At 45.5% G+C, this 461,373-nt stretch carries 411 protein-coding genes, 1 other RNA gene, 6 pseudogenes and 1 riboswitch (1 of these 419 only partly in view); of the genes and pseudogenes, 212 read left to right on the top strand and 206 right to left on the bottom strand.

Annotation, left to right across the window (positions count from 1 at the left end; translation table 11 throughout):
* The 4 genes from L0660_RS12190 to L0660_RS12175 all read left to right on the top strand — a co-directional run.
* Positions 1–374 carry the 3' end of a sugar transferase gene (locus tag L0660_RS12190; RefSeq protein ID WP_235159704.1) on the top strand. It extends 994 nt beyond the left edge of the window, so 374 of the gene's 1,368 nt are visible here — the last part of the coding sequence; the start codon falls outside the window, past its left edge; the stop codon is at positions 372–374.
* A 106-nt stretch (positions 375–480) separates the two neighbouring features.
* Positions 481–1,353 (top strand): dTDP-4-dehydrorhamnose reductase, encoded by an 873-nt coding sequence (gene rfbD, locus L0660_RS12185; RefSeq protein WP_235159703.1) that lies wholly within the window; start codon positions 481–483, stop codon positions 1,351–1,353.
* A gap of 97 nt (positions 1,354–1,450) precedes the next feature.
* Complete coding sequence (locus L0660_RS12180) at positions 1,451–2,506, top strand: lactonase family protein (RefSeq protein WP_235159702.1); 1,056 nt, start codon at positions 1,451–1,453, stop codon at positions 2,504–2,506.
* 110 nt (positions 2,507–2,616) lie between these two features.
* Positions 2,617–2,886: a hypothetical protein gene (locus tag L0660_RS12175; protein WP_235159701.1), complete on the top strand. Its 270-nt coding sequence runs from the start codon at positions 2,617–2,619 to the stop codon at positions 2,884–2,886.
* A gap of 53 nt (positions 2,887–2,939) precedes the next feature.
* On the opposite strand, the gene L0660_RS12170 is transcribed toward L0660_RS12175, so the two are convergent.
* On the bottom strand, positions 2,940–4,442 hold the full coding sequence (locus L0660_RS12170) for a capsule assembly Wzi family protein (protein WP_235159700.1): 1,503 nt from the start codon (positions 4,440–4,442) through the stop codon (positions 2,940–2,942).
* A gap of 262 nt (positions 4,443–4,704) precedes the next feature.
* Between L0660_RS12170 and L0660_RS12165 the strand changes: the two genes are divergently transcribed.
* The 8 genes from L0660_RS12165 (at position 4,705) to L0660_RS12130 (ending at position 18,625) form a co-directional block, all read left to right on the top strand.
* Complete coding sequence (locus L0660_RS12165) at positions 4,705–4,872, top strand: hypothetical protein (RefSeq protein WP_235159699.1); 168 nt, start codon at positions 4,705–4,707, stop codon at positions 4,870–4,872.
* The gene (locus L0660_RS12160) at positions 4,869–6,572 is read left to right on the top strand and encodes a sodium:solute symporter (RefSeq protein WP_235159698.1); all 1,704 of its coding nucleotides are present in this window, start codon (positions 4,869–4,871) and stop codon (positions 6,570–6,572) included. The genes L0660_RS12165 and L0660_RS12160 overlap by 4 nt, the downstream gene beginning before the upstream one ends.
* A gap of 403 nt (positions 6,573–6,975) precedes the next feature.
* Positions 6,976–8,337 carry a TolC family protein gene (locus tag L0660_RS12155; RefSeq protein ID WP_233796832.1) on the top strand — a complete coding sequence of 454 codons (1,362 nt, stop codon included), beginning with the start codon at positions 6,976–6,978 and terminating at the stop codon, positions 8,335–8,337.
* Positions 8,338–8,356: 19 nt separating this feature from the next.
* On the top strand, positions 8,357–9,466 hold the full coding sequence (locus tag L0660_RS12150) for an efflux RND transporter periplasmic adaptor subunit (RefSeq protein WP_235159697.1): 1,110 nt from the start codon (positions 8,357–8,359) through the stop codon (positions 9,464–9,466).
* A 37-nt stretch (positions 9,467–9,503) separates the two neighbouring features.
* Positions 9,504–12,671 carry an efflux RND transporter permease subunit gene (locus L0660_RS12145; RefSeq protein WP_233796834.1) on the top strand — a complete coding sequence of 1,056 codons (3,168 nt, stop codon included), beginning with the start codon at positions 9,504–9,506 and terminating at the stop codon, positions 12,669–12,671.
* Between the two features lie 146 nt (positions 12,672–12,817).
* On the top strand, positions 12,818–13,720 hold the full coding sequence (locus tag L0660_RS12140) for a bestrophin family protein (RefSeq protein WP_235159696.1): 903 nt from the start codon (positions 12,818–12,820) through the stop codon (positions 13,718–13,720).
* Positions 13,721–14,047: 327 nt separating this feature from the next.
* Positions 14,048–17,110 carry a SusC/RagA family TonB-linked outer membrane protein gene (locus L0660_RS12135; protein WP_235159695.1) on the top strand — a complete coding sequence of 1,021 codons (3,063 nt, stop codon included), beginning with the start codon at positions 14,048–14,050 and terminating at the stop codon, positions 17,108–17,110.
* Between the two features lie 39 nt (positions 17,111–17,149).
* Positions 17,150–18,625, top strand: coding sequence for a RagB/SusD family nutrient uptake outer membrane protein (locus L0660_RS12130; protein WP_235159694.1), 1,476 nt, complete (start codon positions 17,150–17,152; stop codon positions 18,623–18,625).
* 87 nt (positions 18,626–18,712) lie between these two features.
* On the opposite strand, the gene L0660_RS12125 is transcribed toward L0660_RS12130, so the two are convergent.
* The 5 genes from L0660_RS12125 to L0660_RS12105 form a co-directional block, all read right to left on the bottom strand.
* Positions 18,713–19,117, bottom strand: coding sequence for a response regulator (locus tag L0660_RS12125; protein ID WP_235159693.1), 405 nt, complete (start codon positions 19,115–19,117; stop codon positions 18,713–18,715).
* Positions 19,104–21,020: a PAS domain-containing sensor histidine kinase gene (locus tag L0660_RS12120; protein WP_235159692.1), complete on the bottom strand. Its 1,917-nt coding sequence runs from the start codon at positions 21,018–21,020 to the stop codon at positions 19,104–19,106. The genes L0660_RS12125 and L0660_RS12120 overlap by 14 nt, the downstream gene beginning before the upstream one ends.
* A 175-nt stretch (positions 21,021–21,195) precedes the next feature.
* A complete protein-coding gene (locus L0660_RS12115) occupies positions 21,196–21,630 on the bottom strand; it encodes a GNAT family N-acetyltransferase (protein ID WP_235159691.1) in 435 nt (144 codons plus the stop codon).
* Positions 21,631–21,642: 12 nt separating this feature from the next.
* Positions 21,643–22,809: an NAD(P)/FAD-dependent oxidoreductase gene (locus tag L0660_RS12110; protein WP_235159690.1), complete on the bottom strand. Its 1,167-nt coding sequence runs from the start codon at positions 22,807–22,809 to the stop codon at positions 21,643–21,645.
* A gap of 28 nt (positions 22,810–22,837) precedes the next feature.
* A complete protein-coding gene (locus L0660_RS12105; protein ID WP_235159689.1) occupies positions 22,838–23,587 on the bottom strand; it encodes an AraC family transcriptional regulator in 750 nt (249 codons plus the stop codon).
* A 213-nt stretch (positions 23,588–23,800) separates the two neighbouring features.
* Between L0660_RS12105 and L0660_RS12100 the strand changes: the two genes are divergently transcribed.
* The 5 genes from L0660_RS12100 (at position 23,801) to L0660_RS12080 (ending at position 27,190) form a co-directional block, all read left to right on the top strand.
* Positions 23,801–24,397 carry a Crp/Fnr family transcriptional regulator gene (locus L0660_RS12100; protein WP_235159688.1) on the top strand — a complete coding sequence of 199 codons (597 nt, stop codon included), beginning with the start codon at positions 23,801–23,803 and terminating at the stop codon, positions 24,395–24,397.
* Between the two features lie 70 nt (positions 24,398–24,467).
* The gene (gene uraH, locus L0660_RS12095; RefSeq protein WP_235159687.1) at positions 24,468–24,875 is read left to right on the top strand and encodes a hydroxyisourate hydrolase; all 408 of its coding nucleotides are present in this window, start codon (positions 24,468–24,470) and stop codon (positions 24,873–24,875) included.
* Between the two features lie 120 nt (positions 24,876–24,995).
* Positions 24,996–25,547, top strand: a complete 552-nt coding sequence (locus tag L0660_RS12090; protein WP_235159686.1) for an NADPH-dependent FMN reductase — start codon at positions 24,996–24,998, stop codon at positions 25,545–25,547.
* Positions 25,548–25,617: 70 nt separating this feature from the next.
* Positions 25,618–26,181, top strand: coding sequence for a Crp/Fnr family transcriptional regulator (locus tag L0660_RS12085; RefSeq protein WP_235159685.1), 564 nt, complete (start codon positions 25,618–25,620; stop codon positions 26,179–26,181).
* An 82-nt stretch (positions 26,182–26,263) separates the two neighbouring features.
* Complete coding sequence (locus L0660_RS12080; protein ID WP_235159684.1) at positions 26,264–27,190, top strand: alpha/beta fold hydrolase; 927 nt, start codon at positions 26,264–26,266, stop codon at positions 27,188–27,190.
* Positions 27,191–27,325: 135 nt separating this feature from the next.
* Here L0660_RS12080 and L0660_RS12075 read toward each other — a convergent pair whose 3' ends face one another.
* Positions 27,326–27,697 (bottom strand): helix-turn-helix domain-containing protein, encoded by a 372-nt coding sequence (locus tag L0660_RS12075; RefSeq protein WP_304488702.1) that lies wholly within the window; start codon positions 27,695–27,697, stop codon positions 27,326–27,328.
* 97 nt (positions 27,698–27,794) lie between these two features.
* Here L0660_RS12075 and L0660_RS12070 point away from each other — a divergent pair, with 97 nt between their 5' ends.
* Positions 27,795–28,535, top strand: a complete 741-nt coding sequence (locus tag L0660_RS12070) for an SDR family NAD(P)-dependent oxidoreductase (protein ID WP_233796851.1) — start codon at positions 27,795–27,797, stop codon at positions 28,533–28,535.
* 251 nt (positions 28,536–28,786) lie between these two features.
* Here the strand turns inward: L0660_RS12070 and L0660_RS12065 are convergent, their stop codons facing one another.
* Positions 28,787–29,485 (bottom strand): carbon-nitrogen hydrolase family protein, encoded by a 699-nt coding sequence (locus L0660_RS12065; protein ID WP_235159683.1) that lies wholly within the window; start codon positions 29,483–29,485, stop codon positions 28,787–28,789.
* A 206-nt stretch (positions 29,486–29,691) separates the two neighbouring features.
* Between L0660_RS12065 and L0660_RS26140 the strand changes: the two genes are divergently transcribed.
* Entirely contained in the window at positions 29,692–29,817 is a 126-nt protein-coding gene (locus tag L0660_RS26140; RefSeq protein WP_255712296.1) for a hypothetical protein, read from the top strand.
* Here L0660_RS26140 and L0660_RS12060 read toward each other — a convergent pair.
* Positions 29,811–30,173: a helix-turn-helix domain-containing protein gene (locus tag L0660_RS12060; protein WP_235159682.1), complete on the bottom strand. Its 363-nt coding sequence runs from the start codon at positions 30,171–30,173 to the stop codon at positions 29,811–29,813. The genes L0660_RS26140 and L0660_RS12060 overlap by 7 nt on opposite strands.
* A 95-nt stretch (positions 30,174–30,268) precedes the next feature.
* On the opposite strand from L0660_RS12060, the gene L0660_RS12055 reads away from it, so the two are divergent.
* The 3 genes from L0660_RS12055 to L0660_RS12045 all read left to right on the top strand — a co-directional run bounded on the left by L0660_RS12055 (position 30,269) and on the right by L0660_RS12045 (position 33,830).
* Entirely contained in the window at positions 30,269–30,799 is a 531-nt protein-coding gene (locus tag L0660_RS12055; RefSeq protein WP_235159681.1) for an NAD(P)H-dependent oxidoreductase, read from the top strand.
* 60 nt (positions 30,800–30,859) lie between these two features.
* Positions 30,860–31,897: a hypothetical protein gene (locus L0660_RS12050; protein ID WP_235159680.1), complete on the top strand. Its 1,038-nt coding sequence runs from the start codon at positions 30,860–30,862 to the stop codon at positions 31,895–31,897.
* Positions 31,898–32,228: 331 nt separating this feature from the next.
* Complete coding sequence (locus L0660_RS12045) at positions 32,229–33,830, top strand: gliding motility-associated C-terminal domain-containing protein (protein WP_235159679.1); 1,602 nt, start codon at positions 32,229–32,231, stop codon at positions 33,828–33,830.
* Positions 33,831–34,075: 245 nt separating this feature from the next.
* Here L0660_RS12045 and L0660_RS12040 read toward each other — a convergent pair whose 3' ends face one another.
* Positions 34,076–35,197, bottom strand: coding sequence for a PQQ-binding-like beta-propeller repeat protein (locus L0660_RS12040; protein ID WP_235159678.1), 1,122 nt, complete (start codon positions 35,195–35,197; stop codon positions 34,076–34,078).
* 293 nt (positions 35,198–35,490) lie between these two features.
* Positions 35,491–36,417 carry a hypothetical protein gene (locus L0660_RS12035; protein WP_235159677.1) on the bottom strand — a complete coding sequence of 309 codons (927 nt, stop codon included), beginning with the start codon at positions 36,415–36,417 and terminating at the stop codon, positions 35,491–35,493.
* A 528-nt stretch (positions 36,418–36,945) separates the two neighbouring features.
* Between L0660_RS12035 and L0660_RS26235 the strand changes: the two genes are divergently transcribed.
* The 4 genes from L0660_RS26235 (at position 36,946) to L0660_RS12015 (ending at position 41,160) form a co-directional block, all read left to right on the top strand.
* The gene (locus tag L0660_RS26235) at positions 36,946–37,767 is read left to right on the top strand and encodes a DUF6597 domain-containing transcriptional factor (RefSeq protein WP_235159676.1); all 822 of its coding nucleotides are present in this window, start codon (positions 36,946–36,948) and stop codon (positions 37,765–37,767) included.
* A 65-nt stretch (positions 37,768–37,832) separates the two neighbouring features.
* The gene (locus L0660_RS12025; RefSeq protein WP_235159675.1) at positions 37,833–38,321 is read left to right on the top strand and encodes a VOC family protein; all 489 of its coding nucleotides are present in this window, start codon (positions 37,833–37,835) and stop codon (positions 38,319–38,321) included.
* Positions 38,322–38,875: 554 nt separating this feature from the next.
* Complete coding sequence (locus tag L0660_RS12020; protein WP_235159674.1) at positions 38,876–39,817, top strand: RraA family protein; 942 nt, start codon at positions 38,876–38,878, stop codon at positions 39,815–39,817.
* A 59-nt stretch (positions 39,818–39,876) separates the two neighbouring features.
* Positions 39,877–41,160, top strand: a complete 1,284-nt coding sequence (locus L0660_RS12015; protein WP_235159673.1) for a mandelate racemase/muconate lactonizing enzyme family protein — start codon at positions 39,877–39,879, stop codon at positions 41,158–41,160.
* A gap of 382 nt (positions 41,161–41,542) precedes the next feature.
* On the opposite strand, the gene L0660_RS12010 is transcribed toward L0660_RS12015, so the two are convergent.
* The 7 genes from L0660_RS12010 to L0660_RS11980 form a co-directional block, all read right to left on the bottom strand.
* Complete coding sequence (locus L0660_RS12010; RefSeq protein ID WP_235159672.1) at positions 41,543–42,844, bottom strand: OmpA family protein; 1,302 nt, start codon at positions 42,842–42,844, stop codon at positions 41,543–41,545.
* Between the two features lie 34 nt (positions 42,845–42,878).
* Positions 42,879–43,499: a response regulator transcription factor gene (locus L0660_RS12005; protein WP_235159671.1), complete on the bottom strand. Its 621-nt coding sequence runs from the start codon at positions 43,497–43,499 to the stop codon at positions 42,879–42,881.
* Positions 43,496–45,466 carry a sensor histidine kinase gene (locus L0660_RS12000; RefSeq protein ID WP_235159670.1) on the bottom strand — a complete coding sequence of 657 codons (1,971 nt, stop codon included), beginning with the start codon at positions 45,464–45,466 and terminating at the stop codon, positions 43,496–43,498. Before L0660_RS12000 ends, L0660_RS12005 begins: the two co-directional genes overlap by 4 nt.
* A gap of 75 nt (positions 45,467–45,541) precedes the next feature.
* Positions 45,542–46,978, bottom strand: a complete 1,437-nt coding sequence (locus L0660_RS11995) for a S41 family peptidase (RefSeq protein ID WP_235159669.1) — start codon at positions 46,976–46,978, stop codon at positions 45,542–45,544.
* On the bottom strand, positions 46,975–47,733 hold the full coding sequence (locus L0660_RS11990; RefSeq protein ID WP_235159668.1) for a MotA/TolQ/ExbB proton channel family protein: 759 nt from the start codon (positions 47,731–47,733) through the stop codon (positions 46,975–46,977). The genes L0660_RS11995 and L0660_RS11990 overlap by 4 nt, the downstream gene beginning before the upstream one ends.
* A gap of 27 nt (positions 47,734–47,760) precedes the next feature.
* The gene (locus L0660_RS11985) at positions 47,761–48,609 is read right to left on the bottom strand and encodes a hypothetical protein (RefSeq protein WP_235159667.1); all 849 of its coding nucleotides are present in this window, start codon (positions 48,607–48,609) and stop codon (positions 47,761–47,763) included.
* A 33-nt stretch (positions 48,610–48,642) separates the two neighbouring features.
* Positions 48,643–49,374, bottom strand: coding sequence for an outer membrane beta-barrel protein (locus L0660_RS11980; RefSeq protein ID WP_235159666.1), 732 nt, complete (start codon positions 49,372–49,374; stop codon positions 48,643–48,645).
* Between the two features lie 186 nt (positions 49,375–49,560).
* Here L0660_RS11980 and L0660_RS11975 point away from each other — a divergent pair, with 186 nt between their 5' ends.
* A complete protein-coding gene (locus L0660_RS11975) occupies positions 49,561–49,977 on the top strand; it encodes a hypothetical protein (protein ID WP_235159665.1) in 417 nt (138 codons plus the stop codon).
* A 346-nt stretch (positions 49,978–50,323) separates the two neighbouring features.
* Positions 50,324–50,482: a hypothetical protein gene (locus tag L0660_RS11970; protein ID WP_235159664.1), complete on the top strand. Its 159-nt coding sequence runs from the start codon at positions 50,324–50,326 to the stop codon at positions 50,480–50,482.
* 383 nt (positions 50,483–50,865) lie between these two features.
* Here the strand turns inward: L0660_RS11970 and L0660_RS11965 are convergent, their stop codons facing one another.
* From L0660_RS11965 to L0660_RS11915, 11 genes are all read right to left on the bottom strand, one after another.
* On the bottom strand, positions 50,866–51,261 hold the full coding sequence (locus tag L0660_RS11965; RefSeq protein ID WP_235159663.1) for a group III truncated hemoglobin: 396 nt from the start codon (positions 51,259–51,261) through the stop codon (positions 50,866–50,868).
* A gap of 1 nt (position 51,262) precedes the next feature.
* A complete protein-coding gene (locus tag L0660_RS11960) occupies positions 51,263–51,673 on the bottom strand; it encodes a cytochrome C (protein WP_235159662.1) in 411 nt (136 codons plus the stop codon).
* Between the two features lie 4 nt (positions 51,674–51,677).
* A complete protein-coding gene (locus L0660_RS11955) occupies positions 51,678–51,935 on the bottom strand; it encodes a hypothetical protein (RefSeq protein ID WP_235159661.1) in 258 nt (85 codons plus the stop codon).
* Positions 51,936–51,978: 43 nt separating this feature from the next.
* Entirely contained in the window at positions 51,979–52,998 is a 1,020-nt protein-coding gene (locus L0660_RS11950; protein ID WP_235159660.1) for a cytochrome c, read from the bottom strand.
* A gap of 37 nt (positions 52,999–53,035) precedes the next feature.
* Complete coding sequence (locus tag L0660_RS11945) at positions 53,036–55,132, bottom strand: cbb3-type cytochrome c oxidase subunit I (RefSeq protein ID WP_235159659.1); 2,097 nt, start codon at positions 55,130–55,132, stop codon at positions 53,036–53,038.
* A 52-nt stretch (positions 55,133–55,184) separates the two neighbouring features.
* A complete protein-coding gene (locus tag L0660_RS11940) occupies positions 55,185–55,622 on the bottom strand; it encodes an Rrf2 family transcriptional regulator (protein ID WP_235159658.1) in 438 nt (145 codons plus the stop codon).
* Between the two features lie 126 nt (positions 55,623–55,748).
* A complete protein-coding gene (locus tag L0660_RS11935) occupies positions 55,749–56,756 on the bottom strand; it encodes a transketolase family protein (protein ID WP_235159657.1) in 1,008 nt (335 codons plus the stop codon).
* Positions 56,753–57,571 carry a transketolase gene (locus L0660_RS11930; protein ID WP_235159735.1) on the bottom strand — a complete coding sequence of 273 codons (819 nt, stop codon included), beginning with the start codon at positions 57,569–57,571 and terminating at the stop codon, positions 56,753–56,755. Before L0660_RS11930 ends, L0660_RS11935 begins: the two co-directional genes overlap by 4 nt.
* Before the next feature lie 50 nt (positions 57,572–57,621).
* Positions 57,622–58,056 carry a DoxX family membrane protein gene (locus L0660_RS11925; protein WP_235159656.1) on the bottom strand — a complete coding sequence of 145 codons (435 nt, stop codon included), beginning with the start codon at positions 58,054–58,056 and terminating at the stop codon, positions 57,622–57,624.
* A gap of 31 nt (positions 58,057–58,087) precedes the next feature.
* Positions 58,088–58,249: a hypothetical protein gene (locus L0660_RS11920; RefSeq protein ID WP_235159655.1), complete on the bottom strand. Its 162-nt coding sequence runs from the start codon at positions 58,247–58,249 to the stop codon at positions 58,088–58,090.
* A 52-nt stretch (positions 58,250–58,301) separates the two neighbouring features.
* Entirely contained in the window at positions 58,302–58,742 is a 441-nt protein-coding gene (locus tag L0660_RS11915; protein ID WP_235159654.1) for a carboxymuconolactone decarboxylase family protein, read from the bottom strand.
* Positions 58,743–58,867: 125 nt separating this feature from the next.
* Between L0660_RS11915 and L0660_RS11910 the strand changes: the two genes are divergently transcribed.
* Positions 58,868–59,446, top strand: coding sequence for a Crp/Fnr family transcriptional regulator (locus L0660_RS11910; protein ID WP_235159653.1), 579 nt, complete (start codon positions 58,868–58,870; stop codon positions 59,444–59,446).
* A 31-nt stretch (positions 59,447–59,477) separates the two neighbouring features.
* Here L0660_RS11910 and L0660_RS11905 read toward each other — a convergent pair whose 3' ends face one another.
* From L0660_RS11905 to L0660_RS11870, 8 genes are all read right to left on the bottom strand, one after another.
* Positions 59,478–60,761 carry an NAD(P)/FAD-dependent oxidoreductase gene (locus L0660_RS11905; RefSeq protein WP_235159652.1) on the bottom strand — a complete coding sequence of 428 codons (1,284 nt, stop codon included), beginning with the start codon at positions 60,759–60,761 and terminating at the stop codon, positions 59,478–59,480.
* A gap of 20 nt (positions 60,762–60,781) precedes the next feature.
* Positions 60,782–61,426, bottom strand: a complete 645-nt coding sequence (locus L0660_RS11900; RefSeq protein WP_235159651.1) for an FMN-dependent NADH-azoreductase — start codon at positions 61,424–61,426, stop codon at positions 60,782–60,784.
* Positions 61,427–61,499: 73 nt separating this feature from the next.
* Positions 61,500–62,189 carry a hypothetical protein gene (locus L0660_RS11895; protein ID WP_235159650.1) on the bottom strand — a complete coding sequence of 230 codons (690 nt, stop codon included), beginning with the start codon at positions 62,187–62,189 and terminating at the stop codon, positions 61,500–61,502.
* On the bottom strand, positions 62,186–62,614 hold the full coding sequence (locus L0660_RS11890; RefSeq protein ID WP_235159649.1) for a GNAT family N-acetyltransferase: 429 nt from the start codon (positions 62,612–62,614) through the stop codon (positions 62,186–62,188). The genes L0660_RS11895 and L0660_RS11890 overlap by 4 nt, the downstream gene beginning before the upstream one ends.
* 439 nt (positions 62,615–63,053) lie before the next feature.
* The gene (locus L0660_RS11885) at positions 63,054–64,526 is read right to left on the bottom strand and encodes a PLP-dependent aminotransferase family protein (protein WP_235159648.1); all 1,473 of its coding nucleotides are present in this window, start codon (positions 64,524–64,526) and stop codon (positions 63,054–63,056) included.
* Between the two features lie 51 nt (positions 64,527–64,577).
* A complete protein-coding gene (gene hmpA / locus L0660_RS11880; RefSeq protein ID WP_235159647.1) occupies positions 64,578–65,783 on the bottom strand; it encodes an NO-inducible flavohemoprotein in 1,206 nt (401 codons plus the stop codon).
* Positions 65,784–65,908: 125 nt separating this feature from the next.
* The gene (locus tag L0660_RS11875; RefSeq protein WP_235159646.1) at positions 65,909–66,379 is read right to left on the bottom strand and encodes a DoxX family protein; all 471 of its coding nucleotides are present in this window, start codon (positions 66,377–66,379) and stop codon (positions 65,909–65,911) included.
* A gap of 82 nt (positions 66,380–66,461) precedes the next feature.
* Complete coding sequence (locus L0660_RS11870) at positions 66,462–67,028, bottom strand: NADPH-dependent FMN reductase (RefSeq protein WP_235159645.1); 567 nt, start codon at positions 67,026–67,028, stop codon at positions 66,462–66,464.
* A 387-nt stretch (positions 67,029–67,415) separates the two neighbouring features.
* On the opposite strand from L0660_RS11870, the gene L0660_RS11865 reads away from it, so the two are divergent.
* The 4 genes from L0660_RS11865 to L0660_RS11850 all read left to right on the top strand — a co-directional run bounded on the left by L0660_RS11865 (position 67,416) and on the right by L0660_RS11850 (position 72,325).
* Positions 67,416–68,087 carry a succinate dehydrogenase cytochrome b subunit gene (locus tag L0660_RS11865; protein ID WP_235159644.1) on the top strand — a complete coding sequence of 224 codons (672 nt, stop codon included), beginning with the start codon at positions 67,416–67,418 and terminating at the stop codon, positions 68,085–68,087.
* A gap of 1,176 nt (positions 68,088–69,263) precedes the next feature.
* Complete coding sequence (locus L0660_RS11860; RefSeq protein WP_235159643.1) at positions 69,264–70,100, top strand: phytoene/squalene synthase family protein; 837 nt, start codon at positions 69,264–69,266, stop codon at positions 70,098–70,100.
* A gap of 105 nt (positions 70,101–70,205) precedes the next feature.
* Positions 70,206–71,675 carry a 1-hydroxycarotenoid 3,4-desaturase CrtD gene (gene crtD, locus L0660_RS11855; RefSeq protein WP_235159642.1) on the top strand — a complete coding sequence of 490 codons (1,470 nt, stop codon included), beginning with the start codon at positions 70,206–70,208 and terminating at the stop codon, positions 71,673–71,675.
* Entirely contained in the window at positions 71,672–72,325 is a 654-nt protein-coding gene (locus tag L0660_RS11850) for a carotenoid biosynthesis protein (protein ID WP_235159641.1), read from the top strand. The genes crtD and L0660_RS11850 overlap by 4 nt, the downstream gene beginning before the upstream one ends.
* 58 nt (positions 72,326–72,383) lie before the next feature.
* On the opposite strand, the gene L0660_RS11845 is transcribed toward L0660_RS11850, so the two are convergent.
* Positions 72,384–73,100 (bottom strand): spheroidene monooxygenase, encoded by a 717-nt coding sequence (locus L0660_RS11845; protein WP_235159640.1) that lies wholly within the window; start codon positions 73,098–73,100, stop codon positions 72,384–72,386.
* Positions 73,101–73,293: 193 nt separating this feature from the next.
* Here L0660_RS11845 and L0660_RS11840 point away from each other — a divergent pair.
* Positions 73,294–73,428: pseudogene (locus L0660_RS11840) on the top strand (IS3 family transposase); the annotation flags it as partial.
* A gap of 366 nt (positions 73,429–73,794) precedes the next feature.
* Here L0660_RS11840 and L0660_RS11835 read toward each other — a convergent pair.
* Positions 73,795–74,154 (bottom strand): helix-turn-helix domain-containing protein, encoded by a 360-nt coding sequence (locus tag L0660_RS11835; RefSeq protein WP_233793555.1) that lies wholly within the window; start codon positions 74,152–74,154, stop codon positions 73,795–73,797.
* Between the two features lie 128 nt (positions 74,155–74,282).
* Between L0660_RS11835 and L0660_RS11830 the strand changes: the two genes are divergently transcribed.
* From L0660_RS11830 to L0660_RS11810, 5 genes are all read left to right on the top strand, one after another.
* Positions 74,283–75,071: an SDR family oxidoreductase gene (locus tag L0660_RS11830; RefSeq protein ID WP_235159639.1), complete on the top strand. Its 789-nt coding sequence runs from the start codon at positions 74,283–74,285 to the stop codon at positions 75,069–75,071.
* A gap of 67 nt (positions 75,072–75,138) precedes the next feature.
* Positions 75,139–75,462: a nuclear transport factor 2 family protein gene (locus L0660_RS11825; protein ID WP_235159638.1), complete on the top strand. Its 324-nt coding sequence runs from the start codon at positions 75,139–75,141 to the stop codon at positions 75,460–75,462.
* A gap of 59 nt (positions 75,463–75,521) precedes the next feature.
* Positions 75,522–76,406, top strand: coding sequence for a hypothetical protein (locus L0660_RS11820; RefSeq protein ID WP_235159734.1), 885 nt, complete (start codon positions 75,522–75,524; stop codon positions 76,404–76,406).
* A 148-nt stretch (positions 76,407–76,554) separates the two neighbouring features.
* Positions 76,555–77,460 (top strand): alpha/beta fold hydrolase, encoded by a 906-nt coding sequence (locus L0660_RS11815; RefSeq protein WP_235159637.1) that lies wholly within the window; start codon positions 76,555–76,557, stop codon positions 77,458–77,460.
* 379 nt (positions 77,461–77,839) lie between these two features.
* A complete protein-coding gene (locus L0660_RS11810; protein ID WP_235159636.1) occupies positions 77,840–78,973 on the top strand; it encodes a TlpA disulfide reductase family protein in 1,134 nt (377 codons plus the stop codon).
* A 221-nt stretch (positions 78,974–79,194) separates the two neighbouring features.
* Here the strand turns inward: L0660_RS11810 and L0660_RS11805 are convergent, their stop codons facing one another.
* On the bottom strand, positions 79,195–79,392 hold the full coding sequence (locus tag L0660_RS11805; RefSeq protein ID WP_235159635.1) for a hypothetical protein: 198 nt from the start codon (positions 79,390–79,392) through the stop codon (positions 79,195–79,197).
* A gap of 717 nt (positions 79,393–80,109) precedes the next feature.
* Between L0660_RS11805 and L0660_RS26345 the strand changes: the two genes are divergently transcribed.
* Positions 80,110–80,220: an integrase core domain-containing protein gene (locus L0660_RS26345; protein ID WP_409013391.1), complete on the top strand. Its 111-nt coding sequence runs from the start codon at positions 80,110–80,112 to the stop codon at positions 80,218–80,220.
* Positions 80,221–80,412: 192 nt separating this feature from the next.
* On the opposite strand, the gene L0660_RS11800 is transcribed toward L0660_RS26345, so the two are convergent.
* Genes L0660_RS11800 through L0660_RS11790 form a run of 3 tightly spaced genes read right to left on the bottom strand, consistent with a single transcriptional unit; the run spans position 80,413 to position 84,434 of the window.
* Positions 80,413–83,079 carry a cation-transporting P-type ATPase gene (locus L0660_RS11800; protein ID WP_235159634.1) on the bottom strand — a complete coding sequence of 889 codons (2,667 nt, stop codon included), beginning with the start codon at positions 83,077–83,079 and terminating at the stop codon, positions 80,413–80,415.
* A gap of 14 nt (positions 83,080–83,093) precedes the next feature.
* Positions 83,094–83,654 (bottom strand): NAD(P)H-dependent oxidoreductase, encoded by a 561-nt coding sequence (locus L0660_RS11795; protein WP_235159633.1) that lies wholly within the window; start codon positions 83,652–83,654, stop codon positions 83,094–83,096.
* 33 nt (positions 83,655–83,687) lie between these two features.
* Positions 83,688–84,434 (bottom strand): SDR family NAD(P)-dependent oxidoreductase, encoded by a 747-nt coding sequence (locus L0660_RS11790; protein ID WP_235159632.1) that lies wholly within the window; start codon positions 84,432–84,434, stop codon positions 83,688–83,690.
* A gap of 510 nt (positions 84,435–84,944) precedes the next feature.
* On the opposite strand from L0660_RS11790, the pseudogene L0660_RS26340 reads away from it, so the two are divergent.
* The 3 genes and pseudogenes from L0660_RS26340 to L0660_RS11780 form a co-directional block, all read left to right on the top strand.
* Positions 84,945–85,157 (top strand): annotated as a pseudogene (locus tag L0660_RS26340) (ATP-binding protein); the annotation flags it as partial.
* A 119-nt stretch (positions 85,158–85,276) separates the two neighbouring features.
* Positions 85,277–86,014 carry a L,D-transpeptidase family protein gene (locus tag L0660_RS11785; protein ID WP_235159631.1) on the top strand — a complete coding sequence of 246 codons (738 nt, stop codon included), beginning with the start codon at positions 85,277–85,279 and terminating at the stop codon, positions 86,012–86,014.
* A gap of 3 nt (positions 86,015–86,017) precedes the next feature.
* On the top strand, positions 86,018–86,533 hold the full coding sequence (locus L0660_RS11780; RefSeq protein WP_235159630.1) for a hypothetical protein: 516 nt from the start codon (positions 86,018–86,020) through the stop codon (positions 86,531–86,533).
* Here the strand turns inward: L0660_RS11780 and L0660_RS11775 are convergent.
* Complete coding sequence (locus L0660_RS11775) at positions 86,525–86,749, bottom strand: hypothetical protein (protein ID WP_235159629.1); 225 nt, start codon at positions 86,747–86,749, stop codon at positions 86,525–86,527. The two genes, L0660_RS11780 and L0660_RS11775, sit on opposite strands and share 9 nt — an antisense overlap.
* A gap of 281 nt (positions 86,750–87,030) precedes the next feature.
* On the opposite strand from L0660_RS11775, the gene L0660_RS11770 reads away from it, so the two are divergent.
* Together L0660_RS11770 and L0660_RS11765 are read left to right on the top strand one after the other, a co-directional pair.
* On the top strand, positions 87,031–87,870 hold the full coding sequence (locus L0660_RS11770) for a universal stress protein (protein WP_235159628.1): 840 nt from the start codon (positions 87,031–87,033) through the stop codon (positions 87,868–87,870).
* Between the two features lie 11 nt (positions 87,871–87,881).
* The gene (locus L0660_RS11765; protein WP_235159627.1) at positions 87,882–88,718 is read left to right on the top strand and encodes a universal stress protein; all 837 of its coding nucleotides are present in this window, start codon (positions 87,882–87,884) and stop codon (positions 88,716–88,718) included.
* Between the two features lie 23 nt (positions 88,719–88,741).
* Here the strand turns inward: L0660_RS11765 and L0660_RS11760 are convergent, their stop codons facing one another.
* The 7 genes from L0660_RS11760 to L0660_RS11740 form a co-directional block, all read right to left on the bottom strand.
* Positions 88,742–89,560 (bottom strand): universal stress protein, encoded by an 819-nt coding sequence (locus tag L0660_RS11760; protein ID WP_235159626.1) that lies wholly within the window; start codon positions 89,558–89,560, stop codon positions 88,742–88,744.
* 13 nt (positions 89,561–89,573) lie between these two features.
* The gene (locus L0660_RS26335) at positions 89,574–89,810 is read right to left on the bottom strand and encodes a BON domain-containing protein (protein WP_374759652.1); all 237 of its coding nucleotides are present in this window, start codon (positions 89,808–89,810) and stop codon (positions 89,574–89,576) included.
* 32 nt (positions 89,811–89,842) lie between these two features.
* The gene (locus L0660_RS11755) at positions 89,843–90,694 is read right to left on the bottom strand and encodes a universal stress protein (RefSeq protein ID WP_235159625.1); all 852 of its coding nucleotides are present in this window, start codon (positions 90,692–90,694) and stop codon (positions 89,843–89,845) included.
* Between the two features lie 1,280 nt (positions 90,695–91,974).
* Positions 91,975–92,262 carry a hypothetical protein gene (locus L0660_RS11750; RefSeq protein WP_409013390.1) on the bottom strand — a complete coding sequence of 96 codons (288 nt, stop codon included), beginning with the start codon at positions 92,260–92,262 and terminating at the stop codon, positions 91,975–91,977.
* Complete coding sequence (locus tag L0660_RS26330; protein ID WP_409013392.1) at positions 92,198–92,401, bottom strand: DUF6544 family protein; 204 nt, start codon at positions 92,399–92,401, stop codon at positions 92,198–92,200. Before L0660_RS26330 ends, L0660_RS11750 begins: the two co-directional genes overlap by 65 nt.
* Positions 92,322–92,807 (bottom strand): hypothetical protein, encoded by a 486-nt coding sequence (locus L0660_RS11745; protein ID WP_235159623.1) that lies wholly within the window; start codon positions 92,805–92,807, stop codon positions 92,322–92,324. The genes L0660_RS26330 and L0660_RS11745 overlap by 80 nt, the downstream gene beginning before the upstream one ends.
* 139 nt (positions 92,808–92,946) lie before the next feature.
* On the bottom strand, positions 92,947–94,650 hold the full coding sequence (locus tag L0660_RS11740; protein WP_235159622.1) for an alpha-amylase family glycosyl hydrolase: 1,704 nt from the start codon (positions 94,648–94,650) through the stop codon (positions 92,947–92,949).
* A 164-nt stretch (positions 94,651–94,814) separates the two neighbouring features.
* Between L0660_RS11740 and L0660_RS11735 the strand changes: the two genes are divergently transcribed.
* The 7 genes from L0660_RS11735 (at position 94,815) to hemA (ending at position 103,157) form a co-directional block, all read left to right on the top strand.
* Positions 94,815–95,681: a universal stress protein gene (locus L0660_RS11735; protein WP_235159621.1), complete on the top strand. Its 867-nt coding sequence runs from the start codon at positions 94,815–94,817 to the stop codon at positions 95,679–95,681.
* 100 nt (positions 95,682–95,781) lie between these two features.
* Complete coding sequence (locus tag L0660_RS11730; RefSeq protein ID WP_235159620.1) at positions 95,782–98,286, top strand: cation-translocating P-type ATPase; 2,505 nt, start codon at positions 95,782–95,784, stop codon at positions 98,284–98,286.
* A gap of 111 nt (positions 98,287–98,397) precedes the next feature.
* Positions 98,398–99,243 carry a universal stress protein gene (locus L0660_RS11725; protein ID WP_235159619.1) on the top strand — a complete coding sequence of 282 codons (846 nt, stop codon included), beginning with the start codon at positions 98,398–98,400 and terminating at the stop codon, positions 99,241–99,243.
* Positions 99,244–99,298: 55 nt separating this feature from the next.
* Positions 99,299–99,595 (top strand): YtxH domain-containing protein, encoded by a 297-nt coding sequence (locus L0660_RS11720; RefSeq protein WP_235159618.1) that lies wholly within the window; start codon positions 99,299–99,301, stop codon positions 99,593–99,595.
* Between the two features lie 82 nt (positions 99,596–99,677).
* Positions 99,678–100,742 (top strand): response regulator, encoded by a 1,065-nt coding sequence (locus L0660_RS11715; RefSeq protein WP_255712290.1) that lies wholly within the window; start codon positions 99,678–99,680, stop codon positions 100,740–100,742.
* Between the two features lie 119 nt (positions 100,743–100,861).
* On the top strand, positions 100,862–101,896 hold the full coding sequence (gene adhP, locus L0660_RS11710) for an alcohol dehydrogenase AdhP (RefSeq protein ID WP_235159617.1): 1,035 nt from the start codon (positions 100,862–100,864) through the stop codon (positions 101,894–101,896).
* The gene (gene hemA / locus L0660_RS11705) at positions 101,889–103,157 is read left to right on the top strand and encodes a glutamyl-tRNA reductase (protein WP_235159616.1); all 1,269 of its coding nucleotides are present in this window, start codon (positions 101,889–101,891) and stop codon (positions 103,155–103,157) included. Before adhP ends, hemA begins: the two co-directional genes overlap by 8 nt.
* Here the strand turns inward: hemA and L0660_RS11700 are convergent.
* The gene (locus tag L0660_RS11700; protein WP_235159615.1) at positions 103,154–103,723 is read right to left on the bottom strand and encodes a DUF4136 domain-containing protein; all 570 of its coding nucleotides are present in this window, start codon (positions 103,721–103,723) and stop codon (positions 103,154–103,156) included. The two genes, hemA and L0660_RS11700, sit on opposite strands and share 4 nt — an antisense overlap.
* A 261-nt stretch (positions 103,724–103,984) precedes the next feature.
* On the opposite strand from L0660_RS11700, the gene L0660_RS11695 reads away from it, so the two are divergent.
* Positions 103,985–104,230 carry a hypothetical protein gene (locus tag L0660_RS11695; RefSeq protein ID WP_235159614.1) on the top strand — a complete coding sequence of 82 codons (246 nt, stop codon included), beginning with the start codon at positions 103,985–103,987 and terminating at the stop codon, positions 104,228–104,230.
* Positions 104,231–104,256: 26 nt separating this feature from the next.
* On the opposite strand, the gene L0660_RS11690 is transcribed toward L0660_RS11695, so the two are convergent.
* Positions 104,257–104,724 (bottom strand): DinB family protein, encoded by a 468-nt coding sequence (locus tag L0660_RS11690; protein WP_235159613.1) that lies wholly within the window; start codon positions 104,722–104,724, stop codon positions 104,257–104,259.
* 122 nt (positions 104,725–104,846) lie between these two features.
* Here L0660_RS11690 and L0660_RS11685 point away from each other — a divergent pair, with 122 nt between their 5' ends.
* The 14 genes and pseudogenes from L0660_RS11685 to L0660_RS11620 all read left to right on the top strand — a co-directional run bounded on the left by L0660_RS11685 (position 104,847) and on the right by L0660_RS11620 (position 115,440).
* Positions 104,847–105,074, top strand: coding sequence for a hypothetical protein (locus tag L0660_RS11685; protein WP_235159612.1), 228 nt, complete (start codon positions 104,847–104,849; stop codon positions 105,072–105,074).
* 241 nt (positions 105,075–105,315) lie between these two features.
* Positions 105,316–105,456, top strand: a complete 141-nt coding sequence (locus L0660_RS11680) for a helix-turn-helix transcriptional regulator (RefSeq protein WP_235159611.1) — start codon at positions 105,316–105,318, stop codon at positions 105,454–105,456.
* The gene (locus L0660_RS11675; RefSeq protein ID WP_235159610.1) at positions 105,446–106,039 is read left to right on the top strand and encodes a dihydrofolate reductase family protein; all 594 of its coding nucleotides are present in this window, start codon (positions 105,446–105,448) and stop codon (positions 106,037–106,039) included. The genes L0660_RS11680 and L0660_RS11675 overlap by 11 nt, the downstream gene beginning before the upstream one ends.
* Positions 106,040–106,173: 134 nt before the next feature.
* The gene (locus tag L0660_RS11670) at positions 106,174–106,782 is read left to right on the top strand and encodes a dihydrofolate reductase family protein (protein ID WP_235159609.1); all 609 of its coding nucleotides are present in this window, start codon (positions 106,174–106,176) and stop codon (positions 106,780–106,782) included.
* 273 nt (positions 106,783–107,055) lie between these two features.
* Positions 107,056–107,430 carry a response regulator gene (locus L0660_RS11665; protein WP_310589632.1) on the top strand — a complete coding sequence of 125 codons (375 nt, stop codon included), beginning with the start codon at positions 107,056–107,058 and terminating at the stop codon, positions 107,428–107,430.
* An 18-nt stretch (positions 107,431–107,448) separates the two neighbouring features.
* Complete coding sequence (locus tag L0660_RS11660) at positions 107,449–107,622, top strand: hypothetical protein (protein WP_235159608.1); 174 nt, start codon at positions 107,449–107,451, stop codon at positions 107,620–107,622.
* Between the two features lie 295 nt (positions 107,623–107,917).
* Positions 107,918–110,308 (top strand): phosphoketolase, encoded by a 2,391-nt coding sequence (locus L0660_RS11655; RefSeq protein WP_235159607.1) that lies wholly within the window; start codon positions 107,918–107,920, stop codon positions 110,306–110,308.
* 18 nt (positions 110,309–110,326) lie between these two features.
* Positions 110,327–110,536, top strand: a pseudogene (locus L0660_RS26325) (DUF308 domain-containing protein); the annotation flags it as partial.
* 57 nt (positions 110,537–110,593) lie between these two features.
* Positions 110,594–110,908, top strand: coding sequence for a hypothetical protein (locus L0660_RS11645; RefSeq protein ID WP_235159606.1), 315 nt, complete (start codon positions 110,594–110,596; stop codon positions 110,906–110,908).
* Positions 110,909–110,928: 20 nt separating this feature from the next.
* Positions 110,929–112,560, top strand: coding sequence for a murein L,D-transpeptidase (locus L0660_RS11640; protein WP_235159605.1), 1,632 nt, complete (start codon positions 110,929–110,931; stop codon positions 112,558–112,560).
* Positions 112,561–113,131: 571 nt separating this feature from the next.
* Positions 113,132–113,242, top strand: a pseudogene (locus L0660_RS11635) (transcriptional regulator); the annotation flags it as partial.
* Between the two features lie 168 nt (positions 113,243–113,410).
* Entirely contained in the window at positions 113,411–113,908 is a 498-nt protein-coding gene (locus tag L0660_RS11630) for a GNAT family N-acetyltransferase (RefSeq protein WP_235159604.1), read from the top strand.
* A 13-nt stretch (positions 113,909–113,921) separates the two neighbouring features.
* Positions 113,922–114,974 carry an ACR3 family arsenite efflux transporter gene (gene arsB / locus L0660_RS11625; RefSeq protein ID WP_235159603.1) on the top strand — a complete coding sequence of 351 codons (1,053 nt, stop codon included), beginning with the start codon at positions 113,922–113,924 and terminating at the stop codon, positions 114,972–114,974.
* 163 nt (positions 114,975–115,137) lie between these two features.
* Positions 115,138–115,440, top strand: a complete 303-nt coding sequence (locus tag L0660_RS11620; RefSeq protein WP_235159602.1) for a putative quinol monooxygenase — start codon at positions 115,138–115,140, stop codon at positions 115,438–115,440.
* Between the two features lie 97 nt (positions 115,441–115,537).
* Here the strand turns inward: L0660_RS11620 and L0660_RS11615 are convergent, their stop codons facing one another.
* The 8 genes from L0660_RS11615 to L0660_RS11580 all read right to left on the bottom strand — a co-directional run bounded on the left by L0660_RS11615 (position 115,538) and on the right by L0660_RS11580 (position 120,801).
* Entirely contained in the window at positions 115,538–116,218 is a 681-nt protein-coding gene (locus L0660_RS11615; protein WP_235159601.1) for a TlpA disulfide reductase family protein, read from the bottom strand.
* Between the two features lie 258 nt (positions 116,219–116,476).
* Positions 116,477–116,773, bottom strand: coding sequence for a rhodanese-like domain-containing protein (locus L0660_RS11610; protein WP_235159600.1), 297 nt, complete (start codon positions 116,771–116,773; stop codon positions 116,477–116,479).
* On the bottom strand, positions 116,754–116,963 hold the full coding sequence (locus L0660_RS11605; RefSeq protein ID WP_235159599.1) for a hypothetical protein: 210 nt from the start codon (positions 116,961–116,963) through the stop codon (positions 116,754–116,756). The genes L0660_RS11610 and L0660_RS11605 overlap by 20 nt, the downstream gene beginning before the upstream one ends.
* A 59-nt stretch (positions 116,964–117,022) precedes the next feature.
* Positions 117,023–117,268, bottom strand: a complete 246-nt coding sequence (locus L0660_RS11600) for an MBL fold metallo-hydrolase (RefSeq protein ID WP_235159598.1) — start codon at positions 117,266–117,268, stop codon at positions 117,023–117,025.
* 35 nt (positions 117,269–117,303) lie between these two features.
* The gene (locus tag L0660_RS11595; protein ID WP_235159597.1) at positions 117,304–117,816 is read right to left on the bottom strand and encodes a YeeE/YedE family protein; all 513 of its coding nucleotides are present in this window, start codon (positions 117,814–117,816) and stop codon (positions 117,304–117,306) included.
* Between the two features lie 8 nt (positions 117,817–117,824).
* Positions 117,825–118,388: a YeeE/YedE family protein gene (locus L0660_RS11590; protein ID WP_235159596.1), complete on the bottom strand. Its 564-nt coding sequence runs from the start codon at positions 118,386–118,388 to the stop codon at positions 117,825–117,827.
* A gap of 51 nt (positions 118,389–118,439) precedes the next feature.
* Positions 118,440–119,858, bottom strand: coding sequence for a rhodanese-like domain-containing protein (locus tag L0660_RS11585; RefSeq protein ID WP_235159731.1), 1,419 nt, complete (start codon positions 119,856–119,858; stop codon positions 118,440–118,442).
* A gap of 142 nt (positions 119,859–120,000) precedes the next feature.
* Complete coding sequence (locus L0660_RS11580) at positions 120,001–120,801, bottom strand: sulfite exporter TauE/SafE family protein (protein WP_235159595.1); 801 nt, start codon at positions 120,799–120,801, stop codon at positions 120,001–120,003.
* 176 nt (positions 120,802–120,977) lie between these two features.
* Here L0660_RS11580 and L0660_RS11575 point away from each other — a divergent pair, with 176 nt between their 5' ends.
* The 7 genes from L0660_RS11575 to L0660_RS11550 all read left to right on the top strand — a co-directional run bounded on the left by L0660_RS11575 (position 120,978) and on the right by L0660_RS11550 (position 125,748).
* Positions 120,978–121,622, top strand: coding sequence for a Crp/Fnr family transcriptional regulator (locus L0660_RS11575; protein WP_235159594.1), 645 nt, complete (start codon positions 120,978–120,980; stop codon positions 121,620–121,622).
* 413 nt (positions 121,623–122,035) lie between these two features.
* A complete protein-coding gene (locus L0660_RS11570) occupies positions 122,036–122,302 on the top strand; it encodes a transposase (RefSeq protein ID WP_235159593.1) in 267 nt (88 codons plus the stop codon).
* A complete protein-coding gene (locus L0660_RS11565; RefSeq protein WP_235159592.1) occupies positions 122,286–122,684 on the top strand; it encodes a hypothetical protein in 399 nt (132 codons plus the stop codon). The genes L0660_RS11570 and L0660_RS11565 overlap by 17 nt, the downstream gene beginning before the upstream one ends.
* A 169-nt stretch (positions 122,685–122,853) precedes the next feature.
* Positions 122,854–123,123 (top strand): transposase, encoded by a 270-nt coding sequence (locus L0660_RS26320; protein ID WP_374759239.1) that lies wholly within the window; start codon positions 122,854–122,856, stop codon positions 123,121–123,123.
* Positions 123,124–123,666: 543 nt separating this feature from the next.
* A complete protein-coding gene (locus tag L0660_RS11560) occupies positions 123,667–124,050 on the top strand; it encodes a hypothetical protein (protein WP_235159591.1) in 384 nt (127 codons plus the stop codon).
* A gap of 15 nt (positions 124,051–124,065) precedes the next feature.
* Positions 124,066–125,007, top strand: coding sequence for a cytochrome-c peroxidase (locus L0660_RS11555; protein WP_235159590.1), 942 nt, complete (start codon positions 124,066–124,068; stop codon positions 125,005–125,007).
* 36 nt (positions 125,008–125,043) lie between these two features.
* Positions 125,044–125,748, top strand: coding sequence for a hypothetical protein (locus L0660_RS11550; protein ID WP_235159589.1), 705 nt, complete (start codon positions 125,044–125,046; stop codon positions 125,746–125,748).
* Between the two features lie 11 nt (positions 125,749–125,759).
* Here L0660_RS11550 and L0660_RS11545 read toward each other — a convergent pair whose 3' ends face one another.
* From L0660_RS11545 to L0660_RS11535, 3 genes are all read right to left on the bottom strand, one after another.
* Positions 125,760–128,585, bottom strand: a complete 2,826-nt coding sequence (locus L0660_RS11545; protein WP_235159588.1) for an ATP-binding protein — start codon at positions 128,583–128,585, stop codon at positions 125,760–125,762.
* A gap of 352 nt (positions 128,586–128,937) precedes the next feature.
* Positions 128,938–131,427 carry a bifunctional YncE family protein/alkaline phosphatase family protein gene (locus tag L0660_RS11540; protein ID WP_235159587.1) on the bottom strand — a complete coding sequence of 830 codons (2,490 nt, stop codon included), beginning with the start codon at positions 131,425–131,427 and terminating at the stop codon, positions 128,938–128,940.
* A 31-nt stretch (positions 131,428–131,458) separates the two neighbouring features.
* Entirely contained in the window at positions 131,459–133,468 is a 2,010-nt protein-coding gene (locus L0660_RS11535; protein WP_235159586.1) for a TonB-dependent siderophore receptor, read from the bottom strand.
* Positions 133,469–133,734: 266 nt separating this feature from the next.
* On the opposite strand from L0660_RS11535, the gene L0660_RS11530 reads away from it, so the two are divergent.
* The 5 genes and pseudogenes from L0660_RS11530 (at position 133,735) to L0660_RS11510 (ending at position 137,885) form a co-directional block, all read left to right on the top strand.
* Complete coding sequence (locus L0660_RS11530; protein WP_235159585.1) at positions 133,735–134,073, top strand: PadR family transcriptional regulator; 339 nt, start codon at positions 133,735–133,737, stop codon at positions 134,071–134,073.
* A gap of 113 nt (positions 134,074–134,186) precedes the next feature.
* Positions 134,187–134,249: pseudogene (locus L0660_RS26130) on the top strand (hypothetical protein); the annotation flags it as partial.
* A 96-nt stretch (positions 134,250–134,345) separates the two neighbouring features.
* The gene (locus L0660_RS11520; RefSeq protein WP_235159730.1) at positions 134,346–136,706 is read left to right on the top strand and encodes an ABC transporter permease; all 2,361 of its coding nucleotides are present in this window, start codon (positions 134,346–134,348) and stop codon (positions 136,704–136,706) included.
* Between the two features lie 13 nt (positions 136,707–136,719).
* Entirely contained in the window at positions 136,720–137,589 is an 870-nt protein-coding gene (locus tag L0660_RS11515; RefSeq protein ID WP_235159584.1) for a carboxypeptidase-like regulatory domain-containing protein, read from the top strand.
* Between the two features lie 98 nt (positions 137,590–137,687).
* The gene (locus L0660_RS11510; RefSeq protein WP_235159583.1) at positions 137,688–137,885 is read left to right on the top strand and encodes a hypothetical protein; all 198 of its coding nucleotides are present in this window, start codon (positions 137,688–137,690) and stop codon (positions 137,883–137,885) included.
* Positions 137,886–137,903: 18 nt separating this feature from the next.
* Here the strand turns inward: L0660_RS11510 and L0660_RS11505 are convergent, their stop codons facing one another.
* Positions 137,904–138,323, bottom strand: coding sequence for a BLUF domain-containing protein (locus tag L0660_RS11505; RefSeq protein WP_235159582.1), 420 nt, complete (start codon positions 138,321–138,323; stop codon positions 137,904–137,906).
* 141 nt (positions 138,324–138,464) lie between these two features.
* Positions 138,465–139,031, bottom strand: a complete 567-nt coding sequence (locus L0660_RS11500) for a hypothetical protein (protein WP_235159581.1) — start codon at positions 139,029–139,031, stop codon at positions 138,465–138,467.
* 238 nt (positions 139,032–139,269) lie between these two features.
* On the opposite strand from L0660_RS11500, the gene L0660_RS11495 reads away from it, so the two are divergent.
* Both L0660_RS11495 and L0660_RS11490 read left to right on the top strand, forming a co-directional pair.
* Positions 139,270–139,914, top strand: a complete 645-nt coding sequence (locus tag L0660_RS11495) for a hypothetical protein (RefSeq protein WP_235159580.1) — start codon at positions 139,270–139,272, stop codon at positions 139,912–139,914.
* Positions 139,915–140,077: 163 nt separating this feature from the next.
* A complete protein-coding gene (locus L0660_RS11490) occupies positions 140,078–142,468 on the top strand; it encodes an FtsX-like permease family protein (protein ID WP_235159579.1) in 2,391 nt (796 codons plus the stop codon).
* Between the two features lie 359 nt (positions 142,469–142,827).
* Here the strand turns inward: L0660_RS11490 and L0660_RS11485 are convergent, their stop codons facing one another.
* Complete coding sequence (locus L0660_RS11485) at positions 142,828–144,144, bottom strand: DUF4270 family protein (protein ID WP_235159578.1); 1,317 nt, start codon at positions 144,142–144,144, stop codon at positions 142,828–142,830.
* A gap of 580 nt (positions 144,145–144,724) precedes the next feature.
* Between L0660_RS11485 and L0660_RS11480 the strand changes: the two genes are divergently transcribed.
* Positions 144,725–145,753, top strand: coding sequence for a galactose oxidase (locus L0660_RS11480; protein ID WP_233796867.1), 1,029 nt, complete (start codon positions 144,725–144,727; stop codon positions 145,751–145,753).
* Between the two features lie 2 nt (positions 145,754–145,755).
* A complete protein-coding gene (locus L0660_RS11475; RefSeq protein WP_235159577.1) occupies positions 145,756–146,106 on the top strand; it encodes a DUF4907 domain-containing protein in 351 nt (116 codons plus the stop codon).
* Positions 146,107–146,141: 35 nt separating this feature from the next.
* Here the strand turns inward: L0660_RS11475 and L0660_RS11470 are convergent, their stop codons facing one another.
* Entirely contained in the window at positions 146,142–147,191 is a 1,050-nt protein-coding gene (locus tag L0660_RS11470) for an endonuclease/exonuclease/phosphatase family protein (RefSeq protein ID WP_235159576.1), read from the bottom strand.
* A 243-nt stretch (positions 147,192–147,434) separates the two neighbouring features.
* Between L0660_RS11470 and rimP the strand changes: the two genes are divergently transcribed.
* The 3 genes from rimP to infB all read left to right on the top strand — a co-directional run bounded on the left by rimP (position 147,435) and on the right by infB (position 152,426).
* Positions 147,435–147,917, top strand: a complete 483-nt coding sequence (gene rimP, locus L0660_RS11465; protein ID WP_233796870.1) for a ribosome maturation factor RimP — start codon at positions 147,435–147,437, stop codon at positions 147,915–147,917.
* 87 nt (positions 147,918–148,004) lie between these two features.
* A complete protein-coding gene (gene nusA / locus L0660_RS11460; protein WP_233796871.1) occupies positions 148,005–149,246 on the top strand; it encodes a transcription termination factor NusA in 1,242 nt (413 codons plus the stop codon).
* 72 nt (positions 149,247–149,318) lie between these two features.
* Positions 149,319–152,426, top strand: a complete 3,108-nt coding sequence (gene infB / locus L0660_RS11455; protein ID WP_235159575.1) for a translation initiation factor IF-2 — start codon at positions 149,319–149,321, stop codon at positions 152,424–152,426.
* A gap of 72 nt (positions 152,427–152,498) precedes the next feature.
* Here infB and L0660_RS11450 read toward each other — a convergent pair whose 3' ends face one another.
* Positions 152,499–154,139 (bottom strand): carboxylesterase/lipase family protein, encoded by a 1,641-nt coding sequence (locus L0660_RS11450; RefSeq protein WP_235159574.1) that lies wholly within the window; start codon positions 154,137–154,139, stop codon positions 152,499–152,501.
* Between the two features lie 142 nt (positions 154,140–154,281).
* Between L0660_RS11450 and L0660_RS11445 the strand changes: the two genes are divergently transcribed.
* The gene (locus L0660_RS11445) at positions 154,282–155,028 is read left to right on the top strand and encodes an NrtR DNA-binding winged helix domain-containing protein (RefSeq protein WP_235159573.1); all 747 of its coding nucleotides are present in this window, start codon (positions 154,282–154,284) and stop codon (positions 155,026–155,028) included.
* A 29-nt stretch (positions 155,029–155,057) separates the two neighbouring features.
* Here L0660_RS11445 and L0660_RS11440 read toward each other — a convergent pair whose 3' ends face one another.
* The 5 genes from L0660_RS11440 to L0660_RS11420 form a co-directional block, all read right to left on the bottom strand.
* Positions 155,058–155,240, bottom strand: coding sequence for a hypothetical protein (locus L0660_RS11440; RefSeq protein WP_233796875.1), 183 nt, complete (start codon positions 155,238–155,240; stop codon positions 155,058–155,060).
* 196 nt (positions 155,241–155,436) lie between these two features.
* A complete protein-coding gene (locus L0660_RS11435; protein WP_235159572.1) occupies positions 155,437–156,120 on the bottom strand; it encodes a DUF2490 domain-containing protein in 684 nt (227 codons plus the stop codon).
* Positions 156,120–156,710, bottom strand: a complete 591-nt coding sequence (locus L0660_RS11430) for a hypothetical protein (RefSeq protein WP_235159571.1) — start codon at positions 156,708–156,710, stop codon at positions 156,120–156,122. Before L0660_RS11430 ends, L0660_RS11435 begins: the two co-directional genes overlap by 1 nt.
* An 82-nt stretch (positions 156,711–156,792) precedes the next feature.
* Positions 156,793–158,106, bottom strand: coding sequence for an MFS transporter (locus tag L0660_RS11425; RefSeq protein WP_235159570.1), 1,314 nt, complete (start codon positions 158,104–158,106; stop codon positions 156,793–156,795).
* 83 nt (positions 158,107–158,189) lie between these two features.
* Positions 158,190–158,654 (bottom strand): hypothetical protein, encoded by a 465-nt coding sequence (locus L0660_RS11420; protein ID WP_026631566.1) that lies wholly within the window; start codon positions 158,652–158,654, stop codon positions 158,190–158,192.
* A 203-nt stretch (positions 158,655–158,857) separates the two neighbouring features.
* Here L0660_RS11420 and L0660_RS11415 point away from each other — a divergent pair, with 203 nt between their 5' ends.
* Entirely contained in the window at positions 158,858–160,432 is a 1,575-nt protein-coding gene (locus L0660_RS11415; RefSeq protein WP_235159569.1) for a T9SS type A sorting domain-containing protein, read from the top strand.
* Positions 160,433–160,443: 11 nt separating this feature from the next.
* Positions 160,444–162,459: a thioredoxin domain-containing protein gene (locus L0660_RS11410; protein ID WP_235159568.1), complete on the top strand. Its 2,016-nt coding sequence runs from the start codon at positions 160,444–160,446 to the stop codon at positions 162,457–162,459.
* Positions 162,460–162,511: 52 nt separating this feature from the next.
* On the opposite strand, the gene L0660_RS26230 is transcribed toward L0660_RS11410, so the two are convergent.
* Together L0660_RS26230 and L0660_RS11400 are read right to left on the bottom strand one after the other, a co-directional pair.
* Positions 162,512–163,546 (bottom strand): Fic family protein, encoded by a 1,035-nt coding sequence (locus L0660_RS26230; RefSeq protein WP_235159567.1) that lies wholly within the window; start codon positions 163,544–163,546, stop codon positions 162,512–162,514.
* 187 nt (positions 163,547–163,733) lie between these two features.
* Positions 163,734–164,255, bottom strand: a complete 522-nt coding sequence (locus tag L0660_RS11400) for a DinB family protein (protein ID WP_235159566.1) — start codon at positions 164,253–164,255, stop codon at positions 163,734–163,736.
* Between the two features lie 145 nt (positions 164,256–164,400).
* Between L0660_RS11400 and L0660_RS11395 the strand changes: the two genes are divergently transcribed.
* The 4 genes from L0660_RS11395 (at position 164,401) to L0660_RS11380 (ending at position 169,463) form a co-directional block, all read left to right on the top strand.
* Positions 164,401–164,952 carry a hypothetical protein gene (locus L0660_RS11395; RefSeq protein ID WP_235159565.1) on the top strand — a complete coding sequence of 184 codons (552 nt, stop codon included), beginning with the start codon at positions 164,401–164,403 and terminating at the stop codon, positions 164,950–164,952.
* A 143-nt stretch (positions 164,953–165,095) separates the two neighbouring features.
* Entirely contained in the window at positions 165,096–166,019 is a 924-nt protein-coding gene (locus tag L0660_RS11390; protein ID WP_235159729.1) for a hypothetical protein, read from the top strand.
* Between the two features lie 2 nt (positions 166,020–166,021).
* A complete protein-coding gene (locus L0660_RS11385; protein WP_235159564.1) occupies positions 166,022–167,578 on the top strand; it encodes a phosphatase PAP2 family protein in 1,557 nt (518 codons plus the stop codon).
* 181 nt (positions 167,579–167,759) lie between these two features.
* Positions 167,760–169,463 (top strand): T9SS type A sorting domain-containing protein, encoded by a 1,704-nt coding sequence (locus L0660_RS11380; protein ID WP_235159563.1) that lies wholly within the window; start codon positions 167,760–167,762, stop codon positions 169,461–169,463.
* Between the two features lie 122 nt (positions 169,464–169,585).
* On the opposite strand, the gene L0660_RS11375 is transcribed toward L0660_RS11380, so the two are convergent.
* Together L0660_RS11375 and L0660_RS11370 are read right to left on the bottom strand one after the other, a co-directional pair.
* Positions 169,586–171,748 carry a molybdopterin cofactor-binding domain-containing protein gene (locus tag L0660_RS11375; protein WP_235159562.1) on the bottom strand — a complete coding sequence of 721 codons (2,163 nt, stop codon included), beginning with the start codon at positions 171,746–171,748 and terminating at the stop codon, positions 169,586–169,588.
* 35 nt (positions 171,749–171,783) lie between these two features.
* Entirely contained in the window at positions 171,784–172,275 is a 492-nt protein-coding gene (locus L0660_RS11370) for a (2Fe-2S)-binding protein (RefSeq protein WP_255699215.1), read from the bottom strand.
* 175 nt (positions 172,276–172,450) lie between these two features.
* On the opposite strand from L0660_RS11370, the gene L0660_RS11365 reads away from it, so the two are divergent.
* Entirely contained in the window at positions 172,451–173,686 is a 1,236-nt protein-coding gene (locus L0660_RS11365; protein WP_235159561.1) for a DUF819 domain-containing protein, read from the top strand.
* A gap of 1 nt (position 173,687) precedes the next feature.
* Here the strand turns inward: L0660_RS11365 and L0660_RS11360 are convergent, their stop codons facing one another.
* Together L0660_RS11360 and L0660_RS11355 are read right to left on the bottom strand one after the other, a co-directional pair.
* Positions 173,688–174,449, bottom strand: a complete 762-nt coding sequence (locus tag L0660_RS11360) for an MBL fold metallo-hydrolase (RefSeq protein ID WP_235159560.1) — start codon at positions 174,447–174,449, stop codon at positions 173,688–173,690.
* 5 nt (positions 174,450–174,454) lie between these two features.
* Positions 174,455–174,832: a response regulator gene (locus L0660_RS11355; protein ID WP_082215385.1), complete on the bottom strand. Its 378-nt coding sequence runs from the start codon at positions 174,830–174,832 to the stop codon at positions 174,455–174,457.
* A gap of 186 nt (positions 174,833–175,018) precedes the next feature.
* Here L0660_RS11355 and L0660_RS11350 point away from each other — a divergent pair, with 186 nt between their 5' ends.
* The 6 genes from L0660_RS11350 to L0660_RS11325 all read left to right on the top strand — a co-directional run bounded on the left by L0660_RS11350 (position 175,019) and on the right by L0660_RS11325 (position 182,175).
* Complete coding sequence (locus L0660_RS11350; protein WP_235159559.1) at positions 175,019–175,678, top strand: DUF1684 domain-containing protein; 660 nt, start codon at positions 175,019–175,021, stop codon at positions 175,676–175,678.
* Positions 175,679–175,812: 134 nt separating this feature from the next.
* On the top strand, positions 175,813–178,242 hold the full coding sequence (gene pheT, locus L0660_RS11345; protein ID WP_235159558.1) for a phenylalanine--tRNA ligase subunit beta: 2,430 nt from the start codon (positions 175,813–175,815) through the stop codon (positions 178,240–178,242).
* 35 nt (positions 178,243–178,277) lie between these two features.
* Entirely contained in the window at positions 178,278–178,622 is a 345-nt protein-coding gene (locus L0660_RS11340; RefSeq protein WP_026631579.1) for a hypothetical protein, read from the top strand.
* Positions 178,619–178,930: a cell division protein ZapA gene (gene zapA / locus L0660_RS11335; RefSeq protein WP_233796891.1), complete on the top strand. Its 312-nt coding sequence runs from the start codon at positions 178,619–178,621 to the stop codon at positions 178,928–178,930. The genes L0660_RS11340 and zapA overlap by 4 nt, the downstream gene beginning before the upstream one ends.
* Before the next feature lie 122 nt (positions 178,931–179,052).
* Positions 179,053–180,624, top strand: coding sequence for a ribonuclease Y (gene rny, locus L0660_RS11330; RefSeq protein ID WP_026631581.1), 1,572 nt, complete (start codon positions 179,053–179,055; stop codon positions 180,622–180,624).
* Positions 180,625–180,639: 15 nt separating this feature from the next.
* Positions 180,640–182,175, top strand: a complete 1,536-nt coding sequence (locus tag L0660_RS11325; protein ID WP_235159557.1) for a sigma 54-interacting transcriptional regulator — start codon at positions 180,640–180,642, stop codon at positions 182,173–182,175.
* Positions 182,176–182,254: 79 nt separating this feature from the next.
* Here L0660_RS11325 and recA read toward each other — a convergent pair whose 3' ends face one another.
* Positions 182,255–183,322 carry a recombinase RecA gene (recA, locus tag L0660_RS11320; protein WP_026631583.1) on the bottom strand — a complete coding sequence of 356 codons (1,068 nt, stop codon included), beginning with the start codon at positions 183,320–183,322 and terminating at the stop codon, positions 182,255–182,257.
* A gap of 339 nt (positions 183,323–183,661) precedes the next feature.
* Here recA and L0660_RS11315 point away from each other — a divergent pair, with 339 nt between their 5' ends.
* Both L0660_RS11315 and L0660_RS11310 read left to right on the top strand, forming a co-directional pair.
* On the top strand, positions 183,662–184,729 hold the full coding sequence (locus tag L0660_RS11315) for an aminopeptidase (RefSeq protein ID WP_235159556.1): 1,068 nt from the start codon (positions 183,662–183,664) through the stop codon (positions 184,727–184,729).
* Positions 184,730–184,742: 13 nt separating this feature from the next.
* Entirely contained in the window at positions 184,743–185,549 is an 807-nt protein-coding gene (locus L0660_RS11310) for a DUF3108 domain-containing protein (protein ID WP_026631585.1), read from the top strand.
* On the opposite strand, the gene L0660_RS11305 is transcribed toward L0660_RS11310, so the two are convergent.
* Positions 185,524–186,558 (bottom strand): GNAT family N-acetyltransferase, encoded by a 1,035-nt coding sequence (locus L0660_RS11305; RefSeq protein WP_235159555.1) that lies wholly within the window; start codon positions 186,556–186,558, stop codon positions 185,524–185,526. The genes L0660_RS11310 and L0660_RS11305 overlap by 26 nt on opposite strands.
* A gap of 50 nt (positions 186,559–186,608) precedes the next feature.
* The gene (gene dnaA / locus L0660_RS11300) at positions 186,609–188,036 is read right to left on the bottom strand and encodes a chromosomal replication initiator protein DnaA (RefSeq protein WP_233796895.1); all 1,428 of its coding nucleotides are present in this window, start codon (positions 188,034–188,036) and stop codon (positions 186,609–186,611) included.
* A 259-nt stretch (positions 188,037–188,295) separates the two neighbouring features.
* Here dnaA and L0660_RS11295 point away from each other — a divergent pair, with 259 nt between their 5' ends.
* Complete coding sequence (locus L0660_RS11295; protein WP_235159554.1) at positions 188,296–189,486, top strand: methylmalonyl-CoA mutase family protein; 1,191 nt, start codon at positions 188,296–188,298, stop codon at positions 189,484–189,486.
* Positions 189,483–191,627: a methylmalonyl-CoA mutase gene (gene scpA, locus L0660_RS11290; RefSeq protein WP_235159553.1), complete on the top strand. Its 2,145-nt coding sequence runs from the start codon at positions 189,483–189,485 to the stop codon at positions 191,625–191,627. Before L0660_RS11295 ends, scpA begins: the two co-directional genes overlap by 4 nt.
* 5 nt (positions 191,628–191,632) lie before the next feature.
* On the opposite strand, the gene L0660_RS11285 is transcribed toward scpA, so the two are convergent.
* The 14 genes from L0660_RS11285 to L0660_RS11220 form a co-directional block, all read right to left on the bottom strand.
* A complete protein-coding gene (locus L0660_RS11285) occupies positions 191,633–192,829 on the bottom strand; it encodes a beta-ketoacyl-[acyl-carrier-protein] synthase family protein (RefSeq protein ID WP_235159552.1) in 1,197 nt (398 codons plus the stop codon).
* A 2-nt stretch (positions 192,830–192,831) separates the two neighbouring features.
* Entirely contained in the window at positions 192,832–193,098 is a 267-nt protein-coding gene (locus tag L0660_RS11280; RefSeq protein WP_233796899.1) for a phosphopantetheine-binding protein, read from the bottom strand.
* A gap of 22 nt (positions 193,099–193,120) precedes the next feature.
* Entirely contained in the window at positions 193,121–194,398 is a 1,278-nt protein-coding gene (locus L0660_RS11275) for an ABC transporter permease (protein WP_235159551.1), read from the bottom strand.
* Between the two features lies 1 nt (position 194,399).
* Positions 194,400–195,149, bottom strand: coding sequence for an ABC transporter ATP-binding protein (locus L0660_RS11270; RefSeq protein WP_235159550.1), 750 nt, complete (start codon positions 195,147–195,149; stop codon positions 194,400–194,402).
* 10 nt (positions 195,150–195,159) lie between these two features.
* A complete protein-coding gene (locus tag L0660_RS26225) occupies positions 195,160–196,191 on the bottom strand; it encodes a BtrH N-terminal domain-containing protein (protein WP_235159549.1) in 1,032 nt (343 codons plus the stop codon).
* 4 nt (positions 196,192–196,195) lie between these two features.
* A complete protein-coding gene (locus tag L0660_RS11260) occupies positions 196,196–196,594 on the bottom strand; it encodes a hypothetical protein (protein WP_233796903.1) in 399 nt (132 codons plus the stop codon).
* 15 nt (positions 196,595–196,609) lie between these two features.
* Entirely contained in the window at positions 196,610–197,752 is a 1,143-nt protein-coding gene (locus L0660_RS11255; RefSeq protein WP_235159548.1) for a beta-ketoacyl-ACP synthase III, read from the bottom strand.
* Positions 197,753–197,754: 2 nt separating this feature from the next.
* Positions 197,755–198,663, bottom strand: a complete 909-nt coding sequence (locus tag L0660_RS11250; RefSeq protein WP_235159547.1) for a hypothetical protein — start codon at positions 198,661–198,663, stop codon at positions 197,755–197,757.
* Between the two features lie 29 nt (positions 198,664–198,692).
* The gene (locus L0660_RS11245; protein WP_235159546.1) at positions 198,693–199,175 is read right to left on the bottom strand and encodes a hypothetical protein; all 483 of its coding nucleotides are present in this window, start codon (positions 199,173–199,175) and stop codon (positions 198,693–198,695) included.
* A 50-nt stretch (positions 199,176–199,225) separates the two neighbouring features.
* Complete coding sequence (locus L0660_RS11240) at positions 199,226–200,284, bottom strand: methyltransferase (protein ID WP_235159545.1); 1,059 nt, start codon at positions 200,282–200,284, stop codon at positions 199,226–199,228.
* A gap of 9 nt (positions 200,285–200,293) precedes the next feature.
* The gene (locus L0660_RS11235) at positions 200,294–201,019 is read right to left on the bottom strand and encodes a YdcF family protein (RefSeq protein ID WP_235159544.1); all 726 of its coding nucleotides are present in this window, start codon (positions 201,017–201,019) and stop codon (positions 200,294–200,296) included.
* A 233-nt stretch (positions 201,020–201,252) separates the two neighbouring features.
* Positions 201,253–201,864, bottom strand: a complete 612-nt coding sequence (locus tag L0660_RS11230) for a hypothetical protein (RefSeq protein WP_235159543.1) — start codon at positions 201,862–201,864, stop codon at positions 201,253–201,255.
* A gap of 35 nt (positions 201,865–201,899) precedes the next feature.
* On the bottom strand, positions 201,900–203,162 hold the full coding sequence (locus L0660_RS11225) for a phenylacetate--CoA ligase family protein (protein WP_235159542.1): 1,263 nt from the start codon (positions 203,160–203,162) through the stop codon (positions 201,900–201,902).
* A complete protein-coding gene (locus tag L0660_RS11220; RefSeq protein ID WP_235159541.1) occupies positions 203,152–204,873 on the bottom strand; it encodes a C45 family peptidase in 1,722 nt (573 codons plus the stop codon). The genes L0660_RS11225 and L0660_RS11220 overlap by 11 nt, the downstream gene beginning before the upstream one ends.
* Positions 204,874–204,935: 62 nt before the next feature.
* On the opposite strand from L0660_RS11220, the gene L0660_RS11215 reads away from it, so the two are divergent.
* Entirely contained in the window at positions 204,936–205,562 is a 627-nt protein-coding gene (locus tag L0660_RS11215) for a 4'-phosphopantetheinyl transferase superfamily protein (RefSeq protein ID WP_235159540.1), read from the top strand.
* 30 nt (positions 205,563–205,592) lie between these two features.
* Positions 205,593–208,070, top strand: a complete 2,478-nt coding sequence (locus L0660_RS11210) for a PIG-L family deacetylase (protein ID WP_235159539.1) — start codon at positions 205,593–205,595, stop codon at positions 208,068–208,070.
* Between the two features lie 3 nt (positions 208,071–208,073).
* Here L0660_RS11210 and L0660_RS11205 read toward each other — a convergent pair whose 3' ends face one another.
* From L0660_RS11205 to sufC, 8 genes are all read right to left on the bottom strand, one after another.
* Positions 208,074–209,183, bottom strand: coding sequence for a VWA domain-containing protein (locus L0660_RS11205; protein WP_235159538.1), 1,110 nt, complete (start codon positions 209,181–209,183; stop codon positions 208,074–208,076).
* Between the two features lie 93 nt (positions 209,184–209,276).
* Positions 209,277–209,705 carry a BrxA/BrxB family bacilliredoxin gene (locus L0660_RS11200; protein ID WP_026631606.1) on the bottom strand — a complete coding sequence of 143 codons (429 nt, stop codon included), beginning with the start codon at positions 209,703–209,705 and terminating at the stop codon, positions 209,277–209,279.
* Positions 209,706–209,757: 52 nt separating this feature from the next.
* Positions 209,758–210,069 carry an SUF system Fe-S cluster assembly protein gene (locus tag L0660_RS11195; protein WP_026631607.1) on the bottom strand — a complete coding sequence of 104 codons (312 nt, stop codon included), beginning with the start codon at positions 210,067–210,069 and terminating at the stop codon, positions 209,758–209,760.
* A gap of 24 nt (positions 210,070–210,093) precedes the next feature.
* Positions 210,094–210,528 carry a SufE family protein gene (locus L0660_RS11190; RefSeq protein WP_233796915.1) on the bottom strand — a complete coding sequence of 145 codons (435 nt, stop codon included), beginning with the start codon at positions 210,526–210,528 and terminating at the stop codon, positions 210,094–210,096.
* A 107-nt stretch (positions 210,529–210,635) separates the two neighbouring features.
* On the bottom strand, positions 210,636–210,923 hold the full coding sequence (locus tag L0660_RS11185) for a DUF5618 family protein (protein ID WP_310589629.1): 288 nt from the start codon (positions 210,921–210,923) through the stop codon (positions 210,636–210,638).
* A 47-nt stretch (positions 210,924–210,970) separates the two neighbouring features.
* Positions 210,971–212,197: a cysteine desulfurase gene (locus tag L0660_RS11180; protein ID WP_235159537.1), complete on the bottom strand. Its 1,227-nt coding sequence runs from the start codon at positions 212,195–212,197 to the stop codon at positions 210,971–210,973.
* A gap of 84 nt (positions 212,198–212,281) precedes the next feature.
* Entirely contained in the window at positions 212,282–213,601 is a 1,320-nt protein-coding gene (gene sufD, locus L0660_RS11175; RefSeq protein WP_235159536.1) for a Fe-S cluster assembly protein SufD, read from the bottom strand.
* 60 nt (positions 213,602–213,661) lie between these two features.
* Complete coding sequence (gene sufC / locus L0660_RS11170) at positions 213,662–214,420, bottom strand: Fe-S cluster assembly ATPase SufC (protein ID WP_235159535.1); 759 nt, start codon at positions 214,418–214,420, stop codon at positions 213,662–213,664.
* 258 nt (positions 214,421–214,678) lie between these two features.
* Here sufC and L0660_RS11165 point away from each other — a divergent pair, with 258 nt between their 5' ends.
* A complete protein-coding gene (locus L0660_RS11165; RefSeq protein ID WP_235159534.1) occupies positions 214,679–216,139 on the top strand; it encodes an arginine deiminase family protein in 1,461 nt (486 codons plus the stop codon).
* 64 nt (positions 216,140–216,203) lie between these two features.
* Positions 216,204–217,160 (top strand): citrulline utilization hydrolase CtlX, encoded by a 957-nt coding sequence (gene ctlX / locus L0660_RS11160; RefSeq protein ID WP_235159533.1) that lies wholly within the window; start codon positions 216,204–216,206, stop codon positions 217,158–217,160.
* A 68-nt stretch (positions 217,161–217,228) separates the two neighbouring features.
* On the opposite strand, the gene L0660_RS11155 is transcribed toward ctlX, so the two are convergent.
* Complete coding sequence (locus L0660_RS11155; RefSeq protein ID WP_235159532.1) at positions 217,229–217,687, bottom strand: hypothetical protein; 459 nt, start codon at positions 217,685–217,687, stop codon at positions 217,229–217,231.
* Between the two features lie 240 nt (positions 217,688–217,927).
* Between L0660_RS11155 and L0660_RS11150 the strand changes: the two genes are divergently transcribed.
* Together L0660_RS11150 and hemW are read left to right on the top strand one after the other, a co-directional pair.
* A complete protein-coding gene (locus tag L0660_RS11150; RefSeq protein ID WP_235159531.1) occupies positions 217,928–220,000 on the top strand; it encodes a TonB-dependent receptor in 2,073 nt (690 codons plus the stop codon).
* Positions 220,000–221,124, top strand: a complete 1,125-nt coding sequence (gene hemW, locus L0660_RS11145) for a radical SAM family heme chaperone HemW (protein WP_235159530.1) — start codon at positions 220,000–220,002, stop codon at positions 221,122–221,124. The genes L0660_RS11150 and hemW overlap by 1 nt, the downstream gene beginning before the upstream one ends.
* Positions 221,125–221,189: 65 nt before the next feature.
* Here hemW and L0660_RS11140 read toward each other — a convergent pair whose 3' ends face one another.
* Positions 221,190–221,612 (bottom strand): OsmC family protein, encoded by a 423-nt coding sequence (locus L0660_RS11140; protein ID WP_233796923.1) that lies wholly within the window; start codon positions 221,610–221,612, stop codon positions 221,190–221,192.
* Positions 221,613–221,885: 273 nt separating this feature from the next.
* Here L0660_RS11140 and L0660_RS11135 point away from each other — a divergent pair, with 273 nt between their 5' ends.
* The gene (locus L0660_RS11135) at positions 221,886–222,437 is read left to right on the top strand and encodes a hypothetical protein (protein WP_235159529.1); all 552 of its coding nucleotides are present in this window, start codon (positions 221,886–221,888) and stop codon (positions 222,435–222,437) included.
* An 83-nt stretch (positions 222,438–222,520) separates the two neighbouring features.
* Positions 222,521–223,141 (top strand): DUF1684 domain-containing protein, encoded by a 621-nt coding sequence (locus L0660_RS11130; protein ID WP_233796925.1) that lies wholly within the window; start codon positions 222,521–222,523, stop codon positions 223,139–223,141.
* A gap of 55 nt (positions 223,142–223,196) precedes the next feature.
* Here the strand turns inward: L0660_RS11130 and L0660_RS11125 are convergent, their stop codons facing one another.
* On the bottom strand, positions 223,197–223,706 hold the full coding sequence (locus L0660_RS11125) for a YcxB family protein (RefSeq protein WP_235159528.1): 510 nt from the start codon (positions 223,704–223,706) through the stop codon (positions 223,197–223,199).
* Positions 223,707–223,940: 234 nt separating this feature from the next.
* Between L0660_RS11125 and L0660_RS11120 the strand changes: the two genes are divergently transcribed.
* The 4 genes from L0660_RS11120 to L0660_RS11105 all read left to right on the top strand — a co-directional run bounded on the left by L0660_RS11120 (position 223,941) and on the right by L0660_RS11105 (position 228,428).
* Positions 223,941–226,001, top strand: coding sequence for a BatA domain-containing protein (locus L0660_RS11120; protein WP_235159527.1), 2,061 nt, complete (start codon positions 223,941–223,943; stop codon positions 225,999–226,001).
* A 98-nt stretch (positions 226,002–226,099) separates the two neighbouring features.
* Positions 226,100–227,230, top strand: a complete 1,131-nt coding sequence (locus L0660_RS11115; protein WP_255703523.1) for a 5-(carboxyamino)imidazole ribonucleotide synthase — start codon at positions 226,100–226,102, stop codon at positions 227,228–227,230.
* A 14-nt stretch (positions 227,231–227,244) separates the two neighbouring features.
* A complete protein-coding gene (gene purE / locus L0660_RS11110) occupies positions 227,245–227,736 on the top strand; it encodes a 5-(carboxyamino)imidazole ribonucleotide mutase (protein WP_026631626.1) in 492 nt (163 codons plus the stop codon).
* 59 nt (positions 227,737–227,795) lie between these two features.
* Positions 227,796–228,428, top strand: a complete 633-nt coding sequence (locus L0660_RS11105) for a LysM domain-containing protein (protein ID WP_233796931.1) — start codon at positions 227,796–227,798, stop codon at positions 228,426–228,428.
* Positions 228,429–228,521: 93 nt separating this feature from the next.
* Here L0660_RS11105 and L0660_RS11100 read toward each other — a convergent pair whose 3' ends face one another.
* Together L0660_RS11100 and L0660_RS11095 are read right to left on the bottom strand one after the other, a co-directional pair.
* Entirely contained in the window at positions 228,522–231,395 is a 2,874-nt protein-coding gene (locus L0660_RS11100; RefSeq protein WP_235159525.1) for a TonB-dependent receptor domain-containing protein, read from the bottom strand.
* Between the two features lie 135 nt (positions 231,396–231,530).
* On the bottom strand, positions 231,531–235,145 hold the full coding sequence (locus tag L0660_RS11095; RefSeq protein ID WP_235159524.1) for a PAS domain S-box protein: 3,615 nt from the start codon (positions 235,143–235,145) through the stop codon (positions 231,531–231,533).
* Between the two features lie 81 nt (positions 235,146–235,226).
* Here L0660_RS11095 and rsmA point away from each other — a divergent pair, with 81 nt between their 5' ends.
* The gene (gene rsmA / locus L0660_RS11090) at positions 235,227–236,033 is read left to right on the top strand and encodes a 16S rRNA (adenine(1518)-N(6)/adenine(1519)-N(6))-dimethyltransferase RsmA (protein WP_235159523.1); all 807 of its coding nucleotides are present in this window, start codon (positions 235,227–235,229) and stop codon (positions 236,031–236,033) included.
* A 68-nt stretch (positions 236,034–236,101) separates the two neighbouring features.
* A complete protein-coding gene (gene mgtE / locus L0660_RS11085; RefSeq protein WP_233796935.1) occupies positions 236,102–237,454 on the top strand; it encodes a magnesium transporter in 1,353 nt (450 codons plus the stop codon).
* On the opposite strand, the gene L0660_RS11080 is transcribed toward mgtE, so the two are convergent.
* Positions 237,451–238,878 (bottom strand): L-serine ammonia-lyase, encoded by a 1,428-nt coding sequence (locus L0660_RS11080; RefSeq protein WP_235159522.1) that lies wholly within the window; start codon positions 238,876–238,878, stop codon positions 237,451–237,453. The two genes, mgtE and L0660_RS11080, sit on opposite strands and share 4 nt — an antisense overlap.
* A gap of 111 nt (positions 238,879–238,989) precedes the next feature.
* Between L0660_RS11080 and dtd the strand changes: the two genes are divergently transcribed.
* Positions 238,990–239,442 (top strand): D-aminoacyl-tRNA deacylase, encoded by a 453-nt coding sequence (gene dtd, locus L0660_RS11075; protein WP_235159521.1) that lies wholly within the window; start codon positions 238,990–238,992, stop codon positions 239,440–239,442.
* Between the two features lie 88 nt (positions 239,443–239,530).
* Positions 239,531–239,860 carry a nucleotide pyrophosphohydrolase gene (locus L0660_RS11070; RefSeq protein ID WP_235159520.1) on the top strand — a complete coding sequence of 110 codons (330 nt, stop codon included), beginning with the start codon at positions 239,531–239,533 and terminating at the stop codon, positions 239,858–239,860.
* 95 nt (positions 239,861–239,955) lie between these two features.
* Here the strand turns inward: L0660_RS11070 and odhB are convergent, their stop codons facing one another.
* The 8 genes from odhB to L0660_RS11030 form a co-directional block, all read right to left on the bottom strand.
* Positions 239,956–241,590 carry a 2-oxoglutarate dehydrogenase complex dihydrolipoyllysine-residue succinyltransferase gene (gene odhB, locus L0660_RS11065; RefSeq protein WP_235159519.1) on the bottom strand — a complete coding sequence of 545 codons (1,635 nt, stop codon included), beginning with the start codon at positions 241,588–241,590 and terminating at the stop codon, positions 239,956–239,958.
* A 50-nt stretch (positions 241,591–241,640) separates the two neighbouring features.
* Positions 241,641–244,403: a 2-oxoglutarate dehydrogenase E1 component gene (locus tag L0660_RS11060; RefSeq protein WP_233796940.1), complete on the bottom strand. Its 2,763-nt coding sequence runs from the start codon at positions 244,401–244,403 to the stop codon at positions 241,641–241,643.
* A 112-nt stretch (positions 244,404–244,515) separates the two neighbouring features.
* Positions 244,516–245,439 carry a PorP/SprF family type IX secretion system membrane protein gene (locus tag L0660_RS11055; protein WP_235159518.1) on the bottom strand — a complete coding sequence of 308 codons (924 nt, stop codon included), beginning with the start codon at positions 245,437–245,439 and terminating at the stop codon, positions 244,516–244,518.
* 99 nt (positions 245,440–245,538) lie between these two features.
* The gene (locus L0660_RS11050) at positions 245,539–248,763 is read right to left on the bottom strand and encodes a hypothetical protein (RefSeq protein WP_235159517.1); all 3,225 of its coding nucleotides are present in this window, start codon (positions 248,761–248,763) and stop codon (positions 245,539–245,541) included.
* A gap of 16 nt (positions 248,764–248,779) precedes the next feature.
* Positions 248,780–249,898 (bottom strand): FAD-binding oxidoreductase, encoded by a 1,119-nt coding sequence (locus tag L0660_RS11045; RefSeq protein ID WP_235159516.1) that lies wholly within the window; start codon positions 249,896–249,898, stop codon positions 248,780–248,782.
* Positions 249,852–250,559, bottom strand: coding sequence for a (d)CMP kinase (gene cmk, locus L0660_RS11040; RefSeq protein WP_026631641.1), 708 nt, complete (start codon positions 250,557–250,559; stop codon positions 249,852–249,854). The genes L0660_RS11045 and cmk overlap by 47 nt, the downstream gene beginning before the upstream one ends.
* A 98-nt stretch (positions 250,560–250,657) precedes the next feature.
* Positions 250,658–251,245 (bottom strand): LUD domain-containing protein, encoded by a 588-nt coding sequence (locus L0660_RS11035; RefSeq protein ID WP_235159515.1) that lies wholly within the window; start codon positions 251,243–251,245, stop codon positions 250,658–250,660.
* A 4-nt stretch (positions 251,246–251,249) separates the two neighbouring features.
* On the bottom strand, positions 251,250–252,626 hold the full coding sequence (locus L0660_RS11030) for a lactate utilization protein B (RefSeq protein ID WP_235159514.1): 1,377 nt from the start codon (positions 252,624–252,626) through the stop codon (positions 251,250–251,252).
* A 242-nt stretch (positions 252,627–252,868) separates the two neighbouring features.
* On the opposite strand from L0660_RS11030, the gene L0660_RS11025 reads away from it, so the two are divergent.
* Positions 252,869–253,261, top strand: coding sequence for a hypothetical protein (locus L0660_RS11025; RefSeq protein WP_233796946.1), 393 nt, complete (start codon positions 252,869–252,871; stop codon positions 253,259–253,261).
* 93 nt (positions 253,262–253,354) lie between these two features.
* Here the strand turns inward: L0660_RS11025 and L0660_RS11020 are convergent, their stop codons facing one another.
* From L0660_RS11020 to L0660_RS10990, 7 genes are all read right to left on the bottom strand, one after another.
* Positions 253,355–254,131, bottom strand: a complete 777-nt coding sequence (locus L0660_RS11020) for a (Fe-S)-binding protein (RefSeq protein WP_235159513.1) — start codon at positions 254,129–254,131, stop codon at positions 253,355–253,357.
* Positions 254,132–254,133: 2 nt separating this feature from the next.
* A complete protein-coding gene (locus L0660_RS11015; protein ID WP_235159512.1) occupies positions 254,134–254,916 on the bottom strand; it encodes an endonuclease/exonuclease/phosphatase family protein in 783 nt (260 codons plus the stop codon).
* A 42-nt stretch (positions 254,917–254,958) separates the two neighbouring features.
* A complete protein-coding gene (locus L0660_RS11010) occupies positions 254,959–255,291 on the bottom strand; it encodes an L-rhamnose mutarotase (protein WP_233796948.1) in 333 nt (110 codons plus the stop codon).
* Positions 255,292–255,294: 3 nt separating this feature from the next.
* Positions 255,295–256,125, bottom strand: coding sequence for an amidohydrolase (locus tag L0660_RS11005; RefSeq protein ID WP_235159511.1), 831 nt, complete (start codon positions 256,123–256,125; stop codon positions 255,295–255,297).
* Between the two features lies 1 nt (position 256,126).
* Positions 256,127–256,990 (bottom strand): fumarylacetoacetate hydrolase family protein, encoded by an 864-nt coding sequence (locus L0660_RS11000; protein WP_235159510.1) that lies wholly within the window; start codon positions 256,988–256,990, stop codon positions 256,127–256,129.
* Positions 256,991–257,075: 85 nt separating this feature from the next.
* A complete protein-coding gene (locus L0660_RS10995; RefSeq protein WP_235159509.1) occupies positions 257,076–257,849 on the bottom strand; it encodes an SDR family NAD(P)-dependent oxidoreductase in 774 nt (257 codons plus the stop codon).
* Between the two features lie 391 nt (positions 257,850–258,240).
* Entirely contained in the window at positions 258,241–259,893 is a 1,653-nt protein-coding gene (locus L0660_RS10990; protein ID WP_235159508.1) for a UxaA family hydrolase, read from the bottom strand.
* Positions 259,894–260,050: 157 nt separating this feature from the next.
* On the opposite strand from L0660_RS10990, the gene L0660_RS10985 reads away from it, so the two are divergent.
* The 4 genes from L0660_RS10985 (at position 260,051) to L0660_RS10970 (ending at position 264,700) form a co-directional block, all read left to right on the top strand.
* On the top strand, positions 260,051–260,953 hold the full coding sequence (locus tag L0660_RS10985; RefSeq protein ID WP_235159507.1) for an AraC family transcriptional regulator: 903 nt from the start codon (positions 260,051–260,053) through the stop codon (positions 260,951–260,953).
* Entirely contained in the window at positions 260,950–262,581 is a 1,632-nt protein-coding gene (ade, locus tag L0660_RS10980) for an adenine deaminase (protein WP_235159506.1), read from the top strand. The genes L0660_RS10985 and ade overlap by 4 nt, the downstream gene beginning before the upstream one ends.
* Positions 262,582–262,743: 162 nt before the next feature.
* Positions 262,744–263,325 (top strand): RNA polymerase sigma factor, encoded by a 582-nt coding sequence (locus L0660_RS10975; protein ID WP_026631654.1) that lies wholly within the window; start codon positions 262,744–262,746, stop codon positions 263,323–263,325.
* 103 nt (positions 263,326–263,428) lie between these two features.
* Positions 263,429–264,700 carry a replication-associated recombination protein A gene (locus L0660_RS10970; protein ID WP_235159505.1) on the top strand — a complete coding sequence of 424 codons (1,272 nt, stop codon included), beginning with the start codon at positions 263,429–263,431 and terminating at the stop codon, positions 264,698–264,700.
* Here L0660_RS10970 and L0660_RS10965 read toward each other — a convergent pair.
* Positions 264,694–264,876 (bottom strand): hypothetical protein, encoded by a 183-nt coding sequence (locus L0660_RS10965; RefSeq protein WP_235159504.1) that lies wholly within the window; start codon positions 264,874–264,876, stop codon positions 264,694–264,696. The genes L0660_RS10970 and L0660_RS10965 overlap by 7 nt on opposite strands.
* A gap of 137 nt (positions 264,877–265,013) precedes the next feature.
* Between L0660_RS10965 and L0660_RS10960 the strand changes: the two genes are divergently transcribed.
* A complete protein-coding gene (locus L0660_RS10960; protein ID WP_235159503.1) occupies positions 265,014–265,562 on the top strand; it encodes a YfbU family protein in 549 nt (182 codons plus the stop codon).
* Positions 265,563–265,861: 299 nt separating this feature from the next.
* Here L0660_RS10960 and L0660_RS10955 read toward each other — a convergent pair whose 3' ends face one another.
* From L0660_RS10955 to L0660_RS10940, 4 genes are all read right to left on the bottom strand, one after another.
* Complete coding sequence (locus L0660_RS10955; protein WP_235159502.1) at positions 265,862–266,056, bottom strand: hypothetical protein; 195 nt, start codon at positions 266,054–266,056, stop codon at positions 265,862–265,864.
* A gap of 165 nt (positions 266,057–266,221) precedes the next feature.
* Positions 266,222–266,590, bottom strand: a complete 369-nt coding sequence (locus L0660_RS10950; protein ID WP_235159501.1) for a hypothetical protein — start codon at positions 266,588–266,590, stop codon at positions 266,222–266,224.
* A gap of 106 nt (positions 266,591–266,696) precedes the next feature.
* On the bottom strand, positions 266,697–267,197 hold the full coding sequence (locus L0660_RS10945) for a hypothetical protein (RefSeq protein WP_235159500.1): 501 nt from the start codon (positions 267,195–267,197) through the stop codon (positions 266,697–266,699).
* A gap of 173 nt (positions 267,198–267,370) precedes the next feature.
* On the bottom strand, positions 267,371–269,380 hold the full coding sequence (locus L0660_RS10940) for a T9SS type A sorting domain-containing protein (protein ID WP_235159499.1): 2,010 nt from the start codon (positions 269,378–269,380) through the stop codon (positions 267,371–267,373).
* Positions 269,381–269,958: 578 nt separating this feature from the next.
* Between L0660_RS10940 and L0660_RS10935 the strand changes: the two genes are divergently transcribed.
* Positions 269,959–270,657, top strand: a complete 699-nt coding sequence (locus L0660_RS10935; protein WP_235159498.1) for a response regulator transcription factor — start codon at positions 269,959–269,961, stop codon at positions 270,655–270,657.
* Between the two features lie 30 nt (positions 270,658–270,687).
* Here L0660_RS10935 and L0660_RS10930 read toward each other — a convergent pair whose 3' ends face one another.
* The 4 genes from L0660_RS10930 to L0660_RS10915 all read right to left on the bottom strand — a co-directional run bounded on the left by L0660_RS10930 (position 270,688) and on the right by L0660_RS10915 (position 275,002).
* A complete protein-coding gene (locus tag L0660_RS10930; RefSeq protein WP_235159497.1) occupies positions 270,688–271,734 on the bottom strand; it encodes an aldo/keto reductase in 1,047 nt (348 codons plus the stop codon).
* 393 nt (positions 271,735–272,127) lie between these two features.
* A complete protein-coding gene (locus tag L0660_RS10925; RefSeq protein WP_235159496.1) occupies positions 272,128–272,751 on the bottom strand; it encodes a hypothetical protein in 624 nt (207 codons plus the stop codon).
* Between the two features lie 77 nt (positions 272,752–272,828).
* On the bottom strand, positions 272,829–274,478 hold the full coding sequence (locus L0660_RS10920; RefSeq protein WP_235159495.1) for a glycosyltransferase family 39 protein: 1,650 nt from the start codon (positions 274,476–274,478) through the stop codon (positions 272,829–272,831).
* A gap of 101 nt (positions 274,479–274,579) precedes the next feature.
* Positions 274,580–275,002 (bottom strand): two-component system response regulator, encoded by a 423-nt coding sequence (locus L0660_RS10915; protein ID WP_235159494.1) that lies wholly within the window; start codon positions 275,000–275,002, stop codon positions 274,580–274,582.
* Between the two features lie 257 nt (positions 275,003–275,259).
* Between L0660_RS10915 and L0660_RS10910 the strand changes: the two genes are divergently transcribed.
* Positions 275,260–275,781, top strand: a complete 522-nt coding sequence (locus L0660_RS10910) for a DUF4142 domain-containing protein (protein WP_235159493.1) — start codon at positions 275,260–275,262, stop codon at positions 275,779–275,781.
* Positions 275,782–275,809: 28 nt separating this feature from the next.
* On the top strand, positions 275,810–276,151 hold the full coding sequence (locus L0660_RS10905) for a hypothetical protein (RefSeq protein ID WP_235159492.1): 342 nt from the start codon (positions 275,810–275,812) through the stop codon (positions 276,149–276,151).
* A gap of 19 nt (positions 276,152–276,170) precedes the next feature.
* Here the strand turns inward: L0660_RS10905 and L0660_RS10900 are convergent, their stop codons facing one another.
* From L0660_RS10900 to L0660_RS10770, 27 genes are all read right to left on the bottom strand, one after another.
* Positions 276,171–279,959 carry a metallophosphoesterase gene (locus L0660_RS10900; protein ID WP_235159491.1) on the bottom strand — a complete coding sequence of 1,263 codons (3,789 nt, stop codon included), beginning with the start codon at positions 279,957–279,959 and terminating at the stop codon, positions 276,171–276,173.
* On the bottom strand, positions 279,956–280,810 hold the full coding sequence (locus tag L0660_RS10895; RefSeq protein WP_235159490.1) for an SdiA-regulated domain-containing protein: 855 nt from the start codon (positions 280,808–280,810) through the stop codon (positions 279,956–279,958). Before L0660_RS10895 ends, L0660_RS10900 begins: the two co-directional genes overlap by 4 nt.
* 5 nt (positions 280,811–280,815) lie before the next feature.
* Positions 280,816–282,852: a polyphosphate kinase 1 gene (gene ppk1, locus L0660_RS10890; protein WP_235159489.1), complete on the bottom strand. Its 2,037-nt coding sequence runs from the start codon at positions 282,850–282,852 to the stop codon at positions 280,816–280,818.
* Between the two features lie 3 nt (positions 282,853–282,855).
* On the bottom strand, positions 282,856–284,085 hold the full coding sequence (locus L0660_RS10885) for a Pycsar system effector family protein (protein WP_235159488.1): 1,230 nt from the start codon (positions 284,083–284,085) through the stop codon (positions 282,856–282,858).
* Positions 284,086–284,122: 37 nt separating this feature from the next.
* Positions 284,123–286,519, bottom strand: coding sequence for a GAF domain-containing protein (locus L0660_RS10880; protein WP_235159487.1), 2,397 nt, complete (start codon positions 286,517–286,519; stop codon positions 284,123–284,125).
* 83 nt (positions 286,520–286,602) lie between these two features.
* Positions 286,603–287,889 carry an NAD(P)/FAD-dependent oxidoreductase gene (locus L0660_RS10875; protein ID WP_235159486.1) on the bottom strand — a complete coding sequence of 429 codons (1,287 nt, stop codon included), beginning with the start codon at positions 287,887–287,889 and terminating at the stop codon, positions 286,603–286,605.
* A gap of 105 nt (positions 287,890–287,994) precedes the next feature.
* Complete coding sequence (locus L0660_RS10870; protein ID WP_233796974.1) at positions 287,995–288,726, bottom strand: isoprenylcysteine carboxylmethyltransferase family protein; 732 nt, start codon at positions 288,724–288,726, stop codon at positions 287,995–287,997.
* On the bottom strand, positions 288,723–289,469 hold the full coding sequence (cmoA, locus tag L0660_RS10865) for a carboxy-S-adenosyl-L-methionine synthase CmoA (protein WP_233796975.1): 747 nt from the start codon (positions 289,467–289,469) through the stop codon (positions 288,723–288,725). Before cmoA ends, L0660_RS10870 begins: the two co-directional genes overlap by 4 nt.
* Before the next feature lie 157 nt (positions 289,470–289,626).
* Complete coding sequence (locus tag L0660_RS10860; protein ID WP_235159485.1) at positions 289,627–290,199, bottom strand: DUF4833 domain-containing protein; 573 nt, start codon at positions 290,197–290,199, stop codon at positions 289,627–289,629.
* Between the two features lie 15 nt (positions 290,200–290,214).
* Complete coding sequence (locus L0660_RS10855) at positions 290,215–291,123, bottom strand: PfkB family carbohydrate kinase (protein ID WP_235159484.1); 909 nt, start codon at positions 291,121–291,123, stop codon at positions 290,215–290,217.
* A gap of 58 nt (positions 291,124–291,181) precedes the next feature.
* The gene (locus tag L0660_RS10850; protein ID WP_235159483.1) at positions 291,182–291,892 is read right to left on the bottom strand and encodes an HAD family hydrolase; all 711 of its coding nucleotides are present in this window, start codon (positions 291,890–291,892) and stop codon (positions 291,182–291,184) included.
* Between the two features lie 86 nt (positions 291,893–291,978).
* Entirely contained in the window at positions 291,979–292,992 is a 1,014-nt protein-coding gene (locus L0660_RS10845; protein WP_026631680.1) for a lysylphosphatidylglycerol synthase transmembrane domain-containing protein, read from the bottom strand.
* Positions 292,973–293,938 carry a CDP-alcohol phosphatidyltransferase family protein gene (locus L0660_RS10840; RefSeq protein ID WP_235159482.1) on the bottom strand — a complete coding sequence of 322 codons (966 nt, stop codon included), beginning with the start codon at positions 293,936–293,938 and terminating at the stop codon, positions 292,973–292,975. Before L0660_RS10840 ends, L0660_RS10845 begins: the two co-directional genes overlap by 20 nt.
* The gene (locus tag L0660_RS10835) at positions 293,938–294,807 is read right to left on the bottom strand and encodes a hypothetical protein (protein ID WP_235159481.1); all 870 of its coding nucleotides are present in this window, start codon (positions 294,805–294,807) and stop codon (positions 293,938–293,940) included. Before L0660_RS10835 ends, L0660_RS10840 begins: the two co-directional genes overlap by 1 nt.
* A 65-nt stretch (positions 294,808–294,872) precedes the next feature.
* Positions 294,873–295,586 carry a sugar phosphate nucleotidyltransferase gene (locus L0660_RS10830; protein WP_235159480.1) on the bottom strand — a complete coding sequence of 238 codons (714 nt, stop codon included), beginning with the start codon at positions 295,584–295,586 and terminating at the stop codon, positions 294,873–294,875.
* A gap of 28 nt (positions 295,587–295,614) precedes the next feature.
* Positions 295,615–298,185, bottom strand: coding sequence for a DUF5686 and carboxypeptidase-like regulatory domain-containing protein (locus L0660_RS10825; RefSeq protein ID WP_235159479.1), 2,571 nt, complete (start codon positions 298,183–298,185; stop codon positions 295,615–295,617).
* 118 nt (positions 298,186–298,303) lie between these two features.
* Positions 298,304–299,329 (bottom strand): NAD(P)-dependent oxidoreductase, encoded by a 1,026-nt coding sequence (locus L0660_RS10820; protein ID WP_235159478.1) that lies wholly within the window; start codon positions 299,327–299,329, stop codon positions 298,304–298,306.
* Entirely contained in the window at positions 299,326–300,447 is a 1,122-nt protein-coding gene (locus L0660_RS10815) for a hypothetical protein (protein ID WP_235159477.1), read from the bottom strand. Before L0660_RS10815 ends, L0660_RS10820 begins: the two co-directional genes overlap by 4 nt.
* Positions 300,444–301,649, bottom strand: a complete 1,206-nt coding sequence (spt, locus tag L0660_RS10810) for a serine palmitoyltransferase (protein WP_233796985.1) — start codon at positions 301,647–301,649, stop codon at positions 300,444–300,446. The genes L0660_RS10815 and spt overlap by 4 nt, the downstream gene beginning before the upstream one ends.
* Before the next feature lie 448 nt (positions 301,650–302,097).
* Entirely contained in the window at positions 302,098–305,244 is a 3,147-nt protein-coding gene (locus L0660_RS10805) for an efflux RND transporter permease subunit (protein ID WP_235159476.1), read from the bottom strand.
* Positions 305,245–305,265: 21 nt separating this feature from the next.
* Positions 305,266–306,315, bottom strand: a complete 1,050-nt coding sequence (locus L0660_RS10800) for an efflux RND transporter periplasmic adaptor subunit (protein ID WP_235159475.1) — start codon at positions 306,313–306,315, stop codon at positions 305,266–305,268.
* 39 nt (positions 306,316–306,354) lie between these two features.
* Positions 306,355–307,671 (bottom strand): TolC family protein, encoded by a 1,317-nt coding sequence (locus L0660_RS10795; protein WP_235159474.1) that lies wholly within the window; start codon positions 307,669–307,671, stop codon positions 306,355–306,357.
* 65 nt (positions 307,672–307,736) lie between these two features.
* Positions 307,737–308,348 (bottom strand): TetR/AcrR family transcriptional regulator, encoded by a 612-nt coding sequence (locus L0660_RS10790; protein WP_235159473.1) that lies wholly within the window; start codon positions 308,346–308,348, stop codon positions 307,737–307,739.
* A 157-nt stretch (positions 308,349–308,505) separates the two neighbouring features.
* Complete coding sequence (locus tag L0660_RS10785) at positions 308,506–309,735, bottom strand: acetate/propionate family kinase (RefSeq protein WP_235159472.1); 1,230 nt, start codon at positions 309,733–309,735, stop codon at positions 308,506–308,508.
* Entirely contained in the window at positions 309,732–311,825 is a 2,094-nt protein-coding gene (pta, locus tag L0660_RS10780; RefSeq protein WP_233796991.1) for a phosphate acetyltransferase, read from the bottom strand. Before pta ends, L0660_RS10785 begins: the two co-directional genes overlap by 4 nt.
* Before the next feature lie 53 nt (positions 311,826–311,878).
* Positions 311,879–312,874, bottom strand: a complete 996-nt coding sequence (locus L0660_RS10775) for an FAD:protein FMN transferase (protein ID WP_235159471.1) — start codon at positions 312,872–312,874, stop codon at positions 311,879–311,881.
* A 171-nt stretch (positions 312,875–313,045) separates the two neighbouring features.
* Positions 313,046–313,234, bottom strand: coding sequence for a hypothetical protein (locus L0660_RS10770; protein ID WP_026631695.1), 189 nt, complete (start codon positions 313,232–313,234; stop codon positions 313,046–313,048).
* 224 nt (positions 313,235–313,458) lie between these two features.
* Between L0660_RS10770 and L0660_RS10765 the strand changes: the two genes are divergently transcribed.
* Positions 313,459–313,605 (top strand): hypothetical protein, encoded by a 147-nt coding sequence (locus tag L0660_RS10765; RefSeq protein ID WP_233796993.1) that lies wholly within the window; start codon positions 313,459–313,461, stop codon positions 313,603–313,605.
* Positions 313,606–313,658: 53 nt separating this feature from the next.
* Complete coding sequence (locus tag L0660_RS10760; RefSeq protein WP_235159470.1) at positions 313,659–315,263, top strand: amidase; 1,605 nt, start codon at positions 313,659–313,661, stop codon at positions 315,261–315,263.
* An 18-nt stretch (positions 315,264–315,281) separates the two neighbouring features.
* Here the strand turns inward: L0660_RS10760 and L0660_RS10755 are convergent, their stop codons facing one another.
* Positions 315,282–316,739: a hypothetical protein gene (locus tag L0660_RS10755; protein ID WP_235159469.1), complete on the bottom strand. Its 1,458-nt coding sequence runs from the start codon at positions 316,737–316,739 to the stop codon at positions 315,282–315,284.
* A gap of 275 nt (positions 316,740–317,014) precedes the next feature.
* Between L0660_RS10755 and L0660_RS10750 the strand changes: the two genes are divergently transcribed.
* Entirely contained in the window at positions 317,015–318,727 is a 1,713-nt protein-coding gene (locus L0660_RS10750; RefSeq protein WP_235159468.1) for a hypothetical protein, read from the top strand.
* 145 nt (positions 318,728–318,872) lie between these two features.
* Complete coding sequence (locus L0660_RS10745) at positions 318,873–320,126, top strand: asparagine synthetase B (RefSeq protein WP_235159467.1); 1,254 nt, start codon at positions 318,873–318,875, stop codon at positions 320,124–320,126.
* A 40-nt stretch (positions 320,127–320,166) separates the two neighbouring features.
* On the opposite strand, the gene L0660_RS10740 is transcribed toward L0660_RS10745, so the two are convergent.
* From L0660_RS10740 to L0660_RS10730, 3 genes are read right to left on the bottom strand one after another with little or no spacing between them, the layout of a single operon-like run.
* Positions 320,167–320,688: a GNAT family N-acetyltransferase gene (locus L0660_RS10740; protein WP_235159466.1), complete on the bottom strand. Its 522-nt coding sequence runs from the start codon at positions 320,686–320,688 to the stop codon at positions 320,167–320,169.
* 52 nt (positions 320,689–320,740) lie between these two features.
* The gene (lpxB, locus tag L0660_RS10735; RefSeq protein ID WP_235159465.1) at positions 320,741–321,850 is read right to left on the bottom strand and encodes a lipid-A-disaccharide synthase; all 1,110 of its coding nucleotides are present in this window, start codon (positions 321,848–321,850) and stop codon (positions 320,741–320,743) included.
* A 20-nt stretch (positions 321,851–321,870) separates the two neighbouring features.
* On the bottom strand, positions 321,871–322,290 hold the full coding sequence (locus tag L0660_RS10730; protein ID WP_233797002.1) for a 6-carboxytetrahydropterin synthase: 420 nt from the start codon (positions 322,288–322,290) through the stop codon (positions 321,871–321,873).
* A gap of 104 nt (positions 322,291–322,394) precedes the next feature.
* Here L0660_RS10730 and rfaD point away from each other — a divergent pair, with 104 nt between their 5' ends.
* The 3 genes from rfaD (at position 322,395) to L0660_RS10715 (ending at position 327,286) form a co-directional block, all read left to right on the top strand.
* Positions 322,395–323,360 (top strand): ADP-glyceromanno-heptose 6-epimerase, encoded by a 966-nt coding sequence (rfaD, locus tag L0660_RS10725; protein WP_235159464.1) that lies wholly within the window; start codon positions 322,395–322,397, stop codon positions 323,358–323,360.
* A 96-nt stretch (positions 323,361–323,456) separates the two neighbouring features.
* A complete protein-coding gene (gene sufB, locus L0660_RS10720; protein WP_026631702.1) occupies positions 323,457–324,908 on the top strand; it encodes a Fe-S cluster assembly protein SufB in 1,452 nt (483 codons plus the stop codon).
* A gap of 107 nt (positions 324,909–325,015) precedes the next feature.
* Positions 325,016–327,286: a cation:proton antiporter gene (locus L0660_RS10715; RefSeq protein ID WP_233797004.1), complete on the top strand. Its 2,271-nt coding sequence runs from the start codon at positions 325,016–325,018 to the stop codon at positions 327,284–327,286.
* Between the two features lie 5 nt (positions 327,287–327,291).
* On the opposite strand, the gene L0660_RS10710 is transcribed toward L0660_RS10715, so the two are convergent.
* Positions 327,292–328,188 (bottom strand): 1-aminocyclopropane-1-carboxylate deaminase/D-cysteine desulfhydrase, encoded by an 897-nt coding sequence (locus tag L0660_RS10710; protein ID WP_235159463.1) that lies wholly within the window; start codon positions 328,186–328,188, stop codon positions 327,292–327,294.
* A gap of 40 nt (positions 328,189–328,228) precedes the next feature.
* On the opposite strand from L0660_RS10710, the gene L0660_RS10705 reads away from it, so the two are divergent.
* Complete coding sequence (locus L0660_RS10705) at positions 328,229–329,260, top strand: RluA family pseudouridine synthase (RefSeq protein WP_235159462.1); 1,032 nt, start codon at positions 328,229–328,231, stop codon at positions 329,258–329,260.
* Positions 329,261–329,307: 47 nt separating this feature from the next.
* Positions 329,308–329,751, top strand: a complete 444-nt coding sequence (locus L0660_RS10700; protein WP_233797007.1) for a GNAT family N-acetyltransferase — start codon at positions 329,308–329,310, stop codon at positions 329,749–329,751.
* Between the two features lie 2 nt (positions 329,752–329,753).
* Here L0660_RS10700 and trmD read toward each other — a convergent pair whose 3' ends face one another.
* The 10 genes from trmD to fabG all read right to left on the bottom strand — a co-directional run bounded on the left by trmD (position 329,754) and on the right by fabG (position 340,357).
* Positions 329,754–330,425 carry a tRNA (guanosine(37)-N1)-methyltransferase TrmD gene (gene trmD / locus L0660_RS10695; RefSeq protein ID WP_235159461.1) on the bottom strand — a complete coding sequence of 224 codons (672 nt, stop codon included), beginning with the start codon at positions 330,423–330,425 and terminating at the stop codon, positions 329,754–329,756.
* A complete protein-coding gene (gene rimM, locus L0660_RS10690) occupies positions 330,415–330,978 on the bottom strand; it encodes a ribosome maturation factor RimM (RefSeq protein ID WP_235159460.1) in 564 nt (187 codons plus the stop codon). The genes trmD and rimM overlap by 11 nt, the downstream gene beginning before the upstream one ends.
* Positions 330,979–331,066: 88 nt before the next feature.
* Complete coding sequence (locus L0660_RS10685; RefSeq protein ID WP_235159459.1) at positions 331,067–331,831, bottom strand: 30S ribosomal protein S16; 765 nt, start codon at positions 331,829–331,831, stop codon at positions 331,067–331,069.
* A 142-nt stretch (positions 331,832–331,973) separates the two neighbouring features.
* A complete protein-coding gene (locus tag L0660_RS10680; protein ID WP_235159458.1) occupies positions 331,974–333,494 on the bottom strand; it encodes an OmpA family protein in 1,521 nt (506 codons plus the stop codon).
* 55 nt (positions 333,495–333,549) lie between these two features.
* An RNA gene (rnpB, locus tag L0660_RS10675) (RNase P RNA component class A) lies at positions 333,550–333,957 on the bottom strand.
* A gap of 108 nt (positions 333,958–334,065) precedes the next feature.
* The gene (locus L0660_RS10670) at positions 334,066–335,406 is read right to left on the bottom strand and encodes a DUF4403 family protein (protein ID WP_235159457.1); all 1,341 of its coding nucleotides are present in this window, start codon (positions 335,404–335,406) and stop codon (positions 334,066–334,068) included.
* Between the two features lie 94 nt (positions 335,407–335,500).
* A complete protein-coding gene (locus tag L0660_RS10665) occupies positions 335,501–336,484 on the bottom strand; it encodes a Smr/MutS family protein (protein ID WP_235159456.1) in 984 nt (327 codons plus the stop codon).
* A gap of 58 nt (positions 336,485–336,542) precedes the next feature.
* Positions 336,543–337,487, bottom strand: coding sequence for a DUF2279 domain-containing protein (locus tag L0660_RS10660; RefSeq protein WP_235159455.1), 945 nt, complete (start codon positions 337,485–337,487; stop codon positions 336,543–336,545).
* 22 nt (positions 337,488–337,509) lie between these two features.
* On the bottom strand, positions 337,510–339,585 hold the full coding sequence (locus L0660_RS10655; protein ID WP_235159454.1) for a VWA domain-containing protein: 2,076 nt from the start codon (positions 339,583–339,585) through the stop codon (positions 337,510–337,512).
* Between the two features lie 25 nt (positions 339,586–339,610).
* Positions 339,611–340,357, bottom strand: coding sequence for a 3-oxoacyl-[acyl-carrier-protein] reductase (gene fabG, locus L0660_RS10650; protein WP_026631714.1), 747 nt, complete (start codon positions 340,355–340,357; stop codon positions 339,611–339,613).
* 146 nt (positions 340,358–340,503) lie between these two features.
* On the opposite strand from fabG, the gene L0660_RS10645 reads away from it, so the two are divergent.
* Both L0660_RS10645 and L0660_RS10640 read left to right on the top strand, forming a co-directional pair.
* Positions 340,504–341,217, top strand: a complete 714-nt coding sequence (locus tag L0660_RS10645) for an SDR family oxidoreductase (protein ID WP_235159453.1) — start codon at positions 340,504–340,506, stop codon at positions 341,215–341,217.
* 193 nt (positions 341,218–341,410) lie between these two features.
* The gene (locus L0660_RS10640) at positions 341,411–342,445 is read left to right on the top strand and encodes an isoaspartyl peptidase/L-asparaginase family protein (RefSeq protein ID WP_235159452.1); all 1,035 of its coding nucleotides are present in this window, start codon (positions 341,411–341,413) and stop codon (positions 342,443–342,445) included.
* A gap of 15 nt (positions 342,446–342,460) precedes the next feature.
* Here the strand turns inward: L0660_RS10640 and L0660_RS26315 are convergent, their stop codons facing one another.
* Together L0660_RS26315 and L0660_RS10635 are read right to left on the bottom strand one after the other, a co-directional pair.
* Positions 342,461–342,745, bottom strand: coding sequence for a type II toxin-antitoxin system RelE/ParE family toxin (locus L0660_RS26315; RefSeq protein ID WP_374759221.1), 285 nt, complete (start codon positions 342,743–342,745; stop codon positions 342,461–342,463).
* Positions 342,739–343,026, bottom strand: a complete 288-nt coding sequence (locus L0660_RS10635; protein ID WP_235159451.1) for a hypothetical protein — start codon at positions 343,024–343,026, stop codon at positions 342,739–342,741. Before L0660_RS10635 ends, L0660_RS26315 begins: the two co-directional genes overlap by 7 nt.
* A 210-nt stretch (positions 343,027–343,236) precedes the next feature.
* On the opposite strand from L0660_RS10635, the gene L0660_RS10630 reads away from it, so the two are divergent.
* Together L0660_RS10630 and L0660_RS10625 are read left to right on the top strand one after the other, a co-directional pair.
* On the top strand, positions 343,237–344,700 hold the full coding sequence (locus tag L0660_RS10630) for an alpha-L-fucosidase (RefSeq protein ID WP_235159450.1): 1,464 nt from the start codon (positions 343,237–343,239) through the stop codon (positions 344,698–344,700).
* 141 nt (positions 344,701–344,841) lie between these two features.
* Positions 344,842–345,807 (top strand): sugar phosphate isomerase/epimerase, encoded by a 966-nt coding sequence (locus tag L0660_RS10625; RefSeq protein ID WP_235159449.1) that lies wholly within the window; start codon positions 344,842–344,844, stop codon positions 345,805–345,807.
* A 126-nt stretch (positions 345,808–345,933) separates the two neighbouring features.
* Here L0660_RS10625 and L0660_RS10620 read toward each other — a convergent pair whose 3' ends face one another.
* Positions 345,934–347,103, bottom strand: coding sequence for a substrate-binding domain-containing protein (locus L0660_RS10620; RefSeq protein ID WP_409013389.1), 1,170 nt, complete (start codon positions 347,101–347,103; stop codon positions 345,934–345,936).
* Between the two features lie 361 nt (positions 347,104–347,464).
* Here L0660_RS10620 and L0660_RS10615 point away from each other — a divergent pair, with 361 nt between their 5' ends.
* From L0660_RS10615 to cobA, 18 genes are all read left to right on the top strand, one after another.
* The gene (locus L0660_RS10615) at positions 347,465–350,491 is read left to right on the top strand and encodes a TonB-dependent receptor (RefSeq protein ID WP_235159447.1); all 3,027 of its coding nucleotides are present in this window, start codon (positions 347,465–347,467) and stop codon (positions 350,489–350,491) included.
* A gap of 30 nt (positions 350,492–350,521) precedes the next feature.
* Positions 350,522–352,015 carry a RagB/SusD family nutrient uptake outer membrane protein gene (locus L0660_RS10610; RefSeq protein WP_235159446.1) on the top strand — a complete coding sequence of 498 codons (1,494 nt, stop codon included), beginning with the start codon at positions 350,522–350,524 and terminating at the stop codon, positions 352,013–352,015.
* The gene (locus L0660_RS10605; RefSeq protein WP_235159445.1) at positions 352,015–352,947 is read left to right on the top strand and encodes a hypothetical protein; all 933 of its coding nucleotides are present in this window, start codon (positions 352,015–352,017) and stop codon (positions 352,945–352,947) included. The genes L0660_RS10610 and L0660_RS10605 overlap by 1 nt, the downstream gene beginning before the upstream one ends.
* On the top strand, positions 352,944–354,941 hold the full coding sequence (locus L0660_RS10600) for an FAD-dependent oxidoreductase (RefSeq protein ID WP_235159444.1): 1,998 nt from the start codon (positions 352,944–352,946) through the stop codon (positions 354,939–354,941). Before L0660_RS10605 ends, L0660_RS10600 begins: the two co-directional genes overlap by 4 nt.
* 150 nt (positions 354,942–355,091) lie before the next feature.
* On the top strand, positions 355,092–357,662 hold the full coding sequence (locus tag L0660_RS10595; protein ID WP_235159443.1) for a glycerophosphoryl diester phosphodiesterase: 2,571 nt from the start codon (positions 355,092–355,094) through the stop codon (positions 357,660–357,662).
* A gap of 288 nt (positions 357,663–357,950) precedes the next feature.
* A complete protein-coding gene (locus L0660_RS10590; protein ID WP_235159442.1) occupies positions 357,951–359,636 on the top strand; it encodes a sodium:solute symporter family protein in 1,686 nt (561 codons plus the stop codon).
* A 455-nt stretch (positions 359,637–360,091) separates the two neighbouring features.
* Positions 360,092–360,265 carry a hypothetical protein gene (locus tag L0660_RS10585; protein ID WP_235159441.1) on the top strand — a complete coding sequence of 58 codons (174 nt, stop codon included), beginning with the start codon at positions 360,092–360,094 and terminating at the stop codon, positions 360,263–360,265.
* A 66-nt stretch (positions 360,266–360,331) separates the two neighbouring features.
* On the top strand, positions 360,332–362,353 hold the full coding sequence (locus L0660_RS10580; RefSeq protein WP_235159440.1) for a glycoside hydrolase family 2 protein: 2,022 nt from the start codon (positions 360,332–360,334) through the stop codon (positions 362,351–362,353).
* Positions 362,354–362,427: 74 nt separating this feature from the next.
* On the top strand, positions 362,428–364,704 hold the full coding sequence (locus L0660_RS10575; RefSeq protein ID WP_235159439.1) for an FAD-dependent oxidoreductase: 2,277 nt from the start codon (positions 362,428–362,430) through the stop codon (positions 364,702–364,704).
* 180 nt (positions 364,705–364,884) lie between these two features.
* Entirely contained in the window at positions 364,885–366,003 is a 1,119-nt protein-coding gene (locus L0660_RS10570) for a TSUP family transporter (protein ID WP_235159438.1), read from the top strand.
* A gap of 80 nt (positions 366,004–366,083) precedes the next feature.
* Entirely contained in the window at positions 366,084–367,271 is a 1,188-nt protein-coding gene (locus tag L0660_RS10565; protein WP_235159437.1) for a PLP-dependent aspartate aminotransferase family protein, read from the top strand.
* A 24-nt stretch (positions 367,272–367,295) separates the two neighbouring features.
* A complete protein-coding gene (locus L0660_RS10560) occupies positions 367,296–367,640 on the top strand; it encodes a hypothetical protein (protein WP_235159436.1) in 345 nt (114 codons plus the stop codon).
* Positions 367,637–368,086, top strand: coding sequence for a type II toxin-antitoxin system VapC family toxin (locus tag L0660_RS10555; protein ID WP_255712272.1), 450 nt, complete (start codon positions 367,637–367,639; stop codon positions 368,084–368,086). Before L0660_RS10560 ends, L0660_RS10555 begins: the two co-directional genes overlap by 4 nt.
* Positions 368,087–368,091: 5 nt before the next feature.
* Positions 368,092–368,796, top strand: coding sequence for a phosphoadenylyl-sulfate reductase (locus L0660_RS10550; RefSeq protein WP_235159434.1), 705 nt, complete (start codon positions 368,092–368,094; stop codon positions 368,794–368,796).
* Positions 368,797–368,858: 62 nt separating this feature from the next.
* Positions 368,859–369,812, top strand: coding sequence for a sulfate adenylyltransferase subunit CysD (gene cysD, locus L0660_RS10545; protein WP_233797035.1), 954 nt, complete (start codon positions 368,859–368,861; stop codon positions 369,810–369,812).
* Positions 369,813–369,932: 120 nt separating this feature from the next.
* Positions 369,933–371,177 (top strand): sulfate adenylyltransferase subunit 1, encoded by a 1,245-nt coding sequence (locus L0660_RS10540; protein WP_235159433.1) that lies wholly within the window; start codon positions 369,933–369,935, stop codon positions 371,175–371,177.
* 14 nt (positions 371,178–371,191) lie between these two features.
* Positions 371,192–373,420: a HEPN domain-containing protein gene (locus L0660_RS10535; RefSeq protein ID WP_235159432.1), complete on the top strand. Its 2,229-nt coding sequence runs from the start codon at positions 371,192–371,194 to the stop codon at positions 373,418–373,420.
* A 79-nt stretch (positions 373,421–373,499) separates the two neighbouring features.
* Positions 373,500–374,270: a uroporphyrinogen-III C-methyltransferase gene (cobA, locus tag L0660_RS10530; protein ID WP_235159431.1), complete on the top strand. Its 771-nt coding sequence runs from the start codon at positions 373,500–373,502 to the stop codon at positions 374,268–374,270.
* On the opposite strand, the gene L0660_RS10525 is transcribed toward cobA, so the two are convergent.
* Positions 374,267–374,563: a hypothetical protein gene (locus L0660_RS10525; protein WP_233797106.1), complete on the bottom strand. Its 297-nt coding sequence runs from the start codon at positions 374,561–374,563 to the stop codon at positions 374,267–374,269. The two genes, cobA and L0660_RS10525, sit on opposite strands and share 4 nt — an antisense overlap.
* A 153-nt stretch (positions 374,564–374,716) precedes the next feature.
* Between L0660_RS10525 and L0660_RS10520 the strand changes: the two genes are divergently transcribed.
* The 11 genes from L0660_RS10520 (at position 374,717) to L0660_RS10470 (ending at position 388,915) form a co-directional block, all read left to right on the top strand.
* The gene (locus tag L0660_RS10520; protein WP_235159430.1) at positions 374,717–375,616 is read left to right on the top strand and encodes a lysophospholipid acyltransferase family protein; all 900 of its coding nucleotides are present in this window, start codon (positions 374,717–374,719) and stop codon (positions 375,614–375,616) included.
* Positions 375,617–375,717: 101 nt separating this feature from the next.
* The gene (locus L0660_RS10515; protein ID WP_235159429.1) at positions 375,718–376,632 is read left to right on the top strand and encodes a lysophospholipid acyltransferase family protein; all 915 of its coding nucleotides are present in this window, start codon (positions 375,718–375,720) and stop codon (positions 376,630–376,632) included.
* Positions 376,625–377,608: a glycosyltransferase family 9 protein gene (locus L0660_RS10510; RefSeq protein WP_235159428.1), complete on the top strand. Its 984-nt coding sequence runs from the start codon at positions 376,625–376,627 to the stop codon at positions 377,606–377,608. The genes L0660_RS10515 and L0660_RS10510 overlap by 8 nt, the downstream gene beginning before the upstream one ends.
* 40 nt (positions 377,609–377,648) lie before the next feature.
* Positions 377,649–378,557: a carbon-nitrogen hydrolase gene (locus L0660_RS10505; RefSeq protein ID WP_255699229.1), complete on the top strand. Its 909-nt coding sequence runs from the start codon at positions 377,649–377,651 to the stop codon at positions 378,555–378,557.
* 781 nt (positions 378,558–379,338) lie between these two features.
* Entirely contained in the window at positions 379,339–382,497 is a 3,159-nt protein-coding gene (locus tag L0660_RS10500; protein ID WP_233797042.1) for a SusC/RagA family TonB-linked outer membrane protein, read from the top strand.
* Between the two features lie 31 nt (positions 382,498–382,528).
* Positions 382,529–384,007: a SusD/RagB family nutrient-binding outer membrane lipoprotein gene (locus tag L0660_RS10495; RefSeq protein ID WP_233797043.1), complete on the top strand. Its 1,479-nt coding sequence runs from the start codon at positions 382,529–382,531 to the stop codon at positions 384,005–384,007.
* A gap of 39 nt (positions 384,008–384,046) precedes the next feature.
* Complete coding sequence (locus L0660_RS10490; RefSeq protein WP_233797044.1) at positions 384,047–384,529, top strand: hypothetical protein; 483 nt, start codon at positions 384,047–384,049, stop codon at positions 384,527–384,529.
* A 106-nt stretch (positions 384,530–384,635) separates the two neighbouring features.
* A complete protein-coding gene (locus L0660_RS10485; RefSeq protein ID WP_026628192.1) occupies positions 384,636–385,826 on the top strand; it encodes a histidinol-phosphate transaminase in 1,191 nt (396 codons plus the stop codon).
* Positions 385,827–386,079: 253 nt separating this feature from the next.
* Positions 386,080–387,114 (top strand): hypothetical protein, encoded by a 1,035-nt coding sequence (locus L0660_RS10480; RefSeq protein ID WP_235159427.1) that lies wholly within the window; start codon positions 386,080–386,082, stop codon positions 387,112–387,114.
* 22 nt (positions 387,115–387,136) lie between these two features.
* Positions 387,137–387,724: a hypothetical protein gene (locus L0660_RS10475; protein ID WP_233797046.1), complete on the top strand. Its 588-nt coding sequence runs from the start codon at positions 387,137–387,139 to the stop codon at positions 387,722–387,724.
* Positions 387,725–387,856: 132 nt separating this feature from the next.
* Positions 387,857–388,915: an agmatine/peptidylarginine deiminase gene (locus L0660_RS10470; protein WP_235159426.1), complete on the top strand. Its 1,059-nt coding sequence runs from the start codon at positions 387,857–387,859 to the stop codon at positions 388,913–388,915.
* A gap of 146 nt (positions 388,916–389,061) precedes the next feature.
* On the opposite strand, the gene L0660_RS10465 is transcribed toward L0660_RS10470, so the two are convergent.
* Positions 389,062–389,871: a glycoside hydrolase family 25 protein gene (locus L0660_RS10465; protein ID WP_233797048.1), complete on the bottom strand. Its 810-nt coding sequence runs from the start codon at positions 389,869–389,871 to the stop codon at positions 389,062–389,064.
* Positions 389,872–390,029: 158 nt separating this feature from the next.
* Between L0660_RS10465 and L0660_RS10460 the strand changes: the two genes are divergently transcribed.
* Positions 390,030–390,410 carry a hypothetical protein gene (locus tag L0660_RS10460; RefSeq protein ID WP_235159425.1) on the top strand — a complete coding sequence of 127 codons (381 nt, stop codon included), beginning with the start codon at positions 390,030–390,032 and terminating at the stop codon, positions 390,408–390,410.
* Positions 390,411–390,495: 85 nt separating this feature from the next.
* Here L0660_RS10460 and leuS read toward each other — a convergent pair whose 3' ends face one another.
* The gene (gene leuS / locus L0660_RS10455; RefSeq protein WP_235159424.1) at positions 390,496–393,303 is read right to left on the bottom strand and encodes a leucine--tRNA ligase; all 2,808 of its coding nucleotides are present in this window, start codon (positions 393,301–393,303) and stop codon (positions 390,496–390,498) included.
* 251 nt (positions 393,304–393,554) lie between these two features.
* On the opposite strand from leuS, the gene L0660_RS10450 reads away from it, so the two are divergent.
* From L0660_RS10450 to L0660_RS10440, 3 genes are all read left to right on the top strand, one after another.
* A complete protein-coding gene (locus L0660_RS10450; protein ID WP_051349907.1) occupies positions 393,555–394,223 on the top strand; it encodes a porin family protein in 669 nt (222 codons plus the stop codon).
* 163 nt (positions 394,224–394,386) lie between these two features.
* Entirely contained in the window at positions 394,387–395,877 is a 1,491-nt protein-coding gene (locus L0660_RS10445) for a helix-turn-helix domain-containing protein (RefSeq protein ID WP_235159423.1), read from the top strand.
* Positions 395,878–396,035: 158 nt separating this feature from the next.
* Entirely contained in the window at positions 396,036–396,995 is a 960-nt protein-coding gene (locus L0660_RS10440; protein ID WP_235159422.1) for a sterol desaturase family protein, read from the top strand.
* Here L0660_RS10440 and L0660_RS10435 read toward each other — a convergent pair.
* Complete coding sequence (locus L0660_RS10435; protein WP_235159421.1) at positions 396,988–398,148, bottom strand: acyl-CoA dehydrogenase family protein; 1,161 nt, start codon at positions 398,146–398,148, stop codon at positions 396,988–396,990. The two genes, L0660_RS10440 and L0660_RS10435, sit on opposite strands and share 8 nt — an antisense overlap.
* A 100-nt stretch (positions 398,149–398,248) precedes the next feature.
* On the opposite strand from L0660_RS10435, the gene L0660_RS10430 reads away from it, so the two are divergent.
* Complete coding sequence (locus L0660_RS10430; protein ID WP_235159420.1) at positions 398,249–398,668, top strand: hypothetical protein; 420 nt, start codon at positions 398,249–398,251, stop codon at positions 398,666–398,668.
* 4 nt (positions 398,669–398,672) lie between these two features.
* Here the strand turns inward: L0660_RS10430 and L0660_RS10425 are convergent, their stop codons facing one another.
* Positions 398,673–399,596, bottom strand: a complete 924-nt coding sequence (locus tag L0660_RS10425; protein ID WP_235159419.1) for a sugar phosphate isomerase/epimerase — start codon at positions 399,594–399,596, stop codon at positions 398,673–398,675.
* Between the two features lie 109 nt (positions 399,597–399,705).
* Between L0660_RS10425 and L0660_RS10420 the strand changes: the two genes are divergently transcribed.
* From L0660_RS10420 to L0660_RS10390, 7 genes are all read left to right on the top strand, one after another.
* Entirely contained in the window at positions 399,706–401,292 is a 1,587-nt protein-coding gene (locus tag L0660_RS10420; protein ID WP_235159418.1) for an NAD(P)/FAD-dependent oxidoreductase, read from the top strand.
* A gap of 75 nt (positions 401,293–401,367) precedes the next feature.
* Positions 401,368–401,601 (top strand): DUF4160 domain-containing protein, encoded by a 234-nt coding sequence (locus L0660_RS10415; RefSeq protein ID WP_026628202.1) that lies wholly within the window; start codon positions 401,368–401,370, stop codon positions 401,599–401,601.
* A 29-nt stretch (positions 401,602–401,630) separates the two neighbouring features.
* On the top strand, positions 401,631–401,870 hold the full coding sequence (locus tag L0660_RS10410; RefSeq protein ID WP_233797059.1) for a DUF2442 domain-containing protein: 240 nt from the start codon (positions 401,631–401,633) through the stop codon (positions 401,868–401,870).
* Between the two features lie 30 nt (positions 401,871–401,900).
* Entirely contained in the window at positions 401,901–402,554 is a 654-nt protein-coding gene (locus L0660_RS10405; protein WP_235159417.1) for a CoA pyrophosphatase, read from the top strand.
* Between the two features lie 169 nt (positions 402,555–402,723).
* The gene (locus tag L0660_RS10400; protein ID WP_235159416.1) at positions 402,724–405,504 is read left to right on the top strand and encodes a DNA gyrase/topoisomerase IV subunit A; all 2,781 of its coding nucleotides are present in this window, start codon (positions 402,724–402,726) and stop codon (positions 405,502–405,504) included.
* A gap of 187 nt (positions 405,505–405,691) precedes the next feature.
* Positions 405,692–406,285 carry a vancomycin high temperature exclusion protein gene (locus L0660_RS10395; RefSeq protein ID WP_026628205.1) on the top strand — a complete coding sequence of 198 codons (594 nt, stop codon included), beginning with the start codon at positions 405,692–405,694 and terminating at the stop codon, positions 406,283–406,285.
* The gene (locus tag L0660_RS10390; protein WP_235159415.1) at positions 406,282–408,852 is read left to right on the top strand and encodes a DUF5686 and carboxypeptidase-like regulatory domain-containing protein; all 2,571 of its coding nucleotides are present in this window, start codon (positions 406,282–406,284) and stop codon (positions 408,850–408,852) included. Before L0660_RS10395 ends, L0660_RS10390 begins: the two co-directional genes overlap by 4 nt.
* 4 nt (positions 408,853–408,856) lie before the next feature.
* Here the strand turns inward: L0660_RS10390 and L0660_RS10385 are convergent, their stop codons facing one another.
* On the bottom strand, positions 408,857–409,837 hold the full coding sequence (locus L0660_RS10385; RefSeq protein ID WP_235159414.1) for an ABC transporter ATP-binding protein: 981 nt from the start codon (positions 409,835–409,837) through the stop codon (positions 408,857–408,859).
* Complete coding sequence (locus tag L0660_RS10380) at positions 409,837–410,409, bottom strand: nitroreductase (RefSeq protein WP_235159413.1); 573 nt, start codon at positions 410,407–410,409, stop codon at positions 409,837–409,839. The genes L0660_RS10385 and L0660_RS10380 overlap by 1 nt, the downstream gene beginning before the upstream one ends.
* Before the next feature lie 170 nt (positions 410,410–410,579).
* On the opposite strand from L0660_RS10380, the gene L0660_RS10375 reads away from it, so the two are divergent.
* A complete protein-coding gene (locus L0660_RS10375; protein WP_233797065.1) occupies positions 410,580–410,900 on the top strand; it encodes a heavy metal-binding domain-containing protein in 321 nt (106 codons plus the stop codon).
* A gap of 349 nt (positions 410,901–411,249) precedes the next feature.
* Here L0660_RS10375 and L0660_RS10370 read toward each other — a convergent pair whose 3' ends face one another.
* Complete coding sequence (locus L0660_RS10370) at positions 411,250–411,708, bottom strand: GNAT family N-acetyltransferase (RefSeq protein WP_235159412.1); 459 nt, start codon at positions 411,706–411,708, stop codon at positions 411,250–411,252.
* A 100-nt stretch (positions 411,709–411,808) separates the two neighbouring features.
* On the opposite strand from L0660_RS10370, the gene L0660_RS10365 reads away from it, so the two are divergent.
* Positions 411,809–412,525 carry a YebC/PmpR family DNA-binding transcriptional regulator gene (locus L0660_RS10365; protein WP_233797067.1) on the top strand — a complete coding sequence of 239 codons (717 nt, stop codon included), beginning with the start codon at positions 411,809–411,811 and terminating at the stop codon, positions 412,523–412,525.
* Positions 412,526–412,528: 3 nt separating this feature from the next.
* On the opposite strand, the gene L0660_RS10360 is transcribed toward L0660_RS10365, so the two are convergent.
* Positions 412,529–412,975 carry a transcription elongation factor gene (locus L0660_RS10360; protein WP_235159411.1) on the bottom strand — a complete coding sequence of 149 codons (447 nt, stop codon included), beginning with the start codon at positions 412,973–412,975 and terminating at the stop codon, positions 412,529–412,531.
* Between the two features lie 161 nt (positions 412,976–413,136).
* Here L0660_RS10360 and L0660_RS10355 point away from each other — a divergent pair, with 161 nt between their 5' ends.
* The 4 genes from L0660_RS10355 (at position 413,137) to rlmB (ending at position 417,170) form a co-directional block, all read left to right on the top strand.
* On the top strand, positions 413,137–414,057 hold the full coding sequence (locus tag L0660_RS10355) for an aspartate carbamoyltransferase catalytic subunit (RefSeq protein WP_235159410.1): 921 nt from the start codon (positions 413,137–413,139) through the stop codon (positions 414,055–414,057).
* Positions 414,058–414,177: 120 nt separating this feature from the next.
* Positions 414,178–415,068 carry an SDR family oxidoreductase gene (locus tag L0660_RS10350; protein ID WP_235159409.1) on the top strand — a complete coding sequence of 297 codons (891 nt, stop codon included), beginning with the start codon at positions 414,178–414,180 and terminating at the stop codon, positions 415,066–415,068.
* A gap of 147 nt (positions 415,069–415,215) precedes the next feature.
* Positions 415,216–416,421, top strand: a complete 1,206-nt coding sequence (locus L0660_RS10345) for a GWxTD domain-containing protein (protein ID WP_310589631.1) — start codon at positions 415,216–415,218, stop codon at positions 416,419–416,421.
* Positions 416,397–417,170 carry a 23S rRNA (guanosine(2251)-2'-O)-methyltransferase RlmB gene (rlmB, locus tag L0660_RS10340; RefSeq protein ID WP_233797072.1) on the top strand — a complete coding sequence of 258 codons (774 nt, stop codon included), beginning with the start codon at positions 416,397–416,399 and terminating at the stop codon, positions 417,168–417,170. Before L0660_RS10345 ends, rlmB begins: the two co-directional genes overlap by 25 nt.
* A 94-nt stretch (positions 417,171–417,264) precedes the next feature.
* Here the strand turns inward: rlmB and L0660_RS10335 are convergent, their stop codons facing one another.
* From L0660_RS10335 to L0660_RS10325, 3 genes are all read right to left on the bottom strand, one after another.
* Positions 417,265–417,651: a hypothetical protein gene (locus L0660_RS10335; RefSeq protein WP_235159407.1), complete on the bottom strand. Its 387-nt coding sequence runs from the start codon at positions 417,649–417,651 to the stop codon at positions 417,265–417,267.
* Positions 417,652–417,742: 91 nt separating this feature from the next.
* The gene (gene mnmA, locus L0660_RS10330; RefSeq protein WP_235159406.1) at positions 417,743–418,846 is read right to left on the bottom strand and encodes a tRNA 2-thiouridine(34) synthase MnmA; all 1,104 of its coding nucleotides are present in this window, start codon (positions 418,844–418,846) and stop codon (positions 417,743–417,745) included.
* A gap of 131 nt (positions 418,847–418,977) precedes the next feature.
* A complete protein-coding gene (locus tag L0660_RS10325; protein WP_235159728.1) occupies positions 418,978–420,021 on the bottom strand; it encodes a hypothetical protein in 1,044 nt (347 codons plus the stop codon).
* Positions 420,022–420,077: 56 nt separating this feature from the next.
* Between L0660_RS10325 and L0660_RS10320 the strand changes: the two genes are divergently transcribed.
* The 5 genes from L0660_RS10320 (at position 420,078) to L0660_RS10300 (ending at position 425,132) form a co-directional block, all read left to right on the top strand.
* Positions 420,078–420,668, top strand: coding sequence for a molybdenum cofactor guanylyltransferase (locus L0660_RS10320; protein ID WP_235159405.1), 591 nt, complete (start codon positions 420,078–420,080; stop codon positions 420,666–420,668).
* Between the two features lie 4 nt (positions 420,669–420,672).
* Positions 420,673–421,506 (top strand): formate dehydrogenase accessory sulfurtransferase FdhD, encoded by an 834-nt coding sequence (gene fdhD / locus L0660_RS10315; protein ID WP_235159404.1) that lies wholly within the window; start codon positions 420,673–420,675, stop codon positions 421,504–421,506.
* A complete protein-coding gene (locus tag L0660_RS10310; RefSeq protein WP_235159403.1) occupies positions 421,503–421,871 on the top strand; it encodes a DUF7009 family protein in 369 nt (122 codons plus the stop codon). The genes fdhD and L0660_RS10310 overlap by 4 nt, the downstream gene beginning before the upstream one ends.
* A gap of 2 nt (positions 421,872–421,873) precedes the next feature.
* Positions 421,874–424,186, top strand: coding sequence for an FdhF/YdeP family oxidoreductase (locus L0660_RS10305; protein WP_235159402.1), 2,313 nt, complete (start codon positions 421,874–421,876; stop codon positions 424,184–424,186).
* A gap of 175 nt (positions 424,187–424,361) precedes the next feature.
* Positions 424,362–425,132 (top strand): glycerophosphodiester phosphodiesterase family protein, encoded by a 771-nt coding sequence (locus L0660_RS10300; RefSeq protein ID WP_235159401.1) that lies wholly within the window; start codon positions 424,362–424,364, stop codon positions 425,130–425,132.
* A gap of 99 nt (positions 425,133–425,231) precedes the next feature.
* On the opposite strand, the gene metX is transcribed toward L0660_RS10300, so the two are convergent.
* The gene (gene metX / locus L0660_RS10295) at positions 425,232–426,281 is read right to left on the bottom strand and encodes a homoserine O-acetyltransferase (protein WP_233797079.1); all 1,050 of its coding nucleotides are present in this window, start codon (positions 426,279–426,281) and stop codon (positions 425,232–425,234) included.
* Positions 426,282–426,405: 124 nt separating this feature from the next.
* A riboswitch (SAM riboswitch) is annotated at positions 426,406–426,513 on the bottom strand.
* Between the two features lie 139 nt (positions 426,514–426,652).
* Here metX and L0660_RS10290 point away from each other — a divergent pair.
* The 3 genes from L0660_RS10290 (at position 426,653) to L0660_RS10280 (ending at position 430,061) form a co-directional block, all read left to right on the top strand.
* Positions 426,653–427,582 carry a M20/M25/M40 family metallo-hydrolase gene (locus L0660_RS10290; RefSeq protein WP_235159400.1) on the top strand — a complete coding sequence of 310 codons (930 nt, stop codon included), beginning with the start codon at positions 426,653–426,655 and terminating at the stop codon, positions 427,580–427,582.
* A 10-nt stretch (positions 427,583–427,592) separates the two neighbouring features.
* Positions 427,593–429,143 carry an alpha,alpha-trehalase TreA gene (treA, locus tag L0660_RS10285; protein ID WP_235159399.1) on the top strand — a complete coding sequence of 517 codons (1,551 nt, stop codon included), beginning with the start codon at positions 427,593–427,595 and terminating at the stop codon, positions 429,141–429,143.
* Positions 429,144–429,269: 126 nt separating this feature from the next.
* Complete coding sequence (locus L0660_RS10280; RefSeq protein ID WP_235159398.1) at positions 429,270–430,061, top strand: PhzF family phenazine biosynthesis protein; 792 nt, start codon at positions 429,270–429,272, stop codon at positions 430,059–430,061.
* Here L0660_RS10280 and L0660_RS10275 read toward each other — a convergent pair.
* Complete coding sequence (locus L0660_RS10275) at positions 430,058–430,930, bottom strand: DMT family transporter (protein ID WP_235159397.1); 873 nt, start codon at positions 430,928–430,930, stop codon at positions 430,058–430,060. The genes L0660_RS10280 and L0660_RS10275 overlap by 4 nt on opposite strands.
* Positions 430,931–431,030: 100 nt before the next feature.
* Between L0660_RS10275 and L0660_RS10270 the strand changes: the two genes are divergently transcribed.
* A complete protein-coding gene (locus L0660_RS10270) occupies positions 431,031–432,398 on the top strand; it encodes an OmpA family protein (protein WP_235159396.1) in 1,368 nt (455 codons plus the stop codon).
* Between the two features lie 606 nt (positions 432,399–433,004).
* Here L0660_RS10270 and pth read toward each other — a convergent pair.
* Entirely contained in the window at positions 433,005–433,565 is a 561-nt protein-coding gene (gene pth, locus L0660_RS10265; protein ID WP_235159395.1) for an aminoacyl-tRNA hydrolase, read from the bottom strand.
* Positions 433,566–433,631: 66 nt separating this feature from the next.
* Here pth and pyrR point away from each other — a divergent pair, with 66 nt between their 5' ends.
* Positions 433,632–434,171, top strand: a complete 540-nt coding sequence (pyrR, locus tag L0660_RS10260) for a bifunctional pyr operon transcriptional regulator/uracil phosphoribosyltransferase PyrR (protein WP_026628231.1) — start codon at positions 433,632–433,634, stop codon at positions 434,169–434,171.
* A 2-nt stretch (positions 434,172–434,173) separates the two neighbouring features.
* On the opposite strand, the gene L0660_RS10255 is transcribed toward pyrR, so the two are convergent.
* A complete protein-coding gene (locus L0660_RS10255; protein ID WP_233797086.1) occupies positions 434,174–435,724 on the bottom strand; it encodes a hypothetical protein in 1,551 nt (516 codons plus the stop codon).
* A 161-nt stretch (positions 435,725–435,885) separates the two neighbouring features.
* On the opposite strand from L0660_RS10255, the gene argS reads away from it, so the two are divergent.
* The 4 genes from argS (at position 435,886) to L0660_RS10235 (ending at position 439,724) form a co-directional block, all read left to right on the top strand.
* The gene (gene argS / locus L0660_RS10250) at positions 435,886–437,664 is read left to right on the top strand and encodes an arginine--tRNA ligase (protein WP_235159394.1); all 1,779 of its coding nucleotides are present in this window, start codon (positions 435,886–435,888) and stop codon (positions 437,662–437,664) included.
* Positions 437,665–437,799: 135 nt separating this feature from the next.
* Complete coding sequence (locus L0660_RS10245) at positions 437,800–438,357, top strand: glutathione peroxidase (protein WP_235159393.1); 558 nt, start codon at positions 437,800–437,802, stop codon at positions 438,355–438,357.
* A 72-nt stretch (positions 438,358–438,429) separates the two neighbouring features.
* The gene (locus tag L0660_RS10240; protein WP_233797089.1) at positions 438,430–438,807 is read left to right on the top strand and encodes a DUF5618 family protein; all 378 of its coding nucleotides are present in this window, start codon (positions 438,430–438,432) and stop codon (positions 438,805–438,807) included.
* 23 nt (positions 438,808–438,830) lie between these two features.
* Positions 438,831–439,724, top strand: coding sequence for a 1,4-dihydroxy-2-naphthoate polyprenyltransferase (locus L0660_RS10235; protein WP_235159392.1), 894 nt, complete (start codon positions 438,831–438,833; stop codon positions 439,722–439,724).
* A 6-nt stretch (positions 439,725–439,730) separates the two neighbouring features.
* Here the strand turns inward: L0660_RS10235 and L0660_RS10230 are convergent, their stop codons facing one another.
* The 7 genes from L0660_RS10230 to L0660_RS10200 all read right to left on the bottom strand — a co-directional run bounded on the left by L0660_RS10230 (position 439,731) and on the right by L0660_RS10200 (position 448,571).
* Positions 439,731–441,512: an SGNH/GDSL hydrolase family protein gene (locus tag L0660_RS10230; protein ID WP_235159391.1), complete on the bottom strand. Its 1,782-nt coding sequence runs from the start codon at positions 441,510–441,512 to the stop codon at positions 439,731–439,733.
* Between the two features lie 74 nt (positions 441,513–441,586).
* A complete protein-coding gene (locus L0660_RS10225) occupies positions 441,587–442,036 on the bottom strand; it encodes a DUF4920 domain-containing protein (RefSeq protein ID WP_235159390.1) in 450 nt (149 codons plus the stop codon).
* 28 nt (positions 442,037–442,064) lie between these two features.
* On the bottom strand, positions 442,065–445,517 hold the full coding sequence (locus L0660_RS10220) for a PKD domain-containing protein (RefSeq protein ID WP_235159389.1): 3,453 nt from the start codon (positions 445,515–445,517) through the stop codon (positions 442,065–442,067).
* Between the two features lie 19 nt (positions 445,518–445,536).
* Positions 445,537–446,157 (bottom strand): ATP-binding cassette domain-containing protein, encoded by a 621-nt coding sequence (locus L0660_RS10215; RefSeq protein ID WP_235159388.1) that lies wholly within the window; start codon positions 446,155–446,157, stop codon positions 445,537–445,539.
* A 41-nt stretch (positions 446,158–446,198) separates the two neighbouring features.
* Positions 446,199–447,098, bottom strand: coding sequence for a class A beta-lactamase, subclass A2 (gene bla, locus L0660_RS10210; protein ID WP_235159387.1), 900 nt, complete (start codon positions 447,096–447,098; stop codon positions 446,199–446,201).
* A 31-nt stretch (positions 447,099–447,129) separates the two neighbouring features.
* On the bottom strand, positions 447,130–448,335 hold the full coding sequence (locus tag L0660_RS10205; protein ID WP_235159386.1) for a hemolysin family protein: 1,206 nt from the start codon (positions 448,333–448,335) through the stop codon (positions 447,130–447,132).
* The gene (locus L0660_RS10200; protein WP_233797097.1) at positions 448,332–448,571 is read right to left on the bottom strand and encodes a hypothetical protein; all 240 of its coding nucleotides are present in this window, start codon (positions 448,569–448,571) and stop codon (positions 448,332–448,334) included. Before L0660_RS10200 ends, L0660_RS10205 begins: the two co-directional genes overlap by 4 nt.
* Positions 448,572–448,808: 237 nt before the next feature.
* Here L0660_RS10200 and fbaA point away from each other — a divergent pair, with 237 nt between their 5' ends.
* The 3 genes from fbaA to L0660_RS10185 all read left to right on the top strand — a co-directional run bounded on the left by fbaA (position 448,809) and on the right by L0660_RS10185 (position 451,531).
* Entirely contained in the window at positions 448,809–449,888 is a 1,080-nt protein-coding gene (fbaA, locus tag L0660_RS10195) for a class II fructose-bisphosphate aldolase (RefSeq protein WP_235159385.1), read from the top strand.
* Between the two features lie 252 nt (positions 449,889–450,140).
* Positions 450,141–451,139: a DUF6973 domain-containing protein gene (locus L0660_RS10190; RefSeq protein ID WP_235159384.1), complete on the top strand. Its 999-nt coding sequence runs from the start codon at positions 450,141–450,143 to the stop codon at positions 451,137–451,139.
* A gap of 5 nt (positions 451,140–451,144) precedes the next feature.
* Entirely contained in the window at positions 451,145–451,531 is a 387-nt protein-coding gene (locus tag L0660_RS10185) for a hypothetical protein (RefSeq protein WP_235159383.1), read from the top strand.
* 37 nt (positions 451,532–451,568) lie between these two features.
* On the opposite strand, the gene L0660_RS10180 is transcribed toward L0660_RS10185, so the two are convergent.
* Positions 451,569–451,874 (bottom strand): helix-turn-helix domain-containing protein, encoded by a 306-nt coding sequence (locus L0660_RS10180; protein WP_235159382.1) that lies wholly within the window; start codon positions 451,872–451,874, stop codon positions 451,569–451,571.
* On the opposite strand from L0660_RS10180, the pseudogene L0660_RS10175 reads away from it, so the two are divergent.
* Together L0660_RS10175 and asnB are read left to right on the top strand one after the other, a co-directional pair.
* Positions 451,868–452,113 (top strand): annotated as a pseudogene (locus L0660_RS10175) (class II fructose-bisphosphate aldolase); the annotation flags it as partial. The gene L0660_RS10180 and the pseudogene L0660_RS10175 sit on opposite strands and share 7 nt — an antisense overlap.
* A gap of 413 nt (positions 452,114–452,526) precedes the next feature.
* Positions 452,527–454,431, top strand: a complete 1,905-nt coding sequence (gene asnB / locus L0660_RS10170) for an asparagine synthase (glutamine-hydrolyzing) (RefSeq protein ID WP_235159381.1) — start codon at positions 452,527–452,529, stop codon at positions 454,429–454,431.
* Here asnB and L0660_RS10165 read toward each other — a convergent pair.
* The gene (locus L0660_RS10165) at positions 454,394–454,801 is read right to left on the bottom strand and encodes a helix-turn-helix domain-containing protein (RefSeq protein WP_235159380.1); all 408 of its coding nucleotides are present in this window, start codon (positions 454,799–454,801) and stop codon (positions 454,394–454,396) included. The two genes, asnB and L0660_RS10165, sit on opposite strands and share 38 nt — an antisense overlap.
* A 91-nt stretch (positions 454,802–454,892) precedes the next feature.
* Between L0660_RS10165 and L0660_RS10160 the strand changes: the two genes are divergently transcribed.
* From L0660_RS10160 to L0660_RS10150, 3 genes are all read left to right on the top strand, one after another.
* On the top strand, positions 454,893–455,525 hold the full coding sequence (locus L0660_RS10160; RefSeq protein WP_235159379.1) for an NAD(P)H-dependent oxidoreductase: 633 nt from the start codon (positions 454,893–454,895) through the stop codon (positions 455,523–455,525).
* Positions 455,526–455,591: 66 nt separating this feature from the next.
* Positions 455,592–456,299 carry a DsbA family protein gene (locus tag L0660_RS10155; protein ID WP_235159727.1) on the top strand — a complete coding sequence of 236 codons (708 nt, stop codon included), beginning with the start codon at positions 455,592–455,594 and terminating at the stop codon, positions 456,297–456,299.
* Between the two features lie 104 nt (positions 456,300–456,403).
* Entirely contained in the window at positions 456,404–458,971 is a 2,568-nt protein-coding gene (locus tag L0660_RS10150; protein ID WP_235159378.1) for a DUF5686 and carboxypeptidase regulatory-like domain-containing protein, read from the top strand.
* A 72-nt stretch (positions 458,972–459,043) separates the two neighbouring features.
* Here L0660_RS10150 and L0660_RS10145 read toward each other — a convergent pair whose 3' ends face one another.
* On the bottom strand, positions 459,044–460,903 hold the full coding sequence (locus tag L0660_RS10145) for a M1 family metallopeptidase (RefSeq protein ID WP_235159377.1): 1,860 nt from the start codon (positions 460,901–460,903) through the stop codon (positions 459,044–459,046).
* Between the two features lie 269 nt (positions 460,904–461,172).
* On the opposite strand from L0660_RS10145, the gene L0660_RS10140 reads away from it, so the two are divergent.
* Positions 461,173–461,337 carry a DUF1328 family protein gene (locus L0660_RS10140; RefSeq protein WP_026628251.1) on the top strand — a complete coding sequence of 55 codons (165 nt, stop codon included), beginning with the start codon at positions 461,173–461,175 and terminating at the stop codon, positions 461,335–461,337.
* Positions 461,338–461,373: the final 36 nt, after the last annotated feature.

Genomic DNA, 461,373 nt, shown 5'->3' with positions numbered 1-461,373 from the left:
AACACTCGCAGGGAGATGGTGATCCTCGGATAACCCCCATTGGCAGGATCCTCCGCAAATCACGACTTGATGAGTTACCGCAATTTATAAACGTTTTGAAAGGAGAAATGTCGGTTGTTGGGCCGAGACCGTTATATAAATATGATGTGGAAATGCTAATGGAGGCTGCTCCTCATGATTTTCAGCGGTTGCTAACAGTTAAGCCAGGCATTACATCGATTGGTCAAATCAATGTAGGTTACGCCGATACAGTCGCAAAAAATGTCGAGCGCCTTAGGTACGACCTTCAATATCTTAAATCCTACAGCGTGTTTGATGACGTACTTTTGATTTTCAGGACTGTCCAGGTCATGGTGTTAGGAAGGGGTCAGTAGACATTACCGTTTCAAAAAAAAAGGCTTGGCAGTACATCATGTCAGGCTTTTTTTGCTATTAATCACAACGCATCAGTATATTTGAAACTCACTTATTTTAACATTCATGAAAATTCTCGTTCTGGGCGCGTCGGGCCAGCTTGGCAATTGCCTTAAAAAAGTATCAGGAGAAAGGAACATTATCGATATTTCCTTCCCCTCTGAAGATACAGGAAATATTTTGAATGTTGAATTGCTTCGTGACTTGTTTACTAGTGAGAGGCCTGCTTATGTAGTCAATTGTGCTGCATATACAGCGGTAGATAAAGCTGAGGAAGATATCGAAACATGCCGAAGAGTCAATAAGGATGGTGCAGGCAACGTTGCAGAACTTTGCAAAACCTTTGGAGCAAAATTCATACAAATTTCTACCGACTTTGTCTTTCAAGGAAATGTCGCAAAGCTTCTTTCAGAAACAGACCCGACGGAACCTACCAATATATACGGAATTACAAAGCTGGAAGGTGAGCATTTAACGGCAAACATTCTTGCTGAACATTTCATCATCCGCACCAGCTGGCTCTATTCTGAATTCGGAAACAATTTTGTTAAGACAATGCTGCGACTAGCGGGGGATCGGGACCAACTCAGTGTAATTGTCGATCAGATGGGGTCTCCTACTTATGCGATTGATCTTGCTGGCGCAATCCTTGATCTCATTGCTGCTGAGAGCAAAGCTTATGGAATATACCATTATAGCAATGAAGGTGCAATTTCATGGTACGACTTTGCAAAGGCCATCTTTCACATTAGTGATTCTCCTGTGAAAGTAAATCCAGTCAGAACAACGGAATATGTTACAAAGGCTACACGGCCAGCTTTCTCTGTAATGGACAAAACCAAAATTAAAAATGAACTAGGAGTAGCTATCCCTTACTGGCGGGATAGCCTGGAAGAGTGCTTGCACCGCCTGAAATCCTCAGAAAAAGTCATTTCTTGATATTTGTAAATGTCAACAGCTAGCATTTACGAAAGGTTGCAGGCAACAAGAAACCTCAGGATAAGTAATTTATTATATATTCCCACCTAAGCCGACAATGGCAGCATCACTACAAAATTCGACGAAAGAAATTCTTTATGTTGGAACATACACACCTAAGGGTGAGGGAGTATATGTTTACCAATTTGATAGATACAATTTTACTTGCAAGGAGATACAATTAGTTCCCAGCGAATCGAGTCCTTCGTTTCTTGAATTTGATCCGGGCAAGAACTATTTGTATGCGACTAATGAAGGAAATAATACGATCTCATCTTTTGCAATTGATCGTAAAAATGGACTCCTAACAGAGCTCAATGTGAAGTCATCTCTCGGTGATGGTCCTTGTCACGTTAGCTTAAATCCCACAGGACAATTTTTATATATTTCAAATTATAATAGTGGCGATTTAAGTGTGTATAAGGTCAGTTCGGATGGCAGCATCGGCGATGCTATACAGGTGATTCCTCACGGAGACCCCGCAAAAAAGTCACATATGCATTCCGTTGTTCACTCATTGGATGGAAAATATGCCTATGCGTCTGACTTGGGTACTGACAAAATCATGATCTACACTGTAAATCATTTAACGGGAAGATTAACACCTGCTTCAGACTCTTACACAGAAGTTTTATCTGGAGACGGTCCACGTCATTTGGTGGTCGCCAACACCGGTCACGTTTATTCAGTTGGCGAACTAAGCTCGGTAATCAATACCTTTGAAATTGTGGGAAGCACAGGCACGCTGATACACAACGAACGAGTAAAAATGCTGCCTGGTGAATTTATTGGAAAAAATTCGGCAGCGGATATCCACATCTCTCCGGACGGGAATTTTCTTTACGCATCAAATCGGGGGCATGATAGCTTAGCCATATATCAGGTGGATACCAAGTCTGGTAGACTCTCTTCGACCGGCTTTACATCTACAGGTGGCAGTCATCCCCGCAACTTTCTTATTGATGAAACGGGTGCCTTTATTGTTGTTGCAAACAGGGATACAGATAATCTGGTATTCTTTGAAAGGAAGATGGAGGACGGACAGTTGTTGCCTTTGGAGAAGCAGATCCAAATTCCTTCTCCCGTATGCGTTAAGCAGCTGTTGCTAGTATGAAATATCAATCATGTCAAAAAATATATCAGGCAGCGCTAAATATCGACAAAACGGTCCTTCTGGGAACCTTCAAAGATTAGATACGAAATTTTACATTTTTACGAATACCTATGTCTCAGAAACTTCCAACATTTAGTCAGGTAATAGATCAAGAAAGAAACCTTATTCTCAGGTCAAAATACCCTCGCTGCATAGTTGAAGTTTTTGACCAGGAGACACAAGGCGGTGAGCTTGTTCTTGATCTGTTAGGTATAAAACTTTATGTTTCCGTGGTTGTTGATTTCGATAATTTAGGAGACTTTTCAAATCATGTTCTCAAAGAAATGGCGCGCTGGTGGTATCATAATCGTGCAGCAGGCAACGAACCACTAAAGTTCTAAAAGTGAAGGACACGATTTGCGAAGGTACACCCATCCAGTAGTCAAATGCTGAGCTAAAACCTGATATTCTTCCTAATCGAAACCATTGCACCAACAGCATCGTCGAACAACTTACCAGCATCAGCCGAAACTGCTGCTCTTATAACAGAGCCGGCCAGCCAGTCCATCTGCTTCTCTAGACCGACAACGCCGGAGAATTGGTAAATTTTAGCTGGTAATTCAACATCGTAGGTTCCCTGATTATTTGACAGGGAAAGCTTGGTTGTCCAAATGGCACCACCCAGCTTTCCGCGAAGTCCGCTATGCACAACCCAAACGCGATTATTATTTGTAAAAAAATCAGCATATCTGGGCCAGCCGTTTTCTGATTGGGGAGTGATGAAAGGCGTTCCTATTGCTCTTCCATAATACTGCCATCCATCTCTTACCTGCGCGTTATTAAAGTAATCGTCTTTACCCCGGATAGCATTGCCATCAACTGCCTCACTCCCACCCTGACTCTTAGTATACAGAAATTCGAATGTCAGTTTATCTAATGTGAAATTTCTAGCTTCTTGATTTTTCATGTTAAATGTGATTCCATTTAATCCATCCTTGACGTTGTTAAGATAAAAGAGTGATCCGTCTTCAATCAAATTTTGACGATAAAAAAGTATGTTGACTAATTTCAAATTGAGCTCTAAACCGAAGTCAATGCTTGCCACGTGATTACCAATTCTGTTTTCTGCGTCAAATGACGAAATCCCATTTATCCCTTTTTTGGGCTTGAAGCCGGAAATAACATACCAGTATTTGTCAATGCCCTTCGGCATCTGACCATTTTCGGTAAAGTATGGCGAGCGGCCACCCCACTGCACGGCATGGTTAAATCCACCGTGAAGCTGTACCAGTCCGGTTGGTCTGCCGATGCGTACAAACAGACCCTTATTATGTAGCTTCAACTCGCTGGTAACTGGCCTGGGCCCGTTCAAGAAACCATCAGAATAAAAGCCTTTGAAGTAAAGAAAATTCTTAATGAAAGGCACGTAGTTTTCAAAACCCAATTGAATTCTGGGTATGGGAAGAGCATTACCCGACCACATATAAGCTCCGGTGCCAAGTTCATGATCATTAAAGCCAACATACTGCTTTCGCCGTCCAAGTGTAAGCTGAAAACTCTTGAAAGCAATTCCGGCATAAATTTGCGGCACTAAAAACTTGCTATGTCGGGAACCATTGGCTACCAGCTCGGCTCCATATACAGCCGACCATTTAGGTGTTAAAAGAGAGTCCTTTTGAAGATATTTTCTTGCCTCAATACCCAGGCGCAAGCTTGCAATGTGACCTGAATTAGGAACTATGCCCCATTGATTGGCATGTAGCCAGAAAGGTGTACGCTCTGACGTGGAACCATAACCAGCCAGTTCCAGCCAGGCTTTCGTGTATTCGCTTCGGATTGTGTCGCGTGAGGATTCATCGTTTAACTCAATCAATTCCTGCTGAAACGCATATGCAATGGGTGAAATGAAACTAAAATGTAAAGCCGCAACGAGTATAAATGCACGGAATGAATTCATTGTTGATGGAGTGTTTAACGTTGAGCTAAAATAGGTTTAAGTTCAATAGTTATTCGAATATTCTAGAAAAAATAGTTTTAAACCCAGTTGTGCATTCAGTACATTGAGCCCACCCGTTCATCCCAATTTTCACCCCACATGCTAAAACAATGTAAAAACCGTTCTATTTTTACCGGGGCACGCTGCCCGGTGGCACGTTACCCGGTGGCCCGATTCCAGAATGCCTGGCTGCCAGCAGCCTTAATCCCCGAACCCGCTCTTGATGAATGTAAACGAAAATAGCCCGCAGGACGGGGATAGCAAAAAACTGGTTGACCGCGACGGCTTACCCCCATTTGTCAGAAGCTGGAAACAGCTTTATCAGCTGCTTATTGGCACGCTCATTCTGCTGATTGTCCTCTTCTATTTATTTATGAAACACTTTCAATGAGCTCGCTGGACTGGATTGTACTCTCACTCACACTGATATTTGTTGTTGCCTACGGGATTTATCGCAGCCGCGAGAAGCATACGATGGACTCGTTTTTACTGGCCGGGCAGTCCATGCCATGGTACCACGTAACGCTGTCATTGATGGCCACGCAGGCCAGTGCTATCACGTTTTTATCTGCTCCGGGTCAGGCTTATACGGACGGCATGCGGTTTGTGCAGTTCTATTTTGGTTTACCGCTTGCTATGGTGGTGCTTTGCATCACATTTGTGCCCAAATTTGGCCAGCTTAAAATATTTACGGCCTACGAGTTCCTGGAAAGGCGCTTTGACCTTCGAACGCGCGCGCTTACTTCGTTTCTTTTTCTTTTGCAGCGCGGACTTTCCACAGGGCTTTCCATCTATGCGCCTTCGCTGATTCTTTCTGCTATCCTGGGGTGGGACATTATGTGGACTAATATTATCTCCGGAGGCATTGTCATGCTCTATACAATTGCAGGCGGCAGCCGCGCGGTTTCTCACACGCACTTGCAGCAGATGGGCATTATCACGGTTGGAATGGTGATTGCCGGCGTAATGGTTGTTCGTTTTTTGCCTAATGATGTCTCGTTTGGTGATGCGCTGCACGTGGCGGGTAAGATGGGCAAGATTAATCTGATTGATTTTACTTTTGATTTAAACAATCGTTATAATGTATGGTCTGGGCTGATCGGTGGTTTCTTTCTACAACTCTCTTACTTTGGAACGGATCAGTCGCAGGTCGGGCGGTTTTTGACGGGAAGCTCTCAGGGACAAAGCAAGCTGGGGCTGGCCATGAATGGTCTTTTAAAGATCCCTATGCAGTTTATGATCCTGCTGGTGGGCGTTTTGGTATTTGCATTTTACCAGTTTACAAATCCGCCGCTGTTCTTTAACGAAACGGCCGTGGAGCAGGTCAGAAAAACGCCGTATGCGGCCGAATACCAAAAGCTCGAAACCCGCCACGATGCCATTCAGGCAGCTAAGCGCCCGCACGTGATGGAGCTGACGCGCGCGCTGAAAAAGGATGATGAGCCCGCCATTGAACAGTCCCGCACAGCGCTGGCAAAGATCGAAACCCAGGTTCAGGATGTGCGCAAACAGGCCGGGGCCGTGCTTTCAAAAGCCAATGGAGCAGAGATCAATGATGTTAACTACATTTTTCTGAGGTTTGTGATTGATTATCTTCCGGTAGGAATGGTTGGATTGCTGATTGCGGTGATCCTGCTGGCCTCAATGGGCTCAGTGGCATCGGCTTACAACTCGCTGGCTTCTTGCAGCATTGTGGATATTTACAAGCGGATGGTGCATAAAGACGATGATTCACGCAATTACGTGGCAGCCTCCCGCTGGGCAACATTCTTCTGGGGCATCTTCTGCATTGGCGTAGCCCAGTATGCCTCCCGGCTGGGCAGTATGATCGAGGCCGTTAACATTCTGGGCTCATTGTTTTATGGCGTGATCCTGGGCATATTCCTTGTCGCATTTTATTTTCCCAAAATCGGTAGCAGGGCTGTGTTTTTTGCCAGTATACTCGGTGAAATATTTGTGGTTCTCAGCTACTGGCTGGATCTGACTGCCTTTCTATGGCTTAACCTGATCGGCTGCGCCCTTGTTATATTCTTTGCGCTGATCATTGAAAAGATCTGGCCCCAACCCGACCAAGAGGTGAATGCCTTGTAAGTAACTGCCAGGCGCTCGCAGCAAGCTCCCCTGAATATTGCAATCCATAGCACATTCCGGGAGCTCGCATGGTTTGTGCACAATTTCTTTTAAAATTTTGATTATTAGAAGAAGATTGCCTGGCAGCCCAAATTTTTACTGGTTACCGTGAAACTATTCCGGGTTTTAAATCCTTAATAAGTACAATCCAAGAACCCTGGCGAGCTGTTTTTACGGCTATTATGTCACCGTTTGTATACAAAATTTTTCATCCTGAACCTTTTATGTATCCCTTAGCCCACCCAGTGAATTTCCAGTCAGGCTTAGATTTTATTCCTACCGACAGCTGACGACCGGGTCCCGTTCTTTACCTCGGCGCTATTGAAGCGTCAATATCTATCTGTTTCATAAAATAAAAATCTACATGAAGTATTGGTCTAAGCCACAAAAAACAATGCGTTTGGCGCTTAGCTCGGCACTGCTTTCACTCACTTCTTTTTGCCCGATATTTTCTCAGGCCATTCAGGAAAGTTCCAAAGAGGCGCCCTTATTGGAGCAGGCAACTTTGCAGGCGGTTGTTGACTACGCCATTAAAAACCAGCCCATTGTTCAGCAATCGCTGATCGATGAGCGGATTACCGAAAATCAGATTCGCAGCAGGCTTGCCGACTGGTATCCGCAGATCAATTTCAATTACAACTTGCAGCACAACTTTATCGTGCAGACCAGCATCATTGCCGGTAATCCCGTAAAGCTTGGTGTCAGCAACATTTCCGCAGCCCAGTTCACATTATCGCAGCAGATCTTCAACCGCGATGTGCTGTTGGCAAACCAGACAAAAAGAGACGTGCTCTTACAGGCCAGCCAGAACACTTCCTTTAATAAGACCGACATTGCCGTCAATGTTTCGAAAGCATTTTATGATGTGCTGGCAACGACCCAGCAGATTGATGTAGCTCAGGAAGACATTCAGCGCCTGGAAAGAAGCTTAAAGGATGCAGAAAATCAATACAAGTCAGGAATTGCTGATAAAATTGATTTTAAGCGTGCTACCATTTCGCTTAACAACACCAAAGCCAGCAAGAAAAGCAACGAGGAGCTTTTGAAAGCCAAGCTCGATTATTTGAAATCCTTAATGGGTTACCCATCCGACAAGCAGCTAGCGATCGCCTATGATACATTGCAGATGGAAAGAGAGATATCGCTGGATACGCTGCAAAATCTGGATCTGAACTCGCGCATAGAATTTCAGCTGCTGAGCACGCAGAAAAAGCTTTTGGAAGCAAATTTGCAATACAATAAATGGAGCTATCTGCCTAACATTTCGCTCAACGGGGCTTATAACCTGAACTTTCAGAATAACCAGTTTACCGATCTTTACAACAAGAATTATCCCAATTCCTTTGGACTGCTGACGCTTTCGCTGCCCCTTTACCAAGGTGGTAAAAGAAAGGCCAACACCAAGGCGGCAGAATGGCAGATCAAACGACTCGATTGGGACATAAAAGGCCTTCAAATGAATGTGAGCGCCGAATACTCGCAGGCGCTGGCTAATTACAAAGGCAATCTGACGAATCTGCTTGCCCAGAAAGATAATATGGACCTGGCCCGCGAAGTATATGATGTCATCCAGCTCCAATATAAATCAGGCATTAAAACCTATCTGGAAGTAGTAACCTCCGAAACCGACCTGCGACTGGCACGCATCAGTTATTACAATGCGCTCTACCAGACTCTGGCCAGTAAGATCGATGTGCAAAAAGCCCTTGGGCAAATGAACTATTAAATCGAAAAATACCCCTATTATGTTCTCAAATAAATTACCATACTTTTCAGCAGCACTGTTTCTGGTCATTCTGAGCTCTTGCGGAGATAAAAAAGAGCAGCAGCAGCAAGCAGCAGCTCCCCCGGCCGTGCCGGTCTCACTTGTGGCTGTGACGACCGCAGACGCAACCTATTACGACGAATATCCAGGCACGGTCACTGCGCTGAACGAAATTGAGCTGCGGCCGCAGGTTACGGGCTTTATCACCGGCATTCATTTCAAAGACGGCTCCCGCGTAAGAAAGGGCCAGCTGCTTTATTCTATTGATGCCCAGCTTTATAATGCCAATTATGATCAGGCTGTTGCCAACCTTAATGTGCAGCAAGCCAATCTGGCCCGCGCTCAGAAAGATGCTGACCGCTACCATGAGCTTGAAAAAAACGATGCTGTGGCCAAACAGCTTGTTGATAATGCAGATGCAGCCCTGGAAGTAGCCAAAAGACAGGCTGAGGCGGCCAAGGCAAACATTCAGGCGGTTCAAACGAGTGTAAACTATACCAAGGTGACTGCTCCCTTTGATGGTGTGATTGGCATCTCGATGGTGAAAGTGGGCGCGGCTGTAACGGCTGGCCAGACCATTCTGAACACTGTTTCAACCGACACCCAACTGGCAGTTGATTTTAATGTAGACCAAAGAGAAATCTACCGGTTTTCGACATTGATGAAAAACGCAAAGGCGGCTGATTCCACATTCACTTTGAAATTTGGAAACGATATTTTTCCTGCGACAGGCAAAATCGCCCTCATCGACCGCGCTGTTGATCCACAAACAGGGACCATTAAGACAAGGCTTGTTTTTCCAAACAAAGATAACCGGCTGCGTTCGGGCATGAGCGGAACTGTGCGCGTGCTTAATAATGCTGCTGCCAAATCTGTGGTGATCCCCTATAAGGCAGTTACTGAGCAGCTGGGTGAATTCTTTGTATATGTTGCTGGCGACAGCAGCAAAGTAAGCCAGCGCCGGGTTGTGCTGGGAACATCCCTGGGAGCCAACGTGATCATTAAAGACGGGCTGAAAGAAGGAGAAAAGATTGCCGTCGAAGGCGTTCAGAACCTGAGAGAAGGCGCAGTTATTAAAGAGGGAAAATAATCCTTCGCTCTTTTACTAATATTATAATCCAGTAAAAATGATTGCAGATATTTTTATAAAAAGGCCCGTTACAGCCATTGTTACGTCCATCGTGCTGGTCCTGGTGGGTCTTATTGCACTGACCATATTGCCTGTTGCGCAGTATCCGGATGTAACGCCGCCGACCGTAACAGTAAGCGGTAACTTTACCGGCGCCGACGCTCAGACCGTTGAGCAGACCACAACGACGCCTATTGAAACCCAGATCAACGGTACGCCGGGCATGACTTACATGTCCAGTAACTCTACCAGCAGCGGGCAAAGCAGCATTAACGTTGTTTTTGATGTTGGAACCAATGTCGACATTGCCGCCCTGGACGTTCAGAACAGGGTGAGTGTGGCAGAGCCTACCCTACCCGATGCCGTTAAGCGTCTTGGTTTGACTGTAAGAAAACGCCAGCCAAGTATCATGATCGTTTTGGCATTGTACTCGCCCAATGGCACCCATGATGCCCAGTTCATTGGTAACTATGCCAACATATATCTTAAAGACGCATTACAGCGCGTAAAAGGGGTTGGAGATATTATTTCCAGAGCAGATGACTTTGGTATGCGGATCTGGCTGAACCCCGAAAAGCTGGCCAACCTGCGTATGACGCCTTCGGATATTTCAGCGGCGCTTGCCGAGCAAAACCTTCAAGTTGCAGCCGGAACCGTTGGCGGTAACCCGCAACCCAATACGCAGACATTTGAATATAATGTATTGACCAATAGCCGCCTGAATAGCAAGGCGCAATTCGAAGACATTATCGTAAGAAGCTCGCCTCAGGAAGGAAGTGTTGTTTACTTGCGTGATGTAGCCCGCGTTGAGCTGGGTAAATTCGATTACGGTGCCAATGCATTTGTTGCCGGAAAACCAGCAGCCTTTGTTTTGATCTATCAGGCGCCGGGCGCCAACGCGCTTGCCACCTATGAAGGTGTGATGAACAAGCTTGCCGAAATGAAAAAGACATTTCCCAAGGACATCGATTATGTGATCCCCAATGAAACGGCGACCGTAGTTAAAGTTTCGATTGAGGAGGTTTTGAAAACATTTGCCGAAGCAATGATTTTGGTTGTTGTCGTTGTGTTTTTGTTTCTTCAAAACTGGCGGGCAACATTGATTCCAATCCTTGCCATCCCCGTTTCGCTGATTGGTACATTGATCTTCTTCATCCCGTTTGGTTTTACGATCAACACCCTTACGCTATTTGCATTCGTACTGGCCATTGGTATAGTTGTCGATGATGCCATTGTGGTTGTCGAGGCCGTCCAGCATTATATTGACGAAAAGAAAATGTCGCCCAAGGAGGCAACCGTTCAGGCGATGAAGGATATCTCGGGACCTGTAATTGCGATTGCCCTTATCCTGGCTGCAGTTTTTGTTCCCGTAAGTTTTGTGCCCGGAATTGTAGGTCGGCTCTATCAGCAGTTTGCCATCACCATTGCCGTATCTGTTTTGCTTTCGGCTTTTGTTGCCCTTTCGCTTACGCCTGCGCTCTGCACGATCATGCTCAAACCTTCCAAAGGTGAAAATGACAAGAAGAACTGGCTGGAAAGATTCTTTGATCGCTTCAACCGTTGGTTTGACAAAGTCTCAAATGGCTACACGCGCGGCGTGGCCAAATGGATCAAGGCAACTCCGCTGGTGCTTGTGATGATGGTCTGCCTGTTTGTGGGTCTGTTTTTCCTTTTCAAAAACAAACCATCGGGTTTTATCCCGGTTGAAGATGAAGGGCGTCTTTTTGTAACCTACGAAATGCAGGAAGCTACTTCAACGACGCGTAACATTGCTATGCTCAAAGAGGTCATGAAGCGCGTTTCTGCAATTCCAGAAGTCCGTGTAGCAGGTGGTTTGGCAGGACTTAACGTTTTAAGCTTTTCAAACAAGTCCAATGTAGGTACGCTGTTTATCAGCTTGCAGCCGTGGGCAGACCGTAAAGGCGCCGAGCATCACGTGCAGGCGGTTATCAAGCAGATACAGGCCCGTACGGCCGATATTAAGGAAGCAAGGGTGCTCGCTATTGCTCCGCCGGCCATTCCGGGTCTTGGTGCAACCTCTGGTTTTACATTCCAGCTGCAACAATCCACCAGCACCGACAACATTCAGCAGTTTGAAGGTGTGATGCGTAATTTCCTTGGCGAGGTCAACAAGCGTCCCGAGATTGCCATGGCCTATACCTTCTTTAATGCCAGAACACCGAGTTACCAGATTGATGTGGACCGCGATAAAACCAAGAAATTGGGTGTTCAGGTCAATGATGTTTTCAGCTCGCTTTCGACGCTTCTGGGTAGTAGTTATGTAAACGATTTCAACCTTTACGGACGTAATTTCCGGGTAATGGTGCAGGCTGACAGCAGTTTCCGCTCGTCGCTGGATAAAATCAAGCAGTTCTATGTCCGCAACCGTGAAGGAAATATGATCCCGCTCGGCTCGCTGGTAACAACCAAAGTGGTAGAAAACCCGGCTTTGATTTCCCACTATAACATTTACCGTTCTGTCGAAATCAACGGAACGCCTAAGCCGGGTTACAGTAGTGGGCAGGCCATTAACGCGCTGCGTGAGGTCGCCCAGAAACTACCCGCCGGTTATAGTTACGAATTCTCTGGTATGAGTAGTGAGGAGATTAAAGCGGGTGATAGTACAACATTGATCTTTTCAATCTCGATCGTTTTTGTGTTCCTGTTTCTGGCAGCATTATATGAAAGCTGGTCTATCCCTTTCTCAGTGCTTTTTGCCGTCCCAATCGGCGCTTTCGGCTCGATTCTGACACTTACGTTCCTGCCGAATTTATCAAATAACATTTATGCACAGATCGGTCTGATTACACTGATCGGTCTTGCGGCAAAAAACGCGATCTTGATCGTTGAATTTGCCAAGGAACGTGTCGATGGCGGTATGGAGCTTGTAGCAGCAACCCTGGAAGCCGTTCGGCTCAGGTTGCGCCCCATCATTATGACCTCACTGGCCTTTATTCTGGGTGTGCTTCCACTTGCATTTGCCAGTGGAGCTGCGGCAGAATCAAGAAAAACCATAGGCTGGACCGTATTCGGGGGGATGCTTGCAGCAACCTCGCTGGCCATCTTTGTGGTGCCTGTTCTTTTTGTTGCCATTGAAAAGATAGCCATGGGCAAGAAAAAACACGACCATACGCCGCCTGATGCGCCTGCTGCTGAGATAGCTTAGCATCAAGCACATCTACAAAAAACAGCTCACGGAAATAATATTTCTGTGAGCTGTTTTTTTATCAATTATTTATGAAATCTTGCTGGCTGCCCAGTGCGGGCATTCTTTTTTAGCACAAGCAATTACGTTATACAAATTCCCCTATCATGTACGTTAAGCAAGTCTTTTCAATCTGGCGGCTGCTCAAAGGCATCTGGCACGGTCTGCTGGCCGTTACTGCCTACGCGACGCTGGTTTTTTACCTTTTCAGCTACCAAAACTGGCATTTTCTCTCTTTTCCCATATCCATCATTACCATTCTGGGAACGGCGATTTCGCTGCTGCTGGGTTTCAGGACCAACTCGGCGTATGATCGCTGGTGGGAAGGGCGAAAGGTTTGGGGCGAGATTGTCAACGACAGCCGCACGCTTATCAGGCAGTCTATCACTTTTATTAAGGCCAACAAAAACGAAAAAGATGAAGTGGTCGCCAACATCACCCATTTGCAGATTGCCTGGTGCTATGCCCTGGCCAATTCTTTACGCAAAGAGCCGGTCTTGGTTTATGCCGATCTGCATTTGACGGCCTCCGAGCATGATTACGCAGCCAACCAGAACAATATTCCCAACGCAATTTTAAATCTGATACAGTTCAAATTCTCCGAGCTGCACCAGGATGGCAAGATCGAAACCCTGCTTTATCAGAACATTGACCAGACCCTGCAACGCTTATGCGATGCCATGGGAAAGTGCGAGCGCATAAAAAACACCATTTTCCCAACGCAATACAGCTTTTTTGTCGTGCTGGTTATCTTCATATTTACGTTGATCCTGCCCATGGGTCTTGTCGAAAGCATCGGCCGGATCGCTATTCCGATCACATTCATTATCTCGTTTCTCTTTCTGTATATGGAATGGATCGCCTATGTCATGCAGAACCCATTCGAGAACGGGCCAAACGACATTCCCATGACCTCACTTTCGCGAACAATCGAGATTAATCTCTTAGAGCTGATCGGGGCAAGCAAAATCCCGGAGAAGATTTTGCCGAAGAATGGGGTGGTGATGTAAACTACCGTTGATTCACAGAATAGCTATCTCATTTCACCTGGTTTGGGCACATATGCTTATTCCAAGTTTTTCCTGCCACAGCTTTTGATAATTTTTTGGCTCAATCTATGCCGGCTAAAAATCGTGAATTCTTGCGTTATCGAGCACATAATTTGCGTGAACGAAAACACCTAACCAGTAGATATTATAATGTATGAGATCTGAACACAAAAAGATCTATTGTAAAATCTAATAATTAATACATAAAAATTGCACTATTTCTCAATACACAGTATTGATGGGTAGTAAAATTTGGGTTACTTTGCCGGGTAAACAAAATTTACTACTATGACAAAACCTAAGCCCAAACCAAAAAAATCCTTGTGGTTACCCAGAAAAAAGTCACTGCGCTATCCCCTTGCAATGATGATCGGGATATCACTTTTTGCCCCGCAACAAGGCAGCGCTTTGCCGCTGATGGCCTATCCCACTTTGCAGGTAAGCAGCCTGGACAGGACCGTAACGGGTAAAGTGAAAGATGAAAAGGGAGAGCCCCTTGTGGGGGTAACCGTTACCCTTAAGAACAACAATGCGGTCGGTGCTGCGACCGATATGAACGGGGATTTTTCGATGAGCATCCCCGAAAATCTCGTTGCCAATGCTACGCTAATATTCAGCTACATCGGTTACGCACCCGTTGAGGCTGAATTAGGTCAGAAAACAGTGTTTGACATCTCGCTGAGCTCTTCCATCCAGGAGCTAGACCAGGTTGTGGTGGTGGGATATTCAGCCAAAAAGATGAAATACCTGTCAAGTTCTGTTACCACGATTAATAACGAAAAACTCAGAGATGTCACCTCCAACGAGCTTCCCAACCTGCTTCAGGGTAAGGCGCCGGGCGTTGTGGTTTCAAGCGCATCGGGTGATCCTACCAGCGCAGGACGTATATTGATCCGCGGAGCAGGCACTATCTCTGCGGGAACATCCCCGTTAATCGTCGTTGACGGAAACATTGGCGGCAGTTACAATCCTGTCGATGTTGAAAACATTACGGTCTTGAAAGATGTTGCCGCAACAGGACTCTATGGTTCGCGCGCAGCCAATGGTGTTATCATTGTCAACACAAAAATGGGGAAAGCGGGTAAAACGCAAATCAGTTTTGCCAACACCATGGGATTTGCCCAGGCGACCACCGGAAATTTCCGCCTGATGAATTCCCAGCAGTTGTATGATTTCCAAAGCACTTTTTACCCGCGGGATGCATCGGTGCTGCAAACCAATACAAACTGGTGGGATGAGGCTTTCAGGACGGGATTTGTCAACAACCACACCGTCTCTGCCTCCGGAGGAAGTGAGAAAACCACTTTTTACATTTCTGCCAACTACTACAAGGAGCAGGGAACGCAGATCGAAAATGATAAGACGGGCTACAACTTCCGCGCAAACCTGCAATCGCAGCTGACGAAAAGATTGACTGCCAAGGTGCTGTTCAATGGCGTCTTCAACAAGGATAACTATGCAAACAGCAATACTTTATACGATGCCTATAACAACCTTCCATTCGACCCAGCATATGATGGTGAGGGCCAACCCACAGACGGCAGAAGCTACCCCGGATGGCTGGGACGCGAGCGGGAAAATTTCCTGCATTCCGTTCAGTATAACTATGCGAAGGCCCAAAGCCTGAATGTTACAACCGATGTGGATCTGGACTATGAGCTGACAGACAAAATCACATTGTCATCTTATAACCGGATCAATTTTGGAAATGGCCTGAGTGCGAGCTATAATGACAAACGCACCAAACAGGGCGGGGCCAACGGTGGTGAGCTCTATAACGGAACCAGCTATTCCAACCGCTTGCTTACCTCAAACCGTATACGCTATTCCGAAGATTTCGGCAAACACGGACTTACGCTTCTGGGCGTTGCCGAAGCGGAAACGACTTATTCGAGCAGCACCAGCGCGGCAGGAAAAGGCTTGCCTCCCGGCCGTGACGTAATGTCGGTGGCTACGGATATCCTGACCAATCCTACCGGGCTCAATGAGCAGGTGGGTTTCCGTAAATTTCTGGGACAAGCCGATTACAACTACGACAATAAGTATTTTCTGATCGGATCTTTTGTAAACGAATTTTCTTCTTTGTTTGGAAAAAACAACTCTACGGCCAATTTCTATCAGCTAGGAGCATCCTGGATTCTGAGTAATGAGGAGTTTTTGAAAAACAACAAAACCCTGACTTTTGCAAAACTTCGTGCGAGTAATGGAACGGTTGGTAATGCAGACGGTCTAAGCAATTTCGCTTCATTGGGATTGTATACCATTTCTGCCGATGCATCTTACTCGGGACTTCCCGGCGCAGCTCCTTCGCAAAAAGGAAACCCGGACCTCACCTGGGAGAAGATCAAATCTTCAAACATCGGATTTGACCTGAGTTTTTTCAATCGCATTGACCTGGTTGTTGACGCCTATGTTAAAGAGGCCAGCGAGCTGCTATACCGCAAACCGCTGGCAGCAACGACGGGTTACGGCTACGTTTGGGTAAATGCAGGTTCTATCCGCAATAAGGGTATCGAGTTCAGTCTGACATCTACCAACATTAAACGCAATGGTTTTAATTGGGAAACCAACCTGAACATGGCCTTCAACCGCAACAAGGTTCTCGAACTGAGCGATGGCTCTACCGTATTCAACTCCGGCGCACGCCAGCCTATCGCTGTCGGGCATAATATGGATGAGTACAACATGCCGATCTGGGCGGGCGTAAATCCGGAAAACGGCGATCCGCAATGGGAAAGAATTGTAAAGGATGCTAATGGTAATCTTACCAAAGAACTAACGAGCACTTATAACCAGGCGCAAACGGCCGATTCACGCCAGTTTACAGGAAAAACGGCTGCTCCCAAGTTCACGGGTGGTCTTTCCAATACATTGACCTACAAGAACATTACCTTTTCTGCATTCTTTAACTTTGTTTACGGAAACTGGGTATATAATGAAAGCCGTGTTTATTTCGACAATGATGGTTTCTATGAGGCCTATAATCAAATGGTGCCTGCCAAAGACTGGAACCGCTGGCAAAAGCCGGGTGACGTAGCTACGCACCCCAAAGCAATTGTGGGAGGTAACAAAGATTCCAACCAGTCTTCTTCGCGTTACCTGGAAGATGGTAGTTACGTCCGGCTGAGAAACGTTCGTGTGGGTTATTCGCTTCCTGACAATGTTTTAGGCAGAAGCGGCTTTTCGCGGGTTTCTGTTTTTGTAAGCGGTGATAATTTATGGACGGCAACCAAGTTTTCAGGCCCGGATCCGGAAGTTTCCTTATCACAGGTTGATTTAAGCTCCGGACTATCGAGTTTAAGATATCCAATCAGCAAAAAATATCTTATAGGGATCAACTTTTCATTCTAATAGTATATGAGACAATATTCAATATTTAAATTCCTATTAATGGGGTCGCTGACACTGAGTACGGTGTCCTGTGAGAAATATTACGAACCCACAACTTCCATTGACGAAGAGTCGGCACTAACCAATGCGGGAGATGTTGAGACGGCAACCATCGGCACTTACGCTGTGCTATTGAATGCAGCTTATGTGCGCAGCGTGCATTTTTTGATGGAATATCCCAGTGACGAAGTTGCACAGGGACAGTCATCAGGCGATGATCTTACGCGGGCATATCGTTACACGCATATCAATACTTCGGGTCATGCCACTAATTTCTGGGGCCAGGCTTACAAGGTGATTGCGGCAGCCAACAAGATTATTGCATACGTTCCCGATGAGTCCTCCATTACACTGCGCCAGCTAAAAGGTGAGAACCTTTACCTTAGAGCGATGATGCATTTCAATTTGGTGCGTGTTTTTGGTCGGCCGTATCCTCAGGAAAATGGCAATAACCCAGGCGTTCCACTGCTTTTGGACGGATTAAGCGACGATCAGATCAACACAATCACCCGCAGCTCAGTAAAAGACGTTTATGACTCCGTCATTCAGGATCTGCTCAAGGCAGCGGATCTGATGTCTGAAAATAAGTCAAATTCGTTTGCTTCAAAAGAAGTCGCTCAGGCGCTGCTTTCACGTGTATATCTGTACAAAGGTGAGAATGATAATGCAATCAAATATGCTGATCTGGTCATCAAGTCGGGACGCTACAAGCTGGTTCAGGGCGGAGAATACAGCAGCTATTTTAAAACGGCTCCTGCCAGTAATCCCGAAACCATCTTTGCTATTCGCCACACAAAAGTGCAGGATAGAGCATTCTCGGCGATTGGATCCATGTATTTTAGCGCCGATGCATCCGGCACGCCGCAGGGACAAGGCGTAAGTGGCTGGGCAGAGATTTATGCCTCAAAAAAGTATGTTGATTTTCTCTCTAAAAATCCGGGTGACCTCAGAAACAATTTCGTGTCTCCATATACGATCAATGGGGCTCTGCAGTACAATGTCAAGCTGTCGCCCTCAACGCCGATGTATTATGTTAACAAATACTCCATGCAGGAAGGCGTCATCAACCTAAGCTCACCGGTGTATCTGCGGCTTGCAGAAATGCACCTGATCCGGGCAGAAGCCAATGCGAAACTGGGAAAAACGGCCCTGGCACTGGAAGATGTAAATTTGATCCGCCAGCGTGCAGGTCTGACGGGTGATAAACTTTACACCGTTGCCAATCTGGGAACCAAAAAGGCCCTGGATGTAGTCATGGAGGAGCGAATGCTCGAATTGGCATTTGAAGGACACCGCTCGTATGATCTGTTCCGTAATAATATACCAATGGAAAGAAATTATCCCGGAACACATTCTTTGAACAATACACCGACAACCAATGTAAATCAGAAAGTATTGCCTACCGACCCTCGCGTGATATTCTTTATCCCGCAAGCCGAAATCGATCGCAATGCAAAGCTGACCCAGAATCCGTAAACCGGATATTGCCCGATAACAACAAACGGCGCGAAAATTTTCGCGCCGTTTGTATCTTGTCATTGTGCTTATTTCTTTCCCTGATAATCAATTACTTGACCTGGCCGGACTTAAAAGCTGATATAACCTTTCTACATAGTCCTGATAATGAATGAAAACGTCGGGCTTTACAAGGAATTGGCGTGCGCCCATGGCAAGGCATTTATTTCGGGTGGCATCAACCGACGAAGTTGAGGTAGCAACCACGTCAATGCCGCTATATTTTGAGCGCACCTCAGAAATGATATCATACCCGTTCTTGCCGGGCATGTTCAGGTCTGTGATCACCAATTCGGTAGTGGGATCCGCCTGCTTACCAAGCCATGCCATCAATTGGTCGCCATTTCCAAACTCACCCACCACTTCAAAGCCGGCAAATGAGTTGAAGGCATCAACCATAAAAAACCGTTCATCTTCATCGTCTTCTACGATAGCTATTTTAAACCGCTTCATTTTCCTGAGTTGTTGCAGGCCAGCCCTGCGGGATAATAACATGAAAACTCGTTCCTTGGCCAGGTTTTGACTCCACCCAAATCCTGCCGTTATGGCGTTCTACCACTTTTTTACAGATGGCAAGGCCAACCCCGTTGCCTGGATATTTGCTGGCAAAATGCAGCCGCCTGAATACACCGAACACTTTTTCGAGGTGTTCATTAGGTATCCCTATGCCGTTATCCTGAACGACCAGCTCTATGTGCTCATCCTGGCTGAATGCACTAATAATAACCTTGGGTTTTTCTTTTTCGGTGAACTTTATAGCATTGCTTAAAAGGTTCTGTAAAAGCTGTACAAGCTGTACCCTATCTCCGTATAAGTATTCAACTTGTTGATTTATAATAAGCTCGGCGCCACTCTTTTGGATGGCATCGTCCAAATTCTGCACTGCCTCGGCAATGACATCGCTGGCTTTAAGTTTCTGCTTCTGTAAATTTACATTGCTGATCTGACTATAATACAGCAAGTTATCAATCAATTCCTGCATCCGTTGCACACCCCGCAAGCTTTTGGCAAGACTGATGGGAATGGTCTCAAAATTCTCCTGCTGCAGGTTTTGTTTCATTAAAAGCAAATGACTTTTGATGGTCCGAACCGGCTCCTTTAAATCGTGGGACACTACGGCTGTAAATTCTTCTAGTTCCCTGTTCACGACTGACAACCGGTCATTGCTTTCGGAAAGTTCTGCGGCTAGCTGGCGATATTGATTTGAGCTTTGCTGTAAAGCCTGCTCAGCCAGCTTACGTTCAGTCAAATCGCGGGTCACCTTTGAAAAACCCGTATGCCGGCCTTCGGGGTCAAACAGGGCAGTAATAACAATATTTGCCCAGAAACGGCTCCCATCTTTGCGTAAACGCCAGCCTTCCTCTTCATATTTACCCGAAGCACGCGCGATTTGCAGCTCCCTTACCGGTTTGCCTCCGATGATTTCTTCTTCGGGATAAAAAACAGAAAAGTATTTTCCGATTATCTCTTCGGCCGCATAGCCCTTGATTCGTTTAGCCCCTTCGTTCCAGCTAACAATCCGGCCTTTGGTATCAAGCATGAAAATCCCATAGTCCCCCACCTGCTCAACAAGCGATCGGTAACGGATCTCACTTTGGCGCAATGATTCTTCGGCCATCATCTTATCTGTCAGATCACGAACCACTTTCGAATAGCCTATGTGTTTGTTATGCGCATCATATAGAGCCGTCAGTACCACACTTGCCCAGAATAATGAGCCGTCTTTTCTGACCCGCCAACCTTCCTCGCGGTAGGTACCCGTTGTTTTGGCAACTTCAAGCTCTGTTTCCGGCTTTTTTGCCAGCAAGTCGTCGTGCGTGTAAAAAAAAGAAAAGTAACGACCCAGCACTTCCGGAGCCGAATAACCATGCACCAGACGGCCGCCATCGTTCCAGGTCACAATGTGCCCCTGCGTATCGAGCATAAAGATGGAATAATCCCGCACCGCCTCAACAATCAACCGGTACCTTTCTTCGCTTTCCAGCAGCGCGATTTGCTCCTGTTTCTTTTGGGTAATATCTTTTATTAATACAGAAAAACCCCAATGGCGGTCCTGATCATCAAAAATCGGCCAGTATGAGGTCTCAGCCCAATACCGGCTGGCATCCTTTCTAAGCCCCCACCCTTCGATAAAAAAGCCATTCCTCTGTATTGCCTGATTAAGCTCGTATTGTAACTTGATGGCGTCTGGCTCCGGCCCGGACAAATTGGCTAATGACAGAGTTTTTAACTCTTTGTCGGTATACCCGGTAAGCTTAGTGGCAGCGGCGTTGGAAGAAACGATCTGTCCGTCATTGCCGGCCGTGAAGACAGCTTCGCCCAGGTGTTTTAACACCGCATCATCGCTTGGAAGCATAGTTTAGAATTCTTATTAGCTGCTCGGAATAACCCATCGTTCAAAGATAGGCTTGCCTCCCAGTATTCTACCAAGTTGTAGCACCGATTTTTCTAAATTGTCTCAAAAAAGATAACAAAAAAAGGTTCTTCTGCAACCAATTTGCGTGTTACGGCTACATATTCACGAGGGCGATCTAGTCATTTGCGCTGAGCAGTAAAAACTCCCCTTCTGTGCTGTCACCTTTTTCAACGACTGTCCATTTTTTTTGTAGGTAAAAATCCATTGCGCTTTGGTTAGCAGTCAGACATTTGAGTCTTGCCGGCCGGCCAATCACTTTCAAACAGGAATCCAACAACGCAGTTCCTATCCCTTGCCCGTGAAAATCCGGGTCAACAAAAAGATTATGGATAAAGTTACCGGGTGCCCACCACGACACGAAGCCCACAGGCCTGCTCTCATGGACTGCCACCAACAGATTTTCGCCAACAATAGACTGATCAAAGTCACCAAGTTGAAATTCCGAGGGATTTACCCAGTAAAACGCATGGCATCGCGATCTGAAAAAAACATCACGCAATGCTTCCGTGTGCTCGTTGCTGTAAGGTATTATCAGATTAATATTTATCATTGTCTACCGCCGTTATTTTTCCGTAAGATCATGCTTATAGCCCTCAAACATGTCAAGTAATTTATTCAGCGCACCTTTGGAATGCAGCATCTCGGTCGAATCAAGTGACATTTTCGTTACCGCCGCCGCTCGCGCAGACATTTGCCTTTCGAATGTTGCTATCGCCTCGGTGATGGTGGCATGCTCACCCGATACCAGTTGCGTTGCCAGCTCCATAGCGTCCTGCATGGCCATATTTACGCCTTCCCCTGCATATGGAGGCATCCGGTGTGCCGCATCACCGATCATCGTCAAGTTAGGAAGCGGCTCCCAGTGCTGATTCGTGGGATAATGATACTGCGGACGCGCAACAAACCAAAGCTCGCCGCTGGCAAACAATTCCTGCCATAAGTCGCTCCATAAGCCGAAGGCATCTTTAAACCAGTTCAGGACCTGCTTTTTGTTTGAAAAGGAAATCCCACATTTGTCAATCCATTGCTCCGGCACTTTTATACCCGTATAAAAAGACAGGCTGCCATCGCCCTTGGCACTTAGTATTAAGGATTGTTCATTGCCCAAAGCAAATACTTTACCCCCTTTGGTCAGCTCACATAACTTCGGCGCGTTGGCATCTGCATCATACAGGTTTCCTTCCACGATAGTAATGCCTGAGTAAAGCGGCTTAATGTCTGTAATATACGGACGAACCCGTGAATTAGCGCCGTCGGCTGCTATGACCACATCAGCGTAAGCGTTGCTGCCGTTGCTGAAATGCAAAAGCCATCCCTGGCCTCTTTTTTCCATAGATAGAAAATGGCTGTTCCATACGATGGTCTGATCTGCCAGCGATTCAATTAATATATCTCTTAAAGGGCCACGATCAATTTCGGGGCGATTTTCAGTCAGCTCGCCAGAGTCGTGGTCGTCAAAATGGATACTAGCGTGCTGATCCGTAACCCGGAGCTTGCCGGCGTGGGGCCGGTAATTGGCGTAAAAAGCATCCATCAGACCTGCCCGTCGCAGGGCTTCCAGGCCCGATTCCTCATGAAGGTCGAGTGTAGCGCCCTGAACGCGCACGTCCTTATTAAGGTCCCGCTCATACACTTTCACCTGAGCGCCACCCATTTGAAGGAGTCGTGCCAGCGTTAAACCGCCCGGCCCGCCGCCCACGACTGCAATTGTCTTATTTTCTGTTGTCATAGTTTGTCTCGTTAATTATAAGACAAAACTAGCTGGGTGGAAGCGTGGAAAATTGTATAAATCGGTCGTTGGTGTTTTTGGCCAGCTCTTTGGGTACAACGCCAGCAAATTTTCGAATATCGCGGATAAAATGCGATTGATCTGCGTAATTTTCTTTTGGGAAAAGCTTGCCTGATTTGATATGCCCGAAAGAAGACCTGAAACGCAACACGCTGCAATAGGTTTTCAATGACATACCAAAAGTGTCCTGGAAGTAGCGGTTCATTTGCCTGGCGCTCCATCCGACATTTTCCGAAAGCGCTCTTACGCTCATGCCTCCGTGCGAGCTATAAATCAGATCAAACAGTCTTTTCTTTCGCGGATCAATATCTGCTGTGAGCATTTTTGATAGGACTTCTGTCAAAAGACCGGAAAACTCTCCGATGTTCTCGAAATGATCCACGGTATCAGTAAAATAGTTTGCCGGAAGCAAGCTTATGCTATCAGGCACAATCGGCAGAAAACTTTTAAAGAGATATTCAGCCGCCAGTGGCCGGAAGCTTATGCAAAACATGCTGAATCCGGGCGCTATCTCAACTTGCGAGGGCTGGGTTTCCAGACCATGCAAAAGGATACGCTGGTGATTTCTCGAAGTAAAGCTGACGTCCAACCGCCCGTCCGGCAGGATGACGGCAGGTTTCTTATCATCAGTTTCATTTGCCAGTCTCCAAAAGCTTTCCACCAACGGTTCCAATGCCGCGACCGGCTGAACTGCTTCAAATTGGATACGATCCGTCATTTTTTCGAAGAGACTAAAACAATTGCAATATCGAGGATAAAACTTGATCAAAACCGGTTTTCAAGCGCCAGTTCTGTGTTGATTTAGCTCAAATGTATTACATTTCATGAGAGCAGGCAATGCGTGTTTCCAGGCCAATCGATTTTTACTGAATCCGTTTCCACAAGCGTGCTGCCCTTGTAAATACTAACTTTTTGTAAATATTCAGAGCTAATGCAACCAATCAATAAAGTACCTGCTCTATATCAACCTCTGGCATCTTACATTCTGAGCAGACATGATATCGATCACGAAAAACTTGAAAATATATGTTCATTCTTTCATCCCGTAAAAGCTGCCAGAAACCAAGTTTTGATCAGCTATAATGATACTTGCAGGGCTTACTATTTTATTAATACTGGATCTCTTCGGGTATTCACATTAAATAATGCAGGCGTTGAAACGTCGCGGTACTTTGCTTTTGAGGGCATGTTTGCCACGGCTCTGCCCAGCTTTATAGATCAGAAGCCCGCCTTGGAATATTTGCAGGCCCTTGAAAAATCAGAGCTGCTTGTAATATCACGAAAGGACTTTTTTCAGCTCGTAGATACCCTACCCGAGTTCAGTCGCATCTACCGGGAAATACTGGAGTTAGGCTTTGTAAGTGCTCAAAAACGTATTTACGGCTTCCAGGGTTTTGACGCGCTGGAAAAAGTAAAGTGGATCATTGCATCACAACCAAAATTTTTACTGCGGGTATCCAATAAGATGGCCGCTTCATACCTGGGAATTTCTCCCTCTACATTAAGCCGCGTAAAATCACGACTTTAAAAACGTTGACTTAGGTCAACACTTTCGGTAAACCGGACTTGTAGCTTTGCAAGAAACAAACCTGAAAGCAATGAAAAAAATACTTTTTGTGCTGACGCTGATGCTAAGCACAACCCTGGCTTACCCGCAATCTAAAACGTACCAGTTATCAAGTCATATCCTTGATATATCCAAAGGAATGCCCGCACCAGACGTACCTATCCGACTGGAAAAACTGGACGCTGATAAAAAAACATGGTCAGCCGTAGCGGAAAAAGTAACCGACTCGAATGGCCCGATTTCCGACTTTCTTAGCGCTGAAAGCGCTAATGAAGGTATCTACAAACTGACGTTTTTGACAGCAGCTTATTTCAAAAAACAAAAAATAGAGAGCTTCTATCCGTTTATTGAGGTTGTCTTCGAGATCAAAGGCAGCAAACATTATCACGTACCAATCACACTGTCGGCCTACGGTTATTCTACTTACAGAGGCAACTAGGTGGCAAATAATCAATAGTAGAGTCGGGCAAGGTAATTTGACTTGATACTGCGGCTATGCAACAACCAAACCGTTTAATTAACTTGCTGCTGAGATTTTCGGAAAGATTTAGAATACTCAATGATGAAACCAATTCGTATAATAGGTATTTCGGGCAGCTTGCGTTCAGACTCGACCAATACGCTTGTCCTGAAAACGCTGGCAAAATGTTTCCCTGAAAATGTAGATTACCAAATATTTGATGGTTTGGATAAAATCCCACATTTCAGTCCGGGACTTTCAGAAAATGAAGGTGTTATCAAATTTAAAACGGCCATCCAAAATGCTGATGGCATTGTTATCTGCACACCCGAATATGCATTTGGCATCCCGGGAACATTGAAGAATGCACTCGACTGGACTGTGGCAACAGGCGATCTGAACGAGAAACCCGTGGCCGCCATCAGCTCTTCTCCGCTCAATACGGGCGGCGACAAAGCCCTTGCTGCCCTGCTGCTAACGCTGACGGCCCTGGGAACAAAGAAAAACCAGCAAAGCGCTTATTCCATTCCAAACGTAAATCTCAAGATCAACGCATTAAAGCAACTTGATGACGAATTAACGCAGACCGGACTACAGGCGCAATGTGACAACCTGTTAGAAATTATTGGAAACGGGAAGCTCAACGGCTAAGAAATTAGGCGTGTACTGAGACGGATCCGGTCATTAATCTTGTCGATGCCTAAATCATAACCGTATCAAAATGGAAGAATTCGTCAACTTTTTAAGAGGGATGATATCGATTGATGACCTGGATCTTCAAATGGTGCTTTCCAGGTGTAACGAAAGGTTAGTTCCTAAGGGAAAGCTGATTTTGCGGAAAGGTCAAATCGCCAATCAATATTTTTTTATCGTATCAGGAGGGGTCCGCTTCTTCTATCATCTGAACCAAGAGGAAAGAACGAGCTGGATTTGTTTCAAGGATGAGTTTTTTACAGAGATTTCCAGCCTTAATCCCCAAAAGCCATCCCGCTTTAACATTGACACCATCGAAGAAACCAGGCTGATTGTCATTGACAAAAAGGATATGGATTTCTTATACGCCCACGTGAGCGTCTGGCAAGAGTTCGGCCGCAAAATCTGGGAGGCAACCTCGGTCAGGATGATCGACCAGATCTTGAATTTCCAAACCCTTTCCGCCGAGCAGCGTTATTTGGAATTTATGAATAACCCTGAATTTTTACAAAAAGTACCAGTCAAACAGCTCGCCGAAGTCCTCGGCATTACACCGAATGCATTGAGTCGGATCAGAAAAAATGTCCGTTGATTACCGAATCTACCAAATGATAGATTCGGCGCCCCCCTGACGCTTTACCTTTGAGCATTGAAAATCAAAACCTACTTGCTCAATGGAAAACACAGTGATCTCTCCAATTCAATATACAGAAGAAGAATTAATAAAGCACTTTCCTGGCTTTACCCATCAGCATGCAAACGTGAATGGCGTAGAGCTCCATTATGTCGATGGCGGCAGCGGAACGTCTTTGATTTGTTTGCCAGGTTGGCCACAGACCTGGTTCTCCTACCATCCGCTTGCCCAATCACTTGCTGAAAACTTCCGCGTCATTATCGTGGATATCAGAGGGATGGGCAGTTCAGAAAAACCTGCTGCCGGATATGACAAAAAGAACATGGCAACCGATATCCTCGAACTTGTAAAGCAACTTGGACTTACCAAAGTACATTTGATGGGTCATGATATCGGTGGAATGGTAGCGATGAGTTTTGCATTCAATTATCCAGATTTCGTCGACAAGCTGATTGTTCTGGATGGCTCTCACCCCAGTGAGAGCATGTTGCAAATGCCGCTGATTCCGCCAGAAGGAACATTTACAGAGAAGATGGATACCAATACGCCGTATGCCTGGTGGATGGGTTTTAACCAAATTAAAGCATTACCGGAAAAGATCCTGGAAGGACGCTTTCAATATTTGCTTGACTGGCTTTTCGAATACGTAATGATCGATGCCAGCAAAATGAGCACGCTCGACCGCGCTGTCTATGCTTCCGCATACAACGAGGCTGCAAGTATTCGGGCGTCCAATGCCTGGTACCAGACATTTACCCAGGATATAGAAGACGCTAAACATTATCATCACCTTGAAATGCCCGTTTTGGGGATCGGCAGCAATGTGAGCTACAACTACATGAAAATGGGTTTGCCTTTCGTAGCCACGAATGTAAAAGTCGAAGGCATATTGGATAGCGGACACTATATGTTCGAAGAAGAACCCAAAAAAGTCATTGAACTGGTGAACGGCTTTTTAGCATTCTAACCTCTTATTCCTATTTAAAAGTAATGGCCTGCCACCCACGGCTTCCAATAGGCCTATTACTGATTAAAAAATAATTATCTAGAAACGCCAGCGACCCGCTCTAAACGCGGCATGAGCTTGTCACGCCTGCATCGTCTAATCATTTTGCACATGAGCAGCTACCTGCTCGCGATGCATGTTACCCCAGTCGGACATGGAGGCAAGCACCGGCCTTAGGGTTTCGCCAAGTGCTGTAAGTCTATACTCGACGCGCGGTGGCACTTCCGGATATACCTGACGCTCTACAATGCCGTCATTTTCTAATTCCCGCAATTGTGCTACCAGCATCCGCTCAGAGATGCCTTCAATATCGCGCTTAAGCTCACCATAACGCATGGTCTTGTTGGAAAGTCTGCATAGGATCGCAGGTTTCCACCTACCCCCGATTAGGCCTAAGGCATAGGCCATACCGCAGCTATCAATAATTCGCTTTTCATTAAAAGCATTCGTGGAGTTCTCTTTTCTCATTTCTTACGTTTTTGTAAGTACCTAACAAATTCATAAGTACCATACAAATGTAAGGTATTTGGTAGAAATTTGATGCGTTAATTAATCACTGAATCAAATGAAAAAGTTAGAGAATAAAATAGCGCTGGTAACTGGTGGCAGCCGTGGTATCGGAGCAGCAATCAGCAAAAAATTAGCCCGCGAAGGTGCAACAGTCCTGTTCACCTTTTCGCATGCAACCGAGAAGGCCCAAGCAGTGGTGGCTGAAATCAAGGAAGCAGGCGGAAATGCAGTAGCGATTCAGGCAGATAGTTCCGACAGCCAACAGATCACCGATACAGTAAATGCCGCTATCGCAAAGTTTGGTCATATTGATATACTTGTAAGCAATGCAGGCATCTATATTGGAAAGGCATTCGAAGACCATACGCTTGAGGACTATGAGCGCATTATGTCCATCAATGTGCGTGCCGTCTACCTGGCTGCGCATGCGGTAGCAAAACAAATGTCAGCCGGTGGCCGCATTATCACCATCGGGAGCAATTTGGCAGATAATTCATTGAGCTCGCAGACAACATTGTATACCATGAGCAAGTCAGCCTTACAGGGCTTCACCCGTGGTTTAGCGCGTGATCTGGGGCCAAAAGGCATTACGGTAAATTTGGTACAGCCCGGACCCATTGATACCGATATGAACCCCTCCAATACGGAACATGCTGAGTTTTTAAGGGGCAGGATGGCTATTCCCAAATATGGAACCGGCGAGGATATTGCAGGTTTGGTGTCTTTTTTGGCAAGTGAAGAAGGAAATTTTATTACAGGCTCCGCGCTGACCATTGACGGCGGTTTTAACGCCTGACCGGATTTCTGTGCTGTTGTCATTTAATGGGGCCGTTTCAAATCAAATTTGGGACGGCTCTATGCTTATGATACTTGCCGGACCATTTTGTATTAAAAATACTGGACTATCTGGCTGACCTGAGACCTATCTAACTTTGTAAAATCATCATAGTCACCTGAACCTTACAGGCTGAGATAAAAACAATTACAGGCAAAAATGAGCAGTTAGTAACGGAATTTACACAATCCAAGCCTTGGTTTATGGGGGTGCTACAAATTAAACAGTAATATTTTATCAGCTTCATCACCTAATTGTCCAGCCAGCTCACCGTCCTTACTCCAACTAGCGGAACAGCCAGCACTTTGGAAGTTATCCTGATACCCCACACTGTTGGCCATTAACACTGTAATTCCAAAATCACCGGCTATCTGAGCTAGCCGTTTGTACGCACGTACCACTCCTTTGGCACTTTTTGCAACGCTAGCAATGTAGATATCAGCACCATTTTGAATAACATTACAGGCATGTTCTGGTACAAAAACTTCATAACAGATTGCGAAAGAGATTGTTCTCTCCTTCCACCTTATCAAGACCGGCTTTCTACCCGGTATGAAATAAGGCTCTTCGTCAGCATGAAGATATTGTTTGGAGTAAACCTGTCTAGGCTGATTAGGAATAAAGACTAACAAGCTAATTAGGATACCATTACTACCTCTGGTAGGTAAGCCAACGCCAATAATAATGCCATTAGCATCGCTTAAATCCTGAAATGGTTGTAACCGAGAATCGTCCAAATGCATCACTAGCTCAGCCGCTAATTCAGGTTCATATCCCGTTAATGATAGTTCCGGGAAAATAATAACATCGGCTTGCTCTTCGATTGCCTGTTTGATAAGACCAAGGTGTTCGAAAATATTTCCTGAGATGTCACCTTTAACTGGTTTAGTTTGCGCGACACATAGCTTCATATTAATAAATCTTTGATTTTTATAATAGCGTCTTTCTGCACATTAAGCCCGGTATGATATTGCGCCAAAAGCATTGCTGCCGGACTTACGATGAACCGGTGCGGGCTCTGCTTGCCTGCTATCTCTGAGTAAAGTCGGTAACATCTCTCAAAGAAGCAATTAAAATAAATTAAGGAAAACGGATCTATAATGTCGGCAATAGCGCAATGATCACAGAATCATCGGCGATCGAGTTGCCCCGCAAGCTGCCTGGCGTAGGCATCGGGCAAGACGATCTGTTTAATTTCGGAATCCTGATATTTACATATATATGGGATACCCTGGATTATTGACTAGTTAATTTTTTATGACGATCCCCCCAATATTCCAACTCTTTGATGACAGGTTTTAAGTCGTATCCTATTTGAGTTAATTCATATTCGACGCGTGGTGGAACTTCTGCATATACGGTTCTTCTGACTATCATATTTTCTTCCAGCTTACGGAGCTGTAAGGTCAACATACGTTCGGTAATGTTTGGCAACTTCTTTTTCAGTTCCCCAAACCGAAGCTTACCGCTCAATAACCAGGAGCAGATGACCAGTGTCCACTGTCCGCCAATAACAGTTGAAGCATAAGCCTCTGGGCATTCGTCACTTAATGCATTCTTGTTGGAGAAATTGGTCGATGTCTGCTTAATCTTACTCATTACTTACATTATTTATAGTACCTAACAATCGGTGGGTAATATACGACTTCGATGTAGTGCATGCTACCTTTGTGTAGATAATTATTGATATTACTATGAAGACTTTAATCATTATTACGCACCCAACCATGGGCGAGTCTACCATCAATAAAAGGTGGATGGAGGAGCTGCTAAAATTTCCAGAAGAGTACACTGTTCACCAGTTGTACGATGCATATCCAGACGAAAAGATAGATGTCCAGGCTGAGCAGCGCCTAGTTGAGCAATACGATAAGATTGTATTCCAATTTCCCTACTACTGGTTTAATATTCCCTCATTGTTAAAAAAATGGTTCGACCAGGTTATGACACACGGCTGGGCGTATGGTAGTAAAAGTGGATACTGCATGAAAGGAAAAAAAATAGCACTGGCCATATCGTTGGGAGTTGAAAAGGAGGAGTTGAGTAACGCAGGGATATACAAATATCCGCTCAACGAGCTCACAAGGCCATTCGAGCTAAGTTTTGAATATGTCAAAGCGGAATACCAACCGGCATTCGCTTTTTACGGTATGGAATTCAACGTTTCTGATAGCCACATCGAATTGGGTGTAAGATCCTATATGAAATACTTGTCAGAATTTTAATAGCGATGCTATTGATAGCAAAGTGAAGTAATTGAATTGTACTGATTTTTAAAAAATAACATGGAATTAAAAAGAAAACGGATCTTGATTATAGGCGGTTACGGAATGGTAGGTAGCAACATAGCCCGGTTGATCAGACGTGCAGATACCAGCATAGAATTGGTTCTCTCCGGCAGAAACCCTCAAAACGGTGAACAGCTGGCCGCTGAATTAAAGAACGCAAAAACAGCCTATGTTAATTTGGAGGAAGGACTTGATTTAAGCAAACTCGGCCACATCGATCTTATCATAACAGCGATGCAAGACCGTAGCAATATTTCACGGGAGACTGCCATTTCGAATGGTATCGCTTGTATTACCGTCAGTGAATTAGCTGATCAAATCGCTCCAATAACATTTTTAAGTCTGCATAAACCGATTGTTGCCCCGATCGTCTTTGCTGGCCATTGGCAAGCAGGATTATTGACGCTTGCTGTTAAACACCTGGCCACCAAATTTAATTATATCACAAGTATTGAAATGGCAGGATTGTATGACACGAAGGACCAGGTAGGGCCGGAGGTTGCAAATGATGTCAACGGTTTTATAGGTCAGGCGCTAATCCGGCAAGATGGAGAGTGGCTATCCGTGCCCGCAAAAGATAACCCAAGAGAGATCTGTTTATACAATCGGTCTCTGGCGAAAGCTTATCCATTGAGTACGCTGGATGTTCCAAGTATTGCCGCTTTTACAAATGCTGCCAACATTCGATTTGATTTTGTTACGGGTGAATCCATAGGCAGCAGTAGAGGTTTAGAAGCCTCGCATGATCTGTATATCGATATGGAGGGTTTGTTGTTATCCGGAGAAAAGAAAAAGCTTCGAACGATTGTGTCTGGCAAAAAAGGAAACGCTCGAATGACCGCGGTAGGTGTCTATTTAATAACAGAACGGATATTGGGCATTAATGGAAAAAACGCAACAATAGCCGGAGGCCTCTATCTTCCGGAAACAATCGTTCCGGTAGCTGATCTTATAAATCGTTTAAAGGATTTCGATATAGAATTCATTGACATTAATGCCTTTGGAAGTTTGATTCACTTTGAATCGCGCACCTAAACTGTACTTCCCAACGGCTAAAAATATAGTTCAAATGTAATTGATATAGCCGTTTCAGGCAAAGATGTGTACTGTGTTACTAATGTAGTGTATAACGGCAATACTAACGCCGCATGAATCTGGAAAAATGGTGTATCAGTAAAAACTACTGATGGTCGTACAAGCGCATTGGCTAGTTCAATATTTGTCAAAAACCCATAACTATGCCACACTGTCCCTCACCAACGATAGGTGACAAGATCACAAGTTTATTTTTATTTGATAAGTAAGCTAGCAGGAGCTTGCACTTGAGTAATTGCTTTCTCATATCAATTCGTCCATAAATTGAAATATGCAGACGAGAATAAAAAACGGCAGGCGGATGTTGGCAGATTTTCCGGCTTCTTTACTGTTGATGGTGGCTCTGTCCTTTTGCAATGATGTTTTTGCTTCCGGTTCAGAAGCAGCGTTGTTATCTTTTGAAGGTATTATGATCCCCCCAGGTTCTGATTCAATCGTTTTACAAACACCAGATACGTATTGCCGCGATACTGATCCAATAATATTAACAGTCACTGGTGAGAATATTACATGGTATGCGGATGCAGCCCTAACAACTAAGCTTGCGCAGGGGAACACCTATTATCCTTCTCCGTTAAACGTCACCACCACCTATTATTTAACTCAAAATGTCAATGGACTTGAATCTCCGCCACAGGCAATCACTATTGAAATTGTTGAGTTTTTTTTGACCGATGTCACGACAACACGTGCCAACTGTGGAAAAAATGATGGAACGATGATCATTAATGCCAGGGGAGGTTCGGTCAGTCACCCACTGCATTACAGGCTGGATGATGGAGATTTACAGCTTTCCCCCGTTTTTACTAGTCTTTCACCAGGTACCTATAAACTGTCAGTTTACGCAGCTAATTGTTGGGGCTCAATCGACATTAAAGTGGATCAACGACCAACGCCGGTCATTTCCTTAGTTGATTCAATACTACCTCATTGTGGTAACTCGAATGGCTCACTACGCATTGTTGCCTATGGTGGCTCTGGTCTATTAAGCTACTCTATAGATGGTATTGATTTCAAAACTGATAATTTTTTTGAAAATCTGAACGGAGGGGCATACACCGTTTTTGTGAAAGACGATAGCCTATGCGTCGCTTCCCAGCAAGTTTTCTTGAAAAATAGTGTAAAGCTCAAAATGAATACCATTGAAGTAATGCCAACAAGCTGTGGAAAATCCAATGGTCAGATAAGAGTTGCCGCAGCGGACGGAAATGGAACAGTAAGGTATTCTCTAACAGGTCATTCCGATCAGTCACAGAACACATTTGACAATTTGGAAGCCGGTAACTATCAGCTATCCGCCAAGGACGAAGACGGCTGCAATGACACGCAAGTTGTGATAGTCGAAGGAAGCGAAGGGCCTGTGATTACGCGTATTGACACACAAATGCCAACTTGCAACTTGCCAGATGGTCAGCTAACCATTTCCACCGGTGGCATAGGTAATTATTATTATAGTCTTGATGGGCGGGCTTACCAGCGAGATTCTTCGTTTGCTGGACTTTTGGCAGGGACTTACTTGATAGCTGTAAAAGATGATTCAAACTGTATCGCTGAGCAAAGTATTGACCTGGGCGAGCCCTGCGGTCAGCTGTTTTACTTACCTACTTCGTTCACGCCAAACAATGACGGCATCAATGATGGCTGGGCTATTTTCTTTCCGGATGTCAGTCTGCAAATAGAGCAGCTAACCGTTTATAACCGCTGGGGTAATGCTATTTTTTCTAGCAAGCCAGGAACTGTACAAAGCGGAACAATTCTTTGGGACGGAATTTATAAAGGGGGCAGTGCAAATGGTGTATTCACTTATCGATTGCTGATGAAGATGCCCTCAGGTCAAAGCCGCGTTTCTAATGGCGCAGTCATAGCGCTATAAAAGACACATTTTTCTAGGTCGCCCAGATAAATTTGACATCATTATCTATCTGCCGCAAGTGCAGATTAAATCGGACAATGGCTTTTTGCATTTACCTGTCTGCTGCATCATCTCCAATAATTATGATCGGGCCTTGTTGTTTCATAGCCAGTAACTATGTTATGTCTTAGAAGAGACTCAGATTAAACTGGTTAGATCTAAGGGAAGTCTTTTTCTAGTCATTTCTCCATCTTATTTATTTTGCATTATTCCTGTACGCCGCTCACTCCGGAGTGGTATACATTACCGCTTGCAGTCACCACGCAGGGAGAAGAATTAATGAGACCCTCAGTTTGAAAGACCCATTCGCTGGCACCAGTAATAGCATCAAGTGAATAGATTTTTTTTTCGCCGGTACAGGCGTATATTTTCCCTTCTGCGGCAGTTAGGCTTGAGTACATGGCGGGCCTCATGTCGTCCGTAATAAGTTGCCATTTTTTTAGGCCGGTAACCGCGTCGACCGCATACAATCTACCAGGGATACTTCCTACATACACAAAACCATTGCTGACGGTAGGGCTGGACATCCCTGTAATGCCAATCTCAAATTGCCATTTTTCTATTCCGGTGGCCGCATCCAGAGCGCGCAGTTTGAAGTCAAAGCTGGTTATATACACCAAACCGTTTTTAATTGTCGGGCTCGAATCAATACTTGCTTCTGTCTTAAATTCCCATTTTTTGGCACCGGTAGCTGCGTCAATGGCAAAAAGTGTCCTTTGAAAGTCACATGCGTAGACCACCCCATTGGCAAATGTAGGGCTCGTCGGGGTCGTCGCACTCGTACCGCTCATTGCAAACTCCCATTTTTTTGCCCCTGTAACAGCATCAAGCGCATATACCTTCTTGCCTTCACTTCCCACATACACTACCCCATTCACCACCATAGGACTCGAATCCACACTACCCTCTGCTGCAAACTCCCATTTTTTGGCACCCGTAGCTGCATCCAGTGCGTATAGCTTTTGGTCAGTACTGCCTATATACACCACCCCATTTACAACGTAGGGGCTGGAAAAAATAAGTCCATCCGTTGCAAACTCCCATTTTTTCGCCCCAGTAGCAGCATTCACGGCATATACCTTCTTGTCAAAACTCCCTACATATACTACCCCATTTACAAAAGAGGGGCTAGAAAAGATAGCTCCATCAGTTGCAAAAGCCCACTTCTTCAAACCAGTAGTGGCATTAATCGCGTACAGATTTTTGTCATCGCTACCCACATACACGGTTCCAGTAACATCAGGCTCGGGTTCAGGGGTATTTTTCTTCTTGCAAGATGTAAAGCTATATACAATCAATAAAAGGGTAAATAGGCAGATGAACTTCATTGAGTTGACTCGATATAAAATATAATTCGATAATTATAATCAAATATAATTCTATTCTAGGTTAAACTCGATCAATGACTACATATCCTTACACTCCTAATGATAACATAATTAATTTAGGTGTGGAGGAGATCTGCCATCAACAAGGTGTCTCTCAGGAAACCTTCTCCAATTGGCGTATGCTATGAACTTTTGATTGGGAACAATTAAGAGGTGCTGCGGAAAAGATAGAAGTAGGTTTTCCTAAAAGGCCAACGACAAACGTTTTATTCAAAGACGGTGGTCGGTCTCTCTTACGGCATCTTTTCTATAATATAACATGGTGCCATCTTTTTCTCCGTTATCCCTATATTAACTTCTTTCATCTGTACGGTAAATTGCAACCCATTTTTTTGCCATTTTACCGGGGTCAATCCGGATACAGTCGACTCATATCCAAAATATTTCGCTACATCGCTGAAAGCATAAAGATCACTCGCATACTTATTGATCCCCGTCACGGAAACCAGTTTGTCGTTTTGGAAAGCGAACGCTAAGAAGTTGGTCGTCCCTAACTGTGAATCAAATAGAAGGCTTTTTAGGAATAGGTCGGGGCCAACTTGTAAGAACTCCGAATCGGGAACATTTAATTCGTCTTTTTCCACTTTTTTAACTTCCTCGCGAGACATTCCAAAATTCGTATGAATCACATCTACGTTCCTTTCAACTACTTCAATCTTAATTTTCGTAGAACGGGATACCGATAAATTAAGCGCTTCGATTTTAAGAGTGGGTGTAAAGGTAAACTCTTCATTTACTGGTCTGAAAAACTCAAAAGTGTTAACATACTCGCGCACCTGTTTGAGAGGATGCATTTCATCCGAGCGTAGGCTCATTATGGGAGTGTAATTAGTCGGGTTCACATTAAAACTGAGGAAGGGATAATAGCCCAAGACACCAATTTTGTATACGTACTTCCCGGGATCCATACGCATGCCAACCCTTCCTTTATATATGATAAACCTATATAGCAATTCCTTCGGAGGTGTACTCACAATATCGTCGTTATAATAAATTCCCCCATTTCCACTGATTGACGTGGTATCTTTCCCAACCTGCTCATTACCATCAAGTTTTTCAATATCCTTTTTTTTGCAGGACAAAATCAGAAAAACAAAAAGTAAAGAACAGCAGAATAAGTTGGCCGCGTGAGTGCCTGTTTTGATTTGATGTATATCCACGAGAGGTTGCATTTAGATTGGTGTTGTTTTTGCCCACCAACATCAGTATCTTATTAGAGGATCGCATAGTAGCTCTCAAAGATAAAAATAAATACAAGTTGCTTAGAAGCAATTCTCAAAATAAAGCTATCCATCCGCTGTTAGTATAAATCTACCATGGAATGTACTACCTGACCTAATCCAGAGATTCATTTTGTAACCGCTATTGGCGTTTCGCAATCTCGGTGGTGGCAGTTGCACAACTGTTTTTCAAGAGTGCAGGATTTCCAATTATTTGATTCTTTTTGAAAATGCATGAGAAAAGGCAGGGAAAATAGGTGGACAGCCGATAAAGTTGCGTATTGGAGACTTTGAAGCTTCTAATGCTTCGCTGTTGAGGGTCTTTCTCTTTGGCTACATTTCGCTGAGTTGTACAACGGCACCACCCGTTTAACATGTTTAATATATACTCTAGATAAAACTATATCCAGCCTCAGCATTTAGATCAAAAATGCATTATATTTTCATGTCTTATAAAATCAGTAGCAAGTGACTCTTGAAAGCTATCGTCCCTCTGCCGACCTTGCCTCGTTCGTCAAATGCTTTTGGACATTAGAGGGGCAGGCAGGTATTGAGACACCAATGCAACGTGTGCTTCCAGATGGGTGCATCGAATTGTTCTTTATTCTCGGCGACGATGTGAGGCGTTTTGTTTCGGAAAATGAATATATCATTCAACCACGCGCGATGGTTCTGGGACAGATAACCGAACCTCTCTACATTCAGCCGACTGGAAAAGTCAGCTGTTTTGCGGTACGTTTTTATCCCTACGGTTTTGCCAATTTCGTAGAAACGTCCATCGTAAATCTGGCCAATACAGAAACGCCAATTGCATTGCTTTTTGGAGAAGAACAGGCTGAGGACATTTCAAAGCAAATCATTAATGCCAGCCATACGGAGGAAAGGATAGCGCTGATTGAGGCATTTTTATTGAAAAGAATCAATGACAGCGCTGTTAGAGAGAGGATCGTAGAATCAACCATTGAAGCGTTGCTGCTAGCCAACGGAAGCACAGCGATCAATTCGATGATGAAAAACGACTTATCCAAAAGAAGAAAACTCGAACGGTCATTCGCACGTCACATTGGTATTAGTCCTAAACAATTGGGAAAAGTAATCCGTCTGCAAGCGGTGCTAAAAATTCTTCTTTCTAGGGAATCGGCAGATTTGCTGCAGGTTGCCTATGATCACGATTATTATGATCAAGCGCATTTTATTAACGATTTCAAAGAATTGACAGGCACAAGCCCGGGACGTTTTCTGTCTGACGATACGCTTTCGCTGTCAACACTTCTTTATTCGGCTGGATAGTGTCGCAATTTTACAATTGCGGTTGCTTCGATGCGGGTACATTTGCTGCATAACAAGTATCGAACATGAAGCAACTAATTGCCGCCATCTTTCTAGCCGCTGTCACAGTTTCCGGCTGCTCATCTGACAACAAATCAGATTCACAAATCACTGATTCACTATCTTTTCCAAAAACCGCAAAAAACATGAAAAACCTGGTTTCCATCGTCGAGATCCCCACCGACTCTTTTCAAAGAGCCGTAGCATTTTATCAGTCTATACTCGACTTACGCATCGAACAGCTAGATATGCAAGGAACGAAGATGGGGCTTTTTTCTGGTGAAGAAGGCTCCGTCCATGTTGCGCTAATCCATGGACTTGATAATAAACCCTCAGATCGGGGCACGCTGATTTATTTAAATGGTGGAGACGATTTACAGTTAATACTGGATAAGGTTCAGCCCAATGGCGGAAAAATCGTAATGCAAAAAACTGAGATCGATCCTGAAAATGGCTTTTTTGCGACATTCATCGATAGTGAAGGAAATAAGGTTGGTCTGCATTCATTCCAATGAACTTCGAAAGTGACCAGAGTAACCATGACTTAGGTAGGACGGGGTCTGGCTATACGTGTCAACCTATCCCCTGCTCCAAACCGAACGAAGTAGTTGGCTTCTGCTTTGAATTTACTCATGCTGATTTTATGAAAATTATTGCTACATGAGTCATGCAGACTTCTTGGACTTAACCATAACACTCCAATGAAGGACATCATCATTTGGAGCTGTTACTTTCAAACATCAATTGATCGATATGTTGACGTATTTTCTCAGTGGCGGTATTGATCACAAGGTATCCGTGTATCTTATTTGATGGCCAAACCCACTTGTTACCCTGCAAAGCTTTCAGATCTGAGCCCGTTGGCTTTTGCTGATCTTCCAGAGCGGTGATCATTTCTGCGGGCAATGCGCTTAATGTGGCTACTTCACACCCAGCTGTTGCTTTGATTGGTTACGCATATGAATAAAAAAAATGATGTTTAATATTGATATTTTTTCTGCCTGTTGTTCCATTTTTGCTTAAAGTAGAACGATGTTGAATTGGTCTTTATCAAAGATAATTTGATATTATGAAAAGACTGCTTCTACTTGTACTCGGTCTGCTTTGCACAGAAAACGTTATTTCTCAGCAAATCACAAAAGATGAACTGCTTTTTCTCACTCCGCTCTGGAAAGGTGATCGATTTTCCGACGGCCGACCAAAAGTTCCAGACGCCATTCTGAAAAGAATGAAACTTGTCACATTGGAAGAGGCTTGGGCAGTATTAAAAGGAGAAAATTTCAAACATCAGTATGACGACAACTGGCAGACCATTAATCCAGACTCGGTGCTTGTTGGACGGGCCTTGACGGCTTCATTTATCCCCGGGAGGCCAGACATCCACCTGGCGATAGATGAACGGGGTCATACTAGAGATGGCAGGGTAAAGTCACAAAATTCCTGGCCTATTGATATGCTCGTGAAAGGTGATGTGTATGTGGTCAACCAATTTGGAGCCCATGAAGATGGCCCAACTATCGGTGACAATCTGGCAAATTCTATTTATGTCAAGAGTGGGAATGGCATTGTGTATGATGGGGCGGTCAGAGACATTAATGGTTTGAAAGAAATAGGTTCATTTACATCATTTTTCAGGAGTTATCACCCATCTCACCACCTTACCAGCCCTGGTAAGGAGATAAACACCACCTTGGTCGGCATAAATCAGCCTACAAAAATCGGAAATGCTGCCGTCATGCCAGGTGATGTTGTACTGGGTAGGGATGGAGGAGTGATTTTCATTCCTCCACATCTGGCTGAAAAAGTTGTCAAAACTTCTGAGGTGGTCAGATTGCGGGATATGTTTGGGCACCAGCGCCTTCGTGAGCAAAAGTATACACCCGGACAGATTGACTCAAGGTGGTCTGATGCAATTGAAAAAGACTTTTCGCAATGGCTCAATGATCGTATAGATCAATTGCCGGTTCCAAAAGAGCAAATCCAGGAATTGTTGAAGACCCGAACCTGGTAAATTCATGGAGACAAGGCGGTTCGTAGCTCAATTTTTTAGCAAACCACAATTCACATTCTATGGCAAGTCCTACTTCAAGACGACAGTTTTTCAAAAATGCCGCAATTTCAACTGCCTTGGCAAGTGTACCCCTTGCCGGGTTTGGCGAAGTGTATGAAAATGCGATTGATAAAACACCAAAAAATTCGGCTCCTTCGGATTTAAAAATCACTGACATTAAATGTGGATACATTCGAAATGGCCATAGTCTGTTTGTTAAAATATACACCAATCAGGATATAGTGGGACATGGCGAAGGCGTGGATGCAACACCCGGGACATACCATCTGGTAAAGATGTTCGCTCAGCGGATCAAAGGCAAAAGTCCGCTGAATGTCCATCGGCTTTTTGAAGATATCAGGAGAAGTGGCTTTTTCGAGGGTGCTCAGTCGGGCATGTATATTGCCGTTCTCACCGCAGTGGAAACCGCACTTTGGGATTTGGCCGGGAAGGCTCTGGGACTGCCAGTATATCAGCTTTTGGGCGGTAAATTTAGAGACGATATCCGAGTTTATATGGATACCGCTTTGTATCAAAACCGGCTGCCCAAGCCCGAGGATTTTGCCGCAGCAGCAAAAGAAGCTGTTGGTATGGGCTTCACTGCGGTGAAGTTCGATCTGGACCAGGCAAATGACCCAAATAAATATGATAGGTATAACTGGACGGCCAGCCCGGCTGAAGTGCAGCGAATGTATGATCAGATGGCCGCCACCAGAGCAGCCGTGGGTCCGAAAATTGACATTTGTGCCGACATGCATGGCCGATACGACGCTCCTACAGGTGAAAAAGTTGCAAAAGTCCTTGAACCTCTCAATTTGATGTGGCTGGAAGAGCCAATACCCGCAGAAAATGCGGAAGCGTACAAACGAATAGCGGATTCAACCAGTACTCCCATTTGTGCAGGTGAAAATCATTATTTAGCCTTGGGTTTCAGACCATTATTGGAGCTTGGCGCTGTGGATATTATTATGCCAGATCTTCAAAAGGCAGGCGGACTGGGCGAGGCGCAGCGGATAGCCAACCTAGCCAATTTGTATTACGTCCCATTTGCACCACATATGGTGGCGTCATATCTGGGTGCAATGGCGTCAACTCACGTTTGCGTTTCAGTCCCTAATTTCATGATCATGGAGTGGCAAATTTACTTCCATAAGGATCCAATGTTTAAAGAGATTGTTACGTTCGAAGGAGAAATGGTGACCAAAGGATTTATCAAAGTTTCTGAAAAACCCGGGATTGGTGTTGAAATAAATGAAGAAGGTATGCGTAAATACGCAACCCCCGGCGTTCCTTTCTTTGAATGACTAGGGATTGAACCGTCAAACTCTATTATTCAAAAATGTTTCCGGTTCTCGAATTCAGCACGCGTATCGAACCACATCCGGTTGTATCCTACCACAGCACGTTTGTAAAACACTCCGCTTTACTTGTTGAAGTTGGCAGAAATGTTTCTTTTATTTGTAACCAGGAGCACAGCGACAAAATCTAATATATCGGTCAGAAGATAAGCCGTATCTGTGAATGACGCGGTCTGATGCAGGAAAGTTTGCCTAAATAATTCGGTCAATCAAGGCAAAGGTATATTGTACTCAACTAAGCTTTTGTGCCTAATCTATACGCTTGGTTGGCAGTGAACGCCATTGCTTCCCTCACCTCATCGCACAGCAACTATCACCACCACAATTGCTAAAGTCTGACAAATTCGACGCGGCGATTATTTGCCTTTCCTAAGATTGTATCATTCGAATCTGCTGGCTGCGATTCTCCTTTGCCATCTGTTTCAACGCGTGAGGCGTCCACTTTGAAAACTGTAATAAGAGATTCTTTAATAGCAGCGGCACGGCGCTTCGACAAGTCGAGATTTGCATCATCATTTCCATCGGAATCTGTATGCCCAACGATTTGAACGCGCATAGAAGCATTTTCGTGTAAAACCTGCGCAATGTCTTTGAGGCTTCCATAGGATTGTGGCAAAATATTTGCACTATTTACATCGAAAAGGATCCCGCGCGTAGTGAATTTGCCTTCACTAATTAACTTATTACGGGTATCAGCAGCGCCAACGGCGAGTTGAATGTTCCCCAGGAAAAAGGCGCCGCCTTTCTGGTTAAAATCGGGCGAGATAGCTGTGAAGGCCAATGTATTCAAAGCTGCCGCCGCATCCAGCGCTCTTGGAAGATCCAACACCTTTGTGCTGTCCAAATAGACACGCACCCGTTGCTTCTGCCTCCAGATAGAGACTTTAACCGCATTTTTCTCAATATTGAATTCCGGTACACCGTATTTAAACTGGCTACCGATCAAATTTGAGGAATAAGTCAGCTGACCTTTATCAGAAGAAGTTGGCTGAAATGCGACTTTGAAGTGAGGCCCGCCAATGCTTTTTGACTTGCCCAAATCAAACTTCTGGTCTACGTCGCTGGTCTGCATGAAGCTGATCATGAATTCACCAATATTGGAAACATTTTTATTGCCTATCAGGTCAAGCTGCAGCGTGAAGTTTTCAGGAAGGTCACTCGTTAAGTCTTCCGGATAAAAAACACCATCCTGGTTCATGCGCAGCCACTTTCCCGTTTTGCCTTCGATGTTAACAATTTCAGCGCCCGACCGCGTGTTCCAGTTAGCAGGAAAATCCCCGATCTCATCCTTTGAATAGTCCTCATGAACAATGATCTTGTTTCCCGCGATAAAATCAAATTTTGAATATGAGGTAATGTCACCTGTGTTCGTTAGAGCGGCTACTACTGGTTGATGAGGATCAGATTGTGTAGGCACATTGGCGGTATTTGCCTGTTGCTCATTGGTTTCTGGAGCCGTTTCAGCTGCGGTGCCGTCTTTGTTTTTCTTTTTTTGTACTGCTTTATCAATAGATTGATCGACCTGATCAACGACCTTTTGTTCGACCTTGTTTTTGATCCGGTTCAAAAGCTGCGCCGGACAAGCAATGCAAACCAGAAAAAAAGGGACTACCAGAAAGATTTTTTTCATTTCAAATATGAATTAATGGATTGGTTAGTATGGATCAGGTCAGACCCAGGTCTGTGGCGATCTTAATGACGGTGGCCGTGTTGGGGGCGCCAAATTTTTCGATCAAGTTTTTCCGGTGGCTTTCAACTGTATGGGTGCTAATAAAAAGTGCTGCTGCAATCTGCTGCGTAGTATGCCCTGTCCCGATCAGTTGCAGGATTTCTTTTTCCCGTCTGGTAAGCCGGGGAATTTCCTTCTGATCGCTGGGCGGGCTGCTGTTGAGAACAGCCTGCGTGCCTTGGCACAGATAAATCTGTCCGTCCATGGCGGCGTGTAATGCAGTGATAATGTCTTTGCCAATCGCATTTTTGAGCACATAGCCGCTCGCCCCGCTTTGCAGCATGCCCATGATGACTGTCCGCTCATTATGAACGCTTAATGCAATGATCTTTGCAGCCGGAAATTTCTGCTTGATTTTATGGCATAATGTAACACCATTGATATCGGGCAGATTAATGTCCATCAGCATGGCATCCGGGACAGTGGTTTCGAGCGCATCCAGCACAGCTGAGCCGGTTTGATACATGCCTGAGACCTCCATTTCTTCCCTGCTTTCGAGCAGGTTTCGAAGGCCGTCGAGCACAATCGGATGATCGTCAATGATAAATACTTTCATAGCATGTCACATTCTACCGTTACAGTTGTTCCTTTTTGCGGTGCAGACTGGATTTCAAACCGCGCATTCAAAAAATCGGCGCGTGCTTTGATGTTGGAAAGCCCCGCCCCTGCTTTGGTGTTGGTTTTATTGATGTCAAAACCCTTGCCATCGTCCTCCACGGTTACAAATAATGTATCGCCACTTTGTTGAATGATCACCAGGATCTGTGACGCCTGAGCATGCTTCAATGCATTGTTGACCAGTTCCTGAATAATCCGGTAAATTACAATCTGTTTTTCCCTCGGCATGGAATCTTTGTAATTAAAAACCTGGCAAACCAGATTAGCACCGGTTTCTTTCAGGTTCTTACAAAATTCCTTTGTAGCTTCCGCAAGCCCATATTTCATCAGGATCTCGGGCATCAGGCTGCGTGCAATCCTGCGCAGCTCATTCACGGCTTCATCCAGATGGGAAAGCGTTTTGTGTATTCCCACTTTCATTGGTACATGCTGTTTGTCAGACAGTTGCGAAAGCTCAATTTTAATGCTGCTCAGCAGGCCACCCAGGCCGTCATGCAAGTCACGCGCCAGACGCGTACGTTCCCGCTCCTGCCCATCGAGCATGGCAGAAAGCATGGAGATGCGGTGATCCTGTTTTATCTTTTGCAATTCGAGCTCGTGCAATTGCTGCTGCTGCGCCCAAAGCCTTTTATTATTTCGGTAAAATAACAAAACGAGCACCGTGACCACGAGCAAAAACAAACAAACCACAGCCAGGAGCCAGCTTAGGAGCCTGTTATTCTTAATCGTTAATGTGGCCCGTTCATTTTTAGCCTGTAAGTCATTGATCTTTTTTTCTTTCTCAACCGACTTATATTTGGCTTCCAGATCCGCAATTTCGGCTTTCGTGCGTTCCTGATATGAGCTGTCGGCGAGTTCGGTATATCTGCGAAGCCACTGATAAGCGCCAGTCATATCTCCCACTTTCTCGCTGGTCTGGGCGAGCTCGTAATAATACAGCATCCGGTCTTGGTAGCGCGTTATCGGCGGTTTGCTGCGCATGATGGCCTTCATTGTCTGCAATGCTTTGGGATAGTTTTCCTGCGCTTTGTAGGTAAAGTAGATTTGAAGCATAATGCCGCGACGGTCATAAGCTTTGCCCAATTTGTCGCAAAGTAAGATACCCTTACCAAAAGTTTCCATGGCCTTGGCATACTGGCGCAACCGGGAATAATACATGCCTTCTACCAGGTAAAAATCAATGAGGTAAACCGAGTTCTGGTCTTCTGAAAGTATGCCGTAGGCGCTGTCCAGCATAGGCCGGATGGGTGGGTAATCTTTAAGGTAAATGTAATTTTTAGAGGCAAACATATAAGCATCAGCCATTTCAAGAGACTTAGGCGCTATTTTTTCCAGAATGGAAATGGCCGAGCTGAGATAACTTTTGGCCTTAGTATAATCGAGCTGATTGGAGAAGATCATACCGAGATTATGGTAATTCCGGGCCATCCGGGCGCTGTCGCCTGCCTGCTGGGAAAGCGGAATCACATGGTCGAGCAGGATGCGGGCATATTGCAGCTCGTCGTCCTGGCGTTGCCGCAACGCGCCGTAATTGTTCCACGCCCTGGCCCGGTAAACAAGCGCCGCCTTTCCGGCAAACCGCCTCAGCAGTTGTTCTGCACGCAGGTAACCTGCCTCGCTCCTCTTAAAATCCGTATCAAAATAAACGCCAGCCGTGTAAAATTGCACAAGCGCCGCCTGAAACGAGTTTTGTTTCACGTAACCAGCCGCCTTTCTTACATATTGCATCGCCACTGATGTATCCTTGTCGCTATAATAATCTGAGAGCAAAAACAATGTTTCAATACGCAATGAATCACTCTGCTTGCGTTTCAGGGCATTTTGCAAACTATCGACATAGCTGACACCTGTAACCGGACTCTGAGCACAAAGCGGCAAAGCTTGCAGGGCTAGAAGCGAATACATGAAGCAGCTGATTATGAAGATCTTATTTTTCAAAACATTCCGATTTTCCAGCGATAAATGATAATAATGTTGCCCTTAGTCATTGGCAAGCGGCAATGCTTCGCCCGTGTCGCGGATCATTAGCCCGTTCCATGCTGCTGGTGTATCCCTGAGTGTTTGGCGAACTGTTCGCTGCACCTGCAATCTTCCAGCCATGCGTGCAGGATTCCGGGTTGTAATGCCCATTTGGGTCAATGCTGCGTGCAGCAATGTTTCGTTCTCATCCCCAAAGGGCAGAAAAGGCACATTGGAATCGTCAACAGCGTGTGTTGGCTTTATGCCCTCGACAGTGCCGTAATCAGAGTCGCCATTTGCATTCACTGTTTGTCCCAGCATCACATAAAGTCCATATTTCCACCGCTTTTTCTCATCCCCGATCAACGACCCGAAAAGGTTCTTTCCCGCTGTGTTATCGCCAATGGTGATCACCGACATATGCGGTTTGAGTCCATTGATAATCAGCTCGCTGGCAGACGCCGTCCCATTGGAAGTGAGCACGAATATCCGGTTGAGCCTGTTACCAATGTTGCTGGGTTCCTTGGCAAATTTATAGGTTAGTGCATCCGGACCGTTCTTTTCCTGCCAGTATTTAATGTATTTGTCGTTCCACTGCTCTTTATAAAAGACCTTGGAAGCACTGTAATTACTGACGATCAGCGAGCCCAACGTCACCGCAGAGCTCAGATATCCGCCGCCATTCAGCCGCAGATCCAGCACCAGTTCCTGTATGCCCGCCTTATTAAAATCCGCAAAAATATTCCGTAACTCGTTGTCATATTTAACTTTATCCGCATCCGTGCCGGGAACGAATTGATTATAAACCAGATAACCGATCTTCCGGTTTTGTTTGGTAATGATTTTTGAAAAAGCAATCGGGCTTTCCGTAATCTGTCCCCTGGTCAACGTCACTTCCTGGCCAACACTTTCGATCACTTCACCATTCACTTTGCCCATAGTCACCCGGATGGATTCTGCACCGAGCAGATCAGCATAGTTGGCATCGGTCAGCTGGGTTCCGTTCACTTTGATAATGATGTCACCTCGTTTTAAACCCGCTCTCTGGGCAGGACTTCCGTTGCTTACGTGCGAGAGAAATGCGGCAATGTTGGATTTTCCGCTATCAATAAAACCAAGCATATAATGGATCCCGAAAGCTTTCGTAACCCCGTTAAACTGCTGCTGCGTGGCTTCAAAATCCGGCGTGATCATGGAGAAACGGTCATGCGTTTTGCGGTTAAAAATCAAATTTTCAAAGTAGGCATCCGGCTCGGCGCGGGCATCCAGTTTGCTTTTGGCAGGCATTTCTTTATACCAGAAATAGCCGTCCTGCATCGTTGCATACACCCATTCATTGACCGAATTTTTGTCACCCAGCAAATCGCCAAGGGTGTTAACATCCTTTTCGCGGCAACCGGCAATGCAAAACAATGTTAGGAAAGCCAGTTTAAAGCCGATTTTTTGAAATGTTTTCATGATTGTTGCTTATAAATTCTACTGATCAGGTTATCAATGATATGTGCCTTCATTCTGGAATAAAAAGTATCGATCTCTTCCAGGTAACGGTGGTAGAAGTAGCTCAGGATCAAACCCAGAAAGAGCGCGATGAATGTGGTGTCGAAGGCAATGTTCAGACTTTGGGTTACGAGTGGCATCCCTTCTTCCGTTTTGGCCAGATGGAAAAGTCCGATGGAACCGGCCAAATGCAAAATGGTGCCGATAAAACCGAGGGAAGCGATGGCGTTGATGAGGAAACGGGCGATTTCCAGCCTGCCTTCCAGCTCGGTTTTACTGTTGTCGATCTGCACATTGAGCACTTGAAGCGTTTCCGAAATGGATTGATTGTTCCGGTATTGCGTGCATGCCCTTTTGATAAAATCGGTTAACATAAAGCTGAAACCGTGTTTTTCCAGATCCAAGACGCTCATTTTTATCCTGGCCACTTCATCCGGCGAAAGCACAAGCTGATCCTCCACAGGCAGCACATTCAGGCCGAAACCTTCGTTTTGTTTTCGGATAAACTTGCGATAACTGACAATTTCAAGAACGCCGAAAATAAAAGCCGTGTAAATGATCGCATGAACGAAGCCACCGAAAGACCCGCCGAATGCCTGAAGGAAACGGTTGATCCCGTGACTCAGTGACAGGGAAGACAGCAAGATCAATGCAAACCAGATGGAAACGGCGACTATCAGACTGACAGACAGGTGATATAATCTTTTACTGTTCATGATTTTAAGATAGTTTTTGAAAAGATTTTAGTTTTTGACCAGTTTGAATTCTCCGTTTTCTGCCAGCGTCACCGTCGCAAGCAGCAATCGCTCCGCATTCAGCTGCAATGTCGAAGTGAATGGCTCGCCCTGCTCCTGTCCGTTTTCATTTTTAGAATAAACAAGCCCCCGCAGGGCTACGGAAGCACTATTTTTGGCACTTGCTTTGAAAACTGCATACACTTTATATTCGCCTGGAATCACCTTATCAAACTGCCGGACAGCCTCCTGCGTTGTCCGCAGATCGCTTCCGAAGAACTTGGTTTTGGCTTTCCCGCTGTCCCATTGCCCGATATCGCGTATTTCACGTGCCCTGCCGGAGACGCATTTGGCGCCTTTGCAAACAAACAGATCCACATTGTCGCCAATATCCGCCCAGCTGATCTCGAAAGAAACCTTGCACGGCACGCCCGGCGGATCACCCAAATACTGCGTATTTTTAAGCTCCTCGGGTTTCGGAGGCTCCAGCTCTTTTTTTTCCGGAGTGATATATGCGTGATCTTCATTGGGCGCGACACTTACCCGGCGGGTTTCAGCCGGAGCGGACGTTTCACATTCAGGACAGTCGGGGCAATCTTTTGCAGACGGAAGCTCCTTGTAATCAGCCAGTATAACGAGTAGTGTGTCGCCGGGACGCTTGTGCCTCAGGCTATCGTCCACGGGGGCGAACAACTGCCTGTGCAGGGTGTCATAGGAAACGGCCAGCTGCTGCTTGTAAGATGGCGGCGAACCGCCTTTTGGCACAGCGATGAAGAGAAATATTACCGCTCCCAGCGCTCCGCAGATCACGTCCAGAAATGAGATATTGAAGATTTGAGGTTCTCTGTTCCTTGCCATAACTGTTGATTTGGCTGTGCTTAATGATACAGGTCAGTATTTATCGCCAAAAACAAAGTGGTGTGTATAGGTTACGTTCAGGATCGCGGAGACATTCATGACCTTTCCGTTGATGCCGCGCGCTGTTGCATTGCGCTTGTTGACCGCATCAAAGCCAAGATCAAACAACATGTTCACTGCCAGCTTTCCTTTTTCGCTGACCGGCATCAGCATGCCGGGGCCAAGCATAAATCCTGGCTGGAAGCGCTTGTAAGTATCATTAATGCCGCTGCCAAAGTTGATATCACCCGACTGACTCCGTGAGCCCACGCCTACTACTTCGAGTTCAAGACGCGAGTTGCCGCCGACTGCGACATTGAATGATGGCCCGGCAGATGCAATCAATCCGATTTTTTCACCCAGGATGCGGTAACGAAAAAGCAGCGGAATGCTAATGAATGACGTGTTTTCCCTTGCTTTTAAAAAACCCACATAATCGTTTTCGATCCGGTAATTATCGGTCTCGGCCTTGGTTCCCTTCTGTATGAAGTTTACGCCGGAAACGATGGCCATTTTCCCGAACTCCATCCCGAACACGAAGCCGCCGTTTAGTCCCGGTTTGGCGCTGGAAGAAGTATAGGTGTCCGCATAGTCGGCTGTGTAGGAATATGTGGACAGGTTTCCGCCACCGCCGCCACCAATGAAGATTGACATATCGTTCTGTGCGCGTGCAGCAATTTGGAAAAATGCAAAGAATACGGCTGTTAGAATGAGTTGTTTTTTCATGTTTTCAAAAGGTTTAATAATTGGAGATGAATGGTTATCAGGAGGTTTTGCAAAGTTGAAAGGAAGATATTTTGGAAACCATCCCTGAAAACAGCCATTTTCAACAACCCCAATTATGGCTGATTTCAGGGATGGTTTTTGTTTTGAGAACTGCGGAGATTTGCAGCGGATCAAATTTTAAACACGATGAAATCAATCATTTTAACATTACTAATGCTGCCTGCTACCCTTTCATTCGCGCAGGAAGAGGTTTTGAAAAAAGGCAACACCGTGTATGTGGAAGTCAATAAAACGGATGTGGGAAAAAGTGCTGCGCAGGAGCTGAAAACGGCCCTGCAGGATTGGGATTACTGGAAAGTAGCATCCTCCAAAGCCGAAGCTGACTTTGTGCTTAAACTTGAAACCAAAATTTCGGGCGGTGTCACCTGGACATCGTGGGGCGGCAAAGGTGTGGCATTGAGTGCCTCTCTGCAATCAAAGGACAATGATGAAATATGGCAATCAGAGTTTTACAAGGCCAGTCCCAACGGCATGAATGGCTTCAACTCCCAATCAGCTGCCGTGAAAAAGCTGATAAAAGGGCTTAGGAAAAAGTTTGATTGAGGCATTATATGCGCAGGCGCGAGCAAAATCTCTGAACTCCTCTGCCTGGAATGGCAAACCGAATACTTGCAACACTGTGTAGCTTAATGTTTGCATATACGATTTTATAGGCGTCAGTTCCTGGGATCATCCTTGGTGTCTTGTCCTGAAATAAGTTAACCACAAATGAGAGTACTTTCCCCGCCACAAGTTCAGAAAGTACTCCAATCTAATCAGAGATTTAGTATTGAAAAGGCCAAATCAATTGTGGCCGGGCCGCCGGGCGGTAGCCGATATCACGTATTGGTTTACAACCTACAAGTGTCTATACGTTTCTTTGGTTGCTGATGCGTATTCAAAGCGAATAATGGGCTACAACGTTGCACAAACGCTAGAGGCAATTCATTCAAAAATTGCCTTGCAGATGGCACTAGAAAAAATTTCTCATCAAGCAGGAAAGTTCCTGGCTGTTTTTATGCCGAGTTGTGCAACCGCCACCACCGTTTCATTGAACCCGGCTGTGTGAATTATTTCCGTTAAAATAGTGCAAAACAATTCTGAAATTTACAGTCTACCCCAGCTTCGCTTTTCTTTAATCCCTTAGGCCACAATAGTCAAAAAATGCGGAAGCCGTCCTATTTGCTACTCGGTTCATATATCCGCTCTACGACTACTACAAAATCTTGGTCAGAAGTTTCCAAACTATCAAATCATTATTCCAATTTAAGGTTAGGGTCATACGATCAGCCGCTTGCAATTTCTTTTTCAGGTGAGCTGCTTTTGAAAAGAGTTATCATCTCTGGATAAGCTTAAGATGGTCAAGCGCCCAGCCATCATCCTCTTTTGTGGATCTGCTGTATCAGCGCTCCAGAACTGCATCTCAGTAATACTATGTTAATTTGAGCCGGATTATAAAAGCACACGGGATGGATTGCTTTGGTAGTACTTGATTTTGTGTTCAAACATTTCTGCCATTTTCTGCGCCCTGAACTTCGCTTCTTTGGCCTTCACGCCGATGAATAGTTCATCAATTGTCCCAAAAAATAAATCCATCCATTTTTCAAAATGCGTGTGGTCAACCTGTAACATGGCATGTGGCGTAAATGGGCTTCCATAATAGGTATGCTCCTTCAAAAGCACTGTCTGCCAAAATTTGTACATTTTTTCCATGTGCTGCGGCCAGTTATCGCTGATCCGCTCATTAAAAACAGGCGATAGTAATGCATCTTCCCTGACTTTTGCGTAAAAAGAATCTACCAGAAGCTTGATATCGTCGCTGTGGAGTATGTCTTGTTTTGTTTTCATTTCAATTATTAATCAAGTCAATGTATCGGATAAGATAATAGATCGACCATCCTAAAAAGCCGATGAGTAAGATCCATATCCAGGCCGGAATGCTTTGAGGTGTTTCACTTCCGGAAATCAGAAACTGCTTTTGGTCCCCTTTCCCGTATGCATTGATCATTAATGGAACTACTCCATCCACAACTGCATTTTCGGTGATACCTTCGACGGTAATGGCAGGCCCGTTTTTTACCTCGAAAGGAATGATGCGGATACCCTCTTTTCCTGTCGGATCTTTACTGATGATTTTTAGTTCATGTTTGCCGTCCACCATTTTACGGGTATCCAGCTCAAAATTCACAGGAGAGATAAACTCAGCGATTGGCGTTTGTTCCTTATCGAGGAAAAGAAAAACTGTGCTTTTATCGTCCATATCATTAAATGTTTAAAATAAGCCTTTTGATATGGTCGCCGGACCTTTCACCAGGTTTGATCAACATCTTTGCCGAGAAGAAGAGTGTCAGTATGGCAATGATGGCTGCAATCAAAACAATCACAACGTCCCAGTTGCTTTCCGGCCCAGAACCATGCGTGATACCTTGTAATAACTTCGGCTGACGCTGGTCACATACCGGACAGGCCGCAGCAAGTAAGCCCATCAAGACAAAAACGATCAATAAAAAGGGTTTTTTCATATCAAATCTGAATTGTAAAATTTTAAGAATATCGTCATAGTATCTATTGCACAGGCATCTCTTTGATTTTCTGCAGGATCTGCTCCACTTCCTGCACCGATACCTTGAGCGCATTGTTGCCCCAGCTACTGCGCTCGTGGTTAATAATGGCGGCGATTTGATCAGGACTTAGCTCTGCATTCGTTCCGACGGCGGGCATTGCCCCGTATTCCTGGCGAGCGTCATAGCCCTGCATGATGATGTTTACGATTAAGGAAGGATCTTTATCGACTACAACTGTACTGCCTTTCAAAGGTGGAAAAGCGCCTTTCAAACCTTCCCCGCTTTCCTGATGACAGGCCTGACAATGGGTAGCGTAAAGCATCTGGCCGTTTTCTGAAGTTTCAGTATCTGACTGCTTGGATTGATCCGTGCTTTCTGTTTCCTGTTCCTGTTTTGAGTATAAAAAGGCAGGAGCTCCCGCCATGCCTGGGAGTTCCGCTTGTTTCAGCGATTGTAAATATGCGACCAGGTCCAGCGCATCCTGAGTAGCCACCAAAGTCATCCCTTGTCTTTGAAACGCATCTGAAACATTTACCACCACATCATCTTTTTCAGGCTCGGCCTTAACTTCGAACAGCCAGGTATAAGCCGGCATAATGGACTGTTTGATGACAATGCGCGGGTTGTACAAATGCACCAGATTCCATTCCCGGCTGGGCTGCCGGCTTCCGATTGAGGTCAAGTCGGGCCCGGTCCGTTCAGTGCCCATCAGCGTGGCGGTATTACGCCAGAAATCCGTGCGGCGGTTGGAAGCATAGTCTGCCGCAAGCCCCGGCCGCTGGCCCCAAACCTTATCCATTTCTACATTGCGAACCTGCTGGGTATGACAGGCCACGCATCCATTGGAAACATATAATGCCTTTCCTCGGATTGCCGCCTCACTGAGCGGCACTGCACCTGGCAGCGGCGCATTGTTCTGCTCATTATCAATAGCCGGCAATATGGCCACGAAAGCGGTTAAGCTGATAAAGAGCAGGAAGGCAGCGCCAAATAGTTTGTTGTGATTATTGAAGAAGTCCATGATTTCAAATTGAGTTAGGGTAGATATTAAACCGACTTCAGGAGACGCGATCAATAGATCTCAGCTTTTCAAATGCCGTTTCCTTGATATCAACCGCGCCCGGCGCCACCATCATCCGGTAAAGATTATAAGCGAAAAACAGGTGAGAGAGCCACATGAGGCTTCCTCCGATCGCCCGCCAGAGCCAAAACGGTGCCATAAAGCTGACCGAGTCGATAAAGGGTTTGGCTTCCATCCACATTAATCCGCGCATGGTACTACCATACATCAATGGTATCGTGTAAAACAATAACCCGATCAATGCCAGCCAAAAGTGAGCACCGACCGTAATCTGCGGCGGCTCCTGCCCGGTAATACGTGGCATGAGTGCATAAATGCCTGCCCATAGTAAAAAGCAGATAATACCATACATCGTCAAATGGGAATGCGCGACGGTAAAATCAGTAAAATGCCAGATTAGATTGGTTGACCGGAACGCTTCGGCAGTGCCCTGCATGGAACCGGTAAAATAAAAGAGGATACCCGTTAAAAAGAACGGAAGCGTATAACTGTCAGTGATCTTGTACCATGCGCCTTTAAAGGTCAGCAGGAAATTAGTTGTCCCTGCTACCACCGGTATGACCATGCCTACACTGCCTACCATGGCGACCGTTTGCAGCCACCATGGTATTGCACTGAAAACAAAATGATGGGTACCAATAAGCGTATAAAAAAGGATTTGGGTCCAAAAAGCAAGTATACCCAAACTATACGAATAGATGGGTTTGTTAAGCTGCTGGGGCAAGAAATAATAAACGATACCGAGTGTAAAAAGCATGAACCACATTCCCACACCCTGATGCATATGATAGCCTTGAATGATCGTTTCCCCCAGCCCATTTTGCCAAAGAGGCACATATGCAACAACTGTGATCACAATTCCAAAGATCACCGAAGAGACGATGTACCAGTTTGAAATATAGATCTCTTTCGTAGTGCGGCTGGCGACCGTCTTAAAGTAGTTAATCAATGTCAGCAGAAGCCCAATGCCAAAAAGCAGCATCACCGGCCAGATATATTCCCGGTACTCCCCGCCCCCATTATTGATTCCGGCCATTAAAGACAATGTGCCTAGTACCACCGCCGTATTAATGAAGATCAATGTGTACCATCCGAGTTTTATACTAAATAGTTTTGTATTGCTCACCCTGGGCACGACATAGTTGCCCAGCCCCAGCATCGCCAGCGATGCCCAGCCCCAGAAAACAGCATTCGTATGGACCGGGCGCAGCCGCCCAAAGCTCAGCCAGCTAAATTGATCCGCGTCGGGTGCAACAAATTTTATACCGAGGTATTCTCCTACCGTCGTCCCGAAAACCAGCCAGAAAGTAGCTGTGACTATGAACCAGGTGATCAGCCTGGAAAGTTGCGGGTCCACTTTCGGGCGAACCTGAGCCTTTCTTTTACGTGCCACAAATGGAAGTGATGCCTCATGCTCCACATTGTTGATCAGCCCCTTATGATCATTGGCCGGTAATGCGCCCGACAGCTCATTATGGCTCAATGCAAAATCTAGCGCATCTTTTCTTTGTTGCAGTGTTGTTGCAAGGGCTTCACCTTCAATTTGATTCAGGTAAGCTGCCACACGCCCGGCTTCAGCCACACGCTGCTGGTTTCGATAGCCGGTTAATGTGCTGGTGATTTTGAAAAATAAAAAGATAGCTCCTGCCAGAACAGGAATTGCAATCAGGACAATGGTAATTACAATCCCGCCTTGGCTCAGCAGCGAGTCAGGAGTTGGTTGGCTCCACTGTGCGTGCGAAGGAAAACCTACCAAACTCAGCATAGCGAGCGTAATAAGCCTTAAATTCTGCTTCTTTAATATACGGTCGAGCAGCAATGAGATCTGTTGGCTATTCAAGTTATGGAGGTATCTTGAATAATCCCTTTGATTTGGATCTACCTTGGCAAGCAGGTAATGCTGAACAACGTCTTTAATCAAAGTTGCAATAAAAAGCACACCCACTGCCATCACTAATGCAACGATTCCCACCAATAGCATAGTGGTTTGACTGACTAGGCTTTCAGCACGTGCAGGTATTGCAGTCAGATAAATAAAAAAGCATAATGTACTGATAATGTTATACTTATTCATAATATGCTTATTATATATATTAAGACCTTAATATCTTTTAATATTAAAAATTTTATCTCTCTTTGATATAGCTTAGCCCCAAATTCAAATTCTCATTAAACTCCCCGATCGTCGACGACTGTAGAGTTAAATGCATTTTATTTCTAATCTCCTTGAAATCGTTGTGCAGTGGGCAAGGCTTTATCTCAGAGCAACTTTTTAACCCCAGGCCGCAGCCCTTAAATATTTTTTCCCCGTCAATCGCTTTAACAATATCGGCCAGCGTATTGCTTCGGGCATTGCTGTCAATATAAAAGCCACCATTCGGACCCTTGCTGGATTGTATGAGCTCACGTTTGCTGAGATCCTGAAGGATCTTAGCAATGAAGTGTTCTGGTGAATCAATACCAGCCGCAATCTCCTTAATACCCACCTTCCTCCCCCCTTCCGACTTCTGGGCTATAAAAATGACCGCTCTTATTGCGTATTCGCACGTTTTTGAAAAAAACATCTGCATCTGGTTTATATGCAAATATAACTTCAAGATCCGGGAAATAAAATACTTTTTACTCTTTATTTATTTGGATATATCTCTGCTCCGTACTCTACTTATGCCCACTATCCTATTTTTGAAATCTTAACGGCATAATAATTCCAAGCTGTTGAGTAAAGCAAGATCACGGCAGTCAAAATTAGCCTTGACAGATGGATAAAACCTTTTTCGTCGGGCTATACTCATTAATTGCCTAATGTGTAAAATGATTGAATCCGGGTCTAGGTTGGAAAGTTTTTGATGATAAGTCTGGCTTCCATAGCGGTTATTTGGGTATCCTTCCGCTTTCAAACTTTTAAAATTATGCGGAAAAACGTCTTTTTCCAGCAATTGAACACAGAGCTGCTGTGCAAGTCCACCGGTGCTGATATGTTCTTCGGCCACCAGAATGGAGGGCGCTTTTCTAATCATTATTTCCAAATCGGCGCTAATTTCCAGCGGGAAATGCAATGCCGTGACCACATTGACTTTGGACACCAGGTCCTCAGCAGCAGAAAGCGCTGTCATGACATTATTGGCAATAGGGCCGAGTGCAAAAACGGTAACCTCTGCGCTTTCGGGGGCGTGGATCACTTTAAAGGAACCTGACATATAACTATTGTCCGGAGTCGTTTGCCCGGTGCCTAATCGCAGGTAAGCAGGACGCGCCTCTGCCACAATCTGCCGCATAACAGACCCTACTTCATCTGAAAAAGCAGGAACCCAAACATTTGCATTCTGTTGTCCGCTTAAACAGGCCAGATCTTCAATAGCATGATGACTGCTCCCCATGATTCCGTAACCATAGCCGCCACCGTTTCCCACCAGAAATACGGGCAAATTGTTAAAGCAGACATCGTTGCGAAACTGTTCCAGACAACGGTAAACGATAAACGGGGCAATGCTGTAACAAAAAACCTTATAACCTTTATGTGCAAAACCGGCTGCTACACCGACCATATTTTGCTCTGCAACGCCTGCATTTATAAATCTCTTACCCAACTTGGGCTTTAAATTTTCAAACGCATTATAGCCAAGATCGCCCGTTATTAAAACAATGGAATCATCTTCCACTGCCAACTGCTCCAAAGTGTTCGAAAATTCTCTTCTCATTTGGTTCGTATGATGTTGTGCGTTACTTCCAGGGTGGCTTGCTCGTATTGGTCTTTGGTCATCGGTAAATAATGCCACTCCAACTTATTCTCCATATAGGAAACTCCTTTGCCCTTTACCGTATTTGCGATAATCGCCTTGGGAAGCCCGTTTTTATGTGTTTTTAGCTCACTGATGTCTTGGCTAATCGAGGCAATATCATGTCCATCTATCTCTATCGTTTCAAAACCAATCGCATTCCACTTTTCCACGGAAGCTGTTTCACCTAACACTGTATCCGTGGCCCCAAAACCTTGCAAACCGTTTCTATCAACAATCATAAAAAGGTTATCCAATCTGTTTTGAATCGCGTAATGTGCTGCTTCCCAGGTTGTGCCTTCATTGGTTTCTCCATCTGAAAGCAATGCAAAAGAATAAGTTTCTTCACCACTTATTTTAGCTGCGTGTGCAATTCCGGTGGCGATGGGCAAACCGTGTCCTAACGATCCGGTTGCAAATGGAATCCCTTTAAATTGTCTGGGCGCCGGGTGGGCAGGAAGTGAAGTTCCATCCTGATAGAAAGTATCGAGTTCTTCGTCCGTAATTTCACCAGTAACATTCAGACAGGCGTATAAAGCTGCTGCTGCGTGACCTTTGGATAAAATGAAGGTGTCATCTTCTGCCTTTTGAAGAAATAGCACAGCAATCATTAGGTCGATGCAGCTTAGGGAGCAGCCGATATGTCCGGCATTTGCTTTGTGGTATAGACCCAATATTTTAAGCCGAAGTGCTCCGCTTAATTGCTTTGAATCATTCATTGTCTCTTCTGTGCCCATACCTTTGATATTGTTCTTCTTTTGGTATAACTGCTTTATTGCTGCAAGCGTCAAGTGTTTGGAGAGTCAATGCTCCATCTATAAACAGGCATGCAGGAAAGTAACAAGGAAGCTGCACTTACGGTGAACACAGAAGAAGAAAAAGGTGCAGTCCTGCCTACGAAGAAAAACATACTCAAAGCGAATATAAGGGTCAGCAAAAAACTCCCAAGGGAAGCTAGCCTGGTTTTGAAACCGATGATCAAAGTGATGGCAAAAATCGTTTCGGCGCCTGTTGCGGCAGCACCCATAAAGTTTGCCACCGAAAAATTTACGTATGGCAGCAGGATATTGGTATAGCCTACAAAATTTTCCCACTTACCCCAGTTAATCCCCTCCTCGCCAGGTTGACCCAGCAGACCAAAACGGTCCAAAACGGGCAGCGCGAAACCAACTCCTAGTGAAAGGCGTAAAAATAATTGGGCAATATCACTTCTTGTTTTCATATGAAGATAGTTAATGTATGTAATACAATGCTTAGTCTACGAGGCCGTTTAATTTTGCAAACGGATCATGCTGCGAATCTTTGTTCCATTCGTATTCTGCACCATTTGCAATCCCAGCAGCCACATCCTCACCGAAGAGTTTGGCGATTAAAAGCAACGTGTGGGGCCTGATCAGCCAACTTCTTGACTGCATTCACAAAAGGTGCGTTATTGACCTCAACCCGCGTCCCGCCGCCGCCGGGAATTTAATCCAGCACAGGCTTCATATGCGTGGAGATAGCGATCCTGTTCCAGGCATTGATGGTAATAATGGCCATAATTACCTGAGACAAAGTATGCTTATCCAAAACCTTGGAAGCTTCGTTGTAAGTTGGCTCAGAGACACCTTTGTTGATGAAGGTAATTTCTTCTGCTAATGCCAGTACAGCCATTTCTGTCGACGTAAAGTAAGGAGTTTCGCGCCATGCGCTCAGTGCATAAATCCGCTGCTCGGTCTCCCCCATTTTCCTTGCGTCCTTGGTATGTAGATCAATGCAATACGAACAGCCGTTGATCTGGGAAACCCTTATCTTGATCAGCTCTCTTAGAGACGAGTCGAGCTTTGTTTGTGAAAGGTATTTTTCCAAACCGAACATGGCTTCGTAAGCTTTTGGCTCCAAATCTTTGATAACTACTCTTTTATTCATGATATTGAATTATTGATATATTTACCTGCAAAGATTCGCTACTTTCATTTTTGAAAAATTAATCTACTTGAAGAAATTTGCGAGAATACATTAGCTTTGAAAACAAAGGCCCTACTTTTCGAGTTATGAATCACCACAATCAGTTACTGAAACACATTTCAAAATTTAGCGCGCTCACTAATGAAGACGAGTTGCTGCTTACTTCAAAATTGCGGCATAAACTGGTCGAAAAAAAAGATTTCCTTTTGCAGGAAGGACAGGTTTGTAATCACTATTATTTTGTATTAACCGGCTGCCTGCGTTTTTATAAAATTATCAATACTGGCTTTGAACAAATCCTGCAGTTTGGCATCCCCAACTGGTGGCTGAGCGATTACCTGAGTATCAATAATCAGCGACCCTCAGGTTACTACATTCAGGCTGTTGAAAAAACAGAAGTCCTTGTTTTGACAAGGTATGATGCCGATGAGCTGTTTAATGAAATTCTTGCATTTAATAGCTATTTCAGGTTGATGATGCAAAAGGCATATACTGCGTCATTAAAAAAGATTGAGCTCATGCTCTGCGAATCTGCCGAAGACCGATATTTGCAATTCACAACCGGCTTCCCTGAATTCGTGCAACTCATCCCGCAATATATGCTCGCTTCCTTTCTGGGTTTTACACCTCAGTTCCTAAGCGGACTGAGATCTAAAAAGCTTTGATCACATCGGGAAGGTGCCGCGCTCAGACTTGTTATTTTTGATCGGCCTCACGGTTTTCCGTCCGGAAAATCATTCGTAGAACCTGGTCGTTAGTTAGGTAGGCCACGATCCAGTTATAGAATGTCTTGATCATATTGTTGTAATTGACCAGGGAAATTAAATGGATGAAAAGCCAGCTTAATAATCCCAGGATACCGCTTAAATGCAGCTTGTGTTTAAACAAGTCAGCCACGGCCATGTTTTTACCAATAATGGCCATATCGCCTCGATCAAAATATCTGAAAGCTTTTGGCTGTTTGCCCTTTGCCATTCTAAGAAGATTCTTAGCCAGGGACGAGCCTTGTTGAATGGCTGGCTGGGCCAACTGTGGATGCCCTGTGGGATAGATTTCGTCAGTGAATTGGATACCTATATCGCCAATGGCAAAAACATCATCATATCCTTTTACGCGGTTGAACTCATCAGTTACCATCCGGTTTCCTCTACCCAAACGATCTGGCGGGATTCCTTCAAAAGCAATCGCCACCACCCCCGCTGCCCATATCATTGTTTTGGCATCAATGGTTGTCCCGTCGGATAAACTTACCAAATCATTTTCAAAGCTGCTCACCTGCACATTGAGCTTGATGTGGACACCCAATTTCCTTAGAGCGTTGTATGCAGCATGATGCGTCTTATCACTCATTGGGGCTAATAAAACCGGCAGACCGTCGATAATATGGATGGCTACCTCGCTTTCATCAAGTTCGGGGTAATCCTTTTTCAACATGTATTGCTTCATCTCGGCCAGCATTCCAGCGAGCTCTACGCCTGTTGGCCCGCCTCCGGCAATGACGATCGTCAGTAATTTCCGACGCTCATTTTCATCCTTTTCCAGCGAAGCTTTTTCCAGGACTTTTATCAATTCGTTACGCATATAAAGCGCATCATCAATTCCCTTTAACGAAAATGCGTTTTTACGAACAGTTTCATTTCGAAAAAAATTAGTGCTGGTACCAGCCGCAAAAACAAGTAAATCATAGTCCAGTGTTTGGCCATCACTAAGAATTAATTTCTTTTCAGATGTATCGACGCTTTCCAGCGCAGCCATTCTGAAATGGATGCCTTTATTTCTAAATATTTTCCGGAATGGATAACTGATGCTTGATGGTTCCAAAAAGCTAGTGGCAACCTGATAAAGCAATGGGGTGAAATAATTGTAGTTATTCTTGTCGACCACCGTCACCTCATAGAAACTGTTATTAAACAGCTGCTTGGCAAAGTTAAGACCGCCAAACCCACCGCCTATAACGACAACATGCTTTTTTGCTTTCATTGCCTTGTACATTTAACGTATTAGAGCAGACATTCTGCTGCAATTAAATTCCGGATCTCTGCTGCCGCATTTCTTGCGGAAAGAGCATGTGCATCTCTCTCAAACATCTCCCCATTCAATGCCACTTCGCGGATGTCGGTAATGCCTAGAACGTTAAAAACCCGACGCAGATAAGGCGCCTGAAAATTGATATGTTCATTATATCCTCCTGGCTCGTATCCTTCTGCGCCTCTTGAGAATAACAGAAAAACAATTTTGTTTTTGAGCAGCCCTATGTATGGATCAAGCCTGTTTTCGTGGTTCAAAGCCCAGGTCTCATTCATCCGGAGTACCTGGTCGATATAGGCCTTTAAGGAACTGGTAATAGACCAATTATACATCGGAGCCCCTAAAACGATGACATCTGCCGATTTCAATTCGCAAATCAATTCCGTACTGATTTTGAGTGCTTCCAATTCTTCATCGTTACGTTGCGATTCTGGCTTGTATGCAGCAGCAATCCACGTTTCGGTTACATGCGGGATGTTGCTGGATGCCAGGTCGCGAAAAGTAATCGGGCTATCGGAATATGCCTCCTTCCAGGTGTTGGCAAAGACTTCTGTCAGTTTCCGGCTATGTGATCTGACTGTGCGAGGACTTGAATTGATGACAAGTAAGTTTTTCATGCTCTTTTTTTTATCAAAATTATCGGTATAAATTTTTGTATTTCTTAAAGTAGATGAAGAAAGGAGTCGAATATCAGAATCTTGTCCAGGCATTTTTACCTTCATGTTCCAACTGTTTGTAAAGGGTTCCTACATAGATTAAATCCAGCAGGAATGTGGCCCCGATGATGATATTCATTAAATCCGCCTTTCCTTTATGAAGATCAAATAAATAATAGATCCCAACGGTAAGCCCTGTTCCGATGCATTTGAAAACACCAATCGTAAGCGATTGTCCCTCAGAGCTTCTTCGCTGCCATATCATCAATAGGAAGCAGATCGAAATAACCAGGTTCTGAATGTAAGCAATGAATATGGCCCCCTGGAAAATATCACCTCTGAAATACGGAACAAACTGCCCTAAAAACGGCCCGCCGGTGAGCATGATCCCTAATGCAAGCACAAATGCAAAAATCGAATAACTGATCCATTGCGATTTTGACATGCCATAATACTGCCTAAAATATTTGTAGCCATATCTAAAATAAGTGTAGATGATTCCAATATCACAAACCATCCAAATAGCATTGATAATGGTTCCCGCAAGGCCTGTCGCAGCTGGTGGGTAGATCAATGAAAAGACAGCTTCCCAGGCAAAATTTAATGCCAGTGGCACCAGCGGCATTCCATAAGATTTGTCTTTGATGCCTCTATATACGAGTGCAAAATAAACGATTGTCCATGCAACCCCGCTAGCGCCGGTAGCCATCAACTCGGTATTCATACCTTTCTTGCAAAGTGGTTGCATGCTAGCACATAGCCGTTATTCAGGTAAAGCCTGTGGGCATCATGAAGGTCATAACCACTATCCAGATGAATGGTTTTAATGCCAGCGTGAGCTGCCATTCCAACAACATAATTCAGTAGTTTTCCGGCAAATCCTCCCCCACGATAAGCAGGATCTGTGTATAGGTCGTCTACATAAATCATATTACCATGAAGTAGCATGTGCATTGAACGGTATCCTATAAACGCGGCAGCTTTTGTATTATCATGGTTGGGTAAGTATGCTAGTTTGTAGGATTCATTGGTGATCATATGCATGATCAAATCCTGGTATGTGGCTTCCTCCAGCTCGGTTCTAAATGCAAAGATGATGTCTTTACAAAAATGGATCTGCTCCCTTGTCTGTGCTACTACTATTTCCATCGATAAACTAATTACGTGATACAATATGTAAATTGTTGATACAAAAATATCCTTGGCATAGGGCTACCAAAGGAACCAGATGTATATATTGAGATGGTCCAGTTAATTTTTCCGGCTACTCCCGAATACAAAGCCTAATCGACAACATTGCTTTTGCCGGGCATACATACAGAAAAGCGATTGTAAGTATTACGGGTGATATTATATTCTTGCCTGAGATGCTCTCACCCCGGGACCAGCTTCAAGCATTTCTGAAAGCGTCTTTAACCTCATTGCGTTAAATGGGGCCTATTTTGTTAATGTGCATCCAGTAAAATTTAGCTCGGGTGAGTTGCCCAGCAAGGTTTTTTTGCAAACACAGAGTGAAATCGCTGCCAATGGCCGAAAGCCTGGCCACATGTATCCGCACTGCCCTTTTGCCGGAAACAAGACAGTTTATTCACTTTATAATATCTCGCAAAATAGCAAGTGCCTGCTCGATCCGATCTTCTGACAACGAGGCAAAGCCAAACCTGAGACTATTCAGATTAGTAATATGACCTTCAAAGTAAGCGCTGCCTTGCAAGTGCAAATTTTGGGCAGAAGCTTTTATTAGTATCTGTGCAAGTGGGTATCGTTCATCGAAGCGAAGCCAAAGCGCCATTCCTCCCTGCGGCTTTTCAAAATAAATAGATTCCGCAAACGTATCAGTAATCAGTTTTGAAGCATTTTCAAGCCGGTCTGCGTAGATTTTTTTGCTGCGCTTGATGTGCCTGCCTAGCTCTCCATTTTCTATAAGATTTGCCAGTGCAGATTCCATCATAAAGTCGCCGCGAATGTCAATGAGTCTTTTGAAGCGTATTAATTGGTGGATAAAATGCTTTTCGGCCACAATATATCCAATCCGGAATGAGGGGCCAAGCAGTTTAGTATAAGACCCGATGTACATGATTCGTCCGCCGTGATCGGTGCTTGCAAGAGGAAGTATGGGACTATTTCGGTAATGAAAATCGTAGTCATAATCGTCTTCTATCGTCCAGAGCTCGTATTGTTTGATAAGATTGAGCAGTTGTATCCTTCTTGCACTGCTCATTGTTACAGTCGTAGGATGATGATGGTGTGGAATCACATACAGCATTCTAAACCGTCTTGCTTTTAATAGATCTTCAAGCTGGTCAACATCCATCCCTTCCTGGTCCACAGCAACCCGGTGGATTACTGCTCCTAGTTTTTGAAAAATAAGGTCGGCCATAAAGTAATTCGGATCACTTACCACGATGTTATCTCCCGGCCGAATCAGCAATGCCGCCGCCATATAGATCGCCATTTGTGCCCCGCGCGTTATGATTAAGTGCTCACTTGTAATGTTTAAGCCTCTGGAGCGGTTCAGGAAGGTGCTGGTAGCTGATTTCAAATGCGGCACTCCACCCTGGTCTATTTGTGATGAAATCTGGTGATACTGCTCAGATCGAAGCAGCTGTCTGTATTGCTGCAAGAAGGAGTCATGAGGGCTCAATGCTGGGTCAGGGAAACCGTCATCAATGGTAATAGCCCCATTTCCCGGCTCACTGACCCAACCTGGACGAACCAAAGCTGGCAGCTGCAATAAATCCTCCGTAAAATCTACTGACTTTGAGAAATTGCTCTTGGGCTTATACGTCCGGGGTTTGACTACTGGAAGATCCGGTACGACCCGAAACCCTTTTTGTGGTAGGGACTCCACCCAACCCTGAGCGGCAAGTTCATCATAAGCATTGATGACTGTTTTGCGGTGAAGCTGTATTAACCGGGCCATCTCCCGTGTTCCAGGTAAGAATGTACCCGGAATAATCTTGCCATCACGGATCAGATTGATCAATCCATTAGCTAGCTGGATGTAGACGGCAGGGTGGCCGGTACGGTCAAATTTGATTAGGGTTTTGAATGGAAGCATGCTCATAGGAGTCTTTGCGCCAGCGGTTGTTACTGGCACAAAGATCATACATCAAATCGAAAGAACCGACGGGCCAAACTCTTCGTAATGGATTTGTTGCGCATTTACTCCTTTTAAGCGCAAATATTCGACATGGGTTTTGATAAAAATGGACGGGCCGCAAATGTAGTAGTCAGCATCATCTGAAAATATATTTTTAATCTTGCACAGGTCTACATAGCCCTCAAAAGTATCAACATCTACTTCATGTTCAAGTTTATCGTAGAATGTATGAACGTTCATTTCTTTGGTTAGCGATTTTATTTGATGCACCCGGTCCCGGAAAGCATGAACATCATAACCGCGGCATCCGTGGATCCAGGTAATAGGCCGATGCTGCCCTTCCCGCGCAATCATATCATCGAGCATGCTCATAAAAGGCGTAATTCCCACTCCTCCGCTAATAAAAACAACCGGATTAGTTTCATGTGCTTTTAGTACAAAATTTCCCGACGGCGCGCCAACCTCGATCACTGCGCCTTCCTGAATTTCACGATGCAGCAGATTGCTCACATAACCCGCCGGCCGCTGTTGGCTGCCATGCTCTTTTTTTACAGAAATGCGGTAATATTGACCGTTTGGCGCGCAGGAAATGCTGTACTGGCGCGGCTGAAAGATGTTGAGCTCAGGAACGAAAAGCCTTACTGTAATGTATTGCCCCGGCTGAAAACCAGCGAGTTCTCCCCCATCTGCCGGATGCAGGTAAAAAGAGGTAATTTCCTGGGATTCCGCCACCTTTTGCTTCACAACAAACGGCCGCCAGCCACTCCATCCCCCATTTTGAGTTGCTGATGCATACATATCGGCTTCAACACCGGCCATAATCTGAGCTAAATTATTATAAGCAATCGTCCACGCTCCTATCAGTTCGGGAGTGGCCAGCGAACCCAGCACTTCTTCAATAGATGCCAGCAAATGTTTGCCGACAATGGCATACTGCTCAGGCCGCACATCCAGGCTCACGTGTTTGCTGCCGATCCGCTGCAGCGCATGAGCAAGCACCGAAGGATCGTCGATATGCTCGGCATAGGCCAGCACAGCCATCGCCAGCGCTGTGGGCTGCGCCCCAGTCTGCTGATTTGCCTGGTTGAAAACATTCCGCAACTCCGGGTTTTTACTAAGCATCCGGTTATAAAAATAGGTCGTCAATGCTACCCCATTTGCTCTTAGAATCGGCACAGTGCCTTTTACTAGTGACTTTTGCTGTTCCGTTATCATAATAAATATATAAATACCTTTTTATCTTTTTTGTAAAAGTATACCAGGATTTTTAGAAGACAATAATATCTTTTATTATTTTTTATTAAAAATTGATGTGCAGCTACATAATAACAGGCTTCAACTTAAAAGGACTCGAGTAACCATTTAGTAAGCCAGTTATCGATCGACATTGCCCCACCACCATTCACAAAAACGATCACTAGGATGGAAAGTAGTAGCACAAAATATTCGATACCCTCACCACTCTTCTTTCCGGTCCAATTAATGGCCCAGCCATCGGGTAAATGAACGATCAAAGCTCCCATAAAAATAATAATATTGCCAAGAGCAGCTAATCTACTAAAGCAACCCAATAACAAGGCTATACTTCCAAAAGATTGACCAACGAGGATCAACAAACCTATGAACTTTGGTATATTTTTTCGCTTGATATTCATTAACGATTCACGAACCCCAACACCCCCTCCAAGATCTGGAAACCATCCAAATAGTTTTTGCATTCCATAAGGAAATATTATAATTCCAGCTATCAATCTTATAAAAGTGGAAGTATAATCGTAATCTGTTTGTAGTATTCTTATTAGTATTTCCATGGATTAAAATGGCATCTGTATCATGGCAGTACAATGACTAACCAAGGCATGCCCTAACTATTTTAGGGGCCTGCGCACACTGCTAGGCTATCTGCTTTACCGCATGCGCAGCAACCCACTTGCCGAAAGCCGTCATGAAATCTCTCAAAAAGTCTTCTGTAGAATCATTTGTGAGAATGCCGTTATCGTCAAACATGCCTGTTGCGAATCCTATATATGCTTCTGGCTGCGCCATTGTGGGCACATTCACAAAGAACAATGACTGGCGCAGGTGATGGTTTGCCCCAAAACCGCCGATGGCTCCGATGGAGACACTTATTACGGCAGCAGGTTTTCCGTCCCATGAATTCTGCCCATACGGACGGGAGCCTACATCAATGGCATTTTTCAATACGCCTGGTATGGAGCGGTTATATTCAGGTGTCAGGAACAGCAGGCCATCAGCGTCGCGGATCTTCTCCCGAAACGACAACCATTCAAGCGGCGGTGTTTCTTCCAGGTCTTCATTAAACATAGGTAGTTCCGCAATGCTCACCAATTCAAGTGAGAGTGGTTCCGGAGCTAGTTTCATTAGGGCTTTCGCTGTTTTTAAGTTGTAGGATTCTTTTCGGAGACTGCCTACAATAACAGCGATTTTATGATTTTCCATCGTCTTGTTTTATGTTCGTTTTAATCTTTATCAAATATTTAATTTTTGTGCTGCTGGAATACTGACACACCATCTAAAAAACCTTAATCTATTGAATATCTGAGTAATAGGTGTAGCCAGTTAGATGTTTCATGCTTTCTATACACCAACTGTGCAAAGATATCCTGCGTAAAAAAATGTTTGACTTACCAGAAAGCAATATGTAGGTAGTCCAGATGATATTAATGAATTTAATTACAGGTGTCATTTCATTATGAGTAAGATCATTGGGGTGGCATACCGACCCTAAAACCAACTGGTCTATCACTTTATCATTTTCTGGTACGTCAAATGAATTTTGGTGTTGAATAACTTTACATTGAAGTGAATATGAAAAGAATATAAATTATGGAATGGTTTTTCAAAACATTTAGAAGTTCTATTGGAAAAAAAGTTTTGGTAGCGATGACAGGTTTCTTTTTAATCAGTTTTTTGATCGTCCATGCGGGAATTAATGCGCTCATTTTTTACAATGATGGAGGAGAGACATTTAATGAGGCAGCTCATTTTATGGGAACTAACCCTATAATTAGGACGATTGAGATTGTCTTGGTAATTGGAATACTTTTACATATCATTCAGTCTCTTCTACTTTGGCGTTCCAATAAGGGCGCACGTCCAATAGGCTATGCTATGCTAAAGTCAACACTGGAAGTCACTTGGTACAGCAAGAGCATGACTTTACTAGGAACGTTGATATTGATGTTCTTAATAGTTCATACCTCTAACTTTTGGATACCGAATCGTACACATCAGCTGTTACATGGTGAAGAGTTGCCATTGTATCTGATGATGTTGGAAAAATTCAGTAATCCAATTGAGGTTATTATTTATCTGCTTGGAATATTCTCCTTGTTTTGGCACCTATTGCATGGCTTCTCCAGTGCTTTCCAGAGCCTCGGTTTAAATCACCGGAAGTATAATCCCCTAATAAGATACTCAGGGAGGGTATTTTCTTTTATTATTTGTCTAACATTTGCTATGATGCCCATCTCCATCTTTTTGAAATGGATAAAATAACCCACTATGTAAGCTACGGGCCGAATACCTAACTTAGGATGGCATTTTCTCCAAGGAGTCTGACGATGCATCAACCTTCAAAGCAGGTTTTGGCGCTATCACGCCCTGCTCGCAGGCTAATGAAGTTTGCTTTGTGGTGCAAGGCGTAGCTGCCAGGGTTAATGACCTTATGAGGATCCAACAGCCATTGATGGCATCTCGCATTAGACAGCCAAATATGACGAACAATGCAAACAGATCCCGACCGAAACGCAGTATGTTTTTCAAAAGTGCACATCTGAACGCTTCTAAAATACCCGGCCAGGCAATTACATTTTAACCTGGTAGCTTAGCCAGTTTTTTGAATTAAAAACATTGTTTGGTATTCAGCATGCAACGATTTGTGCAAATAAGCTAGGCCTATTACAAGTTCAATCTAACCACCGTTTCTGCATAGGGTCATAAACGACTAATGGTAGAGAGAGCTATGAACATTCACTAACTGCCGGCCATGCAAAACTTGAACAAATATATACTTCTTATAAGAGGAAGCTTTTCTAATTTCTAGACAGATCTAGGTAAGCACTGTTATTTTACCCATCTTACATGTAGTATTCCCCACAACCGAGATCCATCATGTTATTGTTGGGTCGAAATCTCTACTCATCCTGGAATGGTTCCTAAGGTTTGGCCGTTCTATGCAGTATCTCGTATAGAATCAGAAAGTTGTTTTGTGTCTCAACGGATACTTTCACGATGTTGAAAGGGCTGGCTCAGCATAGGGAACCTGCTAACGCCATACCCGCTGGTTAATTTGCGCATATTTATATCTAAAAAGCGTAGCAGTTCCGGCATTTGATAGGAGTTAATAATCAATTTAGCATCTATTGTTAGAATTTTATGGACAGCATTAATAAGGCGGAACTTATGTTAAATTTGCTTCCTGGCCGCAGCCCTAATTGTAACAATTCATGCTCTTTGCGTGATTCGTAAGTCTATTTCAAATCTTGTACTTAAATACCATTCACCTTTATTTTTGACTCTTTCACGCTCTACCATTGACCAGTGGCTCCCTTCGGGGAACAGAATTAGCTTTTCTTAGGGTTTCTTCGATAAGTGTTTGATAATCTTTCACAACTTCAACGAGCAGGTTTTTCCGTTTGAACCAAAATAGTCAGCTACCAAAACCAAAATGCGATGAAGGCTTTATATGATCAATTGTCGGTCTGTTGCAGCAAAAAAACCACGCAGCTGTACAGCACTTCTTTCTCGCTAGGGATCCACTTTTTACAACCTAAATTTCACGCCCCAATTTACAGCATCTACGGGTTTGTCCGCCTAGCCGACGAGATTGTCGATAGCTTTCACGGCTATAACAAGCACGGTTTAATGGCCAAAATCAGGGAGGATACCGCCGAAGCGATTGCTGCCGGCATCAGTATCAATCCAATTTTAAACAGCTTTCAACACGTTGTAAACCAGTATGGCATTGAGTGGTCATTGATTGATACATTTCTCAAAAGTATGGAAATGGACCTCGGTCAGAAGCAGCATAGTCCAGATAGTTTCAAGGAATATGTACTCGGCTCAGCCGAAGTGGTTGGCTTAATGTGCCTGCGTGTATTCACAGAAGGCGACGCAGCGCAATATGAAGACCTAAGGTATTATGCTATGAAACTGGGCGCCGCATTTCAGAAAGTCAATTTTTTGCGTGATTTAAAAGCTGATTATCAAGACCTGGGTCGTAGTTATTTCCCAGGCATCAATTTTACACTTTTTACAAGTACGGACAAAGATATTATCCAACAACAGATCCGACAGGATTTTGAGCAGGCATTGATTGGTATAAAACGACTGCCTGCATCGTCCAGGCGTGGTGTATATTTGGCATATTATTACTATCAAAAACTTTTCCTTCGAATCAGTCAGACGCCGGCCGAAAAAGTAATGGATGCCAGGATCAGGATCCCTAACCACAATAAGATCGGGCTCATGCTGCGCTCATTGTTAAGACATCAATTGAACATGCTATGATTCTCAAACCCTACTCTCCCATGAGTATAACCTACACGTACTTCTTTCGTACATTTATACGCTTCCAACAAATCAAAAATCATTCATAAAAATACATCTTCAAAAATGCCATCGGCAATTATTATTGGTTCAGGTATAGCTGGCATTGCTACTGCATTGCATTTGCGTGCTGCAGGCGTTGAAGTGGATGTTTTTGAGAGCAACGATTATCCCGGTGGCAAGCTGCATGCTTTCGAAATAAACGGCTTCCGTTTTGATGCAGGGCCTTCGCTCTTCACCATGCCACAACTTATTACCGAGCTTTTCGAACTGTTTGGTGAACAACCATCTGATTTTTTTCAGTATCACCGCATGAAGTCGGTTTGCAACTATTTTTGGGAAGATGGCATCCACTTTACTGTTGATGCCGATCGTGAAGTTTTTGCAAAAGAGGCAGCAGCCAAATTTGGTATTGAAGCCGCAACGATATTATCTTATTTGAAAAACGGCCAGAAGAAATATGAGCTTACCGCTTCTTTATTCATCGAGAAATCGTTGCATAAAATGCGCACTTATCTTTCTGTGGATACACTTAAGGCCTTGGCTCACCTATCCGAAATGAATTTGGGCACTAGTCTGGATGCTCTTAATGAAGCAGCCATCGGTGAGCCGCATCTGGTTCAGTTATTTAACCGCTATGCTACTTATAACGGCTCATCACCGTATCTCACACCGGGTATCATGAGTATGATTCCACATCTTGAACTTTACCTGGGCGCTTATTATCCAAAGGGTGGTATGCACAATATCACTACCAGTCTGTATCAACTGGCACTTCGACAAGGCATCCGATTTCATTTTAATCAAAAAATAGAACAAATACTGGTTGAGAAGAATAAGGCAGTCGGGGTTAAAACGGCAGGCAAAGAGCATTTTGCAAATTGCATTGTCTCAAACATGGACATATTTTCTACCTACAAAAAACTGTTGCCATCACAACCGCACCCTGAGCGCACGCTCAGGCAGGAGCGATCAAGTTCTGCAGTGATATTTTATTGGGGCATTCGCGGTACGTTTGATCAATTGGACTTGCACAACATATTTTTCAGCAGCGATTATCCGCAGGAATTTGCGCATTTGTTCGAACATCAAACGCTTTTCAATGATCCTACCGTTTATATCAACATTAGCAGTAAAGAAACTTCGGGTGACGCACCTTCGGGATGCGAAAATTGGTTTGTGATGATTAATGCCCCGGGAGATTATGGTCAAAACTGGGAGGCATTGGTGGTGCAGGCGCGCCAAAATATCATCAGCAAATTAAACCGCCTGCTCGGCACGGACATTACAGAGCTTATCATGGCAGAAGATGTGCTAACCCCCCCGCTAATTGAAAGACGAACGAGCAGTTACCGTGGCGCATTGTATGGTGCTGCAAGCAATTCTAAACTTGCGGCCTTCCTTAGACACCCCAATTTTTCAAACAAAATAAAACAACTTTATTTTTGCGGAGGATCCGTTCACCCCGGTGGCGGTATTCCTTTGTGCATGCATTCTGCAAAGATTACTTCAAAGCTCATCATTTCAGCTTTATGAATAATGAACTATCATTTTCGGCTGTAAAAAGCAACACGTCTATATTTGCGATATGGCTGGTAACCATTTCAGGCATGATAGGCATATGGCTGGGTTATGGCGCTTGGTTTTTGCCAAAAACGCCATTCAACCTGCTGCTTGGCGTGGCACTTTTGTACTGGAATTTTCCGCTTAAAAACGTTTGGCCAGGCATCTTAATCTGGTCACTTGTTTACATAATCGGTATGGGCGTTGAAATGATTGGTGTAAACACCGGCTTGGTTTTTGGAGACTATTGGTACGGTGAAAATATGGGGCCTAAATTGGCTAACGTTCCCTTGCTGATTGGCATCAACTGGGTGGTGCTTACTTTTATAACAGCCACTATCGCAAAGCGTTTTATTGGTAACCCATGGATGGCGCCTGTTTGCGGAGCTGCGCTAATGGTTGCGCTCGATTTTTTTATTGAACCCGTGGCTTCGGTATTCGATTACTGGCATTGGAATGTAGGTTATGCACCGCTGCGCAACTACATAGACTGGTTTGTAGTTTCATTGGTATTGCAGGTGCTTGTAAAAAATTATGTACCTCAGGCAAAGTATCCGCTGCCGTTACATCACTTTGCTTCTCAGGTTCTATTTTTCGTGTTCTTCTATTTGATAAGTAAGTAATAAAGGCGCCCAATTTTAATTGCTACACACAGAGCGAGTCTGGGCATTCAGCAAAGCGTCAATGGTTTAAATAGGGAGCCAAAACATTTTCACTACCCCAGGTTCCTATTGAGCGGTAAGGCTGAAAACGCGCAAATAACTCTTCTTTATACCAATCTATTTTTCGGGTTTTTCGGATGGCCTCCTGATGTTCAGGGCTATTGTAGGCATAGTTTTTCAAGGCGTCTATATTCTCCCATATGCTGAAAGTGGCCATCTGAACCAGCGGTGCCTCGCCAACTCCTTTGGTATAAATCAGCCCTTCACAACCTTGCACAATGGGTTGCTGGGATGTAGGAACATAGTCCCAAAATCTGATCAGTTTACTAGCCTTAATGGTTGCACGCGTAATTACTGCAATGAGCGGGTTGTCATCATCCAAATCTGTTGAGGGAGTAAATGGATTACGTCCTGACCAAAGGCCCTTGGCTTGTATGGGTTTCATGTAGATGGTCCACTGCTCACTGCTGTGCGCCTGGTATCGCTTAAAAATTTCAGTATCGTTAAAAAAATGATCAGCGCTTTGCTCATTGTCCCAAATACCCAACATAGCATACACACCCCAGTCAGGCAATGGGCTAAAACCCGGCTCGCGACCGCTGCCCATGAGTTTGTAAAATTGCAACCCTGGCGTTTTGCTGATATAAGCATGTGCAAACTGCATTTGCCCGAAAGCCCACATTTTAGCTTGTGAATTTTGAAACCGAAATAAAGTAAGTGAAGTGATGGAACTCATTAGAAATGATAAAGTAGCCAATCAAGAAATCGATTCCATTTGCATTAGGACGGAAAATATTTGACGACGTGAATGTACCGAGAGAATTTTATGAAATCAAAAACTGTCATATATGTGGTCCTGACTTTTAAGCTGATAGCATTTCCTCGAAAATAACTAATTGTATTACACTGAAATAGCCTCACAATAATTCAGTAAGCGAGTTCACCGCATTAATCAAGTTTTGAAGCTGAATAAGAGGCGAAAGGGGAAACGGCGATTACCTGATCGGGTCAAGAAACCTTTGGTTCAGCCGGAGCAGGTAAACGAAGTTTGGAGCGTCGATTATTAACCACTCAGAGCCTTGCCCGAAATGTTTGAAGCCTAAATATTAAACGTCTCCGAAACTTCTGAACTTTCAGATCATTATACAATAACTGCCGACTTCAAACATTAGAATGATGGATGTTCAGCAGTTACACTTTAAGGTGGTGCTATTTTTAATTACTTTACCAAAAAGTGTTAAATCAGCTTCAATTCAAGCAAATTTACTCGGAGATAACGTCTTAGGAGAAGTTCAGAAATACGACCGACTTTTTAGACTAACCCAGCCGTTACATAGTGATGCTGACTAATATGGGCGACACGCCGATCCCTGGTTTGCTTCCGGAAATGGAGCAGATTTTGGAAAAAGCGTGTGCGGAAAATGTGTCTGCTAAGACTGAATGTTCTTTTCGATAAGCTCACGCAAACGCTGGTCATTTTGATCACCCCACTCGCCGATTGCGCCAATGACGGGGATCAGTGATTTACCAAAATCAGTAAGATAATACTCGACTTTTGGCGGGACTACGGGATAAATGATTTTCCCGACCAGCTCATGATTTTCGAGTTCCTTTAATTGCACATTCAACACCCGGCGGGATGCATCAGGGATTTTCCGTTGCAGCTCGCTGGGGCGTTGAAAACCTTGGTGAATGAACCACAAAAGCCGTATTTTCCATTTGCCATAAAGCACCTCACCGATCAGGTCGAGCCCGCAATTCAGGTTGGGCATTGTCTTTCTTTCGTACATGCTGCAAATATAAACATATGCCTTGGGAGGTTCAATAGGGATAAATTTATCCCTATCTGAATCGTAAGTCCGTACTTGTCAGGGCGTAGCATAGTGCTGAAATTTGTCCTACACAAATCGATAACGACATGGACTTCAATTTTGAAAACGAACTAAAAGATAAAATTGCCCTGGTAACCGGCGGCAGCAAAGGAGCCGGAAAAGCAATCGCCGATCGTCTGTTACAAGCAGGTGCAACGGTGATCATTACAGCCAGAAACAGGCCGGAAGAAGAAAATAATACCCTGCATTTCATAGCAGCCGATTTAAGCAAACCGGAAGGAACGCAGAAAGTGGTGGACGAAGTCATTGAAAAATTCGGCCGACTGGACATTCTGATCAACAATATGGGAGGCTCGGAAACGCCTGCGGGTGGATTTGCGGTGCTTTCTGATGAAGACTGGGAATCCTCTTTTCAAACCAATCTGCTGGCGCCTGTGCGGCTGGATCGAGGATTTTTGCCAGGAATGATCAACCGGCACGAAGGCGTCATTATCCACATAGCATCCATTCAGGCGAAACTTCCTTTGTACGACTCCACATTGCCTTATGCGGCAGCAAAAGCCGCTTTGGTCAATTACAGCAAAAGTTTGTCTAATGAAGTAGCACCGAAAGGTGTGCGCGTGCTGACCGTTTCGCCCGGCTGGATTATGACCACGGCTTCGGTCAGAATGATGGAGCGGATCGCCGAAAGTTCGGGCGTAACCACCGAGCACGCTGAGAAAAGCGTCATGGACGCATTAGGAGGCATTCCGTTTGGCAGACCGGCGTGGCCACATGAAGTTGCCGAACTGGTCGGCTTCCTGGTTTCTACGAGAGCCACTTACCTTACAGGCACCGAATATGTGATCGATGGCGGCACCATTCCCACATTATAATCCCTTTTTTTATCAAGATTTCATTCAATACAAAACCAATTTTAAATCAACATAAACATTCAAAATCATGAAACTTCCAGAAAACATCCAAGGCTTTATCAAAGCACAAAACAACCAAGACAGCACAGCATTTGCCAATTACTTCACAGAACACGCAACCGTTTCCGACGAAGGTTCGTCCTATTCGGGTAGGGAGGAAATTGAAGGGTGGATCGAGGAAGCGACAGAGAAGTATAATATGCAGCTGACACCCATTGATTTTAGTCAAACCGGCTCAAAAGGAAAACTGACTCTGGAAGTAAGCGGCACATTTCCGGGTAGTCCACTTGTGATGAATTACCATCTTGAATTGGATGGTAATTCTATTAGTTCGTTGAAGATTACAGATTAATTCAGAAAACACTTATGATCAGAAAAATGCGGTTAGCATACAAAGTTGTAGCTTTAATAATGCTGTTTTTGCCAACATGGTCCTTTGCACAAAGTGGAGATACACTAGGTAAATCTGAACCTTACGAACGTGTAAAAATTGCCCCCGAAAGTGTTTTCAAAATGTTTCGTGAAGATGGGATGAAGCCAGTTAACCACGCGCTGACGACAGTAGAAAAGGACAAAGTGCGTAATGCTTTTGCACATTTGCCGCCTCTGCACCAGCGCATTTTGAAACAGCATTTGCAAAGCATCAGCTTCATGGACAATATGCCCAACACGGCATTGACCTCATTACTTGAATCTGGCAGCGGGCCGAAAATGTTCAACATTACATTCCGCGCCGGGCTGCTGGATGAGACCATTTCGGAATGGGCGACATGGAAGGAAAATACATGCTTCAAATTAGAAGGTCAGGGATGTTATAAAGTACGTGTGGAAGGCGGCAAGATGGATGCGCTCCTTTATGTGCTGCTGCACGAGGCTACGCACGTGGTAGACGCGGTAACGGAGGTAACGCCTTATTCTGCCGAAAAAGATTCCATTGTTACGCCGACGCCTTATACCAAAAATGTGTGGCGCATGGTGACCGTGCCCGAAGATCCATACATTGATTCGCTGCTGGAACAGACACGTTTCCGAAGCGGTAAAGCTATGCCGATCAATCTGGCACCGGATGTTTATCGCAAGCTCGCCAAAACCCCTTTCCCTTCATTATATGGAATGGCGGCGTGGTCCGAGGATCTTGCCGAACTCGTGTCGGTTTACCACATGACCAGCAAGTTGAATCAGCCGTTTCATGTGGTTGTGACCAAAGACAATATAGAGGTGGAAAGGTTTGAGCCAATGAAAAATGCGCTGATCAGGCAGCGATTGGATCAACTTTCCAGTTTTTACAAGCCATAATTTCGCCTTTCGGGAAAAATGTACAAGGCGCGTGGCTTTTTATCCATTCCTTCGGGCTGATTAAGCTGCCACCTTTGCAATGTCAAAACGATATGACACTCAGCTAACGGTTAGCAGATTAACTCAAAATTTCAAACTTACTACTCAGATGAAAACCATTGCCTTGACTATCGCATTCCTTTTCACTTTTATCCAAAGCCAATCTCTATTTGCACAAACACGCAAGCCCGCCTCACTGGGAAGAGAAGAATACATTGAAGTGGAGAAAAATGTAAAACTCCACGTGATTGACCTCGGCGAAGGCCAGCCCGTCGTGCTCATTCACGGATGGCCGTTGAACAATGAGATGTACGAATATCAATACCAATATTTGGTTGAAAAAGGGTTCAGGGTGATCGGGATTTCACTCCGCGGCTTCGGAAAATCGGACAGGCCTTATGGAAAATACGACTTCGATACTTTCTCCGACGACATTAAAGTGGTTTTGGAAAAACTGAAAATCCAGAACGCAACCTTAGGCGGATTTTCAATGGGCAGTGCCGTGGTACTTCACTACGTAACCAAATATAATGGTGCCCATATCAATAAGTTAGCCGTATTCGGTGCAACTGGTCCATCATGGAAACATCGTGAAGGCCATCCTTACGGCATCACTGAGCAGGGCGCAACAGATTTGATCCAACAGACTAAAACGAACCGCGAACAATTGGTGGCAGGCTTTGGAAAAGCATTTGAAGGACAAGAAGGCGGACTTACGCCGGAATCCATCAAATGGTTGGAAAGCATCAACTTAAATGCATCACCTTACGCAACTACGCAGGCTATCAGCGCATTGGGTGACCTGGATCTTCGTCCGGTGCTTGGAAAAATCAAAATGCCGGTTGCGATATTCCACGGTGTGAATGACAAATTGTGTGACTATGCTCAGGCTGAACAGCTTAACAAAGCCATCAAAGGTTCTTACATCGTGAAATTTGAAAAAGGCGGACACGGATTGTTCTTGGAAGAAATGGATAAATTCAACTTTGAGCTTGAAAAATTCGCTAGAAACTGATTAGACAAACCTCACCTGTGAAGCCAATGACGGCTTCATAGGTTTTTTCTCTATTTTGAAACAAAAACCTCAGCATTCACAAGCGTATATAGTGAAACAATGTATGTTTTTTTTTAAGTGAAAAACTGAACGCTTCCGTAGATTGTGTAAACATCCGTTTGAATTTTTACACACCGCAAGGCGGTTACAAAGTCGCATACTTTATTTCTGTGTCCCCTCCTGTTTTTTTTCTAACAGTAAACCGGATTATGTACCCTCTTTCCATTACATGATCTGACTCTCCGCATAAAAAGACTGTCTTCATTCGAATTTATGGGCATGACACTGATGATTGCTGCAGTAGGACAGATCATGATTGTTAGATTTAACGATGTCTATTATGAACACGAAGAGCCTTTTTTTACCAATTAAGTATTTACTTTTTCTGTTATCTGTGTCTGTGGTACTTTTTGGATGTAACCAAGACAAAGAATCCAATATTGCACGGATAATTGTTGATCTCAAGGATACAACATCTAGAATTGAAGGTATGAAGGTCTATTTGGGAAATAAGGATTCCGGAATGCTAGTCGATAGTGCAATTGTAGAGAAGGGGAAATTCACCTTATCAGTAGCTGTTGACACCAATTTCATTCCATTCCGAGCAAACATCTTATATCTCTCGCCCGATACGATGAATCCCTATCGGTATTTAGGTTTTAACAATCCCTTTTTCAAAAAGACCTATGAAATGGCAGTCTATACCGAACCTGGAACGACACAATTTACTCCTTTACAAAGCTTTAAAAGCAAAAATCCAGAAGAAATTGTGTTAGAGTTAGATCATGTTAATTCGCAAACCGAAGCTGCATTTTACCATGGAAACTTTGTGACGGGAAAGACAGATGCCAATATTAAGCAAAATGCTGATCTTGTTTTAAAATATCCGAAGTCCATCTATTTGCTTAACACACTTAACGTGAGTAAAGGGGATTTAGACGAAAAGCAACTTGCAAGGTTATTATCTGGGTTTGACAAATCGCTAGCGAACTCGTCAGTATATAAAAATATACAAAATTTTCTATCGTATAATAACGATACCGGAAGCCAATTCCCGGCCGATCTAAAACTGAAACGGCCTGATCAAAAGATCATTTCTTCAATACTTAACCAGGATAATAAATTCAAATTAGTCGTATTCTGGGCGAGCTGGTGTTTACCCTGCCGAAAAGAAATACCTCAGATAAAGTCATTACAAGCAAACTACGGCAATAGCCTTAGCATTTACAGCATTTCAATTGACAAAGATGAAGCACATTGGCAAAATGCTTTAAAAAAAGAAAGTATGCCTTGGCAACAGTACCTATTAAATGATACCGAAAGCTTTACAAAGCTCAATAAAAAATATCAACTGGAAGCAATTCCTGTATGGGCATTATTTGGCCCTGATAACCAACTAATAGAAAAACGGGTTGGATATACTACAGGTGAGGGGTCGATTGAAAATGCGGTCGCTGCTAAGCTAAGAATGTAAAAGGCGATTTTTCAACCAAAACCTCTCTTTCTCTACTGCTCCTGCTTGGGTTTAATTTTCAGCTGCTAAGAATTTCGCCAAAAAGCCAAAGACCACCTTGTTCTGTGTTACAGCATTTGGCCCCATCTCTCCCCTATGATACACATGTCAACCGTTCTGGTTGTGATACGTGGAAATTGTCAAATATACCCGACGCTTAAAGAGGCTAGGTGAAAGCTAACCTACCCTGAAAGTGTTACATGAAAACTATTTAAAAAGCCGGAGCGGGGGGTATCGATCCATGGAAATTCATCAAAGAAAACCATTGTTCTATCTTTCATGACCAAGGGATGGAGCAGTTGTTTAAGCATCTCAAAAGCTTTTAACCAACTTTCAGGTTTTGCTATTGGTAATCCGCCAACGGCATTGGTTAATGACATACTGAAGTTTTCCAGTTGCTGGCTTAGGTTCGCACGGTGTATGCCCGAAAACTCGAAAAATATTTTTTTGCTGAAACCGTTCCTGATCAGAAATGTTTTTCCAACCCGTCGTCGTCCAAATATCGCAACCAGTTCTGCTTCTGCTGATCTTTCAATCTTTGTACAAAAGAGACTTTCCTTCGGTCCGTCCGATCACTTGTTCCATTATTTTGACTTATATATATATCACTCTACTTTTGGCGCAATATATCATTTTATAACACGCCAAAACAAGGGTTTCGTAATCAGTTTTGGCGTGTTATAATTTGGAAGTATACTTTAAAGGACCTTATTTACTGTTTTTTTGTAATTTTCATTGCATTAATAACCCGCTCACTTCATCGGTTTACAGAATTATTGCAAGGGTATTTCAGTGTAATATAGTGGTGATTATGAATCGAATAGCCATCCATAAAATTTTTCTTTGAGATATGATGATGGACGTCGTTTTCGTACCGCAGCAGCGGCCGCCTTGAATGTATTGGATGATTATAATCGTCAGGCACCGGGGATAGATATTGACTTTTCCTACCTGCAAGGCGGGTTGTCCGGCTTCTGGAACAGGCAATCGAAACAGATGGCAAACCGACCGCGGGGCGGACCGCACAGAATGCGTACATCGAACGATTTAATGGCACTTTTTGGTCGCGAAGTTCTCAACGTTTATTTATTTAAAATTTGCCACAGGTTCGAGAAGTGGTTGGCCACTGGATTAACGATTACAATACGCAAAGACCACATCAAGAACTTGGTTTTTTAACACCAGATGAGTTTAAACAAACGGGATAGGCTCTATTCAACAATTGATCACCAAAGAGGGAATAACACAATGGCAAGAACAATTGGGAAGCGGCAACATCAGCTCGATAACCTAGATCAACTGCTATCAAATAACTTGTTGACCTTTTAAAAACCTACATGTAATATTCGATTTAACCGATATTGTTCACCCAATGCCACTCTTGCTAGTCCTCGATAGGACTATCCCAAAATTCTTGAATATGACATTCGTGCAATCTGAATAATTCCAAGGGGTAAAATTCCCCCTATCATTATCAATCCGAAAGATTGCATGTCGAGCGTATGCAGGGAAAGTACTTGTTTTAGAAATGGAATAAAATAGGTGCTCAGCAGGATCAGAATGCACAAACCTTGTGCCTGCCAGATGAACTTGTTGCGCGTAATTTCATTGTAAAAAAAACTGCCTTTACTAGAATAAAGATTAAACACGTGCAGTAACTGCGCCAATGACAATGTATAAAAAGTTACCGTATTGCCCTCCATCTGGCTCAATCCCAGCTGACTGGTTCCATACCAGAAAACACCAAGGACACAGACAGTTATCACCAGTGCATAATAAACAATCCTGCGCCAGTCTTTCATTTCAAGGACGGGCTTCTTGGGATCTCTTGGTGGCGAATGCATGAGTTTGTGATTTTCTTTTCCAACACCGAGGGCAAGCGCAGGAAACACGTCGGTGATGATGTTGATAAATAGGATTTGCAGTGGCAGCAATGGGTTACCGACGCCCAGAAAGCCTGCAAAGGTTACTACGAAAATCTCGCTCATGTTACAGGAAAGCAGGAAAACGATGAATTTGCGAATGTTCTCAAAGATAACCCTGCCCTGCCCGATTGCCCTGACAATGGAGCTGAAAGAATCGTCTTTCAAGATCATATCGGCCGCTTCTGCGGCTACGGCCGTACCACGCAGTCCCATCGCAATGCCAATATCTGATTTCTTCAATGCTGGCGCATCGTTTACACCGTCACCAGTCATGCCGACAATGTCTCCACGTTTTTGGTAAAAATCAATCATGTCCAGTTTCTGGGCCGGATTGACCCGCGCAAAAACCTGGCATCTCAGGATTTTATCCCGATCTGTTTCGGATGAAAAATCAAATGCTTGAAGGTCTTTCCCGGTCAAAACAAGTTGTTCCCCGGGCCCGACCAGCTCGACCTGTCTGGCAATGTTCAATGAAGTAGCAGGATGATCCCCTGTTACCATAATCACTTTGATACCGGCATTACCGCAGGCCTGTAGGGCTGGCGTAACTTCTGTAAGCGGCGGGTCCAAAAAGCCGATTAGCCCCAGGTATGTGAGCTTTTCTTCTCTTGTAAAATCCTCAGAAGGTATTTGCCCTGATTCGCGGTAAGCAAAGGCAAGTGTACGAAGTCCCTGGGCTGCCATAAGTTCCGAAATTGCAAGCTCCTCTTGTCTTTTACTATCGCTTTCCCAATGGCAAAGCTCACATACTTCCTCGACGGCCCCTTTCACAGAAACATAGTATGTCCCCTCCGACTCGTGCAGTGTCCCCATAATGCGCGTGTCCGAACTGAACGCCTCTTCTGCCTTTCTGATGTATTTCGAACCAAAAGCTTGCAGATCAATGCCCGCACCCTCAGCGAAACGCAGCAGCGCAATTTCCACCGGATCCCCAATCTGCTTACTATCCGACTCCACCGAATTCAGCTGCGCATTGTTAGCCAGCACCCCTACCCGTGCCAGCAGTTCAAATTCCTTTGAGCTGGAAAGGTTTAAATCCTCGCCAGCCAGTTCCATCTCTTCCCTTCCATTTTTTCCTGGGCGCAGGGTTACCAACAAATCACCTGCCGGAAAATGTAACTGACGTACTTCGATCTTGTTCTGGGTCAATGTGCCGGTTTTATCTGTAAAAATCACATTAGTCCCGCCAAGCGTTTCCACCGCCGAAAGTCGTTTTACGATCACTTTCTTTTCAGCCAGCCTGAGCATCCCGTAGGCAAGTGCGACGGTTGCCACCACCGACATTCCTTCCGGTATCGCGGCAATAGCCAGCGCAACCGCAGTTTCTATTAGCTGCTTTGTCTGCTCTCCTCGCAGCAAGCCTACTACCAAAAACAGCATCGCCAAACCAATCGTGATCCAGATCAGTACTTTGGCCAGCGAATCGAGTTTAGCTTCAAGCGGTGTCGCAGTGCGTTTGGCCTGGTGCACCATGGTGGCGATTTTGCCCAATTCGGTCGCCTGACCAATGCCGGTAACGATGGCTTTGGCATTCCCGCTAGTTACAGCTGTACCTTTAAACAACCGGTTGTGCTGGTCGCCTAGTGGCGCATCCGCAGCGGAGGGTTCAACACGTTTTGCCGATGGGAGCGATTCGCCGGTTAAGGCAGATTCATCTACTTCAAGTTGGTTGGACTGTACGATATTCGCATCCGCTGGTACAAGATCCCCGGCTTCCAGAACCAGTACATCGCCTTCGGTGACGTTTTCAGAATGTATCTCCATGATTTGCCCGTCCCTTTGAACCCGGGCCGGCGTCGTATCCAGCTTGCGAAGCGCTTCCATGGATTCGCGAGCGTTGTATTCGAGTATGAATCCGGTTGCCGCATTGATGAAAATAACCGCCATGACGGCAAAGCCTTCAACGGTGTCCCCCATTAAAAATGACACGATCGTGGCTGCTGCCAGTATCCACACTATAAGGCTGTTGATTTGCCGGAGCAGTATCGTCCATAAGCTCTCAGGCTTCTCGCGACTCAGCTCATTGAGTCCCAGACGCTGATTCCTGGATTCGGCTTCGGCACTGGAAAGACCCTTTGTAATGTCCGTTTGAAGGGTTTGGGCCAATTGCTGCGGACTGACTTCTTGAAAGGTTTTGGTCATATGTTTTAAAAGGGCTAGTCTGCGGCTATATTCTTGATAATCTTACTGCGTTTCTCTTCGTCCAGATATTTGACTCTGCCAATGCGGGTAACCTTTACCGGTTTGATCCCGCAAAATTCCAGTGTTGCTTTCTTGATGGCTTTGATATCACTGTTGGAGTATTGCCACCATAACCAGATTGGCGGTGCGTCCGAGGTAGCAATAACGTGCGCTGACCTTTTGCCCAGGAATTTGTCCCAGAATGGATCTTTTTCATGGTATTTAAAACCAAATCCTGGCAGTAATGCCCTGTCTAAAAGCCCTTTAAATATTGCCGGAACCGAGCCCCACCAGACCGGATATATGATCACCCATTTTTGGCACCACAGAATATTTTCCTGAGTGTGCTGCAAATCCGGTTCGAGCTGCTGAATAACGGAGTAGCCTTTCCACAGAACCGGGTCAAACTGCATTTCACCTATATTCTGCCTGCGGACCTGATGCCCGGCCAGTAGCATTCCTTGCTCACAAGCATCAGCAAGCCGTCCATTGAAACTATTTTTATCGGGGTGAGCCAGCAAAATGTAGATATTCATGAAATTGTATGTTTAGTGGTTGACAGAGACTGCTCAACCAGCGAGATAACCGCCATCTACCGGATAATACGAACCCGTAACAAATGACGATTTTGAGCTGCTCAGCCATAATACTAGTTCAGCAACCTCCTCAGGTTCTCCTAGCCTGCCAATAGGGTGCTTGGTTACAAGCCAGTCGAGTGTACCAGCATCCAGGTCTTTTAGCAGCGGTGTTTTGATAAAGGCAGGCCCTACTGCATTGGCCCTGATACCTTTTGCGCCATATTCCAATGCTATATTTTTTGTTAATCCAACAACCCCGTGCTTGGCTGCGACATAAGCCGGACTATTTGCAAATCCTACATTTCCCAGAATCGAGGCCATATTAACAATCGTGCCCCCACCAGCATTCAGCATCGCTGGGATTTGATAATGCATTCCATAAAAGATACCGGAGAGATTGATACCGATCACTTTGTCCCATGCCTCAATCGGGTATTCTCCCACTGGTGCCGAAGCACCACCGATTCCGGCATTGTTGCAAGCGATATGTAAGGCACCGTAAGTCGCAACTGCCACATCGACAAGTGCCGCATTGTCAGCCGGAGAAGACACATCCGCCTCGAAAAAGAAAGATTCTCCTCCTGCCTGCTTTATCATGTTCACGGTTTCCAGCCCCTCCTTCCGATGAATATCTGAAACGACCACCTTAGCTCCCTCAGCGGCATAAGCTAATGCTACACTTCTGCCAATTCCGGAACCAGCCCCGGTAACTATTGCAACGCTATTTAGTAACTGCATGATACCATCATTTTAAGTATAAAGATCTGGCGAAGATATTGAGACTAGTAGCCAGAATAATTGACGTTCGCGGCAATCCATTATGATATTGGTCAGCTTTATCCCGCGTTTTACAGATTTGGAATCTTAGTGTTGCCACAATCCTGATTTATATCATACAAAAAGCAGATAGAAGTCATCAGGGACTAGCATTTTCTCTCCACAGGATTTTCATCCATGGTAGAACATTTATCAGATATGATCAAAATTCAGAATCTTGATAAAGACAAATATCAGCCCTGCAATTTGCTCGCACACATTTCAGCGACAATAAATTCTTTAAGTCTGCAAATTAGATCAATGAATGCCTCGGTATTGACCAATGTTGACCCCGGGCTGCAGGTCTTAGCATATCCGGCCTATCTGGAAAGCATCATTTTGAATCTTATTAGTAATGCTTTGAAGTACCGACATCCAGTCAGGGCCCCGAAAATCAATATTGACACGGTTTAGACCGACACCCACCTACAATTTCGCATTAAGGATAACGGTATTGGGATTGACCTGCAAAAACACGGTAAGGACTTATTTGGAATGCATAAAACATTCAATGGCAATCCGGATGCAAGAGGAGTAGGGTTATTTATTACAAAATTTCAGATTGAAGCCTTGGGGGGACATATTCAGGTCGACAGTGAAATAGGTCATGGGTCTTGTTTCAAAGTGTCTTTGCAACCTGCATAGGCGAGATATTCTCTTTCCCTACCAGTCAAAGCTGACAGAAATCATATTGTTAACAATTCATCGTCAGCCTATTCGAGCCTTGCATACGGTTATTTTGATACAGAAATCAATAGTTAACTATGCGCTCCCTTGCACTGATATTGACTTTATTACTAGCGAGTTGTGCCAATCAAAGCCTGATTGCACAAGGGTATTCCAGTTGGAAATATGCCAGGCTTACAGCTGCTGGAATGGACACGCTTGCCATACTATCCGATAGTGTGGAATTAAGCAGGACACTATATATGATAGCGTACGGATCGCCAGATAAACGCTTTCCTAATCAGCTGCTGAAAACGATAGATTCTACCAAGATGGGCCAGGTGGTTGGGCGTATTTTAAAGGATACTTCGCAATGGAATTTGCAGGTTATTTCGCCACAAGGCAAACTAATTAGTCCGGAAATGATCGATTGGAAAAGTTTGACAGCGAAAAATTTACCATACCGTTTAAGGCAATCCACAGGCTGTAATAACGCATTAGGAGTGATCAAATTTGATCTGGACAGCCCTTATGACGTGTACCTACATGATACCAACCATCGCGAATTACTCAGCAAAAAATACCGCTTTCTTGGTCATGGTTGCATCCGGGTCGCTGAGCCCGCTAAACTTGCCAACTTTTTAATGGAAAAAGAATGGCTCTCCGATGCGTTTACAGAAGCCCGTTACCACAATCTGCCTTCAAAATCATATCCTCTACCTCACACCATCCCGGTCGTTATCACTTACACGCTGGTGGAAGCAGATGCGGGATTAGTCTACTACCAAGATATCTATAATGCACTTGCCAATAAACCCATCACTTTCACCCGATAAATCATGGAAACATACGGAATATCACCGCTCGCATTCTGGTCTGCATATGCTGCCAGCAATCTGGTTGCTATGGCCCTAATTTGGACTGCAAAAAAGCACCCTGGATTTACCAGGGCAGCCTTTTTTGTAATCTTTATCGGGGCTGCCGCCGCAAATACCTACATCGCCATTGACTCCCCTTGGGCCTATCAGGACTATGCTGATACAGCTATTCCTCTTTACAAACAATTCATCTTGGGTGCCTTTGAAGCTATCATTACTCCGATGATCCTGCTCATTGCACTCGCACAACTTTTGATTGCGTTGTCAATGCTATTCAAAGGGCAGTTTCTGATTACCGGGTGCTGGGCTGGCATTACTTTCGGGATCAGCATCGCCCCACTGGGATTATATGCTGCTTTCCCCGCAACCCTTTTGATGGCAGTAGCCTTGTTTGTATTGCAGAAAAATATTGGTGTGGATCCCGAAAAGAAAAAACCATCCAAGCTTTCGCGGATTGCAGCCCACGCATTAAAATAAAATCATGAAACAGGACTTATCACGGATCGCCAATACGGGCTTGGTCTCAAAGATCACAAATAAAAACAATGCCGCTTCATTGATCAAAAACGGAATGGTTGTTGCTTCCAGTGGCTTTACAAAGTCTGGCGACAGCAAGGCCGTACTTCTGGCTTTATCAGAAAGGGCCGAGTTTGATCCCCTAAAAATCACATTGATCACAGGCGCGTTGATCATCAAGGTAAAAAGCCTGTTATCGAATACGGAATTGTTTATACATCCTACTTCCGGGGTGTCGGCAATCACTCACTGGACCCAACCGTTGAGAACACCAAAATCATATTTGACACTCCGTTCATGTTGGGAATCAACCAGTTTAATTATACGAAGGACTTTATCAACGGGAAAACATTTTTTCACTACCGGGCTTACGCGATCCTTGACGATGGGTCGGTCCTCTATGGCAACCGGATCAGTTTCATGATTTGATCAAAAGGCTCATCTAAATCGAAGCAATAATGAAAAATATTCTTTTAGCAATCAATCCGGAAAAACCCAGCATTCCTTGTATGCAGTTTGGATGCTACCTGGCGCAGCTGACACAATCCAGACTTACCGCCGTTTTTGTAGAAAAGCACCTGGCAGGTAAATCGCCCGCTTTGAAAACAGTTTTTGGCGTGCCTTACGTGGAGACGATCCTTGGCAGTGACCTGCCCGGCTATGCTGAGCATGAAGAAATGCGTGCCATATACATGGAGACATTCACGAAAATTTGTGAAGACAGGGGCGTGCGACACAGCATAAACCCGGATCTAACCTCCCCACTCGAAGGACTCATCCAGGAAAGTAGGTTCTCGGATCTGCTGGTAATCGCCAAGGATACCAGTTTAGAACACAAAACCGGACAGTCACCCTCGGATTTTATAAGAGATATTATTGTCAAAGCAGAATGCCCTGTGATAGTGGCCCCCATTACATTTACCGAAATTGATGAAATCCTGCTGGCCTATGATGAAAGCCGTTCCTCGGCATTTGCCGTCAAACAGTTCAGCTATCTCTTTCCGGAAATGGACGAATTAAAACTAACGATGATACATGTAAATGAAAGTGGGCATGAGAATGAAGTACAAAGAGAAAAGCTTTCGCACTGGCTCAGCGCCCACTTCAATTATGCGGCCTTTAAGGCTGTGTCCGGTAAAGCAGGCCCTGAACTCTACAAATACTTGTATGATAAAAAAAGAACATTGGTCATCATGGGTTCTTATGGCCGAACTTCATTTTCAACGCTGCTATCTCCGAGCACAGCTGATTCGCTGCTGGAAAACCTAGACTTACCATTCTTTTTTGCTCACCATTAAACCAGAAACTTATGAAAAAGATCATTGCGGCCATCGATGGCCTTAAATACGCAGAAAGTACAGTACAATTTGCCATTCAGATTGCCCGTGAGACCCAGTCTCATCTGGTCGGGGTGTTTCTTGAAGATTTCAGCTATCATAGTTATTCCATTTATGAGCTGGCGCCACGGCTTGAACCCTGGGAGCAGCAACTCCGCAAGCTCAATGAGCAAGACCTTGTTTCAAGGGCAGAATCGGTTGAGAAATTTACCGCGCTTTGTCAAAAGGCAGACATTGAGTTTAATATCCACCACGACCCAAATTTTGCACTGCCTGAATTATTGCACGAAACGGTTTACGCCGATCTTTTGATCATTGGCAAAAATGAAACGCTATCGCCTTATCCGCAAATACCGCCCACTGGTTTTCTGCGTGATTTGCTGGGAGATATCCAGTGCCCGGTGCTGGTAGCACCCGAAGATTTCGAGCTAGTTGATAAGATTGTACTTTTATACGATGGACAGCCTTCCTCGATGTTTGCTATTAAGATGTTTAGCTATTTGTTACCGTTCATGAAAATGTTTCCAGTGGAAATACTAACCGTTAAGCCACAGGAGGAGAATATGCACGTGCCGGACAACCGCCTTATGAAGGAGTTTTCCAAGAGACACTTTCACAATGCCAGCTATCATGTGCTACACGGTGCTGCGGAACAAGAAATTGTGAGGTATTTAAAAGAAAGTGAGCGGCCACCGCTGGTTGTGCTAGGGGCTTATCAGCGTAATTTGGTGTCGCGGTGGTTTCGGCAAAGTATGGCAGACGTGCTTATGGAAAAACTGGATAGCCCTCTATTTATAGCACATACCTAATGTTGACCGGGCTACATGCCCGGTCATTTTGACTTTATAAAGCTGGATGCCAGAGATTGCTGCACGCAGGTCCAGGTCAGTAAATGCGCGTGGTTAGCTACATCGGCCGAAACGCTAAACCCGTACATATGTGCAGCATCTGCTGATCCATGAGTGGTCATGGCAATCATATCCGCATTAATCTCTTTGGAAAAGTGAAGGATGCCAGTTTTTTCGTCGGTGTCTTTGACGATGTTAATGGTTAAATTTTTTAGCGAGTGAAATGCTGCATAATCTCTGACCTGTTGCATGAGAATCTGCTTATCTATCCCAAGCGTAGTATCAACATGCAGCAGGTGTAGCCGTGCTTTTAGCAACGCTTGCAGTTTTTTGAACTGGCCCATCCCATAATCGTCTCTCAAAACAAGATCGCAGGGGAAGACTATGCTTTTAAGGTTCTTCAAATGCGTTTTCTGATTGACGGCAAAAACTGGGACAGGAGATCGTCTGAGAACCTTTTCAACGTTTGAACCCATGAATGTACTCTCCCACCCACGGGAGCCCCGCGTGCCCACCACAATCTGATTTACTGATTCTAGGGTGATCATCTCCAGCACAGCTGGCAATAACCTGCCAAATCGAATCTGCTGAATAATAGTGACGGCCTGGTTGATGTTCGTTACAAAGTTTTGAAAGTCTTCCTTATAACGCTCCATAACTGCCTGTTTTTGATCTTCTTGCTGTTGGCTGATTACAGACAGTATAACAATGTCCCCAGATGTTGCCTGAGCTAATTCGACAGCAAACTCAAGCCCACGTCGCGCTGAGACTGAAAAATCGCAAGGCACAAGTATTTTTTGCATACCGCTGTCAGTATTAGTCGCAATGGAATCGAGAAAAGGTCAGATTGTTAGTAATGCCATAAACGCCCAAGACGCTCTCAACACTTTCCTGGACAAGTTGTCTGTCGGACTCTTGATCTACTTTTCCTTCCAGAGATACCCATCCCTCTTTGACAGATACCCGTATATCTTCATCACGAAGACGAGAGTTTTGGTGCAGGGTGCTGACGATATGCTTCATAAGCAAGGCGTCACTTATCCATGTTTTCATGTTAGATAGCCTTTCTATTGGCCCGCAAAGCATCACTTCTGCGGGTTAACGTAAGTGAAGACAGTTCCGGTGGTATGATTGACCACATCTTCGGCAACGCTTCCTTTTAGTAAATGCTCACAACCCTTCAAACCATGCGTGGACATGGCGATAATCGAACCCGGCATCTTGGAAGCGAAATCCAAAATTGCTTTTTCCAAATTTGGACCCCTACGCACATTCAGTGTATACCGTTGCAGTTTATAGAATTTGGCGTAATTCCGCAAGCTGGCTGTGGCCTCTTCATCATGCATCAAGCTCATCGGATAATCATTGACGTAAAGCACGTGCAGAATTGCATCGAAGCGTGCTTGCAGGGTCTTGACCTGTGTCAAAAATTCATTTTCAGTCAAATCCAATGATGTGGGTACTATAATATCCCTTATATCCTTTACATGCTGCATTTGGTGAGTCACAAATACTGGAATTGGCGCTCGCCGCACGAATCTTTCGGAATTAGATCCGATAAAAAACTCCCTCAGGCCATGCGCGCCAGTGCTGGACATGACGATTAGGTCGGCATTTTCACGAACAGCCACATCGAGGACTGTTTCAATCAAAGAACCTGTTTCCGCCAAAAAGTTAATAGGTACCCTCCCCTCGCCAAGTGCCAATTTTATTTTTTCAAATTCTTTTTGAGCATCTTTAATTAACTCATCGACTGCAAGCGAGGTATCGGCAAACAGGTAAGGCTGACCAGCCATACCATTCCCGTACAGATACCGGGTTTCAATAATATGCAGAACTTTCACTTGTCCACGGCTAGCTTGAGCGATCTCTTGGGCAAACTCGACTGCCTGGATTGCAGCTGTTGAAAAATCGCAGGGTACTAATATGGTTTTCATGAGCAGGAATAGTAAGGTGAGCTAATTTTCTACCAAATTATCCTGATACAGACCTACGTCCGATGACCCTGCCTACTCTTCTAACTGACATTAGTCAGTTTTACGGCGCCGACACACAGTTAAGTAATACTCAGGCCTTATTGAAATGAAAGAACCACACCTTTAACAAATCGGCGGTAATCATGTACGCAATCAGGATGCCGAGCAAAACCAATACGTTCTTCCCCTCAATCCCTGTCAGCCCAGCGAAAAGGCAACCAAAGACCATGGCAGGTAAATGGCCAATATCAGCGCAATAACTGTGATCGTTAGCAACAGATTTCCAGGCCTACTTTTAAAAAACGATACTTTGGTACGGATTACCAGTAAGACTACTGATTTGCTAAATCTATCAGTGTTTTCTCATAGTCTAGCCTGACAATGGGCTTCATTTTCTCAATTTTACGGATTTGTGAAAGAAAATCCAGTTTTTCTTTGGCGGTAAGACAGATATAGTCCCTTACTGCTAACAATACATTTTTCGTCATGTGCTGGTAAGGTGTTAAACCTGTTATATTCATTGAGTTTGTTGTACGCTTTCTTAAATGTACACCCATTTCTTAACAAGACTGGCAGTGATTACTGAGGGATGGCAATCTTTATTATTAACACCTGTCTGAACTGCTATACAATTGCCATGTTTTTGATAGCCTCCTCGTAGGCCTCCTTTGTAGGCTTCCTCATGGATTCCAGTCTTTGAAGCTCATCCAATAATTCCATCCGATCGTCCGGTGACAACTCAATATAAAGTTTAACAATTATCAAAATTGAGTTTGGCATAGTACATTATAACGTTTCTTAAATGTACATCCATTTCGTTTAGCGTGTTGTAGCGATATTTTCCACAATGAAGAAAGTTTAGCTACAACACCTTGTCCCAACTCATGTATAGTTGCCATTTCATTGAGTTGACAAAAGACTTCCTCCTGTCCTGGATGCCATCGGCCAGTACAGAAAGGTCTTTTTCTAGCAGAACAAAATCCGCAGCCTTCGCATCTTTTCATCCAGCTGCTGTAAATCTTCCGTCTGGGTATGCACAAACTGGCAAACTTGAAGAATGTTGGCCAAAGCCCCATTACTAATAATGATTGCTTCTTCTTGAAAGCCTACCAAAATACTCAGCCTCTATCTGATAAAATCGTAAAGTATTTCTCCAAGCTTGGTATAACCAGGATCTTGAACGCTCAGCGCGCAGATCGCCTGGTCGACCGGGTTAGTGAAACCCTGCTGCATGGATGCATTTAAAATGCGAACAACCGGACCTGATCATCCGGATTGCCATATACGTCAACAAAATCATTTGCTATGACAGTGCCTTCTGTAATGGTCCCGGTTTTGTCGGAGCACAAAATACGGACCTCGCCGAAGTTAAGGATGGATAAAAGCTTCTTAACAATCACCTTCTTTTTCATCATCGTTGCCGCTACCGACGACATAGCTACGGTCATAATGGCAGGCAGCAGCTCAGGCGCCATCCCGACGGCCAGCGCCAGGGAAACGTAATTCGGCGATCTGATGGTGCGCGTCAAAGATAACAGTGAAAGAAACTGACAAATTGTTATATGCGAATTCAAGTTTAGCAGATTTGTCATCGATCGGCAACCATCTCAAATGTTGACTTGGCAGCAAATTGGTTGGAAAACAAACGCTTTCCCCAAGCCAACGCATTAGCTCCCTTTTTATCATATTTCTCACCAGTTTGGTTTTGAATGTACGCACTGGAACGCTTTAAAATAAATGGCCGTATGCCAGCGATGTCGTTGAATGTGGCCATCTGTGCCAACAGATCAAACGGTTGATAGACAACCGGAGCGTCACGATGCATTTGGGCAATCTTCTCAGCCAATGCTATCATTTCATTGCTGCCTACTTTGCCTTTGGAAAGAAGGTGATCCATTCTCTTTTCAGTGGGTAACCGCCTCATCATTAACCCCGTTTGACCCCTGCTTAAATGCTTATCCGTCAGCTCCGCCATCGTTTGGTATATATACATTTTGTCGTCCAATGTATACTTCCCCTGCGCATGAAGCGAAATTCTAATCCTATCGCTGCTCAAATAAACCGCTCTAAGCATTTGGGCCAGTTTCTGGGCAAAAAAGCTGTTACCTTAGCTGGGAGTCCCGAGACAATGATGATTAAACCAGATTTTGCATTTCTCATTTTCAAGGTTTTACGAGTTATATGTCAACCAAATAGTAAGCTATCATTAACGGTTAGCTTTTGTTAGTTAGGACAACGAATTGGCCGGGTTCCAGTTTCAGCTTGATAAAATGCTTGTTACCCTCTTCATTCAAAAGGACATTTACGCTGCCTTGCTGTCCGTAAATAAACCTAAGTGAGCTCCCTTGCGGGTTCAGTAGTGGATCTACCCGGACGTACTCTTCATCGTTCTCATCTTGAGAGCTGTTGTAAGCAACCACAATTTCTTCATCATATAGGACCCGTGAAAACGCCAGCAGGCATTTTTCAAATGTGGGAAGCATGAAATCCTTTCCGTCCACCGAAAGTTTGCGCATATACATACGCCCGAACCTGAGCGCTGCATTTTCCTTTCTGAGTTTAGCCAGAGCAGCGATCTGCTGGTAGATCCGGCAGGATTTATTTAAAGCATTCACTTTGGGATCCTGTAAGCTGAACATCGCTTCGCGAACATTAAAATCCTTTTCACCTGAGCCGTCAAAGCCCTGCTCAGTGCCATAGTAAATGCAGGGCGTACCCAGTGCGCACAGCAAAAATCCAATGCCTGCAATAATCTGGTTTTCAGAAGCCTCTTTACCGAATCGCCGCTTTATTACCTGCCCCAGCTGATCATGGTTATCGATAAAGGTTACCAGGAACTCACCAAACTCACCTCTGCCAATTGCTCCCTGGCGGAGTGATTCATAACGCTCGACCAGCTTTTGCGGTTTAGAGACACCACGGATCACATCAGCCAAAATATGGTAGAGCGGAAAATCCAGGACAGAATTAAGCCCAAAATAGATGGCCTTATCTTCTATCATCACAGAAGTTTTCGGGCCGATATACCGGTTGTACATCTCTTCGGGACCAACAAACTCTCCAAAAAAGAAGAAATTACGTTTTCCTAACTTGTAAGCGTACTCACGTATGTGTGAACAAAATTGGCTAACGGTTTCCTCCCCCATATGCTTGACGGCATCAATACGGAAACCGTCGACGTCCGTTTCTCTGATCCAGTAACAATGTATTTTGGTCAGGATCTGCTGAACCAGCAAAGCCTCCGGAGAAGCATCATTTTTATAGCTCTTAAGATTTTCAAAATCACCTTCGCGCGTTTCGGGGTAGGCATCGAAATTTCGGATTTGCCCTTTTCGCCAGTAAAGCTCGGGATTTCTCAGCTCAATCGGGACAGGAAGATCCTGGGAGCGCCAAGACTCAAATGGAAATACTGCTCCCTGATAATAGTAATATTTTTCATCGCCCCGATAAGTCCAGTTGTCCCCGGAATGGTGCAAGACAATATCCAAAAAGACTTTGATATCATAACTATGTGCCTTTTCGACAAGGTCTTTAAGATCCTTTTTCGTTCCGAACCTGTGGTCAACTTCCAGGTAATTTTCCACCGCGTAACCGTGGTAAGAAAAGGTGTTATTCTGAAAAACAGGGCTCAGCCATAATGCAGTGCAGCCCAGGTCCCGGATATAGTCCAGGTGACGGGTAATCCCGCTGAGTGTTCCGCCACAAATTCTTTGAAGCTGATCTGCATTCCCAAAACCCGTATGTCTGTTTGGCTTGTCCTCAGGCGCTCTTTCAAGATCATCATGAAAGCGGTCTATTAAAAGAAAGTAGATAAATTCCTCACGCCACTCCCGGTTACCATCAGCCCAGTAGGTCTTACCTGGCTTAGGTGACAGATCAATATCAAAGATGGAATTCACTGTGTTGCTTCCGCTCATATTCATAAGGTTATGCCTATATCAGCAAAGCTATTTGCCAACAAGATATAGCTGACTGACCACGCTTCTAAAACGATATGACCTTCGTCATTCTCTTGCAAGCCTGCCCCCACGAACTTTGTAATACACTGATTCAAAGCATTCCTCTCAAACCAAAACATTCTATGAAAACGATCCTAGTACCAATAGACTTTTCCGAAAATGCTGATAAGGCACTAGCGGCTGCCAAGCAAATCGCAGCTAAAACCGGTGCAAAGCTACTGATCATGTATGCCTACCAGCCTTATGTTGGGGACTTTATGATCCCCGAATCCATCGTTACTGCGCCCATCTATCAGCAGTTGAAAGACGATTACCGTGCAAAACTAAATGAACGCGTGTCCAGGGCACAACAAGAAGGCTACCTGGCGGATGCCATATGGGAAACGGGCAGCGTAGAAACGGCTGTACTCAAACAAGCAAAAGAAAACTCCGCCGATCTGATCGTAGTCGGAAGAACTGGTCACGCAGCGTTTCTCGACAAATTAATAGGCAGCGCAGCAACCGGTATAGCACTGCAAGCGCATTGCCCAGTCCTGATTATACCGCCAAACAATGAGGTAATTAGGTTTGATCAGTTTGTTTATGCTACTCAACTGGAATTTGATGAGAAGGAAATATTGCTCGATGTCATCGCTCTGACTAAACAGTTAAAAAGTAAGCTCCGACTGGTAAAAGTGAATTCGGATGAGCAGCTCGACATCCAACCGGATGGGCAGTATATTGACGAAATAGAGCATGAGCTTGGCATTGGTGGCGGCGAGATTACGATATTAAATAGTGACCATGTGATGGACCGGCTGGAGAAATACTGCGGTCAAATAAAGGCGGACCTGCTGATCGTTTCTAACCGCCGTAGAGGCTTTCTTGAAAAGCTCCTTAACCCCTCGATGACAAAAAAGTTGACGATGGATACCCAGGTTCCACTATTGGTCTATCACAAAGAGTCGGTTGAAGACGGGCTCAAAGCACCGATGGTGATCCTGGGCTGATAGGGCGCATTCTGAATACGAAGTGGAGTTATAAACTTTGAGTTGATAGTACTAATTACGCCCTTCCTTTTCCCTGATTTCTACCATTACCAATATTGCCGTGCAAACTGTAAATACTATTGAAAGCCCGGGCTTAAATGATGCGCAAGTTCTGGCATCAAGGGATAGGTTTGGCCGGAATTGTCTGAAAGAGAAATCGCGAAGCGAATTTTTTGAAGCACTGATATCGCTAGTGAAAGAGCCTATGCTGATACTGCTTATGATCGCTGCCAGTATTTATTTTTTTACAGGCTCTGTTCAGGAAGGTCTTATGATGATTGGTGCAATTGTGCTGATCTCCATTATTTCGCTTTATCAGGATACAAAAAGCAGAAGCGCGCTGGAAAAGCTCAGGCAATTTACCCAGCCTAAAAGCCTTGTTATCAGAAATGGCATCGAATCACCGATTCCAGTTGAAGACATTGTTGTAGGGGATTTGCTGGTTCTTGAAGAGGGCGTGCGGATTGCAGCGGACGGCACAGTTAAAAAGGCGCACGATTTCTCAGTCGACGAATCGATTTTAACCGGCGAATCATTGTCTGTTTTCAGATATGTTTCCCAGCCCGTTTACCAGGGTACCCTCGTTGCCAGCGGCCGTGCAGTCTGCAAGGTGACAGCTATTGGAAATAAAACACGCCTGGCCCAGATTGGCGAAAGTCTCGACTCGATCGAAGTAGGGAAAACGCCACTGCAAATTCAGATCAATCAGCTGGTAAGAAATATGGCATTCATTGGGGCTGTCGTGTTTGTATTTGTCTGGGCCATCAACTACGGCAGATCACAAAACGTGCTGGATAGTTTAATGAAGTCACTTACCCTGGCAATGAGCATCTTGCCCGAGGAAATACCGGTTGCCTTTACCACGTTTATGGCCCTCGGTGCATTTCGCCTGATGAAAATGGGCGTAATTGTCAAAGATGCAAAGACTATTGAGGCGCTGGGAAGCGCAAGCGTGATCTGCACGGACAAAACAGGCACGATCACTGAAAACCGGATGTCGCTAGCCGGGATCTATCTCCCTACCGAAAATGCAATCGTTTCGATCGCTGATAAACCAAGCAAGGAAACCATTCACGTCTTGTCAACAGCCATGTGGGCAAGTGAGCCCGAACCCTTCGATCCTATGGAAATCGCACTGCATCAGGCATATCAAGAGCTGCCTGGCAAAGATGAGCGAGCTGACTTCCAGATGGTACATGAATACCCGCTGAGTGGCTTGCCGCCGATGATGACACACATATTTGAGAACGGAGCTGGAATAAGGATCGTGGCGGCTAAAGGCGCGCCAGAGGCTATCTCATCGGTATGCAGGTTGAGTGGCGAAGAGAACAGGCGCGTTTTAAATGCAGTCAATGAATTCACCAAAAAAGGGTACCGGGTTTTAGGTGTGGGCCAGAGTAGTTTTTCCAGGAAGCAGTTTCCGGAACAACAGCAGCAAATCGAATTCCGTTTTGCAGGACTGATTGCATTTTACGATCCTCCTAAGAAGAACATCCAATCCGTACTTGAATCATTTTATAGAGCTGGTATACAGATAAAGATAATTACCGGCGACAATGCCGCCACAACCCAGAATATTGCGTCCCAAATCGGGTTTCGTGGCACGGAAAATGTCCTGCTTGGCCAGAGCCTTATCGGAGAGGATGATCAGGATCTTCGAAAAACGGTAACAGGTACCTGGATTTTTGCACGTATGTTTCCCGAGGCCAAACTTCGGGTCATCAATGCGCTGAAAGCCAACGGGGAAATTGTGGCAATGATCGGCGATGGCGTAAATGATGGCCCGGCGCTCAAAGCGGCGAACATTGGCATAGCCATGGGCAAAAAAGGAAGTGAGATTGCCAAACAAGCGTCTGCACTCATTCTGCAAAATGATGATTTGTCCGGAATGGTGGACGCCATTGCTGCCGGGAGAAGAATTTATACCAACCTGAAAAAAGCGATCCGGTACATCATTTCCATTCACATACCCGTTATCCTGACCGTATTTGTACCACTGCTGCTAGGATGGAAGTATGCTGAGGTTTTTACTCCTGTGCACGTGATCTTTTTTGAACTGATTATGGGCCCAACGTGCTCGATCGTCTACGAAAATGAGCCCGCCGACAAAGATGTTTTATCGCAGCCGCCGCGCCCTTTCTCCAGCAGCTTGTTTAGGACAAACGAACTGCTGTTTAGCATGCTTCAGGGCCTGGTCATTACGGCAGGTTTGTTTAGCGTTTACTGGTATGGGTTAAACACTGGCTGCTCAGAGACGATGACCAGATCGCTGGTCTTTATCAGTCTTATTTCGGCTAATTTCTTTCTGACGCTATCCAACCGCTCATTTCATAAATCACTCTTTACGACCTTGAAATACAAAAATGACCTCATTGGATGGGTCTTAACGATTTCGGTCTCCCTATGCGTTCTAATACTTCTTAATTCCACCCTGAGAAGCTTGTTTAAGCTCGACGCTGTGAATATAGCCCAGGCTTTACTTTGCATTTTGGTTGGCTTTATTTCCGTTAGCTGGCATGAGATATATAAGTACTGGAAGGAGGATGGGACTAAAGGCAGTTATTGATCAAAATCATAATCTGGACTAAGGCTTATCAAGGCATTAAAGTTCACGATTCCCTTATTTTATCTTGGAAATGGGCTAGCTCTGCAACTAAGCAATAACTTACTTAATCTCATGAAAAACATTCTGGTTCCCTGTGACTTTTCGAAAGCCTCTGAGCAGGCGCTTCGATTTGCTATTGAAATTGCGGCTTTAAGCCAAGGAGAAGTGAGGGTTTTACATGTTATTAACCTGACTCCCGACTACATCCAGACCCTTGAAACAAATCCATACTATGTCGATTCGATGTCTATTCTAGCAGAACTGAAACGACAAGCCGCGGATGATTTTGACGAACTAATGCAAAAAGTAGATACTGGGAACGTCCCTGTGAAACTCACTATTGAGCAAGGTCTGATTAGTCATGCAATTTTAAAGTCCATTCACCAGCATAATGCTGACCTTGTGGTGATGGCAACCAACGGTGCCAGCGGGCTCAGCGAAATCCTCGTTGGCTCTAATACGGAGAAAATTGTCCGAAGCTCCCCTGTTCCTGTTTTCGCGGTTCACAAAAACCAGAAAGCCGAGCAAATCAAGAATATAGTTTTCCCTACTACGATTGAATTAAATAAGGGTGCCTTGATCGAAAAAGTAAAAGCATTGCAAGCTTTTTTTAATGCGAGGCTTTATTTGCTACATGTGAAAACCCCGGAATCAAGGCAGAAAGATCACGAATTGAAGATGGCTTTGGAAAACTTTGCGCGCTTTTATGATCTAGAAAACTACTTGGCAGTAATCAAGCAAGCCAAAACAGAGGAAGAAGGAATTATCAGATTTGCGCGGCAACTCGAATGCTCAATCATTGCGATGTCCACCCACGGACATACCGGCTTGACACACCTGATGCTTGGCAGCGTTGCTGAAAACGTCGTTAATCATTGTCCAGAAGCCGTCTGGACATACACCGCGCATGAGGCATAAATTTTCATGTACTTACCAATATATAAAAACCACCTATGAATTGAATAATGATGTTATGAAAAAGACCAGTGTGTTCCTGAGTGTTTTAGTTGCTGCGGGAGCGGGGATCATTATTGGAGTATTACTGGCTCCCAACAGTGGGGTGAGAACCCGAAGGAAGATTCTGTATTTAGGCGAGGAAGCCTTGGAAGATATTGAGCAAACAATTGAAGATTCATTTGACGATTTAAAACGTCAGGCGCAGAAGAAGTGTACCGAATTTAGAAATAAGCTGATCTGTAATCAGCAGCAGCACTTTAACCATGGAAAATCAAAGGATCAATCCTTAAAAGCAAGCAACCGGGTGTCATAAGATGAAAACGCCGGGCTTGTCTAACTTACTTCATTAACGTATATTGTCTATATTACACTATAAATGCTTAATTAATACTTGTTTGGAACAAAAGAAGATTTTGCTCATTGAGGACAATCCAGAAATGCGCGAGAATACGGCCGAAATTTTGGAATTAGCTCACTATAAGGTCCAGACTGCTCAAAATGGGAAAGAGGGCGTACGGCTTGCCAGGGAATTCAAGCCCGATATCATTATCTGCGATATCATGATGCCTGAGCTTGATGGGTATGGAGTGCTTCATCTTCTGAGTAAGGACGAGAATACGGCCCATGTTCCATTCCTTTTCTTGACAGCAAAAGCAGAAAAAGAAAATTATCGCAAAGGCATGAGTATGGGAGCTGATGACTATCTTACCAAACCTTACGATGATGTCGAGCTTCTTCATATTGTTGAAGTGCGTTTAAAAAAAAATCAAAATTTACGTAAGCGATTCGAACGCTCATCGGCTGGATTTGATCAGTTCATTCAAGAGGCTAGATCTTTTGATTTGCTATCCAAACTTGGACAGGACAGAAAAGTAAAAGCCTTTCGCAAAAAAGAAACTATTTATACAGAAGGCAGCTTCCCGTCCCATATCTTCTTTCTTCTAAAAGGGAAAGTGAAAGCATACAAGTCCAGTGATACAGGTAAAGAATACATAACAGAGCTATATAAAATAGGTGATTTCTTTGGGTATCTTGACTTGTTGCAGGGCGAACCCTACCAGGAAACTGCTATTGCACTTGAAGAGGTCGAAGTGTCAATCATTCCAAAAGATGACTTTTTCAATTTGTTACAAGGCAACCGGGAGGTGTCTTCAAAATTCATCAAGATGCTTTCTAATGAAATAAAAGAAAGGGAACAACGGTTGCTGAACCTTGCGTATAACTCCGTGCGTAAGAGGGTAGCCCAAGCATTGGTGATGCTTGCGCAGCGCTACCAGGATGATCATACCAAGCCTTTTTCAATGGCTATCGCCCGTGAAGACATCGCCTCAATAGTCGGCACGGCGACCGAAACTGTAATACGCACATTATCAGATTTTAAAGAAGAACACCTTATCGACATGAAAGGCAGTCTAATTACCGTTCTGGAATATGATAAGTTGGTACGTATTCGAAATTGACCTTGCCTATCAGAAACTGACAAAAGTCAGTCTTTCTTCTGACCACACTCCTGACAACAAAACTATTAAGAACTGAAATTTACCATCTCAAAGTAAATCAGATTCTAAACTTTGTTGTGATGCTCCCAAAAACAATGAAAGCCGCGGTTGTTCGACAGTTCGGAAAACCCCTTCAAATCGAAGAAATGCCAGTTAAAAGACCAGGAAATCACCAAATCCTGGTTAAAGTTGTTGCCAGTGGCGTTTGTCATACCGATTTGCATGCCGCAGAAGGTGATTGGCCTGTCAAACCCAAGCTGCCCCTGATCCCTGGCCATGAAGGCATCGGGTATGTTGCGGCAGTTGGCCCGGAAGTTACCAATGTAAAAGAAGGTGATATCGTAGGCGTGCCCTGGTTATACAGTGCATGCGGATGCTGCGATTACTGCACCACAGGCTGGGAAACCTTATGCGAAACCCAGCAGAACGGTGGATACAGTGTCGACGGCGGCTATGCCGAATACGTTGTGGCCGATGCCCGCTATGTCGCGCACTTACCAGCGGGAACTGACATGATCGCGATGGCGCCAATTCTCTGCGCTGGTGTGACCGTTTATAAAGGGATTAAAGAAACAGAAACAAAAGCAGGAGAATGGATTGCGATCTCCGGCGTAGGAGGCCTTGGGCACCTTGCAATACAATACGCCAAAGCAATGGGCATGCACGTAGCAGCCATTGATATTGCAGACGATAAATTAGAGCTCGCAAAAAGTCTGGGAGCCGACTTGACCGTTAATGCATTGGAAGACGACCCAGGCGAGTATTTGAAAAAAGAAACAGGTGGAATGCATGGCGTATTGGTTACCGCAGTATCGCCGACCGCGTTCAAACAAGGCATTTCCGTGATGAGAAGAAAAGGAACCCTTGCATTGAACGGTTTGCCCCCTGGCGGATTTGATCTGCCTATTTTCGAAACAGTGCTTAACCGCTTTACTATTCGCGGCTCCATTGTAGGCACCAGAAAAGATATGCACGAAGCAATAGAATTTGCCTTGGATGGTAAAGTGAAAGCCACTGTCTCTACGGCTCGGTTGGAGGACATTAATGACGTTTTTACGTATATGAAGGCAGGTGAAATTCAGGGACGCGTTGTGATGAAAATTGCCGATGCCTAATTTATTTAAGGTAGTTAGCCTCTCCTATCGGATTGCACCCTTGCATGTCAGGGGGCTGTTCACGCTCAATGACACCGAAGCTAAACAGCTCATGTTGCGGATAAAGGAGTATTTTCTGGTCAGCGAAGTGCTGGTGCTTTCGACCTGCAACAGGACAGAGATCTATTATTCCTCGCTCGAAGATCTTAACGAGGGCATCATCAAGCTCTTGTTAATTGAAAAACAGATAAATCACACGGAGAAGTATTTGAGCTATTTTAAACAGCTCGTCTGCGAAGAAGATACAGTACGGCACTTGTTTGAAGTTTCTTTGGGCTTACACTCCCAAGTGATTGGGGATATGCAGATCATAAACCAGGTAAAACAGGCATATCAATGCAGTATCGACCTTGATCTGGCTGGCCCTTTCCTTCACCGGCTTCTACACACGATATTTTTCGCCAATAAGAGAGTGGTCCAACAGACAGCATTCCGGGACGGAGCCTGCTCTGCGTCCTACGCAACCGTAGAACTTCTAAAAAGTCTGGTGCAAAATCCAAAAATCCTGGTTGTGGGCTTGGGAGAAATTGGTACCGATGTGGTCAAGAACCTTCCACCAGGCGCCCAGGTAACATTAGTTAACCGGACAAAAAGCAAGGCCGAAGAGCTCGGCTCAAAATATGGCCACAGGACTGCGGATTTTGATGACGTGGAAAGCGAGATTGCCGTTGCCGATATAATCATTTCCTCCATTGTCATGGATAAACCATTTTTCACAAAAGATATGTTGGTCCGCTCTGGCAGCTACACTTTCAAATACCTCATCGACCTGTCGGTACCCATCAGTGTAAGCCCGGATGTAGAGGATATCCCTGGTGTTTTAATTTATAACATTGATGGGATACGCGCAAGGACTGACGAAAGCCTGGCACAAAGAATGCAGGCGATTCCAATGGTAAATCATATTATCTCAGAGGCCATTTCCGATTTTGATGATTGGTCAAAGCGGATGGTCATGCAACCGGTGGTTCAACAATTAAAGCAGGCCCTCGAGCAGATCCGGAGTCAGGAAATTGCGCGAGCTACAAAGGGCTTGTCGCCACAAGAGCTTGAAAACGTGGAACGAATCACCAGCAGTATCATTCAGAAAATCATCAAACAACCCGTTCTTCAACTTAAACAGGCGTGCAAACAAGGTGAGCCAGAAATATTAGTCGAGGCCCTGCAAGACCTGTTCAACCTCGACAAAAAGGACTTACACCATTCCATTAATGACTATTAGTGTATTTTGATCGTCATTTCTACACTTTGTTTTTTTGCTGATTCTGGAAAGTCCTTGAGAATCTTAGCTATCGCAGACCAGATCGCCACCTCCACATCACTGCTTTCATAAACTACAACTTCCAGGATGCCTACCGCCCACCCCCGCCAAAGAAGACGCCCGTCCTTTGAGTCTAAAACATCAAGTGCTAAGGTCGCTTCCCGGTAGTTAAATACTTCGGATCTTGACCGCATATAATTGTCCCAATACATGTACCCATAAGGGTCCGGCAGAAATACCGATCGTTCTTCAACAGTGATCGTGTAATCCAGTGTAAGCTCAGCGCTGCTATCGGTCAACACGTAACCCCGTACAGCAAACAGGTCATTTACCGCTGATCTGATCCTTTGGTCGGTTATTTCATTATAGTATAAAGGATACCGTTCCCGGTCGGCCTGCAAAGGTTTTGACCAGCTATAAGTACGAAACTGCGCCACATCAAATTCTTTGTCGTAATCAGAGTAGGTCCGGATTTCCGGGCTGCATGCCGTCGCAAATATTGCCAGAAGATATACCAGTCGTTTCATGAGTTATTGTGATCAGATAAATGATTTATCAAATTACCATTCGAACAGCAACTGAATTATGACAATAGCTTGCCTTTTAATTGACCACAATCATGCTTTGCAAAACATTTGATAAACTTTAACTATATCCGATTTTCATGAGAAATATCATGTCTAACTGCCACCACGATCATGGTATTTTAGTAAGAACTGCTATAATATTGTCTTGCTAATAACAAGGGCTCTAACTCAATTTCCATTCCACATTTACTACTCCGTGATATGACTTACCAACCTAACTCCCAGCAGGTAACATTCGTTTTACCGATGTACTTCACGAAAGCTGAAATCGTATTCTCTAAATCTTCTAAGAGCCTTGAGAACTTCTCTTTCAAGATCGTCCCGACCAGTAAACCGGTTCACGCCATTTCTACTGAGATTTTAGAAAAAGGTCAGTGGCTGGCACAACTGATCTGGACGCAAGGCAAATCTCAGTTTTGCAGCGAACAGGTAATTGACATCAATTGAAATTCCGAGCCGGGCTGCCAGCCTGGCTATTTGTCGGTATCTGCATATTTGAGTATAATGGCCAGTTGCCCGCCGTGATGTGCAGTGTGAGATATTATTCTGCCAAGCGATTCCGCTTTTGTTTTCACCCCAAACTCCTGGGGTACAATCTCAGTATCCCAATCCTGATCACTTTGCAGACCGATAGCGATTTCCAACGCTTCGGCTGAATGAGAAACATATTCAAGCAGGCTGGAAAGATCGGTCCATTCTCCTGTATCGTGCTGGGCGATTAATGTTTTTGCGCTCACAGAGATTTTGCTGCCAAAAACGTTCTTCGCAAATAACAACTCCACATCCCCAACATGCCGGATCAGAAAACCGACGCTATTTTTCGTGAGAGGTAATTTTCGAATCAAGTCCTGAGACTGAAGACTTATTAATTGATTGGAGAAACGGGTTCTTGCTTCTTTCCAAAGAGAAAGCAGGGTTTGTGTTTTTGGTTTTAGTTCCATTTAATTTTCTGGTTTTGAGCGCAAAGCAACCATTTCTGCAAACACAGGAGTATGAGTCAAATCATTTTAGGATGTGATATATTGTCTTGTCCTGAAATAAGTTGACCACAACTCATTAAATTATGGATCAACTCAAACAACTACGGATGCGGCAGCATAGACAAACCATGCTTCAAATGGTATCTGAGATTCATCAGGGCAAACTTAACATCACTCAGGCAGCTAACAAATTTAGCGTCACAGGTCATACGGTTAAAACTTGGTTAGATAAGGTAGAAGTGACGCTTCGCCGGTCCGATTGGCGTCTCGCGACAAGGCTATTATCAATATTGGAAGCGGCAAGCTGGTAAACTAACATATGATTCTGATGTCATCCTTCTTGTAAATGAAATTCGCCGTGACCACCCTCGGATCGGTGGAAGAAAACTTTATAGCATGATCAAAGAAAATTTGAACGAGAGGGGAATAAAAATGGGAAGAGATGCCTTCTTTAACAAGAACCTTTGTTGCAGGAGACACTTTCTCACGACACTTATAAAAATTTGCACAACCAAATAGTTGTATTTAAATTAGCAACCAAATGGTTGTATCATGAAAGAGAGACGGGACGTTTTCCAGGCGATCGCTGATCCGACAAGAAGAATGATAATTCAGAGGTTGTCCGGTGAGGCTTTGAACATTGGGCAGATTGTAGATAATTCAGGTATCACCAGACAAGGCATTGCCCCTTGACGGCTTTTTTGCTGGAGAGAATAGAGGCCCGGAGAATCCCATGGGTGGTGCGTCCGGAAAACTGCATACATGGATGTTTAAGCAGAAAGCCTTTTGGAAAAATATAAATATGGAAGGTGGTTCTGAACACGGGGCAGACAGTGAATTAATTGATGATGTGTTTGCAAGGACAGGCGCTTACATCATGGGGAAACGGATGTTTGACGAAGGAGAGGTCGTTTGGAAGGAGGATTTATACAAAGCGGACGTTTATGTGCTTACCACCGAAATACGGGAGCCGTGGGTACAGAAAGGGACAACGACCTTTTATTTCATCAATGATGGTATACAAAGTGCGTTGGAGAAAGCAAAACAGTCAGCAAATGGGAAAGATATCAGGATACAGGGCGGGGCAAATACGATCCAGCAATTTTTGAAAGCAGGACTTATTGATGAGTTCTTTATTCACATTGCCCCTGTTTTTTTAGGAAGTGGCATCAGGCTTTTCGACGGTATTACTACAGATATTTATGATATTCAAATAATCGAAATAATTCCTTCGGAGATGACTACACATATCAGGTACAAGTTGTTAAGAAAATAGGATGTGGGGTCACATTAAGGAGAAGGTGAAGTAATAACATTGTCGTATTGCCCCCTCTTAATAGTCGCTTTTATACCCAGCTTGGTGTAAGTGGTTTCCGTAATATTGCTCAGTCAAATACTTTAAAGAATCAAATGAGAAAAATCATTACAAACACCTTCATGACCTTGGACGGTGTCATGCAAGCTCCGGGCGGCCCGGATGAAGATACCGATAGTGGATTTGAATATGGTGGCTGGTCGGTACCACAGTGGGATCAGCTCATGAACGAGGCAATGATCGAGGCTATGAAGGACCCGTATGATCTTTTATTAGGCCGTGTTACCTACGAAATTTTTGCGGCTCACTGGCCATCGCTGAAAGATGATCCCACAGCTGACTTGTTTAACCGGATCAACAAATATGTTGCAACAAAATCTTCGGCTAATACAACCTGGGAAAATACGGTGCTTCTCAATCAAGATACAGTTGAGCAGATAAAAAGCCTTAAATTAACCAATGGCATTGACTTGCAAGTACATGGCAGTGGCAACCTGATCCAATCTTTGCTAAGTCATGGACTTATTGATCAAATGAATATCTGGATATATCCCCTTGTTATTGGAAAAGGAAAAAGGCTTTTTGGGGACGGGACCGTCCCCACTAACTTCAAACTTGTCAAACACGTAGTCTCGACTACCGGTGTAATCATTACATCCTTTGAGCAAGACGGGAAAGTACCAATCGGCTCATTCTCTTCTTAGGTGCGGCTCCATTCAAATGTTATCGAGCAGTTCATCGATTTCAACAGGTTCCCTTTCCAGTGCATTGTACCCAATTATGCCACATTATCTATTTGTTTTTCAGCGGGTTAATATCTCTCAGACGTAGAATGCCATCCTTAGAAAGATGATGTTGAATGTCCACTATTAAGGGTTACCTTACATGAAACCGAAAATATATCATGTCAAAAGAAAAGGGTGCGCAGAAAGGTGACAAAAAAAAGGCAGATAAAAATTTGAAAGAAAAAAGGGCCGATAAAAAGGAAAAAAGGGACACAAAGTCCCAGGGGTCATAGCGCAGATTCAGCTCATACTCCCGATGGCTTTGGTGCGGCAACCTATTTAGATTGCCAAACACCACTTCCATTCGTTATCTTATCTGACATCAAACTCCCCAACCTTGACGGGCTGGAACTACGAAGAAGGTTAAAAGAGAATGCATCACTAAACTTGAAGTGCATTCCCTATTTGTATTTTACGACCGCACTTAATCAAGATGTAGTCATTGAAGCATACAGCACATCAGCGCAAGGATTTTTTGTAAGGCCCTCAGATTTCAATGAAATCAAGGATACTTTAAAATCCATCGTTGAGTACTGGAAACGGTGCGCCTCTCCGTACAACTTTTAATGTGAAAAACAAAAAAACATGGAAAACTTATATGTGGCCGGAGACAAAGTCTCCTTGCTCATTGATCCCAGCAAGCAGTTAGTAATCAAGAAATACCTAAGCCGAATTTACTACTGTGTAGATGTCAATGATGAAGATCAGAAGTTACTTGCCTATTTTGAACGAGAGTTAGTTGCACCAGCCAGTCTTTAATTTACTCAATAGTTAGCTTAAAGCGGGTCATATCAAGGATGATTTTGGCCCGCTATTTTGTTGGCGACTTTGTCCTGAGGTGAAGCGCTTACAAGCGTAGCCAGATAATCTGGCTCAATTTACTGTCTTCTGTGGCTCCATTGGCGTGATAAGGTGCCAGGCAACACATATCATCGAAGAAAGTGACGTTTTCTGACAAGTCCATTTCGGGCCTTTTTTGAAATTGAACGTTAACGAGTGATAAGAGCCTGTTGTGATGGAAATAGTACTAGCAATTCATTAAACGATAAAGATTATGGAAATGGAAGATGTTGGAGTGAAAACTTTATCTGCCGATCTGTTAAGGAAAATGAACGCTTACTGGCAAGCTGCCAATTATTTGTCTGTCGGGCAGATTTACCTGTATGGCAACCCGTTGCTTCGAAAGCCCTTGACACTCGAACATATCAAGCCGCGCCTGTTGGGACACTGGGGGACAACGCCCGGGCTAAATTTCATCTACGTCCACCTGAACCGGGTCATTAAGCATAGCGACCTTAATATTATTTACGTGGCTGGCCCCGGCCATGGAGGCCCCGGACTTGTGGCCAACACCTATCTGGAAGGCACTTACAGCGAAGTTTACCCTGATATCACAGAAAATGAAACCGGGATGCAGAAACTATTTAAACAATTTTCATTTCCCGGCGGCATCCCAAGTCATGTGGCCCCTGAAACACCTGGTTCTATTAACGAGGGTGGTGAGCTCGGTTATTCACTCGTCCATGCGTTTGGTGCCGTTTTTGACAATCCTTACCTGATCGCAGCCTGTGTGGTAGGCGATGGCGAGGCTGAAACCGGCGCACTGGCGGCAAGCTGGCATTCCAACAAATTCCTTAATCCGGTGCACGATGGCGCGGTGCTTCCTATCCTGCATTTGAATGGGTACAAGATTGCCAATCCAACCGTTTTGGCAAGAATTCCAAAACAGGAATTGGAGCAGCTTTTCAGGGGTTATGGCTACAATCCTTATTTTGTAGAAGGCGATGATCCAGAAGCAATGCATGAACTGCTGGCTACTACCATGGACACTGTCGTGGAAGAAATCAGGCAGATTCAAAGTGATGCGCGGATTGAGGGCTTTAAAGAGCGGCCGGTCTGGCCCATGATTATTTTTCGCACGCCAAAAGGATGGACCGGACCTAAGACCGTAGACGGCTTACAAATCGAAGGCACATGGCGCGCGCATCAGGTGCCGTTGGCGGAACTGGCCAGCAAACCCGAGCATGTACAAATGCTGGAAGCCTGGATGAAGAGTTACAAACCTGAATTACTTTTTGACGACAACGGCAGGCTGATCCGCGAACTGGCTGAACTGGCACCGGAAGGACACCGGCGAATGGGCGCAAATCCAAGCGCCAATGGCGGCTCGCTACTAGTTGATTTAAAAATGCCGGATTTTCGCGATCATGCAGTGGCTGTGCCGACGCCTGGAAACATTGAAGCGGAAGCAACTTCGGTTATGGGAGAATTTCTTCGGGATGTAATGAAAACAAACTGGCAAGAACGCAATTTCAGGATTTTTGGGCCCGACGAAACTTCTTCCAACCGCCTTTCGAATCTGTTTGATATTACTGGGAGAACTTCCACTGCTGAAATCATGGAGGGCGACAACCACATTTCGCCAGATGGCAGGGTTATGGAAGTTTTGAGCGAACATCTTTGTCAGGGCTGGCTGGAAGGCTATTTGTTAACTGGAAGACATGGTTTGTTTTCGTGCTATGAAGCATTCATTCAAATTGTGGATTCAATGTTTAATCAGCATGCAAAATGGCTTAAAGTTTCGCGTAACCTTCCATGGCGCAAGCCGATTGCCTCGCTAAATTACCTGTTAACCTCGCATGTATGGCGACAAGACCATAATGGAAATAGTCACCAGGATCCGGGCTTTCTGGATGTTGTGGCCAATAAGACGGCAGAAATTGTTCGCATCTATCTGCCGCCGGATGCCAACACGTTGCTTTCAGTTACAGATCATTGTTTGAGAAGTCGGGACAACATCAATGTCATAGTCGCCGGAAAACAGCCCGAAATGCAGTGGCTGGATATGGAAGCTGCTATCAAACATTGCACGGCCGGCTTGGGCATCTGGAAATGGGCCAGTAATGACGAAGGTTTCGAACCCGATGTGGTCATGGCCTGCGCAGGAGATGTTCCCACGCTTGAAACCATAGCAGCTGTTCAAATTCTCAGGGAACATTTGCCGGAACTGAAAGTCAGGGTCATCAATGTGGTTGACTTAATGACGCTCCAACCTGAAAGCGAGCATCCGCATGGTTTGAATGATAAGGATTTTGATATCCTGTTTACCAAAGACAAACCCATCATTTTTGCTTTCCACGGATATCCGCTGCTGATCCACCGCCTCACCTACCGGCGGACCAACCACAAAAACTTGCACGTGCGTGGCTATAAGGGTGAAGGCACAACGACAACACCCTTTGATATGGTGGTGCTTAATGATCTGGACCGTTTTCATTTGGTGAGTGACGTTATTGACCGTCTACCTGAATTAGGCGCAAAAGGGGCCTATCTCAAACAATATCTACGTGATAAGTTGCTTGACCACAAATCCTACATTGAAATGCACGGAGAAGATATGCCTGAGATTTTAAATTGGAAATGGGATCCAGCGATCCTGGCATAACAAGATAAACCTATCGAAATGACAATCATCAGCAAGCAAGCACAGCACCCTATTCACTACTGGTGGATATTTATGCTCTCGGGAGCCGCTTTAATCGGTGCCGGCGTATATGTGGCACGGAATCCGTCCATTACATACGATGAGCTCAGCATATTTTTCTCAGCTATGCTGATGATCAGCGGCATTTGCGAGCTTGCTTTTTGCATAGAAAACCGCAGGTTTTTCAGAGGTTGGGGATGGTTTCTGGCCGGGGCAATTTTGGACTTGATCTTTGGAATTATTTTCATGACCAATCCGATTTTGGCCGCAATATCTCTTCCTTTATTTGCTGGGGTCTGGCTTTTAACGCGCAGCGTATTGCTGATTGCCCGTTCCTTTCAAGCCAAAAAGAAAAGTTTGAGCGATTGGCCCTGGTTATTGCTTTGGGCAGTAACAGGAAGTTTCTTTTCTGCGGTCAATATCTACAACCCTTTATTCAGTGAGGATAGATTGGTTATCTGGACAGCATTCGCTTTATTGGCAGTTGGGGCATTTTACGTCCATTTCGGTATGCTCATTAAGAATGCTCAATGGTGGATCAATGATAAAATATACACCTGAACGACGGAGATTTTAATAATATGTGGGACCAAATTCCAGTACATTTAATTAGCCGCATAAACGCATCGCTCGTTTTTGTGATGATGCTGATGATGCTCGCTTCCTGTCAGACAAAGCAGGAGAAAAAGCAGCCCGAAGTTGCCAAAAGGGACACATCAATCAAAATTGAGAATTCGTTTACTCAACTTTTCATTGACACTACTGCATTGACTGGCTTTGTTCAATCACATAGCGTGGATGATAGCCTGGTCAACAAATTACAGAGCTTTTATAACCGCCGAAACTATCAATTTGCCTGGTTTTTCCCTGATGGGATGGCCGAGTTTGTACCTACATTCCTGGCTCTGCAAAATGACTATATCTACGTTTCAGGTGATAGCTCTCTCTATGACCCGGCGCTTTTGGCAAGCATTGATTCATTAGGATTACTGAATCACATTATCCCAACAGATACGCTTGTAATTAAGACTGAACTGGCATTAACGGAACATTTTTTCAGGTATACCCAAAAGGCCTATTCAGGCGACAGGAGTATCAACATTCAGGACCTTGACTGGTTTATACCCCGTAAAAAGGTTAATCCAGCTGAATTTTTAGATTCCCTGCTGAAAAACAAAGGGGCAAACCTAGCTTCGTATGAACCGGTGAACCGCCAGTATAACCTGCTTACAGAGCAGCTTAAAATCTATCATCCGCTTGCCAATCTTGATTGGAAAGAAATAAATTCAACTAAAACGCTCAAATTAGGCAATTCATCCGCAGAAATACCTGAAATCAAGAGACGGCTGGCATTGCTGCAAGACCTAAAACAGGCAGATTCAACCAATCTTTTTGATTCCACCCTTTTTCATGGCGTACGTTCGTTTCAAACCCGAATGGGGCTTAAAGCATCCGGGCAGATCAGTGCGGCGTTTTTCAAGGAACTGAATGTGCCCGTGGCTGAAAGGATTCGCCAAATGCTTATTAATATGGAACGGATCAGATGGGTTCCAGCGGCTCCTGAGACAGATTATATACTGGTTAATATTCCTGAATACCGGCTGCATATGTATGAAAAGGGGCAGCTCGCGTTCAGCATGAATGCTGTGGTAGGCTCACAGGTCCATAGCACGGTCATCTTTTCGGGCAAGCTAAACCAGATCGTATTTAGTCCTTACTGGAATGTTCCACCCAGCATATTGAAAAGGGAAATCTTGCCTGGCATCAAACGCAATAAAAACTATTTGGCGCGGCACAATATGGAGTGGAACGGAGGCAGTGTTCGGCAAAAGCCTGGCAAATCCAATTCATTAGGACTGGTCAAGTTTCTCTTTCCCAATAGTTACAATATTTACTTGCATGATACTCCCTCGAAAAACTTGTTTGCAGAATCACAGCGCGCATTCAGCCACGGATGCATCCGGCTGTCGGAGCCCAAAAAACTGGCGGAGTTTTTGCTGCGCAGTGACTCAGCCTGGACAACCGACAAAATAACCATAGCCATGAATAGCGGCAAAGAGAAATATGTGCGTCTTCGTGGCAGCAACGAAATACCTGTTTTCATCGGTTACTTTACTGCCTGGGTAGACCACAACGGCAAAGTTAATTTCCGAAAGGACATCTATGGGCACGATCAAAAAATGGCCGAAAGGTTGTTCGACTCACTTAAATAGTCGAACTCCTGAGCCATTAAAAGACAAAGTACTATCAGCCCTAGACAACTTTTTATTACTCCAGAAGAGTCCTTCATCGTTATTTCAGATATATACCTGACTAAGTTAAACGGTCTGAACCTTCGAAAAAAAAATTCAAACCGACGCTGAACTTAATTTAAGGTCCATCCCTTTGTTTTAGTTTAAACAGCGTTAAATCAGTGGGCTGTTATCGATGTTCATAGCACATCTGCAGGAGACTTATATGTAAACCTAGTGTAATCAGGTAACCAAACAATTGACGTGAAAATCAAATACCGGACTAAATGTGCTGCTCCTAATCAATTTCTGACAATTGCCCATATAAGACCTTATAGTTCATGAGTACATCATAACGCCTATCAGAACTACTAAAATGTACTATTTTAGCCATTTCTGGCATCGTGATCATTAAAATGGCAAATTGGCAAAATTTCGTTTAAACGACCGATTAAACTTGCTACCATTTGCCATAGATAAATCTATTACTTCGAAATGATAGGTTTTGTATCGTAATATTGCGATATGTAATTTATAATGTTATGTTTGCAGCATGGGAGTTACGAAAACTGAAATATTTACTTAGCAACAAAACCGCATTGCAGATCTGGCAAAGGCATTTGCTCATCCGGCAAGGGTGGCTATTTTACAATTACTAATTTCTCCCCTATTTTCCGTCAGCCGGTCAGATGATTCACCAGAGCTTTTCCGATCCCGGACATACCGCACCGGCGGACCGGCCAGGCGAAGATCTGGCAACATCATTCCGCAGGGTACAGCATGAAATCAAAGAATATAGCCGTGAGTTTATTAACTAAAATTTGCCTGTCTAATGGCTTTCATTATTCGTACCCTCATTGCAGCGGACTGGCCAGCGATCAAAGAGATCTATCAGCAGGGCATTGACACCGGCGATGCAACGTATGAAACGCAAGCGCCGGAAGCCGAAGCCTTGAAAGGGAAGTTTCTAGATGAACCGCAGCTTGTGGCCGACGATAACGGCCAGGTTATAGGGTGGGCAATGCTATCAGCTGTTTCCAGCCGGTGCGTATATGGCGGGGTGGCTGAAACGAGCATTTATGTTCATTCCGGATATCATGGGCGCGGTATTGGTCGTGCGCTACTATCCTCCCTGGTCTCGCTAAGTGAAAAACTAGGTTTCTGGACATTGCAGGCGCAAATATTCCCTGAAAATAAAGCAAGCGTTGCACTTCATGAGCAGCAAGGGTTTCGCCGGATTGGATACCGTGAGAAGTTAGGGAAACGCAATGGAATTTGGCGGGACGTTCTGTTTTTGGAACGCCGCAGCTTGGTAGCTGGAAATAATTGATATGAAAAACCCCATGCAAGAAAAACGGCTTTCTTTTCTCGACCGCTATTTGACGGTCTGGATATTCCTGGCCATGATCCTGGGCGTGTCCATCGGGTATTTATTCCCAGGCACACCCGCTTTTATCAATCAGTTTAATTCAGGCTCGGGCGTCAATGTGCCGCTAGCCATTGGTTTGATCCTGATGATGTACCCGCCGCTCGCAAAAGTGCGCTACACGGAGCTTCCGCAGGTATTCAAAAATAGTCGCATTCTCGGTTTGTCTATGCTGCAAAATTGGATAGTAGGCCCGCTGCTTATGTTCGGGCTAGCTGTTTTGTTTCTGCCCGACAAGCCGGACTATATGACCGGTTTGATCCTGATTGGCATTGCACGCTGTATTGCAATGGTGATTGTATGGAATGACTTGGCAGGCGGCGACCGTATATATGCGGCTGGGCTGGTTGCATTTAACAGCATCTTTCAAGTGCTGTTTTACCCAATATATGCCTATGTATTCGTGACGCTGCTGCCATCATTGTTTGGGCTGAAAGGTTTCGAGCAGGGCCGCCTGGCGGTTAATATTACTATTGGTGAAGTAGCTTACAGCGTCTTTATCTATTTAGGTATTCCATTTCTGGCCGGGATCATTTCTCGGGAAGTGTTGACCAGGTTTTTTGGCAACCATTGGTATGAAAAGAAATTTCTACCAGCCATCAGCCCAATTACGCTAATTGCATTGCTCTTTACGATTGTGGTCATGTTTAGTTTAAAAGGCCAGCTGATTATTACAATTCCGCTTGATGTACTGCGCATTGCAATTCCACTTACAATCTATTTTGTAATCATGTTTTTTTCTGCTTTTTATCTCTCGAAACGAGCAGGTGCAGATTACTCAAAATCTACCTCACTGGCATTTACTGCGGCAGGCAATAATTTCGAATTAGGGATTGCAGTTGCAATTGCAGTATTTGGTATTGATTCAGGAGCTGCGTTCGCAGCAGTGATCGGGCCGCTGATCGAAGTGCCGGTGCTGATCTTGATGGTCAATTTCGCCTTAAGACAACAACACACATTTTCCAGGTGATCCATTTCACAAGCACTGATTTATGAATTTTTTTAAAAGGTTCACATACTACACTTTGCCCAAGTTGCGTGACTTATGAGGTAGTGGACAGATTAAAATTAGGGAATGCACATAACTTTTTAAGTATATTTCGATAAATCATTAATAGTATAAACAACGAACCATGTATCTGCTCCACGGAAAGTTAAATGCAAAGTCAGGCCATGCCGACGAACTTGCAAAAATTCTATTAGAGGCATCCAGTCTTATATCGACCGCGAAAGGGTGTAAGATTTATGCAATCGGAAAGGAGGCCAATGAGCTGAATTCTGTTTACGTTACGGAAATTTGGGACAGCAAAGAAGATCATGATAATTCATTAAATGTAAATGGCGTTAGAGAGCTAATAAGTAAAGCGATGCCAATCCTGGATGGACAACCCGCCAGAGGGCAAGAGTTGCAAATTCTTGGAGGAGCTGGACTCTAAGCCTGTTTTCATCAATAATACTTGAATATCCTTTGCTTTGCAAGAGTAGCATTTTGCCACAACGTATATCCATTTTCATAATACTTGTTAGCCTTAATTAATGAGTTAATTCAATGATAAAATCGACCATTTCGGTGCTATTATAATCCGCTGCTCCCTCTTGCTGATAAACCATTTTGCCTTCTTTATTCAAAATCACCGTGGTAGGCACAGCACCCTGCATAAATACGGGTGGTATTTCACTAGCCGGGCTTAATACCTGCAAAGTGAAATGGTTTTTTTTCATGAAGTTATCCGACTTCTGATAATTGCCATCCACATCGACCATTAAAAAGGCTACATTTTCGTTATCCTTGAATTTGCTGTACAAAGCATTAATGGAGGGCATTTCGGCAATGCAGGGCGGGCACCAGGTAGCCCAGAAATTGATGAATACGACTTTTCCTTTCAATGAGATTAGATCAACCACTTTTCCGTTACCGTCCCGGAAAGAAACATTTGGTAAAGGCGCAGAGACCTGGCTGGATTGTTTGTTAATTTTGGGCTGAAACAAACCTACCTTCATTAGCGCCTGGATTGTCCAAGCTTTTATCTCAGGGCTAATAACCATAGCAGCTAGAAATACCACCATCACTGCCGTGATTATATTTGATGCTGAGACCCACTTTCTATTCATAATATTATCTCCTATTAAGATTTTTGATTTCAATTTAACAGTATTGGGAGAAGCTTCTGAGAAGCAGTATGGAAATTTTCTGCACACAAAGCTTAAAGCCATTTTCAAATACATTACCTAAGACAACTTGGAAATAATCTAACTATTTACTGTATACGGTATTTCAATTTAGGAACTATGAAAGCTAAATACTTGCTTAATATGCAAAAATGGAGGTAACTATCATGAAAATGCTAAATACAAGGCTTTTGCAAAATGAAACGGTATTAGGTCAGGCATCCCGGCAGTTTGCTATATACAAGTAAGAGCATACTGCCTGTCTTAGTTGAACTAATAGAAAATTATTGCGAAATATAACCTCTATTCAACAGCGGGCTGCTCATCAAACTCTTTAATATGTTCTCCAATGTCATATACCGGTTTGCCTTCCCCAATTAACGAAGCAATCAATGAGCTGCCAATAGCGCTTCGGTATCCACCCGCGCAGTGTACTGCAATCAGCTTATCATGAGGGATTTCATCAATCCTGCTTTTCAAATCGGCCAGCGGAATCGAAATACTACAACTGAAAATTGGATTCTCAGATACTTCCGAGCTGTTTCTTACGTCAACAATAGTGTATTTGTCCTGATGAGCCCTAAAATCTTCCAGGTCCAAAGGCTGAATAGTTTGCTGCCCACCGTTTAATACAAAAGCTTCCTTGATCTTGGCAAGCTAGCTTTACTTTACCAATACTGTCCCCAAATGTTGGTGCACCTTTTTTGTTCAGATCGACATCAAAAGGAAAACAGCCTGGAATAAAGGGCTGATCAGAGCTTAACTGCTTTACAAATGCTTCCTCACTCATAGGTTGCAGGGACCAGTTCTCTCTCTTTTGCTCTCCCATACTGCTGCTGGCAGCATCACTCAGCGCTTTTCCGCATAAATGGCAGCACCCGTGGTCTGGGCAATTTCCAGATGACTACTGACGAAGTCGGCATGTGAATGCGTTTCTACCACAGCGATAATCTGGGCTTGATGCTCTTTTGCAAACGCATAATAAGGCTCGGGATTCCGGGCTGGATCGATCAATACCATTTTTGATTCGCATTCACTCAGGATGGCATAACTGTAATGTGCCAAGTATTTATCTTCGAACTGTTGGATTTTCATAACATGTGTTTGTTTAATTCAACTCTTTACTGCAACTAATGAGGTAATTGATCCCTGAACCTACCATATACCCAGGTGCCTGCCACTGCGCTAATTAGCGTGACGATTACAACAGTTGCCCCCATACCAATCTGTGCAAACAAAGGTCCCGGACAAGCGCCGGTCAAACCCCAGCCCAGCCCAAATAATAGGCTTCCATAAATTTGTCCTTTATTGAACTTCTTATCGGTGAAGGTGATAGCTTCCCCTGAAATGGTTTTGATCCGGTACGGTTTGATAAGCCACACTGAAATCATTCCGACCAGTACGGCGCTTCCGATAATGCCATACATATGAAACGATTGCAGCCTGAACATCTCCTGGATCCTAAACCAACTGATTACTTCTGCTTTCACGAATAGCACTCCAAAAAATAATCCAACCACAAGATATTTCAAGTTGTAATACCATATGTGTTGTTTTTGACTCTCATTGATGCATATAGAATCCGTTGCCCGGATGTCATGCTCACGCTGCTGTATAAAATTAACCTGCTTTGAATTTTCCATTTTTTGAATTACAATGATAATATGAAAGGCAATATCCAGTTTGCCATGACAAATCCGCCAATCATAAAACATACTGTTGCAACCAGTGAAGGCCATTGCAAGGTAGCAAGTCCCATAATCGCGTGACCGCTCGTGCAGCCTCCGGCATAACGCGCGCCAAACCCTACCAGAAATCCGCCGCCAACCATCATGATCAATCCGTGAAGTGTCAAAAGTTTATCCCAACTGACCAGGTCAACCGGGACGAGCGATGAAAAATCAGTAACACCATAAATGCTGAGCTCTTTTATCAATGACGGGTTCAGCTCGACTGGTTCGGTGTTAGCCATAAATGTCACCGCTATCATCCCTCCCAAAAAAATGCCCAGCACAAAAAACATATTCCACAACTCCTTTTTCCAATCGTATTGAAAAAACGGGATTTTAGCTGGGACGCACATGGCGCAAACATGCCGGAGCGATGATGAAATCCCAAAGGATTTATTACCCAGTATTAAAAGTGCAGGCACTGTTAGCCCGATCAGCGGCCCGGCCACATACCATGGCCAGGGCTGTTTTATAATTTCCAGCATTCTAATTTGAAAAATTTATTATTGAATTTTATACTCAAGATATTTTCTCTCTCATAATGTACTTGGACAAACATAGTTGCTTACTTCAAGCTTGCCTGAATCCTTAATTGCCTTAAAACCTCCCCTGACATCGATCAGATTGTCATATCCCCGTGCTTTGAGAACTGAATTAAAGATCATAGACCGGTAACCGCCGGCGCAGTGTACGAAGTACGTTTTGTTTTTATCAATCTGCGCCAGGTGATCATTGATATAATCCAGGGGGATATTTTCTGCATCCAGCATATGCTCAGAGAGGAACTCACTTGCCTTACGTACGTCCAGCACGCCGATGGCAGGGTCCATTCTCAAGCGCTGACTCATCTGGTCAGCAGTTACTGACTGGATCTGGCTGGTTTCTTTACCGGCTTTGACCCAGGCATCGATCCCACCTTTTAAGTATCCGATCGTATGGTCATAGCCCACACGCGCTAGACGGGTTACTACTTCTTCTTCTCTGCCTTGCTCTGCTATTATCAATATTCTTTGTTTGATGTCGGGAATAAGCGCTCCAACCCAGGGAGCAAAGCCCCCATTTATTCCGATATTGATCGAGTTAGGAACGAACCCTTTTGCAAAGATTTCTGCATCCCGGGTATCAAGGACGACCGCGCCAGTTTGGTTTGCCACCGCCTCAAAAGCCGCAGCATCCAAAGCCTGGGCTCCCCTTTCAAGAACCCTGTCAATGCTTTCGTAGCCATTGACATTCATCAAAACGTTCTCGGGAAAATAAGCTGGGGGCGGCATCAGCCCATGGGTAACTTCTTCGACAAACTCTTCCTTGGTCATATCCGGTCTGAGTGCATAGTTGGAGGTTTTCTGGCTACCCAATGTATCGGTTGTTTCCTTGCTCATATTTTTGCCGCAAGCACTTCCTGCTCCGTGGGCCGGATAGACAATAATATCATCAGCAAGTGGCATAATCTTATTACGCAGGGAATCAAACAGATGCTCTGCGAGCTTTTCTTGTGTCAGTCCGGCGGATACTTTTTGGGCCAGGTCAGGACGCCCAACATCACCAATGAACAGGGTATCCCCTGTAAAAATGCCAACCTGCTTTCCCTTTTCATCACTTAAAAGGTAACAGGTGCTTTCCATGGTGTGCCCCGGCGTATGCAGTACGGTAAGCGACACATCGCCCACTCTCAGAACCTGGCCGTCCACGGCTATAAGCGCATCAAAGCCAGGCTTAGCGGTCGGACCGAAAACGATTTGCGCACCGGTTTTTTCAGCCAGGTCAATATGGCCCGATACAAAATCTGCATGAAAATGCGTTTCCAGGACATATTTTATTTTTGCCCCATTTTGTTCTGCACGGTTAATATAGGGCTCAACTTCACGCAGTGGGTCGATTACCACAGCTTCCCCATTGCTTTCGATATAATAGGCTCCTTGCGAGAGGCAGCCGGTATAAATTTGCTCAATTTTCATATTGATGGTCTTTTGATTTTTCAAACCTTTTTGAATTAACTATACAAATTTCAGGATGTTTAGCTGGCCGGTCAGTGACAAGAGTCACATTGCAGGGAAAAAATGAAAATCATTTTCACCTGCTTGGCCAGTGATTGAAAATTTATCTGAGATGTATCAGCTCGGAGGATATAATGTAAATCCCCATCACCAGGACAAACCAGCCAAACCCTTTCTTCAAAGAAGTAGCATTAACCTTTTTGGCTAGGGTGCCCCCGATTAAAATCCCTGCCATGGCAATACCAGTGATTTTCAGTAGAAAAGCCCAGTCAATCACAAAATGTCCTATATCCCCTGCAAAACCAATCAGCGAATTAAGCGCGATAATCAGAAGCGAAGTGCCCACAGCTTCCTTCACAGACATACCCAGGATTAATACCAAGGTCGGTATCAGCAAAAACCCGCCCCCTGCTCCCAAAAAGCCCGTAGTAAGTCCAATCCCAATGCCGCTTAAAAGCATCCGGGCAATATTACCTTTCAGGTCACACTCCAAACACCCTGGTTTTCGCTCCTTGCTTTTGATCATGCCTACCGATGCGGCCACCATCAGCACAGCAAAAAGCACCATCGTCAGTAAAGGTTCGGTGATCTGGAAAGCTCCAATGCTAAAAAGATCATGGGGCACCAAAGGAATTAAAAATTTACGCGTCAGGAAAACCGTTGTGATAGATGTGCTTCCAAAGAGCAGTGCAGTTTTGATTTTGACTGCGCCTTTACGGTAATTGCTATATGCCCCGACAAGACTGGTGGATCCGACAATGAACAGCGAGTAGGATGTTGATACCAAAGGACTAATACCGAACATATAGACCAGGACCGGCACAGTCAAAATGGAGCCGCCCCCGCCGATCATACCCAATGAGATACCAATAAATACAGACGCTATGTAGGCGATGATTTCCATTTTTTTGCATTGTTTATGCTGCAAAAATCAGAAGTGTCAAGCGCCGGGAAAGTGATAAAGGTCACATATGGGAAATAATATTTGTTATGTCCCAAACCTGCAATTCCAACATTTCGGAACCTTTTAGGGTGCATTTTTTTTATGACTTTATGCCTCGCTTAATCATTTAGCTAGTTATGAGTGAAGATATTGCCCACTATCTCGATACCGTTTTTGCGGACTTCGAACCTGAATTAAAACAGCACCTGATCCGGGAATGCAGCCTGAAAAAGATCCCAGCCGGAGATGTAATCATGCGGGCCGGACAGTACATTAAACACACCTTGCTTATTGGAAGCGGTAGAGTGAAACTTTACCGTCAGGGAGATGATGGGCAGGAAGCCTTCGTTTATGATCTTCAACCAGGAAACGCATGCGCCTTGTCGATGATCTGTAATACAAAGCAAGAGGCGAGTGAAATCATGGCCAAAGCCCTGGAAGATACCGTTGCAATTCTGATCCCGATCCAGTTAATGGACGAGCTGATGCAAAAATATAAAACCTGGTATTACTTTGTCATTGCCAACTACCGGGCCCGCTTTGAAGAGCTGCTGGTAGTGTTCGACAATGTAGTATTTAAGGGCATGGACGAAAGACTGGAATTTTATCTGAAAAATCGGTTTAGCAATACTAAGACCAGTCAGATTCTAATTACCCATCATCAGATTGCCAATGATCTCAATACTTCTCGGGAGGTAATATCAAGATTATTAAAGAAAATGGAACAGGATCAAAAAATCAGACTTCAAAGAAATAGTATTGAATGGGTAGCTGGAATATGATTAAAAAGATTTCAGAGTATCATAATGCTTAATAGAGGTCAGATAGACAGCATTCTGTTCATTTAGCCGGATTCTTTATTATTATAGCTGGCCATCTCAGTAAGCGTATCCCGAGTGAACAATGTGGAAGCAGAAGTCCGATTTAATCAATACATATTTACCCTACTGTACGAAATAGCCGCTATTGGATATAGAATCGCATAGAATCGAAAATCAGCCCGAGTTTGTTTTAACCGCGGTTTGAATATAACCGGCTGTGCCAAGAGCTTGGGATGATCCTAGATTTTTTAAAAATTCGTTCGTGGGCGTTGCAGAACTCGGACAAAAACAGCTCCATCTTCTTCCGGAATACCTTGATTTTTTGTAACTTCAGGAATGCAAGGAAGAAAAAATTACACGGAAAAACTGTTCACTTGCTTCAATTATCTGACCGGGTGCCGAAGGATAATTTCTATCGAGGACTGAGAGAATCTTTGGATTTAAACTCCATTTATAAGGATACCAGAGAGCTTTATGGGAGCACCGGAAACCCATCCATAGACCCTGTTGTATTCCGCCCGGCGGCCCGGTTCAGGTTGATGCTCACGGGTTATCTGGAAAATATAACCTCTGATCGAAAATTGGTAGAGCATTGCTCGATGCGCATGGACATTCTTTATCTTTTTGGGATACGATATTGATGAGCCGTTACCATGGCATTCCACTATCAGTCGGACCAGACAATTATATCCTGCTGAAGTCTTTGAAATGCTTTTTAATAAAGTATTTACAATGTGTGTCCAAAAAGGCATGGTATCAGGTCATACTCAGGCTGTAGATTCCGCACCTGTAAAGGCCAATGCATCAATGGAAAGCATAGAACTGAAAAAGCCTTTTCAATCTATTGAGAAGCACTTTAAGCGTGTAGATGCCGAAAACCAACAACAAGCTGCTACTACCATTTCTTCGGCAAGTTTAATCACAGCTCCACAGCATCAACTGAGTAGGGTAAAAAACACCAGGATAAATTACGTGACAATCCAGTGGCTTCGGTTGGTGCAACACATGAGAAAGCGCAGTTAGTTAGTAACAAAACGCACTACAATCCGCATAATCCGGACGCGCGTATTTCAGTTAAGCCTGGTAAGGCTAGAAAACTTAATTATCACTGTGGATACCGGTATTCGGTATCTATAAGCCAGAAGTTGAAGGTTTTCTTTATGACAATGATATTGATCAGTTTTCGTGTCCAATGGGCAAGCTACTTCCCTTTAAGGCATTGGAATATAATGCCGATGGTAAACCCATGAAAGCTTACTGGGCATCGAGGAAGGATTGTATGAGCTGCATACATAAGGCTACGTGCGCGCCAAATACAGGCTGTAAAAGGATCGTAAGGACAGCATTTGATCCAGAGTATCAAAGGGCTTATATCAGGCAACACAGCAGGCGGGGAAAACGAATGAAACCGGTGCGCCAGAGTACAGTAGAGCCAGTCTTTGGTAGTCTGGTTCAATATTAAGGACTCAATAAGATAAACGTACTAGGCAAAGAGGGCGCACACAAGAACATGCTGATGGCTGCCATAGCGTTTAATATCAAAAAATATCTCAAAACGACAAAAAGAAAAGTCGTTATAAATGCTACCATGGAAGCTAGTTGTTTCAAGAAAAAGTTGTCGAAACATTCGTGACGGAGATTGCAATCGCAGATCAGATCCACCAGAAGTTGCATATTTCACAACCGATCTCCGCCGGTTAAGTTGCTTATACTACTAAAATGAATTGCCCGATTCAACAGCCATTTATCGCTAGGCGGGATTTTTCTGTTGTAGCTAGTACCCCCCTACATAAAGCCTGTAATATCACAGGCATTGAATGAAATATGTAATGGTAGACATCATGTTTGAGGCGCCGTTTCATCTTTGAAAGTATGTTATTTGATCTTATAGCAACGTTTCTCTGCAAATTGACACGTTTTCAAATGTATCTGCAACAAATTCAAAACGCTGTTTTAGTGTGATCATCGAGCTTTGTGAGAATCTTAATCCCAAAGCTCGAAACTGATGAAAAACGCAATTACATGGCTGGGTTGCCTGGCTGCTCTTTTGACCATAGTCTCTTTTATAGGTGCCCCAGATCCCATTGTCGGACGCTGGCAGCGGATACAAAAATCTCCAAACGGCGACATTAACCTGCTATTTGTCTTTCGGGCCGACAGCACTTATGATGGCATTGTAAATGGTAAAGCATTCACTACCGGGCGCTATTTTATCAAAAACGATACGATAAGTGTTTCTGACAACGGTTGTAACCTCGCTTACTACGGGACTTACAAGCTAAAATATTACGCTCAGGATTCACTACTGTTTACCGCTATTTCCGACACCTGCCAGGAGCGCTATCAAGGTGCGAATGGATTGGCCTGCAAGAAGTTACCCAAAAAGTAACTGCAATATCTCCTCGTGAAAGCAAAAATAGTCATACTGATCTGCGCCGTTCCGCTGCTTTTCATCCGCAGCGTGATGCATGATCCTGAGCCGCCGACTTCCCTGGAATTGGGAAAACGTCTGTTTTTTGACCCGATCTTGTCGGGGAACCGTTCCATTAGCTGCGGATCTTGTCATAAAGAGGATTTGGCCTTTGCGGATTCTGTTCAGTTAAGTCCGGGCGTGAATGGTCGGGTGGGGACAAGGAATACGCCTTCGGCTATGAACATGCGTTTTCAGGAAAGTTTTTTCTGGGATGGTAGGGCGACCACTTTGGAACAACAAGTGCTGATGCCCATCGAGAATCCGGTTGAAATGAATTTGCCGGTGGATTCGGCGATCGCCCGCTTAAACACCGATGCATTTTACCGGCAATCGTTTCTGCGCATTTTTAAAGAGCTGCCGTCCAAAAGCAATTTGGCAAAAGCCCTTTCTGATTTTGAACGTTCCCTGGAAACGGGCGACAGTCCTTTTGACGACTGGCGTGTCAACGACAACGAAGATGCGGTCAGCGCTTCCGCGAAGAGAGGATTCAAATTGTTCAATACCAAAGCCAAATGCATTCAATGTCATTTCGGCCCTGATTTTAATAATGTTGAATTCAGGAACATTGGCTTATTTGATGGCAAAATGCACGCGGATAGCGGACGTTCTGCCATTTCTCATCAAGCATCCGATCTGGGTAAATTCAAAATCGGCTCTTTAAGAAACATTACCATCACAGCGCCTTACATGCACAATGGCATGTTCAAAACATTAAAAGAAGTCATCAACTACTATAATAATCCTGAGGCAATCGTTCCGAATGCCGTCAATCGTGATACAATATTGACCGGATCCTTACAACTTACCGAAGCAGAAAAACTAGACATTGAAAACTTCCTGATCGCCCTTACTGACAGGCGGTTTTTGAAATGACTTTTACACAACCTTTCATCACTTATCCTTAATACTATGTTTAAACTCAGCATCACCTCATTTTGTCTAGCACTTGCATACGGTGTACTTGCTTTGGCCGTATCCTGTACAGATCACGACGTACCAGCCAGCAACCTGCCCGAATCAAAATGCAAGGATGTAAACGGCGGCGACCGGATGTATCCCTGTGAGTTTTCAATTGAAAAGATTACGTTTCTAGGCGCAGGTGGCGCAGTGGCCGGAACAGTAACCGGCTCAAATCAGGTGCTTGCTTTGCCGCGGTCACTGGCTAAGACGAACACTTATACGGGAGATGAGGAGGGAAAAATTGGCGTGGCGACATTCGACGTACAAATCACTCTGAAAAGAATCGCTTCACCTTCCTTTCCGGTAAATGAGGGTTACCTGATCGGGCTTACACATAACACTTCGGGTGCAAGAATCCTGCACACCAGCATTGACGGTGGCACATACGGTGAAAGGGAAAAAATGGGCCCGCCTGTCGCTTTAAACATGATCATCGGGGAATATATGGATCTTGAATACGAAATGGTCTTTCCTTACCGGTTGGAAAAATCAGGATCAGCAATTGTCCCTGTCACGGTCTTCTCATCTACCTCTTTTTTCATAGACAATGATGTGACGACTCTGAAGCTTCCACGAACGACCGTTCCTTACAACTATGTAGGCAGCGTAACGGAAGCTTTTTATGAACGTTTAATGGTCACTTTGAAAAACTGATCACGAAACTTTTACTGTTTTGCAATGCCTGCCGAACTGGGCGGATAGCCGAAGTGTTTTGAAAAGCTGGTTGAGAAATTGGCCGGGTTGCTGTAACCGACCATGTAGGAGATTTCGGAGATCGTACCGGCTTTGTTTTTTAGAAGTTCGTGTGCTTTCTGCATGCGGATACTACGTACAAATTCACCCGGACTTTGGTTGATTAAAGCTTTTAATTTGCGGTGCAGCTGCGCCCGGCTGAGGCCAAGCTGCCTGCCAATCCAATCCGTGCTGATCTGCTCATCATCCAGATTTTGCTCAATTACGGTCCTGATTTTATCAAGAAATGCCTTCTCCACAGAAGGCATTTCTTCTGTATGGGTTAGCCAACGGTAATTCTGACTGTATTTTTCCTGCAAAGCCTTGCGTTGCCGTAGCAGGTTTTCGATCACCGCCTCCAACTCCCGGTTATCGAACGGTTTGCCCAGATAGGCATCTGAACCCGTTTCAAGACCATGAATCCTGCTGTCCTGATCCGCCTTGGCCGTAAGCATGATAATAGGAATGTGGCTGCTGCGCTCGTCGGCTTTCAATTCAGCGCACACCTCATAGCCATTTTTGACGGGCATCATTAGATCTGTGATGATCAACGCAGGGATTTCTGCAAGTGCAAGATCAATTCCTGCCTGGCCGTCTTCTGCGGTCAGGACCACATATTTTTCGGACAAGGTCGTTCGGATAAATGCGTTCAGTTGCTGATTGTCTTCGATAAGCAGGATTACCGGTCGAGAACTTCCTGGTTGCTCGTCAGCGATTTGTTCATTGCTGTTAGATTGGTAAACAGGTGTTTCGGGATAAGGCATTGGTTCAGCATTTACTGCACTCAGTTTATATGGCAACCGGACTTTAAAGGTGCTTCCCTTTGCCTCGGAACTGTCTACCATAATCTCCCCGCCAAGCAATGTTACCATTTCCTTAACCAGCGCCAGTCCTATCCCCGCCCCTTCCCTGGTGCGGGTGTCACTGCTATCGGCCTGGTAAAATCGGTCGAAAATGAATGGCAACTTGTTTTCAGGAATGCCAATTCCCTGATCCTCGACCCTAATCTCGTACTGCGCGTCAGCCAGCATCTCAAAGAAAACCTTCACTTGCCCATCCTTCTGACTGAATTTAATGGCATTGCTGATCAGGTTCTGAATAATCTTTTCGAGCTTATCAGCATCTTCATCAATAATCACCGATTCCGAATCCGTATAGAAATCCAGTTGAATGTTCCGGTTGTTTGCCAAAGAATCAAACTGTGCGACATGAATGCGCAGCATAGCAATAATATCAACCGGATTCACGTCCAGAACAGTTTGCCCTGATTCTAACCGGCCAAGGTCAAGTAACTGATTGATCAGCTGTAACAACCGATTGCTGTTTTGCAGGATATAACCGGCATATTGCTCAGCAATTTTTGGATCAGGGTTCCGCAACAATTCCCTGGCAGGGTTTATAATCAGGGAAAGCGGCGTTTTGAACTCATGCGTTAGATTGACAAAAAAGCGCGATTTCGCAGCGTCCATCTCCTGTAACCGCTGGGCCTGTTCTCTTACCTGGGCGGTTCTTTTCAAAACGGTTTCTTCCAGCTCCGTTGTATGTGCCAGAATCAGCCGTTGTTTTTCCTGCTCCTGGGCTAGATTGGCTGCGGCCAGATCGCGGGTTTCAATGAGCTGCTTTGCCAGAAAACGATTCGTCCCAGCCACTTCCAAAGCCAGGTAAATCGTGAACAGCGCGGGCACGACCAGATTGCCCCAAGCAAATGCTAGCATTACTTCCGGCAATGTAAACCAGTTAAAGACATTGGCACCAATCAATATTCCGGATACAAAATGAAAAATGACCCCCGCAGCGATCAACCACAACGACTTTTTACCTTTTCGGATTTCCCTGAGAACGGACAGAAAGGCATCTGTGTAAAAGACCAGGATAAATAGCAGCAGATATAAATTATGAAGATTAGTTATGATTTTGTCATACCAAACGTCATACCAATTCCAGACGGTCAAGAAAGTAACAGGAATGGAGATGCCAAAAACTGCGATGATCTTTCTGCGTGGCAATGTGCTGTAACCTGCCGAATAGAGCAGCAATGCGCCAAACGCAAGGTTCATGGTAACAAAGCATAAAAAAACTTTGGTAAAGAAGACCTGCATCGCAGGATCGGTCGTGACAATGGTCTCATACCGCGCATAAAGTCCCAGCGCAATCATGAAAACATAGAATACATAGCATAAATGAATCCGCTGTTTAGGATAGAATGCAAACAGCAGTAAATGCACCAGCACCAGCGTACAAGCAGCAGCCACGCTCATCAGGAGCAGGTCCATGAAATGTTGATCTGCCGCCAGCCGGCTGTTCATCTGATGCAGATCCTGAATTTGTGCATCAAAGCCGATAAAGTTTGGATAAAATGCATTGTAGTTGCTGAACCGGATAGCGATCAAGTGCGGCAGCGTGTCCGTAATAGCCAGCGGAATCGCCACACTGGGCTCCCGTACGGCTTGCATGGTCTGCTTTGAATTTCCTAGCCGACCAAAAGACATGACCTTTTTGCCATCCAGATAAGTTTCCGAAGCTGCGTCGTGGTTCAACTTTAAACCCCAGCTGTTTGTCAAATTGGGACTTTCCTTTTTAACCCATAACCGAAACCAGCCAAAACCCGTCCAAGTCTTGGGCGCTGGGGATCTGGTATATTTTCCTGCTCCAAAGTTCGTCCCGGCAAGCGTCTGCCAACTGCTGTCTGGAAAATTAGGAGTACCCCATCTGGTGTCATCTCCGGAACGGAATTTCCAGGGCGATGTTGTTAACGACAAGGGCTTTAATTGGGCGCTTTTTGTGAGCAGTACCGGAGCTGTTTGCGCGGTAACAGAAAAGTTGAATAGCAAGCAGCAAACAACAAAGAAGCCTTTTTGCAAAACGTACAAATTGTGGAATTTTTTAATTTTCCCAGTCAAATTCTGAATCGTTTTACAATTAGCAAGTTCTTTTCTGGTTCCTATTTCCAATTCTGCAACAGGCGTTGCAGAATTGGAAATAAAAGGAAACTATTGCTAAAATAAGCATTATTTTTCTCTAAGTCCTTTTTCCCAGCACCATATTCGGGAGAGACTTGGGATATTGCCATCTTTCGATCGGCCTAGCCGAAAACTTTTGGTTTTTAGTGAATTAATCCTGATCAAATTCCTCTTCGTCTTCTTCACCCCCTCTTTCCAGTCTAACGAATGCACCCCGACGCGGAGCAGGCATGATGCTGTTTTCGCCGCGTACTGTCTGCCATACTATTTCGCTAAAAACCAGGTCATCAATCGCGTCGGGAATCGAGAGATCAAACTGGTCTGTTTTTCGGGAGTTTTTGTTAACCGCGACATTTTTCTGATCCAGATCCACCCCAGCTTCTTTTGAAGTGAACTTGCCCGGATTAACCTTGTTATCAAAACACCTCCACATCGGTGTGGCCGCCGCATCGTACTGGCTCATGGGCTTGATCCCCAAAATCAACTCCATTGTACGCAGCATTCCGGAAGTCGAATACATCGTGTGGTCTACAAAACCTCTTTTGACAAAACCGCCAGCCACAAATGCAATGGAACGGTGTGCATCCACGTGATCGGGTCCATTCTGAGCATCATCTTCGAGGATGAATACAACTGATTCATTCCAAACCTTACTCTTGGAAAGGTGCTCAACAAAACGCCCGACTGCCAGGTCATTATCAGCCACAGCAGCAAACGGCGTGGGCTTTCCTACACTGGCACCCGATGTATGATCATTACCAAACCTTAATGTATTCAATCTTGGGAGTTTGCCTGCGGCGAGTAATTCATCAAAATCCTTTTCCCATGCAGCTTCCCGGTCAATATCCTTATAGCCCAGATTATAACCTTTGAAAGTCGGGCAATAGTGTCCTTCAAGTGTTTTGATATTGGCTTTCCCCTCGTCTGCAAACCAGCCGTAACTGCGGAATGTTAGCCCGGCACGAAAGGCATGGTCCCAGATAAATCCGTCCCTGGGATGCGCGATTTCTTTCTGGCCCTCGTAATCATACGTGCCACCGCGACCTCCATAGCTGGTTACCCAGTTTTTCTCCACATAATCATTAGCATACGCAGCCGATGACCAGTTATGCCCGTCGGCACTCACCTCTGCATCGACGTAAAAGTTATCGAGTAACACAAACTGACGGGCCAATGCGTGCTGGTTCGGTGTGATCTTTTCAGGAAACAAACAAAGGGAAGCGTCGCCATTTCCTTCCTTCATATCGCCCAGGACCTGGTCGTATGTACGATTTTCCTTGATAATGTAAAACACATATTTAATCGGCGATTTATCACCCACTTTCATCGGGATCGGATTACCAGCCTCCCCTTCCGCATTCAGCTCCTTATTTTTGGTATAAGGCGTGTTGGCATATACCACACGCGAGTAGGCTGAAAGCGTTTGTGCCGAGGGTGCATCTATGATGGATAATGTACCTTTAAACAATCCTCCGATGTACTGCTCTCTGCCCGTGTATGCCTGCGGATTTGGCCCTACCTGTTGCGGAACTTTTGATAAATTCGGGTTTGGACCTTTTGGATTTGCCTTAGAGGAAAATCCTTTTCCATTAGTAACAAATATCTTTGTGCCAATTGTTTTCACAGCCGTCGGATACCAGCCAGTCGGGATAAATCCGATGGAACGGCTGCGACCTTTGGTTTCTACGTCAAAAACTGCCAGGCAATTATTATCAGCATTGGCGATGTATAAGGTTTTCTCATCTTCACTCAGTGCAAGCCCATTAGGCGTCGTACCCACAGGCGCATCCGGAAAAAGAGAAGTCGTTAATGTTTCCGACACTTGTCTTTTGGCCAGATCAATGAGCGCCACGGTGTTATCATTGCCGTTTGCCACATATAAAAACTTGCCATCTCTGGTCAATAGCAGGTCGTTGGGATTTTTGTTGGTCGCAATTTCCGCTGCAATCTGCTGTGTTTCTGTGTTTACGATCACCACCCGCGAGCCGCCCCAAAGCGAAACATAAAGCTCTTTTTTATCATTAGAAAGCAAACAGGTGTAAGCCGCAGCACCTAAGTTTAGCTTACCAATGGTTTTTTTGGTCTGAGAATCACAAACATAAAGCGCGCTGTCTTCTTTTGTCACCACATAAATCCGCTTTTGAGCGTCGTCGACTGCTATTCCGGTAGGAGATATTTTGATGGGCCAGGGTTTGCCCAGCACAATTGGCTCAGCAGCAACAAGTTTTTGGTCTTCTATTTTGTATACCAAAATCTTATTGTCGTTTCCACCCGAGGCATATATCATTTTCTCATCCTGACTGAATGCCAGACCAAGGTATGATTTGGCGACAATGGCAGTGTCCAGCACTTTTTCGGAAGCCGCATCAATCAATGTAATGCTTTGGGTGCTCTGCCCGTTGTTAGTGACAGCCAGGTATTTTTTTGAAGGGGAAACAACCAGGTTTAAAGGTAGGTCGTCCAGGTCTAGGCTACGGCCTACCGGTGTGAGTGACCAGCCATTGGGCAAGTCGATGCGTTTGGCCGAAAGTTGCTTATACAAGGCTAATTCCTCGGATTGACCGCCTGCATTCCTTTTACATCCGTAGCAGATGATGCCCGCCAGCATCAGGTAAATTGCAAATTTCAGATTCTTTGTCATGGTGAGTTAGCAGAATTTTGAACTATATTTTTTAAAATTTTCCGGTCAAAGTAAGCCACAGACTGCGGCCGACGCCATTGATCCCTGAGCCGTGTGTACGGTAATCTTCATTGCTAATATTCTGTACAACAGCGTTTAATGCAAAATGTTTGGTCTCGTATCCCGTCATAAAGTTCACTATTAACCATCCCGGCGTGCCTCCTTTTGGGATGCGGTTATCTGCTGCGTCTCCCGCTGCCAACCTGGTTTGTTTCCCGGCAAACCATGCTTCCGGACGGGCAAACCATCCATTATTGCGGTACTCCAGTCCAAACCTTCCGCTTAGTGGCGGAATGCGACGGACCGGCTCCTTTTTAGTTACATTCTCACCAAAATTATAAGCAGCTGAGCCGTATACTTTCCAATCGTTTTCAAAGACATATTCTGCCTCAAACTCCCCGCCCCTAATGTATGCACGCTCCACATTTTCCTTTCGGTACACATCAATGCCATCTATTTTCTGTCCTTCGACTTTCACGCGGGTAATCAGGTTGCGCAGATTGTTTTGAAATAATCCGGCACACAATGCAAGCCCGCCAGAATGGTATTTGTAACCCGCCTCAAAATTGTAGGATGTTTCGGGCTTGAGATCGTATGCAGGTAACTCGTAGCGGAAATCGACGATTCCCAGCGTTCCCATATCATCAATATTCGGTGCCCTGAAACCAGAGTGGAAGGACGTGTAAAAATTGGAATTTTCGCCAGGCAGATAAGAGATAGAAGCATTTCCGACAAGTGCGTGCGGCTTGACAGAAACGCTACCCAGCGCTTCGTCGGCAACTTTTATATTAAAACCATTAAAGCGCCCGCCAAACGAAAACCGCCAGTCATCCAGCTTTACCTGATGAAGTGAATAAACGGCATAATTCAGGTATTTGCTATCATCAGGATAGAGCCCGCGGCTGGTCATTGGCGCGGCATCTGCTATTTGATCGGTCTTACTGCTCCTGACAACATCATTGTAGATTTCTATTCCGGAACTGGCGTTCCAGAAAGGCGTAATATCCGAGATTACATTGAAGATCAGTCCGGTGGTTTGCACTTTATCAGCCTCTGTGCGCAAACTGTTACTGCCATTTTTTCGGCTGAGCCGACCTTCATTAGTCGATTGGAAAGAGCCGGTCAATGATAATTCGGATGCCCATTTACTGGATGTATTGCCTTTTAATTTAACATAGCTTAAAGACCGTCTTTGCGGATCAAATTCATTCAAGGCAAAGTTTTCGAGCTTGTAACGATAGTATAGCGGCACGTGTTTTTGAGAAACCGATTGATGTGCCAGGGTCAGCGTCCACGAATCAGTGAGTTTCAAAAGCAGTTTCGCATCAAAGGCCCGGTCTTTGTAGCCACTCGGCGTTTGTTTGCCGGTAGTATCTCCACCTATCAGATCTCCAAAATTACGGATGCTGATGCCGCCCGAGAATGCAGCACGCACGCCCGAGAGCTCGACCCCTGCCCGTAATGTCTTTTCCATATTACCCGTCGCGTAGCGCGCTACTGCTTTGCCATGGACAGATATCTTTTCGGAAAATGCAGGAGTCGCAGTCAATAATTGAAGGGTGCCACCTAATGCATCCGAGCCATAAGCTACCGAACCACCTCCGCGTAAAACCTCCATTTTATCGATACTAAAAGGATCAATGGTATTCAGGTACTGGTTGGGGCCATAGCGAAATGTGCTGTTGTTCAGCCGGATTCCGTCTATTAAAATGAGCGTCTGATTTCCGGTTAATCCGCGTAAAAAAGGCGATCCCGCTCCGTGCGTGGTTTTTTGCACAAAAACGCCGGTGGTCCCCATCAGGGCTTCCGGCGTTGTACGGGGCTGATATGTCTGAAAACTTTTAGAAGAAAAAACGGAGATAGAGCCAGCCGTTTGAAATGTTTTTTCATTGGCCCGGCTGGCCGTAATGTTAACCTGACTTAATAATTCGGTCCGAAGCGAATCATTCTTCTGTCCGTATGCTGGAATACTTAAAAGAATAAGACCGTAGATTATTTTCATAGACGTGATGTGTCGATATTGAATTCACATCAAATCTAGGCGTTCTCTGCTGGTTAAATTCAATTGATAAATTAAGGAATCATTAAGTCAATCCTGTAAGTGTTAGACAATAAGCCTTTGCATATGTCCATCGATGAACGACAACCTGTCCATTTTTGAACAATATACCAGCCATCCAATCTCATAACTTCCAGTAAATGGGCACATTAGTATCTGGGCACGAGATTTGATTTAACTTATTGTATATAATCAGGACGCCGACTTTTATGAAGAAAACAATCCTGGGAGAATTGGAAGAACTGGTGCTCCTTGTGGTAGCCGCAAGCACCGAGCAAATGTATGGGGTTCCTGTGATGGAACAACTTCAATTGCATGCGGGCCGCAGCTTTACCATCGGTGCTGTTCATACAACATTGTATAGACTCGAGGAAAAGGGTTTCCTATCCTCTTCTGTCGGAGGCGCTACAACGGACCGGGGCGGAAGACGAAAGCGCTTTTTTGCGCTGACGGCGGCTGGCGCCACTGTACTATCTGAAATCCGGACAATGCGAGAAAATCTCTGGCAAGCCATTCCGGAAGGAAAATTTAAGTTATTAGGCCAGTAACATAGCTCATCACAACGTGACCCGAAAGCCTCAAAATCAGCAACCGAAAGCCCAACCTCCCCGCTGGGCCGACAAGCTTCTCGAATGGTTCATAGCCGCACCTGCTAGAATTTGTGCAGGGCGACTTGCATGAAGTTTTCTATAAACAAGTGGAAACGAACGGACTGTCCCGCGCTCGCCGGGGTTACATATCGGCCGTATTGCACTGTCTGACACCGTTCTTTTACAAGCGTAAAGCAACTTCGAAATACCCAAATCCATCCCTTACCGATATGCTTCAATCCTATTTTACCACCGCCCGGCGCAATCTTGCCAAGAATAAAATGTACACAGCCATCAATGTCTTTGGGCTGGCCCTGGGTATGGCCTGCGCGATCATGATTGGTTTGTGGGTTCAGGATGAGCTTAGTTATAATCGCTTCATTACGGATGCGGAAAACGTCTTTTTTGTGCGGACCAATTCGACCAACCGAAATACGGGAGAAGTCGGCACGGGTGAAGTCACACCCGGACCATTACAGGATGCGCTTTCCAAAGACATACCCGAAGTTGCCGCAGCCACAAAGGTCAATGCCTGGGCGGAGCTGCTGGTTAAGGTCGGAGAAAAAAGTGCCAAGGAGAACGGATATTATGCAACCAACGACTTTTTTGGCGTATTCGAATTGCCTGTTTTGAAAGGCAACCCCCGCATGGCGCTTGCGCAAACCAACCAGATTGTCATTACAGAAAAAATGGCTGATAAATATTTTCCCAATACAGAGGCACTTGGAAAAACACTGCAGCTCAATAATGAAAAATTCTATGTCGTCGGTGCTGTGTTAAAGGATTTGCCAGACAATTCGACTTTGAAATTTGCCTGGGTGGTAAACTGGAAGGAGCAGGAACAACCCTGGCAAAAAACCTGGGGTAACAGCTCTTTTTTAACATACGTCCGGCTGCGGCAAAATACGACCCAGGCCCAGGCCGAACAGAGCATGAAAGGCATTTACAAGCACTATACGGACAAGGATAACACTACCGTGCCTATTCTTCAACCGATAACGGACGTTTATTTGTATGGTGAATACAAAATGGGCAAGCCAGTCGGTGGGCGGATCGAATATGTCCGGGTGTTTTCTGTCGTTGCAGCGTTTCTTTTGCTTATTGCCTGCATTAATTTTATGAATCTTGCCACAGCACGTTCTGCTACACGGGCCAAAGAGGTAGGTGTGCGAAAAGTGGTTGGCGCACTACGCTCCTCGCTGATCGGGCAATTTTTAAGTGAATCTGTTCTCACCAGTGTGCTGGCCGTTGTCCTGGCGCTGGCTGGCGTGTGGTTAGCATTGCCTGGTTTCAACCAGTTGTTTGGAAAGCAATTGGCCCTAAACCTGGCCAGTCCGGCAATTTGGGCCGGGATTATAGCATTAACAATGCTGACAGGGCTTTTGGCAGGAAGCTATCCGGCGTTGTTTTTGTCAGCATTAAGGCCAATTGCGATTCTGAAAGGCAAAATACAGTTTGGCAATGGTCCGGCACTCTTCCGAAAAATACTGGTTACATTCCAATTTTCCTTATCCGTTTTTTTGATTGTCGGCATGCTTGCCGTCAGTAAGCAAATGCAGTATTTACGGACCAAAAATCTGGGTCTGGATCGTAATAACGTTATTTACCTGACCCTGGAAGGCAATTTTGCCAAGCCCGAAAAAATGGAAGCTTTCAGGCAGGAAGTAATCAGGCAACCAGCCGTAGCATCGGCGACGACGACCGCTATGCTTCCAGTCAACATCCAGGCAACATCGGGCGATTTATCCTGGCCGGGAAAAGATCCGAGCCTGGAAACCAATGTCACGGCGATGACGGTTGGAGCTGATTTTGTTAAAACCATGAACATTAAACTCGTCGACGGCAGGGACTTTCGTGCTGGCAGCGCCGCGGATTCATCTGCCTACCTGATCAACGAGGCAACGGCCCGGCTGATGGGCGAAAAAAATCCTGTTGGCAAGGAGATCAAATTCTGGAAAGGCACCGGGCGTGTAATCGGGCTTATGAAGGACTTCCATATGATCTCGCTGCACCAGGCGATCACCCCGCTAGTACTGACTTATATTCCTGAGAATTCAGGATATTTATTAGTAAAAACGCAGACGGGGAAAACAGAGCAAGCCCTTGCAGAGCTTAAAAATTTAGCTAAGCGGTTCAATCCAGATTATCCTTTTGACTATCATTTCCTGGATGATGAGTATGAGAATCTTTACCGGAGCGAACAACAGGTCAATACGCTTGTCAATTATTTTGGTGTGCTTGCCATCCTGATTTCGTGCCTGGGGCTATTTGGACTCGCAGCATTTACTGCCGAGCAGCGGACGAAGGAAATTGGCGTACGAAAAGTGCTCGGAGCAAGTTCTGCAAATATTGTCGGTCTTCTTTCTTCTGACTTTCTGAAACTTATCCTGATCGCGTTAATTCTTGCCTCTCCGCTGGCATGGTGGGCTCTCAGCAGCTGGCTGGGCACATTTGCATACCATACAGGTTTAAGTTGGTGGATTTTCGCCATATCCGGTGTCGTAACAACGTCCATTGCACTACTCACTGTCAGCTCTCAGGCGATCAAAGCCGCCTGGTTGAATCCTGTTTCTGCTTTAAGAACCGAGTGACATTTTAACTGATATGACCACCAACAAATTAATTGTGTTATCTTTTTTGATAAGTCTGCCCATCACCTTAGTAGGCCAATCTTTTAAGGGAACGGTAAGGGATGCTGTCAATGCAAAACCGCTACCTTATGCCAGCATAGGGGTGAAAGCAAAAAGCATCGGGGGAATAACAGATGCAGATGGGCGCTTTGACATTGCCATAAACAAGGCAGCACCAACAGATACTATCATTGTGAGTTATCTGGGATATGCGTCTGTAAAATTTGTAAAACGGGAAATCTCGCAATCAGCCTATCAAATCAAACTCAGCCCGGGCGCCCTGCAACTCCACGAAGTGATTGCACAAGGCAAACGGGAAATAATCCCGATCGGAAATCAGAAAGCAAGCGGCCAATACACGGGCTGGGGTGATTATAAGAGTTCCCGAGGACGTCTCAGGGGTGTTGCTATTGAGACCAACGAGCTACCGTTAAAGCTGGCCAAGTTTAAGATGCACATGGATGCGTGTGAATTTGATAGTGTCCGCTTTCGCTTGCATATTCTGCCTTTGGCCGGGGGCTACTCAGGCAATTTAAAGGCGGAACTAATTAATGAAAACATATTCTTTAATGTCAACAAAGGCCAGAAATGGGTCAGTGTCGATTTAGCTCCTTATAATCTTGTCATTGATGAGAACATAGTCGTCGCCGTTGAATGGCTGGACGCATGGGTAAAAGAAGAAGCAAGGGATGAAAGTTACAAACTGACGATCTCGCTATCCAGAAAGGAAGGTTATATGTTTATCCGAAATACACCCCAAGAGCCTTTTCTGCCAACAAAGTCCAAGTTCAGTCCTACAATGTGTTTTGAAACCTATAAACCGGGTAATGGAGGCGTAGAGTAAGAGATAAAGCCAGGTTTCGTCGCTAAATCCCAGTTGTAAATTCGTTTTGACGGGTTCTTGTGTTGCCAAAACGATAATCTAAGCAGATTCGTTGTAATTTGAATGATTGGGTAAAACTAAAAGTGGTGTGCACCGATCGCAAGATCCAGTTTTTGGTAAACGGGCGGGAAGCATATAAAACCATAATAACCGACCCGGCAACCGAAATTGTTGGTGTCCAGTACCGTTTCAAAGGCCCCGCGGCCGTCAGAAATACGAGGCTGCAAGGCAAATCTGGAAATCAGGTGATCTTTTAAAAAGGAATCAGTCGCAATCTAATTCCGATGGTTGTTTTTAAAGAAAACTTGAAGCAATGAGAAAATCTTATTCTCACTTTTAACTTGGGTGTATGGGTCTTCAATAAAGGAAAGCTTATCTTTTAATTCATCCATATTACGGGATGCGGGCGTGCTATAGCCCATCGCCCAGTTATCGAATGATCTGACACTTACAGGTCCTTGAAAAAGCGGGATTACCTGATTATGGCGGTCGTCCCGCTTTATCTTTTCAAATAAGGAATGTATGGCATCTTTCTCTCCTTCCAAAACCTGTATAATGCTGCCATTACAATAAATCAAAACCCCCGTAATATTAGCCTCCGCATTATTTATACGGCTTTTTTCTATAATATTTCCCATTTCTCTCTCATCCAGCAGCACTCTTGATGAGCTCAGATATACAATTGAATGCATCATTAAAATCATTTAAACCCTACGCCAAGACGCTCGTCTTAACGTATATACTATCAGTTACATAACCAACCAATATATCACAAAAACGTGCCAAAGCCTCGTTTTTAAAGGGGATTAAACAAAATTTTTAAATATTCTTTTTCATCAGCAACCACCTTTACCAGCGGCACGTTTATAGATAATTTTACCATCCCGTTCTATATAATCGCCCGATATTATTGGATACAAATACTTGGGTGCGTGCGATACACTATGGCTTCGTATCTTTATTTTGTCGTTGACTTTCAGCGTGTGCAATTGCCGGGACTGAGCAATAGCGTTTAAAGAATTCTTCTCGGATGGTTGGGCGCCAAAACTAAGAATGTAATCTTCATCATTAATTTTGACCATCACCCCAAAACCCAATCGGGAGCCAGCGGGAAGAGAAAGAGCGGTTACGGTAGCCGTCATATCGGTAAAAGCATTGATATGTTTGCGTATTTTAGCTTCACCGGCATACACTTTTCTGCCTTCGGGGGACACTTTCCATTTTTCGTATCTTATAGCATCCGGAGTAGACTCCCATTTTTTCAACGAAGCTTTTCTTTCAGCTTCAGAGCGTGGACCTGCGGTTGATTTTTTGGCAGCTTCATTTTTGATTTCACGATTCGCAAATACTAGTCCGCTTACTACAACCAGTGGCAAAAGCAGCGCATAAATGATTTTTTTCATGTTTTTGGCAGGTTTAATTTGAATAAATCTCTTCGGCAAAGCTAAATGGTTGTATTCCCAAGGCTGTTAATGAGCTGTAAAAGAATGTAAACGATAAGTAAAATCAGCTTTAACAGAGTGTCGCTGATTTTTACGGACAATGGATTTTTATAAAAAACTAAAAAAAAGTGCAACGGTTTGGCCAGCTTCATTTGTCTGTATTGAAGGCGATGAAGCCATTCTATAAACTACTCATTCCATGAAGAAACTCTTATTCTCTGCATTGATCCTGTCGGGTGCATTTTTCATCGGTTCCTGCACCGACGAATCGGTTGAAAAAAAAGAAGTTGTGGCCGAAGAATTTGACAAAGAAAGGTTTTATAGTCAAATCAGAACGGTACCTTTTTACATATCAAAAGCTTACCGGGTTGTCGGCCAAGACACCATCAACGTGCTGGCAGACTCGCTCAAAGTTCTCTACCGCGATGCTGTTTATGTAACCTTCCAGGCAAGCGGTGGTTCTGGCGACATAGGTTATGTACATTATTACGCCGGCTCGGCCTGGACGAATCCACCGTTCGCGCCGCCCGCAAAGGCTTTTAGTACCGAAATGAAGTTTTCCAGGCCTACCAACATGACCTTCAATTGGGATGACACCAAAAAAACCGTTGTCGTCACCTCTTCGGGAGCTGATAATGCGTTCCGCCTGGTGCCTCCCGGAAAAAGCGCATACCTGGATACCAGCCGTTTTCACTACAAATATGATTTTGAGGCCGCCAAAGCAGGAGCCGACCAGAGTATGACCTGGATTTATGATGACTACACCATCGTGATGAAACCCATGTATGTCTTTTACAAACATCCCGACGAGACCATCTTTTCAAGAGGCATTGTCGTTTTTTAAGCGCACACCGATGTCCGAAATCGCACAGTCAATGCTATCAAATAGCCGCTCCAATCCGCTGTAAGGCATTTTTTGCCTCGTGGAATGAAAATTGGGCCGTAAAGGGAAAAGTAGCTTTACAGACCTGACAATAATTTAGCGGTATATGATGGTGCTCAACTATATGAAAATTGCCTGGCGTAATTTGCGCAAAAACCGCGCGTACGCATTCATTAACATCACTGGTTTAGCACTTGGCATAGGCTGTGCATTGCTGATATTCGCACTTGTCCGCTATCATTATCAAACCGATCGTCACCACCGCAATTACGAGCGGATCTACCAGTTTACATCGCGGTTTACCTCCTCTACCAGCGAGTTCAACATTCAGGGCATTCCGTATCCGTTCGGTCAGGCGGCGCGAAACGACTACCCTGAAATTGAACATATTGCCATGCTGGAAGAGTGGTATTCACCGCTGGTAAGCATACCTGTTGCAAAGCAGGCAGATAAGAAAATAAAGGATAAAAATCATAACGGCGCATTTGTTCAGCCCTCCTATTTCAGCATTTTTGATTACACCTGGTTAGCAGGCGGGCCCGACGCTCTTGCCGAGCCGGGCACTGTGGTTATCAGTGCTGAAATGGCCCGCAAATGCTTTGGTACCAGCACAAACATTATAGGCCGGACCCTTCGACTGGATGCCCGCATTCCCGCACGCGTAGTAGGCGTATTTGCAGATTACAAGGACAATACTGATCTGGATTATTCTATCCTGGCTGCCTGGGGATCTGTTAAAGAGCAGCTAGGCTCCCGGCCAGAAGATCAGCCTTTTGATAATACCAACGGCAGCACGCACTGTTACGCATTGTTTAACGACAATTTCACGGCAGCAGACTGGCAAGAGCAATTACCCTCATTTGTCAAAAAGTATAATCCAGCTAAAATCAAGGAGACCTCCTACCCGGCCATACCATTCAGCACCATGCACTTATCGGCTGAGTATGGAGGCGTAAGCAAGGGATTATTGCTGTCTTTGACATTGATTGCCGCACTGCTGATAGGAACTGCCAGTATCAATTTTGTTAATCTTGCCACTGCGCAGGCACTCAACCGTGCACGCGAAGTGGGCGTACGCAAAGTGTTGGGCAGCACAAAAGCACAGCTGTTCTGGCAATTTATAGGTGAAACCGCGCTCATTGTCTGTGCTGCCCTGGCACTGGCCATCGGCATCTTTCAGTACGGACAGACGCTAGCCAATACTTTCCTGAATGGCCCCTTCCGGTTCACATTTTACTTTTCTACCTCGGTATTGGGTTGGCTGGCCTTACTTGTTATAGCGGTTATTTTGCTGGCAGGTTTATATCCGGCCCTGGTTTTGGCTGGTTTTCGCCCGGTTGTCGCCCTGACAGGACGGCTCACCACGCAGCAGGCAGGCGGTTTCAATCTCAGGCGTGGTTTGGTGGTAGCGCAGTTTGCCATATCACAAATGCTCATTATCGGCTTGATAGTCGTAGGCAGTCAGCTCCGGTATGTTCAGAGAAAAGACCTGGGCTTTCGAAAAGAGGCCATTGTAACTGTAAGCCTGCCAAACCTTCCAGCGCAGGATCTGGTTAAAATGCGTGCTTTCCGTAACCTGGCAACAGCCATACCTGAGATAGGCCAGTTTAGCTACTCGATGGGCGGGCCTCCTCAGTCGGGCTGGAGAAGCGAAACCAGGGTTCGCCTTGATGGCCGCCCCAGCGAGGAGCCATACGGACCACAACAAGCCTGGATTGATGCCGACTATGTGGGCTTATATGGTTTAAAATTAATGGCTGGTCGTAATCTCCAGGCTTCGGACACAGCCCGAGAGGCCCTTATCAACGAGACATTCATGCAGCGGCTGGGATTCTCCCGACCCACGGACGTTGTGGGCAAGGTTTTGCATAAGGCTGGCTTTGCTCCTTTGGAGATTGTAGGCGTTTTAAAAGATTATAACCAATCAGATCTCAAACAGCGCAGCAAGCCCTTATTTCTGACCACTGTCGCCTCTGGGTTTTACTCCGCAAACATTCAACTACGCTCTGCCAACTACGCTCATGTGCTGGCTCGATTAGAAAAGGCCTACAATCAGGTGTATACCGACAGCTTTTTCGAACCAGCATTTGTCGATGAACAGATTCAGGAATTTTACCAGCAAGAGCAGACCATGGGCAAGCTCATTAACTTTTTCACAGGCATCGCCTTGGTCATCGGTTGCATGGGCTTATATGGACTTGTCTTATTTATGGTCACTCAGCGCACGAAAGAAGTGGGCGTTCGCAAGGTACTGGGTGCCAGCGTCGGGAGTATCCTTTGGCTTTTCAGCTGGGAGTTTATTCAACTGATTGGCATTGCATTTGTCCTTGCAGCACCTGCCGGGTGGTGGGCAATGAATAGCTGGCTGAAAAATTTCGAATATAAGATATCGATTAACCCTTTTGTTTTTCTGTTAGCACTTTTGGCAACAGTTGTCGTTGCACTGATCACTGTAAGCTTTCAAAGTGTCAGAGCCGCCTTAATGAACCCAGTGAAGTCTTTACGAAGCGAATAGACTCTGTGGCATAAATTTTTAACAACCCGGCATTGTACACCAAATACTATAAACCATGGGAATCAAGCCAGGACCTAAAAAAACTGCCCAGTCTACCGAAGAGCCCGATAAGCGTCAAAGGGATAACAAGGAGTCGCCCGGCAACACGCCTTCATTGAAGCCACATAAACATAAAAAAGGCGATTAATTTTGCTGTAAGCTCGCAGTGCATGCTGCTACACTAGCAGATCCATTGCTTTGATGATGCTTGAAACTGTTCTTTTCCGACATTTGATCGTGCCGGTAAACAAAACGGAGCTGCCCTATAAAGAGCAGCTCCGTTTTTTATTTTCATATTTTAAATCCTTACCTGATAAGCCTTACCGGGTGTTCACCGAAGTATAATAGAGCTGCAATTTGACACCCTTGTTGCTCTGTCGCTGATTGCCGATTACCAAACGCTGGGCGCTTTTAGTAAATTCCGTATCGTAGGTGGGCTGCGCGGCAGTTTCGCTGGTATTGAATGGTGAAGTTCTGAAAATCAAACCGGTTGTATTTTCACCACCGGCAGCTAAAACACTTGAAATATAACCGCCTACATCAAAAAGGTAAAAAGCAGTGTTATTAAGCAGATCAACCTGATATTTGCCAAAGACGGGCGTTCCCGCCAAAGTCCTTGCCGGCTCTGGAAAGCCCGTGCTTCCTTGAAAGTATTCGTTGTTTTTGTCGACCAGATAGGCATACAATGTATCAGGCGCGCGGTAAAAATTTGTCACCGAGCCCGCCAGTGGCGTCACGTGCAAAAATGCTTTATTAACAACCGTATAAGGGTTAATTTTCAAATCCATAATGGTTGGGAAATCAACGCGCGTCATCACACCCAGGCCGGCCTGAACAAAGGACATATTACCCGATTGCTCGGAAGGCAGGGAAATTCTTTTCGTATTAGGAAGCTTAACCAGCTGCGTTCCTTTCCGGTCGCTCAGGATCTGATTATAGCCAATGCCGGACTTGATGATAGTTGAATCCCTCTTTACGCCATCATCCTCTGTTAAATGATAATGCAGCTGAATGGATGTGTGATCATCAAACAATCTGAACCCGACAAGTGGACCATTGTCCGAGGATCCCGGTACCAGTACGAGCCCCTTAACAAGATCAATCCATTCGGTGTTGCTGGGCAGCTGATTGTTTTTACTCATCGAAAAAATCTGCTTTCCCAAAACATCAGAAAGCTTGATTCTGATTCTTCCGCTGGATCTTGGCGTGGGAACTACCTTTACTTTGCCCAGTGGCGTCGCCTCGTAAGGCGTCGCATCGGTGTTGTAATAAGCATTTTTATCAAGCATGTTGGCCAGCAGCTTGTGAACGGCAATGTTCATGGCAATCGTAGTATCGCCATACGTATAATTATCGTATCTCAGAGAAAGTACAAGCGAATCGTAAACAGCAAGTTCAGGAACGACAAGCGCCGTTTGAATCGTAGGCTGGAAAAATGGAGTAGCCTGAAATTTACCAAAATAAGGATCAATATTTCTTCCCAGCAAAAGTCTTCCCGGGCCTCCGGTAAATACCGAGTCTGTTCCAACCGAAGAAAGTGAAACCGATGCCGTATCTGAAAACACCACGGAAAAGTCATCAACATTAGGCTGGACGATCGCTTCAATCTGATCACCGGTAGGTTCACAACCAGACATTGAGGCTGTTACACCCAATATAATCAGTAATCTAAAAACCGTTGAAGATCTTTTAAGAAAATGCGAATTGAATTTCATTTAGTGCAAGAACAGTAAAAAGTGCAAAATTATCATATGTAATCTTAATTACAACATCATTAGGATAAATGCGCCAATTTAAAAGTGCATTCACATGTTGCAACAAAAAGGCAAAGCGTTACGTAAGGGTTAAAAATGGCAGCAATCAGCGCCTGCCATCAGCGTGAATTACGCTGCCGATTGTAGTTACGCACCTCGGCAGCAAACAGTGGCAAACCTGATGATAAACGTAAAACAGACCAGCCTATTTTAAACCAAACACAACAAAGCCTTATGACAACATTACGGATACTACAAACGTTGAATGCAACAGAGAGGGCCAAACTTTTAGACAAAAAGTAACATATAATTTTACTTAGCAGTATCAAGATGTTATGTTTGCAAAAAATTTGAAATTGCGTTTGCTGTTTTTAAAGCACTAATCCTTCTGATAGGCATGATTTCAGGGCCGTGTTATTCACCAATATTCTTTTGTATCAATTAGTCAAACCATATTTTTTACATGTTTAATACCTTAAAAAAGACTTCATTAGCCCTTCTGGTTGCGTCAACCGCATTACTTTCGTTCAGTTGCAGTAAGGATGATCCTGAAGCAGATAAAATTGGAAACTGGTACCGAGCAGGCATTCCCAATTTTGGTGGATCTGCGAGGGCACGTGCAGTAAGCTTTGTCATTGGAAATAAAGGATATATCGGAACAGGTCTTACAAATGAGACTGTTCAAAGAGTAAAGGATTTTTGGTCCTATGATGCAACAACCAAAATCTGGTCACAAGTTGCTCCATTCGAAGGATCAGGAAGAAATGATGCTGTTGCCTTCGTTGTAAATGGAAAGGCTTATGTAGGCACAGGTTTCGACGGTGTGACCACAGTAGACGGCGGATACAAAAAGGATTTTTATCAATACGATCCTGCGACCAACAAATGGACAAAAAAGGCGGATTATGCAGGCGGAACGCGCCAGTATGCAACGGCTTTTGTTGCTGATAACAGAGCATATGTGGGCCTTGGATGGAATGGAAGCGGTTACTATCAGGATTTCTACGAGTATAATGTACAAACTGATAAGTGGACAGAGGTTGCAACATTCACAGGTGGAAAACGCAGAGGCGCGTTGGCATTCACAGTGGGCGGTAAAGCTTATGTAGGCTTTGGTCAGAGCAATTCAGGCGCCGGATCCGAGCCAAAAGATCTTTACAGTTTCGATCCGGCTGGAAACAGCGGAACGGGCGCATGGACCAGAATGGAAACCAACACGGATGATAAATTCACCGGAAGAACTTACGCTTTACCCTTGGTTATCAATGATAAAGCTTACATAGTTGGTGGAAATGCAAAGTCCGATACATGGGAATATACACCCGGCACCAACACATGGACTGAGGTTGCAAGCTTCGAAGGTGGTCAGAGAGGTTTTGCCGCTGGTTTTGCAATCGGTAACACGGGTTATTTAGGAACAGGCGGAAACATTGTTGACGACTTCTGGGCTTTTGATCCTACTGCTGCCAAAAATGATGATGATAACCTGTAATTGTGAGTAGCAAGAAAAAACTCATTTTAATTATAAGCGTACTGGCCTTTGCTGCTGTAACTTATATCTTTCTTTACAAAGGAGATATCGGTGCAGACGGCAAAGGCCTTCGCCGTCTTAGCGTAGAAGCATTCAAAGTTGAATCAGGCTGGGGTTACCGCATTCTTGACAACGGCACGCCCATTATTGAGCAGCGCAGCATTCCGGGAATTGCAGGAAACAAAGGCTTTCAGGACGAGCAGTCGGCCCTTAAAACGGGCAATTTGGTCGAGCGCAAGTTGCAAAGCGGCATTTTCCCACCCTCCGTCTCAGCCAGCGAGCTGGATAGCCTGGGGATTCAATACGGGCAGTAATCTTGATTGTCGGCTATCTTGCCGCATGATTATCATTAATCCTTTTTTGCTTGCTCAGCCGCTTTTGCATCCGCGTTACTGAACTGGTAATGGCCCATCACAGGGTAATGATCCGAATAATCGACGTTATTGAATGTAGTAAAGTCCTGGATTTGAAGCCTGTCGCCACTATAAAACTGGTGGTCTATGCGGATAAAATAAGGCAGGTGGTTGAATGTAAAGCCAAAGCCCTCCCCTTTTTCTTCAAACCCGTTTTTAAGCAAGCCGCGCATTTTACTGTAAACATATCCGTAGGGAATCTCATTAAAGTCGCCGCATACAATAACCGGGTGCGGCGAAGCATTGATCCAGGATTCAAGGATCCCCATCTCTACCGATCTTCTCACAAAACCATTGCGCATGCGCTGGAAAGTGATTTTTCCTTCCTTTTTGACGCCCTCGACCTGCTTTTGGCGCACCAATGTACTGAGCTTTAATGTCATTGAATAAAGGTGCACGGCAATGATGCGCACCGTATCTCCCTTTATCTTGATATCTGCTTGGAGAAGACCGTTTTGCGCTTCAAAGATTGTATCCCTTTTTGCAATGATGGGGTATTTGGAGAAAATTGCCAGCCCAGCCGACTGCGTAGGGCTTCCTGACGTGTTCTTAGTGTAAAAGGCGCTGTGGCCATATCCGCTGCTGTCCAGGGCTCTGTTAATGTTAAAGAGGTTTCCGCGGTCACTGAAATATTCAGACATGCAGAGAATGTCCGCTTCCGAAGAAGTCATCCATGCTTTCATATCACTTACGCTCTTTCTGACCTGGGGATCTTTTAAATCTTCATTTCTTTGAAAGCTGTGCACATTATAGTTCATGACAGAAAATGACTTAGCCAGCACATCCGGATCCGTATCGTTGCCGAAAGAATAAGTCCTGGGCAGAAAAAGAACGGCCAGGCCGACCATAATCAGCGGCATCAAAGCCCTTTTTCTTTCAACAATAAACCAAATGGGGATACTGACCAGATGAATGATAACGACAACCGGAAAAGACATCATCATGAAACCAGCCACCCACCCTTGGAGCGGGATCCAGAGTATCATGATGTAAATCAGCAGGGTATAAGTCGCAAAACACTTGTAGAGGAACCAGAGGAAATTTTTAAACCCTTTCATTAAGTCAAATATCGCATTTTTTAACAAAAATAGGGGATCGAGATGAATTTAGAAGACATCTGCTTTAACTTGTACAAATGATAAAATATTTTTACCTTTGCAAATAATTCTATTTTGATCGATTGATTGAGGGGGTCTTAAATCCCCTTTTTTATTTGCAGTAAGCCGTACATGACAATAAAAGAGCAGTTGGAAGCTTTGCTGGAACCCCTTCTTGAGGATGGCAACTGTTTCCTTGTAGATATCATCATTAAGCCTTCCAAGGTAAGTCAAAAAGTTTCAATTCTTGTCGATAGTGATGAGGGGATAACCATTCAGCAATGTACATCCATCAGCAGAAGATTGGCCAAGCAGTTGGAAGAACTGGAAGTTTTTGCAGATGCCTACACACTTGAAGTTTCATCACCGGGATTAGACCAACCTTTGCTTTTGTTGAGGCAATATCAAAAAAACCTGGGCAGAAATTTAAAGGTCACATTGAAAACGGGAGAGGTAATTTCGGGGACATTGATGGAGGCAAATGAAGAAATTGTAAAATTACAGTTACCTGCACCTAAAAAGAAGACGAAAACGCCCATCGACCCAGCTGAGTTGATCCGGGATATTCCGTTTGACGATATTTCAAAGGCTTTAATAGAAATTTCTTTTAAATAAAGTTACAAGCCAGAGCCAGTTTTCTGATTTGTAATCAATTATATAATATGTATAACTTAGTATCAGCAAATATCTATAACATAAGCAATGGATAGCGGAATATTAATTGAATCATTTGCCGAGTTCGCAAGCTCCAAAAACATCGATCGTCCAACGATGATCAGTGTTTTGGAAGAAGTGTTTCGCACAATGATTCGTAAGAAATACGGCACTGATGATAATTTTGATGTAATCATTAACCCAGAAAGCGGTGACCTTGAAATGTGGCGGACACGTGAGATCGTTGACGACAACTCAGAGGACATTTGGGATTACAACAAAATACCACTTGCAGAAGCCCGCAAAATTCAGGGTGACTTTGAAGTAGGTGAAGAAGTTGCTGAAGAAGTTAAGCTGGTTGAATTCGGCCGCAGGCTGGTGCAGACGGCAAGACAAACTTTGATCCAGAAAATCAAGGACATGGAAAAAGAAATCATGTTCGAGAAATACAAGGATCAGGTAGGTGAAATGATTACCGGCGAGGTTTATCAGACATTACGTCACGAGGTGATCATCGTGGATTCGGAAGGTAACGAGCTTTCACTTCCACGCACCGAGCAGATTTCAAAAGATCGCTTCCGCAAGGGAGAATCCGTTAAATCTGTGATCCACAAAGTGGAAATGAATAATGGTTCTCCAAAGATCACACTATCAAGAACTTCACCTGTTTTCCTCGAAAGACTCTTCGAAGTTGAAATTCCCGAGATTTACGATGGAATTATTTCAGTAAGACGTGTTGTTCGTGAACCAGGGGAGCGCGCCAAAGTTGCCGTAGAATCCTACGATGATAGAATCGATCCGGTAGGCGCTTGCGTAGGTATGAAAGGATCCCGTATCCATTCAATCGTACGTGAACTTGGTAATGAGAATATAGATGTTATCAACTACACAGACAACCTTGAACTGCTTATCAGCAGGGCTTTGAGTCCGGCCAAAGTAAGTTCGATGCAGATTGACCGCGATACCAAACGTGTTTCTGTTTTCCTTAAACCCGATCAGGTTTCACTTGCAATCGGAAAAGGCGGCCAGAACATTAAGCTGGCCGGTAAGCTGGTTGGAATGGAAATTGATGTTTTCAGAGATATTGAAGAGCAAAACGATGAAGACGTCGATTTGACCGAATTCTCCGATGAAATTGATGAATGGATTATCAGTGAACTGCACAAAATTGGTCTGGATACAGCCAAAAGCGTGCTGGCACTTAATAAAGAAGAGCTTGTCAGAAGAACCGATCTTGAAGAAGCAACGGTTGAAGAAGTTCTTGACATTCTTCGAAAAGAGTTTGAATAATTTACAATAACCGGCAGTTTTAATCCAGGGGTTAGATCTGCCAATGCAAAACTTTTTCTACTAATTGCTAATATGGCAGAAGATAAAATGATGCGCCTAAGCCAAGTGGCACGGATCCTGAACGTAGGAATTACTACGATCGTGGATCACCTGTCTGCCAAAGGGTATAAGGTGGAGAGTAACCCGAATACAAAGATTAATTCTGATCAGATTGAATTTCTTGCGAAAGATTTCAAATCTGATGATCTGAGATCATCCCTTTCCTTTAAACCAGCTCAGACTGAAACTCCGGTAGAAACCAGGGAAGAAAAAGTAAAAAGTGATGTTGATGGAATTCTATACTTCCGTAACAGTGCTTCTAAAACAGAAGAGAAACCTGTTGTTGAAGAAGCTGAATCAAATGCTCCATCCGCTTTTGAGAACCGCCTGCCTGGAATTAAGGTAGTCGGCAAAATAGATCTAGACGCAAAAAGATCTGCGCCGGCACCCGCTGCGCAAGAACCTAAAACGGAAGCGCCTAAGGAAGTTGTGGCTGAAAAACCAGCTGCGCCAGCGCCAGTCGCTGTTGTTGAACCTAAGCCAGAGCCTAAATCAGAGCCTGTTGCAGAGGTAAAACAAGAGGCAGAGCCCGTTCAGCCAAAAGCTGTTGAAACGCCGAAAGAGCCTGTTAAAGAAGAGCCAAAGGCTGAACAGCCGCAGGAGACTAAGGCAGCTGAGGAGCAAAAACCAGCTCCTGCCCCAGCGCCGGAAGAAAAACCCCAAGCAGAAGCAGTGCAACCAGCGCCTGTGGCCGAAACGCCTAAGGCCCCGGAAACAGCCCCGGCTCCAAGCGAACCTGTGGCCGCTGCCGCGGAAGAAGCGGTTGAGTCGAACCTGATCGAGGCCAAAGGAGAGCAGCTCCGCGGTCTTCGCGTGATTGGTAAGATTGAGCTTCCCTCCGATAAGATCAAGAAAAAAGACCCTGTTGCATCCAGCAGTGATACAGCAGCAGATAAAAAACGCCGCAGAAAACGCAAGAGAATCCGTGATGGCGTTGTGGTTGCCGGTGAAAACCGCCCTGCAACGACAGCAGCAGATCCAAATGCACCTGCAAGGCCTAAGGAAGCCAATGTTCCACCAGCAGGAAATCGCACCGGAAACCGTCCGGCTGCACCGGGAGCACCAGCTGCCCCAGGCACAACGCCGGCAACAGGTAATACATCTGCAAGAAGCGGCCCGGGCAATCGCAGTGGCGCAGCAGGCAATAATCGCCGCGGTGTTAAAAGAGAAGAAGTTTCAGATAAAGAAGTTTCAGATAACATTAAGGCTACAATGGCCCGCATGGGTGGTGGTAACACCAGAAATGTTGGTCGCGGTGGAAAAGGAACCCGTCGCAGGGACCGTGGAGATCAGAACGATCCGAACGGACTGGATTCGGACGAAACAAAAGTATTGCGCGTAACAGAATTCGTTTCCGCAAACGATTTGGCTTCCCTGATGGACGTAACAGTTCAGGAAGTAATCTCGGTTTGTATGAGCATGGGAATGTTCGTTTCCATCAACCAGCGTCTGGATGCAGAAGCGATCACTTTCATCGCCGATGAATTTGGATTTGAAGTTGCCTTTATTTCTGCCGAAGAAGAAGTGCAGAATGATGTGCAGGAAGAAGTTGATGACGAAGAAAGCCTGAAAGAAAGAGCGCCGATTGTTACCATTATGGGTCACGTTGACCACGGTAAAACGTCGCTTCTGGATTATATCCGTCAGGAAAATGTAGCCAGTGGTGAAGCGGGTGGAATTACCCAGCACATTGGTGCATATAGTGTAAAAACCAAAACAGGCAAACAGGTAACATTCCTGGATACGCCGGGTCACGAAGCATTTACAGCGATGCGTGCCCGTGGTGCCAATGTTACCGACGTGGTTATCATCGTGATTGCAGCTGACGACAGCGTCATGCCTCAGACACGTGAAGCGATCAACCATGCGCAGGTTGCCGGTGCACCTATCGTATTTGCATTCAGTAAAGTAGATAAGGCTGGGGCTAACACGGAAAAAATCCGTGAAGAGCTTGCCAATATGAACCTTTTGGTTGAAGAATGGGGTGGAAAATACCAGACCCAGGAAATATCATCCAAATCAGGTATGGGTATCGACGAGTTGCTTGAAAAAGTATTGCTTGAAGCCGAACTGCTTGAATTGAAAGCCAACCCGGACCGCCGTGCAGCAGGTGCAGTAGTGGAAGCATCCCTTGATAAGGGCCGCGGATATGTTACGACCATCCTTGTACAGACGGGAACCTTGAAAGTAGGCGATGTGGTCCTTGCAGGATCGCATTACGGAAAGGTGAAAGCCATGACTGACTATCTGGGTAGAAAGCTTAAATCAGCCGGACCATCCATGCCAGTGCAGTTGCTTGGTCTTAACGGTGCCCCGCAGGCAGGTGATCGTTTCAATGTATTTGAGAACGAGCGCGATGCCCGCGATATCGCAACCAAGCGTGAGCAGATCCAGCGCGAGCAGTCGATCCGGACGCGTAAGCACATTACCCTTGAAGAGATCGGTCGTCGTAAGGCAATCGGAAGTTTCCGCGAGTTGAACCTGATTGTTAAAGGTGACGTGGATGGATCGGTTGAAGCCCTTTCAGATTCGTTATTGCAACTATCAACATCTGAGGTGCAGGTGAACATTATCCACAAAGCAGTGGGTCAGATCTCCGAATCCGATGTCAACCTGGCCATTGCTTCTGATGCGATTGTGATAGGCTTCCAGGTTCGTCCTTCTTCGAATGCCAAGAAAATGGCAGAGCAGGATCAGATCGAAATCCGTCACTACTCGGTCATTTACCAGGCGATTGATGAGATTAAGGATGCGATGACAGGTATGCTTGCTCCTTCTATCGAAGAGATCATCACCGGAAATATCGAGATCCGCGAAGTGTTCAAGATCAGCCGGATTGGAACGATTGCAGGTTGCTATGTTACGGATGGTTATGTGAAACGCAGCAATAAAATCCGCGTAGTTCGTGAAGGAATCGTATTGCTGACGGGTGAAATCGACTCGCTGAAACGTTACAAAGACGACGTGCAGGAAGTTAGAAACGGTTACGAATGTGGTTTGAGCATTAAGAACTTCAACGACATCGAAGTGGGTGACATCATCGAAAGCTTTGAGCTTCGTGAAGTGAAAAGAACACTTTAATAGTTTAAGCGAATATAAAAAAGCCCTGCTCCAAACTGGATGCAGGGCTTTTTGCTGTTTAACATTATAATTTTACTTCATGTATTCTTTGTCAAGAAACAGATAACGTTCCCTGTCGCTTTCTGTCTGCTGCTCGCTTTTTACATCAATGTTCATGAACTTAACAGGAGCCTTGCCTGTATTCGCATCCCACTGAGGAAGTCCTTTGCCGTTGGGATTACCCGTTTTAATAAAATTTGCAAAATAATCTACCATTGTTGCAGATACTTTGTAATCGTCCGGCGTCCATTCGTACACCTTGTTACTAGCCAGGTTTCCTAATGCATACTCAATCTCAGAAGCGTGGGCTGCTCCTACTGCCGCAGGCGCTGCGGGTGCAGCTTTGGCAGCATCGCCCTTGATAACCCCGCCAGCAAGACCCGCCTTCGCATTACCCATCGCTGCCGACATAGCCGGGCGAATGCGTGAGAAAACATAGCGGTACACAGGTTTGCCGCCAGTTTGAATTTGCAGATCAGCCCATTTCCATGTGCTGTAAACAATGAAGCGGTCGCTGGAAAGGGCTGTTGCCGCTTTGACAACCTCAGCATCCGAGGCAGCCGGATACAATTTCAGAACCTGCTCTGCTTTGTCATTATACAAACCGCTCACAGCTTTCTTGTAATTTTCAAGCGTTGGCGCATCGGCCTTTAAAACAACCTGGTAAGGCACTTCCGCTGAATTCCAGCCAACCAGGATGGGAATTTTTGCCTGCTGGCCAGCCATGAAGATCTCAGGCAATGTTTTTGGAAGGAAATAACCATCAATCGTAGGCGTAGTAGCTGTGCGCGTCTGGCCGGGTGTGTAGGCTGCATCCAAAAGATCCGCAGCAGATAAAGCCCTGAGCTCTTTCAGAGAGCTGCCCGTTTTCACGCCTTTGGCAAATGCCTCACCGATCTTTTCAGCTTCGGCCAAAGGCATAGATGCTAATGTAGGGTTAATTCCTGCCCCACTCTCTCCTATCGCTCCTACAATTAGGTCCTTAGACAAAGGCGACGCCATCTGAACCGAAACTGAAATCGAGCCCGCCGATTCACCGGCAATGGTCACACGCTTGGGATCGCCACCAAACTTATCAATGTTTTTCTGCACCCATAGCAATGCTGCGTGCTGATCCAGGTAGCCATAATTTCCCGAAGATTTGTTGGGAGATTCCTGCGTCAGCTCAGGATGTGAGAAAAAGCCAAAAATCCCCAGCCGGTAATTCAATGTTACCACTACAATGCCTTTTTTGGCTAATGTCTCTCCATCATACCGGGGCTCAGAACCATCACCGGCTGCAAGGCCTCCACCATAGAAATAAACCAGGACCGGCATTTTTTCTTTCATCGTCTTGGCGGGCGTCCAGACATTTAAGTAAAGACAATCTTCGCTCATGTCCTTGGAGCGGAAGCCCATATCCCCAAAAATCGGCTTCTGCATGGGCTTATTACCAAACTGGTCCGCTTTGAGCACACCTTGCCAGTTCTGGGCTGGCTGTGGTTCTTTCCAGCGCAGCTCACCAACCGGCGGCGCAGCAAATGGAACACCTCTGAAAATCAATAGCCCCGATCCGGCCTCCCGGGTTCCCTCCAAAGTCCCATTCTCGACGGTTACCTGATTGCTTTTTTGGGCAAAGAGCGTCATAGAAGTGGTTACGCAGAGCAAAAGTGCTAGTACTAACTGTTTTGGCATAATATAAAGGTTTGACATGTTGCAACATTTAAAGTATAAATCATACATTAATTTTATATTGTATCAATATGTTACAATGATAATTTAAATTCTGCCTGTTAGCAAATCTTTTCGTTACTTGCCCAAATAATGCAGGCAAGCCATGGATCAGGAATTTAAAAAACAGGAAACAAACTTTACAGGAGCCGGTTATTTACCCGGCATCGCGATTGACACCGTCATTTTTGGTTTTCACAAAAATGAGCTGAAAGTACTGCTGCTAACCTATAAGAACACAGGTTTTTTTGCCTTGCCCGGCGGCTTTGTACATGAAGATGAAGACATTAATCAAGCCGCGCGGCGCATCCTTTTACACAGGACAGGACTGGAAGATATTTTTCTTGAACAATTTTACACGTTCGGGGAGAAAAGTCGGCATGATACTGAGCCGCTTAAAAAAATTATGGCTGCCCGCGGCTTTGTTCCGGATGACAAGCACTGGCTGCTGGCCCGCTTCGTATCGGTGGGCTATTATGCGCTGGTGGATTTTACCAAAGCGATTCCAACACCTGACAGCATTTCGGACAGCTGTGAATGGTTCAATTTAACCGAACTTCCCAAGCTCATGCAGGACCACGAGCACATTCTGGCCAAAGCACTGCAAACCATTCAGCTGGATTTAGATCACAAACTGATCGGCTTTAACTTACTTCCAGAGCAGTTCACTATGGGCGAGCTGCAAGGACTTTATGAGACTATTTTAAACAAAAAGCTGCTCCGGGCAGCATTCCAGCGCAAAATGCTGGGCTTGGGTATACTGGAACGAATCGCAAAAAAATGGACGGGAGGTGCTCATAAGGCTCCGTACTTGTACAGATTTCTCCCCTATCCCAGCCCGGAGGCCCGATGAGCACGCCACGTCCGCTATAATAGATCCGGTTACATTCTGCCCGCCGAATCCGTGGACATTGTATCTGTCCCCATTTCCGTTTGCATGGTATCCACACCTGTTGAATCCATATTTCCCTCAGTTCCTTCTGCGTTTTTGTTTCCATTACAAGCTGCCAGACTCAAAAGTGCACTCAGGCTCAGGAATGAAACTACTCTTACGATCGCTTTCATAAATTTCGGTTTTAGGTGAAAATTTCTGCTTTATCAAAAAACCGTTCCATCATTGCACCTCTGATACTTTAAAATTTAGATATCTGCCTGTGAAAGAGCAAGATTAAGCTGCACAGATAGCGCGCGGGTGATAATGCTCAGCAAAAAAATTTTCAGCGCAGCCGGACCTTCCTTAGCTCATTGAGCTCTTTAAGACCTAAATACTAACAAACCATCCGATTGTAAGCCAGAACTGCTGGGCTTTTGAAGGATTGTCGAATTCGTTGACACGGTACTCGACTCCAAGCTCTATTTTGTTGTTGTCGGTAGCGTTGTAGCCCAAAGCAAGTAATCCGCGAATTTCAAGATCCGCATCGCCCTCTGACCATATGCCCAGATACTCGTTGTTGACTTTGCTGTAAAATTCCCGGGGGTCGATTTGCCGGCCGCTTAATGGCAGTTCCAGCCCCAGCCGATACCGCGCCCGAAATTCCGGGGATTCCGATGGACTGAACGTTTCATCGGTCACGACGCGGTGCGCCAGGCTGATTACTTCCAGATTTTGAACATTACTGAACTGCTGAATGAGGCGGTGGGTGAATTCATTGCCATCCCACCTGGCCAGATAGCCCGCTCCAACGGTGTTGTCTGCCGAGATTTTCTTGGTGATTACCGTACTTAAATCGGTTCTTTCATATCGCAGCCGGCGGCTGAGGGCTGTTTCAGGCTCTCTTTCGAAGAATATTTGCCTTGCTTCCAGCTTTGTATTCAGCTTCCAGCCAGGTGCAAGATTTATATTCACATTAATTTGCGGAAGCGTACCGGTCCTGAAATTGCGTTGACCCAATACGGCCAAGGGCAACATTACCAGAAAAAGACAGTTAAGAGCGTATCTGTACATTAATAGATCAGATTATCCGTGTTGCGCTGAACGATCTGATGAATGCTCACAATCGCTCCGTTTTCTTCGGCCAGTACTTCAAAATAGCTTTCCAGTTTATCCCTGGTCCCTTTTAGTACCAGCTCATATCTGGTCTGTACGCCCTTTGCAGCCATGTTTTCAAGCAGGGATTTTTTCAATGCGGCCACTGGCCCGTTCCAGTGAAGCTGTGTTTTCACGATCTTATAATGTGAAAATTCCTTGCCCAGATTATCCGTTAATGTGGCCCTGCTACTTCCCTCCATGGCATCTATACTCGACACGATTTCGACGTCCTGGATATTTCCGGTTTCATCGAATTCAATGCTATACCGCTTTTTTGAATGTTTCAGTTTGGCTTCAATGGAATTTCCAGTCAGGCTTTCTTCCCTGTACCAATGAATTTTTGATTTCGTAAAAACGGAATTGACAAAGTCAGCCGCTGTCTGCGGGACTGCGTCGGTTTTAATGCTGAATTCGCGTTCATACTTTTTCTGTGCAGAGCATGGATTCCACAGCACCCCCACCATCAGGACAAATATGAGATTTATGAAGGATTGTTTACTTTTCACCAGCGCATTCGTTTAATATTATTTTCTTATGCTTTAATAGTAACGTAAGCCTGAGCGAAAAAAGGTTCTGCAAACATGCTAATTACCGATCTTGATCCTGGACCTGGTAATGATAAGCTTTTTTGGATGGGATTCGGGAAAGCAGGATCAGTCCGAAAACGAAAATCACTAAAAGGGCCAGAATGCTGTTACGCATGCTTCCCGTCAGGTATTCGACCGTGCCATAGATGAATGTGCCTACGACGATGGCGAGCTTTTCGGTTACGTCATAAAAACTAAAATAGGAGGCTGTATCAGTGATATTTTCGGGGATCAGCTTAGAGTAGGTCGAGCGCGAAAGGGATTGTATTCCACCCATCACCATGCCGACAGCGCAGGCGACAAAATAGAATTCCATGGCCTCAGTGGTGTAGTAAGCCCCTGTGCAAATTCCGATCCAGATCGAAACGCCAACCATCAGGGCGAAAATATTGCCGATTTTTCCCGAGAGCCAGGCGAATGCAAATGAGCCGATGATGCCCACGATCTGAATCAGCAGAACTGTGACGATCAGGCTCTGCGATGGCAGTTTCAGCTCGGTTGCCCCAAAGATCGTTGCCACGTACATTACAGTTCGCAGACCCATGGTGTAAATGAAAAAAGCGCTGAGAAATTTGGCCAGAAAGGGCTGTTGACCCAAATTAAAATACACCTTTTTAAGCTCGGCAAAGCCATTGAAAATCCAGTTTCCGGGCTTTTGCTTTGCGGCTTTATTGGCGGGTAAATATTTAAATGGGATCTGGGCAAAAAGTATCCACCAAAGCCCGACGGTAAAAAAAGAAATCCGGGCAGGAAGCGCTTTGTCGGTAATGCCGTAAAATCCGGGCGCTAAGATCATGCTCAGGTTAAACAAGAGCAGCAGCACGCTTCCCAGGTAACCCAGAGAGAAGCCCCGGGCACTATATGCATCAAACCGGTCTTCGGTGGCTATTTCTGGCAGGTAGGAATCGTAAAAAACAATGCTTCCGCTCCATCCGATCAGACTCAGGGCAAACAGGATGATGGAAGGCACCAGGGTGTCTTTGGTAAAAAAATAAAGCAGCATACAACTGACAGCGCCCAGGTAGCAGAAGAACTTCATAAATCTTTTCTTCTTGCCACTATAATCGGCGACAGCAGTGCATAAGGGGATTAGAAGCGCGGTGATAAGAAAAGAGGCCGAAACGGTGTAGGTGAACAGCACCGAACTTTTGATTTGAAACCCAAAAAAATCAGTGAAAAGGTTTCCCGAAGCCTTTAAGGCAGTGGCGCTGAAATAAACGGGAAAAATGCTTGATACGATAACAAGGGCGTGAACCGAATTAGCCCAGTCGTACATATACCAGGCGTTTATAATTGTTGGGTCGTTCTTTTTCATTCAGGGTTGAATTTGGTACAAAATAATAAAAGCGGCAGATTTAACCGGCCGCTTTTACTGAATTATACCAAAAAGTGAATTGTTTACTTGATCACAGGCTCGAAAACCATGATCGTTTCCTGCTCAACTTTGTCAACAGGCATTTTGCTTTTCAACTTTAATTTGCTGTTGGATATTTCCACCACACCAAATTCGCCCGAAAATCCGGAAATCTTAATGTCAAGCATTTTATCATCATTTTTCAAATACCACGTCCCGCCGTTGATAACCTGCTTTGAGCCTTGGTCAATGGCTTTGGTAACGTTGTTTTGAAGGAATTGAATGTCCATTACTTCCTTAATGGCGCGCGTCTGCGTGTTCAAAAGATTCAAAGGGATGGTTTTACCGTTCAGGTCAGTTACGTCCGACATCCGCCATGGATAATTGATCAGGATCTTGTCCTTTTCAGATAGCTGCGGGTTTGGATCCGGGTTCTCTTTTTTGTCTTTATCACAAGCCACCAGAAATAGGGCCAGAAAAAGAGGGGCAATAAGCAGTAATCGTCTCATATCAGGTTTATATTTTATGTTCCAGGCAATTTCTTTTCTTACTTTGTCATTACTATGTTGAAATCTGAGCCATTCGCCGAAAGCGTTTCGCGGAAAAAATCAAATTCCAATGTTGCAAAAGTAACGAATTTGTCTGGTCAATTCTTATGATCCATTTTACCAATATGTATGTGAGGGTTTTTTACACCACTTTATTTTGTTTTTTGGCCCAAGCTGTTGCTGTTTTAGCGCAGGATTGCCAGCCCGCTTATATACTAAATCCGGTCAAGGCCAATAACACGATCGAATGGGGAAAAATCCCTGAATTCACCCTGCCCTTTACGATCGTTTACAATGCTACGCGATTTGGCGATACGCAGTCGCAGCCACTCAAACACGGATTTAGCCATCTTGCCACATTCAGCGGATCGGAGCTGGCAACATTGCCTGTTGCCAAGCGCGCATTGATCTGGTATGGCGTTGCCACATCGAGCGGCAACCAGCCCTGGGCTGACAATGCCCTGCGCAGCCCGTGGGGAAACGATACAGCTGCTTACCGCAGTTTTTGGGATAACTATGCCGAAACAGCCAAAGGAAGCGATCTCATTTGTATGGACATCGAGCGCATGCAGCGTGAAGACCGCGACATTCTCGCCTTAAAATCTAATAGCCAGATCCCGCAGAATTACCGGAACTTGCCGGATGCAGACTTTCTGGCAACTTATAAAAGAGACATGCGCTGGTGGTATACAGAAGCTGCCAAAAGGCTCAGGGCCAAGGGTGTTACCGCTCCGCTGAGCAGTTACAGCGATGTTCCCGTGCGAAACACCTGGCTGAATATTACTTCCAACAGCTGGCAGGACTGGACTACCAACCCGGCGCGGACACATTATCTGGTGCAGGACAATGCTGGCAAAATCGGCGGCAGCTTTTACGATGCGCAGCAGTTTTTGACACCGTCGCCTTACTATTATTACGGCTACGATAACCCGATCGGCAAGGATTACCTTTCCTATCTGCTCTTTAACATTGAGGCCAACCGCGCTTGGAGCGATAAACCCATCATTCCGTTTGTATGGATGCGCATTCATGACAGTTATGATCCCAACACGCCGCTGATTGCGCCATTTGTGGCGGAAGCAACTGCTATTTTCCCCTTTTTCTCGGGAGCAAAGGGCTTATGGCTCTGGGAAAACCCCGGCTTTCCGGGCAGCCGCCAGGAAAACTACGAGCCTTATGAGCGCTTTATTTACGGACTTTACCGGCTTTCGGCTTTCAAGGATATGTTTGAGGGAACATATGAGCTTGTCATTCCGCAATCGGCGCGCGATCATATGGAGCGGCAAAACCCGATCTGGCGCGGCGTAGTAAAAGGCAGCAACATTCTCATCGCTGCCCAGAACCCCTATGCGGCTGATAATGCCGAAACCGAGATTGTAGTTTCGCATCAAAAGTGGCTTAAAAACATTAAGCTGAAAGGAAAAGAAGTCTTTCTATGCAAGTTTGATCTTAATGATACGGTCACTGGCACCGAGCCTATCCTTTCGGATGCTTATGTTTATGCCAATCCCGTCTCATTTGAAATGAATGTTGTTTTGAATGGCATGAATGGTGTTTCCAATGTGGCTTTTTCCCTGCTGAATACCAAAGGTCAGGTTGTGCTCACAAAGGAGCTCAAAGCCGTCGCGGGTGAAACGCGTGAGCGGATCGATTTGCCGCGGTTATCTGCTGGCATATATTTTGCCCGCTTTGTAACCCAAAACCGGACCATTACCAAAAAAGTGGTCATTCATCAATAGCACTTACAACTATGAACCGCCTGAGCCAGCAAACCAGCCCCTATTTACTCCAACATGCACACAACCCCGTTGACTGGTATCCCTGGGGCGACGAAGCATTAAGCAAAGCAAAAACGGAGAACAAGCCGATCCTGGTCAGCATTGGCTACTCGGCTTGCCACTGGTGCCATGTGATGGAACGGGAATGTTTTGAAAAAGAGGACATTGCCCAGGTCATGAATGCGCATTTCGTATGCATCAAGGTGGACCGTGAGGAGCGTCCCGACGTGGATGCTGTGTATATGGACGCCGTGCAAGCCATGGGCGTGCGGGGCGGATGGCCACTGAATGTCTTCTTGTTGCCGGATACCCGGCCCTTCTACGGGGTTACCTATCTGCCACCGCAAAACTGGGTGCAGCTTCTGAAAAGCATTAACAATGCATTTGACAAACATTACGATGAGCTGGCTGGCTCGGCAGAAGGTTTTGTGCAGAACATGCTGATATCGGACACAGAAAAGTATGGCCTCATAGCCAGCAGCAACGGTTATCAAACTGCCGAGCTCGATTCAATGTTTGAACATTTGCAGCGGAATTTTGATACAGAAAAAGGCGGGATGGACCGGGCGCCCAAGTTTCCTATGCCTTCTATTTACAAGTTTTTGTTGCGCTATTATGATATAAGCCAAAATCCGGAGGCGCTTGCCCATTTTGAATTATCGCTGAACCGCATTGCATTGGGCGGGATATATGATCACGTTGGCGGAGGCTGGGCCAGATACTCCGTTGATGACGAGTGGTTTATCCCCCATTTTGAAAAAATGCTTTATGACAATGCGCAACTGCTCAGCATTTACGCCGAAGCCTATTCGCTTACCCAAAACCCACTTTATGCCGATCGCCTTAACAGCACAATCCAATGGCTGCAGACTGAAATGCGAAACGAGCAAGGCGGCTTTTATTCGGCACTAGATGCTGATAGTGAAGGCGTTGAAGGCAAATTTTATATCTGGACAAAAGCAGAACTGAAGCAAACCCTGGGTGAAGACTTTGAATGGTTTGCCAGGCTTTATAATGTTTCCGATCATGGCAATTGGGAAGAGGGCCACAATCATTTGCATTTAACCCGGCCAGTTTTGCAAACAGCAAGTGCTTTGCGGCTTGATGTGGTTGATCTTGAAACCAAATACAATGCGGCACTTCGAAAACTGGCCGAAAAGCGCGCAGAGCGTATCCGGCCCGGTCTGGACGATAAGACGCTTACATCCTGGAATGGGTTATTGATCAAAGGGTTGGCGGATGCTTACCGGGCTTTGGGAGATGAGAATATTCGGGCGCTTGCTGTGTCGGCGGGCGTGTTTATCCGGGACAATATGATGAAGCAAAGCCGGCTTATGCATAGCTATAAAAGCGGTCAGGCCACAGTAACTGGCTTTCTGGAAGATTACGCAGCGGTCATCGAAGCTTACCTGGCTCTTTACCAGATCACATTCGATGAGCAGTGGATCACGCTGGCTAAAAACCTGGCTGATTACACTATCCAAAACTTTTACGACGAGCTGGAAGGTTTCTTTTATTTCACCGACATTTCGGGTGAAACACTGATAACCCGTAAAAAAGAGCTATTTGACAATGTTATTCCGGCCTCCAACTCGATTATGGCGCATAATCTCTATCTGCTCGGAATGATGCTGAATGATGATCAATACAGCAAAATTTCAGATGCCATGCTCTCCAAAATGAGCAAAGTGATGCTTGCCGACGTGCAATGGGTCACCAACTGGGCCGCATTATACTGCATCCGGGCCACACCAACAGCCGAAATCATCATTGCAGGCCCGGAAGCAGACGAAATGCGCAAAGACTTCGACCGCTTCTTCGTTCCAAACAAGCTCGTCATGGGAACCACAACCCGCTCCGATCTCCCCCTGCTCCAAAACCGAACCGACATTAACGGAAAAACGGCAATCTACGTATGCTACGACAAAACCTGCCAACTGCCCGTAACGGAAGTTGAATCAGCGCTTGATCAGCTGGCTGGGGTTTGATCTGGATGTTGGCGTCAAAGCGCCGTGAGAACATTTACAAAAATATGCTTATCTAAAAGTAGGTTTTCACAGCGAATCTGAATTGCTCTATAAATATTTTCTTAAACTCGCTGATATTATTTTGCTCGTAAAAGATGAGCATCGCTTTTTTATATTCGACTGCGTCGACAGTTCTGAAAGAAATAGGGCAATATTGGTGAGCAATCAGTATTGCGTTACTTACTATCCGTGCTGTTCTTTTGTTTCCATCATTAAACGCCTGAATATAGGACAGCAACACCAACGCCAGCAGCGATTTCTCAAACACATTTTCTTTGCGGTTTATCAGCCGACACATATCTTCCAATGCTTCCCTGATCTGATGTTCGTTATCAAGCGGCTTATAATTCGTACCGGAAATACCGACACGCCGCCTCCTGATGTTGCGTTCAACTTCAAGGTCCTTAATGAGCAGACTATGTATATCTTCTATGCGTGCAATAGATAATGGAACCACGTAGTCAGGGTTCTCGATGATGAAGTTCAGCGCGTCTTTATGATTTAGCAGCATGGTCGCGTCATCCTTAGGTTTTCCTGCGGCCGTTTCCTTGTCCTTCAACAAGCGTTCGGTTTCCAGCAGAGAATAAGTATTTCCCTCAATTTGTGATGATTTCCAACTCAGATCAATCGCTAGCCTTTCCATCTCTTTATGATAGGCAGCGGAACTCATATCATCTACATTGCGGCGAAACTCCTGCTGTAATTCTCGCAAGTAATTTGCTTCATCGGTAGTGAACAGATTGACACTGGACAATATCTCATTAATCAGCTGAAAATTGAATTCTTCCCGGATATTACGCTGGTCTATTTCCTGCTGAAAATAAACTGCCATGTCCAGGTGACTAAACAGCTGGTTGGCTGGACTTATGGTATACCTTGTAGCGCGAGTCTGCCCCGAGGCAAGTAGTTGCCCGGTTGCAACCAATGTTGCTATCGCTCTTTTGGTTGTTGCAAAAGAACCCTTTCCAACCGCCTTATGTATCTCAACAGATGAACATAGGGGATGATCCCTAACAAAGGATAAAATTTCAGAATCTATTCTTGCCACTATTATAGCTCATCATTAACATCTGATTACAGCTCAAATCTAAACAAAAATGAGCTGTAATAAAATCAAAATTGAGCCGTAAATATCTTACAGCTCAAATGAATGCGTGATACGGATCAATTGTTTGTAATTCTGATCCGTATTCAAGTCGGATTTGTATCGTAACGACCTATAAACTGGACGCCCACTAACCCAGCAGCGGATAATACCGCTCTTCGATCACGCGCATGTGGTGGATGGGATGGCCGATGATGACGAAGCCTAGGGCCAGCGCGGAAATTTCAGATTTGAAAGCAAAGCCCGAGCGGAGCATCATTTCATCATTCATGCCTTTGTAAAGTAAGATGGTGCTCTGCCTTACCTGATTGAATTCCTGCATCAGGTTCTCAACGCTGCGTTGGTAGGCGATCGTGTTTGCTGCCAGAAGCTCCTCGTCGTAGCCCGGCAGGGTGGTTTTGTCGTTTCGGGAAAAACGCATGGCGCGGTAGGACATAATGCGCTCGTTATCAATGACGTGTTGTAAAATATCCTTCACGCTCCATTTTCCTTCGGCGTAAGCCCGGTCTTGAAGGCTGGCTAGTTTTGTGATGTCAGTATAAACTTTGTCAGGTGCATATTGGTCAAATGCTTCAAAAATGTTAATGTCTTCAACCAGATTGATATAGCGGTCAAAAAACTGGGGCATTGGGTTAATCATTGATTTTTTCATGGGCTGCAATCGCTTTTTTTTAGGCGAAAATATAAGAAAAATCCGCAGGATGTCTTTTGCTGCCCATATGACACCATAGTATTTTAAACAACACTTGCAGAATTGCACTTAACTTGATTACATTTGGATATAAATCCTCTGGAAATTGAAAAGACTGTTACCAATCGGATTGTTGGTTCTGCTGCTCTACAACACGTTCGGGCTGACTTTCGCTGTACTTTTCTTTGATAATCATCACCTACAAGCACCCATCTCGTCCTTAAACGATGAAACGGTGGTTGTGAAAATGCATTTGCCGTCACTTCCCTATTCGGGCGATCTGCAAATTACCGATCTGCCTCAGGGGCTTATCCGCCAAAACGACCAGTTTTACAATCCCACCAATGTCCTGCATCAAAACGACACGCTTTACGTCACTTTGAAATCCAACCAGGTGGCCAGGGACGATTTTTTCGCATTAGCCAATGCCATGCAGATCCTGACGGATCCCAATGCAAAACTTCCTGAGGATCCGTATAGCAAAGCCATGAAAATGGTGGATCATCTGCTAAAAAACTACGTTTCCAACATCAATGAAATAAGCTTTCAAACCGCGTTATTTACCGAACAGGCGCCTTTGTCGACGGCCTTGTATTCGAAAAATATCTATTCAGCCAACTTCATTCAGCTAACAAGCCCGCCTCCCGAGCTTAGCTGAATATTAGCGGATCATTCGTCTTCCTGCCGCAAGCCATCTATTTCATTTATACCATTGCCCGCAAAAACGCTGTGTCATTTTTGGAGATCGCACCGGCGCGGCATTATTCCTTATTAAAACAAATGCAACATTCTTTACAGAAAATGAAGCAACTGGTCTTGTTGCTTTTTATAATCCTGCTGTGCGTGACAGGAAAAGCATTCGCGCAAATGCCCAACGACGCCATTTATATGTCGAAAAACACGGCTTGCCTGGCTCTTTCTTATGGCCACAGCTCTTGGGATAAATATTGGGAAAATAGCCTCAAACGCCCAAATTTCAACATTGGCACCCACACAACCCAGAATGCAATGGCGATGCTGGCCGTAGGCGTTACCAAAAATCTGAACGTGATCGCAGGCGTGCCTTACGTATGGACCAAGGCGAGCGCGGGCAACCTGATGTGGCAAAACGGATTCCAGGATGCCTCTCTTTGGCTTAAATATCGTTTTATCAACAAATCCGGCTTCTCTCTGCACGCCATAGGTGGGGCTTCTATTCCCATCGGCAACTACGTTCCCGACTTTCTGCCTATGTCCATTGGCATCCAGTGCAGGACGGCAACAGCCCGTTTGCTGGCCAGATATTGGAACCGGCCAACAGGCATTTACCTGACTGCATCAGGAAGCTATATTTTTAGAAGTAACATTAAGATCGATCGCGATTCGTACCTGGCTGATGGTAAGCTGCACGGCACCAACCGGGTAAGCGTACCCAATGCTTTTGATGCATCGGCCAGAATCGGCTATCAGAAAGCTGCTATCCAGGCAGAAGTTTTCGCTGAATACGGCGCCTGCGATGGCGGCGACAACATCCGCCGCAACGATATGCCTTTTCCATCAAATAATATGAAAAGCACTGTGGGCGGGGTTTATGCCAAATTTCAGCCGAAAAATATCGGCGTTAATGCCCGGGCCGCTTACGTTTTAGACGGAGCTAATGTTGGCCAGAGTACATCTTTCTCTGTTGGCGTGCTGTACCAGTTCCGGTATATCAAAGCTGACAAAAACCCAAACATGCATCAATAACAATGAAAGTAAAATATATATCAAAGAGCAGACTGCTGATAGCGTGCGGATTGCTGATCACATTAGGGTTTTCTTCCTGTACCAAAACCATTGATGAGCCTACGGCTTCGGTTAACAACCCTTCCAGTATGGATGCCGATGCAGGCACCTGGAAACCTTACGTGCTTACTTCGTCCAGCGAAGTGGAAGTAGCTGAGCCTAAGAATGCTGCGTCGGCCGAGTATAAAGCAGAAATTGAAAAATTAAAAGAGACGATGTCTAAAATCACGCCGCAGCAGCGGGATATTGTTAATTTCTGGGGAGCCGGTGCTGCTTTTCGCTGGAATGAGATTGGCCGTGAGCTGGCTGCCCGCTATAATACCCCGCCTGCATCCAACCAGGACGGCAAATATCCTTTGCCTGACCCGGCTAACCCATTGGCTGACCCTAAGTTTCCATTCGCTAACCCGCCTTACACGGCGCGCGCGCTGGCTTACCTGAGCGTTGCGCAGTATGATGCGCTGGTAAGTGCCTGGAATTATAAGTTCAAATACAACCGCAAGGCGCCTTCGAAAACAGACGCTTCCGTGCAGGCTATTTTGCCGGTTACCGATCTTCCTTCCTATCCTTCCGAGGATGCGGTTGTGGCCGAAGCTTCGTTTTTGGTTTTGAAAGCCATGTTTCCTGGGGAAGTGCCATTCTTGGAACAGAAACTTGCAGAGCATAAAAACAGCCGTTTATGGGCTGGTATGAATGTGGAGAGCGATATTGCCGCTGGTGCAGAACTTGGAAAAGCGGTAGGCGCCAAAGTTATGGCAAGAGCAAAAACGGATGGTATGGGCACGGCAAACAATCAGGCAGCGACAGCTGAAATGGTCGCTAATGCTAAAAAACTCGGCGTTTCTGAGCCGTGGGTAAGCCAGGAGATGCCCGCCCGCCCGCCTATGCTTCCTACATACGGATTTGTAACGCCCTGGAACTTTGACAAAGCAACTGTAAAAACATTACGTCCCGGCCCACCGCCAACGATCGGAAGTGCTGAATATCAGGAAAATATCAATGAGCTTTTGCAAATCGCCAAAAAGCAAACCCGTGAACAGGCGCGCATTGCCAGCTTCTGGTCAGATGGTGTAGGAAGTTACACGCCTCCTGGTCATTGGCACAGAAGAGCAGCTGACCTTTGCCATAAAAATGCGTACAGCGAGGTGCGCACAGCCCGGACGCTGGCGCTTTTGGGCACAACATTGCAGGATGCGGGCATCTGCTGCTGGGACGTGAAATATTTCTATTACTACCCGCGCCCAAACCAGATGAACAGCAAAATCAAAACCTCTGTGGGCTTACCTAACTTCCCGTCTTACACATCCGGACATTCCACCTTCTCGGGCGCCGCGGCTGAATTGCTAGCCTACATATTCCCGGAAGAAAAGAAGAAAATCGACGAAATGGCACAAGAAGCCTCTGTATCCAGAATGTACGGACTGATCCATTACCGCTTCGACTGCGAAGCAGGTCTGGCATCTGGCCACAAAATCGGCGAATACGCCGTCGCCAGAGCGAAAGCGGACGGGGCGAAGTAAAAAGATAGTTTTGTGTACTAAAAAACGTCCTGGCCTTCCTTGTAGCCGGGACGTTTTTTTGATATTAGTCCGATTAAAACAATGCATGCCGTTTAATAGAATTCCCATATCTCATAAGTAGTATTTGAAGTATTTTATCTGTATAATTAAATGTTACTCAACTGTTTAAACAAATTCTATTATGAAACCAGTTCTACTCATTTCAGCCCAATTTTGCTTTTTTATTTTTGCCCTCTCAACACAAGCGCTCGCAGGGACGTGCCGCTTTACAGAACTGCGTTTGAACTCACAATCTGCTGTCAACAATTTTGACGCATCATGCACGAGTGTGATCGGAAACATTTCTATTGCAGGCGCAGATATTACTGATCTGGCACCCTTAGCGGGCGTTGAAACGATCGATGGTACGCTTACGATCCAAAACAATACGATTTTGCCAAATTTGAAACAATTGGCAAACCTAACAAGCACCAAGAATTTGCTGATCTATAACAATGATCTTCTTACCGATTTGTCTGGTTTAGAGGGATTAACATCAAATTCAGGTTCTATTCACATTCGTTTTCACAAAAATCTGACAAGTCTGACCGGATTAAATAACCTGGCTACCGCTAGAATCTTTTACATTACCGATAACGCGCTGTTAGAAAATCTCGATGGGCTAGCCAGTCTGACTACAATCACGGATGTCTTGATGATAAGCCTCAACAAGAGTCTTGTCAATCTGGAAGGCCTTGACAATTTGAGCAATGTGAGCCGCATACTTATTGGTGAAAATGATCTTTTGAAAGATTTAACAGGACTATCGAGTTTAACTTCCGTTTCCTACCAAATGCACGTGAGTTCTAACAAAAGTCTGACTAGCCTCTCTGGTTTACCCGCCAGCATATCTATGAGTGAGCTTTATATTAGTGATAATAATCTATTGACTGATCTGACGGGATTGCAAAGTATTGGTTACGTATATTGGCTGGTTATCAGCGACAGCAAAGGTCTTGGCAGTCTTAACGGATTAAACAATCTGAATTCTGCTACAAATTTTATCATAAGGAACAACCCATTGTTAACCGACTTGTCAGGACTCGATAACCTTACAGATATTGGCTGGATCCAGATTACCGGAAATGCCGAGTTGAAAAGCCTTGATGGTTTGGGCGCTGGTGAACAGAGCAATAGTGAAACCGGGAGAATTTCGGCTTCGCTTGCTATCGGAGGATTGGCAATCACTAACAATCCAAAATTAACCATGTGCGCTATTGAGCCGGTCTGTATTTTTATCAGGCAAAGTACTGCCAGCATTAGTGGTAATGGCATTGGTTGTGAAAGCCAGGCAGCCGTTCAAAGCTCTTGCGGGTCCCTTCCGGTAAGGCTGGCCCATTTTACTGCAACCGGTGAAAATCAACAAGCCATCCTAAAATGGACAACAACAGACGAAAGCAATAGCTCCACTTTTGAAATTGAACGTAGTCTCGATGCCAAAGCCTGGTTGAAAATAGGTGAACATGCTGCAAAAGGTGAAAGTACCCAGCTTGTCAATTACCAGTGGGCGGACATTCACCCGCTCGATGGCCTTAATTACTATCGCTTGAAAATGGTTGACCGCGATGGCACCTATTCATACAGCCAGAAGCATATGCTCCGATTCGAGCTGAATCAGGCTTCAACATTCGTTTACCCAAACCCTGTTTCTGACTTCCTGTTTGTAAAGAATGCCAGTAATATCACTTGGCTTAGCATTACTGATTTACATGGAAGAATTATTTTCGAAACAAAAAAGGTGCCCAATGAAGGGTTATCAATCGAAAAAATAGCTACCGGACTATATCATGTACAAATTACCACGCAGGAAGGGGAAGTGAAGACTGAAAGCATTGCCATCTATTAAATTTTTGTTAGCTATAAATAAATAAACGCCCGTAGCCGACTGAGGTTAGCTACGGGCGTTTAATGTTATTCGAATAATACCTTAATATTTATTGCTCTTTAGAAAAAGGGGCTTTCGCTTACCTATCCCAGATTCCCGATATCAAAAGGGAGCTTGCGGAGGCGTTTGCCGGTGGCGGCGAAGACGGCGTTGCCCAAGGCCGGGGCGATGGGTGGCAGGCCTGGCTCTCCTACTCCGCCTGGTGCTGCGCCGCTGTCTATGATGTGGATGTCGATGGCGGGCATCTCGTTGAGGCGCAGGATGTTGTATTGGTGGAAATTGTTTTGATCACTGATGCCATTGGTGAATGTGATGCCGTCTTTGATGGCGGCCGTAATGCCCATGACAATGTTGCCTTCGGTTTGCGCTTTCACGTTATCCGGGTTTACATAATGCCCGCAGTCGATGACAGAGACCACTTTATCAATCTTTACTCCCTGGTCTTTCCTGGAAACTGTGATGCAACAAGCTGAAATGCTGCTGAAAGAGCTGAATATGGCAAGCCCTTTTCCTGAACCGTCAGGCAATTTTTCTTCCCAATTTGCTTTTTCAGCCAATGTTTGAAGCACTTTCTTAAACCGGTCATCAGTAAGAATGTCCATTCTGGCTTGTAAAGGATCTTTTTTTGCCAGATGGGCGAGCTCATCTACAAAGCATTCCTGCCCCCATCCGAAGTTGGACGCATAAACAGAACGCCACCACACCACCGGAATGTCGGTTTTGACATGCGTCCAGCTTACCTTAGAAGCGCCGTCGAAACGATATTTATTGTTCTCTGTGGCCAGCTCGCCGCTTAGCCATGGATCTGCATCGGTTTCTTTCAATCCACCAAAAACCTGACCGGAAATGGATTCACCAATGGCGTGATGATGAAAACCCGTGATTTTGCCATTTTCTACAAAACCCTGCATATGACTGAGCATTCCCGGCCGGTAAGGGCCTTGCGAAATATCATCTTCCCGCGTCCAGACCACCTTAACAGGTTTCTTGATCACTTTCGAAATGTGGCAGGCTTCCAGCACAAAGTCGTGATATGCTTTCCGGCCGAATGCACCTCCCAGCAGCGTAACATTGATTTTTACCTGCTCAGGTTTTACTTTCATATAGCCGCAAACATCCCGCAATGCCCAGTCGGGCCCTTGCACGGGCGCCCAAATTTCCACTGTTCCGTCATCCTTGACATGCGCTATTGCATTTTCAGGCTCTATGGGTGCATGTGCTAAAAACGGCGTTTCATAGTTGGCTTCGAGCTTTTCCTGGGCAGAAGTGTATTTTGCAGTAAAATCGCCTTTCTCCTCAGCGTTAATGCCCTCTTTTTTGGCCGCCTCGTAAGTGGCTGCGAAATAATTGGCTGTGCTTAAAGATTTTTCCAGATCACCATTATCCCATTTTACAACCAACGCCTTTTTGCCTTTCAGAGCCGCCCAGTAATTGGTGGCCACCACAGCTACGGCTTCGGAAGTGCGGTGCGGCATGGTCCTTTCGGTTTTAATAACCTGCAAAACGCCCTTGATCTTTTTTGCTTCCGTATCGTCGATGGAAGCCACTTTACCGTGGATCATGGGGGAATGTAGAATGCTTGCATACACCATTCCCGGCACACCCACGTCGATGCCATACACCGCCTTGCCATTTACGCGCTCGGGCACATCGAGTCTTTTATTGTATTTACCAATGATCTTGAAATCGCTGGCATCTTTAAGCTTGGGATTTTTAGGAATTTCTAGCTTGGAGGCTTCATCGGCCAGCTCACCATAAGTCAGGCTTTTGCCTGTTGCCTTGTGGACGATCTTGGCATCTTCGGCGTGGCATTCCGAAACAGGCACATTCCACCTTTTGGCGGCAGTGGTTGTAAGCATTTCCCTGGCTGCGGCCCCGGCTTTGCGGATCGGAAACCATAGTTCGCGCACCGAACTGCTGCCTCCCGAAGTCTGGCTGCCATATTTGCCCATTCCGTCACTTTGCACGATGAGCACTTTTTCCAGGCTTACTTCCAGCTCTTCGGCCAAAAGCGACGGCACGGCCTGCGTTGAGCCCTGGCCCATATCAGGCCTTGGGTTAACAAGGGTAATGTTGCCGTTGGTGTCAATGATAATGAAGGGATTGATTTCCAGGCGGAGCACAGCAGGCGTAATCTTTTTCAAAGATGCGTCCCTGGTAAATCCCGAAATGCCTAATGCAAGCCCGAAAGTGGTGATGCCCGAAGCTTTCAGGAAATCGCGTCGTGATGTTTGTATATTTTTCAATGTCTTTAAAGCTAATTTTGACTGAATGTTGCCTGTTAACGCTTTCCAATGCCGTTTTCCGAGACTTTCATCTCCTCGGCAGCCCGGTGAATGGCTTTCCTGATGCGATCATATGTGCCGCACCGGCATAGGTTTCCGCTCATAGCCGCATCAATGTCGGCATCAGTTGGATTGGGTTTGGATTTGAGCAGCGCCGCAGCAGACATGATCTGGCCCGACTGACAGTAACCACATTGCGGGACCTGCTCTTCGATCCAGGCTTTTTGAAGCACATTCATCTTGCCATCTCCGATGCCTTCGATAGTGGTGATCTTATCATTTTTACCCACGCCCGAAACCGGCAGCTGGCAGGAGCGCGTAGGCTCTCCGTTCAGATGCACCGTGCAGGCTCCGCACAGGGCCATTCCACAGCCAAACTTGGTGCCTTTTAACCCGGCAAAATCGCGGACAACCCATAGCAAAGGCATATCGGGCTCGACATCAACTTTTACCTTCTTTCCATTCAGTGATAAATTGTATATCGCCATAGTAAAATATTATTAACATTAATCGCAAAAATGACCATCTAAATTACGAAAAAGGAAATTTTTTCAAATTTATATTTCGCAAAACCAGCGTTTTACGTGATAAGCGGACAAATGACTTTCGTCGGGACAAAAAACAACGTTAATTTTACCCGATTTCATTTCCCAGACCCTATTTATGATTACAAACGACGCAGTTGTTCTTGGTTTGTTAATGCTGATTTTAGCTGCTATTTTTTATACAGCTTCCGATGGTAACGCTGCCTGGAAGCGGTTTTATGCAGTAGTCCCACCGCTGTTGCTTTGCTATTTTATTCCCGGCCTGCTGAATTCGTTTGGCATTGTAAATGGTCAGACCTCGCAGCTTTATCCGGTTATTTCCAAATATTTTCTTCCCGCTTGCCTTGTCTTTTTTACGATCGGCATGGACTGGCGCTCATTGAGCCGGTTAGGGCCAAAAGCGTTGATTGCTATGCTGGTAGGAACGCTGGGGATCATGGTGGGCGGGCCATTTGCTTTGTGGATCGTGGGGCTGATCAGTCCGCAGACTGTTGCCGGCGAAGGCGCCGATGCGGTTTGGCGCGGGCTTGCCACCATTGCCGGAAGTTGGATCGGCGGCGGGGCTAACCAGACTGCATTAAGGGAAGTTTTTCAGCCCAGCGACGCGCTGTTTTCACAAATGGTGGCCGTGGATGTGCTTGTTGCAGAGCTATGGATGGCATTTCTGATTTACGGCGCAGGAAATGCCGCCAGGATCGACCGCTGGCTCGGCGCTGACAGCCGGCCCATTGAGCTGATAAAGCAACATCTTGATATACAAAACAAAACCAACGAGAACACGCCTGCCATGCGGGATTATATTTTCCTGGGAGCAGCAGGCTTCGGTGCCACGGGAGCAGCCCACTTTCTGGCAGACATTATCACGCCTTATCTATCCAAAAACTATCCTTTTTTAGATAAATACAGCCTTACCTCGCCCTTTTTCTGGGTGGTAACCATTGCTACATTCATTGGCATCGCGCTTTCGCTGACGCCTGTCCGAAAACTGGAACATGTGGGCGCCTCCAAGCTTGGTTCGGTGTTCCTATATGTGCTGGTGGCCACGATCGGAATGCAGATGGATCTGGGTGCGGTGGCAGGAAATCCGGGACTTTTTGCTATTGGCCTGATCTGGATATTGACGCATGCCATTATTTTGGTGCTGGTTTGCAAATGGCTTAAAATCCCTTTCTTTTTTCTGGCGGTGGGAAGTCAGGCGAACGTGGGCGGTTCTGCTTCGGCGTCTGTGGTGGCTGCTGCCTTTCACCCCTCACTGGCAACCGTCGGGGTTTTGCTTGCGATTCTGGGCTACGCGATTGGCACATATGGGGGTTACCTGACGGCGCTGGTTATGCAATGGATCAGTGAGGGCTGACCTACAAATCCAGCACTAGGCCGTCATAGGCCAGATGCACATGAGCAGGCAGCTCATTTTCAATGTCAGCATGCTTTCCCAGCTTATGGCTCATATGAACCAGGTATGCCTTTGGAACTTGCAGTTTTTCGATCAGTTCTAAAGATTGGGATAATGTAAAATGAGAAAGATGCGGCTCTTTTTGCAGCGTATCCAAAACCAGGACCTTTGATCCAATGATCTTTTGCTGCTCTTTTTCAGCAATAAAATTGGCATCGGTAATGTAAGTAAAATCACCAACCCGGTAGCCGTAAACCGGCAACTTGTGGTGCATGGCCTCAATAGGCGTAAATTTTACACCCTGCACATCAAATGGCTCATTATCAATGTTATGAAGCTCAAAGTGCGGCACGCCCGGATATCTTTTCTCAGAAAAAGCGTAGGCGAACTCGTTTTGGATCTGCATTAAAACAGATTCTCTTCCGTAAAGCGGAATATCACGCTGACTGCGGTGGTTGAATGCACGGATATCGTCAAGTCCGGCGGTGTGGTCCTTGTGCTGATGCGTAAAAATAGCTGCGTCCAGGTCCTTTACATTGGCCCGGAGCATTTGCTGACGAAAGTCAGGACCGGTGTCAATAACGAAAGATTTGCCATCAACCTGGATCCAAACGGAAGTCCTTAAACGCTTGTCACGCGGGTCATCAGATCGGCAAACGGCACATTCACAGGCAATAACCGGTATTCCCTGTGATGTGCCGGTCCCTAAAAATGTAATCCTCATCAGGTTTATTCTGTCAAATGCGCGACCACTTCAACCAGACGGTCAAAATTCAAAGGTTTCATCAGCGCATCGTCAAATCCTGCTTGTTTGAAGTCTTCTTCCGAATAGTTTTTGGCGTTTCCGGTAATGGCAACGATGGGCGTTTTGGCCTTTTTCTCGTTAGGCAATTTGCGGATGCTTCTCGCGCACTCCATTCCGTCCATCACAGGCATATTGATATCCAGCAAAATAATATCGAAATCCTCTTTTTCAAGAAGCTGCAAAACCTGCTCTCCGTTTTTCACAGAAGTTATCTCGTAATGTTGAAATTCCAGAATCTTCCTTGCCAGATTTTGAATAACTGAGCTGTCTTCGGCAATGAGTACTCGCTTGGTGTATGACATATGATGGGTCAGGTATTGTGTTTAATAATTAGCCAGGCTCAATTTAGGGATATTTCATCCAAAGTCGCAACCCGGCGCGGTGCGAAGATTCAAAATTATCATAAAAAAGTAAATAAACATCTTATACTTTTTCAAAGCACACTTTCGGGTGTAAGTTTGTGATCCGTTCAAAAATTTCGAAGTCTCATGTTTAAAAATAAGGTAATCCGGTACAGCACAATCGCGATGGTTATTGCGATCCTGGCCTATTTTGTTGTTGAAAATTTCTCTATCGGAGGCCTTAATGGAGCCATCGAAGACCAGATCGCCAGCAACCCCGAGCAATACAAAACGACCATACTCAACGAGCGCGCGGCCAAAGACGAGCAGTTCCGCACCACCGAGGACTCTCCCATCGCAGACAAAGAAAGCTTCCACGGCCTGCATTACTTTGCACCCGACCTCACCTATCGCATCAAGGCCAATATTTCTCCTTATATGAATGATGATAAGGAAGTTGTAGTGAAATACACGGACGGCACTTCGGAGAAATATGAGAAGTATGGTTATGCCAATTTCAAGATTGGCGACCAGGAGCAGAAGCTGTTATTGCTTAAAAATGAAAGCGTTATCTCCGTCCTTTTCAAAGACGCAACCAGCGGAAAGGAAACGTATGGTGGCGGCCGCTACCTGGATTATCCCGTTTCTGAAATCAAAAACAATGTAATTGTTCTGGATTTTAACAAAGCGTATAACCCTTACTGCGTTTACCAGGAAAGTTACGCCTGCCCCGTTCCGCCTCAGGAAAATACGCTTTCTGTGGCCATTTTGGCTGGCGAGCAGCTCGAATCGGCTGTTCATAATTGAGCCGCTTTACGCTTTTTGTGTTTTGTTAAAAAAACCAATGACTATTTCAAGTCTGACGGCGCTGTTCGACTTAAATCCTTAATTTTGTAATTCGGCTTAAATGTCGGTTGAAAACCTTTTTTGAAAGCATTCGCATGAAGATCTCCTATAAGTGGCTTAAAGAATTAATAGAAATAACAGAATCTCCGGAAGAAATTGGCAAAATACTGACCGCAACCGGACTGGAAGTTGAAAGCATTGAGGAGATTGAATCCATCAAAGGAGGTCTGCAAGGCGTTGTGATCGGTGAGGTGCTTACCCGCGAAAAACATCCGGAAGCTGACCGTTTGAGCCTTACTACTGTTGATGTAGGTGGTGAAAACCCATTATCCATTGTTTGCGGCGCGGCTAATGTGGCTGCCGGTCAGAAAGTTGTGGTAGCAACCGTAGGCGCAACATTATATCCGATGGGAAGCGACCAGCCATTGGTTTTGAAGAAATCAAAAATCAGAGGCGCACTGTCGGAAGGAATGATCTGCGCAGAAGATGAGTTAGGCGTCGGCTCGTCGCATGACGGCATTTTAGTGCTGGATACGGATCTTCCCAATGGCACACCGGCCAGCGAATATTTTGGTATTTCTTCTGATTATTTAATAGAAATCGGCCTTACGCCTAACCGCGCCGATGCCGCATCGCATTATGGGGTTGCGCGTGATCTGAAAGCTTATTTTAATCGTGAGATAAAACTTCCGTCCGTTGATGCTTTTGCAGTCAACAATGAAAACCTGCCATTTGAAGTCGAAGTTCGCAATTCGGAAGCAGCGCCACGATATGCCGGCCTGACCATCACCGGTTTGAAGGTAGCCGAATCGCCCGAGTGGCTTAAACAGCGACTGGCAACAATCGGAATCCGCTCGATTAATAACATTGTTGACATTACGAATTTCATCTGCCATGAGCTGGGCCAGCCCATGCATGCTTTTGATGCAGATAAGGTTACCGGCAACAAGGTGATCGTTACCACCGTGCCAGCAGGGACAACATTCGTGACGCTGGATGGCGTGGAAAGGAAACTTTCGGATTCTGATCTGATGATCTGCAATGCAGGCACAGGCGGCAATCCGGAGCCTATGTGCATTGCCGGGGTTTTTGGCGGGCTCACTTCGGGTGTTACCAATGAAACCACTTCCATATTCCTTGAATCTGCCTATTTCTCGCCTGTATGGGTGCGTAAAACGGCACAGCGGTTTGCATTAAAAACGGATTCTTCTTTCCGCTTTGAGCGGGGCACGGACCCTAACATGCCTTTGTATGCATTGAGAAGGGCAGCATTGCTGATCCAGGAAATTGCGGGCGGCATCGTTTCGTCCAACATTACAGACATTTACCCAGATCCGGTTGCGGATTTTGAAGTAAAAATGACTTACCGCAACATTGACAGGTTGATTGGTAAATCATTGGATAAAACACTTATTACTAACATTCTGAATGGCCTGGACATTAAAATTCAGGACCAAACCGAAGCTGGCTTTACTGCTATCGTGCCGCCTTACCGCGTAGACGTGCAAAGGGAAGCGGATGTGATCGAGGAAATTCTGCGCATTTACGGTTTCGGCCAAGTGGAGCTTTCCGATGCGCTTAGCTCTGATTACTTGTCTGATTTCCCTGTTAACGATCCTGAAAAACTGAAACTGCGCGTTGCTGAACTGCTGGTAGCGAATGGTTTCAACGAAATGATCAACAATTCGCTGACAAAACCTGATTACCACATTTCAATTGCAGAAAGCATTCAGGGGAATCCGGTCAAAATCCTGAATTATCTGAGCGAAGATCTTTCCGTAATGCGTCAGACGCTGATTTTTTCCGGTTTGGAGGTCATAGCTTACAATAGCAACCGCCGCCAAAAGGATTTGAAGCTTTTTGAATTTGGTAAAACCTATAATGAGATCAGCGAAAAATATGTGGAGAAAGAAAGACTGGCTGTTTTCCTGACGGGCAACATCGGACAGGAAAGCTGGTTTGAAAAGTCGCGCGAAGTCGTTTTCCATGATCTGGCAGGCTTTGTAATGCAGGTTTTATCAGCGGTTAAGATCAGGGATGTGGAAAGGACTGAGGCGGATGCGGCGATTTTTAAGTTTGGAACAACATTAACATTAAACCGCAAGCCTGTTGTCACATTTGGACAACTCCAAGCGGCTATTGCTAAAAAGCTTGATATTAAGGCGCCTGTTTTTTACGCAGATTTTGATTGGGATTATATGCTCAAACAATACGATGCGTTTGTTCAGTACAAGGAAGTGGCGAAGTTTCCCGAAGTGCGCCGGGATCTTTCGGTTGTGGTTGACAAGAAAATTACGTTTGACGAGCTCCGACAGATCGCCTATAAGACCGAAAGGCAGCTTTTGCGCGCAGTAAACGTGTTTGATGTGTATGAAGGCGCGAATCTGGAAGGTAAGAAATCGTATTCCGTGAGCTTCATTTTACAGGACGATCAGCAAACATTGACCGACAAAGTGATTGACAAAACCATGCAGCGGTTGATTTCTGCTTACGAAAGGGAATTTGAGGCCGTGATCAGGAAATAAGAGTTTTGGTTGACAGCATTATTAAGGCCAAAAAAATGGAAAGGAGCATCGAGCGCATCATTGAGCATAAGTTGACCGACCTTGAGAAAAAACTCGAGTTCCTGATCAACATTAAAGAGAAACTAAACTGGTCAATATCAGAGCTGCAACGCGAAAATGCGGAACTGCGTGCATCGAATAACCAACTCAAGGAAGAAGCAAAAGAAATAAAGAAAAAATACACTAGTTTGGAAAAAGACTTTAATAAGTCTAAAAGTTTCGCTAAAATTGTCACTAGTAAACTGACACCAACAAGCGGAATCGCCGAACTGAAAGACTCAGTTGAAAGATATATACAAGAGATCGATAAGTGCATAGAATTGCTTGAAGATACCTTATGAAAAAAAATAACATACCCAATCCGGACGTTTCTGTCTTTATAAAACTGCTGGACAGGGGTTTCAAACTGAGCGTTCCGGCGGATCAGGAGAAATTCTACAGGGATGGGTATGAGGTGTTCATGCAACGCGTGCAGCAGCATAAATTAAAGGGAAAAGTTTACGGTGACATTGAAGCAATTGCACTTACTTCTATTGAATGCCTTGTAGCATTACAACGGAACCAGGAGCAAATGGACAATTTGGTGATGGCTTTTAAAAACAGGGTAGAAAAGCTTGATGAAACCATTACCAGCGCAATAGAAAGCTAAAAGCTCAACACCACAAAACCTTTATTTTATACGGATTACTCTTTATCTTCTTTCAATACTTCCACCTTCGGCATTTTCACGCGGTTTAGTCGGTAAAACCAACTATATATAACCTTACTGAAATGTCAAATTCATTAATTTTCATCCTTGTCCTGTCCGACATTATCGCCATTGGTGTGGGGATTTTCGCAGGAAAATTCATTTTTCAGAGGTCGTTTGACCAGAAAGAAAAGGAAGCGCAGGAGCGCGCAGCCGAAATTCTCCGTAATGCCGAAAGTGCTGCTGAAAACATAAAGAAAGACCGGATCCTTGAAGCCAAGGAAAAATACCTGAGACTTAAAGGCGAGTTTGAAGAGGATGCCAACAAGAAACGCGTAATCCTTCAAACCAACGAACAGAAATTAAAACAACGCGAGCAAAGCCTTAATCAGACCATTGAGGCAAACAAGCGCCGTGAAAACGAGCTGGAAGCGCTGAAAACAAACTTGAATTCGCAACTCGAAACGGCCACAAAACGCCGCGAAGAAGCAGAAAAGTCACTTGCACAACAGGTTACCCAATTAGAGAAAATCGCGAACCTTACCGCTGATCAGGCGCGTGAGCAGTTGATAGACGCATTAAAAGCAGAGGCTGATACAAGGGCCGGATCGTATGTTAAAAGTGCGATGGAAGAAGCCCGCCTTACTGCCACCAAAGAAGCTAAAAAGATCGTTATCGAGACCATACAGCGCACGGCTGCTGAACATGCTATTGAAAACTGCGTTTCTGTTTTCAACATTGAAAATGACGATATTAAAGGAAAGATCATCGGTCGTGAGGGACGTAATATTCGTGCTCTGGAAGCTGCAACGGGCGTTGAGATCATTGTAGATGATACCCCGGAAGCGATTGTGATCTCCGGATTTGATCCTGTAAGGAGAGAAATTGCCAGACTTTCGCTGCACCGCCTGGTTCAGGACGGAAGGATCCACCCGGCCAGAATTGAAGAAGTTGTTGCCAAAACACGCAAGAACATTGACGACGAGATTGTTGAGATCGGTGAAAGGACTGTAATCGACATGGGCATACACGGACTTCATCCTGAGCTTGTTAAGATGATCGGCCGCATGCGTTTCCGGTCTTCTTACGGACAAAACCTGCTGCAACATTCGCGTGAAGTGGCAAAGCTATGCGCTACGATGGCTTCCGAGCTGGGTTTGAATACGAAATTGGCGAAAAGAGCCGGTCTGCTGCATGATATTGGTAAAGTTTGGCCGGAAGAATCCGACCTTCCGCACGCAATATTGGGTATGGAACTTGCCAAAAAATACAAAGAAAATCCTGAGGTGTGTAATGCAATCGGTGCCCACCACGACGAAATTGAAATGACAAGCATCCTTTCCCCGATCATTCAGGTGTGTGATGCGATTTCAGGATCTCGCCCGGGAGCACGCAGGGAAATGATGGAGTCTTACATTCAAAGGCTGCGTGATCTTGAAAACATGGCATTGTCGTTTGACGGTGTTGAAAAATGTTACGCGATCCAGGCCGGCCGCGAGCTGCGCGTGATCATTGATGCAGATAATGTTTCGGATGAAAAGGCAGGGATGCTTTCTTTTGATATTTCACAAAAAATTGAAAAAGAAATGCAGTATCCCGGACAAATTAAAATTACAGTAATCCGTGAGATGCGTTCAGTAGCGTATGCGCGTTAATCAGCCAAAAAATACATGAGTTACTCACTTCTTAGTAGTTCAGAGCTGTTGGATATCCAAACGCTTGGTGAACTGAAAAAAGCAGGTTATCAATCCCGTTCCATCAAACAGGAACTGCGCGACAACCTGATCGTTAAGATTAAAAGCAAAGAGAATATTTTTCCCGGCATCTGGGGTTATGAAGAAACGGTTATTCCCGACGTGGAACGTGCCATCCTTTCGATGCACAACATTAACTTCCTGGGGTTACGCGGGCAAGCCAAGACGCGTATTGCCAGAATGATGATCAGTCTTCTGGACGAATACATTCCGTATGTTAAGGATTCGGAGCTGCATGACGATCCATTGGAGCCATTATCCCGTTTTGCAAAAGACGCTATTGAAGAATATGGTGACCAGACAGAAATTGCCTGGTTGCACAGAAGCGAGCGTTATACCGAGAAATTGGCAACGCCGGATGTCTCTGTGGCCGACCTTATCGGTGATGTAGACCCTATCAAGGCCGCAACATTGAAATTGCCTTATTCGGACGAAAGGGTGATCCACTTCGGGCTTATTCCCCGTTCACATCGCGGCATTTTCGTAATTAACGAGCTTCCCGATTTACAGGCCAGGATCCAGGTTGCACTTTTCAATATTTTGCAGGAAGGCGACATTCAGATCCGTGGGTTCAAATTGCGTTTGCCGCTGGATATCCAGTTTGTTTTCACGGCCAACCCGGAAGACTATACCAACCGTGGAAGCATCGTAACGCCACTGAAAGACCGTATCGAAAGCCAGATCGTAACGCATTACCCAAAAACAATTGAAACGGGTAAGAAAATTACAGAACAGGAAGCGATTGTTAAAACGGAGCAAGTGGGCATGATCAAGGTCAATGAGCTTGCAAAAACATTGATCGAGCAGATTGCATTTGAAGCAAGAGAAAGCGAATATGTGGACAGCAAAAGCGGTGTGTCTGCACGTTTGACGATCTCGGCTTATGAAAGCCTTTTGAGCACGGCAGAGAGGCGAGCGCTGATCAACGGGGAGGAAAGCACTTACGTGCGCATTTCTGACCTATACGGCGTTGTTTCTGCCATTTGCGGAAAAGTTGAGCTTGTTTATGAAGGCGAGGTCGAAGGACCCGTTATCGTGGCTCAAAACCTGATCGGAAAAGCGATCCGTACCCAGTTCCTTAACTTTTTCCCGGATCCGGAAAAGAGCAAGAAAAGCAAGATCAACCCATACGCGAAAGTGATCGAATGGTTTGGCTCAGGCAATGAAATGGAAATGCCCGGAGATATGACCGATCGCGAGTATATGGCGCGATTGAAAACCATTGACGGCCTGGACGATTTCGTGGATATGCTGAGTGCTTATTCAGGAGCGGAAGAAAAGCTGTTTATGATGGAATTCGCATTGCACGGCATGGCGGAGTTCTCGCTGATCGGGAAAATGTCTTTGGATCAGGGAATGAAATTTCAGGACTTGGTTAGCAGCATGTTCTCCGGCCCAGGAGAAGATGATTATGATTTCGAAGACGATGATGATGATCGAAAACCATTTTGATATATAATAAAAAATGCCCGGCAAACACCGGGCATTTTCTTTATAAGCTATTACAGAATCAGAAGCTATTCCTCCAACATTAAAGCGGAGCGCCTTCGTCTACAACATTAGGTTCGCTCGTGTCAATCAGCGCATCCGGCTCGTTGTTAACCTTCGCGCGAACTTTCGCTTCCAGTTCATCCATTAACTCGGGATTATCCTTAATAAGGGCTTTCACGGCGTCACGGCCCTGTCCAAGACGGTTACCGTCGTAGCTAAACCATGAACCTGCTTTTTTAACGATATCCAGCTCAACTGCAAGGTCGATGATCTCCCCTACCTTGGAAATCCCTTCGCCATACATAATATCAAATTCCACAACTTTGAAAGGCGGCGCAACTTTGTTTTTCACCACTTTCACACGTGTACGGTTACCCAGGATCTGGTCAGCGCTTTCTTTGATCTGACCCACACGACGGATATCCAAACGCACAGAAGCATAGTATTTCAATGCATTACCACCCGTTGTAGTCTCAGGGTTACCGAACATTACGCCGATCTTCTCACGCAACTGGTTAATGAAAATACAGCAGCATCCGGTTTTGTTGATTACACCCGTAAGCTTACGCAATGCCTGAGACATCAAACGAGCCTGTAAACCCATTTTACTGTCACCCATTTCACCTTCAAGCTCAGCGCGCGGCACAAGTGCTGCAACAGAGTCAATAACAATGATATCAACAGCACCGCTGCTGATCAGGTGTTCTGCGATTTCCAATGCCTGCTCACCGCTGTCTGGCTGTGAGATCAGCAAGTTGCTTGTATCAATGCCTAATTTCTCAGCATAAGACCTGTCGAATGCATGCTCAGCATCAATGAACGCTGCAAGTCCGCCTTTTTTCTGAGCCTCTGCAATGCAGTGCATTGATAACGTTGTCTTACCAGAAGATTCCGGTCCGTAGATTTCCACAACACGGCCACGCGGAACGCCTCCTACTCCAAGTGCCAGGTCCAGCCCCAGCGAACCTGTTGAAATAACCGGAATGTCCAAAACCTTACTGTCGCTCAGGCGCATTACTGTGCCCTTTCCGTAGGTTTTGTCCAGCTTTTCAAGCGTGGTTTGTAGTGCTTTTAGTTTGTTGTCTTTATCAGTGGTTGGTTGTGCCATAAAAACGGTTACAATAATTTAGTTTGTTCATAAAAAAGCGGCTTCTGATTCCAAAAACCGCTAGATACTTGGTCTTTTTGTTGTGTAAAAATACCAAATTCCAAGCAAAAATCCAACGGGTTTTTCTTTTAAAAATATAATTTCAGGCATGATAAATACAGATAATATCAAGCGGATTTTACAACTTAGGACATTGGATTATTCTGCGTCGCGAATCATTTACCCACCGGCTTTTTGGCAGGATAAACGGTGAATAATTAATGGCCTATTTCTATAATTTTGCAGCGCAATGATCTGTTGTAGAGATTCATTCCGCCTACTTACTTAATTACCGCGTTTGTGTTTAAAAAGATTTTTATTGCCGTCATAGTGCTTTGCGTCCTTGCAGGGATTTATTATCGTGATCTGCTCAGCTATGGCTGGATGCAGGCTTCGGGTCAGGTAAAGATCCTTATGAATGTGGAGGAAGTAACCGACGTGCTCGCCGATCCTTCATTCCCTGATTCGCTTAAAGCAAGGATCCGGCTAATCGAGGAAATCAAAAAATTCGGCGTCGATTCACTCGGGCTGACGCCTTCAAAAAACTACACAACGTTCTATAATCAGCATGGAAAGCCATTGATCTGGCTCATTACCGCATCAGAGAAATATAAGATCGAACCCTACAAATGGCACTTTCCTATCATTGGTAGTTTTCCTTACAAAGGTTTTTTTGATTCCACACGTGCGGTAAATGAGGAGCGTGAACTGATCAAGCAGGGCCTGGATACGGATATCGGAGATGTCTCGGCGTGGTCTACACTGGGTTACCTGAAAGACCCTATTTTATCGAGCATGCTGAATCGGCGGGTGGGAAGTCTTGCTAATCTGATCCTGCATGAACTGACGCATGGAACGCTTTTTGTGAAAAATAATCTGGAACTGAATGAGAACCTGGCCAGTTTTATTGGCGACCAGGGCGCTATCCGCTTTTTGAAGTTCAAGTATGGTCTGGATTCACCAGAATTACGTACATACGAATATTCAAAAAAGTACAATGATGCCTATTCGCGGCACATGCTCAGGGGAATAGGCCGGTTGGATAGTCTCTATAAGACGTTCGGGACAAACCCCATTGCCAGCGCGCGTTACGATTCTTTGAAGACGGCGCTCATTGCCAACATCTTTGAGGACGCAGATACACTGCTTTCGGGGAAACGGACGTTAACAAACAAAAATCGCGGGGCGGCGGGCCGCCGGGCGGCGGGCCGGTGGCCGGACGGGAAGTTACCGAATAATGCATATTTCATCAGTTATCAGACTTATAAGTCGAAACAGGACATTTTTAGAATTGAGTTTGAACAAAAATTTGGAGGAAATATTAAGAAATACCTGACCCATTTGAAAGAAAAATATCCCTCTCTATAATTACCGTTTTAGCATGAAGAGATCGTACATCGTTATAATTGCTTTAATCACCTTTTCGCTTTTTTTCTCTTTTCGGCAGTTTGAAGAGCAGGCAGCTCAGAACAGAGTTATCAATAACAAGAGCTTTGGGACGGGCGAAAGGGTCGAATACAGAGTGCATTACGGGTTTATCAATGCTGCCGAAGCCAAAGTAGAAGTAGGCAAGTCGGTTTCCATGATTAACAACCGGCCCTGCTACCGGGTCAATGTATCGGGACGTACAGTAGGCGCGTTCGATCTCATTTCTCGGGTGCGGGACACGTGGCGGTCATACATTGACACGACGGCAATCCTGCCGCATATGTTTGAGCGTCAGATCCAGGAAAACAAATATCGCAAGGACGAGCGCGTCATGTTCAACCACCACAGGGACCAGGCCGTCGCAAGTGTGAAGGACGAGACCAAAACCTACAATGTCCCCAACAACATTCATGACATTATCAGCGGCTATTTTTATCTCAGAACGATTAATTTCGAACGCATTTCCGAAGGCGAAGTCATTGAAGTTCCCACATTTTTCGACGGGGAGGTTTATAAGCTGCGTGTTCGTTATGTCGGAAAAGATGTGATCAAGACCAAATATGGCAAGACTAAGGTGCTAAGGATCAACCCACTGATTCCTGACAATAAGTTTTTCAAAGGAGAAGGCGCTATGAAATTGTGGGTTTCTGACGATTCTAATAAGATTCCATTGAAAGTTGAAGTGGAACTGAAAATCGGATCTTTGGAGATGGATTTGAAATCATATAAAGGACTTAAAAAAGACCTCGTCTGGTTTTGAAAAAGCGCTTCCGCCATTCCTGGAACTGCTTTAATGGAAACCAAAGCTCATTCCGGCGTATGGCATAAAATGAAACTGGAAAGCTTCCGAAGCTAAGATAAAATTGGGCAATGGAACCAACCTCCGGACTTTCGAAGTCGAAGATCAACGTTTCATCTTGGATGGAACGAAAATAGTGATCCAGCATGAACGTCCGCGCATTGTCTTTCCTACCTTTCTGATCCGCTGCATTAAAAAGATAAATCGCTCTTCCTCCGAATTTTACAATGAGTATTCCCGCATGAGGATGTCCTGCATGAGGATATCCGGCATGGAGGTGCCCGGCATGGATATCTTCACTGGATAGGCCGTAATATAATTCCGCCTGTTGCCTGGCCTGCAATACGTTAAAAAGTGCCTCCAAACGATTAAATGCATCCGGATCGATTCCGCCGGGAATCCGCGCAGTTTGATTTTCCTTAAATAATTTGATCAATGGCTGAATGTCTGCACTTCTCTGAACCTCCCAGTTATAACCCTTACTACGCACTAAATTCCGCTTTCTGTCTTTGGAATAGCCCGCATCCAGTTGTTGGACGTCACCTTTCAAGTGAAGCCAGTGCGTATGCTTTTGTGAAAAATTAAAGTCTGGAAAAGTGTGAGCTAATGCAGATAGCCTGATTGAGTTCTCAGGACTGAATTGATAAGCTGCTATGTAGGAGAATTCTTTTGAAACAACCCGAAGGAATGACTCCAACTGCAATCCGGAAAGCGGCTTTAAGGAGAATAGACCTAAATATTGGCAAAAAATAGGCTGATAAACTACTTGGAAACCCCATTTCCTGCGAATGGGAATCGGCATGACAATGTCCGGATGCTGAATGTTGGGCCAAACAAGCGCCTTCCAGCTTTCACAGACCGTGTCGAGATAGTAAGTTTGAGCGTAAATAACACATTGAAGGGATTCGCGAATGTGTTCATTCCATGTTGCGTCGCAGATCTGCGCGCGTTCGATCAGTAAGGGCGTCATCTTGTTTTTCAGGTTTAAAATAAGTTTTCAAACCCTTTAGACGCCATTTGTTATTTAAAGTAACTGCGTAATTTTTGCAGCGTTTCTTCCACGTCTGGAGTTTCGCCCATCAGCAGGTTAATGCTTTGAATAGAGTGAATCACCGTGCTGTGGTCACGGCCACCGAAATGATAACCAATTGATTTCAAAGGCAGATCCGTATATTCTTTGGCCAGGAACATGGCCAATTGACGTGGGTAAACGACTTCTTTTTTCCGGCTTTTGCTTTTCAGATCAGCAATGGTAACCTGGAAAAAGTCGGCGATCACCTCTTGAATCGTATCAATGGTCACCTCTTTATCCTCGTTCATTACAATGTTCCGCAATGTATTTTTGGCCAGCTCCACATCTATTTCCCGGCGTGTCAGCGAAGCCTGGGCCATCAGGGAGACGATCACACCTTCCAGTTCACGCACATTGGAATTCACGCTGTGCGCAATGTATTCGATCACATCATAATCGATCGAAATTCCTTCCGACTGGATCTTCTTTTGGATAATGGCGATACGCGTCTCGAAATCTGGCGTTTGCAAATCGGCTGTCAAGCCCCATTTAAAACGGGACAATAACCTGTCCTGTAAGCCCTGCAGCTCGCGCGGCGGCCGGTCACTGGTCATAATGATCTGCTTGCCTAGCTGGTGCAGATGATTAAATATATGGAAGAATGTATCCTGCGTTTTTTCTTTCCCCGATAAAAACTGAACGTCATCAATCGCTAACACATCCACTTTCATGTAAAAATCGGTGAAGTCCTGTAACGTGTTGTTTTTGATGGAATTAATGAACTGATTGGTAAACTTTTCGGAAGACACATATAACACCAGCTTGTTGTCAAAGTGGTTCATAATGTAATTTCCGATGGCTTGCACAAGGTGCGTTTTGCCCAGCCCTACCCCGCCGTACATCATCAGCGGATTAAATGACGTGAGTCCCGGCCGCTGCGCCACGGCAAATCCTGCGGACCGCGCCAGACGGTTGCAATCGCCTTCGATAAAATTATCAAACGAGTAATTCGGATTCAGGTAAGTGTCCAGGTTCATGGAATCGTGGTCCTTATCCCGGTGATTGGAACCCAGCCTTGGGTCGGTTACAAAATTATCCGGCTTGGAAGAATTCGGAGACTTGGGCGTAGAAACGTTCATCGTAAGCGGCTGATGCTTATCATTGCCTTTGTCTACGATAATGGAATACTCCAATAAACCGTCCCGCCCGATCGCGTAATCCAGTGCTTTCCTTAAAAGATTGACATAATTATCTTCCAGCCATTCATAGAAAAACTGGCTTGGAACCTGAATCGTAAGCACTTTACCGTAAAGTTTTAAAGGCCGTATCGGTTCAAACCACGTCTTAAAACTTTGATCCGGAATATGCTGCTGAATCACTCTCAGGCAGGCATCCCAGATCTGGTCTACTTCTCTATGTGTGCTAACTCTTTCCAATGTATAAGTTGAGGAATTCAGAATGTCGAAATTTAAAAGGACGGCAAAGATATAAAAATACCTGATCTCTGCAGATTAAAACCAAGGTTCAATTTAATACCCGGGCGGGCTATCTGCAAACCCACAAAATAAAATCGCATGACTTTATGTTCCTGATCCGCCGAAGGAACGGTTTGCCCCGACAACTGAAAAAGTAACTTCAAATTTGTAGCTTTGTTTGCAAGCAAAAATCGCTCACTTCCACCTTATCCGTCAAGAAATGGCTGTCCTTAACTTCCCAGAATTCAGCCCTTCCGATAAAAACGCCTGGGAACAACGGGCTGACAAAGAATTGAAAGGAAGGCTTAAAACATTATCTGATTGGACAATCGGGGCTGATCTGCATTTGGAACCTTATGTGACGCGATCGGAAATTGCTCCTGAAAAAATGGCGTCTATGCAGGCTTGTCAGAAAAAAACACCAGGCTGGCAAAACTTGCCTATGGTGAAATTCTCAGAACCGCGCCCAACCAATTCAGCGATGAAGCATGCCCTGGAAAACGGCGCGGATTCGATTATGCTGGACCTTGGAAATGCCAGCATAGCACATTGTGAATTCCCGAAATTGCTTCACGGAATCCGGTTAAGCGACACCGCTATTTATTTTCAAACACAGGAAAATGCTGCGGACGTTTTCAAGGAAATATCCAAAAACGCCGGTTATTATCTCAAAGGCGGCATCGCATTCGACCCGGTCGCCCACCAGATGCGCACGGGAAAATCAATTGGTAACAGCATTGACGCTATCGTATCTGTTCTAAACCAAAGCCGGAATATGCGGGAATTCCGGGCTTATATTGTTGAGGGTCATTTATTTCACAACAATGGCGCGACACCAGTGCAGGAACTGGCCATGCTGATTTCGGCCACTGTCAATTACCTGGATCTGCTTACAGACAAAGGGATTTCACCATTAACAGCCTTCAACCGCGCCCTTTTCACCATTTCCATCGGCACCAACTTCCTTTCGGAGATCGCCAAATTAAGAGCATTCCGGTTTTTATTACGAAAAATTTCAAATGCCTATCAACTGCCTGCTAAGCTTTGCACGCCATTTATACAAGCGCAAACCTCAACATTTAATGATTCCGCATCCGAGCCTTACACCAATATGATCCGCTCTGCCTCCGAGGCCATGAGCGCAGTAATGGGTGGATGCAATGCATTGACAGTGAGGCCTTACGATGAATCAACCAACAAGCAAAGTGACTTTTCAGCACGGATTGCGCGCAATGTATCCTCCATTCTTGCCCACGAAAGTGCATTGGCGTATGTTGCGGATCCGGCGGCGGGCTCATACATGCTCGAAAAAATGTCTCTGGATATGGCCGCCAGGGCTTGGGAATTGTTTTTGGAAATGGAAGAGTCAGGGGGTTTTCGAGCATCCGTGTTAAACGCATCAAAGCCATGAAACCGGATTTCAGGAACATTCAGACGACCCATCATAACCAATCCGCTCAACCAGAGGAACGGGCTGGCAAACCTGTGTTTACCTCAGAAGGAATCAGATTAAAAAGCATTTATAACCAAAATGATCTCGAAGACGCCGAACATTTAGCATTCGAAGCCGGAATTCCACCATTTGTGCGTGGGCCTTATGCGAGCATGTATCTGGAACGACCGTGGACAATCCGTCAATATGCCGGCTTTTCGACTGCTTCGGATTCCAATGCATTTTATAAGCGCAACCTGGCCGCTGGTCAGAAAGGCCTTTCTGTTGCATTCGATCTGGCCACGCATCGAGGATATGATTCGGATCATCCGCGTGTCACCGGCGATGTGGGCAAAGCAGGTGTTGCGATTGATACGGTGGAGGATATGAAAATGCTTTTTGACCAAATCCCGCTGGATCAAATGTCGGTTTCCATGACCATGAATGGGGCTGTTATTCCGGTTATGGCCTTTTTTATTGTGGCTGCGGAAGAACAGGGCATTAAGCCTGAGTTGTTGTCAGGAACCATTCAGAACGACATTTTGAAGGAATTCATGGTCCGGAACACCTACATTTATCCCCCAGCGCCTTCCATGCGGATAGTAGGCGATATTTTTGCCTATACTTCCCGTTTCATGCCAAAGTTTAATTCCATCAGCATCAGCGGCTATCACATGCATGAAGCTGGCGCGCCCGCGCACATTGAGCTTGCCTATACGCTCGCAGACGGATTGGAATACATCAGGACCGGGCTGAACGCGGGCATCGCGATTGATGATTTTGCACCCAGACTGTCATTTTTCTGGGGCATAGGGATGAATCATTTCATGGAAATTGCCAAGATGCGTGCGGGACGGTTGCTTTGGTCAAAAATTGTAAATCAGTTTAATCCCAAAAATGAAAAATCGCTGGCACTAAGGACACATTGCCAAACAAGTGGTTACAGCCTTACCGAACAGGATCCGTATAACAATGTTACCCGGACAACGATTGAGGCCATGGCCGCCGTCATGGGGCACACGCAATCGCTGCATACCAACTCGCTCGACGAAGCCATGGCGCTTCCCACCGACTTCTCTGCCCGCATTGCGCGCAATACACAGCTTTTTATTCAGCACGAAACGGATCTTTGCAAGGCCGTGGATCCATGGGGCGGCTCCTATTATGTCGAGGATCTGACAAAAGAGCTCGCAGAAAAAGCATGGCAGCTGATTGAGGAAGTGGAAAAACTCGGCGGCATGACCAAAGCCATAGAAACCGGACTGCCAAAGATGCGGATCGAAGAAGCAGCGGCAAAAAAGCAGGCCCGCATTGATTCGGGCAAGGACATTATTGTGGGGGTTAATAAATTCAAAACAGAAAGCAAGGAGACATTTGACATTTTACAGATTGATAACCAGGCAGTTCGGCTGTCGCAGATCGCTTCTTTGAATAAAATAAAAGAGGAACGCGATTCGCAGGCAGTTGCATTGGCGCTGAATGCTATCGCGGAAGCCTGCAAGCAAAAGGGCGGCAAGGACATGTCTGTAAATTTGTTGGCGCTGGCCGTCGAGGCGGCGCGCAAAAGGGCTACATTGGGTGAAATTTCTGATGCGATGGAAAAGGAATTCGGACGTTATAAATCAACCATCCGGTCTGTTTCGGGTGTTTATCAGGCAGAAGCTTCGGATGATGAAAATTTCCGGGCAGCGCTGGAATTGTCTGATCAGTTTGCGGAAATGGATGGCCGGCGTGCACGGATATTGGTTGCAAAGATGGGCCAGGACGGCCATGACCGCGGGGCCAAAGTGATCGCGACGAGCTTCGCCGACCTCGGCTTTGACGTGGACATTGGCCCGCTCTTCCAGACGCCCCAGGAAGTCGCCAAACAAGCAGCAGAAAATGATGTCCATGTAATCGGCGCATCGAGTCTGGCAGCAGGGCACAAAACACTTATCCCGGAACTCATCGCCGAGCTGAAAAACATTGGCCGGGAAGACATTATGGTGATTGCCGGTGGCGTTATTCCGGCGCAGGATTATCAGTTTCTGTATGATGCGGGTGTTAAAGGCATTTTCGGCCCCGGAACCATCATCTCAATTGCCGCACAAAAGATCCTGAAAGAGCTCATGCAATCCTAGGACGCTTAATTTACGCTTCCAAAAACCAGGGAAGTGCAATTCCCTCCGAAGCCAAACGAGTTGGAAAGCGCATAGGCCACTTTTTTATCCTGAATCAATGCAGCAACCGGTTGCGCCTTGTGTGAGCTCATGGCTGTTTCCACATGTAAACTCGGGAAAATCTCATCGTAGACGATGCTTAATATGCTAAAAATTGCCTCCACCGCACCAGCCGCTCCCAATGTATGCCCTGTGTAAGATTTGGTAGAGTTAAAAGGCGGAATTTCTTCGAATAACCGCGACATTCCGGTTAGCTCAACTTCATCATTGTTGGGCGTCCCCGTTCCGTGGGCATTGATATAGTCGATGCGATTGAAGCCAATCCCTGCGGATTCGATGGCTTCACGCATGGAGAGCATGGCGCCTATGGCATCTTCGGACATGGCCGACGGGTGATGCGCATCATTTGCATTGCCATATCCGGCGACTTCCGCATAAACGCGTTTATCCCCAACGACGTCCTCCGCTTCCAGCACAAGATAAGCCGCCGCTTCTCCCAGATTAAGCCCATCCCGGTTTTCATCGAATGGCTTACACGCGGAAGCAGATAAGATTTTAAGCGAATTGAAACCATTAACCGTGTATTTGGCAAGACTATCCACGCCGCCGACGATAACCCTTTTTGCCCGTCCGGACCGGATCAGTCGCGCGCCCATTAAAATGGCATTGGCAGATGACGAACAGGCTGTGTTAATGGTGTCGGAAAAGCCTCTGATGTTATACTTTTCGAGTAAGGTAATGGTGTGCGCTGCGCAATTGTATGATTCCAGATATTCCGATCCGCTCGTTTTCAGATTGGCATCTTCATAGAGCTGATCAGTGAGGCACATTCCGCCGACTGTCGTTGCGGAGATGAATGCTGTATCAAAAGATGAAAGCTGGTCTGCGGAAAGACTAGCGTCTTTAATTGCTTCGTCGAATGCCTTGGTAGCAAGCAAATCGGTGCGCGTGTAACCTGCGCTATCCTGCAAACCGAGCAGTTCCTTCAGTCGTTCGTTGCTGCATGCAATTTCGCCAAAAGGAAGCAATGCGGCATAGCGGGAATCAAAATGTGCTGCGGCGGTTATGCCCGTTTTTCCCTGACGCAAACTGGCGTGGTTCTCCGAAAGGTTTTCACCAATGGCTGATATAATGCCCATTCCGGTCACCAACACCTTTTTCATATTCAGGCCGTTTTTGTATTTGCTAAAATATATTCAGCCATGTGGTTTACATCCACAAGGATTTTTCTTCCCTCGGCAGGGTTAGTGATTTTGATCCCGTACTCTCTTTCAAGAAGCACCACCAGTTCCAGCGAATCAATTGAATCCAGGCCCAGGTCGCCTCCGAAAAGGGGTTCGTCATCCTTAATGTCCTGCGGATTAATGTCAAGTAAATTCAAATATTGTACAATCTGACCTTTAATGACGGGTTTTAAACTTTCTATGTCCATAATTTCTTTTCTGAATTCAAACTTAAATAATTCTTTCCATCCTAAGCTTAAAATAAGTGGCAAGTTGACAAAGCAGGATAAATATCCCTAAAAAGGCGAAGACATTTTTGAGCTCCTGCCAGCTTCCGCCTTTGAGGAAAAGAATGTAGAAACCTTCCAGGCACCAGTGCAGAGGTGAAAAGTTGCTGGCAAACTGCATAAAACCAGGCATAACGAATGTAGGCACCAGTATTCCGCCTATTGCCCCGAAAATAATAATGGAAATCGCTCCGAAACCATTTGCCTGCTGCTCGGTCCGTGCATAGGCGCCGATCATCAATGCATAACTCACGGCGGCCATGCTGCTGATCAGGATCACGCAGGCGAATGCAAAAAGGTTAGTAGGAATGGTTAGTTTGGGAAGTCCGAGCTCGGGAAGGATCCATATTCCCATGGAAAATGTCAATGCTACCTGCACCACTGCTACCAGCACGTAAATGGCCATTTTACTAAACATCACCAGCATAAATGTCGTAGGCATGGTTTTCAGTCGCAGAAAACTGCCGTTAATGCGCTCTTTTACAATGTTACTGCCCAGCGAGACGACCATAAAAAACATGGCAAAAATCGTCCAGGCAGGTACATTATGCTGTGTAGAATTGGGAATAGCCGTCGAGTTATTGTTGCTGGCCACGATCTGATTGATCTTAACCCTGTTGGAGATCATTTTCTTTTTCAACTCTTCCGACTGTCCACCCAGGTCCATGGTTGAGTACATCCGGTCGATCATCAGGGAATTTTCAATAACACTCATGTAGGATTGAATAATGCCCATGACCGAAAAGCTGTAATTCTCCTGCAAAACCGGGTCATTATAAAAAGATAGCGTCGGCATCGATACCTTCTCCGTGTTAATTGAATCACGTTCCAGCCCCAGATCGTCCATCAGAATGTTACTCACATCGGCTGCATTGCTTTCAAGCCCCGAGGAAAATGTTTTAGGAATATATAACCCGATCAATTTTCCCCTTGATAATAATTCGGATTTCAACGACTTTTCAGGAACTGCATCCTGCGAATCGATCTTGAAAAGGCCGGATTTTTTGAGAAGGTCAACAAGCTTATCACCTTCCTTACCCGCGTCGTGATTGACCACGAGCAGCGGGATCTGGTTCTCATTCACCATTTTATACGCACTGTCCTGGATAATGGTAATGATAAATACCAGCAGCAGCGGCATCAGGAACATCAGCGCCAGGCCAACCTTATCGTTGATCAGCAGCAGATATTCTTTGCGTAATGATGAAAAAACCTTGAACATATTAATCCCTGTACTCCTCCCCTGTCAGTTTGATAAATAATGATTGCAGATTAGGAGCGTCATGCGTTTTCCTCAGATCTGTAAGGTCGCCTTTAGCAATAACCCTACCATGGTCAATGAGCGCAATGTGCTTGCAGAATTCCTCTGCTTCGGACATGTGGTGGGAAGTGTAGATGATGGTCGTACCGGCCTTATTTATTTCCTGCAAATAGCGGATGATCGCATTGCGGCTTTGCACATCGACCCCCACTGTGGGCTCGTCCAGAAAAAGGATATCGGGTTTGTGAATAATGCCGATCGCAAGGTTAACCCGGCGTTTCATCCCGCCTGAAAATGACCCGACTTTTTTATCCGCAAAGCGGGCCAGTCCCAAAATTTCCAGCAGATCTTCCCGACGCGCTTCCAGCTCTTCCTTGCCCAGGTTGTACATGGCACCGAAGTAGTCCAGGTTTTGCCGCGGCGTAAGTTCCTGGTAGAAAGAATATTCCTGAGGAACAAATCCTATGTGGCTTTTTCGTTCCTGTTCGGAAATAAATTGGTTTTGGTAGTAAAAGTTAATTGTTCCGGATGATGGCGGGATTATGCCGCAAAGGATCGAGATCAATGTTGTCTTGCCGGCCCCATTGGGTCCCAGCAAACCAAAAATATCAGACGTACCAATGTTCAGGGAGACGTCGGTGAGGCTGTTTTCCTGTGCAGTTTTATATTTTTTAGAAACGTTTTGTATTTCAATGCTAACCGGTTCGGTCATATCGTAATGCTCATTTACCAAGACTCATGCGCGATAGTTTCTGAAACGCTTCTTTCTCTACCAATCTGATATCAACCAGCATATCGGCTATTTCATCAAAATCTTTTTGTTCCGTCAACCGGCCTTTGTAAACGCCCGCCATTTTGATCGCACTCGCGCGCCACATGTCGCCTGCTTTGGTAAAGTCCTCAGAAACAGCCGACAAACGATCATCCTGCATGTAAGCGGACGCTTCTTCCAGAAATGCACCGTATAGGAACCGAAAACCGCCTCCGCCTGTGCCGATCTCTTCCTGCATCCGAACAATTTGACCCAGATAAAGGCTGGCTTTTTTCAGCCCAAGCTTATCGCGCCACTTGCGGATATGCCCCGCTGTGTGCCTGATGCCATCCACGCCGGCAAAGCTGCCCGGAATTTTGAGCATATCACGCACATTCCGACGGATTCCTTTTACAATCCCTTTACGGATCATGTCATCGGTCACCGGTTTCACCCGTTCAGGATAATAAATGTGTCCTTTCGGAGCCAGCGGGCCTTGTGCAAAACGAACGCGGCTGAGATCCGACTTGGATAAAGTGGTCACATCCTCCATGACCGGATCACTGATAAGATAATTATTGTCTTCCTGCCCGAAAACGATCAGGTTATGGGCATTGAAATGGAACCGGTATTCTTTTGGAAAATAAGTAAGGTGAAAAACGCCGACCTGGCAGGCCACCGGGACGCCTTCCTGGACTTTTTTGTCCAGGAACGCTTCCGCTGAGGCTACATTTGAGAATTTTTTCCGCGTCACATCTACATTAAGTGAATTGCAAGTCCGCTTGAAAATAGCACCCGGCATGGTCCTGAAAGAAATTGCAGGGCCGTTATTAATGGTAAGGAAAGGAATCTGAATGTAAAAAAGCCCTGAGCCCATTCCAAAGGCCAGCGGCTCGGTCATGAAATCCAGACCGTGATAACGCAACAATGCCGTGGTAACCCCATTCTCACAATGTGCGGTCTGAACGTGGCGGAACTCATCCGTATGGCTATCAATATTCACTGGATCAACCTTTAAAATTTTTCAATTCCTGCAATGTAACATCGAATGCGCTGGCATATTTTTCCAGCTTCCGGTCGCTTAATCCTTTAAAAACAGATGGTTTTAAATGTCTTTTGATAAAAAAAGGAAAAAAACCTGTGTAACCCGACAGAACCGACAGATCCATCAACCGGAGTTCCATATAGTAGTAGATCGGACTTTTCTCACCGTTTGCTACGGCTTTTCTGGCGTCCGCTATCCGTTCATTCACATCGTCCCATGCGCTATCCAGCGCCTGTTTTTTAACCTCCCAACCTCTGCTCAACGCGGTTTCGTATTTTCCGTCCTGATTTTTGACGTAACATACTTCCCTGGTAAATTTATCCAGTGCGCCCGGGTCTTGTGGAAGGTCTTCCTTTTTCATGGATCAGCAATTAGATCAGCAAACGGTCAACATACAGAACATATAAGAGAAGCGGGAGCTTTCGGGAACTGCTAAAAGTATCTTCTCACCCTTTTTCAGTGCCCCGCTGTAAAAAACTTCTTCAAGCATCATATAAATCGAAGCCGAACCTACATTGCCCTTGGTAACCAGGTTGGTATACCACTTTTCCTTTGAAATCGGCATGCCGTTCTCGTTACAGAAGTCTTCGATTTTGTTTTCAAAAAAGTAGCTGGACAAGTGCGGCAGGAAATAGCTCACTTCATCCATGCTGATCCCCCGTTTGTCGAGGATATCCTTTAATTTGGCAAAACCCAATTTAACAATTTTTTCTCCTAAAAGCTTCACATCCTGCTTGATACTGAACACAGACTGTTCCAGGACCTGCTCACTTTTAAAATCTTTATAGCTTTTAAGCGTACCGTCCTCCTGCTTGTCAGCGCCCATATACATGCATGCCTCCTCCTCGTTGGCATAGGAGCAGCCTTCTATCCAATCAATTTTCAATGATATACCGGACTTATTGGGCTCGGATTCGACAAGGAAAGCGCCGGCACCATCCGACAGCATCCAGCGTAGAAAGTCTTTTTCGAAAGCCAGATAAGGATTTTTTTCAAGCCTTAAAAGCTGCTGCACTTCATCCTCAAACTGATCCGCGCGCAAAACCGGAGAAAGCCTTTCGGACGCGCAGGCCACCGCTTTCTGCTTTTCGCCCAGTTTTACAGACATGTAGGCATATTTGAAAGCATGCATCCCCGCGCAGCAAACGCCCGAAGGCGACACAACCTCAACAGGGCCGGTGTCTTTCAAGTAGCCGTGCACCATTGAACCGTGTGAGGGCATCAGTTGGTCCGGGCTCGACGTAGCACAACTGATCAGGTCCACGTCCTTTATTTCCGATGTATTTTTTTCAAAAAGTTTTGTTACCGCCAGCGCCGCCATTTCTGCATTGGTATGCGTCGTTGTGCCATCTTTCAGCAGCGCATAATATCTGTTTTTTATGCCGTTATTACGTAAAACAAGTGCTTTTGATTTGGAAGGCTTTCCATTTATATATCCTAAATATGCTTCCATTTCATCATTGGAAACGGGCTCATTCGGCAAAAACTTGGCAATTCTGGTAATATATGCGTCTGACATTATTATTTGGTTTCTACACCACAAAAGTATTGTTTTTTCTTCTTAATCGCATTTCCGGTAAAAGGCACGATCAGCAAATTATATACGAAAAGGATCACGGGAGCGACCATAAACAAGGCGATCAGCAGATAATATTTGAAAAAACCAACCAGTCTTTTCCGCTTAGCAGGAGTCGTTCCTTTTGTTTTGATCAGCTTTGCCCAGATCCTGAAAAGTTTTTTGGCACGTTGTTCAATAAACAGAATGTCTGTCGGGATCGCGATCAAACCTGTTGCCAGAATCTCGTTCTGCAGATTGCCGTAATCTGATTTTGCTGCTGCGTTGTTCACAATATCGCCAAATTGCGATGCGCTTCGGATATCCTGGTCACTAACGCCGGGAAGTGGAAAAATATTCCATTTTCGGTCTTTTCGTCCGGTTAGCATCCAATGTAAAATAGTAAATGCGCTGATCAGATTCGACGTCCGGTCCATCAGCGGAATGTTGCCTACCAGCTTACCGCCTGCATTCTTAATTAACTTTTTAACACTCTCCTGCGAATTGAGCCACATATTTCTTCCTCCTATGACGGTCACAACGGGCGTGCCGCGCAGGATGGACTGGAAAGTAGGGTCTTTAAGCAGGGATGTAACGGGTGGCGAAGGGGACAAAAACCAGGGCTGATAACCCAATACGATCAAGTCGTAACGCTCAGCTGTGTAGGGAATTGATTTTAGTGGAATGGTGTCCTCCTCAACACATTCCGGCATCTTATCGAAGAATTCCTCCGTAGTCCAGGGAAAAACGTAAGGTGTAACCGGGAAAATCTGGTGCTTCTCTATGCTGTTTGGATCGAATGGAGCTAAAAACTGGTCGATGATTTCATTCAACTGTCCGGTTTGCGAGTAGTTTACGACTAGTATTTTTGCCATTGATCAACAATTCCTGTTTACCTGAATTCTCACTTTAAATCACTCGCTTTCAACACCTTGGAATCCTTGGCATAATTGGAAACAATCGCTTTCAAATCATTGTCCAGCTTGCCAAAACCCGCTATCACTGCCTGCTTGTCTTCGTCAAGCTGCTTATTATATTTCAAAACCTTAGGTGCATGTTCCTGAATGGTTAGTCTCAGAAACCGGTATTCTGTATTGGCCGGATTACTTTTAATCTCATCTTCAAGCATATAAGCACCTTTTTTGAAAGTTTTGACTTTCACTTTTACACTTTTCTGAAACCCCGCCTTCTTCATTGTCAATGCGCCTTTGCAGGCGTTGATCCGGGAAGACGGTTTTTCCTTTTCAAGATTTGCAAGCGCCTGATCGATAGTGGATTCTTCCCCGCTCGACAATGCCTTATAAAAATCTTTTTTTTCCGACTGAACAAACCCAAACGTAGTCAGGGATGCCAGGCAAACGAGTATGATAATCAGGGATCTTTTCATGTAACTAATCGTAGACTATTGCTTAAACAAATGATCAGAACCAGATGTTCCTAAGCCCGTTTTTTGCATTCCAAAATAGTATGATAGCTATCGCCGATCAACGGATAGGTTTCCACGATTTCGAACCCAGCCTGACGGGCCAGATCCTTCATTACTTCCACACGATACATTTTGCTGTTTCCATTCGCCATAATTGTGAAATAGAGCGATGTAGCCACCAGGCTATGATGAGCAGCCGGGAAATTCTGGTTGTCGAAAAAGGGTTCCAGGATGTAGAGCGTCGTGTTTTCGGAAGCTGCATTGCACGCATTTTCGAGGATCTGAATGATCTGCTCTTTTGAAAAGCAATCCAGAAACTGACTCATCCAGATCACATCAGCGCCCTTCGGGATTTCCTGCGAACGATCCAGGAGGTCAATCGGGTGAAAACTAATGCGGTCCAGTAAATTTCGCTCCGTTGCATTAGCCTGTGCCACTTTCAGCTGAACCGGAAGGTCAAGTATTTTTAACCTGACATTCGGATCGTGCTTGCAGCAGGCAAATGACCATTTACCTGTGTTTCCGCCTACGTCAAAAATCAATTTTGGATTGTTCCTGAACACAATTTTTAATGCTTCGGGAAATGCATTGTCCGAATAATAATGGTCAAATTCGAACCAGGAAGTTTTGGCTGGCTCCGGCAAAACAGAAAGGCCCTCGTAAATGGTCGGCCAGTTGCCCAGCACTTTCAGCCCCTCAGGTTTGCCATTTTTGAAGCTTTCGGTCATATTTTTTGCACCGAGATAGCAAACATCATTCATGAAGTTGATATTGACCCGCGTCATTTCGTCTTTCAGGAGGAAAAAACCGATCTTGGAAATTTTAATAATGTCGTCTTCCACTTCCACAACCCCAAGAACCTCAGCGGCTTCCAGCAACAAAGTAACACTATACTCCGACACACCGGTTTTTTCAATAATCGTCTCAATGCTGACACCTTTCCGATTGTTGCTGATAAACTGCAAAATGCCCAATTCCCGAAGCGCAACGACCGCTTGAAAATACATGGGACCAAATGCTATTTTTTGTGCTTCATACTTGGCGTCAATTGCCGACAATTCTTTTTTCATTATACGCTTTTAAGGTTCATTTTTGGCCGAAGAGGCGGGTATCATTCTATCTTTAAACTTCCTTCTGTGCTTTTTCTTTTTGAGGTCTTCCTCATGCCAGACAATGTATCTGCCCATGGTGCCCCTGAAACGCTGGAAAAAATTTTCCCTTTCCGACAGCTTCACAAATCCTTCCCGCACGGCCAGCGTGTTGTCTACTTTGGGCTCGTAAAGGTTCATCCCCTTTAACGTATCGATGACAGTCGGCAGAAGCCCGATCGGCAGGTCGAAACGCTTAATGAATTTGCGCATGTAGCTCGTCTGGATCGGGTCGGTAGCGAGTGCAAGTTTCGTAAAACCCAGGTCTTTTCCAAGGCGATAAGAATAGTATACGTTTTCCGTGCTGTGCTCGGCTTTTTCTTCGGTAAAAATATTTTCGCGGGGTACGCCTAATGCGTGTGCATAATTGGCCATCACCTTACTTTCTACATAAGGCGTAGCAACGGCAGAGCCTGAGAAGATAATGTTTTTGGTGTATCCCTTTGAATAAAGGTAATGTGCCCAGTGGATGCGCATTTGCAGGATCATATCCCATTTCTCGCCATTGTGCGGAAAGCCGGGAACGATGACGGCATCATAGGGCGACTCTTTGACTCCTTTATTGAATGCTTTTGCAGCCGACCGATATAGCATTTTTCCGCATCCTGACAATGATAAGGTAATGAGCGCCAGGAAAATGAGAGGTAAAATCCGCACGTTTATGGGTTATCAGTTAAACAGTAAGCTGTGAAGCGCTCCCCCAATCTGGCGAACAAATCACAGCTTACAAAATATGCTATGGTATCGGTAATGGACTTTAAAAATAGGCAATTCTGTTTACTTTTTAAACCTTATAGGTTTTTGTAAAGCCAGTATGCATGAGAACGAATGCAGGAAGTCACAGCTTTTTCATAACATAAGAATGTTAAAATTGTGACTATGGATTGTTATTAAAGCTTTTTATCCAAAAATGCAGCCAGAGATTTTCCAGCTTTCGCATAAGATTCCGCGATCCTGACGCCGGTGTCAAAATCGAAGCCGCCAAACTGGCCGCCGGGAACATTGCGCATATTCAGCTGAGCAACTTTGGCAGATTTATTCGCAGATTCAACCAGGTCCACTTCGTAATCCACGTAGGCATTTTTACGCATCACCCCTACATTAAAGCCGGGCTCAACAAATTTAGTGCGAACGATCAAGGTGTAAGTTGCATCCGGACGGGACTGAACGGCTTGCAGGCCTTTGTCAGCCATTCCCTTATTGAAAAGCTCTTCGAATTTGGGTTCGAAACGGTTTTTGCGGTCATCAACCCAGGCTTTTTTCCAGGCGTCACCTTTGCCTGCTTCCTTTGCATTGTATTCAGCAGATTTCTTGTCCAGATATTCTTTTTCAGTTGCAAATTTCCCAACCCCGAACTCTGAATAATCGTATTCAACGTTTACCGTTTTCTGGCCTGATAATACGGCAATGTCTCCGCTTTTCAGCTCGACTCTCTGAGCAAATGTATCTGTTGCTCCGATCGCAACAATGGCAAAAACTGCTGCGTAAATGGTCTTTTTCATGTTCGTAATTTTATTTTTATATGGTAATAGAGGCGTCAAATATAGATCAATTTTTCAGGTTTGCGTTTTTCCTGTTTGTATATTCTGAGGTTGAGTTCGTGAGCGGTTGTGAACGCAAATGACGGCGTCACGCGAAGCCTGGATTTGAACAGTGAATGCAGTTTTTCCCGAAAAAAGGCAGTGTCCAGATGATCCGGCAACTGGATCGAAATGTCATCGTTTCCATACTCATTTTTGGCAACGACAACCTGATAAAGGTCAATTTCGGGCACCATATCCAGGACATCGAAAATAGCAGGCGGAAAAATGGTCGTTCCCTTAAATTTAATCATTTGTTGCTTTCTGCCCACTACGGGACCCACGCGCGGGCTCGTGCGGCCGCAAGCACATTTTTCGTAATGCACATGGCATAAATCGCCCGTCCGGTAACGCAGCAGCGGCATCCCTTCCACGCCTAATGTCGAGATAACAATCTCTCCAAGCCCTCCCTCTTTAACCACAACATCTTGTTCATCAACCACTTCCAGGATCAGCAGATCTTCATTCAAATGTCCGCCTTTACCCTCGCTGCATTCCGTGAAAGCCGCGCCCATTTCTGTTGACGCATAAGTGGAGTAAAGTTTCACATCCCACTGCGAAGTGATCCGCTTACCGAGTTCATTATAAGTAAAATCCGGATTCCGGATCGGCTCACCGATGCATATGACCGATTTGATGCTGGAAGAGGCGAAATCGATGTTATTAGCAATGGCGTAATCGATGAGCCGGGGAATGAATGAGGGGATGGCGATGATAACGGTTGGCGAAAAACGCTGGATCGATTCCCATTGCAAAAACGGTGCGCCCGGCCCTACCCGGATCATTCCGGCTCCTAGTTTCCGGGCGCCCATCCAGTATGCCAGCCCGGCCATAAACCGCTTGTCAATGGTGGTCATGAGCTGGTAAATGTCATGCTCGCTCCCATCGGCGCAGCGAAACGATTCGGATTCATTCTCGGCAAGCCTTTCAATGTCGGAGTCTGTAAGATAAAATGCCACCGGATCGCTTAATGTGCCCGAAGTCGTTACATAATCCGCGATCCTGCTTTTTGGAACACACAAAAAATCATCATTGGCCGCAGCCAGATCGTCCTTCGTAGTGAAAGGCAGCTTTGCCAGATCTGCAATTGAAACAATGCTGTCCACATCCACGCCGTGCTTCCGAAAAACCTTCTGGTAATAAGGAGAATGTGCCGAAACGTAAGCCAGCAAGTGTTTCAATTTTTGCTCCTGCGTTTCGCGGATCATATTAATGGTCATTGGAATCAGGTTTATAACTAAAAATCAGAAAGGAGACTTTTTGGCTTTCGGCAATTTTGTCTTTGATCACATTCCTTTCTTTGAGAGACGCCACATCGTGTTTTAAGGCTTCCCTGTAATAGCTGATCGCTTTCTTTGAATTTTTACTCTTTTTAAAATAATCACCTAAAAACAGATAGGTAAGATAACTTTCCGGGTTATTGGCTACAAAAGCAACCTCTTCTTCGCGCGAGAGCTCGAAAGGAACGCCCAGCATTACATATTTACTGATCTTTTGCTTGGTAACCTTGAACGCTTCGAACTTCTTGTAATCATTGGAAGCCAGGAAAGGGTCTGAACGGATTTTGAGTGAATCCACGGGTTGAAATGTTCCGTTCCGCGAGAAAACATCATTTAAATTGTAATAAATAAATTCCCCCAACTGGTAAGGCGGCGTTGAAATCCACATTTCTCTTTTTTCCGGCTTGAAAAGAATCCCGTGATGCGCAAGGAGCTGGTTCAGTGTTTTTGAATTGCCATAACCCACGAATTTGTCATTAACGCCCTTCTGATCGCGTAAAATAGCGGCGGCCTTGTCCACATCGAGCGGGTAAGACCGGTTCATCAGCTCATTCATGCGATCAAAACGAGATTTGGAATCTGTATCCTTGATGTTGTTAATGTTCACAGAATCAGCAACAAACGATTTTCCCTGGTAATGGTTGGCGCAAACCAGATAATCCTTTCCCGATTCAAAAACATCCATTTTCTGTGGCGATTTTTCAATAATAGCCGCATTATCATCGGCCGCGGAACCGATCAGTAAGGATTCGGAAACGAATGTTTCGCTACGCTGCGCGATTTTCCTGGCTTCTTCAATGGTGCCTGCATACTGCAAAATTTCCCTGGCCAAAATAGAAATCGGCTCCTTCGCCGCAAACGGAATGTCTGACTTTGAAGCATTTAATGTAACGGTTATGCCTTTTTCATTCATTCCCGAAACCACACCTGTAAGCCCCGCCCAGGCGTAGGAAGCGAATTTGTAGCCCTTGTCCGGGTTCATGAACACGATCAGCTTGTCTTCGGCGAAAGCGTCGCCCATATAGAAATCGAAGTTCCTGGCAATCAGCAGCGTGGAGTCCTTTGTCAATGCATTATTGACTGCAAAAGACGTGCAGCCCACCATATTCAGATCGGTAAGCGCGTGGCCGATGTCGTGGGCGGCGTGGTAATTGAGAATGCGGTAATATTTAGGGCCAATGTAGTTGAACTGCTCAGAAAATGACTGGGACACGCCGTAAATTTCCTGCTGGTTTTCTTGGGGAATATATTTGTAAATATCCCGGTTAAACCAGCCGACAAATCCTTTCAGCACCTGCAAAAACACGCTGCTGGGAATCATTTCCTTGATCTGGTTTACGAAATGGACTTCCTGCTTTTCCATTAATTCCTTTGCAAGGATCCCGTAAATGAGCCCGCGCTCGTAAGGCTTCCCTTCCAGATACATTTCCCAGATTCCTTGCTTATTCTTTTTAAGCCAGCAATTTCCGACCGTATAATGATCTTCGGCCACCTTCATGCGCTTGTAACTCCCGGTTGTTTTATTACTTTCAAGCTTGGGAGCCGGCACGCGGATGCGCCAGAGGAAAAGGCCAAAGAGAATACCCGCAATGAGCAGGAATATGCCAAAGGTTTTCAGGACGTTCCTCGTAATTCTATTTTTGGGCCACATAATGAGCAGAGACGGGCAAATGCAGTTATTATGCCCGGTTTGAATATCAAAATTAACAATAAATGGCCATCTGTTACATAAAAAGCATCTCGGATGATTCAACGTTGGGGTTATGGAGGATGTCGGAAAGTTGGCAGGAGCTGAAAGAAATGGTTAACCTCCCCGACTCGGAATTGCTGGCACTGGAAGATAAAAAAACCGACCGGAGAAAGCAGGAATGGCTGGCCTGCCGCATTTTATTGCAGGAAATGAGTCAAATGCAACCTATCATTGTCTATGATGAAAATCGCAAGCCACATATAAAAGATAGCACAAGGCAACTCTCCATGTCGCATTCGGGTGCCTATGCCTGCGTGTATGTGCATGATCGTAAGCCAGTTGGAGTGGATTTACAGCAAATGAAACCATCTATTTCAAAAGGTGCCGATTATTTTCTGAACGATGCCGAAATGCAGTGGACGGATCTGAACGACAACGTTTTGCTGCATTTGATATGGTGTGCCAAGGAGGCTGTATTTAAATATGCAGGCGATGCGGATCTGGACTTGAAAAAACATATTATTACAAATCCTTTTCAGAGCAACCAAAATGGAACAATTGAGGTTTGTATTCAAAAGGAAAATGTAAACAGGTCTGTCAAAGTGCATTATGACGCATTTGAAGACTACTTACTGGCCTGGACCATTTGATTTTGCAAAAGTTTAAAACCTAATCCCCATATGCAGCGAGTTCTTACCATCCTCTTTTTATTAATTGCTTTCCAAATTTCCGCACAGGTTCCTTCGCAGTCATCGAGTGAAATTTTTCAGAACATTAAGAAACTGAACGTCTTAGGCTCGGTGCTTTACATTGCGGCGCATCCGGACGATGAAAACACGCTGATGCTTTCCTATTTGTCCAAAGATCAGCTTGTGAGGACGGGATATTTATCATTAACGAGAGGCGACGGCGGGCAAAACCTGATCGGTGCGGAACAGGGTTATAACATTGGCGTTATCAGGACGCAGGAGCTGCTCGCTGCACGGCGCATTGATGGCGCACAGCAATTTTTTTCAAGGGCTTATGATTTTGGTTTTTCCAAAACACGCGAAGAAACATTGAATTTTTGGGATAAGGACAAAGTGCTGGGCGATGTGATCTGGATGATTCGCAAGTTCCAGCCCGACGTCATCATTACCCGCTTCCCGCCCGATCCACGCGCTGGACACGGTCACCACCAAACTTCCGCATTTTTGGCTGAACAAGGTTTCAGCATGGCCGCCGATCCGAAATCCTACCCCGATCAACTGAAATTTGTAAAACCATGGCAAGCGAAAAGACTCGTTTGGAACACGTACACGCCTGGTTTTACGAACAAGCAGCCCACCGAAGAGAAAAACCCTTTCATATCTGTTGAAATAGGCGGTTATAATCCGATTTTAGGCAAATCTTATACAGAAATTGCAGCAGAAAGCCGCAGCCAGCATAGAAGCCAGGGATTTGGAAGCGCACCTCAGCGTGGGGCCCGGATCGATTATTTCCTGCATAAAGTGGGCGAACCAGCACAAAAAACCCTGTTTGACGGCATTGACGTTTCTTGGAAACGCGTGAAAGGAAGCGAAAAAGTGCAAGCTATGGTTTTAGCCGCGATCAAAAACTTTTCTGTAAACAAGCCTTCCGCATCCGTTCCCGAGCTTTTGAAAATCAATGCCGAACTGAACAAGCTGGATTCGGCGAACATTTATATCAAGGCAAAAAAGGAAGAAGTTAAAGAGCTAATATTACAATGTGCCGGACTTTGGTTTGAAACCAATCCGGATGATTTCTCCCAGGTTGCAGGCGATACCGCTTCTGTTAAGGTGTCTGTTGTGAAAAGATCTGATTATCCAGTGAAACTCCTTTCCCTGCAATGGACAGGAAACAAAAAAGACAGCACATTAAACATGTCTCTGGAAGATAACGAACTGAATTCTATAGCATTGAGCCCGGTTTTACCAACAAGTCTGAAAATCACGCAACCCTACTGGCTGGAAAAGCCGATTGACAAAGGTTTGTTCCAAATTGATAATCAGCAGGACATTGGATTCCCTGAAAACCGCCCGGAAACCGTTACCAAATTTACATTTGAAATCGGCGGCCAGCAATTCAGCTTTTCACGCCCCTGGATTTATAAAAGCACAGATCCGGCACAAGGTGAGATTTACCGTCCATTTGAAATCCGCCCTGCTGTAACGACTACCATTACAGAGCCCGTTTTCATATTCTCATCAATGGAGCCCAAAACGGTTACCATCGTCGTAGAAGCACAGCAGAAAAATGTGAAAGGATCGGTTAAGCCAGAAATTCCCGCAGGCTGGAAATCTGTTCCCGAGTCTGCAAGTTTTGATTTGAAAGGAAAATATCAGCAGCAATATTTCTCATTCATTGTTACGCCCCCGGCTGATAATCAGGAAGTAAAATTAAAAGCAATCGCAACTGTCGACGGCCGGATGCTTGATAAATCCGTTAAAACCATCGCTTACCAGCACATTCCAAGTCAGACGATCTTCCCTACATCGGAAGCGAAACTGGCCAAAATCGATGTAAAGACAACCGTCAAGAACATTGGTTACATTGCCGGTGCCGGTGATGATGTGCCAACAGCTTTGCGGCAAATGGATTGCCAGGTTACCATGTTGAATGAAGCTGGTTTGGCGAAGGATCTGGCAGTTTACGATGCCATTGTTGTGGGCGTCAGGGCTTATAATACGGAGAATTATTTGGCCAATTACCAATCCAAATTGATGGATTATGTTAAGAACGGCGGCACGATGGTTGTGCAATACACCATTCCGGGTGGACAAAAAGTAAAGCAGATCGGGCCTTACGACATGGAACTGGGAAGGGACCGCGTTGCCGAAGAGGACGCAGAAATGCGCTTTCTATTGCCTGAGCACCCATTACTGAATTATCCCAACAAGATAACAGAGAAAGATTTCAATGGCTGGATCCAGGAACGCGGGCTTTATTTCGCTCAAACCTGGGACAAAAAGAATTACCAGGCCTTGTTTTCAGCCAATGACAAAGACGAAACTTTGAAGGAAGGAAGCGTGCTTTATGCTCAATATGGCAAGGGACACTACATTTACACAGGTTTGTCCTTTTTCCGGGAGCTTCCGGCAGGTGTTACGGGAGCATACAGACTTTTTGCCAACATGATTTCTGCTGGCAAAAAGTAAGCATTACTTAACGTTTTTTCTGCGGTTACGCTGGAAGTCTTCCAGCACAAATCCGCCCAGGCCTTGCAGGTTGCTGTAATAGGCACGCCCATTATTCACTTGGGTGAAATTCTGTACAAATTGTTTCAGGTAGGGATCCGTGGCGATCATGAATGTCGTCACGGGAATGTCCAGCCTTCTGCATTGTGCTGCCAGGGTCAGGGTTTTGCTAATGATCTTGCGATCGAGGCCGAAGCTGTTTTTGTAATAACGGATTCCTTCTTTCAGACAGGTTGGCTTACCATCCGTGATCATGAAAATCTGCTTGTTACGCGTTTTTTTCCGGCGCAGAATGTCCATAGCAAGCTCCAGACCCGCCACTGTGTTTGTATGGTAAGGGCCTACTTCCAGGTAAGGCAGATCTTTGATCTGGATCTGCCACGCATCGTTACCAAAAACGATAATGTCAAGCGAATCCTTTGGATATTTACTTCTGATGAGCTCGGCGAGTGCCAACGCTACTTTTTTTGCAGGCGTGATCCGGTCTTCTCCATATAAGATCATGGAGTGACTGATATCAATCATAACAACGGTTGCAGTGGTTGTTTTTTGCTCACGTTCCACCACTTCCAGGTCATTTTCCATCAGCATAAAATCGCCGATCCCGTGGTTAACCTGCGCATTCTTGATGGATTCCGTCATCGCGATCTGATCCAGCGTGTCACCAAACTGAAATTGACGAATGTCGCTGCTCAGCTCATCGCCGACGCCCATATGCGGCGTGTGATGGTTTCCGCCTGTTTTCGAGCGTTTCAACTTACCAAAAATCTCGTCCAAAGCACTTTTACGGATGCTTTTTTCAGCTTTTGGCGTCATAATGATCTTGCTCTCACCCTCCTGCTTCTCTTCCGTGATATATCCTTTCTTTTTCAGGTCATCGAAGAAATCACCGATGCCATAGGAATCATTGGTCAGATTATATTGGCGGTCGAGTTCACTAAGCCATGACATTGCCTCACTCACATCGCCGGAAGTCATTAACAATAACTGCTGAAAGATGTCAAACAATTGCTCAAACTTGCTGTTTGGGCCTTGTTCGGCTGGAATAAATTTTGAAAAACGATGTCCGCGCATATAAAAATCGGGCTTAAAAAGATCTCGAAAAAGAGACGGCTACTTTCAAATTTAATCGAAAGTAGCCGCATATTCATTCATACTTTAAAAAGACTACGCTTCTTCTGCGCAGAACTCTTCAAATGCCATTTGCAAATGTTGTGCAATCATCTCAGCCGAACGGCCTTCAATGTGATGACGCTCAACAAAGTGGATCAATTCACCATCTTTGAAAAGCGCTACTGCCGGCGAAGACGGAGGATATGGCAATGTATATTCGCGCATTTTAGCGACTGCTTCCAGATCAGCTCCTGCAAAAACGGTTGCCAAATGATCAGGCTTAATTTCGCTGCGTGACAAAGCTGCTGTTACACCTGGACGGGCAGCACCAGCCGCACATCCGCAAACTGAATTGATCACAACCAAAGCTGTTCCTTTTGTAGTTTGCATAAAGTTGTCAACTTCCTCAGCCGTTGTCAAATCCTGAAAACCAACATTAACCAGTTCAGCTTTCATCGGAGCCACTAATTGTGGTGGATACATATTTTCTAAAAATTAAAGTTTATGATAAAATTATATTCTTCTCAGCCGGAAACTACATGAACCCAAGTTCAAGTTTTGCTTCTTCCGACATCATTTCTGTTGTATAAGGAGGATCAAATGTAAGTTCAAGACTTACATCATTCACCCCTTCCACTTCACGGATCTTCTGTTCTACTTCCCCCGGCAATGTTCCTGCAGACGGGCATGAAGGCGACGTCAAAGTCATGGAAACAAATACGTTATTGACAGGGAAAATCTTCAAATCGTAAATCAGCCCCAACTCATACACATCCACCGGAATCTCCGGATCGTACACGGTCTTAATGGCCTTAACAACTTCTTCCCTTAATTCTGACTCTGACATTTTATATAAATTTACTGATCTGAATTAATTCGCTGTATTAAAAGAGCTTGCCTGAAAAGCCACACCATAAGCCTTCATTTGTTTCAACATTGACGCCAGGCCGTTTGACCGGGTTTGCGCAAGATGCTGGTGTAATCCAATGCGTTCCATGAAATAAAGGTCCGCACTGGCAATTTCCTTCGGCGTATGTCCTGACAAAACTTTCACAAGCATGCTGACCAGTCCGCGAACAATAATCGCATCGCTATCCGCTTCAAATTTCAGCAAATCGCCATCCATGTAAGCATTCAGCCACACGCGGGATTGGCAGCCCTTAATAATGTTATCCTCAGTCTTATATTGCTCTTCCAATGGCGGGAACTGCTTTCCGAGATCTATAATATACTCGTACTTACTCTCCCAATCATCAAACAATTCAAAATCCGAAATTAGTTCGTCCTGTATCTCGTTTATGGTCATTTGTATTTTTAAAATTATGCAGCAGCAGTTCGCGTACTAACCCAATTAATCAGCGATTCGGCTAACTCCAATCCCTCAGCCGACAACTTTGCTGAACGGTTGCCATCTTAGCTCATCGCCAGATGTAATGTGTCGTAGGCATCATTGAAAGTTGTAAGTGCCTTTTTATCAACCTTACTCAACTCATTCTGATACCATTCTACGCTCTTGCGGCCTTTGGTTTTTTTGCCTAATAAGCTATCCAGCGCTACCAGAACACCCGTGTAAGCTGCATGTCCTGCAAGCTTTACATATTTTTTATCCTGATAAAACCCATCCTCTTTCTTCGCTTTCTCTCGTAAAATCTCTTTCGCGTTATCCAGATAACGCTTTGCTTCTTGTACTGTATTTGGCATAGGTGTATATAGATTTGGTTTAAAATTCGGAGGTTAATTTAATAATATTATCCGAGCATTCTTTTCACTTTGTGCAAGCCCTGTATCAAAAGATCGATTTCTTCTATCGTGTTATAAACAGCAAATGAGGCGCGGGTGGTTCCGGTAATATTGAAGCGGCGCATGAGTGGCTGGGTGCAATGGTGCCCTGTGCGAACTGCTATGCCCTGCTGGTCCAGCAACACGCCCATATCCTGGTGATGAATGCCATCAATGACGAAAGAAAGCACACTCACTTTCTCCTTTGCCCGACCGATAACCCTCAGTCCTTGAATGTCCTTTACAGCCTCCGTTGCGTATTCCAGCAACTTATGTTCGTGCGCTGCAATATTGGATTTGCCCAATGTATCCACATAATCCAACGCATACTTCGCGGCCACAACGTCTGCTATGTTAGGCGTTCCTGCTTCGAACTTGTACGGCAGCTCATTATATGTTGTTTTCTCAAAAGTCACTTCCTTAATCATTTCCCCTCCACCGCGATAAGGAGGCATGGCATCCAGCAACTCTTTTTTGCCATACAAAATCCCCATTCCGGTCGGGCCGTAGATTTTGTGCAGGGATAATGAATAGAAGTCGCAATCCAGGTCCTGAACATCCAAATGCAAATGCGAGCTCGCCTGCGCGCCATCCAGCAGCACTTTCGCGCCAACAGCATGCGCCTTGGCTATGATCTCCTTGACAGGGTTAATAGTCCCCAGCGAATTAGAAACATGCACGACAGACACAAATTTTGTCCGCTCCGTCAGCAATTTCTCATATTCATCCATCAACAATTCACCCTCATCATTAATCGGAATAACCTTTAATATGCAGCCTTTTTCTTCACATAGCATTTGCCACGGAACAATGTTGGAATGGTGTTCCATGGTTGAAATGATCACTTCATCACCGGCTTTCAGGAACGTGCGGCCGTAACTCGATGCCACGAGATTAATCCCGTCTGTGGTTCCGTAAGTAAAGATAATTTCCTCAGGAAGCGGTGCGTTCAGAAATGTCTGCAAGCGGCGGCGCGACAACTCAAATGCAGACGTTGCCTTCTCGGCTAAATGATGGATTCCCCTGTGAATGTTGGCATTATAATGCTCATAGTAACCCGACAGCGCATCCAAAACCAGACGCGGTTTCTGCGTTGTTGCCGCATTATCAAAGTAAACCAGCTGCTTTCCGTTCACGATTTCATTCAGGATCGGAAAGTCACTTCTGATGGATGCTATATCAAGATTGTTGCTCATTATGACAGGTATTTAAGAAAAATACCCAACCCAATAATGACAGGTTGGGTAGCAATAAGATGATGCCTGAGTAATGTCAGACGATTATTTTGACGCTAGTTTCTGAGCAATTACGTTTTCAAGATATTCACGGACCGAGTCAATTTTGATCTGCGAAACGACGTCAGCGCAAAAAGCAAACATTAACAACGCCATTGCTTCTGGTCTGGAAATGCCGCGTGAACGCATGTAAAATAATGCTTCCTCATCAATCTGCCCGGTTGTGGTTCCGTGTGAACATTTCACGTCGTCAGCAAAAATTTCAAGCTGCGGCTTCGTGTTCATCGTGGCTTCTGTTGAAAGCACAATGTTCTTACAGGATTGAAAAGCATTGGTCTTTTGTGCATCTTCACGAACAAATATTTTTCCGTTGAAAACACCTTTTGACTTATCCCTCAAAATCCCTTTGTACAATTCATTGCTTTCAGAATTGGGCTTGCGGTGATCTGCAACTGTATGGTTATCAACGTGCTGCGTCCCGTCCGGAAAATAAAGACCGTACATATGCGCATCGCAACGCTCCCCATCCAGGATTATGTTCAGGTTGTTACGGGTAAAACGCCCGTTGAGCGTAACCGTTCCCGCGTAAAAGTGCGAGCGGTCAAGCATCCGAACCTGCGTTGTGCCGATATGATAAGCATTATCGCTTTCGTTCTGAACTTTATAATATTCAACATTCGCGTCCTCTGCAACGTAGATTTCTGTAACTGCATTTGTAAAAGAGCGCTGCGTTCCCAAAGTCCGGAACGCTTCGGCAAGCTTCACTTGTGCATTGCGACCAACAGAAATAATGTTCCTCGGCTGGCTACCCACATGTTCGGTTCTCGCATCACTCAGGAAGCGCAGGATTACCGGGTGTTCAACTACTTTATTATCAGCAATGTGAATGAAAATGCCGTCCTGCGCAAAAGCCGTGTTCAGCGCAGTAAAAGCATCGTCCTGGTCTTTTACCAACTCATTAAAGTAAGAATTGACCAAAGCAGGATTGCTTTTATAAGCTTCCGAAAGTGAGCTGATCATGATCTGATCCTGCGATGAAATGATGCGGGACAGCTCGGCGTTATAATGTCCGTTTACAAAATAGATAATGTTCGCATCCTGTGCCGGAATCTTCAAATCTTCCAGATCAGCCAGTTCAAGCGAGCTGCCTGCATTAAAATTATAAGAAACGCTGATCAGATCCTTTACATTGGAATATTTCCACTCTTCGTTTCTGGTTGTCGGGAAACCCAACTTATCGAATTCAGCCAGTGCTGCTCGTTTTTTCTGGTGAAAAGCCGATGAAGCCTCCCCATTCATTACGGACTCGCGGGCATGAAAATCCGCGACCAGCCTGGTTTTTAAATCTATTGTTTCGGTACTCATTGATGTATCAGTTGTTACTTTAAATGTTAAGAGTGCTCAGGTATAATCCCTAATGTATTCTTAACCAACGGCTTCTACTTCCGCTTTAATCCAGTCGTAACCTTTTTCTTCCAATTCCAGCGCCAGCTCCTTAGGACCGGATTTCACAATCCTGCCTCTGTAAAGCACGTGTACATAATCAGGAACAATGTAGTCCAGAAGACGCTGATAGTGCGTAACCACAATGGTTGCACGCTCAGGAGAACGCAATGAATTAACTCCTTCTGAAACAATGCGCAATGCATCAATGTCCAAACCAGAATCGGTTTCGTCGAGGATAGCGAGTTTTGGTTCAAGCACGGCCATTTGGAAGATTTCGTTGCGTTTTTTCTCACCACCCGAAAATCCTTCATTCAAAGCACGTTTCAGTAACGAATCGTTCATGCTTACCAATTTCGCCTTTTCACGCACCATTTTAAGGAATTGTGCAGCGTCCAGCGGGCTTTCACCTCTATATTTACGGATTTCGTTTACAGCAGTTTTCAGGAAATTGATGGTGGTAACACCAGGAATTTCAACTGGATATTGGAATGCAAGAAAAATACCTTCTGCAGCTCTGTGCTCAGGCGCCATTTCAAGGATATCTTTTCCGTCAAAAACTACCGAACCGCCAGTAACTTCATATTCATCTCTTCCAGCCAGAACAGATGCTAAAGTGCTTTTACCAGACCCATTAGGCCCCATAATCGCATGCACTTCACCTGGCTTAACTTCCAGGTTGATGCCTTTTAATATTTCCTTACCTTCAATTGAGGCACGCAAGTCATTAATAGAGAGCATAACTTATTTATACTTAAAATACAGTTCGTGGTAAATTTACCGCAAAAGTAACACGCTTTGGGCGTAAAAGAAAATAGCGGTAATTGGGTGCAGTTATATCCTGCATATAATGTACAACCTTTCTAAAGACCGCCTTGTTCCCCGGATTTGCATATTTCTAATGTTAAAACCCTGCCTGTAAGCACATACGCTGTAAGCAGGTTTTTAATTGGAAAAGAAACATTTACTTTGCGAACAACACACGTCACTAAATCATTTATGCATACAGAAATCATCGCCGGCACGGCCATCAACGTGGCTTCCGAAACCGGCACATTAAAACGCCTCCTGATCCACAGCCCCGACCGCGGCCTCGGCAAAGTGGTGCCCAGCAAAGCGCAGGACTGGCTTTTTGAAGATATTGTCCACCTGGACACCATGCGGCGGGGCGAATATGACTACTATGTAAAACTGCTGCTCTACTTCCTCGACCCGGAAAAAATCAAGGGCAGGCTGGCCGACATTGACAGTGACCCTACCCGCTCCTTTTTTATCCCCGGTTCCGAAAAATACTTCAATTCCGACTGTGTGGTTGACATTCAAAAACTGCTGGGGGAAATTCTGGAAAATGGTGAAGTTCGAGTCAAACTTACAGCGGCGATTTGTGGCATTGAACGTTGTTCCTACCATACGCAGGAAGAACTCAATCAATATGATCCGCACGAGCTAGCCAAAATCTTCATTTCCGGCTCCTACTCCGATAAACGAATGCTTTTTGCCCCACTGCCCAACCTCATCTTCATGCGGGACATAGGCATTGTGATCAATGATCATATTTTGCTGAACAAACCAGCTAAAAATGCAAGGACAAGGGAATCGATACTGGCGCAGTTTGTTTTCTTTTATCACCCGATGTTTGCCGACATTAGAAGCCGCATCATTGAAATACCCGAAAACGAACGTCACTTTTTGCTGCCGGATGATGAGAAAGCGAGCGATTACCACCGCTGCACGCTCGAAGGCGGCGATGTAATGATGGTGGCGCCTAACCATTTGGTGATCGGTTCCAGTGAACGGACTTCGCTTTATGCCGCGCAACAGGTAATGAAATTGTTGTTCGAAAAGGAAGTTGTCACGAAAATAACCATTGTCAAAATCCCTAAAAAAAGGGACTACATGCACATTGACACGATTTTTACGCAAGTCAAAAAAAATGTCTGGGTGCTTCTTGGTTCGTTGGCGCGCCTGGGAGACGAGGCTAAGAAGCAGGATGTGCTTCATTTTTTTGGCCCGCAGGATACAAATAAGGAATTCAGGATTTTGCAATTTGTAAAAGGCGAGGAACACAATCCGACTGAAATAGAAAACCTGGAAGATCTGCTTGCATCAATCAGCGTCAATGATCTGGGTGTCACGGAACCTGTCAGATTCATTTATTCGGGCGATAACGAATTCCCTTACGGCGAGCGAGAGCAATGGACGGATTCCTGCAATCTGTTAGCATTAAAAGACGGCGTTGTTGTGGGTTACGACAGAAATGATAAAACACTGGATGCATTCCGGAAGCACGGTTATCAGGTGATCAGTGCTAAGGATTTGATACAAAAACTGGAAGACGATGAGCTGTCGGTGGAAACCTTGACAGATACTTTCATCACGCTTCCATCCGCTGAACTTTCACGTGCACGGGGCGGCTCGCATTGCATGAGTATGCCCATTTTGCGCAGCGCGACCCGGTAAATTTATATTGTAATCGCGGCGTTTCGGTTGTAAATTGCAGTAGACATTCATTCCCAACACTCCTATGCGCGTAATCACTTCATCCGCCCAGATCCAGCCTCAATCGACCTCCCGGATCATGATGATCAGGCCGGTTCAATTTGGTTTTAATGCAGAAACTGCGGAAAGTAACGAGTTTCAGCAAAAAGCATTTGCGCAAAACACACACGAAACCGCCGGCGACCTGGCAAAGGAAGAATTTGACCTGATGATCGATCAGCTTAAAAAAGCGGGCATCGATCTCCATATTTTTGATGATAATGAGGACATTCTGAGGCCAGACGCTGTTTTTTCCAACAACTGGGTTTCTTTTCACCAGAGCGGAAAAGTGGTCCTGTACCCAATGATGGCCGAAAACCGCCGCGCGGAACGCAGACTGGACATTATCGAGCGATTAAGGGAAGATTTTAAAATTGAAGAAATCGTAGACCTTTCTTATTTCGAAGAGCAGGGAAAATTTCTCGAAGGGACTGGCAGCATGGTGCTGGACCGCCGTTATAAAATTGCTTATGCCTGCCTGTCGCCTCGCACGCATCCGGAGGTTTTGGAGGCCTTTGCGGATGCACTGGGATACGAAATTGTTGCATTTTCGGCTTCGGATGAAAATGACAAACCTGTGTATCACACCAATGTGATCATGTGCGTAGGTGATGTGTTTGCGGTGGTTTGCCTGGAAGCCATCAAAAATCCGGACGAGAGGCAGATGGTACGGGCTGCGCTTGAAGAAACAAAAAAATACATCATCGAAATATCATTTGACCAGGTGCGGCATTTTGCAGGGAACATGCTGATGGTGCGCAATACGAAGCAAGACAAGTTTTTGATCATGTCCACGCAAGCCTACGATTCGCTTACCAGCCACCAGCGGCAGGCATTGAGCGATTATGCACGTATTTTACATACCGATCTTGGTGTAATTGAGGGCAACGGCGGAGGTTCGGCGCGATGTATGATGACGGAAATCCATCTTCCCAGAAAATGAATTCACTATAAAACAAAAATGCTCCTCAACGGGAGCATTTTTGTAATTCGTAACCCTCATAAAAACAATTAATCCCTAATATCGGCTTTCGCTTTTGCGATTTTTTCTTTTGTTTCTGCTTTAAATGCATCCCATTTGTCAGCAGTTTCGTTCTGAGCATCTTTCCAGGAAGCTTGCAAATCCTCTTTTTCTTCGTTTAGTTCTTTCTTGCGGTCTCTCCACTTCGCTTTTTCCTTGTCAGTGGCTTTTTCCATTTTAGCGTCCGCGTCTTCTATCTTCTTGTCTAATTTCGCAACAGCCTCATCTATATCTGCTTTCAACGATTCTTTATCCTCTTTCACTTTCGCCTCGAAATCATTGCCTGCTTCTTTGATATCCGATTTTGCTTCAGCTACATTATCATCCATATCTTCTTTTGCCTCTTCAACGGTCTCGTTAGCAGAGTCTTTTGTTTTTTCGGAACAGCTGGTTAGGCTCAGCATGCCCATGGTCATCATTGCAGCAACCATTAAGGTGATCTTTTTCATAATTGGGTGTTTTAAATTATTTGAAAAAAGAATGATCGTCCATTCCAAAAATTACATATCAAAAATCTTACCAGACCACTATACGCGATTGAGCCTATGGGTTGTAGAATTTTATGCTCACAGTCCTAACCGTTTGGCAAGAACCTTGTGTTTCTTCAAAAGGTTAAGGTTGGTATAACGCTTGCTAGTATTCCTTTTAATAATCAGATTTGTATTTTATTGATAGCCTTTCAACTCAACATGCGCCAATTTTATATTCCCAGCCTTTTATTTTCGACTCTTATTTTTACTAATCCGGGAAAGTCCGTTGCGCAAAGCGATTCGCTGAACGCACGGCAGCTGGAAGAAGTGACCGTCAATGCATTTGAATCCAAAACCAATCCGTTAACGACCACCGCAACTGTGGGGATGATCACATCCCGGTCGCTGGAAAGATTCTCGACTTATACGTGGGCAAATGCTGTAAACACGGTTCCCGGTGTCAAAATGGAAGAACGCTCACCAGGAAGTTATCGCTTTTCGGTTCGCGGGAGCCTGATCCGGTCGCCATTTGGGGTGCGTAATGTGAAATTTTATTGGAACGGAATCCCTTTCACGGATGCGAGCGGGAATACGCCGCTTAACTCGCTGGATTATGGTGCTGTACAGAATATGGAGATCATTAAAGGACCCGGAAGCAGCATTTACGGGGCCGGGACCGGCGGCGTAGTGTTGTTGCAAAGTCAGACAGACAATGATTTCACCAACCGCATAGAGCAAAGCGTAAGTTTTGGTAAATACGGTTTTCAAAGCAGAAATTCAACCATTCAGGTGGGCGACATTTCAGTACAATATGGTCATAGCGAGCAGGATGGATATCGTAACCACAGCAATATGGTGAGGGATGCGCTCCGTTTTACTTCTTCTTCACGATTAGGCGAACGCAGCACATTATCGATCCTCGGAATGTTTTCCGACCTGAAATATGAAACCCCGGGCGGCATTAATCTTGCACAATACCAGAGTAACCCGAAACTGGCCAGACAATCTACCCCGACGGTGCCGGGGAGCGAGGCGCAGCAGGCTGCTATTTATACGAAGCTTGCCTTAATCGGCGGAAACTATACATTACAGCTTTCCGACAGCTGGACACAATCCAATGCATTGTATCTGACGTTCACAGACTTCGCTAATCCATTTATTTCAAATTATGAAAAACGCGATGAGAATGGAATCGGCGGAAGGAATATCTGGCAAAACCGCTCGCAGATCGGCAATGTAAAAACGAGCTGGACCTCAGGATTTGAATGGCAATATGGGAAATCCGCACAGCGCAATTACGACAACATTGGCGGCAGACCGGACAAGCAGCAAACAGTGGAGGACATCAGGACAACCAGCCTTTCTGTTTTCAGCCAGCTGGAAGCGGTGCTCTTTACCGACCTTACATTAAGCGCCGGCGCGAGTTACAACACATTTAAATACAAATACGAAAGGTTTTTCGCCCTTCCATACAGCAAGGAGGAACGTAAGTTTGACGGCATTTTCGTCCCAAGATTTGCGGCAAACAAGGTGATAGCCAAAAACTGGGCGGTTGTGGCATCGTATAGCGGTGGTTATTCGCCACCTACATTGCAGGAAGTGCGCCCATCGGCAGGTGGCTTCCGCCGGGATCTGGAGGCTGAGAAAGGAATGAACACCGAATTTGGGATCAGGAAAACCGGAAAAGTGATCACCGGGGAAATCAGTCTGTATCATTTCGGATTACGTGAAACCATTGTTCGCAGGACCAATGAAGCGGGCGCTGAATTCTTTATCAATGCAGGAAAAACCCGTCAGAAGGGAGTGGAATGGACTGTCGCTTATGACATCCTATCCGACCCTAAACTGCCGGTAATGCTTAAATTATGGAATACCGGCACGGCAACAAAATACACATTTGAAGATTTCCAGCAGGCTGATGTGGATCTGACAGGCAAGAGAATCCCGGGAATTCCAAAATTCTCACAAACATCCGGTCTGGATGCCCTTTTCAGATATGGCTTTGCCGCATTTGTAACTTATCAGCACGGAAGTTCGTTTTACCTGAACGATGCCAACACGGTTGAAAACACACCTTACAATCAATGGATTGCGCGCGTAAGCTGGAAGAAAAGCTGGGGTCAACATTTTTACAGCGAGCTCTCAGCCTCCGCAGAAAAAGTGAATGCTGGCATTTACAGCCTCGGTTATGACCTGAATGCATTTGGCAATCGCTATTATAACAGTGCGCCAAAAGACAATTTATGGGCTGGTGTGAAGATCGGCTGGGAGTGGCAGAAAAATTCCAAATAATGCATTTATACCTTCATATTCCTTTTTGCAGACAAGCTTGCCATTACTGTGACTTCCATTTCAGCACCAACACCGCTAACAAACGGGCTGTGGTGGAAGCCATAGCAAATGAAATCATTCTTAGAAAAGATTATCTGCCCAAAGCAGACATTGAAACCATTTACTTCGGCGGAGGAACGCCTTCGATGCTGGACGAGGCGGAGCTGCATTTGTTGCTCGACACAATCAATCAGCATTTTACGGTTTCTTCCCATGCTGAGATAACATTAGAAGCCAATCCGGACGATTTGCAGCGGGAGAAGTTGCAGCAATTTTACAATGCGGGAATAAACAGGCTAAGCATTGGCATACAATCTTTCCATGAGCCCCATCTTCAATTCCTGAACAGGATACATTCTGCTAATGAAGGTGAAATATGCGTCAGAACTGCGCAGGAAATTGGCATTACGAACATTTCCATCGATCTGATCTATGCAATTCCCTCACCGGATCACAGCATTCTGATGCAGGATATGCAAAAAGCATTTGCGATGGACATTGCCCATATTTCAGCTTATTGCCTTACTATCGAGCCGCAGACTGCATTTGGAAGCTGGCTTAAAAAGAAGAAAATCAAGCCCATAGACGAAGAATATGCAGCGCAGCAATTTGAACTTCTTGTTAAAACCCTGGCAGAAAACAGATATGAGCAGTACGAGATCTCGAATTTTGCCCGGAACGGACATTATAGCATGCATAACAGCTCCTATTGGAAGCAAAGGCCGTATTTAGGCGTTGGCCCGAGTGCGCATTCCTATAATGGTGCAAGCCGTGAGTATAATGTTTCAAATAACGCGCGCTATGTTGAGGCCATTCAAAAACAGATCATTCCCATAACGTTGGAAACGTTATCGCCGGCAGATCAGACGAATGAATATTTGCTTACAGGCCTGCGAACGAAGTGGGGCGTAAATAAGGAAAAATTGGAGTTGTTATCGGGCAGCACTTTCGCATCGATCCATACAGCCGATTTGCAACAGATGACGAAGAAAAACTGGATCAGGGAAGATGCAGACAACTGGTATCTGACGGATTCGGGGAAGCTTTTTGCGGACCGGATTGCCAGCGATCTTTTTATTGAGTAGAATGGGTAATGAGTTACCGGGCGCTCATTGCGTATGGCCCGATAACTCAAAAACGCGTCTTTTGCTTACGAAAGCAATTCTGCGTTCAATGTAATTTCTGCATTCAGCAACTGTGAAATGGGGCATTCTTTTTTCGCTTTATCAGCAATTTGCGCAAACTCATCTGCGGAAACGCTCGGTACTTTCGCCTTCAATTCGATTGCGCTTTTTGTAACCTGTCCTTTCGCCGGATCCAATGTTACAGTTGCAGTGGCATTTAGCTCATCGGCTGTAAAACCTGCTGCATTAAGCTCAAAGCTAAGTTTCATGGCAAAACAGCTCGCATGAGCAGCTGCGATCAACTCCTCAGGATTCGTTCCTTTACCCTCAGCAAAACGGGTGTTGAATGAATATTGCGTGTTTTCCAATACAGTGCTTTGTGTACTTACGGTTCCGGTTCCTTCTTTTCCAGTTCCTTTCCAAACGGCTGTTGCTTTACGGTTGATCATCTTGAATGTGTTTTAAAGTTTAAAATTAAAATCCCTTGTTGCAGGATCGTTTCATCGAAAAGTAACAAGCATCGGCGATTTACGCAAATTATTAAATTTATATCCTGTGCAATAAATGGGCACTTTTGCCTGTTCCAGACTATGCGCATTCCCGGCCGGAGGCTACTGTTTTAGTTAAGGAATGTTAATGGCGAATCGGGCATTAAACTTTATTATTGCGCAGCAATCTAAAAACCAAATTACAAACCATAATTCAACTTAATCTATTCAATCATGAAAAAGATAATAATGTCTCTCCTGCTGATTGTAGCTGTTCTGTTTCAAAGCTGCGAAGGTCCGGAAGGCCCACAAGGACCTCCGGGGCCGGATGTGGAAGCACTCGGAAAAACATTTGACCTTACAGATGTGGATTTTGTAGCCGCAGAAGATTATCAGTTTGGCCTCACTTTCGCAGCCGCAAAACTGGGCTTTGAGGTGCTGGAATCAGACGCAGTATTGGTGTACATCAACTGGGGAAGTGAAAATGTGAACGGCCAGCCACTCACAGCATACAGACCATTGCCACAGACCGCATTCCTGGACCAAGGTATCCTTACTTACAACTTTGACCGCACTGTGCAGGATTTTTCCATTTTCCTGGACGGAACCGCTAACCTTGCCACAGTGCCCGCCACGTATACAAGAGATCAGGAATTCCGGGTGATTATCATTCCAGCCGATTTTGTGCAACGCAGAAATGCCGCAGTGGATTTCAATGACTACAATGCTGTTGTGAAAGCATTTAACATTGATGATTCAAAAGTTCGGAAGATCTCAGCGAAATAGGCACAGTATTTTAGTTGTGTAGGCATTCTGGATATTTTTTTATAAAATCCGGTAATTTTTTACCGGATTTACTTTTACTAAGTATGAAAAGCGTTTTAAACACACTCGGGTTACTGCTGATTACAGTTTCGCTGGCAACTGCGCAGGATTTCAAGAAGGAGACTAACAAGTTCAGAAAGAAGTATAAAGACGAATTTCTGAGTTCGGCAAACTCTCCCCTCAAAGAAGCAGATCTACCGTTTTTACAGTTTTACGAACCAGATTCGTCGTATAGGGTTATCGCAAAATTCGAAAAGAGCCGTGGGCAATCTTTCGAAATGCCTACTTACAGCGGAGTTAATAAAACGTACGTAAAATATGGAAAGGTGAAATTTCGGATTAACGGCAGAAAGCAGACATTAACTGTTTACAGAAGCCTGAGCTTACAGCAGCTCGCAAAATACAAAGACTATCTTTTCATACCATTTAAAGACAAAACAAATGGCGACGAATCCTATGGCGGCGGTCGCTATCTCGATCTTAAAACCACAGACATAAAAGACGGCCAACTGGTGCTGGATTTTAATAAGGCATACAATCCCTATTGCGCGTACAGTGACGGCTACAACTGCCCGATCCCGCCCGCGCCTAATCATTTGCCGATTGCGATCACGGCCGGAGAAAAGAAGTTCGGAAAAGACCATCAGCAAGCGCAATTGAAATAGCATAAAAAAAATCCCGATCTGTTCAGACCGGGATTTTTTGTTTTTATTCCAATGGTTATGCTTTCAAAAATTCTTTCTGCTTCATAATCCGCTCGAAAACTTTAATGTCGTGCTCAGAAGTAAAAATGCTGAAAGGAAGATATACAAACTGTCCTTTTGAAATCACCAGCACGTAGGCTTCCTTATCCTTATAAGCGTCCATGATCTGCTCCCATTTCATAACACTTCCCTCCTTGTGGTTTAACTTCATCAGTATCTGACGATTATCAATCTCGTAGGAGAATTTTTCGAACATGGGTTTGTATTGCGCAAGCTGCGTAATGCCTGTAAACTGCACCAGCCAGAAAAGCACGTAAAGAAGTGCCCCTACAAACACGGTAATGTAGATCCACAAGTTAGGATACACGCCGGTAAGGTTCAAAATGGCGTTGATCAGGATAAGCGCGAGTGGTATTAATCCCCATTTCAGCTGCGTTTTGAAAAAATGACGCATGGCAAGGGCAATGTATTTCTTCGTTGGTAAAGCGTATCTTTTTGTACGGACCGCCGCAGGGTTCGTCGGCATTTGATACACAGGTTGGTGTTTATTCACCGAAACTTTGGCCATAATTCAGTTTAAATTAACAATTTCTTGGATTCCCGGCATGTCGCGATGCTGTCGGAAAATGAAGTGCAAAGTTAGAAAAAAAGGAGTCGACATATCAGAATGCCGTTGAAATAAAAAACTGTTATGAGATTTTAGTGTAATTTGTCTTTCTTAACTGCGTTGAACATGAAACACGAAAATATTCATAACTAAATGGGTTTCCTTTTTCCATCATTTTTGTGGGGTCTTCTGGCTGTTTCGGTTCCAATTGCGATTCATATTTTCAATTTCCGTCGTACAAAAAAGGTCTATTTTACCAACGTTGCATTTTTAAAGGCAGTAGATACAAAAACGCGTTCGGTAAGACAGGTGAAGCATTGGCTGGTGCTTGCGGCGCGGATTTTGGCAATCATATGCCTTGCGCTGGCATTTGCCCAGCCGTTTCTGCCTGCTCAAAACAATGTTTCGGTAGACCGCAAAGGCATTACCAGCCTCTATCTCGACAACTCGCTAAGCATGGAAAGCGAGCTTAATAACAAACGCTATCTGGACATTGCCACCGCGCGTTTGAGCGAGTTACTGGGGCTTTTCAGGAACGCGACTTCTCTCCAACTGGTTACCAACGATTTTTCAGCCCAGGAGCAGGGCTTATACGCGTCCGAAAAATTACGCGACAGGCTGACAACCATCGGGTTATCCAATACACCACGCACATTTGAGCAGGTCTACAAGCGCCAGGAAAACCTAATGTCCCGGCATCAGCAGGCGGGCAAAAATCAGCTTTTCTGGTTTTCTGACTTTCAAAAAAGCACTTCCGGAAATCTTTCAGGATTGAAAGCCGATACGACAAATCAGCTGTTCCTGGTGCCCGTTCAGGCTGCGGCGGAGAAGAATGTTTTTGTGGATTCTGCCTGGCTTAACACGCCTTTTATCCGCGAGTTGCAGAACAACATTCTCTTCGTTAAGGTCAGCAATTCCGGATCAGAAGCGGCCCGCAATGTTGTTTTGAAGCTGAGTCTGGATAATATGCAGGCTTCTACGGCGTCCGTAAATGTTCCTGCCAACGGCAGCGCAACCGCCAAATTCAATTTTAACCTAAAAGGAAAAGGCTATAAAAAAGGGCAGATCACATTTGACGATTTCCCGGTTACATTTGATAACAACTATTATTTCGTGCTCAATGCTTCGCCGTTGATCCGAGTTTTGCACATTTACGGGCAGAAGTCTGCTGGTAACTACATCGAAAACGTCTACGCCAACGACAGCCTCTTTTCTTTGCAGAGTTACAGCGCCAGTAACGTTGATCCGGGATTGATAAAAAACACAGATCTTGTTGTTTTAGAAGGCGTTACCTCATTATCCGGTTCCCTACCCCAGGATTTGCAGGAGCTCATCCGAAATGGCGGAAGTGTTACAATAATCCCTCCCGCCGCACCTAATACTGAAAATTACAGCGGCTTTTTGTCGCGGATCGGCATTAATGGTTTGTCCGGCACCCAGAATGCGCAACCTGCACCGGTTGCACTTGCAGCGCCCGATCGTAACAATCCGTTTTTCAGCGATGTTTTTGAAGAATCCGTCCGGCAGGAACTGAACCTTAATCTGCCCTCCGCATCGCCTGTGTGGAGCTGGGCCAATGCAGGGCAAATGGTGCTGGCATTGCGCAACGGACAGACGTATCTGAACCAGGTTACTTCCGGTACGGGCAAGGCTTACCTCTTTGCTGCACCCTTAAATCCGGAATACGGCAACATTGCGCAGCACGCCATTTTTGTGCCTATCATGTATAAAATCGCAGCATCAAGCGTCCGCGCACAGCGTACATCTTTCAAGTTTGATGAGAATCCGATAACATTAAATGTTGAGAAAGCGCAGCCAAATACGGTTTATAAATTGAGAAGAAACCAGAAAGAAGTCATTCCTGTGCAGCGGATCGCAGGAAATCAGCTTTTACTTGAAATCCCCCAGGGCGATCAGCTTGGAGAGGGATTGGATGCGGGATATTTTGAATTAGTAAAAGACAACAAAGTAGAACAGATCATCGCATTGAACCACAACAATGCAGAGTCAAAACTGCAATACTATTCTCCCGATGAGCTCAGAACAATTTTCGCCGGACAAAAAAACGTCCAGATTTTCGACCGCATCGACGACGACGCATTCTCCACAGCCTTCCAGCAACAAAACATGGGAACCAACCTCTGGAAATATTTCCTATACGGAGCCCTTTTCTTCCTCTTAGTAGAGGTAGCCTTGATCCGGTTTTTGAAATGATTGCTTAAACCAAAGCATAATTCTTGTCAAAAGATTTCGGTTGAGTTTTATGTTATCGGTTTTTACACCAATTTTGTGTGACACTACCGGAACATTAAATGCTTTCATCGCGAATAGGAATTCTTGGCGGCGGCCAACTAGGACTTATGCTTTTACAAGCCGCTGTGGACTGGAATCTGGACATTCACGTCCTCGATCCCGACGCAGAGGCCCCATGCAAACAAATTGCCCCTCACTTTCAGCAAGGCTCGTTACAGGATTATGACACGGTTTATAATTTCGGCAAAGACCTGGATGTCATTACAATAGAAATTGAAAAGGTCAATGTCCAGGCTTTGGAAGCTCTGGAAAAGGAAGGCAAGAAAATCTTCCCGCAACCCTCTGTTATCCGACAAATCCAGGATAAACGGGTCCAAAAGCAGTTTTACAAAGATCATAACCTCCCAACTGCCGATTTTATATTGACAGAAAACCGGGAGGATGTTTATAAAAATGCATCCTTTTTACCCGCATTTCATAAGCTGGGAAAAGATGGTTACGATGGCCGCGGGGTGCAGCGGCTTACTTCCGAAGCAGACATTGAAAAGGCTTTCGAACAGCCCGGACTTTTGGAAAAGGCAGTGCCCTTTGAGAAGGAACTGGCCGTAATCGTGGCGCGGAATGTACAAGGAGAAATCACAACATTCCCGACCGTGGAAATGGTTTTTCATCCGGAACTAAACCTGGTTGAATATCTTTTTGCACCAGCAGAAATTGAAAAATCCATAGACGAAAAAGCGCAGGAAATTGCCAGAAAAACGGCAGAAGCTTTCCAGATCGTTGGGCTGCTTGCTGTGGAGCTTTTTATGACTGCCGACGGCGAGATCCTGATCAATGAAGTGGCGCCAAGGCCGCATAACAGTGGCCACCACACCATCCGCGCCAATGCGACTTCACAATACGAGCAGCACTGGCGGGCCATTCTGGACTTACCGCTGGGCAGCACGCAAGCCTATGGGCCATCCGCAATGGTCAACTTGCTGGGTGAAGAAGGCTACGAAGGTCCGGCTATTTATGAAGGAATGGAGAAATTGTTGGCTACTGAACAGGTATTCCCGTTCCTTTACTGGAAGGCCATTACAAAATCATTTAGAAAAATGGGCCATATTACCATTATGGATGCCGATATCGCGTCTTTAAAGAGAAAGGTTGATTTTGTTAAAAAAAATATCAGAGTAATTAGTAAGTAATCTTTCGTTTAGTAATGGTTGGAATCATAATGGGAAGCTTATCAGACCGGAAAATCATGCAGCAGGCAGCTGATGCACTTTCCGAGCTTGGGATCGCTTTCGAAATGGAGATCGTCTCGGCACACCGTACGCCCGAACGCATGCTGGAATACGCGTCATCGGCCAGAAGTCGCGGGTTACAAGTTATTATCGCTGGTGCAGGCGGCGCGGCGCACTTGCCGGGCATGGTTGCCTCACTCACTTCACTGCCTGTTATCGGCGTCCCGGTTTTGTCCAGCAATTCGATAGATGGCTGGGATTCAGTGCTTTCCATCTTACAAATGCCTTCGGGTGTGCCGGTGGCAACGGTGGCACTTGATGGGGCGAGAAACGCTGGAATTCTGGCGGCTCAAATCATCGGAGCGAGCGATCCGGAGGTCGGAAAAAGGCTTGATGCATTCAAGGAAGGCCTAAAAGAAAAAGTCGCGGTCATGAATGAGGAATTGAGAAATCACCTTGGAAGTTAGAAGGTCTTTAGTATTTTCGTAAAATTAATTAGCACCACAAAAAACCTCGATTACCGGCTATGGAAGACGAATTCCCTAAGAAAAGAAATGTCCGTCCGACCGAAAAGTCCAACCTTCCTATTGTTACCCTGTTTGTGTTGGTTCTTTTGGTATTAGCAATGTTGTACGTGGGGTATGAATACATTTCCGACAGTTCCTCCAATTCCGAAGAGCTTACTTCGGTCGTTGTGGACTCAACGCTTGAAGAACCCAGTGTAGGCGAGCCGATAACCGACGAGCCCGCCGAAGCATTAGAAACACCGGCCTCGGAAAAGCCGTCGGCAGCGAAAGACCAACCGAAAGAGACTCCAAAAGAAACGACGCCTGCGATTTCGGCGTCCTCAGTTGGTGGAGAGCAAATTACGCATACAGTGAAAGGCGGTGAAACTTTTTCAAGCATTGCATCTCGCTATAATTTGAAAACGGAAACATTAAAGGGACTGAATGCTTCCACTCCCGAGTTGAAGTCGGACGTTACCAAGCTCAAAATTCAAGTTCAGGCCGTGCATACTGTGGGTCCGGGCGATGTTTTAAGGGTGGTAGCAGGCAAATATGGCGTTACCAAAGAAGCAATCATGAAAGCGAATGGTAGAACCAGAGATTTCTCCGAAAGAGGTGAAAAACTCATCATTCCTTTTCCGTCCAGAAAATAGATTCTGAAAATGAAGACATATAAAAGCGCCCGGGACGACTCTTCGTTCCGGGCGCTTTTTTGGCATTGATATTTGATTTAAGCACTTTCCAGCTCAAAAACCACCTCTTGCTCCTCTTCCACCACCAGGCATATCACCGCTTTCAAAATCTCTGCGGCGGTTGTTTTGCGGAGCCGGCGCTTTTCCGAAGTTTCTCAGCGTGTAAGTGAAAGTCAGCATTGCATATTGGGTCAAAACGCGATTGGTAACATCCTGCACGTAGGTTTCCGTCACGTTCCGGGTAATGCTGTTGTTTTGTTTCAAGATGTCAAAAACCGTTAGTTTCAGTTCGCCGGCATTGTTTTTCAGGAATTTCTTCCCAATGCTGGCATTCCACAATGTGAAGTTTCGGTTATAACCTTCTCCCAAACCCCGGTACGACTGGTTGCTCACATCACTTTGCACAACAAACCCTTTTCCAAAAATCCAGTTCACACGTCCGGTAATGCCCTGCGTATAATAATTATTGTTCAAATTCGGCTGGATCGTATTGCGGACCATATTGTAGTTTCCTGAATAAGAAACTGTGAAATCGAGGTTCTCACTGACATTGCTGCTGACAACCAAACCCTGCGAAACCGCGTAGGTGTTGGAGTAATTGGAAATGTTGTTGATCAAGCCAGGGGAACGCACATAGTTGAAGCCGGTAGTCAGGTTTACATTCAGTTTTAATGGCGCAATTGGCTTTCCATAAGCGAGAAAAGTTCGTGCATTCCAGCTTCCGTCCACATTCACAGGCTTTGTAAATTTCGCTCCGCGTTCCAGAATAATTCCGTCGACGATTTTGGTTGGCTCCTGCGCAATCAATGTTGAGTTTACAATTGCGTTATTGGTTTGGGTTACAAAAACCATTGCATTCAGGTTGTACGGACGCTCTGCGCCGGCCAGCGAATAGCGAATATTAAAACTGTTGCGATATTCCTGTTTCAGATCCGGGTTTCCAGCGGTTAAGGCGAGCGGGTTACTATTATCGATCACATTCTGCAACTGGGAAATCGATGGCTGGTTTGTTGAACTTCTGAAAAATGTACGGAACTGCGTGCCGGTTTTCGATCTGTAACTCAACATGAAATTGGGCAGCAGATTGGTAAATGACTGATCCACTTTGGCATTAACAGGCGCCAATTGCTGACTGTACAAGCCGGTATTTTGGAAATCCAGCCCAAAGTTCGCTGACCAGCTGTTTTTGCGATAACGATAGCCGATTCCTGCCCGGTTGGTCACGTAACGATTGTCAAATGTATTGGAAAGCAGCGAATCAAGATCCGAATAAGTGTTTTCATCGAAACTCATGTTGTAAGTTTCTTTTTTCGAATCGCTGTTGCTCACCGTCAGACCGTAGTTAAACTGTAACTGGCTGTTTTTCCCGATAGGCTCGGTGTAGATCAGGTTTCCGCCTAATGTCAGGCCGTTGGAATAGGTATAACTTTCCTGATCCAGTGTATCCCCTCTTGCCGCCAGGCCCAGACTGTCGAAAAACATGGTTTTGGAATACAGATTACCGAGTCCGTTGCGATCATTCAGCTGCGTGTTCAGATTCACAGAAAGAGTCCGGCCCTTCTTTTCAAATGAATGGCGAAACAAAACGTCATTATTGAAGTTGTACGCATTGGTTGCATTACGCTGGCTGTTATCCAGGCTGTTGATCCGCAGGCCGTTCAGCGTGTTGAGTCCGGCCTTTGTGCTAGCGGAATTGTTGTCCTGAAAGCTCAATCGCGGTGTAACGATCAGCGAGTTGTTCTTATTAATGTTGTATTCAATTCTAAAATTAAGTCTATGGTTTGCGTTGGTGTTGTTCGTACGGCTGTTTTCATTGTAAATCTGATCCGTAGAATCCGTATCACCAGGCAAAATGAAGCGTTGCTGCATGCTCTGCAAATTGCTGTTACCCGTGCGGTTGAAAAAATAGCTTCCGGTAACATCCACTTTTTTCCCAAACTTGTTGGCATAGTTCAATCCGAAAGAATTTGTTCCGGTAATCCCGCTTTGGTTACCAACCAGGAAATTACCCGCAGAGCCGCCTCCCGAACCGCCTCTTCCCCCGCCCCCTCCACCGGAAACACCGATCAGATCCTGGCTTGAAAAGTTTTGCATATTAATGTTATTGCTCAGCCCAATCACCGATATACGCTGATCGCCTTTGAAAAAACTCACATTTCCGCCCGCCTGATAACGGTTATCGAGCCCATACCCAGCGAAAACCTTACCAAACTGGCCCATTTTGCGATCGGCTTTGGTGACGATGTTGATGGTTTTTTGGCCGTTACCATCGTCGAATCCTGTGAATTGCGCCTGATCGCTCAGTTTGTCGAAAACTTCGATCTTATCGACGATCTCGGCAGGAAGCGATTTCAATGTTAGTGCAGCATCTTCCCCAAAAAATGGCTTACCATCCACCAAAACCCTGTTAACTGTCTCACCATTAGCCGTTACCGTTCCGTTAGCTACCGTTATTCCGGGCATTTTCTGGATGAGGTCTTCGGAAGTTGCGTCAGGGTTTGTTTTATAGGCAGCAGCATTGAACTGGGTCGTGTCGCCTTTTTGCTGCACCGCAGTAACTTGCCCTACGACCTTGATTTCCTTCAAATTGGCAACGGCTTCGCTTAACTGAAATGTGCCGACATCCTGCGTATCATCCTGCACTGTGACTGTGCGGGAAGCATCTTTATAACTCAGATAGGAAACCTTCACAAGGTAAACAGCTTGCTTGGCGAGACCACTGAATGAAAACTTACCGTCTATATCAGTTGTTACATACTCAGGTTTCGCATCGGGCAGGTTCCTGCTTACTGCAACATATGCGCCCACAACCGGCTCGTTGGTAACACTGTCTTTCACCACGCCGGTGATCCGGCCGGTTGGGTCTTGTGCAAATGCTGAGAGGGAAAATAATATCAGCAGCGAGAGTAGGGATGCGAATTTTTTCATGGTTTCTGTAAAGGTTAATTGCATTTTAGAGCCTCCTTTTTGATTATAGTTTAATCAGACTCAGCAATAAACCCCTACAATCGATAAAACCACCACACTTATAGATCAACGTCGGGATTTACCCGACGAGAAATTTCACTTCAACCAGTCCTTCAAAAGCCCTTCATACGCATCCAGGAATTTTTGATAGGCTTTTTCCAACTTCGGAAGCGCCTCGCCAAGCGTGCTCGTATCATCCGATTTCAACCGCCATTCCGCGTCGCGCGCTATTTCAGCAACCTGTGCCACGCCCACAGTTCCGCCGCTTCCTTTTAATGTATGCAAATTACTTTTCACCGTTTTAATGTCCCCACTGACATATGCCTCCAAAGCACCCGCAACCAGCTCATTCGATTCTGTAACAAAATCTTCAAACACAGACCATACGAGATCCGGGCCGCCAATGCCGTTCAGCTGATCGATGATTTCTTTGTCCAAGACCGGCAACACCACTTCCTGTGCAATTTCGCGCTGTTTGGATTCCAGTTTGCGGCTCTCCACATTACTCAGCAAATCCTTCACTTTGAGGATCAATGTTTGCGCGCGAATGGGTTTGGCAATGTAATCGTCCATGCCCTGGCTCATAAACCGGTCACGGTCCTCCTTCATGGAATAGGCTGTCATGGCCACAATCGGCGGCATAGTGTCCGGGAAACGCTTTTTCAACTCCTGGGAAGTCTCCACGCCATCCATATCGGGCATTTGGATATCCATGAATATAATGTCGTAGCTCACATCCGAAACTTTCCTTTTCGCTTCCACCATTTCAATCGCCTTAAACCCGCTCTCTGCCAGATCCACGTAGCAACCCGATTTTTTCAGGATTTCGTTCGCTACTTTCCGGTTTACCGCATTGTCGTCCACCAGCAGAATGGTCGGATGATAGTCTGTGAAAACATTCTCAATCGGCGTTTCCTCCATCTGCACAATGGTGCTAGCCTGAGCGATGGAAGTTTCTTTTGTTTCAAATGTAAACCAAAATGTGCTCCCCTCTCCCACGGTCGATTCCACACCAATTTCCCCATGCATTAACTCACACAACTGCTTGGAAATGGCCAATCCAAGACCCGTTCCGCCAAAAGATTTACGGGAAGAGTTATCGAGCTGTGTAAATGAGGTGAACAGGATCTGCCGGTCCATCGGACTGATCCCTATGCCCGAATCCTGAACCTCAACTTTTATTTTATGAAACAATCCGTCCTTCTTAACCAATGTCAGGAACACAGTAACTGCCCCGTGTTCGGTGAACTTCAATGCATTGGAAGTCAGGTTCGACAAGATCTGCAATAATCTGGTTTGATCCGCAATGATGAACTTCGGAATGTCGGGGGCAATGTGATAGGTGAGCGTATTTCCTTTACTCTTAGCAGTTTGTCCGAAAAGCGAAACCAATTTCAGCAACAACTCTTCCGTCGCGATCGGCGCCTCGTGCAATTCCATCTTTCCGGCCTCGATTTTGGAAAGATCCAGAATGTCATTCAGAATGTTCAGTAATGTTTCCGATGAGCGCTTGATTGTCAGCACGTAATCCTTTTGCTCCACATTCAGCGGCGTCTCGCCCAGCAAGTCGATCATTCCGATCACACCATTCATCGGCGTCCGGATTTCGTGGCTCATATTGGCCAAAAATCCTTCTTTCACCTTTAATGACCGCTCTGCATGTTCTTTCGCTTTCAGTAATTCCTGCTCGTTACGCTTCAATTCGGTAATGTCACGCGCCAGCACAGCAATTTCGGTTGGCTTGCCTTTGTCGTTGGTAAACATCAGCATGTTAATCATAAACTGCCTTTCGGTGCCGTCTTTGCGGTAAAGCGAGATCTCGAAGTTGCGAAGGCTTTTGCTCCGCCTCAACCGGATCAACGCTGAATGTATCCGTTTTTTATCCGGGAAAAATTCGATGATCTTGTGTCCGATCGCTTCGCCCGGCAGGTAACCAAGCCTTTTTAACACAGATTGGCTGATCATGGTAATCTCACCCAGGCGGTTAATCCGACAATAAATATCTTGCAGATTTTCAAAAATCCCCCGGAAAAGCTCCTCACTATGCCGCAGTGACAGCTCAGCCTCTTTACGCCGCGTAATGTCGCGTGCGATGCCAGAAACCTCCTCAATTACGCCGTCCGCATAATGAATGGGGTTAAGGTAAAATTCGAGCCACATTTCGCCATCGCCTTTCCGGTCTATTTTAAATTCAAAATATTGCGGCTCGCCTTTTAAAGCCTGCCTGTATTTTGTTTCCAGCGTCCTGCGATTGCTGTTACCCACCATTCGCCAGCCGAACTTCTCCGCACTGGACTGCAATGAAGGCCTTATACCAAGCTGATTCTGAATAAGATCTGCGTAATTCCTGTTGAATGAAGTTAGCTGCAAAGATTTGTTAACCGACCAGATCAGGTGAGAACTGCTGTCAAAAATCGCGTTCAGACGTGCCAGATATTTGCTCAGCTCTTCTTCATTCTGCTTCCGGGCAATCGCCATCGCGACCTGCCCTGAAATGAATTCGAGTAACTCCAAATCCCTCGCATCGAACATGTTAGGATCATCATAGGACTTTACACCAATGATCCCCGTGACGCGGTCGCCTACGCGCAAGGGCACGCACAGGAGCAATTTTGGCGTTACGCCGTATAGGTGCAAACTGTTTGTTTTAGCCAGTTCTTCGACTTTTTCACCAGACAGAAACAGCGGCTTGTTAGACGCAATCGCATATTCCGTCAAACCATTACCCAGCTTCCTTTTTGTAAATTTTACATTCCCTTTAAAATATTGGTCGATATAATAAGGGAAATAAATGTAGCTTTTGCTTGGATCGTAGAGTGCGATGAAAAAGTTTTTTACGTCAATGATCTTACCGAGTTCTTCATGGATGCTGTGGTAAAAATCGTCCAGATTCTGTGTGTTAACAGTCCAGTTGGCGATGCTATAATACAGGTTCTGCGCCTTTTCAGCCCTTATCTTTTCAGTATAATCATTTAAAATACAGCGGAAAGCAGTTGGTTTACCATTATCAAAACGGCAATTGACACTTCCTGCCACAAAGACCTTTTTGCCCTCCCTACTGAGGAAAACCGTTTCAAAATTTGGATTGGAATAGCCTTGCTCGATCAGTTTCAGCTGCGCCAGTGCCTGCTCTTTATGCTGCGGATGCAGAATGTCTTCCATCCGCATGGACGCAATTTCGTCGAGCCCGTAACCCAGCACTTCGCGCCAGGCTTTGTTTACAAATATAAATTTCCCGTCAATCGCAACCAGCTGGATCAGATCGCTGGTGTTGTCCACCAAATCCTGCAACTGCGAGTTGGATTTGGCAATGGATGATTCCATTCGGCGGCGGCGGGTAATGTCATCACCAACCAATGTCACACATTCCACCTCGTCGTGCTCGCTGTGCATGAGCACGCTGTTGATTGAAAACGTCCTTAATGTTCCTTTTTGAGCTAGAAAAGGCACTTCTCTCTGTTCCAATTTCCTTTTTCCCTGAATGCCTTCTTCCAGCATCTGCCGGATTTCATGTTCTTCTTCCTTAGGAATGAGTCTGTCAAAAATGCTGTGTCCCACCAGGTCCGACTCCTGCCATCCTGTTTTCATCAAAGCATGCGCACTGATATTACGGATGATGAAGTCCGGAGAAAAGGTAATTCCAATCAGGTTGAGATGCTGAAGTGTAGCGTGTATAGTCTGCCAATCGGTCTGGGACAAGATCAATTCCATAGTAAGTTGATAATCGCACTTTTAAGATTCCTTCCTATTCTTTATTCGATAAATCTACGAATTAAGCCGTAATTTTGGTTCGTGAAAACAAATTATAAAAAGCGCGACGATTCCAAAGTAAGGGCCAAAAAGCATTTGGGCCAGCACTTTCTGAAAGACTTAAATATTGCTCAGCGGATCGTCGACGGACTCTCCCGACATAACGGTTACAGCTCGGTTTTAGAGATTGGCCCCGGGATGGGCGTCCTCACCCAGTTTCTGATCACAAAAGATGCATTCAGCACACACGTGATTGAAATCGACACCGAATCTGTTGCCTATTTGAAGAAACATTACGAAGACCTCACGCCCAGGATCATAGAAGGCGACTTTCTGAAATTCAATCCGGCCGATTACTTTTCAGAACCTTTCGCCATCATTGGCAACTTTCCTTACAACATTTCCTCTCAGATTTTTTTCCGTGCATTACAAATCCGCGATCAGATCCCCGAGATCGTTTGTATGCTGCAAAAAGAAGTGGCTATGCGCATTGCATCGCCTCCGGGAAATAAGGATTATGGTATATTAAGCGTTCTATTGCAGGCATTTTATGACATAGATTACCTGGTTTCCGTGCCTCCGGGTGCATTTGATCCGCCTCCCAAAGTGCAGTCCGGCGTGATACGTTTGCGCAGGAATGCGGTCGCAGCATTGGATTGTGATGAAAAAATGTTTTTCAGAGTTGTGAAAACGGCTTTTAATCAAAGAAGAAAAACACTCCGCAATGCATTGAAACCCATCGGTGAATTTCCTGAAAATCCACTGCTGACCAAACGGGCGGAGCAGCTGAGCGTAGCGCAGTTCGTGGAGCTGACCAGACTTGCCCAAGATTTGCAGCCGCAAATCTGAAAATGCCTTTTGATAGTATATAATGTAGCTAGGAGCCATTCTGCTAATTGCTAAAAGCTAAGTGACCAATGACGTTTGAATTAACCAAAGATTACGTAGAGCACATTCTGGAACTGATTGAAAAACAGGATTCTGCTTCCATCAGAAGGGAAACGGAGAGCCTTTTTCCGGCAGATATCACCGGTCTTTTGTCAGAGCTGGAAACAGAAAGTGCCAAATTCCTGATCACGCAGCTGAATGTGGAACGCGGGGCGGAAATCCTGGCGGATATGGATCCGAATGAACGTCGTGAGTTTTTGAAAGCATTCACGTCAGAGGAAATCTCTCATTTTGTCAATCTTTTCGATTCTGATGATGCGGTGGATTTGCTGAACGAGCAGCCTATCCGTGTTCGCGAAGAAGTGATTGCCCTGCTGGAAGACCGCGAACAAGCGCGTTTTATCCTGGATCTGCTGCATTACGACGAAGATGTGGCCGGTGGTTTGATGCAGAAAGAGTTGGTAAAAGCCAATGTCAATTGGAATGTAAATCAATGTATTGAAGAGCTCCGTAAGCAAGCAGAGGATGTTGGGAAAGTGTATGCGGTTTACGTTGTGGATGATTTTGGCAAACTGCTAGGCCTTCTTTCACTTAAAAAAATCGTCCTGGCACATAAAAATACGCGCATTGAAAGTCTGTATGACAAAGATGTGATTTTCGTGGAAACTTACCGCCCGGCCGAAGAAGTAGCCGAGCTCATGCAGCGTTACGACCTTGACGCACTGCCTGTTGTGAATGTGCAGGGAAAACTTTTGGGCCGGATCACCATTGATGACGTGATCGACGTGATCACAGAGCAAGCCAGCTCGGACACATTGGCCATGGCGGGTATTACGGGTGATGTGGAAGAGGACGATACGATCTGGCAGCAGACCAAAGCACGTTTACCGTGGCTCCTGGTAGGCATGATGGGCGGGATTCTGGCCGCAAAGTTTATTAGTTTTTTCGAAGGAGATTTGAAAATTATTCCTGCTATGGCCGCATTCATTCCTATTATCGGATCCACCGGCGGGAATGTGGGCATTCAAACCTCTTCTATTATTCTTCAAAGTCTGGCTGATAAAACCGGCTTGGACACAACGGTTGGGCAGCGACTGATCAGAATGTTTGCCGTTGCATTTATCAATGGCATTATCATCAGCACCATTGTTTTCGGCTTTAATCTTTTGATTGGCAACGATATACAATTAGCATTGGTCGTTTCGGCAGCATTAATGTCCGTCGTTTTCCTCGCCTCGTTTATGGGGACCATGACGCCGATTTTACTTGAAAAAATAGGCATTAACCCCGCAGTAGCATCCGGTCCCTTCATCACCACAGCCAACGACCTCATCGGCTATGGCGTATATTTCGGGCTGGCACATTTGCTGCTGAATCTTTAACATTCACTCAAACTAATCGGGATATTCACCGCTAACCCGCCTTCCGAAGTCTCTTTATAGCGATTGTTCATATCCAGTGCCGTTTCCCACATGGTATGCACCACATTGTCCAGCGAGACTTTCGCATTATCCGGGTTACTTTGCAATGCCAGCTGACAAGCCGTAATCGCCTTAATCGCTCCCATTGTATTCCGCTCAATGCAGGGAATCTGCACCAAACCGCCCACAGGATCGCAAGTAAGGCCCAGATGATGCTCCATCGCAATTTCAGCAGCCATCAAACATTGTTCAACCGTGCCACCGGAAACCTGCGCCAATCCAGCAGCAGCCATAGCCGAAGAAACGCCAATTTCAGCCTGACAACCGCCCATAGCAGCCGAAAGTGTTGCTCCTTTTTTAAAAATACTGCCAATTTCACCGGCTGTCAGTAAAAACCGAAACACATCTTCATCCGTCCCTCCGCAAAAAGTAAGATGATACTGAATCACCGCCGGAATCACTCCTGCAGACCCGTTTGTTGGCGCAGTAACAACCCTGCTATATGATGCATTTTCTTCATTAACTGCTAAGGCAAAGCAACTTACCCAATCCAATGTATAGCTAAACCCCGCACCGCTGCGGCGGATTGCGTCCATCCAGTCGTCACAGCCAGCGCAGACAAAGTCTTTCAATAGCTTCTCGTTTAATGCTGCCGCCCGCCGCTGCACATTCAAACCACCCGGCAAAACACCGTTCGTCTGGCAACCATGAAAAATGCTTTGCTGCATCACGTGCCAGATATTCATTAAATCGTTTCTGACCAGCTTTTCGTCTTTCCAAACTTTTTCATTTTCTAAAACAATCTCCCAAATCGGCTTTTGTGAAGCATGATGCCATTTCAGTAAGTCCGCAGCCTGGTCGATTGGGTAAGGAAGATCCACGCATGGCTTCACCTCGTCCCCGGCCTTGCCCTCCTGAATCACGAAACCGCCGCCTACCGAGTAGTATGATTCTTCAATCAAGCCTTTGGTTCCGCAGTTTGCAATGAATGTGAGGCCATTGGGATGAAATGGAAGTGTCTCGTTCTTATGGAAAATGATGTTCTCCTTAGGAGAGAAAACCACCTGTAAGTCACCGGGGAGCACTATGCATTCCTTTGAGGCAATTTCAGCCAGGATCTCATCAATATGTTCCGTCTTCACCGTAACCGGATCATAACCGCTCAAACCCAGGATCACCGCAATATCCGTCCCATGCCCCTTGCCCGTTTTGGCCAGTGAACCATAAAGATGAATGTCAACAGCCCGCACCTCATCCAACGCATCCTTCGCCTGAACAGCCTGCAAAAATTGCTGAGCCGCCCGCCATGGCCCAATCGTATGCGAACTGGAAGGCCCAATCCCAATCTTAAAAATATCAAAAACGGATATGCGTTCCTCTTTCATTTTGGATAGTTGACTTGACCTTTGTAAAGTTAGCGAGACTTTTCGAGGTTTTGGAAACCTGGAAATTCTTGGGTTACCTTTACAGTATTCGAATATTCAAGCATAATACAAATGATCGCAGTAGTCCAGCGCGTAAGCAGCGCTTCTGTTACAATTGAAGGGAAAGTTGAAGGGGAAATACAAAAGGGCTTTCTGGTTTTATTGGGCATTACACATCTTGATAGTCAGGAAGATATTGAGTGGTTGGGCAGGAAAATTGTTGGTCTGCGCGTGTTTGGAGATAGTGATGATAAGATGAATCTTGACCTCAAAGCTGTGGACGGGGACATTTTGCTGATCAGCCAGTTCACGCTGCATGCAAGCACAAAAAAGGGAAACCGGCCCTCCTTCATCGAAGCAGCCAGGCCCGAAATAGCAACCCCACTTTACGAAGGAATGATCACCTTCCTGGAAAAAGAATTAGAAAAACCCATCCAACGTGGAATCTTCGGTGCCGATATGAAAGTAGCATTGCTCAATGACGGGCCAGTAACCATCATCATAGATTCGAAAAACAGAATATAAGACGAAGGGCGATCAGCAATCACATCGTTAGAATCAAATATCATATCACTCAAACATTCACTCATTCAAAATTCACTCATTAACCCTTATGACCATCCAAGAAGCCCAAGCACAAGTTGACACCTGGATCAAAACCTATGGCGTCCGTTATTTTTCTGAATTGACTAATATGGCGATCCTGACGGAGGAAGTAGGAGAACTTGCCCGCATTATGGCCAGGACATATGGAGATCAGTCCTTCAAGAAATCGGATTTGGGCAAAGACCTGGGCGATGAAATGGCGGATGTAATGTGGGTGCTGATATGCCTTGCTAATCAAACAGGCATTAACCTGACCGAGGCTTTTGAAAAAAACATGGCGAAGAAAACGGAACGGGATAAGGACCGGCATAAGAATAATGAGAAGTTAATTGACTAGATATGCTTGTAATGTTGATTCTCAATTTCTTCTAAAAACAAGACGAGAGCCCGGTTGCCCAGGCTCTCTTCATCATTTATAATGCAATGCTTGAATTACATATCCAGCAATAATCTCATCGGATCTTCCAGAAGCTGCTTCACGCGAACCAGGAAGCTTACAGAATCTTTACCGTCAATGGTGCGGTGGTCATAAGAAAGTGCCACGTACATAATAGGACGGATAACGATCTGGCCGTCCACCACAACTGCGCGTTCAACAATGTTGTGCATTCCCAGAATCGCTGACTGCGGTGCATTGATGATCGGTGTTGAAAGCATCGAACCGAATGTTCCTCCGTTGGTGATCGTGAATGTTCCACCGGACATTTCATCCAGTCCAAGTTTTCCATCCCGGGCGCGAACGGCCAAGCGAACGATTTCTTTTTCAACTGCTGCAAATGACAATGTTTCAGCATTGCGGATTACAGGAACAACCAAGCCGCGAGGCGTTGAGACTGCCACCGAAATGTCTGCATAATCATTGTAAACCAGTTCATCGCCATCCATATAGGCATTGATAACCGGGAAGTCTTTCAACGCAACGGTTACTGCTTTCACAAAGAATGACATAAAGCCTAAACCAACTTCATGCTTCTCTTTGAATTTATCTTTGAATTTCGAACGTACGTCCATAACCGGCTTCATATCCACCTCGTTGAACGTGGTAAGCATGGCCGTTTCATTTTTCACAGCAACCAATCTGCGTGCGATCGTCTTACGCAGTGAAGACATTTTCTCACGACGCTGACCTCTTGCTCCGGCTGGCGCTGCGGCAGGTGCGGCAGGTTTCGGAGCAGCTGATTGTGACGGTGCAGCAGTTTCAGCTGGTTTGCTGCCTGCTTTTAATGCATCGTCTTTCATAATGCGTCCGCCTGATCCTGAACCATTCACGTCTTTCGGATCAATTCCTCTTTCAGCCAAAATTTTCGCAGCAACAGGTGATGCGTGTTTTTCGCTGTATGCTTTATCTGATCCACCTGTCTCCGCGGCTGGTGCAGCGGCTTGCTGAGAAGATCCTGCGGATGCCTGTGCTCCGCCGGCTCCCGGCTCGATGGTGCAGATGATCGCACCAATGGACAATGTTTCACCTTCTTTTCCAACAATCCGCAACGTTCCTGCTGCTTCTGCGGGTAATTCAAATGTTGCTTTATCCGATTCAAGTTCGCATAGGATCTCGTCAACTTCTACGTGATCACCGTCTTTTTTGCTCCATGAAGCAATGGTAACCTCCGTAATAGACTCTCCTACTGCCGGAACTTTCATTTCATATGGTTTTCCACCTCCGGCAGGAGCGGCAGCAGTTTGTGCTGGCGCAACAGCGGCGGGTTCACCTGCTTTGTCTTCAATTTTATCGGCAGCCGGTTCCTCAGCGGCGGACGCAGCTGGTGCAGCGGCGTTGGCAGCAGGGGCAGCTTCCTGTTTCGGAGCAGTATCTTTCGATGCACCGTTCGCGGCTGAATCGATGGTTGCAATCAGGTCGCCAATGTTCAGCGTATCGCCTTCCTGCGCTTTAATGTGCAGGGTGCCTTCTGCTTCTGCTGTCAGTTCAAATGTCGCTTTATCCGAATCGAGTCCACAAATGACCTCATCCATTTTCACAAAATCGCCATCATTTTTGAACCAATTCCCTATTGTAACCTCTGTAATGGACTCGCCAACGGGCGGTACTTTTATCTCAATTTCAGCCATTTTATGTGCAATCTTGTTATCGAACTAAGTGTCTAAATTTTATAGGAATATCATTCAAAAGCTCTGCTAATAATCTCTGCCTGCTCTTTCGCATGGATTTTCGAGAAACCGGTCGAAGGAGAAGCGCTTGATTCGCGGGCAATTACCTGCAATGGATTTGCGCCTTTGTACATTCTCAGCATGAATGTCCAGCCACCCATATTGAAAGGTTCTTCCTGCACCCAATATACTTTTGCATTGGTATATTGTGCCAAATGTGCATCAATCTGCGTCTGCGGGAACGGATGCATTTGTTCAAGACGGATAATGGCAACATCGTCGCGCTTATCTGTCTGCTGTTTTTCGTAAAGCTCATAATAAAGCTTTCCTGTGCACAGCAACACTTTTTTCACCTTTTTCGGATCTGCAAAAGTGTCTCCTATCGTTTCCTGGAACGAGCCGTTAACGAGGCTGTCGATCGGCGAAACACACAATGGATGTCTCAGCATTGATTTTGGCGACATTACTACCAAAGGCTTGCGGAACGGGAATTTCAACTGCCGGCGCATCAGGTGGAAGAAGTTTGCAGGCGTTGTTACGTTTGCTACAATCAGGTTGTAATTAGCAGAAAGCTGCAAATAACGCTCCGGCCGTGCATTGGAGTGCTCCGGTCCCTGGCCTTCATATCCATGAGGCAGTAGCATTACCAATCCTGTCCAGCGATCCCATTTCGTTTCACTTGAAGTAACAAACTGGTCGATGATCACCTGCGTACCATTTGCAAAGTCACCAAACTGCGCTTCCCAGATCACCAATGCATTAGGATTTGCCATGGAATAACCAAATTCAAAACCTAAAACGCCGTATTCTGATAGCAGCGAATTATAGATCATGAACGGCCCCTGACCTTCCTGAATATGCTGTAAACTATTGTAAGCTGCATTCGTTTCCACGTCCCTAAGCACCGCATGACGGTGAGAGAATGTTCCGCGCTGCACATCCTGGCCGCTTAATCTGACAATGTTCCCTTCCGTAAGAATGGAACCGTAAGCAAGCAATTCGGCTGTTGCCCAGTTTACTTCTTTTTTATCAAAAATCATTTGCTCACGATCTTTGAGCAACTTATCGATCTGTTTCAGACGGCTGAAATTCTCAGGCGTGCTGATCAATGCCTTCCCGATTTTTTCCAATGTTTCCAACGGAACACCGGTTTCAGGCGATTTTTCAAAATCTTCCGGCCTCGATTTGCGCAATGTATGCCATTCCTGTTCCAGTTTCGGCATGATATATGGCAATGCTTTTTGCTTCACCATATCCAAACGCTCCTGCAAAAGCTGCTTGAACTCTTTGTCCATATTAGCCGCCAGCTGCGCGTCTATATCACCGCGATCTGAAAGCGTTTTTTGATAAATCTCCCGTGGATTCTGGTGATTCTCAATGGATTTATAAAGAACCGGCTGCGTAAATTTCGGTTCGTCCGCCTCGTTGTGACCATGACGACGATAGCAAACCATATCAATGAAAATGTCCTTATTGAAGGTCTGACGATATTCTACAGCCAGTCGCATACAAAATACAACTGCCTCAGGATCATCCCCATTTACGTGCAAAACAGGTGCATCCACAATCTTGGCAATGTCTGTACAGTAAATGCTGGACCTTGCGTCAATGAAGTCTGTTGTAAAACCAACCTGGTTATTGATCACAAAGTGAATGGTCCCACCTGTGTAGTAGCCATTTAAAGCAGACATTTGGGTCACTTCATAAACAATCCCCTGACCGGCAACCGCTGCATCACCGTGAATCAGAACAGGCAAAACGCGGTCGTAATCACTGTCGTACATACCATCGGCACGTGCCCGGATATATCCTTCTACAACCGGGTTAACGGCTTCAAGGTGAGAAGGGTTAGGCGCCAGTTTCAAGTGCACTTTTTCACCATTCTTGGTTGTGATCTGGCTCGCAAAACCCATGTGATATTTCACGTCGCCGTCTCCCCAAACCTGGTCAGGCAAGTTACCTTCAAACTCGTTGAAGATCTGGCCGTAAGTTTTCTGCATCACGTTGGCAAGCACGTTCAGACGGCCACGGTGTGCCATCCCGATCATTACTTCTACAACGCCCATTTCAGCAGCCTTGTTGATCATCGCGTCCAATGCAGGGATGGTAGTTTCGCCACCTTCCAGAGAAAAACGCTTTTGACCTAAATATTTTGTGTGAAGGAAATTCTCAAAAACAACCGCTTCGTTCAGCTTTGAAAGAATATGTTTTTTCTCATCAATCGAGAAACTCATATTCAATGCTTCCTTCTCAATTTTCTTGCGCAACCAGCTTTTTTGCTCGCGGTCACGGATGTATAAATATTCGAAACCAATGTTTCTTGTATAAATCGTTTTTAGCGAATCGACGATTTCACGCAGTGACGCCGGACGACCGAAAAGCTCAACGCCTGCTTCAAAAACCGTGTCCAAATCTTCATTCCCAAGATTAAAATCAGCGATATCTAACTGAGGCTGACGATCCTTGCGTTTTTGAATGGGGTTGGTAGTTGCCAGTAAGTGGCCTCTTGACCTGAATCCACGGATTAAGTGGACAACTTCCATTTCCTTGCGGATACGGGAGGGATCAGTTTTCGAAATTGTGGCTGCTTCCTTGCCATTAGCAGCGCCGTTCGCGTGGCCGTTGCCGTTGACAGGATACTTTTGTGAGAAGTCAAAGCCTTCAAAAAATTTCTGCCAGCCTTCGTCTACTGAAGCTGGATTCTGCTTATAGGAATTGTACAATTCCTCTATGTAAGCGCCGTCGGAATTTGCTATATATGTGTATTTATCCATCACAAAAGTGAGTATTTCATTTACCGCACAAAGGTACGAGACTTATTAAAACATTACGAATAAATTATCCTTTTAACTTAGGCCAAAAACGATCTCTGACCGTCCAGCCGCACTAGTTTTTCTGAAACCCGTTCGGACTCGGGACAAATTTCAGCATAAGTTCATGTATGCCTTTCGGGCCGGAATAGTTGGCGTAAAGTTGCTCAACCTGGCGCGTGCTGTAAAAATATCCCAATCTGATATTCTTTCCTGCCTGCACTTCTGCCGAGATCTGCAAATAATCCACTTTCTGCGAAAAAGACTGATATCCGCCTCCAATCCGGTATGACGCCCCTATGCCGACTTTTTCATTAAACCAAAACCTGCTGCCCAGGTCGAAACGCAATGCATGGTCCTTCTCCTGGACAAACAGAACGTGTGGCAATATCATCAGATCATCATTTAAATAGTAACTGCCACCAGCCATTATATATAAGGGACGACGATAAACGCTGGTTATTGCCTGATTGCCGAAATTCTGTGTCAATAGTTCCGGTTTTGATATCCCGAAATACAGACGATCCGAACGCAGCCATGCCCCGATTCCGAAACTTCCAAGCACCGTATTATTCCTGGAAGAGCTCAAATCCACAACCGGAAGCACATTAATTCCACCCTGCGCACCAAGCCCGAGCTTCCAATTGTCCGAAATTCCGAGATGATAGGCGAACGAGCCGGAAAAGCCCGTCGTAGTGAAAAAACTCGTCTGGTCATTCAATGCCATAAAGCCTATTCCAAACTTGCCATTGGCAACGGTCCCGTCTGCGGTGAATGTCTGACTGGATGGCGAGTTTTGAATGTTAAACCATTTTCTGCGGAACATTGCCGTCATATTGAAAGTCTCCCGCACACCTGTAAAGCCGGGGTTAATGGTCATCGGGCTTTGCACGTATTGTTCGTAAAGGACTTCTCTTTGCGCCAAAACAGGCTGTGAACTTGCGGCTGCCAACAGCCAAAGGGAAATATTTAATCTGATCCGGAAAAGTTGTGTGTTCATGAGATTTATTTAAATCAATTACTAACTAAAAATGGCAAGAGAAGTTATCCCTTGCCACCAATAAGAACCGTGAATTTAAAATTTATACTGATTTTTTAATTAAAAATCATAGCCTAATGTCACGTAAGGAACGGCCTTATTTGTATAACCATTGTCGACACCCCAGGCGTAATCAAACTTAGCATAAAAGCCAAATAACGTCGTTCTGGCGCCTACTCCATAACCCATTAAATATGGGTTTTTGAAGTTGGTAACCGTTGCGCGGAACGGATCTTCCTCGCTTCCAATAATTTGTGTATTCAAACTGTTGTTTTCGCTGAATGGCCCCTTACCCGTCCATGCAGTTCCGATATCGCCAAAACCGACGATCTGGAAGTTGCGTAGGAAGCTGGAAGTGATCGCACCGCGATAAAGATATTTCACCAATGGTATTCTCAATTCGGCATTCAGCAACATATAGCTTGTTCCGGATAATCGGTTCAGCTTAAAGCCTCGCAAATTGGTGGCGAAATCGGCGAAGAAAATGTCGCGGTTGTCTTTCTGGAAATCGAGCGGGTTGTCACCGGTGCGTACTTCCTTCTTGTTTCCGATCCAGTTTTCCATCCCACCCAGAATGTTCTGTTTTGGCGCCTTACCACCCGAATGACTCGCAGAAGCACGAACCGCCAGGATCAGGTCGCGGTGGATTTTTTGGTAATGACGAAAATCGAGGCTTACGCGGTTAAAACTTTCATTGCCATTTGACAGGCCTTGTTGCAGGTCATAACGGATCTTGAAACGCGTTCCTTCCATCATATTCATGCCGTTTACACGCGTGTTATCAAACACATATTCACTCCGCAAACCACCATAGTTCGATGCCAGGTCAGGATTTGGCAGCAAATACACATCGATCATACGTGTAGAGCTGAACATCGGGGAAAGCGAGAAACGGCTTGTCGTCGAAAATGGATAAGATGCCGTGAACATCAGCTGGTTAAACCGGTATTTCTGCGGCGCTCCCTCAGAATCAACGTAAAGGCTCTTTCTATCTATACGCAGCCCGAAATCAATGCGGTAAGTATTGTTATTATATTCTGCAAAAAGATCGCTGTTGCGGAAATTCGAGGAAATGAAAAGTCCTGCTTTGATCACATGGTTTTCAAGCAGATCATTCATCGAAATGGACTGAGCGTAACCAAATCCTCTGATCGGGTCGATGCGCCAGTCGGAATTGGCGTCATTGGTAATGAATAATCCTTTGTATGGATACGGCCCTTTGATAGCAATGTTCTCCCTTGTCGCTTTCGACCTCGACAATGTGCTAGGCGATGTCGGGAATGTTCCCCGGCGCTGTTTTGACTCGAAAGCTTTCAGAACGTCCTCGTCAAATTCGTAATTATCGGTATCCACTTCACCTTCTTTCAGGGCGATTTTAGGCGTTCCGGCAGGTTTTGCCTGCTGTGCCGAATCTGCTTTCTGGGCCGTTGTTGCACCAGCAGCTGATGTTCCAGCCGGAGACGACGCCGCAGCACCATTGGTCAATGGCGGTGTGCTCACCGTTGCATTGATGTCAAAACCATTTTTGAAAGCCGCTGTGTAATAACCGTCGTTCAAATAAGTGTAAGCCAGTCCTCCACCCGACTTGGTTGTCAAATCCGCATTTCTGATGCCTTGAATGTAGTTGGTAAGCTGGGAATTTGTATTGCTTGCACGGTTAAATTTAAAAAGGTTGCTTACGCCTTTCTCATTCGAAATGTATACAATGTCATTTTCGTCCGCGTAAACCGGTAGTATCTTGGTTTTTCCATCCGCCTGAACGAGTTTCAGCAGATTGTCCGACTTGGGCGTTCCATCATGCTCGAAAATCGTAAACGAGCCCGAAATTGATTTGTAATTTCCCTTATCACCTGTTCCCAGCGAATCCACCGACCGGTTGGAAGAGAAAATCACCCTGCGCGACGATCCTTGCACGAAACGTGGGGAAAGGTCATCGTAAAGATCGCTTGTTAATGGCAATGCAGAAGCCCGTGCAACGCTGATCAGATAAAGGTCATTTTGCCCGCCCTTATCCGCACTTACGGCAAGCATTGTTCCGTCGTGCGAAACATCCATATCCACAATCTGATCCAGACCACGAATATTTCGTTTCAGCTTCACCTTGACCTTTTTCGTGCCCAGGTTTTCATACTGATAAAAATTCTTGCGGTCATTTTCAGTAGCCAGGATCGATAATACGTTATTTCGGGACCAGCCTAAAAGCGGTGGCTGCGTTTTCACCCTTCCACCTATGAAATCAAGCTTGCCCTGACGAACGATTTTCTTGCTACCAGTCTCACTATCAAACAAATAAACCCTGTAACGACCATTCTTGATCTCACTAACGGCAGTAAATTTCTTATCCGGAGACACCTTAATCACGGCGCTTGCATCGGAAACGCCGAATTCATTCAGCTTATATTTCCAGGTTGGAGCCGGATCAGCGTAAAACTGCTCGGCGTTTTTATTTTGGTTTAAATAATATGCTTTCCAATCACGTAGAAAACGGTTGTAAGACTGAATCCCCAACGTACTAGTAATGCTGGTTTGCTCGGTTCTGATAATGCGGGTAAGGTTCAGGATATCTGAAATCTTGTCTTTTCCGTAGCGTTCAGCAATGTAATTCCAAATGGAGTGACCGATCAGTGTAGCGTCATTGCCAGTCATTAATGTCGGCTTACGCACATTGCGGTTTTTGAAAAAATCACGCATGTAATCATTCAATTCCGGCGACCAGCCCTCTGCAATGTATGCCGCAGTTCCAGACATGAACCATTCTGGTAGCGTCAGCAGCAATGAACTTTGGAGCGCTTCCTTCATATTTCCGCCATAAAGCATGTCGTAAACAAACAATAGGCTAATGTCTTTTACCAGTTTCTGGCGAAATGTAACCTGGTTTCCAGTGTATGCAACTTCCACCCGTGACTGGGAAAGATCCAGTTTCTGCTCATTAAGGTTATCCAATGTAGACAGCCCCATGTTGCTCTGTTCCAACTCGGCAGGAGAATTGTAAAGAAAGATTTTTACACGGCTGTAAGGAGTCCAGCCCAGGATATCGGTGATCTTATCAAATTCACTTTCAGCATATTGCGCAGTCAGCTTGGCAAGCGCAGTTCCGCCCTGGTAATGATAGATTTCGAAATTAGTTGTTCTGAATATTTTCCAGTTAAAGGTCTTATACTGGACCCTGTTCTTTCCAAATGTTTCCTGGGAGGGGTAGCGTTGCGCTACTGATTCGGTAAATAATCCTAAAACCGCTAAAAGACCGACCGAAAAGGTTAACTTGTATATAGATTTTATGCTCATAGTGCTAAGGCTGACTTCAACGGAAATATAACGAAAAATACCGCTGAATATTAACTAGCGGATTCAATTCTTTACCGTTTTCCAAATGTTGGGCGAGCTCATTTGCAAAAAATGGCGCCAGCGTAACACCCTTCGTGCCTAATCCATTGAAAATAGCAACATTATGGTATGCAGGATGCACGCCGATCAACGGCCTGCGATCCCTTACAGACGGCCTGATGCCGGCTACTTCCGAGCGAATTTGATACGGTATTTTGAGCACCGCACCTAGCTTTTCTTTCAGTTCAGCAGTGGCTTCTTCTGTGGGCTCCCAATCCAGCGGATCCCAGGAATAGGTGGCTCCTACCCGGCTTACTTTTTCAGCCACCGGAAACATGAAAATTCCCTGGTTCACAATGTAATCTTGCAACGCAACTTCCGTTTCAATTTCCAGGATTTGCCCTTTCACCGGCGTAAAAGGAAGCCAGTTGAAAAAGTCGTTTTCCAAAGCCCTGAATCCCTGACATAAAACCAGCTTTCCGAATGTCTTGTCTTTCCAAACAATCCCATCCGTTGAAACAGACAACGCATTGATATCGAATGCTTCATCAATAAGCATTCCGTATTCAAGAAAATAATTTTTGCTTTGATCCAATAACACAGGCAGGTCAATCCAGCCAGAGCGGATTACTTCTAAACCACCATAATCGGCCTGAATGTAATCGGATAAATCGGCGGAATCTCCGTCCTGCTTTATATAGGAAGCGATTTTCGGATCGGCTGTCTGGGCGAGATAAGTGTTTTGTTCGGCTATAGAGCGGAATGGTCGATAAATAGGTGCGGGATGCACAAATTTCTCACCAAATATTGCTTCAAGATAACCGTAGAAGCCCTTTGCATAGGGAAAGAGGTCGTCCGCGAGCCAGGTTTTTACCAGCTTTTTACCGGTTAAAGGATTAAATATCCCCGCCGCAACTTTTGAGGAAGAAGGTGCTCGTGAATCGTTTACTATTAAGATCTTTTTACCAAGATCCAATAAATGCATGGCCAGCGAAGTGCCCGCAATGCCTTGCCCTACAATCAGATAGTCATAATCGTGCTCTTCCATATCAGGCCCGGCTCGCTCTTCGGCGAAGTGACAACCCGATCTGCTCATCGGCCAACCTGACAACCATTTCAACCTGCTCGTCCAGCGTCATCAGGGAATTATCGATGTAAACAGCATCTGCTGCTTGCCGCAGCGGACTTTCTGCACGGGTAGTATCAATGTGATCGCGCATTCTCAGGTTTTCGGCAATTTCCGGCAGTCCTATCAGCTCTCCTTTTTCGAGTAATTCAAGTTGCCTTCTTTGCGCGCGGATCAGCGGATCAGCGGTCATGAAAATCTTTAATTCCGCTTGCGGAAAAACGACGGTCCCGATGTCCCGGCCATCCATAACAATGCCTTTGGTTTTGCCCATGCGCTGTTGCTGCGCCACCAGCGCGTGCCTTACTTCCGCGATCGCACTCACATCGCTCACCTTTTCAGAAACATACATTTTGCGGATTTCATCTTCTACATTGAGCCCGTTCAGGTAAGTGTCGTTACGCCCCAGTTCGGCATGCCTGCGGAAGGAAATGTGAATGTTGCTCAGCGCTGTTTCAGTTTCTTTGGGATTGGTAAGGCTGACGTGATTTTGTATAAAATACAGTGTAACAGCCCGATACATAGCACCGGTGTCGATATAAGGGTAGTTCAGCTGCTTTGCAACCAGTTTCGCAGTTGTGCTTTTGCCACAGCTGGAATAGCCATCAATCGCAACAATTATTTTGGGCATATGGATGAATCTTGTATTTGCAAAAATAGAAGAAAGAATGGGCGGGAAGCCGCTTTTACGCAATTTTTTCCTCCGGTTGCTACATTATCCGCTGCATATCAGGCTTCTTCCAGCAGAAATATAACCAAACTTCTCGCGCCATGTGCACCTATGACGAGTGATTGCTCAATGTCAGCCGTTTTGGAAGGTCCGGAAATAAAACAACCCCAACCCGTCGTCTCGGTCAGGCGCTCATATGCGTCGTGCATGTTATTCACAATCGCTTTTCTTGGAATAACAAAGGCCAGATTCTGCGTAATAAAAGGTAGAGCACGATGCGGCAAATGCGCATCCGAAATCCAGATCGCACCATTTTCAGCCACACCAAATTCCGCTTGCAGGATTGCAATTTCAATCAACTCCAATGCGTGCGGGTCCGGGTTATTGAGACTAAAATCGGCCCAATTGCTCAATGCTGGAATGGTGGTTGCGCGGTTGACAACGGAAGCGTAAAGCTCATCGGCCTTCCGTGCAAGCTCTGCTAAATCCTTCACCACGATTACTTCGGTGTAAATCGCAGTGAGTGTTTCTATGAACTTCTCTTCTGTATTTTCATATAAACTGTCAAAACGCGTGGTTTCCGGAAGCTGCGTTTCGGCTGGTTTATTCAGTTTTATTTGCTGCAATATTTTTTCCCGTGAGGTCATTGTATTATTCTTTTCGATTGCGGATATACCAGTCGCGGAAACTTTCCTTAGGCGGCTCGGGCATTTCGCGTTGTTTGAACCAGGGATTCATTCCATTATTCACTACAAAAGGGATTGTACGCATCAGGGAGCGCCCTAACCTGCCAGACCATTGATAAAACCTCGGCTGAGACAAAACCACAGACATGGCCTTAATGCCCAGTTCCTTTGCTTGCGGCACATGCCCGCCTTTTACCAAAACCTGCCGCCATTTATAAAGCTGATCATGAATGTCAATTTTAACGGGGCAAACATTGGAACAGCTGCCGCATAATGTGCTTGCAAAAGGCAGATCGGCATTCTTGGTCATATCCAGATTTGGCGCGAGGATCGATCCGATCGGGCCTGCAACGGCATTGTGGTAACTGTGCCCGCCGCTTCTGCGGTAAACCGGACAAGTGTTCATACACGCGCCGCAGCGAATGCATTTGAGTGAATTTCTGAAATCGGCGCGTCCTAATTGAGTCGTGCGGCCATTATCGACGATGATAATGTGCATTTCCTGACCTTCTCGTGGTTTTTTGAAATGGCTGCTGTAAGTGGTGATGGGCTGGCCGGTTGCACTTCTTGCCAAAAGCCTCAGAAAAACGGCGAGGTCTTTTTGTTTCGGGATTATTTTTTCAAAACCCATGCTGGCGATATGAATGTCGGCCAGATGTGCGCCCATATCCGCATTTCCTTCATTGGTGGAAACCACAAAACCGCCGGTTTCGGCGATGGCGAAGTTTACGCCCGTTAATGCTGCTCTTCTGGTCAAAAACTTGTCGCGCAAATGTTGCCGCGCGGCTTCTGTTAAATATTGCGGATCCGTGGCGCCGGCTTCTGTTCCTAAATGCTCGTGGAAAAGGTCGCCGATGTCTTTCTTTTTCAAATGGATTGCCGGAAGCACAATGTGGCTCGGCGGCTCATTCCTTAGCTGCACAATCCGCTCGCCCAGGTCCGTGTCGATGACCTCAATCCCGTTCTTAGACAAAAACTCGTTCATATGACATTCCTCGGTCAGCATGGACTTGCTTTTGACCATCTTGTCGATATTATTTTGCTTCAAAAGATTGAGTACGATCTCGTTATGCTCCGCAGCGTCAGCGGCCCAGTGAATGTGGACGCCGTTGTCTTTCGCTTTTTGTTCAAAAGCAATGAGCAGCTCATCCATATGCGACAGGACATAATTCTTAATGCCCGACGCCGTTTCCCGCAATTGCTCCCATTCCGGCAATAATTTCGAGGATTTATCCCTTTTCTGGCGCACAAACCAGAGCGTCTCATCATGCCAATCTACATAGGGCTCGTCCTTATTAAAGGTCTCCGAAGCCACCGAATGCTCAATTATCGCCTTAGACATAATTTGCTTAACAATTTGATAATAGTATTTTATAAAGAATAAGAATTGTACTTTTCACATTCATTGCACTATTCCAAGTTTGCTATTTGTTTAATAAACAACTTTTTACTTAACCTAAAAAAGCTATTTTATTGTAATGCAATATCTTATACTTTTGAATCACAAAGTTATTCGATCAGGGCATCGGAGTTTGAAACAAGTTTAGTTTAACTTTTTTTAGACACAATTAAATTTTCACTCTTATGAAAACTAAAAACACGCTTCTCATCGCAGCCTTGACTGGCTTGCTTTTATCAGGTTCAGCATTGACAGTTCATGCACAAACCGCCATCGCAACTGAAAAAACGGAAACAGTTTCTAACAAACTGACTGTTCTTCAGATCAAACCAATGCAATTCCGCGTTTCATATAATAATCCAGTTTCTAAAAATGTAGCAGTTCGCATTTTGGATACTGATAACAATGTTCTTTTTTCAGAAAACAGACGCGTTGACAACAGCTATTTGAAATATTTCGACTTATCGACTTTGATGGATGGAACTTACACATTCGAAATCACGGACGGTAAAGAGAAGGCTACACAATCGTTTGATATCCTGACTACAACGAGCCGCGTTGTTTCTTCTATCAACTAACAACAAAGCGCTTCTCAGATTCTGTGCCTCTTTGGCAAGCCTGCAAACCCTCCTTTGCGACGCGCCACCCATAAACTTTGTAAATGCCGGTTCCTATGCGGGGATCGGCATTTGTTTTTTTACGGCGCTGTTCAGAATCTCTGCGATATGCTTCACCTGCACATTGCTTTTGCTTCTTTTCAAAATCCCTTCCAAATGCAAAAGGCAGCTCATATCAGAGCCCGTAATGTATTCGGCATGATGGCGAATGTGGTCTGAAACGCGGTCTTTACCCATTTTCACAGAAACCGCTTCTTCACTCACGCAAAAAGTCCCGCCAAAACCACAGCATTCATCCGGCCTGTCCAGGTCAACCAATTCCAATCCTCTGACACTTTTCAAAAGTGAAACCGGTTTGGAAAACGGCGCCGCATTCAACTCCGACATTTGTGATAAATGCAGCCCGCGCTGGCCGTGACAACCCTGATGCAAGCCCACACGGTGCGGAAATTCAGCTTCGATAAAATCAACTTTTAAAATATCGACGATAAACTCCACCAGCTCGTACACTTTCTTACGCAACACCTTGGACTCATCCGGTTTGTTTTCCACCTTCAAATGATCCTTAATGTGCAGCACGCAGCTTCCGGACGGTGACACAACATAATCACAATCAGCGAATTGATTATAGAATAACCTGTCGCACTCCTTTGTCAAATGTTCGAAACCTGAGTTGGCCATTGGCTGCCCGCAGCACGTCTGGCTCAACGGGAATGTTACATTACAGCCCAGTTTTTCAAGCAGTTCGAGCGTTGCTATGCCCACCTGCGGATAAAACTGATCGACATAACAGGGGATAAACAATCCGATTTTCAAATCCGAGTGATTCATTTTTACCAAAATTCAATGGTGGCAAGTATGGGGTAGTGGTCCGAAACCTGCGGGTAATTCCTGATTACCTTGTAATTTCTGATCCTTACTTTATTATTCAGCAAAGCAAAAATATAGTCGAGCCGGTCGCCGGGCAGTCCCTCGTTCCAGGTTTCCAGCTGTGAACCCTGCGCGGCATCCTGCCAGTTTTTCCGGAAAGAAAAATAAGGCTGTTCATTCGGTCGCGCACCCATATCCATGCCTAAAAGCACAGGCTGGATGCTGTTGACGAGCATTTGATTAATATAGGCTGCCTGCAAAGCCCTGTCCATAACCGAGGCGTACTCTAACCGTGCATTACAAAACCGGAATGTGAGTCCTCTTGCTGGTTTTACCAATCCACACAACAGCACTTTGGGATCCGCGCCTGCTGTTTTCGGCAGGTCAATGGTTTGTGTTTTTTCAAATTCCCAGGTCGACAAAATTCCTACGCCCTGCGAGCCGTTTTCAGACTTGTCCGCAACACCATATAAATAATGCATCCCCGTCTGAACGGCAATTTGCCGGAGCTGAAACTGCACTTTTCCATCACCAACCAGGCTATCAACCGCTTGCAAGGCGATCAGGTCCGGCTTATGTTCCTTGATAATTTTCAGGATATCCCTCAGGTTCGATTCCTCGCTCCGGTTCAGCCCATGGCGGATGTTAAAGCTCATCACTTTGATTTCCACAGGCTTGCGCGGCCGGGAAGAAAACAATGTGCAAGACAAACTGGCAATTAGTAACAGATAAATTAATTTACTCAAACCATTCAGAACGCTAAGTCACCAATCTTTCCTTCTTCTTTTTTATTTGAGGGCAAATATTTTATCCATTAACACCCATTTTTCACCTGGTTTGGCGGATGGAAGGGCTTTTTGATACTTCCACATGAGCTGTTCCCATTCCTGGACCTGCGCATTGGCGGCGTCCATCCGGGCTTTATTTTCAAAACTAAAATCGTCTTCCGTTTCCATGATCATGAAAAGGCGCTCCCCGATCCGGTAAATCTCCATTTGGGTGATCCCGGCATCCAGGATGCTTTTTTCAATTTCAGGCCTGGCTTTTTTGTGATATTGTTCATACTCGGCAATCATCACCGGATCATTCACCAGATCCACCGCAAGACAGTATTTTTTCATAAATCAAACATCAAGACTATAAAATTCCACTGCATTTTTACCCATCACTTTCTGCAATTCCGAATCTGAAAACATGCTCAGATAGTCGGTCAAAATGCCCTTTGCACCCTCATACTCAGCTGCAACGAGGCAGACCGGCCAGTCGGAACCATATATTAATCTGTCCGTTCCGAATGCTTCGAAAACAACATCCAGGTAAGGCCGGAAATCTGCTTTTTCCCAGTTTTTCCAATCGGCTTCGGTAACCATTCCGGACACTTTGCAGCTTACATTGGAAAGTTCTGCGAGCTCGCGCATGTCCGTTGCCCAAGGCTGCATTTCGCCGTTTTTGATCAAGGGTTTGGCAATGTGGTCCAGCACAAAATGCACATTAGGCAGCTTAACCGCGAAATTGAATGCTTCTTTCAACTGGTCCTGACGGATCAGAATGTCATAGGTAAAATCAAAAGCAACCAACTGACCAACGCCCTTAATGAATGCAGGTTGCAGCATAAATCCTTCCGCCTCACCTTGTACCACGTGCCTGAAACCCCTTAGCTTCTCAAATTGCGAATACTTTTCAAGCTGATCATATAAATCTTCCGCCTGCAAATCGACCCAACCCACCACGCCTTTGATAAAATCATTAGCCTCAGCAAGCTGCAACAGAAATTCCGTTTCCGACCTGGACTGCGAAGCCTGCACAGCCACGCAGCCATCCACGCGGTTTTCTTTCAAAACCGGTTGTAAATCTTCGGGCAGAAAGTTCTTGCGGATTGCCTGCATCTCGGGCGTGATCCATGCATCGCGTTCAGCGTCAAAAATCCAGAAATGCTGGTGTGCGTCGATAACCATATTATAGAGGCTTCCAGGCGATTGCTTCCTGTTTTTGCGAACCTAATTTTTCAATCCCGAGCTCAACAACGTCACCTGCTTTCAGGTAAACCTGTGGCTTCATGCCCAGGCCCACGCCTGCTGGTGTTCCGGTTGTGATCATATCGCCCGGCAGCAATGTCATGAACTGGCTCAGGTAACTGATCAGGAACGGAACCTGGAAAATCATGTCCGAGGTGCTGCTATCCTGTATTTTTTTACCGTTTAATGTCAGCCAGAGTTCGAGGTCATTTGCATTGCCCACCTCGTCAGCTGTCACCAGGTAAGGCCCCAATGGTGCAAATGTGTCATTGCTTTTTCCCTTCACCCATTGTCCGCCACGCTCCATTTGGAACGCGCGTTCTGAATAGTCGTTATGGACTGCGTAACCCGCTACATAGCTTAGCGCATCTGCTTCTTCTACATAACTGGCTCTCTTGCCAATGATCACAGCCAGCTCCACTTCCCAGTCCGTTTTCTCCGAATTTCTTGGGATAATCACCTGGTCATTAGGCCCGCACAATGCAGAAGTTGATTTAAAAAATACGATCGGTTCCTTTGGCAATTCTGTCGCACCGGATTCGTAAGCGTGCTTGGCGTAGTTCATGCCTATGCACACAATTTTAGACGGGCGAGCTACGCAAGAACCGTAACGGAAACCTTCCACAACTTCCTGGCAACTTGACTGATTGGCACTTAACCATTCTGTAAGGCGAGTTAAGCCGTCAGTTGCAAAAAATTTCTCATTGTAATCTTCACCAAATGCAGACACATCCAGTTTCGTACCATCGGGAAGTTCCACACCCGGTTTTTCCTGCTCAAAAGCACCAAATCGAAAAAGTTTCATAAGTTTTATATGGCTTGCAGCGGTTTTGCTTTACGCCTTTTTTAGTTATTTCTTAATGTTTCAAAAGCCTGTCAATAACAGTTGCTTAATTATTCAGCTTCTCAAATCCACCGTCAATCAGATAGTCGCAGCCCGTGATAAAACCGGCTTCGTCTGAGCAGAGATACAATGCCATTGCACCGATTTCCTCAGGCTTGGCCATTCTGCCAATAGGTTGTGTTTTGGAAAGCTTTTCGAACATTTCTTCTTCTTTGCCAGGATAATTTTTGGAAATAAATCCATCCACAAACGGCGTGTGCACGCGCGCCGGCGAAATGCTGTTGCAGCGAATGCCATCCGCCAGATAGTCCCGGGCAACCGATAATGTCATGGAATAAACCGCCCCTTTGGCCGTAGAGTAAGCAAACCGGTCCGGAATGCCGACCGTGGCTGCGATAGATGCCATGTTCAGAATCACCCCGCCGCCATTGGCTTTCAAATGCGGAATAGTCGCCATGAGGCAATTGTAAACACCTTTCACATTGACATTAATAACGCGGTCAAAATCAATTTCAGCCGTGTTATCCGCCTTTCCTACATGCGCAATTCCGGCATTGTTAACCAGAATGTTGATCTTGTGATTGGTCGCAATGGCGTTGATCACATTGACCACGTCGGCTTGTTTGGAGATATCGATGGCGTGTGCTTCCGCTTGACCGCCATCTGCAATGATCTGGTTTACAACCTGGTTGGCCAGATCAAAATTCAGTTCAAGAATATGGACAAATGCGCCCTGTTTCGCAAAAGTTTGAGAGATCGCCAGGCCAATGCCGCTCGCTCCCCCGGTTACCAATGCTGTTTTTCCGCTTAAATCAAACATGAAATTTTGAATGTTATTGAAACAAAAGGGCCTTTCCAGCGGCCTATACTTGCATTATTTCTTCTGATCTGAATTTTTATCTATATTAAATTAATTTCAAATATATTTTAATGGATCTCAAATCTATTTCAATTAATCTCAATCTATTTTAATCATCTCAATCTATTTCAATTATTCTCAAAGGTCCCCGGGTTGAAACCCGGGGCAAATGATTTTGTTGATTATAGAGTCTGTTTTAAATTCTTATCAGTTAGCATTGCTCTGGGGCAAATGAATTTGTAGATCAGAGCCTGTTTTAGATTCCCATCAATCAGCATTGCCCCGGGTTTCAACCCGGGGATCAAATGAGAATATTTTCAATCTCTGATTCTATCATTCAATTAAGAAAAATTTAGAGAGAGACGCCTCTTTTCCAGGGGATGAAATCATCCTGGCCTAGTTGCTGTGCTTTGGTCAATTCTCCGCTTGCTACGCGGATAACATATTCTAGCAATGCTTCGGCGTTTTGTTCCAGGCTTTGCGTGCCGTCAACAACCGGTCCGCAATCAAAATCGATGACGTCGGGCATGCGGTTGGCTAAGGTGGTGTTGGTTGCGACTTTGGCAACGGGGCAGATCGGGTTGCCGGTGGGCGTTCCTAATCCGGTTGTAAAAAGGATGATGTTGGCGCCTGCGGCTGTTTGCCCGGTGGTTGCTTCTACATCATTGCCTGGTGTGCACACGAGTTGCAAGCCTGATTCCGTGGCTCTTTCGGTGTAGTTTAAAACATCCGAAATATATGCATTACCGCCTTTGCGGGCTGCTCCGGCTGATTTTATGGCGTCTGTAATGAGTCCGTCTTTGATATTTCCGGGTGATGGATTGAATGCGAATGCGGAACCGACTGCTTCTGCCTTGCCAGCGTAGTCACGCATGAGTTTTTCAAATTTGGCGGCCTTCTCTTCGGTCACACAACGATTAATAAGCTCTTGCTCAACGCCATTGAGTTCGGGAAACTCTGCTAATAATGTCTGTCCGCCTAAGCCGACAACGATATCCGAAAGATGTCCTAAAACCGGGTTCGCAGAAATGCCTGAAAATCCATCCGAACCGCCGCATTTAAGGCCAACGGAAAGTTTAGACAAAGGCGCATCGCTTCTTTCGAACTCATTGATCTTGGTAACACCCATGAATGTTTCCTTGATCGCACCCGACATTAAGGAATATTCTGTGCCTTTCTGATGCTCGAATGCGAAGAATGGTTTGTTGAAATTCGGATCGCGTTTTTTGATCTCGTCTTCCAATGTCTTCAACTCCGAATTCTGGCAGCCCAGGCTCAAAACCGTAATGCCGGCCACATTGGGGTGAACTGCATAGGAAGCAAAAAGAGCACAAAGCGTGTTGGAGTCCGTTCTTGTGCCGCCACAGCCGCCTTCGTGGGTTAGGAATTTAATGCCGTCCACATTCTGGAACGGGCGTTCCGGTTTCTTTCTAACAGGTTCGCGCTCGGTGAATGCTTCCATACTCTTAATGGTGCGCAAGTCGCCGCTTTGATATAAATGCAGGAAATCCCTGACGTGTTCTCTATAAATATCGGTTTGCGCATAACCCAGCTCGCGCTCGAACGCATCCTTCATAATCAGCACGTTGCGGTTTTCGCAAAATACCAATGGCACTACGAGCCAATAATTATATGTGCCTACGCGGCCGTCTTCACGGTGATATCCTTTGAATGTTCTGTTCTGCCATTTCGAAACATCCGGCTGAATGTAAGAATAAGGCTGCCGGTTGGCCGTGCTGTAATCCTGGGAATCGTGTTTAAGATTGAACGTTGTGATGGGCTCGCCCTTGCGGATGGACTGCGATGCGCGGCCTACGAGCACGCCATACATGATGATAGCGCCACCGGTTTCAATGTCCTCCGTCACAAATTTATGCTTGGCAGAAACGCCGTAAGGCAGCGAATAATGACTGCCTGCCCAGGCGACGTCGGCATTCACGGGCAAGTCCCGCAATGCAACGATCACATTATCAGAAGGATGTATTTTTAAAAGCTGTGACGCCATAGTCAGTTTCAAATTGGTTTTATTTCGCCGGGTATTTTAAATAGAATTTATCAACAAATGAACTGAAATATTTCAATACATTGATTCGCAATACTAGCAAAGTTTTCAACTATATTGGCATATATTTCCTCTTAATAGAATCTTTTTGTAATTATTAGTGAAACCGCAATTACTAAAAGTCCCCAAAGGCCTGCAAAAATCGTTCAGTATCCGGCGCGATGTGGTCCTCTACTTTTACAACCGCTGGCATTACCATCCCGAGCTCGAACTGATCCACATTGAGCAGGGTTCGGGCACGCAGTTTGTGGGTGACAACATTCAGAATTTCCAGAGTGGCGACCTCCTTTTGATCGGCCCTAACCTCCCCCATTACTGGCGCTGCGATGAGAAATATTTTCAGCGCGAAAGTCAGTTATATGCACAAGCCACCGTTGTGCATTTTTCACTGGACTTGTTTGGTAATGCATTTTTGGAATTGCCTGAAAACAAGGCCATCCGTGAATTACTGCTCAAAGCAAAGTTTGGAATGAAACTATTGGGCGAAGAGACGGAAAATGTGAAGAAACTTTTGCAGGATTTATTGGATCAAAAAAGCGGGAATGCAGTGATTTCACTTTTGCAAATCCTTGAAAACCTCGCACATTGTTCAGAAAAAAGAACATTGTCCAACACACATTATCAGGAAGAATACGATCAATACGACACGGACCGGATCAACCAGATCTATCAATATTCGATCAGTAATTTCCAAAAGAAGATTTCGATCGAAGACATTTCGGAGATTGCAAATATCAGCCCCCATTCATTTTGCCGGTATTTCAAAAGCCGCAGCCGCAAGACTTACTCGCAGTTTTTGCTGGAACTAAGGATCGGGCATGCCTGCAAATTGCTTTCCGAAACTAAGCTGCCTGTTGCGCAGATCTGCTATGAAAGCGGTTTCAACAATTTTGCCAATTTCAATAAATATTTCAAAATCCACACCGGCAAGAGTCCTTTGGCTTATCAAAAGGAATTCCGAAAAATTGCCGTTCACCTGCCTAACCTGGAAGTCGCATTATGAAAATCAACCTGGTCAATATTTTTGAAAAAAGCATTTCCGAGGCAGAACTGCATTTTGCGGATGGAATCATCAAGGAAATCGACATTACCGGACCCGAAAATCCGTCTTTGCCTTACGCGCTGCCCGGCTTCACGGATGCGCACGTACATATAGAGAGCTCCATGCTAACGCCCGCACAATTTGCCCGCCTCGCGGTTGTACACGGGACTATTGCCACAGTTTCGGACCCGCATGAAATCGGGAATGTGCTCGGCATAGCAGGCGTGGAGTTCATGATCGAAGATGGCAAGCGCGTGCCTTTTAAGTTTTGTTTTGGTGCGCCGTCGTGCGTTCCCGCGACGGTTTTTGAAACGGCCGGGGCGGTGATTGATGCGGAACAGGTTGGCCAGTTACTGGCGAAGGACGACATTGGTTATCTGGCCGAAGTCATGAATTTTCCGGGCGTGATCAACGAAGATCCGGATATGATGGCGAAGATCAACTGGGCCAAACATTATAGTAAGGTTGTCGACGGCCATGCGCCTGGCCTGCGCGGGGAAGCGGCGCGCAAATATGCATCGCATGGCATAACCACTGACCATGAATGTTTTACCTATGACGAAGCCAGAGAAAAAATTGATTACGGCGTCAAAATACTGATCCGGGAAGGCAGCGCTGCCCGGAATTTCGGGGCATTAATTCCGCTGATCGATGAGTTCCCTGAACTGGTCATGTTCTGTTCGGATGACAAGCATCCGGATAACCTTGTGGCGGGCCACATTAATGTGCTGGTAAAGAGGGCATTGTCGCTGGGTTATGACATTTGGAACATTCTGCAGGCAGCTTGCATCAATCCTGTGTTGCATTATAGTTTGAATGTTGGCTTACTGAGACTAAATGATCCGGCCGATCTTATTTTAGTTGATAACCTGAGTGATTTTAATGTAAAGGAAACCTGGATTGATGGGGTGCTTGTGGCCAAAGATTCAGTTTCAATGATTCCGGATCTGCGAAGCGCGCATCCCAACCGGTTTGTGTGCGCCCCAAAGACAGCCGCTGATTTTGTTTTAAGAAATGAAAAAAATTCTGAATCCCAGATAAGGGTCATTGAAGCATTAGAGGGTCAACTGATTACGAATGAAATCATTGCGAATGCAAAAGTGCAGGGCGGTGAAATCACGGCCGATCCGGGCAATGACATCCTGAAAGTCACCGTGATCAACCGTTATGAAAACGCGCTTCCGTCCATCGCATTTATTAAAAATTTCGGGTTGAAAAAAGGCGCTATCGCTTCGTCCGTTGCGCATGATTCACACAACATTATATGTATCGGTTGCGACGATGAAAGTATAGCCATGGCCGTGAATATGATCATTGAAGCGAAGGGTGGAATTTCGGCGGCAGGGAATGGAAAAACGCAATTAATCGCGTTGCCGATCGCAGGAATTATGACGGATTCGGATGGCTATGAAGTGGCGGCGGCTTACACATTGCTCGACAATTTTGTGAAAGAGGAATTGATGTCATCGCTGCAATCTCCGTTCATGACGCTGTCATTTATGGCGCTGCTCGTGATACCACGTTTGAAATTGAGCGATAGAGGCCTTTTTGATGGTGAAAACTTCAATTTTGTTCCGGTAAGTCTCTAAACGGTGACATATTTAACGAAATAGTAACATTAACCTTTGAAATAGAATTTTCTGACGAAAATATTTTTTAAATACGTTTTTTTATAAATATATTTACAAGTGTAATAATGACCCTTATTACAAATATCAATTCCTAACCCCAATCAAAATCCTTTCCAAACAATGGCTCACCTACGCTACAAGCAAGAAGAAGAACTCTGTTTTTGGGATCAGTTCAGAAAAGGCGATGAAAATGCTTATGCATGCCTGTACCGCTCTTACGTTCACATTTTGTATCAGTATTGCTCACAGTTTACGATTGACAAACCACTGATTAAGGACTGCATTCACGACTTATTTGTTGAACTCTGGAAAAACCGAATGACGCTGGGTGACACCACTTCCGTTCGGTTTTATCTTATGGCGTCAATTAAAAGAAAGTTGGTTCGCCATTTGAACGCACAGCAGAAGCATACAAGCAACGAGGATATTCCGGTAGAATACTGGCATATCAACACGCCTTCTCATGAAAATCACCTGATTTCCGAAGAAGAATTTGAATCAACCAATCAGCATTTAAACGTAGCGATCAACGGGCTCCCACGCCGCCAGCGCGAAGCCATCTTTTTAAAATTTTACATGAATTTGAATAACCATGAAATCGCAGACCTGATGAAAATCAACATTCAGTCTGTTTATAACCTGGTTTTTGGTGCATTAGGCAATCTTAAAAAGCAAATGACGCTGGACAGACTGACCTTCTGACATTTCTTCATAAAATTATCATTGCAAAAAGCGTGGCGAACTAAGCCACGCTTTTTTTGTTAAATATTTACGATCATTAACAAACTGAAATAAGACCATTTGAATGTCGCTGAACTCCACGCCATTAGCTGAACGCCTGCGCCCGAGAACCCTGGATGATTTTGTTGGCCAGGAAAAACTATTAGGCCCGAACGGCCCGTTGCGCAGGGCTATTTTGCAAAACACCATCCCTTCCATGATTTTCTGGGGACCGCCCGGCGTCGGAAAAACAACATTGGCATTACTCATTGCCGAAACCACCAAAAGACAATTTTACAACCTCAGCGCCATCAGTTCGGGGGTTAAGGATTTGCGCGAAGTGCTGGCAAGGCCATCCGGCTTGTTCCCGGCGATTTTGTTCATTGACGAGATTCACCGTTACAACAAAAGCCAGCAGGATGCATTGCTGGGTGCGGTGGAAAAAGGACAGGTAACATTGATCGGTGCGACGACTGAAAATCCTTCATTCGAGATCAACTCAGCTCTTTTATCGCGGAGCCAGATTTACATCCTGGAAGCATTTGGTGAAAAAGAATTGAAGCAACTGATCGAAAGGGCGCTTACCAAAGATCAGTTTTTAAAGAATAAGAATGTCGCTTTCGAGTCGTATGACGCGCTGATGCGCCTTTCGGGCGGGGACGGTCGCAAGCTGCTCAATCTCCTGGAATTGGTGATTCTTGGAAAAGGCGAGGAAAAAGACATTGTCATTACCGACGAATGGGTGACCGAAGTGGCGCAGCAGAACATTGCGCGTTACGACAAATCGGGCGAGCAACATTATGATATCATTTCTGCTTTTATCAAATCATTAAGAGGAAGCGACCCGAACGGCGCAGTTTACTGGATGGCACGCATGATCGTGGCCGGTGAAGATCCATCTTTTATCGCGCGACGGATGCTCATTATGGCTTCTGAGGACATTGGAAATGCAAACCCAACTGCCATGATCATGGCCAATGCGTGCATGCAGGCCGTGAATGTGATCGGCTATCCCGAATGCCGCATAATCCTCTCACAAGTAGCGATTTACCTTGCCACTTCCCCCAAAAGCAATGCCAGTTACATGGCCATTGGCGACGCCATCGAGCTCGCTAAAAACACGGCCCATTTACCGGTTCCGCTGCACTTGCGCAATGCGCCGACCAAACTTATGAAGCAGATCGGTTATGGCAAAGAATACAAATATTCACACGAATTTGAAGGGAATTTCGCTAAGCAGAACTTCATGCCGGATGAGCTGAAAGGCAGGAAAGTGTTCGAGCCGGGACTGAATGCGAGGGAAGAAGAGATCCGCAAAAAATTGCAGCACTGGTGGGGCGACTGGTACGGTTACTGATCTTTGCTTTTAAGCTTTTCCTCAAATTTTGAAAATGACAAATCAGGAACTTTGTCCGTCTTTAACGGCTTGTTCCATTCTTTTGTCAGCTTTTTCGCCATTTTTTCCAGATTTTCATCTGACTCTTTCACGCGGACAGCATTGTTTTCGTCAGATATCGGTTTGATCTTTTTCATAAGCTCAGAGCAAAAAGCAATACTAAAATGACAGATTGTTTAAATTACGCAAAGATGGTTTTGATAGATCAAATATCAGAAACATTGGCAAACTTTATAAGCAAATATTAACCTAAATGACCCTAAATGATTTAAAAATGACCAACAACACTACTATTCCGGAAAGTATCCCATTGATTGAGCGACAGTTACTGATCAATCAGTGCAAGATACTTTCAATTATTTGTGATGAAAAGGACAGGGAGATTAATGAAAAACGAATCGAGATCCTCGAAAAAGGTTATACGGGCTTGTATCCGAAAGTGTTCAACTCATTATATGAAGAGGTGCCCATCAGCGTATATGATGAAATATCAAGCATTATGAAAATGTATGGGCGCATCAATGAGTCCATTAAAATGTTGTCAAATGAGGAGAAAGAATTGCTGGATCTTGCAAAAATCGAGTTTGAAGGTTTTGACGAAGACAGCGGCATGCATTATTATATGATGTCTTACCTGGTAGACCGGATGGACGAGCACGGAGAATATAAGGGCCGACAGCTCAAATCACATAATAGTTCATGTATGATCAAATACAACAAGATGCTTTCTGTGTATTCGGAGCTCGCAAACACGGCGGATAGTCACTTTGCACTATCTGACTTACAGCGGTTTATAGAGAGCGTTTTAGAGACAAATGAATGATCTGCGTCGCGTTAAAGAGCCAATTGTAGTTCAAAACCTTGATTGAGTATGCTTTATTTAATGTGATAATTATAAAAACATATTTCTGCGTTAAAAAATAATGTTTTAAGTAAAGATTTCGTTAAATTTGTGTTGATAACCAGGCAACTGATTATCAAATAACGTTGAGTAAAATCAGACATCCCGGATACCCTGTATTTGGGATGTTTTTTTGTACCCTATCGGCAAAAAAAATGCACAGCCGGGCTGTGCATAGGGTATATAGTGTCGAGTATGAATGTCTTGTACTGGGAAAATGATTAATGCCATTCCACCTTTCTCAGCCTGGCCGCATTGCGTTTGATAAACATATGCTCATCTACCATATAACGATCATGGCCTGGCGATTTCTTCAACTGGGTGATCAGCCATACGGCACAAAATGTTGCGCCTATCAGTATAGCAATAAAAAGATATGGTGCGATTGCGTATATACTTTGAAGTAGCTGAGTCATAATTTCCAGTAGTTAGTCAGGTTTCTGATATCTTGACTGAAAATAAAAAATAATCGTACCAGAACTTCGTAATTGCCCTCCTGCGTTTAGTCGGGTGTATTTTAGCAAACTTGTAGAATTGCAGGCAGTTAAGTGGTGAAAAGTGTGGAATATCAGCCGCTACTTTCAGCGTTTCAGTACGTTTTCCTCTTTTAGATAACCGAGATATTCTCGGAACTCATAGCCTGTCATTTCAGAGATCTGCTTTGAAAAGAGCTTGTGTTTTTTGTCAGGTTCCAGTTGCGACAGAGCGTCGGAAATGAGGAATGTTAGGATGGGATTCCATCGGTTCAGGGTGTCTTCGAATTTGATTTCCGGGTCGCTTAATTCTTTGCTTATAAAATGCAGCCCCTTGTCTTCTGCTAGCAATCTTAGGACTTGCAGATATACCTGCTGGTTCTCGTCATACTCAGGCTTCTTGCCGATACCTTCATATTGAAATAGAAAATCCTGGATCTTGTAGAGATCCTGCATCGTGGAAGAATGGTCAGTCATGATTTTAATGTTAGCAAAGCGTTGATACTTACTAACAATTAAAATCATGCCTTATTTGGAGTAATCGAAACCGCCCTGCTATTGCTAAAAATTGCCGGAAAAACTTTCAGATGACGGCGTTCACCACTTTTGTATCGCAGCCCACAACGGAATTGTTGACATAGCCCACGCTGATCCCCGAAACTTTCGTGGCCTTTTTGGAAGGCAGCGGCGTCTTGATGGTTACGATCTTGGAAGTGATCACCGCCTGTGTGTCGGACAGATATTTGAATTCTACCTCAATATTTTTGATGGCCGTAGGCGAGTTGTTCTCGATTACCATGCTGTGAATTGCGATCCCACCTACCGAATGCCATTCGTTTTCGAGGATTTTAATTTTGCCGATCAGCTTTTCCTTGTTTTGTGAACCCACTGCATTAAGCGAGTCCGCCTGGCTGATAACTTCTGTTTTGGATTTAACAACCGGCTTTTCTTTGAGGAAATCAAATTGCTTGTAATAGTAGAGGATGTAAATGAATGCGCAAACGGGAACTATGGCGCTGACCCATTTTAATAAAGGAATAAAGAACTTCTTGAACTTGGCTTTCTTGCCTCTTCTTCCTGCCATATATGTTGTGTTAACGTGTACTGAACTTTTTTGTGGTGCTGTTATACGCAAATATACCGATCCGCGGCTGCAATTTTGTTCATGTCGTTTTTTTTTGACAAGATAGTAGCACAAACAAAAACAAACCGCTGGTTTTGAGCCAGCGGTTTGTATGTGTATCGTGTTGAACAGGACTATTGTCTTACAAATCTGTGCGTAGCAATCGTGCCATTGTTATGGATAATTTGCACCACATATGAGCCTGAGCTTAAATTTCTTGTGCTGATACCCGTGTTTAATGCATTTGATGCTTCAAACACCGTTTTGCCAAGTGCATTTACAACTTTCACCTGCTTAATATCAGACCAGTCGGTCAGATTAAGGTTGATGTTTTCAGCATTGCGAACCGGGTTTGGATACAGGAATGCAGTGCTTGCAAATGAAACGTTTTCGATGTGGCTGTAAGCAAAAGTTTCGTCCAGATCAACCATTTTCAATCTGTAAAGGTTTTGACCATTCAATGGCTTCGCATCCTGGAAAGAGTAGAATTGCTGCGTAACGCTTTCGTGATTTGATTTCACAGAACCGATTTTGTCCCATTTCTTACCATTTGCGCTGCGCTCAATGTCAAAGCGATCGCTGTTCGTCTCCGAAGCAGTAGACCACGACAACGATGCCGTAGGGCCTTCACTTGCTGCCTTGAAGCTTACCAATGTCACCGGCAGAACAGATTCAATTATAATTTTAAAAGTGGTAACCGCAGTTTGTCCAAAAGCATTTGTTGCTTCAACATCGAAGAAATAAACACCTGTCTGACTCTCATTAGCGCCTCCTGATAGACGTCCTTCCAATGATAGCGTAATTGTATTTGGCAGCGTACCAGCAGCTGTCCTTCCATTGACTGACGTAACATTGCTAAGTCTATATGTGTAGTCAGTAAATCCTCCGCACTCAATATCAAAACCAGGCTGGGCCGGGAACTGAGGATAAGCTGCATCGAAAGAGAAGGCGTCTGCACCTGAAAGATCAACCGAGATCACGTCATCCGTATCGTATACGCCCAGGTCCCCCCCTGTAAATGTGATGGGTGTGCGCGCGCTAAGTTCGTGAATGTTGATACTGTTGAGCACATTAGCAACCCCTTCAACGATAATCTCGATGCCGTCGAAAGCTGTCCCGGGATTGAACGCTACTGTTGCGGGATTCGAACCGTTAAAATCAATCAATCTTAAACCTAACAGAAGGCTTTCGAGTGTGCGGACCGTACCCACTCTTGTATTGCCCAATCTTGCCTGTATCCTAATGTCGGACAATAAAGTAACGTCGGCCAATAAACCTATTTTGGAAAGCGTAGCGACTATTTCTGTGCCCGAAGGGACTGTCTTTGTCAAGCGAATCACCTGAGAGATTTCAGCAAGCGCACTTACTTCTGCGGCTTTCAATACCGAATATGTGGCCGCGTTACCGTCTATCGCCCTTTCCGGATTAACCAGCGCATTTGTAAGCGTTACACTAACACCTTCTACTTCCGCGGCAGCATTGGTAAAACTTGGTACAGATTCACATGGCGTGAAAGTAGTGGTTGTATAAGCAACAGCATGATCGATATCTATTGTCGCATTGCCAATTGCCACATTCGCTATCTTCTCAAAATCGTACGTTACGCTAACCCTCGTGTACGCATTAGTAGGCTTAACTGCCAGGAACAATGCTCCCGAAGGATCTCTAACCAATTTCGAAGTTGTTGCTCCACCGTCGGACGTTGCAGACAGCGCATTCGTATTCAGGAGGCCTAGTAGCCCTACCAGCTGGTCAAGATCAAGACCAATTATAGAAGTTTCAATATCCGTGATCCGCACATATGTTGTAACGCCTGCTGCTATGCCAGGATTGAAATTCAAGTTCAGCGTTCCCTTACTGGAGACCGCAATAGTAACTTCAAGTGGAGGAATCCCAGTAGTAACAGTCAAACCCTGTACCCTCATTCTGGCTACACCTCCGCCGGGTCCGCCAGCTGCATTTTCCGGAGTCGTACCTGTGGCGACCGCGGGGAGCTCGTTGCCCGCCGTAAATGTTGCACTACTCGCATATTGCTGTGCAAATGCACCCTGCGCAAGCAGCGAGAAAATCATGATGAGACCTAACCCTGAACGTGAACCTTTCGTGGCCAGTTTTCTAATTAGTTGACGGATAGAAATTTTCATAGTAGTAGAATTTAGATAGTTATTATAAACCATTATGTGTATTAAAGGACGTTGATACGCTATGGAAATAGTGATCGACAGCCAGACGGCCGACGTTTCCGGGACACTTATTTTATCGTGGAGGCTTCCAGGTAAAAATGCTGGAAGTGGGTAAAAAGACTTGAAGACTCTTAAATGCAGATGTAAAGTTTACTTCATTTACTGGTTTTAAGTTGAAACAAAAATTCAAAATACCCGCAATTCACATAGTAATAGTTGGTTACAAAATCATTACTAGTACTTACTGCAAATAGTAGTTATTTGCAAATGTATCTATTAAAAGCACAAAAAAGACCCGCATAATAGTACTATGCTGATACCCCCAAAATTTAGGGGGTATAGAGTTAATTCTATCCACATATTTCTTATCTTTCTTATACTTAAATTGCGGATCATCTAGTCCCGAAAACGACTTCTGGATGCTATTAAGTTGTATTTCAGCACTATTATAATTTTGCATTGTTAAAAATCTCCTGAAAAGGACGCAGTAAGTAACTTGCGGCGACTATTGTATTATGGATATTAGATCTAAGCACACCATGGACAATACAAATTACTTTCCTGGCAAGCATAAAAATAGTTCGATCAACATTGCTTTGGTAGATCAGCTCACGCTCCTTACCGACGCTTTGCGAAATGTTTTATGCCAAATGCAGGAAGTAAATGCGGTGGTGTCCTACGCGGACGGGAAGGAATTTATGGCCGACCATGCCATGTTCTTGCCGGACATTCTGATCATGGACTGGGCTATCAACGGTATGACTGGTCTCGAACTGCTCAACTCAGCCCGAAGCGCTGTATCCAAAGACCTGAAAATTATAATCATTTCCTCGGTTACAGATGTGCAAACAATAAAACATGTGATCAGAAGGGGCGCAAACAGCTTCCTGCCAAAATCAGCATCGCTGGAAGAACTGAAAGAAGCCATCGTGTCTGTGATAGCAGGAAAGCAATATATTGGGAAAGGCATCCGGGATAACCTCATCAACAGCGTTTTTACCGATGAGCAGGTTGTACTGCATCTATCGCCGCGTGAAAAAGAAGTTTTGCAAAAGGTGTGCAGTGGCCGGACGATCAAGGAAATTGCTTACGATCTCAAACTAAGCGCGCATACAGTCCAATATTACCACCGTTGCGTTATGGATAAATTGAAGGTGAAAAGGACGACCGATTTGATCGTTTACGCCTTGCAACACGGGCTATACATACCGGAAATGAAGCAGCCGGCAAATGTTTAATTTACCGGCCGGTCCAAACGATATCAATTTTTAACGGTTCAATTTTCCGTAAAAGTCAGGCAGCGGATTCAGTGCTGTGTTTTTGCGCTGATGCCAGTATGGATACGTGGGCGCCTTGTCGCTTGCCGCATCCAGTTTCTTAACCTGTTCAAGACTCAGGTTCCATCCTACGGCACCCAGATTTTGTTTCAGCTGCTCTTCATTCCTTGCTCCAATGACCACATTACTAATGGTGGGCCGCTGTAAAAGCCAGTTAAGGGCAACCTGTGCAACCGTTTTTTCTGTTTCCGCGGCTACTTCGTCCAGCACATCAATGAGGTGAAAAATGAATTCTTCCGGGATCTCTGGTCCTTCTCCCCCGCCTTGCGCGATGCGGCCCTCAGACGGCATCGGCTGGTTTCTTCTGTATTTCCCGCCTAATCTTCCGGCAGATAATGGACTCCATACGATTGTGCCGATGTGCTGATCCACCGCCAATGGCATCAATTCCCACTCAAACTCGCGGCTAAGCAATGAGTAATGTGCCTGATGCGCAATGTATTTGGACCAGCCATATTTTTCAGAAACAGAAAGAGATTTCATTAAATGCCAGCCCGAAAAATTTGAACAGGCAATGTATCGCACCTTTCCGGCGGTAATCAGGTCATTGAGAGCGCTGAGCGTTTCTTCAACAGGCGTATTCGCATCGAAACCGTGCATGTGGTAAATATCAATATAGTCTGTTTTGAGCCGGCGGAGGCTGTCTTCACAAGATCTGACAAGGTGAAAACGCGACGACCCGAAATCGTTTGGCCCGGTTCCCATTTTGAAAGTCGCCTTGGTAGAAAGAATGATCTTATCCCGCAAACCGATGATGGCTTTCCCCAGAATTTCTTCCGAAAGTCCTTGTGAATACACATTAGCTGTGTCAAAAAACGTAATTCCGGCATCCATACAAAGGTTCACAAGACGTGCCGCTTCGTCAGTCTGGGTGTTTCCCCAAGCTTTGAAAAAATCGCCGCCGCCTCCGAATGTGCCTGTTCCGAAGCTTAACACAGGAACTTTCAGCCCCGATGCTCCCAATTGTCTGTATTCCATATTAGTAAGGTCAGTTGTCTGATTTTGAACATTGTTACAATCGAGCCAAAATTTACAAGATTAATTCTTATACAAAAAAAATGGCGTCCCTCCGGAACGCCATTCTCTCAGCTTAATTGATCCCTATATCAGCTCAATGTCGAGCAGGATTCTTTTGAAAACTTTCCCGGTCGTTTCGAAAATACCTTTGAAAGCACCAAGAAAAACACACAAGGGAAAAATTACGGGCAGATATATAAACCACCTCAAAGCCATTGATCTGTTAAACCTTTTCATGATAACACCTCTTCAACATTGCGTAATATTCAAACCCACTAGAAGGAATTATACATGCAAAATAGAAATAGTTGTATAAAAAGTCAAGATATAATGTCTCTTTATCGTCCAATGAAACTAGTTAGGAACGTTTGTCCCCGTTTCTTCCCGATCTTTTTTCTTACGTTTCTTGTCTTTTTTACCCGACTTATCCTTCATCTGATTGTCATTCATGTTGGAATTCAATGTGCTTGTTCCAGTGCTTGAATTAGCCTCAGATGGCTGTGTTGTAGTCGATTGCGACGAGCCTTGTGCATTGTTTTGGCTGGTAGAATCTGGTGTTACTGCACCTGTTGTTCCTGTGCTTTGTGGCCAGGCAGAAGTGCCGCCAGCGCTGCTTCCCTGCGATTGAGAGCCGGTTGTGCTCTGCGATCCGGTTGTTCCTTGTGAACCGGTTGTTCCTTGTGAACCGCTTGTAGTTTGTGATCCGGTGGTGCCTTGCGATTGTCCGGTGCTCTCGCTCGTTCCTGTACCCTGCATTTTACCATTTTTTCCGGTAGTATCCATGCCAGGTCTTGCTGCTCCTGCCGTGCCTGTGCTTTGTGGCCAGGCCGAAGTCCCTCCTGCACTATTTCCTTGTGACTGAGTCGAATCCTTGGTCGTTGAGCCGGATGACTTCGTGCTTTGGTTTGTCGTTTGCGCATAGGCAGTTCCGCATAATGTCAGCATGAACAGTGCTACGCTAATTTTGAGCTTTTTCATTTTATTGATCTGTTGATGAGTTAAATTTTCCCACATCATATCAATAACTGTTCCAGCAGCGCTTCTTACCCGCGTAATTACCTGACGTATAGTAAGCTCCGCTTCTCAACTGCGCTGCTTCTCGTGTCTTTATTTAAAAATTTCCCTTTCAATTTCGTAATGCGAAAATATTCGGGTGCAGCCAGGATATCGGCTTTCATGCCTGCGTTGAGCAAACTGTCGGCGAGCTCCGGGGAAGTGTAAATGTAGCACGGCTTCTTAGCGAGAAAGACATCCAGATCCTGGCTTGTACGCACAAGACGGACATTCGCGGGAGCATAAAATTCAAGCGAATAGGAAAACGACTTGTACGCGGCAACGGGAAGTTCAGGGTTATTTGCCCAGATCGCCCTTGCAGCACTTCTGCCCGACTGGTATTGAAGTAAAAATGGGTAAAAGAACAGGAAAAGGAATATGTAAATGATGGCGGCCATTGCGTAACCATTGTATAAAATACGCTGCAACGGATTCTCAAACCGGATAATGTTGACTACGGCTACAATAAAGCAAGTCAGGCCGGTGGCGAGCCATTCATTTTTTAATCCGGTCCAGTATAGTAAACCGATGACTGCTATGGCGACGAGGAACACCAGAACCTGCTGTACCTTAGCCAAAATCGAAAGCTTTATGTGCCCCGCTTTTTGATATAAAAAATAACCGGTAATGATCGAAAAATAAGGAAACAGGATCACAATGTAATGCGGAAGCTGAAATCTCGACAGCGAAAAAAGAATGAAAGTAAGTAATGTGCTGCCATAAATGATCCAGCGCAAGGGCATTCTGTTCGTATCAAAACGAATGAGATAAACAATAGCGCTTACCAGACCCACAGACCAGGGAAGAAACGCCCAAAGGGTTGTATGCATGAAAAAAGTAACATTTCCACTTCCTTTAATGGGCCCCGTGTTAAAGAAGCGGCCGAACTGACTGTCCCAGAAAAAGAATTTTAATCCGGAAACCCCTGTTTTGCCAAATACAACTTTCTCAGGATGCAGGTCAAACTGCGCGTAAAGACTGTACAACTCCGGGGTAATGAAAACGAAGCAGAGTATGAGCATTGCCCACCAGCGGTAATTCAGGAACTCCCGCCACTGAGAAGTAAAAACCCAAAAAAGCACCCAGCCGCCGCCGATCGTAAGCAGCACAAAAATGCCCTTTGTCATGATAGCACATGCCGCAAAAAAAGCCGCGGCAACGATGTGAATGCCACTCTTTTTTTGATATACACACAACATATGCCAGACAGCCGCAATGATGCATGTGGTGAGATAAGGTTCCGCCCGGACGTCAAAGTTGGCGAGTGTGCTGTGCAATGCTACTGCCGAGATCAGGACCGAGATCCTGGCTACGGTAACATTAAAGAGGTCCCTGGCCGTCAGAAAAGTGTAATATAGACCCAGAAGCCAGAAAACGAATGCCGGGAATTTATAAGCGAAACTCGTTATACCAAAAAGCTTGTAGCTGATCGCAGCCATCCAGAAAGGGAAATGCGGCTTATCGAGCCAGTCGTGGCCGTCGCCCCATAGATTTATCCAGTCGTTGTGCTGGACCATGTGCTTGGCAATTGTAGCATAAAGCGCCCCGTCCGGCTCAATAATTTCCAGCCAAAGGCCCGGAACATTCAATGCAATACCAATAATCAGTAACCAGGGGAAATAACGTTGCAGAGCACGCTCAACATCATGCATAATAGTTCCTTTACGTGCCAGAATACCTGACGCTTCTTGAGAATGTTGCAAACATACGAAACGGCCGCATTAATTTGTAACCGGCACCACAGCAAAGAAAGCTATCTGGCAATCTGATTTTCGAAGAAACCTTTCAGCATTTCGCTGTTGACAATTTTATTACAGCTCTCAATGCTAAGCGGTTTTTGCTGGTAATCAATCACCTGGCTATAATTGGTTGCCCTTTTCATTTCTGATTCTTCTGTGGCCGAGCTGACCATCACAACATGGACCCGATTGAGATATGGACGGCCGCCAATTGCATCCAGAAATTCCCAACCATTCATAATGGGCATATTAATGTCCAGTAACACGAGGAAATTAGTTTCCTGCGAAGGGTAACTTTCCAGATACTGCAGCGCATCTGATCCATTGTAGCACAAGACCGTATCGTTTAAAATTCCGGACTTTTTAAGAAACATTTCGTGGAGGAACAACATGATCTTATCATCGTCTACCAAAAGGATTTTGAGGTCATTAATCATGTCTTCTAACTTTATCTGCCTTATTCATCAGGTGTCAATTATGTTTTTGTCTAATTTACGTTATCAACGCCGTTGCGGACTAAAAGGATTGCATATTTCGTCTTTCCCCAAATCCCCATATTCCCCATATTTCTGCTTGCGACGTTGTTTAAAAAAAATGATCCGCGCTTCACAAGGATCATTTTCCGCTGATTGGCACAATTATTACCGGCCTCCTCTTTCTCAATCAACAGCAGCATTATTGCCAATATAAACTTATGAAGCGTACAAAATTCTTTTTCCTAGCAGCAGCACTTTCTTTTGCAACCGTAGCCTGCGACGACGATACAACCGGGACCAATGCACCCGCCGAACTCGATAAACAATTCATGCTCGCTGCATCCGATGGGGGTCTGTTTGAGATCAATGCCGGCCAGGTAGCCTCGTCAAAAGGCACAACCCCGACCATTAAGCAATTCGGGCAGGAAATGCTGGATGACCATACGAGCATCAAACAAGATCTCATGAAAATCGCGAAGGATGCGAATGTAGACTTGCCAACAACATTGTCGAGTGGGAAGCAGCAGAAACTGGATTCACTATCGGGACTTTCCGGAATCGCATTTGATACGACGTACATTAAAATGGTGACCATTTCGCACGAAGAAGCGGTGAACCTGTACGAAATTCAAGACAAGTCTGCCAGCAATGTTCAACTGAAAACCTTTGCTGCCGACAAGCTTCCCAGGTTAAAGGCGCATCTGGAAAAGGCGAAAGCCATGAGAGATTCGATTCAGTAAGATTTTAGAAGTATTAACCAAAAATATTATGTTCCAATCCATCATCGCCATTTTCGAGACGAACGAGGAAGCTCAGAAAGCTAAGCATGCCCTCATCTCACACGGATTTGATTTAAGCCAGATTGAAGTGAATTACAATGTGGATGTGGAAGATGACCGCAGCACCGACGGCCAGCAAACTGCTACCACGGAGCACGATGCGCCGGAAGAGGATTCCGGATCAGTTGTCACAGTTCGCACAAACAATATGCAGGAGTCGCTGGATGCCACCACCATTCTTGAAGATTGCGGCGCAGTGGATGTAAACGAATTTTCCGCAAAGCCCACCAGCGATCCCGATCCGTTTTTCGATCCGGAAAATCTCTCTTAGGAAAATTATCTAGGAAAACTCAAAACCAAAACCCAATCTGGAATGCAATCCGGGGCTTTTCTTCCTTCTTCTCTTTTGGAATAAATGCTCCTACGGCCAATGTGAGAATGTCAACCGGTGCAAACCAGACACCGCCGCCGTAGTTATAATGCAGGGACTTGGATTCCTCATCATCAAGCCAGACGCGGCCGTAATCGAAACTTCCAAATACGCCATAAGTGAGCGGTAATGTTGGGTTATAGCTGCTGCCAAGCCGGATGCGAAGGTCCGTATCGTGCCAAATGCTGCTATGCCCGTAAAAGCGCTCCGTCCGATGGCCACGCAATCCCTGCTTTCCGCCTAATGTTGGCATTTGAAAAAATTCATAACTATCCCCAAAGATCAGCCCCGTTCCGACTTGCGTTGCCAGAATAATGTTTTCTCTGGCATCAAGGCTGGTATAGTAGGCGAATCTGGCCCGGAATGAGCCAAAGTTGTTCTTGTTTTCCAGGTTTGTGGTCCAGTTTAAACCGGCGTTGAAACGTATTCCCGTATGTGGCGCAAAAATGTTGTCAACGCTGTTGAAGTCAAACTGAAACTTGCCGCCAGCAAACATTTTTGTTTCAAAAACATCATCGGACAATTCATTTTCAGCACTTGTAATGAACCTGCCGCCTGTTGGCTGAATGTCTGAAAGCTCAAATGTTGGCCCCAGGGTAATAAAGCCGGCTGTTCCTGCAAAACGTTTTTTTAATGCAGGATAAATGTGTAAAAAGCTTTGTCTTACCCGGTAAAAATCAGGGTCATTAACCAGCCTTTCGGTGTCATTTCCTAATCCGGCGTAGTTAAATGCGTAAGTAGGGCCGTGGTAATAGGTGTCTAGATAAAAGTCAAACTTTTTAAATGCATTGATAAAATCACCGGTATAATTCACTTTAAAACCCTTGGTAGCAAAGGCATAACTGGCACCAAATGCGTGCAATGAGGCATAAGGTTCCTTTTTAAACCCATATTTCATCCAGGTGGCGCTTGCGCCGAGCAACAGCCCGTCATCCGGGTTCACGCCCAGGATCGGCGCCGGAATGGCAATGTCATAATTGCTGTCAGCGCTGCGCCGGTCATATACATTATAGCGGTAAAGGTTCGTGCGCTTGTCCTTTGTATCAGCCCCTGCAACGACTGTGTTATTTCGCAGGTCGTCGTAGATGAGTGTTTTCTTTTTTCCAGCACTCGTGCCCGTGCTGTCGGTAAATACATCCGTTCCCAGCCCGCCTATCAATCTTACTTTGATGCCCTTTCCGGCGTCTCCTTTTACTATAAATTCATCGTCATCACCATTGCCGTACACATTGATTGTCCTGGTAACATCAGCATTAAAAACACGCTCGTAATTTAAATGTTTGATACGGCCGTCCTTCCCGGTTTCGTAAACAGAAACTTTGGTTCGCCTTTCATCCAGCCTTTCCACCACCACCCTTTCTTCCTCTTCCGTCCCGATGACATTCACGTTCTCGCTCACAAATTCATAGTGTGTCCTGGCGATTATGAGCAGCTTATCCCGACGGCTTTTCATGTTTTGGATCAATGCAGCAGCAGATTTTTGCCTGGCTTCCTCCGGCCAGCTGGCAAAAGCATTGTTAATGACTTCGTCGGTGAGGTTGGTTTGGATAAACTTCGCCTGCTCTTCCCATTGCTCCCAGGTAAGCCGGGTGAGGAATGTCCTGTCAAAAAGCCGCGCACTCCACGTAGTCCATTTCATGCTTTGTATTTCCGGGCTAAAACTTTGGAGCTGACGCAGAAACGGCAATGTCAGCCGCGCAACGCCGGTCAGCAAGCCGTCGTACATGGAAAATGCCTGGTCACGGTCTCTCGGGATCGGACGATACAATGTTGTCCCGTCCTGCTGCTTCACCGACGACCAAGCCCATTGATCGTCATGCCTGTCCCAGTCACCCACGATGAAATCAAAAAGGCGTGTCCGGATTGCCCAGGCTTCGTCTACTTTATTTTTACCATTTTCGAGCAGGCTTTCGACCAGTTCTGGCGTGCTTACAATTTTATCAGGATTGCCAAAAAATGCTGCCTGCTTCCATCTTTTTCCGTCGGGACGCTCTTCCAGCAAGTTCATGGTGCCGCCAAAAAGCGCATTATAGGTGGCCAGCCCGGGTTGAGCAGGGACATAATATAGCTTTGGATTGGTGTGGTAAACTTGCACCGCATCCGCCAATACAGGCATACAAAGCGGCGCGAAGGGATTGGTTGACAAGAAGTTATCCTCAACCAGATATTTAGCAGCGACCATTTGATTAAAAGGAAATGGCAAAAACCGGCTCACATCCTTCGTCAGTCCGCGCAGTGCATATTCCTTTCCGTCTTTGTCCCGAAGGCGCAGAGAGTTGGTCTGGTTACCGCCACCTTGCTTCACAGGTGTCACGCCGCCTTTGAATGTATTCAGATCTAGGACGGGGAATGTATATTTTTCAACGTAAAGATCGCGGTTGTGCTGACCAAGCAAAAATCGGTGGAATCCGCCCACGGGTTTCACCTCATTACTGGTCACATAACGGCTCGTGGAATCATTATGCTGGTTATATTCGGTAAAAGCGATTGTCGAATCCGGTAATTCAACGGCTTGCTTATCCTTTATTTTTTTCCGAAAAACCAGCTTCGCCTCTTTTCCGTCCGCGGTTACTTCCCAGAAATTGGTCCAGGCTTCCCCACCTTCATAAAAGTTAATGGTTGAATATCCCAGCCGCGATGAAGCAAACTGCGACCCCTTACCCAGGCTTACCGGACTATTTTTACTCCCGCTTCCGCTGACAATGAATTCCTGATTGTCGTTTTCTATAAACTGCAATGCATGCTCATGCCCGCTGGCAAAAATGAACTTACCATTCTTTTTGGCGCCTGCCATAACAGCTGTGCGCAGGTCTTTATAATGCTTGTTGGCAACATCCTGCTTCGAGCCGATCGTTGCGCGGAATATGGCGCTGATGCTGCCCAGAACCGGCAACGGGATCCATAGGTCAGGATTCAGCTCGGTGAGCGGAAAAATATGCTGCTTGATGGTGAACCTGCCCCCGTGCGGCCCGTATGTATAAGGCGGATGATGCATGGCGAATACAACCTGCTTATTACGGTATTTGCGCACAACATTCTCAAACACAAACCGGAACTGCTCCCTGTTTTTAATCTCACAGCCGTCATTGATCTTCGAATCCTTGTCCCAATCCGTAAGCCACCATTGTGAATCAACAACAATAACGACCACATTATCATTGAGTTCGATCACTTCCGGGCCTGAACAGCCATCCAGTGGAAGGAAATAGCTTTGGTAATCTTCCTTATTGCTTACCCCCCGCTTTTCATTGATATATTTATCAACAAATTTTTCCTGGCGCTTCAAACCCTTTACGCCCCAGCCGCGCCAGTCGTGGTTCCCGGGCAGGAAAATGGGCGTTCCTCTGAAGTTATCCAGCGTTTCGAGCTGTGAAATGATCCTGAATTCGGCTACTTTCCGGTCCGCAGAATCTTCCGACGGCGGCATACCGTGCTCATAAATGTTGTCTCCCAAAAACAATGCAGAACTATGCTTCGACTCCGTTTCGAGCTTTTTTTTGAGATATTCCAAAACAGGCGCACGGCTTTCCGGCGAGTCGTTTCCGGCGTCGCCGATCAGATACATGGTGTGTTTCAGGACGAGATCGGGGCTCGGCGCATCCCGTTCCCAATTGACCGCTTCTTTTGAAAACTGGGTCTTATAGCTGGCGCAGGAAAAAACCCCGACCAGCAAAACAAAAAAAGGAATAACCCGCAACACGCGCTTCATCGGTTTTTCTTTTTAAACTTTAAAATATTGCCCGAAAAAAGATCGTCACCTTCATTGGAAATGTACAGGTTTCCCTGCTTGTCGAAAATAATGCCCTCGGGCTGGATAAACTGGTTCCCATTAAGCGCATATGCCTCTTTTACCTTCCATTGATTATCGGTCACAACAAGGAGTTTGTTGACAGCAGAGATGATATACCAGTCGTTCGTCACCGGATTTTTGGCCAGGCCCGACGGACGGAAACCGCGCTCTACTTTGCCCGTGATCGCTTTGATCTCGTCGACTTGAATCGAGAATGTTTCTGAAATTTTCGCAGAATCCTTATCCGGCTCTAAAATATATCCCGTAACGCTGCTCTTGGAATTATCCTGCTCGCAATTTTTGCAGAGAATATAGATTTTCCCCGAAGCCTCGTCACCAAACATGCCTTCGTATTCTCCTTTCGGCAATATTTTCTTCATTTCACGAATTTGCTCCACTTCTTCGAAAACCGCCTCGGTCAATGGAAAATTATAAATGGCACCATTACTTTTGAGGACATACACATTGTTTCTGATAATGGTAACATCTTCGTAATCACCCTTTTTGGAGAACTTAGCATTCAACTGCTTTGGCTCATCCCAGCCCAGCCGGTAAAGCCGGCCATCTTCGTCCTGGATTGCGTAAATAGTGTCGGGATTTCCCTGGTTTAATGTAATACCCGAGATCTCGAAAAGGCTTTCCGGCATATTAAACTTGTCGGGCTTGCCCAGATCATAATCTTTGTAAACAACCTGTTCTTTTTTTGTGGAGTCGCACCCGCCCAACGTGAGCAAGGCCAGCATACCAATGTGCTGTAAGAATGTTGCCATATTTTTTAATGCGTTTTCAGTTCGGCTATGTCTTTTGACAACAGCCTGTAAATTTCCTCCTGCGAACGGATTCCTTTGTTGTCCGTTTTCAGTGAAATATTGTTTAAGTCACTATCGATCAGGACAGCTTGTTCTGTATCCTGCCATTGCAGCTCGATAATGTCCATCATTTTCGCTTTAAGCTTTTCGCTGTAAATCGGGAAACAGACTTCGATACGGCGGTAAATGTTCCGGTTCATCCAGTCTGCGGAGCCCATAAACAGCTCGGGCTGACCATTATTGTGAAAGATAAAAACACGGCCGTGTTCCAGGTAACGGTCTACGATCCGCTTTACTGTAATATTTTCGCTTTGCCCCTTCACGCCCGGCACAATCCGGCAGACGCTGCGCACGATCAACCGGATGTTAATGCCTGCATTCGACGCTTCGTAAAGCTTGTTGACCAGTATTTCTTCTTCGAGGTTGTTCAGTTTAATGGTAATGCCTGCCTCCCTGCCACTTTCTACATGTGCAATCTCGCGGTCGATCAGTTGCAGGAATTTAGTTTGTAAATTGAACTGCGCCACCAGTAAATGCTGGAATGCGATAATGTCGGAGCTGTCTGGTTTTTTCTTTTTACTTAAAAATCGGAAAAGCGTTTCTGCTTCCAGGAGCATAGGCTGGTGGGCTGTCAGCAATATATGGTCTGTGTAAAAACGTGCCGTTCCTTCATTGAGATTACCTGTCGCCAACAGGCCCAGATATGGGCATGAAGTGTGTTTTCTCTTAACCAAAGCCAGCTTGGCATGCACTTTCAGCGCATTCACGCTATGCACGATCTTCACGCCGGCAGACTTCATTTTTTTTGCCCAGCGAATGTTGTTGGCTTCATCAAACCTGGCTTTTAATTCCACCAGGACCGTCACTTTCTTGCCATTTTTGGCCGCGCTGATCAGTGCAAAGGCAATTTTGGAATCATGCGCCACGCGATACATGGTGGTGTAAATTTCTTCCACCTGCGGATTAATAGCTGCTTCATTGAAAAACCGCAGGATGGTGTCGTAACTCTGGTATGGCGCGTGGACCATCAAATCGCGTTCGAGGAGCGAGTCAAAGAGCGATGTATGCTCGTTTACACCTTCTATGCCTTCTGCCGCAGGCCATTTGGGATATGTCTCGGCAGGCGGGCTTACCGGCAGCGACGCCAGATCTTTGAGATTATGATAACGGCCTCCCTGGACAACAGAAGCGCTTTTGAGATCAAAAAAAGAGATAATGTTTTGCAAATGCCGCAGCGGCAGCCCTGGCTCGAACAGCAACCTCGTAGCAAAACCCAGCTCCCGCTTGATCAGTTGTTTTTCAAATTTTTCGGCAATGTCGTCCCCGTCTTCATCCATCATGTCCAGCTCGGCATCCCGCGTTACTTTAATGTTGAAAGATTGCATACTGATAGCTCCCGGAAAAAGGCTTTTCAGGTTGCGCTTGATAATGTCTTCGAGGAAAATAATGTAATCCTGCTTCTCCCTTGTGATTTTAAGGAACCGGCTCAGGTTACCGGCAGGAATGTTGACCAGCGCAATCCGCTCCTTATCAGCTGGATATTGCAAAATAACTACGAGATATAGCTGATTGTTTTCGGGGAAAAACACTGTGCTTTTTTTCAGGACAACAGGTTGTAAGAAACCCGCAACCTGCGCAAAGAAATAATCGTCGGCAACATTTGCAATGTCACTAGGAATTCCATTCTTGTAGCAAAAATGTACGCCGAGTTGGCTCAGCGAAGGAATAACCGATTCGCTTAATATCCTTCCGAACTCGTCCTGCTGCTTGTTAATGATCGTCCCGGCTTTGCTGTAAGCATCCTCGTTGCGGTCCAGGATCTCCTTTTTTTGCAGGTAAGGCATCCGGACCCGGTAAAATTCGTCCAGATTGGAAGAGAAAATCGAAAGGAACCGGATACGCTCCATCAACGGAACAGCCTCGTTGGCAGCCTCTTGCAAAACACGTCCATTAAAGGAAAGCCAGCTGATATCACGGTTGAAATAGCGGTACTTTTCCATCATTGATCAATGTTCAAAAAGTGCTGACGCAAACACAAAAGCTATGACGGACACGACTATACCGAACATAAATACATTATAAGCAATGCGCAGCAACCTGTATTTCCGGCCCAGCACAACGCCTTGGGAATATACATCCTTAGTTAAACTTCCATATAAAAACTCGCGGTCGTTCATCATGCGCTGCATGCCATTGGAATAATCATTATACGACATCCGGTAAAAATTTCCGAAAAAGAGCAGGTTCACGTTTTTGGTATCAATATCCTCCTGCGTGAATGTGCCGTGCGGTATCGTCGGACGTGTAGAAAGGATTGAAAACACCATGGTGATCATGCAAATCGTCAGCAAAAGCATGGTGGGAATGATCAGGTAAGTGTTGTCTTCCAGTTTCCGGATGAGGACGCTTAGCAGGACAGAAATAATGATAGACGTGGTCGTGATCATGATATGTGCCTTATTATCAGCCATATCACTCAACCTTTGATGGTTATTGGAGCTGATCCGGAACATGGTTTCAATGCCTTTGTCGGGCCGGTCATTTTTTATCTTTCTGAGATCGGTGATTTCCGGTGCGGTTGCGGGAGTAAATGTATCGGCAACCGTTTCAATAACCGGCTCTTCCGCCGCAGGTAACGATTCCAGCCCCTTTTCTTTTAGCTTTTCAATGTTCTTGCGCTTCTGCTTGTCCAGCATATCGCGGCAGTAATCGGTTTGGAATGTGTGCGATTCCAGCAATGCAATGGTGCTTTTGCGCCATTGCGCTTTGTCCATTTTTTTGCCGGCACGCTGCTCTGCTTCTTTCCTTACCAGCTTGTTCCAATCCGAAAATTCCGGCGTTCCGAAATGAAACAGGTCGGCGTCACAAACCACTTGTTGCAGGAAATTCTTTGGATTTTGTGGCCATATGGTCGCCAGAATGCAGCCTTCCACTTCCGCAATGACGCTCTCATCGACTTCCTCCGACCGCAGAAACTCGGCGGCAAGTGCGGCTCCGCGTTGCTCATGACCAGCCGCGTCGCCGGTGCTGTAACCCGTGTCATGAAACCAGGCCGCGGTAACGACAATGAATGTTTCCTTGTCCTCCAACCGGTAATGATTGGCTATTTTGACTGCATTGGATACAACGGCTTCGGTATGTACCAGGTTATGGTAACTGAGTTGCGCCAGTTCTTTGGTACCAAAAAAATGATGGACATAATGCCTCACCTTGTCAAGCCGATGGTTGTAATTCATAGAGGTTCAGAGTTTTATTACCGCATTCCTTATTGCATCAGAGCCACTCGGAGTCGAGGTTAACCCCCACCCTGAGAGCCTTCAATCCTGTAACACCCTGCAGTTCTTCCAGATCAAGAAATTCAAGGTCATTATTTAAAGTCTTTTTCTCCTGTAAATACCGGATATAACCGACATATTCTTCGGCAGATTTACTATTAAAATAAACCAGCGCTATTTTCCCGGGTTGAGTAAGGCGCTCGCCGGTCCCTTTGACGTGGACTTTGTCGATGCGTTTTTTAATAACCTGATAACGAATATTGTACGCACCTTCCACATCAAAACGTCTTTCATCGTCGCGGAAGCTGATATCAATGCTGCTGGAATGTATGAAAATCAACTGCGTGGTTTGCAGCGGTTTTTCCATCTGGGGAATCAGCGAATTTGTGATTTTGGAAATGGCTGCCATGGAAGTCAGCTGCCAGAGCCTGATGTTTTTAAGATACAGCTCGCTAAATTTCTTTTCAGGCTCGATCGACTGGCCTATATAAATATCGTATTCGATTCCATCCGTCCTGAACTTTTCAAAATAGCAGGGGTAAGATTGTTGAATTTCCTTTCTGAACAGGTCCAGATACAGGTTTACCGACGAGTTGACCGTTTGCATAGAAGCTTCAAGCGCACGCCTGTTCGAAAAAGCAGCACCGGTATGTTCGTCTGTTATCTCAAAATATCTGTCAATAACATCCACCAGTTCCTCATTGTCATCATCCGGCACACCGGAGGCCGATTGAAAAGCCCGGGCTTCCTTGAAATGCAAGAGGAAAGGATGTGCTTCGTATTCGAGAAAGTCACGCACACGCATTTCATCGCTGTCCGTGGAGTCACTGTTGATTTCTTCGATCCATTTTTTACATTTATAGATCATTTCATCGGCCAGCCCGAACCCCAGTTTCTGCTTTAATATCGTAAAGGTTTCTATCAATAAGTCAAATTGTAAGTGCAAATCATCCCGTAACGCTGCATTTCTTTCGAGTGTAGAATTTCTGATATCTATGGCCCCGTACAGCGGATACACATTCCTGAACTGGATATTTTCAATGGTTGGCGCAGGCAGGCTGAGGGATTTGTCACGCAAGTAATGCCACGCCGTTTCCCGGAACCGCCACTGCACCGCCGGCTGTAACGAAGTGAATTTCTCCCGGATCACATTGTCGATCTCTACATTGAATTCATCAATGTAATATTTCATCATTTGCCCGATGAACGGAAGCGCTGCATCCAGCCGCGCCAGCACGCGCTCATCGATCGCCTTCTGTGATTTGGAATACACTTCCAGCACACCGATGGCTTTACTATCATAATATACCGGCAGCAAGGCATATGATTCTACGCCATCAGCTTTGAGCGTGCGGATGAAATCCATCTTGCTTTCATCTTCCAGAGCCAGATTTCTCATAAACACCACCTTAGGGGCCTGAAAATACTGATTGGCCATGGACAAATACATGTCTTCGGCCTTATCATTTTCGAGCGCCGCGGTCATCAGCTTGCTGAAAAGCACGGTACTGCGGTCAAAAACCAGTTTTTTGTTTACCCGCAGCACGGGTAACAGGCCAAAATCAATGTCCGAATTACATGCCAGCATTTTCAGCGCATTGGTAATATTGCTGAAATAAGTGTTTGCGTCATAGGATGCGCGATCCAGGATGGCACTTTTAATGTTATCAACGGCATGCTCTGCCGTTACATCCGTGAATGTAATAACGGAAAAGCCCTCAAACCGGAACATGGTAAGGGGAAGCAGCTGGCTCAGTACATCTATTTCGCTGGATTCCTGCCACTCCTTCCGGATTTCTTCCACGTCAATTTCAGGAAGACTTCCCTTGGCATATACGTCTGCAAAACGGGTGTCCAGATTAGCACGGTAATATCGTTTCAGGCCGGTCTTATCGTCATTCAGCGCAATGATCAGGTCGTTTTCATGCATGGGCGGAAAATGATAAAGCCGTTCGAGGATGAACGAGTAAAGCTTTTTCATCTTCTGCTTCACATTGATCGCGGTTTTATCCGCAATCTCGCACCGGACGCAGCCGGAATTATCCGTCATCAGCTTATAAAAGCCTGATGTGCCGTAAAATACGACAGGGCTTACAGGCGTACTAAGCGCCCAAAAAACTTCATCTTCGTTCGTAACGGGCGGCATCAGCATGCCATAGACCAAACTCAGTTCTTCCTTGAAATCCGCAATGTTGTTGAGATCGATGTCCGCGGAAAAAGCCGGATTAGACCGAAGCCTGTCCAGCACCATGGAAAAGAATGTTTTTTTGACTGTTTGTTCCTGACCTGCTTTCTCTTCCAGGAAGTTTATAAAATTCCTGAATGAGACGGAAGAATCGATTTTCTGGAGACCGTATGGTGCATCTTGGATTACATCAATAATCTTCGGTTCCATTATTATTATTTTTAAAAAGCGCTCACTTACAGACGGTCGCCAAAAGTCCGCGTTTTTTGTTAAACTCCAATGTTAAATATTAATTACTCTTTCAAAACAGGCTCTGCAACCTTCTGAGTAACAGATGGCTTAATGATCATCCGCAGCGACTGGTCTTTGGTGAAATAAGCCACCATCCAGTTATACAGCGTCTTGATCCGGTTCCGGTGATTAATCAGCGAGACAAGGTGTATAAACAGCCAGGCAAGCCAGGCGATCACGCCTTTGAAATGCAGCTTAGGCGACGGCATGTCCACAACGGCCTTTGCGCGGCCTATAATGGCCATTGAGCCTTTATCGTGGTAAGTAAATGGTCTCAAAGCCTGGTTTTCTGCTGCTCTTCTGAAATTTTGCGCCAACGCTTTACCTTGCTGAATGGCCACTTGCGCGACCTGCGGGTGCCCGTTTGGAAAGTTAGGGTCTGTTTGCTGCAAACTCGCGTCTCCAATAGCGTAAATGTTATACGTCCCGACCAGCTTGTTATATGCATCCACCAGCATTCTCCTGCCACGCCCATAGGCTTCCGGGGGAATGCCTTCGAACACTTTGCCCGTCACACCTGCCGCCCATATCAATGTTTTCGCTTCAATGCATTCACCTTCACTGAAACACACCTTATCGTCAACAAAATCTGATACGTGGGTGTTCAGCTTTATCTTCACGCCGAGCTTTCTTAAAGCCTCGTAAGTATCTTTTTGAGAAGCAACGCTCATCGGGGAAAGCAATGCATCGCCGCCGTCGACCAGGTATATTTCGCTTCCTTTTCCGGCCAGTTCGGGGTATTCTTTTCTTAAAATGCCGTTACGCATCTCGGCGAACATGCCTGAGATTTCCACGCCGGTAGGCCCGCCGCCGGCAATCACTACGGTGAGTAGCTTTCTGACTTCTTCCGGATCCTCGGAAATTGTAGCCTGCTCCATCTGCTGCAACAGCCTGTTGCGCATGCCAATAGCATCTTCCACCGTTTTCATCGGCGTAGCATTGCGCTTGACATTCTCCATACCGAAAAAATTCGTTTCTGCGCCGGTGGCAAACACCAGATAATCATATTCCAGCTCGCCGTTTGAAAGGATAATCTTGTTTTCGGTGGTTACCACGCTTTGCAGCTCACCCAATCGGAAGAAGAGATTTGGTTTTCCCCTGAAAAGCTTTCGAAAAGGGTAGCTGATGCTGGACGGCTCCAAAAACGCCGTGGCAACCTGATAGATCAGCGGCGGGAAGAAGTTGTAATTGTTCTTATCGACAAGTGTTACTTCAAACTTATTGCTTTTGGCCAGATCAAGCGCCAGATTCACACCGGCAAATCCGCCACCTACGATTACAATTTTCATAATGCTTACTGTTTATTAGGGGGTATCGTTTTTAATTATTTGTGCCGCGGTGATCGGCAAACAGTCTGCAAGCTTACCCCAAGTAAGATTATCAAAAGAGGCACGCTAGGCCAGGCTGTCGGTCATTTTCCCTGATTTTTTCAAATATTTGATATAACCATAAACCAGGCCGAGAAAAACACCTATGCCTATGAAAAGTTTGATACGCGTATCGCTGTCCGGCGTCAGCTCGGGATATCTGAACAAAATGATGGCAGTGATCCCCATTAACCAGACGAACAACGTGTTATATTCCTTTAAAATCCATCGCTTATAATTAAAACGCATGTCATTGAATGTCTCCGACATGCCGCTGAAATTGATGATCCAGCGATTCACTTTCCTGCAATAATTGTCGAAATCAGCGCCAAACTTGTTGCGTAAAAAATTCTCTTCCGCCAGCACGATCGCCTGATATATGAACAAAAAAGATGGCATAACAATGCCCACATAAACCAAAGAATTTGACAAAATACCGACCCCCAGCAACATTAGGATATTTCCAACATAAAGTGGGTTTCTGCAATGCTTAAAAATGCCTTCTGTCACCAGCTTCTCCGCGTAAACCCTCCTGTCGCGTCCGCCGCGGATAATGTATGCAAGGCCAATCGTAATGCCCCGGATTATTTCACCAGAAAATGTCACTAACAGGCCCAGAATGATCGGAAACAAATAATACTTCTCTCCAAAATGCTCCGGCTTGAACAGCAAAGGTGAGGGTAAGAATAAAAGCAGGTAGAGAAAAATGAACAAAATGTTTCTGAACCTGAAAAAGAAATTGCCAATAGTAACCATCATTTTTTATAAGCGATTAGACCTGAAAAATTATACCATTTGAAGAAAGTTTCACAATCTCCAAAGCCCGTTTCCTTTAATAAAAGCAGGTTTTCAGATAGCTTATAAGGAATCAGAACATTTTCCAGGGCTTCCCTTTTCTGCGAAATTTCCATCTCGCTGTAATGGTTGCGGCGCTTATAATTGTAATAATATTTGATAAAATCACGATTGAAAACCGTGCTCTCTGCCAGCACTTTTTCCACCAAAAGCAACACGCCGCCGGGATTAAGTCCCTCGTAAATGTTGCGCAGTAACCGCTCTCTGTACAGCGGCCTCACGAATTGTAATGTAAGGCAGAGGATCACAACGGACGCATTCTTGATAGGCAGCTTTTCGTGTAAATCGCCTGTTAACAGCTCATAAGGACGGACAAAACCCGCTTCCTTTAACTTTACATCACATTTATCCAGCATTTCTGTCGACTCGTCGATGCCGATAAACCGGATGTCCGAAGGAATGAGCTTGTCCACTTCAATCATTGTGGTGCCCGTAGAGCAGCCCAGATCGTAAACAGAACTTCCTTCTTTGGCGTGATCCGCCGCAATTTCACCCAACATGCGCTGCATCTCGTTATAGAACGGGACGGATCTGCTGACCATGTCGTCAAAAACTTTTACAACTGTTGTACCGAATTTAAAATCGGATACTTTGGTAATTTCATCTTCAAAAACATTGTCGCGCTCGGGATGCGGAGATTCGGTCATCGTTAGGTTTGCGTTATTTAGGTTCGCTATCAGTTAGCTCCAACAAATATCCTGCCATCGGGCAGGGAAAAAGCAATGGAGTGGAATTCAGCCATAAAAATGGTAAATAAAAAATAAATTCCGTTCACTAACGTGCACTTGCCTAATATAAACCGCATCAAACCGGCTTAATCCGCTGCACTACCGTCTTGCCGGTAGCCGTCTCAGTTCCTTTGAGTTCAATATAAAGTACATTGGGCGACCAGAACGTTCCCCCGTCGATCCGGATAAAAACCCGGCTCAGGATGCATTCTTTCTTGTTGATATTTGCATAAACGTGATACTCGTTTTTGCTGTCTTTCCTCAAATAAAGCGGCAATTTTGAGTACGCCACAGACCGCAGCTCGTAAGTAGCATTTCCGATCTCCTTGGAATTAATTCCGTATGCAAATTTTCTTTGCAGGTAATTCAGATCCTTCTTCTCGCCGCCATCGGCGTACTTCATCCAGAAAGCATCAACAGGATTCTTTTGACTTAACCGACCCTGTTCGTCCATGTTAAGGTGGTAAATAATTGTATTCGCATTGGGATCACGCTGAATGTAGAAAAGCAATCCCGGGATGTTCTTTGGTACTGGAAATTCATCGGGCTCCGCAACGGCTTCCTTTGAATATTTATTAGCAGAATAACTTCCTGAATACGAACACAGCAGCAGGCTCAAAGCCAGCATCATTCTAACTGCGTTTTTCATGACTATTGTTGAGTACTATTGATAAATTGCCTGGGCAATCATTTCACGGTCACATTCTCCATATTGAAGCACTTCTTCAACCATTGCGGCATTCCCCGAAAATGGCCCGGACGACTGGATCTTCAAAGTGGCCATCGCCGCTCCGAACTCACCCGCTTCCTGTACGCCTGCTCCCTGAATTCTTTTGCTTAGATAACCAGCCATATACGTGTCCCCGCAGCCCGTAGCATCCACGATGGCTGTTGGCTTATAGGCCGGAATCCGGAAAAAATCATTGTCTACATAGATCAGTGAGCCTTTGCTGCCCAGTGTGATGATCACTTCTTTTACACCAAGGTCCGCCAGATATGCAGCGCCCTTGCGCACGTCGCTGGTGCCGGTCACCACTTCCATTTCAAACTCATTGGCTTTGAGGATCGAAACATGCGGAAGCGCTTCTTTTTTATCGGCCCAGTCTTTATACAAAACCTTCTGATCTTTTACATATCTTAAATAACCCTGAATATCCAGTGAAACCATGCCCTTGGCGGCCAGCGATTTCAAAAGGTCCACAGTGATGTCATCCGAAAGCAAAGGACCTAAATGAAATATCCTGGCCTCAATGTCAGGCATTTGCGCGGTGGTGAATGGCGCCGCCTTATGCAGCACATTCTGTTCGCGGTGATCCTGGTTGGCACTGTAGATATTTTCAAAATACACGGTAAACTCACTCGGCTGCGAGAAGATCTGGATGTTTTCCTCCCTTAATGCAGATAAAATATGGTTCTCTTTTTCAGCCAGCGCCGTTACCAGCATATAGTCCACATCGAATTGGCGCAGGGCCTTCGAAAAGTAGAACGAAGTGCCGCCGGGCATGAATTTGACTGACTGGGCAGTTACCACTTTATCCAAAGTAATGTGCCCTATGGTACAAATGTCGTACATGTTTTTTTTCAATTTAATTTTATCAAGGCTTGTGTCGGTGCCCGATAAAAGTTGACAACTAGCCCAAATTTGTAATGCTATCCGCTATCCGGGCAAAATCGGTAATCTCAGCATCCGCATCCGAAACTTTAAAATCCGTATCGGCCTCATCCCACCCTTTCACATTCAGCCAGATTGTTTTGCAGCCTAATGACTTGGCCGGCTGAATGTCTTTGGAATAAGAATCCCCGATCACCACACATTCCTGAGGAGACAGTGCCAGCTGATCAATGCCAAGCTGGTAAATTTGCGGGTTGGGCTTCCGGACGCCAACGACAGCAGATTCAACAACAGCCTGGAAGTAATCCCTTATGCCGAAATCCTCCAAAACGTGATTGATGTTCCCATAAAAATTGGAAACCATCACAAGCGGGTATTTTTGCGCCAATAGTGCCAAAACCGGCGCTGCTTTTTCAACATTAGTGCGTGCAAATTGGTTACATTCCGTGGCGATGAGCCTTATTGCCTCATCTTGAAGAACAAATCCTTTTTCTTTCAAAAAACTGAATTGCTGCTCCACTTTCAGAAACAACACATCATAAAACACGTGGTGCGGTTCAATAATCGGCTTGATCGCTAATGCTCTTTCGCCGAATTTATACGCCTCCGCAAATGCATCCCGGTCCACATTTACCTGGTTACGCTGGTAACTTTCCCACAAAACATTGGCCCAATGCAGGCCGTTGGTATCGATCGTACCGCCGTAATCAAATAAAATCCCTTTAATCATATTGTACTTTGGCTGTCGGCAACCGGCTTCGGCCTTTTTTTAAATTGATATATATTATTAATGACCCTAACCCGCTGAGGGCCCTTTCACTCAACTAATGCAGCTTCCTGCTTTACTTTCGACTTCTTGGTAATCAGGGCTAATCCGATGATAATCCAGACAATTTCACGAATCCGCATTACGATGCCAATAAAGATGCCTTGTGATGCTGCAAATCCCACGCTGCTGAGTGCCAGTGCCAGCCCGCCTTCCCTAGTGCCGAGTTGCATGGGGAAGAAGAATATCAGGTTGGCAAAGAGCGACGATCCTGAGCTGATGATCAGCGATTCCGACAGCGACATGCCTAATCCAATGGCGTGGGCCGTGAAAAAGATCTCTGCACAGCCGATGACCCTTGCTACGAATTCATAGAACAACGACAGGTAAAAAACGTTTCTCCTTTCGGCATATAAAATGCGGATCTGTTCATCGACCTCGTATAATGTCTCAGAGTTCTTTAATGCAAATGCCCTCGCTTTGGTTTTGATAAAAGGAATCTTTTCCAGAAGCCGGAATGTGCTGACAGTAAATCCCTTTTTATATACATTGATAAACCAGTAACCTAAAACCAGCCCCGTCACCAGCAGAATCCCACATCCGGCCAGCATGACATTGTTCAATGGTACAACGGCTACAATCAGAACAATGGAAACGAGCCAGAAAATGACGTGCGAAAACATATGCATTAAGCTGTATAACAATACCGAAGAAGTTGCTTTCTGAATCCCTAATGCAGGTTTCAGTTCTAAAATCCGGTAAGGTTCCCCGCCCAGCGCCACAAAGGGCGTAATATAGTTAATCGCATATCCCGAAACTGTCAGCTTCAAAACCGACCAGAACGAGAGATTGCTTTCCGGCAAATTCGGCTCGCGGATGATCGAACGAAAGGCAAGCGCATTCAGGATGTAGATCACCAGCCAGCTCCCGATCACGGGAATGAACCAGATGCCTGTCCTGCTGATATTTTCCCAAATCACAAGCGGTCCCGTGCCGTAGATCATATAACCTAACGACAAAATGCCGATCGCCATGAAGAGGGCTTTATACGCCTTGGAACTCATTCGTTTTTTCAGTCAAAATCTTTTGATAAAAATAACGGCTCACTTTCTCCTGGTTCACGATCATGTAAATCAGGATCGGGTTCAGGACAAACATATCGAAGAAGAAATAAATCCACGATTGGTCCAGAAACAGCCATAAGAACAGAAAAAGCACACGTGTGTTGAACTGAACAATGTTGGTATACTTCATCAAAGGCTTGTTATGCGCCCTGAAATCGGTTACCAGCGCTGTGGGCAGGCCGTTTTTATATTTTTCACGCACCAAAGTCAGGAGCTTTTGCAAATGGGGTGAGAAGCTTTCCTGCAACTTGGTGTAATTCAGGTAGGTGCGGGCGATGAATTTCATCCCAAAGTTCTTGCTCCAGGTAAGGCTGTCATATTCTGCCTGCAAGTCGCGGCTGTTGTCGAGCTCGCTCCCGGATGTTCCTTTGATAAAGAACAAATGCACATTGCGATAGTAATCCGCCATTGCCGACTGCACCACATGTGACGCGCCCGCGAGCACGCCCGGGACCCAAATCCAAGCGCTCCAACCCTCATTCATGCTCCTGAGACAGATCGCAATGTGAATGGCAATGAACCAGAAATCACCAGCCGCCCCGTCCAGAATCCTTCCTAACCGGCTTTTATCATTCGTCATCCGCGCAAGTTGCCCGTCTGCACTGTCCAGCGAATTGGCAAAAACGAGCAGCAGCATCCCGATCACATTGATCCACAATTCCTGATAATAAAACAGGATCCCCGCCGCAACGCCGAAGAAAATACTGATAATCGTAACCGGATTGGGCCTCAACCCTATTTTGGCACAAAACAATGCGATCTGATAGCCGATCGGGCGGTAAAACCAAATGTCGATCTGCTCCTCTGTATCGTTGGATTTCAGTGAGCTTTCAAATGCGGATGGCGCTGGTTCGGGAGCGGCGTTGTGCTTTATAACTGGATCCATTAATTGCTTTTTGTAAATTTCTCGTATATAATGCTGGCAATGTGTCCGGCGGCTTGGTCACGGCATGGCGCAAAACTTGGCCAGTCGTTCAGATCAATAATGCGGAAACTGCCGTCTTTTCCTATAATGGCGTCACCGCCGTAAATATCTATTCCAACTGCGCCCGATGCGTCCGTAGCAACTTGCTGCAAACGTCCCGCATCAAAGGGATAATAGGCCGATGCGCTGTTAATGTTCTGGTATTCAACATATTTATGATGGTTGTTATCATACGGATAAAACCAAAAGAAAAAGTCCGTCCCGCGCACGCCGTAAAATTTCACGAGGTCACCGATCAAATGTTTGCTGATCACCGCATCCGGAATGTCCCGCAACGCATATTCCCGCAAAATCTCCCTGGCTTCTTCACGCGAGGCTGCAAATGAAACGTCCTCTTTGTGTATCGCGTGAAAATCGCCTCTTTTGATCCAGTAACCTTTCCCTGTAATGGCATCAAAAACATCGTCGCCTGTGTAATCCGTTGGGACAATGTAGCTTTCGGCTACGGGAATGTTATTTTGGTTTAAAGCATTTGTCAGGTTCGTGCGAAAGCAATTTTCTATTCCGAATGCTGAGTTAATGACCTGCGCACCGTTTTCTTCCAACGCCTGCAATTTTTTAACCACTTCTTTCTGGCGGGCCATCGTGAAGATGTGTTGCTCGGCGATATTTTCATTTTTCAAAAAATCGTCCTCAAAACTGATCCGCACTTTGCATCCCATTTTTTCTAATTCCTTTGCTGTCAAAGAAAAAATCGCATCGTCATTTCCAATGTGGTTAGGCGAGAACTTGCGGTTCCTCGGAACGCCTAAGATATTTAATTCACTCATTTACGCTGCGGCAGGCCAAACGCTCCTGCCTTTATTTGGTGTCGGTTACTCAATTAATTTTTCTATCAAACAGCTGCTTCCGGGCTCAAAAAAAGCTCGGCTGTTGCAATGTCCTGCACATGGTCCACGTCCACAATTTTGGAAAACGGATAGGCTTTCAGATGAATGTTGTTTTCCAGCAAACTGCGCTGAAAGTTCCGCATCCGGCTTACTCCGCCATTTACGGCATCATTTACCAGCGCAATAGCCTCTTTTCTCAAACAATAAATTCCGCCCGAGATGAAGCGTGTTTCCGTCGTATTTTTATCCGTGAAAGCGGTAATGTTCCCGGCCTCGTCAATAGTTACGTACAAAGGACTTTCGTCGTCGATGAATGTGGTTACAGCCATGAGGCCTCCCAATTCTTCATTTCCTGCAAATTCCTGAATGTAGGCTGTGAACTCTTCTTCTTTAAAAACAGTGTCTGTTGTCGTCAGGCAAATTTCTTTCAGTTCCGGGTCGCTGCCGAACAGCTCAAAAACACTGTGCAACGAACTCGGTGTTGATTTTTTCACAATATGAATCGGCAATGTCAGGCTAAGCTCATTCAAATGACTTTCCAGCACGGCTGATTCTTCATTGATAATGATCATGATCTTTTCAGCATCATTCCGCATGAAAATTCCTATCAGCCTATCTATCAGCATTTCGCCATTCAGCGTCACCATGGGTTTTGGGAGTTTGAAACCTTCCTTTGCCAATCGTGATCCTTCTCCAGCCGCTATAATTGCGTAGTTCATATTATTGGTGTCTTTTTCTAAACCTCTCTTAAAAATCAAGCCTGAACCGTGCCCTTATCCCCCATTCCGAAACATTCGGGTTGTCGAGATAGGTGAAACGTTTCACCAGATCGACGCGTAACAGCTTGAAAATGTTTGCTATACCCACGCTTCCCTCAATGTAAGGCTCGCGCGACAATGTGTAACTGATCGGCTTGCCGTTCTCATCCACGGGAAAGCGGAAAAGTGCAGGGTTATTGGCCGGGTTGTTTTCGTCCCTGAGCCCGCCCATAAGTCCTTTGAAGCTGAAAACTTCTCTCAGTTTCAGCTTTTTCAGCAACGGGATTTTATTAAATAAAAAGCCGTTCATATAATACTGCACGTCCAGACTCGCATAATGATCGCTCACGAATTCCAGGAAGTTCATCAGGTTATAGCTGTTGAGCTGGTAAGCGTAAGTCTGGTTGGCACGGTGGATGGTAAGCAGCGGGAAAAGAACGTTTTTACCAAAAATGTAACTTCCCTCAGCCGTCACATCTGCATAACCGAACTGCGACAGGTAAACACGTTTTGCAATGTTCGCTGAAACATTATGATAGCGGTTTTGACCTTCGAAAACGCCTTTCAAACCCGCATTATAGCGTACTGTGAAGATCGGATATTTGTTAATGATCGGCGTGCGATACAGTTTTCCCTGGTAATATTGCTCATGCGGCGCATAGCGCAGTTCCAGATTGGCTTCTGTGTTGCTTAATCCGCCCACATTCTGCAATTCGCCTTCACTGTTCAGTTTTTCGTATCTTAAAATTCCGGCTGGCGTCTGTCTCCAATTGGTAAAACCAATTTTGTAAGAAAAGCGGCTTTCGAACTCGCGGACATATTCGAGCTTGTACACATCATTATAAAGCCAGCGGTTGTTGTCACCTCTTTTGAATGATAAAAGGAAGTTATCTTCCTGCACAAACTGCAAATCCTGGCCCGGAATCTTGGTGTCGCGCTGGTAACTGGCGCGGATGTAATTCAGCGGGAAATGGTAAACAGACTTGTTATTGAAAGAATAAGTGCCACTCAGGAAATATTTCCATTTCTGATCTTTAAAACCATAAGCCGCATAAGTTTCAATGTAAAAGCGCTTGCTGAAATCCGTGGTCGTGCGTCCGCCGAAACGAAGCCTGAAACCTTCCACGGGGTTAAAACTGTAAAACGTGTTCACCGGCCCCACTTCCACTTTGCCAAAAGACTTGTAACCTGACAATAATAGGGTGGCAATGTCCATCGTACGGCGAAAGGATGGAATCGTTTGCAGCGTATCCACATTTCTGTAAATGTTCAGCTCCATTTTTTCCAGCGGCAAATGTCTCGCGCCTGCCCAGAATGCTTCGCCCGTTTTTACGTCGGGATTGAATGCAACCTCCTCACTCGGCCCGCTGTAAACGCTGTCCGGGCGGGTTTGATTAACCGTGTAATTTTTGAAATTTACCACGCGCTGCCCATAAAAGCCTGCATTTTTCTCGCCCAAGGCGAACTCCATGCCCAATGTTGTCTTGGTCGGGTGGTAGCGTCCGTCGGGTCCTTTTTCATATTCCAAACGTGCTTCAAGGTCACGCATGAAGTTGAGGTTAATGTCTTTATTAACCGTCAGATATGCATTTTGGACACCATAATTTCCGTCCAGTGTAATGTACAGCTTGCCTTCAAAAAGCATATCTGTCTTGTTTCTTGGAACAAAACCCAGTTCGACAAGCCATGGCGTTTCGGTCTTGATCGTGTCGCGGATGAAGAATTTGTAGAATGTAGGCGCCGAATTTGCGATCGGGCTCAGCAATAAGTTGGTGGCGATGGAAATGTCATTTTCATACAAATTGACATCTTCATATAACCTGTTGAAATAGGCGCTCAAACCATCATTATCCACAAATTTCGCATCAAACTCTGCCCTTCTGTTGGCCAGCACCCATTGTTTTTTGGTATATGGATTTTTGCGGAAATAAATCTGCGAAAGCTTTTCCTGAATGTAAGCCGGCAGCATATTCTTTCCGCCCATAGCCGTAGAATCCTGATCTTCGAAAAGGAACTGATAGTTTTTGAAAATACGTTTTTCCTTGAAATTGTCAGAAAGGTTGCTCAGTGCGAAGGAGATCTTTTCGTACTGCTCATATTCCACAAAGTCATTGGCGGCCATTTTGTTCTGGTCCTTATGCGCAATCACTTCGCGGATCAGCTGAACAGCCGGGTTATCCTTGTTACGGTAACGGCCTCTTCCCTTAATGGTCACTTCTTTGAGCATGGAAGCATCCACAGCCAGTTTCACATTGATCACTTGCTCAATGCCGGGCGTGATGGGTTTTTCAACGCTGAGATATCCTACGTATGTGAACTTTACGGTTTTATAATCTTCACGCAATGTCATTGCGTATTTTCCGTCTGCGTCGGAGGCTGTTCCCATGGTCGTGCCGGGGATCAGGACGGATACGAAAGGCAATGTTTCGCCTGTTTTCGCGTCGGTAACGGTTCCTTTAATTGTCGTGGTGCTTTGCGCTATGGCAGTTCCGGAAAGGGTCTGTACGAGACAGAGGATCAGGGAAACTTTTAACCATACCGACTTACTTATTGTTTTCATTTGTGAACGTCATAACGTATTTTTCATGGATGCGTTTTTAATAAATCGTGCAAACTGCGGAAGCCGGAAGGCCCGGACGCTCAAAACCCAGCACGATGATCAATCCGGCATTCGATTGCTAAAGCCACTTATTTTCTTTGTACCACATCAGGGTTTCCTGCATGCCCTGCCGTAAGTCGTATTGCGGCGCGTAGTGCAGGCTGTTTCTGGCTGCTTCAATGCTGCAGATCCAGTTTGAAGCCGTGAGCTCTTTGAGTTTTTCCTTGTTCAAAACCGGGGTTGCGGCGGTGAATCCGTAAACGAAGTCCAGGAAGCCGGCCATTAATTTTACCAAAGGCAATGGCAAATGTGCCCTGAAAATGTTCTTGCCGCTGATTTCCCGGAACCGGTCTGCGAATGCATAACGGTCGTAAGCTTGCCCGTCGGAAATGTTGTATACTGTTGTTTCGCGCTGGTTTTCCAGCATTGCAGCCATGGTGGCGGCCACAAGATCTTTGACATACACGAAGCTCAGCCGCTGCGGGCCCTTGCCTATATATGCGTCCAATCCATTGTTCAGTGTTTTGAAAAGAATAAATAAATCCTTTTCACCGGGACCGTAAACGGCAGTCGGACGGATAATGGTTAACGGTAAGCCGCTCACCTGCGCGAGATATTGCTCGGCCAGCAACTTGCTTTTGCCATAATCGGTCACAGGAATGGGCAATGTTTCCTCTGTAATGGGCTGTTGCTCAGCATAAGCAAGCGGACCGATAGCGGCCAGGCTGCTCAGAAAAACAAAGCGTTTCAAAGGAATATTGGCTGACATTGCGGCCTGTGCCAGATGCAGGGAATATTCTGCATTGACTTTGTTGTAAACAGCCGTTTTTTTAGCCTTGGTCACTCCTGCTGCGTGGATAATGTAGGAATAGCCTCCATCCTCCAGTAATTCTGTCAAGGAATCCCTTGACTCAAAGTTCGTATTCACAAACGTCAGCGGGACTTTCCCGGTTTTTCCCAAATCGCCTTGCAGCTTTTTCAGAAAGGTCAGGTCGCTGGAAGGCCTTACTGCTGCGTGCACTTCCATGCCTGCTTCCAGTGCTGTTTCTACCAGGTGAAACCCGATGAAACCGCTGGCCCCCGTTATGAATACTTTCTCTTTCATATTGCTTTTTCCAGCAGTCTGTACCGTTTGTACAGCTTGCCGTTGATCTGTTCAATGGCGTGGTTCATGAGATAATTGCCTTCCAGCATCCATGAACATTCGCCACCTGTGACTTTTGTGCCGTAAGTGTTTTTGATGATATGGCCGTATAAACAGGCTTCTATGCCCATTTTGCGGTAACCTTCAATCACACCCAATGTCAGCACGCGAATGCGGGTTATATTTTTTTTGCCAAACAGTAATTTAAAAATTCCGGTCGGCAGCAAACGTCCTTTTTTAATCTTGATCTGGATCTGGTTAATGTCGGGGATGCCCAACACGAAACCGACCAGCTTGTTATCCTTCTCTGCAACGAGACAAAAATTGGGATCGAGGACCAGTTTCAGGTCATTGGCCAGGTAATCGAATTCCTTTTCGGTCATCGGAACAAAGCCAAGGTTCTTGTCCCAGGCGCTGTTATAAATTTCCCGGATCTTCACCACCTCGTTTTTGAAATCTTTCAGATTGATCTTGCGAATAGTGATCCCGCTCCTCTTGAGCCTTCCTTCCAGCGCTTCAATCATCCTTACCGACTTATCATTTGCCTCGTTCACATTGATCTCGTAAGCAAGCAGGTCCGTCTTTTTCACAAGTCCTGTATTTTCGAGCAAAGGCACGTAATACGGCGGATTGTAAGGCATCATCGCCATCGGCGGCCGGTCGTAACCTTCTATCAGCAGGCCCACCGTATCATTGGTCGATAAATTCACCGGCCCGATCAGGTTATCCGCTCCTTTTTCCTTCACCCAGGCAGCCGCCTGCCCGATGAGCAGATCGACCACTTCCTGATCATCAATTGTGTCAAAGAATCCAAAAAAACCATCTTTTCTGCCTGTAAACGCATTATGATTGCGGTTATCAATCGCCGCAACCCTACCCACAATCTTATCTCCGTCGTACGCTAAAAACAGCTTAACCTCCGAATGTTCATAAAAGGGATGCTTCTTCGGAGAAAGCATATCTCTTTGCGCGATAAAGAGCTCGGGAACGTAATTGGGATTTTCCTTATATAATTCGTGGGGAAAATCAATGAACAGTTCCAGGTCTTTGGGAGAGTTTACGTGGGCAATGCGCTTCATAGTTTTGCGGTTACAGCTTCGGGACAGATCTGACGATATATTTTAGCCATTTTATCAACTGCTTCTTCAATCTGCCCAAAAGTGTGCGTCGCCATCAGCGAGAAACGGATAAGCGAATCTTCCGGACGAACCGCTGGTGAAACCACCGGGTTCACGAACACGCCATCTTCCTGCAACAGCTTGGTCATCAGGAATGTTTTCTCGTTATCGCGGATGTAAACCGGCAGGATCGGGCTTTCTGTTTTGCCCAGGTCGAAACCGTTTACCAGCAACAATTCTTTTGCATATCTTGTATTGGCCCAAAGGCGTTCAATGTGATGCGGCTCGGATTCAATGATGTCCAATGCTGCCAATGTGCTGCCTACTGCGGCCGGCGTCATACTCGCACTGAACATAAGGGACCGTGCGCGGTGTTTCAGGTAATCGATCGTGGCTGCATCGCCGGCAATAAAGCCGCCCAAAGAAGCAAGCGATTTGCTGAATGTTCCCATGATCAGATCAGTAGTCTCGGTCAGGCCGAAATAGGAAGCTGTTCCTGCTCCGTTTTTGCCGATAACACCCAGACTGTGCGCGTCATCCACCAAAACCGAAGCGTCAAACTCAGCTGCGATGGCATTCAATTCAGGAAGTTTAACGATATCGCCTTCCATGCTGAAAATTCCGTCCGTAGCGATCAGCTTCACGGCTTCTTCCGGCAAAAGGCTCAGTTTTTTCCTGAGGTCTTTCATATCATTGTGCGCATACTTGATCACTTTTGAGAAAGACAACCGGCAACCGTCAATGATGGAAGCATGGTCGCTTTCGTCCAGGATCAGGTAATCGTTACGGCCCGTAAGGCTTGACAATGCGCCTAAATTCGCCTGGTAACCCGTGCTGAAAAGCACCGAAGCTTCTTTTCCGGTGTAAGCGGCAAGCCTTCTTTCCAGTTCCTCGTGAATGTCCAGCGTTCCGTTCAGGAATCGCGAACCGGCACATCCGCTTCCGTATTTCTGAACCGCTTTTTGCGACGATTCAATAATGTAAGGATGCGAGGTCAATCCCAGATAAGAATTGGATCCAAACATAAGGACCGGCTTACCATTGATGATCACTTCCGTATCCTGCCCGGATTCGATGGGGCGGAAATAGGGATAAAGACCTTTGGATCGAATGTTAGCCGCGTCTTTAAATTCGGCGATGCGCTTATTTAATTTTTTACCCATAAGTAATTAATGTCAGAATCAACAGCTTCTTTTAGTGGGGTGCCTGGTGGCTTTCAAGCCGAGGCTGTGGGGGTGATCAGAGCGATCAGTTGGTATTGTAGTGGTTATTTTCCATGCTAATTTTTTTAGAACTTGAGTTTGATAAAAATGTCAGTTTCAGTCGCCGCGGCCTTTAATTTCACTGTTCTTAAACTACACTCCGGCCGCAACATTTTACCGGAATTTATCTACTGGCATTCAAAGTTAAAAGGTAAACCCGATACCTGCCATACTAGTTCATCAAATTCCCTATTCATTTTGCATTTTACCGTTAACATGAAAAAAAACTTTTTGCACTTTTCATCCATTTAGCCCCTAAAACGCCAAGTTCTGACCAACTTGCCTTTCAGTTTTTCAAAATGGGGAACTTTATCAAACAGTAATTTTTTCATGTTAACGTTTATCCCAACTACGCTTCTTTCACCACTATACTTTTGGTTACCGCGCCCGACCGGAATTTAGCGGATGACCACTTTTCCGCCACTCTGTCGACCAGGTAATACATCATTGGCACAAGATAGATGGTTAAAAGCATTGAACTGGTCAGTCCGCCTATTAAAACCCATGCCAGCGAATTCTTCCATTCTGCCCCTGCGCCGGTTGCCGTTGCAATAGGCACCATACCGATCACCATCGCAATGGTCGTCATCAGAATCGGACGAAGACGCTCTTCTCCTGCGATCAGGATCGCTTCCCGGAACGGCACGCCCAGCTCTTTCTGCTGATTTGCAAAGTCGACGATCAGAATTGCATTTTTAACTACAAGCCCGATGAGCATCAGCATTCCCAAAAGGGCAAAAATACCGATGTTCGACGATGACAATGCGAGTGCCAGAAGCGCCCCGACAACGGCCACCGGAATCGAGAACAACACCACGAGCGGATAAACAAAACTGTCGTAAAGCAGCACCATGATAAAGTATACCAAAACCAACCCCGCCAGCATCGCCAGCCCGAGTGAACCAAAACCTTCGCTCTGGTTTTTTGCGTCGCCTCCCCATGTCAGAATAATGTCTGATGGAAGTGGCTTCTCTACCAACCCGGCTTGAATATTGCTCACCAATGTTCCCGATCCAATCCCTAATGTATTAGCGGTTACAGTTACGGATGAACGACGGTTCTTGCGCTCCACAATCGACGGTCCGTTGCTCAGACTCACGTTTGCGAATTCGGCCAGGCGCACCGGACGCTTCGCGGCGGGACTGTAAAAATTAATGTTTTTGACGTCATCCGGATTTTTCCTGTCGAACGCGTCCAGCATGATGCGGATCTCGTAATCTTCACCGCCATCCCGGTATTTGGAATCGTCATTTCCGGCAAATGCATTCTGCATGGTCGCACCCACAGTCTGAATGTCCAGACCAAGCTTCGCCATTTTTTCGCGGTCAATTTCGACCCTTACTTCGGGGTTACCTGCCTCTACGGACACATTCACGTCGTTTGCGCCGGGTGTTTTTCTTAATCTGTTAGCCAAGTCATTGGCAGAAACCAGGATCTTATCCAGATCATCGCCGCTCAGGAAAATTTCGATCGGAGACGCGCCGGAGTTCACCATTCCCACAGCTGCGGAGTTGAATTCCACGCCTGCGAATTTTTGTTCCAATTCTTTCCGAACTGCAAGCATGTAATCCTCAGTCGGTTGTGCATTCTTGCGTTCTTCTGCGGGGATCAGTTCTACTGTCAATTCGGTTCTATTCGTTTCGCCGCGCCCGGAGCTGTTCAAACCTGTGCTCGCTCCGCCAACATTGGCGAAGATCGTTTTCACTTCCGGTTTTTGTCTTAAATAATCCTCTATTTGTCTGGATGTGAGGTTATTCTGTTGCAATGAAGCACTTTTATCCAATTTCATGGTCAGCAGAAACTTACCCTGATCACCTTCGGCCACGAACTCTGAACCAATGATTCCCAGGCTCATTACCCAAACTGTCATCCCAAAAATCGCTATCAAAATTCCTGAAAACGCCAGCTTATGGCCAAGCACCCATTGCAAACTGCCGTGATACCATTTGGTCATCTTGGTAAGGCCTTTTTCAAACCATAACAAGAATGCCTGCACGGGATTTTTAGGATCCAAATGTTCAATCCGCGCCATTTTGGAAGTCATCCAGGGCGTAAGCGTGAAACTTACCAACAAGCTGACCATAGTCGCGAATGCAACTGTTAAGCTGAATTGACGAAGCAAATCGGCGATTACCGAGTTCACAAATGTGATCGGAACAAAAACCACTACGATTACCAATGTGATGGCCAATGCCGCAAATCCAATTTCGGTAACCCCTTCAATGGTCGCATCCCAGCGGTTTTTGCCCATTTCCAGATGTCGCTGAATGTTTTCCAGAATTACAATAGAGTCATCGACCAAAATCCCGATAACCAGCGAAAGTGCCAGTAAAGTCATCAGGTTCAGCGAGTAACCCATCAAATACATAAAAAGGAAAGCCGCGATCAATGATGCCGGCACCGACACCATTACAATGAATGCATTCCGGAAACTGTGCAGGAACAAAAGCATTACCGCAGCCACCAGGATCACCGCAATGATCAAGTCATGCGTTACGGCTTCCACGGATTCCAATGTAAAAATGCTGCTGTCGTACGCGATCGCAAATTTCACCTTGTCCTTTGCATTCGTTTTTTCAATCTCCGAAAGCTTCGCCTGAATGGATTTGCTGATTTCCACCGCATTGGCGTCCGATTGTTTTTTTACAAACAGCCCGATCCCGTTGATGCCGTTGTAACGGCTAATGCTTTCTGCGTCAGTAAGTCCGTCGGTAATGTTGGCAACGTCGCCCACGCGGATGGGACTGCCGGTTACCGGGGAGGTGATTACCAGATTTCTGATGTCGTCAATAGAAGTAAACTTTCCGGCGAGACGTAATGTCATGTTTTCGCTCGCGCTCTTTACTTTTCCGGTTGGGAAGTCGAGGTTAGCCTGATTAATCGCCTGGGTAACCTGCAAAAGCGATAAGCCGTAAAAATTCAGCTTGTCGTTGTTCACATTTACGCGGATTTCGCGCTGGTCGCCACCGGTCATTGTAATTTCGGCAACGCCTTCGATCTGTGTTAGTATGGGCAGATATTTGTCTTCAACCTGCTGATAAAACACTTCATTCGGCAAGCTTGAAGTTGCGAGCAGCTGCATAATCGGCTGATCGCTGGGTGATATTTTCGATAAGGAAGGCGTTTCGGCGTCGTCCGGCAAGTCGCTGAGCATGTTGTTCACATCGCGCTGCGCATCTTCCAGGGCTTTATCAATGTCCGTTCCGGCTTTGAATTCCACGATCACCAATGATGCGCTTTCCAGAGATTTGGAAGTCACTTCCTTAATGTTGTCCAATCCGGAAACAGCGTCTTCAATTTTCTTACTTACCTCCGATTCCACTTCCGTCGGCGCTGCGCCCGGGTAAACCGTTGTGATCGTGATCGTTGGAACGGAAAATTCCGGCAGCAGCATGTAATTCAGCTGCGTGTAGGAAACAAGCCCACCCAGGATCAGCACTGCGAACAGTACAATGATCATCGACGGACGTTTCAATATGGTTTGAATAAATTTCATGTTTTCTCTGGCTAATGAGTGTTATTGTGCAACAACAGAAGTTCCGTTTTGCAGGTTAATCTGTCCGCTGGTCACGACTTTGTCGCCCGCTTTCAGTCCTTTTGTGATTTCATAAAATTCGTTGGTCGTGGCGCCGATGGCTACGTCGCGCAGGTTTGCTTTGCCGTTTTCAACCACGTAAACCTGTGGCTGTTTCGCTGAACCCGTAATTGCCTGGCGTGGCACGGCCAATGCCTCGCCTTTCACTTCGCCAGTGTTGGCGATGGAGCCATACATGCCTGCTTTCAATGGATTTTTCTGTGAATTCTGAACCGTGATCTCTACCGGATAATTGTGCGCATCATCGCCTTCTGCGCTTACCATGGTCACTTTCCCTTTGAAATCTGCGTCAGGATAAACATCCGTTTTAATGCCGATCGTTTTGCCATTGCGAAACTCATTTACCGATTTTTCAGGAATATTCACCACCAATTTCAGCAGGGAAATGTCTGTAATCTCGGCCATAGGCGTTCCTATGCTCACTACGGAACCTTTTTCAACCATTTTGGCCGTTACAATGCCCGAGAAAGGAGCGATAATGCTGGTGTTGGCGACCTGTTTTTTCAATTGCTTGATCTGCGCTTCGGTGCTGCGAATGCTCAGTTGCGTTCTTTCCAGGTTTACCGCAGGAACCGCGTCGCCTTTGACGAGCACTTCGTAACGTTTCAAATCATTCTGATAACCTTCCAATGTAACCTGCGCGGCCTCGATCTGGTAACGCAACTGCTCGTCGTCCAGCTTGGCGATCAGTTGTCCGGCCTTTACGAATTGTCCTTCTTCAAAGTTCAGACGAACGATTTCGCCGCCTGCCTGCGGACGGATCTCTACTTTGCGATTGGGAGTAAAAGATCCCAAAAAGGATGCTTCCTGTGATAATCGCCGTATTTCTGCGACGGCAACTTTCACACCTACTTTGGGATCTGTATCGGGTATGTAAACTTTCTGTGCTGTTTTTTCTTTGTTGTCCAGCAATTTTGCCGCAGTAAGTCCTATGCCTGCAATCACGGCTAAAAATATAAGTAAACGTTTCATAATCTTGATGTTAATGTTTAGTACAGTAGTAGTTGAGTGTTATTTTTGAATGAGTGAGCCGGTCGCTTTTTTCCATTCCAGCTCAGCTTTCAGCAGTTGGACAAGCGATGTGAGATAATTGCTTTGCGCGTCCAGGTTGCTGTTTTCAGCTTGAATTACATCTGTCAGCGAAACCGTTCCTTCTTTGAATTGCAGCTGGATCTGTTTGTAAACCCTGGATGCCAGCGCCACCTGGTCTTTCTTAGCATTAATGTTCCTTTGTTCTACGGCGAATTTGTTGCGCGCATTGGCTTCTTCCATGGCGATGGACTCTTTCACTTGCCTCAACTGCACATTCAATTTGTCATTATCAATCTGATTCTGAGTGCGTTTGGCGCGTCGGGCCATTCCGTCGAATACATTCCAGTTTAGCTGCAAACCAGCCCAGTAACCAGGCACATCCTGAAACGTTGAATTCTCGCCCCCTTTGGCATAGAACGCCATATTAGCGACTCCGTAGGCATTCACAGTGGGGATAAATCCGGACTTAATGTTCTTGTCCTGCAACTCATTCAGATCACGTTGCTTATTCAATAATGCCACATCCGTGCGCCTTAATTCAGCATCCTGCGCTTGTGCAGGCAGCGAAACATCGCTAACGTTAATTGCTATACGCAACGAGTCGGTCTGTGGCGTGCCGCTGTAATATTTGAGAAGATTAACGAGCTGGCTGTAATTGTCTTTCAAAGTGGCCAGCTGCGTTTCTGTTGTAGTTTTGTTGATTAAAATCCGGTCAACATCCACGCGCTGGCCTAACTTATTCTGATAAAGGAGGTCTGAAACTTTGTGCATGCGGTCCAGCGAAATGAGGTTGCTATCTAAAAAAGCCATTTGCTGCACCACCGTAACGAGATTGTAATAGGCGTCCGTAACATTGTAAGCCACATCTTCTTTGGTTTTCACCGTGCTTAATGAAGTCAGCTCGCGATTGAGATTAGCTGCCTTCAATGCATATTTTACAGACGGATTGTACAGATTCTGAGTCACTTGCGCTGTCGTTGACAAATTGTAAGGCAACCCGAACGCCAATGTGCTATACTGTCCTTCTGGCCCGCCGAATGCGCTTGCAGGCACCACCTGTCCAGGGATTTTGAAATAACGTCTGTAATCTCCGGAAACCGCGACATTAGGCAGCAAAGCAGATTTCACCTCGTCAATTTTTGCGTTTGTTTTCCGTTCTTCCAGCTGCGCCGACTGAATGGAAAAATCATTTTTCATGGCTAATTCTAAGAGTTGCGGCAGCGAATATTCCTGCGCTTTTGTGCTGCCTATCGCCACAAAAGACAATAGGGCTGCGATATGAAATTTTAATTTCATGGCTAATTTTCAAGTAAATGTTTATTTTAAATGTTTGTTTAAACGGAGGGCAAAAAAAATTTAGATTAACTGATTACCAAATAATTGCAAATCATTTCCTTGATGTGGTTTTTCTGAGTTTCTGCAAACTTTTCAAAATCTTCATCCGTCATATTGTAAAGCTTCTTGTGAATGGGTTTTCCCAGGAAAATAAATTCAACAGAGCATTTGATCAGCGGCAGCAAGTTTTCGAGTCTGAGCTCCCGGATCGTTCCATTCGCAATGCCCTCTTCCAGCTGGGTTGTAAAATAGGATTCCTGTAATTTTTTGAAAACCGACATGCCAGAGAACAAGCGGTCTGGTTCCTTGTGAATTTCATTCATGATAAAAATCACCATATCAGGCTCATTTTTCATCATATCGAAATCGTTTTCGATCATCTCCGAAATCTTGCTCTTAATGTCAATCCTCTTATTGAGAATTTCGAGCGTGCTGTTAAAATACATATCCAGTACTTCACTGAAAATCTCAAGAAACAGCTTTTCCTTACTTCTGAAATAATAATTCGTCAATGCAATGTTCATATCAGCTTCGCGGGCAATGTCTCTCGACGTCGTTCCATCGAAACCTTTTTTAAGAAAAACCCTTCTTGCCGCCTCCTTAATCTTGTCCTCGCTTTTTTCTCCTATGCACTTCACTTGCTTGTCTTATTTAAGTTTCTGTCAGGTTATTCTAAACCGCACAATGTATTAATACAAACCAAAGGTCTGCAAAAAAATTCCCTCTCACAACTGTTTTAAATAAATAATTTAAACAACCATTTAAAACTATAATTTAAAACTAATATTTATCTGATTAATACAATTCCACCTGTTCACAAGGCGGCTCTTCGCTCAACAGCTCAAAACTTTGCCGGGCAATCTCAAACTCCTCATTTGTAGGCACAACCAGGATTTTCACCCGCGACTCTGCCGAACTTATTTCCTTAATCTCGGATGATTTGATGCGATTTGCATCCTGATCGATTTTTAATCCCAAAAATTCCATATCCCTGCAAACACGCTCCCGCATCTGCGGATCATTCTCGCCTACGCCGGCTGTAAAGATGACTGCGTCGAGACCGTTCAATGTGGCGGCATAGGAACCAATGTATTTTTTAATCCGATAGGCATACATATCCGAGGCGAGTTCCGCATCATAATTGCCCATTTCCAGCAGTTTCCGCACATCGCGCATGTCGCTATGGCCCGTGAGCCCGAGCATTCCGGATTGTTTGTTTAATAAAATATCCATTTCGTCCGGCGTCCTGCGTTCCTGCCTTAGCAAATGCAGGATTACGGAAGGATCAATGTCGCCCGACCTTGTTCCCATGATCAATCCGCTCAAAGGCCCGAAACCCATGCTCGTATCCAGCGACTTGCCGCTATCCACGGCCGTAATGCTGCAACCATTTCCCAAGTGAATGCTGATAATCTTGGCATCCGGCTTGCCCATCCACGCCATCGCTGCAGCACTCACATATTTGTGGCTTGTGCCATGAAATCCGTAAGCGCGGATGCGCATCTCAGCGTAATATTTCTCGGGAATGGCGTAACGAAAGGCATATTCAGGCATGGATTGGTGAAATGCGGTGTCGAAAACGGCGACCTGCTTTGCATTAGGAAATGTTTTTTCCGCAATTTCGATGCATTTGTAATTCACCGGATTATGCAGCGGCGCGAGCGAGAATAAGGAACGGATCTTTTCCTTCACCTCATCCGTCACCATTACAGCAGTTGTAAAATCCTCCCCGCCATGTACCACGCGGTGTCCGACCACTTCTATTTCATTTATGTTTTCAATGATCCCGGTTTCGAAATCAGTGAGCAGCTGCACGACTTTTTGAAGGCCTTCCGCGTGATCTTTTATGAAGAATGTGCTTTCGGTCAGCTTCTCAACGCCGTCTTTCTGCACCTTATGCCGGATAAAGCAGTTTTCTTTTCCAATCCGCTCCACAACCCCTGCACTGAGCGGTTGCTGATCGGGCATTTTGAAAAACTGGTATTTTAGCGAGCTACTGCCCGAATTGATGATGAGAATGTTCATTCTTGCTGACATTGAATGGCGGTGATTACCACGGTGTTGAAAATATCGTCCACGGTGCAGCCGCGGCTCAGATCATTGATGGGCTTGTTCAATCCCTGCAACATCGGCCCGATCGCCAATGCGCCCGTTTCACGCTGAACGGCCTTGTAGGTGTTGTTTCCGGTGTTCAAATCCGGGAAAATCAGCACGCTGGCTTTTCCCGCCACTTCGGAATTAGATAATTTCTGATTGCCCACAATCGGGTCCACCGCAGCGTCATACTGGATCGGCCCTTCGACTTTCAGCTGCGGCGCGCGCTGCTTCACGATGGCTGTCGCTTCCCGCACCCTTTCCACGTCCTCCCCTTCTCCCGACGTTCCCGACGAGTAAGACAACATGGCGATCCGCGGCTCAATGCCAAACCTGGCACTGCTTTCTGCGGAAGAAATGGCAATGTCTGCCAGCTGCGATGCCGTTGGATTCGGGTTAACGGCGCAGTCGCCAAAGATCGCTACGCGGTCGGGCAGGCACATGAAGAAAATAGACGAGACGATGGAAACGCCCGGTTTTGTTTTGATAAACTGCAATGCCGGCCGGATCGTGTGCTGCGTCGTATGCACCGCACCCGACACCATTCCGTCTGCATGACCTTTGTAAACCATCATAGTCCCGAAGTAAGAGACGTCGGTCATCAGGTCGCGCGCCATTTCCTCGTTCACATTTTTATTCTTACGCAGCTCATAAAGTGTCTGCACGTAATCTTCATAATTTTCCGAGTTAGCCGGGTTCACGATTTTGACCACATTCAGGTCCAGATCAATGCCTAGCCTTTTGATAGAAGCCGCAACTTCATTCGGATCACCAAGAATCGTCAGATCAACCACATTCTGGCTGATTAACCTTGCTGCAGCGCGTAAAATCCGGTCGTCGTTTCCTTCCGGCAGCACAATGTGTTTTTTCTGACTTTTGGCCCATTTAACCAACTGATACTGAAACATGTGTGGTGTGATTCCTTCGGGCTGGAATGTGATGATCTTGTCGTCCAGCACCTTCATATCCACATATTTTTCAAAAGTGTCGATAGCCAGCTCTATCTTCTTGGTGTTATCCGCAGTGATCCGCGAATGGATCGCGCCTATGGCCGTAGTCGTGCCGAATGTTCCTTGCTGCACTGCTATGATCGGAATCTGGGTCTGCAAACCTTCGATCAGCCGCATAACAGGCTCTTCCGGAACAGTGCCGGCCGTCAGGACAATGCCTGCAACTTTGGGATAATTGGTAGAAAGATTCGCCTGCAAGGCACCTATCACAATGTCACCCCGGTCCCCCGGCGTAATGATCAGGACATTTTCTTTTATATGGTTTAAAAAATTGGGCAGCATCATTGCGCCCGTCACGTAATTATCAACCTGGCTGGAAAGCAAATGTTCGCCGAATAAAACTTTGGCATCCAGCGCATCCGTGATCTCGCGCATGGTCGGACTTTGCAGCGCCTTTTCCCAGGGAATGACGGTGAGCATAATGTCCGCTGGCAATTGCATCCGAAGCAACTCACGCACATCTTCCACCTGCTCGGCCTTCACGCGGTTGGCCACAATGCCCAGCACCTGCACTTCACGCGATTCGAAATTCCGGAGCACATTCAGCGCCGAGTTGATGATCTGCGCGGTGGATTTATTTTCACCATTAATGATCGTGAGCACAGGTGCGCCCAGATTCTTGGCAATGGCCGCGTTGGATTCAAATTCAAAAGCAATCCCTTCGCCTAAAAAATCGCTTCCTTCAATGACCGTGAAATCATAATCCTCTTCCAGCTTTTTGAACTTGCTGATGATCGTGTTGATCATTTCACCCCAGTTTTCCGATTCGGGATGCTGCAAAACTTCCTGACGGGTGAATGCAAATGTATCCTCGTAAGGAATAGGAAGCGAAAAATGGTTGATAATGGCTTCAATGTGCTTGTCTTTTCGCCCCGGCTCCTGCTGGGAAATAATGGGTTTAAAAAAACCGATCTTTTGCGTTTTGGACAAAAGCATATTCACCAGGCCCAATGCAATCACTGACTTCCCTGCATAAGGCTCGGCGGAAGCGATAAAAATGGTCTTTGTCATAAGGTGTAGCGGAAAAAGCGATAAGAGCTGTGCTTTGGGCAAAAGCTAAAAAATTATTCCAAGGTGTTCCATTCCGCCACTTGCTCCTCCTGCTTCTCCACCAGCCAAACCCTGCTTTCCGGAAACTGCTTTATCATTTGTTTGCTTTTTTCTATTCCCGCAACACTGAATGCCGTTGCGAGTGCATCCGCCACCGTTCCGTCCGGTGAAATTACCGTGGTACGCACGTGAAACAGCAGCCCTATGCCCGTTTTCGGATCCACAATGTGCGAATACCTGATTCCGTTGTATTCCATATAGCGATATGTCGGGCCGGACGTCGCCAGCGCGACATGGGACAAAGGCATTGTTTTGAGGGAATCGCTGCCATTTGAAATGGTAATGTTCCATCCTTTTGTTCCTGGCGGCGGATTGGTGAGGACTATTTTACCCCCCGCATCCATCATGATGGACTTGATACCAAAGCTTCTCAGGACTTTCACCGCTTCCTCGGCTGCAAACCCTTTGCCTAACCCGCCAATGTCCAGCCGCATGCCTTTTTGTGTTAAAAGCACTTTTTTGCGCTTTGCGTCGAGTTTTAATTTCTTATAACCCGTTCTGGACATGGCGTCCCTGATAGCAGAATCGGCGGGGAAAATTCCTTTCCGAGTTGCATGGCGCCACATTTGAACCACTGGCCCCAATGTCGCGTCGAAAGCACCGTCTGTTTTTTCGCTGATATCCTGGCTGATGGCGAGAATGTTGAACAGTTCGTCGCTCACCTGGACCCATTTACCGCTGCCTGACTGCGCCGAGAGCAAGTTTATTTCGCTTCCGTCGCGATAATCGCTTAGTAGTTCATTCAGTTTTTCTATGCGTTTGAATGCTGCCTGTGCTGCGACATTGGCTATGGAGTCGTTTTTTGCATAAAAAACCAACTTGAAAGGAGATCCCATCATGCCTTTTTCGAAACTATACCGGCTTTCCTGGGCACTACAAAAGCTGGCTATTGTACTCAATGCCAAAGCGATCGCCCATTTGTATTTGTTATCTGAAAACTTTACTGCCATTTACTTTGATATGATAAGCTGTATTTTGAATGCTCAAAAGTATTCGATTTGAGATAATAACTGCTTTTTACGGCCGAATGTTGCCATATTGCCTTCCCGCTTACACCATAAAAAAAGGGGTGCAGATCTGAATCCGCACCCCTTTGGGCTATTAATTAGTTCAATATGCTATTATCCAAAGTAATCCGCCATGTGATTCCTGTCTGCATGCTGGTGCGGATGAGAGTCAATCGCGTCCTTAATCATCCCAGCGCCAATAAATGGCAGGGAAATGATGGTTGAAATGATCATCGCAACAAATAAGATCGTCGCGAACAGAAGCTTACCTGAGTAATATATGATGTTGGTGATGAAGTTCATAGCCGTTACTGTTTATGTGATATTTTTCAATGACAAAATTAAATAAATAACCATGCCAGCCTAATTTTATATGATAATTTTCTTATAAATTTAAACATTTAAGGGCTTTTAGGCAGTTTTGACTATGGTAACAAGGCAATTTTTACAATGCTTGTCAAACACATTCGAGGCGCAAGAAAGTATAAGAATAATTTATTCTACAACATACACACCTATAACGCAACATGGCAAAATTTCTCGTCCTGTTTTTCAAGATCCTGTTCGCAGCGATCCTCGCGATTGCGACCATTATTACTGTTGTCATTTTGTCCCCCGCCTGGCTGATCTTCTGGATATGGAAGCAGTTGTCTGAAAAAATTCCGCGCAGCTAAACGAATGCTTCAAGGACTTTTTATATTGCAATCTACTGACGACGAATGCTCCTATGAAACGAAGAAACTTTGTGCGCCTCACATCTGCGGCAGGAATTACCCTGGCTGCATTTCCTCTTTTTAAATGTAATTCCGAGACGAGCAATAGGGAGCCACAGGATCAGGATTCATTTCAATTATCAGAAATGACAGTGGCACAAATGCAGGATGGAATGAAAAAAGGAACATTAACATCCCGCTCCATCACAAAAAGTTACCTGGATCAAATCGAATTACTGGACCGTAACGGCCCGAAAATCAATGCGGTGATCGAGGTGAATCCCGATGCGCTTGCGATTGCAGACGCAATGGACGCGGAGAGGAAAAAAGGAAATGTGCGAGGCCCTATGCACGGAATCCCTGTTTTAATCAAAGACAACATTGATACAAAGGACAAAATGCAGACAACGGCGGGCTCCATTGCGCTAGCCGGTAACATTGCATCATCGGACGCATTTGTCGTGCAGAAAATGCGTGAGGCGGGCGCCGTGATCCTTGGAAAGACCAATATGAGCGAGTGGGCCAATTTTCGCTCTACACGTTCGACGAGCGGATGGAGCAGCCGCGGCGGTCAAACCAAAAATCCATACATCCTGGACCGTTCGCCCTGCGGGTCGAGTTCAGGATCAGGAGCGGCGGTGGCTGCTAACCTCTGCGCAGTAGCTGTGGGCACGGAAACCAATGGCTCCATCGCCTGCCCGGCAGCCATGAACGGCGTTGTAGGCATCAAACCGACTGTGGGGCTCGTGAGCCAGACGGGCATTATCCCGATATCAGCAACGCAGGACACCGCCGGACCACTCGGCCGGACTGTTGCCGATGCGGCTATGCTGCTCGGAGCAATGGTCGGTGCCGATCAGGCCGAGCCGGCAGATACCCGCGTGGATTATGCGCTTTTTAAAGACTTCTCCTCATCGCTTGATGCCAATGGCTTGAAAGGCAAGCGCATTGGAATCGAAAAGGGATTTTTGAAGCAGCACGAAGATGTAGATGCCCTTTTGAAAAAAGCGTTGGACCAGATGAAACAGAAAGGCGCCGTGATTGTGGAGGTCGATTATATGAAGGCCCAAAGTACGGATGGGGCTGAATCTATATTGTTGCAATACGAATTCAAGGATGGACTAAATAAATATCTTTCTAAATCCAATGCGAAGATAAAGTCGCTCGAAGCGCTCATTGCATTCAACAAAGCAAATGCAGAGAAAGCAATGCCCTATTTTCAGCAGGAATTACTTGAAATTTCCCAAACGAGAGGTGATCTGGAATCAAAAGAATATCAGGATGCCCGCCAGAAAATATTGAATGTAAGAGTGGAATTAAACCGGCTTTTCGAATCCGAAAAACTGGATGCCTTATGTGGCCCGGCGACTGGCCCGGCCTGGTGTAATGATCTGGTAAATGGTGATTTCTGGACGGGATACGGCGGCTATGGACCTGCTGCTATCTCGGGATTTCCTTCTGTGACCGTTCCTATGGGTTCAGTGGACGAGCTTCCGATCGGGATCTCGTTTCTGGGAAAAGCTTATGGAGAAGCGGACCTGATCCGCATGGCCTATGCGTACGAGCAGGCCTCTAAAAACAGAATTGCCCCCAAGTTTTTGAAAACACTCGGGGGCTGAGATATGAGAAGGTTTATGTTACCGTGCTAAATACAATTCGTAGATAGACCCTTTCTGGCCTAAAAACTGATTGGCTTCCTGCTGGGAATAAATGCTCAGGCCCAGCTCATAAAAATCTTCAAACTGATTGTAAGGATAAGGAGTAAATTTCACCTTGTCCGGGAAAAGCATGGACGTAACCACATTCTCCTGCAAGGCACGCCGGATCTGCGACATAGGGACCACGAGGCCCAGCAAAAGAAATATCATTAAAGGATAGGCCACTTTTTGCTTGTACCAATGCGGATGCTCTTTGATCCAGGTGGAAAAACCTTGCAGGATAAAAAGCGAAAGTAAAGTCAAAACCGGTGTATTTCCTCTCAGGAACCAGTCGTTCCATTTACCCATTCTCACCAGCGAAATCAGGATAAGGAGCATAAACAATGCTACTATGATGTCCCGGTTAATGTTTTTATGAAGGTTCAGGATGAACACAATGCCGATCAGCACGCCCAGATCAATGACCACACCGAAGAAATAGTGAAATGCGATCTCGTTCAAAGGGTTGAACTGCCATATAAAACCTGCGATCACCGAACTTTTACCAGACAAGAAATAGAAGAAAGTCGGGATGAAGATCAGGCCGGGAACCAGAATGTCAATCAGCACCTGACGTTGGAAAAATGCTTTGATATCCCTGCCATAACGCAGCAGGATAAGCATTGAGAAAATGATCACAAAAACGATCGAAGGGAAAATCCCCCAGATAAAAATGGCGATCACCGCCAGGAAGCTGCGTTCGGGCTTTTTCAAATACACATAATCATGGAAGAGAATGGACGAAACAATGATGATCGGGATTAGCTGGTTAGGCGCCCATTGCGCCTGATAAAGCACGGGCCAGATTTCTGTGAAAAACGGGGGCACGTGATAATTGAGACCTATTAACCTCAAAGTAACCACTTTCACTAAATGCCCTATGCCTCCCAGCGAAAGGAACAGCACGAGCGACAGATAACTTTTTCCCGTAAAAATGAATATCCAGCAAAACCCGAGAAACAGGCCCAGAGAAGCCCACAGATAAAGCGCTATTCCAGATAATTCGCCCAGCATTTTGGAGATCAGCGCGGGAACCAGGAAAAAGCCGAAATAATGACAAGCATAACGGCCATTTGCCTTAAATAAAACCGGCCAGGAATGATTGAAGAGCGTGTAGTATTTTGAATTATGTGCCCAGTAATCAAATGCCTGGAAGCAAAATCCCCCTATCCCTGAGAATGCAATAATGAGCAAGGAAATAACGGATATCTGAACCAGCTGCTTGCTGCTGAGTTCGGCCAGATTGTTTTTTTCGAGGCGATAATTGTAAACGAAAATGCAGATGATCGCCAGCGCAAGCATAACGGACAAAGGCAACCGAAACCATCCCAGCGAAAAAATCAGGTTAGGCAAAAGAAGGTAGCCCAAACTTAAATTGCGTAGTAGCGTTGTTTTCATTTGAAATTTCCGGCAAACAAAATGTAAAAGATGGTGTGGAGAAGGCCAAAAAGGCATATTAAAGCTCTCGAAAACTTCGGGCTTTTGAAAACGCAGTTAGCAAACGGCAAACAAAACATTCTTACTAGTTGTAAAATCGGGATCAAATTTGTTCTAATTTTTATTCAAATCCAATGCATCCGGCACAAATAATGGAAATAATGTAGTATAAGTTCTATCAGCAAGTAACCCCTTCGTTTCCGCTCCTTTTGAAGGCATAAGAACCATATCCTACAATGAACAGAAGAATATTTGTAAAAGGGGCGGCTGCTGGAATCTGCACATTACCCATCACCTCAGCGCTCGCATTCAGCACTGTAACCAAGAAGATACAAAAAATGCCGGAATGGTTGGATACGCTGGTAAAACAAAATGATATCGGTGTAGAGGCGATCAGAAAATTGCAGATTAAGGATGCTGCAAACCCCGCATATGGTGGCCTGATGGACGCTTTTGACGTTGTTAATCCACACACCACATCCGCACTGATCCAGGCAGGCGGCAATGCAATCTCGTCTTCGAACTCCCGCTTTTTTCAATCGCCGGAATTACTGGCTGATATGGACCTGGCAGCATTATATCTTGTCAAAACGCAGCATGCGGATGGAACCATTGATTTGCTTTCCACCAATTTTCATTCGACGCCGGATACAGGATTTCTCGTGAAGCGCCTCGCAACCGCATATACGCTCATTCAGAAATCAGGGACGAAAGGTTCTAAAAAAATGCTAGCAAACCTTAAAACCTTCCTGATTCGCGGCGGAAACGCATTGTCGGTCGGTGGGATCCACACGCCCAATCACAGATGGGTGGTGTGTGCGGCGCTGGCCAGGCTCAACTCGCTCTGGCCCGATCCCAAGTATGTGGCCAGGGCGGAAGAATGGCTCGGTGAACACATTGATATGGATCAGGATGGGCAATACAATGAAAAAAGCACTTTTATTTATTCCTCACTGACCGATCGGCTGCTTATCACGATTGCGAATGGCTTCAACAAACCGGAACTGTTGGACAACGTACGGAAGAACCTGGATATGACGATGTTTTACGTTCATCCGAATGGCGAAATCGTTACCGATGCGTCAGGTCGGCAGGATAAGGCATTAATAGGGACATTGGAAAACTATTATTATCCTTATCGCTATCTGGCTTTGAAGGATCAAAACGGTGGTTATGCAGCAATGTGCCAGATGATTGAAAAGACGGCCGGCCTTAAAATCGGCGGTTTCCTGGACTATTACCTCGCCGACCAGACATTATGGAAAGACTTGCCCGCTCCCAAGCCGCTGCCGGTTAACTATGTCAAAACTTTCCCAAATTCGGGCCTCGTCCGCATCCGCCGGGGAAACTGGGACAGCACATTGATCGCCAACAACCCTACCTGGTTTACATTCATGAAAGGAAATGCGGTTTTGCAGGGCGTGCGACTGGCCTCTTCGTTTTTTGGCAAAGGTCAGTTTCAGTCGGAGCAAATTGATGAGCATGGAAAAACCTGGGAACTTATTCAGACATTGGAAGGACCTTATTACCAACCCTATCCCAAAGATTTTATTGCCAAAGACGGAGACTGGGAGAAAATGCCGCGCCTCTTCCGGCCTGTTAGTGAAGTGCAGACCCTGGAAACAAAAATCCTGATCAGCGAAACGGATAATGGCATGCAGATCGAGATCCAAACCTCCGGCACTGAACGCGTCCCGTTGGCTCTTGAACTTATTTTCAGGCCGGGCGGAACATTCACCGGGCTTACCCAGATTGAAAAAGCCAAAGATTCGTGGCTGCTGAAAGAAGGGACCGGGAGTTATAGCTTGAATGGTGACACCATTTCTTTTGGACCGGGAATTGGCTTGCACAAAAACATTGCCTTACGCGGCGCGCTCCCACTCGTGGAAGCGCCCACTGTGTTCCTGACCGGCTTTACACCTTTCAAACATATCATCCGCTTTTCGTAACACCTTCTTCCATTTAAAACCGAATTTTGTTCTAAGAAAAAAAAACTAATTCACTTACTGGCAAGTATTTAATATCGTGATTATTCGTTAAATTTGATTTTACCCTCCCCTGTTTTCTGGCGCTGGAAATTTAACCTGTCACGTTATGCTGAAGAGGTTTATAATACTCATTTTGGTGCTCGTCTCGCAAAACACCCTTGCGAATCAGATCCTGATCCCGATGGATCACACGCAGACAAATCACTTGAAGGCTTATGGCCTCGCGTACATGTTGCTGAACGGGGAAATTGACGTTGACTGGCTGCTTAACTACCGGGGCGGGGGTTTCAAAGTGGCTTACAGCAAGTCCATTGAGAATGAATGCAAGCTCCGCGCTGTTTCCTATGAAGTGCTATCCGAATCCGCCAGCGCGCAGATTGTGAGCCAGATCAGTGATCCGAACGTGAATATGGATCTGATCAAGCTGCATAAGGCCGCTAAAATCGCCGTTTATTCACCGATTAAAATCAGCCCGTCTGAGTTCGAGAATACGGATGCTGTTTTACTGGTTTTGAAATATGCCGAGATTCCTTTTGAAGTCATTTACGATGAAGAAATCCTGAAAGGCGACCTGCCGAAATACGACTGGCTGCATTTGCATCACGAAGATTTCACAGGGCAGTTTGGCAAAAGTCTGCGACGGACCACTCCCGCAGATGTGAAAGCGCAGGAAGCCATCGCGAGCCGGTTTGGTTTTGCCAAAGTGCCGCAAATGAAGCTGGCCGTTGCAAAAGCGATAAAGGAATTCTGTGCAGGCGGCGGGTTCCTGTTTGCCATGTGCTCAGGCGCAGAGACTTTCGACATTGCATTAGCAGCCGAGGGCATTGATATTGTCGACAATATGGATGGCGACGGCGTCGATCCTGACGCACAGTCCAGGCTCGATTTTGAAAAAACATTCGCATTCCAGAATTTCAAACTGGCGCTGGATGAATATGAAGGGATGACATTTTCCGACATCAATTCCTCCGCAGGAGGTTTTCGCAGCTGGGGCGAAGAAGGAGCCTATTTTTCGTTATTTGATTTTTCTGCCAAATGGGACGTAATACCGGCCATGCTTGTTCAGAATCATGAACATCTTATCAGGGAATTTATGGGTCAGACTTTTGCATTCTCAAAAAAAACCGTCAAACCGAGCGTACTCGTGATGGGAACAGCAGCTTCTTCGGATCGCTACATCTATGGCGAACTCGGCCGTGGACAATGGACATTCTATGGTGGTCACGATCCCGAAGGACGCGGCGGAGGCGGTCGCAGAATGCCCACGGACCTGAATCTTTATCCCAATTCGCCAGGTTACCGATTGATATTAAACAATGTATTGTTCCCGTCGGCACGGAAGAAGAAGCGAAAAACCTGAGACCTGATAATCCCGGTATTAACAGGATCAAATTGACTTGCTACAACGCCAATTCCATTTTGATATCTGCGCGCTTAAAGTTGTGACCGGTTAGCGGCACTTCAACAAAACCCAGCTTCCTGTAAAGATTAATGCCTGCTGCTGAGCCTTTTTTGTTGGAATAAAGAATGATTTTTTGCGCTCCTAAATCGCGCGCTTTTTCAATGATCGCATTACCCAGCAGATCTCCGATTTTTTTGCCTCGCATTTCTTTCGAAACAGTCATTTTACTCATTTCCAACGTGCCCGGCTCGCCTTGTTTCAATGCGCATGTCCCGGCAACTTCGTTTTGGTAAAGCGCTATTAGTATGGCACCACCGTCTTTCAAATAATAGTTTTCGGGATCGTCAAGGACTTTTTCATCCTCCGGCTCCACTTCATATGCTTCTGATATCCATGCATAATTCAAATCGTAAAATGCCTTTGCATGGGCGGGATTGTAATCTATGATTTTGATTGCCGAGTTCGTTTCCTCCTGGCTCAAAAGGCCCTCTTTTTTTGATGGATACTCTTTTTCGTCCATGGCTGGTACAGGGTTATTCGCTGTATTTTAGTGATGTCAAAAATTTTATTCATTATTTCAAATATCCAACGATCAATCCACCCGCTCTGCCAGACGCGCCAGGCCCTCCTACCATTTCTTGCAGCGTTTTGTAGTCCTGCATTTGCTGTTGATGCTTGGCTCCGCCGGGTAGGATTTTCTTTAATTCGCTGACCAGCTGATTCTCATTTAGTTCATCCTGGATCAACTCCCTAACCGCCTCTTTGTCTAAAATAAGATTAACCAGCGAGATGAAAGGCACGCGGATGAGGCGCTTGGCGATGGCATAGGAGAATGTGCTCGTTTTGTAGCAAACCACTTCGGGAACACTGAATAAGGCGGTTTCCAGAGTTGCTGTGCCGGAAGTTACCAATGCAGCATCCGCAATGTTCAGCAAATCATAGGTGGATTCGTACACAATGATGGCGTTGTGAGCTGCAATGTATTTTTCGTACAATGTTTGGGGCAAATTGCTTACGCCAGCAATGACGAATTGATGATCCGGGAAATGGGGCTGAACAGTCAGCATAATGTCCAGCATGCCAATGATTTCCTGCTGCCTGCTGCCCGGCAGTAATGCTATGACAGGCTTATCGTCTTCCAGATTGTTCTTTTGCTTAAAGTCAGGATCGGGCTTGAATGCTGCGATTGCGTCCATCAGCGGATTGCCGACGTAATCTACTTTGTAATCGAATTTTTTGTAAAAATCAATTTCAAAGGGAAAGATCACGAACATATGATCTACATTCTGTTTGATCTTTAATGCCCGCTTCTGATTCCAGGCCCACACTTTGGGAGAAATGTAGTAGAAAACCTTCAAGCCTTTTGACTTCGCAAATGACGCAATGCGCAGATTGAAGCCCGGGTAGTCGATCAGGATCAATGCATCCGGCTTGTGTGCAAGGATATCGGCTTTACATTTTTTAAGAAAACCAGAAATTTTGTGCAGGTTGAGCGCAACTTCCAGAAAACCCATGAAAGCAGTGTCCTTATAATGTGTAACCAGTTCCATGCCCGAGGCCGCCATCATATCCCCTCCCCAGCCACGGAACTGCGCATCAGGATCATTTTCACGGATTCCACCAATGAGGTTGGAACCATGCAAATCTCCCGAACGCTCTCCGGCAATGAGGTAATATTTCATCTGGACTAGTCAGTTGGCGCTTATTCGCCGTAATACTCTACGAAATTCTTTGGCGTTTCAACCAGCTTAATGTAATGCAGCTTGGACTGCGGGGATGCGGCAGCGATGGCAGGCGCAAGGATATTCCATATTTCGGTTACAAAAATTTCACAGGAAGCCATTTTGCCCTGCATAAAATCAACATCCAAATTGAGATTTTTATGGTCCACTTTGTCCACCACTTTCTCTTTCACAATGTCACCCAGCACCTTTAAATCGATCACGAATCCCGTGTCCGGATCCGGCTTTCCTTTTACAGTAACAATCAGCTCAAAATTGTGTCCGTGCCAGTTGTTGTTAGCACATGGCCCAAACACTTCCTGGTTTTTTTCCTCAGACCATGCCGGATTGAAAAGACGGTGGGCTGCGTTAAAATGCTCTTTTCTTGTTACGTAAATCATAAATCTTCTTCTCCCTTAATAAATAGGGTACAAAATTACATCTTGTATCCGTAGTTTTGCAGCTTAACAAGAGGATAATAATAAAAATCACATATATCTCTCCCATGATTATCGTAACAGGTGCAGCCGGATTCATTGGCAGCGGGCTTATCAGCCGACTAAATAAGGACGGTTTCAAAAGCATTATCGCAGTCGATGATTTTTCTAAAATCGAGAAAGCAGAAAATCTTGCAGGAAAAACAATTCAGGAAAAAGTGGAAAGAACTTCGCTTTTCGACTGGCTTGATCAAAACAACCGGGATGTTGAATTCATCTTTCACATCGGCGCACGGACTGATACGACAGAATTTGACAGGGATATTTTTGAGGAGCTGAATGTGAGTTATTCCAAGCAGATCTGGGAGAAATGCGTTGCTTACCAGATTCCGCTTGTATATGCTTCGTCAGCAGCCACTTACGGACTTGGCGAGCACGGTTACGATGATAACGAATCAACATTATCACAGCTTAAACCGCTGAATCCATATGGCGACTCTAAGAATGAGTTTGATATCTGGGCATTACAACAGGAGAAAAAGCCATTTTTCTGGGCAGGATTGAAATTTTTCAATGTATACGGCCCGAATGAATATCACAAAGGAAGGATGGCTTCCGTAGTTATGCATGCCTTTAATCAGATCAATAAAACGGAGAAAATGAAGCTTTTCCGCTCGCATAACCCCGATTTCCAGGACGGCGAGCAAATGCGTGATTTTATTTATGTAAAAGACCTGATCGACGTTTGCATTTTCTTCATGCATCACCGCAAAAACTCCGGAATCTATAACCTTGGAAGCGGCCGCGCCCGGACATTCAAAGACCTGGTAACAAGCACATTCAATGCAATGGACAAGCCGGTTGACATTTCGTATATAGACACTCCGGAAGATATCAGGGATAAATATCAGTATTTCACGCAGGCCAATATGAGCAAACTTCGCTCCATCGGTTTCACACGTCCTTTTACCTCATTGGAAGAAGGAATTGATGACTATGTGAAGAACTATCTTTCGGCGGGAGCTTACCTATAAATCCGCATTTTTGTGTATTTTTGATGTTCTCAATAAACTCAATCCCCGTTCTCTGTGTTACTATTAAACGAAACACAGTGTGATAATAATTAGACTATGAGCAAAGAAGATGAATTGTTGGAGGAAATCACCAGTTCGGAATACAAATATGGTTTTGTAACTGATATTGAAGCAGATGAAGCTCCTATGGGGCTGAATGATGATATTGTCAGGTTTATCTCAGCCAAAAAAAATGAACCGGAGTGGATGCTTGCGTGGCGTTTGAAAGCTTATCATTTGTGGCTTACTATGGCTGAACCCAAGTGGCCTAACGTACATTATCCAAAAATCGATTTTCAGGCAATCAAATATTATTCGGCGCCTAAAAAGAAAAAGCAGGTTGACAGTCTGGATGACATTGATCCGGAATTGCGCGACACTTTTGAGCGTCTGGGAATTTCCCTTAACGAGCAAAAGAGACTTTCAGGCGTTTCCATCGCGGTTGATGCCGTTATGGACTCCGAATCGGTTTTTACAACATTTAAAGAATCGCTGAAAGAAAAGGGAATTATATTCTGCTCCATCAGCGAAGCTATTCGTGAACATCCTGCACTGGTTCAGAAATATCTGGGATCGGTTGTTCCGCCGAAAGACAACTATTATGCAGCATTGAATTCTGCTGTATTCTCTGATGGTTCATTTGTTTACATTCCAAAAGGCGTTCGTTGCCCGATGGAGCTTTCCACTTACTTCCGTATCAATGCTGCGGGAACCGGACAGTTTGAGCGTACGCTGATTATCGGTGATGCTGATAGCCACGTAAGTTATCTAGAAGGCTGTACAGCGCCGATGCGTGATGAAAACCAGCTGCACGCAGCTGTTGTGGAAATCTTCGCACACGAGAATGCAAATGTCAAATATTCAACTGTTCAAAACTGGTATCCGGGCGATAAAGACGGAAAAGGCGGGATTTACAACTTTGTAACCAAACGCGGTCTTTGTGACGGTGCTGGCTCAAAAATCTCATGGACGCAGGTTGAAACCGGTTCGGCGATCACGTGGAAATATCCATCGGTGATCCTGAAAGGCGATAATTCAATTGGTGAATTTTACTCTGTTGCGGTTACTAATAACATGCAGCAAGCTGATACGGGGACGAAAATGATCCATATCGGTAAGAATACGAAGAGCCGTATCGTTTCAAAAGGTATTTCAGCCGGTAAGAGCCAGAATTCATACAGAGGACTCGTGCAGGTTTTCAAGAAAGCCGAAAAAGCACGTAACTTCTCGCAATGTGATTCCCTGTTATTGGGTGACAAATGCGGAGCGCATACATTCCCATACATTGAAGTAAGCAACCCTTCCGCAACTGTGGAACACGAAGCAACCACTTCGAAGATCGGTGAAGACATTCTTTTTTACTGTAATCAACGCGGAATTCCTACCGAGCAGGCGGTTGCATTGATTGTTAATGGTTACGCAAAAGAAGTGCTGAACCAGCTTCCGATGGAGTTTGCAGTGGAAGCACAGAAATTACTGGAAATCAGTTTGGAAGGCAGCGTAGGTTGATGCTGTAACCCAACTTTTTATACGATTGCATTACAAAAGCCTTTGATACGTCAGAGGCTTTTTGTATTTTATTGACCTCAAGAAAATATTCGCCACTAAACCATTATATGACGCACGTTCCGCAACTGATTGTCGACCTTTCATTAATACTCACGATGGCGGGTATCATTACCCTTATTTTCAAAAAATTAAAACAGCCCATCGTTTTAGGTTACATATTGGCTGGATTGCTTGTAGGTCCTAATTTCAACTTATTTCCAACCATCACTGACATTAAAACCATTGAGATATGGGCTGAGATTGGTGTGATTTTCCTGCTTTTCAACTTAGGTCTCGAATTTAGTTTTAAAAAACTGGTCAAGGTCGGCAATACAGCCGCTATAACGGGTTTGTTTGAAGTAGGAATGATGCTGGCCACCGGTTTTACGACGGGCCAGCTGCTGGGATGGAGCAAAACAGACAGTCTTTTTCTGGGTGGGATCATCGCGATTTCCTCCACCACGATCATATTCAGGGCTTTTGATGAACTAGGGTTAAAAACACAGAAATTCACCCGCGTCGTGCTGGGCATCCTGGTGATCGAGGATTTGACGGCAGTGCTGCTCATGGTGTTACTTTCCACGCTTTCTATCAGTCAGCAATTTGCTGGGATGGAGCTGTTACAATCTATCCTCAAACTATTCTTCTTCCTGACATTATGGTTTTTGGGCGGCATATTTGTGTTTCCCACGCTTCTCAGGCGTTACAGAAAGCTAATGAACGACGAGAGCGTCCTTATCACCTCTGTGGCATTATGCTTTGGGATGGTTTTTCTGGTAACGCAGGCGGGCTTTTCGGCAGCGCTTGGCGCGTTCATCATGGGTTCGATCCTGGCTGAAACTACCCATGCCGAAAAGATCGAGCATTTGTTGAAACCATTGAAAGATCTTTTTGGTGCGGTGTTCTTTATATCGGTCGGAATGCTGATTAATCCAGGCCTGCTGGTGGAATATGCATTGCCGACAGCCATCCTGGTTTTGGTTGTGATTTTAGGTAAAACAACATTCGTTTCACTGGGCGCCATCATTTCGGGACAGCCACTCAAAAATTCATTGCAGTCCGGAATGAGCATGTCGCAGATCGGTGAATTTTCATTCATTATTGCCAACCTGGGACTTTCGCTGAGCGTAACAAGCAGTTTTCTTTATCCGATTGCGGTGGGGGTTTCTGTCATCACCACATTTACGACGCCTTACATGATGAAAGCCTCCGAACCGCTTTCAGAATGGCTCGAAAAACGGCTGCCGGAGCGGTGGAAACATTATCTGAACAGATATAGCACCAGCACCGAAACGATTGTCCAGACCACGCATTGGAACCAGATCCTGAAATCCTATTCACAAACGGTTATACTAAATTCGGTGGTGATCATCGGGATTGTTATGGCCTCCTCGCGTCAGCTCGCGGATCAATTGCATACCAGGGTTCCGGAAACTTACATTACCAATGCCGTATTGTTTGGCATTACATTTCTTTTGATTTCTCCATTCCTATGGGCGCTCATTTTCAAAAGATCCAATAGGAAAGCTTATTCAGCGATCTGGTTAAGCCGGAAATTCAGCCGCGGCCCGTTGCTGTTGCTAGAACTTTCACGCGTGCTGATTGCTATTTTATTAATGGGTTTTCTGCTCAACTCCTTTTTTGCTACGCCCACCGCGCTGGCCGTAGCCGGCGGGATTATGATCCTGGGTTTTGCAATTTTTTATCAAAGATTACAAACCTTTTACACCCGCATTGAAGAGCGCTTTTTGCAAAATTTAAATGCAAGACAGCTGGAAGGAAGTGGAAAATCCAAAATGATATTGCTGCCCTGGGACGCGCATTTTGCGTTTCTGGAAGTGAGCGCCGATTCCTCTCTTATTGGCAAAACTTTGCAGGAATTAAAGATCAGGGAAAATTTTGGGATCAATGTTGTGCTGATCGAGCGCGGCAGTAAAACGATTTATCTCCCCCGCCCTACCGAAGTGCTGTATCCCTGTGACCGCATCGAAGTTATCGGGACGGACGACCAGCTGGATATCTTCCGGGGGCATATTGAGGTGAGCACGAATGGGGACGTCTATATGGCGCACGAAGACAGCATTGTGCTGGAACGCGTGGAAGTGAGAAGCGAGTATCAGATCCGTGGAAAAAGTATCCGAAGCAGTCAAATCAGGGAAAAAACGCGTGGGATGATTGTAGGGCTGGAAAGAAACGGCGAGCGCATCCTCAACCCCGATTCGTCGATGATCATTGAAAACGATGATGTATTGTGGATTGCAGGAGAAAAAGATCTGATCAAAGAATTTGTCAGAACAAAATCAGCGAACAGCGACGAAGAAATCCCCGCCCTGTCCTGAATTGCCTATGCTTTAAGCAATCCCTGCAAGCCGCCCGTGTGCACGGCAACGATTGTAGTGCCTTTTGGAAAATGATTTTTACGGATCAGATCAAAAAGCCCGAAGAACATTTTAGCCGTGTAAACCTGTTCGAGCTGGATGCCAAATTCGTCCTTAAAATTCTGCATGAACGCGATAAGCTCCGGGTTCCATTTGGCATAGCCTCCAAAATGGTAATCTGTAAAGAGCTGTAAACTTCCGGATGAATGTTGGTTGCTTAACAGCATGCTAATGTCATTTTTCAAAAATTCCCCGCCTTTTAATGCTGAAAAAGCAAGCACGTTTGCGCCAGCAGATAGCAGTCCGGCTGCTGTTCCGCCCGTGCCCGCAGCAACGGCAAAGTAATTAGCGGTTTTAGCCAGTTGCACATTTACTTCCGGCACCATTTCCGCCACGCCCTGCAATGCTAATGTGGAAGTACCGCCTTCCGGGACTATAAAAGGATGATCAAACTTTGTAGCGAGATCCAGCAGATAATTATCCGAGCTCCTCAGCTTGTATTCCGACCGCGATACGAAATACAGCTGCATTCCTTGATTCTGGCAAAATAGCAATGTGGGCGAAAGCTTTTCTGCTAATTCTTCGCCCCTTACAACGCCGATTGTTTCAAAACCCAAGGCATTACCCGCAGCCGCAGTGGCATACAAGTGATTGGAAAACGCACCGCCGAATGTCAGAATGCGTGTATATCCCTGGCTGCTGGCTTCGAGCAAATTGTATTTCAGCTTCCGCCATTTGTTACCGGACACCGTCGGATGGATCAGGTCATCACGCTTGATGTACAACGTTATACCGGCAGCTTCCGTCATGACATTGGAAAGTCTCTCTATCGGGGTGGGGAGCACGGCACTTATTAAATCCACTTATTTTGATAATTTTGTTTATAATAAATGACCATTTCGAATGTCCGAAGACCATATTGAGATTGCCTCAGAAGAAGATGATTTGTTTGAACATTACAGGATTGTTGCTGACAAAGGCCAGGGATTGATCAGGCTGGACAAATATCTGAGCTTACATGTCGCAAATGCTTCGCGGACAAAAATACAAAATGGAATTGATGCGGAAGCCGTAAAGGTGAATGGGCTGGTTACCAAAGCGAGTTATAAAGTAAAGCCGCTGGATGTCATTACCCTTTCCCTCCCAGAGCCGCCGCGCGATACGGAGATTATTCCCGAAAACATTCCGCTTGACATTATTTATGAAGATGAAGTGCTTCTGATTGTTAATAAGCCAACCGGCATGGTTGTTCACCCGGCATTCGGAAACTGGTCGGGAACGCTGATTAATGCATTGGTTTATCACTTTCAGCAACTGCCCACAGGTAGAAATGGCGAAGGACGGCCGGGATTGGTTCACCGCATTGATAAAGACACCTCTGGCCTGCTTGTTATTGCAAAAACCGAATTTGCGATGACGTTTTTAGCCAAACAATTTTCGGATCACACCATTGAGCGGACCTACAACGCTTTGATTTGGGGAGAGCCCAAGGAGCAATCAGGAACTATAACCGGAAACGTTGGGCGGAGTGCAAAAGATCGTCGTGTAATGGACGTCTTCCCCGATGGAAGCCAGGGGAAGCATGCGATCACGCATTACAAGACCATCCAATCCTTTCACTACGTCACACTTGTTCAATGTAACCTTGAAACGGGCCGTACGCACCAGATCAGGGCACATATGAAGCACATTGGCCATCCGATTTTTAATGACACCACTTACGGCGGCGACAAAATCCTGCGCGGGCCGTCAAATGGCAGTTATAAAGCCATGGTAACAAATCTTTTTGATCTGCTGCCTGGCCAGGCACTGCACGCAAAGTCCCTGGGATTTGTACATCCTGCCACAAGGCAATGGATGCAATTTGACACCGAACTTCCCAAAAACTTTCAGGCAATTCTAGAAAAGTGGGAAATCTATACGAACAATCAGTAGGAAATTGTATCTTCTAAACTCTTACTGGATATTTATAAAACCAAGCTATGACAATCTCAACCCGACCCGGAAACCTAGAAGACATCCCTGCAATTTTTGAATTGGTCAAAGAACTGGCGCTTTATGAACGAGCGCTGGATCAAGTTTCGAACAATGTCGAAAAAATGACCCGTGACTATAATGAAAAATTGTATGACTTCTTTGTGGCCGAATCGGATTCCAGGATCATCGGCATGTCGCTGTACTATTACCGGTATTCGACCTGGAAAGGGAAAAGATTATACATGGAAGACATTATCGTGACAGAGGATATGCGCGGGAATGGCATAGGCAAGATCCTGTTCGATGCGACCGTAGCAGCTGCCAAACAAACCGGCTGCACGGGCATGTTGTGGCAGGTGCTGGATTGGAATACGTCAGCCGTTGGATTTTACCGCAAGTACGGCACCAACTTCGACAATGAGTGGATCAATTGCAGCCTGGATTTTTAATGTTATAATAAATCCGGGCGACGTTCCCTGGTTCGCTGAACGGATTGCTCATAGCGCCATTCTTCTATTTTAGCTTCATGTCCCGACATCAGGATCTCAGGAACCTTATGGCCTTCGAAATCAGCTGGCCGCGTGTATACAGGCGGTGCAAGGAGGTTATCCTGGAAGGAGTCCGTTAATGCCGAAGTCTCATCATTAAGCACACCCGGAAGCAAGCGTATAATGGCATCGGAAAGGACAGCCGCGGCAAGTTCTCCACCCGAAAGCACGTAATCTCCAATACTAACTTCTTTGGTGATGAACATATCCCGCACGCGCTGGTCCACCCCTTTGTAGTGGCCGCATAGCATGATAATGTTCCCTTTCAGAGAAAGCTGGTTCACCATAGGCTGTTGCATCAGCTCTCCATCCGGTGTGAGATAAATAATCTCGTCATAACTCCGCTCCTCCTGCAAACCACGAATGCACCGTGCAATGGGCTCGATTTGCAAGACCATCCCGGCCCCTCCGCCAAATGCATAATCATCAATCGTCCGATGCTTATTAACTGAGTAATCGCGGATATCATGCACCATCACTTCCACAAAACCACCTTGTTGGGCACGTTTCAGGATAGAATGTGCAAAAAAGCTATCCAGCAGATTCGGAACGCATGTCAAAATATCAATCCGCATCGTCTGGCGTATTTTCAGAGTCAGAATTGTCAAGATAAACTTCCAATAAACCCTCAGGCAAATTTACCATAAGTTGCTTGTTATCTTTATCAGCTCTTAACACAATGTCAGCGGCAGTTGGAATAAGCACTTCTACGCCCTGATAATCCATTGCGATCAGGTCCTGGCCATTCAGGGAATAAACTTCGCGCACGACACCAAGTGTCCCGGCAGTTTGATCTACAACCGTGAAGCCTTTGATTTCATGATAATAAAACTCCTCGTTACTCAGCTCTTCCAGCTCGTCAAGGGACAGATAAAGTGAGCTTCCGACAAGCGCCTGTGCCTTTTCTATCGTATTAATGTCCTCAAACTTCACAATGGCATTGGCCTGCTTCTGTAAGTTGAAGTTTTCAATAAAATAAGGGACAAGCTCTCCCTTGATTTCAACATAAATTGCGTCGAGATCTTCATATTCCTCGGGATAATCTACGTCAAGGAAAATGACAACATTGCCCGCCGTTCCGTGCGTGCGGACGATATAACCTAATAAATAACAATTGTCTTGTGTCACCTGCTTATTAAATATTGGTGTAAGTATAAAACAATATGAGTCTGTACGGATCACCGACAGACTCATAAAGATTGTATTTTAACGCTAATTACTCAGCTTTTTTCTCTGCCGATTCATCCGTTGCAGGAGTTTCAGTAGATGCTGGTGCCTCAGCTTCAGGAGCTTCAACTGTTGTTGCCGCAGCCTCAGGAGTTTCAACTGGTGCTTCCGCAGCAGGTGTTTCAGCTGGTGCTTCCGCAACAGGTGCTTCCACTGGTGCAGCTGCCTCAGCTTCCGGAGCCTCAGTTACTGTTTCAGTAGCTGTTGTTTCCTCTGCAACTTCGTTAGAAACTTCTTCTGTCACTGTGTCAACAGCCGCTTCCGCTTCCTCAACTTCAGGAGCTTCTTCAACAGGAGGCGCATTTTTCTTAGCGATTGCTTCCGCACGAGTCTGGCTTACTTTACGCTCAGCTTCAAGTCTGGCTTGTCTGTCAGAATCTTTCTTCTGAGACAACGTATCAGCAGCAGTTGCTTTACGGTCTGTTTTTGATCCTTTCCATTCTTCAAAACGTGAATCAGCAACTTCTTGCGTGATTGCACCTTTGATAACGCCTACTTGCAAGTGTTTTTTAAGCATTACACCTTCATGTTGCAAAATAGAACGTGCTGTATCCGTCGGTTGCGCACCTTTCAAAAGCCAATCAACTGCTTTATCTGATTCCAAAACGATGGAAGCAGGGTTTGTTCCCGGGTTATAGATACCCAATTTTTCGATGAAGCGACCATCACGTGGTGCTCTGGCATCTGCGACTACGATATCATAAATCGCCTTCTTCTTGCGTCCACGACGCGCCAACCTAATTTTAACTGCCATTATTGAATTTGTTATGATCGGGAACTCGTCCCTAAATTAAACAGGGTGCAAAGGTAAGTGAAATTACTGAATTCTCGAACAGCTTGCACAAAAAAAGGAAGGTAAACGCTTACCTTCCTTTTCAATATGTTTTAACCAAATCCTATGGGCGGAAACCAGCAGGATATGTTGAGCGGATCGTGTTATTAGGCAAGATCTTGATTTCAACGCGACGGTTAGACTGCAAGCCTTCAACTGTTGTGTTTTCAGCGATTGGGCGATACTCACCGTAATGTTCCACAATGATACGGCTAGGATCAGTAATTCCGGCACGGATCAGGAAGCGTTTCGCAGCATCAACACGACGACGTGAAAGTGATACGTTATAAGCATCAGAAGCACGAGCATCTGTGTGACCAACCAGAACGATGCGGCAGTTTGTACGCATGTTCAGAAGCTCAACTACTTTGCTCAAAGTTTCTTTTGAAGGATTGCGGATGATCGCCTTGTCAGTATCGAATTCGATATTGCTGAACAATGCCTCACACTCGTCTTTCGGCAAGTTGTTTTTGATTGCGTCTCTGATGATTTTGTCCAGATCCATTGCAACTCCACCACCTGAAACGATGCTTCCGATTGGTGTGTTTGGCTCTTTGTCGAATAGATCAGCTACACCGTCACCATCTGAATCTGTGTAAAGACGTGGATCAACTGGCTTAGGCATGTTTGCTTTTGCGATTGAATCTGCATCTTCCATTGTCGGATTGTAAGGAACAGGGATCAAAGACTGTGGATTTGCCCAACGCAAGTGGTAACGACCGCTTCCAGCATCATATTTGCCTTTTTTCGCCATTACTGCATTCTTACCAAGTTTGTAAGTCAATGCTATGGAAGCCATTCCCCATCCGTCATTTTTAGAATCGTCTTTTGCAAACGTCCAGATTCCAGTTTGAGTACGGTAATCGCTCAAACCGCCTACGGTTGCATCCAGTTTCTCAGTATTTACGTAATTGTAAGTAAAGTCTAGGCCTAGGTCAAATCTTGGGGTTAGTTCATAATGTACGGCTAGTCCGGCAGGTACAACCCATTCTCTTGTATATGTAGAACCGTTGCGTTCCCATTTACCGGCTGTTTTAGAACTAGCGTCTGTGTTTGTAGAAACTTCGTAAGTGTTTCCGAAGAATTCACTTCGTGGATTTGTGTTGGTAGCAGTCAAATCAGTGTGGTAGTAGATAATTCCAGCTCCCAAATGCGCGTCAACTTTCCATCTTCTCAATTTCTTGTAACCGAAAAGTAGTCTGTTAACATTAAGCGTTCCGTCGATTGTTACCTGAACGAAAGAAGGGCTGTTGAAGACCACATCGTAAGAATCGCCTGTGATGCGGCTCATGTGACCTTGTTTTGAGCCTTGCAGCTGGCCATTGTAACCAACGATCTGAACCCCAAAAAGCGGAGATAACTGCTTATTAATAGAAAGGCCCCAGCCTCCTGTCAATTTCTCATTATTACTCCTTTTGAAATCGTACTCTTTGATGTCACCGAAGAACTTGGTTATCCCCCCGTAACCTGTGATGGACCAGGTGTTCATCTTATTGGGCCCTTCGTACGTCCGGTTTTGGGCAAACGTATTCAAACTCAGCAGGGAAAAACAAATAAAAGCAACGTAAAGATTCTTTCTCTTCATGGGAAACACCAGTTATGTGATTCAAATATTCACTAATTAATTAACTCAATATAAGAAAAAAAATAAGCCTGTAAGCCGGATTCTGTTACTCTAGGCTGGCGAACCAGCATCAAGCTCCTACCATTTATCCAGGATTCCGGTCACCCGGAACCTCTAACGATCTACCCGTGTCAATGTCCCGAAAGACGGGGACGAGCAGCCCCACGGATTGACACCTATTTGACCTTTCAGCCCGTAAGGTTTACCGTGCCCCTTTGGTCACCCAAAGAGCGGTGGTCTCTTACTCCACCATTTCACCCTTACCTTGTCACATAAAAAACATGCCAGGGCGGTATAATTTCTGTGGCACTTGCTGTCAGCATTCCGTCTCCGGCCTGCTGCCTTCCTGTTAGGAAGTACGGTGCTCTCTGCTGCCCGGACTTTCCTCTCCGGCCGAAACCGCAGCGGTAGGTCAGCTTATTCCTTTCCTCTGACCACAAAGCTAAGAAATACTTTCTTTCGATCAGCAGTCAATATACTATTAAAAGTAAAAAATTATGATAATGACGCCGATTTTTGCCGAATTTTTGTGTCAAATTCCCTTTAATCCATTGACCTTCAAATTAACATTTCCGTTCGCAAATACAACAGCGTAAAGGTGTTCCGGTGTTAAATAAACCTTGTCAGGTGTAATATCCGTTAAGCTGCCTTTCAAAATGACACCCTCGGTTACTTTTAAATTGGACAGCGCCTTTTGAATCGTTTTTTTCGCATCGCTGATCTGCCCGCCTACCGGAAACACCATCTTTTTCTCCATCATCCTGCTAAACTGGCCTTGTAACAGCCAACCCGCCGTCTTAACAATGGAGTTTTTCGTATCCAAATCATAATCAAGGCCTTTCAATGACAATTGCTGGCTTACAGGATCATAATGCGGCACGCCTTTCAGGTAAATATCACCATTGATACTGCCTTTCAGTCCTGCCTTGATCACCAGCTTTTCATTCTGACCATACATATCAATCGAAGTGACTTCTACATTGTACTGCCCGGCCAGGAAAGAAAATTTTTCGCCCGCGAACTTCGCCGTTGCCAGTCTCGCAGCTTCCTTATAAGACACAACACTGATCAGTCCGACTTTAAAATCCTCTGAAACCTTATTGACTATCTGCAAATTCGGTAACCTCAAAACCGCAGGAATAGCAGGCTTGGTCGCCGACGTAATCGTTTGCGTGTAACCTTTAATACCGATAACCGAGCGAAGAATACCATTCCTGGCCAACAAAGGCGTCATAACAACGCCTGTCGGCACGATAGCCAGCCATGTATCAAATTCCTTCGACAGCAAAACGGGCTGCCTGGCAATGTTCCAGGCGAGTTCTGCATTCTTTTTGAGCTCAATGTTGCTGGCAACCTGTTCGTCAATTGCCTGTGTTATTTTTTCAAAATTTTTATTCAAAAGCCTGCTCGCCATGCTCTTGATCGGAATGTTAATGCCGGCAACTTTTACATTCGGGTCGCTTATCCAATCGTAGCTATCCACATATGTTTCCGATTTGATCGCCCAGTTAGGTGAAATCCCCAACTTCGAGATCAGCCGAATGCGTATGGAAAATTCAGTATCCTTATAGCCCGACATAGTGATGCCCAGAGGACTGATTTTATAACCGGCGCTTACCCATATTTTAAGAGGGACTTCAAACAAAAATGAAGAATCAATTGCAACCACCTTTATAGGACTTATTTTCCAAACCTTCGCTTTCAGATTGTCATTATCCTCATCCTCATAGCTGTTATCCTCATAAATGAGTCCTTTTATTTTCGCATTGATCTGATTTTCAATCTCGGCAATCGGGATTTCTACCGGAACATTCAGCACCGAGAGGTGCTTTTCATTCTGGATCTCATCAACGGAGTACTTATATTCTTCCATGGGCGCTTTCGGGGAGGTGCTTTTAGAACGGCATTGCCAAATGCTGAGCGCAAATGCCATGATCAACAATACATTCAGGCAATTAGTGAGCCACTTATTTAATTTTGACGAGGGTTGCACCGTATCCGAATTTTTCTTTTTGAGCGTCTTTAAAATAATTAACATGCTGATTTTTGCCGAGTCTCCTGTGTAATTCGGTCCTTAAAACCCCGCTTCCGGCGCCATGAATGAATGTGATTTCTTCCATTCCGTTTGCAATCGCTGATTCAAGATTGCTTTCGAACGCGGCCAGCTGCGTTTTAAGGATAGAGTCATTCGAAAGAGAGCCTACATGCTTGGTCAGCTTTTCAATATGCAGATCCACAACCTGCTCAGGCTTTTCCAGCACGGGCGTTTCCACCTTACCTCCTCCCATCAGGCTCGTTTTCAAATCGTTGGAAAGATTTTCAGGACTTGCATGTATTTCAGTTTTCAAATTTTCCTCATCGATCTGGTATACAAACGCATCCTTTCCTAACACAGGCGCCTTGCCTTTATTTTTGTAAAATGATTGCGCCCTGCATTTAATCCTTTTGGTTAAAGCCTGCGGCAAAGCATGGTTACCTTCCCTGTAATAGAGTATTTTAAACTCGAACACGGGCCAGATTTCGAAGTCCTTCATAATCAGCTCCGACAATTTTTGCGCAGTCCGCGGCTGCAAAACACCACCCGCTAACCCTGTACTAACCTGCTCATTAACAGCAACAGCCGTAAAAGGCAACACCCAATCGGAGTTATTGATCAGATGCATCGTCACCGCCCTGTCATTTACGGCAACGAAAGCCAGGAAAATTCCTTTTTCCGCAAACGGCGCATTTCTGGGCACAATAACATCACTCTGCGATTTGATCTTTTTTGAATCTGGTTCTTTGACAAGTCGCTGGCTTTCAATGGGTGAAATAGTCACGATCTCGTTGCGCAGCACAGGAATCCGGAAGCCATCCTCAATTTCTATTTCCACAATGTTTCCGGGCAAAAAAGCGTAAATCACACCTTCTTCCCGTCCATGCACAAGCCTTACTTTATCTCCAATATTCATACTTAATCTGATTGAACTCAATGACGGCCCGTAAGGCCATATCCTTTAGCAACAATTGCTAAAAGTAAAACGGTTTAAAATCAATGCCTTTTTTGCTGAATTGCAATGCGGGCGCCGGGATTTTGATCGAATTAGCAAAAAAACCGATCGTGCGCACAAACTTACTTTTTGTTTTAATTTTTGTAAGATCAATGTCGAGGGACAAATAATATTGCCGGTAAGGGCGATAACCCCGCTCGATACTCTTCTCTTTTTCAGCCGAAACCATATCATGGATTCCATAACCAATTGAAAGACAAAGCCAGGCAGGCCAGCCGCTATTTTTGAAGAATGTTCCAGGGCTTCCCGAAAACCAGTAAGTCTGACCATTATAGTCTTTCAGCCAGCTTTCAGAACGGGTGCTTCCCAGCAATTCCGGACGGACGCGCGCCAGGGAAGTATAATGAAAAGAAAATTTCGGCTGAATGCGCACTTCATCCCAAAGTGCGATTTGGCCTAAATAAATAACTGACCCTGCAATGTTACCGACCATGTCACCGGGAGAGAAGCCGTAATCAGGCGAGAAGCCATCCAGAATTTCAATCGGCGTTTGGAAAATAATACCTGAGATGGCGCCGTAGACCAACATTTGACGTTTTGAAATTCCTGTTTTCCTATACAACTCTGCGGTGTGCCGCGCAATCTGATATGATGTGTAAACGTGCCCCATTTTGTCCATTTGGAGCCACTCGCCCGTGTCGTCCTTAAATGTGAACTTGGTCAATGGGTTTTTATACCAGGATTTGCTCAGGCCGTAAATCGTTCCGAGATACAGTGCCGACTGCGCTGCAAAAATGCCACGTAACATCCGGTAATTTGGTCTCACATCCGCCGGAACCGAATCTTTCGCAACGATTTTTAATGTATCAATCCGCGAAGAATCGGTTTGCCAATTCCCTTTTTGTAACGAATCCGTTTGGGCAGATACTGAAGGAGAGAGGCAGATAGCCAGGATTAGCAGCAAGAAACATGATAAAAAACGCCTGTTAATATCCGCCATGGTATTTTCTTAGGCCCCATTCTGCGCCGAGAAGCAGGACCAGTAGGAAGAACAACCACTTCATATAAATGATCTCGACCATTTCTTCGCTGCTGTCGAGCCGGTCAGAAGGGCGGTTTTCTTTGAGTTTTGAAATAAAATCACTGAAAGTTGCGGGCGTAGTGAAAGTTCCGCCCGAGCGGTTGGCAAGTTCGCGCAACATCCCGAAATCAGCCGTCGTATTGTTCAATTCAAGATCCGCATTGCTGATCACAAACTGCCCGGCCACTTTCTCCTGCCCGGAACGCAGCGATGTTGAAGCCGAAAATCGGTAAACACCGTCTGACAGCCCGCTTACATTGAAACGCGGATTTTCTTTGGAATGTGTGTAGGTAAATTGCCTGGTGACGCCTTTTTCATTTGTGATATCCAGCTTCACTTCCTGTCCGTAAATCTGCTCGTAGATATCGTTGTATATCTCAGTTTGAAAAGTGACCTGCTCGCCAGCTTCAAATTCGTTGCGAACAGGGTAAACGCGAAATTTCCGCTTATCCTCTCTTACCGAAAGCACCTGGATCAGTTTCTGAAACAAGTTATCCACGACTTCCTGCTTATTCGTCTGCGCAAACTCTTCCTGCCGCCATTGCCATATCCCCTCTCCTGCCAGAACCGCTGTTTTTTGCCCACCATTTGTATTCAAAACCAACAGCGGCTTGCTGGTGTTTAATGTTCCTACTTTTTGAAATAAAATGGTTTCTGTGCCTGAGGAGATATTGTAATCACCGAAAGGAACGGATAATGGCGGAAGGCGCTCTAATAATTTGAGTTGTTCAGGATCAAAATTCAATTGCTGAAAAGCCGGATTAAAGCGTGCCGTAACCTTATCGATCTGATTATTGGACGTATTGATGATCAAAGAACGGTTCAATGAATTGGCGAGCGGCACCGCGGACTGGTTGCCCAGAATAAAGAAAAGCGGCGTTTTGGATTCTATGAAATTACGGACCTGCGCATTACCAAGCCCGAGCACATTAGGAATCTGATGTAAAATGATCAAATCATACGGCTTGGCAGTTGCAACGGGTGTATTTGAAATGGACAAAATCTTCACGTCCAGCTCATAATTATCATTGGCTTCTACCAGGCTGCGAATGCTCTTAATGTCAGGATGCGGCGCCAAAGCCATCAGCAGAATTTTTTGCCGGCCGTCTATAATGTCTATATAAATATCTTTTTTGTTGTTCCTCGGTGAAGTTTCACCGGCTATTCCGCCCAATTCCAATGTGTAATGCTGCACACCTTTCTGGGTTGACGACGCCTTGAAATCAAATGCTTTGAAGAATGAAGGACGGTCCACCATAACCTGCTGGCTAGCAACCGTGCGTCCGTTCTGCTTCAATGTGATCGTTGTGGATTTTCCGGCCAGGCCATTCGCAGCGATTTCGGCACGGATCGGAAATTCATTTCCAAGATAGGCGATCCGGTTGCTGACCACATCTTTAATCCGGATATCCAGATCGGGAACCGTGTCACCAACCGCCAATGTGTTCACTTTAAATGGATAACGGTTATAAGCAGGAGAAATCCCCTGATTAACAACCCCATCGGAAAGCAAAATAACATCCGTCAGGTTCCTTCCTTCAAAGTTGGTTTTCACCGTTTGCAGCATTTCAGACAAGTCTGTCTTCCTGGCATCAAAACGGATCGAATCCGGAACTGGTGAACGCGAATCTTTTTCCAATGTTTGCACACTCACCTCAAAACCAGACGATTCCAGATCAGCGACAGCGCCCGAAATCTGCTTCATCAATGCGGTTCCTGGTCCTTTGACAGACTCAGAATTGTCGATCGCAAAAACGATTTTAGCTTTATCAACAGAAGTTTCCGTCTTGCGAACCAGAGGCCCTAACAGCAGAAAGCAGATCATTCCAACCGCCAGTCCTCTTAATGATGCGAGCACATAATTCCATTTTTTACCCCAGGGCGCCGTCGGTTGGTAAAGCAGGAATGCATAAGCAGCGCCTGCCACCAGACAGAAGACAATAAACCAGTAAGGGGTTTGGAAAATGAGTTCGGACCGCATGTGTTAAATGTAACGAAAAAACATGCTATGTCAACATACCGCCGTCCACTTGTAAAACCTGGCCGGTAATGTAGCGCGAAAGGTCAGAAGCAAGAAAAACGCAGGCATCGGCGACCTCTTCGGGCTGTCCTCCTCTTTTCATCGGAATCGACTGCTTCCATTCTTCCACTGCTTTTGAATCCACAGCATCCGTCATTTCCGTTTCAATAAATCCGGGAGCGACAGCATTCGAGCGAATATTGCGTGAGCCTAGTTCCAGTGCGATGGATTTGGTAAAACCAATGATCCCAGCCTTGGAAGCAGCATAATTGGACTGCCCCGCATTACCACTGATCCCCACCACCGAAGTAATGTTGATGATTGAGCCCGTTCTGGCGCGCATCATGCTTTTGGTTGCTGCCTTCGTAAGATTAAAAACCGATTTCAGGTTAATCGTAATCACAGAATCCCATTGTTCCTCACTCATGCGCATTAGCAATCCGTCACGTGTAACGCCCGCATTGTTGATCAGCACGTCCAGTTTTCCAAAGTCAGCAAGGACATCGGTAACGAGCTGGTCCGCTGCCTGGAAATCCGACGCGTCCGATCGATAACCCTTCGCCCTTACACCGAACTGCTCCAGTTCTTTGGCCAGCGCCTCACCCTTTTCAACACTTGATAAGTAGGTAAATGCAACATCAGCCCCTTCCTGAGCCAGGCGTAAAGCAATGGAACGACCAATACCACGTGATGCTCCGGTTACCAACGCGACTTTATTTTCTACTAATTTCATAAATGGGAATAATTCTGTCAAAATGATTTTGGTCGACAAAAATAGGGTTTTAACAGGCACTGCCAAAAAAGAAACTACAGAAACCTTCTGACTTGTGACGCTGTTAACCCACTACATTTAGTTTTTGTTTATTTAAATTGAAAGTAATGGCAGAATCAATCAAGACAGCGCTGATAACAGGCGGCTCAAAGGGAATAGGTTACGGCATTGCAGAAGTGCTCATTAAAGAAGGCATCCGGGTAGCGGTCACCAGCCGTTCAAAAGAAAGCGCTGATAAAGCGGCCGCTTCATTGAACAAGATAAATGACGGATTCGCAATCGGCATCGAGTCCGATGTAAGAAGTTTGGAATCCCAGCAAAAAGCGGTGGAAACCGTTATATCACAATGGGGACAGCTTAATTATCTCATAGCCAATGCCGGCGTAGGACATTTCGCCCCTTTAAAAGACCTTACTGCCGATCAATGGCAGGAAACTATCGACATTAACCTTACCGGCGTATTTTTCAGTGCAAAAGCATCACTGGCAGCGCTGACAGAGACAAAAGGTTATTTTATCAACATTGCCAGCCTGGCCGGCACTAACTTCTTCGCAGGCGGAAGCGCATATAATGCCAGCAAGTTCGGACTGGTAGGCTTCTCGCAAGCCATGATGATGGACGTGAGAGATGCAGGTGTCAAAGTAACGACGATCATGCCAGGCTCCGTTGCAACCGAATTTGGAGACCATAAACCGTCCGAAAAAGATGCATGGAAAATCCAGCCGGAAGATATAGGACAAATCGTCTCCGATCTGATCAAAATGCCAGCCAGGACATTGCCTAGCAAAGTGGAAGTAAGACCTTCTATGCCACCTAAGTAGCAATCTGATTATGGAGAATAATGCCCGCCCGGAAGCTCACAGCTTTTCGGGCGTTTTTTATATAAAGTAGGCCTGAATTCACATTCAGCAAATTACATATCAGCATTCGCCAGTTTTGCAAAATAATGTTACTTTCATTGCCGGATGAAGCCATAGGAATGTATATTTGAAAAAATTTTAAAAATACATCCTGATGACCCCTTCTCGCCGTTCATTTTTACGCCTTTCTGCACTGGCCCTGCCGTTTACGAGTGTTCAGAAACTATTTGCAAAAAGTGCAGTAAGAAAACCGATCGTGATTTCTACATGGGACAGCGGACAGATTTCCAACGCGGCAGCTTGGCCTGTGCTGGAAAAAGGGGGACGAGCGTTGGACGCAGTGGAACAAGCTGCCATCGCCATGGAAAATGAGGTCAATTGCTGCGTCGGACTCGGCGGTAATCCGGACCGAGACGGGTTTGTAACGCTGGATGCCAGCATTATGGATGAAAAAGCAAATTGCGGCTCAGTAGCATTCCTGGAAAGGATCAAACATCCGATTTCGGTAGCCCGGAAGCTCATGGAAACCACACCACACGTATTCCTAGCGGGCGTAGGCGCTCAGCAGTTTGCCGTAGCGAATGGTTTTAAGCTGGAATCGCCAGCGCTTTCTCCCGATGCAGACAAAACCTATAAAGAGTGGTTGAAAAAAGCCGAATACAAGCCCGTTATCAACATTGAACACCAGCAGTCGAAAGGCCAGAAAGGCCACGGCCCATTTGCCCCTCCCCGCCTCGAAGACGGCTCTTTTAACCATGATACAATGGGCACATTAGCCCTGGATAACAACGGCGACCTGTCGGGCATGTGCACAACCAGCGGAATGGGTTTCAAGATGCGCGGAAGGGTTGGCGACTCCCCAATTATCGGCGCCGGACTTTTTGTCGACAATGAAATAGGCGCTGCCACATCGTCCGGGCAGGGCGAAGAGGTGATCCGCGTATGTGGAACACACCTCGTTGTAGAGTTCATGCGCTCCGGCCTTTCACCGGAAGAAGCCTGCAAAAAAGCCATCGAACGCATCGTAAAGCCCAATCCCGAGCGTGCAAAAACTTTCCAGGTTGGCTTTCTGGCCATCAACAAGCAAGGTGAAGTAGGCGCTTATTCCGTACAAAAAGGTTTCAACTATACAGTTACAGAAAAAGGCGGAAAAGGAGTGGTTATCAATGCTAAGAGTTATTTTTCATGAGCTGCCTGGAATCAGTTAGAGCTTGGGCGGGAAGGATTTGTACATATCACCACGACTAAGGATACGTAACAAAGTGATATCGGGATGAATACATTCAATCCCGATCCGCCAATCCCCTATCCTGATCCGAAAGTAGTTTTCGCCCCTTTTCTGTCCCTCAATTCGCTTGTAATCTAAACCTGAGCTTTCAAGATTATGTGCTGATTCCAATACTGCGATAATATCAAAAACCTTCCTTTGAATGTCCTTTGGTGTATTTTTTAAATCTTTTGAAAACCTTTTAACGTATTGAACTACCATCCCATTTCCTTCTTCAGATCCGCAACAGGATGGCGTGGCTCGTCGGCTTCGGACCTCATGAGTTCAAGGAAAAAGTAATCTTCAAGTTTTTTATTTTGTATAATGGTCAAAATCTGCTTCATCTCGTTCTCCGTCCAGTTTCCGCGCTGCTTCTTGACACTAAAGGTAGGCGCAGGAATACCGATCTGTTCCGCCAGAAACGCATTTTTATAGCCTGATTTATTGATCAATGCGCCCATATTCTTTTTAAGCTCCATATAAGATTCGACTATACTTAACATTTAAAAAATTCAAGATGAACGTTGATACTATTTCAAATATATAAATTTAAATTAAGATTTATGTTATGTTCTTGTATCATGTGACGAGCCTTGGTTATGAAACGCAATTTTCATTCACATACTCAACAAAAATTAGTGATCTGTTTCAAAAAAACCGATCTTCACTTTTAGAATTCACCGGACGTTTTCTATTTAATTTTAATACAAAAAATGATAAAACCCTTAGCCACACTTTTCCTGTTAACGGCATTAAATTCGTTTGCGCAAACTCCTCCGAAACCTTACGGCGCATTACCAGCCCCGAGGCAGGTTGCATGGCATGAAACCGAAGTTTACGGCCTCATCCACTTTACTCCCACAACATTTGAAAACAAGGAATGGGGCTTCGGCGATGCAGATCCGAAAGCATTCAACCCTTCTGATTTTAACGCCGAGCAAATCATACTTGCTGCAAAAGCAGGAGGACTAAAAGGAATAGTGCTGGTGGCTAAGCACCACGACGGCTTTGCATTATGGCCTACCAAAACCACAGACTACAACATTACTAAGAGCCCGTTCCGCGGCGGCAAAGGCGATATGGTTAAAGAGGTCGCTGACGCGGCAAGAAAACACGGTCTTAAATTCGGCGTTTACTGCTCTCCGTGGGACCGTAATAATGCAAAATATGGCACGCCCGAATACATTGCTATTTACCGGGAACAGCTTCGTGAACTTTACACCAATTATGGTGAACTGTTTATGTCGTGGCACGATGGCGCTAACGGCGGCGACGGTTATTATGGCGGCGCACGGGAGAAACGGGCGATCGATAACACCACTTACTATCAGTGGGATTCCACATGGACCAACCTGACCCGTAAACTACAACCAACCGCGAACATATTCAGTGATATCGGCTGGGACGTTCGCTGGGCTGGAAATGAGGACGGCAGTGTAAACGAAACTTCCTGGGCAACGCTTACACCGAAGCCTTCGGAAGGCCAGAATGTTGCAGTTCCGGGACAGGCAAATGCCACCGAAAACCCAGGCGGAACGAGAAATGGTAAATTTTGGATCCCAGCTGAATGTGATGTGCCGTTGCGCAAAGGATGGTTTTACCACCCCACAGAAAAGCCAAAAACACCCGAAAAGTTATTTGATCTGTATCTAAAAAGTGTGGGGCGCGGTGCGGCGCTGGATCTTGGCCTTGCTCCGGATACGCGGGGACAATTGCACGAGGATGATGTTGCAGCATTAAAATCGTTTGGTAACCATGTAAAAGAGACATTTGCAACAAACCTGATCGCAAGAGCAGGCTCCAAAGCTGTGAATGTGCGGGGTTACAACTCTATTTACAGCGCCAAAAACATTCTGGACGGAAAACCGGATACATACTGGGCAACCGACGATGACTTCAAAACTCCCGAGGTTGTCATTGACCTGAGCCAGCCCATCACGTTCGATATTATTACGTTACAGGAATTTATCAAGCTAGGACAGCGCATAGAAGAATTTGCGGTAGATAGCTGGGAAGGCAACGCATGGAAGGAAATCCATAAAGGAACGAGTGTTGGCGCCAAAAGGATTGTGAAACTTGCTACGCCTGTTACTACACAAAAAGTCAGACTTCGCATTACCAAATCGCCTGTCAGCATTGCGGTTAGCGAATTCGGGCTTTATAAAGATTCGGAATAGATCTATCTGAGAAACATTTCTCAGCCAATGTTATAACAAAACCCCTGACCGATTTGGACAAAGCAGGTTGATTATTTAACTTGCTTTGTCACAAATTTTTCAAATTTTAGTTATATAAATCTATTCCTAAATCTTTACACCATGTCTCTTGATCTGAATACGAAAGGTGACGGCGAATCACGCCGGACCTGGTTGAAGACTGCTGCACTGGCAGGCGTCGCAGCCGTGGCTGGTAAGCCTGTAAATGCTGCCACAACATCACCCGCAGTTTTGCCAGCGAGAAGAATCCCGATTGCCGTTTCAACCTATTCTTACTGGCATTTCGGAAAAGAGAAATATCCGGTTGAAAAAGTGATTGAAGACGCAGCCAAGCTGGGATTTGACGGCGTTGAGATTCTGCATCGCCAGATGGAAAACGAAACGGTTCCTTATATGAACAAGCTGAAAAGACTTGCTTTCGATAATGGCTTATCGCTTCCGCTGCTTTCTATTCACCAGAGTTTTGTGCAGCCCAAGGCCGAAGACCGTAAAAAAGACATTGAGCATACGCTCAGATGTATCGATATGGCTGTTCAAATGGGAATCCCGGCCATCCGGATGAACACAGGCAGCTGGCGGACTGCAAAGCGGGACGCCAATTATTATAAAGACGGCAAAGAACCACCGATTGAAGGTTACACCGACCAGGACGCCATTAAATGGTGCATCGATGCGATGGGCGAATGTCTCGTTGCCGCCGAAAAGGCTGGTGTTGTGCTCGCTATTGAAAACCACTGGGGCTTATCTTCCAACATTGATTATCTGCTCGAAATTTACAAACCACTTTCTTCATCGCCTGCCATGGGTATGAATGTGGATACGGGAAATTTCGTCGGCGATCCCTATCCGCAGTTTGAGCGGTTGGCACCATACGCAACAATAGTGCAGGCGAAAACTTATTACGGAGGTGGGCATTATTACGACCTGGATCTGGACTATAAACGCATCGCAGACATTCTGCGCAAAGCCAATTTCAAAGGTTACATCTCTTTGGAAATGGAAGGAAAAGAAGATGCCGCCACAGCCGTCCCCAAAAGCCTGAAATTATTCAGGGAAGTGTTTAGTTAATCCCTGCAAGACAATCATATTATAAAGTGCGGCCTCATTGGATTCGCACTTTTTTTGTATTGCCACGAATACGCCGCTGCGGTGTATTCGTAGCAACAATCACTTTTCATAAGCATCAAGGTTCGATCAGATCACGATAAAAACCCCACACCGCCGCGAGGAGCCTCTTACGATCAGCTCCGTTTTCAGAATTTTCTTGTCCGGCAATATAACATCCTCATCGTCAACAAGCTGTAAAATCCAGTCTGCTGTGGTGCGGCCGATTTCGTGGGTGGGCTGGCGGATGGTGGTGAGGCCGGGGCCAATGTAGGCGGATTCCGGGTTGTCGCTGAACCCGACGACGCCGAGTTCATCGGGAATGCTGATCCCTTTTTCTTTTGCTATCAGCATAATTTCAATGGCCGCAGAGTCATTCACTGCGAAAATGGCATCCGGGCGATTGGCCAGATCGAGCAGATATTGTCCGTAAATCCTCGCCTTCTGCTGCGTCAGCATGCCCTGGATGATCATATGGTCTTCAATGATTTTACCGTGCTTTTCCATTGCAGCCCGATAACCTCTTAACCGCTCCTGGCTGACCAGCAAATTAAGCGGCCCGCCCAAATGCGCAATCCTTTCATAACCATTCATAATCAAATGCTCCACAGCCAGAAAAGAAGCTTCAAAATCATTCACAACCACTTTGGGCACGTTGATCTGCTCACAAACTCGGTTAAAAAGCACGAGCGGAATGCCCCGCTTTTCGAATACACCCAAATGTTCAAAATTGTTGGTTTCCTGGGTGAGCGATATCAGCAATCCATCAATGCGGTTGGCGAGCATTGCTTTTGTATTTGATATTTCAACCTGGTAGGATTCGTTGCTTTGCATGATCGTCAGGTTATAACCCGCCCTGGTAAGCACTTCATGCGCGCCTATAATCACATTAGGGAAGAACGGATTGTGAAATTCCGGAACGATCATTCCAATTGTATTGGTCTTGCTTTTTACCAGGTTATAGGCCAGCTGATTGGGCTGATAATCCAGCTGCAATGCCTTATCCAGCACAGCCTGCCGTGTTTCCGGATTAATGTCTGCATGCCCGTGTAAGGCTCGGGAAACAGTGGAGTTCGAAACCCCCAGCGATTTTGCAATGTCGATGATCGTGGTCTGATGCCGCTTGCGCTTGACAGCAGAAGGCAGAGACAAGTCCTTTTCCGAATGCGTAAAATAGTAGTTACAGGTTTTGCACAGATAGCGCTGCTTGCCCCTGACGTAACCTGCCTTCATAATGCTATCCACCTGTTCGCACTTCACACATTTAATCATAAACTTTGCACTTTTTTAATAATCCTACCTTTTGAACAATAACTTGCCCTGCACACTAATCTCACTTACAAAAATATAAAATTCTTATATTAAAAAGTCATAAAACCATATATCGGCAACGTATTCGCAAACGTTGCCGATACTTTTAGTTTAATTCCCACATTTATTTGGGTCCTGAATGGCTTGATTTCACTTCCAGACGCATCTATATTTATGTTAAACGACCAATTAAAACGCAGAGTGAATAAGTTTTTCAATAACCATAATCAACGTTTCTACATATCAACTGCATTCTAAATTGCATTATTCCCATTTGAACAACATTGCCTTTAACCCTAATAATTAGTATATGAAGAGAAGAATACTTGAATCAATTTTGCTGATGGTCCTGCAATTGGGCTTGACGCATGCATTGCTGGCGCAGTCCGGCATGGTGACGGGAAAAGTTACAGATGACAAAGGGGAAGGAATTCCCGGTGCCAGTGTAACGGTAAAAGGGACGCAGCAGGGAACATTAACAACCGTAGAAGGCACCTATGCCATTGAAGCTGCGGCAAATGCTACGCTCGTCTTTTCATTTGTCGGGTATTTAAAGGAAGAAATTGCCATCAATAACCGCACGAGCATTGACATTAACCTAAAAACCGACACAAAGGCACTGGAAGAAGTGGTTGTAGTGGGTTATGGAACGCAGCGACGTGTAGAAACAACCGGTTCAATTGCATCCGTGAAAGCAGAAGATCTGGTGCAAACGCCCGTTGCAAACATTGCGCAAGGTTTACAAGCAAGAGTTTCAGGGATGCAGATCAACCAAAATTCCGGCGCTCCGGGCGGTAATATCAGCGTGCGGATCCGGGGAACCAACTCTATTAATGGTTCGTCCGAACCACTTTACGTGATTGACGGGATCCAGATCTCCAACGGCGGCGGCATCACGGATGTAAGCCCGCTTTCTACCATTAACCCCAATGATATCGAGTCCGTTGAAGTCCTGAAAGATGCTTCTGCATCGGCTATATATGGCGCCAGGGCTGCTAATGGTGTTGTTCTGATCACAACAAAACGAGGTAAAAGCGGCAAAACAAATGTCACATTTGACAGCTACTACGGCACCCAGAAGGTAAACAAACAACTCGATGTATTAAATGCGTCCGAGTTTGCACAGCTCGAAAATGAAGTTTTCAAAAACAACTATTATCCCGATCCTGCTTCTCTGGGCGAGGGTGTGAATTGGCAGAACTACATCTTCCGTAAAGCACCGATCCAGAACCACCAGCTTTCGATCAATGGCGGAAATGAAAAAACACAACTGGCATTGTCACTTAACTATTTCGACCAGCAGGGAACATTCATTGGTTCATCATTCAAAAGGTATTCGTATCGTTTGAACCTCGATCACAGGCTGAGCAAAAAGGTGAAAATCGGAACGAGCATTCTAGGAAGTTATTCAATAAATGATGGCATTCAGACGGGTGGTGAGAACATCGGGGACGGTGGCGCAGTGCTGTCTTCTGTTCTGGGAGCCGCAATTGGCGCACCGCCTACGCTGAAACCTTATCGAGAAGACGGTTCCATTTTCCCGTTCGGTGAGCAAGCCGGCGGTCAGTATCGCGAGGTTGTGAACCCGCTGAATTTTGCGGCAATGGTGATGAACAGGGACATTAAAAGAACGCTGGCCAATCTTTATGCCGAAGTGAATTTTGTCAAAGGACTGACCTATCGCGCTTCTTTCAACATTGACCAGCGTGGCGAATTGTTCAACGCTTACTCGCCGAGGTCGATCGTTAATAAAAGTGACCTGAATGATAATTCCGGGTCTGGCGCCAAAGGCAATGGCAATTTCCTGGCCTTGCTGCACGAGAGCATTTTAACCTACAATACAAATTTTGGAAAAAACCATTCGTTCAAAGCCACAGCGGTTTTTGGAACGCAGCTCGAACAATCGAATTCCAACAATTTGAATGCAACCGGTTTCCCAAACGATGCCACGCAAAACGAAGCGTTACAGCTTGCATTAACGCGGACAGTTAGCAGCAGCCGGAGCAGCCAGCGACTCGATTCTTATCTTGCCAGGATCAATTACGGTTTCAAAGACAAAATTTTCCTCGACCTCACAGCACGCGTGGACGGCTCGAGCAAGTTTGGGGCTAACCACAAATACGGCGTTTTCCCAGCCATTTCAGCAGCCTACCGTCTGATTGAAGAGCCATTTATCAAAGATTTAACTTGGTTATCAGACCTGAAACTGCGTGGAAGCTTCGGGATCACAGGAAATGCAGGAGGCATAAGCCCTTACCAATCACTCTCAACGGCCGCCTCAACGGGCAGTGATTATTTGATCAACCATACTTACGTGACCGGCATCAATCCTACCGGCATTGCAAATCCGGATTTGCGCTGGGAACGTTCGAAGCAGGCTAATTTAGGGATTGACGTGAGTTTGCTGAACAACCGCGTGAGCTTCATTGCCGATGTTTATCATAAGAAAACAGACGATCTGCTCTACATCAAAGGCTTGCCGTTAAGCGCGGGATATGGCTCGATTACGGGCAATTTTGCATCACTTGAAAACAAGGGGCTGGAACTCGCCCTGAATGCCCGGATCCTGGATGGAAAATTGAAATGGGACGTTTCGGCCAACACCACATTCAACCGCAACAAAGTGCTGAACCTGGACGGCGGTGTTACCAATGAGCGCTTTGTTACCACGTACACGATTTTGTCTGTGGGACAGCCGCTTGGGATGTTCAAAACGTATGTTTTTGATGGTGTGAATCAAACAGGCGAAGCGATTCTTCCGGGTTATGACGGACGCTTGGGCGGCCATAAGATCAAAGACGTGACGGGCGACAACCAGATCACGGCCGCCGATCAGGTCATTGTGGGTAATCCCAATCCGAAATTCATCTATGGTTTTTCAACCAACCTCGCCTTCAAAGGCTTTGACCTGGGTGTGTTTATCTCGGGATCGCAGGGAAATGATATTTACAATGCCAGCCGCTTATCTTTCGAAAACCCACTGGGTCAGCGCAACTTGCTGAAAGGCGTTGTAGACCGCTGGTCGCCTACAAACCCGAGCAATCAGTATGTGAGCGGGGCGCAAGGCGGAAGGCTTCCGATTTCAAATTATGTGGTTGAAGACGGCTCTTATATGCGCTGCAAAAACCTGACGTTGGGTTACACATTACCACGTTTCAAGGGTGTGCAGGGCATTCGCCTATATGCAAGCGCCAATAACCTGTTTACGATCACCGATTACAGCGGATACGATCCGGAGGTGAATACTTACGCAGGTTCCAACACGATCATCGGCGTTGACAACTTCGTTTATCCGCAATCCAGATCATTCCTGGGCGGTATTCAGGTAACATTCTAAATCCTCATCACTGATTCTAATTTTTGAAACATGAGAAAAGCATTAAAATTAAGCGCTACGCTGAGCATACTGGGAGCCTCCTTGCTGCTGCCATCCTGCGAGCTGAACGAAACGATATATTCGTCTATTTATACCGAAGATTTTTACAGAACCGCAGCCGACGCTGAAAAAGGACTCGTAGCCGTTTACGGCGCATTGGGCGGCCTCGGCGGCGCACCGGCACTCACATTAGTTGCCGATTTCAGCGATGACCAAACGTACCCACGCGGTGTGGTAGGTCGTAACACGTTGACAATGTTCACTTACGACGTCAACTACACGACCCAAAAAAGCAACAGCCGGGTAAATGAATCACCCCAGCAGATCTGGCAGTCGTGTTACAGCGGCATTGAAAAGGCCAACTGGGTGATTGCCAAAGTGCCGGGCGCAACGATGGACGAAGCTCGTAAAAAACAGGTTTTGGGCGAAGCATATTTCCTACGCGCATTCTACCATTGGGTCTTGGCCAAAAATTTCGGCGACGTGCCAGTGAAGATCACGCCCAGCTACACCGAAGAGGAAGCATTGACAGCCAAAAGCCCGAAAGCAGATGTATACAAGCAAATTTACAGCGACCTTGACCAGGCCACGTCAGCGGGACTTCCATCTTTCCCGGCAGTTGTAAAAGGTCGTGCGTCGAACGAAGCTGCGCTTGCACTTTATGCGAAAGCAGCGCTATATAATGAGGATTATGCCACCGCCTTGGCGAAGGCGAAGCTGGTCATCGCATCTAATAAACATGCGTTGTTGCCTAATGTTCAGGACGTATATCGCTATGATAATGAGGATGCTGCGCGTTTGGAAAACATCTTTGCATATGAAGTTGACCCTGTTTCGCCAGGATTGAGCCACCAGCTGGTGGGCCTTTGCGGCCCTTCCGGAAGCGCCGGACCGGAGTATGCCCGGACTTCGTTCGGATCCATGTTTGCTTACCAGTCTTTTTTCAATTCATTTGATCCAAAAGACAAACGCAGAACGCTTTTGGATACCAATTATATTGACAAAGCCGGGAAAACGGTGCCGCAAAGAAGCATTACCCCCATCACAACAGAAGGTGTTTTGATCAAAAAATACCAGGACCCCGTGTCGACCATTGGCCTGATTCCAAACATTCCGATCCTGCGCATGCCGGATGTTTACCTGATCGCCGCCGAAGCCGAAGCGCGGTTGAATGGTGCTACTGCTGCTGCCTATGAGTCTATTAACGTAGTACGCAAGCGCGCTGGCTTGCCTGTTTTGAAAACTGGTTTGACCAAAGATGCATTTATAGAAGCCGTTTTGCAGGAACGCGCGTGGGAATTCTTTGCCGAAGGCGACCGCTGGTATGACCTTACCCGCACCGGAAAGTTTTTGACTGTTATTCCAAAAGCGGTAAACAGCGTATATCCGGTCAGGAATGTAACTGCAAAAAATCGCTATTTCCCGATTCCGCAGGATGAGATCAATGCGAATGCGAAGATTGAACAAAACCCGGACTGGAAGTAATGAAAAGCATATTAATCATTTTCCTGGTTGCCACGATGCATCATTTTTCTGCAAAAGGAAATGACAGGATCCGTGAATTTACGATCGTGGAAAATGACACGTTGACTTACACATTGAAACTCGCACTGGATGAGAAGGGGCAACCGCAGTATTTTTTCAGAAACATTTTCACGCCGGTTTGCTATACAAATGAATGCAAACCGGTGCATATCAACTTCTACTGGGATTTACTGGGTAATTATGAACGTTTCGATCTGCCCAAAAACAAAGTGCTGACCAAAGTGGATCACGACGAATTCAGGCAGGAAGATTATGACAAGTTGCAGGATATTCTGGCTCAGCCCAATTCCATTTTTGCCGATCTGAAAATGGAAGATCTGATCACAAAAGGCACTGATGACCTGTCCGATTCGGTTGATGCCAAGACAGGCGCAACATTGAAAACGATCAAAAATCATGTGATCGACGGCGCTGTTTATACCTGTTACACGCTTTGGCACATTGCATATGGAACGGTCGTTCCAGAAATGAAGAAGATCATTGAAACTTACCAGAGCGACGCCTTACTGCATCGCCTTCTGACGAGCAACAATTACCATTATCAATATTGGGCAATGGAAAAAGTGATGGATGCAAAAGGAAATGTTAAGAGAACTTTTGAGCCTGATATTGAGAAAGTGATTGATGGAAAAAATGTCTTTATCGCAAAAAATACATTGCAGCGCCTGAGCAGCGATTTTTTCTCAGGACAAAAAAGACAGGACTGGATCTGGCAAACCTATCAAAGGTCTCCATATGCCCTGCAAATATCGATTCTGAAAAAGCTGAACACCATTGCCCTCGACGAATCCTTAAAAAACAACCTGAAATCCGCGCTGGCCAAATCCAACGACGAACAAATATCCCTCATTAAAAAAATCCTGAACCCATGAAAAACCCATATTTCGTCGGGTTGAAACCCGACGCTAGCAGTATTGGTCGTGCCGATGGCACTTTTTGCCTGTTGTTTGGATGGAAGTGGCTCGCAAGTGCGGTAGGCACTTTTTCTTGGCCTTCAAAACCGAATGCATCAGCCAGTGCCATCGGCACCCTTTCATTTCATATCCCCGGACTTCAGTCCGGGGTAGCCGCACCCATCTTCACACTGCTCCTAACGCTCCTAACCTTTTGCTCGTCCGCGCAAAACCATGTTTTGGTAGAAACAGAATCGTTTGAGGACAAAGGCGGATGGGTGATTGACCAGCAGTCTTTTGTGGTGATGGGCTCATCCTACATTATGGCGCATGGAATGGGCAGGCCGGTGAAAGACGCTGCTACAACCGTCAAATTCGCAAAACCGGGAAAATACAAAATGTGGGTCCGTACCAAAGACTGGGCGCCCTTTCCGAAAGGGCCGGGGAAATTTGAGATCAGTATCGACGGCAAGCAAGTTGGCCCGGTGTTCGGTTCGAGCGGATCCGATGCCTGGAAATGGTATGACGGTGGCGAAACGGACATCAAAGCTGGCTCGGCGAAGTTGTCTATTAAAGATTTAACCGGCTTCAACGGCCGCTGCGACGCGATCCTGTTTACCGACGATTTAAAATTTACGCCTCCTAACGAATTTGAAGCATTAACGACATTCCGCAAGAAACTGCTGAACCTCACCGAAAAACCAGCCGAGGCAGGCCGATTTGATATGGTGGTGGTTGGCGGAGGAATTTCGGGAACCTGCGCGGCCATTTCAGCAGCCAGGATGGGACTAAAAGTTGCGCTGATCCAGGACAGGCCGGTCCTGGGCGGAAATAACAGCTCCGAAATCCGGGTGCACTTGATGGGCGATGTTGATAAAAACCATTATCCCAAACTTGGAAGGATTGTAAGAGAAATGGACAATGGCGATCCCGGAAACGGGAATCCGGATGCCAAAGAATATGGCGATGCACGTAAAATTTCGATTGTAAAAGCAGAACCAAACATTTCACTATTCCTAAACACCCACGTTTATAAAGTTGAAAAAGAAAACGATATCATTACCGCAGTAGTAGGCCGCGACATTGCTACAAACAAGGAAATACGCTTCACCGGCTCCTTCTTCTCTGACTGCACCGGCGACGGAACAATAGGCTATCTGGCCGGCGCAGAATTTAGAATGGGACGCGAAAGCAAGGCAGAAACGGGCGAATCGCTCGCTGCCGAAAAGGCCGATGATTTCACATTAGGAACATCCAATTTATGGGCCTCACTGGAACGTGACACCGTTTCGTCATTCCCCGACACGCCCTGGGCCATCCAGTTTTCCGATGAATACCACATTGACGAACCCAAGGCTGACTGGCAGTGGGAAACAGGTTTTGGCAATTTCAACACCATTACCGACGCGGAGAAAATCCGTGATCATAACCTGCGCGCGATCTACGGAAACTGGTCTTATCTGAAAAAGAACAAAGGCGCGAAATATGCCAAACGGGAGCTTGCGTGGGTAGCTTACATTGGCGGAAAACGCGAATCGCGCCGCATTATCGGTGACCACATTCTGAATCAGATGGACATTCAGGAGGGCAAGTTCTATCCGGACGGCTCCGTAACGGCAACGTGGACCATTGATCTGCATTTCCCAGATGCTAAAAACAGCAAATACTTTGAAGGTCAGGAGTTTTTCGCCGGAACCAAGCACATTAAAGTAGCGCCATACACCATTCCCTATCGCTGCCTTTATTCCAAAAACATTCAAAATCTATTCGTCGCTGGCAGGAACATCAGCACCACGCACGTGGCATTCGGCAGCACGCGGGTCATGCGCACCTGTGGAATGATGGGAGAAGTGGTAGGTTTTGCTGCCTATTTAACTACAAAATATAAAACAACGCCCAGAGGAGTTTACCAAAATCATTTACCCGAACTAATGGCCATTCTAAAAGGTGAAACCCCTGCGCCTCAGCCTTGATAAGAAAAATAGCTTGCTGTTTTTTTCCGGTTAGAAAAATGAAGAAAGTATATGAAGCCGCAAAAGGCGCTTTTGACCCAACAAAATGGGCAGTCAAAGCCTTCTTATCATCGCAGGAACCAAAGATTTTATTAATGAAATAAAGTAACAATGAAATTATACTTTGCCATTTTTCTGTGTTTAGGATCAATCAATTATGTTTTAGGTCAGGATAAAACGCCTGTCAGCCTTGCGAATGATCACATTAGCATTCAGTTTAAAAACGACAGCAAAAACTGGTCGATCAATAAAATACTGGTAAAAAAAGATGGCAAATGGATTGAAGGGCTGACGCCTTCCGGAGAATACACGCTGCTTTACGCGGGGACGAAACCTTCAGACGAACCGGCCGAAACGTTTGAAAAAACGACCGGCGGAACATTCCCCGAAGACAACTACCATTATCAGGAACGCCAATGGAAAGAAAGCACCACGGCAGTTTCACTGAATAAGGCCGGGCAGGTTTTTAGCTTTTTACCAGCGGATCTTTCGGCAAAAAAAAATGAGCTGGAATTCACGAAAGAAACCGAAGTAGCGACGGTTAAAGCGACCTGGAAATTAGATCCCGATTATCCCACGGACATTCAGGTTACCATGCGGCTTATCCCAAAAAAGAAGGGTTATTTTTCACTCGCAACACCCACCCTGGCTTCTATCACTCCAAACCAAATGTCCTGGGCATCTGTACCGGGCTATTTTCAGGGTAATTTTATACAACGTAATTTCGCCCTCGCCTATGCTTATGGACACGGAATTCCGGATCGTCCGGTGGTTTATCGCGAACGCTGCGCAACAACATTAAGCCCGCTGATCAGCACTAAAAACGGCATTACATTGTCGGTTATCCCCAATCCGGGACTCGCGCGCGATCCCTGGGCAAACGACAAAGTCTCACAAACGGACTGGCATCTTGGGCTGTCGCACATGAACCGGAAATCGCAGCTCTCACCTACATTATACTATCCGGTTTTGGGCGAACCAAAATCAGAACTAAATGCTGGTGAAGAGATTACCTACTCATTCCGTTACAGCCTCATCGCCGGCGACTGGTTCCAGGCGATCAAGCATGCGGCAAACGACATTTACAAATTCCACGAAACATTAAGCCTCCGCCAAAGCAAGCAGGCCCTCACCGACCGCATCGAAAAAATGCACCATTATCTCACGGATCCGAAAACGTCGCTTTGGAACATTGAAGAATACGAAGGCAAGCAGATCGGCGCACAATCTTACCTTGGCGGCGTGGTCGGCTCTAACAAAGACGCCATGAAAAACGCCGATTACGGCGCTATGTGGATGCTGGCCAATGCAACCAACGATCCTGAATTGAAGGAAAAGGTTTTGCCGCCTGCATTGAATTTCAAATTAGTACAGCAAGAGACCAATAAAGGCTTCTTTGAGGGAGCCATCGAAGGGCAATATTATTTAGCCAAAAGCAAAAAATTCGTCGAAGAATGGGGTGAAGTCGTGGAACCTATCGCACTGACTTACTATGTGTTACTGGACATGGGTAATATGCTTTTGTTCGAACCTCAAAATGCAGAGTTGAAGGAAAAATTGCGCTTAGGAGCTGATAAATTACTCAAATGGCAAAACACAGACGGCAGCTGGGCCGTAGCCTACGACCGAAAAAATGAGCAGGAATTATTCAAAGACATTCAAGATGTGAGACCCACATTCTACGGAATGATCGTTGCCTACCGCATTTTAAAAGATGAAAAATACCTGAAAGCCGCACAAAAAGGGGCGGATTGGTTTGTAAAAAATGCCGTCGAAACCGGCTCCTTCCTGGGCGTGTGCGGCGATGCGCGCTATGCACCAGATTTTGCTACCGGACAATCGGCTCAGGCACTACTAGATCTTTATGATTTGACCAAAAATAAAAAATACCAGGATGCGGCAGTTACCTGTGCAAAAATCTATACTGCTTCAATCTATACGCATCCTATTGCCAATAGGAACATTAAGCAAGTCAATGGGAACAGCAAGGAAGACTGGGAAATCAGTCAGACCGGTTTGAGCTTCGAACATGGTGGCATTTTCGGTTCGGCAACACGCCTTGGCCCTATTCAGCTGGCCAGCCACGCGGGGCTTTTCATTAGAATGCATCAATTAACCGGCGAGCAAATCTTCGCCGACATGGCCCGGTCCGCCGCCATCGGACGCGACGCATTCGTAGACAGCAAAACCAGCGTCGCATCCTACTACTGGCAAGCCATGAACAAAGGTGCGGGGCCTTACCCCCACCACGCCTGGTGGCAAATCGGCTGGATCACGGATTATTTACTCTCAGAAGTAGCACTGAGGTCCAATGGAAAAATTGAATTCCCAAGAGGCTTCGTCGCTCCAAAAGTAGGCCCGCACCAAACGTATGGCTTCGAACGAGGTAAAGTTTATGGCGATAAAGCCAGGCTTGTTATCCTGGAAGGATTCGCTGTGGCCGACAAACCTGCTATTGACGTGATTACGTCAAGGTCGACTTCGAAAAATAGCATTTACATAACATTGCTGAATAACAGTGCATTAACGACCACATTTACATTGAAACTGGACCAAAGCAAACTCGGAGAATCTAAAAAAATACAGGAACAAAAATGGCTGGAAAACAACCAACCCGCAAAAACAGACCAGATAACTATCAACCCATTCGGCCTAAAAACCCTAAAAATCGATCTTCTTTAACCGTCAGCTTAAGCTGACGGCTAGAGACGATGCTCAGCTCGAGGCTGACGCCTAGCCGATGCTCGGCTCGAGGCTGATGCCTAGCCGATGCTCGGCTCGAGGCTGATGCCTAGCCGATGCTCGGCTCGAGGCTGATGCCTAGCCGACGCTCAGCTCGAGGCTGATGCCTAGTCGATACTCGGCTCGAGGCTGATGCCTAGCCGATGCTCGGCTCGAGGCTGACGCCTAGCCGATGCTCAGCTTAGGGAAACTTGCGAAACGGAATGAGAAAATGCTAACAACCGAATAATGAACAACACCATTGATACTGCCGTCATCCTAGTCTTTTCCGCATTCGTGATGGGCATTGGGATGTTATTTGCACGAACGGGACGGAATTTAAAATCTTTTTTTGCCGGAGGAGAGGCGGTTCCCTGGTTTATCGGGGGGCTGTCCTTGTTCATGAGTTTTTTCTCGGCCGGGACATTCGTGGCCTGGGGCTCCATCGCCTACAAACACGGCTGGGTCGCCATCACCATCCAATGGACCATGTGCATAGGCGCATTGATCACCGCCCTTTACCTGGCACCACGCTGGAAAAGAACCGGCGCATTAACCGCTGCAGAATTCATCCGCGAGCGCCTGGGCTTGCCCGTACAGAAAACTTATATTTTCATCTTCACGTTGGTTTCGGTGTTTATCAAAGGTTCCGTTTTGTATCCCGTTGCCAAACTTGTTAGCGCTTCGCTCGACTTGCCTTTGGTGCCTTGTACGATTGGATTGGGGCTTTTTATGATTGCTTATACGGCAGTCGGCGGGCTTTGGGCGGTAATGGTTACCGACATTCTGCAATTTGTAGTTTTGTCCGCAGCGGTCTTCATTTTGCTTCCCCTATCCTTTGACAAAGTCGGCGGCTGGGAAGGTTTCAGCAAGGCCGTTCCGGACGATTTTTTCAATCTCTTAAATGGCGAATACACTATCGGCTTCGTTGCCGCATTTGTCATTTACCATATTTGCTACATCGGCGGAAACTGGACGATGGTGCAGCGCTACACGAGCGTCGACAGCGAAAAATCGGCCAAAAAAGTCGCTTTTCTCTTTGCTGGCTTGTATTTGATCAGTCCGGTGATATGGATGTTTCCGCCTATGATATACAAGGCCATTAACCCAACATTAACAGGCCTGGATACAGAAAATGCCTATCTAATGATCTGTAAAATGGTGCTGCCGCCCGGATTGCTGGGGCTAATGCTGACCGGCATGTATTTCTCTACATCCGCAAGCGCAAATACCGCATTGAACGTCGTCTCCGCCGTTTTCACCAATGACATTTACAAGGGAATGGTCAACCCAAAGGCCTCCGACAAGCAGTTGATCCGGGTTGCCCGTGGCTCTTCCTGGTTTTTTGGTTTGGGTATGATCGGCATCGCCTTACTCGTTCCTGCCGCCGGTGGCATCGTGGAAGTTGTTTTAAGCATTTCCGCTATCTCCGGCGGTCCGCTTCTCGCACCGCCGCTCTGGGCCTTATTTTCAAAAAGACTCAACAGCACAGTTACTTTATGGGTCACCGGCATCGGCCTTTCGGTCAATCTCTTCTTTAAAATCCTTGCGCCCATCTTACTGGATTTCAAACTATCCAGAGGCATGGAAACGATCGTCGGCGTTGGCCTTCCCTTGCTCCTTTTATTAGCCTACGAACTCTGGGCAAGCTCCAAAGACATCATCGCCAAAGAATATCTGACTTACCTGGAAACCAAAGAACAAAAGCGCATCGACGCCCTGGAAGTCAATGAAGAAGAAGCCATAGAAATCAAACGCCAAAACCGCTTTGGCCTGCAAGTAATCGCCGGCGCATTGCTTTTTACAGCAATAATGCTCTTCATATTAAGTGTAATGACCACTTCCGGGACGTTGATAACCGCAGTTGTAGCAACAGTAGTGCTGTTTTCATCAGCAATTCCGTTTGTGGCCTCCCGGCGGGTTCTTGTCAAGTGATAGTCTTGCATGCCTCCGGCATTTGACATAAGTACGTTCGTATCAGGTTACCAATATTGCGTCCCTCTGGGACTAGGGATAGCAGATAATGGAAATGGTATCGATTCAACGATTGACGCTAAAATATTAGTAAAACAAAACGCAGTCACCAAGTTCCGGAGGGACGAAACATTGGTAGAAAAGAAACAATGAAACGAATCGCCAAGTCCCGGAGGGACGCAACATTGGTAGAAAAGAAACAATGAAACGCAGTCACAAAGTCCCGGAGGGACGCCATATTGGTAGAAAAGAAACATTGAAACGAATCGCCAAGTCCCGGAGGGACGCAACATTGGTAGAAAAGAAACAATGAAATGCAGTCACCAAGTCCCGGAGGGACGCAACATTGGTAGAAAAGATCAACAAAACGCAGTCACCAAGTCCCGGAGGGACGCCATATTGGTAGAAAAGAAACAATGAAACGAATCACCAAGTCCCGGAGGGACGCAACATTGGTAGAAAAGAACAACAAAACGCAGTCGCCAAGTCCCGGGGACGCAATATTGGTAGAAAAGATCAACAAAACGCAGTCACCAAGTCCCGGAGGGACGCAACATTGGGATCAACGAAAAATCGCGATAATGCCTTAAATCCGACCGTAAAAAAACATTTTAAATTGAAATACGGATATCCGTCTTAAAAACTCAATATATACAATGAAACAACTCTTAATCCTGCTAACCCTCTTATACTTTGCCCCAAAATCCGCTTCTGCACAATTCAAAATCCGGGAGCCAAATGCGATTCCGCTGCACGGAGAGTGGCTTTTTGCGATGGATCCTGCTGAGATGGGATTGAAGGGAAAATGGTATATGGACAAGCTGGCGGAGAGTAACCGGCTGGACAAGGTGACGGTGCCGCATTGCTTTTCTTCGGACCCGCGCTTTGAACATTATACCGGAACGGCCTGGTATAGAAAGACTTTTGCCTGGAAACCAGTTGCCGGAAAGCGCGTGATCCTGCATTTTGATGCGGCTTATTATAAGACGAATGTTTGGCTTAATAATGAGAAAGTTGGTGCGCATGAGGGCGGTTATACGCCGTTCAGTTTTGATGTGACGGATTTGTTGAAAGATGGCGATAACCTGCTGGCAGTTTCGGTTAATAATGATACGTGGAAACCGGGCACGATTCCGGGTGCAAAGGACAATGGCAACATCAATGATTCTTTCATGGGCTGGCTGAATTACGGTGGTCTCGTGCGTCCCGTTTACCTGACCATCGAGCCCGAAGTGTATGCCGAAAACCTGAAAATAGATGCCCTACCGGACCTGGCAAAGGGCACTGCGACTTTGAAAACCAGGATCAGAATCCGCAATGCTTCTAAGGCCGCCGCGTCGCCCAAGGTCAGTTATAAAGTTTTGTTTGATGGGAAAGTGATTCCTTTCAATGTGAAAGGCAAGTCGGAAAGCATTCCGGCTGGGCAAACGGGTTTTATAGAAGCCGAAGCCACATTAACGGCTGCGCAGGTGAAGTTGTGGGATCTGGATGAGCCGAATTTATATCAGCTTAAGGTGGCTGTGGGCGAAGACTCGATTGCTTCGCATTTTGGAATAAGAAAAGTGGAAGTTAAGAATGCACAGCTGCTTTTGAATGGCAAATCTATTCGCGTTGGCGGCGGTAACCGGGTTGTGGATTATCCGGGATTGGGCTCTGTGGAGCCGGATTGGCTGATTGAAAAAGACTTTAAATTGATGAAGGAAGCAGGCATGGAATTCCAGCGCTTGACGCATTACACGCCTTCGGAATATTTCTACGACCTGGCCGACAAACACGGCATGCTCATCATTACCGAGGCCGGAAACTGGCAGCTTACGCCCAATCAAATGGACAATGATTCGATGCGGGCGAAGTTCAAATCACAGTTTACCGAAATGGCGGAAAGAGACTGGAACCACCCGAGCGTAATCGCTTATAGTGTTGGTAATGAGTATCTTTCCGAGCAGCCTGCAGGACAAAAGTGGACGAAGGATATGATCGAATTTGCCAGATCCCTTGATCCGACACGGCTCTACACATTCGCCTCCATGCGCCTCAATATTTTACCCAAAAAACCGGAAGATGAGGCCAGTCAATACGTGGATTTCATCTCGACCAACACCTACGGAAACCACGCCAAAGTCCTGGACCACATTCATTCGCTTTATCTCGACAAGCCTATTTTGGTAAGCGAATGGGGCGTGCGGGCGGATGCAAAAGACGAAGCATTTCAGGCGCGACACATTACAGATCTGATGGTTGAGTTCCGTAAACGACCTTATGTGGTGGGCACTTCCTGGTGGACTTATAATGATTACCAAAGCCGCCATCATGGGACGAATGCAAACGGCTATCGCCCATGGGGCATCGTCGGCCCCGACCGCTCATTCCGAGCTGCTTACCGCGTTCATCAAAAGGAATATTCACCGGTTACCATTGAAAAAGTAGGTTTCAAAGCAGGCGGACAAGGTCAGCATTTGCTAACCGTTCGGTTGACCGCCCGCGGCGATTTTCCAGCAAGAACAATCAAAGGTTATAAGCTGAAAGCAAACGGCCTGACCATTGATTTACCGGAAATAAAGCCGGGCGAAGCAAAGGAAATCGACATTCCGGTCGCGGGTTTTGATAAGAAACTGCACATTAATATCTCGAAACCGACCGGTTTTACCAGCATCGAGACAGACATTGAATTGAAATAATTATAAAACGCGCTCTGGTTTTTGCAATGGCTCCGGTTTTTGCAAATGCAGAGTGGAGCTAATGACCTTACAAAATGATACGCGAAGAAGCATCTGAGAAAAGAGCACCCAAAACCATTGCATCGGCGGCAGATCTGGTGATTGTAGGAGGAGGATTAACGGGCACTTGTGCAGCGATTACGGCGGCGAGGGCTGGCGTAAAGGTAACATTGATCCAGGACAGACCGGTTTTGGGCGGCAATTGTTCGAGCGAAGTGCGGCTATGGATCCTCGGCGCAACCTCGCACATGGGCAACAACAACCGCTGGGCCCGCGAAGGCGGCGTGATCGACGAGATCATGCTCGAAAATATTTACCGAAATCCGGATGGTAACCCGCTGATTTTCGACACTGTTTTGCTGGAAAAAGTCATTGAAGAAACGAACATTACATTGCTGCTGAACACTGCAGTATATGATTTGGACAAAAATACAGAGACTGAAACCATCACGGCCGTCCACGCCTTTTGCTCTCAAAACAGCACTAAATACACAGTTACCGCACCGCTTTTCTGCGATGCCTCCGGGGATGGGATTGTCGGGTTTCTTGCAGGTGCGGCATTTCGGATGGGCGCAGAATCGATGGATGAATTTGGTGAAAAATTTGCGCCGGATAAGGCTTATGGCGAGTTGCTGGGGCATTCTATGTATTTCTATTCTAAGGATATAGGCCGCCCGGTGAAGTTCATTCCGCCTTCTTATGCATTGCAGGACATTACGGAGATCCCGCGTTACAAGACATTCAATCCGAAAGATTTTGGCTGCCGGCTATGGTGGCTGGAATATGGCGGAAGACTTGATACTGTGCACGATACGGAGAAAATCAAGTGGGAGTTATGGAAGGTTGTTTATGGTGCCTGGAATTACATTAAGAATTCAGGTGCCTTTCCGGAATCGGAAAATATGACATTGGAATGGGTCGGCACGATTCCGGGGAAACGCGAAAGCCGGCGTTTTGAAGGGGATTATTTGTTAAAACAGCAGGACATTGTAGAGCAAACTGCGTTTCCGGACACGGTCGGTTTTGGCGGTTGGAGCCTGGACCTGCATCCCGCCGATGGCGTTTACAGTGACCAATCGGGTTGTAATCAATGGCATAGCAAAGGCGTTTACAGCATTCCCTATCGTTGTTTTTATAGCAAAAACATCAATAATCTCTTCATCGCAGGCCGCATTATCAGCGCGACGCACGTAGCATTTGCGTCAACTCGCGTGATGGCCACCAGCGCAATGGGCGGTCAGGCGGTCGCCGTCGCGGCTGCGCTTGCGAAAAAATATAACTGCCCGCCACGTGAGGTGGGTGAACGGCATTTGAAAGAGTTGCAATTGGAATTATGGCGAGCAGGTCAGTATTTGCCACAAACTGACATTGCTGACTCAGAAAATCTGGTCGAGAAAGCAATTGAGATAAGTGCTTCTTCCAGTTTGAAATTAAAAGATCTTCCGGGCTCAGATCATTGGGCGTTTATTGAACATTCGGTCGCGCAAATGTTGCCTGTTCAGGGGAAAATGCCATCCGTAACCGTTTGGGTGGAAACATTGGCCGACACTGAACTGGTGGTTGAATTAAGAAAAAGCAGCAAGGCATTTAACCACACGCCGGATGTTACGCTCGAAACAAAGTCTTTTGAATTGAATGTTGGAAAACATGAGATTCAACTCGATTGGTCGGCTGTTTTTGAAGATGCTGGTTATGCTTTTGTTTCATTTATCAAAAACCCCAACATTAAAATCCAACATAGCGAAAAACGCTTAACAGGCTTGCTAACCGTCTTTAATGCGACCAATCCGGCTGTTTCAAACTACGGAAAACAAGAGCCGATGCAAGACATTGGCGTGGACACATTCGAATTTTGGTGCCCGCAGCGAAGGCCAGAAGGACGCAATCTGGCATTTAGTCTCAGCGAACCGATCGCCCTTTTTGAACCTGAAAATTTGAGAATTATTCATAACCGCCCCATCGCCAGTCCGAATGCATGGGTTGCCAACTTCAATGATGCCGAACCGGTGGTCACCATCCGCTGGGAAGCGCCGGTGAACATTCAAAAAATCGACATTTGTTTCGATACCGATTTCGACCATCCCATGGAAAATGTCATTTATGTGCATCCCGAAACGGTTATGCCCTTTTGCGCAACAGATATTGAAATTTGTAATGATCAGGATGAAATCGTAGGCGAAATCCATGATAATCACCTTTCCCGCCGAACCATTTCCTTCAACCAGCCTATCCAGACCCAGTTTTTGAAGATAAAAGTGACGAATCGCAACCCGCAAACGCCCGCCGCTTTATTCCAGATCCGCTGCTATTGATCTCCGCCGGGAGATTTTTGTTCTTTGAAAACTAATAATTTGATCTTAAATTTGGCACCCGAAATAGCAAACATTTGTTTGCTATTTTATTGCTTGACTACTCTATAATAATAGTATACTACATAGACTTTGAAGGAAGCGGCGGATTTTACACCCTCATCGGATAAAAATTGGGAATCTTTGGATGTAGCCTACATCGCAAGTGGTGATCCTGAGGAAGATCGGCGCCTGGCCGCACTCGCCCGGGAAAAGGGTCAGGTGGTTTTCCTGCGCGATCTTCCTGATGAATCTGATGTTCGTTTTAATGCTTCATCCAATGTTGCCTTGCCAATTGAAGCAGAGCACAAACCAACAAGGAATAATACAAAAACGCCGCTGACCTGGGAAACCATTCAGCAGAAAATCTGGGCCGCCACCATTCGTAAAAGAACACGCACCGAAGTTGCGGTTAACATCTTCTCCGCGATAGCGTTAATGGTCCTCGGTCACCTGCTTTTCACCTTCTTCACTTACGACCGCCTGACTGTTCTCTGGAACGAACTCGAATTGAGTGAAGGTTTCTTTTATTATGTTTTGGGCGGTTTCGTGGCGCAGATGATCGACGGCGCATTGGGCATGGCCTATGGCGTTACGGCAGCTACATTTCTGCTCACATTGGGCGTTCCGCCTTCGGCTGTGAGCGCGAGCGTGCACACTTCTGAAATATTTACCAGCGGGGTTTCGGGCTATATGCACTTGAAATTCGGGAATGTTAACAGCAAGCTTTTCAAAAAAATCCTGTTTCCGGGCGTTTTAGGCGCTATTACGGGTGCTTACCTCCTATCTTCTTTTGAAAAATACATTTACGTTATCAAGCCTTTAGTGGCTGTTTATACATTGATTCTGGGAATTCTTATCATCCAGAAAGCGTTAAAGAAGCGAGTTGAAAAGAAGCCAATGACCAAGATCGGCTGGCTGGCGATGGCAGGCGGAACGCTTGATTCGATTGGCGGCGGCGGTTGGGGACCTATTGTAACATCTACATTGATCGCCCGCGGACGTCACCCGAAATACACCATCGGATCAGTCAACCTGGCGGAGTTTTTTGTTTCACTCGCAAGTTCAGTAACCTTCATCAGCCTCATCGGATTTTCGCATTGGCAGGTCGTGCTCGGGCTCATATTGGGTGGTATGGCCGCTGCCCCGATCGCCGCAAACTTATCCAGAAAACTACCGATCAAAACCATGATGATTATGGTTGGAACCGTGATTATCATTGTGAGTTTGAGGATCATTTATATGGTGCTGAGCGGTTTATAAAAGACATTTTCTAAGTGACCGCACTTAGTTTTTATATTAAAACAAAAAAGGCTGAAAGTAATAGCCAATGAATTCAAATCATGAAAAAACAAACCAAAGCGATACGCACGCAAACGCCGAAAACCAAGTATCGCGAGCATTCAACACCATTGTTCCTGACCAGCAGCTTTACATTTGAAAGCGCGGAACAGGGAAGAGCACTTTTTGAGGAGACCGAAGAAGGCAACATTTACAGCCGTTTTTCCAACCCGACCGTGCAGGAATTTGTTGATAAGGTTTGTCTTTTAGAAGATTGTGAAGATGGCGTTGCAACCGCAACGGGTATGGCAGCAGTTTTCGCAAGTATGGCTGCGTTGTTGAAAACAGGCGACCACATTATCGCCAGCCGCGCATTGTTCGGCTCTGCACATCAGGTGATTACGCAGATTTTGAGCAAATGGGGAATCACTTACACTTACCTCGACGCGGACGCAAGCGAAGCGGATTGGGAAGCTGCGGTTCAGCCGAATTCCAAAATGGTTTACCTGGAAACGCCTTCAAACCCAGGTCTGGATCTGGTTGATCTGGCAATGGTTGGAAGACTTTGCAAAAAGCACAATCTGATATTTAACGTTGACAACTGCTTCGCATCACCAGCATTGCAAAATCCTGCGGAATACGGCGCCGATCTGATCGTGCATTCTGCGACCAAATATATGGACGGCCAAGGCCGCGTATTAGGCGGTGTCGTTGTTGGAAAAAAAGAATATATCAAGGAGTTACGATTTTTCTGTCGTCAGACCGGACCATCCATGTCGCCATTCAATGCGTGGGTTTTGACTAAAAGTCTTGAAACATTGGGATTAAGAATGGACAGACATTGTTCAAACGCATTGGCACTTGCTGAAGCATTGGAAAAACATCCGGATGTAAAATCCGTAAGATATCCATTCCTGGAATCGCACCCGCAGCACGAACTGGCCAAACAACAAATGTCAGCCGGCGGCGCCATTGTTACCATTGATTTGGAAGGTGGTTTTGAGCGTGTCTCCGCATTTATGGATGCATTGGAAATCGCGTCTTTGTCTTCGAACCTAGGCGACACGAGAACCATCGTAACCAACCCAAACACAACCACCCACGCCAAACTGAAACCAGAAGAGAAAAAAGCATTAGGCATCACCGAAGGCCTCATCCGCATTTCAGTAGGCCTGGAAGACATTGAAGATTTAATCGAAGACTTCACAAACGCCGTGGAGGTGTCGGTGAAAAGTGATATATTAGATTGATAAACACTTAAACATATTTATATCATGCACACATTAACTATTGAAATTCCGGAGCAGTTTGAGAAGAGGTCTGTTGTCCTGTCTATTGCAGTGCAACTGTATCAAAAGGGAGCGCTTACAGCTAAGCAAGCAGCAGATCTGGCAGAAGTTCCAATGAATGACTTGATGTATTATTCTTTGCCCGATAACGATCCTGCAAAAGAGCTGATCAAACCGACAAAGGAATATGCTTCAACCGAGGAATGGATTGAAAATTTAAAAAGAGAACAAAATTATAAGGGTTTTGACAAGGAGAGAATGAGTAAGCTCGCCGATGAAATGGATATCCAGGAACCATTGGAGCTTTTACTTTCTCAACTTACTAGATGAGATATTTTCTTGACACCAATATCCTGCTTGCGTATTTGAGAAAACACCATTTGATAAACACTTTACAAACTTACTTTGAAGATGAAGGGGGCCCGAGCGAAATGTACACTTCGGCTATTTGTATTGGAGAGTTGAAATCAATTGGGATTCGAAATAACTGGGGCAAGCAAAGGATGGCTGCACTTGATTCCTTAGAGGATTCGGTGCTCATAACAACAGAACTAAATAAGCCGATTATCGAGCGTTACGCAGAGATAGACGCATTTAGTCAAGGCAGATTTCAGGAAAAACAGCTAAAAGGCTCAGCCAGAAACATGGGTAAAAATGATTTGTGGATTGCGGCGACGGCTAGTGTTTTGAGTGCAACATTAATAACAACGGACAAAGACTTTGATCATTTGAATAAGGAATTTTTGAATGTCGCCCGTTTTGAATTGATACAATAATCACCATGAACGAAACAATAATATCTTCTTTGAACGCGGCCATTGAGGGCAAGAGTGAGACAGAATCGCTGGCGATTCTGGCGGATCTTTTTCCTGGCGAGGTGGTGTTTTCGACTAGCCTGGGCTATGAGGATCAGGTTATTACAGATTTTATTTTAAAGAATAATCTGAACGTTACGATCTTCACGCTTGACACGGGACGGCTTTTCAGCGAGACTTATATGACGCTGCAAAAGACGAATAATCGTTACGATACAAAGATCAAGGTTTACTATCCGCAAACAGATTCGGTGGAAACTTTGGTCAGCACGAAAGGACCTTTGAGCTTTTACGATTCGGTTGAAAACAGGAAAGAATGCTGCTTCATCCGTAAAGTTGAACCTTTGAACCGCGCTTTGAAAGGTGCGAAGATATGGGTGACGGGCATCCGGGCGGAGCAATCGGGTAACCGTCATGATATGCCGCAGCTGGAATGGGACGAAGCGCACCAGTTGGTGAAGTTTCACCCGATTTTGCATTGGTCATTTGAAGAGGTGAAGGGATATGTTAAATCGAATGGCATTCCTTATAACCCATTGCATGACAAAGGCTTCGTAAGTATTGGCTGCGCGCCTTGCACCCGTGCGATCCAGGAAGGCGAAGATTTCCGCGCCGGACGTTGGTGGTGGGAAGATGAATCGAAAAAAGAATGTGGCCTGCATGCTAAATAGCTTGCAAAATGCCATAAACGGGCAGTATTAGCCCATTTTATAGAAAAACAATTATTCAGAATATGTCAATTTCAGTTAAAGAAGTGTCGGATATCAGCGATCAGGAAGCGCGACGCAAGTCACCCGATTATCTGGACCAGTTGGAGGCCGAGGCGATTTACATTATGCGTGAGGTCGCAGGCCAGTTTGAGCGCCCTGCATTGTTGTTTTCAGGTGGAAAAGATTCTATCACATTGGTAAGACTGGCCCAAAAGGCCTTTGCCCCCGGAAAAATCCCCTTTCCACTGGTGCACGTTGATACCGGACATAATTTTATTGAAGCGATAAATTACCGCGACGAACTGGCCGAACAAATCGGCGCAAAACTGGTCGTTCGCTATGTGGAAGACACCATAAAGGCGAAAGGTTTAAAAGAACAAACCGGCAAGAATGCAAGCCGTAACTGGCTGCAAACCTTCACTTTGCTGGATACAATCGAAGAATTTGAGTTTGATGCCTGCATCGGCGGTGCACGTCGTGACGAAGAAAAGGCTCGTGCGAAAGAGCGCATTTTCTCATTCCGTGACGAATTCGGTCAGTGGGATCCAAAACGTCAGCGTCCTGAACTTTGGAACTTATTCAACGGCAGAATCCATAAAGGTGAAAACGTGCGCGTTTTCCCAATTTCTAACTGGACAGAACTGGACGTTTGGGCATATCTGAAAAGAGAAAACATCACATTACCATCCATTTATTTCGCCCACGAGCGTGAATTGATTTTGAGAGATGGCAAATTGCTGAACAACACCCCAGTGATCGAAAAAGATGAATACGATCAAATCGTAACCCGTCAAGTTCGTTTCAGGACCGTTGGCGATATGACCTGTACGGCGGCTGTGGAGTCGAGTGCTGCGACATTGGACGAGGTTATTGCTGAGATTACTGTTTCCAGGATTAGTGAGAGGGGTGAGACGCGGATCGATGATCAGCAGACGGAAGCGGCGATGGAAGATAGGAAAAAGGGGGGGTACTTCTGAGGTAGCTTTGGTGGACGCCCTTCGGCGGCCCGGTGCGCTCAGGGTGACAGCCCTTCGGCTCCGCTCAGGGTGACAGGATAGCTAACATTCACTCATTCAATCATTCAACATTAAAAAAAGGTGGATTTACTAAGATTTATAACGGCAGGTTCCGTGGACGATGGCAAGAGTACGTTGATCGGACGCTTGCTTTACGATACAAAGAATATATTGGCGGATCAGATGGAGGCCATTGAGCGTGCGAGTAAGAGCCGCAATGTGGGGGAAATCGATTTGGCGTTGCTTACGGACGGCCTTCGTTCGGAGCGCGAGCAAGGCATTACTATTGATGTTGCCTACAAATATTTCCAGACGCCCAACCGCAAGTTTATCAGCATTGATGCGCCGGGACACATTCAGTATACCAGAAATATGGTTACGGGTGCTTCGAATGCAGATTTGGCTATTATTCTAGTTGATGCGCGTCATGGCGTTGTTGAACAAACCCGTCGCCATTCATTAATTGCTTCCATGTTGGGCATTCCGCATGTAATTGTGGCGATTAATAAGATGGATCTGGTTGGCAATTCGGAAGATGCGTTTTTGGAGATTGCGAAATCTTACCAGGAATTGGCTTCGAAATTGAATATCAAAGACCTGACATTAATTCCGGTTAGCGCATTGAATGGTGATAACATTGTGGACAGATCAGTGAACATGCCTTGGTATACTGGCGAAACATTGCTTTCTGTTTTGGAAAATGTCAATGTTTTGAAAGATCAGAATCAGGAAGATGGCCGTTTCTCGGTTCAATATGTGATCCGCCCTCAAACGGACGAGTTGCACGATTACCGCGGATATGCGGGACGTGTGCAAAGCGGAACATTCAAAAAAGGTGATTTGATCAAAGTTTTGCCTTCGGAAACCGAATCCAGGATTGCTAAAATCGAATTTGGCGGAAACGAAATTGAGGAGGCCTCTGTTTTAGAATCTGTGACGATCTTGCTGGAAGACGACGTGGACATCAGCCGCGGCGACACCATTGTTTCGGTCACCAATTCACCGATTGTAAGCCAGGATATTGAGGCGCTCGTGTGTTGGATGGACGATAAAAAGACATTAAAAGCGGGCAATAAATATGTATTACAGCACGGAACAGCGAGATCGAGATGTTCTATCCGCGACATTGAATACCAAATTGACATTAACTCCTACGAAAAGCTGGATGAGGTTGATAGCCTGAAACTGAATGACGTTGCCAGAATTGTATTAAGAACAGCACAACCCATCGCCTACGACCCATATCAGAAAAACCGCGCGAATGGCGCAGCAATCCTGATCGACGAAACGTCAAATGTGACCGTAGGAGCTTGCATGATCGAATAAAAGAAATTATCACCATGAGCGAAATATTGATTTCTGACAAAGTATCCGCTGTTGCGAAGCGCGATATCATTGATTTGAACCAAAAAATCAATGCATTTAACACGGGCGAAACACCCGAGGAAGCATTCCGTAAGTTCAGGCTTACACGCGGAGTTTATGGCCAGCGCCAGCCAGGCGTTCAAATGATCCGTATCAAGCTGCCTTACGGTCGCATTACGGCGGACCAGCTTGTCAGGATCGCGGACACTTCCGACAAATTTGCAACGGGTAACCTGCACGCAACCACGCGCCAGGACATTCAGTTGCACTTTGTAAAACTTTCCGATTCGCCGCAATTGTGGGCCGATCTTGAAGACGCAGGCATTACATTAAAAGAAGCTTGCGGAAACACCATTCGGAACGTAACGGCGTCTTCGATTGCCGGAATCGACCCGGACGAGCCTTTTGACGTGACGCCGATCACGCATTCCATATTCAGCTATTTCCTCCGCAACCCAATTAATCAGGATATGGGACGGAAGTTCAAAATTGCCGTTTCTTCTTCTGAAAAAGATTCAGCGTTGGCATTCATTCATGACGTTGGCCTTATTGCCAAAATGGGCGTGAACGAAGCGGGCGAAACAGTGAAGGGTTTCAAAGTGTTGATTGGCGGCGGATTGGGCGCACAGCCTTTTTCTGCACAAACCGCTTTTGAATTCCTTGAAGAAGATAAAGTAATTCCTTTCATTGAAGCATTGCTCCGCGTTTTTGACCGTTACGGAGAGCGCGTGCGTCGTCATAAGGCGCGTATGAAGTTTCTTTTGGCTGACATCGGTTTGGAAGAAATGATGGCGAGGGTTGAGGAACAACGAGTTGCTGTTAAAAATAAAGTCTTTACAATCCCAGAAGATCTGTTTGGAACGAAAGATGCTGAATCCATCACTTTCGCTCCACGCCCTTCTCTGACAGAAGCTGAAATCCTGAACATTGCTTCTCAAAGCATTGAAGCGGATAAGCTTGATATTTTTACAAAATGGTTAAGAACCAACACTTTTGAACAAAAACAAAAAGGCTGGTATGCTGTTCAGTTGCGCGTTCTTTTGGGCGATATGCATTCCGATACAGCGCGTCAGCTTGCGGATCTGGTTCGTCAATATGCTGCCGATGACATTCGTGTGACGGTTAATCAGGGTTATATTCTTCGTTTTTTAAAAGGTGAAGACTTGGTTGCGCTTTATCATGAATTGGCAAAATTGGGACTTGCAGCGCCTGGTTTTGACAGCACGATGGACATTACAACTTGCCCGGGAACGGACACTTGTAACCTGGCTATTTCAAGCAGCTACGGAATTACGCGCGTGCTGGAAGATGTAATGCGTGACGAATTCCCTGAAATGATTTACAATCAGGATATTAAGATCAAAATAAGCGGATGTATGAATGGCTGCGGCCAGCACAATGCGTCCAACATCGGTTTCCACGGAAGCTCTATCAAAAACGGCAAGCTGGTTTTGCCCGCATTGCAGGTTTTGCTGGGCGGTGGATTTACTGGTGACGGCATTGGTTTGATCGGTGATAAAGTGATCAAAGTTCCTACCAAACGCGGCCCGGAGGCTTTACGCACGATATTTAATGATTTTGAAGCCAATGCATACGACGGCGAATATTTCAACCAATATTACCAGCGTCAGACCAAAAATTACTTCTTCCAATTGCTGAAACCGATTGCAGACCTTACCACTTTGCAAGACGACGATTACCGCGACTGGGACCACGACGAATTGTTCAAAACAGAAATCGGGGTTGGAGAATGTGCGAGTGTGCTGGTGGATCTTGTGGCTACGACCATCACAGAAGGACAGGAAAAATTGAATCTTGCCAAAGAAAACTACGAATCAGGAATCTGGGCGGATGCGATTTATCATGCTTATAATGTGCTGATCACAGGCGCGAAAGGTTTGTTAATGACCAAAGACGTGACTTTAAACACGCAGTATGGCATCGTGAATGACTTCGAAACGCATTTCGGACAGGACTTCAAATATGAAACACCAGCTGAATTCGCCCGCGAAGACAGAGCAGAAGCGCCATTCCGTTCATTGGCATTTAGCATCAATCATTTCGAGCCTACACAGGAATTTGCGACTTACTTCCTGAGCAAAGCAGAAGAATTCCTGAATTTCGTTCGCAATACACGTGAATCACAATTGGTTGAAACGGGCGAGCCTGTTTTGCAAGAATTGTCATTCGGAAAAGATAGTTAAAATGGCTGTTGATTTTCGGCTTACAGGAATCGAACATTAGTTTGATCACTGTAAGCCGAAAGCCAAGCCGTCCAAAGATATGAAACTTACACTCATCGGTGCCGGGCCGGGCGATCCGGATCTGATCACCTTGAAAGGGGTTAAAGCGTTACAAACAGCAAAAGTGGTTTTGTACGACTCCCTCGCCCACCCTTCCCTGCTCGATTATTGTCCTGAAAACTGCGTTAAAATTCTGGTCGGCAAGCGTTTTGGTAAAACCAGCTGTGCCCAGGACGACATTAATGCGCTTATCGTTGAGAACGCACGTATTTATGGTGAAGTTGTCCGCTTGAAAGGCGGCGATTCATTCATTTTCGGTCGGGGTTATGAAGAGGTTGTTTATGCTGCGCAATTCGGCATTGAATCAGAAATTATCCCCGGCATCTCCAGCAGTTATGCAGCTCCGGCATTAGCTGGCATCCCATTGACTTCGAGAGGATTAAGCGAAAGTTTTTGGGTCATTACCGGCACAACAAAACAGCATGCGCTTTCCAATGATGTGCATTTGGCCGCACAATCCACGGCAACTGTCGTTATCCTGATGGGCTTGCATAAGCTGAACGAAATTGTTTCTATTTATTCAAACCTGAACAAATCGGACGAGGCCATTTCCATCATTCAAAACGGCACATTAGCAAATCAAAAGGTCGTAACAGGCAAGATCAGCAACATTGCGGCATTGGCACAAGTGAGTGAAATTGCTTCTCCGGCTGTAATCGTGATTGGAAAAGTGGCTGCATTGCCCGATTTGAGCTATAAGCACATTGAACAACTGATGCAACACGCATCTGTTGCGAGTGAAGCGAATTAGAGCAGGCTCAGAATCCAATTGAAATCGATTCCACTCCCCTTTCCTTTAAATTCCAGGAAGTAAATAATCCCTGCCAGCACGACATAGCTGATAAACAGCCATTTTTTCTTCATCTCGTATTGGTCGTGATGATGAAAATAATCGTATACCATAGAAGCGGTGAAGCCGAAGATCATTAATGCGAATGACAAAAGGCCGCAATCCTGGCGGTAATGTTTGAACGTATGCAATGCAGGCGCGCCGAGAACGAGATACATCAGCCACATGCCGAATCCCATCCGATACAAATACATGCTCAGGCGACGATCATTCTTTATGTCAAATATTCCCTCCAAGACGTCGTTATTGAACTGGTTTTGAAACAGTGAATGTAACAAATTGCACGTACAAAAACCAGGATTTCATATAGATATAATATATACGTATTATTGCACTAAAATGTCTGCATGCAATTATTTGTCTCAAAATTTCTTTTTTTTATCCTAAATCAGGTTTCGAAGCTTTCCTGGAAAAACGCTTTCCGGCTTTCCGATTTTCTGCGCTGGTCTATTTTTAGCGTCGGCCGTTATCGCCGGGATGTGATCCGCGAAAATTTAAGAAACAGTTTTCCAGACAAAACGGATGCAGAGTTATCCCGCATAGCAAAAGATTTTCAGCTCCATTTTACAGATTTAATTGTTGAAACGCTCAAATTCCGCACGGCCAGCCCGGAATGTGTGCGCGAGCGGCTGCAAGGCGACATCAGCATTATGGACAAGTTTTATAATGATAAAACGAACATTATCTATCTGATGGGCCACCGCGGCAACTGGGAGCTTGCCAATCTGTTTTCGTCGCTTTGCTTCACGCACGAATGCATTGTGGTTTACCGGCCATTGCAGAATGAGGCTTCGGATCAATGGTTTATGGATCTCAGGACGCGTTTTGGTGCGAAACTGGTTCCTATGGATTGTATTTTTAAAGAGTTACAGAAGCCGCGAGACAAACCTTACGTCGTCGTGCTAGCTAATGATCAATCCCCTAATCCTAAAACTGCATTCTGGACCAGATTCCTGCACCAGGACACGGGCGTTTTCCGGGGCGTTGAGACCATTGCTCGGCGTTACAATCTTACGGTTCTTTATGCCGATTTCAGCAAAGTTGCCAACAAGCGCGGTTACTATCAGGTGGCTATTTCAACGATTACGGGATGTCCTAAGGAGGTGAAAAACAATGAAATTTTAGAAAAACAGCTTCGCATTTTGGAAAATGATATTCAATGTCAGCCGCATAACTGGCTGTGGAGCCATCGTCGCTGGAAACACAAGCGTCCCGCTTGCCTGAAACCAGAGCAAACTTTGAACTGATTCCCCTTCCATTTTTTGATTGCTAAGTCTCCGAAAAGTGACATTTTCCGGAACTATTTCTTTTGCAGAATTGCTTTTTCATTGCAATAGAATTCAATGCAATGAAAACACTTTCCACCCGACTATTGCTGTTCATGCTGACAGCGATCTCGAAGCTTTCGTGGAAAAAATTATATAAGCTTTCCGATATTTTCCGCTTCCTCATTTTTGACATTGGCCATTACAGAAAGCAGGTTATTTTCTCCAACCTCAAAAACAGTTTCCCTACTTACAGCGACGACACCATTGCCTGCATTGCGCGCCGTTATTACCGCAATTTCACCGACATTGTCTTTGAAACCATCAAGTTAAGGTCCATTTCTAAGAATGATCTGCTCGGTCGGTTTGAGTTGGAGACCGAATTGCTGGATCATTATTATGCGCAGCGGAAAAACGTCGTGGTCGTTTCCGGGCACCTGGGCAACTGGGAAATGCTCAACTTATTTGCTTCTGCCAAATTATCCTACCAAATTGTGGTCGTTTACCACGAGCTGGCCAACGAGATCTTTGAAGACTGGTTTAAGAAAGTAAGGACCAAGTTCGGGACGGAAATGGTGCCGATGAAAGAAGCGATGGTCCGCGCGATGGCGCCAAGGGAAAAACCGTTTCTATTTGTGTTGGTCAATGATCAGTCACCAAGTCCGGATAAGGCTTACTGGACCAATTTCCTGAACCAGGACACCGGGATTTTCAGAGGCGGCGAGCTGATTGCGAAGCGCCTGAATGCGCCGGTTTTGTACATGGGCATTTTACGGGATGAGCAAAAACGGGGACATTATCGCTCCTATTTCAAGCTGATCACCGAAAATCCGAAGAAAGAGCCGACGAACAACATTCTGCAAAGTCAGATCGAATATCTGGAAGAAGACATTAAGCGCCAGCCCGATAACTGGCTTTGGAGCCACAGACGGTGGAAACATGCAAGGCCGCAAAACCTGTTGCCATTTCAATTACGACAAGAAATAAAAAGTGAATAAACCTGTTAAAATCCTTATCCTCCGTTTCTCTTCCATTGGTGACATTGTGCTTACCACGCCGGTGATAAGGTGTTTGAAACAACAGGCTAATGTTGAAATTCACTATTTTACCAAATCAAAATTCGAATTTCTCCTTACCGACAATCCATATGTCGAAAAAATCTGGCTGCTCGACAAGGACATTAACCCTATCCTGAAACAGCTCAAAGCAGAACATTTCGATTACATCATTGACCTGCACGCAAACATCCGGACGCTGCGCATTAAGCTGGCATTGGGCGTTAAGGCATTTAGTTTTGATAAATTAAATGTGCTGAAATGGCTGCGGACCACATTCAAGGTCGATTATTTGCCGGATATTCACATTGTCGACCGATATACGGACACCTTAGGCGCATTTAATGTGATGAATGACGGGCAAGGGCTGGATTATTTCATTCCCTATAAAGACAATGTGGAAACCAGCTGGCTTCCTGTGACGCACCAACAAGCATTTGTAGCATATGCTATTGGTGGACAGCATAATACAAAGAAACTGCCGGTCGCGAGAATGATTGAGCTTTGCAGGAAAATCAATTTCCCAACCGTGCTTTTGGGCGGGAAAGAAGATTTTGAAGCAGGCGAAGAAATCAGGAAAGCTGTTGGCGACGAGTTAATACTGAATGCTTGCGGAAAATACAATTTCAATCAATCCGCATCATTGATCCAAAAATCGCTGATCGTGTTCTCACATGACACGGGATTGATGCACGTGGCTGCTGCATTTAAGAAAAAAGTGTATTCGATTTGGGGAAATACCATTCCGGGTTTTGGGATGTATCCTTATAAAACGGCATTTGAAGTTTTAGAAAACAACAACCTCAAATGCCGGCCCTGCTCCAAGATCGGTTATAAAGCTTGTCCGCAAAAACACTTCAAATGCATGAACGAGCTGTCCTTCGACTTCCCGATCAAAGAACTACCCGGGGACAATTAATGTTAAAATAGCTGAACATTCAGATCACAAACGACCATTCATGAATAAAAAGGTAAACATTGGCATCGTCCAGATGAGCTGCACGGAAGACGTGGAAGCGAATTTCCAGAAAGCTGTGCAGGGCATCCGGGATGCTGCGGCGAAGGGCGCCAACATTGTATGTCTTCAAGAACTTTTCCGCTCGCTGTATTTCTGCGATGTGGAAGATCATAAAAATTTCCTCCTGGCCGAGCCGATTCCTGGTCCTTCCACGGAGTCGTTAAGTTCGTTGGCGAAGGAACTCGGCGTGGTGATCATTGCCTCCCTTTTTGAAAAACGGGCACATGGTTTGTATCATAACACCACGGCGGTTCTGGATGCGGACGGCGCTTATCTGGGCAAATACAGGAAAATGCACATTCCGGATGATCCGGGTTATTACGAGAAATTTTATTTCACACCCGGTGATGCAGCCATGGGCGAGTCCGTGGGTGAAGCTGGTGACAAAGATGGTTACCGCGTTTTTGATACAAAATTTGCAAAGATCGGTGTGCTCATTTGCTGGGATCAATGGTATCCCGAAGCAGCCCGCATTACGAGCTTGATGGGCGCTGAAATTTTGTTTTATCCAACGGCGATCGGCTGGGACACCAACGAAACTGACCCGGTTATTAATGAAGAGCAATATGGCGCGTGGCAAACCATTCAGCGCGGCCATGCCGTTGCGAATGGCGTTTACGTCGTTGCTGTTAACCGGACAGGCCGCGAAGTGGACCAGCAATTCTGGGGCGGATCATTCATCGCCAACCCGCAAGGCCGCTTGCTTTATCTCGCGCCGCACGAAGAGGAAGTAACGCATGTAGAAGAACTCGACTTGCAAAAGCTGGATTTTTACAGAACAACCTGGCCATTCCTGCGAGACCGCCGCATTGATTCCTACAAGCCAATCCTGAAACGCTATATCGACTAGCAGTTACCAATTAATATAATTATTCTTAGATAAATAAAAAGAGGACTTCCTAACGGGAGCCCTCTTTTTGCATTTTTGCAATATTTCCCAGACTAAGTTCAAAAATCAACATTTGTAACCGCAATTTTATTTAAAATAATAACATCAGGTTCATAATAATCTCAATTATAGACAATTATTTGTCTGAATTTAAAATTTAAGTCTAGCAGATAAATAGAGATTCTGTGGAAACGGGAAATTTAAACTTAATATAAAATTATTACCAAAACATTTTATAACCGTTTTAAATGACCAATTTTTATTGCAAAAAACTTCAATAATTAAGTTTATTCTCTTGCATTATTTCACATTGTCAGTATATTTGAGAAGTCGTTAAACGAATGACTGAACTTCTTAAAAGCAGATGTATTCCAGCCGCACATGAATATATCTGTCTGTATCAGGAGGAAGATTGAATAGATCCGGCTGCGATAACCAAACGCATCCGGCAGGTTCTATCCAGGTACAATATAATTTTTTCAATAACAGGTTTACCAGGAACACCGTGGACAGGCAAATGTCTGCGCTAGGATTGCTTTGTTTTTGCCTAAGCGCGAAATGCTGTCTGTCCTCGATTTAAGAGGGTATTGCTTTCCGGAAAAGCAGTTTTGCAAGCTTATGGCTGTGTTGTTCTGTCCACGCGAAAGTGTGTGCGGCGCACGGCAACGTGGACACCACACAGCCATAACTTTTTTCTACTCCGATTACTGATACCTAACAACAATTTAACTCATCTTCTCCCATGCGTAAAGTTCTACTCTTATTATTATGGGCCTCTCTTACTGCTCCGCTTGCCTACGCTCAGGTGCGTCAGATCAGCGGGAAAATTACAGCAGCAGACGATGGCCTCGGACTTGCAGGCGCCTCTATCATATTCAAAGGAACCAATGTGGGTTCAAATGCAGATGCAGACGGAAAATTCAGTTTCTCTGTCCCGGGTGACGGAATTCTTGTGGTTTCTTATGTTGGTTTCTTAATTAAAGAACTGCCCATCGGCAACCAGACCCAATTTGACATAAAACTTGACGCCGATACACGCCAGCTTGCCGAAGTGGTGGTTACTGCTTTTGGTATAGAACGTGAGAAAAAAGCATTGGGCTACACAGTCCAGGAAGTAAAAGGAAGCTCACTAACAGAATCGCGGTCCACGAATGTGGCCAATGCATTATCGGGAAAAATTGCCGGTGTGCGTGTACAATCCAATGGCGGCCCGGGCAGCAGCTCGACCATCCAGATCCGCGGATCTTCTTCGGTTTCAGGCAATAATCAGCCGCTGATCGTCATCGACGGTGTTCCTATGGAACAAACTGCCAACAAAACACTGGGTGGCGGAATTTCAGAAGTTAACCCGGACAACATTAAAGAAATGTCTGTGCTTAAAGGCCCTAATGCAGCTGCATTGTACGGATCTCGCGCAGCCAATGGGGTTATTTTGATCACAACAAAAAACGGACAAGGAACAAAAGGATTGGGTGTTGAAGTAAATTCAAACATTACATTCGAACGTCCCTGGATCAAACCGGATTTCCAAAACACATACGGCGGCGGAAGCGGTTACCGGACCTGGTATAATGACGGATGGAGCTCCTCTATCACGGATCCTGCGCAAATCGCACAATACAGAGCTGTTTATGACGCAAGATATCCTCTCGCTGGCTCAGAGGGAACGGATGAAAGCTGGGGAGCACCTATGGATGGCCGTATGGTGAGACAGTGGTGGACTGGTGACGATGTTGCACCACTGACTCCTCAGCCTAATAACTGGGAAGAATACTGGCAGACAGGCCGCACGATTACTAACTCGGTGGCACTTTCAGGTGGAAACGACAAAGGCTATTTCCGTTTGGGACTGAGCCGGGTGGATCAGAAAGGGATCATGTATTACAATGATTTCCACAGAAATAACTTCCGCATTAACTCGGGATATAATCTGACGAAAAACATCAGCGTAACATTATCAGGAGAGTATATCAAATCGGGCTCCGACAACCGCAGCTATGCAGCTGGTCAGGAGTTTATCTGGTCTCACCGGTCAGTTTCATGGGATCAGCTCCGCAATTACGAACAATATGCTGATGTGCATAACCAGAAAGCCGGCGACACAGATCCAGCAAACTGGCAGCATACATTCTTCACAAACCCTTATTTTTCTCAGCTAAAAATGCCTTCCGGCAATGAGAAAGACAGGTTGCTAGGGAACATTGCTTTGAACTACAAAATCCTGCCTTCCCTTTCCTTAATGCTTCGCTCAGGAACGGATTACTGGTCAGATACGCGTATCAATGTGACCAACTTCCTTCGCGTTCGTAATGGTACAAGAACGCCGGGACGGTTCAACGAGGAAGTGCTTCGCAGCCAGGAAACTAACACGGATTTCATGCTGACTTACAATAAAAACATTACAAGTGATTTTGGCGTGAATGTCCAGCTGGGCGGAATCCAGCGTAAAAATTATTACAAGAGAAATTACTTTGCTGTGGGTGAAATGGTTGTGGACGGCCTTTATAACGCAGGAAACTCTGTACCGAGCGCCAACACCATTGAAAGTAAAATCGAAGAATCGGAAACACAAAGCTTGTTCGGAACGGCGAACTTCTCGTGGAGAGACGGCCTGTTTCTTGACCTTACTGCCAGAAATGACTGGTCAAGCACATTGCCTTCCAATGCACGCTCCTACTTCTATCCCTCGGCTTCTTTGAGCGCTGTGGTTACGGAATTGTTTGATGTGAAAAGCAATGTCCTCTCGTTTGGCAAGATCCGCGCGAGTTATGCCCAGGTTGGAAACGACGCCCTGCCTTATCAGCTTGCCCAAACATTCACAGCGAGCGGTTCATGGAATGGAGCAGTGCCTAAGTTCGCTGAGAACATTCAGATCGCTAACGCTAACCTGAAACCAGAGATCACAACTGGTCTTGAACTAGGTGCTGACCTGCGTTTCTTCAAAGGAAAAGTGGGATTGGATGTGACCTATTACGACCAGACTACAAAAGACCAGATCCTGGGTGTTGAGATTTCAAAAGCAAGTGGTTATGACAAGAGAATCCTGAATGCAGGAAAGATCACCAACAAAGGCGTTGAAGTAACATTGTCCGGAACGCCTGTCAAATTGTCGAATGGTTTCAGCTGGGAAGTTTCTTTGAACTATGCCCGTAACCGCAACAAAGTGGTGGAGCTGGCAGAAGGACTGACGACCTACACATTGGCCACACAACGCGGCATGACCTCAGAAGCACGTGTTGGGGAATCTTACGGAACATTCTACGGTGTGGGATTCCAGAAATCACCGGACGGACAAACAGTTTACGGAGCAAACGGCTTACCGGTTACAGCTTCCAATCAAAAACTGGGTAATGTTCAACCCGACTGGATCGGCGGAATGCTTAACACATTCAACTATAAGGGCTTCTCTCTAAGTGCATTGGTTGATGTGCGCATCGGCGGAGACATTTATGACGAAGGAACAGGAACAGCGCGCTGGACAGGTCAGTATGCAGAAACTGCATTGGGCCGTGAAGAAGGTGTGATTGGCAAAGGCGTTCGGGAAGTTACGGGAGCGGATGGGTCTAAATCCTACATTCCTAATGACATTATCGTAACAGCAAACCAATTGTACGGTTACAGCAATCCGCGTAACTATCACGAATCAGCGATTTTTGATGCGAGTTATGTAAAGCTGCGCGAGGTCTCCCTGGGCTACAGTATCAGCCCTTCATTTCTGAAAAGAATCAAAATTCAGTCTGCAAAGCTTTCAGTAGTAGGACGTAACGTGTGGATGATCTTCAAAAATACACCGCACATTGATCCTGAAATTGATGCAAAAGGAGCCAACGGACAAGGTTTCGGTTACGGCGAGCTGCCTAGCTCACGCAGCGTGGGTATGAACCTGTCATTGTCATTCTGATCCAGTTAACTGACCTTAAAGAATCTGAAAAATGAGAAATATATTAAATCATAAAACCATTTGGATGACGGCGCTTGCAGGGATTCTTACTGCATCGAGCTGCACCAAAGATTTTGATGAAATGAATACAAGTCCGAACAGCCCCACGGCCATTGGACCACAGTATTTGCTTCCTACCGGCATTGAAACCGCCATCGACCGTTACTGGGGGCACCGCACCCGTTTCGAACGGATCAACATCGATGCAGCCGAGCTTTATGTGCAGCATTTGACGCGTAATATTTATTCCAATGAAGGCGATGACTACACGGTTTCACCTGCATTGGTTGCCAATAACTGGAAAGGATTTTACAACGATTCGCAACTCAATTTCCAACGCATCATTACGATGAGCGGCGAAGGATCGGCCAATCCGCACTCCAACTATGAAGGCGTCGCATTAGTAATGCGCACCTGGGTATTCTCCTTACTGACAGACCTTTACGGAGCTATTCCCTACAACGATGCGATCAATGGAACAGCAGATTCGCCTGTTTACACGCCAAAATACGACGCTATGGAAGTGGTTTACGCAGGAATGCTGAACGACCTGAAAATGGCCAACGAAAAACTGGTTGTAGGCGGCCCGGCCGTTGCGGGTGACATTATGTATGGAGGTGATATCCTGAAATGGAAAAAATTCGCAAATTCGTTGCGCCTTCGCCTTGCGAACCGTCAGGCTGCGAAAAAACCTGCTGAGTCCAAAGCCATTATGACCGAGATCGTAAGCGACGCGAAAAAATTCCCGATTTTCACCAGCAACGCAGACAATGCTCAGCTGAACTGCACGGCGGTTCTGCCTAGTAACAACGAGTGGAACCAGGTGATGAAGCAGGATGGCCGCACCGACTGGAACATCAGCAAAACGCTGGCTGACAAGATGAATGCACTGGACGACAGCCGCATCAAGGTGTATGCCAACCCAAACAAAGACGGCAAATACGAAGGCCACCCAAACGGCCTGCCTGACGCGATCGCCACCACTTACCTGGCAACAAGCTCCACCATTGGCGATGCATTTACCAAAATGGATGCCCCCGAAGTAATCATGACATTTGCCGAATTGAATTTTATCCTGGCCGAAGCAGCATTGGACGGCGAGATCACTGGCAGCCCTAAGACATATTTTGATGCCGGCATCGCCGCTTCATTTGCACAATATGGCTTAACACCTCCTGCATCATTCATTACCAAACTCGGCGCCGTGACGCGGGAAAAAGTATTGGAGCAAAAGTGGGTAGCATTGTTTGCACAGGGTGTTGAAGCCTGGGCAGAATGGCGCAGAACCGGAATCCCGGTGTTTCCGGCACCAGACCCGCGCGCAGTGTTGCAAAACGGAGGCATCCTGCCCACCCGCTTCCCCTATCCCAACTCGGAATATTCACTGAATGCTGAGTCGGTAAAAGCAGGAGAAGGCCTGAACGGCGGCCCTAATGACATGAAAACCAAGCTTTGGTGGGTAGAAAAGTAATCGGGTTATCATCCAAAAAACGCATTTAGAATCGAGATTATGAAAAATATCAAGACATACATTCCCGCTCTTTGCCTCGCGCTTACGCTTTCGCTGGGGATGACCTCGTGCAAAGAAGAAGATCCGTTCCTGGACGTAGACGTGGCACCCGTGCTGGTGGACATTGTTGGCGCAGCATTCGGCGCGCCCATTGCCAGCGAGCCCACCGTGGGTTACCAGTTAACTGCACCCAAGCTTACCCTTTCGGCCAGGTTACTGGAACTCGACAAGACCAACATTCTTGACCATACCAAAGGCATCGATTCCATTCCCGTTCCAAATGTCGCGATCAAAATAACATTGCGCTCGGGAGCCGTTCTGGGCGAGGTCACTTCCAATGCACAAGGCCTTGTAACGATCGATAAAACCTGGGCTGAGCTGGGCGTACCAACACCCAAGGCAGGCGCGGTAACCAAAATTTCCTGGACGGGATCTTATAAAGGAATTGCGTTCACAAGGTTTTCTCAAATTCAAGCTAACTAACTCAAAATAAGCATAGTGTACAGGTAATTTTTTAATTATTCTGTATATTGTATCAAGGAATTTACCACAAATATTTATCGTCACATCTTTTCTAACCAATACAACAATGACTCAAAAAATGGACCGTCGAAATCTGTTAAAATCCGGTTTAATGGCAATCGGAGGAATGACTTTGGCACCGCATCTGAGCATGGGTGCATTCTCCAACACGCCGCTTAGTCTGGACCCTGAGAACCGCATTTTCCGCAGCCCAATGGTAAGAGAACATTTCTTGCCAAATGACTTCAAAGCACCGAAGATCATTGCGAAACTAAACTCCAATGAGAACCCATACGGGCCTCCTATGTCGGCGCAAAAAGCCGTTGCTGATTCTGTGAAGAACGGAAACCGTTACGCATGGAAAGAAATGTATGATCTGATTGATAAAATTGCCAAAAAAGAAGGCGTTCCGGCGGACCACATTATGATGGGACCGGGATCATCGGATCTTTTGGAAAAAGTGGCTTTGGTAACATTTATGAACGGAAAAGGAAACATTGTTTCGGCCGATCCTTGCTATATGTCGCTCGTTCAGGTTGCCAAATCCGTTGGCGCAACCTGGAAACCCGTTCCCTGCACAGCCGACTGGTCGCACGACCTGAAAGCCATGGAAGCAGCGATTGACAGCGAAACAAAACTGGTTTACGTTTGCAACCCAAACAACCCAACCGGCGCCATCACAAAAGGTCAGGATCTGGTAGATTTCTGCTCACGCGTTTCGGAAAAAGTGCCTGTATTTGTAGATGAGGCTTACATTGAGCTTGCTGTTGGTGCGGATACCAAAAGCATGGTTTCGCTTTTATCGCAAAAGAAAAATGTAATCGTAGCCCGCACGTTCTCCAAAATCATGGGAATGGCCGGAATCCGCGTAGGTTATATGGTGGCGCTGCCTACTTACCTGGCAACGATCAATAAGATCACACGTGGTGGAATGGGCATTTCTTACACGTCCATTTTCGCAGCGTCGGCAAGCATGGACGACAGCGCATTCCAGGATAACACCCGCAAACTGAACCACGAAGCGAAACTGTATCTATACGAAAACCTGGATAAACTGGGATACAAATACATTCCTTCTTATACCAACTTCGTACTCTTCCCGATCAGCATCACGGGTAAGGAACTCCTCACCAAGATGAGCGAAAAAGGAGTTGCCGTAAGGTCATTCGACATTCAAAACAAGCCCTGGTGCCGCGTCAGCATCGGAACGATGGATGAGATGAAATCCTTCGTCGGCGCGCTTAACCAGCTGAGCTAACATCACTTCGACTACGCTCAGTGTGACAGTGCTTGTCACACTGAGCGGACCGGGCGGCCGAAGTTCCATTGACCATTTAAATTAAGGCTAACAAAGCTTGTCTCGCTGAGCGTAGCAGGGCCGCCGGGCGGCCGAAGTGCTGTCACACTGAGCGTAGCCGAAGTGCCATTGACCATTCAAATTATTTTTGATCATGAGTGATGCATTGCAAAAAACTATAACACTCTTATTATTAATTGGATTGGGCCTTCTTTTGAAGTCCAAATTCAAAAACAAAGACCAGACAAATGGGATTAAGGAGATCATTTTGTCCGTTGCATTGCCGTCGACGATCTTTATTTCTTTGATGAAGATTGATATTGATTCCTCCATGATCATCATTCCGGTGGTGACGCTGGTTTTCAATTTCTTAATGTTTTTCTCGGCACCGCTTGCATTCTCATTGTTTGGTATTGAAAAAAACAGCCCGACGGGCAGGACGTTAATGATGCTCATCCCTTCACTCGCTCCCGGCCTGTCGTGTTTTCCGTTTATTGCGGAGTTTCTGGGCGAAAAAAGCCTTGCTATCGCTGCATTAGCGGATGTTGGAAATAAGTTTTTCGTGCTGATATCCCTGTACATTCTCGCGATGAACATGTTTCTGAAAAACAGTGATGATAAGGAGACAAAAATGGGTGGAAAGCTGAAAAGCCTGTTTGTGAGCATGTTTCAGGAGCCGATCAATATTCTCATTTTCCTGGCCATTATCCTTTTGAGCGTTGGTATTAATTACAACAGCCTGCCATTTGTGGTAACTGAAATTTTTGACAAAACCAGTGCTATGATGACGCCTCTTGTGCTTCTGTTCATTGGTCTGGCTGTACAACTTAAAGAGGGCAAAAAACGCATTGTAGCAAGCATTTTGTTCTTCCGTGCAGGCATTACTATGATCATCAGCGCGGGAATGATCTACGTATTGCACATTACGGACCTTTCCCTGATCTTGCTTGCCATCGTAATCCCGTTAAGTGCAGCTAGTTTCTGGCCGCTGGCGCATATTTCAGCGTTTAATTTGAGGGAAGATGCGAAAGGTTTGCCGAAAGAAAAAAGAACATTTGACCTGGAACTGGCTGTATTGCTGCTGGCATTCTCACTGCCATTTTCCACCATTCTGATCCTAGCTATTCTTTCGTCCGGCTCTTTCTTTGCGCATACATCTACGCTGCTTACCTCCGGGATGATCTTTATTGTTCTGGGCGCACTGCCTAATGCTTTAAGTAAAGTTTTCGTCAAAGTTTCCAAAGCCTGATTTTCAATTGAAACTTACATTTATGCATAAGTTCGTCATTACGTCTGTCCTTGCCATCTTATCATTGAACCTGGTTGCCCAAACCAATATGACAACCGCTGACAATGTCAAGTCAGAAGTGACGATTAAAGTATCCAAAAAGAGCAAAAGACATAAATACTTTTCGGACAATGCGCCGGTTACAATGGCGGACGGAAGTGTGAAATCGATTGCAGATGTAAAGGTGGGTGAGCATGTTAAAACCTGTAAGGGAGGCAAAAGCATGGCTACGCAGGTGCGACAAATTGATGTGTATAACAAACCTGACTTTTCGTTAACGGCCATTTACCTGCGCCCTGCCGAAGGAATTGCCAACTATGATCCTAAAATGATCCCTGCGCTACTGCTGGAAGCAACGCCCAATCACCGCGTTCAGACCAGCAAAGGGAAGAAGCGGTTAAAACAACTTAGCAAGAATGACATTCTTTACCATTACGAGCCTTCTACGGGCATTGTATCATCCTGGAAAGTGGGTGCTGTAAAGCAAAATGCGCGCATTGTTTCAAAGGCGTATAACCTGGAAACAGAAGACGGCACTTACCTGGTAGACAATGTAATGGTTGCACAGTAACGTTTATTTACTCAATGATCTGAGCGGGATGCAGGCAACTGCGTCCCGCTTTTTGTTATACATTATCGCTTTGCAATTGCCAGTCACCAAAACCTTTCCGACCTTTGCACTCTAAAATGACTTCATATTATTGTGCCTGATATAAACACTTCATCGACGCCAGGGGAACTTGGTTTTACATTTCCAGCCGAATGGTTTCCACACCGCGCCACCTGGCTTACATTTCCGCATAATGAGGCTTCCTGGCAGGGTGAAAGGCTTGCTAAGATGCGTCCGCAATATCTGGCGTTTATCAAGGCCATCAGCCAGGGTGAAAATGTGGGAATTATTGCCAATGATGAAAACCTGAAAGCATTCATTTCCAAAGAGCTGGACCGGACCGGTGTTGACCTTTCTAAAATTGAATTTGTAATAAAACCCACCAATGATGCATGGTGCCGGGATCACGGGCCATCCTTCGTCATCAACGAGCAAACAAAACAGAAGGCGATCGTGGACTGGGGACATAATGCATGGGGAGGCAAATATCCGCCCTATGATGATGATAACCGCACGCCGAGAGCTGTCGCTGAATATTTAAATCTGCCTGTTTTCAATCCCGGCATCATTATGGAAGGCGGCGCCGTGGAATTTAACGGGGCAGGAAGTTTGCTGACGAGTAAATCGTGCTTACTAAACCTGAATAGAAATCCGCACTTGAATCAAAGCCAGATCGAAGAAACGTTGTGCCAATATTTCGGCGTCCAGCAGATTCTGTGGGTTGAAGGCGGCATTGTAGGCGACGACACCGACGGGCACATTGACGACACCACGCGTTTCATCAATGAAGACACCGTCATTGCCTGCGTTGAGCATGATCCCAATGATGAGAATTTCGAAATACTGCAAACCAATCTGCAAATGCTGAAAAACATGCGCTTGTTGAATGGTAAGCAACTGAATATCATCGAAATCCCAATGCCCAAAGCCGTCATCATCGACGGTTTCCGGACGCCTGGTTCCTATGCCAACTTCCTCATCAGCAATGCCGGCGTTATCACCCCGGTTTTCAACAATCCCAATGACCAGGTTGCCATAGATATTCTGGAAAAAGCATTTCCCGAGCGAAAGATCATCCCGCTTGAAGCCACTGAGATCATCTGGGGACAAGGAAGCTTCCACTGTCTAAGCCAGCAGGAGCCGCTGTTGTAGACACTCCTCCCCTCGGACTAAAGTCCGAGGCAAAACCAACAGCCGCTGACGCGGCTCACCAGCAAGTCGCTCAGCCGCGTCAGCGGCGACCCATCCTTACCCCCAGGTTTCAACCTGGGGAGAGGGAGGAAGACCCAAGGCTTCACTCACGGCGAAGCATTCGCCAGATCCGCCCACTCCTCAGGCTCGTGCAGGAACACATTATAATCTACAAAACCTCGGATCCCATCGGCCCAGCCTTTTTCGCTGTGCTGCCAGAAAAGCACGTGCGCGTCTGCGGCGAGGTCGTCCAGGTGCGTGCGGGAATAACCGGCCAGCCAGAGCGGATAATCATCGAAGTTCCCGGCAATGTATTTTTTGTAAAAATATTCATTGACGTAAATGATGGGTTTTACGCCATAATGCGCTTCAATTTGTTGCAGCCAGTTTTTTACACCTTTAATGATGATATCGTCCGGCTTTCGGGCGTGTGTTTCCAGGTCCAGGACAGGCGGGAGATCGCCCGGCTCCATCCGCACCTGCCCGATGAAGTTCTGGACCTGCCGGTCTGACATTACCCTTGGATTATAGAAATGATAAGCGCCCCGGCGCATCCCTACGCGCTTTGCTTCCGCCCAGTTGCGCTTGAATTGCCGGTCTAGATGCGTGGCGCCTTCCGTAGCCTTGATGTATACGAAATCAATCCCTACATTTTCAGAACGCGTTTTTTTCAGCTTATCCCAATTGATCTTTGCATTGTGGTGCGACACGTCGATGCCGTGAATGGCGTAGCGGAGCGGCAGCTTGATCCCAAACTTGGCGACGAACTCCCACTGATTCACATCCTTCTTATCTTTCCACCAGATGAGCGCGCCAATCAGAATAATCACCCCGGCAATAATCGCCCAGCCCTTAGCAGGCAACGGTTTCAAATAATTCACTTTGGCCGCCGAAGCCTTAACTTTCCTTTTCGCCATAAGCCGCAAAAGTACAAAAGATCGTTGTTTGACCTATCCTACCGCTCACTTTCCTATTAAACCACTCATGTACTATGCTATGCATAGTACCTGCCATCGCCGTATGTTTGTCATGTTCAAACGGGACAACAAGAGCCAAACTTTAAATTCTATTAGCCATGAAAACTTCAATCAGAACCTTCGTATTAGCCATTGCTTTCACCGCTTCCTTCGCTTTCAGTTCTTTCGCAGAGGATAAGGAGACCAAAAAAGTTACCGGATTTGGAACAGGCATATTCGTTGCCAAAAATCACAAGCTGTTCGTAAGCGTTGATAAATACAATGACGCAAACGCAATCATTCTGGTGACGGACAAAAAAGGAAAAACCATCTACCGCGAGCAATTGGGTAAAAAAGTTGACAAAATCAGAAAAGTATATGATTTGAACGACCTGCCTGCCGGAGACTACAACATTGAAATTTTCAGCGATGGCGAGAAGGTAACCAAAACCATTTCAGTGAGCGAGCCACACATTCAACGCTCGATCAGCCTTCGCTAAGCACAAAGAAAAATTTAGCCAGAAAAATAAAAGAAAGGGCCGCTGTTTCGCAACAGCGGCCCTTTCGCATTTATAAATCTGAATATTAAATCACAACATTCACAATCCGCTTTGGAACCACGATCACTTTCTTCGGAGCCTTACCTTCCATCCAGCGCTGAACCGTTTCGTCTGCCAAAACCTCCCGCTCAATATCGGAGACGGGCGTGTCCAATGCGAATGTAAGTGAAGCCCTCACTTTACCATTGATCTGGATCGGATATTCGAACACAGAGTCGGTAACGTGCTGCAATTCCCATTTCGGAAATGTTGCTTTTGAAACCATTCCCTTCTCATTACCGAGCAGATCCCACAATTCTTCACTGATATGCGGCGCATAAGGAGAAAGTAAAACGACAAGCTCCTGCAAAACTGCTTTGCTCTGACACTTAATCGCTCCCAATTCATTGACACAAACCATAAAAGCACTCACGGCAGTGTTGAACGAGAAGTTTTCAATATCCTCTTCAATTTTCTTGATCGTCTTATGCAGTATTTTCAGTTCTTCCGGTTTGGCCGGAATGTCCTTTACCATCCACTGCCCCGCATCATTATAGAACAATCGCCAAAGCTTGCGGATAAAGCGATAAGTCCCGTCTATCCCATTGGTATTCCACGGCTTAGCCTGCTCCAATGGCCCTAAAAACATTTCATACAAACGCAATGTGTCCGCGCCATAACGCTCCACAATGTCATCGGGATTCACGACATTAAACTTGGATTTGGACATTTTCTCCACTTCCACGCCGCACACATATTTGCCATCTTCCAGGATGAATGTTGGATTTTCACCCACAATATCTTTGCGTGTTGCTTTGAATTTTTCAACATCCAAAACATCATTTTCCACGATATTAACGTCCACATGCAGCGCTGAAACCTCATATTCCGAACGTAAACCTGCGCTTACAAAAACAGGACTGCTGTAATCATCGCCTTTTACCCGATACACAAAGTTGCTGCGTCCCTGGATCATTCCCTGGTTGATCAGCTTTTTAAACGGCTCTTCCTCAGGTACAAACCCGCGGTCTTTCATGAATTTGTTCCAAAAACGGCTGTATAGCAAATGTCCGGTTGCATGCTCGGTGCCGCCAATGTACAGATCCACATCGCGCCAGTAATCGATGGCTTCTTTGGAAGCGAATTCCTCCTGGTTTTTGGGATCCATATAGCGATACCAATACCAGCTGCTTCCCGCCCAGCCCGGCATGGTGCTTAGTTCGTAACCACTGCCCGAGCCATGCGCCCAATCCTGTGCGCGGCCCAAAGGCGGCTCGCCGTTCTCTGTTGGCAGATATTTGTCAACTTCCGGCAGGTTCAGTGGCAATTCGCCATTTTCTAATAAGTATGGAAGCGGCTGTCCGGTGCTGTCATTTTTATAAAAAACAGGCACAGGCTCGCCCCAGTAACGCTGACGGCTGAAAACCGCGTCGCGCAGACGATAATTGATCTTCCCTTTTCCGACTCCTTTTTCTTCAAGCCAGTTGATCAAAACTTTGTTGGCTTCGTGAAAAGTAAGGCCATTAATGATGCCCGAATTGATATAATGTCCTTCCTTGGTTGAATCTGCCTGCGTTTCGATTTCTTTTTGCGAATCCAAAATCGGAATGATCGGCAAATTGAAGTGCTGTGCAAAATTCCAGTCGCGCTGATCGCCGGATGGAACTGCCATGACAGCGCCCGTTCCGTAACCTGCCAGCACGTAATCGGCTATATAAACAGGGATTTTTTCATCATTAAAAGGATTCACTGCATAAGCGCCTGTGAATGCACCGGAAACCGTCTTCACGTCAGACATCCTATCGCGCTCGGACTTCTTTTTAGTCGTGGCAATGTATGCATCAATGTCTCCGCGCTGCCCGGGCGTAGTAATGATATCAACAAGTTCATGCTCAGGCGCAAGCACCATGAACGTAACGCCGTAAATGGTGTCAACGCGGGTGGTGAAAACTTCAATATTCTGCTCATGGCCATCGATGCCGAATTTCACAAGCGCTCCTACCGACCTCCCGATCCAGTTGCGCTGCTGCTCTTTCAGCGATTCCGTCCAGTCAACCGTGTCCAAACCGTCGATTAGCCGTTGTGCATAGGCAGTAATGCGCATCATCCACTGACGCATTAGTTTCTGAACTACAGGAAACCCACCTCTTTCGGAAACGCCGTCCTTTACCTCATCATTGGAAAGCACCGAACCAAGTCCTGCACACCAGTTTACCGTCGCATCCGCAACATAGGTAAGCCTGTATTTTAATGTCAGTTTATACTGATCTTCTTCTGACCAGCTATTCCATTCTTCGGCTGTAAAAATGGGCGTATCCTCATCGCAAGGCGCATTAACGCCTTTATTTCCACTTTTTTCAAAAATAGAGATCAATGACCCGATCGGCTCTGCCTTACCGGAATCGTTGTTATACCAGCTTTTAAAAAGCTCGGTGAAGATCCATTGCGTCCATTTGTAATAATCAGGTTCGGAAGTGCGCACTTCACGTTTCCAGTCGTAGCTGAAACCCAGATTTTTTAACTGCTCAATGTATCGCGTAATGTTCTGCTCCGTTGTGATGGCGGGATGCTGGCCCGTTTGGATCGCATATTGCTCGGCCGGAAGGCCAAAACTGTCGAATCCCATCGGGTGCAGCACATTAAAGCCTTTCAGCCTTTTATAACGGGAATAAATATCCGACGCAATGTATCCCAGCGGATGCCCCACGTGCAATCCGGCTCCCGAAGGATAAGGGAACATATCCAAAACATAATATTTGGGAAGCTCCGATTGGTTTTCAACCTGAAATGTGCCGTGGCTCTCCCAATATTGCTGCCACTTTTGTTCTATTTCCCGATGACTGTAATCACTCATAACTGTCTCTGTATTTCCTTATTACGATAGAGGCTGACTTTCTGCCTTGCCAAATTTCCAAACTGAGCGCAAAAATAGCGTTTTTGATTGTAATAAGGTTTACCCGCACCACATTACGTTGCCGACCGCCCGCTGATCCGGTTCTTGTAGAAACTAATGCCCATTTCAGGTGAAATTTCAGATCAGGGTTCCGGGCACAGGTTTTTAAGATTTTTTATTAAGTCAATTATATCTACTAACCAGAAATCAACATGAAAAATTTTATGATTGCGCTGTGCTTGATGACGATAAGCTACGCGGCGACAGCTCAATACGACCCGGCTTTCAGATTCGGTGTTAAGGCAGGAGCTAACCTATCGAACATCAATGGAAGCAATGACCTGACACTTGCTTCGGGGAATAATCCGTTCAATTTCAAAGACAACGACAACCGATCACTGGGTTTTGTGGGAGGTGTATTCTTCCGTTTTGGTAAATCATTTTATATCCAGCCTGAGATTTTGCTATCACAAAAAGGCGGCCGCTTTAATGTATATGAAGACGGTGTGCAAGATTCAAATGGAAAGGTTGATGTTCGTTTTTCAAACCTGGATGTGCCTATTTTGTTTGGTGTGAGAGTGGCAAAGTTCTTCCGCATCAATGTTGGCCCGATGGCTTCTCTGAGATTATCCAATAATGGTAAAATCGGCGATTCATTTGATGTCATCACAGGCGAAAATTCGGCTGAATTCAAGAACAGGCTTGCTTATGGTTATCAAGCCGGTGTAGGATTTGATTTTGGCAGATTAAGTTTGGATGTGCGTTACGAAGGAAATTTCACAGATATCGTGAAAGTTGAATTTGACAATGCAACCACTGCTTCGCAATTTGGCAAAAAGAGCAATTTGTTCCAGGCAACGCTTGGCTTTGCAATTTTCTGATCCAAAAAAATAAAGCATAACAAACGGGACCGTCGCTACGATGTGTCCCGTTTTTGTTTTGATATATTACCACTGAATCTTGCAGCTATTTCTACTTTTACATTTCTTTAATTAAATTGCCTGTAAACGAAATCGTACATTACAGGCCGATTCTATCAGCGCAGTGGCAATAAATACAGATAATGTAAGGTTGGTTTTCGGGTTGAAGCTCAAACAGCTCCGACTGGATAAGGGATTGTCACTCAATGAGCTGTCTCAAAAATCAGGACTGTCGATTTCATACATTAACGAAATTGAAAAAGGCAAGAAATACCCGAAGTCCGACAAGATCATTGCCCTGGCGTCTGCCATGGATGTGGACTATGACACGCTCGTTTCCCTCAAACTCACCAAACGCCTAGAACCCATTTCGGACCTCCTGAGCTCGAATGTGCTCACAGAGCTCCCGCTCGAGCTTTTCGGCATTGATCCCGCTAACCTGCTTGAAATTCTTTCCGATGCCCCGGCCAAAATCAGCGCATTCGTAGGCACGCTGATCGAGATTGCGCGGAATTATAATATGTCGATTGAGAAATTCTATTTCTCGGCATTGCGGACTTACCAGGAAATGCACGACAATTATTTTGAAGACATTGAGCTGGAAGCAGAACGTTTTTTGACTGAAAACAATGTTGATCAAGAGCAAATCCTGAATGAAAATGATTTGGCCGAAATCCTGAAATCGCGCTTCAATTATTCGATCGAAAATATCAATGAAAAGGCCAATCCTGAGTTTGCCAGCGTTCGTTCCCTGACGATTACAAATCCAAACGGGAATCGCTTGCTGATCAATAATCATCTTACCTCCGTGCAGCGGGCGTTTATTTTCGGCCGGGAGATCGGTTATTTGTATTTAAATTTGAAAAACAGGTTGCATACCACGGCATTGGTGGAAGCGGAATCGTTTGAACAATTGCTGAATAACTTCAAAGCATCCTACTTTTCAAGCGCGATCATCATCAAGAGAAGCTTGCTTGTGCCCGCAGTGGCAGCGGTTTTTGAACAAAAAAGGTGGCAGCCGCAGCAGCTTATTGACCTCATTCACCGGTTCAACACCACGCCTGAATCTTTCTGTTATAGGTTAAGCAACATTCTGCCGCGCTATTTTGGTATTAACCAAATCTTTTTCTCCCGGTTCAATAATTTCGTCGGTCAGAATATTTTTGATATGACCAAGGAAATGCACATTTCCAGGAAGCATTATCCGCACACCGTAAAAGACGAACATTATTGCCGGCGCTGGGTTGCACTGACGATTCTGAATGATTTGGGAGACATTATCAAGCGAAAAGAGCAGCCCGGAATCCTTTGCAAAGCACAAAAATCAACTTACCTGGACACTCGGGATGAATATCTGGTGATCAGTTTTGCATTGCCTATGTCCCCAACTCCGGGCCTTAATGTGAGCGTTTCTATGGGCATTTACCTGGATGAGCCGACCAGGGAAAAATTACAATTCCTGGACGATCCCTATTTGGTTGCCAGAGAAGTAAACCAAACCTGCGAACGCTGCTCGCTCTTCGACTGCCGCGAAAGGATCGCCGCACCGACTATTCTCCAAAAACGGCACAAAAACGAAGAATTAAGGAAGGCATTGAAGCGGATGATCAACTAAAATCGAGACGATATAGGGATTCAGGCGCAGTTGAATGTCTCATCAGGGAGGTGATTAAAAGTTGATTAAATGCTGGATTAGAAATATCTTAGAATTTATCTTCGCAAACCTTACCACCACGTTCCGAATTATCTTTGTGAATATTTGACACTAATGCTATGCCTGGCACATATGAGTTTGAAGATTTTCTTTTAAAAGTCTCCACTCCGTTTTATCTGTTGCTGATCTGCGTCGAAATTTTCCTGACTTACCGTCCCTCGCACCACCACGACAGCCCGCGCGCTTCCTATAATTTTAAAGATACCCTTACCAACGCATCCTTAATGCTTCTCAACGGCGGCGTTGACCTGTTATTCAGAACGGCCTATGTGGGCGTGCTGATCTGGTTTTACAACATGGGCGCGGGAACGAGCATTAACAATCCAATTTTTTACTGGTTCAGCCTCTTCCTGCTGGAAGACCTCGCGTTTTACACATTACATTATGTGGATCATCACAGCCGGTTGTTTTGGGCCGTGCATGTGACGCACCATTCGTCTGAGCATTTCAACCTGACGACCGGTTTCCGCTCTTCCGTTTTCCAGCCGCTTTACCGCTTCGTGTATTTCATTCCGCTGGCGCTAATCGGCTTTAATCCCGCCGACATCATCATTATGTACTCGCTCACGCAGATTTACGGCATCATTGTGCACACGGAATATGTGGGCAAACTGGGCTGGCTTGAATACATTTTCGTAACCCCTTCCCATCACCGTGTTCACCACGCGAGTAATGTGCAGTATTTAGATAAAAACATGGGCATGTGCCTCATTATCTGGGACCGCATTTTCGGCACATTCCAAGAAGAATTGGAGACCGTCCCGCCCGTTTACGGATTGACCAAACCCATTGAAAACACAACGTTGGCCCACACGGTTTTGCACGAATGGAAGGAAATAGGAAACGATTTTAAACAGAACACGAACCTGCGGACGAAGCTCAATTACCTGATCAAAGCACCAGGATGGTCTCACGACGGTTCAAGACAAACCACAAAAAACCTGCAAACACATCTCGCAGAACAAATTACGCCAGAACCATTTATAAGAACTGACGGCCAGCAGCCAACGGCTATTTAAACGCCGGGATCCCCGTTATTTCGGCACCCAGGATCAACAAATGAATGTCATGCGTGCCTTCATAAGTGATCACTGATTCCAGGTTCATCATATGCCGCATGACGGGATATTCGCCGGAAATCCCCATTGCACCCAAGATCTGGCGACATTCCCGGGCCACATTCAGCGCCATAGCCACATTATTACGCTTCGCCATGGAAATCTGCGTTGTTGTGGCTTTGCCGTCATTCATTAATGTACCGAGTCGCCAGGCCAGGAGCTGCGCTTTGGTAATTTCCGTCAGCATTTCTGCTAACTTCTTTTGTGTCAATTGAAATGCGCCAATCGGTTTATCAAACTGAATGCGTTCCGCAGCATATTTCACAGCCGTTTCATAGCAATCCATCGCAGCGCCAATAACTCCCCAGGCAATGCCATAACGCGCTTTATCCAGACACTGCAGCGGCGCTTTCAGTCCGGACGCATTGGGTAAAATATTTTTTTCGGGAATGAATACATGATCGAAAACCAGCTCACCTGTCGCGCTCGCCCTTAATGACCATTTGTTATGAATTTCGGGTGTAGTAAAGCCCGCCATTCCGCGCTCCACGATCAGTCCACGCACTTTCCCTTCCTCATCCCTCGCCCAAGCAACCGCTATATCAGCAAACGGAGCATTGGAAATCCACATCTTGGCACCATTAAGGAGATAACCATTTTCCGTTTTCGAAATCCGGGTCTTCATTCCAGCCGGGTTGGAGCCATGATCAGGCTCGGTCAATCCGAAACAGCCAACCATTTCGCCACTGGCGAGTCCAGAAAGATATTTTTGTTTTTGTTCCTCAGATCCAAACTCAAAAATAGGCCACATCACCAGCGAACTCTGCACTGAAACCGTAGACCGCATGCCCGAATCGCCCCTTTCGATTTCCTGGCACATTAGGCCATAACTGATGTAATCCAGTCCGCCGCCGCCATATTCAGCAGGAATAGTAGGACCAAAAACCCCAAGCTCGCCAAACTTTTTGATCAGATGCAACGGAAATTCCGCCTTCTGCGCGTAGTGTTCAATGATGGGTTTGATCTCATTATCCGAAAAATCGCGGATCGTCTGCATAACCAGCTTCTGCTCTTCAGAAAGCATATCAGCGATGTTATAAAAGTCGGTGTTCATGATGAAATGCTTATAGAATTTCTGCGCACAATATATAACAGTTACAACCATTCTTGTATAAATGGCATCTTTCTTGTTGAATCTTTAATGTTAAGAAACCATGAAAATCTATTACTCAATAATTATAACGTTCCTGTTTGTCAGCATGTTTTCCTGCAAAGACAAAGACATTCATGTTGAAAATAGCGGCCTTTTAGGGAAGTGGAAAATGGTTGAGTTTTTATATGATCCGGGCGATGGCAGCGGCAAATTTCAGAAAGCCTCAGAAGGGGAGTCCAGCATCGTAGAATTCAAAGCAAATGGCGATTTCAAAGAAACCAAAGGTTTGCTATATTCATCCATTAATCCATACACCAAATATAAAATCCTCGACAGTGGCCGCATTGAACTCAGTGGCGCACCCGACAGCAGCGTTTACCCTGCGATTATCTGGACATATAAAGATCTGAAAAGCAAATCAGTAACGCTCGGTTTCAGCTGTTACGAAGCTTGTTTGGGGAAATTTGTAGCAATAAAATAAAGCATTATCTCAGCCAATTTTTGAATAGCTTCTTACTATAAACTAAATCTTGCTTATGCGCGTCGGCGGCATTCATTGTACGAGGTGAAGTTTTTTCAAGACACTGTTCCAAAACCAAATGAGGCTTCACATTTATGGATTGTAAAGTGCTGACAAGGCGGCGGTAATCGATGTCGCCATCAGAGAATACTTCCTGCCAGATTCCGTCTTTGGATTGGCGCAAATGCAGTTCGACAATTCGTTTTCCGTATAATTTTATAATATCAAAAAGCGCAACCTGTGAATTGCCTGCGCCTCTGTAAACCCAATGCACATCCAGGCATAGTGAAACATTCTTGGGATCTGTGGCGAGCAGCATATGATGAAATTCCCGCGCTGCTGCGCGCAGTTCTACGTCATGCGTGTGATAAGCGAGCGTCATGCCGCGCTGTTTCAGTTCGGCACCTAGTTTGTCGAGGTTCTTGGCTTGTTCCGCGAGTTCGGCGTCATTCTTATTTTCGGACCCTCCCCATTGCAGCGGGTTGGGATTGGTGACAATGATCTTCGTGTTAGCAGGTTTCAGAGCGTCCGAAATTGCGAGCACGGATTCGATGGACTTGGTCGCCTCATCGGCCTTATGTAATGAACTGTTCACGTAAACCGAGGGCATAGCAAGCTGATATTTTTCCAAAACCGGTAATAACCTGCCGACTTCATCTGCATGCGTAAATGCAGGTTCATAGGCTTTCAGGCCGGTTGAGGCAAATTCTTTCAGCGACGCATCCAGGTCTGCGCCCCATTCTTTTCCTTCCCGGGCGTAAAAGGTAATCCATGAATATTGGTTACAGGAAATAGGGAAGTCGGGCGCCAGGTTCTCCATTTCCGGCAAAAAAGCTGCTCCGGCCGAGACAGCCAGCGAATTCATAAATGTTCTCCGATCGATGGTCATGACGTAAGGCTGTTTTAGCAAAGTCAGGTAATTTTTATCAAAGATGAAAACGGGAGAATATTACCGTCTTGCTTACCTTTGCAGCATTAAAGGCTAAATCCCTTTCCCAATGCACCAAACGCTTCAACTGACCCTGGCGCCCGAAATCGCGCTGGACGACGAGAATTTTCGTCAGCATATCATTAAAAAATTGCGGCTGCGTCACAACGACACGCCCATTATCCGCAAAACCCGCCAATCCATCGATGCCCGCAGCCGGCAAGTGAAAGTGAATGTACAGGCAGATGTTTATGTCAACGAAACCCCGCCTTCGCTCATAGGTTTCCAACTGGATTATCCCGACGTGAGTAAAAAGCCCCAGGCATTGATCATTGGCTGCGGTCCGGCAGGCATGTTCGCCGCATTGCGGTTGATTGAGCTGGGCATCAAGCCGGTGATTTTTGAAAGGGGAAAAGATGTGCGCGCCAGACGCCGCGATCTGGCTGCTATTAATAAGGAGCACATTGTTAACCCTGAATCCAATTATTGCTTTGGCGAAGGCGGTGCCGGGACTTATTCGGATGGAAAGCTGTATACGCGTTCCAATAAGCGCGGTGACATTCGCCGGGTGCTGGAAATTTTCGTAGGCCACGGAGCGAGCGAGCAAATCCTCATCGACACACACCCGCACATTGGTACCAACAAGCTTCCAGTCGTCGTTTCCGAAATGCGTGAAAGCATATTGAAAGCGGGCGGCGACATTCATTTTGACACAAAAGTAACCGACTTCATCATTGCTGAAGGCGAGTTAAAGGGTGTTATTACTGATGATAATAAGGAACATTTGGGCATTGGCGTGGTCCTGGCAACGGGACATTCGGCCAGGGACATTTACGAGCTGCTGGATGCGAAAAAGATCCTCATCGAGAGCAAATCATTTGCGATGGGCGTTCGTATTGAGCACCCGCAAAACACCATTGATAAGATCCAGTATCATTGCGAGAAAGACCGTGGGCCATACTTGCCGGCTGCTTCATATAGTCTGGTAACTCAAACGCGCTACAAAGGCATTCAGCGAGGCGTTTTCTCCTTTTGCATGTGTCCGGGCGGGTTCATTGTGCCTGCGGCGACGGCTTCCGGGGAAGTGGTCGTGAATGGCATGTCGCCTTCCCGCCGTGATTCGCCATATGCCAATTCCGGCATTGTGGTTTCGATCGAAGAGCATGACCTTTTGCCGTATAAAGAATTCGGTGCATTGGCTGGCTTGCAATATCAGAAGGAGATTGAGCAGGCAGCTTGCCAGTTTGCCGGTGCCACACAAACCGCTCCGGCTCAGCTGGCTGTGGATTTTGTGAAAGGAAAAGTTTCTTCGCAATTGCGTGACACATCTTACCAGCCGGGCTTGCAGTCTGTTGACCTGCGGGAGATTTTGCCAGCTGAAATTGCCTTTCCACTCAGCGAAGCACTTTCTGATTTTGGGCAAAAAATGAGAGGTTATATGTCTGGTGACGCGCAGTTGATTGGGGTTGAAAGCCGGACTTCCTCCCCCGTACGTATCCCCCGCGAACAGGAAACCTGCGAGCATCCTGAACTGAAAGGCTTGTTCCCTTGCGGCGAAGGAGCCGGTTACGCCGGGGGCATCATGTCGGCCGCCATGGACGGCGAACGCTGCGCCCAGCAACTCGCAAAATTATACGCCAACAAGAAAATCCAATAACTTCGGTATCCGTCGTTGTATTGTTATATTTGCATCAATGACGTTTGGAAGAAATTCCGTATCACACACTATTTTATGCCAGAGATTTTCAGAATGTTCGGGATGAAGTTTTTCTTTTACAGCCTCGAACATTTACCCATCCATATTCATGTCCGCAATGCGGACGGAACCGCCAAGTTTGAAATAAACCCGGTTAAACTGGTTGAAAGTCATGGCATTAAGCCTAAGGATCTCGTGCTTGCTGAGGCGCTCGTTGAAGAAAACAAAGAACTGATCACTGAAAAGTGGCAGCAGTTTCACGGCGAATGAGCATGTTAATTTTCTAACTTTTGAATGATATGAAAATTAAAAACGTATGGTTCGACGACTCGAATATTTATGTTGTTACGGAAAGCGGACATACCATTGGCAATCCACTTGAATGGTTTGCCAGGCTTAAAAATGCAAGCAAGGAACAACGCCAAAATTTTGAGATCGGCCCTGAGGGCAACAGCCTGCACTGGGAAGAAATTGACGAAGACCTGAGCCTGGAAAGTCTTTTCGATTTCAAGCGCGAGCTGCATTATGCCAAAATCTGACACCAACACTCTACTCAACAACCTGCCTCTATGGCCACTTTGGGATCTTTTTCCTTGTTTGTTAATGCACTCACTCAAAAACTGAAATATCCGCTGCCGGGGGAATCAGCGCACCGGATCATGCAGGCTTCTTCAAAGCTCCGACTGACTTTCAAACCCAACGCCCGCACCCGAAAAAGCGCCGTTCTGGTTTTATTTTATCCTTATAAAGACGAAATCTATTTCCCACTGATCCTTCGCCCGGCCTACGACGGCGTACATTCCGGACAAGTGGCATTCCCTGGCGGACGATTTGAAAATACAGACGAAAACCTGATCCGCACCGCTTTGCGCGAAGCGCAGGAAGAAATCGGCTTACGCTTGAATGATGTCAAAATCCTGGGCGTTCTTACCGAATTATTTATCCCGGCGAGTAACTTTTACGTTCTCCCTGTGATTGCCGCAATGCCTTACCGCCCCGACTTTTATCCCGACCCGCGGGAGGTGGAAGATATTTTTGAGATCAAATTAGAAGAAATTTCTGATATTGAAATTATCGGTTCCAGCGATATACAAGTCCGTGGCGAACAGGTTCATGCACCGCATTATATGGTGCAGGGATACAAAATCTGGGGTGCCACAGCGATGATGATCAGTGAGCTTTTAACTGTTCTGAACACGCCGGAAGGTGACCCGGAAAGCTAGAAATTAACGCTTTATTTGCTATATTAGCAGGTAATTCAAATCGATCTTCCGGTCAAGTCTGCGCTGTTCCGTCTTTCTGGAATAGCTCAGCGCTGTATCCCGAACCGGCTGATAACGATTGCCTTACAAATATTTACTGAGTACTTAAAACCTGGTTCCTCCTTCATTTATGGACGAAAACGGAGCTACGCCTGACGTAGAAGATAGCGGATTGCACGATAAACTGCCCATTTCGGGACTATATGAAAGTTGGTTTCTTGATTATGCATCTTATGTAATTCTGGAACGCGCGGTTCCAGCCGTAGAAGATGGCCTTAAGCCCGTTCAAAGGCGCATTATGCACGCGTTGAACGAGATGGACGACGGCCGTTTCAATAAAGTCGCCAATGTGGTGGGTTCTTCCATGCAATATCACCCGCACGGCGACGCCTCCATTTACGACGCCATTGTAAACATTGGCCAGAAAGAATTGCTTTTTGACACCCAGGGAAACTGGGGAGATATCCGCACGGGCGACGGGGCCGCTGCGGCGCGTTATATAGAAGTCCGTTTGTCGCGCTTTGCCAAGGAAATTGTTTTCAACGACGATACAACCGAATGGCAGCTTTCCTATGACGGCCGTAAGCGCGAGCCGGTAACATTGCCAGTAAAATTTCCGCTGCTCCTTTCCCTGGGCGTTGAAGGAATTGCGGTAGGCTTATCTACCAAAATTCTCCCGCACAACTTCTGCGAGCTGATCGAAGCGTCGATCAGCATTCTGCAAGGTAAGGAAGCTACCATTTACCCCGACTTTCTGACTGGCGGGCAAATTGACATTTCAAATTACAATGATGGTCACAGAGGCGGGAAAGTAAGGGTTAGAGCCAGAATTGAGGAAGAGGATAAGAAAATGCTCGTCATCCGCGACATTCCGTTCGGGACTACGACGACTTCCATCATTGATTCCATCATTAAGGCCAATGATACGGGGAAAATCAAGATCCGGAAAGTGGTCGATAACACGGCTGCAGAGGTGGAGATCCAGGTGCATCTGGCACCGGGTGTATCGCCCGACATTACAATGGACGCGCTTTATGCATTCACGGAATGTGAAGTTTCCATTTCGCCCAATGCGTGTATCATCATCGCCGACAAGCCGCATTTTGTTGGGGTAACCGAAATTTTAAAATACAACACAGGCCAGACGGTTCATTTGCTGCAACGCGAGCTTGAAATCAAGCGGTTAGCGTTGCTGGAAAAGATCCTGTATGGCTCTTTGGAAAAAATATTCATCGAAAACCGCATTTACCGGAACATTGAAGAATGCGAAACTTTCGAGGCGGTAATCCGGACCATTGACAAAGGACTTGAACCATACAAGCCGCAATTTTACCGTGAAATTACGGACGAAGACATTGTAGAGCTGACCGAGATCAAGATCAAGCGTATTTCAAAATACGATGGTTACAAGGCGGACGAGTTGATGAAAAAGTGGCAGGAAGAATTGGCTGAAACCGAGGATAACTTGGTGCATATCACCCGTTTTGCAATTGAATATTACAAAGATCTGCTGAAAAAATACGGCAAAGGCCGTGGTCGCAAAACCGAAATCCGGGCATTCAACCAGATCTCGGCGAACATTGTAGCAGCCAATAACCAAAAATTATATGTGAACCGAGCCGAAGGTTTTATCGGTTACGGGCTCAAAAAAGACGAATTCGTAACAGACTGCTCGGACATTGACGACATTATTGTTTTCAAATCCGACGGGAGATGTTTGGTTACGAAAATACAGGAGAAGGTTTTCGTCGGGAAAGACATTATTCACTGTGCGGTTTTTGTCAAAAACGATGAGCGGATGGTTTATAACCTCGTGTATCTGGATGGCAAAACGGGCGTTTCCTACATTAAAAGATGCCAGATCACCGCAGTCACCCGCGATCGTGAGTACGACCTGACACAGGGCACGCCAAAATCCAAGATCACATATTTCACGGCGAATGAAAACGGTGAAGCTGAAATCATTGCGGTGAGTTTATCGGCTCAAAGCAAAGCAAAAGTAAAGCAGTTTGACTTCAATTTTGCAGACTTGCTGATCAAGAACCGCAGTGCAATGGGGAACATTCTGACGAAATATCCTGTCAGGAAAATTATATTGAAACAGGCCGGCCGCTCTACATTAGGCGGCGTTGATATGTGGTTCGATCCGATTATCGGACGTCTGAACCGGGATGAACGAGGAGAATATTTAGGCAACTTCGGTCCCTCCGACAGCATTCTGGTTATTTATAAAGAAGGGTCTTACGAGCTTACGAACTTTGACCTGACCAATCATTACGTCTCTAATGAAGTGGTGTTGGTCAAAAAGTTTGATCCGAAAATGGCTATCACCGCATTGTACTATGACGGCGGCCAGAAAAACCATTTCATCAAACGTTTTAACATTGAGACTTCGACGCGGGACAAGAAATTCTTGTTTATCAGCGATGCCAAAAACAGTAAGTTACTGCTGGCCAGCACCGATAAGCGCCCGAGATTGGAGGTTATCTTACCCAAAACAGCCACCAGGGAGCAATCAAAAGAAGAATATGTGATTGAAGAAATGGTCGATGTGCGCGGCTGGCGGGCGATGGGAAATAAGCTTCCTAATGACAAGTTCAAGGACGTTCGCTGGCTGGAACCGCTGCCGGAACCGGAGGAAGAAGCAGTTATAGCAGAAGTTCCCAATGAGGATGTCTCGGATGAAGACAGCGCTACTGAGGACGTTGGGGGTGAGGAGATTGCCACTGAGGAAGTTGCATATGGAGACATTAAGGAAGCGGAAGCTGCCGAACAAGAAGACAGTGCGGGAGATATTTCGCCAGCGGACGACAAGGCAAAACCAGAGACGGGCGACGCAAAATCTGATACAAAGCCAAAAAAAGAGCCTAAAAAACGGAAGGATGAGAAAAACCAGCTAGGGCTTTTTTAAGTGATTTATCAAAAAAAATAAAAAGAAAATCAGCAACGATGAATGCTGCCCGATGCGTACAGTCTACTAGTATAACATCGTGTACAAAAGACCGGAATATTACAAAGAGTTGGTACATTAGAAGACAACTTCAAGTATACGAGTGAAAAATTTGATTAAAACCATATTACTCTTATTATTTGCGTGCATGGTTTTTATCTTGCTTTGTAACCTCTGGGTGGTGTATAATACAAGGCAGTACAATTATTTTTCAATCGAAAACCTGCCTTCCAATGATGTCGCGTTGGTGCTAGGGACGAGCAAGAAATCCGAGAAGGGGAAGGAAAATCTTTTTTTCAAATACCGGATGGAGGCGACCGCCCGGTTGTTTAAAGAGGGTAAAATCAAGTACATTATTCTGAGCGGAAACAATGATTCCCAATACTATAATGAACCGCTTGATATGCAAAGAGCGTTACTGAACCTGGGAATACCCGAGAACGTCATGACACTGGATTATGCTGGGTTCAGGACATTTGATTCGATCATTCGTTGCAAAGAGGTTTTTAATCAGGACAACTTCACGATCATTTCACAAAATTTCCATAATGCAAGGGCACTCTATATTGCTCATAATGAAGGCATTAATGCCATATCATTTGCAGCGCAGGATGTGCCGGACGGATATTCGCTCCGTACATTGGTGCGCGAGTATCTGGCAAGACCGAAGGCTGTTCTGGACGTTCATATATTGCGTCCCGCGGCAGATGTTACCTCAAACAATGAGATAAGAAAAAAATGAGAAATTGGAATGAGGGAAATGATTCGGCACACGCACCGGTCCAGACATATAGCTTGAAAAAAACATTACTTTGCCTGCTCCTATTTGCATTAGTTTGTACTACCAACTCTTTCTCGCAGACCACTTACACGATCAAAGGGAAGATAACGGACGCGACAACCGGTGACGCCATTCCTTTTGCTAATGTTGGCGTAAAAGCCTCACTTGCAGGTGCTACAACTAATTTCGATGGCTTTTATCAAATCACTTTCACCCCTCCCGCGGACTCGGTCATTGTTACCTATGTAGGCTATGAGAGCAAAAGCAAACCGATCAAACCCGACCTCACTGAGCAAACCATTGACATACAACTTTCTCCGGGAACATTGCAGCTGAAAGAAGTCAGGATATTTGCCGGCGAAAATCCTGCTTATGCCATTATGCGTAAAATTGTTGCAGGAAAAGAAAAAAACAACACAGACCAACTGGACGCTTACGAGTATGAAAGCTATAATAAGATTCAGATTGACATTGATAACCTGTCTGACAAATTCAGGAACAGGAAGTCTGTCAAAAAGATGACGCATATCGTTGATAAATATGATGAGGTGAAGGGGGAAAACGGTGAGACAATCATTCCAATTTTCATATCCGAATCAGTATCAGACGTTTATTATCGCCGTAATCCCAAGAAAAAGAAGGAGATCATTAATAAAACCAAAGTCTCCGGCGTAGGCCTTACCGACGGGAGCCTCGTCTCGCAGTTGATCGGATCGTCCTTTCAGCAGTATAATTTTTATAATAACTGGCTGAATATCTTAGACAAAGACTTTGTTTCCCCCATTGCCGACAGCTGGAAAGTTTACTATGAATATTATCTGTCCGACAGTGTAAAAAACGGCGACCAGTATGATTACCAGATTGATTTTGAGCCTAAACACGAGCAGGACCTGGCATTCACAGGGTCGTTTTGGGTGGATGGCGAAACATATGCGCTGACACAAATGGACGTAAGTGTGGGCAAGCGCGCAAATTTAAATTTCATTGAAAAGATCAAGGTTCAGCAGTCCTACGAGTTTTTTGAAGAGCAAAACGAATGGGTAACGTCCAAAACGCGGGTGCTGATTGATGTAGATGAGCCTACAAAGCAGACTGCCGGCATGTTGTTGAAGTTTTATTCAGCTAATTCAAAATACAAGATCAACAGTCCGCACGATCCCAAATTTTACGACACGGCCATCGAGCTGAAAGAGGATTACATGCAGCATGACTCGGCTTATTGGCAAAAAAGTCGTCCGGAATCGCTAAGTGCGAACGAGTTGCTTTCTTTCCAGCTTGTCGATTCACTGAAAATGCTGCCGGTGGTGAAAACTTACACCGAAATCCTGAATATCCTGGTAAACGGCTACAAGCGCATCGACAAATGGAACATTGACATTGGTCCTTATTTGTATTTGTATGCCAATAATAAGGTTGAAGGCCATCGGTTTAGGTTGGGTTTCAAAACAGATCCCGGATTCAGCAGGAAGTGGATTTTCAGCGGTTATGGCGCTTACGGAACGAAAGATAAGGCTTTCAAATATGGCGCGGGGATGGATTACATTATCGACCGGCAACCCTGGACGATGGCTGGCATCAGTTATTCCAAAGATCTGGAACGGCTTGGTGTTTCTGCGGAGACGATCGGGCCTAACACATTGTTCGGGGCATTTTCACGTTTCGGCGCTTTCCGCAGGGCCTATTGGCAGGAAGACATTTCTGCCTATTTCAAAAGGGAATTGGTGAAAGGATTAACCGGGAGCATCCAGATCCGCCACCGTGATTTCAGGCCGTTATTTCCTTTTACCTATAAAACAAATCCTGAGGCTGGCATTGAATCTCCGGTGAAAAGCACATTTGATATCACTGAGATAAACCTGGAAACGCGGCTTGCGAGCAAGGAGACTTTTTTGCAAAATGATAATGAGCGCATCAGCATGGGGAACGGCAATTCGCCCGCCTTTACATTGCGTTACACATTGGGAATCAAGAACTTCCTGGGAGGAGATTTCAATTATAATAAATTTTCCTTCAACATTAAGCAGAGTTTCCGCTTCGGCGTTATCGGCCGCACTTATTACAATGTAACATTCGGCCTCATTCCTTCCACATTGCCTTACCCATTGCTTTATACGCCGCTAGGGAACGAGTCGCTGTTTTATGTGGATAATGCATTTAATCTTATGCGATACTTCGAATTCATGAGCGACCGCTATGTTGCATTGCGCGTGGAGCACAATTTCGAAGGCTTTTTATTGAACAGGATTCCCGCTATCCGCAAGCTGAAACTGCGCATGCTGGCAACAGGAAGGGTTTTCTATGGCAGCGTTTCGGATGCAAACTTGTCACTTTCGACAACGACGGATGAGTCGGGGAATGAAATTCAGGCATTTAATAAACTCAAAGACAGGCCTTACATTGAGCTTGGCTATGGCATTGACAATATTTTCAAAGCAGGCCGTATTGACTTTGTGCACAGACTCACTTACCTCAGCAATCCGAATGTGACGCCATTTGCGGTGAAGATTTCGTTCTGGTTCAGCCTGTAAGCAGTCAGATGCGTTTCAGATCTTTGGATGCATAAGTTAAATGCACCACCTGCCCCACTTCCATGTCCATTCTGTTTCTGTAAAAGGATAATTGCTCCTTTTTGGCATTAACACAACGGATTTCCCAATGGTTTCCGTGGAACCGGATCGCCTCCACTTTCCCCTGCCATCTGCTCTTTTCCGGATTTTTTGTAGGCTTGATTTTCTCCGGGCGGATATAAAATTGCTTGGAATTTACATCGCCGGTGAGCCAGTTTATATCGCCTGTCAGCTCAGCTACATAACTGTCAACCGGCTGGTTATAGACCTCCTGTGGTGTTCCCGTCTGAATAATTTTACCTTCGCGGAGCACCGCGATCCGGTCCGACCAGGCCAGGGCATCTGCGGCTTCGTGCGTAACGAACACACAGGACATTCTCTGCGCTTTGCGCATGGTTTCAATGGCGCTGGCCAGCACGCGGCGGTTGTGATTGTCCAGGTGTGCAAACGGCTCGTCGAGAAGCAAAACATCCGGCTGCTCAGCCAATGCTTTTGCAATCGCAGTCCGCTGTTTCTCACCGCCGGACAGCAGCTTGGCTTTTTGACTTTTTACAGATTCCAAACCCGTGATGGAAAGCAGTTCAGCAACCTTTTCCTTTCTATAATCTGCATTATAAAATCGCAGCGAGTACGCAATGTTCTCCTCAACGGTCTGATTTGGGAAAAGCTCAAATTCCTGGTGGATGAGCTTGATGGATTCGTGGCCGGGAATGAGCTCGCCGCTCACCGGTTTTAATTGCTCTTCTTTGAAAAAGACTTTACCTTCCTCCGCATCCTGAAAACGTCCCAGGATACGGAGTAAGGTGCTTTTACCCGACCCGCTTTCGCCCAATATACCAAGCCATTCGCCCGCATTGAGTTGTAAATCAATGTTGGACAGAACCGGTTTTAAACCAAAGCTTTTCGTAAGGGATCGCGCGCGCAGGGTAATTTTGTTTTTCTTCATTATGCCCAGGTAATCTTGTTTTCCATAGGCGTGCGACGGGCCGGCGCTTCCGGTGCATCGTGATAGCCCATGAAATACAATCCAAGACATTTCTGATTTTCGGGGATGCCAGCAAACTTGGCCAGAAGGTCGAGCACGCCCGGGCTGCTCCAATAAGAACCAATGCCATAAGCTGTTGCTGTAAGCCACATATTTTGCACTGCGCAAGCCACAGAAGCAGTTTCTTCCCATTCCGGAAGCTTTTCCGGATGCAGTTCAGCACAGATCAGCACCACGACATTGGATTTAAGCACTTTCTCGCCTGCTGCGTCATATCTTGCCTGCGAAAATGATTCGGGAGGCGTCACTGTGCGATATCTTTCCGTGAAAAATCCTGCGAGCTTGTTCAGGCTCTCGCCTTTATAAACTACAAAACGCCAGGGCTCTGTCAATTTATGGGTTGGGGCATAATTGGCATTTTCAAGGATCGTCATCAGGACGTCTTCGGGAATGTCTTTTTTGATATAACTGGGCGGAAAAATACTGCGTCGGTTACGGATTACCTGATTAACTGCCTCAACTGTTTGTTCCATTGCAATAAAATTTACTTCTGATTTGTCAAAAAAACAAAGCTAGCAATCTGTAAGTAAAATTTACCAACATCGTGCACAACTTTGCCGTTAAACAATTAATTTGGGCGGCTCCTTGGTGAAATCTGCTAAATTGGCCTCAATAAATTTCACTTCAACCAACCTGACACAAGATGCTTGTTACTACTACTCCGAACATTGAAGGCAAAAAAATCATTAAGTACATTGGTTTGGTAAATGGTGAAGCCATTATCGGCGCCAACTTTTTCAAAGATTTTCTGGCCGGGATCCGGGATGTGGTAGGCGGTCGCTCGGGCTCTTACGAGCAGGGCCTGCGGGAGGCTAAAAGCATTGCTATTCGTGAAATGATGGATCAGGCGCAAAGATTAGGCGCTAATGCGGTGATTGGTGTCGACATTGATCTGGAAACCATTGGTGGAAACAGCTCGATGCTGATGGTAAGCGCAAACGGCACCGCAGTTTGCTTTGAGTAACGAGTAGGAACAAAAAAATGGCCTACCGCATTACAGTAGGCCATTCCACGTAAACCCTCCTCTATCAGTGTTCGTCAAAAATGTTATTGGGTGTCTGACAGGGCGTCAGTCCCAGGCAACAATTTGCTTGACTGAATACTAATAACTAAAATTCTGTGCCAAATTATCAAACAAAAGCAAACAGACAAAAATTTATCAAAGTTTTTTTAGATTTATGTAGATTACTTACTACAAAAAATCGGAATGATACAGTTATTTAAACCTATCTGAACAATCCTAAAAGGCGTTGCTGTTTAATTATTCGTCAAATCCGGGAATTCATTCCCCAATCTTTTCACCACCTCTATTTTCAGCATATCTGACGCGTCATTTCAATGTGTTCAATGTTGTCTTCAAGGTAAATTTCGCTGGATTGCACGAAGCCGAAGGAGCCGTAGAACTTCTTTAAATACAACTGTGCCCCGATCCGTATGATGCTTTTGCCATACAACAATTCCACCTTTTTTATCGACTCATTCAGCAGTTCGATGCCATAACCCTTTCCTCTTCCCTTAGCAGCAACCGCAATCCTGCCAATGGATGGATACTCGTACGAAACGCCGGGTGGCAAAATGCGAGCGAAAGCCATAAGCTGCCCATCCGCATAGCCCGACAAATGATGTGACTTCTGATCCTTACCGTCTGTATCCAGATAATTACATCTTTGCTCGACCACAAACACCTCATTTCGCAATCGTAGAATGCTGTAAAGTTCGTTTGTATCGAGCTCCTCAAAAGTTTTGAATTTCCAGGCTAATTTTAAATCCATTTGTGACAGTTGTTCTTGAAAGAATATATTTTTACCTGAATTAAATCGTCTTTCATAAATTTGCAGCGAATTAACTACATAACATTTTACAAAGCTAAGCATGGGAAGAGCTTACGAATATAGAAAAGCGCGGATGTTCAAGCGTTGGGACAAAATGGCCAAAACCTTCACAAGGATTGGAAAAGATATTGTCCTTGCTGTAAAAAGCGGAACCGCTGATCCTAATACAAACGCAAGGCTCAGGGTTCTTTTACAAAACGCCAGGGCTGCCAACATGCCCAAAGACACCGTAGAAAGGGCTATCAAACGCGCTACGTCAAAAGACCAGGAGGATTACAAAGAAATGGTGTACGAAGGTTACGGCCCGCATGGCGTCGCGATCCTCGTGGAAAGCACAACAGACAATCCAACAAGAACGGTGGCGAATGTGCGGAGCTATTTCAATAAGCTGGGCGGAAGTCTCGGCACAATGGGCATGCTGGATTTCATTTTTGACCGGAAATGTATTTTTAAGATCAAAAATGCTGGTGGCAAAGATCTGGAAGAGTTCGAATTTGAATTGATCGACGTGGGCGGTGAAGAGGTTTTTTTAGATGAAGAAACCAACCTCATCAACATTTACGGAGAATTCACGGCATTCGGCGCTTTGCAACATTATCTGGAAGAAAACGGTTACGAAATCGTAGAAGCGGATTTTGAACGCATTCCAAATGACACCAAAAAGCTGACCGACGATGAAGTTGCGGAAGTTGAAAAGCTGATTGAGAAGATCGAGGACGACGATGACGTGCAGCGCGTTTACCACAACATGGGTTAATGCTTAATGCAAGGCGATAATCTTGTGTTGTCGTTTCATAAATTCAAATTGGTCGCCGGGTCCTTTTCCCAGCAGCGACGCGCCAACCGGCGATGAAGAAGAGACTGCTATCACGGTCTCTTCTTCTACTTTTACTGCTCCCAGGCTCACAGCGATCAAAAACCAACCCGCGCTGGTTTCCAGTAATGATCCTACTGCTGCCCGCACGGCAACTTCATTATCGTGTATTTTTTCCAGAACCAATCTTTCCAGCCGCACCTGCTCGTATTGCCTGGCGTGCATATTCCTATCCAGTTGCCCCATGGACCGGGAAGTTTCGTATTTATCGCCCATTGAGCTTTTCCCCTGATCATTCGCCGACGATTGCGCAGCTTCCATCGCGTTCCAAGCCACCATCATCCGCTCTTCCAGAAGTGATTTTAGATAAGTTAGTAATGCTGCCTTATTCATTCTGATCCGATTTTTTAAGCTTTCTTCTTCACCGGAAAATCCCCGGTAATGTGCCAAAGATAGTCAGCTGCGATGAAGAAATAGGAAGGGGAAATTTCCAAATGCGTTTTCGCGTTGCCGGGTTCCTTATTATCTTTGCCAAACTTTCTTGAATACCAGCAATGACAAAACTTTCGGTCCGGCACTTACTTGGAATTAAAAACCTGAACGAGAATGACATTCAAACCATTTTAGACACAGCAACTCAGTTCAAGGACGTCATTAACCGGCCCATCAAGAAAGTCCCATCGCTTCGGGACATTACCATAGCAAACGTTTTTTTCGAAAATTCCACCCGTACAAGGCTTTCTTTTGAGCTAGCCGAAAAGCGTCTTTCTGCGGATGTGGTAAATTTTTCTGCTTCCGGGAGTTCGGTCGAGAAGGGCGAAACACTGCTCGATACGGTCAATAACATCCTGGCTATGAAAGTGGATATGATCGTCATGCGTCATAGCAGCCCCGGAGCTCCCCATTATCTTTCCACACGTATCCCTGCCAATGTTGTCAATGCAGGTGACGGCACGCACGAGCATCCTACACAGGCCTTGCTAGATGCATTTTCCATGCGAGAAAAGCTGGGCGACCTGGCCGGCAGGAAAATTGCCATTATCGGCGACATTACACATTCGCGTGTGGCGCTTTCCAATATTTTTTGTTTGCAAAAACTAGGAGCAGAAGTGATGGTTTGTGGGCCGTCCACATTGATTCCCAAGCATTTGGATGAACTGGGTGTAAAAATTAGTCATAATGTAAAAGAAGCGCTGGAATGGTGCGATGTGGCCAATGTGCTCCGCATTCAGCTTGAACGTCAGCAGATCAAGTATTTCCCATCGTTAAGGGAATATTCACTTTATTACGGCATTAATAAAGCCATGCTGGACAGCCTGAACAAAGATATTGTCCTCATGCACCCGGGCCCGATCAACCGCGGCGTTGAGCTTTCCTCCGACGCGGCCGATTCCAGCCATTCTATCATTCTGAACCAGGTCGAAAACGGTGTCGCGGTGCGGATGGCGGTGCTTTATCTGCTTGCCCAGCAATAGCCAAATTTCGATTTCCCCATTTTCCTGCCGCATAATGTGCACGCGAATATATTCCGGCGTGTAAGGGACTATTTTTAGATAAAATTTTACCTTTACCAGCATCCACAAAAACCGATTCTGATGATTCACACGGAAGGAATGCTGCGCGACGATGCACTGAAAGGCAAAACCATTATTGTTACCGGCGGCGGAACTGGCTTAGGCAAATCCATGGCCACTTACTTTTTGAAGCTCGGCGCCAACATTGTGATTTGCAGCAGACGGCTCGAAGTGCTTGAAAAAACCGCGAAAGAACTCCAAGAGAGCACGGGAGGCAATGTTCTCGCTGTGGAATGTGACGTCCGCAAAAACGAGCAGATCGAAAATGTGATCGCAAAAGCCATTGAGAAGTTTGGCAGCGTAAATGGGCTGGTGAATAATTCAGCAGGAAATTTTATCAGTCCTACCGAACGACTTTCCTACAAGGCAGTGGATGTGGTGGTGGACATTGTTTTGCGCGGAACCTACTATTTCACGCTCGCTTTGGGCAAATACTGGATTGACAACAACATTAAAGGAACGGTTCTCAATATTTCAACAACGTATGCCTGGACGGGTTCGGGCTGGGTTGTGCCCTCCGCGATGGCGAAAGCGGGTGTGCTGGCCATGACCAAATCACTGGCTTTCGAATGGGCGGATCATGGCATCAGGCTCAATGCCATTGCACCCGGACCATTTCCTACCAAGGGAGCCTGGGAGCGCCTGTTTCCGGAAGAATTAGCCAAGAAATTCTCCCTTGAAAGCCGCATTCCGCTGGAACGCGTAGGCGATCATCAGGAACTGGCCAATCTCGCAGCTTACTTAATGTCTGATTTTTCGGCCTATATGACGGGTGAAGTCATTACCTTGGACGGAGGTGAAGTCCTGACTGCCGGGCAGTTCAATTTCCTGAAAGAAGTCACTGATGATCAGTGGGATGCAATTGAAGATCAGATTAAAAATGCCAACCGGAACAGCAAGAAACCAGAATAAAAATTTTCTTACCGTTTTATTGGGTAATTTTACCTGTTCGTTCGTTATTTGACAAATGATGAAAACATGTACATGAAAACTACTTTAAGCTTTTATATCTGTTTTTTAACTGCCTCGTTGCTAGCTGGATGCGCGTCCAACAAGCCGATGAAGCAATTGCCCGAAGCCCAGGTCCGCCCCTCTCAGCAATCTGCGCCGGTTAACGAAGAACTCTCCCTGATTGCGATTCAAAGTAAATATCTGATAAAAGACAGCACACAGGCGAAAGTTTACCTTTACGTGGATGCTTTCAAAGGCAAAAACCCCATCGCTCCTGCCGACTTCATTCGCTTATATAACCTCAATTACGTCATTTACTCAGATTACGGAACGAGAGATCGCCTTGGTTATGGCAATGTAAAGCTGGATTCGTCCAATGTTTCCCAGATCGGACAGAAGATAGTGATCTCCTACGATCTTAAAAGCCCGGACAAGGAATATGGTGTTTTGCTAAGTGAAATAAGTCAGACAGGAACATTGAAGAAAGTCCTTAATGATCTCACAATCAGGTTCAAAAAACAGGGTGTTAACGAAACATACGGCATTTACACAGCTAACAGCAATCAGCCGTTGCAAAGGCACTACATCAATTCAAACGAGCCATTTACATTAAAAAAGGCATCCGGCGGAAGTGAGCAATTGCAAGTTTTTTACTACAATCATGATTTTGAAGCGGCCGGGTCGCCGATGAACATTGCTGCAAAGAATGTTGCCAAGTCGCTTGAAGTGGACAGCTCTTTCACAATCAATTCTGACCAGCAGATCACGTTTACTAAGGAAGGTCTCTATAATTTTTTTGCAGATACAACACAATCAGAAGGCTTAGGCATACTCGTTGTCAATGAGCGCTTTCCGAAGATGACACGTCCGCGAAACCTGCTCGGGCCGTTGCTTTACATGAGCACAAACAATGAGATCAACGAAATTAAAAAAGCAGAAGATTACAAAAAAGCACTGGATAAATATTGGCTGACATTGATGAACGGAAATGCGCCTTTGGCACAGCAATCCATTCGTTCGTTTTATGGTCGGGTTGAAGAGGCAAACCAGCTTTTTACAACATATAAAGAAGGGTGGAAAACCGATAAAGGCATGATCTATATCGTGTTAGGGCCGCCGGATAAAGTTCAGCGCAGCAAAGACCGGGAAGTATGGACTTACGATCAACGCGGCAATGCTCAGAACGTCAATTTTACATTTAACAGAAAAAACAATCAATTCGTGGATGATCATTATGAACTGGTTCGGTACGCCGAATACCAGCCTATTTGGTATCCAGTTGTAGAAGCATGGAGAAACGGCAGTATACGGTAAGAAAACCCGCCCCAAGACAGTCCCAGGCCGACATGGTTTTTGGTACGCAATCAGTATTGGAAACCCTTCGCTCAGGCAAGGAAATAGAAAGATTATTCATTCAGAGAGAGTTCGGACTTGCTGAAATTGAGAAACTTGCAAAGGAACTAGGCGTTCCCTTTCAGCGGGTTCCGGTTGAAAAACTTAACCGCGTAACCCGAAAAAACCACCAGGGCGTTATCGCCTTCGTGTCCCCGATCCAGTATATGCCACTTCACAACGTGCTCACGCAGGTTTATGAAGAAGGCAAAACACCATTACTGCTTCTTTTAGACAGAATCACAGACGTAAGAAACTTCGGAGCCATCGCCAGAACAGCTGAATGCGCTGGCGTACAGGCGCTTATCGTACCCACAAAAGGTGGCGCGCAGATCAACGCCGATGCAATGAAAACGTCATCCGGTGCACTGAACTTCCTGCCCGTGTGCCGTGAGCCCAATCTTTACGAGACATTACAATATCTCCGCAACAGCGGTTTGCAGATCATTGCCTGTACTGAAAAAACAGAGAAATCACTCTATGAAATTGATTTCTCAATCCCTACGGTTATCATCATGGGCTCTGAGGAAGATGGGATTTCAAAAGAATTCATCCAGCTAGCCGATTCAGGAGCAAGGATTCCGCTAAACGGACAAGTAGAGTCGCTGAATGTTTCTGTGGCTAGTTCGATTGTCCTTTATGAAGCTGTGAGGCAGCGGATAAAAATCTGATAGAAGAATTTGTCTAAAAGGAAATTTGTTTATATTTGCATAACACCTGAACCGGCATTGGATTGCATCTCCTCTAAGCACGTCAGGTGTTTTTTTATTCCAAAGTCTCCCAGCGTATTGATTCTGTGATTGAATATAGGAAGAATTGATTCTGGACGGTCATCTGAATATTGATATAAGCAACCTTCCCGCCTATTTGCGTTTCAAAAAAGTGATAACCAATCACGTGGTGCTTTCGATGATTTTGGTTCGAAGTAAAGCCTACATAAGTGGCTGTTTTCAAAGAATATTCTAATCCTTGGATCAGTAAAAGGATCTTATCCTCATAAGGATTAAATGGCTGGTTGATACACTCTTTCAGTCCAGCCATATTAAACCTTATTTCAGCATTAAGCTCTGCGCGATAAATCCCAATATTCTTTTCTACTAAATCCGATTTTACTCTTTCTTTTGCTAGTCGCCGAAGGGCATTTAAATCCATCTGCAAGGTTCAATTGATAATGAAACTATCCAGAGGCACTTTGAGTAAAACAGAAAACTGTAAGATGTAGAAACACTTAATGTAGCATTCACTACTGCCGAAAACTCTTCATAATCCACCCACCACCAACTACATCATCTCCTTCATAAAATACCGCAGCTTGCCCTGGTGCGATGCCGTTGACACCGTCGTGGAAGCGGGCGATGATTTTGTCTGGTTCGATTTGCTCGATAATGGCAGGGGTTCCGTCGTGCTTGTAGCGCACTTTGGTGACCGTTTCCAATGGCTTTTCAAGTGAAGCGTATTTCTGCAAATTCAGTTTGCTAACATACATTCCGTCCCTGAAAAGGTCGGGTAAGTCGCCTAGCACCACTTCGTTTGTCTCTTTTCTAATCTCGGTAACGAATGCGGGTTTGCCCAATGCAATGCCCAGGCCTTTACGCTGGCCGACGGTATAGAATGGATAACCTTCGTGCTTTCCTACGATTGTGCCATCTTCAAAAACAAAGTTTCCACCTGCGACTTCCGCTTCTAATCCCGGAATTCTTCTTTTCAAAAATCCTCTGTAATCATTATCCGGTACAAAGCAGATTTCATAGCTTTCCGATTTGTTGACCAGATCAATAAAGCCCCTTTCCCGGGCCATTTCCCGGATTTCTGATTTGTGCAGATAACCTAATGGCAATTTTGTGCGGGCAAGGCTTTCCTGCGAAACACCCCATAGCACGTAGCTTTGATCCTTCCAGCTATCAATGCCTTTGGAAACATAGTAACGGCCGTCATTGAACTGCATATTGGCATAATGTCCCGTTGCAATGTGCTCGCAATCCAGGCGATCTGCACGTTTGAGCAAAGCATCCCATTTAATGTGCGTGTTGCACAAAACACACGGATTAGGCGTGCGGCCTTCCAGATATTCGCCTGTAAAATGATCGATTACATAGTCGCCGAATTCAGCGCGTATGTCTAGGATGTAATGTGGGAAACCCAATTCGACAGCAATAGTCCGTGCGTCGTTGATGGAATCTAGGGAGCAGCAGCCGGTTTCTTTCTTGGTGCCGCCGCTACTGGCATAATCCCAGGTTTTCATGGTCATGCCGATGACCTCGTAACCTTGTTCGTGTAACATAACAGCTGCAAGAGAGCTGTCGATGCCGCCACTCATGGCGACCAAAATACGTCCGTGTTTGCTCATTCCGCGAATCTGCGAAGGTTGAATGCCTTCCGATTTTGTTTAAGTTGAAATTTTTTAACAGCTATTCAGCCAACATTTGTTCCTTATAAAATGCAAAGGTAAGATTTATAATCCGCAGGCCCGCAATTTCACTAAGCATTCACCTGCCGGATGACATTCTTTATATTCAATTCAATAATGTCGGTCATGCTTTCACACTGATGATATTGATTGTCTGAATAATGCTTGAACAGTCCTTCGCGAAGCTGGTGAATGTTGTCGATGGTTGAAATGTTGTCCTTGATCGAAACGTCGCGAAGTTCTTTGAGGCGGTATCTTTCGCTTCGGGCCTGGTACATGATCGACGATTGCTCTTCCTGCTGATATTGCAGCACGGTTTTATCCGTCAGATATTCCATGGCGAGCTCCACATATGGCCGGTTTTCTTTGAAAAACTGGGGCATATACACTTTGATGTTGCCTTCATAAAATTGCTGGTCAAAGTCGATGGCGCGGAGACGGAACTGGAAATCGTCGAAGTCCGGAGTGATTTGCATGACAAAATTGTAGGAACGCATGTCCCCAAGCAGCGTGATCATGCAGCGTTCATTGAATTTCACGAATTCTTTGGCAATCCGGATCGGGTTATAATCGGGCTCGCGTAAACGTGTCCTGGCAAATTCATCACCGGGAATGCCCGCAATGTGCTCTTCGATCAGACTATCGCCATCCACCAGATAATTGACCTGATTTGGAGAAAAAATTTCTTCCAGCTCCAAGCCATAAATCCTGGATGCGTCGGCTTTCTTGACATAAAAATAATCGTAAATGTCATTCAGTCGGTTTACAATCTTGATTCTGAACGGATTGGAATTTCCGAATTTGCAGTAGTCAATGCGGTCGATGTATTTGTGCTCAACAATGCGCAGGTTACCGGATGCTTTCAGCATGGCGTAAGCTTTTTTTAGGCCGTTATGCAACCTGTCGATTTCATGAGGTGGATAGAGCGGACTTTCCCACAGGGTATCCTTTCCATTTTTATCCATGACCGGAAAAGACTCATAAAAATTGAGCAGGTCAACATAGCCCACCGGCAACTTTGCATCGCGCTGGTAAAATCGCAAATATTTCCGCAGCTCCGCGCTGACGGGATAAATTGGCTTCTTCTTTAAAATTTTAACATCACCATGTTCCATAGAGGAAGTTAACATTTTATAATGATTAAATTAGACGTGACTTTCGTTATAGAATTATGGCATTATACGGTTTGGCAGTTTGTGGCGGGAAAAGTTTGCGAATGGGCACGGACAAAAGCCAGCTGCAATATTTCGGCATTCCGCAGGCCGATCGTGTGATTAATCTTCTTTTACCGCTGTGTGACGAAGTCTTTATTTCCTGCAACCGCAAACAATCTTCGATTTTTGAAAATAAAAAAACACTGGCCGACTTACCTGAATTTGAAGACATTGGCCCGATGGCCGCTTTACTTTCAGCATTTAAAACTTACCCGAATGCAGACTTTCTGATAGCAGGCTGTGACTATCCTTTCCTTACGGCGGATGCTCTTTCCGACTTTTTATCCGCTATCCAAAAGGGCACTATTGCCGCGGCTTTTTACAATTCCGAAGAAAAATATGAGCCGTTACTGGCTTGGTATGCGCAGGATGCTGCGCCGCTTCTACTCGAACGTTTCGAGCGCGGAGAACACAGTCTGCAACATTTTTTGAGGGAAATTAATGCTGAAAAATACATTCCAATATCAGAAAAAGTAATGCTCAGCGTCGATTCTCCTGAGGCTTATGATCAGGTTAAAGCGGCTCTCAATGTTCATCATGAAAATTAATTAAATGGAAATCAATGCAATAGCGCAGCAGCGCATAAGGGTGATAACCAGCAGCGGCAGCAATGATGCGGAAGACGACCTGGCTGTGGAAGAACCGCTGGAAATTCAGCTCTCCTACACAGAATCCGGAAAAAAGATCAAAAAAAGTATTTCTGTAACGATGCGGACGCCGGGCAATGACGATGAGCTGGCGGTCGGTTTTCTGTTTACGGAAGGCATTGTTGCAGAAAAAAGCCAGGTTAAGGCGGCTGCAAGTGATATTTTTGACGAAAATAAAGTGATTGTCAATCTGGCCGATGCGTTTGTGCCCGTGATTAATTCACTGGAAAGGAATTTTTACACCACATCCAGTTGTGGAGTTTGCGGGAAAGCCAGCATTGATGCAATCAAGACGGTTTCGGCGTATCAAAATGATGATAACACGTTGCTAGTGAGCAAGAAAGTTATCTTTTCATTGAAAGATCAGCTGAATGTGCAGCAAAGTATTTTTGAAACCACTGGCGGACTGCACGCCTCGGCGCTTTTTGATGTTAACGGACATTTTATTGCCTTGCGGGAGGATGTAGGCAGGCATAATGCACTGGACAAACTGATTGGAAATGCGCTGCTAAACGACCTGCTCCCGCTTGCCGACAAAATCCTGCTTCTGAGCGGACGGGCAAGTTTCGAATTGATCCAAAAAGCGGGGATGGCTGGCATTCAGGTGGTGGCCGCCATTGGTGCGCCGTCCAGCCTTGCTGTAAAACTGGCCGAAGAGAGCAACATAACGCTGATTGGTTTTTTAAAAAATGACAAGTTCAATATTTACTCAGGTTTCGAAAGAATTTCAGAATTATGAAAATACGCATTCAACGCAATTCTGTGCGTTATAGATTGAGCAGGACTGATATCCAAAAACTTAGTACAGAAGGTTATCTCGAAGAAGTCACGCCATTTGGTGATTCTCTATTTATTTATGGCGTAAAAAAATCCGCTGACGTCTCCGAACTCACCGCAGATTTCCGGAATGGTAAGATCTTGTTACACATTCCCGAACAACTGACCGACGGCTGGGCGGACAATAATGTGGTAGGTTATGACGGAGAAATGTTGTTTGGCAACAATGGCAGCTTGAAATTGCTGATTGAGAAAGATTTCAAATGTCTGGATAATGTTACTGAGGATCAATCGGATAATTATGAAAACCCTGCAAAAACCTGTTAACCATGCCGAATGACCAGCGTAATGTTCCCGGGGCTGAAAATCCCGATAAATTAACCGGCCTCAAAAAAACGGAGATCAAGAAAGTGGCGGCCGGCATTCCGGCTGTTGTTTCCAGTTTTCAGAAAACCATTAGCGAGGCAGGTGTGCAGCGTGGCATGAAAGCGCTTTTTAACCTGAATAAAAAAGGTGGTTTCGACTGCCCAAGCTGCGCATGGCCCGATCCGGACGATGAGCGCTCGGGCATTGCGGAATATTGTGAGAATGGCGCCAGGGCGGTTGCAGAGGAAGCAACATTGAAGAAACTGGACGCGACATTCTTTGCTCAGAATTCGGTGGAAGCATTAGGAAAGCTGTCTGATTATGAAATTGGCGGCAAAGGCCGGATTGCTGCGCCAATGTTTCTGCCGCCAGGCGGGAAGTTTTATCAGCCCATTTCCTGGAAAGCTGCTTTTGAAAAAATTGCATTGGAACTGAACCGGTTGGCGTCACCAGACGAAGCCGTTTTTTACACTTCCGGCCGGACAAGCAATGAAGCCGCCTTCCTATATCAGCTTTTTGTACGCGAATTTGGCACCAATAACCTGCCCGATTGCAGCAATATGTGCCATGAAAGCAGCGGCGTTGCTTTGGGGGAATCGCTGGGCATCGGGAAAGGCTCCGTGAAACTCGATGATTTTTACGAGGCTGAGGTCATTATGATTTTAGGACAAAATCCGGGGACCAATCATCCGCGCATGCTTACCGCATTGCAAAAGGCGAAAGCGAATGGCGCGACGATCATTTCAATTAATCCTTTGCCTGAAACGGGTTTGATGGGTTTCAATAATCCGCAGACGGTGCAGGGAATTTTAGGGGCTAATCCCGCACTGACCGACATTTTCCTGCAAGTAAAAATCAATGGTGACCTGGCATTGCTGAAAGCCATCGAAATACTGCTGCTTAAAGAAGAGGAACGCAATCCGGGAATGGTCTTCGACAGAAATTTCATAGCAAATAATACAGCAGGTTACAGCGACTTCATCCAGCATCTGAAAGAATTGGATGCACAGGAACTCGCACGCATCAGCGGCATCTCGCTAGGCCAGATTCAGCAGGTTGCGGACGTTTTGGCCGGGAAAAGCAAGATTATCGCGTGTTGGGCGATGGGCCTGACGCAGCACAAGAATGCAGTGGACACGATCAAAGAAATTGTAAACCTGCTGTTGCTGAAAGGCAGCATTGGCAAACCGGGTGCGGGCACATGCCCTGTACGCGGCCATAGCAATGTGCAAGGCGACCGGACGATGGGAATTTTTGAGAAGCCAACGGACCAGTTCCTGGATTCCATCGAGCGCAACTTTCATTTTTCTCCTCCCAGAAAACACGGATTCGACGTGGTAGAGTCCATTAAGGCCATGCATGAAGGCAGTGCCAAGGTATTTTTTGCGATGGGAGGCAACTTTCTGAGTGCTACACCGGATACAAGATTTACAGCCGAAGCGCTCAGCAAATGCCGCCTGACAGTACACGTTTCGACCAAGCTGAACCGGAGCCATCTGGTAACGGGTGAACAAGCGCTGATCCTTCCCTGCCTGGGAAGAAGCGATATGGACATGCATAAGGATGAAAGCAGGTTTATTTCCTGTGAAAATTCAATGGGCGTAATTCAGCTTTCCAAGGGCGTTTTGCCGCCGGTTTCAGATCAGTTACTGAGCGAGCCGGTGATCATTTGCAGGCTGGCGAAAGCTGTTCTGGGCCGGAAAAGCCAGATTAACTGGGACATTTACGCCGAAGATTATGACGTAATCCGCGCTGACATTGAAAGGACAATTCCAGGCTTTGATAACTATAATGAGCGCGTCCGCGTGCCAGGCGGTTTTTATTTACCTAATTGCAACCGGGACGGGTATTTTGACACATTGTCTGAAAAAGCGCATTTCAACATCGGCAAGCTATTTGATCCCGAACTGAAAGAGGATGAGCTGATGATGATGACCATCCGCAGCCACGACCAGTTCAACACAACGATTTATGGCCTGAATGATCGTTATCGAGGCATTCACAACGAGCGGCGCGTGATTTTGATGAACGAAAATGACATCACAAAACGGGATTTAAAAAGCGGCGATCTGGTGGATTTGTATAACCATTATGACGGCATTGAGCGGGTTGCGTACAAGTTTGTCGTAGTCCCCTACCCGATTCCGGAAGGTTGCACAGCCACTTATTTTCCCGAAACGAACGTCCTCGTTCCTATTAACAGCGTGGCAGACAAAAGCAACACGCCGACTTCCAAACTGGTTATTCTCACAATTCGCAAGCATTTAAGCGCATGAGTCATTAAAACGGAGTTTAAAAAGATTCGACTTGGAGGATGATGCTTTTTGAAACTTAACATTGAGCTAACACCGCTGACCGAAACTAGCTTTAATTTTCGAATCTGCTTTGGACCATGGTTCAGGGTAAATTCAGGTTAATGTGTTCTTTTTATATAAGTCCAAATTTAAAAAAATGAAAAAATTGTTATCCATTGTTGCAGTTGGCTTGCTTAGTCTGACCGCTTTTGAAGGCATGTCTCAAAATAAAAACAAAGTTATAGCGCACCGTGGCGCGTGGAAAAATACCGGCGTAACCGAAAATTCTATTGGCGCATTGGAGCATGCCATCAAACTGGGCTGCTATGGTAGTGAATTTGATGTGCATATGTCGGCAGATTCGGTCATTTATGTGCTTCACGACCATTCGATTAAAGGAACGCATATTGAAAAAACCAATTCCCAGGAGCTTTCCCAGATCAAATTAGAGGATGGAACGGCATTACCAACATTGGAAGCTTACCTGAAAGCGGGCGCAAAACAGAAGAAAACACGCCTGATCCTGGAAATCAAAACTTCTTCGATGGGCAAAGAACGCTCGCTAGCACTGGCTACGAAATGTGTGGAAATGGTAAAAAAATTGAAAGTGGAAGGCATTACGGATTACATTGCCTTTGATTTTGATGTTTGTAAAAAAGTAAAAGAACTGGCTCCGAAAGCACACGTGGAATATCTGAACGGAGACAAAACGCCGGACGAAATTCAAGCCGCAGGACTGGATGGCATCGATTACAACCTGAATGTGTTGAAGAAAAAGCCAGAATACATTGCTGATATCAGAGATAAAAAACTGACAACCAATGTCTGGACGGTGAATGACGAAGAATCCATGAAATGGTTTCTTGAAAAAGGCGTCGATTACATTACTACAAACGAGCCGGAATTGCTTTTGAAAATAACAAAATAGCATGACTATAATGCAAAAAGCGCTGCCCGGAGAAACCTCTGAGCGGCGCTTTTTTATGTCTTAATGTTCACTGAGTCTTAATGCCAGATTTACAAATGTTCAGATCTTTGCAGTTTGCAATTTGCCATTCGTTTCCTGCCACGCCCTGATCACTTGGGTAAGCTGCTTATATTCAATAAGAAAGCCATCGTGGCCATATAACGAATCGATTTCCTGGAAAACAGCGTCCGGAATGTGCCTGGCCAGGAATTGCTGCTCGGATAATGGGAACAGCAGATCGGATTTTATGCCTAATACTAATGTTTTGGCCTTAACCAAGCCCAATGCGTGCACAATTCCGCCGCGGTTCCTGCCAACATTGTGCGAATCCATGATCTTGGAAAGCACCCAGTAAGAATAGGCATTGAACCGCTTCACAAACTTATCGCCCTGGTATTGCTGGTAGGACGATGCCCGGAAATCATCGATCTGATCCGGATTATCACGCGCCTGGGTAAAATTATAAGTGTCGTAATTTCTGTATGACAGCAATGCAATGGATCGCGCGGCCCGCATGCCCATGCTTCCGGCCTCGTCCGTGCCATCATTAAAAGTCGGGTCCGCCTCAATCGCCATCCGCTGCGACTCGTTAAAAGCAATGCCCCATGGCGAATGCAGTGCATTGGAGGCGATCAGGATCAGTTCTTCAAAAAGATCGGGCACTTCCACCGCCCATTCGAGCGCTTGCTGGCCACCTAGGGAACCGCCAATACAAAGCTTTATCTTCTTGATTTCCAGTTCCTGCCGCAGCAGATCCATAGCGCCAACCACATCACGAACTGTGATAGTCGGAAATGATCTGTAAAAAGGTTTATGCGTCCGGGGATTAATGCTCAGCGGACCCGTAGAGCCATAAGCCGAACCCAGGACATTCACGCAAACGATGAAATATTTGGCTGGGTCAAAAAACTTATCGTCCCCTACCAGGCCATCCCACCATTCGGCCGCGTTGGAGCTGCCCGTTAATGCATGACAGATCCAGACAATGTTGTTGTTTTCAGCATTCTGCGTTCCATAAGTGGTGTATGACAGTTCGAAGCCTGGCAATTCACCGCCCATTTCCAGCGCGTAGGCGTAAGGATATTTAAATGTTTTTTGTTCCGCTTGCATAAGTGCCAGAGCACAGGTTTTAATTCAAAAATTTAACAGACTGTCCCGTGGAATGCACAGGGCAGATGCGAGAATAAAGCCATCCGGCTTACGGAAATTTCTAACTGTAAGTTCACGCGAATTGAGTTTATATCTCCTAATAACTTAGGTGGGAATTAGCACCTTTCTCCATTGTGGTAGCAGGTTGCCAGAGGTTCATTGAGCCCATTCTCTCGCCTCTTCTTTATAAATCAATCGCACACAAGGTGAAGCAACTGACTTGATCCTGCAATATTAAGCGCAGATGCCTGAAAATGCAAACAAAAGCACAAATTCTATTTTGCAGGGCATCCAGGGAGGTTTATCTTTGCCCATCCATGATACTGCGTTCGATGAAAAATTACTTGTTCTTCTTTTGTTTTGTTTGCCAAAGTGCCTTTGCCCAACTGCCCGCTCCCGACCAACTTTCCAAACACGTTTACAAGCTTGCATCCGACAAAATGCAGGGCCGCGGAACCGGAAGCAAGGAAAACCAAAAAGCGGCCGGATATGTAGCTGCTCAATTCAAAAAATACAAGCTGCAACCGAAGGGGACCAACGGATTTTACCAACCATTTACGGCCAAAGTGCGGCGCGTGGTTGTTACCGACAGTCTGCGCGAGACGAATAATGTCATCGGCTTTCTGGATAATGGAGCTGCAAATACCATTGTCATTGGCGCTCATTTTGATCACCTGGGGCTGGGCAGACAAGGAAGCTCGAAAGCAGAAAAGCCGGAAGGGCAAATTCACAACGGGGCCGATGATAATGCTTCGGGCGTGGCAGGCTTGCTGGAACTTGCGCGATATTTTTCCAAAAATGATGTCAAAGAACCCTATAACTTTCTCTTTATAGCATTTGGTGCCGAAGAGCTGGGGCTGCTGGGATCGCGTCATTTTGTTAACAATCCTACATTACCATTGGAAAAAATCAATTTCATGACTAATATGGACATGATTGGCCGGTATGATGCCAGCCGCGGCGTTGGGATCGGCGGTTACGGGACCAGTGATGCCTGGCCGGATATATTTAAAGATGTGAAAAGCGATACCAAGTTTTTTACGGACAAGGCCGGAAGCGGCGGCTCGGATCATGGGTCTTTTTATGCCAAAAAAATTCCGGTGCTTTTCTTTCACACAGGCGGCCACGACGACTATCACAAGCCTACGGACGATCCGGAAAAAATCGATTATAATGCAGCTGCCGGCATTCTGCGCATTCATATACAACTCATTGAGAATGCGATGAAACTGCCTAAGCTGACATTTACCACTGTTATATAACCACTCACATTTGTACGGATTCATAGCACCCGCTTTCACGTATGGTTCACCGCATGTTTCACCAGAGGACTTGTATGGGACGCTGTTTCGTGATATCCAGCACAGCCATATTTTTGAAGATTCCAAAACTTTCGCCGACGCGATTCCGCTGGAAGACCCGGTTCTGATCATTGAAAGATATCACCAGGAACAGGACCGGCCCGGATTCGACTTGCAAGCTTTTATCAGTCAGAACTTTCGAATGCCTGCACATATCAAGTCTACTTTTGAGGCCGATAAGAGCTCGTCAACGTCGGAAAACATTGGCAGATTATGGGAGGTGCTCACGCGCCAGCCCGAAAACCAGGAACGTGGCGGTTCCCTGATCCCGCTTCCCTTTCCTTATGTGGTGCCGGGGGGGCGTTTTCGCGAGATTTATTATTGGGACAGCTATTTTACGATGCTTGGTCTGAAAGAATCCGGACGAACGGATCTGATCGAGAGTATGGTCAATAATTTTGCCTATCTCATTGATAGTTTCGGATACATTCCCACAGCCAACCGCACTTATTATCTCACGAGGTCCCAGCCACCGTTCTTTTCCCTTATGGTCCGGCTATACAGTGACATTGCCGGAAATGAAATCCTGAAACGCTATTTGCCTCAACTGCAAAAAGAATATGATTACTGGATGCAGAACGACGGCCCGTCGCACGAGCCATTTACCGCACACCGGCGCCTGGTAAAGCTTCCCAATGGCGCTCTACTGAACCGTTACTGGGATGACAAGGCCACGCCACGCCCGGAGTCCTACCGCGAAGACGTGGAACTGGGCAATGAGGCGCGGGAACGGTTTGGAACGGCTCCGGAGGCAACTTTCAGGCATATCAGAGCTGCCGCCGAGTCGGGATGGGATTTTAGCAGCCGGTGGTTTGCAGACGAAAACGACTTTGCGAGCATTCATACCACAGACATTATCCCCGTTGACCTGAATTGCCTCATGCACCACCTGGAAAAAGCGCTGGCGGAAGCATACCTGTTGCATAACAACACTAAAATGCACCTGCAATATGAAGAAAAGGCACGTTTGAGGGCAGCAGCCATACAGACCTATTTCTGGGACAGCTCGCGGAATTTTTTCATGGATTATGATTTCAAGAAGCAGGATTTCACGAAAGCTGTCACATTAGCAGGCACATTTCCTTTGTATTTCAAACTGGCCACCAAGTCGCAATCACATTATATGCGTGGTTATATCCGGCTCAACTTTATGCGCTCCGGCGGACTGTTGACCACCACGATCAAGTCGGGCCAGCAATGGGATGCGCCTAATGGCTGGGCGCCGCTGCAATGGATCACTTACAAAGGCTTGCGCAATTATAACTTCCACCGGACCGCGGACGAGCTGTGCGCGGAATGGCTCACGCTGGTCGATAAGGAGTTTAAGCATTCGGGCAAATTACTCGAAAAATACAATGTTTCAGACACCAATCTGATCGCCGGTGGAGGTGAGTATGAAGTTCAGGAAGGATTTGGCTGGACCAATGGCGTTTATCTCCGTATGAAAAACCATAAGAGCTAGTTACATATAAACCAGTGTCGAATTTATTATCTGATTCGAATAATAATATTGAAAATTTCCAGAGACAACTTCTTCTAATCGAGAATATTTTTAATACCTTGGTATTGTTAACCCCATTTTTTGAACATGAAACTATCCATATATCAGATCGATGCGTTTACTGATAAACTCTTTTGTGGAAACCCTGCTGCGATTGTCCCTCTGAATGAGTGGCTTCCGGATGAAACAATGCTCAACATCGCTGCTGAAAACAACCTGGCAGAAACTGCATTCTACGTTCCTAATGAAAATGGCTTTCATATCCGCTGGTTTACGCCTTCAGTTGAGGTTGATCTTTGCGGCCACGCAACATTGGCTGCTGCATATGTGATTTTTAATATTCAAGGTTACGAAGGCAAATCGATCCGTTTTGAGTCGCGCAGCGGCGAACTACAAGTGGATTGCAAAGAAGATTGGCTTACATTAAATTTTCCCGTTGACCTGTATCACATCGCCGTGCCGCCGCCTGCATTAGTGGAAGGCCTTTTGGACACGACTATGTTGGAAGTTTATAAAGGAAAAACAGACTATATGGTGGTTTTGGACTCCGAAGAGGTGCTTAAAAACCTGGATTTCGACATTATAGTATTATCAACCATTCCGGCACGCGGCATTATCGTTACGGCTGCCGGTGAGGACGTCGACTTCGTTTCACGCTTTTTCGCACCGCAATCCGGCATAGATGAAGACCCCGTAACCGGTTCTGCACATACAACATTAATCCCTTACTGGGCAGAAAAACTCGGCAAAACAACATTGACCGCCAAACAACTTTCAAAGCGCGGCGGATACCTTAAATGCGAGCTGGACGGCGACCGCGTACACATCGGCGGCCAGGCGAGGCTGTATTTGAAGGGAGAGATATTGATTGATGATTAACTCATCAGCTTCCGCCTCTGCCCCGCATATAATCCACCGATTACAAGCACAGTTCCGACTATTGTATAAATCGTTACCGGCTCGTCCATGAGCCACCAGGCGAAGAAGAAGCCGAAAAGCGGGCATAAAAAGAGCCATAGGGAGGCTTTCACTGTGTCAATTCTGAGTAAGTAAAACCAGCAGATCAGTCCGATGATGGAAACGGCCAGGCTTAGCCAGAGTACCGGAAACCAGAATGTTCCGTCCCAGACAGTGGTTGAGAAATCACTGAAAAGCAATGTTACGGGAAGCAAAAAGACACCCCCCAGGAAAACCTGCCACCCATTGATCAGCAAATTGGGCAGCTCCCACTGAACCGTAGCATAGTAAACGCTGGCTGCGGAAACCGCTATCATGCTGATCAGCAGCAATGTTATCCCTCCTATTGTCGTATAGCTATCTGCCAGTAACGGGTAAGTTGCCACGCCAACCCCTGCCATTCCCAGAATAATCCCTAACCATTCTTCCGTCCGCGGATGCCTTTTGAGCCACCAGGCGGATAACAGCACAATGATCAGCGGGTTAACAGAAACGGCCAGACTGCCGATTCCGGCAGCAGTAAATTTCATGGCGTACACGTAGAGGCCGAGATAAAGCGTTGTATTAAGGAAACCGAATAGCGCAAGCTGCTTCCATTCCTTTTTGTTAGGCATCCGGTAAGACGGATCTTTGCTGAGCAAATAGGAAAAAGATAACAGTAAGATACCAGCAATAAAGAAGCGAACGTTTGCCAATATTAACGGAGCAGCTGACCGGACTCCAAATTTGGTAGCCACAGATGCAGACGACCACAGAATGGAAAAGAGAATGCCAATACCAATGTTTTTCACGCTTTCAAAGAATTATGCTCCAAAAATACACGATGCGTTTCGGGTTCACCCTGCACTTTTTATATTTTTGGGCATGATTGATAAAATAAATGCGAAGTGCATGCTGGTAATTCTTCTTACCGGACTCTATTTCCCTTCTTTTTCGCAAAGTCATTGGACCTACGACTTCAACAATGGCCTTACTCCTATTGAAAATGCCGGCCCGTCCTTAAAAGTGCTCGGGCAGCCTGGAAAATATGTCAAAGAGAAAATTCCGGGTTCTGATGATTTGAGCAGGACCATTTATCAATTCGAGAAAAACAGTGGTTTGCAGTTCAATAATGCGGAGGCCAAAGGTTTTTTGAGCAAATCTTTTACGGTTGAGGTCTATTTTAAAATGGATGAGCTCGACAGCTGGAAAAGGGTTCTCGATTTTAAAAACAGGAAAAGCGACTACGGCAGTTATATATACGATGGCAAGCTCAATTTCTACGATTTTGCGATCGGAGAAAAAGCACCTGTACGGGCAAACCAGTATGTACATTATGTGTACTCACGCGATTTCGAGACCAAGATCATTAAAATGTACATCAATGGTCAATCGAAATTGGAGTTCAAAGATCCGGGAACGGAGGGAATGCTGGATAATGACCAGGTTCTTAATTTCTTCCAGGATGACCTCATCGCTAATCACGAATCCAGTGCCGGCTCCATTGTCCTTATCCGCGTGTACGACCGTGTAATGACGCCCGTTTTTGTAAGAAGAAGTTACCAGACGATCAGCAGGGCGCCCAAAGCAGCGGTGGCCGAAAAAGAGGAAGAAAAGCAACCTGAAGAAAAACCCGCCGTTAAAGAACCTGCAAAAAGAAACACTAATTTGGCGGTTGTAACGGGTCGTGTTTACGATGGAAAGAACTTGAAACCCGTGAATGATGCTGATGTAACGGTCCGCAAATCCAACTCGGATTCGTTGGTGGCATCGACCAAAACGGTTAATGGGATCTATAACTTTGAACTACGGCCTTACGAAACATATCGCATTTCGGCCCAGGCAGAAGGCTTTCAATCCAAAAGTGTATCAGTGAAAGTTTCAAACAGGTTTGAAGAGGTGAAGTCGCTGATCAGCCTTTCGGAATCGACTTACGATACACCGTTATCCACATTATATTTTACGCAAAGCACGGATGTGCTGGAAGATGATGCACTGCGAGGCCTTGATTCGCTTGTTTCTTATTTTCAGAAGCGGGATAATTTAAGGATTGTGCTGAAAGGCCATACGGACAACACCGGCGATTTTGCTAAGAACTTAGAATTGTCGAACATGCGCGTGGCGACTGTTAAAAGTTATCTGCTGGGAAAAGGAATTGACGAAAACCGGATTTCAGGCTCAGGTTATGGTTCGGCGCAGCCAAGCCGCATGAACCAGACAGAAGCATTAAAGAGATCAAACCGCAGGGTGGAAATTTGGGCAGAGCCTATAAAAAGATAAAGCCATCTCACTGAGACGGCTTTATACTGACTATTCCTAAACCCTTAACCTTTTCTTATCTTTTATATCTTTTGCGACTGACTTCGGCGTTTTTTACCGAAAAAATATATCAATGCAAGCGTATCTAAATCTCTTTTTTATATAAAGTAACAATGTTTTGAATAATACTCCAATTTCCTCACTAACTAATTACGGAAACATTTGGCCTATATACGAAGCAAACTAACTTTCAGATTTGCCGGCAAACATTGCTTTTTTACCTCTATTCGCCCTTCTTTTAACTTTTGCCCTATTAACTTGTAACTGAGCGACTAACAGAACTGCGATAATAAATGCAAAGGTAAAAACATTAATTTTATTTCCTTGGATTTATTCAATTTTTATTTCGGCGAACCGTGATACAAATATCTGGATTAGTTTCGAAATTACAAACTTCCTTAAATCGTACCAACAGAATTATATTTGGAATTAACCTTCGTTTTCAAGGGGTATTTTATTATTAAATCTTGCAAATTAAATTTTAACCTTATTAATAATTTGAGAAATAACCAAATTACAGAATATATACAAATCTTGAAATATTTATATATTCTTTATTTAGTACAATCATTGGTTATAATTATTCATTGTCGACTGTATTCCCAAAGTACAAAACGAAAGAACCATATCGCCAGCGTTATCTAAAAATATGGGCAGCTCGGTCATTTCTTCATTGGAAAAAGGTTTTAGCACATAATCTACTTGCCTTCCTCTCGGAAAATTATTTCCTATTCCAAACCGCAAACGGGGATAATTTGTCGACGCCAGCAGCTCCTCAATATTTTTTAGTCCATTATGCCCGCCATGGCTTCCCTTTGGCTTGATCCGCAACGTTCCGAATGGTAGTTGCAGTTCGTCGAGAATGACCAGCAGGTTTTCTTCCTGCACTTTAAACTGATCCATATAATAGCGGATCGCTTTTCCGCTAAGGTTCATGAATGTCGTAGGCTTGATAAAATATATTTGTCTGCCTTTGTGCTTCCACTCCGCCACGAATGCGAGTTTTTCGAAAGAAAATTTAAAATCATGCTGCGCCGCCAGCCTGTCCAGCACCATAAATCCGACATTATGCCTGGTGAATGCGTACTCCGGACCTATATTTCCCAACCCGGCAATCAGATATTTCATTTGTTAAAAGTTTTTGATTTCATCTTCGAGCACTTAATTTAGGCTAAAATTCAGGGAATTTACATTATGCCCCAAAAACGATTAATACTAAGCAGCCCGCTGCTGGAAATCATGACCAGCCGGTTGTGCCAGGAACTGATTGAGAATCACCAGGATTTTGCGAACTCCGTGGTGATGGGACTGCAACCGCGGGGAATACATTTTGCCGAACGCATTATTGCCGAACTGAGAGAACGCACGGGAAAGGACATTCCAATGGGGCACCTGGATGCAACTTTCTATCGCGACGATTTTCGGAGACGCGAATCTCCGCTCCTACCCAATAAAACCAATGTTCCTTTTTTGATCGAAGGAAAAAGAGTGATCCTCATCGACGACGTGCTTTCAACCGGCCGCATGGTTCGGGCGGCGCTTGACGCTATGACGGCCTTTGGACGCCCCAAGACTGTTGAGCTAATGGTCCTGATTGACCGCCGCTACAACAGGGAGATCCCTATTGACCCGGATTATGTCGGCATGCAGGTAAGCACCGTGGAAAGTCAGCGCGTGCAGGTGGAATGGAAAGAACAAGGCTTTGAGGCAGACCATATCTGGATGGTCGATTAATATCAGCGTGGACGAGATGCCTCTTCCTTCGTCGCTTTGCCGATGTCCTCTGTTTTGTAGGTTAATTTATTAATGTAAAAAACCTCACGCCCCTGCCCGATGGTGGACGTGCCCAGGCGCTGCATGCCGTAAGCGAGGAAATACTGTCCATACCAGGGAGATAGATAGCTATCTTCATTGTTAAGCACTTTTTCCTTTTCAGATTTGGCCGTGATCTTGAATTTTTCGCTTTCCACCACAACCTGGTTCCTGCTGATCACCTCTGTATGAATTTCACCTTCCTGCGGATAAGCTAATACAAAATAGTCGTCAACCGGCGTCACCTGGACCATTTCTTGCAAATCGTAACTAGTTAAATCCTTGATTGTAATGGTGTTGTCCCACATAAATTTTCCATTCCTGTCGAAACCGCAGACAATGGCATGCGTGTAACGGTAACCTTCCAGTGATCGCGAAATGTAAGGCCGGGAAATGCCGCCGGTAATGATCGGGCTCGTTGACCTTTGATTAGGATAATAAACCTCCGCTACCAGCACAATTTCATTTTCCGTCTGGATCAGCTCATGAACCAGCAATCTGTAACGAAACTTGTTTTCCTTACCCATGCTTTTCCTCTTTCCGATGCGCTCCATCATTTTCGCACGGCGTTTGGGCTTCATGTAATTGAAGAAATTCTGCAATTCAGAAAATTCTATAAACTGCGGATCGCGCGGCTCATCATGCTCTACGTGCGTGACGTACAAGCCCTGTGAATACTGCGTGCAACCAACGGAATAATTACCGATCAGATAAGAATCGTCTGCATTCAAAGGCACAATCTGGCCGGAGATAAAGCTATATCTGGGATCGCTTAATGTTGTCTTTTTCAATAGCTTCCCATCGTAATTGTACGTTTTGATTTCAAAAACGCAGTTTTTCTTCCGGTAAGCATAAGTAATCACATTAATATAGCCGTCAATTTCATTGATGTCGACATTGTTCAGTTCCGTATTTTTTTCAAAAAGTCCTGGTAAGACGCGCGTTGTATGGTCAAAAAATGAATGGACGATAACCACCGGCCGTGACCTGTAATAACCCGAAACCAATGCTTTGCTTCCAATCACCTTGAACTGTTGTACGTCCACACCTGCTAAAAGATTTCCCTTATAAGTGTCGATAGAACCGTCGCCGTAATTGATCTGCATAAAGAGAAAACGGTCCGTATCCGGCTCAGCAAAAAGCCAGTAACCACTTTCTTCGCCTTTGTAAGCCATGACAGGAATATAGCGAAAATCGAGCTTGTAACTTGTCCGCCAGACCGCTTTTAATGTTGAGTCATACTTCACAAATTGCCATTGCTCATTCCGTGAATTGGACCATTCATTTCCCCTGATCACGGATAGCAAACCTTGCTCGCCCAGGCTAAAAACCTCGAACTGCTCCGTTGAAGTCGGGTTAGCGGGTATTTCCAGACGGTCGGACTGCTGCAATTGTGCGAAGGCACCGGCAACGGGAGTGATACACAAAAAGAGCATGTAGTAAATCCGGTGCCATTGCAAAGAATGGTTATTCATAACTTCTTCCTTCAGGGGTGTAACTCTCTTCAATATTTACCCTAATTTTGCATCAAAAAGGACAACATTGCTATTAATATTATAAATTATTTTAATCAAATAAAAACTTTGGGAAATGTCATTCTGAATTAGAAGAAGCACTTCCATTGACCCCAACATTCATGACGATTGAAGCAATTCTGAAGGACGATATTCAAAAAGCAATCCAGAAGCATTTTGAAGTAACCATTGAAGACATCATTTTACAACCTACAAAAAAGGAATTTGAAGGATTTTACACTTTTGTTACTTTCCCGCTTACCAAGTCCATCCGTAAATCCCCCGCTGAAATGGGCCAGATCATCGGAACTGAGCTCGTAGCGCAATCTTCTGTTGTGGCCAACTTCAATGTGGTGCAAGGTTTCCTGAACATCAGCCTCAAAGACACAACTTGGCTGGAATTGTTTTCGAATGTTTTCAATGATCAGAATTTCGGAACATTCGCGCCAAACGGGCAATCCGTGATGGTCGAATTTTCATCGCCGAACACAAATAAGCCACTCCACCTGGGACATTTGAGGAATAATTTCCTTGGTGATTCGCTATCTAAAATACTCAAAGCCAGCGGTTATGACGTTGTAAAAACATGTCTTGTCAATGACCGCGGCATTCACATCTGCAAATCCATGCTGGCTTACCGCGAGCTTGGCAACGGCGAAACGCCGGAATCGAGCGGGATCAAAGGTGACCATTTGGCTGGGAAATATTATGTGCTGTTTGATAAGGCATACAAAACGCAGATCAGGGAACTGGTAGAGCAGGGAATGTCGGAGGAGGAAGCCACTAAAAAGGCTCCCTGGATCCTGGAAGCGCAAAAATTGCTTTTGCTTTGGGAAAGCAATGATCCCGAAACCGTTGCATTGTGGCATAAAATGAATGGCTGGGTTTACGAAGGTTTCCGCCAGACTTACGATAAAATTGGGGTTGGTTTTGATAAAACTTATTACGAATCAAACACTTACCTGCTAGGAAAGGACATTATTGAAGAAGGTTTACAGAATAATGTGTTTTACAAAAAGCCAGACAACTCCGTCTGGATCGACCTGACCGCGGAAGGACTGGACGAAAAGCTGGTTTTGCGAGGCGACGGCACTTCGGTTTACATCACGCAAGATTTGGGAACCACGGAGCTGAAATACAGCGATTTCCACAACAACCGCTATTTATGGGTTGTAGGAAACGAGCAGGATTATCATTTCAAGGTCCTTTTCGCTATTCTGAAAAAACTCGGCCGCCCTTATGCGGATGGCTGCTATCACATTAGTTATGGCATGGTGGATCTGCCTTCCGGAAAAATGAAATCCCGCGAAGGCACCGTGGTTGACGCGGATGATCTGGTGGAACAAATGATCCAGACCGCCGCCAGCAGAACGCAGGAGCTCGGTAAGATCGATGATTTTGACAGTGCGGAAGCCAAGCAGCTTTATAACCAGCTCGCATTGGGTGCGTTAAAGTATTTTCTTTTAAAGGTTGATCCTAAGAAACGAATGCTCTTCAACCCGGAGGAATCTATTGATTTTCAAGGACATACGGGACCATTTATTCAATATACATATGCCAGGATTCGGTCAATTATTAGAAAAGCGGAGCAGTCAGGCATCCAAGCAGTCATTCCACCCGTAAGCTATACATTACATCCGGCGGAAAGGGAGTTGATCTTTGCATTGTCTCAATATCCGGTGCGTGTGCAGGCTGCCGCCAGTGAGTTCGCGCCTTCGGTGATTTCGCTGTATGCATTTGAGCTGGCGAAGGTCTATAATCAGTTCTATGCCGAAGTGTCTATTTTCTCTGATCCTAATGCAGATTCGGTCAAATTCCGCGTTGCATTATCTAGTGCTGTAGCTGAAACAATTCAGAAGGCTTTGGGGTTATTAGGGATAGAAGTTCCGGAGCGAATGTAGCGAGGCCGGGTGGTTAGGGAAGTTGTTTTGAAAAGCCGCTAAAATGTATCGAATATCCTGTATTTCACTTTTTAATTACATAATCTAACCAATAACCAGACTACAATTATGAGCTTATTAAAAACATTATTTATTATGATCACGAGTTTAATATCCGGCCTTTTCGCCGATAAGTCCGAGATTGCGACAAGACCTGCCCATGACGTTGTTGCTAAGCAAACGCTTTATGATTTCAAGGTTAAATCTCTTGTAGGAAATAAGACGGTTGACCTGAGCAAATACAAAGGCAAAAAAGTGGTGATCCTGAATGTTGCTTCCAAATGCGGCTATACTAAGCAATATGCAGATTGGGAAAAGTTCAACAAGGAGCACGGAGATAAAGTGGTTGTGTTGGGCTTCCCTGCAAACAACTTTGGTGGCCAGGAGCCAGGCACAAGTGAGGAAATCGCAACATTCTGTTCGGCAACTTACGGCGTAACTTTCCCGATGTTTGAGAAGGTTTCCGTTACAGGTGAGGATCAGGCGCCGATTTACAAATGGCTTACTACAAAGGATTTGAACGGCTGGAACGACAAAGCTCCAACCTGGAATTTCTGCAAATATGTAATAAATGAGAAAGGTGAGCTAACCAATTTCTTCGCCTCAAAAATCCTTCCGACTGACCCAGAGTTTCTGACAGCGGTTGGCATTTAAGAAAAGCTTTTTAACTTTCAGGCTGCAAATGTTGCAGCCTGAAATATTTTCACCACATACACATCACTAAGCATGAAAGACATTACCGAAGCTAAGCGTTACATCTCCAACGCAAAAGAGATTCTGAGAGAAAAAGCGATTAAGGAAAATGGTGTTTACAAGGATCGTAAATACGTAAAGATGGCTGGACACACTGCATATGCTGGCGTTTTGGTGGCATTAGATAGTGTTTTAGGAGAAAAAAAGACAAAGACCAGAAAAAGCGTTGAATGGTATCAAAAAGAATTATCAACGACTGACAAGAAAATCCTCTCCTATTTTCTGGCCGCTTATGACACGCTCCACTTGTCGATGAGTTACGACGGAAATTTGAGCGCGGGTGTTTCAACCGAAGGTCTCCAACTTGCAGAAAAAATTATTGACTGGGCGGAGCGCAAAACGCAAGCCTGACATTACCCTACTCTTATTAATCAATGAACCCCTGGATTGAAGCAGCCCGTCCCCGCACATTGCCTCTTGCACTTTCATGTATTTTAATGGGCTGTTTCCTGGCAGCTTCCACGGGAAGGTTCAGCTGGCTGGTTGCGGGATTGAGCGTCTTGACAACAATTTTACTGCAAGTGCTTTCCAATTTCGCCAATGACTATGGTGATGCCGTCAACGGTAAAGACACTGAATTGCGCGAAGGTCCGCGCAGGGCCGTTCATTCCGGGCACATTCAGGCTTCTACCATGTTGAAAGCCATCATTGTTTTCTCAATTCTGGCATTAATTTCAGGAATTTCGCTTCTGATCATCGCCTTGAAAGGCGCTCCTGCTAATGTCTTCTGGGTTTTTCTGGGGATTGGCATCGCGTGCATTATTGCTGCGATTACTTACACGGCAGGGAAGCGTCCATATGGTTATGTAGGATTGGGAGATTTGTCTGTTCTCATATTTTTTGGATGGGTGGGTGTACTGGGAAGCAGTTATTTGCACACGCATGTTTGGGACTGGGGCCTGCTCCTTCCAGCTTCGAGCTGCGGACTTTTCGCCGTTGGTGTTCTCAATATCAACAACATTCGCGACATTGAATCTGATAAAGCGACGGGAAAAAACTCCATTCCCGTCCGCCTCGGACGTGAAAAAGCGATTGCTTATCACTGGACGATCCTGATCATTGGAATGCTCTGCGTTTCGGTTTATACAGCCGAACACTTCTCTGGTTATACGAGCTTGATTTTCCTGCTGAGCTTTCCTTTATTTATCAAAAATGGCCTGGCAATTTCCAGGTTGAAAAAAGCCAGCGAACTGGATCCCTATTTGAAACAAATGGCACTTTCTACATTGCTCTTTGTGATTCTGTTCGGCATAGGCGTTGTTTTGTGAGCCTTGTTATTTAACAAATGGCTTGATCGCATCTCCCAGCATTTTATATCCTTTTGCATTCGGATGCAGTCCGTCGGAAAATAGCGATTCGTCGACTTTGCCGTCTGTTTTTAGAAAGATTTTTCCCGGGTCCAGGAAATTTACATTGGTTTCTCCCGTCAGCTGCGCGAGTTTTTCATTGATCACAGCAACCCGTCCTTCCTGCTGACGCCTCGGATAAATTCCCAGCATGGTGATCTGTGCGTCAGGCTGATGAAACTTGATTGCGTCAATGAGCATTCGCCAGCCTTCCACAATTTCCTCATCCGAATTCAAATGCAGGTTATTTGTGCCAATGTTGACAAAAATCTGCTTGGCTGCATAGCCGTCCAGTTCTCCGTGGTTAATACGCCAGAGCACATTCTCGATCCGATCCCAGCCATAGCCCATATTACGGGCGTTTCTACCAAAAGTATTGTCCCAGGAATCAGCTCCACTGGCCCGTGGACCTTTCGGTACACCTCCCCAAAAATGCGTAATGGAGTTCCCGATAACGACTGTTGCCGGTGGGTTCTTTTTGTTTAGATCCAAGATCTCCGCGTGCCGCGCTTGCCAATCGTAATTATTCGGCTCCCGCATTTGAGTCACCGGTTGGGTTGTGGACGCTTCGCCTTTATATTCATGCAAAATCTGCCGCAAATGCTTCTCGTAACCTTCCGCATAACGCATCATACCAAGGTCATTAGGATGCGTTCCGTCCACCATAGTCTCGATATCCTGTCCGAAATCAGCTTTTGGAATAATGTATAACTGTGTAATGCCCTCCGCTTTGAGCTGTGCAAACGCTTCTTTCAATGTTTCATTTACCTCACTGTAAAAATGCTTGCTTTGAGGGTTCATATCTTCATCCGTGTAACCGGCGTGCGATGCAAGGACTATGGGCGTCTTTGGATGCTTTTTGCGGAGTGTCCGCGTGGTGGCAAGAATCCTGTTTTTTACGTCTTCAATGGTGAGTCCAAGCTTGGAATCTGGCCTTATCGTAAGATTGGGAAGACAATCGAGCACAAATATCTTGGCATCAATTTCCGAGACAATGCTGACCACTTCTTCTTCAAGTCGACCGTTTCCGGAGAATCCGAGATTAATGAGCGGGTGATCCAGCTTGCGGCCCAAAATTGCTGTCCAGGCCATTCCCGGGCGTGAAGCGCATGCGCCGTGTGCGATGGATGTGCCGTAAATGACGATGGGTTTATCTTGCCGGGTGGCAAGTGGTGTGAATTCCGTTCCATCCGGAGTGCCCACTTCCAGCCATTTTACGCTGCTATATAAAGAGAGATAAAGCCTGTATTCCCGTCCTCTCTTGTGATAGGAATCATTGGGCTCCAAGCCTCTGAATGTGTAGGTTATGGTGTCTCCAAAGGCATATTTCCCGGCGCACCAGCGCCAGTCGCCGTCGCTGGAAATGGCGTAAAGATCCACCCCGCTTACACCCGTTGCAGGCATGTGCGGCAACGCGTGCTTGCCGTTCACAACATAGCGAATGCTTATTTCCGATGCATTCGCCCGGAATCGCAGCATTAATCCGGCCGACTGGTTGGACAGTCCCCAAACCTGCTCCCTAACCTGCTTCTCTGCACGTGCCGGCAACCGGTCATAGGGATTTTTAACTTCCTTCGGCCAAGCCTGACCTTCCAAAACAGGGAATGTTGCTGTTTGCGGATTCCACCAGTTTAATTTTGCGGTCTGGGCAAATGTAAAATGGAACGAGAGGATCAGCCCAACAAAGGCTATGGCGGTTTTGAACTTCATATAAAAAGAAAATGGACACTTCTGAATATCTTCAAAAGTGCCCATTCGCAGGTTTCTTACTTCGATGATCGGAATTATTTCACGATCACGCCATCGGCAATAAAGGTCAGCTCATCCTTCGGCTCGGTGATTTTTGCGATCTCTTCCTGACTCTGACCGGCGTCCTTTGCATAATGTTGCAAATGCTCCACCGGGATCGTTTTCTTTTGCGCCTGTCCTTCGAAAACGACCGTTTTGCCCGTTATGTCTTTTGGAACAAAAAATCCGTAATCCTTGAACATTACACGCATTGTTTCACCATTATCCAGCTTCACCGTCATCCAGCACCCTTTAACCTGACAAACAGACTCCACCTCGCCGCTCACCTTGGCTGCCATTTCTTTTTTATCCCCCATTTGCTTAGGCAAAGTGCTGGCCTTAATGGCCTTGCTCTCGGTAATTTCCTTGCCAAAATGGTTTTCGGTTTGCGCTTCTGCGATCAATGTGCCCAGGGCGAGCAAGATGAGCATCATTACTTTTTTCATGTTCGTTATGTGTTTAAGTGTAAGATTATTATTCCAGAACTTCTACCCAGCCTTTGCAATGGTTGCCCTGCGGCGTGTCCACCACATAAAAATAGGTCCCGTTACCAATGCCTTTGCCCCAATCATTTTTATAATCTGCCGTCTTGTAAACCGATTTCCCCCAGCGGTTAAACACTTCAAGCGAAGCCGGCAAAACGGGCACGATGAACAGATCATTCTTGCCATCCCCATTCGGCGTGATCACATTGGCCAATGTAAATGGCGGCGATGCAGTTATTTTTTTTGACGCCGTCAATGCGCATCCCGCACTGTTATAAGCAGTTAATGTGACTGTGTATTCACCCGGCGTTTCGTAAATATATTCATTAATTTCCGGATCCGTGATGGTATTCCCCGTGCCCAGGTTCCATTCGTATCGCTGCGCATTTTTGGTTTGATTGGACAGCGAATAGCTGAAAGGTGCATTACAAGCCCCACCAGACTGATTTATTTCAAAAATAGGCTCATGCGCCCTATCCACCTTCACCGTAATCTCGCGCACAGGCCGGCAACCGTCCGCATAAGTGCCTTCAATAGTGTAAGTGGTTGTTTTTTGCGGCTTCACCGTGACCGTTTTTCCAATGGTTTCTTCCAAGCCCTCTGTTGCCAGCCAGCGATATTTCGTCCCATCGCCCGAAATACTCAGCACAACAGTCGCTCCGGCGCAAACTTCCACATCCGGCATATCAATGAAATCGGTTTTTTTGTCAACCAAAACCTTCATTTTCTCGGTCACCTTACAGCCGCTTGCATTGCTGATCTCAACGGAAAATTCGGCGTCTTCCCGGACCGTTACGGACGGCATAGCTATCGATGCATTGTCCATTCCGGTTGCCGGTGACCATTTATATTGCGTCCCGCCGGAAGCCCAGAGTTGTAATTTCGTGTTTTCACAAACCGTAGTATCCGCCTTAATCTTGCTATTCAGCGTTTCAACGATGATCTTCTTCTGCGCAACGTCCACGCGCTTACAACTCAGCCGATTGTATGCCTTTAATGTAACGGTGTATTCGCCAGGTTTGGTAAATGTATATTCCGATTGATCCTCTTCGCGCGAAAACGTGCTTCCCCCGACATCCCAGATGTAATCCACGCCGCCTTCGCTTGTGTTTACAAAAGATAAGGACAATGGCGCGCAGCCGCGCAGCACGTCTTTGGTGCTTCCGGAATAAACGTCGAAGTCAGCTTTCAGTCGGTCAATGTCTATTTTGAATGCTGCGTTGTTACAATTTTCGCTGTTGTTTGTCTTTGACCAGGCCTGAGGCGTTGCCGGAAAACCGCTTCCGCCGCACGCGCAGGTTGCATGATAAATCGTCCCGTTTTTATCAAACCGGCTCGTTCCGCCATCCACGTGATCTCCCTGGACCTGGCCCGAACGGTCGCGGCTGCCGAAATAGGTGGAATATAGCAGCGATTTTGCGTTTTGTTCGAGAATGGCAATGTAAAAGTTATTTCCGTTGGTCAATGACTGGATCGCGTCGTCGGTAACGACCATATTATTGGTTGTGCTGTTTACATTATTGCCGGTGGACGAATTCACATTGCCGCCCCAGCCCGCCAGGTAAATGTTGCCACATTCGCTCACCAAAAATGCAGTCGGTGAAATGTCCGGAACGCCTCTCCCCGATCCTATAACCGTTGAAAAAATGGTTTTGGACAACGCGCCGTCCAACGCATGTACAAACTGACCGCTCTTCGCATTTTGATAAACACCCTTACTCACCGGATAAGGACCATTCGTTAGTCCATAGACATACACATTGTTAGCCGCATCCAGATCCAGCAAATAAGCGCCATCCTGGTTCGCGGTGCCCAGGTAAGTGGTGCCCGCCAATTTGTCGTTAACATAACGCGCTACAAATCCATCTTCTGTTCCGTTCAATGCTTTTTGATAGGAGGACGCTGTGGTCGGCAGATTCTTGCTTTGGGTGATTCCGGCTACGTAAATGTCGCCTGCGGCCGAAACTTTCAGCGAATATGCGGCATCCCACTCGTTTCCCCCTACAAATGTGCCCCATAGCAAATTATTTAGCCCCGCATTAAACTTTAAAACAACTCCATCCTGCACGCCTGCGAATTTATCCTGCACAGGATTTTTCAGAGGAAAATTGGCCGAATTGGTTGAGGATACGATAAAGACATTATCTTCCCTATCAATGCCTATCTCACCTCTGAATGCGTCGCCGTAATTGCGGATTGTTGCCAGATCGCTCATGCTTACGCCGTCGTTCCCGCTGCCGCCTGCGAAGGTGGAGGCTGCCAGTTGTTTGCCGTCGGCGCTCATTTTAGCCACAAAAATGTCGCTGCCGTTATCAAGATCCAGCCCGGAAATGGGGATAATCTTTGTTCCGCCGCCAAATGTGGTTTGAAATGCGCCCGTTCTCGTTGGAAAGTTCTTGGAAGATGTTGTGCCTAAGATTAGCAATTCCTTTTTGCTGTTGACGATCAGGCTGCTTGGAATGTCGGTTTGGCTGCCGCCGAGGAATGTTGCGTAAATGAGTTTGCTGCCGTCCGGCGTGAATTTCATGATGGAAACGTCTACTAACCCTTCAAATTTGGTTTGAAAAGCACCGACTGTCGCCGGAAAATTGGCCCCAAAAACCGTCCCGCCGGAATACAGATTCCCCTCATCATCATACGTCGCCGTATGTCCCCAGTTGTCCGCAACGGAGCCGGAATAAGTGGAAAAGATCAATTCCGGATCAATAGTGAGCTTTTCTGATTTATTATAAGCTTTGGGAATGCTGAATGTGACCACATTATCGGCAGACAAAAGAAATTTTGAGGAAACTTCAGTTGTCCTCGCATTAACCTGCTGAAAGGAATAGGGTTCCGCTTCTTTAAACTGCCCTATGCTCGTTTTGACAACAATCTGGCCTGTTTCGTTTACGGAAACCTGCTCAGCACCATTGTATTTCATCCGGATTTGCGACGGATCAGCCTGCGGATGCACAATGAATTCATATTTGAGTTTGAATTGATGCAGGTAAACACGCATATCAATCCCCTCATAGATATTTTTATAAATCACCTCCTGAAAACCCTTCACATTACCCGCCCAATGCGCCTCTTCTTTGCCCAGAAAATAATTGAAACCGGTTTCAACGGGTGCATTAGCCTCATATTTGACATTCGCAGAAGCGCCCATAAACTGCACTTCTACACCATGCGCGGCAATGGATTTTTCAACTTCGCGCGCACCATCTGAAGCCACAGGCTTTTTTCCATGATTGGCGGAAACATGGGCGGCATCATATAGTACGTAAACGATTGATTGTTTTTTCAAAAACAGGAAGCCGCCGGGGATTTCGGTGCGGAACAAAATGTCGGATTCCCACTGGCCGCGGTTTTCAATAAAATGCATTCCGGCAGCCAGGCAGTTGCCTATAATGCAGGTTAAAAACACGAAAATTAAGACGACTGGACGTAAATTTCTCCGCATATATGGCTCCGCTGTGTTTCTATTTGAACGCAGAAACTGAGATGATATTTTCACAAAATTCATATTCCTGCTTCACATTCGAGCCCAGCAGAACGAGCTGATTTTGTGTGTGATGCACGACGTGATCGAGATACCAATTGATGCCCGGGACATCCAGATTGGTCGTAGGTTCGTCGAGAAAAATGACGGGAACATCTGACATAAAAGCCAGCCCCAGCTTCACGCGCTGTTTCATGCCGGAGGAAAAATGCCGGAGCGTCTTCCCGCTGGCATGCGGCAATTGTATAAAATCTTCAAAATCTTTGGATGAAATGCCGTTTTTAAATGCCTTGAATTTGCTGTGAAACTGGATCAGCTCGCGCAATGTAAACTCCTCGATCAGTTCGAGATAAGGCGCAGCGATCACCAGATGTTTGTACCAATGGTCGACTTCGATTTCCTTTCCCGATTGATCAATGTATCTGATCGTGCCCTCGGAAACAGGGACAATGCCCGTCAGCAATTGCAATAAGGTCGATTTTCCGCTGCCGTTGGGGCCTACAAATGTGTATTGTTGCCCAGCTGCCAGCTCAAATGTAGCGTTACGGACAATCCATTCCTTGACAAATTTTTTACCTATTTTCTCAACTGATATCTGCACTTTTCAAAAACTTAGAATGATGAAGGCGGTTGGAAAACCTTCTATTTAGCGGCATAATGTTCATATGCCGCCTTCGAAACCTGTGCCATAACCGATTCGATCGCTTTCACCTCGGCTGTGGAATTTGACATAAACAGTACGATAGCGAAACTCTTCCCATTGGCCATTTTCACGACGCCGACATCATTAACAGCCGCCATCATGCCCTTATCGTTCGTGCCCGAAGTTCCTGTTTTATGCGCCACAACGGCTTCCTTCGGCAATTGACCTTTAATCCGGTTCATGCCAGTGGGGCCATCGATCATGATCTTTGATAAAAAATCATGGCTGGATTTGGAAAGATTTTTCCCTTTGTAAAAAATATCAAGCAGTTGCAGCATTGCTCCGGGCTTGCACCAGTTAGTATATTGCACATTCCAATCCTGCCCCATTTGCTCCTCGTTGGCAACAATCGCAATGTCTTTTACGCCTAAACTATGCACATAATCCTGAACGGGTTTTGTGCCGCCGGCCAGTTTGAAAAGAATATCGCAGGCAATGTTATCACTCAACGAAACCATGCTGGCCAGCAAATCCGCAATGGTAAGATCGACATTTCCATCCGGATATTTGTCGCGCAGCGGGCTGTAAGTTTTCAGTTGAACGTCCTCTTTCGTAAGGTGATACTTTTGATCCAATGCTAATTTCCCTTTATCCACCTGATCCAAAACCGCCATCGCGATAGGAAATTTGAAAGAGCTGAGCATGGGGAACTTGTGATCTGCATTTAAAATCAATGTTTCCTTCCCTTCCAAATCCTTAATAGCAACACCCGCTATGCCGTCAATCTGCTTCGTAATACTTTCCAGCTGACTCTTGAAATCGGACTTTTGCGCAAATAATAAGTTGGGTAATACAAATAATGCCGGTAAGAGAATGCGCCGTAATGTCTTTACTTTCATGAATATGGATCAATTGCCTTATTGGAATCTGTTAACTTTTCTCGCTCTTCTTTTCCCTTTCTTCAATGGTCAATCTGACGAGCTCAATGCGCGTGTCCTGCATGGAAACCACCTGGAATGCGTAGGGCGGAATGCTTACGGTTTCGTTCACTTCGGGTAAGTCGCCAAAATTGTCAATTAACATACCTGCTAGTGTGTCGTAATCGCCTTCGGGAAGCTCCCAGCCGTATTTTTCGTTCAGATAATCGAGTTCGTGGCGTGCGCTGAGAATGTAGCTGTCATCATCCAGTTTGCGCTCCGTCCAGTCTTCCGTGGAGTCATATTCATCCTGAATTTCTCCAAAAATCTGCTCCACCACATCTTCCACACTCACTAATCCCGACGTTCCTCCAAACTCATCCACCACCAAAGCCAGACTTCTTCTTTCTTCTAAAAACCGCAGCATCAAGTCGCTCGCGGGCATTGCTTCCGGCACGATCAGAATGGGCGTGATAATGTTGCTTATCTCTTTTGGTTTCTTGAAAAGGGACAATGCGTGGCAGTAACCCAAAACTTCATCCACCGATTCACGGTGCACAATGATTTTGGAGTGACCGCTAGTCAAAAAAGCAGTCCTCAGGTCTTCAATGCTCGCGTTGACATTCACCGCCGAAATTTCTGTGCGCGGGATCATGCAATCGCGAATACGCAAGTCTTTGAAGTCCAATGCATTGATAAACATTCGTTCTTCAATGCTATGGTCGTCAAAATCCGGATCGTCGGCAGAAGCGGCATCGTCGCGCAATGATGGCGACAGAATATTCTCCTTAACAAACGGCTCCACAACCCAGTAAAGCGGCGTGATGACCCATTCTGCAACGCGGACAGGGAACGCCGTAAGGTCCAGCGCCTTCGGAAATGCACGTCCGATTTTCACCCAACTGGAATAACTCGCCATCCAGACCACGATCAAAACAGCGAACATGCCGGCAATCAATGCGCCTTCATGAACGCCAAGATCCACCAACAGAACCGGATAAAATGCCGCTATTGCCCAGAAACAGCCCAATGCAACGGTTAATAACCGGATCATGCGCAATATCCGGCGCCAGTATAATGTTTCGTAAACCTCTTCGGATTTTTCGTGGCGCAACGAATAACGGTCGATTGAAACATCCAGCAAAACAGAGCGCACAGCCCCGTAATAACCCGCCAGGATAAAAAACACAACCGTCAGACCCAGGAATAGCATGCTCATTTTTTCGAAATTTTAACCGGCTTTTCCTTCTTCTTATTCGCATTCATTTCAATTTCCTTTTTAGCTAATAATGACGCCTTTAACCTGCTGAACTGGAACATTAGTAAGCACATAATGGCCAGCAAAAGCAGCCAGTAACTTTCAAACATGGTGGTCCTGCGGAATTCGAGGACCCACATTACAAAAAAGCCCAATGCGAGGGCAATCAGGATCGTCCTGGTCAGTTTGGAATTCATCAATTAATCTTTCGTATCACAATCACGCAGCACATTGTCTGCCATTTCAACATTTTCAAAGATACGCAGATTGCGCCAAAACGATTATACATAGATTAATCTTCGTCACAAAGCATAATATACCGCGCATATTTCCTCCAATTTCTGTAAAATACCTAACTTGCAGGGATTCCTGCACAGTTCATTTTTTATATCTGAATTGTGAAATTTATTCTTGAAAAAATATTCTTTATTACTATGAGCGAAACCACAAAACGCTTTGCGCCCGGTGTTGTAACCGGTGACGGAGTTAGCGAAATTTTCCGCCACGCCAACCAAAATAACTATGCCCTCCCGGCGGTTAACGTGGTAGGAACCAACTCAGTAAATGCAGTTCTGGAAACTGCCAAAGCGGTTAACAGCCCCGTTATCATTCAATTTTCGAATGGCGGTGCAATATTTTATGCTGGAAAAAGTCTTTCCAACACCAATCAGCAGGCTGCGATCGCAGGCGGAATTTCCGGTGCAATGCACGTGCATCAGATGGCAGCACTTTACGGCGTTCCCGTAATTTTGCACACCGACCACTGCGCCAAAAAATTGCTTCCATGGATCGACGGTCTTCTGGATGCAGGCGAACGTCATTTTGATCAGCACGGCATTCCATTGTACAGCTCACACATGCTGGACCTTTCGGAAGAACCGATTGAAGAGAATATTGAAATTTCAGCAAAATACTTCGAGCGCATGGCCAAAATCGGCATGACACTTGAAATCGAACTGGGTGTGACAGGTGGCGAAGAAGACGGCGTTGATAATAGCGACGTTGACAGCTCGAAACTGTATACGCAGCCAGAAGAGGTTGCTTACGCTTACGAAGAGCTTTCTAAAATCTCTCCAAACTTCACCATTGCAGCAGCATTCGGAAATGTTCATGGCGTTTACAAGCCAGGAAACGTGAAATTGGAGCCGAAAATCCTTCGCAACTCTCAGCAATTCATCCAGGAGAAATTCGGCACGGCTGAGTTGCCTGTTAACTTCGTATTCCACGGAGGATCAGGTTCTTCACGCGAAGAAATCCGCGAAGCCATCGAATATGGTGCGATCAAAATGAACATTGACACTGATATGCAATGGTCAACCTGGGAAGGTCTTCTGAAATATTACAAAGAAAACGAAGGCTTCCTGCAAACGCAATTGGGTAACCCAAATGGCCCCGATTCGCCAAACAAAAAATACTACGACCCCCGCGTATGGCTTCGCAAAGGCGAAGAAAGCATGATCCAACGTCTGAAAGTAGCGTTTGAAGATTTGAATTGCATTAATCAGCTGGGGTAATTTTAGCTGAGTTTTGTTGGTATTGAAAGCAACCTGTGAGGGTTGCTTTTTTTGTGTTGCGCGCGACCATTTCCCACACAATTCCGAATAACAAGTCATTCCGACCGGCAGATCAACCATTTTCACCGGCGAATAATTGCGCTTAATCCTTCTACAAGGCGCCACATTTATCTCACATAGATTGCGAAAGAGTTTAAGACTATCCTGTCAGGCTGACTCGTAAAACCTTTTGACATTAAACCTTTCGTATCTATGAAATTTACATTACCCAAAGCAGCTTGCTTTTTATCTTTCATCAATTCATTTATGATGTTGTTAGCAGCAACAATGCTATTTACAGGATGCGAACATGACAGTCGCGTTCAACAAGAAATTGGGCCTGAAAAGCAAGCAGAAATGAAAGAAGTGACATACAAGAATTTGAGTGCACAAATGCACGTTGCATATCCGGAAGCCCTTTTGGAGTTCAGTCCAGGTGATTTGGAGCACATCGCCCTGAATGAAAATCTGATTAGTGCTGCTAACTTACGAACCGTCAAGGGAAATACATTCGACGAAATTGTTGAAGGCGTGCGAAAAAATTATCCCGATTTCGATAACGCAACTCCGGAAGAATACAAACCTTATTTTCCAAAATTATCAACCGAACAAATCATTGAGAATCAAGACGTAGTCTTTCAATATGATGAGAAATTAATGGGCTATGAAGTTGCGATCTCTGTGGCTGCTTCTCGAAGTGGTGGAACTATGCCTAATCTTAGAATTGCATACCAATCAAATTCGTGTGAGGAATGGTACTATGCTGGGCATTTAAGGTTAGACAAGGATGGAATGAAGAAGGCTATGGATTTGGCATATGCTAAAGCTGGTTACGGCACAAACGATAGATCCGACGCGAATAGACATGCGGTCTGGAATGTGTACTTAGGTAAGTATGCGGCTTATAGGTATGGCTCCGTTAACGAGGCAATGGCAGTGGTGCTTGGACTTACAAATGCACACGAATGTGACACACCGCAAAATCAACAGTTAAGCAAAGACATGGATCTTTTTAATAATCTTGTCGGTCTACAATACTTCACTCAGATTGCTCAAAAGTACAAGAAAAATATTTTTGACTACAATGTGAAAGTTACGAAAACAGATGAAGAGATATTCGGTTATATAAATTCATTGAGTGCTCGTATTGTCGCGAGCTCTGCTGAAATTAACAATGGATCGCCACTAAATATTCTGGTAAAGCTATTATGAATACAATGAGAGCATTCATGGCTTATGCATCAACACTCTTCCTATTTTCTTTGATTTCGTCATGCAATGATAAGTTCTATAAAGAAAAATATGATGTAGAAATGTTGTTCACAAACAAAACTGATTCAACAATCGCTGAAATTAAGATTGACGGAGCAAACGGAGCGAAAGTTTGGACGTTTAAAAATGTTCAACAAGGAAAGACAGAAAAGATTATCTTCAATATAATGAGAGAATTAAAAGTTCCAGAAGGCGGCTTTATGTTGACGGCGTCTTTGAATGATACAGATTCAATATATTTGAACACAGGATATTTCACTAATTGGTCCTATCAAGGGCCAATTCCTGCTAAGTTTAATATTTATAAAAACAGAATAGATGAGGTGAAATGATTTTTTAGCCTGATAGGTTTGCTATCAGGCTAAACTTTTACAAACTCATAATGCGATTCCGATGCGCCAATCCCCAAGTTCGCAGCACTTCAATTACCGGCTTCAACGTATGCCCGTACTCGGTTAATGTATATTCCACAACCACCGGGATTGAATCATAAACTGTCCTTTTTACCAGGCAGTTAGCTTCCAGGTCACGTAATTCCTTTGATAACATTTTATCGGTAATCCCGGGGATCTCTTTGGCGATTTGGGAAAAGCGTTTGTTGCCGAAGAGCAGGGAAATGATGATCTGCAACTTCCATTTGCCACTTAACACTTCCAAGGCGTCGCGGACGGGCAAGCGCTATCAAAATGAACATTGACACTGATATGCAATGGTCAACCTGGGAAGGTCTTCTGAAATATTACAAAGAAAACGAAGGCTTCCTGCAAACGCAATTGGGTAACCCAAATCGCCCCGATTCGCCAAACAAAAAATACTACGACCCCCGCGTATGGCTTCGCAAAGGCGAAGAAAGCATGATCCAACGTCTGAAAGTGGCGTTTGAAGATTTGAATTGCATTAACCAGCTAGGGTAATTTTAGCTGAGTTTTGATGGAATTGAAAAGCAACCTGTGAGGGTTGCTTTTTTTGTGTTCACTAAAATCGTTATTGCGGCCTGTTCTATTTAAAACATTAAAGTTGAATAAGGCACTCACTGTTGCTCGCAAAGCTCCGTTCCTATTCCAGGACTTACCTTTTAATAAATAGTATTATTAAAAGGTTAAATAAATGTCGCTTTTATACAAAGTTCACATCGCATCTGCTAGATTGCAACCAAATTCCCAGAATCGTGTCCCAGGAATGGAACCTTCTGCATCCAGCTCAACGCAATCATATAAACAGGACAGAGAGCTTTTGCCATTCCGTCATGCTGAACGCATAATTTGAAATGGGTAAACCCTCCGTTAAACATGTATCATTAATAATTTCTTAATTTCAGTCGGACAGTATGTGCGGTATTGCAGGATTTATAGACTACAAACAAGGATCATCACAAGAAATTCTAATAAAAATAACCAAAGAACTACATCATCGAGGACCCGACGCATCCGGGCATCAAATATTCGATTCTGCTGGTGTACAAATAGGAATAGGCCACCAGCGGCTGGCTATCATTGATTTATCAGATTCCGGAATACAACCAATGCAATTTGGCGACCTTTGGATTGTATTTAATGGCGAAATTTATAATTATCAAAATATTAAAAAAGAGCTGCTCTTACTTGGGCATCATTTTACAGGCCATTCCGATACCGAGGTTATTTTACACGCATTCCAGCAATGGGGAATTTCATGTGTAGACAAGTTTATTGGAATGTTCGCTTTCGTAGTTTACGATGCAAAAGCTCGTACAATACACTGCGTTAGAGACAGGGCGGGAATTAAACCTTTCTTCTACTATTGGCACGACGGCCTGTTTTTGTTTGCTTCCGAATTAAAGGCCTTTCATAAGCACCCACAGTTTAAAAAGGAAATTAACTTTGATGCAGTTGCCGCATTCATGCAGCATGGCCATGTGCCAACACCTCATTGTATTTTTAACTACGCCTATAAGTTACGGCCGGGACATTATCTTAAACTGGACATTGATTCCAGAGCGCTCGATATTTTCAAATACTGGGAAGTTTATAGCGCTTATAATAAACCGAAACTGGATATTTCATTTGAAGAAGCAAAGACAGAAACAGAGAAAATCTTAAAATCCGCATTTGAATACAGGATGGTGTCTGACGTTCCTGTCGGTGTATTTCTTAGCGGCGGATATGATAGTGCTTGTCTCACGGCTATCTTACAGAAGGATCGCAATGAGAGACTCAAAACGTTTACCATAGGCGTTCCGGATATTGGCCTGAACGAGTCGGAATATGCAAAAAGTGTGGCCGATCACCTTGGTACAGAGCATCATGAATATAGCTGCACGCAAAAAGAAGCCCTAGAACTAATTTCAGAATTACCTTATTACTATGATGAGCCGTTTGGCGATCAAAGCGCCATTCCAACCATGTTTTTATGCAAAATGACGTCCGATCAGGTGACAGTGGCTTTAAGTGCGGATGGCGGAGATGAGGTTTTTGCCGGTTACACGCGGTATGAGTATATTATGAAATATGGCAATGCACTTAATCGAATTCCAGGTTTCGCCAGAAAGGGTGTTTCCGATATCATGAATTTGATTTCTGCAGACTACATCCCTTTAATGAAAAATAAGTACAATTTTCATGACAGGTACGAAAAATTCAAGTCCCTGCTGAAAGACCCATCTGCCAAAAATATGATGCTCAGCATTAGCCGGCAATTTGATGAGGAACAAATCAGTGCATTACTGAATAAAAATGTGAATGCGCTTGAAACCTATTACACCAGTGAGGGGCTTTCCAAAAATTTTTATTCTCCACTGGCTTATATGATGGCCGTAGACTATCAGACTTTTTTGTTGGATGATGTTTTACAAAAAGTAGATAGGGCGTCTATGGCATTTAGTCTTGAAAGCAGGGAACCGTTTATTGATCATCGTATCATTGAGTGGGCTGCTCAATTGCCCGATAACTATAAGTATAGTAATGGAGTAAAAAAATACATTTTAAAGGAAATCGTTTACAAACATATTCCGAAAGAACTAATGGACCGCCCTAAAATGGGATTCCAAATACCTACTGCAAATTGGCTGTCGACCGACTTAAAAAACCAAGTACTATATTATTTAAGTGACGATAATATAGCCAGTCAGGGAATTTTTCGTCTTCCTGCTGTACAAAAACTAAGAGAAGGATTTTTCTCCGGAAAAAAGGAGTATGCACACAAAATATGGTATTTGCTTATGTTTCAGATGTGGTATGAGAAGTGGATGGATTGACCATAATCCGCTCCCTATGTGCCATTCCCCACTTTCTTAACACCTCAATTACAGGCTTCAACGTATGCCCATACTCAGTTAATGTATATTCCACAACCACAGGGATTGAATCATAAACTGTCCTTTTTACCAGGCAGTTAGCTTCCAGATCACGTAATTCCTTTGATAACATTTTATCCGTGATCCCGGGGATCTCTTTGGCGATTTGGGAAAAGCGTTTGTTGCCGAAGAGCAGAGAAATGATGATCTGCAACTTCCATTTTCCACTTAACACTTCCAGGGCGTCGCGCACGGGCAGGATGCTTTTCGTGCATTCTTCGTGCGTATGAGCTGTCTTTTTCGTTGTAGTCTCTATTTCTGATGTTTCCATGACTGAACTAATTTAGCTATACTTTGGTATAGTACTTACAAATGTATAGCTTATTTATTTAAGTTTGCATATCAAATTTAAACAAAAGAAAATGAATAACCTGATAGAAGATCTGAATTGGAGATATGCTGCAAAAAGAATGAACGGCCAGACAATTCCGCAAGAAAAACTGGATACAATCCTGGAAGTCATTAAGTTATCACCATCCTCGGTGGGACTGCAACCTTATAACATTGTTGTGATCAGCGATCAGGATACGAAAGATAGGATTTTCAAGGAAGCTGCTCCTCAGCAGCAGATTCCGGAGGCCTCACACTTGCTGGTTTTTGCTGCGTGGGAGAAAATCACGGCACAGCAAATCACCGATTACATGAACCTGATCGCTACGACCCGAGGCATTTCAGTTGAGTCGCTTTCAAAATTTCAAGAAAGTGTCACCGGTGGCATACTGAGTCGCTCTGAGGAAGTTAATTTCAACTGGGCGGCACGTCAGGCCTACATTGCGCTTGGACATGCATTGGTTGCGGCAGCGACGGAGCATGTGGACGCGACTCCTATGGAAGGTTTTAACAATGCTAAACTGGATGAGATTCTTGGTCTGACCGAAAAAGGACTGAAAAGTGTTGTCATTATGACGTTGGGTTACCGAGATAGCGAAAACGACGCTTTGTCCAACGCAAAAAAGGTAAGAAGATCGCATGAAGAGCTTTTTATATCGCTTTGATAGGCCTCTTCTCAGCACCAACCCTGCGTAAAAAGATTAACATTTGAACACTAACCCACTGAAATGATGAAAGTTGAAATATGGAGTGACGTAATGTGCCCTTTTTGTTATATCGGCAAAAGGAAATTTGAAAAAGCACTTGAACAATTCCCTCAGAAGGCTAAGATCCAGGTTGAATGGAAAAGTTTTCAGCTCAATCCGGCTATGAAAACGGAGCCGGGAAAAAGCATTAACGATTATCTGGCGGAGGTGAAAGGCTGGTCGCCGGATTATGCGGCGCAGATGAATGAGCATGTGAGTTCGATTGCCGCTGAGGTGGGGTTGGAGTACAACATGGATAAAGCTGTGGTTGCAAATTCCTTCGATGCGCACCGTTTTGTTCAGTATGCAAAAACAAAAGGCAAGGGCGACGACGCAGAAGAGCAGTTATTCAAAGCTTATTTTACGGACGGCAAGAACACCGCAGATCATGCAACATTGCTTGATTTGGGAACTCAAATTGGACTTGATACGGAAGAATTGAAATCTGTCCTGAACGGATCAAAATTCAGTGATGAGGTTCGAAAAGATATTTACGAGGCACAGCAAGTTGGCGCACGCGGCGTCCCTTTCTTTGTTTTGGACAGAAAATACGCTGTTTCTGGCGCGCAGCAGCCGGAAACATTCTTAGGCGCTTTGGAAAAATCATTTTCCGAATGGGAGAAAACAAACCCGGAACCATTGGTTTCCCTGGCCGACGGCGCAAACTGCACGGTCGATGGTCAATGTGATTAAGGCGTAACGGCAGCGTGGTACGGTTATAGAGAAGAGTCAGCAAGGGCACAAATCAGAAAATTCATCTAATTTGTGCTTATTGCAAAAATTGATGATTTACCTCTATGCGTGTTGCGTTGCTCCTGATCATATTATGTATTGGCTTACAGTCGCAGTTAACCGCAGGCGGGATAAAAGGCCGCATCTCTAATGCAAAAGGAGAAGCACTTTCCTATGCCGGCATTGCTGTAAAAGGCACGAGCAACGGCACCATGGCCAATGAAGAAGGCGAATACGAATTTGCCTTATTACCAGGAAGTTACGAGATCATATTTCAGTTTTTGGGATTCAAAAGTGTTTCAAAAAATGTAACAGTCGGCAACGACTTTACAGAACTGAATGTAGTTCTTGAAGAACAGGCGCTTAACCTACGAGAAGCGACTATTGGAAAGGGCAAGGAAGATCCTGCATATAGCATTATGCGGCGGGCTATCGCCAAGGCGCGTTTTCATCAGCTACAACTACGCGGCTACACGGCAAAAGTTTATTCCAGAAGCACCGCACTGCCCACAAAAATTCCATATCTGGTAGAAAAAAGATTAAAAAAGGAGGGCGTTCAGGAAGGAAAAGCAATTCTTAATGAGAGTGTTGCTGAAATAAAATACCGCCGGCCGGCTAGTTATATGCAAAAGATTATTTCGACACGAAACAGTCTGGATAACAGCATTCCATCTCCCAACGAATATATTTTAGCAAGCCTTTACAGTCCGGAAATAGCCGGAACCATCTCCCCGCTCTCTCCTAAGGCATTTGCCTATTATCGATTTGAATATGAAGGTTATTTTGAAGATCAGGGCCAATTGGTCAACAAAATAAAAGTGATTCCCCGCGCTTATGGGGAAGGTGTTTTTAAGGGAAGCCTGTTCATTTTGGAAGATCGCTGGGCCATTCACAGCTATGATTTGCAAACCACTACAAGCGGACTGAACATTTCTGCCAAACAGATTTTCAGCCCGGTTCAGAATGTGTGGATTCCTGTGAATCAACAGTTTCGCATCAATGGAAGTTATTTGGGCTTTGCAGGAGAATTCAAATATCTGGTTTCCCTGACTTACCAGAAACTGGATATCGATCCGGGCCTGAAAGAAGACATTGTCATTGCAGATCACAAAAAGGAAGATGTGAAGGAGGCAAACCGGAAGGAAAATCTTGAAAAATTGATCCGCGAGCAGAAGCAATTCTCGACCAAAGATTTCCGAAAACTCACCAAGGAATACGAGAAAGAGCAGAAAAAAGAACGCAAAATGGAGGGCGGCAGCGATCGACTGGTGCGCCAGGATTCAATTATTATCGACTCTATGGCTAACAAACGCGACACCACTTATTGGCAAGCACTCCGCCCTATCCCACTGACAAAATCGGAAGTGACCAGTTATGTGCTGCAAGACAGCATTAAAGTGGTAAAAGATGCGATTCGCGAAAAAAGAAACCCCGACTCGCTGGCATTCAGGCCACTGCATTTGATTACAGGTAATACTTATGCGCTGGGCAACAGGCGAACGTTCTATTTCAAAAGCCCGATCCTGTCCATCAGTTACAACACAGTCGAAGGAAATGCTATCAACTTTCTCACCGAATGGGAAAAGAAATGGGGCAAGTCATACCGATTCAGCATTAGCCCGCTCGTGCGCTATTCTTTCGGGCGCAAAAGGGTTTATGGAAACCTGACAACCAACATTGGCAATGACAAATGGAATCTGATGCTATCCGGTGGAGAAATGGCCAGTCAAATCAACAATAACAACCCCATTCCTCCCCTTCCCAACAGCATTGCGGCCAGGTTTTTTGACCGGAATTTTATGAAGCTGTATCAAAAACAATATGGCCGGGCCGAGTTTTCACTGCGCAACATTGCTGATGTTTTTAGTTTGAATGCAGGATTAGAATTTGAGCACAGAAAAGAGCTTTTCAACCAGGAAAGTGCACGTCCTATTTTCTTCTGGAGTCAATATTATTACACACCCAACCGCCCAGAAAACAGGGAATTGCAAAACACCGGCTTCGCTATACACAATGCAACCATTCTGGACCTGACCGCAACCGTGCGTCCGTGGCGGCGTTACCTGATTAGGAATGGTGAAAAACGATATTTAAGAAGCAAAGGACCATCATTTAGTCTTAATTATAAAACTGGTCTTGGATTTGCCGGAGATGTGGATTACTCAATGCTGCAAGGAAACATTCGCCAGAATTTGAGCCTGGGGCCGCGGAGTAATCTTGAATATTACGTAAATGGCGGCGGTTTTTTGAGTACAAAACAAATGTATTTCCCTGATTACCGTCACTTCATGGGAAATGAGTTCTTTTTCCAGTATGCCTATCCGCCCGACCAGTTCCGAATGCTGCAATATTACCGTTACAGCACATCATCCTGGTTTTTCCAGGCGCATGCCACCTGGACTTCGCAGCGATTTGCGCTTACCCGTATTGAAGCACTGCGGATCACAGGCATCTCGGAAACGCTGCAATTGCATTATCTGAGAGTGCCTACAATCCGCAATTACACCGAGGCGGTTTATGGAATTGATGACATCCTTCGCATTATCCGCCTGGAAGCCGTCGCCCAGTTCCACGGCAGCCATTTCAAGGGAATGGGTTGGCGCGTGGGGACTTCCATTAAGTTTGGACGATAAAGGCATTCAATGATGTGCATAAAAAAGGGGCTTTCTCAGTTGAGAAAGCCCCTTTTTACCACTTCAATTTTATCACTTTACAACTTTATCAGCTTTGAACCGCGGCAATTCTTTCGATATAGACGGATAGGAGTTGTTATCCGGATTAATGTCCGCCATTCGCTGACTTGGATCTATGACGATCCTTTCAATGTCAGCAAGATTTCTGTCGATCGTAAATGAATATTCCGGATAAGTCCAGCCCCAATCATTCAGTAATGTGGTTTTGGAATACATTGCTTCTGATTTTTCTCCGCGCATGAGTTCCAGGGGAATGTTGAAGTTTTCCTGACTTCCGTCTTTATAGCTTACCACAACGTCCAATGGCATAGGCATCTGGCCTATTTTTTCCAAAACAACGGTTGTTTTAGCTGCATTGGATACAACTTCCTTAATGCCGTAATCAATGGTTTTGGTTGTTCCTACAAAATCCTCCCAGTACCAATCCAGTTCAAGACCCGATTCCTTTTCCATAATTCGTTTCAGATCATTGGGGTTAGGATGCTTGAATTTCCACTCGTTATAATAGCGTTTCATGCCGCTTTCCAACTTCTGGCTGCCGATAATGTAGCCTAGCTGATTAAGGAAAACTGCGCCTTTGGCATAACTGGCCGTGCTATATGCGCGATTTGTGTTGAAATGATCGGCATGTGTGGTCAATGGTTCTTCCAGACCTGACTTCACGAGATTACGATAACCCGCGGTGCTTCCCCGCTGGGCATCCAGTCTTGAAGGAAACAATTCAGCCATGACAATGTTCTGCGCATAGCTGGTAAAACCTTCGTCCATCCATGCATATTTGGATTCGTTTGTGCCTAATATCTGCTGAAACCAGCTGTGAATGGATTCATGAACCGTTACACTTACCAATCCGCCCAGGTTCTGACGCCCGGTGATCAATGTTGCCATGGCATACTCCATTCCGCCATCACCACCCTGAATTACCGAATACTGCTTGTAAGGATAGCGCCCGAACTTCTCATTCATAATCTTGAAACAACGCACAGCAAGCGGCTCCATTTCTTTCCAGACATTGGCTAATGTATCTGTTTGATAAAAGAAATGCATATCCAGATTGTCATCCACTTTCACGACGTCATGCTTGTAATCACGATCCGCAGCCCACATGAAATCATGGACTTCGGGTGCGATGAAATGCCAGGTTAATTTGTCGCCGGGCTTGTGTTTCACCTCTTTCTGGGTGTAGCCGTGGCCAATCTTATCCGGATTTTGCAGGTAACCACTCGCCGCCACAACATAAGAAGCATCTATGGTCAGTTTCACATCAAAATCACCCCATACGCCATAAAATTCCCTGGCTATATAAGGATTCGCATGCCAGCCTTCGTAGTCATACTCACTCATTTTGGGATACCATTGCGCCATCGAATAATCGATGCCTTCCGCGTTGTCGCGGCCAGTGCGGCGGATCTGAATCGGGACTTGTGCTTCGAAGTCCATCTCAAATGTATGCTGCGATTTAGGAAGGATCTTTTCGTTCAATGTCACTTCCAGGATCGTCCCAACCACTTCATATTTTACAGCCTTACCATTATGCTTTAACGAAAGTACTTTTTCGTAGCCAATTTCAGAAGGGGTTAATTTGGAAATACGGTCTTTTACACGTGGGTCCGGGTCGCTGATGGTGCGGGAGCGAACGTCCATCTGGCTGCCTGGCTGGAATGCATTCAGGTACAAGTGGTAAAAGACCTTGTAGAGCGTGTCGGGGGAATTATTGCTGTAAATCAGCTTTTGCTTTCCTTTATATTGATGCTTCGTGGCATCAAAATCAACTTCCATCTGATACTTCACGCGCTGCTGCCAACGATCACTTTGTGCTGAAACCTGCAAGCTGATCGCAGTCATTGCCAACACGATAAAATTCAACTTCATTCGTACTCTTTTTGGTTTGTTATAATGCAAAATAAGTGTTTTGTTCGGTTTTATCAGGATTGAAAACGTGGGAGGCACTAGAATATTAGGAAGCATCAAAGAAAAAATCGTAAAAATGGGCATCATTCTCCCCATAAAAACAATAACAATTCTTCTATTTTCGCCAAAATTTCATTGCGGATGAAGGTTTTATGGCGTCGGCAGCTTTTGGCACATAATTGGTAAAACTGTTTTCATATTTCATTATGAACTAAAACCATTTGTCAATTATGTTAAGATGGACCGTAATTTTTCTGATAGTTGCCATTATCGCCGGTGTATTGGGCTTTGGTGGAATTGCTGCCGGAGCAGCTGGAATCGCTAAAATTCTTTTCTTCGTATTCCTTGTACTATTCGTGTTGAGCTTAATCAGCCGTGGAGTCGGGCGATCCTGACGATAACGGAACAATATTAAAAAAGCGGACAATTGT

The sequence above is a fragment of the Dyadobacter sp. CY351 genome, assembly GCF_021502625.1.
Classification (GTDB): Bacteria; Bacteroidota; Bacteroidia; order Cytophagales; family Spirosomataceae; genus Dyadobacter; species Dyadobacter chenhuakuii.
Note: the sequence above shows the minus strand (reverse complement) of the source record. Positions and strands in the feature narration are given on the sequence as shown.

Bases quoted from the DNA above. Each gene is read 5' to 3' on its own strand.
- L0660_RS10310 (WP_235159403.1), top strand. From the start codon at position 421,503: ATGAAAATACGCATTCAACGCAATTCTGTGCGTTATAGATTGAGCAGG.
- L0660_RS11070 (WP_235159520.1), top strand. From the start codon at position 239,531: ATGACCATCCAAGAAGCCCAAGCACAAGTTGACACCTGGATCAAAACC.
- L0660_RS10465 (WP_233797048.1), bottom strand. From the start codon at position 389,871: ATGGCGAAAAGGAAAGTTAAGGCTTCGGCGGCCAAAGTGAATTATTTG.
- L0660_RS11670 (WP_235159609.1), top strand. From the start codon at position 106,174: ATGAGAAAAATCATTACAAACACCTTCATGACCTTGGACGGTGTCATG.
- L0660_RS11295 (WP_235159554.1), top strand. From the start codon at position 188,296: ATGGCTGTCCTTAACTTCCCAGAATTCAGCCCTTCCGATAAAAACGCC.
- L0660_RS11955 (WP_235159661.1), bottom strand. From the start codon at position 51,935: ATGAAAAAACCCTTTTTATTGATCGTTTTTGTCTTGATGGGCTTACTT.
- L0660_RS11960 (WP_235159662.1), bottom strand. From the start codon at position 51,673: ATGGACGATAAAAGCACAGTTTTTCTTTTCCTCGATAAGGAACAAACG.
- hemW (WP_235159530.1), top strand. From the start codon at position 220,000: ATGCATTTATACCTTCATATTCCTTTTTGCAGACAAGCTTGCCATTAC.
- L0660_RS11205 (WP_235159538.1), bottom strand. From the start codon at position 209,183: ATGCGCGGACATCGTTTTTCAAAATTTATTCCAGCCGAACAAGGCCCA.
- L0660_RS12015 (WP_235159673.1), top strand. From the start codon at position 39,877: ATGGCAAGTCCTACTTCAAGACGACAGTTTTTCAAAAATGCCGCAATT.
- L0660_RS10255 (WP_233797086.1), bottom strand. From the start codon at position 435,724: ATGAATAACCATTCTTTGCAATGGCACCGGATTTACTACATGCTCTTT.
- L0660_RS10185 (WP_235159383.1), top strand. From the start codon at position 451,145: ATGAGAGCATTCATGGCTTATGCATCAACACTCTTCCTATTTTCTTTG.
- L0660_RS11900 (WP_235159651.1), bottom strand. From the start codon at position 61,426: ATGAAAAACTTACTTGTCATCAATTCAAGTCCTCGCACAGTCAGATCA.
- L0660_RS10805 (WP_235159476.1), bottom strand. From the start codon at position 305,244: ATGAAATTTATTCAAACCATATTGAAACGTCCGTCGATGATCATTGTA.
- L0660_RS10970 (WP_235159505.1), top strand. From the start codon at position 263,429: ATGTCGCTGAACTCCACGCCATTAGCTGAACGCCTGCGCCCGAGAACC.
- L0660_RS11150 (WP_235159531.1), top strand. From the start codon at position 217,928: ATGCGCCAATTTTATATTCCCAGCCTTTTATTTTCGACTCTTATTTTT.
- L0660_RS12050 (WP_235159680.1), top strand. From the start codon at position 30,860: ATGGAATTAAAAAGAAAACGGATCTTGATTATAGGCGGTTACGGAATG.
- L0660_RS12140 (WP_235159696.1), top strand. From the start codon at position 12,818: ATGTACGTTAAGCAAGTCTTTTCAATCTGGCGGCTGCTCAAAGGCATC.
- infB (WP_235159575.1), top strand. From the start codon at position 149,319: ATGGCAGAAGATAAAATGATGCGCCTAAGCCAAGTGGCACGGATCCTG.
- L0660_RS10555 (WP_255712272.1), top strand. From the start codon at position 367,637: ATGAGATATTTTCTTGACACCAATATCCTGCTTGCGTATTTGAGAAAA.
- L0660_RS10475 (WP_233797046.1), top strand. From the start codon at position 387,137: ATGCATAAGTTCGTCATTACGTCTGTCCTTGCCATCTTATCATTGAAC.
- adhP (WP_235159617.1), top strand. From the start codon at position 100,862: ATGCTCCCAAAAACAATGAAAGCCGCGGTTGTTCGACAGTTCGGAAAA.
- L0660_RS10220 (WP_235159389.1), bottom strand. From the start codon at position 445,517: ATGCGGAGAAATTTACGTCCAGTCGTCTTAATTTTCGTGTTTTTAACC.
- L0660_RS11000 (WP_235159510.1), bottom strand. From the start codon at position 256,990: ATGAAACTTTTTCGATTTGGTGCTTTTGAGCAGGAAAAACCGGGTGTG.
- L0660_RS11965 (WP_235159663.1), bottom strand. From the start codon at position 51,261: ATGAAAACAAAACAAGACATACTCCACAGCGACGATATCAAGCTTCTG.
- L0660_RS11930 (WP_235159735.1), bottom strand. From the start codon at position 57,571: ATGGGCACAGAAGAGACAATGAATGATTCAAAGCAATTAAGCGGAGCA.
- L0660_RS11445 (WP_235159573.1), top strand. From the start codon at position 154,282: ATGGATCAGGAATTTAAAAAACAGGAAACAAACTTTACAGGAGCCGGT.
- L0660_RS12005 (WP_235159671.1), bottom strand. From the start codon at position 43,499: ATGAAAGTATTTATCATTGACGATCATCCGATTGTGCTCGACGGCCTT.
- L0660_RS11535 (WP_235159586.1), bottom strand. From the start codon at position 133,468: ATGAAAATAATCTACGGTCTTATTCTTTTAAGTATTCCAGCATACGGA.
- recA (WP_026631583.1), bottom strand. From the start codon at position 183,322: ATGGCACAACCAACCACTGATAAAGACAACAAACTAAAAGCACTACAA.
- L0660_RS11640 (WP_235159605.1), top strand. From the start codon at position 110,929: ATGTGGGACCAAATTCCAGTACATTTAATTAGCCGCATAAACGCATCG.
- L0660_RS12175 (WP_235159701.1), top strand. From the start codon at position 2,617: ATGTCTCAGAAACTTCCAACATTTAGTCAGGTAATAGATCAAGAAAGA.
- L0660_RS10515 (WP_235159429.1), top strand. From the start codon at position 375,718: ATGAAAACACTTTCCACCCGACTATTGCTGTTCATGCTGACAGCGATC.
- L0660_RS11775 (WP_235159629.1), bottom strand. From the start codon at position 86,749: ATGATCAACGCGCCTGTGATCAATGTGATTTTTAGGGGATCAAACTCG.
- L0660_RS11425 (WP_235159570.1), bottom strand. From the start codon at position 158,106: ATGAAAAAGAACGACCCAACAATTATAAACGCCTGGTATATGTACGAC.
- L0660_RS11470 (WP_235159576.1), bottom strand. From the start codon at position 147,191: ATGATACTCTGGATCCCGCTCCAAGGGTGGGTGGCTGGTTTCATGATG.
- L0660_RS11975 (WP_235159665.1), top strand. From the start codon at position 49,561: ATGAAATCAATCATTTTAACATTACTAATGCTGCCTGCTACCCTTTCA.
- fbaA (WP_235159385.1), top strand. From the start codon at position 448,809: ATGAGCGAAACCACAAAACGCTTTGCGCCCGGTGTTGTAACCGGTGAC.
- L0660_RS10230 (WP_235159391.1), bottom strand. From the start codon at position 441,512: ATGAAGTTCAAAACCGCCATAGCCTTTGTTGGGCTGATCCTCTCGTTC.
- L0660_RS10860 (WP_235159485.1), bottom strand. From the start codon at position 290,199: ATGAAAAACGCAGTTAGAATGATGCTGGCTTTGAGCCTGCTGCTGTGT.
- L0660_RS10150 (WP_235159378.1), top strand. From the start codon at position 456,404: ATGCGTGTTGCGTTGCTCCTGATCATATTATGTATTGGCTTACAGTCG.
- mgtE (WP_233796935.1), top strand. From the start codon at position 236,102: ATGACGTTTGAATTAACCAAAGATTACGTAGAGCACATTCTGGAACTG.
- fdhD (WP_235159404.1), top strand. From the start codon at position 420,673: ATGGAAATCAATGCAATAGCGCAGCAGCGCATAAGGGTGATAACCAGC.
- L0660_RS10960 (WP_235159503.1), top strand. From the start codon at position 265,014: ATGACCAACAACACTACTATTCCGGAAAGTATCCCATTGATTGAGCGA.
- L0660_RS10800 (WP_235159475.1), bottom strand. From the start codon at position 306,315: ATGAAACGTTTACTTATATTTTTAGCCGTGATTGCAGGCATAGGACTT.
- L0660_RS10795 (WP_235159474.1), bottom strand. From the start codon at position 307,671: ATGAAATTAAAATTTCATATCGCAGCCCTATTGTCTTTTGTGGCGATA.
- L0660_RS11800 (WP_235159634.1), bottom strand. From the start codon at position 83,079: ATGACCAAAACCTTTCAAGAAGTCAGTCCGCAGCAATTGGCCCAAACC.
- sufC (WP_235159535.1), bottom strand. From the start codon at position 214,420: ATGCTCTCTATTAATGACTTGCGTGCCTCAATTGAAGGTAAGGAAATA.
- L0660_RS11925 (WP_235159656.1), bottom strand. From the start codon at position 58,056: ATGAAAACAAGAAGTGATATTGCCCAATTATTTTTACGCCTTTCACTA.
- L0660_RS10925 (WP_235159496.1), bottom strand. From the start codon at position 272,751: ATGAAAAAGCTCAAAATTAGCGTAGCACTGTTCATGCTGACATTATGC.
- L0660_RS11845 (WP_235159640.1), bottom strand. From the start codon at position 73,100: ATGAGTTCCATCACTTCACTTACTTTATTTCGGTTTCAAAATTCACAA.
- L0660_RS11550 (WP_235159589.1), top strand. From the start codon at position 125,044: ATGTTTAAACTCAGCATCACCTCATTTTGTCTAGCACTTGCATACGGT.
- L0660_RS11105 (WP_233796931.1), top strand. From the start codon at position 227,796: ATGGAAGACGAATTCCCTAAGAAAAGAAATGTCCGTCCGACCGAAAAG.
- L0660_RS10500 (WP_233797042.1), top strand. From the start codon at position 379,339: ATGCGTAAAGTTCTACTCTTATTATTATGGGCCTCTCTTACTGCTCCG.
- L0660_RS11890 (WP_235159649.1), bottom strand. From the start codon at position 62,614: ATGGAAATAGTAGTAGCACAGACAAGGGAGCAGATCCATTTTTGTAAA.
- hemA (WP_235159616.1), top strand. From the start codon at position 101,889: ATGCCTAATTTATTTAAGGTAGTTAGCCTCTCCTATCGGATTGCACCC.
- L0660_RS11540 (WP_235159587.1), bottom strand. From the start codon at position 131,427: ATGACAAAGAATCTGAAATTTGCAATTTACCTGATGCTGGCGGGCATC.
- L0660_RS10615 (WP_235159447.1), top strand. From the start codon at position 347,465: ATGAAGAGAAGAATACTTGAATCAATTTTGCTGATGGTCCTGCAATTG.
- asnB (WP_235159381.1), top strand. From the start codon at position 452,527: ATGTGCGGTATTGCAGGATTTATAGACTACAAACAAGGATCATCACAA.
- fabG (WP_026631714.1), bottom strand. From the start codon at position 340,357: ATGAAATTAGTAGAAAATAAAGTCGCGTTGGTAACCGGAGCATCACGT.
- L0660_RS10525 (WP_233797106.1), bottom strand. From the start codon at position 374,563: ATGTATTTGTATCGGATGGGATTCGGCATGTGGCTGATGTATCTCGTT.
- L0660_RS10205 (WP_235159386.1), bottom strand. From the start codon at position 448,335: ATGAGCATGCTATTCCTGGGTCTGACGGTTGTGTTTTTTATCCTGGCG.
- L0660_RS10350 (WP_235159409.1), top strand. From the start codon at position 414,178: ATGATTCACACGGAAGGAATGCTGCGCGACGATGCACTGAAAGGCAAA.
- L0660_RS11865 (WP_235159644.1), top strand. From the start codon at position 67,416: ATGGAATGGTTTTTCAAAACATTTAGAAGTTCTATTGGAAAAAAAGTT.
- L0660_RS10425 (WP_235159419.1), bottom strand. From the start codon at position 399,596: ATGACCATCGATCGGAGAACATTTATGAATTCGCTGGCTGTCTCGGCC.
- L0660_RS11885 (WP_235159648.1), bottom strand. From the start codon at position 64,526: ATGCTTCCATTCAAAACCCTAATCAAATTTGACCGTACCGGCCACCCT.
- L0660_RS26315 (WP_374759221.1), bottom strand. From the start codon at position 342,745: ATGGTAGTTCAATACGTTAAAAGGTTTTCAAAAGATTTAAAAAATACA.
- L0660_RS10655 (WP_235159454.1), bottom strand. From the start codon at position 339,585: ATGCGGTCCGAACTCATTTTCCAAACCCCTTACTGGTTTATTGTCTTC.
- L0660_RS12155 (WP_233796832.1), top strand. From the start codon at position 6,976: ATGAAGTATTGGTCTAAGCCACAAAAAACAATGCGTTTGGCGCTTAGC.
- L0660_RS11820 (WP_235159734.1), top strand. From the start codon at position 75,522: ATGCTGTTTTTGCCAACATGGTCCTTTGCACAAAGTGGAGATACACTA.
- L0660_RS11390 (WP_235159729.1), top strand. From the start codon at position 165,096: ATGAAGCAACTGGTCTTGTTGCTTTTTATAATCCTGCTGTGCGTGACA.
- L0660_RS11755 (WP_235159625.1), bottom strand. From the start codon at position 90,694: ATGAAAACCATATTAGTACCCTGCGATTTTTCAACAGCTGCAATCCAG.
- L0660_RS11285 (WP_235159552.1), bottom strand. From the start codon at position 192,829: ATGAAAAAGGTGTTGGTGACCGGAATGGGCATTATATCAGCCATTGGT.
- L0660_RS11795 (WP_235159633.1), bottom strand. From the start codon at position 83,654: ATGAATATCTACATTTTGCTGGCTCACCCCGATAAAAATAGTTTCAAT.
- L0660_RS10440 (WP_235159422.1), top strand. From the start codon at position 396,036: ATGCCTGGCACATATGAGTTTGAAGATTTTCTTTTAAAAGTCTCCACT.
- L0660_RS11325 (WP_235159557.1), top strand. From the start codon at position 180,640: ATGAGTTACTCACTTCTTAGTAGTTCAGAGCTGTTGGATATCCAAACG.
- L0660_RS12110 (WP_235159690.1), bottom strand. From the start codon at position 22,809: ATGACAACAGAAAATAAGACAATTGCAGTCGTGGGCGGCGGGCCGGGC.
- L0660_RS11685 (WP_235159612.1), top strand. From the start codon at position 104,847: ATGGATCAACTCAAACAACTACGGATGCGGCAGCATAGACAAACCATG.
- L0660_RS10420 (WP_235159418.1), top strand. From the start codon at position 399,706: ATGCACCAAACGCTTCAACTGACCCTGGCGCCCGAAATCGCGCTGGAC.
- L0660_RS10390 (WP_235159415.1), top strand. From the start codon at position 406,282: ATGAGAAATTGGAATGAGGGAAATGATTCGGCACACGCACCGGTCCAG.
- L0660_RS10930 (WP_235159497.1), bottom strand. From the start codon at position 271,734: ATGGAATACAGACAATTGGGAGCATCGGGGCTGAAAGTTCCTGTGTTA.
- L0660_RS12090 (WP_235159686.1), top strand. From the start codon at position 24,996: ATGATGAAACCAATTCGTATAATAGGTATTTCGGGCAGCTTGCGTTCA.
- L0660_RS10190 (WP_235159384.1), top strand. From the start codon at position 450,141: ATGAAATTTACATTACCCAAAGCAGCTTGCTTTTTATCTTTCATCAAT.
- L0660_RS11760 (WP_235159626.1), bottom strand. From the start codon at position 89,560: ATGCAAAAAATACTTGTGCCTTGCGATTTTTCAGTCTCAGCGCGACGT.
- L0660_RS10580 (WP_235159440.1), top strand. From the start codon at position 360,332: ATGAAACAACTCTTAATCCTGCTAACCCTCTTATACTTTGCCCCAAAA.
- L0660_RS11400 (WP_235159566.1), bottom strand. From the start codon at position 164,255: ATGAAAAAATCAATGATTAACCCAATGCCCCAGTTTTTTGACCGCTAT.
- L0660_RS12070 (WP_233796851.1), top strand. From the start codon at position 27,795: ATGAAAAAGTTAGAGAATAAAATAGCGCTGGTAACTGGTGGCAGCCGT.
- L0660_RS11745 (WP_235159623.1), bottom strand. From the start codon at position 92,807: ATGCTTAGAGCGGTTTATTTGAGCAGCGATAGGATTAGAATTTCGCTT.
- L0660_RS10900 (WP_235159491.1), bottom strand. From the start codon at position 279,959: ATGAAGCGCGTGTTGCGGGTTATTCCTTTTTTTGTTTTGCTGGTCGGG.
- L0660_RS10360 (WP_235159411.1), bottom strand. From the start codon at position 412,975: ATGAATAAGGCAGCATTACTAACTTATCTAAAATCACTTCTGGAAGAG.
- L0660_RS11365 (WP_235159561.1), top strand. From the start codon at position 172,451: ATGATTACAAACGACGCAGTTGTTCTTGGTTTGTTAATGCTGATTTTA.
- L0660_RS10840 (WP_235159482.1), bottom strand. From the start codon at position 293,938: ATGGATCCAGTTATAAAGCACAACGCCGCTCCCGAACCAGCGCCATCC.
- L0660_RS10200 (WP_233797097.1), bottom strand. From the start codon at position 448,571: ATGAATTCCAAACTGACCAGGACGATCCTGATTGCCCTCGCATTGGGC.
- L0660_RS11620 (WP_235159602.1), top strand. From the start codon at position 115,138: ATGTATCTGCTCCACGGAAAGTTAAATGCAAAGTCAGGCCATGCCGAC.
- L0660_RS11595 (WP_235159597.1), bottom strand. From the start codon at position 117,816: ATGGAAAATTCAAAGCAGGTTAATTTTATACAGCAGCGTGAGCATGAC.
- L0660_RS12100 (WP_235159688.1), top strand. From the start codon at position 23,801: ATGCAACCAATCAATAAAGTACCTGCTCTATATCAACCTCTGGCATCT.
- L0660_RS11870 (WP_235159645.1), bottom strand. From the start codon at position 67,028: ATGGAAAATCATAAAATCGCTGTTATTGTAGGCAGTCTCCGAAAAGAA.
- rlmB (WP_233797072.1), top strand. From the start codon at position 416,397: ATGGAGAAACGGCAGTATACGGTAAGAAAACCCGCCCCAAGACAGTCC.
- L0660_RS11970 (WP_235159664.1), top strand. From the start codon at position 50,324: ATGGGCTACAACGTTGCACAAACGCTAGAGGCAATTCATTCAAAAATT.
- L0660_RS12055 (WP_235159681.1), top strand. From the start codon at position 30,269: ATGAAGACTTTAATCATTATTACGCACCCAACCATGGGCGAGTCTACC.
- L0660_RS10415 (WP_026628202.1), top strand. From the start codon at position 401,368: ATGCCAGAGATTTTCAGAATGTTCGGGATGAAGTTTTTCTTTTACAGC.
- L0660_RS10920 (WP_235159495.1), bottom strand. From the start codon at position 274,478: ATGCATGATGTTGAGCGTGCTCTGCAACGTTATTTCCCCTGGTTACTG.
- L0660_RS10375 (WP_233797065.1), top strand. From the start codon at position 410,580: ATGCTTGTTACTACTACTCCGAACATTGAAGGCAAAAAAATCATTAAG.
- L0660_RS10590 (WP_235159442.1), top strand. From the start codon at position 357,951: ATGAACAACACCATTGATACTGCCGTCATCCTAGTCTTTTCCGCATTC.
- L0660_RS10705 (WP_235159462.1), top strand. From the start codon at position 328,229: ATGTCCGAAGACCATATTGAGATTGCCTCAGAAGAAGATGATTTGTTT.
- L0660_RS10940 (WP_235159499.1), bottom strand. From the start codon at position 269,380: ATGAAAATTTCTATCCGTCAACTAATTAGAAAACTGGCCACGAAAGGT.
- L0660_RS11560 (WP_235159591.1), top strand. From the start codon at position 123,667: ATGAAAAACGCAATTACATGGCTGGGTTGCCTGGCTGCTCTTTTGACC.
- L0660_RS11615 (WP_235159601.1), bottom strand. From the start codon at position 116,218: ATGGCTTTAAGCTTTGTGTGCAGAAAATTTCCATACTGCTTCTCAGAA.
- L0660_RS10520 (WP_235159430.1), top strand. From the start codon at position 374,717: ATGCAATTATTTGTCTCAAAATTTCTTTTTTTTATCCTAAATCAGGTT.
- L0660_RS11200 (WP_026631606.1), bottom strand. From the start codon at position 209,705: ATGTATCCACCACAATTAGTGGCTCCGATGAAAGCTGAACTGGTTAAT.
- cysD (WP_233797035.1), top strand. From the start codon at position 368,859: ATGTCAATTTCAGTTAAAGAAGTGTCGGATATCAGCGATCAGGAAGCG.
- L0660_RS11080 (WP_235159522.1), bottom strand. From the start codon at position 238,878: ATGAAAGAGGAACGCATATCCGTTTTTGATATTTTTAAGATTGGGATT.
- L0660_RS10365 (WP_233797067.1), top strand. From the start codon at position 411,809: ATGGGAAGAGCTTACGAATATAGAAAAGCGCGGATGTTCAAGCGTTGG.
- L0660_RS11920 (WP_235159655.1), bottom strand. From the start codon at position 58,249: ATGCAGTCAAGAAGTTGGCTGATCAGGCCCCACACGTTGCTTTTAATC.
- L0660_RS11995 (WP_235159669.1), bottom strand. From the start codon at position 46,978: ATGAAAACATTTCAAAAAATCGGCTTTAAACTGGCTTTCCTAACATTG.
- ctlX (WP_235159533.1), top strand. From the start codon at position 216,204: ATGCGCGTAATCACTTCATCCGCCCAGATCCAGCCTCAATCGACCTCC.
- L0660_RS10395 (WP_026628205.1), top strand. From the start codon at position 405,692: ATGGTTTTTATCTTGCTTTGTAACCTCTGGGTGGTGTATAATACAAGG.
- L0660_RS11440 (WP_233796875.1), bottom strand. From the start codon at position 155,240: ATGAAAGCGATCGTAAGAGTAGTTTCATTCCTGAGCCTGAGTGCACTT.
- lpxB (WP_235159465.1), bottom strand. From the start codon at position 321,850: ATGAAATATTACCTCATTGCCGGAGAGCGTTCGGGAGATTTGCATGGT.
- L0660_RS10820 (WP_235159478.1), bottom strand. From the start codon at position 299,329: ATGAAAGAGAAAGTATTCATAACGGGGGCCAGCGGTTTCATCGGGTTT.
- L0660_RS11165 (WP_235159534.1), top strand. From the start codon at position 214,679: ATGCATACAGAAATCATCGCCGGCACGGCCATCAACGTGGCTTCCGAA.
- mnmA (WP_235159406.1), bottom strand. From the start codon at position 418,846: ATGAGCAAACACGGACGTATTTTGGTCGCCATGAGTGGCGGCATCGAC.
- L0660_RS10450 (WP_051349907.1), top strand. From the start codon at position 393,555: ATGAAAAATTTTATGATTGCGCTGTGCTTGATGACGATAAGCTACGCG.
- L0660_RS10870 (WP_233796974.1), bottom strand. From the start codon at position 288,726: ATGATGGTTACTATTGGCAATTTCTTTTTCAGGTTCAGAAACATTTTG.
- dtd (WP_235159521.1), top strand. From the start codon at position 238,990: ATGATCGCAGTAGTCCAGCGCGTAAGCAGCGCTTCTGTTACAATTGAA.
- L0660_RS10165 (WP_235159380.1), bottom strand. From the start codon at position 454,801: ATGGAAACATCAGAAATAGAGACTACAACGAAAAAGACAGCTCATACG.
- ade (WP_235159506.1), top strand. From the start codon at position 260,950: ATGAAAATCAACCTGGTCAATATTTTTGAAAAAAGCATTTCCGAGGCA.
- L0660_RS10405 (WP_235159417.1), top strand. From the start codon at position 401,901: ATGGCCACTTTGGGATCTTTTTCCTTGTTTGTTAATGCACTCACTCAA.
- L0660_RS11575 (WP_235159594.1), top strand. From the start codon at position 120,978: ATGAGTGAAGATATTGCCCACTATCTCGATACCGTTTTTGCGGACTTC.
- L0660_RS11905 (WP_235159652.1), bottom strand. From the start codon at position 60,761: ATGAAAGCAAAAAAGCATGTTGTCGTTATAGGCGGTGGGTTTGGCGGT.
- L0660_RS11485 (WP_235159578.1), bottom strand. From the start codon at position 144,144: ATGTCTGGTTGTGAACCTACCGGTGATCAGATTGAAGCGATCGTCCAG.
- L0660_RS26335 (WP_374759652.1), bottom strand. From the start codon at position 89,810: ATGAAAACATGGATAAGTGACGCCTTGCTTATGAAGCATATCGTCAGC.
- L0660_RS12075 (WP_304488702.1), bottom strand. From the start codon at position 27,697: ATGAGAAAAGAGAACTCCACGAATGCTTTTAATGAAAAGCGAATTATT.
- L0660_RS10270 (WP_235159396.1), top strand. From the start codon at position 431,031: ATGCTGGTAATTCTTCTTACCGGACTCTATTTCCCTTCTTTTTCGCAA.
- L0660_RS10155 (WP_235159727.1), top strand. From the start codon at position 455,592: ATGAAAGTTGAAATATGGAGTGACGTAATGTGCCCTTTTTGTTATATC.
- L0660_RS11790 (WP_235159632.1), bottom strand. From the start codon at position 84,434: ATGCAGTTACTAAATAGCGTTGCAATAGTTACCGGGGCTGGTTCCGGA.
- L0660_RS11055 (WP_235159518.1), bottom strand. From the start codon at position 245,439: ATGAACACACAACTTTTCCGGATCAGATTAAATATTTCCCTTTGGCTG.
- L0660_RS11910 (WP_235159653.1), top strand. From the start codon at position 58,868: ATGAATCACCACAATCAGTTACTGAAACACATTTCAAAATTTAGCGCG.
- L0660_RS12085 (WP_235159685.1), top strand. From the start codon at position 25,618: ATGGAAGAATTCGTCAACTTTTTAAGAGGGATGATATCGATTGATGAC.
- L0660_RS10850 (WP_235159483.1), bottom strand. From the start codon at position 291,892: ATGATTAAAGGGATTTTATTTGATTACGGCGGTACGATCGATACCAAC.
- L0660_RS10635 (WP_235159451.1), bottom strand. From the start codon at position 343,026: ATGTTAAGTATAGTCGAATCTTATATGGAGCTTAAAAAGAATATGGGC.
- L0660_RS11945 (WP_235159659.1), bottom strand. From the start codon at position 55,132: ATGAATAAGTATAACATTATCAGTACATTATGCTTTTTTATTTATCTG.
- argS (WP_235159394.1), top strand. From the start codon at position 435,886: ATGACGATTGAAGCAATTCTGAAGGACGATATTCAAAAAGCAATCCAG.
- L0660_RS11270 (WP_235159550.1), bottom strand. From the start codon at position 195,149: ATGACCGAACCGGTTAGCATTGAAATACAAAACGTTTCTAAAAAATAT.
- L0660_RS11860 (WP_235159643.1), top strand. From the start codon at position 69,264: ATGAAGGCTTTATATGATCAATTGTCGGTCTGTTGCAGCAAAAAAACC.
- trmD (WP_235159461.1), bottom strand. From the start codon at position 330,425: ATGCGGATTGATATTTTGACATGCGTTCCGAATCTGCTGGATAGCTTT.
- L0660_RS11155 (WP_235159532.1), bottom strand. From the start codon at position 217,687: ATGAAAAAGATCACCTTAATGGTTGCTGCAATGATGACCATGGGCATG.
- L0660_RS10245 (WP_235159393.1), top strand. From the start codon at position 437,800: ATGATCACGAGTTTAATATCCGGCCTTTTCGCCGATAAGTCCGAGATT.
- L0660_RS10990 (WP_235159508.1), bottom strand. From the start codon at position 259,893: ATGGCGTCACAGCTTTTAAAAATACATCCTTCTGATAATGTGATCGTT.
- L0660_RS11220 (WP_235159541.1), bottom strand. From the start codon at position 204,873: ATGTGGCCCAAAAATAGAATTACGAGGAACGTCCTGAAAACCTTTGGC.
- L0660_RS11180 (WP_235159537.1), bottom strand. From the start codon at position 212,197: ATGAGCAACAATCTTGATATAGCATCCATCAGAAGTGACTTTCCGATC.
- L0660_RS10630 (WP_235159450.1), top strand. From the start codon at position 343,237: ATGATAAAACCCTTAGCCACACTTTTCCTGTTAACGGCATTAAATTCG.
- L0660_RS11275 (WP_235159551.1), bottom strand. From the start codon at position 194,398: ATGTTCAAGGTTTTTTCATCATTACGCAAAGAATATCTGCTGCTGATC.
- L0660_RS12025 (WP_235159675.1), top strand. From the start codon at position 37,833: ATGAAGCAACTAATTGCCGCCATCTTTCTAGCCGCTGTCACAGTTTCC.
- L0660_RS11785 (WP_235159631.1), top strand. From the start codon at position 85,277: ATGCGCTCCCTTGCACTGATATTGACTTTATTACTAGCGAGTTGTGCC.
- L0660_RS10535 (WP_235159432.1), top strand. From the start codon at position 371,192: ATGAGCGAAATATTGATTTCTGACAAAGTATCCGCTGTTGCGAAGCGC.
- L0660_RS11215 (WP_235159540.1), top strand. From the start codon at position 204,936: ATGGCCATCTGTTACATAAAAAGCATCTCGGATGATTCAACGTTGGGG.
- L0660_RS11605 (WP_235159599.1), bottom strand. From the start codon at position 116,963: ATGAGTGAGGAAGCATTTGTAAAGCAGTTAAGCTCTGATCAGCCCTTT.
- L0660_RS11410 (WP_235159568.1), top strand. From the start codon at position 160,444: ATGAACCGCCTGAGCCAGCAAACCAGCCCCTATTTACTCCAACATGCA.
- L0660_RS11435 (WP_235159572.1), bottom strand. From the start codon at position 156,120: ATGTACAGATACGCTCTTAACTGTCTTTTTCTGGTAATGTTGCCCTTG.
- L0660_RS10685 (WP_235159459.1), bottom strand. From the start codon at position 331,831: ATGGCAGTTAAAATTAGGTTGGCGCGTCGTGGACGCAAGAAGAAGGCG.
- L0660_RS10845 (WP_026631680.1), bottom strand. From the start codon at position 292,992: ATGAGTTCCAAGGCGTATAAAGCCCTCTTCATGGCGATCGGCATTTTG.
- L0660_RS10605 (WP_235159445.1), top strand. From the start codon at position 352,015: ATGAAAAGCATATTAATCATTTTCCTGGTTGCCACGATGCATCATTTT.
- L0660_RS11115 (WP_255703523.1), top strand. From the start codon at position 226,100: ATGCTTTCATCGCGAATAGGAATTCTTGGCGGCGGCCAACTAGGACTT.
- spt (WP_233796985.1), bottom strand. From the start codon at position 301,649: ATGGGTAAAAAATTAAATAAGCGCATCGCCGAATTTAAAGACGCGGCT.
- L0660_RS11725 (WP_235159619.1), top strand. From the start codon at position 98,398: ATGAAAAACATTCTGGTTCCCTGTGACTTTTCGAAAGCCTCTGAGCAG.
- L0660_RS11060 (WP_233796940.1), bottom strand. From the start codon at position 244,403: ATGGATAAATACACATATATAGCAAATTCCGACGGCGCTTACATAGAG.
- L0660_RS11580 (WP_235159595.1), bottom strand. From the start codon at position 120,801: ATGGAAATCATCGCCTACATAGCGTCTGTATTTATTGGTATCTCATTG.
- L0660_RS11630 (WP_235159604.1), top strand. From the start codon at position 113,411: ATGGCTTTCATTATTCGTACCCTCATTGCAGCGGACTGGCCAGCGATC.
- L0660_RS12060 (WP_235159682.1), bottom strand. From the start codon at position 30,173: ATGAGTAAGATTAAGCAGACATCGACCAATTTCTCCAACAAGAATGCA.
- L0660_RS10895 (WP_235159490.1), bottom strand. From the start codon at position 280,810: ATGGCAACATTCTTACAGCACATTGGTATGCTGGCCTTGCTCACGTTG.
- L0660_RS11780 (WP_235159630.1), top strand. From the start codon at position 86,018: ATGGAAACATACGGAATATCACCGCTCGCATTCTGGTCTGCATATGCT.
- L0660_RS12080 (WP_235159684.1), top strand. From the start codon at position 26,264: ATGGAAAACACAGTGATCTCTCCAATTCAATATACAGAAGAAGAATTA.
- L0660_RS11830 (WP_235159639.1), top strand. From the start codon at position 74,283: ATGGACTTCAATTTTGAAAACGAACTAAAAGATAAAATTGCCCTGGTA.
- L0660_RS10565 (WP_235159437.1), top strand. From the start codon at position 366,084: ATGAAAAAACAAACCAAAGCGATACGCACGCAAACGCCGAAAACCAAG.
- L0660_RS10140 (WP_026628251.1), top strand. From the start codon at position 461,173: ATGTTAAGATGGACCGTAATTTTTCTGATAGTTGCCATTATCGCCGGT.
- pta (WP_233796991.1), bottom strand. From the start codon at position 311,825: ATGACAAAGACCATTTTTATCGCTTCCGCCGAGCCTTATGCAGGGAAG.
- L0660_RS11520 (WP_235159730.1), top strand. From the start codon at position 134,346: ATGCTTCAATCCTATTTTACCACCGCCCGGCGCAATCTTGCCAAGAAT.
- L0660_RS11875 (WP_235159646.1), bottom strand. From the start codon at position 66,379: ATGGAAATACTAATAAGAATACTACAAACAGATTACGATTATACTTCC.
- L0660_RS11140 (WP_233796923.1), bottom strand. From the start codon at position 221,612: ATGATCAACCGTAAAGCAACAGCCGTTTGGAAAGGAACTGGAAAAGAA.
- L0660_RS10955 (WP_235159502.1), bottom strand. From the start codon at position 266,056: ATGACTCAGCTACTTCAAAGTATATACGCAATCGCACCATATCTTTTT.
- L0660_RS12130 (WP_235159694.1), top strand. From the start codon at position 17,150: ATGGGGTCGCTGACACTGAGTACGGTGTCCTGTGAGAAATATTACGAA.
- L0660_RS12160 (WP_235159698.1), top strand. From the start codon at position 4,869: ATGAGCTCGCTGGACTGGATTGTACTCTCACTCACACTGATATTTGTT.
- L0660_RS11645 (WP_235159606.1), top strand. From the start codon at position 110,594: ATGACCAATCCGATTTTGGCCGCAATATCTCTTCCTTTATTTGCTGGG.
- L0660_RS10320 (WP_235159405.1), top strand. From the start codon at position 420,078: ATGGCATTATACGGTTTGGCAGTTTGTGGCGGGAAAAGTTTGCGAATG.
- L0660_RS10280 (WP_235159398.1), top strand. From the start codon at position 429,270: ATGAAACTATCCATATATCAGATCGATGCGTTTACTGATAAACTCTTT.
- L0660_RS10345 (WP_310589631.1), top strand. From the start codon at position 415,216: ATGAAGCAATTGCCCGAAGCCCAGGTCCGCCCCTCTCAGCAATCTGCG.
- L0660_RS11765 (WP_235159627.1), top strand. From the start codon at position 87,882: ATGAAAAAGATCATTGCGGCCATCGATGGCCTTAAATACGCAGAAAGT.
- L0660_RS11380 (WP_235159563.1), top strand. From the start codon at position 167,760: ATGAAACCAGTTCTACTCATTTCAGCCCAATTTTGCTTTTTTATTTTT.
- L0660_RS10830 (WP_235159480.1), bottom strand. From the start codon at position 295,586: ATGAACTACGCAATTATAGCGGCTGGAGAAGGATCACGATTGGCAAAG.
- L0660_RS11680 (WP_235159611.1), top strand. From the start codon at position 105,316: ATGAAAGAGAGACGGGACGTTTTCCAGGCGATCGCTGATCCGACAAGA.
- L0660_RS11135 (WP_235159529.1), top strand. From the start codon at position 221,886: ATGAAAAAGATAATAATGTCTCTCCTGCTGATTGTAGCTGTTCTGTTT.
- L0660_RS11585 (WP_235159731.1), bottom strand. From the start codon at position 119,858: ATGAAAATTGAGCAAATTTATACCGGCTGCCTCTCGCAAGGAGCCTAT.
- odhB (WP_235159519.1), bottom strand. From the start codon at position 241,590: ATGGCTGAAATTGAGATAAAAGTACCGCCCGTTGGCGAGTCCATTACA.
- scpA (WP_235159553.1), top strand. From the start codon at position 189,483: ATGAAACCGGATTTCAGGAACATTCAGACGACCCATCATAACCAATCC.
- L0660_RS10700 (WP_233797007.1), top strand. From the start codon at position 329,308: ATGACAATCTCAACCCGACCCGGAAACCTAGAAGACATCCCTGCAATT.
- L0660_RS11720 (WP_235159618.1), top strand. From the start codon at position 99,299: ATGAAAAAGACCAGTGTGTTCCTGAGTGTTTTAGTTGCTGCGGGAGCG.
- L0660_RS10305 (WP_235159402.1), top strand. From the start codon at position 421,874: ATGCCGAATGACCAGCGTAATGTTCCCGGGGCTGAAAATCCCGATAAA.
- L0660_RS10835 (WP_235159481.1), bottom strand. From the start codon at position 294,807: ATGAGTGAATTAAATATCTTAGGCGTTCCGAGGAACCGCAAGTTCTCG.
- L0660_RS11005 (WP_235159511.1), bottom strand. From the start codon at position 256,125: ATGGTTATCGACGCACACCAGCATTTCTGGATTTTTGACGCTGAACGC.
- L0660_RS12145 (WP_233796834.1), top strand. From the start codon at position 9,504: ATGATTGCAGATATTTTTATAAAAAGGCCCGTTACAGCCATTGTTACG.
- zapA (WP_233796891.1), top strand. From the start codon at position 178,619: ATGAAAAAAAATAACATACCCAATCCGGACGTTTCTGTCTTTATAAAA.
- L0660_RS10560 (WP_235159436.1), top strand. From the start codon at position 367,296: ATGCACACATTAACTATTGAAATTCCGGAGCAGTTTGAGAAGAGGTCT.
- L0660_RS12000 (WP_235159670.1), bottom strand. From the start codon at position 45,466: ATGTATTCGCTTCTAGCCCTGCAAGCTTTGCCGCTTTGTGCTCAGAGT.
- L0660_RS11805 (WP_235159635.1), bottom strand. From the start codon at position 79,392: ATGTCATTAACCAATGCCGTTGGCGGATTACCAATAGCAAAACCTGAA.
- L0660_RS11225 (WP_235159542.1), bottom strand. From the start codon at position 203,162: ATGACCATTAATATGATCCGCGAAACGCAGGAGCAAAAATTGAAACAC.
- L0660_RS10680 (WP_235159458.1), bottom strand. From the start codon at position 333,494: ATGAAGAGAAAGAATCTTTACGTTGCTTTTATTTGTTTTTCCCTGCTG.
- L0660_RS11310 (WP_026631585.1), top strand. From the start codon at position 184,743: ATGAAGAGATCGTACATCGTTATAATTGCTTTAATCACCTTTTCGCTT.
- L0660_RS10995 (WP_235159509.1), bottom strand. From the start codon at position 257,849: ATGTTTGATTTAAGCGGAAAAACAGCATTGGTAACCGGGGGAGCGAGC.
- L0660_RS12045 (WP_235159679.1), top strand. From the start codon at position 32,229: ATGCAGACGAGAATAAAAAACGGCAGGCGGATGTTGGCAGATTTTCCG.
- L0660_RS11030 (WP_235159514.1), bottom strand. From the start codon at position 252,626: ATGTCTAAGGCGATAATTGAGCATTCGGTGGCTTCGGAGACCTTTAAT.
- L0660_RS10825 (WP_235159479.1), bottom strand. From the start codon at position 298,185: ATGAAAACAATAAGTAAGTCGGTATGGTTAAAAGTTTCCCTGATCCTC.
- L0660_RS11340 (WP_026631579.1), top strand. From the start codon at position 178,278: ATGGAAAGGAGCATCGAGCGCATCATTGAGCATAAGTTGACCGACCTT.
- L0660_RS10670 (WP_235159457.1), bottom strand. From the start codon at position 335,406: ATGGAAGAATATAAGTACTCCGTTGATGAGATCCAGAATGAAAAGCAC.
- L0660_RS12040 (WP_235159678.1), bottom strand. From the start codon at position 35,197: ATGAAGTTCATCTGCCTATTTACCCTTTTATTGATTGTATATAGCTTT.
- L0660_RS10640 (WP_235159452.1), top strand. From the start codon at position 341,411: ATGACCCCTTCTCGCCGTTCATTTTTACGCCTTTCTGCACTGGCCCTG.
- L0660_RS10485 (WP_026628192.1), top strand. From the start codon at position 384,636: ATGACTCAAAAAATGGACCGTCGAAATCTGTTAAAATCCGGTTTAATG.
- cobA (WP_235159431.1), top strand. From the start codon at position 373,500: ATGAAACTTACACTCATCGGTGCCGGGCCGGGCGATCCGGATCTGATC.
- L0660_RS11895 (WP_235159650.1), bottom strand. From the start codon at position 62,189: ATGAATACCGAGTTGATGGCTACCGGCGCTAGCGGGGTTGCATGGACA.
- L0660_RS10915 (WP_235159494.1), bottom strand. From the start codon at position 275,002: ATGATTAATGACCTCAAAATCCTTTTGGTAGACGATGATAAGATCATG.
- L0660_RS10300 (WP_235159401.1), top strand. From the start codon at position 424,362: ATGAAAAAATTGTTATCCATTGTTGCAGTTGGCTTGCTTAGTCTGACC.
- L0660_RS12115 (WP_235159691.1), bottom strand. From the start codon at position 21,630: ATGATAAATATTAATCTGATAATACCTTACAGCAACGAGCACACGGAA.
- L0660_RS10765 (WP_233796993.1), top strand. From the start codon at position 313,459: ATGGCAAAATTTCTCGTCCTGTTTTTCAAGATCCTGTTCGCAGCGATC.
- L0660_RS11735 (WP_235159621.1), top strand. From the start codon at position 94,815: ATGAAAACGATCCTAGTACCAATAGACTTTTCCGAAAATGCTGATAAG.
- L0660_RS11655 (WP_235159607.1), top strand. From the start codon at position 107,918: ATGGAAATGGAAGATGTTGGAGTGAAAACTTTATCTGCCGATCTGTTA.
- L0660_RS10745 (WP_235159467.1), top strand. From the start codon at position 318,873: ATGCTGAAGAGGTTTATAATACTCATTTTGGTGCTCGTCTCGCAAAAC.
- L0660_RS10785 (WP_235159472.1), bottom strand. From the start codon at position 309,735: ATGAACATTCTCATCATCAATTCGGGCAGTAGCTCGCTAAAATACCAG.
- L0660_RS11835 (WP_233793555.1), bottom strand. From the start codon at position 74,154: ATGTACGAAAGAAAGACAATGCCCAACCTGAATTGCGGGCTCGACCTG.
- L0660_RS10770 (WP_026631695.1), bottom strand. From the start codon at position 313,234: ATGAACTTCATCACCAACATCATATATTACTCAGGTAAGCTTCTGTTC.
- L0660_RS10290 (WP_235159400.1), top strand. From the start codon at position 426,653: ATGAAAAATTACTTGTTCTTCTTTTGTTTTGTTTGCCAAAGTGCCTTT.
- L0660_RS11100 (WP_235159525.1), bottom strand. From the start codon at position 231,395: ATGAAAAAATTCGCATCCCTACTCTCGCTGCTGATATTATTTTCCCTC.
- sufD (WP_235159536.1), bottom strand. From the start codon at position 213,601: ATGAGTACCGAAACAATAGATTTAAAAACCAGGCTGGTCGCGGATTTT.
- L0660_RS12105 (WP_235159689.1), bottom strand. From the start codon at position 23,587: ATGACGGATCGTATCCAATTTGAAGCAGTTCAGCCGGTCGCGGCATTG.
- L0660_RS11770 (WP_235159628.1), top strand. From the start codon at position 87,031: ATGAAAAATATTCTTTTAGCAATCAATCCGGAAAAACCCAGCATTCCT.
- L0660_RS12125 (WP_235159693.1), bottom strand. From the start codon at position 19,117: ATGAAGCGGTTTAAAATAGCTATCGTAGAAGACGATGAAGATGAACGG.
- L0660_RS11980 (WP_235159666.1), bottom strand. From the start codon at position 49,374: ATGAAAAAACAACTCATTCTAACAGCCGTATTCTTTGCATTTTTCCAA.
- L0660_RS12170 (WP_235159700.1), bottom strand. From the start codon at position 4,442: ATGAATTCATTCCGTGCATTTATACTCGTTGCGGCTTTACATTTTAGT.
- L0660_RS10600 (WP_235159444.1), top strand. From the start codon at position 352,944: ATGAAAAACCCATATTTCGTCGGGTTGAAACCCGACGCTAGCAGTATT.
- L0660_RS10885 (WP_235159488.1), bottom strand. From the start codon at position 284,085: ATGAATTACAACCATCGGCTTGACAAGGTGAGGCATTATGTCCATCAT.
- L0660_RS12120 (WP_235159692.1), bottom strand. From the start codon at position 21,020: ATGCTTCCAAGCGATGATGCGGTGTTAAAACACCTGGGCGAAGCTGTC.
- L0660_RS10550 (WP_235159434.1), top strand. From the start codon at position 368,092: ATGAACGAAACAATAATATCTTCTTTGAACGCGGCCATTGAGGGCAAG.
- L0660_RS11515 (WP_235159584.1), top strand. From the start codon at position 136,720: ATGACCACCAACAAATTAATTGTGTTATCTTTTTTGATAAGTCTGCCC.
- bla (WP_235159387.1), bottom strand. From the start codon at position 447,098: ATGAAAGTAAAGACATTACGGCGCATTCTCTTACCGGCATTATTTGTA.
- L0660_RS11915 (WP_235159654.1), bottom strand. From the start codon at position 58,742: ATGAATAAAAGAGTAGTTATCAAAGATTTGGAGCCAAAAGCTTACGAA.
- L0660_RS10490 (WP_233797044.1), top strand. From the start codon at position 384,047: ATGAAAAATATCAAGACATACATTCCCGCTCTTTGCCTCGCGCTTACG.
- L0660_RS11490 (WP_235159579.1), top strand. From the start codon at position 140,078: ATGAAAATTGCCTGGCGTAATTTGCGCAAAAACCGCGCGTACGCATTC.
- L0660_RS11355 (WP_082215385.1), bottom strand. From the start codon at position 174,832: ATGTCATACACCAAGCGAGTACTCATTGCCGAAGACAGCTCAGTTATT.
- L0660_RS10380 (WP_235159413.1), bottom strand. From the start codon at position 410,409: ATGGAACAAACAGTTGAGGCAGTTAATCAGGTAATCCGTAACCGACGC.
- uraH (WP_235159687.1), top strand. From the start codon at position 24,468: ATGAAAAAAATACTTTTTGTGCTGACGCTGATGCTAAGCACAACCCTG.
- L0660_RS11120 (WP_235159527.1), top strand. From the start codon at position 223,941: ATGGGTTTCCTTTTTCCATCATTTTTGTGGGGTCTTCTGGCTGTTTCG.
- L0660_RS10625 (WP_235159449.1), top strand. From the start codon at position 344,842: ATGTCTCTTGATCTGAATACGAAAGGTGACGGCGAATCACGCCGGACC.
- L0660_RS10740 (WP_235159466.1), bottom strand. From the start codon at position 320,688: ATGGACGAAAAAGAGTATCCATCAAAAAAAGAGGGCCTTTTGAGCCAG.
- L0660_RS12180 (WP_235159702.1), top strand. From the start codon at position 1,451: ATGGCAGCATCACTACAAAATTCGACGAAAGAAATTCTTTATGTTGGA.
- pth (WP_235159395.1), bottom strand. From the start codon at position 433,565: ATGAAATATCTGATTGCCGGGTTGGGAAATATAGGTCCGGAGTACGCA.
- leuS (WP_235159424.1), bottom strand. From the start codon at position 393,303: ATGAGTGATTACAGTCATCGGGAAATAGAACAAAAGTGGCAGCAATAT.
- L0660_RS10935 (WP_235159498.1), top strand. From the start codon at position 269,959: ATGGACAATACAAATTACTTTCCTGGCAAGCATAAAAATAGTTCGATC.
- nusA (WP_233796871.1), top strand. From the start codon at position 148,005: ATGGATAGCGGAATATTAATTGAATCATTTGCCGAGTTCGCAAGCTCC.
- L0660_RS11010 (WP_233796948.1), bottom strand. From the start codon at position 255,291: ATGAAAAAATACTGTCTTGCGGTGGATCTGGTGAATGATCCGGTGATG.
- L0660_RS11590 (WP_235159596.1), bottom strand. From the start codon at position 118,388: ATGCTGGAAATTATAAAACAGCCCTGGCCATGGTATGTGGCCGGGCCG.
- L0660_RS11260 (WP_233796903.1), bottom strand. From the start codon at position 196,594: ATGAAAAAGGAAGACCTTCCACAAGACCCGGGCGCACTGGATAAATTT.
- metX (WP_233797079.1), bottom strand. From the start codon at position 426,281: ATGCAAGCGGAACAAAAAACATTTAAATATCCTTACGCCTACGCGCTG.
- purE (WP_026631626.1), top strand. From the start codon at position 227,245: ATGGTTGGAATCATAATGGGAAGCTTATCAGACCGGAAAATCATGCAG.
- L0660_RS12150 (WP_235159697.1), top strand. From the start codon at position 8,357: ATGTTCTCAAATAAATTACCATACTTTTCAGCAGCACTGTTTCTGGTC.
- L0660_RS11240 (WP_235159545.1), bottom strand. From the start codon at position 200,284: ATGAAAAAAGAATTGTCGGCAATTGACGCCAAGTATGAAGCACAAAAA.
- cmk (WP_026631641.1), bottom strand. From the start codon at position 250,559: ATGCCCAAAATAATTGTTGCGATTGATGGCTATTCCAGCTGTGGCAAA.
- pyrR (WP_026628231.1), top strand. From the start codon at position 433,632: ATGCCCCAAAAACGATTAATACTAAGCAGCCCGCTGCTGGAAATCATG.
- L0660_RS10855 (WP_235159484.1), bottom strand. From the start codon at position 291,123: ATGTACGACATTTGTACCATAGGGCACATTACTTTGGATAAAGTGGTA.
- L0660_RS10945 (WP_235159500.1), bottom strand. From the start codon at position 267,197: ATGGCAGGAAGAAGAGGCAAGAAAGCCAAGTTCAAGAAGTTCTTTATT.
- L0660_RS11480 (WP_233796867.1), top strand. From the start codon at position 144,725: ATGTTTAATACCTTAAAAAAGACTTCATTAGCCCTTCTGGTTGCGTCA.
- L0660_RS10775 (WP_235159471.1), bottom strand. From the start codon at position 312,874: ATGGCAGTAAAGTTTTCAGATAACAAATACAAATGGGCGATCGCTTTG.
- L0660_RS11385 (WP_235159564.1), top strand. From the start codon at position 166,022: ATGAAAGTAAAATATATATCAAAGAGCAGACTGCTGATAGCGTGCGGA.
- L0660_RS10875 (WP_235159486.1), bottom strand. From the start codon at position 287,889: ATGAAAATTGTAATCGTAGGTGGCGGATTTGCCGGTGTGAATCTGGCG.
- L0660_RS11190 (WP_233796915.1), bottom strand. From the start codon at position 210,528: ATGACCATAAACGAGATACAGGACGAACTAATTTCGGATTTTGAATTG.
- L0660_RS10430 (WP_235159420.1), top strand. From the start codon at position 398,249: ATGAAAATCTATTACTCAATAATTATAACGTTCCTGTTTGTCAGCATG.
- L0660_RS10665 (WP_235159456.1), bottom strand. From the start codon at position 336,484: ATGAATATTGGAGATAAAGTAAGGCTTGTGCATGGACGGGAAGAAGGT.
- L0660_RS10730 (WP_233797002.1), bottom strand. From the start codon at position 322,290: ATGATTTACGTAACAAGAAAAGAGCATTTTAACGCAGCCCACCGTCTT.
- L0660_RS11700 (WP_235159615.1), bottom strand. From the start codon at position 103,723: ATGAAACGACTGGTATATCTTCTGGCAATATTTGCGACGGCATGCAGC.
- arsB (WP_235159603.1), top strand. From the start codon at position 113,922: ATGCAAGAAAAACGGCTTTCTTTTCTCGACCGCTATTTGACGGTCTGG.
- L0660_RS10585 (WP_235159441.1), top strand. From the start codon at position 360,092: ATGAAACGAATCACCAAGTCCCGGAGGGACGCAACATTGGTAGAAAAG.
- L0660_RS11230 (WP_235159543.1), bottom strand. From the start codon at position 201,864: ATGAAAAAGACCATTTACGCAGCAGTTTTTGCCATTGTTGCGATCGGA.
- L0660_RS10815 (WP_235159477.1), bottom strand. From the start codon at position 300,447: ATGAAGCGCATTGCCCACGTAAACTCTCCCAAAGACCTGGAACTGTTC.
- L0660_RS11195 (WP_026631607.1), bottom strand. From the start codon at position 210,069: ATGTCAGAGTCAGAATTAAGGGAAGAAGTTGTTAAGGCCATTAAGACC.
- L0660_RS11660 (WP_235159608.1), top strand. From the start codon at position 107,449: ATGGAAAACTTATATGTGGCCGGAGACAAAGTCTCCTTGCTCATTGAT.
- L0660_RS10595 (WP_235159443.1), top strand. From the start codon at position 355,092: ATGAAATTATACTTTGCCATTTTTCTGTGTTTAGGATCAATCAATTAT.
- rimP (WP_233796870.1), top strand. From the start codon at position 147,435: ATGACAATAAAAGAGCAGTTGGAAGCTTTGCTGGAACCCCTTCTTGAG.
- L0660_RS11690 (WP_235159613.1), bottom strand. From the start codon at position 104,724: ATGGAACTAAAACCAAAAACACAAACCCTGCTTTCTCTTTGGAAAGAA.
- L0660_RS12010 (WP_235159672.1), bottom strand. From the start codon at position 42,844: ATGAAAAAAATCTTTCTGGTAGTCCCTTTTTTTCTGGTTTGCATTGCT.
- L0660_RS10910 (WP_235159493.1), top strand. From the start codon at position 275,260: ATGAAGCGTACAAAATTCTTTTTCCTAGCAGCAGCACTTTCTTTTGCA.
- L0660_RS26140 (WP_255712296.1), top strand. From the start codon at position 29,692: ATGATCACAGAATCATCGGCGATCGAGTTGCCCCGCAAGCTGCCTGGC.
- sufB (WP_026631702.1), top strand. From the start codon at position 323,457: ATGAGCAAAGAAGATGAATTGTTGGAGGAAATCACCAGTTCGGAATAC.
- L0660_RS10240 (WP_233797089.1), top strand. From the start codon at position 438,430: ATGAAAGACATTACCGAAGCTAAGCGTTACATCTCCAACGCAAAAGAG.
- L0660_RS11940 (WP_235159658.1), bottom strand. From the start codon at position 55,622: ATGTTTTTTTCAAAAACGTGCGAATACGCAATAAGAGCGGTCATTTTT.
- L0660_RS10370 (WP_235159412.1), bottom strand. From the start codon at position 411,708: ATGGATTTAAAATTAGCCTGGAAATTCAAAACTTTTGAGGAGCTCGAT.
- L0660_RS12065 (WP_235159683.1), bottom strand. From the start codon at position 29,485: ATGAAGCTATGTGTCGCGCAAACTAAACCAGTTAAAGGTGACATCTCA.
- L0660_RS11050 (WP_235159517.1), bottom strand. From the start codon at position 248,763: ATGAGCATAAAATCTATATACAAGTTAACCTTTTCGGTCGGTCTTTTA.
- hmpA (WP_235159647.1), bottom strand. From the start codon at position 65,783: ATGATAACGGAACAGCAAAAGTCACTAGTAAAAGGCACTGTGCCGATT.
- rfbD (WP_235159703.1), top strand. From the start codon at position 481: ATGAAAATTCTCGTTCTGGGCGCGTCGGGCCAGCTTGGCAATTGCCTT.
- L0660_RS10160 (WP_235159379.1), top strand. From the start codon at position 454,893: ATGAATAACCTGATAGAAGATCTGAATTGGAGATATGCTGCAAAAAGA.
- pheT (WP_235159558.1), top strand. From the start codon at position 175,813: ATGAAGATCTCCTATAAGTGGCTTAAAGAATTAATAGAAATAACAGAA.
- L0660_RS11095 (WP_235159524.1), bottom strand. From the start codon at position 235,145: ATGGAATTGATCTTGTCCCAGACCGATTGGCAGACTATACACGCTACA.
- L0660_RS11450 (WP_235159574.1), bottom strand. From the start codon at position 154,139: ATGCCAAAACAGTTAGTACTAGCACTTTTGCTCTGCGTAACCACTTCT.
- L0660_RS11255 (WP_235159548.1), bottom strand. From the start codon at position 197,752: ATGTCAGACGCATATATTACCAGAATTGCCAAGTTTTTGCCGAATGAG.
- L0660_RS10235 (WP_235159392.1), top strand. From the start codon at position 438,831: ATGAACCCCTGGATTGAAGCAGCCCGTCCCCGCACATTGCCTCTTGCA.
- cmoA (WP_233796975.1), bottom strand. From the start codon at position 289,469: ATGACCGAATCTCCGCATCCCGAGCGCGACAATGTTTTTGAAGATGAA.
- L0660_RS11350 (WP_235159559.1), top strand. From the start codon at position 175,019: ATGTTTAAAAATAAGGTAATCCGGTACAGCACAATCGCGATGGTTATT.
- L0660_RS11810 (WP_235159636.1), top strand. From the start codon at position 77,840: ATGAACACGAAGAGCCTTTTTTTACCAATTAAGTATTTACTTTTTCTG.
- L0660_RS11370 (WP_255699215.1), bottom strand. From the start codon at position 172,275: ATGGCGATATACAATTTATCACTGAATGGAAAGAAGGTAAAAGTTGAT.
- L0660_RS11045 (WP_235159516.1), bottom strand. From the start codon at position 249,898: ATGAGCAGATCGGGTTGTCACTTCGCCGAAGAGCGAGCCGGGCCTGAT.
- L0660_RS10335 (WP_235159407.1), bottom strand. From the start codon at position 417,651: ATGGATTTAAATGCCCTTCGGCGACTAGCAAAAGAAAGAGTAAAATCG.
- L0660_RS11500 (WP_235159581.1), bottom strand. From the start codon at position 139,031: ATGAAAAAAATCATTTATGCGCTGCTTTTGCCACTGGTTGTAGTAAGC.
- L0660_RS11935 (WP_235159657.1), bottom strand. From the start codon at position 56,756: ATGAGAAGAGAATTTTCGAACACTTTGGAGCAGTTGGCAGTGGAAGAT.
- L0660_RS11695 (WP_235159614.1), top strand. From the start codon at position 103,985: ATGACTTACCAACCTAACTCCCAGCAGGTAACATTCGTTTTACCGATG.
- L0660_RS11130 (WP_233796925.1), top strand. From the start codon at position 222,521: ATGAAAAGCGTTTTAAACACACTCGGGTTACTGCTGATTACAGTTTCG.
- L0660_RS11245 (WP_235159546.1), bottom strand. From the start codon at position 199,175: ATGAAAAGATCCCTGATTATCATACTCGTTTGCCTGGCATCCCTGACT.
- L0660_RS11210 (WP_235159539.1), top strand. From the start codon at position 205,593: ATGCAGCGAGTTCTTACCATCCTCTTTTTATTAATTGCTTTCCAAATT.
- L0660_RS11280 (WP_233796899.1), bottom strand. From the start codon at position 193,098: ATGGACATAGAAAGTTTAAAACCCGTCATTAAAGGTCAGATTGTACAA.
- L0660_RS11850 (WP_235159641.1), top strand. From the start codon at position 71,672: ATGAATAATGAACTATCATTTTCGGCTGTAAAAAGCAACACGTCTATA.
- L0660_RS10755 (WP_235159469.1), bottom strand. From the start codon at position 316,739: ATGAAAACAACGCTACTACGCAATTTAAGTTTGGGCTACCTTCTTTTG.
- L0660_RS10965 (WP_235159504.1), bottom strand. From the start codon at position 264,876: ATGAAAAAGATCAAACCGATATCTGACGAAAACAATGCTGTCCGCGTG.
- L0660_RS11305 (WP_235159555.1), bottom strand. From the start codon at position 186,558: ATGACGCCCTTACTGATCGAACGCGCGCAGATCTGCGACGCAACATGG.
- L0660_RS11985 (WP_235159667.1), bottom strand. From the start codon at position 48,609: ATGGCAAGGAACAGAGAACCTCAAATCTTCAATATCTCATTTCTGGAC.
- L0660_RS11825 (WP_235159638.1), top strand. From the start codon at position 75,139: ATGAAACTTCCAGAAAACATCCAAGGCTTTATCAAAGCACAAAACAAC.
- L0660_RS11740 (WP_235159622.1), bottom strand. From the start codon at position 94,650: ATGAGCGGAAGCAACACAGTGAATTCCATCTTTGATATTGATCTGTCA.
- L0660_RS11025 (WP_233796946.1), top strand. From the start codon at position 252,869: ATGAAAACTAAAAACACGCTTCTCATCGCAGCCTTGACTGGCTTGCTT.
- L0660_RS11020 (WP_235159513.1), bottom strand. From the start codon at position 254,131: ATGAATCACTCGGATTTGAAAATCGGATTGTTTATCCCCTGTTATGTC.
- L0660_RS11035 (WP_235159515.1), bottom strand. From the start codon at position 251,245: ATGACCTCACGGGAAAAAATATTGCAGCAAATAAAACTGAATAAACCA.
- L0660_RS11600 (WP_235159598.1), bottom strand. From the start codon at position 117,268: ATGAAAATCCAACAGTTCGAAGATAAATACTTGGCACATTACAGTTAT.
- L0660_RS10435 (WP_235159421.1), bottom strand. From the start codon at position 398,148: ATGAACACCGACTTTTATAACATCGCTGATATGCTTTCTGAAGAGCAG.
- L0660_RS10905 (WP_235159492.1), top strand. From the start codon at position 275,810: ATGTTCCAATCCATCATCGCCATTTTCGAGACGAACGAGGAAGCTCAG.
- L0660_RS10880 (WP_235159487.1), bottom strand. From the start codon at position 286,519: ATGGAACCGAAGATTATTGATGTAATCCAAGATGCACCATACGGTCTC.
- L0660_RS10975 (WP_026631654.1), top strand. From the start codon at position 262,744: ATGGCTCACCTACGCTACAAGCAAGAAGAAGAACTCTGTTTTTGGGAT.
- L0660_RS10325 (WP_235159728.1), bottom strand. From the start codon at position 420,021: ATGGAACATGGTGATGTTAAAATTTTAAAGAAGAAGCCAATTTATCCC.
- L0660_RS10460 (WP_235159425.1), top strand. From the start codon at position 390,030: ATGAAAACTTCAATCAGAACCTTCGTATTAGCCATTGCTTTCACCGCT.
- L0660_RS10505 (WP_255699229.1), top strand. From the start codon at position 377,649: ATGAATAAAAAGGTAAACATTGGCATCGTCCAGATGAGCTGCACGGAA.
- L0660_RS10715 (WP_233797004.1), top strand. From the start codon at position 325,016: ATGACGCACGTTCCGCAACTGATTGTCGACCTTTCATTAATACTCACG.
- L0660_RS10145 (WP_235159377.1), bottom strand. From the start codon at position 460,903: ATGAAGTTGAATTTTATCGTGTTGGCAATGACTGCGATCAGCTTGCAG.
- L0660_RS11505 (WP_235159582.1), bottom strand. From the start codon at position 138,323: ATGATGCATTCAATTGTATATCTGAGCTCATCAAGAGTGCTGCTGGAT.
- L0660_RS11815 (WP_235159637.1), top strand. From the start codon at position 76,555: ATGAAAACCATTGCCTTGACTATCGCATTCCTTTTCACTTTTATCCAA.
- L0660_RS11360 (WP_235159560.1), bottom strand. From the start codon at position 174,449: ATGAGGATTACATTTTTAGGGACCGGCACATCACAGGGAATACCGGTT.
- L0660_RS11250 (WP_235159547.1), bottom strand. From the start codon at position 198,663: ATGGCAAAAATACTAGTCGTAAACTACTCGCAAACCGGACAGTTGAAT.
- L0660_RS11125 (WP_235159528.1), bottom strand. From the start codon at position 223,706: ATGCCGACGAACCCTGCGGCGGTCCGTACAAAAAGATACGCTTTACCA.
- rny (WP_026631581.1), top strand. From the start codon at position 179,053: ATGTCAAATTCATTAATTTTCATCCTTGTCCTGTCCGACATTATCGCC.
- L0660_RS10610 (WP_235159446.1), top strand. From the start codon at position 350,522: ATGAGAAAAGCATTAAAATTAAGCGCTACGCTGAGCATACTGGGAGCC.
- L0660_RS10950 (WP_235159501.1), bottom strand. From the start codon at position 266,590: ATGACTGACCATTCTTCCACGATGCAGGATCTCTACAAGATCCAGGAT.
- L0660_RS12165 (WP_235159699.1), top strand. From the start codon at position 4,705: ATGAATGTAAACGAAAATAGCCCGCAGGACGGGGATAGCAAAAAACTG.
- L0660_RS11495 (WP_235159580.1), top strand. From the start codon at position 139,270: ATGAAGAAACTCTTATTCTCTGCATTGATCCTGTCGGGTGCATTTTTC.
- L0660_RS11990 (WP_235159668.1), bottom strand. From the start codon at position 47,733: ATGAACAGTAAAAGATTATATCACCTGTCTGTCAGTCTGATAGTCGCC.
- L0660_RS11530 (WP_235159585.1), top strand. From the start codon at position 133,735: ATGAAGAAAACAATCCTGGGAGAATTGGAAGAACTGGTGCTCCTTGTG.
- rfaD (WP_235159464.1), top strand. From the start codon at position 322,395: ATGATTATCGTAACAGGTGCAGCCGGATTCATTGGCAGCGGGCTTATC.
- L0660_RS10410 (WP_233797059.1), top strand. From the start codon at position 401,631: ATGAAAATTAAAAACGTATGGTTCGACGACTCGAATATTTATGTTGTT.
- L0660_RS12020 (WP_235159674.1), top strand. From the start codon at position 38,876: ATGAAAAGACTGCTTCTACTTGTACTCGGTCTGCTTTGCACAGAAAAC.
- L0660_RS10385 (WP_235159414.1), bottom strand. From the start codon at position 409,837: ATGAAGAAAAACAAAATTACCCTGCGCGCGCGATCCCTTACGAAAAGC.
- L0660_RS11950 (WP_235159660.1), bottom strand. From the start codon at position 52,998: ATGGACTTCTTCAATAATCACAACAAACTATTTGGCGCTGCCTTCCTG.
- L0660_RS10400 (WP_235159416.1), top strand. From the start codon at position 402,724: ATGGACGAAAACGGAGCTACGCCTGACGTAGAAGATAGCGGATTGCAC.
- crtD (WP_235159642.1), top strand. From the start codon at position 70,206: ATGCCATCGGCAATTATTATTGGTTCAGGTATAGCTGGCATTGCTACT.
- L0660_RS10495 (WP_233797043.1), top strand. From the start codon at position 382,529: ATGAGAAATATATTAAATCATAAAACCATTTGGATGACGGCGCTTGCA.
- L0660_RS10575 (WP_235159439.1), top strand. From the start codon at position 362,428: ATGATACGCGAAGAAGCATCTGAGAAAAGAGCACCCAAAACCATTGCA.
- L0660_RS10760 (WP_235159470.1), top strand. From the start codon at position 313,659: ATGAAACGAAGAAACTTTGTGCGCCTCACATCTGCGGCAGGAATTACC.
- L0660_RS12135 (WP_235159695.1), top strand. From the start codon at position 14,048: ATGACAAAACCTAAGCCCAAACCAAAAAAATCCTTGTGGTTACCCAGA.
- L0660_RS11185 (WP_310589629.1), bottom strand. From the start codon at position 210,923: ATGCCAAATACAGTACAAGAAGCAAAGCGTTATCTGGATAACGCGAAA.
- L0660_RS26330 (WP_409013392.1), bottom strand. From the start codon at position 92,401: ATGCGTTGGCTTGGGGAAAGCGTTTGTTTTCCAACCAATTTGCTGCCA.
- L0660_RS26320 (WP_374759239.1), top strand. From the start codon at position 122,854: ATGGGCAAGCTACTTCCCTTTAAGGCATTGGAATATAATGCCGATGGT.
- L0660_RS11420 (WP_026631566.1), bottom strand. From the start codon at position 158,654: ATGAGACGATTACTGCTTATTGCCCCTCTTTTTCTGGCCCTATTTCTG.
- L0660_RS10225 (WP_235159390.1), bottom strand. From the start codon at position 442,036: ATGAAAAAAGTAATGATGCTCATCTTGCTCGCCCTGGGCACATTGATC.
- L0660_RS10645 (WP_235159453.1), top strand. From the start codon at position 340,504: ATGGCAGAATCAATCAAGACAGCGCTGATAACAGGCGGCTCAAAGGGA.
- L0660_RS10355 (WP_235159410.1), top strand. From the start codon at position 413,137: ATGACAAAACTTTCGGTCCGGCACTTACTTGGAATTAAAAACCTGAAC.
- L0660_RS10750 (WP_235159468.1), top strand. From the start codon at position 317,015: ATGAACAGAAGAATATTTGTAAAAGGGGCGGCTGCTGGAATCTGCACA.
- ppk1 (WP_235159489.1), bottom strand. From the start codon at position 282,852: ATGATGGAAAAGTACCGCTATTTCAACCGTGATATCAGCTGGCTTTCC.